The following is a 456406-nucleotide window of genomic DNA, read 5'->3' as shown; positions in this document are numbered from 1 at the left end:
GGTGCGCTTCCATGCCGACTCGCCCCTGCCTGACCCTTACGACGGCCTGGTGCAGGAGCGCCCGGGCGAGCTACACGTACACGACTGCCTGGGCCTGTCGCTGTATGTCGATGATGCCCCTTGGGGTGTACTGACACTCGACGCCATGCAGCCCGGTGCCTTTGACCGTATCGACCCGCAGGATCTGCGCGCCTTTGCCCGTCTGACCGAGGCCACGGTAAAAATCGCTAACCTGATCAGCCGCCTGCAGGACCGCGCCGAACGGCATCAGCAAATGGCTCAGGCGGTAGTAGCCGACCTTGGCCAGCAGGAGTTAATCGGCCAGAGCGCGGCCATGCAACGTCTGCGCGGCGAGATCGACATGGTCGCCCAATCCGATTTGGCGGTGCTTATCACCGGCGAAACCGGTGTCGGCAAGGAGCTGATAGCCCGGCGCCTGCACGCTAGCTCGGCGCGCAGTGACTCACCACTGGTTTATGTTAACTGCGCAGCACTACCGGATAATTTAGTGGAAAGTGAATTGTTCGGCCATGTCCGCGGCGCCTTCTCGGGCGCGGCACAAAAACGTGCGGGCAAGTTTGAACTGGCCAACGGCGGCACTCTGTTTCTCGACGAGATCGGTGAACTACCGCTAGCCCTGCAACCCAAGTTGCTGCGCGCGCTGCAGAGCGGTGAGATACAGCGGGTGGGCAGTGATGCGCAGCATCAGGTGGACGTGCGCATCATCGCCGCGACCAATCGCGACCTGCACAAGGAAGTCGCGGCCGGGCATTTTCGCGCCGACCTTTATCACCGCCTGAGTGTGTATCCCATCGAGGCGCCCAGCTTGCGGACACGCGGCAAGGACGTATTGCTGTTGGCGGGTCACTTTCTTGAGCAGAATCGGCGGCGCATGGGCCTGCGCGGCTTGCGCTTAAGCGCTGATGCGCGGGAGGCGCTACTGAGCTACGACTGGCCCGGCAACGTGCGCGAACTAGAGCACCTGATCAGCCGCGCGGTGCTGCGCGCCCGCCTTACTCAGGATGACAGTCGCAAACTGCTGACTATCAGCGCCGATATGCTGGATATCAGCGCAGCACCATCAGCCCCCATGATCACAACGGCTGATCACGAGCAGCCCGGCACAGCTGGGCTCAACTTGCGTCAAGCTACCGAGCAATTCCAGCGCAGCCGCATTGAAGCCGCGTTAGCGCAGCATCACAACAACCAGGCACAGGCCGCACAGGCACTGGGGCTAGACCGGGGCAACTTCACGCGCCTGCGTAAACGCCTAGGGGTCTAACCAAGGTACAGCAGCTCAGGCGGCGAAGCGCTGTTCCAGATAGCTGTTGATCGCTTTGGACTCGTACAACCAAGTGGTTTGCTCGCCTTCTTGAATACGCAGGCAAGGCACCTGAATTTTGCCACCCTGCTCTAGCAGCGCCTGACGTGCTTCGGGGTTGTTCTTGGCATCACGCAGTGCGACCGGCAGGTTCAAGCGACGCAAGGTGCGGCGGGTCTTCACGCAAAACGGGCACGCGTTGAACTGATACAGGCTTAACTGTGCTGCGGCCTGATCTACGGACGCCTGGGCTTCAGGCGCGCGCTTCATCTTGCTTGGGCGGGTGATAAAACTCAGAAAAATGACTAGCTGGCCAAGGCCAACGCGGAGGGCTTTCAACAGCATGAATAAAGACTCTCTCATCAAGTGCATAGGTGGAGACAAACAGGCGCGCAGCTTACCGGATTCGGCGCGCACAAGCCCGTCCAGCTGACGAGCGCGTCATGCAAGGCCGATTTCCGTTCGATTCAGCCCGCTTTGCTGCGGCATAATAGCCGCCATACTGACAACTGCAGAGGCATACCCATGAAACCTGAAGACCTGCTCCTGCTGGTCAGCCGCGAGATGCCCTACGGCAAATACAAAGGGCGCCTGTTCGCCGACCTACCCGGTCACTACCTCAACTGGTTTGCCCGCGAAGGCTTTCCCAAAAGCGAAGTCGGCCGGCTATTGCAACTCATGCAGGAAATCGATCACAACGGCCTCAGCGCACTGCTCGACCCGCTACGCAAGCCGCGCAGCTGAACCCAGGCAGATCGCAGGTCAGGCGATACCGCCATTGGCGCGAAGGATCTGGCCGTTCACCCAGCCGCCCTGCGTACTAGCAAGAAAAGACACCACAGCGGCGATATCGTCGGGTTGCCCCAGCCGCTCCAACGGCGACATGTGCGCCAGGCGCTGGACCATTTCTACGGTTTTGCCATCCAGAAACAGCTCGGTTTCCACCGGACCCGGTGCGACCGCGTTGACCGTAATCTGGCGACCGCGCAGCTCCTTCGCCAATACCTGCGTCATTGCCTCAACTGCTGCCTTGCTGGCGTTGTAGACCGCGTAACCCGGCATCTTCAAAGCCAGTGCCGAGGTCGACAGATTGATGATGCGCCCGCCATCATTCATCCGCTTGGCAGCCTCACGCAAACAACCGAAGACGCCCTGCACGTTGACCGCAAAAGTACGCTCAAACAACTCATCCGGGGTATCGGCCAGTGGCATGGTCTGCATAATGCCAGCATTGTTAACCAATACATCTAACGAACCGAGCTGCTGTTCGCACTGCGCAAACAACTCCCGCACCTGCTCGGGTTGCGCCATATCAGCCTGAATCGCTGTCACTCGGGCGCCATCGGCGCGCAGATCGGCTACCAATTTGTCTGCCGCAGCGGCGCTGTTGGCGTAATTGATCGCCACCGCGAAACCGTCTGCCGCCAAACGGCGTGCAATCTCGGCGCCAATACCACGAGAGGCCCCGGTGACCAGCGCGACTTTTTGAGTTGCATTCGACATGTGCTTACCTCCAGCTGAATACCAAGCCTTAGCATGCGCGTCTGGAGAGCTGAGTCAAATACACAAAGCTGCACAGGCATACGCGGAAACTCCGGCCTGCTGGCTAACTCCAAGGTCCTGTTCACCTGTTGGCCCGAAACTTTATGGAACCCGCGTGTAGATACCATGCTCTATGCTGGTAGTTCCTATGACGCCGTGCGCTTTTGCCTTACGGCTGCAACCACGGCATTACAGTAGCTACTCACTTAAATTCGGGAGTCACGACCATGGCGAAATTGCTGGTGCTTTATCATTCCATGTACGGCCATATTGAAACCATGGCGCAAGTAGTAGCCGAAGGCGCAAGGCAAGTGGATGGCGTGAGCGTCACCATCAAACGGGTACCGGAAACCATGCCCGAAGCCGCGTTCAAGGCCGCTGGCGGCAAAACCGATCAGGCTGCGGAGGTAGCCAGCCCAACCGAGCTGGGTGATTACGACGGCATCATCTTTGGCGTACCCACCCGCTTCGGCAATATGTGTGGGCAAATGCGCACCTTCCTCGACCAGACCGGCGGTCTTTGGGCCAAAGGCGCACTGCACGGCAAGGTCGCCAGTGTGTTTGCCTCGACAGGCACCGGCGGCGGTCAGGAGATGACCATCACCTCTACCTGGACCACCCTGGCGCATCACGGCATGATCCTGCTGCCCATCGGTTACGGCGCAAAGGAGCTGTTCGATATTAATCAGGGCGCCGGTGGCACACCCTACGGCGCTACCACCATCGCCGGCGGTGACGGCTCGCGCCAGCCCGATGAGCGCGAGAAGGCGATTGCTCGTTACCAGGGCAAATATGTTGCAGAAACCCTACTGAAACTCACCGCCTGATCCTACCGGCACCGGCCAAGTGCCGGTGCCGCACCCCGCGCCAACTTAAACAGAAGCGTTCATGCCGAGCGCTCAATCCAGCGTTGCTTTCTCTTATTGAATTACGATCAACATCTATCTAATATTACAATCGTAATTTAAATATTGATTCCCCTATCTTTGGAGAGAACAGCATGGGCACAGCGAGCCAAGCCGGCACTGCGCTAGTTACCGGGGCTTCATCCGGAATAGGGGCCGCCTATGCAGACCGCCTCGCTCGACGCGGCCACGATCTGTTGCTAGTGGCGCGAGATCAAGATCGACTACAGCGTCTTGCCACGCGCCTTGAGAAAAAGTACGGCGTCAGCGTCGAGCCATTGCCGGCCGACCTCAGCGAAACCCGGGCAATCGAACGGGTAGCAAAGCGCCTGCGCGGGGATCAGCAGATCAGCCTGTTGGTCAATAATGCCGGCGTCTCACTCAGCGGCTCACTGGTTGAGTCCGACCGACACAGCGTCGCCGCCCTGCTGCAACTCAACGTGTTGGCCCTTACGCTACTGTCTAGCGCTGCTGCGGTGAACTTCAGCATGACGGGCCGTGGTGGCATCATTAATCTAGGGTCGGTGGTAGCCCTTCTGCCGGAGCGCTTCAACGCGGTCTATGCTGCGAGCAAGGCTTATGTGCTCAGTCTGACGCAAAGCCTGCACGCCGAAATCGGCGATCGTGGCGTACAGATCCAGGCGGTGCTGCCGGGCATGACGGGCAAGGAAATATGGCAACGCAGCGGTGCGTCACACGATCCTTCGCTCGACGCTATGATGATGGATGCCGGTGATCTGGTTGATGCCGCCTTGCGCGGGTTCGACCAAGGTGAATTGGTGACTATTCCGTCGCTACCCAACAGCGCCGATTGGCAGAGCCTGTTGCAGGCCCGCATGCAGCTGGCACCCAACCTGTCGCACAAACTGCCGGCTGCGCGCTACGCCTGAAATGCAACAGCCCCCACCGTCTTCACGGCAGGGGCTGCTTTCAGCATATGTGCCACAAAAGCATCAAGCCGCAGGCTTCTCAACCAGCTTGATCAACTGCTCCCGCGCGTTCTCCAGCAGCTCATCTGCCAGCGCCGGATCAGACACACTCCGTGACAACACCAGTGCGCCGACCATGGCCGACAGCACCAGCATGCTCTGCTGCGCGGCATCCTCACCTGGCAGCTTGCTGGCAATGCTCTGCAGCCGGTTGTTGATCACCTTGTCGGTGGTCGGACTCGGCTGTCCCTTCTGGCCCAGTTCAGCTGAAACCGTTGGCAGCGGGCAGCCTTGCCCGGGGTTGGCGCGGTGCTGCGGTGAAAGATAGGTTTCAATCAGCTGCGACAAGGGCGCATCCGGCCCCGTCTTCAAGGCCAATGAAGCCCTAAGCTGAGCAGTCGCATGCTGCAGCGACTGCTCGACCAGGTCATCCTTGGACTTGAAGTGTGCGTAAAAACCGCCGTGGGTTAGACCCAGCGACTTCATCAGGGGCTGGAGGCCGGTGGCACCTACGCCGTCGGCCCGAAACCGCCGCGCCGCTTCATCCAGAATCGACTGGTGGGTTTTGGCTTTGTGATCCTCTGAGTAACGCATACCGCCTCCCGGCTTTAAATGCAGGCCGTCATTTTATACCTATACATCCACAAGCACAGCATCAACTTTGAACACCGGTCGCGGTGACTGACTGCTCTGTCCTCTTGCTGCCTGCACCGAGGACCAGACTGCACAGTGCCGGCAGAAACAGCAGCGTCAAAAGCGTGCCCATCAGCACACCACCAATCAGCACAAAGGCCAGCGATGACCAGAACACCGAAAGTGTGAGCGGGATAAATGCCAGCGCTGCCGCCAGCGCAGTAAGCACGACCGGGCGCGCACGACGCACCGTGGCTTCGACAACCGCCTCATGAATGGGCATGCCGTGATCCTGATTCTGTCGAATCTGATCGGTGAAAATCAGCGTGTTGCGCATCAGAATTCCGCCGATGCCGATCAGCGCCAGAATCGCGTTGAAGCCAAACGGCTGATTGAAGATCAGCAGTGCCGGTACCGCGCCCACCAAGCCCAAGGGCGCGGTGGCGAACACCATGAACATCACCCCAAAGGAGCGCACCTGGAACATGATAACCACCAGCATCAGCAGGATCATGATCGGGAAGAGTACCGCCAGCGCCTTGTTGGCAATCGCACTTTCTTCTACCGGGCCACCGATGGTGATGCTATACCCCGAGGGCAACTCGGCTACCAGCTCCTTCAAGTCAGCATAGGCCGCTAAAGCTGCATCCGGTGGCTGAATCCCCGGTGCAGTATCCGCGCGCACCTCAAAGGTTGGCTCACGGTTGCGGCGACGTAGAATCGGGTCTTCCATTACCGGCACAAAACGTCCTACCTGTTGCAGCGGAATAGCGCGCCCGGCGTCATTGGTGATGGTCAGGTTCTCAATGCTTTGCAAGTTCTCACGCTGTGCGTTGATCGCGCGCACCACCACCGAGACGGTGCGGTTGCCTTCACGCACCTCGGTAATCGGGTTACCCGAAAGTAGAGCGTTAATCTGAGATTTAACCTGCGCTGGCGTAAAGCCCAACAAGCGCAAACGGTCTTGATCCAGCAGCAGACGATAGCTGCTGGATTTCTCGCCCCAATCGATAACCGTATCGCGGGTCATCGCGTTGGCATCGACCCGCGAGCGCACTTGCTCGGCAATACCGCGCAAGATATCCAGATCAGGCCCACTGACCCGGAACACCACAGGGAAGGGTACCGGCGGGCCAAACACCAGCTGGATTACCCGCACCCGCGCGCCCGGAAATTCTCCAGCGGCAACCCGCTCACGCATGCGCACTATAAGCGCGTCACGTGTGTCGGCATCGGCCGTTTGCACCACGATTTTGGCGAACGCCGGATCAGGTAGTTCGGGGTTCAACGAGAGGAAGAAGCGCGGTGCGCCGCCGCCTACGTAGGAGTCGACCATCTCGGTCTGCGGTTCCTCCAACAGCGCCTGCTCTACTCGATGCACTACCGCCTCGGTGTTTTTGAAGGCGGTACCCGGTGGCATGTAAACCTCCAGCATCACCTCGGAGCGGTCAGAGTTAGGGAAGAACTGCTTCTTCACCAAACCCATGCCCATGACGCACAACACAAAAACCGCTAGCACCAAGCCGGTCACTGGCCAGCGCCAACGAATACAGCCCTCCACTACAGCGCGTAGCCGTGCGTAGAACGGGCCAGCGTAAATAGCATCGTGGCCGCCTTCTACCGGTTTGATATTGGGGAGTAGTTTCACGCCCAAGTAAGGCGTGAACACCACCGCCACCACCCAGGAAGAGATCAGCGCAAAGCCAACAATCCAGAAGATATTACCGGCGTATTCCCCTGCGCCGGAACGGGCGAAACCCACTGGCAGAAAACCGATGATAGTGACCAAGGTACCGGTGAGCATGGGCGCCGCCGTGGAGGACCACGCAAAGGTCGCGGCAGACACCCGATCCATACCTTCTTCCAGCTTCACTACCATCATTTCAATCGCAATGATCGCGTCATCCACCAACAGACCCAGCGAGAGGATCAGTGCGCCCAAGGTGATGCGATCAAACTCGCGCCCCGTCATCAGCATGATCACAAACACCACCGCCAATGTCAGCGGTACCGCAGCTGCGACCACCAAGCCGACACGAAAGCCCAGCGCCAGCAAACTGATCAACATAACCACGCCGAGCGCGACAAAGAACTTGAGCATAAACTCGTTAACCGCACTGCTGATCTTGCTGGCCTGGTCCGACACCTTGGTGAAGTGAATACCCAGCGGCAAACTATCCTGCAGGCGCTGCTCTTCAGCAATCAGTGACTTGTCCAACTCCAAACCGTTGAAGTGCTTCTGCATGATCACGCCAAGCATCAACGCCGGCTCGCCCTGATGGCGAATACGGTAACTGGCAGGGTCTTCATAGCCTTGGCGTACCTGCGCCACATCAGCCATACGCAACACCCGGCCGTTGGCAACTATGGGTACGTTCTCGATTTGCTCAAGGCTATCGAAGGCGCCATCCACGCGAATGTAAGCACGCGGTCCAGCGGTCTCTACCGACCCGGACGGCGCCACAGCATTCTGGCGCGCCAACGCTGAGAATATCTGATCCGGGGTCAGCCCCAAGGTGGCCAAACGCTGATAAGAGAATTCGACGAAGATGCGCTGCGGCTGCTCGCCGAGAATGTTGACCTTCTTCACCCCAGGCAGATGCAAAAAGTCCTGACGCATCTGCTCGGCCAACTGCACCAACTGGCGATGCGGCAACTCCCCTGCTTCCAGCGCGTAGAGTGCGAAATATACGTCGTTGTATTCATCGTTGAAAAACGGACCACGCACGCCATTCGGCAGCTTGCTGGCCTCGTCTTCGAGTTTTTTACGTGTCTGATAGAACAGTTCGGGAATCAGTTCCGGTGGCGCAGCATTGGAAAAAATCACCTTCATCGCTACCAAACCGGGCTGCGAGGTGGTTTCCACTCGATCGTAATATTCCAGCTCCTGCAGCCGCTTTTCCAGCCGGTCGGCAACCTGCTCCTGCATTTCCTGTGCGGTTGCACCCGGCCACGCAGCGGTAACAGTCATCACCTTTACGGTAAAAGAAGGGTCTTCCGCACGGCCCAATTTGCCAAAAGCAAACAGACCCGAGAGCAATATCGCGATAATTAAGAACAGGGTCACTGCGGGGTTGCGTACCGCCATGGCGGATAAGTTAAAACCACCCATGGTCAGAGTTCCCGTGCAGCAGAATCAGCGGCCCAAGGCGCCTTTGGCAACAGCCGTACCGCATCCCCTTCATGTAGCAGGTGCGCGCCCAGCGCAACGATGCGTTGCCCCTCGCGCAGCCCTTCAGACAGCAGCGCGTATTCTTGCCCCAGACTGGCCACTTTGACCGGGGTAAAGTGCACGGTCGAGGCTTCATCTATGACCCATACACCGGTGCCAGCACCCGCGTCGTACAGCGCACCGAGCGGCACTCGAGCTAGCGCAGAAGCGGCGCTATCATCCAAGTGAATGCTTATTGTTGCACCAATCGCCAGTGGCGTTTCACCGTCTTCCAGCACATAGCGGGCGCGATAGGTACGCGTGACTGGGTCAGCAGAGGCAGACAGCTCACGCAATTTGGCCGGAATAATGGTGTCGGGGTCACCGAAGAGCTGCGCAGCGGCCGCGTGGTCAGCCAGGTGGCGTTGAGTTTCCGGAATACTGATGACCGCCTCACGCGCACCTCTATGCGCCAATCGGGCAACGACTTGCCCCGCAGCAACCACCTGACCTGCATCCGCCAGCACGTCGGTAATCACGCCATCGGCATCGGCCGTCAGTGTTGAATAGCCGCGCTGATTTTCCACCTGAGCGTTATCGGCACGGGCCGAGGCCATGTTCGCCTCCGCCACCCGAAGGCCGGTGACCACCTCATCAAAAGAACGACGTGACACCGCGCCCGTCTCGACTAACTGGCGATAGCGCTTCTCATCATCCTGCGCCTGCCGCAACGAGGCTTGCGCCGAACGCACGCGGTTGTTGGCGGCGCGCAGTGCCAGCTCAAAATCATCCACGTCCAACACCAGCAGGGTATCGCCCTTGCTGACCCGCTCACCCGGATCAACCCGACGCTCAATCACTTTGCCCGCGACGCGAAAGCCCAACTCGCTTTCCGTGCGCGCGGCGACCACCCCGGTAAAAGTGGCACCGCGGCTAGTCGCTGGATGCACCTCAGTTGCCAGCACCATGCGCGGCTGCGCGGTGTCGTTAGTGATGGGGGCTTCGTCGTTTTTCTCACAGCCCACGATCGCAACCAGCAGACACGCCAGCAACAGGGTTTTTCCTGCAGACATCCTGAATTCTCCCTTTCCCACTCGCAGGGCCAACGTTGGCCCAATATTTTTTTAGTTATCTATTTAGCTCGATATCGTTAGTGAGATATCGCTTCCAGCAAGGTAGCAACGCCTTGGCCGCCCGCAATGCATTGCGTGGCAATCGCATACCGGCCACCGGTGCGTCTCAGCAATGCCGCAGCCTTGCCAGTAATGCGCGCACCGGTGGCACCCAATGGATGCCCCAACGCCAAAGCGCCACCATCTAGGTTGACCCTCTCCAGCGGCATGCCCAGCTCACGCAAACAGGCGATTGACTGGCTGGAGAACGCCTCGTTGATTTCCATCAGGTCGACATCATTGATGCTCAGCCCGGCGCGAGCAAGCACTTTACGCGTTGCCTCTACCGGCCCCATACCCATTATCTCTGGCGCACAGCCGCCCACGGCGACCGCTTTAATACGCGCAAGCATCGGTAGCCCATGCTTGCGGGCAAACTCTTCGGTGCATACCAACACCGCTGCACTTCCGTCCGTGAGTGGCGACGCAGTGCCTGCGGTGACCATACCGCCAAACGCTGGTTTAAGCTGCGCGAGCGCCTCAAGGTTGGTACCGGGGCGGATACAACCATCCTCTGTCACCACACCGTCAGGCGTCGTCACCGGCACGATTTCATCTGCCAACAAGCCCGCTTCACGCGCTTTGGCCGCCTTGGCGTGCGATAGCACGGCCAGCTCGTCCTGCTCCTCACGGCTCACCTCAAAACGCCGTGCTACTTCTTCTGCGGTATGCCCCATCGCCATATAAACCTCGGGGAAGCTTTGCAGCAGATCCGGATTGGCCGAAGGATTGAATCCACCCATAGGCACGCGCGTCATGGACTCAACACCAGCGGCAATGAAGGCCTCGCCAGCGCCCAGCATGATTTGGCCCGCAGCAAAGTGGATCGCAGTCATGGAGGAACCACAGAAACGGTTCACCGTCACACCACCCAAGGTATCCGGGAAGCCGGCGCGAAAACTGGCGATCCGCGCGATATTCGTGCCCTGTTCGGCTTCCGGGTAGGCACACCCCATGATCACGTCTTCAAGGAGCGCGGGGTCCAGGTCAAGACGAGATACCAAACCGGCCAGCACCTGCGCGGCCAGATCGTCAGGGCGCAGATTGATCAAGCCGCCTTTGCGTGCGAACTGAAAAGGGGAGCGTACGTAGCCGGCGATAACAATGGATGTCATGGCGTTGTTCCTCAATGACAAGGTAAATGGGCAACACCATCAAATGATAACCATAATCTAAATAGCCTGCATAGCATTACATGCATAATTTAAATTATCTTCAGTGAATCAAATAAGACTCAAACAGGGAACCCATGTCCTCGGCCAGATCGGCCAAATGCTCTGGATTGGTATCACGTTGCGCGAAGCTGCGCAGACCGATTACCTGCCCTTGCAGCAAACGCGCAAGGCGCGCGCAGTCTACTTCTAAGCGAATTTCGCCCTGCGCCTGAGCGCGGCCCAACTCAGCCGCCAACAGCTGCTCCATCTGATCCAGCACGTGATTAACCTGCTGCTGCAAGGCGGGCTCTTCTTCGTTCACTTCCAATAACGTCTTGATCAACATGCACGCCCGCGGCGGGCGATTTTCGCGCACCAGACAAGGGCCGGCGAGGCTGCGCAGGTAAAATCTGAACCCTTCAACCAAGTTGTCACTGGTACTCAGACAGCCTGCCAACTCCTCCGCCATCTGCCGGGCGTAGGAGTTGAGGGCTTCGCTGAACAAGCCACTCTTGCTGCCAAAAGTGGCGTACAAGCTGCCGGGGCGCATATCCAGGGCCTGCTCAAGATGCTTCATTGAGGTAGCGTGGTAACCACGCTCCCAAAACAGGTCAACGGCTTTATCCAACGCAATCTGGCGGTCATGGCGGGCGGGTCTGGGCATCGAAGCTGTCCTGAGTTGGATTGACGAAGGGCTGGTTGAGCGAGCGCTCAATAATAACTTGAATGATCACTCAAATACAGCTACGGTGAACTACCTGAGCAATCGCTCAAAAACATCAACAGCTCGGAGATCCTATGTCAGATTTCAAACTACACGACAAAACATCCGCCCCGGAAGCTTCCAAGGCGCTGCTGGAGAAATCAGAAAAAGGTTTTGGTCGCATCCCAGGCCTGCACAAGGTCATGGCGGAAGCACCCGGCCTGCTTGATGGTTATCAGGTGCTACACGGCCTGTTTCAGGACAGCAGCTTTAACGCCGATGAGCTGACCGTGGTTTGGCAGACCATTAACGTCGAGCACGAATGCCACTATTGCGTGCCTGCGCACACCGGTATCGCCAAGATGATGAAAGTATCAGACGACATCACCGACGCCCTGCGCAACGAAACGCCGCTCCCCGACAGCAAGCTGGAAGCCCTGCGCACCTTCACTTTGGCTATGGTGCGTAAGCGCGGTGAAGTGGATAAAGCCGACCTGGATGCCTTTTACGCCGCCGGCTATGCCCAGCGCCAGGTACTAGAGGTGATTCTCGGTCTGGCCCAGAAGGTCATGAGCAACTACACAAACCATGTAGCTCAGACCCCGGTCGACGAAGTTTTCCAGCAGTACGAATGGCATCGCGCCAAGTAAGATTTGTGGCTGGCCTCAGGCGGGAAAACTAACCCGTACCAGCAGGCCGCTGACGGCGCCCTCGTGCAGACTAATGTTGGCACGATGGGCGCGGCAGATCTCACCGACAATCGATAGTCCTAGCCCGGTCCCTTCCGGGCTTTGATGATAAAAGCGCTCAAATACCCGATCGCGGTCAGCTTGCGGAATACCGGGGCCGCTGTCTTCCACCTCTAGCACCGCCGGCGCCCGTAAACGCAAAATGATCTGCCCATCCTTGGGCGTGTGGTGCAGCGCGTTATCAATCAGATTGCCCAACAGCTCTTGCAACAACGTTGGCTCTCCCCAGACACTGAAAGGTGCGTCTACTTCCAACGCCAGCGCGACCGCGCGACCGTGCGCCAGCGGTGCCATCGCCAATGCCAGCTCCTGTACCAACGGCGCCATCTCGATCAACTCCGCGCTGCCCTCGGCCACCGCCCGCGCGCCACGTTCAATCCGCGCCATCGACAGCAATCGGTTTGCCAACTGAATAGTGCGATCGGTACTGGCATCTGCTTCATGCAGCGCCTGCTGCCAATCCGTCGGTTGTTCGCTGCGCAGGCCCAGTTCGATGCGCGCCTTGAGCGCCGCCAGCGGCGTGCGCAACTCATGCGAGGCTTCAGCGATGAAGTCGCGTTGGCGCTCGAAGTTCTCCCTGAGCCGCCCGGTAAAGTGGTTAATCGAATCCACTAGCGGGCGCACTTCGCGCTGAAGACCCGTCGTATTAATTGGCCGCAGATCATCGCTGCGTCGCTCGGCCACTTCATTACGCAAGCGCTGCAAGGGGCGCAACGCCGCCGTCACCGCCAACCAGGCCATCAACAAAGCGCTAGCGGCCAGCACCCCCAGGTTGATCAGTGATTGGCGCAGCAGGTTACGCGCCATACGCTCGCGCGCTTCCAGTGTTTCTGCCACGCGGATTTCCGCCATGCCTTGGCTGCTGCCGCCGCTGATCGGTTGCAACAGGCTGACCAGGCGCACCCCCGTATTGCGGTAATCGGCATCGTAAAAACGCGCGAGCGCTGGATAATCCTGCGTCATAGGTACGTCTTCATTCGGCCCCGGCAGGTCTTCATAACCGGAGACCGAGCGACCTTGCAGATCCAGTACCTGGTAGTAAAGGCGACCCGTGATGTCGTAGGCAAAGTTATCGAGCGCGATATAAGGCACTTCAACTGACAGCTCACCTTGCTCATCGTAGAGTCGCTCGGCGATAGCGCGGGCAGAGGACAGCAGCGAGCGGTCGTAAGCCGTATCCGCGGCGCGGCGCGCGTTCCAATAGGCAAAGCTGCTACCCAGCAGCAACAGAATGGAGAGCACCAGCGCCAGCCGCCGTAACAGCCGGCCACGCAAACTCATGCATCGGCCTCCAACAGATAACCCAAACCACGAAACGTGACGATACGCACACCGCTGCCTTCCAGCTTGCGTCGCAGCCGCGAGATGTAGATTTCAATCGCTTCAGGGTTGGCGTCCTGGTCCAGACCAAACACCTTGCCGGCCAGTTGCTCCTTGCTCATCAGCCGACCCGGACGCGCAATCAGATTTTCCAGCACCGCGTGTTCGCGTGAAGGCAGCGCCAGCGACGTCTCGGCCAAACTGAACCGTCGGTCGTTCAGATCGTAGGCCAAGGTTCCGCATTGCTGCTGACGTTCGCCGCCCATCAAACTACGCCGCAGCAGGGCGTTGACCCGTGCTTCCAGCTCACTCAACTCAAAGGGTTTGGCTAGATAATCATCAGCGCCCAGATTCAGACCGCGCACGCGATCAGCTACTTCGCCACGCGCCGTCAACATGAGTACTGCCAGGGTCTGCCCGCGTTCACGCAATTTGCGTAACACCTCAAAGCCATCCTGGCGCGGTAAGCCAACATCAAGAATCGCTAGGGCGTAATCCTCGCTGCGCAACGCCAGATCAGCGGCGATGCCATCGTGCAGCGTGTCCACCGTCCAGCCCCCGGCCTTGAGCGCGCGGGATAGACTGTCAGCCAGTTCGGGGTCGTCTTCTACCAGCAGAATGCGCACTGCTGCTCTCTCTCAATAAGGGGAATTTGGCTGAGTGTACACCGCTCGTCGGCTCTGCACAGCGCGGCCTGCGTGCCTTTGCAGATGAAAGGTTGCTGAAAGGTTAGCGCATTAGCATCACCCGACGGTCACCCACCGAAGTAGCAGCAAAACACAAAAAAAGAACAATGGAGTACCCGTATGATCACAGCATCCATGGCTCGGCGCCGGGGTTTGCCTAGCACTCTGCTCGCCACCAGCTCACTACTGCTCGCACCACTGCTACATGCAGAAGGTTTCGTCGAAGACAGCAGCGCCAAGTTCAGCACCAGCAATATCTATTTCAATCGCGACTTTCGTGAAGGCACTGGCCAATCCAAGCGTGAAGAGTGGGCGCAGGGTTTTATTCTTGACCTGCAATCCGGCTTTACCCGAGGCGCCGTTGGCTTTGGTCTGGATGCCAAAGCCATGCTCGGCGTGAAGCTGGATTCCAGCCCCGACCGCACCGGCACTGGCCTGCTGCCAACCCACGACGATGGCCGCGCCGCTGATGAATACAGCAAGCTGGGACTGACCGCCAAGGCGCGTTACTCCGAATCAGAGCTGCAGATCGGCACCTTGATGCCAAAAAACCCGATACTCCAACCCAACACCAGCCGCATTTTGCCGCAAACCTTTCAGGGCGGCCGGCTGGGCGTTAACGAATTCGAAAAACTCGACATTGAACTGGGTCGTCTTACCAAGACTACCGAGCGCGACTCCACCGATGCTGAAGATATGGCACTGAACAACCGCAACCGCCGTTTTGGCGGTTCGTTCAGTGCCGACAATTTTGATTGGGCCGGTCTGAATTACCAATTCAGCACCGACCTGGCGGGCAGCTACTATCTGGCACAACTGGATGATATCTACCGCCAACAGGTTTTTGGTTTAACCCATGCGTACGCGCTGGGCGAAGGCAAGCTGAGCAGCGAGCTGCGCGTCGCGGTCTCCGACGACCAGGGCAGCGCCAACGCCGGCAAAATCGATAACCAGGCTTGGCAGGGTCGCCTCGGCTACGGCCAGGCCGGTCACGAGCTGACCGTGTCGCTGCAGCAAATGCACGGCGACAACGCCTTTCCTTACGTCGATGGCAGCAACCCTTTTCTGGTCAACTTCGTCCAGATCAATGATTTTGCCGAAGCCAACGAGCGCTCTTGGCAGCTGCGTTATGACTACGATTTTACCGCCCTCGGCATCCCCGGCCTGAGCTTTATGAGCCGCTACATCAGCGGTGATGACGCCAAACCGGTAGCCGGCGGCTCGGGCTCGGAATGGGAGCGCGACACCGAGCTGCAGTACGTGTTCCAGGATGGCGCACTGAAGAACCTCGGCCTGCGCTGGCGCAACGCGAGCTATCGCTCCGACTTCGCCCGCAACGCCGATGAGAACCGTCTGATCGTCAGCTACAGCCTACCCATCTGGTAAGCACTACAATAAAAACCATGAGGAACCACCCATGAAAACAACACTTCGTTCTGCTCTGCTCGCAGCCATCTGCTTTGGCTTGGCCGGTTACACCCTGGCTGCTGAACCCAAGCGTCCGGAATGCATCGCCCCGGCCTCACCCGGCGGCGGCTTTGACCTGACCTGCAAGCTGGCGCAAAGCGCGCTGCTCGACGGCAAGCACCTGTCACGGCCGATGCGCGTCACTTATATGCCGGGCGGCATTGGCGCCGTGGCCTACAACTCCGTGGTTGCGCAACGCGCCGATGATCCGGGCACCATCACTGCCTTTTCTACCGGTTCGCTGCTGAATCTGGCGCAGGGTAAGTTCGGTCGGTATGACGAAACGGCAGTCAAGTGGCTGGCAGCCGTCGGTACTAGCTACGGCGCCATCGCGGTGCGTTCAGACTCCGAGTTCAAGACACTGGATGATCTGGTCGCCGCATTGAAGAAAGACCCCTCCAAGGTAGTGATCGGCTCCGGCGGCACCGTTGGCAGCCAGGACTGGATGCAAACGGCGCTGGTCGCTCGCGCTGCCGGTATCGACCCACGCAGCCTGCGCTACGTCGCCATGGAAGGCGGCGGCGAATTGGCCACAGCCTTGCTGGGCGGCCACATTCAGGTGGCCAGCTCCGACATTTCCGACGCCATGCCCCACATCGAAAGCGGTGACATGCGCATTCTGGCGATCCTCGCTGACGAGCGCCTGGAAGGTGACATTGTCGAAGATATCCCCACCGCCAAAGAACAGGGCTTTGATGTTAGCTGGCCTGTAGTGCGCGGCTTTTACATGGGGCCAGACGTCAGCGCTGAAGACTTCGCCTGGTGGAAGAACAGCTTTGACGAGCTGCTCGCCTCCGACGACTTCGCCACCCTACGCGCCCAGCGCGAGCTCTTCCCCTTCGCCATGACCGGCGACGAACTCGACGCCTACGTGAAGAAGGAGGTGGCTCAGTACAAGTCACTCGCCGCCGAGTTTGGCCTGGTTCAGTAACCGCTGATCAGTCACCCGAACTCGATAAACCCGGTTCAGTAACAGCTTCGCCAGCGTGCGGCCCTGGGCCCACGCTGCGCCTGCGAGGACATACCCATGCTCTATCAACGTCTGTTTGCGGCGAGCCTGCTGCTGGCTTGCCTGTGCCTTGGCGTCATCGCCTGGGGCTTTCATGCGCCCTTTTCCTATGAGCCTGTAGGGCCGCGCGCCTACCCGCTGATGCTGCTGATTCTGCTAGGGCTGGGTGCACTGGTGCTGCTGATCAAACCTGCGCTGGAGAGCAGCCCCAGCGATGAGCCAGCGCTGACCAAGCCGATGCTGATCAAAGTCGCCATCTGCCTCGCGCTGCTGCTGGCCCTCGCTTCATTGTTTGAAAGTCTTGGCTTTGTACCCAGCGCCATTTTGTTCGCCTTGGGCATGGCACGCCTGTTCGGTGGCCGTTGGCTGCCCAGCGTGGTTCTCGCCGTCGTACTCGGCACCAGCCTGTACTTTCTCTTCGACCGCATTCTGGACGTGCCGCTGCCGCTTGGCGTGCTGGCCGGATTGGAGATCTGATCATGGATACGCTGCAATATCTCGGACAAGGCTTCGACGTCGCGCTTAGCCCAAACAACCTCGTCACTGCACTGGCGGGTACCACCATCGGCACCATCGTCGGCTTGTTGCCGGGCCTTGGTCCCATCAACGGCGTCGCACTGCTGATCCCGGTTGCCTTCGCACTCGGCTTACCACCGGAAACCGCGCTGATCCTGCTCGCCTCGGTCTATCTGGGATGCGAATACGGCGGCCGCATTTCCTCGATTTTGCTGAACATCCCCGGTGAAGCATCCGCGGTAATGACGACGCTGGACGGTTATCCCCTGGCGCGCCAAGGCAAAGCGGGTGTGGCCTTGTCGATCTCCGCCTGGAGTTCGTTTATCGGCGGCATGATCGCCACGGTAGGGGTGATCGTCTTTGCGCCACTGCTGGCCAAATGGGCGGTTTCGTTCGGGCCGGCCGAGTACTTCATGCTGATGGTCTTTGCGATTGTTTGTCTGGCCGGCATGGCCGGCGACAAACCGGTCAAGACTGCCGTTGCCGTACTGATCGGCCTGATGCTGTCCTGCGTTGGCATCGACGCCAACAGCGGCGTGTATCGCTTCACCTTTGGCAGCCTGGGCCTGTCTGACGGCATCCAGTTCGTCGTACTGGTATTGGGGCTGTTCAGCATCAGCGAAATCCTCATGCTGCTGGAGCGCACCCACCACGGCCAGACCGCACTTAAGACCAGCGGTCGCATGCTGTTCAACCTCAAGGAAGGCAGCTCGGTATTGGCGACCAACCTGCGCTGCGGTGTGCTGGGCTTTATTTTCGGCGTCCTGCCGGGCGCCGGTGCCACCCTGGCCAGCGCCGTCAGCTACATGTCGGAGAAAAAATTGGCCGGCGATAGTGGCCGCTTCGGTGACGGCGATCTGCGTGGCCTAGCCGCACCAGAAACCGCCAACAGCGCTTCGGCCTGTGGCTCGATGATCCCGATGCTGACCCTCGGTATTCCAGGCTCAGGCACCACGGCAGTGATGCTCGGCGCGCTGACGCTGTACAACATTACGCCCGGCCCACTACTGTTCCAGAACCAGCCTGAGATCGTCTGGGGTCTGATTGCCTCGCTGTTTGTCGCCAACATCATTTTGATCGTGATGAACATACCGATGATCAAGCTGTTCACCCGCATCCTCTCAGTACCGAACTGGACGCTAGTGCCCGCCATCGCAATCATCACCTCAATCGGGGTGTACGCGGTGCATGCGACTACCTTCGATCTGTTTTTGATGATCGCCATCGGCATCTTCGGCTATCTGCTGCGCAAGCTGGACTTCCCGCTCTCTGCGCTATTGCTGGGCTTCATCCTCGGCGACATGATGGAAAGCAACCTGCGCCGCGCACTGTCGATCTCCAACGGCGACCTTGGCATTCTGTTTTCCAGCCCAATCGCCATTGGCCTGTGGGCACTGGTGGCCGCGATGATCGCGCTGCCGTTCTGGCGTCGTTACCGCGCCAAGCGCAGCGCCAAGCTGGCCAATGCCTGAACCGGGCAGCCAGCCCCGCTGGTTGAAATACGCCAGCGCTCCACTGATCGGAGCGCTCGGCGGATGGCTGGCCAGCCTGATGGGCTGGCCGTTGCCCTGGATGACCGGTTCACTGCTGGCGGTCATCCTGCTGCGTTGCAGCGGCTGCCTGTGTGAACCGCCGCCAGGTTCACGCCAGGCCGGGCAATGGATAGTCGCCAGCGCCATAGGTCTGCACTTCACTACCCCCGTCTTTGAACAGGTCATCAGCCATCTGGGGCTGATAATGATCGGCGCCTGCGGCACCTTCCTGCTTAGCCTTATCGGCATTCGGATTCTCACTCGCGCCGGCTATGACCGCGCCACCGCCTATTTCGCCAGCATGCCCGGCGGCGCCAGCGAGATGGCCGTCATCGGCGCCCGCCATCAAGCCAATCTCGCCAACGTGGTAGCCGCGCATAGCCTGCGTCTGCTGATGGTGGTTTTGCTAATTCCCGCACTCTTCACCTGGGCACTGCCTGCGGTCGACGCACCAGCACCGCTGCCCACCGATCTCCTCACGCTGGCCTGGCTAGTGCCATTGGGCGGTTTGCTGGCAGTCCTGTTGCGGCGTCTGCGTCAGCCCAATCCATGGATGCTCGGGCCGCTGATCGCCTGCGCCGCTGGCGGTGTATTGCTGGATATCAACATCGCTCTGCCAGCCGGCACCAGCGCGGCTGGGCAGTGGCTAATTGGTAGTGCGTTAGGCTGCCACTTTGACCGTGCTTTCTTCCGAAAAGCGCCGGCCTTCCTGCTGCGAGTGTGGCTGTTTACCCTGCTGGCGATGCTGGTTGCCGCTGCCGCAGCGATATTGCTGAGCACGCTCGGCAATGTTGATCGTGTCAGTCTGATGCTCGGCATGATGCCCGGCGGCATCACCGAGCTGTGCCTCACCGCCGAGGCGCTGCATTTGTCAGTCGCCGTAGTCACCGCACTACAGGTGCTGCGGCTGTTTCTGGTGATGTTTTTGGCGGAACCGCTGTTCGTCCTGTGGCAGCGTCTTAAACCAGAATTACAGGACTAAACTTCGTTAAATTTCTGGCAACACTATTTACTCAGTAGACTGATCGGTCTATAAATAGCGGCATGAAGAACACTGATACACGCTCACGGCTGGTCAATGCTATGCAAATAACCTTGCAACGCAACGGACTGCACGGCACCGGGCTAACTGAATTATTGGCACAGGCCAAGGCGCCCAAGGGCAGCCTCTACCACCATTTTCCCGGCGGTAAAGAAGAACTAGCACTAGCCGCCATCGAACAGACTGCTGAGCAGCTCGTGCGCTTTTTCACCCGCTTGTTTGCCGAACATGATGATCCGCTAGAGGCCATTGCCCACTGGATCGAAAGCGCCCTGCGGCGCATCGAAGCCAGCGAGTTTCGGCTCGGCTGCCCCATGGCCGCCGCCGCACTGGACAGCAATGCCGAAGACATCGATCTGCGCCTGGCAATCAACCACAGCTTCAACCGTGTTCAACAACAGCTAGCCAGTCACCTGAACACCGCGGGATATCCGGCAGAGCACAGCGCGGACCTCGCGGCGCTCATCTTCTCCAGCTACGAGGGTGGCTTGATCATGGCCCGCGTCGCTGGCGACACCCTGCCGCTGGAGCGCGCTTTTCGTGCGTTGCTGGGGCATGTTCGACTGCAACAAAAGGCATCTCCCAATGAGCATTGATACCGCGACCGTACCGGCGCAACCATTGACCCTCATCGCTGCCGACGGCTACCCGTTGAGCGCCACTCTTTACTCAGCCAAAGCCCCTGTAGCCCAGTTGCTGATCGGCAGCGCCACCGGCGTGCCCCAAGGCTTTTACCGCCGATTTGCCGAGTACGCCGCCAGCCGTGGCTACAGCACTCTGACGCTGGACTATCGCGGCATCGGCGGCTCCGCACCGGCAAGCCTGCAAGGCTTTGAAATGGATTATCTGGACTGGGCAGAGCAAGATCTGGCAGCTGCCGTTGAGCACCTGAAAACAAGCACGCTCCCCATCTACATGGTCGGTCATTCGTTCGGCGGCCACGCGTTTGGCCTGATGCCCAATCACACCGCTATCAGTGGTCTGTATACCTTCGGCACGGGTGCCGGCTGGCACGGCTGGATGCCGCGCTCCGAGCAGCTACGCGTGCTCTTGATGTGGCGCGTGATCGCCCCGCTGATCGTTCGCGCCAAGGGCTATCTGGCCTGGCGTAAACTGGGCATGGGCGAAGACTTGCCCAAGGGCGTGTATCAGAAGTGGAAACATTGGTGCCGATTCCCGCGTTACTTCTTTGAAGACCCGCAGATGCCGGGGCTAGAGGCGCGCTTCGCCGAGATCACCACACCGATCACAGCAGTCAGCGCCACTGATGATCTCTGGGCCTCGCCCGCCTCGCGCGACGCCTTTATGTCGGCCTATCGCAACGCCGATTACCGGGCTGTCACCATCGACCCACAAACACAGAACCTGCGCCCGCTGGGCCACATGGGCTATTTCCGGCCGCACGCAGAGCCACTTTGGCAGGACGCGCTGGACTGGTTCGAACAACTTAACTTGGCTGCTCGCGCAGCCTGAAACCCCTCAAGGACATTCGCAATGAACCTAAAAGACATGACCGGCCTGCAAATCATGCAAGCCATCGCGAGCGGCGAACTGCCCTTTGCTCCAATCGCCAAAACCGTGCCAATGGAGTTCGAAGCAGCTGAAGAAGGCCGCGTGGTATTCAAAGCCACTGCCAACGAAACTCACACCAACCCAATGGGCGGCGTGCACGGCGGCTTTGCCGCCACAGTGATGGACTCGGTCACCGGCTGCGCTACTCACACCGTGCTCGGCGCTGGCGTGGGCTATGGCACCATCGAACTGAACGTAAAAATGTGCAAGCCAGTGCCTTTTAACAAGACGCTGATTGCCGAAGGGAAAGTGATTAACAAGACACGCCGCTTGGTAATTTCAGAAGGTTATCTGCGCGACGAAACAGGCTCGCTGTATGCCTATGCAACGGCGACCAATATGATTTTGAGCTAAGGGTTAGCAGCCATTGTTACGGCTGGTGAACTAGTTACTAGTGTTGTAAGCATTCGTACTTACGAAAAAAGGGTGCCCAGTGAGCACCCTTTTTTTAGGTTCATCACGTATGTCCGGGGAACGCGGCCTTGATCTTCAGGAAGAAGTAATCGGTGTCGCGGTACCCATAGGCCATGCGCTTGATCACTTTGATCTTATTGTTGATCCCCTCAAGCTGGCCGGTATGCATCGGCCAACGCACCCTAGCCAGAATCCCTCTCCAGTAAGGCTTAAGCACTTCAGCGAAGTGCATCAAAGCCGGAATGCCGCTCTCAGCAGCATGGGCATGCCATTGCTGCCACCGTCTTCGCCATTCCCAAGCGTCAGGTGCTGTCCAGAGCGAGCGTAGACTTTCCTTCATCACGTGAACCGTCATGATGGGCTGGTTCGCTTGCAGCACTTCATCAAGCCGAACCTGCTCGCGCTCGTTGAGCGAGGCTGGATTACGAAGCAGCAGCCAGTGAGCCTGCTTCACCACCCGTCGTGCGGGGCGGTCGTGGCGTAGCTGATTGGCGGCGTCCACTCGCACGCGACTGATGACCTCCCGGCCATACTTGGCAATGACATGGAACAGATCGTAAACCACACGTGCGCGGGGGCATCGAGCTCGAACCTCGAGATCGAAAGCGGTATTCATATCCATGGCCACCGCTTCGATACGGGCGCAGCCTTCTGGTCCAAGCTGTTCAAAAAAGGGCCGAATGGCCCGGCGGCTGCGGTCCTGGGCCACGTATAGAACCCGACGTGTATCGGCATCGAGGATCACACTGGCGTAGCGATGCCCCTTAAATAGGGCGAACTCATCCATGATTAGGCGGCGCGGTTGGGCCGTCGGAAGTGATGCCACAAGGGACTGGAGACGCTGATGATCCAGGCGTCTGACCGTGCTCCAATGCAGACCAAACATGTCTGCCACGTGCGCCACCGGTAACCGAGCGCAGCATTCTGCAGCCGCCTGAGCCAGCCGCTTAGTCAGGCGCGCGTGTTTATCAAGCCAGCTCACCTGTTGCAGGCAGTGCCCGCAGTCAGGGCATTCCAGGCGATACAGAATCAGATCGAGAATAACGGGATGACCGAGCATGGGAAGGTCGCGTACGCGACGTCTAACTCGCTCATGTATCTGGCGGCAAGGCTTGGCGCAGCCACCGCAGGTAAGTGATGAGTCATCAGGAGTCAGCGAAACGCAGACGTGGCCGTCGAGAAGTTGTAAATCGAGGACGTAGAAGTCCTTCCAGAACGGCAGCCAATCGGTATGATCAAGCATGAGACGGTGCTCTCGGATTATGGTGTTGGTCGCACAACCATCATGACCGAGATGTCACCGCCTCACCTCATTCCAGAAACGAAAAGTCCGGGTTGCCCCGGACTTCCGTGAAGAACCTTTTTTTATCGATCCACGTAGCAATCTGGCTTAGCTGCCGGGCATGACCTTAAGCAAAGTCAGCAGCTCTTTCGCAGCTTTCTCGGAGGACCCAGGATTCTGGCCCGTAACCAGCAAGCCATCTACCAGCACATACTCGCCCCAGTCTTCGCCCTTGCTGTACACGCCGCCTTTTTCTTTCAGCGCGTCTTCGAGCATAAAGGGCACCACGTCGCTCAGGCCCACGGCGTCTTCTTCGGAGTTGGAGAAACCGGTCACGCGTTTGGCGCCAATCAGGTACTCACCGTCTTTACCTTTAGCGTTCACCAGTGCCGCCGGTGCATGGCACACCGCCCCAATGGGTTTATCGGCCTTGGCGAAGGCTTCCAGCAGCGCGAGTGAATCAGCGTCTTCGTGCAGGTCCCACATGGGGCCGTGCCCGCCGGGATAGAAGACCGCGTCGTAATCATTAGCGGCAACCTTGGACAGCACATGAGTGCTGGCCAGCTGTGCCTTAGCGTCGGCATCCGCATCAAAACGCTCAGTCGCGGAGGTCAGGGCGTCTGGCTCTGCACTGGTCGGGTCAAGCGGCGGCTGGCCGCCCTTCGGCGAGGCCAGGGTGATCTCGGCGCCAGCGTCTTTAAGCACGTAATAGGGCGCGGCAAACTCTTCCAGCCAGAAGCCGGTTTTCTTGCCGGTGTTGCCAAGCTTGTCGTGGGAGGTGAGAACCATGAGAATCTTCATATTGTCTCTCTCTTATCTGAACATAAGGGGCAGCTGCGGTACGCTCTGTGCGCCGAACAGCATAAATACACTCTAAATCCGGCAGCAAAAGCGGCGTTTCGTTCCCTTTTAGCTTCGCCACGCCCAACAGGAGCAGCGCAGCGCATGCAGAAGCCAACATTGAATTGCGATATGGGCGAAAGCTTCGGCGCCTGGACCATGGGTATGGACGAAGCCGTTATGCCGCATGTGGATTGCGCCAACATCGCCTGCGGCTTTCACGCCTCAGACCCGAGCATCATGCGTCGCACCGTTGCAATGGCGGTCAGCCATGATGTGCGCATTGGCGCGCATCCAGCGTATCCAGATCTGGTCGGTTTTGGTCGTCGCTCGATGAACTGCTCCGCGCAGGAAGTCGAAGACATGCTGCTTTATCAGATCGGCGCGCTGGATGGCATCTGCCGTGCTGAGGGCGGCAACCTGAGCTACGTCAAACCGCACGGCGCGCTCTATAACGACATGATGCGCAAACCTGAGTTGCTGCGCGCGGTACTCCGTGCCGTCGCGCGTTTCGACGCCAGCCTGCCATTGATGCTGCTGGCGCGCCGCGACAACCGCGAGGCGCAATCATTGGCAGCAGAGCAGGGCGTAAAGCTCTGGTTTGAGGCCTTTGCCGACCGTGGTTATGACGCTGACGGTTATCTGTTGCCACGTCATCAGCCCGGCGCGGTGCACCATGACCCTGAACGTATTCTTGCCCAAGCGTTGACCTTTGCGCACGGCGAACCGCTTATCGCGAGCGACGGCAGCGAACTCTATCTCCAGGCAGACAGCCTTTGCGTACATGGTGACAACGCAGAATCCGTCGCCGTGGTCGCACGTATCCGCGCGGCGCTGGATGCACTGTGACACCGCGCATTGAGAGCGTCGCGTGGGATTGCTTGATGCTGCGCCTGTTCGACGTGATCGACGAGGCCAACATACCGTGGTTGATGGCCGCCGCCGAACGCCTGCACACCGCTTTTGGTGCGCAGCTGATTGATCTGGTGCCGTCCTATACCACTTTGATGCTGCACTATGACGGCCTGCAACTGAGCGAAGCACAGGCTAGTGAGCGCGTGCTGCAAGCGCTGAAAGGGTTACAACCGCTGGCGATTAACGACAGCGGCCGACGGCATGAGCTGCCGGTCTGGTATCACCCCAGTGTCGGCCCCGATCTAGAAGCGCTTGCGCAACGCGCTGGCTGTACTGTGGAGCAAGTAGTAGACCGCCACTGCAGCCGCGACTACCCGGTATTTACTCTCGGCTTCACACCCGGCTTTGGCTATATGGGCTTGGTCGATCCGAGCATTGCCGCGCCACGGCTGGCTACGCCGCGTCAGCGCGTCCCGCAGGGCAGCGTCGGGATAGCCGAGCGACAGACCGCTGTCTATCCACTGGTATCGCCCGGCGGCTGGAACCTGATTGGGCGTTGTCCGCTAGCCTTGTTTGACCGCGAGCGCGATGGTTACAGCTTGCTCAAACCCGGCGATCGTGTCCGTTTTGTTTCGGTCGACCATGCCGAGTTTTTGCGCCTCGGCGGCGACGATGCGAGCATGGAGCCAAACCCGTGAGCATGCTGCGAGTAGAGCACAGTCTGGGTTTTGCGCAGCTGCAGGACGGTGGACGTTTTGGCGTGCGCCATCTGGGCGTAACCCAAGGCGGAGCGCTGGATTGGATTGCTCAGCACTGGGCCAACTGGTTATTGGGGAATCCACTGGACGCCTGCGTGATCGAAATTCCGCTTGGTGGTCTGACGCTCAAAGCAGAGGCCGATGGTTGGCTGGCGCTGACCGGTGCCGATCTGGATGCAAAACTGGATCAACAACCGCTAAGACCTTGGCAAGTCTTTGCCATACGCAGCGGCCAGCAGCTCACATTCACTCAGCCACGCAGCGGTGTGCGAGCCTATCTGGCCGCCGCCGGCGGATTTAAGGCAAACCCCGTTCTGGGTGCGGTCGCGACCGTGATGCGCGAGGGGCTGGGTGGTTTGCATGGCGACGGCAAGGGGCTAAAACCCGGCAATCAACTCACGTATTCAGCGCAGCCTGCGGTAAGCCGAAAAATGCCTTCCGAGGCGATCCCAGACTACAAGAGCCCAGTAACCTTGCAACTCTTGGTCGGCGCGCAAAGCAGCCAATTTAGCGGCGACAGCCTGTTTCAGCTGTTCAACCAACACTGGACGCTGGATCAACGCGCCGACCGCATGGGTATGCGCCTAACCGGCCCAGAGCTGCGCTATCAGGGTGAGCCGTTGATCTCCGAAGGCATTCCGCTGGGCGCCGTGCAGGTGCCGCCAGACGGCCAGCCGATAGTGCTGATGAACGACCGTCAGACCATCGGTGGTTATCCAAGGCTGGGCGCGCTCACGCCATCGTCCCTAGCCCGGCTGGCACAATGCGCGCCGGGGCAGAAAATACACCTGCAGCCAATCAGTCAGGCGCAAGCGCGGCAAGATCATCTAGCGCTGCTGGCACGCTGGGAGCCTTAGCCGCCGAAACCACAACGCCAACAGACCGAACAAACCCGCGCCCTTGGGGAAAGCCGAGTTCCATTGCGAACAACGGCTGCAACCGCACCAGCGCTGGCCGGGATGGAACCCGGCCCTCCATAAACCGGTCAGGTATTCGCCGGCACACTCGACGAAGTGGCTTTTAACGTTGGAAGGTCGAGTTCCATCTCGACCAGCGGCATCAACGTCACCACCACTGGTCGGGACGCAACCCGACCTTACTACTCGGCATCTCCAGCTCCTGACCTGCGGCCTATAACTTCAAGGGTTTTCTCGCAACCACTGCCCCAGCATGCTGCGCTCCTCCGGTGTAATGCCGGTCATGTTGCCAAGCGGCATGTATTCGGTTGCGACTGCAGCCTGCAGGACCTTGTCGCGGTGCTGCTTGAGCTGCTCCAGGTTTTCTAACGTGATACCAGCGGGCGGCGCCTGGAACGCTGGGCTGCTGGGTTGGGCGGCGTGGCACGCCATGCAGTGGGTCGTCAGCAGTTGGCTAACATCCGCATCCGCTACGCGGGTTACTGGGGTGCCGTCTGCATTGCTGGTGGCGGGCGCTTGCGGAGCGCTGGGCGCCATCGCCCAGATCAGGGCCAGCGTGGCCAGCGCGCTGATAACCAGAATCGACGGCTTGTTGATCTGCTTGTGACGCAGGTTGAAGAAGTGCCGCGCATAGGCAGTAATAGCGCCAATCGCTGCCAATATTGCCCAGCCATACTCATGGCCGTAGAACATCGGATAGTGATTGCTGATCATGATGAAGATAACCGGCAACGTCAGGTAGTTGTTGTGGCGTGAACGCAGCATCGCACGTTGCGCCAGCATGACTACGTGATCATCCGGTGTTTCGCCCTTCTCGACGGCATTAACCAGTGCTCGCTGGGCCGGAACGATACCCAAAAAGACGTTGGCGACCATGATGGTGCCGATGACCGCGCCCACATGAATAAAGGCTCCACGGCCGGCAAATACCTGAAACATACCCCATGCAACCGCGACCAGAATCAGGAACAGCACCACACCAAAGGCCAGGCCGTGCTTTGCCAGCGGGCTGCGGATGAGCGCTTCATAGATCGCCATTACGCCCAGCAACGTGCCCATGCCAATGGCGATGGCGCCAAAGGTGCTTAGCTCCAGCTTGCTTGGATCAATCAAGTAACCGGGATTGCCGAAATAGTAGACCGCAAACAGCAGCGCCAAACCGCTCATCAGGGTGCTATAGGCTTCCCATTTGAACCAATGCAGCTCGGTCGGCATCTTTTCCGGCCCAACCTGGTACTTGGCTACTTCATAAAAGCCGCCGCCATGGATGGCCCACAGGTCACCCTTGATGCCTTTTTGCTTCTTCCACTCCGGTGGCTCGCGCAGGTTATTGTCGAGCCAAATAAAGTAGAAAGACGCGCCGATCCAAGCCACACCTGCGATAACGTGGAACCAGCGGATGATCAGGCTTAGCCATTCAGCCAGATATGCATGCATTGAGGGCAGCTCCTTTTGCAGTATCTCGGTCATACCGGCACTGCCCGGCAATATAGGTGCGACGGATGGCGCGATCATCGCCAAGGATCATCAGATCAAACAACATGCCCTGTAGCTCGCGATCAGGCTGATGTTTGAGGCGCAACGCCGGGCTGGCGGTACGGTCCAGAATCAAAAAGTCCGCGTATTTGCCGGGTTGCAGGTTGCCGGTATCTGCGGCTTGATGCAGTACTTGCGCATTGCCCAGGGTTGCCATGTAAAACGCCTGAAAGGGATTCAGGCTTTGGCCGCGCAGTTGGCAGACCTTGTACGCCTCAGACATGGTGGCAAGCATCGACAGACTGGTGCCGCCGCCCACGTCGGTCGCCAAACCGACTTGCACATCGGCGGCGCGTGCGCTGGCCAGATCGAACAGACCGCTACCCAGGAAAGTATTGGAGGTCGGGCAGAAAGCGATTCGAGTGCCGGTTTCCGACAGTCGTGCGCGGTCGCCGTCATCAATGTGAATACCGTGCGCCAATACGCTGCGCTCGCTGAGCAAGCCAAAGTGGTCATACACGTCGAGGTAGCTGGAGCGCTCCGGGAACAGTTCCTTGATCCAGGCGATCTCGGCGTGGTTCTCGGCCCAGTGGGTCTGCATCAAAACGTCGGGGTACTCGGCGATCAGTTGGCCTGCGTAGGTCAGCTGTTGCGGCGTTGATGTGGCGGCAAAGCGCGGAGTCACTGCATAGCGCTGGCGGCCATGGCCGTGCCAACGCTCAATCAACTCGCGGCTTTCGGTGTAGCTGGCTTCAGCCGTGTCGCGCACCCCATCAGGCGCGTGGCAATCCATCATCACCTTGCCGCTGGTAATCGCCATGTTATAGCCGTCGGCCGCGTTGAACAGCGCCTCGGCCGCAACCTTGTGCGAGGTGCTGAACACCAATGCCGAGGTGGTGCCGTGCGCCAGTAGCAAGTCGAGAAACAGTTGCGATTGATCCGCCGCCCAATCCGCATCAGCAAAGCGTGCTTCGGTCGGGAAGGTATAGGTTTCCAGCCACTCCAGCAGCTGGGTGCCATAACTGGCCAACACTGCCAGCTGGGGCATATGAACGTGGGTGTCGATCATGCCAGGCATGATCAAGCTGTCTGGCCATTGCTCAACCTCGGTTCCGACGGGCAACTGAGGCAACAGAGTGTCAGCAGCGCCATTGGCCAGCACCCGCCCATCGGCGACCACCAGCAGGCCATCTGCATGGTATTCGTAACTGGCCGGATCGGGCTTGTTCAAGCCGGGCTCAGCGATAAAGTGCAACAGAGGCCCGCGAAAGGCTGTGCAGCCGACCGGGAAGGTAGCCGCAGTGTGGGTATCAGTTGTCATTAGCTTCCCCGGTAAGTCGAATAGCCCCACTGATTCAGCAGCAGCGGTACGTGATAATGGGCCGTGGTGTCGGTCAGCTTAAAGGCGATGGTGACGGCTGGGTAGAAGCACTCCAGACCCTGCCGTGTGTAATAACCCTCGGTATCGAAGGTCAGGCGGTAGACGCCTGCAGGGGCGTTGTCGCCAAAGCCGTTGAGTACCCGACCGTCTGCGTCGGTAGCCGCCTGGCCTAGGGTTTCCCAGCCGCTAGCGGTCTGGCGCTCCAGCACGATAGCAACGCCAGCCGCGGGGCAGCCGCCGCCGAGGTCGAGAATGTGGGTGGTAATTGGACTCTTGTTACTCATAGCAGTTTATCCAAACGAATATGGGTGATCTTGGCCTGCTCCGCAGCGGCGACGCGAAGCTCCTCTTCACGGGTATTAGGCAGGCGCTGCTCCAGCAGCGCGAGCATCTGCTCGGCACTCTTGCCGGTGGCGCACACGATGAAAATAAAACCGAATTTGTCGTAGTAGGCGTCGTTGCCGTTCTTCAGACGCTGCAGCACCTGATCAGGAGCAACCCGGGCGCCGGACTGCTCGCCACTAGCCAGGGCTTCAGTACTGGCGTATTTAGCCTTGAGACTTTTGATATCCCCGATCTTGGGGTGCGCTTCAAACGCCATCAACCAGTCGGTCTCATGCAGGTTGGGCCAAAGCGCCCGCGCGGTGCCGTGCAATGCTTCCGTGGAGGCATAAGGGCGTGAATCCACCATCGGCTGGGCCCAGGCGTCCACTGCGCAGCAGTCGCGAAATAACGTGAGTGCCTCCGCTGCGGGCAGCTTATTCAGTTCTTCAAGGCTCATTTGGCCTCCACGGGGCTATCGGACTCGGTTGTTAGGGGCTCGTTCTTTTGCATCAGATCACGCAGCGCGGGCCAACTGACACCGCGACGGGTCTCGCGCGGTGCGTTAATGGCAGCCAAGCTGAGCAACTCGGCACTAATCGAAACTGCGACCTCCATCGGCCGCTTACCCGGTATATCCGAGCGCCCAACCGGACAGCGAATACTCTCAATCTGCGCCTCGCTGTAACCACGGTGAGTCAGCCGTTGACGAAAGCGTTCGGCCTTGGTTTGCGAGCCAATCAGGCCGACGCTGCGTGCAATGCCCGAGTTCAGCAGAGCGCGGCACAGATCGTAGTCGAGCTGATGATTATGCGTGAGTATGAGTACGTGGGCGTTTGCACAGAGCTCAGCCACATCGCCGACCGGATCATCGGTGTGATGACGCCGCACGTTAACCGGCAGCTCGGCCGGAAAGCTATCTGCGCGCGAATCAACCCAGGTCACCTGCCAAGGCAACTGCCCCATAATACTCATCAATGCCTGGGCGACGTGACCGGCGCCAAACACCACCAGCCGCGCATCACTGCCGCGCTGACCTTCAAGCAGCACCGAGACGCTACCACCACAACACTGGCCAAGGCTGGCGCCGAGCGGAAAGTGCTCAAGCTGGGTTTCGTAACGTGCTGCGGCCAGTTGCTCACGCGCCCGCGCCGTCACCAAATATTCTAGATGCCCGCCGCCAATGGTGTCGAACGTATGCTCACCGGTCACCACCATCTTGCTCGAGGGTTCACGCGGCACCGAGCCGGCGACGCCCACAATAGTCACTAGCACATAGGGTTCACCGCGCTGCTCACAGTCAGCGACGGCTTCAAACCAGCGCAGACGTTTGTCCATTAGACAGTCTCCTGCTCAGTATTGGCCCAAGCCCGTGCCGCATTAACAGCGTTAAGCATGCGTTCAGGCGTAGCGGGCGTATCCAACGGTGGGCTATAGCGATAATCCGTCAGGCTGGCGACCGCATCGCGCATGGCACTCCACACCGCAATGCCGAGCATCAGCGGTGGCTCACCCACTGCCTTGGAGCGGAACACGGTCGCCTCGCGGTTAGGGCTAGCGGCCAGCAGATTCACGCGCAGATCGGGCGGCGTATCGGAGACCGCCGGAATCTTGTAGGTGGCTGGCCCGGTGGTCATTAACCGGCCCTTATCGTTGTAAACCAGCTCTTCGGTGGTCAGCCAGCCCATGCCCTGCACAAAGCCGCCTTCGATCTGGCCAATATCGATATCCGGGTTCAGCGACTGCCCCACATCGTGCAGGATGTCGGTGCGCAGCACGCGGTATTCGCCGGTCAGGGTATCCAATACCACCTCGGAGCAGGCGGCACCGTTGGCGTAGTAAAGGAAGGGATGGCCTCGGCCAGTGGCAAAGTCATAATGAATTCTGGGCGTGGCGTAGAAGCCGCTGGATGACAGCGATACGCGATTCATATAGGCCTTCTGCACAAATTCGGCCCAGTCCAGACGCTCTTCGCCAGCCACCACCTGATTGTTCTCAAACCGCACCTGCTCGGGCTTGCAGCCATACTGCTCAGCGGCGAAGGCGATCAGTCCAACCTTGATTTTCTCGCAGGCATCCAGCGCCGCCATGCCGTTCAGGTCGGAGCCGGAAGAGGCTGCGGTAGGCGAGGTGTTGGGCACCTTGTCGGTGCGCGTGGCCGAGACCTTGACCTTGTCTACGTCCACCTGAAAGGCCGCCGCCACTACTTGTGCGATCTTGATGTACAGGCCCTGACCCATCTCAGTGCCGCCATGGTTCACGTGCAGGCTGCCGTCGGTGTAGATCAACACCAACGCGCCGGCCTGGTTCAGGTGCTTGGCGGTAAAGGAGATACCAAATTTGACCGGCGTCAGCGCCAGACCGCGCTTGAGAATCGGGTTTTGCTTATTGAACGCAGTGATTTCCTCGCGCCGTGCGCGGTAGTCAGAGCTGGCCTCAAGCTGCGCGACCAGTTCCGGCAAGATGTGCTGCTCGATCACCTGACCGTAATGCGTGGTATCGCGACCCGGCCGATAGAGATTGCGCTTGCGCACATCCAGCGGGTCAAGCTGCAGATGGCGGGCAATGTCATCCACGGCCTGCTCAATCACCATCATGCCCTGTGGGCCGCCAAAACCGCGGAAGGCGGTATTCGAGACTGTATGGGTTTTGCAGCAGTGGCCGGTGACCCGCGCTTGATCCAAAAAGTAACCGTTATCCGAGTGAAACATGGCCCTTTCGACAATCGCGTTGGACAGGTCCGGCGAGAAGCCGCAGCGGCCAGCCACCATAATGTCCGCGCCTTGAATCAGCCCCTGATCGTCAAAACCAATATCGTAGGTGTTGAAAAAGTCATGGCGCTTGCCGGTCTGCACCATGTCGTCCGGGCGCGACAGGCGATATTTAACCGGCTTGCCGGTCACATGCGCCAGCAAGGCTGCAACGCAACCCAGCGCGGCGGCCTGGGTTTCCTTACCGCCAAAGCCGCCACCCATGCGGCGCACCTCGGCTTGAACCGCATGAATCGGCAGCCCCAGCACCTCAGCCACCAGTTTCTGGACTTCCGAAGGGTGCTGGCTGGAGGTATGTACGAACATGCCACCGTCCTCCTGGGGCTCGACCATCGCGGCCTGGCTCTCCAGATAAAAGTGCTCCTGCCCGCCCACGTTGATCTCGCCTTTCAGGCGATGCGGCGCGGCCGCCAGCGCCTGATCAGGATCGCCGCGCAATTGCCTATGGCTAGGCCGCACAAAGAAGGACTTATCCAGCGCTTCCTGAGTACTCAGCACCGCATGCAAAGGCTCGTACTCCACCTTGGCCAGGCGCGCCGCCTTGCGGGCAGCGGTGTGGCTGGTCGCCGCAACCGCGAAAATCGGCTGGCCTATGTGTTCAACCAGCTCGCTGGCAAGTACCGGATCGCCGGGAAACACTGGGCCGATATCGGTATGCCCGGGCACATCCGCCAGGGTAATCACTGCCACCACGCCGGGATAGGCACGAACCTCGCTCAGGTCCATGCTGAGGATTCGCGCGTGGGCCTGCTCACTGTGGCCGACGGCGGCGTGCAGCAAGCCTTCTGGCTCTAGCAGATCGTCGATGTAACGCGCTTGACCACGCACGTGCAGCCAAGCACTGTCGTGCAGTGCGCTCTGGCCGGCAATACCAATCGCCTGACCGCTTTGGCGGGAGATGTCGCGGGGTAGCTTACGCATAGTCGGTCACCGTCAGTGCAGCGCCGCCAGTGTGGGCAGCGCGGTGTTCATAAAGAGCGCGGCGCAACAGATTACCGGCCACTTCAAGGCGGTAGGTCGCGGAGGCGCGCACGTCGGACATGGGTTTAAAGTCCTGCGACAAGGCCGCAGCCGCAGCGGCAATGGCCGGCTCGTCAAAGGTTTGGCCGCGCAGGGCCGTCTCGGCAGCCAGCGCGCGCTTGGGAATGCCCGCCATGCCACCGTAAGCGAGACGACAATCTTCAACTTGTTCGCCGTTCAGGCGCAGCCAGAAAGCGGCTAGTACGGCGGAGATGTCGTCGTCCAGGCGCTTGGAGATCTTGTAGATAAACAGCCGCTCGTTTGCCGCCGGCTTAGGCACGCGTACCGCACGGATAAACTCGCCCGGCTGCAGTACGGTTTTCTTGTAGTCGAGGAAGTAATCCTGCAACGCCAACCAACGGATGCCATTCTGGCTATCGAGTTGAACTTCCGCGCCTAGGGCAATCAGCGGCGGCGGCATGTCGCCAATCGGCGAGGCGTTGCCGATATTGCCGCCCAAGGTGGCACGGTTACGAATTTGCAGAGAGCCCAAACGCTCAAGCATAGGTGCGAACGCCGGCCAGTTTTGATTGAGCAGCGGGCCGAATTGGGCGTAGGTCAGCGCCGACCCTATGGTCAGGTTTTCATCGTCCTGTTCAAGTTGCTGCAACTCGGCGACCTGTTCAACCGAAACCAGCTGAGGCAGGCTTTTTAGCTGCTGAGTAATCTCCAGCGCCAGGTCGGTACTGCCCGCCACCAGCCGCGCCTGCGGTTGTGCGATCAACAGCTCGCGCAATGCTGCGAGCGATAGCGGCGCAGTGAAGCTGTTGCCTGCTTCATCCTGCAGCACGGCGGATTGTTCACGCGCGGCCATAAATGCAGCATCCGGCTGCGGGCTGAACAGCGCGCTGCCATCCCACTGCTGCACGCTATCGACGATGCTCCGTGCACCTGCCTCAATAATCGGACGGTAACCCGTGCAACGGCAGAGGTTGCCGGCCAGGGCTTCCATCAATTGATGGGCATTGGCGTGTTGCCCGGCCGCAGCTACCTGCTGATGCAGGCCAACCAACGACATCACAATACCCGGCGTACAGAAACCGCATTGCGAACCATTGCACTCAACCATAGCGGTTTGCACCGGATGCGCCGGCTCACGTTGCAGCGCATCTACGGTAATAAGGTGCTTGCCGTGCAATGCGCCGATCAGGCCAATACAGCTGTTCATGGCTGCATATTGCCACTCGCCCTGCGGGTCGAGACTGCCGAGCAACACCGTGCACGCGCCGCAATCTCCCGATGCGCAGCCTTCTTTTGTACCATTAAGCCGCATTTTGGTGCGCAGCCAGTCTAAAATGCTCAGGTTTGGGTCAGTCTGGTCAAGTTTTTGCGACTGCCCATTTAGATAAAACTCAATCACTGTCGTCTCCGCGCTATCCACTATGCGCCGGTTTCCGGCGGGAGGTCTGCCACAGTGCCTCTATAAGGCCTGTGCAGGCTGTACGTTGGTATTTGCAAAAACTTGACCAACTAGTCTGAAAATATGATTTTTTATATTTTTACGCTTTTGGCAAGCAAATTGCTCACAGACAAAATGTTGATTGATTGGTCAGTTTATTTTAATTGAGGGTGCTGAATGGCAACCGCAGAACGCTTGAGACTTGAGAACATCGTTAAAGAGTACCCCGGCTGCCGGGCAAACGACGGTGTTCATCTCACAGTCCAGGCCGGTGAGATACACGCCCTGTTGGGTGAAAATGGCGCGGGCAAAAGCACCCTGATGAAAATCATCTATGGGGTCATACAACCCGACGCCGGCACTGTTACCTGGAACGGGCGCCCGCTTACTTTGCAAGGGCCGGCCCATGCTCGTGAGCTCGGCATTGGCATGGTGTTCCAACATTTCTCACTCTTTGAAACTCTGACCGTCGCAGAAAATATTGCTCTCAGCCTGCCCGCCAGCCAGGCCAGAGACCGGAGTAAACTCGATGCCCGCATCCGCGAAGTATCTGAGCACTACGGCATGGAGCTGGACCCACGGCGCTTCGTTAACACCCTATCGATCGGCGAGCGTCAGCGCGTCGAAATCGTTCGCTGCCTTATTCAGGATAGCTCGTTGCTGATTCTTGACGAGCCCACATCCGTATTGACTCCGCAGGAAGTGCAGGTGCTGTTCCGTACTTTGCGCCAATTATCGAAAGAAGGCTGCAGCATCCTGTTCATCAGCCACAAGTTGCAGGAAGTGCGCGATCTTTGTCACCGCGCTACCGTACTACGCCAAGGCAAAGTGACCGGCGCATGTAATCCAGGCGAAATTACCACTAACGATATCGCTCGCATGATGGTGGGTGACGAGACGCCGCTGTCGACCCAGGTCGATCCCTGTGAGCCAGGCGCGCTGCTACTGCAAGCTAACAATTTAAATTATCAAAGCCGTGATCCTTTCGGCACCAGCTTGCAAGCCATCAGCATGTCGCTACGCGCCGGTGAAATCGTGGGTATTGCGGGGGTGGCCGGCAACGGACAGGACGAGCTACTACGCGCACTGTCTGGCGAGGCCAAGGTTAACAAAGACAGTTTGCAGTTCAACGGTCTGAGTATCGGCGATACCGGCCCCGCAGTCCGCCGTGGTCTCGGTGTGGCCGTAGTACCCGAAGAGCGCCTCGGACGCGGTGCGGTACCGGCCATGTCATTGGTCGACAACAGTCTACTGACAGCTTCAGGCCAAGGCCTGACCAGCAGGGGTTGGGTCAGCCTTGGCAAGGTACGCGACTACGCCAGTCGGGTGGTTGAGCAATTTGGCGTACGCACTGCCAGCATTGATAGCGCGGCGACCAGCCTGTCTGGCGGCAATCTGCAAAAATTCATCATCGGCCGTGAAGCGCTGCAGCAGCCCAAGCTGCTAGTAGCTTCGCATCCGACTTGGGGCGTAGACGTGGGTTCCGCTGTAGCCATCCACGAAGCCTTGGTGAAATTACGCGATGAAGGCGCGGCGGTGCTGTTGATTTCCGAGGACTTGGACGAGCTCTTCCAGCTCTGTGGCCGCATGGGCGCGATCTGCGCCGGCAAGCTGTCACCTCTGGTACCCACCAGCGAACTCACTATTGAAAAGCTCGGCCAGTGGATGGCTGGCGACTTCCCCGCTACTGCAACTGCTACCACCACGGAGACTAACCATGCTGTCGCTTGAGCGTCGCGCCGTCGACTCCCGCGCCATGCAATGGGCTTCTCCACTGCTGGCACTGGTACTGACCATCATCACCGGGCTGTTTATGTTTATGGCGCTCGGCAAAGACCCAATCGAAGGCCTCACCTTCTTCTTTCTGATTCCCCTTAGTGATGCCCAAGGCTGGGCCGAACTCGGCCTGAAGATGGCACCACTGCTGCTCTGCGCCGCTGGCTTAACCATCTGTTACCGCGCCAAAATCTGGAATATCGGCGCTGAGGGTCACTTCCTGATGGGCTCACTCTGGGCCAGTGCGGCGGCTCTTTATCTGAGTGATCAAACCGGTTTTTGGGTGCTGCCATTGGTGCTTCTGGCCGGCATCATCGCTGGCGCACTCTGGGCGCTGTTGGCTGGGGTGTTGAAAACGCAGTTTCACTGCAACGAAATCCTAACCACCATCATGCTCAACTACATTGCCCTGAACCTGCTGCTGTTCGCGGTTCACGGCCCGCTGAAAGACCCCTACGGCTTTGGCTTTCCTCAATCGGAAATGTTTGCCGCGGCGGCTCTGCTGCCCAAGCTGATCCCCGACACACGTTTGCACATTGGTCTGCTGTTCGCATTGCTGGCCGCCGTTGCCGTGGGCGTGTTGTTCGCCCGCACTTTTATCGGCTTTCAGCTCAAGGTGCTGGGGCAAGACGAGCGCGCGGCGGCCTTTGCTGGCTTCCCGGCCAAACGCCTCACGCTATTGGCATTCATTCTGGCGGGTGGCCTCGCCGGTTTGGCCGGCGCCAGCGAAGTAACCGGACCACTTGGCCAACTGGTACCGCAGGTGTCTCCCGGTTACGGCTACACCGCGATTATCGTGGTGTTTCTCGGCCGTATGCAGGCAGGGGGCATCATTCTGGCCGCAGCTCTACTGGCACTGACCTTTATGGGCGGCGAAATGCTGCAAATTGCGATGAATATGCCCAAGGCTATCACTGGATTGTTTCAGGGGCTGCTGCTGTTCTATCTGCTGACCTGTGACGCCTTTATTCACTACCGTATCCGTTTTCGCCGCGCCCCCGCGGCCAGCGCCGGGGAGGCTTGAGATGGACGCTGTATTGATAACCAATGTATTGGCCGCCACCGTGATCGCCGGCACTCCGCTGTTGCTGGTCGCGCTCGGCGAACTGGTCTGCGAACGCTCAGGCGTACTGAATCTTGGCCAGGAAGGCATGATGCTGATGGGCGCCGTGATTGGCTTTATGGCCGCCGTCACCTCGGGCAGCCTAGCGATTGGCGTACTGGCGGCGGTGCTTGGCGGCATCATGATGTCGATGTTGTTCGCGCTGATGGCCGTGACCTTGGCTGCCAACCAGTATGCCGCCGGTCTGGCATTGACCATCTTCGGTGTCGGCCTTAGCTCCTTCGTCGGCAGCGGTTATGTGGGCCAGGCCATCGACGGTTTCGACAAGATCGCGATTCCGCTGCTCTCTGACATCCCGGTACTCGGCCAAGTACTGTTCACCCAAGACCTACTGGTTTACGCATCCTTGGTGATCTTTGTGCTGGTGTACTGCTTTCTACGCTACACCCGCGGCGGCCTGATTCTGCGCGCCGTCGGTGAGTCACCGGAAGCCGCCAACGCCAATGGCTTGAGAGTACTGCAAGTCCGCTATCTGGCGGTCGCTTTTGGCGGGGGCATGGCAGGCCTGGCAGGCGCCTATCTCTCACTGGCCTACACCCCGATGTGGACTGAGAACATGACTGCTGGGCGCGGCTGGATTGCGCTGGCACTGGTGGTATTCGCCACCTGGAAACCCGAACGTGTACTGCTGGGGGCCTACCTTTTTGGCGCCGCCAGCATCCTGCATTTGGTACTGCAAGGCCTTGGCTGGCAGAGCTCCACCGAGCTGCTGGCGATGATGCCCTACGTAGTCACCATTTTGGTGCTTGTGCTGCTGTCCTGGAATCCCACCCGGACACGGCTCAACACACCGCTATCAATCGGCCAACCTTATAGGCCGAGTAAATAACTTGTCACCCACTATGCCAATCAAAACCATAACTTAGATTCTTAGGAGCATTACATGAGCACAATGCGTAAAAGTTTGATCGCAGCCTGCATCGCAGCCGCGTTCGTCCCAGCAGCACACGCCGAGAAGTATTTCTCCGACTCCAGCATTTCTGTCCTGTACAGCGATGACTATCAGGCCTTCGGCAAACAGAAGCGTACCGATACGTACTTCACTTTCGAGAACGCAACCGGCCACAACTGGGGTAGCACCTTCTTCTTCTTCGACCGCAACCAAGGCCACGGTAAAGATTCCGACTCCGACGACCTGTACGGCGAAGCCGCTGTCGACCTCAGCCTGAACTGGTTGACCGACTCTGACCTGAGCCTCGGCCCAATCAGCGACTTTGTGATTGCCGGTCAGTACGAAAATGGCGGCGGCACCAACGTTAACAACTATATGCTCGGTGGTGGTTTGCGTTGGAAGGTTCCAGGCTTCCAGTACCTGAACACCAACTTTTACTATGTGAACAACAGCGAAACAGACAACGATTATCAAACTACCGTGGTTTGGGGCATGCCTATGGAATTCGGCGCAACCCGGATCTTGTTTGACGGTTACATCGATTGGTCTTCTGCCGCTGACGACCATGAGTCTGACTTCCACTTCAACCCACAGCTGAAACTGGACATCGGTAACTACTTCAACGCGCCTAGCGTGCTGTACGCAGGTATCGAGTACTCATACTGGAACAACAAGTATGGCCTGGATGAGAGCGTAATGGACACCGAAAGCGCTGTCAGCGCGCTGGTGAAATGGCACTTCTGATAGACCACAGCGGCCCGGTATAAACCGGGCCGTTGTCCAACGTACGCCCCTTGCACGGAAGACAGGACTGATGACGACCGCCACTGAAAAAACCAAAACCTATCGACCCGGAAGAATTCGTGAACGTAACCACGAGTTGATTCTGGCCGCAGCGGAGCAGGAATTTGCCCTGCACGGTTTTCGCGGCGCCACCATTCAAAACATTGCCGAACGTGCCGAACTACCCAAATCGAACGTGCTGTACTACTTCAGCAACAAGAAGAAGATATATGCCGCCATGTTCGACGATATTCTTGCACGCTGGAACACCCTTTTTTCCAGCGTGACCGTTGACGACGACCCCGCGGAAGCGATCGCCGCCTTCATTCGCACCAAGGTGGAAACCTCACGAACCCACCCGTTAGCCTCGCGCCTGTTCGCCATGGAGATTATCCAGGGCGCACCTTTTTTGATGACCCACCTGCGTACCAACATGCGCGACTGGGTACGCGGACGCGCAGGCGTTATGCAGCAATGGATAGATCAGGGCCGCATGGCGCCGGTCGATCCCGTGCAACTGATTTTCCTGATCTGGTCCTCGACGCAACACTACTCCGATTTTCAAGTACAAATCCTGATGGTCGAGAACAAAGCCGAGTACGAACAGAAGGACTTTGACCACGCCGCCGACTTCCTCACTGAGGTCATCCTGCGCGGCTGCGGCCTTGAGGTACCTAAAAGATGAGCAACACGACCTATCCACGCGACCTCATCGGTTACGGTGCCAACCCACCCCAGGCCAACTGGCCGGGACAGGCGCGCATTGCTGTGCAGTTCGTATTGAACTACGAAGAAGGCGGCGAAAACTCGGTGCTGCACGGCGACAGCCACTCGGAAATTTTCCTCTCCGACATCATCGGCGCGCAGCCCTACAACGACCGTCACATGAGCATGGAGTCGCTATACGAATATGGCTCCCGCGCTGGCGCCTGGCGCATTCTGCGTGAGTTTCGCCAGCGTGGCCTGCCACTCACCGTGTTCGGTGTGGGCATGGCCATGCAGCGCCACCCTGAATTGGTTCAGGCCTTCATCGAAGATGGCCATGAAATCGCCTGCCACGGTCTGCGCTGGATTCACTATCAGGACATGAGCGAAGCCCGCGAACGCGAGCACATGCAGCAGGCCATCGAGCTACACACCGAACTGACTGGCCAGCCTCCGTTCGGCTGGTACACAGGCCGCGACAGCCCAAATACGCGTCGCTTGGTCGTCGAGACGGGTGGCTTTGAGTACGACAGCGATTACTACGGTGACGATCTGCCATTCTGGACCACGGTAGACGCCGGGGCTGGCGAGCAGCCGCACCTTGTGGTGCCTTACGCGCTCGACACCAACGACATGCGCTTTGCCATCGCCGGTGGCTTTAACAGCGGTGAACAGTTCTTCCAGTATTTGAAAGACGCCTTCGACGTGCTCTATGCAGAAGGCGCCGAGACACCGAAGATGCTGTCGATTGGTCTGCACTGTCGACTGGTCGGCCGCCCCGGTCGCTTCCGTGCATTACAGCGTTTTCTCGACCATATTCAAGGGCACGACAAGGTATGGGTCAGCCGCCGCATTGATATCGCCCGGCACTGGAAACAGACCCATCCCTACATTCGCCCCAGCAAGGATTCTGTTTGATGAGCAATGCCATTATTTCCCCCGCCGTTGAAGGCCCAGCTTTTAGCAAAACGGGTTTGAACCTGGCCGACGCCAGCCTGGGCGCCGAATTTCTTTGGGCCACCGATGATTTTTTCGCGCCCGGTGTTCGCATGCTGAATCCCGAACCGGCGATGTTTTACCCTGACAAATACGACGACAACGGCAAATGGATGGACGGCTGGGAAACCCGCCGCCGCCGCACCACCGGCCACGACACCGCGATCATCAAACTTGCACTGGCCGGCACGCTGTTAGGCGTGGATTTTGATACCAGCTTCTTTACCGGCAATTTTGCGCCCGCCGTGTCACTTGAAGCCTGCTACAACCCAAACGCGGTGCCAGACAACAACGCTGACTGGCAGCCGCTGCTGGCGGCTACCGAGCTGGGCGGAAATGCTCACCATTTCCACGCCATCGAGTCTGCTCAGGTGTGGACGCACTTGCGCTTGCATCTCTATCCAGACGGCGGCGTGGCGCGCCTGCGGGTTTACGGCACACCACACCGCGACTGGTTGCAACTGGATGCCGGCGAGACGATTAACCTGGTTGCGCTGGAAAACGGCGGCAATCAAGTGGCCTGGAGCGACGCTCACTACGGCGAGCCGCGCAAACTACTGCGCCCTGGTCGCGGCATCAATATGGGCGATGGCTGGGAAACCCGCCGCCGCCGTGAACCCGGCAACGAGTGGTGCATCTTGAGCCTCGGCCACAAGGGCGTGATTGAGCGGGTTGAAGTGGATACCGCGCACTTCAAAGGCAACTTTCCGGCACGCTTCTCGATTCAAGCCGCCTGCGTAGAGCAGGGCACCACCAAGAGCCTGATCACTCAGAGCATGTTCTGGCATACGCTGATGGATGAGCAACCGTTAACCGCAGACGCCATAGCGCAGTTTACCGAAATCAACGATATCGGCGCGATCACCCACATTCGCTTCAATATCATCCCTGATGGCGGCGTGAGTCGTCTGCGTCTGTTTGGTAAGCCAGTCGCATGAGTGCGCACCGCCAGATTGTTGTCGAGCCGCTGACCCGCGACGCCTTTGCAGCCTTTGGGGATGTGATTGCGACAGCGGGTGCCGATAGCTTTCCGATCAATCAAGGACGCACCGAGCGCTTTCACGCACTCGGTGCGGTCGATTTGCTGGGTGAGGGAGCCGAGGCGATCTTATCGATCTTTCGCGGTCAGCCACTAAGCCCCCTGATTATCGAGCTGATGGAACGTCATCCGCTGGGCAGTCAGGCTTTTGTGCCGCTGAACGGCGAACCCTTTTACGCCGTCGTGGCACCGCCCGGCGATTTCGACGAAAATAGCGTGCGCGCCTTCTACGTAGCAGGCGATCAAGGCATTAATTTCCGTGCCGGCACTTGGCACGCACCGCTTTTACCATTGCACGCCAATGCCGATTACCTGGTGGTTGACCGCCAGGGCGAAGGCAATAACTGTGACGAAGTCACCCTAAACCAACCCATAGTGTTACAGCCGGACAGCCACTGAGCCCGCCGCGCTCCTGACCGCCGAGGTACAGATGAGCCATTTTGCGCTGCGCGATGCAGCGATTTTCACCGTCGATTCCGACAACCGAGTTATTCCCCGTGGCACCTTGATCGTGGAGGACGGCCGCATTACCGCCGTCGGCCGCAGCGACGAGGTGATTATCCCGCCGGGCATTCCAACCATAGACGCCAAGGGTCACGCGTTACTACCCGGCCTAATCGATACCCACTCACACTCCAGCCTGATGCGCGGGGTGACCGAGAACATGCAGCTGATGGACTGGCTACCCCAGTACCAGCTGGAACACCGCGTTCTGACAGAAGAGTACGCCTACCACTCCGCGCGCCTGTGTTATCTCGAGGCCTTGAAAAGCGGCACCACCTGCGTAATGGACATGTATCGCTTCATGCACCGCTGCGCGGAAGCCGCCGATGAAGTTGGCATCAGGCTAAACCTGGCGCCTTATGTAGCGGACGAGGCGGGCAAGGACTTTTTCGCCACCCGTGCCGAGAATCGTGCGCTGATTCACAGCCACCACAATAGCCAGAACGGTCGCATTCAGGTGTGGATGGGACTTGAGCACTTGTTCTATTGCACGCCCGACGCCTACCGCGAGGCGCTGGAGTGTCAGGCTGAATACGGGGTGGGGATTCACACCCACGCTTGCGAGCAGAAGGAAGAAGACGATGCTGTCAGAGCGCACTTCGGCCGGCGCTCAATTGCCCAGCTAGACCACTACGGCATACTTGGCGAACGCACGTTGCTGGCCCATTGCGTATGGCTAAACGATGAAGAGATTAAACGCATTGCTGGCACGGGCACCAGTATCGCTCACTGCCCAATCAGCAACGCCAAACTAGCCAGCGGCGTAGCACGCGTGCCGGAAATGCTCGCTGCCGGCATTACCGTGGGCTTGGGTACCGACGGGCCGGTGTGCAATAACAGCCTGAGCCTATTCGAAGAAATGAAGTTCGCCTCGCTGATACAGAAAGCCACGCGGCTGGACGCCACCGCGCTCCCCGCTGAGCAGATGTTACGCATGGCGACCATCAACGGCGCTAAAGCCTTGGGGCTGGGTGATCGCATTGGTTCACTGGAAGTTGGCAAGCAGGCTGACCTGCTACTGCTCGACTTAGCCACACCTAATCTGACGCCAGCGGAACTCAACAACAGCGGCGGTAATCTACTGTGGAACCTGGTGTTTTCTGCCGGCACGCAAAACGTTGCTGCAGTCTGGGTTGATGGGCGCCAGCTGGTCGCGGATGGGCGTGCTACCCGCGTCAGCGAAGCCAGCTTGATTGCTGAAGCGCAAGAGCAAGGGCTGGCACTTTTTCAGCAGTGTCGGGATATCGCCCACCTGCGCACCTCGATGCTTTAAGGCTCAACAGGAGCACGCACAATGAATTCATTACCCATTATTTCTGTTGCTGGCCTGAACAGTAAAGACCCGGCGATCCGCGCTGCCACCGCCGCGGAATTGGGCAAAGCCTGCCGTGAAGTCGGTTTTTTCTATGCCATTGACCACGGCATTGCAGAAGATGTCATGACTGGTGCGTTCAATAACGCCAAGGCGTTTTTTGAACTGCCGCTGGAAACCAAACAGCCCATGTCGATCAAGCTGTCACCGCACAACCGTGGCTATGTGGCCATAGCCGACGAGAAGCTCAACCCCGAAGCCGGCGCCGACATGAAGGAAGCCTTCAATATCGGTACCGACTTCCCCGAAGACCACCCTGAAGTACTCGCCGGCAAGCCGTTTCGTGGTGTCAATTTCTGGCCGCCAATCGACGGCTGGCGTGAACAGGTCCTGGGCTACTTTGATGCCTGCCTGGGCCTTGGGCGGCTGATTCACCGCGGCATCAGCATTGACCTCGGGCTCAAGGAAGACTTTTTCGAAGCCTACCTGCAAGAGCCCATCGCTACCCTACGTATGCTGCACTATCCAGCCAGTGCCGGTCAGGCAGACCGCGAAGATGCCGGCGCCGGCGCACACACCGACTATGGCAACGTCACCCTGCTGGCGACCGACAAGGTAGCCGGGCTACAGGTCGCAACCCGCCAGGGCAACTGGATAGAAGCGCCCCACATTCCCGGCGCATTCGTCTGTAACATCGGTGATTGTCTGATGCGCTGGAGCAACGATACCTACGTCTCCACGCCGCACCGCGTGCGCGCGCCCGAGCAGGAGCGCTACTCCATCGCCTTCTTTTTGGAAGTAGCCCCAGACGCCATGGTTGATCCGCGCGACATCATGCCGAACGAGCAGCCCAAATATGAGCCGATCAGTTGCGCTGACTACCTAACCTATCGCCTCAATGCCACCTACGAGCACCGCACCGACAGTGATGCCATGTAATGGACGCCGTGTAACAAACGCCATGTAATGCAGCCATATAACCAACGCCGACCATCGGCGTTGGTTATCCAATCACCGAACTTTGCGCAGCGATGCCGCGTTCATGCAAAAGCGCAGGCCAGTGGGCGGCGGACCATCGGGGAATACATGCCCCAAATGCGCGTCGCAGACGTTGCAGGTGTTTTCAACCCGCTGCATGCCGTGGGTATTATCAACATGACAGGCCACCACATTGTCTTTCAACGGTTGGGTAAACGACGGCCAGCCGCTGTGCGACTCAAACTTGTGATTGGCGTCGAACAATTCCGTGCCGCAACACACGCAGGCGTAAATGCCCGGCTCATACAGACCGCACATTTCTGAACTGAAGGCGCGCTCGGTGCCCGCCTGACGGGTCACGCGATATTCCTCTTCGCTCAACTGCTCACGCCATTCAGCCTCGGTCTTGCTCACCCGTTGGTCTGGCTCGGGATTACCGTTCGTAGCGCGGGCCATTACATCATTCCAGTTCTGCACTCTTCACCTCCGCAAAATTGAACAACTTACCTGCATAGGACTCCAAAAGCTTATCAGGGTTACATCTGCAAACGCGACGTCAGCCGCTAGCCCGAGCATTCCTCGCTCATTCGCATAGTGACCCATCGCCAACCTAACGGAGGCACCATGTCCAATCTTTCCAGTTATGCCGTCACCGACAAATGGCCAGCGCGCCTTCCCGGGCAGCTACAGCTTTACTCTTTGCCAACTCCCAACGGCGTTAAAGTCTCAATCATGCTGGAAGAAATCGATCTGGCCTATGAGCCACACTTGGTGGACTTCGGCAAAGATGATCAACATACCCCCGAATTTCTTTCGGTTAGCCCCAACAACAAAATACCCGCCATCCTCGATCCTAATGGTCCGCACGGCCAGCCGCTGGCGTTGTTCGAGTCCGGCGCCATTCTGGTTTATCTAGCGGAAAAGAGCGGCCAGCTGATGCCGCATGATCCGGCCGAGCGCTATCAGTGCCTGCAATGGTTGATGTTCCAGATCGGCGGCATCGGTCCGATGTTTGGCCAACTGGGTTACTTTGTGAAATTTGCCGGCAAAGAAATCGAAGATGAACGCCCGCGTCAGCGTTACATTGATGAGAGCGTGCGGCTGCTAACCGTGCTGGACAAGCATCTGAAAGACCGCGAGTGGATTATGGGCGGGCAATACAGCATTGCTGATATTGCGGTGTTCCCGTGGATTCGTGGTTTGGTCGGGTTTTATGAGGCTGGTTCGCTTGTTGATTTTGAGCGGTTTACCCATGTGCGCCGGGTGCTTGATAAGTTTTTGGCTCGGCCGGCGGTACAGCGGGGGCTGGAAATCCCTGCGCGGGATTGAAACTCTACCCTGATCGCTCCCACGCTCCAGCGTGGGAGTGCAGTCCCGGACGTTCTGCGTCCAAACCGCCGCCTGCAACATCCAAATCTTTGAACTAATGCTGCCTGGCTCATTGATGTGCAGGCTGATAGTTCGCCTTTCGCCCGAATGGCGAGCCAAGGGGGGCCGCTTGCCCGGCCCCCCCTTAGCAATCCCCCGGGGCACCCGACTACGCGGCCCTGCGGGTTCGCTGCGTTGCTCGGTCTGACGGGGATGGGCAAAAACTCGTCGCTCCGCTCCTCAGACACCTTGCCCATCTTTTTCCCGCCAGCCCTGCGCTACTCGCCCGCGTAAACGGGATTGGGGTCCGTGCACTCTTAGCGATCTTCGTAAAAGCACGGCGAAACCAAGCAAACCGCCTAACCTAAAATTTAGGCTTGGCAAATTCCTAATGTGGTAGCAATATCAAATCACTGCACTTCTCGCAGACCCCATCAAGAGGCACGGATGCCATACATATCTAATACCCAATCTCACCCTTCCAAGCACCTCGTCGCTTGATGCGGGATCCTGTGCGATCGGTCATAACGGTGCCACACCGCGCGCGGTTTAATATCAAAACTTTTGCGTTTAATATCGATAGTCGCATGATAATAAATGAAAATTAAGAGAGCGCCAAAGGTGATATGCCGCATATTAAATTGCCTCGTTCTAATAACTGTTAGATTCATAAATATGGGTATGTCATGAACTGGAAATCTATTATTGCCACAGCCCTTGTTACTGGGCTTGTTACCGTTTTAACCGGAATGACCTTGTTTTGGTGGCAAACGGAAAAATCAGAACTTACTTATAACTCAATTCAGAGCATACCTTTTGATGAGCCTAGCAATTCTTTGTTCATCCAGCAGGTTGAGATAAAAAATTCTGGCGACAAAGTAATTGAAGATATCGTTTTCGTAGTCAGTTTTTCCGGTGAAGTTATTGAGCGGTCCCGCATAGCTATCGATAACGCAATTTCGCATACTAAAGAACTCAGGGATAATTCCATTACTTTGAAAATTGATGGGCTCAATCCAAGGGAGAGCGCTAACGTTTCCGTTCTGTATAGAGCTACTTCACCACAGTCAGGCGGCGCTTCAATCTCTCTCAGGGGGAAAGGAGTAGTTGGGAAAATAATTGGTTACAACGAAGGCGATAAAAAAGCGCCAATATTCATTTCTTTAATTGCAGCATATGCAGGAATTTTCGCTTTCTTAATGTCAACGAAACGTGGCCGGAAAGCGCTCCCTTTAGTATTTAAAATGTTTGTGCTTGGCCGCTCTATCGGCGGGGAACAGCGTCACGAGATTGCATCAGCGCTTTCAATGTATGGCTATCCCGAAAAAGCTAAAGAATATTTGAGCTCAAGCGCAAGCCGAAGGTATTGGGTTGAAGCAGACCTGCTGGCTGCTGAAGCTTTGAAATGTGAAGATGCCGTAAAGATCGATACTATTGCGGTTTTAAAGGTTATCAGTGATATTGAAGCTATCCACGAAAGGTCTAAAGCTATTGCATTTTATAATATTGCAAGGCTTCACAAGTCCATGAGTTCCGAGGATGAGGCAGGTACGTATTTAGAGCTAGCAAAAAGTCTGGATGCTACTGAAATTGAAAATAGGCTTGGAAAAGATCCGATATTCCTGCGGAATCATGAATCTAACAATAAGTGCCACGCGGACGCTCCTGACCTCGCGCCGGTGAGCTGAGCGTTAGACGAAGGAAAATTATGGAATAACTGGGGTTAGATGAATATTAATCTAAGCTTTACTCGTCAAAAGGTTCGGTACAACGATGATAGATAGAACAAATTTTTACGAGGAAATAGAAGGCTTTAAGCTTCTTCCAGGAGATATCAGGGACGTATCCACCGAAGCCTTTCAGGCTGTATACGGGTCTATAGAGGCCTCCGAGGCGCGGGGGGTTCTGTATGTATTCTTGTCGACCGAGCCCATTCCAAGGGTCGCAGGTGAAAGCAGGATAATTTACATCGGCCAAACTAAGGGCAGCTTCAAACATCGATATTACAAGCATGCGAGCCTACAGGCCTCTTCTAAAGCGAATAGGCTAAAGTTTGAAGCGATTATTAGCAGGTACGGTCCTATCACCATCGCTGTTAGCCCTTATGAGCGGTTTGGCAGTACGCTATTGGAAGCCGAGGGGCAGTTATTGTGGTGGTATTTCCAGAATCATTGCGAATACCCACCTGTGAACTACAGCAAAACATTGATTCGTAGAGACGCTTTACATGCATAGCAATCACATCAACAGAGATGCTTTTGACTTGTGCTCCTTAAGGGCGCGCAAGCTATCATGAGCTCAAGCAACGGCAAGTTTCGGCTCAGTGAAAATGCTTGGCTGGCTCTTGTGCCAGTCATTGCTACGTATATGGCGTTCCTCTTTCAGGGTAGCTACTTTTCTTACTTCGGCGTCCCTTTCTCGATGGTCGATGTAGATGTGCCTAAGATTATTTTCTCGATGACGGCTTTGGCTCTTGCTGCAGTGCTTTTAGTCATTTTATTCGCAGCTGTAGCCGACTTTTTGAGGTCGCAAAATCCAGTAGTACAGATTATTGGGAAAGGCCTTGCTGGAGTAGTTATTTTTCTACCATTTATTCTTTCGGCCACGGACCGATTTAGCGTGAAGCAACTGCTAGCCTGTGGCGCAATTTTTCTCTTTCTTTGGCTAATTAATTTCTGGCCTCCGGCACAGAAAGAAGGAGAGCGAAAGTCATATATGGAGCGATTAAGCGAGCAAGAGGAACGATATACGAATACGATTAAAGCAAAGCCGCTAAATATCAAGCAGGCTGTTAGCACGAATGTGCTTGCGCCCTTCTCGCTCGTCTTTTTTCTTTCGATATACGTGATGATGCTTGGGACATACTGCGCTTCAGTATTAGGTGGCCAAACCTACCTAAAGGGCAACCCATATGCTCTATATGTTGGTAGGACGGGTGGCGCGTACATTTTCACAGTTGTTGATCCCGACACGAATACATTTGGGAACAACATACTGCTCTTAGACTTAGAAAGTGGTATCGAGCTAGTTCGCTCAGACCGAAAAGCGAGCCGCAAATGATGACTAAGAAAGAACGAATAATTAATCGGGTCAGATGAATTTTAGCTCTTTATGCGAAAAACCCGATACCGCTTAGTTTGTAGGAATACTCATCTGGTTCGGTACGTCTTTCTGAAGATGTAAAGTATTTGCAAAACAGCTGAGCGCCACTCGAACCCAGAGTCCCCGTCTACGCGGGCGAGTAGCGCAGGTCTGGCGGGAAAAGGTGCTCGCGGTGTCTGAGCGAAGCGAGTTTGCGAGTGCCCCCGCCAGACCGAGCAACGCAGCGAACCCGCAGGGCCGGGTAGTTGGGGTGGCCTAGGGGGTGCAGGGGGAAATGGCCATGCATTTCCCCCGCTCGCCATCAGGGCGAAAGGCTGACTTGAACAAGCCGCAGCAGCGCGAGACGGACGCTGAGCGTCGAGGTATGCATTCCCACGCTGGAGCGTGGGAACGATCAGTCATCAGCCGCTTAGCTATTAGCCAGTTTGTCGGCAGCCAGCGCGCCCAGCGCCACCTATTTCCCCAACACCAACTCCCGCGCCAACACATTATGCTCTTCGATAATCAGCGGTAATTCGCGCGTCAAAAGCCGCCCATCCTCAATCACCTGCCGCCCATTAATGATGCTGTGCGCCACCCGCTGCGGCGTGCAAAAAACCAGCGCCGCCAGCGGATCAACCAGCGCACCCGCCATGGCGATATCATCCGTACGGAAAGCGATGATGTCTGCGCAGTACCCCGGCTGAATACGGCCCAGCACGTCCTCGCGACCCAATACCTCAGCACCGCCACGGGTGGCGATATATAGCGCTTCACGTGCACTCATCGCGCCAGGGTTTTCATCACGGACCCGCGCCGACAGCATCGCCTGACGCGTCTCGTCGAGCAGGTTGTTGGTGTCGTTCGAAGCGCTGCCGTCTACCCCCAGCCCGACCTTCACACCTGCATCGCGCATCTTGCGAATAGGCGCGATGCCCGAGGCCAGACGCATGTTGGAGCAGGGGCAGTGCGCGACGCCGGTGCCGGTGCGGGCGAACAGGGCAATACCCGGGTCATCCAGATGTACACAGTGCGCGTGCCAAACGTCTGGCCCGACCCAGCCGACCGACTCGGTGTACTCGGTGGGGGTCATGCCGTAGCGCTCTTTGCTGAAGGCTAGGTCTTTTACGTTCTCAGCGGTGTGCGTGTGCAATCCCACGCCGCAGGAGCGTGCCAGCGCCGCGCCTTCGCGCATCAGGTCGGTGGTCACGGTGAAGGGTGAGCAGGGGCCGAGCGCGACTTTGATCATGGCGTCGGGGGTGCTGTCGTGCAGCTCTTCGACCACGCGCTGCATTTCCTTGAGAATTGCCTGCTCGTCCTGCTCGACCAGTGCATCCGGCGGCAGCCCGCCCTGGCTCTGGCCCAGGCTCATGGCGCCGCGCACGGCGTGAAAGCGCATGCCCATTTCCTCTGCGGCTCGCACGCTGTCATCCAGCCGGGTGCCATTCACATACAGGTAGGCGTGATCCGCTGCAGTGGTGCACCCTGACAACATCAGCTCCGCCATCGCGGTGCGGGTAGCGGCGCGCTGCATCTGCGGGGTGATGTTCTGCCAGACAGGGAAGAGCGCGGTCAGCCAGTCGAACAGCTCAGCGTTCTGCGCGGCGGGCAGGGCGCGGGTCAGCGACTGGAACATGTGGTGGTGGGTGTTGATCAGGCCAGGGATCAGCACGTGGCCGGTCATGTCGATGACTTTATCAGCCTCACTTGGCAGCTCGCTTGCGGGGCCAACGGCCTCAACCTTATTGCCCCGGATGAATACTGATGCGTTGGCCAGCTCACGCAACTGGTCATCCATAGTGCCGATGACCAATGCATTTTTCAGCAGCAGAGTTGCTGTCATTTCAAAACCCTTATTCAGATTAATTGACCATTAGGACAGAAAATATTCACAGCCAAAGCATGCAATTATGAGGCCGCTAAAACCGATGTTAAATACGCTCACCAGCCACGTCATTGCCCATAATACGCGCATTAACAATCACACAAAGCTCAAAACCAGAGCACACGCACATTGATCAGCGCCTTTTATTAATCACTGGCACGCGCCTTGCTTTTCAATAACTGATTATTTGGTCAGGTAATTTGGCATGCCATTCCAATGCCTATATGGAAGGCTAAATCCGGCATTCAGCTACGTGACTCTCGCGCTTGGAAAAAGGCAGGAGACACAGATTGCCGGTCAGCGATTACCAACGCAATTACTCGACTTTTTTAGGCAGGCGGGACAGTTCCGCGCCTGCGTACCTCAATACATCATGTACACCACAGGGAGATGACATGACATCGCTACCCATTATTTCGATCGCTGGCTTAAACAGCGAAAACCCTGCTATCCGCTCCGCTACTGCCGCAGAGCTGGGCAAAGCGTGTCGCGAGGTTGGCTTTTTCTATGCTATCGACCACGGTATTGCAGAGCAGGTAATGGCTGGCGCTTTCAGTAATGCAAAGTCGTTTTTTGAGCTGCCGCTAGAAACCAAGCAGTCGTTATCAATCAAGCTCTCGCCACACGATCGCGGCTACGTGGCCATGGCTGATGAGAAGCTCAACCCGGACGCGGGCGCGGACATGAAAGAAGCCTTCAATATTGGCACTGACTTCCCGGCGGACCATCCGGACGTCCTCGCCGGGAAACCCTTTCGCGGGGTTAATTTCTGGCCGACGGTTGAGGGCTGGCGAGCCGATATGCTGGGGTATTACCAGGCTTGCCTGAACCTTGGCCGGCTAATTCATCGCGGCTTTGCAATCGATCTTGGCCTAGCCGAAAACTTTTTTGACGCTCACCTCAATGAGCCTATCGCGACGCTACGAATGCTGCGATATCCGGCTAGCGATGAGCATGGCGCCCGCGAAGATGCTGGGGCTGGCACTCACACGGATTATGGCAACTTGACCCTGCTAGCCACTGATAAGGTCGCTGGTTTGCAGGTGGCTACACGCCAGGGCCAATGGATCGACGCGCCCCATATTCCCGGTGCGTTCGTCTGTAATATCGGCGACTGCCTGATGCGTTGGTGCAACGATACTTATGTTTCAACGCCTCACCGTGTAAAGGCTCCAGAGCAAGAGCGTTACTCCCTCGCTTTCTTCCTTTCGGTTGATCCTGACTCTATGGTCGATCCCCGTGATGTAGTGCCAACCGAACAACCCAAGTATCCGCCAATCAGTTGCGGCGATTACTTGGCCTATCGTCTCAACGCGACTTATGACCACCGCGTAGAAACCGAGGCAACATAAACCGCGCTAGTAAACGGTTAGCGTGTCATTTCAATACTGTGATCCGTGCCAATAGTGAAAGCGATAAACCCAACGTCAGGTAACCACGTTGGGTGCTTAATCGCTCGACACCGCGCAGCAAAATCCTAGTCACGCAGATTAATTGACCGAACGGACAGAAAAACACCTGCGGCGCACAACGCAACGGTGCGAGCGCCAATCACACGCTGAACCGTCCCATTTCAGCGCAACATTGCACCTAACTGGAGCATGCCGCACACCCAGCCCGGCTAATGCGTACCAACCCTGCGGACGCTTCATTCTAAGAGCAGATAGTTACTATCAATAACAGCGCAACCCGCTAGATCTCGTACCCGTGCCGGAAACCACCCGCACTGTACCCCCGCAATGCCAAGCGCCAGCGCAACAGGGGTCTCAAGCCGAAGCGTCAAGCCTGCACCCCAAAAACCACATGCACCGAGCTTTCAATGTAAGGGATTTGTCCAACCTCACGCCTGTTCTCTTAAACAGCTGGCACGGGCCTTGCTTTTCAATAACTGATTATCTGGTCAGGTTATGAGTCATGTCGCCCTACTCACGGGTTCGAAGGCTAAACCAGGGGCCCCGTGCGATGAAGCACGCGGTTAGCTGCTTCACGTGAACCTGTAGGAGACATGAGTATGGCAGAGCATCAAGCGTCGATCCCGGTTATCGATTTCTCCCCTTTTATTAACGGCACTGAGGCTGAGCGCCAAGCAGTTGCAGCCAAAATGCGCCAAGCCAGCAGCGACTGGGGCTTCTTTTATTTGGCGGGTTGCGGCATGCCTGAAGCCAGCTTGCGACAAGCATTTGCTGACTCAAAAGCCCTTTTTGAGCTCTCTGACGACGCCAAACAAGCCGTCGCTTGGCAGAACGCCGAGAGTAATCGTGGATATGTGGGCGTACGCCGCGAACGGTTAGACCCCAGCAAACCGGGCGACCTCAAGGAAGCCTTCAATCTCGCTCCAGACAGCGTCGATAGTGCGCCCAATCTTTGGCCAAGCGAGCTACCCGCCTTCCGTCCACAGATGGAGAGTTTTCTACAGCAGTGTGTCGCCACCGCAGACCGCGTACTGCAAGCCTTCGCTATTGCATTGCAACAACCCGAGAATTTTTTCGTCAGCGCGCATGACCACCATCACCACACCTTGAGACTGCTGCACTATCCCGCGCTTCCTGAAGGTTTTAGCGCGCAAGGCGGTGAAAGCCGCGCTGGCGAGCACACTGACTACGGCAGCATCACCTTGCTGTTTCAGGACGATGCAGGTGGTCTGGAAGTGCGGACCCGCGCTGGCGAATGGATTGCTGCCACGCCAATTCCAGGGACTGTGGTCGTTAATACCGGCGACCTGATGCAACGCTGGACCAATCACGTGTTTTGCTCCACCCCACACCGGGTCAACCTCACGACCACAGAACGCGACCGCCACTCTATTGCGTTTTTTTGCCATCCCAATCACTCAGCCGATATCCGCTGCATCAGCACGTGCAGCGATACCGAAAATCCACCGCGCTACGCCCCGATCAGCGCCGGAGCACACTTACTAGAACGCTTGAATGCGACCTATTGATTTGCCAATAACAGGAGCCTTACCCATGCAACACAAATACTTAAAATTAACCGGCTTGGCGCTCGCGCTAGGCTTCACCGCAGCTACCACCAGCGCCGCAGAATTAACCCCCGTCACCGTTACTACCACTTGGTATGCACAAGCCGAGCATGGCGGTATTTATGCGGCTAAAGCCGCCGGCATCTATGAGCAGCACGGTCTGGACGTCACCATCAAGATGGGCGGTCCACAGGTCAATAATGTGCAGTTGTTGATGGCCGGCAAGACTGATTTCAGTATGGGCTATGCGCTGCAATCCTTTAACGCCGTTAAGCAAGAAATTCCTATGCTGACGGTTGCGGCATGGTTCCAAAAAGACCCTCAGACACTGATAGTTCACGAAGGCGCAGGCGTAGATACATTAGCGGACTTGGAAGGCAAAGGCATTCGCATGCCAACCGCCGGCCGTGTTGCTTACTGGCCATGGATGAAAGCGGAGTTCGGTTTCAGTGACGATCAGCTACGCCCATACGATTACAGCCTGGGGCCGTTCATCGCTGACCCTGAAGCAGTTCAGCAAGGCTATATCACCAACGATGGTTACTTTCTCGACAAGGCAGGCATCAAAGGTAAGAGCTTGCTGCTGGCCGACTATGGCTGGGGTGCTTACTCTTGCACGCTAGATGTAACTCAGAAAATGGTCGATGAAAACCCCGAAGTAGTGCAAGCCATGGTCACGGCTACAGCAGAAGGTTGGGCTGCTTACTTCAAGGACCCAGCAGCAGCCAACGCCTTGATAAAGCAAGATAACCCTGAAATGCAGGACGACCTGCTTGCCTACAGCATCGCTAAATTGCAGGAAGATAATATCCTGCTGGCTGGCGATGCAGAGGGCGGTAAATACGGCAATATGACCGAAGCCCATTGGCAGTCGTTCTTTACCGACATGGTAAAAGCCGAGACCGTTCCGGCTGATCTGGACTGGCAGAAAGCCTTTGACCTGCGCTTTGTGCGCACACTCTACTCAGAGTAAGCCACAGGCCAAACAACAAGGGCGCCTACGGGCGCCCTTGTTGTTTCTACGATGGTATTACTGCGTTAGTCAGCGGGCGAAGCTCAACAGAGCATCGGCCACCACCTGCGTCGCGGTTACTTGGGGTACGTGGCCTGTCTGCAGACTCACCACCTTAGCGCCAGGGGTCAGTTGCTGCATGCGACGCTGCACCGAGAGCACTACGGATTTGTCCTGCTGCGCTTCGATATACAAACGTGGCAGTTGACCAAAACGTTCAGCACTCCACTCGGCAACCAGAGCACGAGTGCCTTCCGGTTGCGCACAAAAGCGCTGTGCCGCCGCCATCGCCAACTCAGGTGGCAAGTCTTGTAAAAACACATCGCAGACGGCCTGCGGTGGGACGGTAGAAGACTGCCGATCCTCACTCCATTCCAGATAAGGCCAAATACCTGCAGCTTCTGGCTGGGTCTTCTGAACCTCATCAGCCAGCTCAGCAAAGCCCAGGCCAGACGGCAGCATCATACCGGCGATGTAAGCGATACCCGCTACCTGCTCGGCCATCACTTCAGCCACCTGGGTGGCGACCACGCCGCCGCCAGAATGCCCAACGATCAACAGCGGCCCTGTGACCCCCGCGCAACAGGCTTGCACATGGCTGACACAGCCCTGCATGTTGATCTGCTCTGGCGATGCCGGATTACGCGAGTTACCAGGCATATCCGGTGTGATTACTGCGTAACCTTGGCCTTCCAGCACCGTGCGCAAACTATCCCACACCCAACTGGCGGCCCAGGCACCGTGAATCAAAACAAAGGTCGGCTGCTCAGACATAGGTCCTCCGATACATTTCCTGCAAATGCTCCTCTACGGTGGTGGCGGGATACTTGGCTGCTTCGCCATCTTGCAAACATACCGGTAAACAGCGCACTTCATGCGACGGTGCACCGCTGTAAAAGAACGGCACAGAGTAGCGCTCAGCACCCGAGGTGTTGACCACCCGATGCAAGGTGGAGCGATATAGATCGTTGGTCCAGCGCGCGATCATGTCACCGAGGTTTACCACGAAGGTCCCGGGGATAGGCTTGGCGTTGATCCAGCTTTCACCTTTGGCATCCCATACCTGCAGGCCGGGTTTGTCATCCAGCAACAGGATGGTAATACCGCCAAAATCAGTGTGCGCGCCGCAGCCTTTTTCACCTGGCAGCGGCTTGGATGGTTGCGGCGGATAGTGCAGTAACCGCAAAGTACAGAGCGGCTCTTCGCAGAAGTCAGCAAAGAAGTCCTCTGGCAAATCAAGCGACAACGCCAGCCCCGCCATGATGCGCTCACTCAGCGCCAGCATAGCTGTGTAGTAATCCTGCATTGCAGGTTGAAACGCAGGCAACTGCGCTGGCCATTGATTAGGCCCCTGATTGAAACGGCCAGCGAGCACCCTGGGGTGATCTTCGGCTAGCTCTTCGCCAATGTAGAAGCCTTCTTTCAAATCCGGCGGCATGCCCGGCTCCAAAGTTTGGCCACCTAGCTTTTCATAACCGCGATTGGCCTTCGACAACGCCTTGTCGGTCTCCAACTTGGCATCCATCGGTTGGGCAAAAAACTGCCGTGATTGCGCAAACACCCGCTCGATCAATGCAGAGTCGATGCCATGCCCGCTGATGTAAAAGAAACCAGTGTGCTCGCAGGCCTGACGCAAAGCCTGACCGACGGCGGCCTTATCCGCAGCTGTGCCGTTGTGCATCGCGGTCAGATCAATGATCGGCAGGGAATCTGCCGGGGAAAACTCTTGTGCCGCCATGGTCAAATGACCTCCTCTGCATTGGGATGGGCGTAAAAAATTAGTAGCTGTCCAACTGGTCAGGTATTCATATTGCATGCCAACCTGAACATACCCGCAGTCTTAGTCGTTGTTGCGATCAACAGCGCCTTGATTAACCTAGGAGAAGTCATGAATCCGTCCCGCATCAGCATAGTTGTCGACTCAAGGTACGGCAGCACTCTGTCGCTGGCCAAAGCCATCGCCGAGGGCGCCGCTAGCGAGCAGGCAGAGGTACGGCTGCTTCGCGTAGAGCTCAGCGAACCCGAGTTCAGCGTAGATACCGAGCGCGCCGATTTCATCGCAGCGCAGGCCGAGTATCGCGACCTGAAACAGGCTCGCGCCGCCGACTTGGAGTGGGCCACTGGCATCATCTGGGGCTCACCAACACGATACGGCTTAATGAGCACTCCGTTACGCGCTTTTATAGATGAAATCGCCCCTCTTTGGCGCCAGGGTGCGCTGATCGGCAAGGTGGGCGCGGCTTTTACCTCCACGGGCGGCATGCATTCGGGTAACGAAATGACCCTGCTCAACCTGCTGTTGCCGTTCCTGCAACACGGCATGTTGCTGGCTGGCGTGCCGCATAGCGTGCCGGAATTGGTGCATACCCGCAGCGGTGGCTCGCCCTATGGTGCCTCCGCCGTGACCGGGTTTGACGGTAGCCTGGGAGTAGATGCCGGTGAGCTGGCAATCGCCCGCGCATTGGGCGCGCGCGTGGCGCGCATTGCCGGCCAAATAGTTCCTGAACCCTCTTCCGTAGACCTGGCCGCCGGGCCGTCGCACTAATCCCCTTGAGCCGCCGCCGGGGCACTCCATATCGCCCGGCGGCAACGTCATATCTTGTCTCTTTGCAGTGCAACTGCGCAGAAAATGCTGCAATGCAGTGCAACTAATTTGCTGACTCTTTGTTCAGGAAATACCAATCAAGCCAGAAAAGCGCCATGGCATAGCTATTGCTACAGGGTTTGCTACGTCATCGAAAAACTGATTATCCGGTCAGTTTATTCGCTGGAAGAACAACAAGTTCATCGCAATGAACAACTGAGTCTGATTCAGGCTCCATCAACGCCCGCCCAACTTAAGACCAATCACAAAGCAGGGGTAATTGATGAACAAAGTACTACCAGCAAACAACTCTCTCAGAGGCGTACGCGCCCTGACCAAAACCGCCGGCGCGTTGCTGCTTGGCGCTATCACGCTGGCCGCACCAATTAGCGCTTCGGCCTTAGAGAAAGTGAGCTTCCGCACCAACTGGTTTCCGCAGGCCGAACATGGTGGCTGGTATCAAGCGGCTTCCGATGGCACCTACGAGAAGTACGGATTGGAAGTGGATCAGCAGCCCGGCGGCCCACAGGTTAACAACCTGCAACTGTTGCTCGCCGGTCGCGCCGATTTTGTTGTCCTGCACTCCAGCGGGCAAATTCTCAAGGCCATCGAAGAAGGCCTGCCCATAGTGGCAGTTGCCTCGATGTACCAGAAAGATCCGCAGGCCATCATGACCCACAAGGGCGTTGGTCACGACAGCCTAGAAGATCTCAAAGGCGAGCCCATTCTGCTTTCACAGGACGCGCACCAGTCCTTCTGGCCCTGGCTGAAGCAAAAGTACGGCTACTCCGATGAGCAGGTACGCCCGTATACCTTTCAGATGGGCCCGTTTATCGCTGACACCGGCCTGACCCAGCAGTGCTATATCACCTCAGAACCTTTTGTCGTGCAGCAGGCCGGTATCGATCCCAACCTGTTTTTGCTATCCGACTTCGGCTGGCAGTCCTACTCAACGCTGATCGTCACCACGACCGATATGGTTAAGAACCATCCGGAGCGCGTACAAAACTTCGTCAACGCCTCGGTTGAAGGTTGGTATCGCTATCTAAGCGATCCTAGCGAAACCAATCAGGTGATCAACACCCTGGACGCCAATCAGACGCCCGAGCAATTGGCATACTCGTTCGAGAAGATGACCGAGCGCGGCATCGTCGCCTCCGGTGACGCTCTTGAAAGTGGCATCGGCACAATGAACGACGCACGTTGGAAAGCCGCCAGTGATCAGCTAAAAAGCATCGGTCTGGTCGAGCCCGACACTGATTACACCAAGGCATTCACCACCGAATTCATCAACTCCGACGACATCAAGGCGCTGATGGCCAAGTATCCCGACGCTGTCAAGTAAAGCCCCTCAACAGGCCCGGCGCACACCTGTGCGTCGGGCCTGAGTTCATTTAAAAGCACTCCATTCAGAGGCAATACCCCATGCACAACCCGGTCACAGCGAGCAGCAAGCAACAGGTGCTGATCGCCGAAACCTTGCTCCCCATGACGCCCGACAATGTCGTGATCAACAACGGTGCCGTACTGGTCGAAGGTCAGGCGATCATCGCGGTCGGCACACAGGCCGAGATCATTGCACTGGCACCGGATGCTGAACGCCACGACTATGGTCGCGCCGTGCTGATGCCCGGCCTGATCAATACCCATAGCCATTCCGGCTTCTTGCGCGGTACCGCCGAAGACTTGCCAGTATGGGATTGGCTACGCTTGTTTATCGACCCCATGCACCGCGTACTCACTGCTGAGGATGCAGAAATCGCCTCCTGGCTGTGTTACTCCGAAAGCCTGCTGTCAGGCACCACCACCTCAGTGGATATGTGGCGCCACATGGCCGGTTCTGCGCGTGCCGCCGAAGCGCTAGGCAATCGCGTCGTCATGGTGCCTTACGTCGGCGAAGCCGAGGGCTATGATTATTTCGACACCCTGGATGACAACGAAGCATTGATTCAGCAATGGCACGGTAAAGCCGATGGTCGCATCAACGTCTGGGTCGGGCTGGAGCACATGTACTACGCTACGCCAGAGGCCTGCCGCCGTGCGGTCGCCATGTGCGAGCGCTACAACACCGGCCTGCACACCCACTCTAACGAAGCCGAGGCGGAAATTGCCGAAGCCATGAAACGCTTCGGTTGTAGCCCCATCCGTGCACTGGAAAGCCTGGGCCTGCTGGAGCCGGAGCGAGTGCTGCTGGCACATTGCGTGTGGCTGGATGAAGACGAAATTGCCCTGCTCGCGGAGAAGAACATCGGCGTCGCGCACAATCCGTCGAGCAACATGAAACTGGCCAGCGGTTCAGCGCCGATTGAGCAGCTGATAGCCGCCGGTGTCGCGGTGGGTATCGGTACCGACGGCGAGAAAGAGAACAACAATCTGGACATGCTCGAGGAGATAAAAATCGCCTCGCTGCTGGCCAAATTACGCTGCATGGACGCCGCCGCCTATGGCGCCTGGAACGTGCTGCGCAGTGCTACTATCGAAGGTGCCCGCGCCATCGGTATGCAAGATCAGATCGGCTCGCTAGAACCCGGCAAACAAGCCGACATCATCGCCGTTCGTGCCGATACACCTCGAATGACGCCCTTCCTCACCGACGGTCCCTTCATGAACGTGCACCACAACCTAGTGCACGGCGCGCTGGGCGGCGACGTCAGCATGACCATGGTAGCCGGCCGCATTGTGATGCAGGACCAGCAACTGCTCAACGGCGACCTGCCGCGGTACATGAACGACGCCGAACACGCCTGCCGTGCGCTACTAGAACGACGCGCTGCCTGGTTAGCAGAGCATGAAGATGGAGCGTTGTCGCCGTTGTAATACACGCCGGTACCATACCCCCGCACAGCGCCTCTGGGAGGGCCGGGTTCCATCCCGGCCAGCAGTGGTAAAGCTTATGCCGATGGCCGAGATGGAACTCGACCTTCCCAGGAAACGCACAACCAAACCAGCCGCCCCTGGAAAATGCGAGTTTCACGCCGACTAAAGGCGGCACGCGCGGCGCCGGTCACCAAGAAGGGTGCGGAGCGTCGAAGACGGCGTTCCCACGCCGGAGCGTGTGAACGATCAATGAGCCTAGATTTTCCCTCCCAGCCGGCACAAACCCCGATCCCGTTTACGCGGGCGAGTAGCGCAGAGCTGGCGGGAAATAGCCCGAGGACTGTCTGAGCGAAGCGAGTTCCGCAGGGCCCCGCCAGACCGAGCAACGCAGCGAACCCGAAGGGCCGTGTAGTCGGGTGCCCCGGGGGATTGCTAAGGGGGGCCGGGCAAGCGGCCCACCTTGGCTCGCCGTAAAGGCGAAAACGGATTATCCATCTGCACAGAAATAAACAAAGAAACGAACGAGTAGACGCAGAGCATGGGTACGATCAGAACGGGGCTCTCGGGGTTATGGAAGGCCTGGTTCCATCCCGGCCAGCGGTGGTGCAGCAGATAGCGCTGGCCGAGAGGGAACTGGACCTTCCAAAAAACGCAGCAGCCCCTAAATACGTTCCTGGCCGAGCGCCCACAGCAACAAAAAAGGCGGCCCGCAGGCCGCCTTTTTTATTCCCGCTCACTCACACACTGAGCAATACAAAATCATCCTTGGTCACCAAACACTCCGGGCACACCCAGTCATCCGGGATATCCTCGAAACGCGTGCCCGCCGCTATGCCAGATTCCGGATCACCGAAGGTTTCGTCATAGATCCAGCCACACACCTGACAGACCCACTGCGGTTTATCTTCAAACATGACCGGCGCGGCCTCAGTCACAACCCCCTTTTCACGCAAACGTCGCTCAAACGCCAAGCGGCCTTTTTGCTCCAGCTCAAAGGCGTCCCAGGCGCGCTTGGTGACCCGCTGCTGACGGTCCGCTGTAGTTGCAAAACGCTGCACTGCCATGCGGCCAAGTGAAACGTGAAACTTCTCATCGGGGATGATCTTGCCGAGCATTTGCTGGGTGGCAACCGGGATCCGAGGCAATAGCCCTTCAAAGGCATTCATCGCGCCCAACTCGCCGGTGATGTTATGCGCTGCCACCCGTTCCAACGTGTCATCGCCTGCGGCGTAGAACTCGCTGACCCAAGCCACCCATTCTGGCTCAGGTTGCCAGCCGTCCATCGAGGCACCGAGGGACTTTAGATGCGAAAGCAACAGCTTGTAGTGTTTGCCCTCATCCGCAACCTGACGACAAAGCCCGATAAACACCTCTGACTCCGGCGTGTCACGCAGCCATGAACCGACGAAACCAGCCGCTTCACGTTCATACCAGCACTGGAACTGCAGCCACTCGATGAGCTCCTCACGGCCCAGCGGTGCATAACCGCCGAAGCTTTTCTCCGCTTCTGACAACTCGTCACGCCGTGCGGTCAAATCAGCAACCAACTGATCATAGAACTGCGTCGAGTCCAGCGTCGGCGCGCCGCTTTCTGCGAGCATACTCATACCGCCTCCTGCAGTTCCGCCGTCACGCCTTTCAGGTCATGCACTGCGTCGTGCCACACACCGCCGCGCAAACAACCTACTGCGCGCAACCGGCGACTGGCTTCGATGGTTTCATGCCCGTCGGACAACTTGACCGGGCCTTCTTCAATACGCAGCACGCTGACTTCTGCCGAACGACCCACGCTCAGCTCGCCATACAACTCACTGCGCTGGATCGACTTGGCGGCGTTCACGGTATTCATCTTGATCACATCAATCAAAGGCACGCCCAGCGCCCAGATCTTCGACATGGTGGTCGACAGTGAGAACACCGGCCCATCCACGTTGAACACGTTCAAGTCGGTAGAAATGGTGTTAGGCATAAAGCCGCGCTCGATCATGCGGCGCGCTGTGCGGAAGTGAAAGTCACCGGCGGAGTGGCCGATATCCAGCAACACGCCGCGCTCGTAAGCATCAATGAACGGTTTGGTCGGCTCACCCTTGTCGTCCAGCTGGCCACCGCCGCCACGACAGGCGTGCGTAATGATGTCGCCTTCGCGCAGCTGATACAGCAGCTTGTTAGTGTCCAGCACGGGCGTGTGCGGGAAGGAACCTAGATGAATCATGATCGGCAGGTCGCCGGCAATTTCATGCGCCGCATCCAGGAAGGGCGAACGGTCTGGATTGGTAGTGATGGTCGGGCGCACCTTGAAACCAACAATCACATCGCGGTTAGCGTCGATCACCTGCTTGGCCGACTCAATGTCGATATTGCGCTCATCGTCGGCGATACGCAGGTAATGGCAGATAAAGGTCTTATTCGCCAGATAGATCTGCGACGGATCCATCAGCGCCAGCACCTTGGTCTTGGTGTCCGGATGGTCAATGACTGCGCGGCGCGCTAACTCAATAATGGTGGTGCTGGCAGTACCGGCGTCAACAATAACGGGTACGCCGGAATCCACGCCCATCAAATCGGTCGGCAAGCAGAAGTCGCCAAGGCCGGGATAGCAGTGGGTGTGGATGTCGATCAGGCCGGGGGTTACCAGGTGGCCGCTAACGTCGCGCACCTGCGCGCCGGGGTATTTGGCCCCGGCGTTGGCGCCCACTTCAACAATGGCGCCGTCCTGCACCACAACATCGGCTATGGCATCGAGCCCTGAAGCCGGGTCAAGCACGCGGCCGCCTTGCAACACCTGATATGCGTTTTTCGCAGACATGGTTATTCCTCTTTCACGGAAAGGCGAGAACCGTACACCAGGGCGGCGTTATGACAGAGGAGCGTCATCTTGACTCAGGAGTCTGATCCAGGAGGTTCTCTCAGCCCGGAAATTCCCTACCTACTTACCTAGCAGATTTTGTACCAGCTAGTAAAAATACGGCATAAGTCTGGCAATCCGCCCCAGACGTGTTCAATCAGAGTGCAGTCGCACGCGAAATCGTCGCAATCCGGTGCATAAATTTGCTGACCAATTGATCAGGAAATGGAAAAGCAACGGTTGTAGCCATGTGGCACGCTGCTTGCTCTCCAGTAAATATTGAATAAATGGTCAGTAAATAAAATTACCTGGAGTATGGATATGCGCGACACACGTAAGCCCCTGATCTCTTCCGCCAAGCATTGCCTGTCTGTGCTGGCCGGTTCATTAGCCATTGCCGGCAGCCTGTCTGCTCCTGTCATGGCAGCGGATCTGGATGAAGTGGTATTCGGCACGAACTGGTTCGCCCAGGCGGAGCACGGTGGTTTCTATCAAGCCAAGGCAACCGGCATCTATGAGAAGTACGGCCTGGATGTATCCATAGAGATGGGTGGCCCGCAGGTCAACGGCATGCAGCTGTTGGTGGCCGGCAAGCGCGACTTCTCCATGGGTTACCCGATAGGCAACATCAAGGCTGTGGAGCAGGGCTTGCCAGTGAAAACCGTGGCCGCAGCTTTTCAGGGTGACCCTCAAGCACTGATCGCGCACCCTAACGTAAAGTCGCTGGAACAAATTAAAGAAGAAGGCCTGCCGGTCTATATCGCTGCCTTCGCCAACACCACCTTCTGGCCCTGGCTGAAAACCAAGTACGGCTACACCGACGACATGATTCGTCCATACGCCTTCAGCATTGCGCCTTTCCTGGCTGACGAGAGCATAGTGCAGCAAGGCTACCTGTCGTCAGAACCCTTCGCGATGGAAAAAGCTGGCGTGAAGCCATCCGTGTTCCTCTTGGCTGACTACGGCTACCCAGCCTATGCCACGACCATCGAAACCACCGACAAGATGATCGATGAAAACCCGGATCTGGTACGCCGCTTCGTGCAGGCGAGCATGGAAGGCTGGGCTAGTTACTTCAAGGATCCGGCAGCCGGCAACAAGCTGATTCAGGAAGCCAATCCGGAAATGACCGACGAGCAGATCGCCTACGGCATCGAGAAAATGCGCGCATATAACCTGGTTACTGGCGGCGACGCCGCTACCGGTGGCATCGGCGTAATGACTGACGCGCGCTGGGCGAAAATCCACGATTTCATGCTGACAGCCGGTCTGGTCAGCGAAGACCTGGATATCCACGACGTCTATAACCTGGATTTCCTGCCCAAGGAACCTGTTCTGCCCTGACAGGCAATTGAAAAATCACCTGCGTTTTTCAACCACCTGCTGATTGCTGAACCCCTCAAGAGAAATGATGGCTCGCCCTGCGAGCCATCACTGGAGCACAAGATGACCTCTTCCAGAGTCACCCCTCTAAAACCCAGCACACCCGATGCCGCCGGTGAGCCGACAGCACAAGCCAGCTCTCCTAACGGCCGCCCGGTGCTACAGGTTGAAGGTGTAAACAAGATTTACGCCAACGGCACCGTAGCGCTCAAAGGTGCCGACCTGACCGTGCGTCAGGGCGAGTTTGTCAGCCTGCTCGGCCCTTCCGGGTGCGGCAAAAGTACTCTGCTGCGCATCATGGCCGGGCTCGGCGATGTCACTAGCGGCAGCATCAAATTTTGGGAGCAAGAATACAACGTCGTTGGCGACAAAGGTCGCAAGATGGCATTCGTATTCCAGAACGCCACGCTAATGCCCTGGGCACGGGTACGCAAAAACGTGCGTCTTCCTTTGGATTTAGAGCATCAAAGCGGCCCCGAGACCGAACAGAAAATCGATCAGGCGCTGGAGATGGTAGGGCTCAGCGGCTTTGATAACGCCTTTCCGCGTGAGCTATCGGGCGGTATGCAAATGCGCGCCTCAATCGCCCGCGCCATGGTCACCGAGCCAAACCTGTTGCTGATGGATGAACCCTTCGGCGCCTTGGACGAAATGACCCGCAACAAGCTCAACGACGATGTGCTCAAGCTGTGGCAGAAGAACGGTTGGACCATTGTGTTCGTTACCCACAGCGTCTACGAAGCAGTTTATCTATCCAGCCGCGTAGTAGTGATGGCCGCCCGGCCCGGCCGCATCGTCGATGACATCAAAATTGATCAACCCTTTCCGCGCAATGCCGACTTCAGGGTCTCTACTGAGTTTGCTGGCTACTGTCGGCAGGTCTCGCAAGCATTGGAACGCGCCAGCGCCATGGGCGCGCCACAGGAGAGCAAGGCATGAAAGCGCCACTCATTCAGAACGAAAGCTTCGTCAAGATTGCTGCCCCACTGGTGGTCGGCGTGCTCTTCCTGCTGTTCTGGCAGATTGCCGTGATCGCTTACGAAATGCCCAAATACATATTGCCCGGCCCGATCGAGATTATTAAATCGCTGATTACCGACTGGAAGACCTTGTTAGCCGCACTGATGATGACCCTGAAGATCACCCTTCTGGCCTTCGTTATCGCGGTCGTGCTGGGCGTTGCCGCTTCACTGCTGTTTATTCAGAGCAAGTGGATCGAACTGAGTCTATTCCCCTATGCCGTACTGCTACAGGTCACCCCGGTGGTGGCTATCGCACCCTTAATCATCATCTGGGTAGACGACACCACCTGGGCGCTCACTGTCTGCGCGGTGATCATTGCCATCTTCCCGATCATCTCCAATACCACCTTGGGCTTGCGCAGCGTTGATCCGAACCTGCTCAGCATGTTCCGCATGTACCGCACCAGTCGTTGGCAGGAGCTGGTTCGCCTGCGTATCCCGGGCGCACTGCCGTACTTCTTCGGTGGTCTGCGTATTAGTTGCGGTCTGGCGCTGATAGGTGCCGTCGTGGCGGAATTTGTAGCCGGGACGGGCGGCTCCAAGGCCGGTCTCGCCTATCTGATTCTGCAATCAGGTTATAACCTGCAGATTCCGCGTATGTTTGCCGCGCTGGTGCTGATTACCCTGACCGGTATCGCGCTGTTCGCACTCATGGTTTGGCTGTCCGACCGCGCGCTGCGCAACTGGCACGAGAGCGCGCTGGAAGTAGAACATTGAGCCGCAACAACCCGGCCCCGCAAAGCTACGCTTGGGGCTTGGGTTACCTGCTGCTGGGCTTTACTGCGCTGGCTTGGGGGCTGAACTTTCCGATCCTAAAGCTTGGTCTGGAAAACAGCCCACCCCTACTATTTACCAGTATGCGTATGGCGCTGGGCGCTATCACCATGTTCATCATCGCTGCTTGCATGGGCATTCTGCGTTTACCGCACCGCGCTGATTGGCCGGTGCTGTTCTCGGTCGGCATTCTGCAAAACATGGCCTTCATCTCGCTGGTCACGCTGGGCTTACAATTCCTGCCTGCCGGGCGGGCGGCGATTCTCGCCTACACCACGCCGATTTGGGTGGTGCCAGCCGCTGCACTCTTTCTCGGCGAGCGCTTTACGCTGCCACGTGCGGTTGGCGTTGGGCTTGGGTTAAGCGGACTATTGACGGTATTTAACCCGCTGTCGATCAGCTGGGATAACCGTGAGGTATTCATCGGCAGCGGTCTTATCATGCTGGCTACACTAATCTGGACTGTCGGTCTGGTACACGTACGCAAGCATCACTGGCACGGCGATGTGCTCGCACTGATACCTTGGCAAGTGTTGATTTCGGTCGTGGTACTGACGCCCATAGCGCTGTTTTTTGAAGACCCTAGCGAGATCATCTGGGAGCCGACCTTTAGCTGGCAGCTGCTGTTCAGTGGTGCGGTGGCGTCTGGCCTTTGCGTTGCGGCGCAAGTGGCGGCTATGCGCTCGCTGCCGGCGGTCAGCCTGTCACTCAGTTCTGCCTCGGTGCCTGCCGTGGGCCTGCTCGCGGCCAGCTGGTTTCTGCATGAGCAGCCCACCAGCTCCGACCTCAGCGGCTTTGCCTTGATTGCTACCGGCATTTTAATCGTGGGCTTGGCTGATCGCCGCCAAGCCTTGCGTACCCGACGGGAGGCGGAGTCCTCCATCACTTGAACGCCGTCGACAGGCGCAACGGGATGCACTCCCATTGCGCCACACAATGGGGCATCGCACCAATAAAGCGCGCCCAGCGTGCTTCTAAAATACGACAACCCCGTTCCCAGCATGCCCTGCCAGCAATAGGTCCCGGAATTGCACGACCTACAGGGGATTTTGCCCAAAACCACCAAGCTGGCCCGCATATTGCTCCTGATCACTAAAACCTGCCCAAGTGGTCAGGATATAAGCCAAACACTAAACCCTGTGGAGAAAGACTATGTTGAAGAAAGCATCCAGCGTTCTGGCGATGGTCATTGCCATGTCCGCCAGCGGAATGGCTGCCGCCGCCGATGAAGTAACCTATCAGTTGGACTGGTTGCCCGGCGGCGACAAGGCCCCTGTGTACACCGGTATCCAGCAGGGGTTCTTCGCGGCTGAAGATCTCGAAGTCAGCATTGCCAGTGGCCGTGGTTCCACCGATGCGATTACCAAGATCGCTACCGGCCAGGCCGACATTGGCAGTGCCGATATTGGCGCCCTGATGGCCGCCCGCGCGCAAGATACTGTGCCGGTCAGCGCCGTGTACATGATCTTCAACCAGAGCCCGCACGCATTCTTCTCGCTGTCTGACAGCGGCATCAACAACTTCGCCGATATTGCCGGCAAGAAGGTTGCTACCTCACCGTTCACGTCGTCCAACGCCTTCCTGCCGTTGGTACTGCAAGCCAATGACATGCCGGCTGATGCCGTTACCCTGACCAAATCCGATCCGGGTGCGTTGGGTCCAATGTTGGTTACCGGCAACACTGACGCCATCATCGCCTGGGTCACCAATATCGCTCTATTCAAGCAACAGGCGGCTAGCGCTGGCAAAGACATCAACGTGATCCGTTGGTCCGACGCCGGGCTCTCGCTGTACAGCTCGGCCGTTGTCGCCAGCGATGAATTCCTCAGCGAGCGCCCGGATGTGGCCAAGCGCTTCATGCGCGCCTACGACAAATCAGTACGCTTCACCCATGAGAATCCAGAAAAAGCCGCTGCCGATCTGCACACCATGGTCCCCGAGGTTGACGCTGCGGTAGCTACGGCGCAAATCGGCGACTCCATGCCGTTAACCTTCAACGAGATCAGCGAGGCTGACGGCCTGGGCACCATGACGCCAGAGCGTATTGCTACCACCTGGAAGTGGGTCGCTCAGGCAAACGAGCTAAGTCTGGATTCGCTCGACCCGGAAACCATCGTCAACCGCGACTTTATGCCTGCTGTGGAGTAACACATGGAGCACAAAAGCGAACGCGCTTTCGTACGGATGGTTGGCGTTGGGCATCGATACGATCCCACGCCAGGCAGCCCGATGGCGGTGCAAAACATCGACCTCGACATCAATCGCCACGAGTTTGTGGCGGTGGTAGGCCCTTCCGGTTGCGGCAAGAGTACCTTGCTGCGCATGGTCTCGGGTTTGCTGGTGCCGAGCGAGGGTGAAGTCAGCGTATTTGGCAAAAAGGTAAACGGCCCCCGTGACGACGTTGGCATCGTGTTTCAAAAGCCGACCCTATTGCCATGGCTGAGCGTTCGCAAAAATGTGCTCTTCCCGCTCAAGCACAAGTTCGGCCGCTACGGCGCGCAGGACGAAAAACGCGCTAACGAGCTGTTGGCGATGGCTGGTTTGGAAGCCTTCGCCGACAAGATGCCGGACGAGCTGTCCGGCGGGATGCAACAGCGCGTGGGTATTGTCCGCGCACTGCTGCTCAATCCCGACATCCTACTGATGGACGAGCCGTTCTCGGCACTGGATGCCATGACCCGTGAACAGATCGGTTTCGATCTGCTGAAAATCTGGGACGAACAACCGAAAACCGTGCTGTTCATTACCCACTCCATTTCTGAAGCCGTGTTGCTCGCCGACCGTGTACTGGTTATGAGCAAGCGACCCGGCAGCGTGCTCGACCTGATTGATATCAATCTACCGCGCCCGCGCAGCACCAAAACCATCAACGATCCCCGCTTCAGCGAGCTGACTGACCGCATAAGGAAACATATCTATGAGCCAGACGCCCACTGAGGCAGCAGCGCGCCGAGCGCTGCTATTAAACCTCTCGCCGTGGCTGTTCTTTGTTGGTTTGATCATCCTCTGGGAGCTGGTTTGCCGAGTGTTTTCGCTGCCTAATTACGTGCTTCCAGCACCTACCGCCATCTTCAGCGCCTTCTTCGATGTCGAATTCAGTCGCTGGATGATGCACCTGTGGGCCACCTTACGCGTTGCACTGATGGGCTTTGCGCTATCGATAGTCGTCAGCATCCCGCTGGCCATCGCGATGATGCGTTCGGAGTTCCTGTCGCGCACCTTGTACCCGTTACTGGTAGTGATTCAGTCCACACCGGTGGTGGCGGTAGCGCCTCTGATCATCGTGATGATGGGTTCGGATGATCCATCACGCGTACTGATCACCTGCCTGCTGACCTTCTTCCCGCTGGTGGTTTCGACCGCAACGGGGATTAACGAAACGCCTGAAGAACTGATCGAGCTGAGCCGCTCATTGGATGCACCGACGCGTCGCGAGACCTGGCAGATCCGTATTCCTTATGCGATCCCGCACATCTTTAGCGGCCTCAAGGTAGCCATCACGTTGGCGATTATCGGCGCCGTCGTGGCCGAGTTTGTTGCCGCCGAAGAAGGTCTTGGCTACTTCATCCAGTTCTCGACTTCGTTCTTCAAGATTCCGCAGGCCTTCGCTGGCTTGTTCTTCCTCGCCGGCGTCAGCTTACTGCTGTTCAAATCGGTGCAGTGGACCCAGCAGATCTTCTTCGCCTGGAGTCTGCCGAAGAAAAAATAAACTACCGCTGGCGGCCACCGCGCCGCCGGCCACGCCATGCACTCAGCACTAGATGCAACAAGGACTATTTTTGTGAGCCATACCGAACGTGACATCAGCTTTCTGCGCGAAAGCTTCCGCCTGGCCGAAGAGGCCAGCAAACAGGGCATCCACCCCTTCGCCGCCATTCTCGTTGATGCCGACGGCAAGGTGCTGATGGAGCAGATCAACGCTTTCTTGCCCGACCACGACATGACCGGCCACGCCGAACGCGTGTTAATGACGCGCGCCAACACCACTTACTCTCCTGAGGTATTGGCTGGTTGCACCATGTATACCTCGGCCGAACCCTGCGCCATGTGCGCCGGTGCCGTGTATTGGGCCGGAGTGGGCCGCGTGGTTTATGGCGCCAGCGAAAAACGCCTAAAAGACATGACTGGCAATCACCCGGAAAACCCTACCCTCGACCTACCCTGCCGCACGGTATTCAACGCCGGTCAGCGCAAGGTAGAAGTTGTCGGGCCGTTACTCGAAGAAGAGTCTGCTCAAGTTCACCTGAGTTTCTGGCAAGTCTGATCTGCAGATCGTGTGTTGTTTCTGAAGGCAACCCCGGACGACCGCCCGAATGCTGTCGTCCGGATGACTTGCAGGTGCGGATATCGAAACGATGATGCCCTGAGTGTTAAGCCGGGGGCGCTTCAACCCGCACCAACAGCAGCCGATAGCCACCGCTGAACCCGCCCAGGCTCAGCAGATCACCGGGGCGGGCGGCCAACAGCCGCGCGCCTAACGGCGAGAAAATCGACACTTGCGCGCTCGCACTGCAGCCGCGTTCAGTCAGACGCAGCTCAACAAGATCCTGCGTATTCATGTCCAGCAGCAATAACTCGCTGCCCACCCGCGCCCGCAACGCAGTACGGTCGCGCTCCAACAACTCCAGCTTACCAATCACACTAGCCAGCTCGCGCGGACCAATTGTGTGCCATACGGCTGTATTGCGCGCCAAGGTGCGCAAGTGCCGCTTCACATCGACCATAGACGACATGTCTTTTTCTCTCTGACAGAAAACCAACAGGGGGATTAAGAGGGCAACGCCGGGTACGGTGAAACCGTCCCGGCTTAATTCAGGAAGGCAAAGTAGCTATCGGTGCGGGGGTGAAGCCAATACATGGTCTAACTCGGTAATCGAAGTCGCGCCTGAGCCTGAACGCGCGGAGGCCCATACCATAGGCCAGCCAGATTTAAATGCAAGCCTCTGCGTTCGTCGACATCTCGGCATGTTGCCCCTGGGAAGGCCGGGTTCCATCCCGGCCAACGGTGGTGCGGCTGAAGACGATAGTCGAGATGGAACTCGACCTTCCATGGCTCGGTAGTTTTGCCAGCACGCGGGTTTTTGGGGGTACCGGGTTTTGGAAGGCCGGGTTCCATCCCGGCCAACGGTGGTGAAGCTGAAGACGATGGTCGCGATGGAGCTCGGCATTCCCTGGCTAACAAAGCCTCCCGCGCTACCCCTGGCGATAGCGCGCCGGGGTAGTGCCCTGCCAACGACGAAAAGCTCGCACAAAGGCGTTTTCATCCGAGAAGCCGAGTTGCTCGGCGATCTGCGCCACGCTTTGGCGGCCGTGCAGGGCGTTGCACGCCATTTCCTGCAATAGGGTTTCGCGTAGGACCTTGAAGGAGAGCCCTTCTTCGGCCAGCTTGCGATTCAGGTGACGACCGCTAAGACCGAGCTGTTCGGCGATGCGATCCTTGCCCCAGCGCGGCTGGCTGCGCACCAGCGTTTGTACCTCTGCGCTCAAACTATGCTGCCCAAGGGCAGCCAGGGTCTGATCAGCCAGTTGGCGAAGATGCTCACGCAGCGCGCTGTTGGCTTGAATCAGCGGTAGCGCGAGTTGCTCGGCACTGAAGCTCAAGCAATTATGGCTGGCATTAAAGTGCAGCTCGCAATCGATCAGTTGCTGATATCGGGTAAGACCTGCCAACGGCGCATGGGTACAACTAATGCTGGTGGGCTCAAAGCGGCCGCCAGTGGACCAGCGGGTGAGATTCAACTGCGAAGCCAGCACCGCTTCAACGCGTTCGGCCTGGCGAACCGATAGGTGCGGTTGGTAATCGATCCAGGCGAGTTCTGCTTCCTGTTGCAGGCTGAAGTCACCGCCGTCGCCAATCACCGGCGCGTATTCCACAAGCTCTTCCAACGCCTCGCCCAAAGTGTCGCAAGTGACCAGCAACATGCCAGCGCTGTCGAGGTGACCAATCTGGATATCCAACCCCAACAGCAACCCGGCGAGCGGGTCTTGCAGCAGCGAACAATAGCTTTCCCACAGCTCATCCTGCACCACTAGCGGTATGCGCTCACGCGCCTGCAACAGCTGCTGCAGATGTGCGGGCAGGGCGACGCCGTGGCGTTCAGCCGACTGCAACAGGGCTTGAGCATAAAGGGGAGTCACACTGTGTTGATCGCTTGGCATGGCGTGAATTGCCGGTTCCTTGTCCCGTTTGGTGCGATACGCGCACCTTTCGCTTGGCTAGACTGAGCAACATAGCCTTGCGGTGAAGTCCGTGGCGCGTCAGCGTAATCCGCCAACGCGCCAGCCAGCATAGCAATAAACATAACAACAATGAGGAACACCCACATGTACGCTGTCATCGGCGCCGGTCCCATGGGCTTGGCCACTGCCCGGAATTTGCAAAAGCTGGACATTCCCTTCGTTGGACTGGAGCTAAATAGCGACGTCGGCGGTCTGTGGGACATCGATAACCCGCACAGCACCATGTACCAAACCGCGCACCTGATCTCCTCCAAGCGGATGACCGAGTTTGCCGAGTTTCCGATGGACGATGCGGTTGCTACCTACCCGCACCACACCGAACTGAAGCGTTACTTCGGTGACTTCGCCGCGCATTTCGATCTGCGCCGCCATTACGAATTCAATACCCGAGTGCTCAGCCTGACGCCAGACAACAGCGGCTGGCAGGTAGTCACCGAATGCAACGGCGAGCAGCAAACCCGGCACTTTGCAGGCGTGCTAATTGCCAATGGCACCTTGCATACTCCCAACCAACCCAAGCTGCCGGGCGAATTTTCCGGCCGCTTAATGCACTCATCCGAGTACCGCGATCCTTCGGTGTTCAAAGACAAGCGCGTGCTGATCATCGGTTGCGGTAATTCCGGGGCAGACATCGCCGTGGATGCCGTGCACCACGCCAAGTCGGTGGATATGAGCCTGCGCCGTGGCTATTACTTTCTGCCCAAGTTCATCAAAGGTAAGCCGACCGATAGTCTAGGCGGCAAACGCAAATTACCGCGCAAATTAAAACAGCGTGTGGATGCTGCGATGATCCGCATGATCATGGGCAAGCCATCAGACTACGGGCTGCCAGACCCCGACTACCGCATGTATGAGTCGCACCCGGTGGTCAACTCGCTGATCCTGCATCACCTCGGCCACGGGGACATCAAAGCCCGGCGAGATATTCAGGGACTGAACGGCAACCAGGTTAACTTTGTGGATGGCGAGCAGGGCGAGTACGACCTTATCCTGATGGCGACCGGGTACCAGCTCGACTATCCTTTTATTGCGCGCGAGCATCTTAACTGGCCGGCTGAGCTGGATGCGCCGCAGCTGTACTTGAACGTGTTCCACCCGCAACACGACAACCTCTTCATGATGGGCATGATTGAAGCCGCTGGTCTTGGCTGGGAAGGTCGCAACCTGCAAGCTCGGCTGGCCGCGCTCTATATTCATCAGCGCCAGCAGTGCAGCGCCACCGCCCTGCAGTTTGCCGAGACCAAGCGCCAGAAAGCGACCACCAATCTGGATGGTGGTTACAACTACATCAAGCTGGCGCGCATGGCCTACTACGTCAACAAAGACGCCTACCTCAAAGCGTTGCATCAACATATCGGCGAGTTGGAGGCCGGACTGCAGCAGAGCGCACCTCTGCCGGTAGCCGCAACATGAGCGGCGCGCTGCCGATCCAGTTTGATCCAGCCAGCCTGATTCTGCTCAATATCATCATGGCGGCGATGATGTTTGGCGTCTCGCTGACGCTCAAACTGGATGATTTCAAGCGCATCTTAAAAGCGCCAGTCGCGCCGCTGGCAGGCCTGTTCGCGCAGTTTTTGTTGCTGCCGCTGGCCACTTGTCTGGCAACCTGGGCACTCAACATCGACCCTGAGCTGGCACTCGGCATGATTTTGGTTGCCTGCTGCCCCGGTGGTAGCTTCTCCAACGTGATGACCTGGCTGGGCAAGGGCAACGTCGCCGTTTCAGTCAGTATGACGGCGGTATCCAGCCTCGCAGCCACTGTACTTACGCCGCTCAACTTCGCTTTCTATGGTTGGCTGAACCCGCATACCCGCGAGTATTTGACGCAGATCAGCCTGCAACCGGGCAGCATTCTGCTGATCGTGCTGCTGGTACTGGCGCTGCCTTTGATCCTCGGCATGTTCAGCGGCAAACGCTGGCCAGCGCTGGCGCTGCGCAGTGAAAAACCGCTGCGTATCGTCTCGCTGCTGGTGTTTCTGGGCTTTGTCGGTATTGCCTTCAGCAACAACTTTGATTTGTTTATCGAGCGATTCAACAGCTTCTTCTGGCTAGTGGTAGCGCACAACCTGCTGGCGCTGTCGCTTGGCTACGGCATGGCGCGGCTGATGAAACTACCCGTCGCGGACCGCCGAGCGGTGACCATGGAAGTCGGCATTCAGAACTCCGGCCTTGGCCTGGTGATCCTCTTTACCTTCTTCCCGAACGCTGGCGGCATGATGTTGATCACTGCCTTCTGGGGCACCTGGCATCTGGTTTCAGGGCTTACGCTCTCGCAAATCTGGGCCTATAAAAGCCGCCGTGCCGAACACGCCCAACACCTTGCCGCCCAGCGCGGCGCAGAACAGAGCCTGTAATCCATGAGCAAACGTATTCTGATCACCGGAGCCGCCGGTTACATCGGCCATCAGTTGGGTAACCGGTTGGCCCAAGATTTTTACGTGGTGGGCACTGACCTGCGCAGCCGCGATGATGTGAATTTTCCGCTGCACATTATGGACATCCGCGACCGTGGCTTGGCCGCCCTGATGAAGCAGCACCAGATCACTCACGTGGTGCATTTAGCGTCCATACTCCAGGCGTCCAAGGATCGTGCGCGCGATTTTGATATCGACGTTAACGGTACTCGCAATGTGCTGCGTGCCTGCATCGAAGCGGGCGTAAAGCACGTGACCGTGACCAGCTCCGGCGCGGCTTACGGCTATTATCCCGACAACCCGGAATGGATCGACGAAGCTGACACCATTCGCGGTAACGCCGAATTCGCCTACTCCGATCACAAACGTCAGGTCGAAGAACTGCTGGCTACCTTCCGCAGCAACCACACCGAATTACAGCAGCTGATATTCCGCCCCGGCACTGTGCTCGGCGCCGAGACGCGCAACCAGATCACCGGCCTGTTTGAAGCAAAGCGCGTTCTGACCATCAAGGGTAGCGACTCACCCTTCGTCTTTATCTGGGATCAAGACGTACTGGCCGCCATGGAAATGGGCATCCGCGAAGATAAAAACGGCATCTACAACATGGCTGGCGACGGCGCGCTGACCATGCGCGAAATCGCCAAGCGGCTGAACAAACCAACGCTGAACCTCTCGCCCTGGATGCTGAAAAGCGCATTACAGGTCGCTAAGTGGCTGGGTAGACCTACCGGCCCCGAGCAGATCAACTTTCTGCGTTATCGCCCGGTGCTGAGCAATAAACGGCTGAAAAACGAATTTGGCTATCAGCTACAAAAAACCTCCGCAGAAACACTGGAGTTCTTCATCGAAGCGCGCGGATTGCGACGCTAACGCTCAGCTGATGGAGGACCGGGTTTCATCCCGGCCAGCGATGATGCAGGCGAGCGCGCTGGTCGAGATGGAACTCGACCTTCCAAAGACGTGCGGTTTTTTCGCACGCTGGCGGTTGGGTCATAGCGGGCTTGGTTGTGGAGGGCCGGGTTCCATCCCGGCCAGCGGTGATGCAGACGAGCGCGCTGGTCGAGATGGAACTCGACCTTCCTAAGACGGGTGGCTTTTTTCGCACGCTGGCGGTTGGGTCATAGCGGGTTTGATTTTGGAGGGCCGGGTTCCATCCCGGCCAACGGTGGTGCAGGCGAGCGCGATGGTCGAGATGGAACTCGACCTTCCATAAAACAACAATAAGAGAGTATCCCGAGCATGAAGACAATACTGATCACCGGGGCCGCTTCAGGCCTCGGCTGGACCATGGCGCAGCAATGGTTCGCCGCTGGTCACCAACTGGTAATGGCGGATATCAACGCCGACCTGCTGGCAGAACGTAAAGCGCAACTCAATGCACCCGAACGCGTGCTGACGGTAGTTGCTGACATTACCCGCGCAGAAGACATCCAACACCTGATCGGCGCCACCGAGCAAACATTCGGACGACTGGATCGACTGGTCAACAATGCCGGCATCACCCACCGCTCGCCTGCGCACAAGACCGACACGGCCGTGTTCCGCAAGGTTATGGCGGTGGACTGGCAAGGTCCCGTAGAGCTGACCATGGCCGCGCTGCCGCTGCTACGCGCGAGTCGCGGCGAGATAATTTGCATCGGCTCCATGGCCGGTTGGATGCCCGTGCCCGGCCGCGCCGCGTATTGCGCCGCCAAAGGCGCGCTGACCCAATTCTTTGAAGTGTTGCGGCTGGAGCTGGAGTGTGACGGCATCCATGTCTTGATGGTTTATCCGAGCTTTCTCGACACCCCCATTGAGCACAACGCCCTCGGCAAAGACGGCAAGCCCGCCAGCCATGCGCGCTCTATGGTTGGCGGCATGCGCAGCACCGAATGGATGGTAGAACTGATCGACAAAGCGCTTGTAAAAAGGCAACGTTGGCTGCTGCCCGAGCCGGTGTCGAAATTCGGCAGCCTGCTCTGGCGCTTCGCCCCGGCGCTCTATTTGCGTCAGATACGCAAACGCTTTGCCGGAGAGTTAAGTTGAGGATTCAATGATCGATCCCTGGATCTGGCTGGGTGTGTTCATCCTGCTGGCCTACACCATTGAAGCCATTACCGGTTTCGGCAGCATCGTTATCGCGCTGTCGCTTGGTGCTTTGCTGCTGCCCATCCCCGCTATGCTGCCGGTGCTGGTACCGTTGAATATCTTTATGAGCGGCTTTCTGGCCTGGCGCAACCGCGAGCATATTCAGTGGTCACTGTTGCTCAAACTGATTTTGCCACTGATGCTTCTCGGCATGCTGGTTGGCTACGGCCTGCGCCCTTGGCTTGACGGCCAGTTGCTAAAGGCGCTTTTCGGCATACTGGTGCTGTGGTTCGCCGGGCGCGAGCTGTGGCGTATGTTTCGCGGGCAAACCAGCGAAGCGCATCCCAGCTGGCTAAGCCGCGTGCTCACCCTAGGTGCGGGCATCACCCACGGCCTGTTCGCCTCTGGGGGGCCGTTGCTGGTCTACGGGCTGGCCGGGACGCAACTCGACAAGAGCAAATTGCGCGCCACCCTGATTAGCGTGTGGTTTTGCCTAAACGGCAGCATGACTATCCTGTTTCTGCTCGACGGCAGCCTGCTACCGAGCATCCCACATATCCTCAGTTACTTACCGCTGCTGGTCGTTGGCGTGCTCTTGGGCGAGTTTCTGCATCACCGCCTTAACGAACAGCGTTTTCGGCAGATGATTTATAGCTTACTGCTGGTGACGGGGGGGGTGTTGCTGGGCAAGGCTGTGCTCTGAGCCAGACCTAAAAACCAGTTGGCAAGCACATCATTAAATTGCACTATCCAATAACTGCAGTTTTGCAGTCCCCTTACTGGAGGCATGGATGCCTGGCTGTTGCAGTGCACTACAAACAACCCGCTTTACTATTGGCGTTACGAATGCGTCATTTTGCGTATCCGCCTGCGTAATGCTCCCGAGCTCTTCATCCACAGATCCCGCCGATTAATGCTTCAAAATTTCTGAGTAAGCCCATGAAAAAATTATTGTTTTTCGCGCTGGTTATTTTTGCAGGTTGGAAGATATATACCGAAAAACTGCAACCACAAAACCCAGAATTCGCGGGGCATCGTAGTGAGGTGACTAGCCAAGCATCCAGCAACCGCGTCACACCCACACCGTCAAAACCAAGCTTTACCTGCGACGGGCGACAGCACTGCAGTCAAATGCATTCCCGTGCAGAGGCCGAGTTCTTTGTTAGAAACTGCCCCAATACCAAAATGGACGGAGACCGGGACGGCATACCCTGCGAGAACGACTCCCGGTTCTAGATAGCTGACGCATACAACATGCCCAAGTGTCAGCTCTAAGGTTTCTTAAGCAACTGGAAAATTCAGTTTTCGTCTGGGCTTTAGCTGCCGAATAGCGGTTTATCTCGTATAAAAAACCCCGCGCAAATGCGCGGGGTTTTAGTTACAGCAGCAGAAACGAATTACATTTCAGGCCATACGGCGATGTCGATAATGCCTTCGGGTAGGTCTGCGATCATGCCCAGCGAGGTGGGTGTGCCGGTTTTCAGATCCACGGTGTGCAGGGTGCCATTGGCGAGTACATAAGCGGTATTGCCGCCCTTGCCGTCGCTGGCGATGTCCATGGCAGCAGAGTCCAGCCCTTTGGCTAGCTCACCTACTGGCTGTTGCACGCCATCGTTCGGTGGGTTCTGCAGCATTAACATGCTGGTGGCGAGGTCGACGGTATAAAGCTCGGTTTTTTCGGTACCGGCGAAAGAGTCGGTGTAAGCGCCGGCAACCACTTTCGGCATCATGGTGCCGTGCTCGGAATCTTTGGCGTAAGCCACGCTGCCATCAGTAGCAACTTCACCGGTCTCAACATTCACGCGGAAGTTGGTGCCGTCGGCAGCCAGCAGGCGCAGGCGGTCAGCCTTGGGGTTGAAGTCGACCACGGCGTGCTCGCTACCGGGTAGCGCAGAGTTCAGCTTGGCGCCGGCGGTGGCTTTACCCGTGGCTGCATCAATGGTGTACAGCTGGGTGCCGCCGCCGAGGGCATAGAGCATGCCGTTGGCAGGGCGCACGTCGATGCCGCGCAGATCGCTGGCGCCGTCAACTTGCATACTGGCAGTGACGCTCAGTGCCTCGGTATCGATCTTGTGCAGCATGCCGTCTTCACCGAGGGCCAGCAATTGGGCGGCGCTGGCGGTGCCGGCGGCCAGTGTTAGTGAAGTCGTCAGGATCAGTTTATTGAAAGTATTCATCTGTGATTCCTCGCATTCATGTGGTGATGGGCTTGGCCCATCCAGCTGGGTGCTTTGTAAGTCACCTACTAGCTAATACCCATGAGGCTGGGGTTTGGATGTCGGGGGATGAAAATAAATTTTCTTGAGCTCTAGCGCGATGTTCGAAACCGCAAACCTCGTCATAGCCGTTGCGTGCGATGCGCATACATAATTTGCTCAGCTGATTTCCGGTTTCGCCCTTAGGCGAGCCAAGGGCACCCAGCTGCGCGGCCCTGCGGATTCGCTGCGTTGCTCAAGCTGCCGGGGGCACACCTAGCCGGCCGCTCACAAACTCGGCGCTGCGCACCTCAGACACCGCACGCGCCTTTTTCCCGGCAGCTCTGCGCTACTCGCCCGCTCAGATGGAATTATTTAGTCCGTGCAGCCTTCAGTTTTGATGTTTAAGTTTCAACCAAACAACCAAGCCCGACAGGACTCCGATCTCAGGCGTTTCGTCCCCCTTCCAAGCTGTCGAGTAACGCAGGGGTTGAGCGATTAAGCCGAGGACTGTGTGAGCGAAGCGAGTTCCGCAGGCGCGCTCAACACCGAGTAACGCAGAGAAGCCGCAGGCCAGCTTGGCTGGGGGTGCCCTTTCTTTGGGTTCCGTTTCTTTGGGCAAGCAAAGAAAGGGGACTCGCCAGCGAGGCGAAAAACGCGCATGACCATCACGCAAAAAAATAACCAGGCGCGAACACCAAACCAATACCACCCCTAGTTACTCGCAATAAGCACCGCACGCCCAATATACAAAACCGGTCCAGTAGGACGATTCAAAGGCGAGCCGCCTTCCGGCTCGAGCGTCAGCTCAAACAACTGCCCGGCCTGCACCGCGCCAATCTGCTCGGCACTCAGAGTCGTACCTTTGCCCGGCTCAATCAGGCCCAATGAGCGCGGGCCGTCTTTGGGATCGATGAGCGTCCAGAACTGCACGCTCTGATTGGCCGGAATCTGATCCGCCACCAGCGATTGCAGATTCAGCGTGCCGTCACCGTCAACAGTAACCACCCAGCCCGGCTTGGCGCTTTCGCCCGGTACTTGCAGCACTGCCGTGAAACTGGCGCTGCTAGGGGCATCACGCATCACGCCAGGTAGCCAACTGAGCAGAACCAACAGCGCCAATGCTCCGCTAGTTAGGCGCCAGAGGCCCAGGTTGTTCCACCACCCGGCGAAAGCGTCAGCGGCTGTGGCTTGAGAGGCAGGCGTCCAACCCAGGCTCTGCTGCACGCGCTCCCACAACACCAATGAAGGGGTTTGCGGTGGCAACTCGTCCGCTAGTTCAAGCAGATGTTGCTCCCACTCCAGCGCCATGCGTGCGGCATCACGGTCCTGCGCGATCAACTCGCGCACTTCGCTGGCCTCCGGCTCTTCGAGCAAGCCCAGTACATACTCGCCGATCAACGCCCGACGCGGCTCAATTGCCTCTGGAATCATGCCTGCAAACACTCCTGCAATGCGCGTAGTCCGGCGCGGATACGTCCCTTGATGGTGCCCAGCGGCGTGGTTAACCGGCTGGCGATCTGTTCATGGGTAAGGCCTCGATAAAAGGCCAGCAGGATCGGATGACGACGCGGACGCTCCAACTGACGCAAACAACGACGCAGCTCACGGCCTTCGGACTGATCGCTGGCGATATCCTCTGCCTGCGCACTGTCATCGGCCATCTGCTCAATAAAGCCGTCGTCGGTATCGACCAACCGACCGCGACTGCGCAGCTGATTGAGCGCCCGGTAACGCAGAATGCTGTAAATCCACGCGCGGCCCTGACCCAGCGAACGATCAAAACGATCAGCGTTATGCCACACCTTAACCAGCGCATCGTGCAAGCAATCCTCAGCCTGATCACGCCGCCCCAGCAAGGTAATAGCCAACCCCAGCATCTGCCCGGCCTCGCGCTGATACAAACGCTGAAAAGCGCCCTTATCACCCCGCGCACAGGCCTCCAGAGTGCCCTCGTAATCAAACTCGCTGTCTGCCATACCGTAATCCTGTACTCAATCGCCATTCCGTCCCTGCAGGCTATACCCGCGAGCAGGCATTACGGATGTCGGGTAGTGAAATAATATGGACAATTCGTGTGTAATTGTTTCGGCGGGGTGCGCGCCATCAGCGACTCCCCGCGCAAGAGACATCCACGATTTGTAGTGATATACGCCTATTCCGTCACCCGAATAAAACCGCTACTCGGCTCAAAAGCGGACTGGTTTACCGCAAACGCCCTGATCAAAAACAGGGTTGGCAAGCCGCCAAAAGCGTAGCACTATGCCAGTAACTGCTTTTTTGCAGACCCCTTTCTGGAGGCACGGATGCCTGACTACCCCAACCTACAAAACCAAACGCCCTGCCACTTGCTGACCAGCGCAATATCGTGCTGCCTGCGCGCAGCCATAATTTACTTATATCGCACGCAGTTTAACGTGCGGGATAACAGTATGAGCACGCACAAGTGACTGATAAAAAACAAGTATTTAGTTATTTTCCACGCACGTTATACCGCGTATTAACGCAGCGTGCGACCTAATCACTGTTAGGGTAATGCATGGAATGGATCCCGGCGTTAATTGTATATGGTGTGGCGGCGATTGCTCACCGGTTGATGCAAAGACAGGACTTTAGGCGGAGTCCGGAAAAGGCGCAGCGATATGCGGTACTGCCAGTCCGCTATAAGCTAGCTTGTTGGGTTCTGGTAATGCCAGCGATCGTTGCGCTCCCGCTCGTTCTCTGGCTTGTTTTTGAGTCCCCTTATCTGGCTGTAGTGGCGCATGTCGCTGGACTAATCGGGTTCGCAGCATTGGAAATTGCATGCGTTTCGGTTTATCGACGCCATGGGTTATGGAAATGAACTCAGGCCCTAACAAGCGGCAGCACAGTGACTGCTTCTCCGCCGCTCCGCGGCTACAAATCGGCACGTGTGCCGGGCGTTAGAGCTTAGAGGGAAAAATGCACGAGCTAGTCATAGAGTTTATAAAGAAGAGAACCCTCTCAGAGGATATGGAGCTTAATGAACCTCTGCACGATGGGGTCTATTACCTAGAAAAATTAAATGATCTTATTGAGCGTTTGTGTAAAGAAAATGAGGAAAAACTAGTTGATGAGGTTCCTTGGTCATCAATGCACGATATGTATAGAAGGAATTATGAGTATTGTTGCGGCGTATTCGGTGTGTTTTTAATAGGTCAACTTCCTTCGTGCGAGGCGCTTTGCAGAACCGCTATAGAAGGCAGTGTTAATTTGCACTACGTAAGCCTCGGCGATTCAATGACCAAACAAATCGCCTATTTCAAACATCACTTGGCAACTGAACGTAAACAAAATAAAACTTGGAAGCAAAGCGTCGAAGATTCCTCCTATCCTGAGGAAGCTAAAGCCCACCACATACAGAGGATTTCCGACAAAGATAATGCCTTGGATCATTATGAATACGGTTTAAAAAAATCACTTGCTTTATGCAATGTAGATTTTGATGCTGTCAATTCAAAATGGCCGAGTATTTTTGATCGGTTTAAAGAAATTGGCGAAGAAGTTGGCTATAGAACTATCTATGTAGCTTTGTGCTCCCAAGCTCATAATGATGCAGAGGATATTCTGAATAAAATAATGGCCCGAATAACAGCAAACGTAACCGGGCTAGAAGAAGCCCAAATGATTGAGCAGTACAACTTTTCACTATACTTGGCTCTTACTGCTCTAGATTACCATGCATTTGCTTCCGCAATGTATATTGCTAGATTTGGTATTGATGCCACAGAAATAATTGATTTAAAGCACAGAATTACTGAATCAACAGTTAAGGTTGTTGAGCATGGACCTCGCTTAGTTTCTGAGAGAATTAAAGTCAATGAAAAGCTCTAACAAGGCGTGCCAGCTGACATTTTGGTTGGCGCTTCGTCTTGTGTATGGCTACGCCATTTTACACAAAACTACACGCCAACCAAAATACAGCTGCACTTGGCGTTATGAGTACAAAGCAGGCATATGTCTAAATTTCGAGTAATTGCCTTTTCAATCCTGCTTTTCGGTGGGGGGTTCTCCATATTCTCTCTCATATTCAGTTTTGGTGATTGGCGTAGGCTTGCGTTTGTGGCCTCTGCTGGAATCTTTCTAGGTGTTGTTGCTGCAACGTCAATCGAGCCAAAGGCGTTCCGGCATGCCTGGGCTTACGAGCTCGTATTTGGGAGCCTGGCAGGGGCAGTCCTCGGTTGGGTACTTTTCTCCAGAGTTGAAGTAATGGGCATTGGAGCCTTATTGGGCGGGATGCTCGGATACCTTGCGCCTTACTGGGTCAAGCATGTACATATCCCATGAAAGCTCATAACCAGGCGCTCTTGCCGGGCAATTTCTCCACCGCTGCGCGGCTACAAAATTGCCGCAAAGCTTCGCGTTACTAAGCAGAATTATCCAACACCACTCGGCCCCCAATCCCATCTGAGCGGGCGAGTAGCGGAGAGCTGCCGGGAAAAAGATGCTCGCGGTGTCTGAGCGTAGCGAGTTTGCGAGTATCCCCGGCAGCTTGAGCAACGCAGCGAACCCGAAGGGCCGCGCAGCTGGGTGCCCCGGGGGATCGCTAAGGGGGGCCGGGCAAGCGGCCCCCTTTGGCTCGCCAGCAAGGCGAAAAGCAGAATCAAACCAAACATCCCGCTCGACAAAGGCGTCGGATCAACAGCCTGCATATCAAACGCCAAGACCCGCCCATCACCCCAATGATTCCCCAATAATCAACCAAACTACCCATTGGCTCCCAAGCCACCCAGTCAGTGCTAACGTCAGCTCGTCCACAACACCAACAAGAGAGCTCCGCCCATGTCACAAGCCGCTGGCCGTCAATCCATCTTTATCACCGGTGCCGCCTCCGGCATGGGCCGCGAGACCGCTCGGTTGTTTAACGAAAAAGGCTGGTTCATCGGCGCATTCGACGTAAATCAGGCGGGACTAGACGCCTTGCAGGCAGAGTTGGGTGCAGACAACTGCGTTACCCAAACACTGGATGTGAGCGACAAGGCGCAGTTTGATGCCGCGGTAGCGACCTTTGGCGCAGCTACCGGCGGGCGTATGGATGTTCTGTTCAACAATGCGGGCATCATCATGCGCGGGTTCTTCGATGAGATGTCGTTCGAGGATCAGTTGAAGATCATCAACGTCAACGTCATCGGCGTAATGAACGGCACTCACAGCGCGCTACCGTTGCTGAAAGAAACACCCAATGCCTTGTGCTTCAACACCTCATCCTCTTCGGCCACCATGGGCATGCCGCTGATTGCGGTGTATTCGGCCAGCAAACATGCGGTGAAGGGCCTGACCGAAGCGTGGTCGAACGAGTTCAAGCGTTACGATATTCGCTGCGCCGATGCGCTGCCAGGGTTGATCCGCACCGGTATGACGTCTGACGAGTTTCTGGAGAAGGCGCCTACCAAAGGACCGTTCCGATTGATTGAAGCGGTTGAAGTGGCAAAGGTGGTGTGGGCCAGTTACCACGACGAAAAGAAACTGCATTGGTACATTCCGGAGGAACTGGCGGAGCTGGATAAAGCCTCAAGTAACGATCCTGAGCTGTTGCGCGACAAGCTGGCGCGGAATATGACGTTGTAAGGGAAGGCGGCACATGAAGAGGGGCGCTACGGCGCCCCTTTCTATTGCTGAGTTACTCGCTGACGGCGCTGACTACTTCGCCAGGCTCAACGTTTTGCACTACCGGCTCGGCCATCGGGATTTGTACCAAGTTGGCAGTTTTGTTGGTCGGCATTTTGTACATGGCGCCGGTGAGCGGGTCGACCAGAAGCAGACCGATACCACCACCAATCAACAGATTGCCCCAATACCAACCATCCATGCTGGAATCCAGCGTCTGGCTCTGCTGTTCGAAGCCTTCCTTGGTGAACTGTAGGTTATAACGCGCACCTTTAAAGTAACCGTCGCCGGACTTCAGGGTAACAGTGCTAGGGGTAGTGCCTTGATGGATAACGTGACCGCTGCGGTTACGAATCTGATATTCGGCACCGGGCGGATTGGAATTAACCACTACGGGATACTGCGAGTCACTAACGATACTGGCACAGCCAGTCACAAACACGGAGGCAGAAAGGGCGGCTGTCATAGCCAATTTTTTCAGGCACATCATTTAGAAGAGTCCTTCTTCAATTGTTTTTTTAGTATTTTTTTCGATAACGCCGGGCGATCATAATCAGCCTATGCAGTAATGTCATTATGCTATTTGCGACTTTTAACAGTATTTTTTCGCAGCGCTATGGACCGCTGAATTCGGCGCTTACGCAATAAGCCTCCAGGCTCAATTACACACTGGCCTGAGTTGCTCAGCGGTGAGACAAGGCAATCCTGCCGAGACACATCTGAATCTGTCTAACTCAAGGTATTGCGAGCACCGGCTTCAGGGGTTAGCCTTCAATGCTGGAATAAAAGTTGTGAGCGCTCCATGCAAGTTACCGTCTGGGATCTACCTCTTCGTCTATTTCATTGGCTGTTAGCCCTCTGCGTTACTGGCTCTTTGATAACCGTAAGCCTCGGAGGCAACTGGATGCTCTGGCACGGGCGTTTTGGCCTGTCCGTTCTGGGGCTGCTGACCTTCCGTCTGGTGTGGGGTCTGGTGGGGGGCACCTACGCTCGCTTCAGTAATTTCTTCCCGACGCCCTCCCGTATTACCCATTACCTGCGCGGCAGCTGGCACGAACTGGGGCATAACCCGCTCGGTGCCTTCTCAGTGTTTGCGATGCTGGGGTTGTTTACTTTTCAGGCGTTGACCGGTTTGATCACCAATGATGACGTGGCCTTTTATGGGCCCCTGACGCGCTTGGTATCCAGTGATGTGAGCTCATTGGTTAGCGGTTGGCATCGCTCCACCGAGCAGCTGATCTACGTTGTGATCGGCCTGCATATTCTGGCGATTGTGGTTTATCGACTGCGCGGTAAAAAGCTGCTCGGCGCGATGCTGCATGGCCGTAAGACGGTGGAAGAGAAGCCGGTACACGAGGCCGAAAGCGGTGGCGGGCTGGCGTTGAGCATTGCGCTGGTGATTGCCATCGGCATGGTGTGGCTGGCGTGGGGCAGTTGGATTCCTGCCCCACCGCCAGCGCCGGCGATGCCCGCCTGGTAGCGCTTATTCCATGCGGTACTTTTCATGGCAAGACTTGCAGCTCTTGCCGACTTCACCAAAGGCAACGCGGATTTCGTCCTGATCGCCAGCCTCGGCTTTAGCTGCCAGGTTGCTGGCTGCGGTGCCCAGGTTACCTGCCAGTTCTGCCATGTCCTGCATGTTCTCAAACAAGGCCGGATCAGCACGGGTGTGCAGGTCGCCGATGTCCTTCTCGGTGCCGGGACCAAACAGCGCACCCATACCGGAGTTAGCAATGGCGTCGATGGCATTGGCGGCGGCGCTAACCTGCTGCTGGTTGTACTCTACGCTGCCATCAATGACCTGGGCTTTGATCTTGCCCATGTTCCAAGCCATGTAACTAAATCCCGCTTGGCGAATCTCAATCTGGTCTTCTGGCGAGACCTGTGCGTAAGCGGCGGTTACGGCGCCACCCAGCAATAAGGCGCTCAGGGCGCCGGCAATCACGGTTTTCATGCGTTTCTCCTACTTGGTGGAATCAAGCTTGTTCTGCATAGTAGCGTCCGCAGGCTAAGCGTGCATCGCTAGCGTGGCTCTATTCTGGCCTTCTTAAATCCGCCAGCGTATTAAAAGCAATGTGCGTGCTGGGGAATATTTCGTCAATCTGCCGGGTGATCCAGTCGGTGTGCTCAAGATGGTCCATCAGCGGGCCCTTTACCTCTGCAAGGTGCAGATGAATATCGCGCTCACTTAGTCCTTCGGTCAGCTCGCTGAGCATGTCCAGTCCAGTGCTGTCGATGTGATTGACCGCCGACAAAATCAGTAACACTTCTCGGGTGTCGGGGTAATCTGCCAGCGCTTGATAAATCGCCTGCTCGACCGCCTTGGTATTGGCAAAAAAGATGTTTTCGTCGATGCGCAGCGCCAGTAGCTGCGGCACGGTTTCCACCAAGTGGCGCTTGGTATTGCGAAAGTAATGGGTATCCGGCACCCGGCCTATGACTGCTACGTGCGGGCGGCTACCGCGCCACAACTGAGCAATGATCGACCAACAGACACCCAGAATGATGCCGCCCTCAACCCCGAGTATCAGCACGCCCAGCAGGGTGCTCAGCAGCGTCAGACCTTCGGCGCGATCATAACGCCAAGCGCGGCTCAGGCTGCGTAGGTCGATCAACGGGGTGACCGCAATCATGATCACCGCTGCCAGCATTACCAATGGCAGATAGGCGAACAGCGGCGCCACGGTCAGCAGTATCAGGCCGATGATCAGTGCAGCGATGACACCCGCCAGTGGCGTGTTGGCGCCGGCCTCGATATTGACACTGGAGCGCGAAAAACCGCCCGCCACTGCGAAGCCGCCGGTCAATGCCGAGCCCAGGTTAGCGGCACCCAGACCGAGTAGCTCGCGGTCTGGGTTAACGCTCTGGCGCTTGCGTCGCGCCAGCGACTGCGCAATAGAGACGCTTTCCACAAAGGTTACCAGACTGATCAGCGCTGCCGGCAGCAATAGCTGACGCAGGTCGCCGAAGCCGGGTGTGGTCCAGACCAATGAAGGCAACCCAGCGGGTAGGTTGCCCACCACGGGAACGCCGAGGGCGGCCAAATCGAAATACCAAGTCGCCCACACCGCGACCACCACCACCACAATGGGCGCCAACCGTGCCAGCAGGGTGGCTAGCGCGGCTGGTAATCCCAGCGCTTCAATATGTCGCGCCATCAGCGTGCGGGCATATAGCAGCCAAGCCAGCGCGGCTAGCCCCATGCCCAACACCAGGGTGTTCAGCAGGTGCCACTCACGTACCAGCTGGGGCAGCCCGTGCGGCAAGTTTTCACGCCCTAGCAGACTGGGCAGTTGACTGAGAATAATCAGAATGGCAGCGCCGCTGATAAAACCGCTAATCACCGGATGGCTGAGGAAGTTGGCAAGAAAACCCAAACGCAACAGACCCAGCACAAAGAGCATAAAGCCCGACAGAAGTGCCAACCAGACCGCTAGCTGCAGGTAGTCCGGGCTGCCTACCGTGGCCAGCGGCGCCAGCAGGGTAGCGGTCATCAGGCCGGTGATCGCTACCGGGCCAACCGACATGCTCATACTGCTGCCAAACATGGCGTAGCCCAGCAGCGGTAATAGACTGGCATACAGCCCTACTTCCACTGGCATGCCCGCTAGCATCGCGTAAGCCATACTTTGCGGTATGACCATGATGCTGAGTACCAGGCCTGCCGTCAGGTCGCCGCCCAGCCAGGCCCGCCGATAATGGCGCAGCCAAGCGAGCATTTCCGGGCCGCCCGGCGGCTGCAACCGAGGGTTCTTACTCATGCACGCACCCGCCGCTCATACCAGCTGAACAGCCACATACCCGCCAGCATCGCGACCACAAACAGCAACGCCTGCGGTACCAGCGCCGAGGCGGCGACCAGCCCCGGACCAGGGCAGAATCCGGCCACGCCCCAACCGGCCCCAAATACTAGGCTACCGATGATCAGCCGCCGGTCAATTTGGCGATTACCCGGTATTTGCGCGGCTTCACCGCGCAGGGTCACGCCACTACGCTGGGTCCACTGCATGGGTATAAAGGCCACGGCGATAGCCCCGATCATAACCAGTGCTAGGGAAGGATCCCAGGCGCCTGCCAGATCAAGAAAGCCCAACACTTTGGCCGGGTTGGCCATGCCCGAAAGCAGCAGGCCCAAGCCGAATACCAGCCCACTGACCAATGCAATCAATGCGCGCATGCTCAGACTCCCAACAGATGACGAAGGACGAAAACGCAGATAAAACCTGCGCCCATAAAGCTCAGCGTAGCCGCCAGTGAGCGCGGCGATAAACGTGCCAGCCCGCATACCCCGTGCCCACTGGTACAGCCCGAACCAAGCCGTGAGCCAAAGCCCACCAGCAGGCCGGCAATCACCAGCGCAACGGGGCCGGCGTCAACCTCCACTTTGATATCCGCACCCGCCAGCTTATACAGCCATGGCGCTAGCAAGAGCCCAACTACAAATAGCAGGGCCTCGCGATTACCGGCTTGCGGCACAAGCAGACGCCCGACCAACCCGCTGATGCCGGCAATCCGGCCGTTAAACAGCATCAGCATGGCCGCCGCCGCGCCAATCAGCGCACCACCGGCCAAGGCACTCCAGGGAGTGAAGGCAACCCAGTCAATCTGCATTAGTTACTTCCTCGGCACAGAATAGGCCATAAAGGGTATTGAGAACCGCCAGCGCCTCGGCACTGGCGACACGGTAATAAACCTGCTTGCCTTCACGGCGGGTTGCCACCAAACCTTCGCGGCGCAATACCGCCAACTGTTGCGACAGCGTAGGCTGCACAATACCCAGCAGTTGCTCCAACTCGCCGACGCTACGCTCGCCCTCCACCAACTGGCAAAGCAGCAGCAGGCGGTCACGGTTGGCTAGCGCCTTAAGCAATTGTTGAGCCTGATCAGCAGCGCTGGAGAGACGATTGATGTCGATTTGATTATTCATACGGTTGGACAGGTCCCGGGAACACTTTATTGACATACAATATATAAAAAAATAGATTGATTGCAACCAACTCATCATTATCGGAGCACATCATGGGTGATAACCGCGTTGAAGTGACTTTGCAGCAGCAGGAGAACTATCGCTTTCTGGTCCAATACCAGGGCGATACACCCGACCTGATTACCGATGAACCAGCTCCCTTGGGCGGCAATCAGGGTCCCAGCCCGGCACAGTTGCTGGTCACTGCACTAGGCAACTGTCTGAGCGATAGCCTGGTGTTTGCGCTGGGCAAGTTCCATCAGCCCAATGACGGCATCCGTACCGAGGCGGTCGGCCATTTGGGCCGAGATACCGATAATCATCTGCGCATAGTGGGCGTTGATGTGACCTTGCATCTGGGATATCCAGCCAGCGCGTTCAAGCGGTTGGAGCGCATTCTCAATCAATTTGAGCAGTTCTGTACGGTATCCCAGAGTGTCGTCGCCGCCCTGCCGATCAATCTCAAGGTGCTGGACACCGAAGGCACCCTGCTCAAGGGCTGAACACGGGGGTGCGCGTGCCCCCTGTTGCGATATTCAACCAACCACGACCGCGTCCGCACACTAAATACAGCTGACAAACTGGCTTAAGGCGATCTTAAGATTCGCCACGCAATATCCTCCCATCATCTGGAGGAAGGCCATGTCACTGTCATCTGTACCCAGCACCAATATCATCGCCCGCCTTGGCGAAGGCGATCCAGCCATGCTGTTGCACTCCCCGCAATCCGGCGGCGAATTGCGTCACCAGCTGGAAACCTTTGTGCACCAACAGTTCGCTGATGTGTACGGCGCCGATGTGCGCGAATTCATGCCCGAACTGCTGGGCATCTGCCAGCAGGGCACTCTCCAGGCCAGCGTTGGCCTGCGCGGCGGCGCCAGCGATCAGCTGTTCCTTGAGCACTACCTTGATCAGCCGGTATGCCAGACTCTGCAACGCCACACTGATCTACCGGTGGTCCGCGAACAACTGGTAGAGGTCGGGAATCTGGCAGCGCTCGCACCCGGTGCCGGGCGCCTGCTGATTATCGCGCTGACGCATTTTCTGGCTGCCAGCGGTTACACCTGGGTGGTATTTACCGGCACCCCGATGCTGCTGAACAGCTTTCAACGCCTAACCCTGAGCCCCATTGATCTGGGCCCGGCGGATCCTGCTCGGCTGGGTGAGGCGCGGAATGACTGGGGCAGTTACTACGCCACTCAGCCGCGCGTGATGGCCGGCTACATTCCGGAAGGCCTCGCGCAGCTGCAGCGGCGTGGCACCTTCGAGCGTCTGCGCTATCAGCCAAGCTACCTGCCAGACCAACAGAAGGTCGCCAATGACTGCGCTTGAGCGATTCTGGCAACAGCTGGCGCAATACGCACAGCAGCGTCCCGGCAAAATCGCACTGGCCGACGAGCAGGGCAGCATCGCCTATGCCGACCTGAGCACTGAGGTTCAGCAACGCGCTGACCGCCTACGCGCGCTCGGCTGCCGCTGTGTGGCTCTCGCGCTAGACAATGGCCGTGACTGGTTGCTGTGGGATCTGGCAATTTTGCGCGCGGGTCTGACCTGCGTGCCCATCGCCCCCTTCTTTACTGAGGCGCAGCGCCGCCATCTGCTCCAGACGGCGGGCGTGGATACGCTGATTGGCCTGCCTGACGACGGCGCGCTGATGCGCGAGCAAGGCTTCGCCAGCACTTCCCTAGGCTGGCAGCGCACACTCTTCGGCGTGGGTATGCCAAGCGGCACCGCCAAGATTACCTTCACCTCCGGCACCACCGGCACCCCCAAGGGTGTGTGTCTGTCCGCCGAGGCCATGTTGCAGGTTGCCGACAGTCTGCGTGATGCCTGCAGTAGCCTGAACCCGCAACAACACCTGATACTGCTACCACTGGCGGTGCTGCTCGACAACTTGGGCGCCTATACCGCGCTGCTTAATGGCGCCAGCATTACGGTGCCAGCAGACAGCGGCCTGCACGGCAGCCAACTGGATATGCCGCGCTTGCTGCAGGTGCTAAATCACTATCAGCCGCACAGTCTGATTCTGGTGCCGCAATTACTGCAGGCATTGCTGCAGGCCGCCGACGCCGGCGCCCCGCTGCCGCGCAGCCTGCGTTTCATCGCCGTGGGTGGCGGCCGGGTAGCACCGGCGCTGCTCGACCGCGCTAAAAAGCTGAGCCTGCCGGTGTTTGAGGGCTACGGGCTATCTGAATGTGCCTCGGTGGTCTGCCTGAACCGACCCGGTTACCAACGGGCTGGCACGGTCGGAAAACCACTGCCGCATGTCGATATCAAGCTGGCAGACGACGGCGAGATTCTAGTGCGCGGCGCCCACGCACTGGGTTATCTCGGCGAACCCGCCAGTAGCGACGAATACTGGCCGACCGGCGATCTCGGACGGCTGGAAGATGGCTATCTGAGCATTCTCGGGCGTAAGAAAAATCAGTTCATTACCGCTTATGGACGCAACGTAAACCCCGAATGGGTCGAGGCCGAGCTAACCAGCCATCCGGCTATCGCTCAGGTGTTGGTCTATGGCGAGGCATTGCCTACCAACCTGGCCCTGATTGTCCCGCGCAGCACTGCTTTCAGTGTCGACGACATTACCCAAGCCGTCGCCCGCGCCAACAGCCAGTTACCGGACTACGCGCAAATCGGCGCCTGGCTGACCGCCAGCGAACCCTTTTCAGCAGCTAACGGCCAACTGACCAGCAATGGTCGCCTGCGCCGCGACTCCATCACCGAACACTATCGCCCGGCGCTGCTGGGTCTGATCAACGAGGACATTGCACTATGAACTTCTTCGATACCCTGCAAGAACAAACCCAAACCGAGCGCGAGTACCTGTTTGAGTCACCCATGATTCAGGCCGCCCTGAGCGGCGAGGCGCAAAAGCACAGCTACGTGGCCTTTCTGACCCAAGCATTCCATCACGTGCGCCACACCGTGCCGCTGCTGATGGCCTGCGGCGCGCGTCTGAACGCTGATCACGAGTGGCTGCGCGAAGCCATGGCCGAATACATAGAGGAGGAGGTCGGCCATCAGGAATGGATTCTCAACGACATTCGCGCCTGCGGCGGTGACGCTGAAGCCGTGCGCCACAGCACACCAGGGCTGGCTACCGAACTAATGGTCAGCACCATGTACGACCGCATCAACCGACTTAACCCGATTGCCATGCTGGGCATGGTCTTTGTACTGGAGGGTACCAGCATTGCGCTGGCGACCCAGGCGGCCGGCAGTCTGAAACAAGGTCTGGGGCTGCCACCGCAGGCCTTCAGTTACCTGTCCTCGCACGGCTCGCTGGATCTGGAACACATGAAGTTCTTCGAAACCCTGGTGAACCGCATTGATAACGACACCGACCGGGACGCCGTGCTGCATACCGCCAAGGTGATCTATCGCCTGTACGCCGAGATGTTCCGCAGCCTGCCGGGCAATGTTGCGCAGGAGGTGCCCCATGCAGCTTTCGGCTAGTCGTGTGATTCTCACCGGCGCAACCGGCGGTATGGGGCAGGCAATGGTCGCCGAACTCTGCGCTGCCGGTGCTCAGGTACTGGTGGTTGGCCGCCAGGACCAAGCCCTGCAAGCGCTGGTTGCCCGTTTTGACGGCCAGGTCAGCTGTTTGCAGGCCGATCTGCGCAATTCCGCTGATCGCGCCCGCGTGGTACAACAAGCGCAGTTAATGGACGGCTTCAATCTGCTGATCAACGCGGCCGGCATTAACCATTTTGGCCTGTTTGAAGCCATGCAGGACAGCGCCATAGAGGATCTGATTCAGACCAACCTGATCGCCACCCTGCAACTGACCCGTGCCCTGCTGCCGCTACTGCGCGCGCAGCCGCAAAGTGGTGTGGTCAATATCGGCTCGACCTTTGGCTCCATCGGTTATCCGGGGTTCAGTGTCTACTGCGCCAGTAAGTTCGCCCTGCGCGGTTTTTCTGAAGCCCTGCGCCGAGAGCTGGCGGACACCCGAGTAGGCGTGCTTTACATGTCGCCACGCGCGACCCGCACCGGTATGAACAGCGCGGCGGTAGAAGCCATGAACGCCGAGCTGCAGGTCAGCATGGACAGCCCCGAACTGGTTGCCGCGCAACTGGTAAAGGCACTGGAAACCGATCTGCGCGAAGTGCACATGGGCTTTCCCGAGCGCTTGCTGGTGCGTCTCAATGGCTTGCTGCCACGGCTGATCGACAAAGCGCTGCGCCGACAGTTATCGACCATTCAGTATTACGCCAAACCCGTTTCGACGGTTGCCCCAACAACTCCACTCAAGACTGCCAAGGAACTCTAAGATGCCCACCCTGATTCGTTTATTAGCCACCAGCTTGTTGGCCGTCTTCAGCCTGACCAGCCAAGCCGCAGACATTGCTCCGCTGCAACAGCGCTGGGCAGAAATTCAATACCAATTGCCTGCCAATCAAAAACCTGCAGCGTTCAAAGCGCTGGCAGCCGAAGCCGAGCAGGTTACTCAGAGCGAACCCGACAGTGCTCCGGCCCTGATCTGGCACGGCATCATCCTCAGCAGCTGGGCCGGCGCCGAAGGCGGTCTGGGTGCATTGGGCAAGGTCAAGCAGGCCAAGGCTGAACTGGAGAAAGCGCTGGCGATCGATCCCGAGGCGCTCAACGGCTCGGCCTATACCAGCCTCGGCGCCCTCTATTATCAGGTGCCCGGCTGGCCGATAGGCTTTGGCGACGACGATCAGGCCGAGGCTTTGCTCAAGCGCGCACTGGAGCTGAATCCGGACGGCATCGACAGCAATTTCTTCTGGGCCGATTACCTGCTTGATCAGAAGCGCTATGCTGAAGCCAAGGCCGCACTGCTTAAAGCACAGGCTGCAACACCGCGCCCGGACCGGCCGCTGGCCGATCAAGGTCGACAAGCCGAAATCCGTGAACGACTGACTCAACTGAAAAACGGATAACGCATGCGCCTGTTGCTGGTTGAAGACGATACCTCTCTGGCCGAGGGCATTCTCACCTCGCTGAAAAAAGAGGGCTATACCCTGGACTGGCTGAAAGACGGCACCAGCGCGCTGCACGCGTTGAGCAGCGAACCCTTCGATCTGGCAATTCTCGATTTGGGGCTACCGCGCATGGACGGTCTCGCGGTGCTGCGCGCCCTGCGCGACCGTCATCATGCGGTTCCAGTCTTGATCCTTACCGCCCGCGACGGCGTACAGGACCGAATCGCTGGGCTGGACGCGGGCGCTGATGACTACCTGATTAAGCCGTTCGACAGCGCTGAATTAAAAGCCCGCCTACGTGCCCTGCTGCGCCGCAGCAACGGCCGAGCCGAGCCGCTGATAAACCTGCGTGGGGTCGTGCTTGATCCGCAAAGCCAGCAGGTCACCCTGGAGGGAAAACCGGTCAGCCTGTCACGCAAGGAGTTTATTCTGCTGCACGAACTGATGGCGCAACCCGACCGAGTGCTGACCCGCGACCGGCTCGAGCAGGCCCTCTATGGCTGGAATGAAGACGTCGACAGCAACACCCTGGAAGTGCACATCCATCACCTGCGGCGCAAACTCTTCAGCGGGCTAATCCGTACCCTGCGCGGCGTCGGCTATATGATTGAGCGCCAGGTATGAGGTCGATTCGCAAGCGCATACTGGTCAGGGTGCTGGGGCTGCTGCTGGCCGGCTCACTTACCATGGGCTGGGTCGGCTATCACGACGCCGGCCATGAGATCGAAGAACTGTTCGACGCCCAGCTTGGGCAAAGCGCACGGGTGCTAATCGCACTGCTGAGCACCTCACAAGCCAGCATTGCACCAGAGCAACTGGCCCAAGCGCTAATCGAGACCACCAGCAGTCATCCCAAGCTGGGTCACCGTTATGAAAGTAAACTGGCCTATCAGGTGCGCAGCGCCAACGGCACCGTAGTCGCGCGCTCCTTTAATGTGCCAGAGCTGACCGATACCGACTGGCAGCCCGGCTTTGCGGATAAACAGCAGGACGGTCGGCGCTGGCGCGGTTATGTGCTGGAGGCGCCGGAAACGGGCCTAGCGGTCTGGGTCGGCGAGCGCAGTGATGTGCGCGGCGAGCTGGTAGACAAGATAGTACGTGGCACCCTGGTGCCAGATCTGGTCGGTATTCCCATCATGCTGTTATTGGTTTGGCTCGCTATCGGCTCGGGCCTCAAACCCCTGGATGAACTGGCTCGCCTGATTCGTCTGCGCGAACCCAATAGCCTGAACCCATTGGTGCTAAGAGACCTGCCACAGGAACTGGAACCCATGCAGGCGGCGCTCAATCGCATGCTGGAACAGGTGAATCAGCTGCTGGCGCGTGAACAACGCTTTATCGCCGACGCCGCCCACGAGCTGCGCACGCCGCTGGCCGTGCTGCAAATACACGCCGAAAACGCCCTGGAAAGCCGCGATCCAGCCGAGCGTGATCAGGCGCTAATGCACCTGCGTAAAGGGGTGGAACGCGCCACTCGGCTGGTCTCACAGATGCTGACACTGGCGCGACTGGCAGACGAGCAGCAACGCCAACGTGTCAGTGTCGGCCTGCTGCAGACCTGTCGTAACGAGGTCGCCGAACTCTTGCCACTGGCTTTGCGCAAACAGCAGGATCTGAGTTTTGACAGTGAGCCTGATCTGCCACCTGAGGTTCAGATGGAGCCAGGCAGCCTGGCCATGCTGTTGCAGAACCTGATTGGCAACGCGATCCAGCACACGCCTGCCGGTGGACAGATTCGCGTTAGCCTGAGCAGCCAGCAGCAGACTGTAGCGCTCTGCGTGGAGGACAGCGGCCACGGCGTACTTGAGGCTGAGCGCCAGCGCCTGCTTGAACGCTTTCATGCCCAAGGCAGCAGCCAGGGCGCAGGCTTGGGCCTGTCCATCGTACAGCGTATTACCGAGCGGCACCGGGGGCGACTGACGCTGGCCGAAAGTCCGTTGGGCGGCCTGCTGGTGCGTGTCGAGTGGTCCATATAGCTCTCATCTATCGCTGAATTGCGCATCATCACGCCCCTGCACTGTACTGGTCTCGGGCAGCCCCATGGTCGATACTAAACGCCTACCCACTGCCCACATAACAGGAGCCCAGCATGAGCAACGCTCGCTTTGACCTCACCGGCAAGACCGCCCTGATTACCGGCGCGTCCAGTGGCCTCGGCGCACACTTCGCTCACGTCCTAGCAGACGCCGGCGCCCGCGTAGTGTTGGCCGCGCGCCGCGCCGAGCGGCTTTCTGCACTGGTTGAAGAACTTGAGCAACAGGGCCACAGCGCCTTGGCCGTAACCATGGACGTGACCGACAGCGACAGTGTGGATGCCGGTTTCAGTACGGCCGAAGCTGCCTTTGGCGTGTGCGACATTCTGGTCAACAACGCGGGCATCGGTGATCCGGTGCCCTTTCTCGAGATGACCGAAGGCAACTGGCGCAGCATGCTCGATACCAACCTCGATGGCGCCTGGCGCGTCGCACACCGCGCCTGTCTGGCGATGGCCAAAAGCGGGCAGGGTGGCAGCGTGATCAATATCGCCTCGATTCTTGGTCTGCGCGTAGGCACTGCCCTGAGTCACTATGCCGTGGCCAAAGCCGGTGTGGTGCAGTTAACCAAGGCCATGTCGCTGGAACTGGCGCGTAACAATATTCGCGTCAACGCGATTGCCCCCGGTTACTTCCGTACCGAAATGAACAGCGACTACTTTGATACCGAGCACGGCCAGAACTACATCCGCAGCAAGGTGCCCATGCGCCGCCTGGGTATGTTGTCTGAGCTTGATGGGCCACTTTTACTCCTGGCCAGTGAAGCCGGTTCGTTCATGACCGGAAGCGTGCTAAACGTCGACGGCGGCCACCTGAATAACAGCCTCTAGCCGGCTGTTACGACAAGCTAGGACTGGCACGCGCGCGCTCCAACAGCTATTGTCAGGCCATCAATACCCGGATGTATTCATGGCCAAAATACAACACACAAGAATAGGTCTGCTGATCCTGCTGGTTGGCGGACTCGCTCTCGGGCTGTTTTTTTTGTTTCTCGCCGCTAGCGCTTGGCAACAACGTGAGCAGCAATGGCAAAGCCAACAGGCCAATGAAGCCGCAATCATCCAACTGAGCATTGCGCAGAGCCAGTTAGCGCTGCGCAACCAAGCGCTAATGGCCGCCCGCACCCTGGCCGAGGATCCCGACACACGCCGCCTGATTCGGCGCATCAAAACGCTTACTGTGAGCCAACCGGATAATCGCACTGACATTCTGCGTCTACGCGCCCAACTGCGCCGCGACCTGAATGGCGTTTGGTCGATCCTGCAACGCGGCGGCGCGCAGATGCTTGAAGTGCATTTGTCTGACCCCGCCCAATCCCTGCTGCGCATGCAGGAAGTAAACGACCCGATTGACGTTACGCCTGGCGATGGACGACCCCTGCTTTTGCGTGCGCTTGCCTCGGGCCAAGAACAAAGTGGTTTGCAGTCCTGCCCGCTGGGCGCACGCCAAGCCGCCGTGGTGCCGGTATTCGCCAACGACGATGCTGGCAGCTCGCCGGTCGCGTCCATTGAAGTCGGCTTTTATGTGTTGCCTAAGCAACTCGCCGAACCCGTTTCTGCCGAGATTGATATAGCGCTGCTGATGCCTCCCAGCGCATTTTCAGACCAGAGCAAATTAACCCCCACCGAGAATGGCCGCTGGCTGCTCGGTCATTACTCCAACCCGGCGATTAATCAATGGCTGGATTCCGCCGATCTGCCAACTACGCTACACACCCCAAGCCATCAACTGCTACGCATCGGCGAGCAGGTCTATTTGATTGCCTCAGTGCCCTTACTGGAACCAGGCGCTTCGGCAAGCGAAGCACACAACGCCGCGCGCATCGTCGCCTGGCATGACATCTCTGCCGCCGCCGCTGTGCACCAGCAAGAGCAGTCACGTCTTTTGCTCAACTGGTTGCTCGCCTGTCTCGCCACCACACTTTTGTTGACAGCACTAGCATTTGCCTTCCGCAGGCATACACATCGCCAGGCATCGCTGCACCAACAGGCGATATTGGCGGAAAGTCAGCAGCGCGAGCGCAGCCGACAACTGTTGGCCATCATTGCCAATGCGCAGTCCGCCTATATTCAGCACGATCAGATCAAACAGGGTTTTTCGCAACTGCTGGAGCAGATACTCCAACTGACCGAGAGCCATTGCGGCACTGTCGCTCAGGTGCGCTATAACGACGAAGCGCAGCCCCAGCTAATACCTTATGCCGTAAGCCCTTTAAACGAAAACACCGACGGGGCGGCACAGCTACTGGCGCACAACGCGAAACTGTTCGACGTTTTACTGAGTACTCAAGAAGTTGTTATTGAACAAGACTTCTCACCTGAGAACCAACTGAGTTCTTTTCTAGGCCTACCTGTTCTGTATGGCGATCGGCTCGTTGGTGTTCTGGCGTTGGGCAACCGTGCCGACGGTTACGCTGCTGAGATGGCCGAGTTTCTCGCTCCGCTGCTGGCAACCCTCGGCCAGTTGATTCATGCGCTGCGTCTAAACGCCGACAAACAGCAAATCAAACTCCGCCTGGAACGCCAACGTCACGCCCTGCGGTCACTCAATGAGGTCTCGGCCGCCACCGGCATCAATCTTTCTGAGCGCCTTACGCGCACCTTGCAGTTAGGTTGCGAGCACCTGCAACTGGACCTCGGGCTGGTCAGCCACATCGAAGGAGAGAGCTACAGCGTACTGGCCAGCTATGCTGAAAACGAAGCCCCACCCGTAGGCACCCGTTTCGATTTCGAGCAAACCTACTGCAGCCTGACGTACCTGCACAGCGACGTACTGGCCATCGACTCCATGGGCAACTCACGCTTCAGCGGCCACCCCTGCTACCAAAGCTTTGCTCTTGAAGCCTACATCGGCATCCCTCTATTAGTTGACGAAAAGCGTCTCGGCACACTGAATTTTTCCAGTGCCAAGAGCCGTGCCTTGCCATTCGATGAGGTTGATCTGGAGTTCATGCGCTTATGTGCTCGCTGGATCAGCAGATTGCTGGAGCAGGACAGTATCGAGCAGCAACGCGAGCAGTTGCTCGAGCGCTTTAACAAGCTCACGCGTCACCTGCCCGGTATGGTGTACCAGTATCAGCTATCGCCCGATGGCAAAGGCATGTTCCCGTATACCAGCGACGGTATTGCCGATATCTACGGCATCACGCCCGAGCAGGCAGCCAGCTCCGGGGAGCTGGCGTTTGATCGGGTGCATCCAGACGATCTTGAATCAGTAATCGACAGCATCACTACCTCCGCGATTAGACAAAAAACCTGGCGTGCCGAATACCGCGTGCACCATCCGCTGAAAGGCGAACTCTGGGTTGCCGGCTTCGCCAGCCCCGAGCAACTCGATAACGGCGATATTGTCTGGCACGGCTTTATTGCCGACATCACCAACCGCAAGCGCATACAGCTAGCGCTGGCCAGTGAGCAGCAGCGCCTGGAGCGGGTAATAGAGGCTACCGGCGTAGCCACCTGGGAATGGAACCTGGACACGGATGAGGTCATCACCAACTCGCGCTGGGAGCAGATGATTGGCTATCCGACCGAGGCCCTCGCACCTATTACATCGGCGACCTGGATTGAGCGCATCCATCCGGATGATCGTGCCCACTTCGATAAGCAACTGACAGATCACCTGAGCGGCAAGTCCGACTTTTACAGCTCCAACTGCCGCATTCAGCACCGCGATGGGCATTGGATCTGGGTGCAGAACCGTGGCCAGGTCGTCACGCGGGACGTAGACGGCACACCAAAACGTATGAGCGGCATCCATTCCGACATCAGCAGTGAGATGCAGCAACAGGAGGAAATACGTGAGGCGCGACTCTTCCTCGACGCACTGATCGACGCGTCTACCTCGGTGGCGGTTATCGCGTCTGACCCGCAGGGCAGTATCACGCTGTTCAACTCCGGTGCCGAGAAATTACTCGGTTACGCTGCAGGCGAGGTAGTTGGCAAACTGTCACCCAATGTTTTCCATCTGCAAAGCGAAGCCCTGCGCCACGGCGAAACCCTAAGCGAAGAAGTGGGCCGTCCGATTGAAGGTGTCGAAGTCTTTCTCTATCGCGCACGAATGGGCGGTTCTGAAACTTTGCCGTGGACTTACGTGCGCAAGGATGGCGAGCACCGTCTGGTCAATCTCACGGTGACACGCATCGCCGACGGCGAAGGCCGGCTCGTAGGCTTTCTGGGAATGGCCACCGACATCACTGACCTGATCCACACGACCCGTGCCCTGCAGAAAAGCGAATCGCGCTTTCGCGGCATGGTCGGCAACCTGCCAGGCGCAGTCTACCGCTGCCAAGCAGACGAGCTATGGACCATGTCATATCTCAGCAACGAGGTAGAACGCATCACCGGCTATCCGGCTAGCGACTTCATCAACAACCAGCGCCGGAGCTATATGAGCGTTATTCACCCTGACGACCACCAAACCACCCTGGTGACGGGGGAGAACGCTAGCCTGAACGACGCCAGCTTTGAACTCACTTACCGCATTTTGCACGCCGAAGGCCACGTGGTGCAGGTGCGCGAGAAGGGCCGCGCCGAGTACGACAGCAACGGCAAGCTTATGTGGTTCGACGGTTTCATATGGGATGTTACCGAACAGATGCGCGTTGAGCAGCTGAAGTCGCAATTTGTCTCCACCGTCAGCCACGAGCTTCGCACCCCGCTAACCGCGATCTCCGGCGCTCTGAAATTGGTCAACGGCGGTGCGCTCGGCGCTGTGCCCGAAAGCATGCAGCATTTGCTGGGCATCGCCGAACAAAACACCCAGACGCTCAACGTGCTGATCAACGACCTGCTGGATATGGATAAACTGGCCGCCGGCAAAATGCATTTTGAAATGCGCCTGCAACCTCTGTTGCCGCTGCTGCACAAGGCGCTGCAGTTGAATCAGAGCTACGCTGATCAGTATCAGGTCAGCCAAAGCTGCGCCGAGCTGGAAGATGCCTGGGTTCAGGTGGATGCCTTGCGATTGGGTCAGGTGCTGAGCAATTTTTTATCTAACGCCGCCAAGTTCTCCAAAACAGGCGGCGACATTCAGTTGAGCAGCCAGGTTTCTGATGGTCAGGTATGCATCAGTGTGAGCGATCAGGGCGTGGGCATTCCTGCTGGCTTCCATGATCGGATATTCCAACAGTTCTCTCAGGTAGACAGCTCCAACACCCGCCGGCGCGGCGGCTCAGGGCTAGGCCTGGCAATCAGCCAGGAGCTTATATTGCACATGGCCGGCAGCATTGGCTTTGACTCCGAGCCAGGCGTGGGTTCACGGTTCTGGTGCTGCCTGCCCGTGCAGAGCAAAACGTCGCAAACGCCGGATAACCCTCCCCAGCTCCCACAGGAAGCCGCGCGATGACTGTCCAACCCGACGCCGACGAAGAGCAGCGCCTACAGGCACTGGCGCGCTACCAGATCATGGATAGCGCCGGCGAGCAGGCCTTCGACGACATCACCGCACTGGCCGCACTCTGGCTAGACATGCCGATTGCCTTGATTTCGCTGGTGGATGATCAGCGTCAGTGGTTCAAGAGCCGCGTTGGACTGGATGCACAAGAGACGCACCGCGACCTAGCCTTCTGCGCCCATGCCATCCAACAGAGCACCTTGATGGAGGTGCCCGATGCCAGTTTGGATGCACGCTTCAGCGCCAATCCCCTGGTCACCGGGGATCCTTTCATTCGCTTTTACGCTGGCATGCCAATCATCACCCCGGAAGGCTCGCGCCTGGGCACCTTGTGCGTCATCGACAGCAAACCCCGCGACTTGAACGCACGCCAGCGCGAAACCCTGCAGCGCTTGACGCGCATGGTGGAATACCAGTTACAGCTGCGCCTGCAGCTACTGCAAAGCATTGAGCGCAAACAGGAGCTGCGAGATCAGCGCGCACTGGCCGAGGGGCTGCTGGACAACATCATGGCCGGGGTCGCGGTATGTAATGAGGCGGGTGAGCTGACCCGTTTTAACAACACTGCACGCCGCTGGCACGGGCTGGATGTTCGGCAGATGCCGCCAGAGCAATGGGCTCACTACTACAGTTTGTACCGCCCCGATGGCGCCACCGAATTGACCAGCGAAGAGATTCCCTTGCTGCGCGCCTGGCGCGGTGAGCAAGTCGAGAACGCTGAAATATGCTTGCATGCGCAAGATCAGGCACCGCGTTTTCTACTCTGCAATGGTGGCCCACTCCAACGGCAGTCCAGTCCTTCTGCGGCGATGGTGGTAATGCACGACATCACCGAACTGCGCCAGACAGCCTTGCTGAAAAGTCACTTTCTGGCGACCATCAGCCACGAACTACGTACCCCCCTGACTTCCATCGGCGGTGCTGTCGGGCTACTGCGCGGCGGCACCTATGGCGAACTCCCTGCGCCGGCAATGCGCTTGTTGCAGATTGCCCATGACAACATCATCCGACTTAACGAACTGGTCAACGACTTACTCGATATGGAGAAGCTGGAAGCCGGAAAACTCCAATTGCTGTGCACCGAACAGCCAATAAAGCCGCTGCTTGAGCAGGCGCTGGAAGCCACCCGACCCTACGCACAGCGCTTTCGAGTGACCCTGCGGCTCAGTGAGCCCTGCCCCAATCCACGGGTATTTGTAGACGAGCGTCGACTCTTGCAAGTGCTGGGCAACTACCTTTCCAACGCCGCCAAATTTTCCCATGAAGGCGGCGAGGTTAGGGTTGAATGCGAACGCTTGCATGACTGTATCGAAGTCAGGGTAATTGACCAGGGCATCGGCATAGCCCCTGAGCAACACGCCGAGCTGTTCAAGAAGTTTACTCAGCTGGATATCAGTGACGCACGCAAACGCGGCGGCACCGGGTTAGGGCTGGCTATCTGCAAAGAGCTTATGGAACGCATGCAAGGCGAAGTAGGGGTATCATCCACGCTGGGGCAAGGCGCCGCCTTTTGGTTTCGTCTGCCGTTGACCTCAGATGCGGAATATCGATGAAGCAGCCACGTTACAGCCGTCTGGCCATAAAGATACTGCTACTGATTCTTGGCGCCAGCCTGCTGGAAGTACTGCTCTCAGGGCTGGTGACCCAACATGCACTGCGCACCGACATGCAAAATCTGCTGATCGAACAGCAGCAGCGTGTCAACCGCAATGCCGTGCAGTTGATTGATCGTGAGCTTGATGTTCGCGAGCAGTTTCTGAACACCCTCGCGGGGCAACTGGCGCTAAGCGGCCAGGTCGACTACGCCGCCAGTGAGCAACTGATCCGCAGCCAGCGCCCTGGCATCGACGGCTACTTTCCCGCCGGCATCCTGATTCTAAACACTGTCGGCATCGCAGTCGGTGAGTCAACGCGGGTAGAGGGCAGGTTGGGTACCAATTACGCCGATCGCCCGCATATCAAACAAGCGTTGAGCAGCGGTGAGCCCACTATCAGCAAACCGATCATGGGCCGCACCATGCGCACCCCTATCCTCAGCATCAGTGCACCCGTAAAGCGGGCCAATGGCGAGGTTGTTGGCCTGATCGCCGGGGTTATTGAGCTGGAGCGGGAGAACCTGTTCGATGCCGCTGTAAATCTCACCCTGGGCGTTCCGTCGCGTTTGTACGTGATGGATACCACTCACCAGATCTACGTGACCTCGACTGATCCGCACCTGGCCATGCAGCCACTACCCAGCAACGAAGCGAGCCCCTTGCTGGCGGCTCTGCGCAGCGGCGAAAGTATGGGCCTGCTAGCTAATGCCGAGACCGGTGGTGAGGATTTGTTCATTGCCGATGGGATGCCGAATCTGGGGTGGCACGTGGTCAGCTTGACCCCAATGAAACAGATCACCGACAAGCTCGACCCCATCCTTGCGCAGAAGCTGGTTATCGGTCTGGTGTTCTTCCTGCTGCTCAGTCTCGCACTCATTCTACTGTTGCGCCGCGCCATGCGCCCTTTGAGTTCAGCCGCGCAGCAAATCACCGAGATGATGGACGGCAGCAGACCTATCCAGGCGATTCAGATAAATCGCACGGACGAAGTGGGTTACCTGGTGCATGCTTTCAATCAGCTAAGTGAGCGCCAACAAGAACAAGCTCTGGAACTGCAGCGCGAGCGCGATTTGTTGCGCAGCCAGTTTGAGCAATCCTCCGACGCTATCGTGCTGCTAGACATCAACAGTCTGCAGATTCTGGAGGCCAATCCGCAATCGTCACGCTTGCTCGGCTATAGCGCTACCAGTCTGCGCGACAGGCCCTTCACCGAGTTGCTGGAAGCCAACCAAGCCCCGCTTCCCGAGCTGCTCAAGTTAGCAATGACGGTAAACGGGCACTCCAATATGGCGTTGCTGCGGCAATTCGGTGGCGTTGTGCACTGTGAGGTCACCGCCGCCAGCGTTGGCCTGCCTGACCAGCGTCAGCTGATGCTTAACCTGCGCGATATTTCCGAGCGCCTGCGTAGCGAGCAGCTGAAAAACGACTTTGTGTCCACCGTTAGCCACGAGCTACGCACGCCGCTGACCAGTATTTACGGCACCTTGCGGCTAGTGAATAGCGGTGTGCTGAACGGCCGGCCCGAGCAGGCCAACTCGTTATTGCTGGCAGCCGAAGACAACAGTCAGCGGCTAACCGAGCTGATTAATGATCTGCTCGATATCGACAAGCTCGAAGCCGGGAAGCTCGAGCTGGACCTGCGACCACTGGATCTGGACGCACAACTACAGGCTGCACAGCGCATGCTATCAGCCGTAGCTGACGATGCTGGTGTGAGCTTACAGTTACCCGCTCCGGGCAAATTATCGGTGCAGGCCGACGCGCAGCGCCTGCAGCAGGTGCTGGCCAACCTCCTGTCTAACGCCATTAAATTTTCACCGCCGGGCGATGTGGTCACCATCGAAGTAGAACAGGTTGAGCAGTACATTCGATTGTCCGTCACCGATAACGGCGAAGGCATTCCGCTGGCATTCCAGCCGAACGTGTTCCAGCGCTTTGCCCAAGCCGACGCTACCGCCACCCGCCAACGCGGCGGCACCGGGCTGGGCCTGGCTATTACCCGCTCGTTAGTGCGCGCCATGAATGGACGCATCGGCTTCAGCTCAATGCCTGGCCAAGGCAGCTGTTTTTGGGTTAGTTTGCCTAAAGCGCTGCCTGACTCCACCCCCGCCCACCGCACCGATAGGGTGCCCGACAGCAATGGATCCAAGGCCCATGAATAAACTTGAACGCATCATTCACATTGAAGACGATCTCTCAATTCAAGAGGTCGCTCGGGTAGCCTTGGAGATAGTGGGCGGTTTTACTGTCAAAAGCTGCGACTCAGGCGCACAGGGCCTCGCAGAGACGCCAGCCTTTAATCCACAGCTGGTGCTGCTCGACGTCATGATGCCCGGCATGGACGGACCACAAACGCTGACTGAATTACAGAAACTGCCCTGCATGGCCAACGTGCCGGTGGTGTTCATGACTGCCAAAGCACAGACCCAAGAGGTCTCGGCTTATCACCAGCTGGGGGCTGCCGGGGTGATCATCAAGCCTTTTGATCCAATGACGCTATCAGAGCAGATAACCGAAATATGGAATACCTGGCATGAGCAATAAGGATCAACTGAGTAGTCAGTTAGCCGAGCTGGAAAGCCGCTTCCGCGACCGTTTGCGTGCCGAGCTGGCGGAGATGGCCGACGCTGCCAAACAGGTACTGCAAGGCGAAAGCAACGACCCACGTAGCCATCTTGTGCTACGCGATCGGCTGCACAAGCTGGCTGGCTCGGCCGGCACCTTTGGCTATAACACGCTGGGTAGTGCTTGCCGCGAACTGGAAGTACAGCTCCAGCAGCAAATCGACAAGCCACCAGCCGACGAAACACTCATGCGGCGACTGGCCGAGCACATTATTCAGCTCGACAGCTTGTTGATCGATAAGCATGAAACCCTGCCGCAAGCACCCAGTATGAGCGATGAGAGTCATATCCCCAACGCCGACCGGCATATTGCCCTGGTCGTGGGTGAACAGGAACTGGCGCAACAAATGAGCCAGACCCTAACCAGTTTCGGCTATCAGATCAGTCAGTTCAGCGAGCCGGCCGAACTCTTCGAGAGCTTAGACAGCCTCGACGCCGTTATCATCGACACCAGCACCGGCGAATGGAATGCTCAGGAACTCACGGAGAAACTGCGCAGTACGCCAGATAGCGAGCCTTTACCTTTGCTGGTCATCAGCTCCGACGACAGCTTCAACAGCCGCTTGGCGTCGGTGCGCGCGGGAGCCCGAGGCTTTTTCACCAAGCCAGTGGATCTACCCTCGCTGGAAAGCCGTCTGGAACGGAGCTTTACCAATCATCAAGCCGGCCCCTTTCGCGTACTGATAATCGACGACGATACAGAGCTGGCAGCGCGCTACGCACTGATTTTGACCAGTGCCGGCATGTTGGTGGAATCCGAGTTCGATCCAGAACTACTGTTAGAAAAAATGCATGCTTTCGGCCCCGACGTGGTACTGATGGACATCAACATGCCAGATTTCAGCGGCCCCGAGCTAGCCCAGGTAATACGTCTGAACGACGACTGGTTGCGCGTGCCGATCATTTATCTATCAGCAGAAACCAATGCCGAGCGTCAGATGTCAGCGCTGCTCAAAGCCGGTGACGACTTCATCACCAAGCCCATCAGCGACAGCGCTCTGCTGACCACTGTATACGCACGCGCCCAACGCGCCCGTATGGTCAGCGACGCACTCTCACGCGACAGCTTGACCGGCCTGCTGAAACACGCAGACATCAAAGACCAACTCGATATTGAGATAGGCCGCGCTCAGCGCTCCCAACAACCCGTCAGCATCGCCATGATTGATATTGACCACTTCAAATCGGTCAACGATCAGTATGGTCACCCGGTCGGCGATAATGTGATTCGCGCCTTGTCCAACCTGCTGCGCCAGCGATTGCGCAAGATAGACCGGCTGGGTCGCTACGGCGGTGAAGAGTTTCTTGCGGTGCTGCCTAACTGCAGCATTGAAGACGCGCAACAAATCCTTGACGAAATTCGCGCCGCTTTCGCTGCACTGAATTTCAGTGCCGATGAACACAATTTTAACTGTACTTTCAGCACCGGAATCAGCGCCTGCACAGCCGACGACTGGCCCTCCGACGGCCTGCTCGACCTGGCCGACAGACGCCTCTATCAAGCCAAGAAAGGCGGTCGCAACCAGGTATGCAGTGAGAGCGAGTAGCAGCGCCAGGGATCTCCGAAGGCATCCTCTGGCTTGGTCAGACTCCGCAACTTTCTTGTAACCCAGTTACAGCTTGCCAGCATCCAGCTGTTACAGGATCTGTAGCAGACTATCTGAAGTTGCCCGCACAAATGATAATGGTTAACATTAGCCATTAGATTGCGCGGCCGCGCACGGCAAGCGCTACATTGCCAGCCCCGCTTGCCCATCGCGGCTAACCCCTCGGACCGAAAGCGATCATTCGTGCGGTTCAAAGCTCTACGGATTGCCCATGATTGCAGCACTTACACCCTTGTTTCAGGGCCCTCTTGCGGCCATGGCCGATTGGCTCACCCTGGCCGATGACCCGCGGCCCAGCCTGAGCATGGCCGAGTATCTGAACAGCGAACAACTCACCGATCAGTTGCAGCGCTTCACCCCGCAGTACGTCAATGCTGATCAGCGCGCGGTAGTGTCCCTGTGGGGCAAATACCACTTCATCCGTTTGGTGGTGCCCACGGTAGCCGCCAGCCTGTTGCTCAACTGGCGACTACCAGTAAGCTTTGATGAGGTGCAGGTTATTGTTGGCGAGGATGGCCTCCCAACAGCTTTCAAGCTGCCGCATCAAGGTGAGCCCTGGAGCAGTGCGCCAAGCAATGGCTTTACGCGTCTCGAAACACTGTTCGACGGCCATCTAGATGTACTGATCCGCGACCTGGCCGCGCGCTACAAGGTTTCACCCAAAGTGTTTTGGAGCAGCGTGGGCCATTACTACGAGTGGATTGTCGAAGAGGTAGCCCAGCTAACGGCTGATGCAGAGGCTGTGACCCAAGCTCGCCAATTGATCAGCGACAAGAACCGCCCGGACGGCTCACGCAACCCATTGTATGGCTGCGTACGCTACCGTCAGCGGGAGGGAGAGCAGGCATTGCACCGTGAGCGCAAACACTGCTGCATTCGCTACCTTTTGCCCGACAAAGCGCTGTGCAGCAACTGCCCGCATATTGATAAGCCGCCAGCCGGTTATGATCCGGCAGGGCGTAGCGATTAACCGTCGTTCTAACGCGTGATTGTCACTTTTCAGCCTATTTTCGCAGCTAACTCCCGCGTTAAGTCGAAAGCAGATATGGCTTTGCAGCCACTATTATTTTGCCCTGACCACAGCGGAGAAAAGTCGCCACTGCCCGTCTTTTCGTTTGCAGCACGCAGCGGGGCCATGGCCGTACCTGCAAGCGGAAACAACGGCGCCAGCTCGCTCAGCGGACCTAACTCGCGTATCGCACGGTTAACAATGCCGCGCGCCGGGCCACCCGAAAACACATTAGTTAACGCGGTATGCTGTGCGGCCTCACTCTTGAGCGCGGCCCGGTGCAGCTCGGTCGTAGTTGCCTCAGGGCAGAGCAGGTAAACCGTACCCATCTGCACACCCGCCGCCCCAAGCGCCATAGCCGCAGCTACGCCGTTCGCATCCGCAATGCCACCAGCGGCAATCACCGGAATATCCAGCGCCGCCACCAGCTGCGGCAGCAGGGCAAAAGTCCCCATCTGCAAACTCAGGTCCGCGCTAAGAAACTGCCCTCGATGGCCACCGGCTTCCAGCCCTTGCGCAATCACCGCATCAGCGCCATGCGCCTGCAGCCATTTGCCTTCAGCCAGCGTAGTGGCTGTGGACAGCACCTTACCGCCCCAAGCCTTGATGCGCTCGATAATCGCAGCTTCAGGCAAACCAAAGTGAAAGCTCACTACCGGCGGGCTGAACGGAGCGATCAGCTCCAGGGTCTCCAGATCAAAGGGCCGCCGCCCAGCGCCCGCCTGAATAGCGTCGATATCCAGATCAAATTCTGCGTAAAAAGGCGCCAAGGCGTTGCGCCATTGTTGCTCACGCGCATCATCCGCTGGCGGGTTGCGATGGGCAAAGAAGTTGAGATTCCAGGGACCTTCAGCCTGCTCGCTGAGCACCACCAACTCGTCATGCAAGACTTCAGCGCTCAACATCGCACAGGGTAGTGAGCCCAAGCCGCCCGCACGGCAAACAGCCAACGCCAGCGCACTGTTCTGCACGCCGGCCATCGGTGCCTGAACCAACGGTAAGTTGGTACCCAACAGATTTTCGAGTCGCATTAGACCGCTCCTTTCACGTGTATAGGGGAATACTCGACGATGCCGATGGTAGACCCTCGCACACCACTGAGGAACCCACCACGCTCAGATCTTTCGAGTACCTGCGTCTTCTGCGTGGGGAACTATCCGGCGGGGTACGTTGGTCTATGGATGTAACGATTGAAGTGGAAAGCACATAACGCAGGGCTTCTTCTGAACCTTGTTTTCTCGCGCTGGCGACACCGCCGGCGCTGATGTTTGCTACCGCCCCCGGTATTAACTCAGAACTCAACCGGAGCCCAGCGAGCACAGAGTCCAACGCTTATATTCGATGATCGAGAGGAAATCATGATAAACACGACAGGCGAGAACAGCAGCATCCCCCCGATTGGCATGGGCACCTTTCGCCTCAAGGGCGACGACGCTTACAACGCGGTCAGTACCGCGCTGGAACTGGGTTACCGGCACATAGACACGGCCCAGATCTACGGCAACGAACAGGACGTGGGCCGCGCCATCGCCGACAGCGGCGTGCCGCGCAGCGAGTTGTTTGTGACCACCAAGATCTGGACTGACAACTTCACCCAGGAAAAATTGATCCCCAGCCTGCGAGAGAGCCTCGATAAGCTGCAGCTCAATCAGGTCGACATGACCTTGATCCACTGGCCCTCACCCGGCGGCAAAGTGCCGATGCAGGAATATCTGGGTGAATTGATGAAGGCCCGTGAGCAAGGTATGACGCGCCTGACCGGGGTATCCAACTTTACTATTGATCAGCTCCAGGAGGCTTGCGAACTGGTTGGGCTGGATAACATCGCCACCAATCAGGTTGAGATTCACCCCTTCCTGCAGAACCGCAAGATGATTGAGTTTGCCCGCGAAGAGGGGCTGCATCTGACCGCTTATATGCCATTGGCAGTTGGAAAAGTAATGAAGGACAAAACCCTGGACCGCATCGCCGAAGAGCATGGCGCCACGCCACCGCAGGTAGTGATGGCTTGGCTGATGCTGCAAGGCATCGCAGTGATTCCGTCCTCCACTAAACGGCTGCATCTGGAGAGTAACCTGGAAGCAGATCGCGTACAGCTCACCGCCGATGACCTGCACTTTATCCGCGAGCTGGATGCCGGCGAGCGTATTGCCGATCCGGATTTTGCGCCTGATTGGGATTGAGCTGTTGGCTTGCGGGAGGCTGGGTTTAGTCCGCGCCACTAGTGGTGCGTTTGAGGCCGCTGGTCGGGTGATGGAAGGCCGGGGTCCATCCCGGCCATCGGTGGGGCGTTTGACGCTGCTGGTGAAAATGAAAATCGATGTTCCGGGAAACGAGCGTTATTCAGCCAATGCTGGCAAATCCCTAAACAGCTCCAGCGCCTCAGGATTGGCCAGCGCATCGGTGTTTTTAACCGGCTGGCCATGCACTACGTTGCGCACCGCCAATTCAACTATTTTGCCGCTCAGCGTGCGGGGGATATCTGCTACGGCGATAATCTTTGCGGGTACGTGACGCGGCGTGGCATTGCTGCGGATTACTTGCCGTATCTCGGCTGACAAATCATCATCCAACAGCACTCCATCACGCAGCCGCACAAAGAGCACCACGCGTACATCGTCGTGCCATTGTTGCCCGATGGCCAACGATTCCAGCACAGTTTCGACCTTTTCCACCTGCCGATAGATTTCCGCTGTGCCTATGCGCACGCCGCCGGGATTGAGTACGGCATCTGAGCGACCGTGAATGATCAGGCCACCGTGGGCCGTCTCTTCGGCGTAATCGCCGTGCGCCCAAACGCCGGGAAAACGCTCGAAATAAGCAGCGCGAAAACGGCTGCCGTCTTCATCATCCCAGAACCCCAGCGGCATGGACGGAAAGTGGCGAGTGCAGACCAGCTCGCCTTTAGTAGGCCCTCGAAAACCTACCTGCGTTGCCATCGCGGCGTTAAAAACAGGCTCAGAATGCTCATTTACACCACGTAAATTGCGCTTCTTCGCCTGCTTTTGCCTTGCGCTGGCTGCCTCGCCTACGCTTTTCAAAGACCTGCTACTGCTAATAGGTTGCCCTTCGTCATCCCACACCTCAACCGCCATACCCAGCCCCTTGCTCTGTAACTCACCACGCCACACCGGCAGGGTCGGGTTACCGAGAGCGAAGCAGGAGACGATATCGGTGCCGCCAGAAATGGACGACAGGCAGAGGTCCGGCTTGAAGCAGCGGTAGACGTAATCAAAGCCCTCATGCGCCAGCGGTGAGCCGGTCGAGAGCAGGGCTTTGAGGCGGCTCAGCCGATGACTCTCCGCCGGATTTACTCCCGCCTTCTCCAGCGCGGCCAGATACTTGGCGCTGGTGCCGAAAATACTGATATTTTCCGCGTCAATCAGGTCAATCAAACGCTCAGGCGCGGGATGAAAAGGTGAGCCGTCGTAAAACACCAAAGTGGCGCCCAGCGCCAGCCCGGAGACCAACCAGTTCCACATCATCCAGCCGCAGGTGGTGAAGTAAAAAAGGGTGTCTTCGGGGTGCAGGTCGGTATGCAGGCCGTGTTCTTTCAGATGCTGCAGCAGGGTGCCGCCAGCTCCGTGCACTATACATTTGGGCACGCCGGTGGTGCCGCTGGAATACAGGATGTAAAGCGGGTGAGCGAAGGGCAGGGAGGTAAACTGCGGCTCGCCGCCGGGCTGACAGGCCACGTCCCAGTTGACCGTCGAAACAACGGATTCAAACTCCGTTGAACGCGCTGTTATGCCGCCGTAAGGCACCAGAATCAACTGTTGTAAACCGTCCAACTGCGGCAGGATTTCGCCCAGCTTGGCGCTTAGATCCAACTGCTTTCCGGCATAGCGATACCCGCTGCACGCGATCAGTACCTTGGGGCGGATTTGCCCAAAGCGGTCGATCACGCCCTGGGTGCCGAAATCCGGCGAACAGGAAGACCAGATCGCCCCCAAACTGGTGGTCGCCAACATACCCACAATGGTTTGCCAGGTGTTGGGCATCAACGCCGCCACGCGATCGCCGGGTTGCACGCCCAAGGCCTGCAAATGGCGCTGCAATCCAGCCACATGCGCGGCTAGCTCGCGGTAACTCAGCTGCTCACGGTGACCGTCTTCGCTCACCGCAACCAGCGCCGGATGATCATCACGGCGGCGCAGCAAATGCTCGGCGAAGTTGAGGGTGGCGCCGGGAAACCAGCGGGCATCCGGCATCTGTGCGCCTTCTTCCAGCACCTTATCCGCCTGGGAGTGAAAACCAACAGAAAAGTAATCGGCGATGGCCTGCCAAAAGAGCGCGCGCTGTTCAATGCTCCAGTTATGCAGCTCAGCGTAATCCGCTAGCTGCAGACCGTGCTGGGTGTTGACCAACCGGCGAAAGGCATCCATCCGCGTGGCAGCGATCCGTGCGGCTGAAGGCGTCCAGAGCGGCTGGTTCATTGTGCAGCCTTGGTCAACAAAGCCCGTGCGACCCGCGAGCCATTGCTTTTACCCAGCACGTTGCAGATATGCTGCCCAGACTGCACCAACGCAGCCATGTCGATGCCCGTATCGATACCCAGCCCATTGAGCAGGTAGAGCACATCTTCGGTGGCTACGTTGCCGGTCGCGCCCTTCGCATAAGGGCAGCCACCCAGCCCGGCCACCGAGCTGTCGAACACGCTGATGCCCTCAAGCAGGCTGGCGTGAATATTGGCCAGCGCCTGGCCGTAGGTATCGTGAAAATGCCCGGCCAATTGGCTGCGCGGTATATCACGCCCTACCACGTCGAAAAGACGACGGGTTTCGCCAGCGGTGCCGACGCCGATGGTGTCACCGAGGGAGACTTCATAGCAGCCACTGTCGAGTAGCTCGCGGGCAATCGCAGCCACTTGCTCCGGCGATACGTCACCGTCGTAGGGGCACCCCAGCACACAAGAAATATAACCGCGCACCTTGACGCCATGCTCCTGCGCCGCCGCCATCAACGGCTCAAAACGTTGCAGGCTCTCGGCAATCGAGCAGTTGATGTTTTTTTGCGAGAAAGCCTCGGAGGCAGCAGCAAATACGGCGACTTCCTGCACGCCAGCAGCCAACGCCGCTTCAAAGCCTTTCAGGTTGGGCGCCAGCGCCGCGTAAGTCACGCCAGAGCGCTGCTGGATACCGGCAAAGACCTCGGCCGAGCCCGCCATCTGCGGCACCCACTTGGGCGAAACGAAGCTGCCTACTTCAATGTAGCTCAGGCCCGCCGCGCTCAGATCATCGACCAGCCGTACCTTGTCGGCCACGCTGATGGGTTGTTTCTCGTTCTGTAAGCCATCACGTGGGCCCACTTCGACCAGGCGTACCTGCTGCGGCATTGTCATTCACTTAACTCCTGCAATTCGATCAGCACCCGGCCCTCGTCGACCAGATCACCTTCGGCGCACCCCAGTGCCAGCACTTTTCCCGCCTGCGGGGCACGAATACTGTGCTCCATTTTCATCGCCTCAAGCACCACCAGCAAGGTGCCCGCCGCCACCTCGTCACCCACCTTCACGGCAACGCGCACGATACTGCCGTTCATCGGTGCAGTCAGGCCGCCCTGCGGCGCGTGCGCAGCTTGAGCGGCGCTAATGGGATCCACGCGGCTTATCTCGCGCAATTGCCCGTCCCAACCAAGAAACAGCCGTTCGCCACGCCGTTGCAAGGGATAGCGCCGACCTTGCCACAGTATCTGTTCAGCTTGCAGCACAGCGCCTTCAACCGGCAGGGCTCGCCGGGTCTCTTGTTCACAGCGCAGGTGCACTGTCTGCGCACTCGGCATGCCGAGGCGCAACGCGTTGTTGGGCGCCCAGGGCGAGTGCGGATCGTCGCTGCGCGCAGCAGCAGGATCAGTCAGCAACCAGGCTCGCGCGGCCAGTGCCCAAAAAGCGTCTGCCAGCGCAACGGGGGGTGGCAGCAAGGCATCAGCGTAACGTTCGATAAAACCGGTATCCAGCTCGGCGGCGGCAAATGCCGGGTGCGCCAATACGCGTTTCAGAAACGCCAGGTTGCTGCGCAGGCCACCAATCAATTGTTCATCCAGCATGGCCAGCAGGCGGCGACGCGCGGTCTCGCGGTCTTCGCCCCAGGCTATCAGCTTGGCCAGCATGGGGTCGTAAAAGGCCGACACTTCATCGCCCTCACTCACGCCGCTGTCGACGCGCCGACCGGCACCTGCGGCGGGTTCACGATACAGCGTCAGATGGCCACTGGCGGGCAAGAAATCTTGCTCGGGATCTTCCGCGTACAGCCGCACCTCAATGGCGTGGCCGTTTAGCGGAATATCCTGTTGGGCCAGCGGCAAAGCCGCACCTTGCGCCACGCGCAGCTGCCAGGCAACCAGATCCTGCCCGGTGATCGCCTCGGTGACGGGGTGCTCAACCTGCAACCGGGTATTCATCTCCATGAAGAAGAATTCGCCCCGCGCATCGAGCAAAAATTCTACGGTCCCGGCGCCGACGTAACCTATCGCTTGCGCAGCCTTGACCGCTGTCTCACCCATGGCTCGGCGCAGTTCAGCTGATAATCCCGGTGCGGGTGCCTCTTCCACGACCTTCTGGTGGCGGCGCTGAATCGAGCAATCGCGTTCGTGCAAATACACCGCATTGCCGTGACTGTCGGCGAAGACCTGAATTTCCACGTGGCGTGGCTTGAGCACGTACTTTTCCACCAGCATGCGCGCGTCGCCAAAGGCCGCTTGCGCTTCACGCTGCGCCGAGGCCAAAGCATCAGCCAGCTGCGCTTCGCTCTCAACCACTTTCATGCCTTTACCACCGCCGCCAGCGCTGGCTTTGAGCAGCACCGGGTAGCCAATGCGCTCGGCTTCCACGCGGAACGTCTCTAGCTGCTGATCGGCGCCGTGGTAACCCGGCACCAGCGGCACGCCCGCATCTTGCATCAAGGCCTTGGCCGCCGATTTGCTGCCCATGGCGTCAATCGCTGCGGCGGGCGGGCCAACAAAAATCAGGCCGGCGGTCTCGCAGGCGCGGGCAAAATCAGCGTTCTCGGACAGAAAGCCGTAGCCAGGATGAATCGCCTGCGCGCCGCTGTCGTGGGCAGCCTGAATCAGCCGATCGATGCGCAGGTAGCTGTCACCCGGCTTGGCACCGCCCAGATTAACGGCCCGATCTGCCTCGCGTACGTGCCGAGCGTGACGGTCGATCTCGCTGTGTACCGCCACTGTGGCGATACCCAACTCACGGGCAGTACGCATGATGCGGCAGGCAATTTCGCCACGGTTGGCAATCAGCAGGGAATCGATCATCTGGGTATCCATCATTATTGTTATCGGTAACTCAACGGCTCTTCGGCAGCCAGGCCGGATCACGCTTTTCCAAAAAGGCGCTTAGCCCTTCCTGCCCCTCAGGGGTAACTCGAATACGCGCAATCGCCGATTCGGTATAGCGGCGCAGCGGGGGCGACATGTCGCCATTTTTTACTTCTTGCAGCAGCACCTTGGTCGCACGCATGGCCTGCGGGCCGTTTTGCAGCAAACGGTCGATCCATTGCACTAATTCATCTTCCAACTCAGCCGCCGGATAACATTCGGCCAGCAGCCCCAATTCGCGCGCGCGCTCGCCATGAAAACGCTCCGCCGTGAGTGCAAAACGACGCACCGCACGCGAGCCCATGGCTTGCACAACGTAGGGGCTGATGACCGCTGGCACCAAACCAATGCGCACTTCGGACAAGCAGAACGTGGCCTCCACTGAACCTATTGCCATATCGCAGCAGCTGATCAAACCCAGCGCGCCACCAAAAGCCGCGCCATGCACCACAGCCAAGGTGGGCAGCTTGAGCTGCGCCAGGCTAGCCATCACCTGCGCCAACTCGCGGGCATCGTTAAGGTTGGCGTTGTAATCCAGCGCCGCGCAGTCGCGCATCCAGCCGAGATCCGCCCCTGCGGAGAAGTGCTTGCCCCGGCCGCGCAGCATCATAAAACGCACACCCGGCTCCGCCTCGACCGCATCAATGGCTTGCAACAGCTCGTTGATCATCTCGGCATTAAACGCGTTGTTCTTGTCTGGCCGGTTGAGCCAAAGGGTGGCAATGCCGGTGTCGCTGAACTCAAGTTCTATGGTCTGGTAATCGGTCATGATCTTTGTCTCGATGAAGGGTGGCGATACTAAGCTGGACGTCGCAGGCCGGAGATTGGCATGTTTAACGGCACACCGTTGGTTTGTTATGCACGGGCGACTCTCAGCTTCTAACAATACGCGCCCGGTTGGCGCGGTTACGCGCGCCGTTACATCCGAAATACCCCGAACCGCGTCTGCGCAATCGGCGCATTCAGGGCCGCGGAAATCGCCAGACCGAGAATGTCCCGCGTCTGCGCGGGATCGATTACCCCGTCGTCCCAAAGGCGCGCGCTGGAGTAATAGGGATGGCCCTGTTGCTCGTACTGATCGAGGATAGGTTGGCGCAGAGCGCTGGCCTGCTCGGCACTGAAGGTCTCGCCGCTGCGCTCGGCTTGCTCCTGTTTAACCTGTACCAACACACCCGCTGCTTGCTCGCCGCCCATCACCGAGATACGTGCATTCGGCCACATCCATAAAAAACGCGGATCGTAAGCGCGACCACACATGCCGTAGTTACCCGCACCAAAGCTACCGCCAATGATCACTGTAAATTTAGGCACCTGTGCGCACGCCACAGCAGTGACCAGTTTCGCGCCGTGCTTGGCGATACCCCCGGCCTCGTATTTTTGCCCGACCATAAAGCCGGTGATGTTTTGTAGAAACAGCAGCGGGATACCGCGCTGGCAAGCCAGCTCGATAAAATGCGCGCCCTTCTGCGCCGACTCGGCAAAAAGGATGCCGTTGTTGGCCAGGATCGCCACCGGGTAGCCGTGCAAATGCGCAAAGCCACACACCAGGGTAGTGCCGTATAGCGCCTTGAATTCATCAAAGGCGCTGTCGTCCACCAAGCGGGCGATCACTTCACGCACATCGAATGGCTGCTTGGCATCAGCGGGGATGATGCCGTACAGCTCGTCTGCCGGATAACGCGGTGCAATCGGTTCGCGCAGGTTCAGCTCGCCCTGCTTGCGCCAATTCAGATTAGCGATACAGCGGCGCGCTAGCGCCAGCGCATGCTCGTCGTTCTCGGCGTAATGATCGGCCACGCCCGAGGTGCGGCAATGCACATCAGCGCCGCCCAAATCCTCAGCACTGACCACCTCACCGGTTGCGGCCTTCACCAAGGGCGGGCCAGCCAGAAAGATGGTCGCCTGCTCGCGCACCATGATGGCTTCATCGGCCATCGCCGGCACATAAGCGCCACCGGCAGTGCATGAGCCCATCACTACCGCGATCTGCGGAATGCCCTGCGCGCTCATGTTGGCCTGATTGAAGAAGATGCGCCCAAAGTGCTCGCGATCCGGGAATACCTCGTCCTGGCGAGGCAGGTTGGCGCCGCCGGAATCCACCAGATAAATACAGGGCAAGCGATTCTGCTGCGCGATGGTTTGCGCGCGCAGGTGCTTCTTCACACTAAGTGGATAGTAAGAGCCACCTTTCACGGTCGCATCGTTGGCGACGATCATGCACTCCACACCCTCGACTCGCCCGATACCGGCAATCACACCCGCCGCTGGCACCGCTTCACCGTAAACCTCATGGGCCGTTAGCTGACCGACCTCCAGAAAGGCCGAGCCCGCATCCAGCAACGCATCAACCCGCTGGCGTGGCAGCAACTTGCCACGCGCCAAATGCCGCGCCTGCGCCGCCTCACCACCGCCCTCGGCGATACGGGCGAGCAGCTCACGCAAGTCAGTGACCAGGGTGCGCATGGCATCAATGTTGGCGACAAACTCCGGCGAGTGAACATTGAGTTGAGTGGTTAATACGCTCATGCAAGCACTCCCATGAGACGGCTAGCGCGTTTCATTGAACAGCTCCCGCCCAATCAGCATCCGCCGAATCTCGCTGGTGCCCGCACCAATTTCATACAGCTTGGCGTCGCGCAACAGTCGGCCGGTGGGGTAATCGTTGATGTAACCGTTGCCGCCAAGAATCTGAATGGCGTCGAGCGCCATGCGGGTGGCCGCTTCAGCGGTGTAGAGGATGACCCCGGCGGCGTCCTTGCGGGTGGTTTCGCCGCGGTCGCAGGCTTGCGCCACGGCGTAAAGATAGGCGCGGCTGGCGTTCAACTGGGTATACATATCGGCCACCTTGCCCTGGATCAGCTGAAACTCGCCGATGCTCTGGCCAAACTGCTGACGGTCGTGGATATAGGGCACCACCACGTCCATACAGCTCTGCATAATCCCGGTCGGGCCACCGGAGAGCACCACGCGCTCGTAATCCAGCCCGCTCATCAGCACCTTAACGCCGCCATTCAGCGCACCGAGAATATTCTCCGCCGGCACTTCGACGTTATCGAACACCAGCTCGCAGGTGTTTGAACCGCGCATGCCCAGCTTGTCGAGTTTGGGGCTACGCGAGAAACCAGGAGAATCGCGCTCGACGATAAAAGCCGTCATGCCGTGCGCGCCTTTTTCCGGCTCGGTCTTGGCGTAAATCACATAAACGTTAGCGTCCGGCCCGTTGGTGATCCACATCTTGTTGCCGTTGAGCAGGTAATGGTCGCCGCGCTTATCCGCGCGCAGCTTCATGCTGACCACATCTGAGCCCGCATTCGGCTCACTCATCGCCAGCGCGCCCACATGCTCGCCGCTGACCAGTTTGGGCAAGTACTTCGCCTTCTGCTCAGCGTTACCGTTGCGATGAATCTGATTAACGCAAAGATTGGAATGCGCACCGTAAGAAAGGCCTACCGAAGCCGACCCCCGGCTGATTTCTTCCATGGCGATCACATGCGCCAGATAGCCCAAACCCGAACCGCCGTACTCTTCAGCCACGGTAATACCGAGCAAACCCAGATCACCAAAGCGCCGCCACAACTCCGCCGGAAACTGATTGTCCCGGTCGATCTCAGCCGCACGCGGCGCCAGTTCAGCAGCCACAAAACTACGCGCTTGATCGCGCAGCATCTCGATGGTCTCGCCAAGACCGAAGTTAAGCGACGGATAATGCATGATTCCACCTGCTGTTTTATTTTTGTTGGTGCGCTTAGGATCAAGAAAGTTGGCTTACCGCGTCTGCGCCAACGCCGTACGACACCGCTCCTCGGCGGTATCCAATTCAATTTGCATCTGTTCAATATCTAGCAACTGCTGCGCCAACTGCGTACGCCGCTCAGCGATCTTCTGCATAAAGGTTTCCAGCTGCTTCTGATTGCCGTGACTGGGATCGTACAGTTCGATCAACTCCTTGCACTCAGCCAACGAAAAGCCAATGCGCTTACCACGCAAAATCAGCTTCAGCGTCACCTTGTCCTTAGCGCAATAAACCCGCTCCAACCCCCGCCGCTCAGGGCAGAGCATGTCCTGCTCCTCATAAAAACGAATCGCCCGCGTGGTGATATCCAGCTCACGGGCGAGGTCGGAAATGCTGTAGGTCTGGGTCATGGGTCGTCTTAGATGACTGCTTTACGTTAACGTAAAGGTAAGCTGGTAACGCTGGCGCGTCAAGCGGGAAGCGGGATCTGCAGTGAGTAAAACTGATGGAAAATAAAGGTTAGATGAAAATTTTTGCGCGACTAATGTTCATCGGACCCCAATTTCGCAAATTAGAATTGAGCGTCAATGCCCGCAATAGTAGCTTCACTCTCTGGTGGTAGCATCAAATACCAACTACCTTCATGCTGCTTAACTCGCTGAACAGCGTCTTGTGAAATAGATTGACCCTCAACATTCATTGTTAGCCTATACAGCACTATCACTTCGTCGTTGCTTTGCTGTTGGCCTGTGATCTCATATTTAGCGCTTGCCATCACGGTTAATAGTTCTGGAGATAACTTTTCAATGTACTCAACCATTCGCCTGTATACTTCTCTATCACTTAAATTCTGAAATTCGCTATATGTTTTAGCGGAAAGCAAAGGTAATAACGCTGCACGAGCGGATTCACTTTTGTCGCCGGAAAATGCGTTATTAAAGGCTTCACGCAGGCGTTTAAGCTCGTCGGGATGCATGAGGTCGCTCATGCTGTCCACATCCCAAGCATTAACCGCACGAGCATAGGAGGACATTACATTATCAGGTGATGCATTCTCCTGTGAGTAAGCTTGCGCACAGAAGAAAGCAACTATAATTATGATTATTTTCATTTTTTGATTTCTCATTAAAGTTGATTGGGTTACATACTAAGCACGTCTGAAGACGTGCGCAGCACTACATCAAAATACTCGCTAGATTGAGTCGCCACTTTCATCCGACGGCATTTATACGAAAACCGGGTTCAGATAAACTTTCTGCGCAATTAATTTTCATCTGACTCCCCCATCCGTTATGGCCTAACCGGCCCGAACACAAAAATCTGACAGTCCCGATTGAGCAATTGGCTATTTGCATCCATTTGGTTCGCTCGCACACACCACACTCAACCCCGTGACGCTGACCACAGTCAGCCCGAGTCCTCCAATCAGAATCGCTCCATCAGCCGCAACGGTAAGCGGCGTGAGCAGGGCTTTGGCGCCAGCACCTTCATCCGCTGATACGTACACAAGATAGCTTTTATTCAGCAAATGGTTTCTGCCGACAGGAAGAGTTGCACTGGCCGCGTACCGCTTACCCTGCATCTCAACTGTAGCTCGGCAGAGCTCTCGTTCACCAATGCGTTTGCATGCGAATCCGGCCGCAGATGCTGCCTGTCTATCACCATCAGGCGCAGAGACAGGAACAATGAGATCAAAGCTTCCTGTCACAGTATCGGAGCGGGATACGTAGAACTGATCGAAATTCGCCTGCACTGATCGGTAGAAAGGCGCACCGAAGGTGTCGGTAAGTAATTTGGGAGCTTGGAAAATATAGTGATAGTCATCGCTGACAAACACCAGCTTACTGCCATCTGCGGTTACTAGGATCGAGGAGATATTCTCCTTGTATTCGCGATTCTCAAACAACGAGCGCGTCATACACCCAGATAGAAGAACTGCAAAACAGACAGCCGTTATTATTATTTTCATTTGTCACCATTAAACACTCAGGCTTACGTTAAGAACATTAATCAACCCTGTTACCCAATGTATGAATTCGCCATGCGTCAGACATCCGCGCGCTATTACGCCCAGGCAACCGGGTCGGAAAAAAAAGTAGAAGCAAAACGGGTGTAGAGCATCCATGCCATCAAGGTAAGGTCTGCGAAATGCAGTGAGTCGATATTGCTATCAACCAACACTTTTGCCAAGCCTGATTTTTAGGGTGAATCCGAATGTGTTGGCGGCATGACATCAAGAAGATAACCACTACACGGATCCCACTCCCCCGTCTGCACGGGCGAGTAGCGCAGGGCTGGCGGGATAAAGGTGCTCGCGTTGTCTGAGCGAAGCGAGTTTGCGAGTGCCCCCGCCAGACCGAGCAACGCAGCGAACCCGAAGGGCCGCGCAGTTGGGGTGGCCTAGGGGGTGTTGGGGGAAATGGCCAAGCATTTCCCCCGACTCGCCATCAAGGCGAAAGGCTGATCAAATCAACCTACTGCGGCGTACGTCCCCACGCAGGAGCATGGGAACGATCAGGTTCTGACGTTGCAGAGCGTGGGTATGGACGCAGAGCGTCCGGGGCTACGCTCCCACGCAGAGCGTGGGAGCGATCAGTACTGTCAGGCGCACAACATCACACCCTCTGCCGAAAAACCAAAACCAACCCCACCACAATCAACCCCATCCCCACCAAACTCCCAACCGCCATCCGATTACCCAAAAACAGATAATCCAACAACGCCGTAGTACCCGGCATCAAATAAAACAAACTGGTCACGTTAACCAAATTGCCCATCCGAATCAGCCGATACAGCAGCAAGGTCGCACCCACCGAAATCAACACGCCCATGTAAAACAGCGGCACAACAAAGCCAACAGACCACTCCACCTCGAACGGCTGAAAGGGCGCCACTAGCGCGCACATCAACAAACCCACGGCGTACTGCAACGGCAGCACATCCATGGGCGACTGCTGAATACCCTTCTGGAAGATCGACCCCACCGTGATACACAAGAGCGCCGCCAACGACAGACCAATGCCCAGCATAGAGAAGCGTGCCGCCAGCAGACTATCGAGCACCACCAGCGTCAGACCGCCCAACGCCAGCAACAGCCCAGCCACACGCAACACGCTCGCGCGCCGCTCCAGCAGCATCAACGTCAGGATGGGTTGCACCCCAAGCACGGTTGCCAGCACACCAGGGGTTAGCCCGGCGTCGAGCGAGAGCAGGTAGAAGATGGTGTAACCGCCGGTCATCAGCACCCCCACCAGCGCTACCTGCCGGAAGCTGCCCGGCTGCGGTAACCAGCGGCGGCGGTAAACGGCCAGCAAGCCTAAGGCCACGCAGGCGAGGGCAAAGCGCAGCAGCAGAAAAGCAAAGGCAGAGGCGTGTTCCAGCCCCCATTTAGAGAAGATCGCACCCGCACTCCAGAGCAGCACAAAGAGCACGGTCGGGCCGATGGCGGCCCAGTTCAGTTGTTTGAATTGCATGACAATCACCTGTCAAAACACAGATCTGCAGCGTCAATACGCGCTAAAAAGCGCTATCCGCCGAAGAACAAAAAAAGGATGTTTTGGTGTTTCAGAGCGCGCGAGGCGGCGCTGCAGCAACGACACCGGCTACCCGAAGAGGGGCGGCTGGCGGTGACAGAACCACTGCTTGCGAGCACGCGTGTCCGACGCCGGGAGGGGCGCAGACAACAGCAACAACGATGCTCAAGGAATGGTTCATCATGCAACTCATGCAGGAAATGGGGTAAAGCGAGAAGAAGGCTAGCAGTCGGGCACAGCTCGCGCAAGCTGATAGCCGCAGCGTGTATGGACGCGGAGCGTCCGGGGATGCATTCCCACGCAGAGCGTGGGAACGATCTGGTGGCGAGTGAGTAGGTCAGACGCAAGACGCGACCACTGCACGGATCCCAGGTCCCCGTCTGCGCGGGCGAGTAGCGCAGGGCTGTCGGGAAAAAGATGTGCGCGGTGTCTGAGGTGCGAAGCGCCGAGTTTGCGCGCATCCCCGGCAGACCGAGCAACGCAGCGAACCCGAAGGGCCGCGCAGTTGGGGTGGCCTAGGGGGTGTCGGGGGAAATGGCCACGCATTTCCCCTGACTCGCCATCAGGGCGAAAAGCGGATCAGATCAGCCTACTGCGCGATTGAGCGTAAGCAGAATATCGACGCGGAGCGCCTAACGACGCATTCCCACGCTGGAGCATGGGAACGATCAGTTCCGAGTTAGAAGCCCTCAAGCACCAGCTTGCCCCGCGCCTTACCACTCTCCAACAACCCATGCGCTCGCATCAAATTAGCCGCATTAATCACCCCATAATGCTCACCCAAGGTGGTACGCAACGCACTGGCGTCGAGCAACTCGGCAACCCGATTGAGCAGCACACCCTGCTCGGCCATATCAGCAGTCTGATACAAGCTGCGGGCAAACATAAACTCCCAATGGAAGGACGCGCTCTTGCTCTTCAGTTGGGTGATATCAATGCTGTCAAAGTCATCAATCACACCCAGTTTGCCCTGGGGCGCGATGCACTCGATGTACTGCGCGTAGTGGTCTTTGGTGTGCGTCAGCGAGGCAATCAACTCGACACTTTCAATGCCCAGCGCCTGCAACTGCGCCAGCATTGGCTTGCTGTGATCAATCACATGATGCGCGCCCAACTCTTTGGCCCACTCGGCGCTTTCTTCGCGGGCAGCGGTGCCTACCACTGTCAGCTCAGTGAGATTACGTGCCAGCTGAACCAGGATCGAACCGACGCCACCAGCGGCACCGATCACCAGCAAGGTTTGCCCGGCACCGCCACCCTCGGCCACGCCGAGACGGTCAAACAGCAGTTCCCAGGCGGTAATAGCAGTCAACGGCAGTGCAGCCGCTTCGGCGTTGCTTAGTGATTCCGGGGCGTGGCCGACGATGCGCGCATCCACCAGTTGATACTCGGCGTTGCTGCCGGGACGGTCGAGGGCACCGGCGTAGAACACCCGATCACCGACCGCGAAATTCTGCACCTTGGCGCCCACCGCAGCCACCTCACCGACCGCATCCCAACCAATCACCTGCGGTTCATCGACCGTGGCCGGGCGCTTGCTACGGATCTTGGCATCCACCGGGTTGACTGAAATGGCCGCGACTTTGACCAGCAGATCCTGCGGGCCAGGGGTGGGCTTATCCAACTCGATATCAATTAATGCGTCGGCGCGGTCAAGGGCGCCAGCTTGGGTATAGGCAACTGCTTTCATGTGTGTGCTCCGGTGATTTAGATGGGGTAACAACTCATGCAGACAGCTTGACTTGATAGCTCATAAAGAAAAACATGCCTGATAGCGAATCACTTTATTGGAAATCATGAAAATACAACGTATCGACGATCTGGGTGTTTTCCTGCACACCCTGGAGTGTGGCAGCTTCTCGGCCGCTGCCCGTCAGTTGAATCTAGCTCCCGCTGTCGCTAGCGCCAGTATCAAGCGCTTGGAGGAGCAGCTGGGGGTGCGTTTATTTGAGCGCACCACGCGAAGCTTGCGGCTGAGCGAGGCCGGGGAGCGCTACTTGCCGCACGCACGCGCCGCCTTTCAGGCATTGCGCGATGCCGAGCAGGCGCTGGAAGCCGACGCCAATACCCTGACCGGCACGCTGCGTCTGACGCTGCCCTCGAACCTGGCGCGCAGCCATCTGCTCGACTGGCTGGAAGACTACCTGGCCCGCCAGCCCGGTATTCGCGTGGAGCTGCAGGTGAGCGACCGCGTCGCCGACCTATATCAACAACCCATCGACCTGGCCGTACGTTACGGCATACCCGAGGACTCCAGCTTCGTTGCCCTGCCCTTGGCACCTAACAACCGCCGCGTGCTCTGCGCTTCGCCCGAGTACCTTAGCCGCAACGGCGAGCCACAGTCCGTTCAGGAATTGAGTCAGCACAACTGCCTGTGTTTTCGCCTGGGTGAGAGCCTGCACGACCGCTGGCGATTTGAAGCGCCAGAACCCATCAGCCTGCGCGTGAGCGGAGATCGCAGCAGCGACGACGGCGATACCGTGCGCCGCTGGGCCTTGCGCGGGCAGGGCATCGCCTATAAATCCTATCTGGATATTGCGCAGCATCTGGCTAGCGGCGAGTTAGTACGGCTACTGCCCAAGGTGACCGGCGAGCCATCGCCGTTGATGTTGTTGGTGATCAACCGGCGGCGGTTGAATCCGGCTTTGCGACAGTTGGCTGGGGAGATGGCGGCGTTTTGTCAGGGGTTGTAGAAGCCCGATTCCGCGCGGGTTTGCGGGTTTGCGGGTTTGCGGGTTTGCGGGTTTGCGGCGTTGTATTACAGATGCCCACCCAATGCACGGACTGAAAATCCCCATCTGCGCGGGCGAGTAGCGCAGTGCTGGCGGGAATAAGCCCGAGGAATGTTGGGGGCGCCTAGCCTGAGCGAAGCGAGTTCCGCAGGGCCCTGACAGACCGAGCAACGCAGCGAACCCGAAAGGCCGCGCAGTTGGGGTGGCCTAGGGGGTGTCGGGGGAAATGGCCAAGCATTTCCCCTGACTCGCCATCAGGGCGAAAAGCAGATCAGCGCGATCCACGCCGTAGTGCGTTCTCATGCTGGAGCATCGATCAACCACCAACGGCGAGCTGCCACGCTAACTCTGTGGTTAGCTCATTTCCGTTTTCGCCACTAGGCGAGCCAAGGGGCCGTGCAGTTGTTTAGTCGTATGTAAGGCAAAAGCAAATCTTGGTTGTGCGTGTGGGACAGCCTTTCGTGGCAGCAGCTTTCACCCACAACACTCAGCGCCTGCGCCCCAACCCCCATATCAGATAAACCCCACCCACCAGCGCCGCGAGCAACCCAGCTGGCAACTGATCCGGGAACAGAATATTACGACCCAACCAGTCCGCTACCACCATGAGCAAAGCGCCGATCAGCGCTGAGGCGAGCAGTTGCCCGCGGGCTTGGTGAAAGCCGAGCATGCGCGCCATGTGCGGTGCCATTAGGCCGACGAAGCTTAGCGGACCGACCAGCAAGGTCGCTGCGGCGGTGAGCATTGCTGCCGCTAGCATGATGCTCAACCGCGCCGCGCGCATGGGAACGCCCAGGCTACGCGGGGTGCTTTCACCCAGCGGCAAGAGGGTTAGCCAGCGCGCCAGTGGCAGACAAAGCAGCAAGAGTGCTACCCCGCAGGCTATCGCCATCAAGGCCGTCGGCAGCTCAACAAAGTAGGTCGAGCCCGATAGCCAACTAAGTACGCTCTGGCCGCGCGGATCATTGAGCGACAACACCAGCATTTTCACCGCATCGAACAAAGCGGCGATGGCGATGCCGACCAGCAACAACCGATCGGGTGAATAGGCGTGGCGGCGTGCAAAACTGATGATGATCAGCAGGGTTATGAGCGCGCCAAGAAAGCCCATACCCAGGCGCGCCCAGAGCGGTGCACCTATCCAGATAAACAACAGCAGCATCAAGCCCATGGCTGCGCCGGCACTGATGCCCATTAGCTCTGGGCTGGCCATGGGGTTGCCGGTCAGCCTTTGTAGCAGGCTACCCGCCAAACCCAGCATCAGGCCTGCGCCAGCGGCGCCGAGGATGCGTGAGATGCGCCATTGCAAAACCTGGGGATCAAGTACCCAACTCCAGCCCTGCGGCCCCAACCCAAACAAGAGCGCCAGCACCGCCGCGCCAAGCAGCAGCAACGCCATAAGCAGCAACAGCGGTTGCTCGCGCTGCAACCTTGGTAGCTGCGTCGCGGGCTGCAACTGGGGGCGCCCCGCCGGCAAGCGCAAGCGCGGGATCAACCAGAGCAGAAGAGGGGCACCGAGCAGCGCCGTCACTCCGCCGGTAGGCAGTAAAACGCTGCTGTTACCGGCAAAATATTGCACTCCGAAATCGGTCAGCAACAACAGGGCGGCGCCGAGCAAGGGTGCCCACAGCAAGCGTTGTTGCAGGGTACGCGCGCCCAACAAGCGCGCAATCGCCGGTGCTGCCAGACCAATAAAGCCGATCACGCCAACGCTGCTGACCACACAGGCGGTCATGAATACCGCCACGGCCAAGCCCAGCAATCGCAACTTGGCCAAGGACACACCCAGACTGCGCGCACCGCTGTCGTCCAGTTCCAGCAACCGCAGCGGCCGCACCAGCCAACCGATCAGCAGCAAGGCAGCGGCCAGCCGGGGCAGTAAAAAGAGCACGCCATCCCAGTTATTCTGGCTGAGCGAGCCGGCGCTCCAGATGAACAGGGCGGCCAGCCCTTGCGGTTGCAGCAACATCAGCATGACGTTGACGGCGCCCAGCAGCAGACTGACCACCAAACCCGCCAGAATCAGCGTAAGCGGTGACAAGCCACGACGCCGCGCCAAGGCAAACACCAGCAGGGTGGCTAGCCCGCCGCCGAGTAACGCAAGCCACTCGCGGGCCACCAGCAACGTCGGTGCATACAGGGTCGCCAGCGCCAATGCCAGTTGCGCGCCGTTCGCTACGCCAAGCGTCGTAGGCGAGGCCAGTGGGTTACGCAACACCTGCTGCATCAATACCCCAGCCAACCCCAGTGCTCCGCCACACAGCACAGCCATGCACAGGCGCGGCAACCAGCTGTAGTACACCAAGAGCTGATCCAGATTGTTCAGATCCGGCTGCCAGATCAGCGCGCCCCATTGGGCCAAAGGCATCTGCTGATGCAGGCTGAACAGCGCGGCGCCGATACACAGCAACAAGAGCGCCGCGAGCCAGAGGCGAGAAGGTGGCTGCAATGCGGCGCTATTCATCGCTCAATGCCCCCTCGAACAACCCCATGAACCGTTGCGCGGCCAACAAACCGCCTAATTGCCAGGTTGGGGGAAACGCATAGACACGCCCTTGCTGCACAAAGGGCATCTGCTGCCACAGCTTGCTGCCCGCGAGTTGCTGCTCCGTATTCAACGGCAGCGGCGCGAAGTAGATCAGCGCAGCGTCTGGATTATCCGCCAGCTGCTCAACACCAGCCTGGGCATAACCCCAATAGTTATCCCCGGCCTGCCAGGCATTCTCTTGGCCCAGCCGCGCGAGCACGGCACTGAACAGGTTGTGCTCGCCATACACCCGCACGTGGCGTTCATCGATAAAACTGACGAGATAGAAAGGCGGCAGCGATTGACCCGCCAGCTTGCCGCGCAACCGTGCAAGCTGGCGCTCAAAATCATCGACCAATTGCTGCGCTTGCGGCTGGTGCCCGGTCAGCTCTGCCAGTTCGCGGGTAATTTCTTCGGCGGTTTGCAACGGATCGCTGTCCGGCCGGTAAATGGCCAGACTTTTGACCGGTGCGATACGCTCCAACAGCGGCCGGGCCGCCTCAAACTGCGGCGTAATCAAAATCAGGTCTGGCTTGAGTTGCGTGAGCAGCTCCAGATTAGGCTCGCTGCGCAAGCCCAGGTTGTGCACCTGTGGCGGCATCTGCGGTTCGCCGACCCAGCGTCGATAATTGGTCAGATCCGCGACGGCCAGTGGCGTTACGCCAATGCCGATCAGAGTTTCCGCCAAGCCCCAATCAAGCGTGACGATACGTGAGTAGGGCGCTTCGCTAGCGGCGTGCAGGGTCAGCGGCAACCACAACAGCAAGCCCGCAAAGATGCGTAACCAGTGTCGCCTCACGCGCGAGCAACCGCGATGCTGGACTGCTGGTCGGGATGCGGGATGACGGTCATCGGCAAGCCGTAGATAGCCTCCAAACACGCATCGTTCATCAACTCTGACGGGCTGCCCTGCATCAGCAGCTGGCCCGAATGCAGGGCTACCAAATGATCGCAATAACGCGCCGCCATGTTGATGTCGTGCAGTACCACGATCACACCTAGATCCAGCTCGCGGCTGAGCCGGTGCACCAGCGCCAGCACCTCGACCTGATGGGCGATATCCAGCGCGGAGGTCGGTTCATCCAACAGCAGGTAGCGCGTGTGCTGGGCCAGCAGCATGGCCAGCCATACACGCTGGCGTTCGCCGCCGGAGAGGGTATCGACCAGATTATCGGCGAAGCGGGTAACGTCAGTCAGTTCCATGGCCCGCGCGACTTCCTGCTCATCATCCACACTGAAGCGGCCCAGCAGGCCATGCCAAGGGTAGCGGCCAAAAGCGACCAACTCACGCACGGTCAGGCTTTCGGCGGCGGGCAACTGCTGCGGTAGATAGGCGACTTGACGGGCAAATTCGCGCTCGCCCCAGGCGTGCAGCGGCCGCTCATCAAGCAGGATGCTGCCTGCGGTGGCGGTCTGCTGACGGGCGAGCAGCTTGATCAAGGTAGATTTGCCTGAACCGTTGTGGCCAATCAGGCCAATCATCTCGCCGGGTGGCAGGGTTAAATTCAGCGGCTGCAACAGCGTCCGTTCGGGAACAGCAAAGGTCACGGACTCCAGTTGAAACATGCAGGCTCCGGGGCAAAAAGGGGAGAAATCAATGGCCGCAATTTACCCGAAATAGCAATTATTATCAATCCGCTTTAGGCGCTGAAACCTGCTTTCCTGCGGCCTCTAGCAGTTGTTCCAGCGCCGCCGCGCGCTCTGCATCCGGCAGCTCGCCCAGGGTTTCAACGCGCTGGTAGAAGTCAGGCCAACTGCTGCTACGGGCGTAAAGCAAGCCGAACGCTGGAATCCAATGATCGTAAAGCCCAAACGGCAGCAAACGGGCGTTGTTCAGCTCGCCGGCAAACCAATGATCGTAAGGCCCGGTGCCCTGCCAGTGCGCGTCTCGCCAGCGCTGGTAGTCTGCCCTGAGCGTGCTGAAAGCCGCCGCTTTGGCGGTTAATTTATCGGCATCGCTGGATTCGCTGGCATACAGCGCCACCAGTTGCTCGCGGGCCTGCAGCAGCAATTGTATGAACTCACGCTCAAGCTCACGCGGGTCACCTTCAAGTGCATCCAAGCCCTGTTGCGCGCGCCATTCGCGCAGGCCTTGCTGACCTACAAAGCTGGCAAAGGACTCGTTGAATGCAGTGTCGTCCTTCACATAAAACTGTTGATGCGCCAACTCGTGAAAGAGCAATTCGGCGAGGTAGTCGTCATCCCAATGCAGCATGGAGCTGAGCAGCGGATCGTCGTACCAACCAAGGGTCGAATAGGCTGGAATACCGGCGACATAAACCTCCATGCCCTGCTCACGCCAATGCGTTGCTGCGGCTTCGGCAGTGGCTTGATCGAAGTAGCCCTTGTAGGCGATGCAGCCGAAGAGCGGATAACAGTGCGCAACAGCGTCCATGGATAAAGGCGCCGCGACGAACAAATTCCATAGCGCATAGGGGCGAGGTAACTCGGCATAGCGGGTGTAGCTAGCGTTGTCTGGCAACTGCAGATGCGCACTGGCGTAGGCTCTAATCTGTTGCGCGTGACGCAACCGTTCGGCCAATTGCGGATCGGTGCTCGGGTCCTGCAATACCTGCTCAAGCGGTTCGGCGCGGGACAACAAGTCGCGCTGCCCTTGCCAACTGTGGTGCAAATAAGACAATGAGCTACAGCCCGACACCAATAAAACCATTAGCAACAGGCCAATGCATCTCATGCTGACGGCTCCCGCATCTGCGCCGTTAACCAATCGGCGAGTTGCTGCGCTGCGGCTTGCGGCTGCCGCGCCGGCACCCACAGGCCTAACTGGTGCTGGGTTTCAACAAAGCCCCAAGGGGCCAGCAAGCGGCCGGTCGCCAAGTCATCCGCCACCAGCAGCTGCGGCGCTATGGCCACGCCCAGACCCGACAACGCCGCTTCGAGCAGGTAGTACAAATGCTCAAAACCCTGCCCCTGTTTGAGCTGCGCAGGATCAAGTTGCTGTAGCCGTGCCCAATCGCTCCAGGCCTGCGCGCGCGACTGGGTATGTAGCAGGCTTTCGTTCAGCAGGGCTTTCGCCGGCTGCTCCTGTAACCGTGCTGCGCCGGCATAGCGCGGGCTGAACACCGGGCCGATGCGTTCCTGCCTGAGCGGGTAAACCTGCATATCCGCCGGCCAGGGCGGGGCGGCGAACAACAGCGTAGCGCTAACCCCTGCGCGGCGCGGATCAAGCTCACCTTCGCTGGCCGATAGGTGCAGGTTCAGCTCGGGCAGTTCGGCATTCAGCCGGTCGAGGCGCGGTATAAACCAGCGCGCCAGCAGACTACCAGGGCAGGCGAGCAGAAAGGGCGCCTGCTGCTGCGCCTGACGAATATCGGCGCAGACCTCACGCAACCCATTAAAGGCATCACGACAAGCATCGCGCAGCTGTCGCCCGGCGACGGTAGCTTGAATACCCCGCCCTACCTTGTCGAACAGGGCAACGCCCAATTCATCCTCAAGCTGACGTATCTGGCGGCTGACTGCGCCGTGCGTCACGTGCAGCTCATCCGCAGCTTGGCTCACGCTTTCCAGACGGGCGGCGACCTCAAAGGCTTTAAGGGCATTCAGCGAGGGTAAGTCTCTGGCCATGGGATATGTCACTTTTTCTCACAGGTTTGCGCCATCATATCGGTTTTTTATGGTCGCTGTCTGCCTTAGGCTTGGCGCATCAATTTAGAGGAACACCTATGTCATCTGCCAACCAAAACTACCGCCGCGATGCCGATGCACTGGGCCAGTTTGGTCAGTTTGGCGGCCGCTTTGTCGCCGAAACCCTGATGCCACTGATTCTTGAACTGGAGCAGGCTTACAACGACGCTCGCAGCGAGCCAAACTTCATCGCTGAGCTGGACCGCTTCAACGCCGAGTTCGTTGGCCGCCCCAGCCCGCTGTACTTTGCCGAACGCCTGACCGAGCAATACGGTGGCGCCAAGATATTCTTCAAGCGCGAAGAGCTTAACCACACCGGCGCGCACAAGATCAATAACTGCATCGGCCAAGTTCTGCTGGCCCGACGCATGGGTAAGACGCGCATCATCGCCGAAACCGGTGCCGGTATGCACGGCGTGGCCACGGCTACCGTGTGTGCGCGTTTTGGATTGGAATGCGTGGTCTACATGGGCGCGACCGATATTGAGCGTCAGCGCGACAACGTGGCGCGCATGCGTTTGATGGGCGCTAAAATCATCCCGGTTACCTCCGGCAAAGGCACCCTGAAAGACGCGATGAATGAAGCCCTGCGCGACTGGGTAACCAATGTGGATAACACGTTTTACATGATCGGCACCGTCGCTGGCCCGCATCCTTATCCCACGCTGGTACGCGACTTTCAGTCGATCATTGGCCGTGAAACCCACAGCCAAATGCTGGAGCGCGAAGGGCGTTTGCCCGACAGCCTGGTAGCTTGCATCGGCGGCGGTTCCAACGCCATGGGGCTGTTCCACCACTTTCTTGACTACCCGGAAGTACAGATGATCGGCGTTGAAGCCGCCGGCCACGGGCTGGACTCCGGCAAGCATGCTGCCAGCCTCAAGGGGGGTGTACCGGGTGTACTACACGGCAACCGTACTTACCTGCTGCAGGACGAAGACGGCCAAATCGATGACGCGCACTCGGTCTCCGCCGGGCTCGACTATCCGGGCATTGGCCCCGAACACGCTTGGTTGCATGAGGAAGGTCGCGTCGAATATGTCGCGGTGACCGACCAGCAAGCACTGGACGCTTTTCACAACTGCTGCCGCATGGAAGGCATTATCCCGGCGCTGGAAACCGCCCACGCGTTGGCCGAAGTGGCCCGCCGCGCACCCACCCTGCCTAGCGATCACTTGATGGTGGTTTGCCTGTCCGGACGCGGCGACAAAGATATGCCCACCGTACTGCGCCTGATGGAGGAACAAGCATGAGCAATCGTCTGCAACAACGCTTCGCCGACTGCGCTGAGCGGAATCGTGCCGCGCTAGTAACCTACATTTGTGCTGGCGATCCCGGGTATGACGCCAGCTTGTCGCTACTGCAAAAGTTGCCCGGCGCCGGTGCCGACATCATCGAACTGGGTATGCCTTTTAGCGATCCCATGGCCGACGGCCCAACCATCCAGGCTGCTGCCGTACGCGCCTTGGATGCTGGCCAAACCCAGCGCAAGACGCTGGAAATGGTGCGCGCATTCCGCGCAAAGGATCAAACCACGCCGCTGGTATTGATGGGGTACTACAACCCGATCCACCGTTACGGCGCCGAAGCCTTTTTAAACGATGCCCACGCCGCTGGCGTAGATGGCCTGCTGATTGTTGATCTGCCGGCTGAGCACGATAACGAACTGGGCCCCATGGCACGGGACCTGGGCTTGGACATGATTCGCATGGCCAGCCCAACCACCGATGCCAAACGCCTGCCACGCGTGTTGGCCAATGCCAGTGGCTTTCTCTATTACGTGTCGCTGAATGGCGTAACCGGGGTAGGGCAGGCAGACAATGCCGTAGTAGATGCGGCGCTGAGCGACATACGCAAACAGAGCGACTTGCCCATCTGCGTAGGCTTTGGGGTTCGTACGCCGGAGCAGGCTGCCGCCTTTGCCCGCACCGCTACTGGGGTTGTAGTGGGGTCGGCTTTGGTTGAAGCGATGTTTAACGGGGGTGAGGCGGCGGCGCTGGAGTTGACGCGGGGGTTGGCGGGAGCAATGCAGCGCTAAACTTGCGTTCGGGTTACCCCGCTGCTTTCGCGTACAGGACAGGGTGATACGCCATTCACCCTGTCCCTATGCTGCCAACATGAAGCAATCGAGGTCACGATTAGACCGGCATGACGCACGCGTCTTTCAAATGTATAGTCCCCGCCGACTTTTATGGGTAGGGATAGGTACTGATGGACATAACAGACACGCAACCGCAGTTGGCTTCTCAGCGAGATAAGCGAGAGCCCGCATCATTAGCATGGATTATTGCTCGATCGCTCACCGTTCAGTTGCTGGTGTTTGGCTGCTGTTTTTTGTTGATCGCAACCTCAAGCCCCTACGATAGTCAGCTCCGTTGGTTAGAGACACCCGCAGCGGTGCTCTTAGGCATGGGAGCCTTGGCCCTTGCTAGCGTCGAACTCGCTATCGCGACCCAGCCAACATACCGCAAAGCAGCCCTGGTTAAATTGATTTGGGTGGTTGCCTTGGGCCTAGCCATAGGAGCCATTGAAAGGCTGTATCTTGAGTTGGCTAATGCCAATACGCTAACCGATGCAGCAGGGACTGCGTCCACTACTGGTCAACTACAATTCCTAATAACGCCGATAATCAGCTTTGTTGTCACTTTCGTGATGCTACGACACGCCCTATGCCGCACGAGTCTTTGGACATTACCGCTCATGGTGGTGGCTTGGTCTCTGGTTTACAGCTGGGTATTCACAGTGGCGTTACATCTAAGTGTTGGCGAGTGGCCAACCGCTATTGTCGGCATTTTGATTCGACCCTTTTACGCATTTTACGCCAGCCCACTCGACACGCTCGGCTTCAGCCTGATTGCCGTATTGCCCTTGCGCCACTGGGGCAGACAGCTGGTCGCCTGGCAACAACCCGATCGGCATTCTGTTGTAAAGCGTGTCACCGCTTTAATCAGCGATTTTGCTCGTGGGCAACTCAGTTATGCTCAGATTTTCTGGTATGGGAGCTGCGTGCTTGGGCCCATATTGGGGTTACTGGTTAGCGGTCTGATCGCGAGCTTTCGCAACCCCGCTGTGGCTTTGTTGGCAATACTCGCCATTTTTGCATTCTGGATATGCTTGTTACTGAAACTGCTCGGCGCGGTTGATAGGCATCAGGTCGCGTTGGTATGGCGGTTTTTAGCTATCACCCTGGTTAGTGGATGTTTGGTAGGTTCAGGGGTTTCTGCTTTTATGCAGATCAGCGCGCTGTAGTGATCAATTTTTTGCTATCTGTTTTGAGATTGGCCCCTGAGCTTGGCTGACTTACGCTCTCGCCTCTAGGCGAGCCAAGGTGGGATGCTTGCCCATCCCCCCTTAGAGATCCCCCGGGGCACCCAGCTGCGCGGCCCTTCGGTTTTGATGTTCAAGTTTCGATCAAACAACCAAGCCCGACAGGACTCCGAGCTCCGGCCTTTCGTCCCCCTTCCAAGCTGTCGAGTAACGCAGGGGTTGAGCGATTAAGCCGAGGAATGTTGGGGGCGCCTAGTCTGAGGAGCATAGCGACGAGTTCCGCAGGCGCGCTCAACACCGAGTAACGCAGAGAAGCCGCAGGCCAGCTTGGCTGGGGGTGCCCTTTCTTTGGGTTCCGTTTCTTTGGGCAAGCAAAGAAAAGGGACTCGCCAGCAAGGCGAAAAGCGCGCGAGAAGAAGAAACCATAACTTCCCTAAAACGCCATTCTGAAAGCGGTCCACCACAAACCCAACCCACAAAAAAGGGCTACCGAAGCAGCCCTTACGCCAAAGCCCAAAACCTACTTCTTGGCCTCAGCAAAGTTCGCCTGGATCCGCTGCAGCAAATAATCAGCAGCCGAAATCGGCGGATACTTACCGGCCGGACTCTCAATAATCACGTTCTTATTGGCCTGACAGAAGAACGCCATGCTGTAACGCGGACCGCGATACTCACCCGGCTTGGGCATGCGCACCCGATGCAGCGTCGATTTGAGCTGATCGTCACTCCAGCGCATCAGCATGTCGCCAATGTTACAGGTGATGATGTCGTTACGCGGCACCACACTGCTCCACTCACGATTGTCGCCAGCGCCCTCAGCATCTTTACCGGGGCTAACTTGCAGACCGCCCTGACCTTCCTTCTGGAACACCATGGTCAGGCAGTCAAAGTCGGTATGCGCGCCGGCGCGCCAGAGGCTTTCGTCCTGATCTTCCTCGGGCATGGCCAGGTAGTGCAGCAAGCGCAGGGTGCTTTGGTAATCGGGCTGACGGCGGTCATGGGCTTCGGTAAAGAAGTTACGCGAAAAGCCCAGGCGCTCGGCGAAGCAGGACAGCACGTCCATGCCTAACAGCCAGGCGCGGTATTCGAAGTCCAGCATGATGCGGTGGAATTCCGGCACCACTGTCTGGTTCGGCCAAAGATCATCCATGTGCGGCAGGGTAATCTGAAAGGATTCTTTCTGATCGGCCGTGCGCGTGGAAGGGCGCACTTGGGACATAAATTCCCAACCGGTGTTCAGACCCTTTTTCAGCGGGAAGGCCGCTTTCTGTTCCTGGCTCAGGCTGAAAAAGGCCTCGGACAACTCAAAGGCGCTCTGCACCAGCTTGACGTCCAGACCGTGATTGACCAACTGGAAGAAGCCGACTTCAGTCGCGGCTTTCCACAGTTGCTCGGTGATCTCTGCACGGCGATTCTCAAAATCGCTGAGGTCGATCAGTGGAATAGTGCGCGCAGTTTCTTTGCCCATGCCGCCGAAAGTGGTTTCCAGCTGCAGTTCTTTCAGCCCGTATTCAGGGGTTGTTGAGGTAGTTGTCATCTTGAATCTCCGAGTAGTGCCCGTGTGGGCGCAAGGGGCGGAGAATGGCGTGCGGGGGCAATGTCGGAAGGGAGGCTGTGGCCTGTCAGTCCGGCTTGTCCGCTGCGCAACGCGCATCGTCCGACCGTAAACTGAGCAATGACCTGGGGTAATGCCCCCTGACAGCTTCTACTCACATTGCCGAGGATAATCCGGCGGCTGATTTTATCAAGCAGTTATCGGGCCAAATTGTGTTTTTCATACCAAGACCATAGCTGCTCTGGCTTACTCGCAAACTACCCCGTACAAGACGCATGGAAGCACTGCACCGGCTTTGCACAGAAAGCTGACCACTTGCACCATTTTTGCTCTTATATCTCTGCACATAACAGCGGCAAGCGCCTATTTACTGAGCTTGTAGCCTAATGAAAGGTTGGTTAGAAAATTGCACCAGCTTGCTAGCAAACAACTGGCTGGGCTTATACCCGGCTGTTTTTACCCGCACGTGTACTAGAGTAGAAGCGGTCAGGGGCTAGGCTCCGGGACATTGCTCTTTGGCTGGCTAGAGGAGCAGTTATATGGCGTACCTGATCAAGAACGCGACCGCAATTTTTTCCCCAACCCAGAGCGATGCGCGCGATATACGCATCAGCGCTGGCAAGATCACCGAGATGGGCCGCAATCTGCAGCCACTTGCTGACCATTCCGAGCAGATCATTGATGCCGCAGGCTGTGTGGTCTGGCCTGGCCTGGTAAACACCCACCACCATCTCGCCCAGTCGATAATGAAGGGCGTGCCGGAGGGGTTGAACCAGAACCTGAACGACTGGCTGGGTTCCGTGCCCTATCGCTACTGGCCTAAGGTCACTCCCGAGCTGATGTACCACGCCGCCCGGCTGGGCCTGTATGAGCTACTGCGCTCCGGCGGCACCACCTGCGCGGACCACCACTACCTATACCACGCAAGCACTAGCCCAGAGCTGGAAGACGCCGTGTGGCAAGCGGCCGACGAACTGGGCATGCGCCTGGTACTCTGCCGGGGCAGCGCCACCGAAGTGGGCAGCCACCACGGCATGATCGAGCACGGCATCACCCCGGAAACCATCGACCAGATCATCGAACGGCTGGACGCCAGCCGCACCCGTTACCATCAGGACGGTGGCGACGCCATGCGCAAGCTGGTGGTCGCACCGACCAGCCTGATCCATTCCAGCGAGCCGGACGGGCTGCGCGCACAGGCAGACTACGCCCGCGAGCACAAGCTAGGCATGCATTCGCACCTGCTTGAAGTTGGCTTTGACGAAGTTGCCTCGCTGAAGAAGTACGGCAAGCGCGCCGTAGACCACGCCGCTGATTGCGGTTGGTTGGGCGACGACGTCTGGTATGCCCATTTGGTGCACTGCGACGACTACATCATCGACCGCCTCGCCAGCACTGGCACCGGCATCGCTCATTGCCCCACCTCGAACTGCCGTCTTGGCAGCGGCATCGCCCCGGCCATCGCCATGGAGAAAGCCGGTATGGCCATCACCTTGGGCGTGGATGGCTCCGCCTCGGCCGAATCCGGCTCGATGCTGCAGGAACTGAACATGGCATGGCTGATTCACCGCGCCGTCAACGGCCCGGATGCGACCACGCTGGAAAAGGTGCTGGGCTGGGGCAGCCGCAACGGTGCCAAGCTGCTGGGCCTGGATAATGTGGGCGAGCTGAGCGTAGGTATGGCCGCCGATCTGGTGCTCTACGACATCAACCAGCCGCGATTCGCCGGTGTACATAGCCCGCTGACCGCGCCACTGATGTGTGGTGAGCCGGTGAGTGTGAAGTACAGCTTTATTCAGGGCCGGCCAGCTATTGAGAATGGCGATATTTGTGGGCTGGATGAGGCGGAGTTGACGGCTCGGGTGCAGGAGTCGGTGGCGCAGTTGATTCGGAGTTGATCGCTCTTGTCGCGATCGGCCAAGCCTTTACGAGGCCAAATTCGGCAGCGGTGCTGATGGTTCAAGTCAGCTTTTCGCCTTGATGGCGAGCGGGGGAAATGCTTGGCCATTTCCCCCTGCACCCCCTAGGCCACCCCAACTGCACGGCCCTGCGGGTTCGCTGCGTTGCTCGATCTGCCGGGGGCACGCGCAAACTCGCTTCGCTCAGACACCGCGCGCACCTTTTCCCCGGCAGCTCTGTGCTACTCGCCCGTGCAGACGGGGACTTGGGGTCCGTGCGTGATCCATGATATTCGCTCCTCAGGATGTCGAACTGGACGGCGATGACCGTGTCCACGCTGGAGCATGGGCACGATCAAGTTTTGACCCACACCTGAAACAGCGCGTACAGGACCCAACAGGTAACCCCTGAAACATACGCACCTGAAAGAATGTGGCCCTTGCTAAGCCCAGGCAATAACACTGATTCTTGCGGCTTTCTGGGGTTATAGAAAACTGACAGGTCTCCAGGTTCTCTGAGATGTTTTATGAGCGCCTCCGCATTTCGCTTCGTTGCCGCCCGCATTCCGAGAAAACCGACCTCGCTCGAACGGTATATTTGAGCATCCACGATGTACTTGTATTCAATTGTCGTGTGGTACGTAGCCGGACCGTCACCCTCGTCACTTGTGGTCACTCCAAAGTACAAAATACGACCTTTGGTTTCCTTCCATTCACTCGAATCCCAAGCTTTATAGAGATCCCAGATGCCGCCGAAATATGCCAGCGCGCAAATAATTGCAATCAGCTCCGTACACAAAACGATGAATATTTCTAAATATGGGCTTGGCATGTTTTCAAATATGAAAGAGATTAGAAAGAACCTGGCTTGCTAGGCGATGTACAAGTGCTTTCGATATTGCGAACACAAAACGTCTTTGCCAACCCTTTGATCGTTCCCACGCGAGAGCATGAAAACAATTATGTTGGCGTGACTGCGTACCGGATAAAAGCTCAGACGTCATCAGTAGCAGTCGCTGGTTATGAATATTCCCGCTCGGTACAGGCGAAATTATCGCAGGTAATTATGATGCTTGAGCGGGAGCTGAATTTTATCTCGTGAACGATTAAGCCATCTTCGGACACTCTTACCTCATGACGATCAACATCGCCGTGAAGAGTGTCAGCTGCGTTGAAGCAATTTGGCTCACCTTCGACTCGATAAGAGGAGACATTCACGTATGAGAGCACAATTTCCCTGTCGTGCAGCGGGCCGAGCAGAACGATTTCAATGGTGGGTTTCGGTTCAAACGGTCTTTGAGCACGCCTGTTTTCCTTGACCGTTAATGACGTTAACCAGGCATCGTGAAGCGAGTGGGCGCTGTCGAGATTATGTCGGTTTTCATTCGACGCGAACTCAAAAACCTGCAAAGGCAACTTGGCCTTGATGGTTTCAAGATACTGCAGGTACAGAACAAAGCTCTCTTGCATATAACCTGCTTATAAAAAGTGAACGTCCGATAATCGCTGATACTATCGAGAGGCAAGGCATCGCGACAGGTTTGCCAATCATGAATTTGATGTTGATAACGTTCGCGAGCGCAGCTTGCTGCGCTTTGAAAATGCCCATAGTAATGCACGAAACCCAATTCCCCGTCTGCACGGGCGAGTAGCACAGGGCTGGCGGGAAAAAGATGTGCGCGGTGTCTGAGGTGCGTAGCGCCGAGTTTGCGCGCATCCCCGCCAGACCGAGCAACGCAGCGAACCCGAAGGGCCGTGCAGTTGGGGTGGCCTAGGGGGTGTCGGGGGAAATGGCCATGCATTTCCCCTGACTCGCCATCAAGGCGAAAGGCTGATGATGCCAATCTGCTGCGTGGCTGAGCATGTGCACGTGATGGACGCAGAGCGTCCGGGGCTGCATTCCCACGGCGGAGCGTGGGAACGATCAGACTGTCAGGCCACTTTCCCACGCGGAGCATGGGAACGATCATTATCTAGATGTAGCCCATAAAAAACCCGAACCAAAGTCCGGGTTTTTAGTAACTACGAATCCCACTGATAGCCACGTGATGGGCGCGCTGTCAGCAAGAGCACATCAAGCTTACTGCGGAATAGTCGCCGTCATACCCTCAACGTACCAATCCATACCCGCCAACTCCTCATGCGTCATTTCCACGCCGTCAGCAACACGAACGGTACCGCTCTGGTCCTTGATCGGGCCAGTGAAGGGGTGGAACTCACCGCTATCGATAGATGCGATCATCGCGTCAACCTTGCTGCGCTGCTCAGCAGTCAGCTTTTCGCTGATGGCTTCGATCTTGATCACGCCGTCATGGATGCCGCCCCAATAATCACCAGTCTTCCAAGTGCCGTCCATCACGTCCTGAACACTCTTGATGTAGTAAGGGCCCCAATCGTTGACCACGGACAACAGGTGCGCTTCAGGAGCAAAGTGGCTCATATCTGACGCCTGACCCACACCCCATACGCCGCGTTTCTGCGCTGCCAGCAAAGGTGCTGGGCTGTCGGTGTGCTGCACTATGACATCCACGCCCTGGTCGATCAGGGTGTTGGCTGCGTCAGCTTCCTTGGCGGGGTCAAACCAGGTATTAACCCAGATAACCTTCATTTCAACATCAGGATTGACCGCACGAGCGCCCATGAACGTCGCATTGATGTCGCGGATCACTTCTGGAATCGGGAAAGAAGCGATGTAGCCGATAGTGTTGCTCTTGGTCACCATGCCAGCAGCAGTACCGGTGACATAACGGCCTTCATAAGTGACCGACAGATAGGTGCCCAGGTTGTCCGCTTGCTTGTAGCCAGTAGCGTGCATGAAGGTCTTGTCTGGGTAATCAGCGGCTACCCGCGCGGTGGCGTTCATGAAGCCGAAGGAGGTGGTGAAGATCACGTCGTTACCGGCCTGCGCCAGACGGCGAATGGTACGCTCGGCATCAGCGCCTTCGTTGACGTTTTCAACGTAGGTGGTCTGAACCTTGTCGCCAAAATGCGCTTCCAGCTCCTTGCGGCCCTGATCGTGCTGATAGCTCCAACCGTGGTCACCAATAGGGCCAACGTAAACAAAACCCACCTTCAATGGATCTTCCGCTGCCATTACCTGCATGGGCAACACCAGAGCGGCTGCCAGTGCGAGAGTGCGTTTCAAACTCATGGATACTTCTCCTGGAATCTAGTTATCGGCGACCGCCATGCTTGCGTTGAGAACGGCGGATGCAAAGCTTGCAGCAAAAAGCTGGCCATTTGTTCAGGAAATGAAAAAATAAATTACTCATCCCTGAGAACCTGCAATTAACCGCCGTTATGCGGCGCACTGACGGTAATGCTGCTGTGATCGTCGCCACGGCTTGCACCATTGTAGTGCGACAAACGAAGGCATGCACTGCCGCGGCTAGCCATGCCCCAGCGGCAGCAACCCCCCACGCAGACTAGCAACCTGCTCCATACCTTGTTCGCGCAGTATCGCAACAGCCATAGCCGAGCGTCGACCGGAACGGCATAGGGTAACCACTGGCTGCCCGTTGGGTACTTCGCAGACACGCTGACGCAGTTGATCCAGGGGGATCTGCAGCGCCTGCTTAAGCACCTCCGGCAGCTCACCCGGAATCACTTCGCCAGCCTGGCGCACATCCAGCAAAGTGACTTGAGCTGCATGCTGGAGTAGCCACTCAGAGCCTACCTCCGGCACACCAGCATAGGTGACGCGCAGATCGTCTGCCCAGTCTGGTTCGGGCGGCAACTTGCCGTTTTCCGGGCGGCCACTGCGCAAATTGGCTGGCACAGCTTCATCGATTTTCTTGGGGTGCGGCAGATTCATCGCTTGCATGTAACCTACAAAATCCGCCTCGTTAGCGCTGCCGCCGACTCTGGCGTTGTACTGCCGCTCTTCGCCAATACTGCTCTGCGTACGGCCGTTGTAGTCGTGCGCGGGATAAACCTCGCAAGCATCTGGCAGGCTGAACAACTGCTCGGTTATCGAGTGGTAAAGCGTTGCAGCGTCACCTTCCTGAAAATCGCTGCGCCCACAACCGCGAATCAGCAACGCATCGCCGGTGAACACCATCGACTGATCGGCCAACACGTAGCTCATGCAGCCACCGGTATGGCCGGGCGTAGCACGCGCTTCCAGGCTCACTCCCGCCACGCCGAAAGCCTGACCGTGACGCAAGGGGATATCCAGATGTTCTGCATTGATAACCGCAGCCGATGCGATCAAACAGCCGGTTTTCTGTTTGAGTAGCCAGGCTGCGGTGATGTGGTCAGCGTGGGCGTGGGTGTCGACCACCAATTTTAGTTGCAGGCCCAGTTCGCGAAGAAGCGACAGATCGCGCTGGGCTTGCTCAAAAACCGGATCTATCAACAGCGCTTCTCCGCTGGAGGTATCACCGAGCAAATAGGTGTAGGTTGAGGATGCCGCATCGAACAACTGGCGAAAAATCATGGCAGAACACCTCCAGCAAGTTATTAATAATATAATATATAAAAATGTATATTGTTTTGCTGCAGCGAGCAATAGCCAACAATCCAAAAGTCAGCAGTATTTTCAGCATATCGGCGATTTTGGTCAGCATTTCTGCCATTTATTACCGATTTATCTATAATCTGCGCTGCTGTCTTCTGCCATAACAACATAGGTCATCTATGGATCGCGTCGCTCATCTCACTCGTATTACCGTGCTTGCTATCTTTTGCCTCGCCGTCATCAGTGGCTGCGCGGACGAGCAGCCGCCCGCTGCAACTGAAGCGCGCCCCGTGAAACTGTTCACCGTGGCCGATCCAAGCAGCCAGCGTATTCGCGAGTTTCCGGCACGATTACAGGCACCAGAACAGGCAGAGCTGTCTTTCCGGCTGGGTGGCCAGTTGCAGTCCCTGAAGGTGCTCGAAGGTCAGGAAGTAAAGAAAGGCGAGCTGATTGCACTGCTCGACGATACCGATTATCGACTCAAGGTCAGCGACCGCCAGGCCAGCTATGATCTGACTCACAGCCAGTTCACGCGCATGGAGCAGCTGCTTGAAAAGCAGATGGTCTCGCGCGCCGAGTACGATCAGCGCAAGGCGCAATTCAACTCCGCCGAGGCCGCCCTGAATCTGGCCAAGCAGGAGCTGGCGTATACCAAACTGAGCGCTCCCTTCCCAGGCATTATCGCCCGCACCCATGTTGAGCAGTATCAGGTGGTGCAGCCGAACCAACCGATTGCCACCCTGTATGCCCGCGAGAGCATGGATGTGGTGTTTCAAGTACCCGAAGGTCTGCTGTCCAGCTTGCGCCGTGACCTGATACCCGCCGACATACATCCCCGTGTGCGGCTCGACAACATGCACGGCGAACTGGTGGAAGCGATTTACAAAGAACACGCCAGCCAGCCTGACCCTGCGACCCTGACCTATGACGTGACCCTGAGCATGCCAATGCCCGAGGGCGCAGTGTTGCTGCCGGGTATGAGTGCCACCGTGATCATCGACTTTGCCTTGCTCAGCCGCGGTGGCAGCTTGCCCATCGTCGTGCCGGTTGAAGCGGTTTTTAGCCCGGATACCGGCGAGCGCAGTCAGCAGCAGGTTTGGGTGACAGAAGAAACGGAAGGTGGCTTGCGAGTGATCGCTCGTGCTGTAGAGGTTGGCCAGTTAACCCACGATGGCATCGAAATTACCTCGGGCCTCAAGCCCGGTGAGCAGGTCGTTGCTGCTGGCGGCGCCGAGTTGCAGGCAGAACAGCCTGTGCGGCCCTGGGTGCGTGAGCGGGGCCTGTAATGGATATCGCCGGTTACTTCATCAAGCACAAGGTCACCAGCTGGCTGGTGGCCTTGATCATGGGTATTGGCGGCGCCATCGCCTTTCTCGAACTGGGCCGGTTGGAAGATCCGGCCTTCACCCTGAAGATGGCCATGGTGATAACCCCTTATCCCGGTGCCTCCCCGGAACAAGTGGAAGAGGAGTTGACCTATCCGCTGGAGAACGCCATCCAGCAGCTGGCTTACATCGACAAGGTCACCTCGATTAGCAGCGCCGGGTTGTCGCAAATCACCGTTGAGGTACAGAGCAACTACGGTCCGGACCAATTGCCCCAGATCTGGGACGAGCTACGACGGCGCATCAATGATCTGCGCCCCAACCTGCCACCCGGTGTAGAAGAACCGCAGATCAAGGATGACTTTGCCGACGTCTATGGCACCTTCCTCATGGTCAGCGGAGATGGCTACAAATACCGTGAATTGCGCGATTTTTCTGATTACCTGCGCCGCGAGCTGGTGCTGGTGGATGGCGTCGGCAAGGTCACTTTGGCCGGTGTGCCGCAAGAACAGGTTCATGTGGAAATATCCCGCGCCAGCATGTCCGCGCAGGGTATAGCGCCGCAGCGCCTGTACGATCTGCTAAGCCGTCAGAACGTGGTCTCGGATGCCGGCAAGATGTTAGTCGGGAGCGAATCTATCCGCTTGCATCCTACCGGCGAGTTTCAGGATGTCAGCGAGCTGGAGCGCCTGATCATCAGCGCGCCTGGCAGCTCGCGCCGCGTTTATCTAGGCGATATCGCCAGCGTTAGCCGTGGCTTTGCCGAGGAGCCTAGCAATCTGTACCGCGCACAGGGTCGCCCGGCATTGGGCTTGGGCGTATCCTTCGCCAAGCACGTCAATGTGGTGGATGTCGGCAATGCGGTGGCGGCACGGCTAGCGGAGCTGGACTCTGATCGGCCTGCGGGTATGCACGTGAACGTTTTCTATAACCAGGCGCATGAGGTGGAAGAGTCGGTTAGCGGCTTTGTGCTCAACTTCATCATTTCGGTTGCCATCGTGATCGGTGTACTGCTGGTCTTCATGGGTCTGCGCAGCGGCCTGTTGATTGGCTTGGTACTGGCACTCACGGTGCTTGGCACCTTCATCTTCATGCGTTTGCTGGATATTGAACTGCAACGCATCTCGCTCGGTGCTCTGGTCATCGCCCTGGGTATGCTGGTCGATAACGCCATCGTCATTGTCGAGGGCATCTTGGTGGGTCGTCAGCGCGGCCAAACAACCCTGCAGTCGGCCCGCGACATCGTGAAGCAAACCAAGCTGCCGCTGCTTGGCGCCACCGTCATCGCCATCATCGCCTTTGCGCCTATTGGATTATCGGACGACTCCACCGGCGAATACTGCATTTCGTTGTTCCAGGTGTTGTTGATCTCTTTACTGTTGAGCTGGATCACCGCCATCACACTGACGCCTTTTTTTGCCAGCCTGTTCTTTCGCGATCAGCCGGGCGAGGGCGACGAAACCAGTGAGCAGCAGGATCCGTACAAAGGTCTGATTTTTACTCTGTACCGCCGCCTGCTTGGCAGCGCGCTACGTCACCGGGTAGTTACCATGATCATGCTGGTGGTGATGCTGGGAGCCTCGGTCTACGGTTTTAGTACTGTGCGCCAGAGCTTCTTTCCCGCATCCAACACACCGATGTTTTTTATCGACGTCTGGCTGCCTAAAGGTAGCGATATTCGCTATACCGAACAGGTCACCGCCGAGGTGGACCGCTACGTGCTGGAACAGCCGGGCGTGACCTCAGTTACCTCGACCATCGGCCAAGGCGCACTGCGTTTTATCCTCACCTACTTCCCGCAGCGCATCCACGCCAACTACGCTCAGTTGCTGGTGCGTACTGAAGAACGCGAGCAGATCGAGCCCTTGATTGCCCAGCTGGATGGCTACTTCAAGCAGCAGCATCCGACTGCGCAAGTAAAGCTCAAGCAGCTGATGCTCGGGCCTGGCAGCGATAGCAAGATCGAAGCTCGTTTCACCGGGCCTGATCCCGAAGTGCTGCGCCAGCTGGGCGCCGAAACCATCGCCATCATGCGCGCTGACCCCGTAGCCGACGCGGTGATGCACGACTGGCGCGAACGAACCAAACTGGTACGCCCACAGTTTGTCGAGTCGCAAGCCCGTGAGCTGGGGGTGGATAAGCGTGACCTGGATACCCTGCTGAAGATGAACTTCAGTGGATTGAATGTAGGCCTCTACCGCGACGGTACGCGCATGCTGCCGATTGTCGCGCGCACTCCCGACGATGAGCGCCTGGATGCCAGCACCCTGAATGATCTGCTGGTCTGGAGTAGCGCACGCAGCACCTACATTCCAGTCGAACAGGTCGTCAGTAGCTTCGTGACCCTGTGGGAAGATCCGATGATCATGCGTGAGGACCGCAAACGCACCCTCACCGTGCAGGCCGACCCGAGCATTATCAGCGAACAAACGGCTACCGAACTGTTCAGCCGACTGCGACCCGAAATTGAAACCATTGAGCTGCCACGTGGTTACAGCCTGGAGTGGGGCGGCGAGTACGAAAGCTCGCGAGACGCACAGAAGGCCGTATTCGGCAGCTTGCCGCTCGGCTATCTGGCGATGTTTCTGATCACCGTATTGCTGTTCGACTCGATCAAGCGCGCCGCCATCATCTGGGCCACGGTGCCGCTGGCGGTAATCGGCGTTACCTTAGGCTTTCTGGTAACCGGGATTCCGTTCGGCTTTATGGCGCTGCTGGGCTTCCTTAGCCTTAGCGGCATGTTGGTAAAGAACGGCATCGTTCTGGTCGATGAGATAGGCCTGCAGATTGACGGTGGCAAAGAGGCTTACTCGGCGCTGGTCGATGCGTCCATAAGCCGCGTGCGCCCAGTCGCCATGGCAGCGCTGACCACTATTCTCGGCATGGCCCCGTTACTGACCGATGCCTTCTTCCAGAGCATGGCCGTGGTGATCATGTTCGGTCTCGGCTTCGCGACTGTGCTGACGCTAGTGGTACTGCCGCTTCTGTACAGCATGACCTATCGGATTGGCGCACCCCGTGAGGGTGCGGTTTGAGCTGAGCAGATTTCAGGTATGGCTGGCAGCGCGCTCCACGTCAGCCATACTTGAACTCATTCGGTCAGCTAGGAGCGCAAGATGAGCAATCAGGAAACCCAAAGCCAGCTTTCTTCGTCTGCTGATTGCCTAAACAGCGTCCCCAGCGTTCAACGTATTACAGCGCGTAGCGCCGAAATCGGCGGCACTCTGCCGGTAAACCGCGTATTGCCCACGCGCCAACGCCGTTTGATCGGCGCTTGGTGCTTTTTGGATCACGCTGGCCCTGCACGTTTTGCCGCAGGCGAAGGCATGCATGTGGGTGCTCATCCGCATACCTGCTTGCAGACGTTTACCTGGATGATTGAGGGCGAAGTACTGCACCGCGATAGCCTCGGCAACGAGCAGGTCATTCGCCCCGGCGAGGTCAATCTGATGACTGCCGGACGCGGCATCAGCCACACCGAGGACTCGCTACCAGACGCCAGCGCCCTGCATGCCGCACAACTCTGGATTGCCCTACCGAAGGCTCAGGGCGATTGCCCGCCCGCCTTTGCGCATTATCCGGATTTACCACGCTGGACTGCTGATGGCGTGGAGCACTGCCTGTTGGTGGGCGACTACGCCAGCCGCAGCTCGGCCGTGCAGGTGTATTCGCCTCTATTGGCGATTGATCTGGTGTCGGCGCAGGGCGGCCCATTGGCGCTGCAGCTTAACCCGCAATTTGAACACGGCATTCTGCTGCTGGACGGGGAGTTAAGCATCGGCACTGAGGTGTTTAGCGAAAACCAGCTGGGCTACATCGGCTGCGGCCACGAAGAACTGAAAGTCCATCTAGCACCCGGTTGTCATGCCATATTGCTAGGCGGCGAACCCTTTGCCGATGAGATTCTGATGTTCTGGAATTTCGTCGGTTACAACAAAGCGCAGATAGCCCAGGCGTGGCGTGACTGGCAGGCCGGTGACGCGCGCTTTGGTCGCGTGCCGGGTTATACCGGGCAACCTCTCGCGGCACCTGCCTTGCCGTGGCGCGGCTGATTCAGCCGTTACGCAGCTTCGCCAACACCGGCGCCGTATCGGGTCGCACGCCGCGCCACAGGGCAAAAGCTTCGGCGGCCTGTTCAACCAGCATGCCCAAGCCATCAATGCATCGCGCGGCGCCGTTTTCACGGGCCCATTGGTTAAACGCCGTTTCGCCGTTGCTGTACATCATGTCGTAACACCAGGTACGGCCCGGTTCTATCAAGCTCTCGGGGATCGGCGGAACGTCACCAGCCAAACTGGCCGAGGTGGCATTGATAATCAGGTCGACCGGCTCGACCAGCCATTGCAGGCCAGCAGCGGCGATAGGCCCCTGATCAACAAAAAGGGAAGCCAATTCTTCCGCTTTGCTGACGGTACGATTGATCACGCACAGATGCGCCGGCCCGGCAGCCAACAACGGCTGAATCACGCCACGCGCGGCGCCACCGGCGCCCACCAGCAAAATACTCAGCCCCTGCAACGACAAGCCGGCGTTTACCTGTAGATCGCGCACCAGCCCTTTGCCATCGGTGTTGTCGCCCAGCAAACTGCCATCCTCACGGCGCAAGATAGTATTCACCGCACCCGCCCGCTCAGCGGCCGCAGTGTGCTCATCGACCAGCGCCCAAGCCTGCTCCTTGAAGGGTACGGTGACATTCACGCCGCGACCGTTACGCAAAAAGTCGCGCACGCTGGCTTCAAACCCGTCCAGCGGAGCCAGCAGCTTGTCGTATTCCAATTGCTGGCCGGTCTGCTCGGCAAACATGGCATGAATCAGCGGTGATTTGCTGTGCTCAATCGGATTGCCGACTACCGCATAATGGTCCATCACGCTTCCCCTGCCAGCCAGTCACGCGGCTTTAAATATTGCTCTGTTAGCAGTGCCTCTGGGCTATCAGGCTCTGGTTGCCAGTTGTAGCTCCAGCGCACCTTGGGTGGCAGCGACATCAGAATTGACTCGGTGCGGCCGCCTGTTTGCAGGCCAAACAGGGTGCCACGATCGTATACTAGATTGAATTCAACATAGCGGCCACGGCGATATTCCTGGAAAGCCTTTTGTTGCTCGGTCCAGGCTTGGGCGCGGCGACGCTCGATAATCGGTAGGTAAGCTTCAAGGTAGGCGTCGCCAATCGCGCGTTGAAAGGCAAAGCTGCGTTCGAAACCCCATTCGTTAAGGTCATCAAAGAACAGGCCGCCGATGCCGCGCGCCTCACCGCGATGCTTGAGATGAAAGTACTCATCGCACCATTTTTTGTAGCGTGGATAAACATCGTCACCAAAAGGCGCGCAAGCTTGCTGCGCTACCCGGTGCCAATGCATGCAATCCTCTTCAGTGGCGTAGTAAGGCGTGAGGTCGAACCCCCCACCAAACCACCAGACTGGATCAGCACCCTCTTTCTCAGCGATGAAAAAACGCACGTTAGCATGCGAGGTCGGCACAAAGGGGCTCTCTGGGTGCATCACCAGCGATACACCCATGGCCTGAAAGTGACGGCCAGCAAGCTCGGGGCGATGCGCGGTGGCGGAGGGCGGCATACCATCGCCAAACACGTGCGAGAAACCCACTCCGCCTTTCTCAAGCAAACCACCGTCTTCAAGAATCCTTGAGCGCCCACCGCCGCCACCCGGACGCTGCCAGCTGTCCTCAACAAAGTGAGCCTGGCCATCGGCAACTTCAAGCGCAGCGCAGATACGGTCCTGCAAATCCATCAGATAGTCTTTGACCGCAGCCACGTCGGCGGCGGTAGGAAGGTCATGTTTCACGCGGATTCTCTCTAGCTGGCTTGGCTCACTGACTACAACTCAGGACGCCCGGATGACTTTTTCAGTACGCAGATCGCGAATGATACTGGGATTGCGTTGATCACCCAATGCGCCGGGCACTACTGTGTCCAATACACCATGAAAATATCGCTCTACTTGCAGGCGCGAGCGAGCTGGCGCGTGGCCTGCCGGATTGGCCGAGGTGGACACCAGGGGGCCAGCCACAGCAGATAACTGACGAATGACCGGATGAGTACTCACCCGCAGAGCAACCGTCTCGTGCTGCCCCGTGATCCAGGCGGGCAGGCGGCCTTGATGCGGCACCAGCCAGGTATTGGCCCCCGGCCAGGATAAGCGCAGCTTGGCGAGCTGGCCATCGTGTAAATCCCAGAGCAGAAAATCAAACTGCTCAATATCACCCGCCACCAGAATCAAGCCTTTGGCCACCGGACGCTGCTTGATCAATAGTAGGCGTTCTACCGCTGAGCCAACCCAAGGATTGCAGCCCAGCCCCCATACCGCTTCGGTGGGATAAGCAATCACACCGCCAGCCTGCAGCAACGAGTTAAGACGAGTAGTGCGCCAATGTGCCAGCATGGAAACTCCTCAACGGATCAATGCCTGCGACAGTAGCGGAGCGCGGCCCAAGGCTCAAGGCCGAGCACGGCAAAATCCCTGCGCGGTGTTCAGCACCTGCCCATCCAGCTCCAGTTCCAACAGACCCTGCATCACCTCCTGCACCAACAAGCCGCTGCGTTGCGCCAGCCAATCAGGGCTGACTGGTTCAAAACCAAGCCAGCGCCACAAAGGGGAATCCGGCTCAGGCACGTCACGGTTATCAACTTGCAGTGCAGCTTGCAGCGGCAGTTTCAGCACATCGAACACGTCCTGCACGCTCTCCACCAAACAGGCACCTTCACGCAATAACCGGTGGCAGCCACGCGCCTGCACGTTATGGATAGAACCGGGCATGGCGAACACCTCGCGGTCTTGCTCCAGCGCCAACCGAGCGGTAATCAGGGAGCCACTGTTGAGACTAGCCTCCACCACCAGGGTGCCCAGCGACAGGCCACTGATGATCCGATTCCGGCGCGGAAACTGGCCGGGCTGAGGCCCCATGTCGGGCCACATTTCAGAAACCAGAGTGCCGCCTTGCGCAACAATCTGCTCAGCCAGCTTACGATGACGCGCCGGGTAGCAGCGGTCCAGCCCCGTGCCCCAAACGGCCAGCGTCTGCCCGTTCGCATCCAACGCGCCTTGGTGACAGGCCGCATCAATACCCAGCGCCATACCACTGGTCACCGTTAAACCGCTACGACTAAAGCTATTGGCAAAGGCGCGGGCGGTTTCTGCGCCTAGGGCGCTGGGGTGCCGAGTGCCTACCATGGCGATCTGTGGGTCAACTAACAGGCTTGAATTGCCGCGCACAAAAAGTACCACCGGAGGATCGGCAATTTGCCGCAACTGGGCCGGGTAGGAGGGCTCATCTAGGCAAATAATCTGCTGGCCGGGCTGTGTCTGCCACTCCAGCGCCAACGCCAGGCGAGCCAGCAGCGCGCTGTCGTTTCGATGCAGTAGGGCGAGGCTATTGAGCACGCGGGGCACTACGCCCATAGCGCGCAGCTTGCCTGGCTCAGTAGTGAGGAAAGCTTGGGGGGAATCAAATTCTTGCAACAGACGCTGGATAAAGCGGGGGCCGACACCATCAATCAGCATCAACGCCAACCAGGCCTGCCGCGTATCGGACAGGTCGGGAAACATGGATCATCCTTGATCTACAGAAACAACAAGGCCGCCTTGCGGCGGCCTTGAACAGCGTTCAACTCAGGGGTTGCGTACCTGATCGAGAATCGCCATTTGGCGAGTCGCGTTCAACACGATGCCGTAGCTCATCTTATCGTACACACGGAATATCATCAGCAAGCCAGCACGCTCGGCAGGCAACTGAATACGCTCGTTCTGCACTCGGTCACGTACCACTTCGCCGGTCTTGTAGATGGCCAGCACGTTGCCTTCGATCAGTCCTTCGCGGGCGCCCTTGTCGAGCAGCACAACATCGTATTGGCCGATCTGGGTGACGCCGTTAGGTACATCCATGATCAAGCCATCGATCTTCTGAGTCGGCTCGCTAGGGAAGAAGGTAGAAGCGACGGCGCGCTCTTCCGACTCCAGCAGGCGATCCTCTACCAGAACTTCCTGACGGCTGCGCGTCACATTCAGCGTAGCGATATCATCGTTGACTGCCGACACACTGCCGTTACCCACTTCTTGCAGGTGGATACCCAGCAGTTCGCCGGTTTCCGGGTTGGTGTAGGCTTTGCCGCGACGATAGATTTCATAGGCAGGCACGTTGGCAGAGAAGTCGCCACGCGCATAAATCTTGCTGCCAGCACCCGCTACCACGCTTTCCGCAGCGCCACCGATAACATAGGGCGCACTCTCGATCTCGGATGGATCATTGATAACCCGGCCTGCACGCAGGAAGGCGTTGATAGCTTCCAGCGGAATAGTCGGGATGGCTTCGGCAATTGGGCGCACACGCGCTTGGGGTGACAACTTGATTTTGCCGCCATTGCCACGGTTAACCATCAGACGCGGCTGACCATCGATGTAGACCAATGAGATCAAATCACCGGGATAGATCAAGTGAGGGTTATCGATTTGCGGGTTGGCGTGCCAAATTTCCGGCCACTTCCATGGCAAATTGAGGAACCGTCCTGAAATGTCCCAAAGAGTATCTCCCCTAACCACCGTGTACGTATCTGGGTGATTTTCCTTAATAACAGGCTCTTGAGCCTGTACCCAAACACTCGCTGCTAGCAACAGGAGGCCGAGTAATGTTTTCCTCATGACACGAATCCCTTTATTATAGAGGTCAGCACTTAGGTCTGGCACGTGCTCCCACACGCTAGACCCGCTTTATTCCAAGCTGCTCATCATCTTAGCAGCACAATTTAGATTTGTTCCACATAAAGCATCACAAACCGATATGGCCATACTAAACATACTTGAATTTCCCGACCCACGATTGCGTACTATCGCCAAACCGGTAGCCGCCGTGGATAACCGCATCAAGCAGCTCGTCGACGACATGTTCGAGACCATGTACGACGCTCCAGGTATTGGCCTGGCAGCATCTCAGGTCAACGTCCACGAGCGCGTAGTGGTGATCGATCTGTCCGAGGATCGCAGCGCGCCACGGGTGTTTATAAACCCCGAGTTAGAGCCGTTGACCGACGAGCTGGAAGAGATGCAAGAAGGTTGCTTGTCGGTACCCGGTTTCTACGAAAGTGTGAACCGGCCAGAGCGTGTACGCGTCAAGGCGCTGGACCGCGACGGCAATGCTTTTGACGAGGTGTATGAAGGCCTGTTAGCCGTGTGTATCCAGCACGAATGCGACCACCTTAACGGCAAGTTGTTTGTCGATTACCTATCCAATCTTAAGCGCGACCGGATTCGCAAGAAACTGGAAAAAATTCACCGGACCCAGGCCAACGCCTGATTCGGACCTGATCATCAAGGCTTGCTTCGGCAAGCCTTTTCTTTACGGAACCACATGAAGTCGACTGATCTGCGCATCCTGTTTGCCGGTACGCCTGAGTTCGCTGCAGCCCATCTGCAAGCCCTGATCGACGCCGGGCTGAGTATCGTCGGCGTCTATACCCAGCCCGATCGACCTGCCGGTCGCGGCCACAAAGTTGCGATGAGCGCGGTCAAGCAACTAGCGTTGCAGCAAGGTTTGACGGTTTATCAACCAGAAAAGCTGCGTAGCGTGGAAGCACAACAAGAGCTGGCCGCACTGAAGCCTGATCTGATGGTGGTGGTCGCGTATGGATTAATTCTGCCCCAGGCCGTGCTGGATGTACCGCGCCTAGGCTGCATTAATAGCCACGCCTCACTGTTACCTCGCTGGCGCGGCGCGGCGCCAATTCAACGCGCAATCGAAGCCGGCGACCGGGAATCAGGAGTGACCGTGATGCAGATGGAGGCTGGGCTGGATACCGGTCCCATGCTGCTAAAAGTCGGCACACCCATCAGCCCAGCCGACACCGGTGGCAGCCTGCATGATCGCTTGGCCGAGCTTGGCCCACCCGCCGTATTGCAAGCGATTGAAGGATTAGCCGCAGGCAGCCTGTCAGCGGAAGCTCAGGACGACACACTTGCCACCTATGCCCATAAGTTGAACAAGCAGGCAGCCGCACTCGATTGGCAGCGCCCCGCGGCCGAGCTGGACTGCCTGATTCGCGCCTTCAATCCCTGGCCGCTGGCGCACGCGAGTCTGGATGGCAAGCCGCTTAAAGTCTGGGCCGCGCAAACTGCCGAAGGCGCAGGCACACCGGGTGAAGTACTGGTGTGCAATAAGGAAGGGCTGTTGATTGCCTGCGGTCAAGGCGCGCTACTGCTAACCCGCCTGCAATTGCCGGGCGGTAAGCCGCTGGCCTTCAGCGATCTGTACAACGCGCGTCGTGAACAGTTTGCTCCCGGCCTACTGCTGGGGAACGGACAGTGAGCCCACGCCTCGCTGCTGCCCGCGCACTGACTGCGGTAATGGCCGAAAAGGCGTCACTCGGCGGCAGTCTGCCCAAACAGATGCAAGAGGTTGCGCCGCGCGACCAAGCGCTCGTGCAGGAGTTAGCCTTTGGCACGGCACGCTGGTACACCCGGCTTGACGCACTCGCGCGCGAACTATTGAAAAAGCCGATGAAAGCGGCCGATCTCGACCTCCAGGCGCTGTTGTTAGTAGGACTCTATCAATTGCTGTATTTGCGGGTGCCCGCGCATGCCGCCATTGGCGCTACCGTGGATGTCGCCAGCGAGATGGGCAAGCCGTGGGCCAAAGGCATGCTCAACGCGGTGTTACGCCGGGTCCAGCGCGAAGGCGATGAACTCTTGGCTATCGTTGATCAGTCTCCGTCGCAGCGGGTATCGCATCCCGGTTGGTTGTTCAAGCGACTGCAACGCGCTTGGCCAGAGCAGCTCGACGCCATCGCCCATGCCAATAACCTGCATCCGCCGATGACCTTGCGCGTCAATCAACGCCAAGTCAGCCGCGATGATTATTTGCAGACACTACAGGCCGCCGGGATTGCCGCTAGCGCCTGTGAGTTCAGCACCGTGGGTATTCAGCTCGCACAAGCCTGTGACGTGCATCAGTTGCCCGGCTTTGCCGACGGACTCGTTAGTGTGCAGGATGAGGCCGCGCAACTCGCCGCACCTCTGCTGGATTTGCAACCGGGCCAGCGAGTACTGGATGCCTGCTGCGCACCCGGCGGCAAGACCTGTCAGATTCTCGAGCAGCAGACAGCGCTGGCTGAAGTAGTTGCGCTGGATCTGGAGCCACAGCGCCTCAAACGCGTGACCGAGAACCTCGAGCGCCTGCAATTACAGGCTACGCTTAAGGCAGCCGATGCCCGCGCTTTGGCTGATTGGTGGGATGGCAAGCCATTCCAGCGTATCCTGCTGGACGCTCCTTGTTCCGCTACTGGCGTCATTCGCCGGCATCCGGATATCAAGCTAACGCGTAAGGCGGCCGATATCAGTGCATTAGCCAAGCTACAAGGCGAAATGCTGGACCAGCTGTGGCAAACATTGGCGGTCGGCGGAATATTGGTATATGCCACCTGCTCAGTACTACCCGAGGAGAACACCCAGGTGATAGAGGCTTTTCTGGCACGCCAACCCGGCGCACGCGCACTGGATATTGCCCCCGCGTATGGCATTGCTCAGCCTTGCGGCCGTCAGTTGCTACCGCAGGCGGAAGGTCATGATGGGTTTTATCTGGCCAAGCTGGTCAAGCTCTCCGTCAGCCCGGCTTTGGTTCAACCGGTTGCGGCCCAGAAGGACGCTGTGTAATGAAAATCATCATACTTGGCGCCGGTCAGGTTGGCGGCAGTCTGGCTGCACAACTGGCCAGCGAAGCCAACGACATTACCGTGATCGACACCGATGCGGTGCGCTTGCGTGAGCTTGGTGATCGCCTGGATATTCGAACCGTACAAGGCAAAGGCTCGTTCCCGACTGTTCTACGCCAAGCCGGTGCCGACGATGCCGACATGCTGATCGCAGTGACCAGCAGTGATGAAACCAACATGATCGCCTGCCAAGTCGCGTACACCTTGTTCCGCACGCCGACCAAGATAGCTCGAGTGCGCGAATCAGCTTACCTGACGCGCGGTGGCCTGTTTCACAACGAAGCAGTGCCGATTGACGTGCTGATCAGCCCTGAGCAGGTGGTCACCAACTACATCAAACGCTTAATCGAGCACCCCGGTGCCTTGCAGGTACTGGATTTTGCCGAGGGCAAGGCGCAACTGGTAGCAGTACGCGCCTACTATGGTGGCCCGCTGGTCGGTCAGGAGCTACGTTTCCTACGCCAGCATATGCCTGGCGTCGACACGCGCGTGGCGGCTATCTTCCGCAAGGACAGACCGATTATCCCCAAGGGCGACACCATTATTGAGGCCGATGATGAGGTGTTTTTCATCGCCGCCACGCGGGACATTCGCGCGGTAATGAGTGAGCTGCGCAGGGTAGAGAAAACCCACAAACGAGTGATCATTGCTGGCGGCGGCAATATCGGTGAGCGACTGGCGGAAGCGATCGAAAGCCGTTACCAAGTGAAAATCATCGAAGCCAGCAAGGCCCGCGCCGATTACCTCTCGCAAAATCTCGACCGCGCAGTGGTGTTGCACGGCAGTGCTTCGGACCGCGAGTTGCTGATTGAAGAGAACATCGAAGAAGTCGATATTTTCTGCGCGGTGACCAACGACGACGAAGCCAACATCATGTCCTCAATGCTGGCCAAACGGTTGGGCGCACGTAAGGTCATGACGTTGATCAACAACCCGGCTTACGTCGATCTGGTGCAGGGCGGCGAGATCGACATTGCCATTTCACCCTCGCAAACCACCATTGGTACGCTACTCACCCACGTGCGCAGAGGCGACATCGTCAACGTCTACTCACTGCGTCGCGGGGCAGCAGAAGCGATTGAAGCTGTGGCGCACGGCGACGCACGCTCTTCCAAGGTCGTCGGTAAGGCGATCGGCCAGATCGACCTGCCACCCGGCACCACCATCGGCGCTATCGTGCGCGATGAAGAGGTATTAATCGCTCACGACTCAACGGTCATTGAGTCGGATGACCACGTTATTCTCTTCGTGATTGATAAAAAACATATTCGCGATGTCGAGCGCCTGTTCCAGGTCGGCCTGACATTCTTCTGAGGTAAGCAGCTGCATGCAGTACCCCCAGATACAACGCATCATCGGCATTCTATTGATGCTGTTTTCTACCAGCATGCTGCCGGCGGCGGGCGTTGGGTTCTACTATAACGAACCGGCAATGAACGCTTTTCTCAGCGGCTTCGCAATCACCATGGTGGCTGGCGCACTGATCTGGTATCCGATGCATGGGCAGCGGAATGAGCTGAGAACCCGGGACGGCTACCTGATTACGGTACTGTTCTGGCTGGTACTGGGGCTGTTCGGTGCAGTGCCGCTGTGGCTGTTGGACATGCCCGATCTCAGTGTGGCGGATGCGGTATTCGAGTCTTTCTCCGGCCTCACAACAACCGGGGCCACGGTGATTACCGGACTGGATACGCTGCCGCGTGCCTTACTCTACTACCGCCAGCAACTGCAGTGGTTTGGTGGTATGGGCATCATCGTACTGGCGGTGGCGATACTACCGATGCTGGGTGTGGGAGGTATGCAGCTGTATCGGGCCGAGATGCCGGGGCCACTCAAAGAAAACAAACTAACTCCGCGCATCGCCGAAACCGCCAAAGTACTTTGGTACATTTACGCCGGTTTGACGTTGGCTTGCGCGTTGGCTTATTGGGCGGCAGGCATGGAGCTGTTCGACGCCATTGGCCACAGCTTCTCGACCGTCGCCATCGGTGGTTTCTCCACCCACGATGCCAGCATCGGCTATTACAACAGCCCGTTGATCGAAGGTATCTGCATTTTGTTCATGCTGATTTCCGGCATCAACTTCGCGCTGCACTTTCTCGCCTGGCGCTTTCGTTCCCTAAAAAACTATTGGCTGGACCCAGAGTGCCGTGCCTATGTGCTGATCCTCTGCGCGCTATTTGTGGTCTGCACCGCCGTGCTGATTCACTTCCAGCACCACGATGTGTGGACGTCGATTCGTTACGCCGCTTTTGAAACCGTTTCGATCGCCACTACCACCGGCTTTGGCGTCACCGATTTCTCGACCTGGCCAACCCTGCTTCCATACCTACTACTGTACGCTAGCTTTATCGGCGCCTGCGCAGGTTCAACGGGTGGCGGCATGAAGGTGATTCGCGTGCTGCTGCTATACAAGCAGGGCACCCGTGAGACCAAGCGGCTGTTGCATCCGCACGGGGTGTTTCCGGTCAAGCTGGGCAACAAGCCGGTACCTGATCGAGTGGTTGAGGCCGTCTGGGGATTCTGCGCGGTGTACGTGTTCACCTTCGCAATGCTGTTTCTGATTCTGCTGGGCAGCGGGCTGGACTTCGTTACCGCCTTCTCAGCGCTGACAGCCTGTATCAACAACCTCGGTCCAGGGCTGGGCGAAGTGTCGGTTCACTATGGCAATCTCGATGCGTCGGTGAAGTGGATTTTGGCGTTCGCCATGCTGCTGGGTCGTCTTGAAGTATTCACCCTGCTGGTACTGCTGACGCCGATGTTCTGGCGCCGCTGAGCGGTTCAGTCTTCGTCGAGAAACTGCATGCCGGCACCTTCGCCGGCGATGATCCGCTGAACTATCATGCGCAATACTGGCGCCTCAAATGGCATACCTTGGACCTGACCGGTGACTTCTTCGCCCACTTCCAGGGTCGCCATGTCAGGGTGTTCAACAAAGACCCCACCATCAGACAGGTCTTTGGTATGCGCCAATAGCTCGCCAAAGCTAGCGTGCCATATCTTGATTTGCGCCCGCATGGGCGTACGTGGGTGCTGACGTTGGTTACTCATTTAAAGTCCCCCTGATACACGTTCGGACCTTCTAAACCGGGTCCGTGACGGAGTCGTTCCGTACATCACTGCCATTGGCTCGAGTGAAGTCTGAGCTAAAACTACCGCTTTAATACCATCTTTTTTCGCCCTCTGGGCGTTTTTTGAAGCGTTTCATACTCCACATGTACTGGCTGGGCCAGCGCCGCACATAGCCCTCAATCACCGCGCTCATGCAGGCTACGGCTGTAAACTCATCAGCGCTGTAGAGTGCCTCCGGCGCCTCCTCAAGAATCACCTTGAAGCCGCTATTGTCAGGCAAGCGTAAGCAATGGAAAAACAATGCTTTAGCATCATTGCCCTTGAGCAGGTTGGGAACAAACTTGCTGGTCAGTGCTTGAGTTGCAAAAAAGGGTACGAACAGGCCGCTCTTCAAAGCCGGCTCAGGATCAGCGGGGATACCTACAGCACCGCCACGACGCACCTCACGCATCACACTGATAATACCCTCACGGGTAGAAGCCGCGACCTTGTTGCCCATCTGGGTACGTTGGCGTTGCAGCAACTCATCCACCGCTTTCTGCTTTGGCGGACGATAAAAAATGATCGGTTTGGCGTGCGAACAATACCAGTGGTTAAGCACTTCCCAGTTACCCAAATGGCTGGTGATACCCACCACACCTTTGCCCGCGGCGAGCGCTTCAGCTAGCAAGTGAGCCCCTTCGACCTCTTTGATCAGACCGACGGTTTTACTTGGCGACCACATCCAGGCGCAGGCGCTTTCCGCCATGCTGCGCCCCGTATCGAGCAGGGTACGATGCACCAGATCATCCAGCTCCGCCTCGTTCAACTCCGGCATGCAATGGCTGAGATTGATGCGCGTCACATCACGTGAGCGGTTGGGCAACTTCCACATCAACCAGCCAACAAAAGCCCCCAAACCTTGCGCCACCGAGAACGGCAGTAATGAAAAGAGTTTCAGAAACCCAATTATGAACGCGCCTTTCAACCGCTCCACTGCACACACCTCAGCATCAGATCAAAAACCCATTGTAAGTTGCGATAGCGCATTGGGCGAGCACCACTAGCTTTCTTTAGCCAGCGCCGGGTAACGAAAACAGTCCTGTGTGTGGTCCATCACCAAGCCGGTAGCCTGCATAAAGGCATAACAAATGGTCGGCCCTACAAAGGTGAATCCGGCTTTCTTCAAGGCTTTACTCATGGCTTCAGCTTCTGCGGTTTTTGCTGGAATATCGCGCAAACCGGCAAAATGATTGATCTGTGTCTGGCCACCCACAAACTGCCACAGCCAGGTGACAGGATCATGCTGCTCACTCAGCTTCAACCAGGCCTGCGCGTTGCGCCGCGCGCCATACACCTTGAGGCGATTGCGGATGATGCCCGTATCCAGCAACAGCGCTTGCAGCTGCTCATCGCTCTGGGTGGCCATAAACTGCACATCAAAATTGCGATACAGGGTGCGGTAGTGAGCCCGCTTACGCAGCACGGTAATCCAAGACAAACCCGCCTGAAAGCCTTCCAGCATAAGCATTTCAAACAAACTATCTGCCTCGTAGCAGGGTACGCCCCACTCCTGATCGTGGTACTGCTGGTATAACGGATCAGCCGAGCACCACTGACAGCGAACGACGGATAAATGGTCTGTGGCGGTCACGGTTGTTGGCTCCTGAGAGAATCGGTTGCAAAGCTCAGAGGTGTTTATACTCTGCACACGGCCATTTGCCAAAAAGCCTCCCTCTTCAATTGCTACCGCGGATGTTACCTATGAGCAACGAACTGAAGATCACCGACACTCAACAAGGCGAGGGTAAAGAGTGCGTTAAAGGCGCCCTCATTACCGTTCACTACACCGGCCGACTGGACGACGGCAGCGTGTTTGACTCCTCGCACCAGCGCGGCAAACCTTTCCAGTGCGTGATCGGAACCGGCCGCGTCATTAAAGGTTGGGATCAGGGCATGATGGGCATGCAGGTCGGCGGCAAGCGCACACTCTATGTACCCGCCTACCTCGCCTACGGCGAGCGCTCTATGGGCCTGATTAAGGCCAACTCTAATTTAGAATTCGAAATTGAATTGTTGGAAGTCCTCACCCGCGACGACTGACATCCCCCGCTACTGCTGTAAAGTAGAGCTGACACACAGACATCGAAGTGCAAAGCTTGCTTTGCAGAGAGGCGGCTGATGAACGAGCGACACTATTTTTACGAGTCCGGTTCAGCCGCACTCGCCACTACCATGAGCGGTCTCGTAGCAAGGTGTTATACCTTTGCCGTGAGACGCTACCCTTGAAAAGTCGACTCAGGGAAATGCGCAACGTAGCGGGCTGGTCACAGGGCGAGCTGGCCAACCGTATCGGCGTTTCGCGCCAGACCATCAACGCCATTGAGCAAGAAAAATACGATCCAAGCTTACCCTTGGCATTTAAATTGGCGAGGGTATTTGCCTTACCGATAGAAAGCATCTTCACCCCAGCCAAAGAGTGACCGCCGGGCATCCCGGATTTCAAGAACACGGAGACATAGATGGACGCAGAGCAACTGCACTTTGATCTGGAACCGGTAATGCAACGTCTGCTGGAAGAGGCGTATCGCCTATTGGCGGCCCTGCCCATGCTCTTGCTGGCATTGCTAGTGATCAGCCTATGCTGGGCTGCGGGTGGCTGGTTATCACGCCGCGCAGTGCTGGAGCGGTTTACCTCGCGCAACCCCTTTATGCGCGATCTGACGCGCACCACAGTGCGATGGAGCGCCACCGTGATCGGTATCCTCATCGCACTCGAGATCATGAACGCGACGGCCTTGGTCGGCGCTGTGCTCGGGACCGCCGGGGTGCTCGGCGTCGCTTTGGGTTTTGCCTTCAAAAACACCATGGAAAACTACCTGGCCGGTATCTTGATGAGCCTGCGTCAGCCTTTTGCCCCCAAAGACCATGTCGTCATAGACGGTAATGAAGGCGTCGTCGTTGCCCTCACATCACGCGCCACCGTCCTGATGACCCTCGACGGCAACCACTTGCGGGTGCCCAATGCGCTGGTGTTCAGCAGCGTCATGCTCAATTACACACGCAACCCCAGCCGGCGCTTTTCCTTTGATGTGGGTATTGGCGTCAATGAGGATCTGGTACTCGCACAGCGTATCGGCACCAGCAAGCTGGATAGCCTTGACGGCGTAATGGATACACCGCCGCCACGCGCCTATATCACTGCACTCGGTGATTCCAATGTGCAAGTGCGTTATCACGCTTGGGTCGATCAACGCAGCCATGACTTCATCAGCGTCAAGAGTGAGGCCATCCGTCAGGTTAAATTGGCGCTGGAAGAGGCCGAAATGGACATGCCCGAACCTATCTACCGAGTGCAGCTTACCGAACGCAGTGCAGTCTTGACGCCCACTGCCGGGGCACCCGAATCGCCAGCAGCCAAGCCCAAGCTGCAGCCCAGTAGCGAATCTGCAGTAGACATGCGGGTGCAAGGCGATCTGGACGCGCAGATCGCACAGGATCAGAGCAAGCGCGGCGCCGAGGATCTGCTCGACCCGAGTGCGCCACGTGAGTAACTTGCAGCGTTGTGCCAATGGGTCGAGCAAGATGCCGCTTGACCCGCACTCAGCCTAACGGCTACATTCGAACTTATGAATAACCGCGCACAGTTCCACGCACAGATGATTATGGCCGCGATTCCAATATCGGCGGGCTAGCTTTGTGCGCACCCAAACCCGCCTTCGAGGCGGGTTTTTTGTAACGTCTCCTAGGCCAAAGTGATTCCAGGAGACACCATGAATACCGCGTCAGCAGCACTTGCCCTCACACCGCCATTGTTAGACAAGCCACCAGCGCTCGTCGAACAGCAAGGCAGTTTCGCGCTACAGCGTGCGCGGCTCAAACAGCAAGTCGCCAGTATCCTCTCTGCGCCGGTCTACGACCTTGCCATAGAAACCCCTCTGCAAACCGCCAAAGCCCTGTCATCACGCCTTGGCAATCAGGTACTACTCAAACGCGAAGACTTGCAACCAGTGTTCTCTTTCAAGATTCGCGGCGCTTACACCAAGATCGCGCGCCTGAGCCAGGCCGCTCGCGCTCGTGGTGTAATCACCGCATCCGCCGGTAATCACGCACAGGGCGTCGCGCTGGCGGCGCAGCACTTGGGCATCAAGGCCCTGATCGTAATGCCCACCACCACGCCAGCGCTGAAGATTGAGGGCGTGCGCTCACGCGGCGCTACCGCACTATTGCACGGGGAAGCCTTTCCACAGGCACTGGTTCTTGCGTTGCAGTTGGCAGAGCAGCACGGCTACACCTTTGTGCCACCGTTTGATGATCCCGATGTGATTGCCGGGCAAGGCACAGTCGCGGTGGAAGTGCTGCGTCAGCAGGGCGGCCAACTGGACGCCATCTTCGTACCAGTCGGTGGCGGCAGTCTTATTGCCGGCATCTCGGCCTACGTAAAATACCTGCGCCCGGACATCCGCATCATCGGCGTCGAGTCGGAAGAGTCTGCCTGTCTGCAAGCCGCCCTACAGGCAGGCGAGCGGGTAACCCTTCCGAAAGTCGGTCGCTTCGCCGACGGCGTAGCCGTGGCGCAGGTAGGGCAGCACAATTTTGAGCTATGCCGCCACTACGTGGACGAAGTGCTCACCGTCAGCAACGACGATATCTGCGCCGCCGTACGCGACATCTACGACGACACCCGCTCTATCACCGAGCCTTCCGGCGCATTGGCCGTTGCGGGCCTGAAGCAATATGTAAAGCGCGAGCAATGTCGCAATCAGGTACTGGTTGCCATCAACTCTGGCGCCAACATCGATTTCGATAATCTACGCTATGTGATTGAGCGGGCAGGGGTGGTGGGGTAGCAGCCGTCCTCGCCAGCCGCTAAAACGCCCAACAGAAACGCCACTGCAGCCGGACCGGCGTTGTTGCGTGTGTAATATCAGTCACGACCGTAAAACCAGCATTCGCATCGGCAAATGCTGCGCCCGCCCCAGCAAATCCGCCGCTTTCCTGTATGTTGCCCCCTATCTGAATGTATACTTCGGCCTTTCTTTATTTCGCAGCCTACCCAGGTGAAAAACGTGACTCAGACCAATCCAGCCGTCCACACCTTCCAAGGACTGATCCTTGCCCTGCAGACCTACTGGGCAGAGCGGGGTTGCGTGGTGATGCAGCCCTACGACATGGAAATGGGCGCCGGCACCTTCCATACCGCGACCTTCCTGCGTGCAATCGGCCCGGAAAAGTGGAACGCCGCCTATGTGCAGCCCAGCCGCCGCCCGGCTGACGGCCGCTACGGCGAGAACCCCAACCGTTTGCAGCACTACTACCAGTTTCAAGTGGTTCTCAAGCCGAATCCGGAGAACATTCAAGAGCTGTATCTGGACTCGCTGCGCCATATTGGCGTCGATCCGCTGGTGCACGATATTCGCTTTGTGGAAGACAACTGGGAGTCGCCTACGCTGGGCGCCTGGGGTCTGGGTTGGGAAGTCTGGCTGAACGGTATGGAAGTGACCCAGTTCACCTATTTCCAGCAGGTGGGTGGTGTCGAGTGCTACCCGGTAACGGGCGAGATCACCTACGGACTGGAGCGTCTGGCGATGTATCTGCAGGGCGTCGACTCGGTCTACGATCTGGTTTACTCCGACGGCCCATTCGGCAAGGTGACCTACGGCGACGTGTTCCATCAAAACGAAGTCGAGCAATCCACCTACAACTTTGAACACGCCAATGTCGACAAGCAGTTTGAGCTGTTCGATTTCTATGAAGGCGAAGCCAACCGTCTGATCGAGCTGGACCTGCCGTTGCCGGCGTATGAAATGGTCATCAAGGCCTCACACACCTTCAACTTGCTTGACGCTCGGCGCGCCATTTCGGTAACCGAACGTCAGCGGTATATTTTGCGTGTGCGCTCATTGTCTCGCGCGATTGCTCAGAGCTACCTACAGGCTCGCGCCCGCCTCGGCTTTCCGATGGCCACCCCCGAATTGCGTGATGAAGTACTGGCCAAGCTGAAGGAGGCCGAATGATGCAGGCTCAGGATTTTCTGGTTGAACTGGGTACCGAAGAGCTGCCACCCAAAGCGCTGAAAAAGCTCGCAGGGGCGTTTCTTACGGGTGTTGAAAAAGGGCTAAAAGAGGCAGGCCTAAGCTACAGTGCGGCGCGCTACTTCGCCGCGCCACGTCGTCTAGCGATTCAGGTTGATCAGCTCGCCACTCAGCAGCCCGACCGCAGCAATCAAATGGATGGCCCGCCAGTTCAGGCCGCCTTTGATGCCGACGGCAACCCGACCAAAGCAGCCGAAGGCTTTGCCCGCAAGTGCGGCGTCAGCGTCGCCGAGCTGGATCAGACCGGCCCCAAATTGCGCTTCGTGCAGAGCATTCCTGGACAGCCCGCTACCGAGCTACTGCCCGGCATCGTTGACGCCGCGCTGGCCGCACTGCCGATCCCCAAGCGCATGCGCTGGGCTGATCGCAAGATAGAATTCGTACGGCCTACCCAGTGGCTGGTGATGCTGCTGGGCGAGCAGGTTATCCCCTGTGAAATTTTGGCACAGACCGCTGGCAACCAGTCACGCGGCCATCGCTTCCATCATCCCGACACCGTGACCATCAGCTCGCCGGCTGCCTACGCTAAAACGCTGCGCAAGGCTTACGTGGTTGCCGACTTTGCCGAGCGCCGCGAGCTGATCAGCCAGCGCGTAGCCGAGTTGGCTGCGGAACAGCAGGGCACGGCCATAGTACCGTCTGATCTGTTGGACGAAGTGACCTCACTGGTTGAGTGGCCCGTGCCGCTGGTTTGCAGCTTTGAAGAGCGCTTCCTCGATGTGCCTCAGGAAGCCTTGATTTCCACCATGCAGGACAACCAGAAATACTTCTGCCTGCTGGATGCCAAGGGTAAGTTACTGCCGCGCTTTATTACCGTGTCCAACCTGGAAAGCAAAGACCCGCGCCAGATCATCGAAGGTAACGAAAAAGTCGTTCGTCCTCGCCTGACTGATGCCGAGTTCTTCTTCAAGCAGGATAAAAAGCAGCCGCTGGAAAGCCACAACACGCGTCTCGCCAATGTGGTGTTTCAGGCCGAGTTGGGCAGCGTGTTCGACAAGGCTACTCGTGTCTCCACCCTCGCCGGCTTTATCGCCGAACAGATCGGCGGCGACAACGCCAATGCGCAACGCGCCGGCCTGTTGAGCAAGTGTGATTTGTCGACCGAGATGGTTGGCGAATTCCCCGAGCTGCAAGGCATCGCCGGTTACTACTACGCCAAGCACGACGGTGAAGCCGAAGACGTTGCACTGGCGCTGAACGAGCAGTATATGCCGCGTGGTGCGGGCGCAGAATTACCCACCACCCTGACCGGCGCGGCAGTTGCGCTGGCCGACAAGATCGACACCTTGGTCGGCATCTTCGGCATTGGCATGCTACCTACCGGCAGCAAAGACCCTTACGCACTGCGTCGCGCAGCGCTAGGCGTGCTGCGCATTCTGATCGAAAAGCAGTTGGAGCTGGATCTTAACGCTGCATTGCAGGTTGCCATTCAGCAGTATGGTGCGCGGGTAAAAGCCGATGGTCTGATCGCTCTGGTACAAGACTTCATCTTTGACCGTTTACGCGCGCGCTATGAAGACGAAGGTATCGAGGTCGCGGTCTACCAGTCAGTGCGTGCTGTCAGTCCGGTTTCGCCACTAGACTTTGATCAGCGTGTCCAGGCCGTTCAGGCTTTCCGTCGCTTACCCGAGGCCGAGACGCTGGCTGCCGCCAACAAGCGGGTATCCAATATCCTCTCCAAGGCGGAAGGCGAAGTGTCTGCGGCAATCGACAGCAATCTGTTGCAAGAAGCTGCCGAACAGTCCCTGGCAAGCGCTATTGAAGCGGCAGAGAAGAGCGTAGCGCCACTTGCTGCGGACCGGCAGTACAAAGACGCACTGGAACGTTTAGCGGCATTGCGCGAGCCGGTAGATGCCTTCTTTGATCAGGTGCTGGTTAACGCCGACGACCCGGCGATAAAAGCCAACCGTTATGCTCTGTTGGCACGTCTGCGCGGGCTTTTCCTCGGTGTCGCCGATATTTCCCTGTTGGGATAAACCAGGCAGCGAGTTGGGGCAAGCAAGCCGGTGCAACACCAGCCGACTTGCCGCTCGCAGCTTAAAGCTTGCAGCTGGGCTTTTATGAAACTGATCATTCTCGACCGCGACGGCGTCATCAATCAGGACTCCGACGCCTACATCAAGACACTGGATGAGTGGATTCCCATACCGGGTTCCATCGATGCAGTAGCGCGTCTGAGCAAAGCTGGCTGGACCATCGCCGTAGCGACCAACCAATCCGGTATTGGGCGTGGTTATTACACCGAAGCAACGCTTGAACGCATGCATGAACGCTTGCGTGAACTGGTGGCGGAGCAGGGCGGCAAAGTTGATCTGATTCGTCACTGCCCACACAGTCCAGACGCAGGTTGCGATTGCCGCAAACCAGCGCCTGGTTTGTTCCGGCAGGTTGCCCACACGCTGCAAACAGAGCTGGCAGGCGTACCTACTGTGGGTGATAGCCTCCGAGACCTGGAGGCAGGCGTTGCCGTCGGTTGCGTGCCTTATCTGGTGCGCACTGGTAAAGGCCATAGCAGCCAGCACAAACTACTGCCCGAGGGCACTCGGGTTTTTGATAATCTAGCCGCCGTTGTCGACCACCTTCTGGAAGCCTGAGCCATGTCATTGCTGATGCGCCTACGCGTCATATTCTTTTATCTTTTGCTGTCTTCCAGCGCTGGCATCTGGTGCGTGCTGATCGTCTTTATTGCGCCATTTCTCAGCACCCGCTGGCGCATCAAGGTCATTATTGAATGGTGGACTCGTGCCGCAGTCTGGCTAACCAAAACCATCGTTGGTATTGATTATGAGGTGATAGGTCGCGAGAACATTCCTGAGCAGCCAGGTGTGATTCTGGCCAACCATCAAAGTACTTGGGAAACCTTCTTTCTGCCCCAGCTGATTCGGCCGCAAACCCAGCTAATCAAGAAAGAGCTGCTTTACGTGCCGTTCTTTGGCTGGGCTTTTGCTTTGGCCAAACCCATCGCGATTGACCGTAGCAACGTACGCGACTCATTGCAGCAGCTAACGCGTATGGGAGGCCAGCGCTTGGCTGAGGGCATCTGGATTCTGGTCTTTCCTGAGGGCACCCGTAACCTGCCGGGCGAGCAGGTCAAGTTCTCCCGTGGCGGTGCGGCGCTGGCCTGCGCCAACAATGCACCTATCATCCCGATCGCACACAACGCCGGTGAGCACTGGCCCAAACGCGGGTGGGGCAAAAAGCCGGGCACCATCAAAGTCATGATTGGACCGGCCATCTACCCTGCCGGTAGCGATCCACGTTCTATTGTCGCTGCCAACAAGCAGGCAGAGGCCTGGATTAATCAGGCCCTGCAAAGCGCCAGAGACGCTTGAGCCCAGAATGGTCCATACTGAGCGATCAAGCTCTTATGGGCCCACCCCATTCACGCGTGACCGGTAATCAACATGGATATTCATCGCTACCTGAAAGCTCTGGTAGAAAAGGAAGGATCCGACCTGTTTTTCAGTGTTGGCGCCCCAGTGACGCTCAAACGTGAAGGCGAGTTCTTTGCCTTTGGCAATAGTCCCCTGGCCAACGGCGGGGTGAAAGAACTGGCCTATCAGCTGATGAGCGAGAAGCAGATCGCCGAGTTTGAAGCTGAACAAGAGATGAACCTTGCCGTCGGCTTACCGCAAGTAGGGCGCTTCCGCGTTAACGTGTATTACCAGCGCGGTGAAGTGGGTATGGTTATTCGCCATATAAGCCACAAAATACCTCCGTTCGCTGAGCTGGGTTTACCCAAGCAGCTAGAGAAGCTGGCCCTGAAGGATCGCGGTCTGGTGCTGGTAGTGGGTGCAACCGGCTCGGGCAAGTCCACCACGCTGGCCTCTATGCTCGACTACCGCAATACCCATCGCGCCGGTCATATCGTCTGTATCGAAGACCCAATCGAGTTTCTGCACAAGCACAAGAAAGCCATTATCGATCAGCGCGAAGTCGGCCTGGATACCAAAAGTTTTGGCCACGCACTGCGCAACGTACTGCGCGAATCGCCAGACGTGATTATGATCGGCGAGATTCGCGACAAACAAACCATGCAACACGCCCTGCATTACAGCGAAACAGGGCATTTGGTCATCGCAACGTTGCATGCAACCAACAGCGTGCAGGCAGTTGATCGTATCGTTAACCTGTTCCCGGAAGGGGAGCGTAAACAAACACTGGGCGATATTTCCATGAACTTGGCTGGCATCGTTGCGCAGCGCCTGGTGCCGGGTAAGGAAAAAAAGCGTGTTGCCGCGGTAGAAGTCCTACTGCGCACGCCCTACATCCGCAACCTGATCGCCCGCGATGAGCTGAGCGAGATCAAAGAGTCGATGAACCGCGGCCAAGAGCCCGGCCTGCAGAGCTTTGATCAACACCTGCACGAATTGGTCGACGCGGGCACCGTTACCCTGGATATGGCCATGCGGTATGCCGACTCGCCAACGGATTTGAAGCTCAAAACCAAGTTCAATGACACTCGCCGCGAATCGCCGCTACCCATGACCGAACCGGAAAAACCGTCAGAAACCGAGCTGGATCTGAAAACCCCTTCATCCGGCTTTTCGGACTCTGATCTGACTGATGATTTTCGCTGATTTGAACTAGTGAATGGCGCAAAAAACCCCTTAAACCTCACGGTTTAAGGGGTTTTTAGTATCGCAACCTAGGTGTTAGACATCCAGGTTAGACACGGCCAGCGCGTTCTTTTCAATGAAATCACGGCGTGGTTCAACATGGTCGCCCATCAGCGTGTTGAAGATCTGATCCGCCGCAATGGCATCTTCGATATTCACTCGCAGCATGCGGCGGCTTTCCGGGTCCATGGTGGTTTCCCACAGCTGATCCGGGTTCATTTCGCCCAGCCCTTTGTAGCGCTGAATCGTATGGCGACGAGCTGTTTCACTCATCATCCATTCAAGCGCTTCTTTAAAGGTGCTGATCGGCTTCTTCTTCTCGCCGCGCTGCATATAGGCGCCAGACTCAAGAAGACTCTGCAGCTTCTCACCCAGTTCGGCCATGGTGCGGTAGTCATTGCTACCAAACAGATCACGGTTGAAGGTGATGTAGCTCGATAAGCCATGAGTGATGGATTCCACTTCTGGCAGCCACAGATGGCGCTCACGATCTTCACGCAGGCTAACATGGTACTGCTGGCCAGACTTGTCACCGGTTGCAACCCGAGTCGCAAAGCCCTTGATCCAATCATCCATGAAAGCTTTGTCTGCCAGGTTTTCTACCGTCAAACGCTGAAGGTAGATGAAGTGCTCCATCAGTTCCTGCGGATACAAGCGCGCAAGACGCTTAAGTGTGCGCATAACAGAGCGGAACTCCTGAACGATACGCTCGAGCGCCTCACCGGTGATACCGGGTGCATCTTCGTTAACGAACAAGTAAGAGTCTTCAAGGGCAGATTGCGTAAGGTACTCTTCCAGCGCCTCATCATCTTTGAGGTACTGCTCCTGCTTACCCTTTTTAATTTTGTAGAGTGGCGGCTGTGCTATATAAATATAGCCGTTCTCGATCAGCTCTGGCATTTGACGGAAGAAGAACGTCAGCAACAGGGTGCGGATGTGTGAGCCGTCGACGTCAGCATCGGTCATGATGATGATGTTGTGATAGCGAAGCTTTTCGATGTTGAACTCATCACGGCCAATACCACAACCCAGCGCGGTGATCAGAGTGCCAACCTCAGCAGATGAGATCATCTTGTCGAAGCGCGCTTTCTCGACGTTAAGGATCTTACCTTTAAGCGGCAATATGGCTTGGGTTTTACGATTTCGGCCCTGCTTGGCGGATCCGCCGGCCGAGTCCCCTTCCACTATGTAAAGTTCGGAAAGGCCTGGGTCTTTTTCCTGGCAGTCAGCCAATTTGCCTGGCAGTCCCGCGATATCCAGCGCGCCCTTACGACGAGTCATTTCACGCGCTTTGCGTGCAGCCTCGCGAGCCCGAGCAGCGTCGATCATCTTGCCGACAACCGCTCTAGCTTCACCCGGCTTTTCTAACAAATAATCTGCGAAAGCCTTGTTCATTTCCTGCTCGACCGCGGTCTTCACTTCGGAGGAGACCAGCTTATCTTTGGTCTGCGAGGAGAACTTCGGGTCGGGCACCTTAACCGAAATAATAGCGGTCAAACCTTCACGCGCATCATCGCCGGAGGTGCTGACCTTCAACTTCTTCAGCAGACCTTCCTGTTCGATGTAAGTATTCAGCGTGCGAGTGAGTGCGCTACGGAAGCCAGCAAGGTGAGCGCCACCGTCACGCTGCGGGATATTGTTGGTAAAGCAAAGGATGCTTTCGTTAAAACTATCATTCCACTGCATCGCCACTTCTACAGCAATACCGTCGTCGCGCTGAAAATCAAAGTGAAAAACCGAGTTAATTACGGTTTTGTTCACGTTGAGGTAATCAACAAAGGCACGTAACCCGCCTTCGTATTTGAACAACTCCTTTTTACCTGATCGTTCGTCAGTCAGGTTGATCCCTACGCCGGAGTTTAGGAAGGAGAGTTCACGCAGGCGCTTAGCGAGAATATCCCAGCTGAAGCTAATGCTACTGAACGTCTCTGCAGAAGGTTTGAAGTGAATCTGGGTGCCCGTGCTATCGGTGTCACCAACAGCCGCCACAGGCGCCTGAGGAACGCCGTGAACGTAGGTTTGCTCCCACACTTTATTGTGACGGCGAACAGTCAGGATAAGCAGCTCAGAGAGCGCGTTGACCACGGAAACACCTACACCGTGCAGGCCGCCGGATACCTTATAGCTGTTGTCGTCGAACTTACCACCCGCGTGCAGTACGGTCATGATGACCTCTGCAGCAGAAACGCCTTCCTCGTGAGCGTCTACCGGAATGCCTCGTCCGTTATCGCGCACGGTGATGGATTCGTCGGTATGGATAATAATATCGATATCGGTACAGTGCCCGGCAAGGGCTTCATCGATAGAGTTATCGACGACTTCAAAGACCATGTGGTGAAGGCCGGTGCCATCGTCCGTATCACCGATATACATCCCCGGGCGCTTACGGACTGCATCAAGGCCTTTTAGTACCTTAATGCTTGATGAATCATAGGCGTTATTGTCGGTCATCTTAAGTCACTCCAGACTTCATTCGGTCTGCACAATGTGTCCATGTTCCACGTGGAACATAGATAAAGGTGTCTCTTTCTTCCAGCAATTCAGCAGCGGCTCAGCTTCAACGCAGGTTATAAATACCTGGCAGTCCAGCGATTCCAGCAAGCTGCAGAGCGCTTGGCGATGTTGTTGGTCGAGCTCAGAGGGGAGGTCGTCAACGAGAAAAACGCAGTCCTGTTGTCTACCAAACTCCTTAAGCAAGCGGCCTTGCGCCAACTTGAGCGCACACACTACTAACTTTTGCTGCCCCCGCGACAGCACCTCAGCCGCGTTCAAACCTTGAATCCTGAGCCGTAAATCAGCGCGTTGAGGCCCTGATTGGGTGTGGCCTATGGCGAGGTCTCGGTCGTACTGAGAATCTAACACCTCAGCTAAAGATCGCTCCTTATCCCACCCTCTGTAGTAGCTGAGGGACAAGCCATCGAGCTGCAATAGCTCTCCAAGGACCTCTTCAAATACGGGTTTGAGTTGGCTTATATACTGCCTGCGAAACATGTCTATCTGCTCGCCAGCGGCCACTAACTCAGCCTCCCAAGGAGACAACATAGAACGTTCAATTCTACCACGTCGGAGCAATGAATTCCGTTGTTTCAAACTCTTTTGCAGGCGCTGCCAAGTGGGCAAAAACCGATGTTCCACGTGGAACACTCCCCAATCCAAGTACTGCCTTCGCTGTTTAGGAGCACCTTCGAGCAAACGAAAGCTGTCGGGGTTGATCAACTGAAGAGGCAATGTCTCGGCTAACTGCGCAGTACTTTTAACATTCTGACCGTTCAGGCGTATTTCGTATTCCGCTTGTCGGTTTCGAGTAATACCCATAGAGCACAACGGAACAGCAGGGCGTTCGATCTCGGCAAACACCGTACAAGCATTTTGTTCGTACTGGATAACGGGTTGCAAACGAGTGCTGCGGAACGAGCGGGCTAAACCCAGAATGTGCACAGCTTCCAGCAGGCTAGTCTTACCGCTGCCGTTAGCGCCGGACAAAAGATTGATACGCGGGGAGGGGAAGATCGTCACCGGGTGCAGATTACGCACCGCGGTGACAGAGAGGCGTTTGAGGGGCATTGCGCGTTAGAGGCGCATCGGCATTACAACGTAAAGACTGTCTTCAGACTCTGCTTCCTGCACCAGCGCACTACTATTGGAATCAGAGAGAATTAGTTTTGCCTGCTCATGGCCTAACACGTTCATAACATCGAGTAGGTAACTCACGTTAAAGCCAATTTCTAAGGAGGCGCCTTCGTAATCAACCATCACCTCTTCTTCTGCTTCCTCTTGCTCAGGATTGTTGGCCTGAATTTTTAACTGGCCAGCTTGCAGCATCAAACGAATACCACGGTACTTTTCGTTTGAAAGAATGGAAGTACGAGCAAAAGCATCTCGCAGCGTTTGACGGTCCGCTAACACGATCTTGTCGCCGCCACGCGGTAGCACTCGCTCGTAGTCCGGAAACTTGCCGTCAACCAGCTTGGAGGTAAAGGTGAAGTCACCCGTGGTGGCGCGAATGTGGTGAGTGCCCAATACGATGTTGACGCTGTTATCCGCTTCACCCAATAGACGCGATAGCTCAAGAATACCTTTGCGCGGCACGATCAGTTGATAGCGCTCTTGATAGTCGATATCGGCATCGACAGTACACATCGCCATGCGATGGCCGTCTGTAGCAACTGCACGTAGTTGACCCTTATTGATCTCGAGCAACAGACCATTGAGGTAATAACGCACATCCTGCTGCGCCATCGCAAAGCTGGTGCGTTCGATCAACCGGCGCAGTTTCGCCTGATTAATAGAGAAGCTCATGGCGCCAGGGCCATCTTCTACGTTAGGGAAATCGTTGGCCGGCAAAGTCGCCAAAGTGAATCGGCTGCGGCCAGCCTTAATAATCGCTTTGTTCTCTTCAACCTTAAAGGTCAGCGTGGCATCGTCTGGTAAGGATTTGCAGATATCCATCAGCTTACGAGCAGGTACTGTTATCTCACCTGCCTCAGCGACTTCTTCCAGGTTGATGCGGCCAACCAATTCAACTTCCAGATCAGTACCGGTCATGGCCAGGGTGTTGCCGTCCACGACCAGCAACACGTTGGACAACACCGGGAGTGTCTGGCGACGTTCAACAACCCCAGCTACCAATTGCAGGGGCTTCAACAGGGCTTCGCGCTGAATGGTGAATTGCATTGTGTTCCTCAAACCTCGTGCAGGTTGGCAGATGGTTATTTGACTATCAGGTAGTCAGAGTCCTTAACAGATTCTTGTAATCTTCGCGGATATCCGCGTCAATTTCACGCAGTTCCGCAATTTTACGCGTGGCATGCAACACAGTTGTGTGATCTCGACCACCAAAGGCGTCACCGATCTCCGGCAAACTATGATTGGTCAGCTCCTTGGACATCGCCATGGCCACCTGACGCGGCCGTGCCACAGAGCGCGAGCGGCGCTTGGACAAGATATCAGAGAGCTTGATTTTGTAGTACTCAGCAACGGTGCGCTGAATATTATCAATACTGACCAACTTGTCTTGCAAGGCCAGCAAATCTTTCAATGACTCGCGGATCAGCTCGATGGTGATATCTCGGCCCATAAAGTGCGAGCTGGCAATTACGCGTTTCAGTGCACCTTCGAGTTCTCGCACGTTGGAGCGAATGCGCTGAGCTATAAAGAAGGCCGCATCGTGCGGCAAATCTACCCGCGACTGCTCGGCTTTCTTCATCAGAATAGCGACACGCGTTTCCAATTCAGGTGGTTCAACCGCGACAGTAAGACCCCAACCAAAACGCGACTTAAGCCGTTCTTCCAGCCCATCGATCTCACGCGGATAGCGGTCACTGGTGAGAATCACCTGCTGGCCACCTTCGAGCAACGCATTAAAGGTATGAAAGAACTCCTCCTGGGAGCGCTCTTTTTTTGCAAAGAACTGAATATCATCAATCAGCAGCGCATCTACCGAGCGGTAGTAGCGCTTAAAATCATTGATGGCGTTCATCTGCAACGCCTTAACCATGTCAGCTACAAATCGTTCGGAATGCAGATAGACAATTTTTGCGGCCGGGTTCTTTTTTAGCAGATGATTGCCCACAGCATGCATCAAGTGAGTTTTACCCAAACCAACGCCACCATAAAGGAACAGCGGGTTATAACCGTGCTTAAGATTGTCTGCTACTTGCCAAGCAGCCGCGCGAGCCAGCTGGTTGGACTTACCTTCAACGAAGTTCTCAAAGGTAAAGCTACGATTGAGATAACTGGTGTGCTTGACCAGATTGTTGTTGGGCTGGTCGTTGCGCTCAGGCGCAGTCCGGTTCTCTTCATCCGACTCGACCGAGGCTTTACCCGGATCTGGCTGAAAGCCCTGTGCGCTAACTTGCGCCCGTGGCGCAGCAGGCACGCTCTGACGTGGTGTCGGGGGAGAGTTTCGGGTGGCTGACGTAGGAGCAGAGGCTGTATTGCTAGCGCGTGGACCTACCGCAGCAGCGGAGGTAGCGCGACGACTCCCTATAAGGAGGGAAACCATTGGCGCCTGCCCGTGAGAAAGGTCATCCAGCAGTTCCTGAATACGGTTCAGATATTTGTCATTAACCCAATCAAGGACAAAGCGATTAGGCGCGTACAGGCGAATCTCACTCTGATCACCATCCGCCTGCAATGGACGAATCCACGTATTAAATTGTTGGGAGGGGAGCTCATCTTGCAAAAAATCGATGCATTGCTGCCAAAGTGCAACAGACACTAAATCCCCCGGTCCGCCGACATCTGACGGTTCTTATTGAAAACGAATGGATACCGCAAAAACCTCGGTTTCCGACGGTACAACATAGCCGTCTATTCTATCCTTTCAACCCCGACTTATCCACACTGGATACAACCAATTCCATCGTCACCGCTAGGTCGGCCTGTAGCAACCTAAGCATCATAGAATCTCACTATTTCTGACAAAGCCTTATAAATAGCGCCCTGTAGACCCTGTGGAAAAACCAACATGAGCCTTGTTGGCAAATCAGTATGAAAGCAGTGGATAAATCACCCTGTGGATATGTAGGCAATTTATCCACAGAACGCACACATCTTAGACCCCCTATGGTCAACAGCTCCCCCACAGCTTTATACTTGCTGCAATTGGCTGATTTTTAAGTCTTTTAAAGGCTTATCCACCGAAAACAGCTTACTCATTTATAACAACATCATTTATCTATTTAAAAATCTTATTATTTTATTTTTAGTTATCTATTCGGCTGTAAATCAAATTGACCTAGGCGATCTTATTCTCTAGAATTGCCGATCCCTTGAAAGGGCACTTTGCTCTGATTTGAATTACTCAGGTATTTGACGATGAAAAGAACTTTCCAACCCAGCGTACTGAAGCGCAAGCGTAACCATGGTTTCCGTGCTCGTATGGCCACCAAAAACGGTCGTGCGGTTTTGGCCCGTCGTCGTGCCAAAGGCCGTCAGCGCCTGTCAGCTTAAGAACCGGCTGCCAGGTGGGTCTCGGCTTCGCTCCTGAATTCAGGTTATTAACGCCTGCTCAATTCAAGAACGTATTCGATGGAGCCACCTGTAAAGTCTCAGGACCCAGTCTACTGTTGCTTGCCAGAGAGAACGACCTGGCACACGGTCGGCTGGGTCTGGTTATTGCCAAGAAAAATGTCCGCCGAGCAGTTGATCGTAACAAGGTCAAACGTATCGGCCGTGAGTCGTTCCGCCAGCACTGTGCTGAGTTGGGCAATTTGGACATCGTCGTGTTGGCCCGCAAGGGCGTAGGCGACTTGGACAATACTGCACTGCATGTTCTCTACGAAGGCATGTGGCGCAGGCTTATTAAGACCGCTGCAAAGAATCGCTCACGCACTTCTGGACCCCCATCATCCAATGCGTAATCTCGCACTCGGACTGATCAAAGTTTACCGCTACGCTATCAGTCCACTGATGGCCAGCCATTGCCGTTTCTATCCCTCCTGTTCCTGCTATGCCCAAGAAGCCATTGAAGAACATGGTTTGCTCAAGGGTGTTGCGTTGAGTGCCCGGCGCCTGGGGCGCTGTCACCCGTGGAATCCCGGCGGGTATGATCCCGTACCAACTCATTCTGACAACCGACCTTCCCAGATGGCCAACAAACCATGAACATGCAACGAAATATCCTCATAGCTGCTTTGCTTGTGATTACCTATCTCATGGTTTTGCAGTGGAACACGGATTTCATGCAACAGGATTTGCCGCCTGTTGCTGAAACCAGCGTCGCGCCAATCAACAACTCTGATTTGCCGACCGAAACTGCTCCTTTGGCCAATGGGGACAGCAGCGATGTACCTCAACCAATCGATGCTAACGGCGAGCCTACTGTTGGCGCAGGCGACATGCCCGCCAAACAGAACGACAACCTGATTCAGGTTGCTACCGACACGCTGAACGTCACCATCAATCCGATTGGTGGCGATATCGTTTCGCTGTCTCTGCCTAAATATCCAGCTCGTAAGGATCGTCCCGATTTACCATTCCAGCTGCTCGAACAATCCAGCAACCGCCTGTACGTAGCGCAAAGTGGCCTGACTGGTCGCCAAGGCCCAGACAGTAGCAAAGGTCGCGCGCAATACAGCAGTGAGCAAAGCAGTTACAGCTTGAGCGATGACCAGAGCACCTTGGTGGTTGATTTGAAAACCAGCAACGCTGGCGTCAACTTCATCAAGCGCTATACATTTACTCGCGATACCTACCTGGTTGAGGTTGATTATCTGATCGACAACCAAAGCAGCGAGGCATGGTCTGGTAGCGCTTTTGGTCAGCTCAAACGTGACGACGCCGGTGATCCTTCCAGCTCCACTGCGACCGGTATGGCGACCTTTTTGGGTGCCGCTTACTGGAGTGCCGACAGCTCATACAGCAAGATGAAGATGGGCGACCTGGATGACGAAAAGCTGAACGAGAAGGTCAACGGTGGCTGGATTGCCTGGCTGCAGCATTATTTCGTTAGTGCCTGGGTACCCGATGCTGACACCCAGCATACTTTCAGCACGCTGAAGGACAGCCAAGGCAATTACATCGTGCGCTTCACTAGCCCCTCGGTGAGCGTTGCCCCCGGTGAACAAACCACGATCACATCGCAGTTCTACGCTGGCCCAAAAATCCAGGATGACCTCAAAGCGATCTCGCCAGGCCTGGATCTGACCATCGACTACGGCTTTCTATGGTGGATCGCCCAGCCGCTGTTTGTGGTACTGAGCTTTATCCACAGCTTTGTTGGCAACTGGGGCTGGAGCATTATTCTGCTGACCTGTCTGATCAAGCTGATCTTCTTCCCACTGTCCGCCACCAGCTATCGTTCCATGGCCAACATGCGCCGTGTTGCTCCCAAGCTGCAGGCGCTGCGTGAGCAGCATGGCGATGATCGTCAGAAGATGTCGCAGGGCATGATGGAGCTGTACAAGAAAGAGAAGATCAACCCGCTGGGTGGCTGTCTGCCGATTCTGGTGCAGATGCCGGTCTTTATCTCGCTGTACTGGGTGCTGATGGAAAGCGTCGAGATTCGCCAGGCTGAATGGCTGGGCTGGATCACTGACCTATCGCTGAAGGATCCTTTCTTCATTCTGCCGATCATCATGGGCACCACCATGTTCCTTCAGCAGCAATTGAACCCAACTCCACCGGACCCAATGCAGGCCAAGGTAATGAAGATGCTGCCTATTGTCTTCACCTTCTTCTTCCTGTGGTTCCCGGCTGGTCTGGTGTTGTACTGGGTGGTCAACAACTGTCTGTCTATTGCGCAACAGTGGTACATTACCCGCCAGATCGAGAAGGGCGCAGCCGCCAAGAGCTGATCCGATTCTGCCAGTCAAACGCCCCGTTTTCGGGGCGTTTTGCTTTCTGCCTGCCATGCCAGTGAACGACCAGGAGTGACCATGAACCAGCCTTACCACGCTGAAACTATAGCCGCGCTCGCCACCGCGCCAGGGCAGGGCGGCGTTGGCATCATTCGCGTGTCTGGCCCAGCAGCACTGGTGATTGCCCAGCAGATTGCCCGCCGCGAGCCACGGCCACGGTACGCGCACTACGGCCCCTTCTGGTCTGGCGAACAGGCACTCGATCAAGGTCTGACACTGTTCTTCCCCGGTCCTCATTCATTCACCGGCGAAGACGTGCTCGAACTTCAAGGTCACGGCGGGCCAGTGGTGATGGACCTGCTACTCAAGGCTTGCCTGGCTGCCGGCGCACGTCAGGCACGGCCGGGCGAATTCAGTGAACGTGCATTCTTGAATGACAAACTGGATCTGGCTCAGGCCGAGGCGATTGCCGATCTGATCGAGGCGAGTTCCGAGCAGGCGGCACGTAATGCGTTGAACTCGTTGCAGGGCGTTTTCTCGGATCGTGTTAACGCACTGACTGAATCACTGATTGCGCTGCGTATTTACGTTGAAGCCGCAATCGACTTTCCCGAGGAAGAGATCGACTTTCTGGCCGACGGCCACGTGCTGACGCAACTGGAAGCAGTACAGGCCGAATTAACTCAGGTACAACGGCAGGCAGGCCAGGGCGCATTGTTACGCGATGGCATGACGGTGGTGATTGCAGGGCGACCCAACGCGGGTAAATCCAGCTTGCTGAACGCGCTGGCCGGGCGTGACAGCGCCATCGTCACCGACATTGCAGGCACCACGCGGGATATCCTGCGCGAGCATATTCATATTGATGGTATGCCATTGCACATCATCGATACTGCGGGGCTGCGCGATACCGATGATCAGGTGGAACGCATTGGTGTGGAACGCGCCATGGCCGCCATCGGCGAGGCCGATCGTATCCTGTTGATGGTCGACGCCAGCCAGCCTGAAGCCAATGATCCAGATCAGCTATGGCCCGAATTTCTCACGGTAAAGCCCGACGCTGCGAAGGTCACGCTGATCTACAACAAGGTGGATCTCACCGGCGATTCCGTAGGCATTGCGACCGCAGACGACGGCTCGGTAAGCCTGCGCGTATCAGCCAACCAAGGCGAAGGTATTGAGTTGCTGCGTGAACACTTGAAAGCCTGCATGGGCTTTGAGCAAACCGGCGAGAGCCTATTCAGCGCCCGTCGTCGTCACCTGGACGCCCTGGAAGACGCCGCCACGCATCTTGGTCACGGTTATCAACAGCTGACTCTGATGGGCGCCGGCGAGCTACTAGCGGAAGACCTGCGCATGGCTCAGCAATCGCTGGGCAGCATTACCGGCGCCTTTAGTGCCGATGATTTGCTCGGGCGTATCTTTTCCAGCTTTTGTATCGGCAAATAACGCGCTTCAGCTGAAGCTATCTCTGTTGCGATTCAACAGCCAGACCAGCGACAGCATCACAGGCACCTCTACCAGCACGCCCACTACCGTGGCCAAGGCCGCGCCTGAGTGTAATCCGAACAGCGAGATCGCCACCGCAACCGCTAGCTCAAAGAAATTAGAGGTGGCAATCATGCAGGCGGGCGCTGCGATGGCATGTGACAGTTTCAGGCGCTTGGCGGCAATATAGGTGAGCGCAAAAATACCGTAGGTTTGGATCAACAAAGGGATAGCTATCAGCACAATGACGGACGGCTGTTGCAAGATGGTTTCGGCTTGAAAGCCAAAGAGCAACACCACAGTCGCCAGCAGACCAATGATCGACCAGGGCTTCAAACTAGCAACAAAAGCGTCCAGGCGCTGATGATCATCAGCTCGGTCGAGCTTTTGTCTGGTGATCATCCCGGCAACCAGTGGCAGCACCACATATAAGCCTACCGACAGCAACAGGGTTTCCCATGGCACCTGAATATTGCTAACGCCCAGCAGCAAAGCAGTGATGGGAGCAAAGGCAAAAACCATGATGATGTCGTTGATTGATACCTGAACCAAAGTGTAATTTGGGTCGCCTTTGGTCAACTGACTCCAGATAAATACCATCGCAGTGCAGGGTGCAGCACCCAGCAAAATCATCCCGGCAATATATTCATTAGCCGACTGCGGATCGACCCAATCGGCAAACACCCAATGAAAAAATAGCCAGCCCAGCAAGGCCATACTGAAAGGTTTGATCAACCAGTTGACCACCAGCGTTAAAACCAGACCTTTGGGTTTGCGGCCGACATCCTTCAAGGAACGAAAGTCGATCTGGATCATCATCGGGTAAATCATCAACCAGATCAGCACCGCGACTATCAGATTAACGTGCGCGTATTCAATCTCTGCCAGCCTTGAAAAGACACCGGGAACAATACTGCCTAGCAGCACCCCAGCGCCTATACCTAAAGCAATCCACAGTGAGAGATAACGTTCGAATTTGCCCATATTGATCAGACCTTAAATTCAGGTGTTATTGAAAAGCAGCAGCTGTGACCGATATAAATCGCTGTTGAACCTATTAGCGTATCGGCGTCTGACTCAAGCGCAAGCAACTCACTATTGCAGCTAAGCAAGCAAAGCTCCCGGCCGCAATCAGCGAGGCGTGGGTGCCATTGTCACTGAACAGGTTGAACGCCAAGGCCACCAGCGCAGCGCCGGTGGTCTGACCTACCAAGCGCGCGGTACTTAGCATGCCACTGGCGCCGCCGCTGCGCTCCAGGGGCGCTGCTGTCAGTATGGTGTGATTGTTGGGTGACTGGAACAAACCAAAACCCGCGCCGCAGAGCAGCATGCGTAGGATGATATCCATATGCGTTGCTTGTTCTGGCAAGGCTGCCAGAGCGAACAAGCCCGCTGAAAAAAGCGCTAAGCCTATGCCACCCAACAAGCCAGCGTGAACCCGATCCAGCAAGCGCCCGGCAATCGGCGCCATCACCATGGTTGCCAAGGGCCAGGGCGTCATTAATAGACCCGTTTCTATTTCGCTCAACCCGAGCGTCTTCTGAAAATAGAAGGGGATCGACACCATGGCCAGCATCTGTGCGGCGAAGGAGCAGATTGAGGTGCCGATGGATAGGGAGAAGATCGGGATACGCAGCAGATCAATCGGCAATAACGGAAAGGGTTGATCCAGCTGTCGGCGCACAAAGAACCAGCCAACCACCAGCGTAAGTATTAGCGGCAAGCCGATCATCCAGCCCGCATGGCCTTGGGCAAAGCCGGTCAAAGCCGCAAAGAACAAGCCGAAGGTTATCGCGTTAAGCAGCCCGCTGAGTTTGTCGAAGCGTTGTTCACGAACGCCCGCGTTAGCTGGCAAAAATCGATAGCCCATCACCAACGCCAGTATGCCAATAGGCACATTGATAGCGAACAGCCAGGGCCAGCTGGCAAACGAGAGTACGCCAGCCGCGACCGTAGGGCCGGCCGCTGCGGATACCGCCACGATCAAAGTATTGATGGCAATACCGCGCGCCAAGATGCGGCTGGGATAAATCAACCGCGTTAATGCACCGTTCACGCTCATCACTGCCGCCGCACCCAACCCCTGTAACATCCGGGCAATGGTCAGGGTAAGCAACGAATCACTCAGCGCGCAGAGCACCGACATACTGACAAATACGCAAAGTCCAATCAGGTAAACCTTGCGATAACTCCACAGATCACCGAATGAGGCCAGTGATAACAGGCTCATGGTGATGACCAACTGGTAGGCGTTGATTATCCAGATTGAATTGGCAGCGCTGGTACCTAAATCATCAGCGATGGTCGGCAGGGCGACGTTGGCAATCATGCCATCCAGTACCGCCATGGTAACCCCGAGCGCTATCGCCATAATGGCGCCGAGGCGCTGGGGCATCGGCAAACCGTCGGGGTCTTTCATGCGCAATCAGGCGTCCTTACAACGGGAGAAAAGGGTCAGTTAGCTACTCAAAATAGCATATCTCTGCTTGCCACCTGCTCTCTCGCCTTGCCTCTATGCCCAGCCGGCTACCGTATTAACCGTTGTTGCGCGCTGCAACAAACACCGGCCATCGCGGACCGACGCCAATACCGGCGACTGATTCAGTAATACCTCATAGGGCGTCGCACCGTTGAGTATCATGCAGCGCGCTGGCAAGCCCGGCGCAATACCGTAGTCACTTAGATTCAGCGCTGCTGCACCATTGTTTGTGACAATCTCCAGCGCCTTTTCTATGCGCTCAATACCCAGCATGTGGCAGGCGTGCAAACCCACATCCAGGGTGCGTAGCAGATTACCGTTACCCATTGGATACCAGGGATCACGAATCGAGTCTTGCCCCATGCAAACCTTCAAACCGGCATCCAGTAACTCGGGCACGCGCGTAATACCACGACGCTTCGGGTAGCCATCAAAACGGCCTTGCAGATGCAGGTTCTCGGTCGGCAGCGCAACAAACCGCAGATCCGCTTTTTGCAATAAACGGAATAACTTGCTGCAGTACGCATCTTCATAGGAATGCATGGCGCAGGTGTGGCTAGCGGTCACGCGGGTGCCGTAATCCCGGCTCAGCGCCTCGGCGGCCAATACCTCAAGAAAACGTGAATTGGGGTCATCAATCTCATCACAGTGCACATCAACCAGACAGTCGTTGTCTTCAGCCAACTGCATTAATAATTTTACCGACTCCACGCCATAGTCACGGGTGAACTCGAAGTGCGGAATACCGCCGATTACGTCTGCACCCATTTCCACAGCGCGGCGCATCAGATCCTGCCCACCGGGATAGGAAAGAATGCCTTCCTGCGGAAAAGCCACAATCTGCAGGTCAATATGTTCGCGTACGCGCTCGCGCACCTCGACCATGGCTTCAAGCGCAACCAGCGACGGATCGGTCACATCAATATGCGTGCGTACGTATTGAATGCCGTGCGCGGCAAACAGCTTGAGTGTTTGCTCAGCCCGAGCGATTACGTCTTCGCGGGTCAGTGTGGCCTTGCGTTCAGCCCAGCACTCGATACCCTCAAACAGAGTGCCGCTACGATTCCAGCGCGGCTCGCCCGCGGTCATCGCAGCGTCCAGGTGAATGTGCGGCTCAACAAACGGCGGCGACACCAGATTGCCACCCGCGTCCAGTTGCTGATCACCAGCCGCCAGCGTCTGCTGTTGTGCAACCAGGCTAACAAAGCGGCCATCACTGATGGTCAGCGTGTGCAGCCCATCCTTGCCCACAAGACGCGCGTTGATGATGGCCTCAGGGTGTTGAATCATCTTGTATCTCCAAATTACCTGCTTGCTCTGCTGTCTCAGACAGCAACGCGTGCAGCAAAATCAATGTTTGCATATCCGCAGCACATTGCGGATCCAGGCCCGTCATGCGACATACTTTGTTCAAACGGTAGCGTAGCGAATTACGATGGCAGCCCAGCGCTACTGCAGCAGCAGATAAGTTGCCCTGATGTGCGAGCCAGGCGCCCAAAGTGGGTTGCAACTCGCTGAGGGCTGCTGGCGCGCAGCGTATAAATGGCCGTACAAACTCAGCAATCTCTGCCGTCGACCCCAAGCGTTGCTGTAAACGCTCTGCCAGAGAGTTGGCCTGCTGCTCAGCCTTCCTCGTTTGCGTCTGTTCGCGTTGCACAATCGCGCGGCTGATCGTCTCAGTCACCTGCACCATCGGCAGCGAATAAGGTTGCTCCAGTAGCGGCAACCCCAGTTGATCTGCCAGACGTAATAGCCCATTAGGCAACTGACCTATGTAAGCCTCGCCAGTGAGAATCACCAAACCAGCAACCCCCGTCTCCACCGCTTCATACAGCCGCTCAAACAAACTGTTCTGAGTGTGGTGTCGTCCTATGCCAGTGATAAAAACCAGTTCACCGCCCTTAATCCAGGGGCTAAAGGAACGGTTCTCAGCCACATAAGGCCAGCGCACCGGCCGATCACCCCCAGCCAATCCAGCGCGCAAGGCGATCTCGCCTAGGCCAGGCAGGGTAGGAATGTCAGCACAGCGCAAAGGCATTTTTTACACACTACCCACGGCGCCTGCGCGGCGTGCCTTCACGCCCGCTACCACCGTTTCCAACACCGCATAACTGAAGGCCGCTACCAGCACACCAACCAAAGGCGCGACCCACGTGGAGCTATAGGCCACAAAGGAGCCGATGGCATAGGCACTGAGACCCACCAGATTAAAGGAGGGCAACTGAGCGGTGGCAATATCTGGATACTCGCCGCGATAGCGCACAAAGAAATTGGCCATGATCACCCCGCCCACAGGTGGGATGAAAGTGCCGAGCAAAATCAGGAAGGGAATCAGCCATTCATACATACCCAGTACTGCCAGCAGCGTCCCTATGGCCGCGCCAACCAAGGTAACTGTCTTGCGGCGGCGAGTACGCAGCATGTTGCAGCCAGCCACCGCAAAGTTGTAAACGGTGTTGTCCTGGGTAGTCCAAAGGTTAAGAAATAGCATCAGAATACCCAGCGTCGCCAGACCCTGCGCCACCATGATGTCGACGATATCTGCCTGCTGATAAACCAATGCACCCAGCGCGCCCACCAGAGTCATCAAACCGTTGCCCAGAAAGAACGCGGCCAGCGTAGCCAATACTGCGGTTTTGCCCGAACGGGCAAAGCGCGTCCAGTTAGTCGCCTGAGTGCCGCCGCTGACAAAAGTGCCAAACACCAGCGTAATAGCCGCAGCCACACTCAAATCACTGGTCGGCGTGATACTGGTGAGGCCTGCGAAGCCACCGGCATCGGATGCAGTAATAAACAGACTCACCGCGATCAGCACAATCATCGCTGGCACGGCAACACGCGACAATAACTCCAGCCCGCGATAACCAATAAAAGCTGTCACACAAAAACCAAAACCAAACAACACCATCAAGGGCAGCGTCGCACCTTCCGGCAGACCCGTCATCTTGACCAGCAACAGCGCCATGGTCGCGGTGCCCCATGCGTACCAACCGATCTGGGTAAAACCGAGAATAAAATCCGATAATTTGCTACCGATGTCGCCGAAGGCATAGCGGCTCATCAAGGCGGTATTCATCCCTGAACGGGCTGCGATATAGCCGAGAATGGCCGCATAGATACCCAGCAGCAAATTACCCGCCAGTAGTACCCACAGCAAAGTCGAAAAATCGAAGGCAGTGCCTAGGGTCCCGCCGGCCCACATGGTTGCCGTAAAAAAGGTAAAGCCAAGCAATACCAAACCCATGGACCAGAGGCTCTTTCTGGCCGAGGCAGGTACCGCGCTGAGCGGGTAATCCTGCTCCTGTGCGGTGGTGTTAGTCGTCATGGTTGCTCTCCTGTCATCGAATGCATCTGCAACGCAGCGATAATCGCGGCGTGCTGTCGGTTTCGTGAATCAGAGTGGTTTTTGCAATGCTTATGCCAGCGCTTGGTTTAATGCCAATAGGGTCAATCGAGCCAATACAGCTTTGTGCAAATTGAACAAATCCGCCAGCAGAAGAGAGCAGCTGTGCGCCAAAAGAGAACAATGAACAACCAACCTCATGCAGGTCGCACCAATCTGATCATCTAAATCGGCACTTGAAGAGCTATAAAAAACAAAAAATTTGCGCTCTAAGGTCTGTGGAAAACCGCCCCTAAGCCCGGTCCATAACCCTGTGGATAGACGGGGGTATAACTCACCTGTGGATAAGTGGCTACTTTATACACAGCCCCCGCACCGCTTACCCACCTGCGCCGTACTGCTTTCACACACACTTATGCTTTCGCCAACTAATTGAATAATATTAAGTTTATTTGCTTGCCCACAGAAAAACCGCTACTCATTAGTAGTAACTATATTAAGCTTTATATAATTCTTTATCTTTTATTCTATATTTATGACCTTGCCTGATCTCGCCCAGAGCCCTGTACAAAAAATGTCCAACAGCAGCTGCAATTTTCTCCGCCAGACCCTATAATCAGCCCCCTTTTTCCGAAGCCAGGCAAAACCTGAGCAACGAGGTGTTACGTGGATTTCCCCAGTCGTTTTGACGTCATCGTCGTAGGTGGTGGACATGCCGGTACCGAGGCTGCCTTGGCGGCGGCCCGTATGGGCGTGAAAACTCTGCTGCTGAGTCACAACGTTGAAACACTGGGCCAGATGAGCTGCAACCCCGCCATTGGCGGTATTGGCAAGAGCCATTTGGTCAAGGAAATCGACGCCCTCGGCGGTGCCATGGCAATCGCTACCGACAAGGCAGGTATCCAGTTCCGGGTGCTCAACAGCCGCAAGGGCCCCGCAGTGCGGGCGACTCGGGCACAAGCTGACCGCGTGCTGTACAAAGCCGCTATCCGTGAAATCTTGGAAAACCAACCCAATCTGTGGATTTTTCAGCAGGCTTGCGATGATTTGTTGGTTGAGCAGGGCAAGGCCTGTGGTGTGGTTACCCAGATGGGCATGCGTTTTCACGCTGACAACGTGGTGCTCACTACCGGTACCTTCCTCGGTGGCTTGATTCACATTGGCCTGGATAACTTCTCCGGTGGTCGCGCGGGTGATCCGCCAGCCATCGCATTGGCTCAGCGATTACGCGAATTACCGTTACGGGTCGATCGCTTGAAAACCGGTACACCGCCACGCATCGATGGTCGCAGTGTGGATTTCAGCAAGATGACCGCGCAGCCTGGCGACACGCCGATACCGGTCATGTCATTCATGGGCAATGCGGCGCAGCATCCCGAGCAGGTGAATTGCTGGATTACCTACACCAACGAACGCACTCACGAGATCATTCGTAACAACCTTGATCGCTCACCGATGTACACCGGTGTGATCGAAGGCGTAGGGCCACGTTACTGCCCGTCGATTGAAGATAAAATTCATCGCTTTGCCGATAAAAACCAGCATCAGGTGTTTATCGAACCTGAGGGTTTGACCACCCACGAGCTGTATCCCAACGGCATATCTACGTCGCTGCCCTTCGATGTGCAACTGCAGTTGGTGCAATCCATCGTGGGCATGGAAAGCGCGCACATTCTGCGTCCTGGTTACGCCATCGAATACGATTACTTCAACCCGCAGGATCTGAAGTACTCGCTGGAAACCAAGGTGATTGACGGGCTTTTCTTTGCTGGCCAGATCAACGGCACCACGGGTTACGAAGAAGCCGCAGCCCAGGGCCTGTTGGCTGGTTTAAACGCTGCTCGCCGCGCTCAGGGTCTGGAATCCTGGTGCCCGCGTCGCGATGAAGCTTACATCGGCGTACTCGTGGACGACCTGATCACCATGGGTACCCGCGAGCCTTACCGCATGTTCACTTCGCGAGCTGAATATCGGCTGGTGTTACGCGAAGATAATGCCGACCTGCGACTCACCGCCAAGGGCCGTGAACTCGGCTTGGTGGATGACGCCCGTTGGGCTGCGTTCAACATCAAGCGTGAGGCCATCGATCAGGAAAATCAGCGTTTGCGCAGCACCTGGGTGCAACCGAATAGTGAGATTGGCAAGGCCTACAGCGCGCGTTACAGCACGCCATTGACCCACGAATACAATTTGCTGGATTTGCTGCGTCGTCCGGAAGTGGATTACCAGGCACTGACCGAGATTACCGGTAAGGTCGATATCGCCGCTGATGCCGCCGAGCAGGTTGAAATTCAGACCAAATACGCGGGTTATATCGAGCGGCAGCAGGAAGAGATCGATCGCCTGCGACAGCACGAACAAACTGCTCTGCCGTTGGATCTGGATTACAGCAACCTAAGCGGCCTCTCCAACGAAATTCGCCACAAGCTGACTGATGTGCGTCCGCAAACGCTAGGTCAAGCATCGCGCATTCCGGGTGTGACTCCTGCAGCAGTCAGTCTGCTGCTGATTCACCTTAAAAAACGCAACGCCCTGGGCGGCAGCAAATTGGCCCAGGAGGCATAACACCGATGGCGGACCACGCAGCTCAACTGGCCAGCGGTGCCAAACAGTTAGGCATCGACCTTCAGCCGCAGCAAAGTGATAAATTGCTCGCTTACCTTGGCCTGCTGAACAAGTGGAACAAGGCGTATAACCTGACTGCCGTGCGTGATCCGGAAGAAATGGTGAGTCGGCATTTGCTCGACAGCCTCAGCATTCTGTCTTACATCCAAGGCGAAACCTGGTTGGATGTGGGCAGTGGCGGCGGTATGCCCGGTGTGATTCTGGCCATCATGTGCCCCAAGCAGCATTTCACTTTGCTCGACAGCAATGGCAAGAAGACGCGTTTTCTCACCCAGGTGAAGCTTGAGCTCGGGCTGGATAACCTGAAAGTCGTGAACTGCCGCGTAGAAGCCCTGGAGCTGGACGAGCTTTTTGCCGGTATTACCTCGCGGGCGTTCAGCGCGCTCGGTGATTTTGTTGATAAAACCCGGCAGCTAGGCAATGCAGAAACTCGCTGGCTAGCGATGAAAGGTGTGTATCCTGAGGACGAGTTGGCGGCCATGCCGGTCGACTTCAAGCTCGAGCGTAGTGCAGAATTGTCGGTCCCCGGTTGCGTGGGCAGTCGACATCTGCTGATACTGCGACGCACGGATCAGGGTTAATTCGCATAGCAGCTTGATAGGGGGTTTACGTGGGCAAGGTTTTGGCAGTCGCCAACCAGAAAGGCGGAGTGGGTAAAACCACCACCACCATCAATCTTGCCGCCTCTTTGGCCGCGACCAAGCGCAAAGTGCTGTTGATTGACCTGGATCCTCAGGGCAACGCCACCATGGGCAGCGGCATCAACAAGGCTGAGCTCGACAACTCTGTTTATGAGCTACTGACCGGTCGCTGCGAATTCGCCGATGCGTTACTGACCTCCGAGCATGGCAAGTATGATTTGCTGCCTGCGAACGGCGACCTGACCGCCGCTGAAGTTGAATTGATGAATATCAAGATGAAGGAGAGTCGGTTGCGCTACGCACTGGTCAAGGCGCGTACCGAGTACGACTTCATTCTTATTGACTGCCCGCCGTCGCTGAATATGCTGACCGTTAACGGTTTGGTCGCGGCGGATGGGGTGATCATCCCCATGCAATGTGAGTATTACGCACTCGAAGGGCTCTCGGCGCTGGTTAACACCATCAGCCGGATTAGCTCAGTGTTTAATCCTTCACTGCAGATTGAAGGTCTGCTGCGCACCATGTATGACCCGCGCAACAGTCTGACACTCGATGTGTCTGCGCAATTGACCACCCATTTTGGCGATAAGCTGTATCAGACCGTGATACCGCGCAATGTGCGTTTGGCGGAAGCCCCCAGCTTTGGCATGCCGGCGCTGACTTACGACAAGCAGTCGCGTGGCGCCGTCGCCTATCTGGCGCTAGCCGGCGAACTGGTGCGCCGCACCCGACAGGCAGCCAAAGCGGCTGCCGTGACTGATTCAACCGAATAATCAAAAGGACAACAGCGGCATGGCGGCTAAGAAACGCGGCTTGGGGCGAGGGTTGGATGCATTGCTCGGACAGAGCAGTACCACCGACAGTGACGGCCATACTTACAGTCAGGACCAGCAACTCAAAGAGTTGCCCGTCGATCTGATTCAGCGCGGCAAGTATCAGCCACGCCGTGATATGGACCCGCAAGCGCTCGAAGAGTTGGCCGAATCAATTCGCGCCCAAGGCGTCATGCAGCCTATTGTCGTTCGTTCAATCGGTGGTGAGCGTTACGAAATAATCGCCGGTGAGCGCCGCTGGCGCGCTACCCAGTTGGCGGGCTTGGATACCATCCCCACGGTCATTCGTGATGTACCCGATGAAGCCGCCATCGCCATGGCCTTGATTGAGAACATCCAGCGTGAAGACCTCAATCCGATCGAAGAAGCCATCGCGCTGCAACGTTTGCAGCAGGAATTTGAACTCACCCAACAACAGGTAGCGGATGCGGTTGGCAAAAGTCGCGTCAGCATTACCAATCTGTTGCGCCTGACCAGCTTGCCGGAAGACGTCAAGCTCATGCTCGAACGTGGTGATCTGGAAATGGGCCATGCCCGTGCGCTGTTGGGCCTGCCGGCAGAGCAACAAACGACCGCCGCACGCCAGGTAGTCGCCAAGGGGCTGACCGTTCGTCAGACCGAAGCCCTGGTTCGTCAATGGCTGAATCCGCGCCGTGATCCGGGCCAACAGCGCCTAAATCCTGATGTCGAGCGTCTACAACAGGATTTAGGTGAGCGTCTGGGTGCCGAGGTCAAACTGCAGCACGGTGCCAAAGGTAAGGGTAAATTGGTAATCAGTTACAGCTCACTGGATGAGCTCGATGGCATTCTTGGACATATCCGCTAAGCTCCGTTGATCTGGTCGCCGTTCGCCCGAGGCCTTGCCTTGGGTCAATAATTATTACAAAACATGACCGTAGAATGGGGAATCAGCACCCGCAACCACAAGATGTAGTGGCATAGCCGCAAGTACCACCAAGTGAGCTAAAACTCCCGCGAACTTCAGTCATCATGCGCCTTCGCGGGGGTGAGCGTGGCCAGCGTTTTGTTGATTCAGGGCAGGCGAACACATATAATCACCGGCGCTTTACGGGTAGCCCGGTAATTCGATACAGACACGCAACGACCGGCGGGATGAACAGAGCAGTTATGACGACAATGAAGACAAATGCCATTCGTCGTCCCCCGCTGGCAAAGTGGTTTGCGTTCCAGGCTGGCGTAATTCTTTTAATGGGGCTGGTTTTTTGGATTAAAAGCCCCGTGGCGGCTTATTCCGCCTTGCTGGGAGGCATCATTTTTTTCCTCCCAAATGTGTATTTCGCGCTCAAGGCTTTTCGTTACAGCGGTGCGCGTGCTGCCAAGCAGATAATGGGATCATTTTATAAGGGTGAGACAGGCAAGCTCATTCTTTGCGCCATCCTTTTTACGGTGGTGTTTAAAAGTATTAAGCCGTTAGACGTATCGGCACTGTTTCTTACATTTGCGATCATGCTGGTTACCAACTGGCTAACACCGGTAGTTTTCGGTGGTAAAACGCAGCAAAGCTAAAGGACCTGAGAGAACGATATGGCAGGCACCGCATCAGACTACATCAAGCACCACCTCCAGAATCTGACCTATGGGAAGCTCCCAGAAGGTTATGAACGTGCCGACGGCACGGTTTTGGATACCGCCACCTGGACTATTGCCCACGGTGGTCAAGAAGCTTCCGACATGGGCTTTATGGCTATCCACCTGGATACCATGGGGTGGTCCATTTTTCTCGGTGGTTTATTCCTCTTCATTTTCCGAATGGCTGCTCGCAAGGCCACTTCTGATGTTCCCGGTGGCCTGCAGAATTTCGTTGAAATGATGGTCGAGTTTGTCGATCAGAGTGTCAAAGAAACCTTCCACGGCCGCAACAAGGTCATCGCACCCCTGGCACTGACTATTTTTTGCTGGGTGTTCCTGATGAACCTGATGGACCTGATTCCGGTCGACTTCATTCCCCAGTTGTTCCATCTGGCGGGTGTTGAATACATGAAAGCGGTACCGACGACCGACGTGAATGCCACCTTGGGTATGTCGCTGTCTGTTTTCGCACTGATCATTTTCTACAGCATCAAGGTTAAGGGCGTCGGTGGGTTCCTCGGTGAACTGACTCTGCATCCTTTCTCTTCCAGTAATATCTTCCTCAAGCTGTTGTTGATTCCGGTCAACCTGCTGCTGGAAGGCGTAAGCCTGCTGGCTAAGCCTGTCTCTCTTGCCCTGCGACTGTTCGGTAACCTGTACGCTGGCGAGCTGATCTTCATCCTGATTGCCCTGCTGCCCTTCTGGGCGCAGTGGGCATTGTCTGTGCCATGGGCTATCTTCCACATTCTGATTATCACGTTGCAGGCGTTCATCTTCATGATGCTGACCATCGTGTATCTGAGTATGGCGCACGAAGACGGCCACTGAGTTGGCGCAAACGATTTAGCTTTAACCGAAAACCCACAACTTGAAATTAACTGAAACTGGGAGCTTTAAATGGAAACTGTAGTTGGAATGACCGCGATTGCCGTAGCACTGCTGATTGGCCTGGGCGCACTGGGTACTGCTATCGGCTTTGGTATCCTGGGTGGCAAATTCTTGGAAGGCGCCGCGCGTCAGCCAGAAATGATCCCTATGCTGCAGGTCAAAATGTTTATCGTCGCAGGTCTGCTTGACGCCGTAACTATGATCGGTGTTGGTATCGCTTTGTTCTTCACCTTTGCCAACCCCTTCCTTGCCCAAGTTGCTTAAGGTGGTCGCCGGTAACGGCGACTCCGACTTGATGGTATTGAATACGATAGGCAAGAGGTGAAGACGTGAACATTAATTTGACGATACTAGGTCAAGCTATCGCGTTCTTCATCTTCGTGGTGTTCTGTATGAAGTACGTATGGCCTCCGGTCATCACTGCTTTGCAGGAACGCCAGAAGAAGATCGCGGATGGTCTTGCAGCCTCTGATCGGGCGGCCAAGGATCTGGAACTGACTCAAGAAAGGTCAGCCAAGGAACTGCGTCACGCCAAAGAGCAGGCAGCGGCACTGATTGAGCAAGCTAATAAGCGCGCCAACCAGATTGTTGAAGCCTCCAAAGAGGATGCTCGCAAAGAAGGTCAGAAGATTCTGGTTCAGGCTCAGGCAGAAATCGAGCAGCAGCGCGTCAAGGCCAGAGACTCTCTGCGCACTGAAATCGCTGCTATCGCTATCGCCGGTGCCGAGAAAATTCTGGAATCTTCTGTCGATGCTGACAAGCACGGCGACATGCTGAACAAGCTGGTAGCCGAACTCTAAGCGAGGTCATCATGGCAGAACTGATTACGCTGGCACGTCCCTACGCAAAAGCGGCGTTTGAGCGGGCGAAAGCCCAACAAGCGCTGGCTGAGTGGGATGAGTTGCTTACCGTCGCCGGTCAAGTAGTGGCTGATGCGGCAACTCGACAGCTGCTGACCAATCCGGGTATCACGGAGCAGCAGAAGGCTGAGTTTATCCTTGAGTGCACCGGTAAAACGGCAAACGAGGAGCAACACAACTTTCTGATGATTCTGGCGGAAAATAACAGGCTTGGCCTGTTTCCCGAGATTGCAACGCTTTTCAACAGCTTCCGAGCTGATCTTGAGCGCACCATCGATATCAATGTGAGCTCGCCGTTTGAGCTGACTGAAGAACAGCAGCAGAAGCTCACCCAGGCGCTGTCGAAAAAACTCGATCGTAACGTTCAGATCGAAACGACCCTGGATACATCATTGATTGGTGGATTGGTTGTTCGCACCGGCGACTTGGTTATCGACGCCTCTGTACGCGGAAAGCTGACCAAACTGGCCGAGACATTGGGCTCCTGATTTCAGCATAAGGTTTTGAGGATAAAGGCATGCAACAACTGAATCCATCAGAGATCAGTGACATCATCAAGAAGCGTATCGAGCAGCTCGATATCTCTTCTCAAGCACGTAACGAAGGTACGATTCTTTCCGTATCTGACGGTATTGTGCGGATTCACGGTCTCGCCGATGTTATGTACGGGGAAATGCTTGAATTCCCTGAAGGCGTTTACGGTATGGCACTTAACCTGGAGCAAGACTCCGTAGGTGCTGTGATTCTGGGTGATTACCTGAATCTGGCCGAAGGTATGACCGTCAAGTGTACTGGTCGCATCCTGGAAGTACCGGTAGGTCCGGAACTGCTGGGTCGTGTGGTCAACACACTGGGCGCACCTATCGATGGTAAGGGCGACGTCAACGCCAAAGTCACCGACGCAGTTGAGAAGGTTGCTCCGGGCGTGATCTGGCGTAAGTCAGTTGACCAGCCCATCCAGACTGGCTACAAGGCGGTTGACGCCATGGTGCCGGTTGGACGTGGTCAGCGCGAGCTGATCATCGGTGACCGTCAGACTGGTAAGACCGCGATGGCTATTGACGCGATCATCAACCAGAAAAATTCTGGCGTTAAGTGTGTCTACGTCGCAGTTGGTCAGAAGCAGTCGACTATTGCCAACGTGGTACGCAAGCTGGAAGAGCACGACGCTATGGGTCACACCATCATCGTTGCCGCTTCCGCTTCCGACCCGGCTTCCCTGCAGTTCCTGGCCCCTTACGCCGGCTGCACCATGGGTGAGTACTTCCGTGATCGCGGCGAAGACGCTCTGATCATTTATGACGATCTGTCCAAGCAGGCTGTTGCCTACCGCCAGATCTCCCTGCTGCTGCGTCGTCCACCAGGCCGTGAAGCCTATCCTGGTGACGTGTTCTATCTCCACAGCCGTCTGCTGGAGCGCGCTTCCCGCGTATCCGAAGATTGGGTTGAGAAGTTCACCAACGGTGCAGTAACAGGCAAGACCGGTTCTTTGACGGCTCTGCCGATCATTGAAACCCAAGCTGGTGACGTTTCTGCGTTCGTACCGACCAACGTGATCTCGATCACCGATGGTCAGATCTTCCTGGAATCCAACCTGTTCAACTCCGGCGTTCGCCCGGCGGTTAACGCAGGTGTATCGGTATCTCGGGTAGGTGGTGCAGCACAGACCAAGATCATCAAGAAGCTGTCTGGCGGCATTCGTACTGCGCTGGCTCAGTTCCGCGAGCTGGCGGCTTTCGCCCAGTTTGCATCTGATCTGGACGAAGCGACCCGTAAGCAGCTTGAGCACGGTCAGCGTGTTACCGAACTGATGAAGCAGGACCAGTATGCGCCTATGTCCGTCGCAGAGATGGGCGTCAGCCTGTTCGCTGCCGAGAAGGGCTTCCTGGCCGATGTAGAGCAGGCCAAGATCGGTGCTTTCGAGAAAGCCATGATCGCCTACTTCAAATCTGAGCACGCAGAACTGCTTGCCAAGATTAATGAGAAAGGCGATTACAACGACGATATCGAAGCCAGCATCAAATCTGGCATCGAGAAGTTCAAGGCAACCCAAAGCTGGTAAGCCGAAGGCGGGATGTAGCGATGCTGCATCCCGCATCGTGCGATCCGGCCAAGGGCAAACCTGGAAAGGTGTGACATGGCAGGCGCAAAAGAGATTCGCGGTAAAATCGCGAGCATTAAAAGTACGCAGAAGATTACCAGCGCCATGGAGAAGGTGGCGGTCAGCAAAATGCGCAGAGCTCAACAGCGCATGGCTGCCAGCCGTCCCTATGCGGAGCGTATCCAGCAAGTGATTGGTCATTTGGCCAACGCCAACCCGGAGTATCGCCATCCTTTCATGCAAGAGCGTGAAGTAAAACGGGTGGGTTACATCGTGGTGAGCACGGATCGTGGTCTCTGCGGTGGTCTGAACACTAACCTGTTCAAGGCCTTGGTTAATAGCATGAGAGAGTGGCGTGACCGCAACGTTGAAACCGAGTTGTGTGTGATCGGTAGCAAGGGCGCTTCCTTCTTTCGTAGCTACGGCGGAAACGTTGTCGCAGCCATCAGTAACCTGGGTGAAAGACCTGCGTTGAATGATCTGATTGGTAGCGTCAAAGTAATGCTGGATGGCTACAACGAAGGTCGCATCGACCGTCTTTACCTGGTCTCCAACGGCTTCGTTAACACGATGGTTCAGCAACCCAAGGTGGAACAGATGATTCCGCTGGTGCCTTCCGATGACGAAGGTACGCAAAAGGGGACCTGGGACTATCTGTACGAGCCCGATGCCCGGGAGCTGCTGGATGGCCTGCTGGTTCGGTATATCGAATCCCAGACTTACCAGGCAGTGGTCGAAAACAACGCCTGTGAGCAAGCCGCGCGGATGATCGCAATGAAAAGTGCGACCGACAACGCCGGTGACATCATTGACAGTCTGCAGCTTATTTATAACAAAGCTCGTCAGTCAGCGATCACACAGGAAATTTCGGAAATCGTCGGCGGCGCCGCCGCGGTTTGACGCGACCCGGTAACACGGGAACGGTTTCAACCATTTAGAGGAACCAACAAATGAGTAGCGGACGTATCGTTCAAATCATCGGCGCCGTCATCGACGTGGAATTCCCACGCGAAGACGTGCCGAAGGTGTATGACGCGCTGCACGTGACTGACAAGGGGCTGACCCTGGAAGTCCAGCAGCAACTAGGTGATGGCATCGTACGTACCATCGCCATGGGTACCACCGAAGGTGTCAAGCGCGGTCTTACCGTGACTAACACCGGTGCCAACATTTCCGTACCGGTTGGGGTCAAGACCCTGGGCCGTATTATGGACGTGCTGGGTAACCCTATTGACGAAGCTGGTCCGATTGGCGAAGAAGAGCGTTGGGCTATTCACCGCCCTGCTCCGAGCTATGACGAGCAGGCTGGTTCCAATGAACTGCTGGAAACTGGCATCAAGGTTATCGACCTGATCTGCCCGTTTGCCAAGGGCGGTAAAGTGGGTCTGTTCGGTGGTGCCGGTGTTGGTAAAACCGTCAACATGATGGAGCTGATCCGTAACATCGCCATCGAGCACAGCGGTTATTCGGTATTTGCCGGTGTTGGTGAGCGTACTCGTGAAGGTAACGACTTCTACCACGAGATGAAAGACTCCAACGTACTGGACAAGGTTGCCCTGGTATACGGTCAGATGAACGAGCCTCCGGGTAACCGTTTGCGCGTAGCTCTGACGGGTCTGACCATGGCTGAGAAGTTCCGCGAGGAAGGTCGTGACGTACTGTTGTTCATCGACAACATCTACCGTTACACCTTGGCCGGTACCGAGGTATCTGCACTGTTGGGCCGTATGCCTTCAGCAGTAGGTTACCAGCCGACTCTGGCTGAAGAGATGGGCGTTCTGCAGGAACGTATCACTTCAACCAAGAAAGGTTCTATCACCTCGATCCAGGCGGTATACGTACCGGCGGACGACTTGACTGACCCGTCTCCGGCTACCACCTTCGCTCACCTTGATGCGACCGTGGTACTGTCTCGTGATATCGCTTCCTTGGGTATTTACCCTGCGGTTGACCCGCTGGACTCCACCTCTCGTCAGCTGGATCCGCTGGTTATCGGTCAAGAGCACTACGATTGTGCCCGTGGCGTACAGTATGTTCTGCAGCGCTACAAAGAGCTGAAGGACATCATCGCGATCCTGGGTATGGACGAACTGTCCGAAGAAGACAAGCAACTGGTAGCCCGCGCTCGTAAGATCCAGCGCTTCCTGTCGCAGCCGTTCTTCGTTGCCGAAGTCTTTACCGGTGCACCTGGCAAGTACGTGTCTTTGAAAGACACTATTCGTGCCTTCCAGGGCATCCTCAATGGTGAGTTTGACCATATGCCTGAACAGGCGTTCTACATGGTCGGCACCATCGACGAAGCAATCGAGAAAGCGAAGAAAATGTAATGGGTGCGTCCCCGTAAGGGGACGCAAAACCGAGGCAAAATAATGGCTATGACAGTGCATTGCGATATCGTAAGCGCGGAAGAAGAGCTGTTTTCAGGCTTGGTTGAGCGCGTGATAGCACACGGTAACTTAGGTGACCTAGGTATCATGCCTGGTCACGCACCGTTGCTGACCGACCTCAAGCCGGGTCCCGTTCGGGTGATCAAACAGGATGGCAGTGAAGAGGTGTTTTACATCTCTGGCGGCTTCCTGGAAGTGCAACCCAACGTGGTCAAAGTGCTTGCCGACACAGCTGTGCGTGCCGGTGACATTGACGAAGCAGCTGCTCTGGAAGCAAAGAAAGCCGCGGAAGCGGCTCTCAACGAGAAAGGCGCCGAGTTCGATTACGGTTCGGCTTCTGTCCGTCTTGCTGAGGCGGCAGCGCAACTGCGTACCGTGCAGGAACTTCGCAAGAGATACGGTGGATCTGCGAGCAATAATCGCTGATTTTTCCGGCAACAAAAAAGGCAGCTTCGGCTGCCTTTTTTGTTTTTAACTGTCCGCCCGACGCTGGAAGCTGCGTCTTTTGCTATCATCTTCCGCACGTTTATCTCCATAACAGGACGTTTCAATGAATCTGCACGTTGTCATTCTCGCCGCCGGCCAAGGCACCCGTATGCGCTCTTCGCTACCCAAGGTCTTGCACCCGGTTGCGGGCAAGCCAATGTTGGGACATGTGATTGATTGCGCCCGCGCACTCTCGCCCCAGCGTATTCACGTTGTGATTGGTCACGGTGCGCAGCGAGTGCAGCAGCAACTGGATGCCGCGGACATTAATTGGGTTATGCAGCATGAGCAGCTCGGCACAGGTCATGCGGTAGCTCAAGCGCTGCCGGCTACTGCTGGGGCAGAGCAGATCCTGGTGCTCTATGGGGACGTACCTTTGTTGCAGGTGGAAACGCTAGCGCAGCTAAGTCGCCAGGCTGGTTCGCAGGCGCTGGGCTTGCTGACAGTGAGTATGCAGGATCCCACCGGCTATGGACGGATAGTGCGTGATGCCGCACAGCGCGTGATGGCTATCGTTGAGCAGAAGGACGCCAGCCCAGAGCAACTGCTGATCAACGAGGGCAACACCGGCATCATGGCGCTGCCTGGCAGCCGCGCGTCTGACTGGCTGGGCAGTCTGTCGAATCAGAACGCACAGGGCGAATATTATCTGACCGACGTGGTTGCATTGGCAGTTGCTGAGGCGGTGCCAGTCGAGGTTGCCCAGCCGGAAACCGAGAACGAAGTCATGGGCGCCAATAACCGTATGCAACTGGCGGTGCTGGAGCGCGAATATCAGGCGCGTCAGGCGCTGCGTTTGATGACCGCAGGCGTCACGCTGGCTGATCCGCAGCGCGTCGATGTGCGGGGTGAATTGACCGTGGGCCGGGATATCAGCGTTGATATCAACGTGGTGTTTGAGGGCAAGGTCAGTATTGCCGATAACGTGATCATTGAGGCCAACTGCGTCATCCGTGATTCGTCTATTGCTGCGGGTAGCCATATCAAGGCGTTCAGTCATCTGGAGCAGGCTGTTGTGGGCGAAGACTGTGATGTCGGCCCCTACGCGCGCCTGCGTCCGGGCACGCGGCTTGCCAAGGGCGCCAAGATAGGCAATTTTGTGGAAACCAAGAATGCCGTTATCGGTGAGGGCTCCAAGGTCAATCATCTGTCGTATATTGGGGATGCAGAGGTCGGCAGTGACGCGAACATCGGCGCTGGCACCATCACCTGCAACTATGACGGCGCCAACAAGCACAAAACCGTCATCGAAGATGGCGCTTTTATCGGTACTAACACTGCACTAGTTGCACCCGTGACCGTGGGTGCTAGGGCAACTACCGCAGCGGGCTCCACCATCACCACGGATGTCCCAGCCGACAGTCTGGCAGTGAGCCGTGCGCGGCAGCGCAACATTAGCGGCTGGAAACGTCCGCAGAAGAGTTAAAGCCGTCGGGTGTAGCTCAGCAGTAAACCGGCAATAGAAGTATCGTTCGCAGCGCACAGACAACATCTATCGATAGCTGTTCTATATTGATAGATGTTTTGGCCTGGCCGGAGAGGTACTCACGCATGCTTGCACAACTCTCTACATCGCTGAGTTCGCTTAAACTGCCGCTGCGCATCAGTCTCGCTAACGGCGTGTCCTATGATCTTGGCCCTGATCCAAAGGTCATCCTAGAAATACAGGATCCTTCACTGCTGCAGGAGCTATCCAGCCCAACGTTGGATAAGCTCGGTGAGGCTTTTATTCAGCAACGCATGAACATTCATGGCGCTATTATGGATGTGATCGCGGTAGCTGATCACCTAAGCAAATCCCTGCTTGGCGATACCTCGGAAAACGCGCGACCTCGCACTGCCCATGATAAGCAGATGGATGCGGAGGCAATCGCATACCATTATGACCTCTCTAACGACTTTTACGCGCTCTGGCTGGACCCTGAGATGGTCTACTCGTGTGGCTACTTCCATACCGACACTGACTCCTTGGCCAGAGCGCAAATCCAAAAGCTCGATCATCTGTGTCGTAAACTGCGACTTGAGGCGGGTGAGCGATTGCTGGACGTGGGCTGCGGTTGGGGTGGATTGGCGCGACACGCGGCTCGTGAATATGGCGTTAGCGTGTATGGAATTACCCTGAGTCAAGCGCAGTTGTCGTTAGCGCGGGAGCGTGTGGCGGTGCAGGGGCTGAGTAAACAAGTACAGCTGGAGTTGCAGGACTATCGGGACCTAAAGGGGCGGGAACAATTCGACAAGGTAGTTAGTGTAGGTATGTTCGAGCACGTGGGCCACGCCAATCTGGATCGATACTTCGCCATATTGCACGAGCAGGTAAAACCTGGCGGATTGGTAATGAATCACGGCATCACCGCCAAGTACACAGATGGCCGGCAGGTTGGGCGGGGCGCTGGGGAGTTTATCGGACGTTATGTATTCCCGCATGGCGAGTTGCCGCATTTGTCCGTGGCCATTGGCAGCATGAGTGAACAAGGTTTTGAGGTGGTCGATGTGGAAAGCCTGCGGTTGCACTATGCACGCACGCTGGAGTATTGGAGCGCTAATCTGGAAGCGCATTTGGAAAAAGCCAGTCAGTATGTGGATGATCGCGCACTACGCATCTGGCGAATCTATCTGGCCGGATGCGCTTATGGTTTTGCCAAGAACTGGATGAATATTCACCAAATACTGGCGGTTAAGCCGTTCGAAAGTGGTCATCTTGGGTTGCCATGGACGCGCGCTGATCTTTATCGTTGAGATAGCCTGAGGCCATTAACACTGCTACATTGATACGCAGATTTTTTGTCTCTTATCGGAGCGATTGTGTGTCGTTGATAGCCTTAGTTGAGGAAGATATTCCGCTGGGTAAGGCCCTGCCGTGGAATGTTGTGGATGCGGACGGTAAGGTGCTGTTCCCGCATGGTCATGTGATCGACAACAAGCCGTTATTAGGCCAGCTACTCAAGCTAGGCCTTTTTCGGTCGGCCCCGCAACCGGAGCGTGAAGCCCCAGCTGCCGCGCCCTCGGTGGATGCTCACATATCCAGTTTAGCCCAGGTGCAACTGGCGCCTGGAGATCTTGTTCAGTTACAAACTTTGCATCCGACTCACGCAGAGCGTTATCAGGTACGCATGATCGGTTTCCATGCGCCTGTCAGCTTACTGGTGAGCGCGCCTATGCAGCAGGGCAAGCTGGTTTTTGTGAAGGAAGGCCAGCAGTTTCTGGTGCGCGGCTTTGTTGGTAAAGACGCTGTGGCCTATAAAACCCGTGTCCTGAAGTCCAACCTGTCGCCCTATCCCTATTTGCACCTCGCTTATCCCGACAGCGTGCAGTCTATGCGCATCCGTAGCTCTGCGAGAGTCTCTGTGGATCTGGTGACCGCTGTCCATCGCGCCGATGGTAGTCAAGCCGCCGCTAAGATGACTGATATGAGCGTGGGGGGCGCGCGCATGTTATCGCCCAAGCCGTTTGCTCAGAAAGAAGAAGAACTTAAGCTGTCCTTCCGTATTAATCCGGCGGGGCTGGATGTTTACCTGACGATCAATGCGCGGGTGCGTGCAGTAAGTAGCGACGAGACCCAGCAGAGTCAGGTTGCAACAGGCGTTGAGTTTGTTGATCTGAGCGAGCAGGACCGCTTGTATTTGACCAACATGGTTTATCAAAACCTGTTGAAGGAAAATCTGTGATCTTAAGCAGGCTGCTGTTGGTACTGGTGTTCTGCGGGCCGCTGAGCTTATTGGCGCAACCGCAGCAGCAGTTGATGCTCGGCAATCAGCTGTTCAGTTTTGACGTGGCGGCCGACCCAGACAGCCGTCGCGAAGGCCTGATGGGGCGCGAGTTGGCTGCGCATACGGGTATGCTGTTCGATTTTCCGGCAGGCACCCGACCAGCGATCTGGATGCATAATATGCAGATTAGCCTCGATCTGCTGTTTGTTAGTACTGATGGCCGTATTCAGCATGTTTTCGCCGCGGTACCTCCTTGCCAACAGACCCCCTGCAGTATCTATCAGGCGACCCAGCCATTGCGCTACGTGTTGGAACTGCCAGCGGGCACGGCGCAGGCTCTGGACCTGAAGGTAGGTGACCAGTTGGATATGACTGGCCTACCTAAGTCGCCGCCGAAGCTTTAGGTCTTTAATGGCCTGCCCACTCCTATTCTGCTGAAGTTGGTTTTCGCCACTCGCCCTTGCTGATCTTCTCGCAATAAGCTTGCAAAACCGGAGCGTCGTCCGCGTCGCTATAGTAGAAAATCGACTGCTGATACCCCACACCCGCTGTGTGCGATCCCTCACAGATACCATAGGCGCCCTCTGGGCAAGCATCGACCATGCTGACAGAAAAAGTGCGGTCAGGTATTTGCGGGTGGCAAAAGTTCTCTGAAAACAGATGCTTGGGAATAGTTATGTTGCTCTGACATAGTCGAATTGGAACCTGTTGATCCGTGGACTCGATCAGGCAGGCTTGCGCCAAAACGTGTGAGCTGCCGAGCAGCAGCAGGCCAAACAGCGGTATAGAAAATCGGATCATGTAAGCCAGAATCAATAAATAAAGGGTTACATTACTGGGCCAGTACAGTAGCCCGCAAGCCTTGTTCTATTGCCCCAGCATCCATGGTTCCATCAGCGGTAATCAGCTCCACCCGGTTGTCCTGTCGCCAGGCACTGTCTCGCCATGTAAGTGGGGAGTCAGGCAGCAAATTGAAAGCTTTCCAGCCCTGCTCGGTATGCATAACTCCCTTGGCCCTTAGCCAATCGGTAGATTCGAGCCAGTGTAGTAGCTGAACGAGACTGAACACTTGCTGAGGCGACATGCGCCAACCAAGGGAGAAGGGCGCTTGCTGCAGTTGATGAGCCCTGCGCCAGTCTGCTGGGTTGATCCATAGTTCAGGCAAGGCTTTAGCGCCTGTCGGCTCAGGCAAGCTGGTTGTGGTTTGGCCGACGCTCAACTGGGGCAGGACCAGCCAGTCCAGCTCACCATGCTGAGTAAATATCAGCGATTGTTGGCTGAACCGCTGCTGCAGGGCCTGTTTAGCCTGGGTGTCCAGCTGATCTGCCTTGTTACAGATCAACAACCCCGCTAATGGCAGTGCTTGCTCTTGGCTGTCTGCCAGAGGTTTTCCCGCAGCCAGTGCAGCCCCGTCCAGCACCATGACCAGTGGCTGCAGTGCCAGAACGCCCTGCCAAGGCGGTTGGGTTAACTGCTCCAACAGTGCTGCTGGATGACCCAGGCCAGAAGCCTCGATGAACAGGCGGTCTGGCTTGGCCTTGCGTAGCAGCCTGCCAAGGCCAACTTGAAAAGGTAGACCGTTAACGCAGCACAGACAGCCACCCGGTATTTCGCTCAGGCTAACTCCCTCCGATCTTTCCTCGCCCAGCAACGCCATGTCCAACCCTACTTGACCAAATTCGTTGATGAGTAGCGCCCAACGCTCCTTGCTAGGCCGTTGACGCAGCAGGCTTTGCAGCGTGGAGGTTTTGCCTGCGCCAAGGGGGCCGGCGATCAGGTGTGTAGGGATTTGTGTCAGCATGGGAAAGATTCAGGGAGCGGATTGAAAGGGTTCCACGTGGAACAAATTTTGCTTCGTGTAAGTTCAACTATTTGATAAATAAGGAATTAGTGTATTCGGTGTATGGTGGCGCTGTGCTGATCCTGTGGTTCAGGGTTTGGTGCTTCACCTGGGAAGGGGTGTGGCGCCATTTCTAGCTGTAGCTGCTGCTGACCATGCAGGTCGATATAGCCATCGTAGCGATGTTCGCCAGTTACCGTGAACTCAAAAGCATAACGGCGCACCAGGCCGGGCCGCCCACGTCGATTGCGCGCAATCCGCATACCGGTGAGGGCGATGCTTTCATCCAACAGCTGCACATCGCTGCGCTGACAATGATTGCGTACCAGCCGCATGGCTCGGTCGCGTAGTCCCAGATTGCGTAATAGCCACCAACCGATCAGCGTAAGCAACATCAGCAGGGCTACATGACCTAAATTGAACACCGCAAGATTCCCTCAAAGTAAAAATCTAAGCCAGAGTATGCCATGTATCTGTGGTTCTGGGCTGCGTGCTATGGGTTGCTTTGCCAAGCCTGTACGTGGTTACGACCGGCCGCTTTGGCGGCATACAGTGCCTGGTCGGCGCGCTTGAGAAGACTGTCAGGTGTGTCATCAGCTGTCTGCTCAGCTAGCCCGGTGCTGAAGTGCAGCTGGTAACCTTGCTCCTGATAACGGTGCTGTTGACTGGATGCCTCGCTATGCAGGCGCTCGAGCACGCGCAGTGCTTCCGGTAACGCTGTTTGTGGCATTAGTAGCACGAATTCCTCACCACCAAATCGGGCAAATATATCGGTGCGTCGGGCTTGTTCCTGAAAGTACCAGGCGAACTGCTGCAGGGCATGATCGCCGCCTTGATGGCCCAAGCGGTCGTTGAGTTGTTTGAAGTGATCCAAATCCAGCATGGCCAAACACAGTGGGGTGCCGTAGCGCTGCGAGCGGGCCATTTCGTGCACTAGGTGCTCATGAAAAGCACGCCGGTTAAGTATGCAGGTCAACGAATCGCGGGTGGCCAGTTCCTGCAGTTGCTCGGCAAGTTGCCGGCTGCGTGCTAGCACTCGCTGGGTGGTCATCAATGTGCAGCCGACAAAGCCCATGACTAGTGCCGGAATGGCAAAGTTGTACGGCAGCAGGTAGCTGAACGATTGGTATGGCTGGATATAAGGTTGATCATGCCACCAGTCGTGGTAGCCAAGATAACCGCGTAGCAAGGTGACGGCGGAATAGATGAGCAGACTCACGCCGACTAGTAGTTGGGCGGGGCGGGTCTGGGCGTCGTGTTTTTCGCGCAGCAGCAGCCAAATAGCCTGCACCGGCAGTAGACCCGCGATAGTGGAATACACGCCCATGAGAAAATCGGAGTTACCGTCGAACAACCAGTAATGGGTATTGACCAGGGCTATCAGGCCAGCGCTGGTAGGCACTGTCCACCACGGCAGAGGTCGGCCCATAAAGCGAAAAATACCCAATAAAAACAATGCTTCACCGGCCAGCTGCGCGGCGTTTCCGAGCACGTTTAGTACTGGGCTTTTGGTGATAATGAAGCCGATAAACAGGCCTATGCCACTGATCAGCGACCAACTGCCGGCCATCCAGAAGCTTGGGCCTTGCTCGTTGGGGACCATGAAGCGCAATGCCGTAGCACTGACTGCAATGGCGAGCAGCAGAAAGATGCCCAATAACATGGGTGAAAAGTACAACACATCCATAGTGATGCCACGTTCCGTTTGGCGTGTAGCTGGAAGTATATCTGCTATGGAGGAGGAGTGGTGGGCATCAAGCCAGAGGGTTGGCGAGCTGGATATCGATGACGCGGATGGAATCAGGGTTGGGGTAATGCCAACGTACGTTTAGATCCCAGAAGCGGGCGCCATACTCGCGAGTAGGCGCGGGTTGTTGATAAGCGGGTTTGGGGTCTTGCGCCAGGCATTGTTCGATCAGGCTCAATAGGTCGCTGTGCAGTCGCGCGCCCTGTTGTTCAGCCTGCGTGCGGGCAAGTGGCGACCACGTCACGGCAATGGGCGCCGGAGGTGCTGGAGCAAGGTCATTTCGCGCATGGGGCAAGGAATCTGCATAGGGCACGTAGGGCTTGATATCCAACACGGGTGTGCCGTCCAAGAGGTCAATACCGGACAGCAAGAGTTTGCCGTCAACAATGCTCTCCAGCTTTACAACAGATTGGCCCAGCGGATTGGGGCGATGGGTAGCTCGACTAGCAAACACGCCAATACGCTGATTCCCCCCGAGCCGCGGTGGTCTGACGCGTAAATGCTTGGGACCGCTCTCAGCCGCGTGGAAGATGAACAACAACCACAGGTGGCTTACTTGCTCGAGTCCGGCTAGCGCTTCGGGTTGGTTATAGGGTGCAAACAGTTCTAGCGTGCCTGTTGCTGCGGGAGCCAATTGAGGTTGGCGCGGGATGGCAAATTTCTCACTGAAACAAGAATGCACCACGCCTATAGGCTCTAATGAGTAGTTCATGTCACAGGCCAGGCAGGGGTGGAATACTATCGGGTCTATCCGCAGTGATCAGGTGGCTGCAGCCTTCAACCTCGATGATCTGCAGGCTTTCGGCCTGCTGTGCGCTCTGCAGCATAGCGCTGGCATTCAGAATGAGGTCGTGCGAGGGGACTAGAATGGCGCCGAATTTAACGTGCTGATAGATGTCTGTTCCGGTGCTGTCCATCCAATCTGCCAAGTCTTTGATGTTATTAACAAAGGTTCTACCGTAGCGTGGGTTGAAGGGTAGCGCCATGATCAGCTCGCGTTTACGCGGGTTATCCAGTGGGCCAAAAACTTTGGCATTGGCCGGGCTGATGGGCTGTTGTTGCCAGGCGAATAAGTAGAAAGGTGCGAACCAGCGCGCCAATGGTGAGACGGCCTTGTAAGGCTTGCCCTGTGGCAATACCGGGGCTTCGAGTATCACCTCGACCCGTGCAAATAGGTCTGGCCGCTGGCGTGCTGCCTCCAGCGTCACCGCACCGCCGCGCGAATGACCGTGCACGCGTATCTGCGTGCCGGTGGCCAGATGCTCCAATGCCTGATTTAACACCGCGGCGTCGTAGGCAATGGTGCCGGGGCGTTGGCCCGGAATCTTGATCCAGTCCGCTTTAGTGAAACGCGGTTGGTTAACCGGCAAATGATAGTCGGCACTGGTCAGCATGATTAACTGGATATCGGGGTCGGCGTAGTGTTCCGTGAAATAGAGAAAGTTTTCTACAAAGCCGTGCATCACGATCACGCTGCCGGCGGGGGCATCTGCGCGGCTGCGTGCAATAACCGCAGAGCCGACTTGATAGAGCTCTCCATGGAAGTCGACAGCCTGTTTCTGCGGTGACTCGCGGCGCAGTAACCAGCGGCGCAGGCTGGTGACAATGAGCAACAGCAGACCGATCAGGCCAAGCAGAAATTGCATTGAATTCAACTCCATTGAAAATGATGACAGTTCGACAGCATAGCGGATTGCTTCTGTGGATTGGGCCACCCAGCTGGGCGATTGTGTTGCGGCCGTTTGATGTGAGCGCTGATCTCTGCGCTAAGGCCCGTCATAGAGGCCTACATCCTCTGCATCGAGCTGATAGCTGGCATCCGCTAACGCATTGCTACTTTGTGCTACGCGCAACAAACCCTGCACCCATAGTGGTTGGTAAATATCGGAAATATCCATGCCGGCTGGGTAGTCGACCAGAATGATCTGGTTTGGCGGCGGCGGTGGTACGTGGATACAGGCGCCTGCGTATGGCACCAGAAAAAACTGGGTATACCGCCCCTTGGCATCGGTTTCGATTGGTACAGGGTAACCACCAATGCGCAGCTGCTGCTGATCCATTTCCGCTACCACGCGGGTGGAATACATGACTTCCGGCAGATTCTTGTTTTCCTGACGCAGACTGTTAGTAAAGTCTCCATTGGCGTCGGGACCGTTGCCGTGATCCAGGTCAGGCATATCGAGCATGGCTTGATAATCCTCGGCAGGCAGCAGGTCCAGCCAATCGATCTCGCGCACCTCATCGGCGCTGAGCAGCGAGGGAGCAATGAACAAACACAGCAGAAGCAGGCGGAACAGAGGCATACAAAAGCATCCTGTAAGCGGGATCAACACTGAGACCCGCGCAGTTTGCGGCGGTTCCTGCGTTGGCACAAGGGTATTACATGGCTGGCACTGGGCTACCTGATGGGTATGGCGTTTAGGGTTGCATCACTCTGTATGGGCAACCTCGGCACCACTATGAGCACCGCTCAGCAGTTGCTGCCAATGGGTTCGAATGGCTTTCAGTGATTGCTCACCACCCAGCTGCCCACGGAACAGCAACACGCTGCCGAGTACGGTGGAATATTGGATCAGTGCCATGGCGCGTGCGGTGCCTGCTGCAACCAAGGGCTCCAGCAGCTGTGCCGTCTGATCTACCCGGGCGCTGTCCACCGCCGCGACTATGTTGCGGGCGTAGTCATCGCGTTGTGCGAAGTCGCGGATGGCAAACTCTACCTTCATACGTTTGAACTCGACCGCTGGCCCCTCGAACATCAGCGTTAGCACCCGGTCAACTTCCTGCTCGGGCGTCAGCTCAGGGTCTTTTCCAGGCTGCCAGTAACGCAAGCCCTTGATGCGCAACGCCTGCCATTGGTCGAGAAACAGGTGGATAAAGCTGCCAAGGTCATCGAAATGCCAATAGAAGCTGCCGCGCGTCACCTTCAAGCGTTTGGCCAGAGGCAGTACCCGTAGCTTATCGAAGCCGCCCTCAAGGATGGCTTCGGTCGCCGCATTGAACCAATCCTGCTGACTGAGCACCGCCCGACCGGTCGGGCGGCCGCGTGGTGTGGGTTTAGCGGTGGCGGGCATGGCAACAATCTCGATGATAAAACAGGCCGGGCATTATAAGTCAGACGAAGGCCGCGTCATATCGGTTTCCATACACAATTGACAATACACCTGTGTATTGAGATTTTGATTGTCAGGACGCCACTGGCAGCTCGTTTTCAACAGACTGCTATGAGCGAATGCGAACCGAGTCAGGAGTTAAACCATGTACCAGCAAACCGAACGGGGCCTGGATCTGCAAAAACGCGTATCGGCCTTTATGGACGAGCACATCTTCCCTAACGAGCAGGCCTACGAAGAAGAAATTCGCGCCAACGAGAAGGCCGGCAACGCGTACACCACGGTCAAATTGATGGAAGAGCTCAAGGCCAAGTCACGTGCTGCGGGCTTATGGAACCTGTTCCTGCCGGAGGCCGAGCATGGCCCGGGGCTGACCAACATGGAATACGCGCCCTTGGCTGAGCTGATGGGCCGTGTGCCGGGCATGTGGGCGTCTGAAGTGTTCAACTGCGGTGCGCCGGATACCGGCAACATGGAAGTGCTGGCGCGTTACGGCAACAAAGAGCATCAGCAGCGCTGGTTGACGCCGTTGCTTAATGGCGAAATTCGCTCGGCCTTCGCCATGACCGAACCCTTGGTAGCTTCCTCTGACGCCACCAATATCGAAACGCGCATTGAACGTGATGGCGACGAGTATGTGATTAACGGCCGCAAGTGGTACATCTCTGGTGCCGCCAACGATCGTTGCGAAATCATGATCGTGATGGGCAAGAGCGACCCTGAAAACCCCAATCGCCATCAGCAGCAGTCGATGATTCTGGTACCCAAAAACACCCCTGGCGTGACCATTTTGCGCGATATGGGCTGCTACGGTTATATGGACCCACCCTACGGCCATCCGGAAATCGTTTTCGACAACGTACGCGTGCCTGCTAGCAACATGCTGCTGGGCGAAGGTCGCGGCTTTGAAATTGCTCAAGGTCGACTCGGGCCGGGCCGTATCCACCACTGCATGCGGGTTATCGGTCAGGCCGAGCGGGCACTGGCACTGATGTGCGGACGCTTGAGTCAGCGAGTGGCCTTTCATAAGCCGCTGTCTGAGCAGGGCGTGTGGCGTGAGCGCATTGCCGAATCGCGGATCATGATCGATCAAGCACGCTTTCTGGTGATGAACGCGGCGTATCTGATGGATACCGTCGGCAATAAAGTCGCCGCCAAACAGATTGCGATGATCAAGGTGGCGGCGCCTAACATGGCCTGTCAGGTAATCGATTGGGCAATCCAGGCGCACGGCGCCGGTGGCTTCTCGTCCGACTTCCCGTTGGCGCAGCTATATGTTTACGCGCGTCACCTGCGTATGGCTGATGGCCCGGATGAAGTGCACCGCAATGCGGTTGCCAAGGCAGAGCTGAAAGCCTACCAATAGGGGCTGTGATTGAGCGCCTGCCGTGAATCTCTGGATGCACGGCAGGCGTTTTGGTTTCAGAATCATCCAGGTCAAAACAAGAATAATGCTGAGGTGAGTATGTTGGGTCGTTCTATTGAGTATTGGCCGGGGCTCGCCCTGGCAGCGTTGTTGGTGTCGGCTCCGGTAATGGCCGAGGCGGCGTCAGAGCAAGTGTTGGTTAAGCGCGATATCGTGTACGGGCAAGGGCTGATCGACGCGGATAGTCAGCCGCGCGAACGCGATCTGCTGATGGATTGGTATCAGCCTGCTGCTGTTTCCGATGAGCCACGCCCGGCGGTCATCATGGCTTTCGGTGGCTCTTTTTTGCGTGGCAGCAAGGGCGATGAGCATTTCCATGAAAACGGCTCCCAGGACTCTTCGATGGCAGAGTACTGCCTGGCCTTTGCTCGGCGTGGATACAACTGCTTCTCCATTGAATATCGTTTGATGCAGGAAAATCCGGCGCTGGCAGAAGCGATTCCGGTAGATAAATTAATGCCGGAGAACCTGGCGATTACCCCGCAAACCACCGCACGTATCGATTTTGCCCGTCAGGCTCAGGGGCTCGAGCCGATGGACGACAAGCTGCGTGCGCAGTTCTGGCAGGCGTTGCTCAGTGCCAGCGAAGACATGGCCTCGGCGGTGGCGCATGTGCGCAGCCAGAGCGATAAGTACAGTGTGGACCCGGAGCGCATCGCGATTGGTGGGTTCTCTGCGGGTGCGATAACCGCGATCAATGCCGCCTACGGGCGTCAGCTGCCGGTCAAGGCGGTGTTATCCATGTCGGGCAGCACCTGGGGTTATCTGCTGCCTGGGCATGTTGGTAACTCGGCTCCACCATTACTGCAGTTTGTTGGTCAGGAAGATTTGCCCGGTGTGGTGCGCGGTAGCGCGGCGGTGGCGGCGGCGCTGGATGATGTTGGTGTTGAGCGCCAGATGGCGTGGGTGCCGGGGTTTGGGCATTTTTATCCGATGGGCGCGGTCAGTCTGGCTGCTGACTTCAGCAAGTTGTCGGTTGAGCAGCGGGCGGTTGAGTTTTTGCAGCGGCAGTTGATGACGCAGTGAGTCTGTTGCTCGACTTTTTACGTTCTCACTGCAGACTTGGCGTTGTTTTCGAGTCATCTTTTCGCCTTATTGGCGAGCTAAGGGGGCCCGGGCAAGCGGCCCCCTTTGGCTCGCCGGCAGGGCGAAAGGCTGACCATGTAAAAACTGCAAAGCTTCGTCTGAACACTTGCGTACAAGCATGAACAAAAAAAGGCGCAACACTCGCATGCTGCGCCTTTCTCAATGCCAGGTTGATCAGCCCTTGATCAGCGCCTCAACCTCAGCAATCCGACCCTTCAACGTAGCCATATCTGCACTACGCAGCGTCGCGTGCCCGACCTTGCGGCCCGCCTTGAACGCTTTTCCGTAATGGTGCAGGTGGCATTGTTCGATGGCGGTGACTTTAGCGACGTCCGGCACTTCGCCGATGAAGTTGAGCATCGCGGCTTCGCCCAACGTGGCGGTGGAGCCCAGCGGCAATCCGGCGATGGCGCGCAGGTGGTTCTCGAACTGGCTGCACTCGCTGCCCTCGATAGTCCAGTGGCCGGAGTTGTGTACGCGCGGGGCGATCTCGTTGGCTTTCAGGCCGCCATCAACCTCGAAGAACTCGAAAGCCATCACGCCGACGTATTCCAGCTGATTGAGCACCTTGCTCACGTAGCCTTCGGCCAACGCCTGCAGCGGGTGTGCGGTGCTGGCGACCGAGAGCTTGAGAATGCCGTTTTCGTGGTTATTGTGCACCAACGGATAGAAGCGGGTTTCACCGTCGCGGGCGCGTACCGCAATCAGCGAGACTTCACCCGTGAAGGGTACAAAGCCCTCCAGAATGCAGGGCACGCTACCTAGCTCGGCGAAGGCGCCGGTGACGTCTTCGGGTTGCCGCAGCACTTTCTGGCCTTTGCCGTCATAACCCAGGGTGCGGGTTTTCATCACCGCTGGCAGGCCGATGCTAGCGGCTGCTGTGTCGAGATCAGACTGGGACTGGATGTCGGCGAATTCTGGTGTCGGGATGCCAAGGTCCTGGAACATCGATTTCTCGAACCAGCGGTCACGGGCAATGCGTAGCGACTCTGCATTCGGGTAGACCGGCACGAACTGCGACAGGAAGGCGACGGTTTCTGCCGGTACGCTTTCGAACTCGAAGGTCACCACGTCGACCTCTTCGGCCAATTGGCGCAGGTGATCCTGGTCGTTGTAATCCGCGTGGATATGTTCGCCGAGCGCTTGCGCACAGGCATCCGGGGCTGGGTCGAGAAAGACGAACTGCTGTCCCAGTGGGGTGCCGGCTAGAGCCAGCATGCGCCCAAGCTGTCCACCACCGATTACGCCAATCTTCATAGTCGATTCCTCAGGCCAGACGGGGGTCTGCGTTGTTCAACACATTTTCAGTCTGCTGGGCGCGGAAGTCTTGCAGCGCCTGGCTGAATTCAGGGTGCTTGCCACCCAGAATGCTGGCGGACAGCAACGCCGCGTTGATTGCGCCGGCTTTGCCGATAGCTAGAGTGGCAACGGGCACACCCGCAGGCATCTGCACAATGGAGAGTAGCGAGTCGACACCGGAGAGCATGGATGACTGTACTGGCACGCCGAGCACCGGCAGGTGGGTCTTGGCCGCGCACATGCCGGGCAGATGGGCTGCACCGCCTGCGCCAGCGATGATCACTTCAATACCCTTGCCGGCCGCTTCTTCAGCGTACTGAAACAGCAGGTCAGGGGTGCGGTGAGCAGACACCACTTTTACTTCGTAGGGGATGCCCAGTTGATCCAGCATATCGGCCGTATGGCTCAAGGTGGACCAGTCGGACTTGGAGCCCATGATCACGCCAACCAGTGCGCTCATCTGTTTTGTGCCTCGCTCAGTGTTGCCGCCCGCAGACGGTAAAAACCAACAAGCCACGGCAGAGAACTGACGTGGCTTGGAGAACACAGAGCGGGCGCTATGAAGGGCGGCCCGCCCTGCAAAATAGAATCAAGCGGCGCAGTATACCCGTATTGCGGTGAATACAGAATGTTGGCCGACGAAACTCAATCTTTGCTGTAGCGCGCGCGTGGCGTGGCCATTGGCAGCGGACCTTCGCCAATCTGGCGGAACTGGCCGGTGTCGGCGTCAAAGGCGCGAATATGCGCGGTTTCGATGTCGTACACCCAGCCATGGATAAACAACTCACCCCGGGCCAGACGCGAGGCTACCGACGGGTGCGTGGCGAGATGTTGCAGCTGGGCCAGCACGTTTTCTTCGGTCATCATGCCGAGCTTGCTGGCTTCGCAGTTGCAGTTATCTTCAACCACAATTTTGGCGACTTCTGCGTGGCGCAACCAGGCTTTGACCGTGGGCAGCGAGTCTAGCGTGGCCGGGTTGAGTACGGCTTTCATCGCACCGCAATCGGAGTGACCACAAATAATGATGTGGTGTACGTTGAGCGCCAGTACGGCGAACTCGATAGCGGTGGACACGCCGCCCATCATTTGGCCGTAGGGCGGTACAACGTTGCCGACGTTACGTGAAACGAAAAGGTCGCCTGGCGAGCTTTGAGTGATCAGCTCGGGAGCTACGCGCGAATCCGCGCAGGTGATGAACATGGCGCGTGGCGTCTGTTCATGGGCGAGCTTTTTGAACAGCTCTTGCTGCTCAGGGTAGACCTCGTTACGAAAACGGGTGAAGCCATCGACAATCTGTTTGAGAGCCTCTTCGGCCGTTTCATTAGGTTTAGAGTTGTTATCCATTGTGCAGTCTCAATCATCAGGTTGGGCTGTAGGGTTAGACGATCACTGTCTCATACACGACACCGGCGCCTTGAGGCGCCGGTGCAGTTATTTGTTAGCCGGTGTTGCCACCGGCTGCACGGCGCAGTTCAGGCTTCGATTTCGATCAAAATCTCGCCCGGGTTAACCCGGTCACCCTTGGCGACGTTGACTGCTTTCACGGTGCCGCCGATACCGGCCTGGATCTCGCTTTCCATCTTCATGGCTTCGCTAACCAGTACCGCTTGGCCGGCTTTCACGCTGTCACCCACGGCGACCAGCACATCGACTACGTTGCCCGGCATACTGGTGGTTACGTGGCCGGGTTCGCTGGCCTGTTTGCGCTTGCTGCCGCCTTCGCCAACAAAGGCATTGAGTGGCTCGAATACGGCTTCTTCCGGCATACCATCCAGGCTCAGGTAGAAGTGACGCTTGCCGTCGCCCTTGACGCTCACGCCGGTGATATCAACGCGATAGGACTCGCCATGTACGTCGATGATGAACTCGGTCGGTACGCCTTCGCTGCTGGCAGCGGGCGCACCTTCGCCTGGCAGCGGCAACAGGACCTCTGGTTTAAGAGTGCCGGCTTCGCGCTCTTCGAGGAACTTACGCCCGATATCCGGGAACATAGCGTAAGTCAGCACGTCTTCTTCGGTCTTCGCCAACGCGCCCACTTCGCCGCGTAGACGATCCATTTCCGGCTTTAGTAGATCAGCGGGTCGTACGTCGATGATCTCTTCATTGCCAATTGCCTGGCGCTGCAGTTTCTCATTGATCGTGCCTGGCGCTTGACCGTATCCGCCTTGTAAATACAGCTTCACCTCGTTGGTGATGGTCTTGTACCGCTCACCTGCCATTACGTTGAACACCGCCTGGGTGCCGACGATTTGCGAAGTAGGTGTGACCAGCGGCGGAAAGCCGAGGTCTTCACGCACCCGCGGGATTTCTGCGAATACGTCTTGAATGCGATCCAGCGCACCCTGTTCCTTCAACTGATTAGCGAGGTTGGACATCATGCCGCCCGGCACCTGATTGACCTGCACGCGGGTATCCACACCGGTGAACTCGCTCTCGTACTGGTGGTACTTTTTGCGTACGGCGTGGAAGTACATACCGATTTCCTGCAGCAGCTCCAGGTCCAGGCCAGTATCGAACTCGGTGCCCTTAAGCGCCGCGACCATGGATTCGGTGCCCGGATGACTGGTGCCCCAAGCCATGGAGGAGATGGCGGTGTCGATGTGATCGGCGCCGTTCTCAATCGCTTTGAGCTGACACATCGCGGCCAGGCCAGCGGTGTCGTGCGAGTGAATAAACACAGGCAGATCCAGCTCGGCTTTCAGCGCTTTGACCAGTTCGCCGGTAGCGAACGGCGTCAGCAGGCCGGCCATGTCCTTGATGGCGATGGAATCAACGCCCATCTCGGCCATCGCTTTGGCTTGCTTCACAAAGGCTTCGACCGTGTGCACAGGGCTGGTGGTGTAGGCGATGGTGCCTTGCGCATGCTTGCCGGCCGCTTTAACAGCCTCGATGGAAACCTTAAGGTTACGCACATCGTTCATGGCATCGAAAATACGGAATACGTCGATGCCATTTTCGGCGGCCTTGGCCACGAAGGCGCGAACCACGTCATCGCTGTAGTGGCGGTAGCCGAGCAAGTTCTGGCCGCGCAGCAGCATCTGTAGGCGGGTGTTCGGCAGAGCAGCGCGCAGCTGACGCAGGCGCTCCCAAGGATCTTCCTTAAGGAAGCGGACGCAGGCGTCAAAGGTAGCGCCGCCCCAAACTTCCAGCGACCAGTAGCCAACCTGATCCAGCTTGCCGCAGATGGGCAGCATGTCTTCGGTGCGCAGACGGGTGGCCAACAGCGACTGGTGGGCGTCGCGCAGAACGGTATCGGTTACGGTAATTTTGCGTGTAGTGCTCATTATCTGTTCCTCATCAGCTGCAAGCTTCAAGCGTCAGGCTTGCCGCTATGGTCATAGTCCGGCGTGCGCCGCAATCGCGGTGGCGATGGCCAGGGCCAATTCTTCGGGTTTGCGTTTTACTGAATAGTTCAGCAATTCCGGGTGCGCTTCTACGAAGCTGGTGTTGAACACGCCGCTACGGAATTCGGCATTGCGTAAAATTTCCTGATAGTAAGGCGTGGTGGTTTTCACACCCTGCAGGCGCATATCGTCGAGTGCGCGCAGGCCACGATCCAGTGCCTCTTCCCAGGTAGGTGCCCAAACAATCAGTTTCAAACACATGGAGTCGAAGTTCGGCGGAATGGTGTAACCCGTGTAGATCGCCGTATCCACGCGTACACCGGGGCCGCCCGGGGCGTAGTAACGGGTGATCTTGCCGAAAGACGGGAAGAAGTTGTTCTTCGGATCTTCGGCGTTGATGCGGAACTGAATCGCAAAGCCCTGGTGATGAATGTCTTCCTGCTTCATCGACAGCGGCAGACCGGAGGCGATGCGGATCTGTTCGCGGACTACGTCGATGCCGGTGATCTGCTCGGTAATGGTGTGCTCGACCTGAACCCGGGTATTCATTTCCATGAAATACACTTCGCCCTCGGCCAGCAAGAACTCCACGGTACCCGCGTTCTCGTAACCCACTGCCTGCGCTGCTTTCACTGCGAGGTCGCCGATATAGGCGCGCTGTTCGGGTGTCAGCTGTGGGCTAGGGGCAATTTCGATCAGCTTCTGATTGCGCCGCTGGATTGAGCAGTCGCGCTCGAACAGGTGCACGGTGTTGCCGTGACTGTCAGCCAGAATTTGCGCTTCGATGTGCTTGGGATTAACGATGCACTTCTCAAGAAAGATGTCCGCCGAGCCAAAGGCCTTGGTGGCCTCGGAGATAACCCGTGGCCAGGACTGTTCCAGCTCGGCCTTATCGTTACAGCGGCGAATACCGCGACCGCCGCCACCGGAGGTGGCCTTGAGCATCACCGGGTAACCCACCCGCTCGGCTTCGCGCATGGCTTCCGCCATGTCGGCGAGGTTGTCTTCGGTGCCGGGGGTGACCGGTACGCCAGCGGCAATCATGCTGCGTCGCGCTTGGGTTTTGTCGCCCATGCGAGTAATTACATCGCCGGACGGACCGATAAACTTAATCCCGCGCTCAGCGCAGATATGCGCCAACTCAGCATTTTCAGATAGGAAGCCATAACCGGGGTGCAATGCATCACAACCGGTTTCGACCGCAAGGTTAACCAGTTGACGTGCGTTCAGGTAACCCGCCAGCGGGTCGCTGCCGACGTTGTAGGATTCGTCAGCGCGCTTGACGTGCAGGGCATAGCGATCGGCGTCGGTATAAACCGCAACCGAGGTGATGCCCATCTCTGCACAGGCGCGGATGATGCGAACCGCAATCTCTCCACGGTTGGCAATCAGGATTTTCTTGATCACGTACGCGTTCCTCGTGGTGGTGATCGAGTGGATGCTCGAAAACGTTTGCGTATCACCGCGCCGGTGCGTGGCCGACGGGTAATACATTGCAAAATATTTCTCTGTGTACCCTAGGCGTGTCGCTACCACATGTGAAATGAATAATATTTGGCTTATCTATAAGTAATTGCTTATATATGGGCTTTACGTCATCATTTTAGGGCTTTAGGCGGGTTTCTGAGCTTCTTCTCTGTCCTCTCATCAGGTTAGACCATCATGCGAAAATCCCTACTGCGAATGACATTGCGCCAGTTGCAGGTATTCCGCGCGGTCTGTGAAAACCGCTCCTATAGTCGCGCGGCTGAGGACATGTCACTCACCCAGCCGGCAGTCAGTTTGCAGATTCGGCAGTTGGAAGAGCAGGTTGGCCTACCGCTGTTCGAGTACGTGGGGCGCAAGCTGTACTTGACCGAAGCGGCGGAATCATTGATTAGCGCCAGTGACGACATATTTGATCGGCTGGACAGCCTCGATATGAACCTCTCCAGTCTGCAGGGCAGTTTGAAGGGCGAGTTGCGTTTGGCGGCCGCGAGCAGCATTCAATACGTTCTGCCGCACCTGTTAGCTGCCTTTCGGCAGCGCTTCCCGGAAATTAGTTTTCGCGTTGAGGTGGCTAGCCGTTCGCAGATTATTCAACGGCTCGCGGATAACCGTGATGATCTGGTGGTTATGGGGCTGGTGCCGGCGGACCGTGCGCTGGAGTTTTTCCCCTTCCTGAATAATCCGATTGTGGCGGTTGCCGCGCCGGATCATCCGTTGGCCGGTCAACAACAGCTACCATTGTCTATGCTGGAAGCAGAGATGGTGCTGCAGCGCGAAGCGGGCTCGGGTATTCGCAAGGCGTGCGATGAGTTTTTGCAGCTCAAGCGGGTGCATTTGCAGCAAGTGATGCAGTTGGGTTCGACCGAGTCGCTGGTACAGGGCGCGATTGCCGGGCTGGGTATAGCGCTGGTGCCTGGGCATGCGGCTGCTCCCTATATTCGCCACGGGGAACTGGTCTGCCTGAATATCACCGAGTTGCCGCTGATGCGCAGCTGGTGTGCGGTACACGCCAGAGGCAAGCGTTTGAGTCCGGTAGCGGAGGCGTTTTTGGGTTTTCTGCGTGAGGAGCGGGCGCTGATTCGCCAGTTGGCGGAGCCCTTTGAGCCATAGCACTTGCAGGCGTTGGTCGAGCGCCCTGCCTAGTTGTTAACCGGCAGGGCTTGAGCTGTCTAGTAGCGTGGTTGCGACCTGTGGTGGTCGGTCTGGCCGAGCAACTCAGGGAAGTCGCAGAAGGTGGCCTGCAGGCTTTGGCTTTCGCGGTAATCTTCGATGGCGCGGCGATAGGACATGCGTCGTTTGTCTTCCTGGCGCCGCCGTTCGCGGCGCAGGTCGTTGCTTGAGGTACTTGAGCTGTTGTCACTAAGGTAATCTGGATCAAAGGCCATGGGGCTGTCTCCCGGGTCAGTGAGTATTTGGCGACCGGGTCATCATGACGGTAAGGGTATGACGGGCTGATGACAGGAGGCAGCCGCCTGTCGGGCTAGGCGCTAAAATACAACAGAGCTGCAGGGCTTAATGAGGAGTAGCGGATGTTTGAGCTGGACCGGCACCTGGCGCAGGACATTGTTGATCGTGCCATGGCGATCCTGCCTTATAACGTCAATGTGATGGACCGGCAGGGCTTGATTATCGGTAGCGGTGACAGTGAACGCATCGATACTCGTCACGAGGGCGCGCAACTGGTACTCGCCAATCAGCGGGTAGTGGCGTTGGATGAGCAGGCTGCGGCCTGTTTACAAGGCGTCAAACCGGGCATCAATCTGCCGCTGCTGCACGCTGGGCGTTTGGTAGGCGTGCTGGGCATTACCGGCGATCCGGATCAGGTTCGCCCCTTTGCCGAGCTGCTACGCATGACCGCTGAGATGCTGGTCGAGCAGCGAGTATTGCAGGCCGAGCAGCATTGGCGCGGTCAGCAGCAGGAGGCCTGGTTGGCCAATCTGCTGGATCGTCACTACCTGGTGAGTAACTTGGCAGACGACGCTGAGCGTATGCGCTTGCGCTGGGCCTGGCCGCTACAGCCTTGCCTTATATGCCTCTCCCCTGAAACTGATCATCAACACGCGCAGGGGCAGCTGGTCACTCAGATGCGCGCCCGCCACCCAGCCGATATCGTGCTGCCGTTGGGCCTGCACGACGTGCTCTGGCTGCGCAGTGGTAAGTCCCATGCACCTAAGTTGAGTTGGCTGGAGCAAGTCGATAAACGTGACTGGCCGGTGGGCCGCCTATTGATAGCTGAAGCGGTAGGCACTTTAAATGACCTGCGTGAGGCTACCGAGGCGCTGCTTAACCTGCGTGAGTATGTTCACGATTTGCGTCTGTCCGAGCGCTTGATCCGCCTGTCCGATTACCGGCTGGCAGTATTGCTACATCACCTGCAGCCATCCTGGACAGTGCATCAACTACTGGCGCCCTTAGAGCCACTGCGCCAAGCCGATGGCAATGGCCAGCTGTTGCTGACCTTACGCGTCTGGTTGGCCCACAACGGCCACGCGCAGAGCTGCGCTGCGGCGCTGGGGATTCATCGTAATAGCTTGCGCTACCGATTGGAGCGGATTACCGAGATTACCGGGCTAGACCTTGATCAGATGACCCACCGAGTACTGTTGAGTATCGGTTTATCGTTGTTGCCGGAACAATAGCGCAAAAAGACTTGGGCATTTGCACATATTAGGGCTGCTAATTAGCGCCATTTGTTGTGCGCATGCATAGGGTAATTATAAGGCGACTGGGCAACAATGAGCGCTTAGCTGCGCCCTATGCGGTTCGCAGCCTTTTCACCCATACCGGCATACACAATAAAAAGGAGTTCAGTCATGGGTCTGGTCCTGATTTTGGTCGCCCTGATCGCGTTTATCGTACTGGCGACTGCTCGCGCTAAGTTACATCCCTTTCTCGCTTTGCTTGCAGCTGCGCTGCTGGCGGGCTTTGCCTATCAAGTGCCGACAATGGAGATCGTTAAAACGATCACCTCGGGCTTCGGCGGCATCCTCGGCTATATCGGCATCGTGATCGTGTTGGGCACTATCATCGGCGTTATTCTCGAGCGCAGCGGTGCGGCCATTACCATGGCGGAAACTGTGATCAAGCTGCTCGGTGAGCGCTTCCCCACGTTAACTATGTCGATCATCGGCTATCTGGTGTCGATCCCGGTGTTCTGCGATTCTGGTTATGTGATTCTCAACTCGCTGAAGAACGCGCTGGCGGCGCGCATGAAGATTTCTGTGATCGCCATGAGCGTGGCGCTAGCGACCGGCCTATATGCGTCGCACACTTTCGTACCGCCCACTCCCGGTCCGATTGCCGCGGCCGGTAATCTCGGGTTGGAGAACAATCTCGGGCTGGTGATTTTGGTCGGTCTGGTGGTTTCCATGGTCACGGCGCTCGCGGGTATGCTCTGGGCTAACCGTTTCATCGGTAAGGATATCGAGTTGGTCGATAACGGCACCCATGTGATGGATAACGAAGACTATGAGCAGATTCGCGCCAAATACGGCGTGCTGCCCAGCGCGACTAAGGCCTTCGCGCCTATCTTCCTGCCGATTGGCCTGATCTGTTTGGGTACCTTGGCTAACCTACCGGCCAAGCCGGTTGGCGAAGGCTTCATCTATACGGTCTTGGCCTTCCTCGGTCAGCCAGTGGTTGCACTGGCGGTTGGCCTGGGTTTGGCATGCACGCTGCTGCGCTCGGACAGTAAGCGCGAAGAGTTTCATGAGCGCGTGGTGGAAGGCATTCAAGCGGCGGCGCCCATTCTGCTGATCACCGGTGCGGGTGGTGCCTTTGGCGCCATGCTGAAAATTACCCCGTTGGGCGATTATCTGGGCGCTACCCTGTCTGGGCTCGGCATTGGTCTTTTCATGCCCTTTATCGTCGCTGCAGCGCTAAAGTCGGCGCAAGGCTCTACTACAGTCGCGCTGGTGACTACTTCGGCGTTGGTCGCACCGCTGCTGGATCAGCTAGGGCTCGACAGTGAAATGGGTCGGGTGTTGTGCGTCATGGCGATCGGTGCGGGTTCGATGACCGTATCGCATGCCAACGACAGCTTCTTCTGGGTCGTTACCCAATTCAGCCGCATGAGCGTGAGCACTGCTTATAAAGCGCAGACCATGGGCACATTGGTGCAGGGCGTTGCCGGCATTATCACCGTGTGGCTGCTGAGTCTGGTGCTGCTCTGATGAAACTGGTTATTGCCCCTGACTCGTTCAAGGAAAGTTTGTCGGCCAGTGCGGTAGCTGAAGCTATTGCTACTGGCTGGGCGCGGGTTTTTCCTGACGCTGAATTGCTCTGTTGCCCGATGGCAGACGGCGGCGAAGGCACCGTAGATGCTGTACTGGCCGTGGTTGCCGGTGAGCGGCGTGAATGCACAGTGCAGGGCCCCTTGGGCGCAGCAGTGCAGGCACACTGGGGTTGGCTGCCGGGTCAGCAGGCGATGATCGAAATGGCGTCTGCCAGTGGTCTGCATCTGGTTCCGGCAGCTGAGCGCGATGTGCGTCTGGCCAGCAGTTACGGCACCGGTGAGCTGATTCGCGCCGCGCTGGATGCGGGCGCTCGGCGTATTGTGCTGGGCCTTGGCGGCAGCGCCACCAATGATGCTGGCGCCGGTCTTCTGCAGGCGCTGGGTGTGCGTTTTCTTGGTGTTGACGGTAACGAGTTAGCGCCCGGCGGCGCCGCGCTCCAGCAGCTGCAACACATTGATCTAACTGGCCTGGACACTCGCCTGGCACAGGTTGAGGTAATGGTCGCCGCGGATGTGGATAACCCCCTGTGTGGCCCCAAAGGCGCTTCGGCGGTATTCGGTCCGCAAAAGGGCGCGAGCCCGGTGCAGGTTGCGCAGCTGGATAGCGCGCTGGGGCATTTCGCTGATGTGATGGCGGCAACTCTGGGTGACGATGTGCGCTACCAGCCGGGTGTGGGTGCCGCGGGTGGTTTGGGCTTTGCCGCCAAGGCGGTGCTCAAAGCGCAATTTCGCCCCGGCGTGGAACTGGTGGCCGAGCTGTGTGGGCTGGCGGAAATGCTGCAAGGCGCTGATCTGGTGATTACCGGTGAAGGCCGCCTGGATGGTCAAAGCCTGCACGGCAAAACGCCAGTGGGTGTAGCGCGTTTGGCACGCAGCGCCGGGGTTCCCGTGATTGCTTTAGCGGGCAGTCTAGGGGAGGGTTATCAGCGTTTGTATGCCGAAGGTATCGGCGCCGCTTTCAGTTTGGCACCTGGGCCGCTGACGCTAGAGCAGGCCATGCAGGACGCTGGCGCACAGCTTACCGCACGAGCTTCGGATCTGGCCCGTCTGTGGCAGATCGCGGGTACGGCTGGTACAGCGGGCAATAGCTGAAGCGCCACCCGACCTGGCAGAATAGCCCTGCCGGGCGGCGCTGGTACTTAGCTGGTCAACATCTGATAGATGGACGTCACACCGTTGTTGCCTACCCGGTCAGCAGAGTCCAGCGGTGACCAATTACGGTTGGAGCCCATGAAGGAGCGGTGGTCCAGCTCCAACAAGCCGATGATCACCTCGGCTACCAGTCGTGCTCCGACGGGTCCCAAGCCTTCGCCCTTGCTGAAACTCTTCTCGCCATCCATGCGACCGATGACCCGACCTTCGGCTAGAATGTAGAGCCACAGCGGTGTGGCTTTGGGCAGCCCCAACTTGGCACCCGCCTCACGCACTTTGGCAATATCGCTCGCGCTGATTTCATCGGCCCCACTGGCGGCCATACATTCGGCTACCTGCTCTCCCGAGGGCACTAGGAAACTCTGCGCGCGTAACAGGTTACGCACCGCCAACGAGCGCTCAAAGGCCGGTGCACTGGGTGGCATAAAGGGCAGGTCGAGCAACGCGGCGGCCAGCTTGGTGTCTACTTGGCCAGCACGCTCGTAGTTACCGTTGCCACTGTCGAACAGGCTCTCCCAATCGACCACGCCGTCGGTGCTGCCGACCGGCGTAAAGCCACGACCCAGTGCCGAGCTGGGGCTGAACAGCACATGCTGAATGCCGCCAGGCTGTACACGCATTTTCTGCGGAATCATGGTGTGGCCATAGCGGTAGGCGGCGGTGGCAAACTCGATGGGAATATAGGCGTTGTGGCTACCGCCGCATTCCGGCCGATAAATTTTGCGGCCATTGGCGAGTATGTCATCCACCACCCAGTCGCCGCAGATGGTGCGCAGATACTCGTTTATCACCAGCCACTGGTAGTGCCAGGTGGTAACGCGGCGGGCCTCCTCCCATTCGCTATGTACCTCGTCATAGACCCGGTTGTGAAAGCGCAGCATGGCCAATTGCAGCTGGGAAATAACGCGGTTCTCGTCATTGCGCGGGTCGCCGATGATGGCGGTGCCCTTGGGGGTGCGCGGCAAATCGTGGTGACGCAGATCGTTGGCGTCGCTGGCGTAGTCGCTGCCGGTCAGCATTTTGTCACCATCGTACAGATAGGGGTGCGCCTCCGGTCCGTCGCCGTAGAGGCAGTCCAGATCCAGCGAGGGCGTGCGTACGTTGGTAATCTCGTTCGGCTCGTTGTTGTTGCGCAGCGAGGAGCTGGCATCCAGGGTGATGTCGTGATCGACGAATTGACCGAAGAAAATCAGCCCGGCAGCGACATTTTTGGTCAGATTGGGTAATCCGGTATCCTCCATCACGCCGCCGGATTTGCCGATTTCATGGAGCAGGGTGGGGTTGAGGTACAGCGGGGGGAGTTGCTGGAACAGGCGACCAAAACGATCGGCCTGGTTTTCACCAAACAGGCAGAGATGACTCATACCTTTGAACGGCACGGTGCCGTGATGCTTAACAGCCATAGCGCTATCTCCTTTAGTGCGTTGGGCTTTGTTTTTCTGCGCGGCTAAACACAGGCTCGCGACACGCAACTCCACTCTGCGCATCGGACAGCAGCGCTTTTCAATCTAGGCCTGTGATGTGGTTAACACAAGTTATTGATTTTTAATGCCTATTTAACATCAAAGAGACACTATTCACTGATGGCTCGATTGTTTGTGTCCTGGCTTGCGATCATCCGCGTGGTATAAAGCGCCGGTAGTTAATGGCCGAGGCTGGAGGCAATACCCATGGAAGCGCGTGGCAAGCTGATCAACTGGAACGATGACAAGGGTTTCGGTTTCATTCAGCCCGACGAGGGTGGCGAACGGTTGTTTGTGCATATCTCGGCGGTGCGCGGTGATGCACGGCCCGAGACTGGCAGTGTGGTGTACTACGTTCTTGGTCAGGATGAGCACGGCAGGCCGCGCGCAGAGCATATGCGCGGCGAAGGGTTGAGCATTGATCGTGCTGCGATTCGCCGCAAACCTCGGGCAAACGCCGTTAAAAGAGTTGGCAAGGTCAAGCCCGCAAGCGCACCAAGGCCGGTTGTTAAACCACCTGCGCGACGCCCGCGCAGAGAGACGGCTGGCATTCACCGGTTACCGTTGAAGGTACTGCTCTTTGCGGTGCTCTGCCTGCTGCCGTTGCTTGGCGGTATCAGCATGCTAAGCCAGCAGGCGACGCTTTGGCCGTTGCTGGCTTACTTGCTGATGAGTATCGCGAGTTTTATCCAATACGCCATCGATAAGGGTCGCGCGGAGCGGGGGCAATGGCGCACGCCGGAAAACACCCTGCACATTACCGAGTTTGTGGGCGGCTGGCCGGGAGCGTTGATCGCGCAACAGGTGTTTCGTCACAAAACCCGCAAGGTCTCGTTTCAGGTGGTGCTTTGGCTGATTGTGGCGCTGCACGAGGTGTTTTGGTTTGATCGACTGCTGTTGGGCAGCCAACTGATGAGGACGTTAGTGACGGGCTAATAACACGCGCCGTCGGCCTGGCCGACGGCGCGGAAGTTAACAGATGATTAAAACACCACGCCTTGGCTGCGCAGATAATCGTCGTAGGTGCCGCTGAAGTCGGTCACGCCGTCTTCTTTCAGCTCGATGATACGGGTGGCCAGTGAGCTGACGAACTCGCGGTCGTGGCTGACAAACACCAAGGTGCCTGGGAAGTTTTCCAATGCCAGGTTCAGCGCCTCAATAGATTCCATATCAAGGTGGTTGGTCGGCTCGTCCATCAGCATTACGTTGGCTCTTTTCAGGATCATCTTGCCGAACAGCATGCGCCCCTGCTCACCACCGGAAATGACCTTTACCGATTTGAGGATATCGTCGTTGGAGAACAGCATGCGGCCCAGTGTGCCACGCACCATTTGCTCGCCGGCTTGAGTCCACTGCCCCATCCACTCGAACAGGGTGTAGTCGTCTTTAAAGTCATCGGCGTGATCCTGCGCGAAGTAGCCAATATCGGCACTTTCCGCCCATTTAACTTCGCCTTTCATGGGGGCCATTTCACCTACCAGCGTGCGTAGCAGCGTGGTTTTGCCAATGCCGTTGGGGCCGATAATGGCAACGCGCTCGCCTGCTTCGATCTGCAAGCCGAGGTTTTTGAAAAGGACTTCGCCGTCGTAGCCCTGGCTGACGTTTTCCAGCTTCACGGCTTGGCGGTGCAGCTTCTTGTCCTGATCAAAGCGAATGAACGGACTGATACGGCTGGACGGCTTGACCTCGTCGAGCTGGATCTTGTCGATCTGCTTGGCTCGACTGGTTGCCTGCTTGGCCTTGGAGGCGTTGGCTGAGAAGCGGCTGACGAAGGTCTGTAGTTCGGCAATCTGCGCCTTCTTCTTGGCGTTGTCGGATAGCAGTTGTTCACGTGATTGCGTCGCGGCGGTCATGTATTCGTCGTAAGTGCCGGGGAACAGGCGCAGTTCCCGATAGTCCAGGTCCGCCATATGCGTGCACACGCTATTGAGGAAGTGGCGATCGTGGGAAATGATGATCATGGTGCTGTTACGCGCCGTGAGAATACCTTCCAACCAGCGGATAGTGTTGATGTCCAGGTGGTTGGTGGGTTCGTCGAGCAACAGGAGATCCGGATCAGAAAACAGCGCCTGGGCCAGCAGCACGCGCAGCTTCCAGCCGGGAGCCACTTCGCTCATGGGGCCGAAGTGCTGGTCCATGGGAATGCCAAGACCCAGCAACAGCTCACCGGCGCGTGATTCCGCGGTATAACCGTCCATTTCAGCGAACTCGGTTTCCAGCTCCGCAACGGCCATGCCGTCATCTTCGCTCATCTCCGGCAGCGAGTAGATGCGGTCGCGCTCAGCTTTCACTTTCCACAACTCTTCGTGACCCATGATGACGGTGTCGATCACGCTGAATTCTTCGTAGGCGAACTGATCCTGCCGCAGCTTACCCATGCGCACATTGGGTTCCAGCATCACCTGGCCGCCGGACGGCTCCAGTTCGCCGCCGAGAATTTTCATAAACGTCGACTTACCGCTGCCGTTGGCACCGATCAGGCCGTAACGTCGGCCACTGCCGAATTTGACGGAAACGTTCTCGAACAGCGGCTTGGCGCCGAACTGCATGGTGATATTGGCGGTGGAGATCAAGGGACAGTCCTGCCGGAGATAAAAGATGAATGAGCGCGCCAGAGATGGCGGGCGGCGCATTGTACTGGCTATGGGGCAGGAGTGACAGGGCAGGGCGCTTACCACAGACAGGCGGATGGACAAAGCTCATGGCCGCCGTCACTATATAATGATTCTCATTTGTATCATGTGGTCCATTTATGCTCGCGCACAACGCACATTCGATTCTGACGATCGAAGACGATCCGGTATTAGGCGCGCACCTCAAAACGTCGCTGGAAAGCCAGGGCTTCGAGGTTACGCTCGCTACCGATGGCAATCTTGGCCTGTCGCTGGCTCGTGGCGGGCAGTTCGACCTGATACTTCTCGACGTCATGCTGCCGGGTCTTGGCGGCCTGGAGGTACTGACTTCGCTGCGCCATCAGCGCCGTACGCCGGTGCTGATGATGTCGGCGCTGGGTGATGAGGGAAGCCGGATTCAGGGCTTTGATTGCGGTGCCGATGATTACTTGCCAAAGCCCTTCAGTTTTGCCGAGCTGCAGGTGCGCATGGTCGCCATTCTGCGCCGCGTAGCCTACGAGCAGCGCGGCCAACCGGCGCCGCAAGATCCATTGCATGGCTTTGACGACAACCGCAGCGATCTGCAGCACGACGGCCGGTGGATGGAGCTTACGCCTTCGGAATACCGTCTGCTGAAGCTGTTGCACGACAACGTGGGCGAGGTACAGAGCAAACCTTTCCTGTATCAGCAAGTGCTGCACCGCGGGTATTCCCAGCACGATCGTGGCCTGGATATGCACGTCAGCAATATTCGCCGCAAGTTGGCTCGGGGCGAAGTGACCTGCTGGCGGTTGGAATCGGTGTGGGGCCAAGGCTACGTGTTACGCGAGCAGCTCAATTGATGCCGCGCCGTCACTCCCTGTTCTGGCGGCTGGTGCTGCTGGTCGCCGGTTTCTGCACCTTGCTGATTGCTGCCAGTGATTACCTTGGCGCACGCATCGATCGCGAGACCTCTTTCCTGTCTGATGAGGCGGTGCAGGTATTGAGCGGTTACGGCGAGCAGGCGCAGCGTGCATTGCAGAAGGGTCCGGCGGCGTTGGATGCCTGGCGTGCGGCGCTGGCTGAGCGTGAAACCATCTGGCTGGTGGTGGTGGACGCCGACTTGCAACCACTGGGCAACCAGCAATTGAGTGTTGAACAGCAGAGCCAGCTGACCTTCGTACGTCATTTCAAATGGCCGATGAGTCTGCGCAGCCAGCAATTACCTCTGGTGGCGATACCTTTGGCGGCTGATGGCGCGCAGCTGATCCTGCGTCTTCCGGAGCAGTTTCGTCCTTGGCAGAACCGGGCATTGCTTAACGCGCTGGTGATGTACGCCCTGCCGATACTGCTGTCGGTGCTGTTCTGTGGCCTGCTGTACTGGCTGTTGATTTCGCCACTGGAGCAACTGCGGCGTCAGGCCAATGCGCTGCGTGCTAACCCGTTGGAGGCACTGTTGCCGGAATCCATGGCGCAGCGGCGTGATGAGCTCGGCGAGCTGGGTCGTTCCTTGGAGTACCTGACCCAGCGTTTGCGTGATTCGGTGACGCAACAACGGCAACTGTTACGTGATCTCTCGCACGAGCTACGTACGCCGCTGAGTCGCCTGCGGGTTGCCAGTGAAAGCGAACTCTCGCTGAGCGATCTGCGTGACCGTCTGGAACGCGAAACCGGCGTTATGCAAACACTGGTGGACAGCACTCTGGAACTGGCCTGGCTCGACAGTGAGCAACCGCAGCAGGACTGCGAGCAGGTGGATATTGCCGCGCTTTGGGATGTATTGCGCGAGGACGCTCTGTTCGAATCGGGTTGGCCAGCGGAGCGTATCACCGCGACCTTGCCATCTGACTGCGCCGTGCAGGGCAACCTCAACGCACTGGCTCAGGCGATGGAAAACATCCTGCGCAATGCCATTCGTTATTCGCCACCCGAGGCTGTGGTCAACCTGAGTGCGCAAGCCGAGCCGGAGCATTGGTGTTTGTGTATCGCGGATCAGGGCCCAGGTGTACCGGAAAGCGAGCTGGAGGTGATCTTCCGGCCCTTTGCGCGATTGTGTCAGGCGCGCCCTGGCGGCAGCGGCTTTGGCCTGGGCTTGGCGATCGCCGAGGGCATGGTGCGCCTGCAGGGCGGACGCATCTGGGCGGAGAATGCTGAGCCCGGGCTGCGTGTAAAAATCCGCTTGGCAGCTGTATAGATTGTAAATGAGCTTTACTATTGAATGAGAATGATTAGCATCTGCGCACGACTTGGCGAGTAATTGCTCGCCCCTTTGTGTGTGGCGACCTAGATCGCGCCGCTCACCTGATGGATTTCTGCCAGAACGGGGAGTACTTGAGTATGGGAAATTTCAAGCGCAGCAGCTTAGCGTATGCGGTCAGTGTTGGCCTGGTGAGCATGACGGGTTTGGCCCACGGCCAAGAGAACGAGGCGTCGGCGGTAGAGCTGCAGCCGATCACGGTGGTCAGTGCCGCCGGTTACGAGCAGAACATTGCTGATGCGCCAGCCAGCATCTCGGTAGTCACCCGGGAAGAGCTGGAAAAGCAGTCCTATACCGATATCGTTGATGCAGTTAAAAACATCCCCGGCGTCTATGTCACCGGTGGCGGCAACTCGCAGGACGTTAGCATTCGCGGTATGTCCGACGCTTACACCTTGTTTTTGGTTGATGGTCGCCCGATCTCGGCGGGTCGCTCGGTCAATACCAACGGCTCTGACGGCGGCAAGCAGATCGGCCTGCCGCCCTTATCCATGGTTGAGCGCATCGAAGTCATCCGCGGGCCTATGTCATCGTTGTATGGCTCTGAGGCCATGGGCGGCGTGATTAATATCATTACCCGCCGCTCCGGTAACGAGTGGGCAGGTACTATTTCCACTGAATACACCCACGCGTTGAACGACGTCAGCAGTGATGGTGAGCTGGGTAACTTCTACGTGGGTGGCCCGCTCATTGACGGCCTGCTTGGCGTGCAGCTGAACGGCCAATATCTGGCCACCGATGAAAGCGATTTTGAAGGTGGCGACGACAACGCCGAAAGCATGCCGGAAAGCACCCGCAAGCAGGGCGGCGTCGAGTTCTACTTAACCCCGGATGACCGCAACCGCTTTTCCGTTGGCTACGATCATTCCGAGCTGGAATACACCCACACGCCGGGCAGAAGCGTAGCTGTCACAGCTGACGAGTCGACCTATCGCTACGAAAAAGACATCTACGTGCTTGCTCACGATGGCCGTTACGACAACCTGATCGTCTCCAGCTACCTGCAGCACGATGTGTCTGACAAGGTGCAGGCCGACACCAAGCGCGAGAAAATCAGCCTGTTTAATTCGCAAGCCAGTTATTTTTGGGGCAACCACGTGGTTACCTTTGGCGGCCAGTACAAGCAGGAAGAGTTTGTAGACGAAACCAACGGCCTGCTGACCTCCAACGTGGCGGGCGCAGTGTCTGAGGTGGATCGCTGGATCGGCGCCCTTTACACCGAGGTGGATTGGGCCATTACTCCCGACCTGTCGGTCACCACCGGCCTGCGTTACAACGACGACGAGCTGTTTGGCGGTCATCTATCACCGCGCCTGTACGGCGTGTATCACTACACCCCCAACCTGGTTATCAAGGGTGGCGTGTCCACCGGTTACAAACAGCCGAGCTTGTCTGCCGCGACGGCTGGCTTTGGTCGCGGCACGGGTGGCGGTGGCTCCCCGGCACCGCATCCGCGTGCCCTGATTATTGGTAACCCGGATCTGGATCCGGAAACCAGTACCAGCTATGAAGTGGGTTATGTTTACGACAATGCCAATCTGGGTCTGAACACCAGCCTGATGCTGTTCCACACCGTCTACAAAGATAAAATCTCTGAAGATCGCCTGTGCGAAAGCCCTAACGCTGACCGCAATGACCCTGCCACCTGGACCTGCGCATTTGGCGGCAACAACTACTCCTTCCTGAGCACCAACAAGAACGTCGACGAAGCCATCATGCAGGGCGTGGAAGTGACACTGGATTACATGATTCAGCCATCGCTCAACTTCATGACCAGTTACACCTACACCGAGTCCGAGCAGAAAACGGGCGAGTTCAAGGGTGACCCCCTCAACAAGCAGCCCAAGCACATGGCCAATGCGCTGTTTGACTGGACGCTAACCCCGCGTTTGAGCGCGTGGCTGCAGGGCAACTATCGCAGTGAAACCTCCGACTACCTGAGTCGTACCTCAGTCGATGACGGCACCCCCGGTTATGGTTTTGTGGATCTGGGTGGCGTGTTTCGGGTAACCGACAATCTGGATTTGAAAGCGGGCCTGTATAACGTCGCAAACAAGGAAGTGACCAACGAAGACTACGGCGTAGTGCTGGATGGCCGCCGTCTGACCGTGGGTCTGACGCTGGACTTCTAAATCGCCTGTTCGTCAGGCATAGCGCTGACGGTAAACAAAGGCATTGTGGGGGCGTCTGTTCGGCTTGGCCGGCGGGCGCCATTTGCGTATAAGCGCATCATTGGGTGCGCGAGAGAGCTAGACATGAGTAGAGTAGCAACACCAGCGGCGCGGCTCTGGCCTGCCGCGCTCGCACGTACACTGCTGGCGGTGGTGGGTGGATACGCCTTCACCTACAGCGCGGTCGCTGCTTTGGCGCGCCTGTTGCCCGGTGAGCCGGTTGATGTGGTGATCAGCGCCACCCTCGTCTCGTTCCTGATCTACACGCTGTATGTGCTGTGGGCCTTCGCGGTGCCCCTGCGCCGAGCATTGCTCAGCCTGCTGGTGATTCCCCCGCTGGCGTTAATCGGCTTCTGGCCAAACCTGTTCGCAGGAGCGGCGTGATGGCTAAACAAGCTTCCGTAACGCAATCCATGTCTGGGCTGCACACCTGGGCGGGTCTGATCGTCGGCTGGCTGCTTTTCGCGATATTTCTGACCGGTACCTTGGCGGTCTTCGACAAGGAACTGAACTGGTGGATGCAGCCGGAACTACATGACACCGGCCTGGATCAGGTCAGCGCAGTGCGTGTAGCCGAGAGCTGGCTGCGTGAACGTAACCCGGACGCCAGCGCTTGGAATATCGGCCTGCCCACCGAGCGCGGGCCGAGTCTGAGTGTGTCCTCCGGTGAGCAGCGACGCGGCCAGCGTACCCAGCTGGATGCCGACAGCGGCGAGGTAGTGGTGCCGCGCGAGACTCTAGGGGGAAATTTCTTTTTCCATTTTCATTACACCCTACACATGCCGCGCAGCATTGGCATTTGGGTAGTGGGTTTCGCCGCCATGGCGATGTTGGTGGCCATCATTAGCGGCGTCATCATCCACAAGAAAATCTTCAAGGACTTCTTTACTTTCCGCCCCGCGAAAGGGCAGCGCAGCTGGCTGGATGGCCACAACGCCAGCGCGGTGCTGCTATTGCCGTTCCACTTGATGATTACCTACACGGGTCTGGCTATCTTTTTTCTGATCTACATGCCGGCGGCGACCGACGTGCTTTACGGTGGTGACCGCGAGGCTTTGTTTAGCGAGCTGAGGCCGGGTAATGAGCAGCAGGTCGAGCGTGCTGGTCGAGCAGGTGAGGGGGGGCGGGCGCCGCGAGCCGAAGTCCCGGTGGCGCAGATGTTGCCGTTGGAGCAGTTCATAGGTCGCGGTGAGGCTTATTATGGTGAGGACATGCTGGGCTCGTTGTCGGTCAGTAATCCGGACCGGGCGAACGCAAGAGTCGAGGTACGGCCGGTGATGGGTACTCGCCTGGAGTTAACCAAGGGTGAGTCACTAGCCTTTAACGCGATCACCGGAGAAGTAGTTGGCGCACCTCAGCCAACGCGCACCACGCTGCTCACTCAGAAAGTCATGGCAGGTTTGCACTTCGCCCAGTTCGGTGGCTACGCCATGCGCTGGATCTACTTTCTTTGTGGCCTGATCAGTTGCGCCATGATCGCCAGTGGCTTGGTGCTGTACACCGTCAAGCGGCGGCGGCAGGTAAAGAGTGATACCCGCTGGCTGCGGCAGGCCGAGTGGCTCAACGTAGCGGTGATCGGCGGGCTGATGTTTGCCTGCGCCGCCTTGCTGTGGGGCAACCGGATGCTGCCCGCCAACATGGCGGAGCGCGAGCTATGGGAGCTGCGCGTGTTTTTTGGTGGTTGGCTGCTGGCGCTTGTGCACGCCCGCCTGCGCGCGCCATTACGGGCTTGGGCAGAACAATTGACGTTGATAGCACTGTTGCTATTGGCAATGCCGGTGCTGGATATGCTGCTGGCACCCAAGGCGTTGGATGGCCTGCGTCTGAGTGTCGATGCCAGCGCTGCGGCAATGGGGCTGATTCTCGGTTGGGCCGCATGGCGGGTGGTCTGTCAGCCGCAGGCGGTGAAGAAAACGGCGGGGGAGACTAAAAAGATCAGAGCGTCACGCACAGGAGTTACGTCATGAGTGTGAGCTTATTCGTAGCCGTTTTTGTGGTCGCTTACAGTGGAATGCTGGCGTGCTGTCTGGGGATGGAGCGGCACTGGAAAAAACGGGCCTCAAGACTGCCAACCAGCTGGCGCCGGTACTGTCGTCCGCTGGGGGTGCTGCTGCTGGCGCTGGCTGCTTATCTGGCAATGCAGCTGTGGCCGTTGGCCATGGCCTGGGTGGCTTGGCTAGGGTTGATCTCGCTGAGCGGTTTGGGGCTACTGTTTCTACTGCCTTATGCGCCGCGCCTAGCGCTCTCGTTGCCGGTACTCGCGGTTGTGTTACTGGTGATAGGGGCGATCTGGGTGTGACAGCGGTGTGATTAGCTGTCTTGGCTGTCAGTACGCTCTTGGACTTTCTGTGGTGAGCTGAGTCTTGGCGTCGGAGAGCAGACCGCCGAATCCGCAGGAGTACAACCAGGGCAATGGTGTTTCTTGGTTGATGCTGGCCCGTTGCTATCGGGCTACTGGTGTTTAGGTTTTCTGTATGTATAATGCGAATCGTTTTCATTATTAACAATTCGCTGATGTTCGATTCGATGTTTGTCGAGCCTGCACGCATTTCAGAGAGCCGCCGCTGCCATGACTTCCCCAATGCTGTTCAAGCGCACCGCGCTGTCGCTTGCCCTTTCCTCCCCTTTTATCGCCATGGTTGCGCAAGCCCAGGAAGCCGCTGAACCCGCAGCGGATGCGGTAGAGCTGCCGTCCATGACCGTCAGCGCAAGCGCTGACGCCTCGGCTGACGGCTTGCCGCCAGCCTACGCCGGCGGTCAGGTGGCCAGCGGTTCGCGGGTGGGGATTCTGGGTAACCAGGACTACATGGAAACGCCTTTCACCACCACTAGCTACACCCAGACGCTGATTCAGGATCAACAGGCTGCCAGCATCGGTGATGTACTGATGAACGACTCGGCGGTGCGTACCGCCCGCGGATTTGGCAACTTCCAGCAGGTGTACCTGGTACGGGGGCTGCCGATATTCTCGGACGACATCGCTTATAACGGCCTCTACGGTCTGCTGCCACGTCAGTACATGGGTACCGAATTTGTCGAGCGGGTAGAAGTGCTGCGCGGCGCCAACGCGTTTCTTAATGGCGCGGCACCGGGTGGTAGCGGCTTGGGTGGCGCGATCAACATAGTGCCCAAGCGCGCACCGAACGAAGACCTGAATCAGGTTACTGCCGGTGTACGCTCCGGTGGTCAGGCCTATATGACTGGCGATTTTGCACGCCGTTTCGCCGATGATCGCATCGGTTTACGCCTGAACATGGCGCGTCGTGATGGCGATTCCGTAGTGGATGGCGAGACTGGCGAATTGGGTCTGCTGTCGCTCGGTGCCGATTATCGTGGCGATAACCTGCGTATCTCTGCGGATATGGGCTATCAGAATCACGAGATAGACGCGGCGCAACCGAACATTACGATCGGCGCTGGCGTTCCGGTTATTTCTCCCCCGGATGCAGACAAGAGCGTGGCTCAGAGCTGGAGCTATTCCTACGCCAAAGATACCTTTGGCACGTTGCGCGCCGAGTATGACTTTAACGACGTCTTCACCGGTTGGGTCGCGGGGGGTATGCGCACCAGCGAAGAAAAAGGCAACTTTGCCAACCCTACTGTCATCAATACTGCGGGTGATACCACCGCCTACCGCTTTGCCAACGTGCGTGAAGATGAGGTGGTTACCGGTGACATTGGCCTGCGTGCCCAGTTTGATACCGGTGTGGTCAGCCACAACATGACGCTCTCTGCTTCTAGCTACGAGATGAAGTCCGCCAACGCTTATGGCTTTTCTGATTTCGCCGGATTTGCCAGCAACCTGTATAACCCAGCAGATGTCGCGCAACCGCCAACTACCGCGTTGGCAGCGGGCTCGTTTTCGGATCCAGAGGTTACCGAGCGCACCAAAACCGGCAGCTATGCGCTCGCCGATACACTGGGTTTCATGGATGATCGCTTGCTGATCACCCTGGGTGCGCGGCACCAGAATATTGCTACTTACACCTATTCGTACGCCGACGGCAGCCGCGGCGACTCCTACGAGGAGAGCGCCGTAACGCCGATTGCCGGTGCGGTCTACCGCTTCACACCGGACCTCTCTGGTTACGTGAATTACATCGAAGGTCTAGTCAAAGGTGATGTGGCGCCGGCTAACTCTGGCAGCGCGCCGGTCACCAATGCTGGCGAGGCGCTGGAACCCTACGTAACCCGCCAGACCGAGCTGGGTTTGAAGTACGACGGCGGCCGTTTGGGCGGTAGCCTAGGCGTATTCCAGAGCCGCAAGCCGGTAGCTGGCGTGGATAACGGTGTATATGGCGTCGTGGGCAAGCAGCGCTACCGGGGGCTGGAAATCAATGCTTTCGGTCAAGCGACCAACGATCTATCGGTGCTGGGCGGGGTGAGCCTGCTGGATACCGATCTGGACGGTAATGACGGCATTGGTGCACCCAAGGTGCAAGCTAACGCTGGTCTCGATTACCTAGTGCCCGGCGTGGATGGTTTGGCGTTTGACGGCCGCATCATCTACACCGCCGAGCAGTACATCGATACCGACAACAGCCGCGAAATTCCTTCCTGGACCCGAGTTGATCTGGGCGCGCGTTATAGCATGCTGATCAATGATGCACAGGAGCTGACCCTGCGTGCCCGCGTCGAGAACGTGGCTGATCGTAATTACTGGGCCTCTGCTGGCGGTTATCCTGGATACGGTTATCTGACCGTAGGGGCGCCGCGTACGCTGATATTCTCCACCACGCTGGATTTCTAAGCGTCCTTCGGAGACAGCTGCAATGCCGAGTGCTAAGTCACTGCGAATCTGGTCTTGGTTGCATACCTGGACCAGCCTGATCTGCACTCTGTTCATGTTGCTGCTGTGCCTGACCGGGCTGCCGCTGATTTTTCATCACGAGATTGGGCACTTGCTCGGCACTGAAGCCGAGCCGGTGGAGATGCCGGCGGATGCGCCGCGCATCAACCTGGACCGGGTCATCGAGATTGGCGAGCAGCGCAACCCGGATCTAACCGGAGTGTTTCTCTCACAGGATATTGACGACGATCGAGTCTGGTATCTCTCGATGGCACCCACCACTGCTTCGCAAACTGGCTTCAAGCAGGTGGCGGTAGATGCCCGCAGCGGCGAGGTTTTGGCTGAGCCGCAGCTAGAAAGCGGCTTCATGTATATCGTTTTCTCGCTGCATGTCGACCTGTTCGCCGGTCTGCCGGGCATGCTTTTTCTGGGTTTGATGGGCGTTTTCTTGCTGATCTCATTGGTCTCGGGCGCGCTCTTGTACGGGCCGTTCATGCGCAAGCTGGAGTTCGGTGAAGTTCGCCGCGAGCGTAGCAAGCGCCTCAAGTGGCTCGATCTGCATAACGTGCTCGGCATAGTCACGCTGGTGTGGTTTTTGGTCGTCGGCGCTACCGGGGTAATCAACGCCTGGGGCGATTTGCTGGTCAAGCTGTGGCAAAACAACGAGCTAAGCGAGATGTTGGCGCCTTACCAGGGTCAACCGGGGCCGGCGAGCCACGGCTCTCTGCACGCAGCAGTAGAGTCAGCGCTGCGGTATGAACCTGAGATGGAGGTGCTCTTTGTTGCCTTCCCCGGGTCCAGCTTTTCCAGCCCCTATCATTACGCTGTATTTATGCACGGCGACCAGCCGCTAACCTCGCGCATGGCCAAGCCGGTATTGGTGGACAGCGTTAGCGCGCAGGTCACGGATGCGCGCGAGCTGCCCTGGTATCTCAAGGCGCTGCAAATCTCCCAACCGCTGCACTTTGGTGACTACGGCGGACGCGGCCTGCAATTGCTCTGGGCGCTGCTCGATGTGATTACCATTGTGGTGTTGGGCAGTGGGTTGTATCTGTGGGTTGCCAAGCGCCGTCGGCCGGCCAGCAAGGAAACGCTAGGCCGCAGTCCTGGGACAGAGGAGGTGCAATGATCAAGCAAACAGGCATCTGGTTCTGGCCGCTGGTCATGGCGGTACTGAGCGCAGCCGGGTTGCTGTCGGCATTGCTGGCAGATGGTGTTTGGGATTGGGTGTCGGTACTGACACTGGGTGCAGTCAGTGCTACGGCGCTGTATTTTTCCCTAGGCAACTCGCGCCCGCGCAGGGCGTGACCCGGTCGGGTGACAGCTGGGCCTTGGCCCAACTGTCACTGTCACGCCTCAGTAGCGCTCAAGCCAATGGGCGTAGGGCGCAGGCAGCACCCAGGAGGGTTTGTCGAGCTTCAGTTCACGCGCGGCGTGGTAGGTCCAATGCGGGTTGGCCAGATGCGCCTTGCCGACCATGACCAGATCCAACTGACCATCCTGCACCGCTTTGTCGGCGATGTGCGGCTCACCAAAGCCCCACGCGGATGACACCGGAACACCTGCCTCGTCACGTACACGCTTGGCAATCGGGCCCATAAAGGCCGGCGCCCAAGGGATGTTCGCCTTGGGCGTATCGAAGCCCATGCTCACACTCATCATATCCATGCCCGCGGCCTTGAACTGACGTGTCAGCTCGATCGACTCGTTCAGCGTTTGCTCGTCGCGACCGTCAAATTCAATAACACCAAAGCGGATAGTCAGGGGCAGGTTTTCTGGCCAGACCTCACGCACGGCGGCCAAGGTTTCCAACAGAAAACGACAGCGATTCTCGAAACTACCGCCGTAGGCATCGGTACGCTGGTTGGCGTGCTCAGAGAAAAAGCTCTGCGCCAGATAGCCGTGGGCGAAGTGCAATTCCAGCCACTCAAAGCCGACAGCCAGGGCACGCTTGGCGGCGGCAACAAAATCCGCTTTAACGCGGGCAATGTCGTCCAGCGTCATGGCTTCGGGCACCTTGGGCAGGTTGGCACCGAAGGCCAACGCGGATGGGGCAATCGTTTGCCAGGCGCGTGGGTCATCGTTGCTGATGTGATCATCACCTTCCCAGGGGCGATTGGCGCTTGCCTTGCGGCCAGCGTGGGCAATCTGGATACCGGGCACTGCGCCGTTGGCTTTGATGCCACGAACAATGGGTGCAAAAGCGTCGGCCAGCTGGTCATTCCAGATGCCGGTGCAACCGGGAGTAATGCGGCCTTCCGGCGAGACGGCCGTTGCCTCGACGATCACTAGTCCAGCGCCGCCGCGTGCCATGCCGGTGTAGTTGGCGGTATGCCATTCATTGACCAGGCCATCGGTAGCCGAGTATTGGCACATGGGTGGCACAGCAATGCGGTTACGCAGGGTGACGTCTTTCAGGCTGAAGGGTTGGAACAGTGCAGACATGGTAGCTCCGAGAGTGAGCGAAGAGTGAATTGCTTGGTTCAGTTGTTCGATAATATTGGAACTATGGATCATAAGTAAAGCCTTGTGTATGATTCCGACCATGCGACCTTTCAAACATCCCCCCGTTAATGACTTTAGCCTCGAGCGCTTGCTCTATGCTTTGAGCGACCCGGTTCGGCTGGAAGTTGTGCAGCGCCTGGCTGAAGTCGAAGAGGCCAGCTGTGGTGAGCTGGATGGCGGCCGGCCCAAGTCGAGCATGTCCCATCACTTTCGGGTGCTACGCGACGCTGGACTGGTGTGCACCAAGGGCGTAGGTACCACGCATATGAATTCTCTGCGCCGCGCTGAGCTGGAAGAGCGTTTTCCTGGTTTGCTCACGGCCATTCTGGCGCAACACTCACTGCAGAAATAAGATACGATTATTCTGCTGATAAAGCTTTACGGCCGCGAGAAGGCGGTCTATCGTTCCTTCTCTGATGGCAGGACGCCACTGTAGAGGAACCATGGATGGCTCAGAGTCGACGCACTTCCTCCTATACTGATCTGTTGATCATCCTTGGGCGCATGCCCTGGTGGATAAACCTGGCCATTGCCTTGGTGAGTTGGATACTGCTGCACGAGTATTCTGCCAGCTCGATATCGACGTTCAGTGAGCACAGAGCCGGTGGCGTGTTGACCGCCCCCTTGTTTCGTCATCTGGCGATGTATGCGCAATACCTGTTGCCGCTCGGGTTTCTCTGTGCGGCGGCGGTAGCGGCGCTCAATCGCCTCGCTCTACGTCGCCAGAGTCGCCTATTCCTTATGCAAGATCCTGCCGCATTGTTAAGTGCCATGGGGTGGCCTGCGTTTGTGCAGTTGCTGGAGCAAACATATAAGCATAAAGGCTATCGCGTGCTCGGCAGCTCACTAGCAGATGGGGATGGTAGCTGCGATCTATTGCTGCAACGGTCGGGCGAGCGTTATCTGGTGTACTGTCGGCATTGGCGAGCGAGCCGCTTGGGCGTTGCGCCTCTGCGCGAATTTTTCACCCGCATTGTCGCTGAGGGTGCCGCTGGAGGTTTCGTGATAATCACTGGTGAGTTCTGTGCAGAAGCTCGAGCGTTCGCAGCAGAACGACAGCTAGAACTTGTTGACGGCGCCAGACTGCAACGCTGGATATTGGCTGGCCGGCGTTTCATTTAAGTTTTGCGCCGCATCCGATGCAACTCGATGACGCGAAATTAATTCAGCAAAGCGACCGATTTGATCTGCGCCCACACTGATTGCCCAGGCCGCAGGCCAAGCTGCTCGCTGGAGTAGCGGGTGATGCGCGCTAGCAGCGGCGTGCCCTGCATATCCAACCTCACCAACAAATGGGCGGGATTATCCGCCACTGCCAATTCGACGATGGTGGCCGCCAGCAGATTGAGAATGCTGCTGTGTTGCGGCTGTTGCAGACTCAGGCTGACATCCCGCGCTTGCACCCGCAGGCGCAGTTGTTGGCCGATAGCAACGGGCTGGTGCGCCACGCGGATGCATTGCTCGGTATGCGGCAACCGTAAGCTGAGTAGTTGGTAATCAACGTCATAACTGGCCACCACGCCATCGATGACTACGCTGGCGTTGTCACCCAGGGCCAATGGCAGGTCGAGGCGCGGCAATAGCCCATTGATGTTGCCACTGGCCAGCGCCTTACCGTCTTCCAGCAGCACCATATGATCGGCCAGCCTAGCGACCTCATCGAATGCGTGACTGACATACAGAATAGGTATCTCCAACTCTGCATTCAGGCGCTCCAGATAGGGCAGGATCTCGGCTTTACGCTGGGCATCCAGTGCGCTCAAAGGCTCGTCCATCAACAGCAGGCGCGGGCTGGTCAGCAGTGCGCGGGCAATGCCAACGCGCTGTCGCTCGCCCCCCGATAGATGCTGCGGCTGGCGCGCCAATAGCGGCGCGATGCCCAACAACTCCACCGCCTGGCTGAAGCTGATACGACGCTCTGCTGCCGATATTCTCCGATAACCGAAGCGCAAGTTGCCTTCTACGCTCAGGTGATCAAACAGGCTGGATTCCTGAAACACATAGCCGATGGCCCGTTGATGGGTTGGCACAAAAATGCCTCGTTGGCTGTCTTGCCAGCATTCGCCGTTGAACAGTAATCGTCCCGCGGGCGCGTGCTCCAGCCCGGCGATGCAGCGCAGCAGGCTGGTCTTGCCGGAGCCCGAGGGGCCGAATAAAGCGGTTACGCCTTGGGCCGGTAGCTGCAGATCGACGTCCAGCGTGAAGTTGTTCAGCGGCAAGTTGAATTGGACATCGAGCATGGGCTTCCTCAGCTGATCGCGCGGGCGCCAACCCGGCCGCGCCGTTGCAGGGTGAGCAATATGGCAAAGGAAAACACCAGCATGCCAGCGGCCAGCCAGTGCGCCTGGGCGTACTCCATGGCTTCCACGTGATTGAAAATCTGCACCGAGACTACCCGCGTCTGATCAGGAATATTACCGCCAATCATTAGCACCACGCCGAATTCGCCGATGGTGTGCGCAAAGCCTAAAACGCTGGCCGTCACCAGGCCGGGTCGGGCGAGGGGCAGCGCGACGTGAAAGAACCGATCAAACGGCCCAGCGCGTAGCGTTGCCGCCACTTCGAGTGGCCGGGTGCCGATTGCCTCAAAGGCGTTCTGGATCGGTTGCACCACAAATGGCAGGGAGTAGAACAGCGAGCCGATAACTAAACCGGTAAAGGTGAATGACAACGTACCCAAGCCTAAGCTTTGCGTCAGTGCGCCGACCGGCCCTTGTGGGCCCATGGCGACCAGCAGGTAAAAACCGATGACCGTCGGTGGCAGTACCAGCGGTAGTGCGACCACTGCACCTATCGGCGCTTTTAACCAGCTGCGAGTGCGCGCCAACCACCAGGCTAGCGGGGTGCCCAGGAGTAACAGCAGCACTGTGGTTATGCTGGCCAGTTGCAGGGTTAGCCATATGGCGGCGAGGTCGGAGCTGGAGAGCGGCATTCAGGCGGCGCTCTACAACTGGTAGCCAAAGGAGCGAATGATTCCAGCGGCGCGTTCACCGTGCAGGTAGTTCATCAGTGCCTGCGCGGCGGGATTATGTGCTGCTTTGCGCAGAATCACGGCGTCCTGATGGATGGGGTCATGCAGTTCAGCTGGAACCAGCCAGGCCGAGCCGCCGCTCAGTTTACCGTCGCGGTACACCTGCGACAGCGCGACGAAGCCCAGTTCCGCATTGCCGCTGGCGACAAATTGGTAGGCCTGGCCGATGCTCTGACCCTCCACCAACCCTGGCGTGAGCTGTTCCAGCAGATCTTGCGCCGCCATCACTTGAGTGGCCGCCAGCCCGTAGGGTGCGATTTTCGGGTTGGCGATGGCCAGATGCTTGAAGCTACCGCTGCGCAGCACAGCGCCCGCGTCGTCGACCAGATTGGGCTGCGCAGACCAGAGTGCCAAGGCGCCGGTGGCATAGGTAAAGCGCGAGCCTTCGACGGTCTGGCCCTCGCTTTCGAGTTTCGCCGGGGTGCTGTCATCAGCGGCCAAAAACACATCGAAAGGCGCTCCGTGGGTTATCTGCGCATACAGCTGGCCAGTTGAACCAAAAGACGCTTTCAGCTGATGGCCAGTGTCCTGCTCGAATGCCTCGGCAATCACTTGCATGGGCGCGGTGAAATTGGCGGCCACGGCGACTTTTACTTCATCCGCCAGCGCACCGGCGCTGGGCAGCAACAAACATAACAACATGGCTGAGAAGGAAAGACGCATGATGGCTCCGGCGAGCAGGATAAGGTGGCTTGGCTAATCGCTATATTATTGGTTATATAACGAATGGCAAGTTCTGATCGGGCGTCAGCCTGTATATCCTTGCTCATCCAGGCCACAACAAGGCAGCGTGATAGATGAAACTTGAAGGACAACTCTGGTTTGCTCACCAGGGCCGCAACCTGGCCGGAGAAGGGCGCATCGACTTGCTGCAACAGATTGCGGACACCGGCTCCATCAGCAAAGCGGCCAAGGCCGCCGGCATGAGCTACAAGACCGCCTGGGATGCGGTGGATGCGATGAATAAGGCGACCGGCTCACCGCTGGTTGAGCGCTCGGTGGGTGGCAAGGGCGGTGGCGGCACGCGCTTGACCGCTAAGGGTGAGGAGTTGGTCGCCGCGTTTCAGCGCTATCAGCAAGAGCATCAAGTGTTTCTGGCGCGGCTGGCCGAGGACAGCAGTCTGGAGCCGTACCTGCAAATCATGAATCGACTGCGCCTGCGCACCAGCGCGCGCAATCAGCTGTATGCGCGGGTAGCGCAGATCGAATCGCAGGATATGAACGACTGCATCACCCTGCAGCTAGATGGCGGCCAGCAGCTGGTGGCGCTGATTACCCATGCCAGTACGCAACGGTTGAGTCTCTGCGAGGGTGCCGAGGTGTTTGCGCTGGTCAAAGCACCTTGGGTGCGTCTAACGGCGCTTCAACCAAACCATAACCGGCTGACTGGCGAAGTTGTGCAGGCGGAGCAGAGTAGCCATAGCGCGGAGTTGCACGTGCAGTTGCCTGAGGGTCCGCTGCTGGTAGCCTCCTTGGGGGAGGATCAAGCGTTGCCGAGCGTCGGCGAGTCAGTCAATCTGTGGGTTGAGCCGGAGCAGATCATTCTCTGCGCTGTTTAGCTCGCTCGTAATTCCGTCCATGAGGTGCGCTGCATGTCATCGAATACCCCTGCTTCAGAGCCAACCAAGACCGCTGCCAATCATCTGCGTTTTCATCGCGCTAGCCTGCATCTAGGTTCGGTTTTTGGTGACGGCTGGTTCGCGCAAAAGGCAGAAGCTTTTGCGCGCTTTTTTGGCACACCGGTTTTTCTGATCGCACAAACGCTGATTGTGGCGTTGTGGATTGGCGTTAACGCGAGTGGGCTGGTGCACTTTGATTTGTATCCTTTCATTCTGCTCAATCTGGCGTTCAGCCTGCAGGCGGCTTATGCGGCGCCGCTGATTTTGCTGGCGCAGACACGTCAGGCAGATCGGGACAAGGCGCTGGCGCAAGCCGATGCCCTGCACCGTGAAACGCTAGCTGAGGCGGCGCAGCAGCGCGCGGAACAGGCGGCCCAGCAGACGGGCGCTTTGTTAACGCTGATGGAGCAAAATACCCGGTTGACCGAACTGACCCACCAGCTTAGCGAGCGCATAGAAGCGCTCACGTTAGAAGTGCACAACCGGGTTGTCAGTGCGCCAAAACCCGAAGCGTGAACGGATTGTTCGCACTGAGTGCGGCTAGGCGCGCCGCCGCGACAGCTGCAGCACCAGTATGCCGAGGACCAGCCCCCAAAACGCACTGCCAATACCCAGCAACGATAGCCCTGAAGCTGTGACCAGAAAGGTCAAGAACGCGGCTTCGCGCTGACTTTCGTCGTGCAGGGCACTGGCCAGACTGTTGCCAATGGTACCGAGCAGCGCAAGCCCGGCGATGGCCATGATCAGCGCTTGAGGGAAGGCTGCAAACAGGCTGGCGACAGTGGCGCCAAAGAGCCCGGTGAGTAGATAAAAAAGCCCACCCCAGATAGTCGCGCGATAGCGCTGAGCGGGATCAGGATCTGCATCTTTTCCGGCACAGATAGCGGCACTGATGGCGGCAAGGTTGAAGGTATACCCGCCAAATGGGGCCAGCAGCAGGCCGGTAATACCGGTGGTGGTCATCAAGGGTGAGGCCGGTACCTGATAACCATTGGCGCGTAATACGGCCATGCCCGGTACGTTCTGTGAAGCCATGGTGACGATAAACATCGGAATGCCGACGCCGATCAAGGCGGTTAGCGAGAATGCCGGGGCGGTCCATACCGGTTGGGCCAGCGTCCAGTCGAGCGCGTCCATATGCAGCTGATCGCCCAAGGCTGCGATCAATACACCGACCAGTAGGGCGAGTGGTACTACGTAGCGGGGTAGGAACTGGCGGCCGAGCAGATAGGTGATCAGCATGGCGCCCACCATCAAGGTCTGCTGCTCCAGCGCTACGAACAAGTGCAAACCAAAAGGCAGCAGCACGCCGGCCAGCATAGCGCCGGCTAGGGATGCGGGAATCAGCCGCATGATGCGATCAAACCAGCCAAACAAGCCGCAGAGCGTGATCAGTGCGGCGTTGAATAGAAACACGCCAATGGCTTCATTCAGGCTGAATCCCGGCAAACCGGTTGCCAGTAGCGCGCCACCTGGCGTGCTCCAGGCAATCAGGATCGGCGAACGGTAACGCAGCGACAGACCGATACTGGTGATGCCCATACCGATACCCAGCGCCCAGAGCCAGGAGCTGATTTCATCCGGTGATGCGCCAGCGGCTTCGGCTGCTTGGAAGATGATTACCGCAGAGCTGGTGTAGCCGACGAGCACCGCAATGAAGCCGGCGACGATATGCGAGGGGTTAAACAATGAGCGTGAGAAAAAGGCCCTTAACACGCGACATCTCCAGAAATAATGTGTCGGTTGTGCGTTATAGCGCACGGTTGGACAATGTAGCACTCGTGCGCTATAACGCACAAAAATAATCATAGGCCAACCATGCACTCACTCGGCGACCATCTCGGGCAAACCCTTAAGCAGCTGCGCAACGACCGCAGCTGGAGTCTCGACCGCGCGGCGCAAGCCTGCGGGGTGAGTAAGGCAATGCTGGGGCAGATTGAGCGCGGCGAGTCGAGCCCAACGCTGGCCACGCTCTGGAAGATAGCCGACGGCTTTAAGGTGTCGCTATCGGCTTTTATCGCTGCGCCGCCGGATGAGCTGGATGTGCGCCATGCAGAGCAGTTACGACAACGCCCGACCAGCGACGATATGCTGGTCGCACCGTTATTCCCCTTTGATCCCCAGTACGGCTTTGAACTTTTCGAATTGACGCTGCCTGCGGGTTACCAGCGGTTATCAGAGCCGCATCAAGTGGGCGTGACTGAGCACGTTACGGTGATTCGTGGAGTCATGGAGCTGTTGGTCAACGGTCAATGGCAGACCTTGAGCGAGGGCGCAGCGGTGCGCTTTGCGGCTGACCGGCCGCACGGTTATCGCAACAACGGCGTGCAGCCGGCGGTGTTTCACAATCTCATCTGGTATCCGGCACCTTAATTAGTCGCGGTAAAACACCTGCACTAGATGATAGCCAAACTGCGTTTTTACTGGACCATGGACCACTTTCAGCGGCTTTTTGAAGATGATCTGGTCAATTGCTTTGACCATCTGGCCCGGCCTGACTTCACCTAAATCGCCGCCGCGTTTTTTCGACGGGCAAGTGGAATGTTTCTTCGCCAGCACATCAAAAGCTTCGCCGGCAGCAATGCGCTGCTTGAGCGCAGCGGCTTCGGTTTCGGTTTTGACCAGAATATGGCGGGCCATGGCGACGGGCATGGGGCTGTCCTCATTAGTAAATAGCGCTTAGTGTATCAGGGTCCTAGTGACTGGCTCTGCAGGCGCGTTTATCGGCGTGTCACAAAATATACACTTTCCCATATATGCGAGTTCCGTTATATTCGGTAAACCGTATATTCAAAAAGTGACCGCATGACCGCAGACACATTGACCCCAACCGCGCTTTTCAAGGCGTTGGCTGACGACACCCGCGTTCGAGTATGTCTATTGCTGACGCGGTTTCCCGAGTTGTGCGTGTGCGAGCTGACTGAGGCACTGCAGCTGTCACAGCCCAAAATATCCCGTCATTTGGCGTTGCTGCGAAATCAGGGTTTGTTGGCTGACCGCCGCCAAGGGCAATGGATCTACTATCGTCTACACCCGCAGCTGCCCGATTGGGCGCGGAGTGTTGTGCAGCAGGCCATCATGGGTCAGCCGGATGATCTGGCTGATGAATGCAGGCGCCTGCGGGAGATGCAGAGGGCAGGTGCGGAGCCTGCGTGCCCATGAGTAAATCGCCAGAGGAGGCTGCCATGCCATCTATCGAAACCCCCGCCCTTGACCCAGAACTGTTGCCGGTACCCGATGCCGAGGCACTGGGCATCCCCAAGAGCTGGACGCATGCGCCGCGAATACTGTTGTTGTATGGCTCAACCCGAGAGCGCTCTTACAGTCGTTTCATGGTTGAAGAGGCCGCTCGCTTGTTGGAGCACTTGGGCGCAGAGGCACGGATATTCGATCCGTCGGGGTTGCCTTTGCCAGACGATGCCCCGGTCGATCATCCCAAAGTTGCTGAGCTGCGTGAGCTGATGCAGTGGTCTGAGGGGCAGGTGTGGTGTTCGCCAGAACGGCACGGCGCAATGACCGGGGTATTCAAGGCGCAGATCGACTGGGTGCCGCTGGCCATGGGGGCGGTGCGCCCCACACAAGGCAAAACTCTTGCGGTGATGCAGGTGTGCGGCGGCTCGCAATCGTTCAACGTGGTTAATCAGCTGCGAGTGCTAGGGCGCTGGATGCGCATGGTCACCATCCCTAACCAGTCGTCGGTGCCCAAGGCGCACCTGGAGTTTGATGAGGTTGGCCGCATGCGCGCCTCGCCCTTGTATGACCGAGTGGTGGATGTCATGGAAGAACTGGTCAAGTTCACACTGTTGTTACGTGAGCGCAGCGACTATCTGGTTGATCGTTATTCAGAGCGCCGGGAGTCGGCGGCGGAGCTATCCAAGCGGGTCAATCAGCGCAGCATCTAAACCACGCCACCGTTGAGCTGGCGCCATAGACACTGGAGATAAAGATGAGCATCAAGGTAGGCATCAACGGCTTTGGCCGCATCGGTAAGCTGGCGCTACGTGCTGCGTGGGACTGGCCTGAACTGGAATTCGTGCAGATTAATGATCCGGTTGGCGATGTAGCCACTCACGCGCATTTGCTCAACTTTGATTCAGTGCATGGCCGCTGGCAACACGAGGCCCGTGGCGGGGAAGGTGCGTTGGTTATTGGTAATCGACATGTGCCACTGACCGCTAATCGGGCTATTGCTGACACCGATTGGTCCGGCTGTGATCTGGTGATTGAAGCCAGCGGCGTAAACAAGACCAGCGCTGCGCTGCAGGGTTATCTGGACCAAGGCGTGAAGCGAGTTGTGGTCAGCGCGCCGGTGAAAGAGAAAGGCGTGTTGAATGTGGTGTTGGGGGTCAACGATCAGCTGTTTGATCCGCAGATTCACCGCATTGTCACGGCGGCCTCCTGCACGACCAACTGCCTGGCGCCGGTGGTGAAGGTGATCCACGAAGCCTTGGGCATCAAGCATGGCTCAATTACTACCATCCATGACCTGACCAACACCCAAAGCATTCTCGATCAGCCGCATAAAGATCTGCGTCGGGCACGGGCATGTGGCATGAGCCTGATTCCTACCAGCACCGGTTCGGCGACAGCGATTGCCGAGATATTCCCAGAGCTGCGCGGCAAGCTGAATGGCCACGCGGTACGCGTGCCGCTGGCCAACGCCTCGCTTACCGACTGCGTCTTTGAGGTCGAGCGAGAAACGACAGTCGAAGAGGTCAATCAGCTGTTCAAGGCCGCAGCGGCGGGCGCCATGCAGGGCATTCTCGGTTACGAGGAGCGTCCGTTGGTATCCATTGATTACCGTACCGACCCGCGCTCATCGATTATCGACGCGCTGAGCACCATGGTGATTAACGGCACGCAGGTAAAAATTTACAGTTGGTACGACAATGAGTGGGGCTACAGCAATCGGCTGGTTGAGCTGGCGCGGCTGGTTGGGCAGGCTGGTTGATGATGCGTTTGTCGCAGCTGTCCGCTGAGGTACGTCAGTATTTGGTGGTGACGGGTAATTATTGGGCCTTCACGCTCACTGATGGCGCGCTGCGCATGTTGGTGGTACTGCACTTTCATCAACTGGGATACAGCCCGCTGGAAGTCGCGGGGCTGTTTCTGTTTTATGAAATCTTTGGCGTGGTGACCAATTTGCTCGGCGGCTGGTTAGGCGCGCGCTTCGGGCTGAATCGCACCATGAATATCGGCTTGCTACTGCAAGTGGGCGCGCTTTTGATGCTCACGGTGCCGTCCGCCGCGCTCAGTGTGGTGTGGGTCATGGCCGCGCAGGCGCTGTCGGGCATCGCCAAAGACCTGAACAAGATGAGTGCGAAAAGCAGCATCAAGCTGCTGTTACCCGACGATCAGCAGGGCGCGCTCTACCGTTGGGTAGCGTTGCTGACGGGGTCGAAAAATGCCCTCAAGGGGCTGGGTTTCTTTCTCGGTGGTGTGCTGCTGACTACTTTAGGGTTTCGTGGTGCAGTACTGCTCATGGCAGTCCTGCTGGCGCTGGTTTGGTTGCTGAGTCGACGTTTGCTCAAGCGTGATTTGGGCCGGGCTAGCGGCAAGCCCAAGTTTCGCGAAATGCTCTCCAAAAGCCGCGCGATTAATCTGCTGTCGGCCGCTCGGCTGTTTTTGTTCGCCGCGCGCGATGTGTGGTTTGTCATCGCGCTACCGGTCTATTTGAGCAGCGTGTTTGGTTGGGACTTTTGGCAAGTAGGCGGCTTTATGGCCTGCTGGGTCATTGGCTACGGTCTGGTACAAACCCAGGCGCCGAGATTTACGGGGCGTCGCGGTGGCAAGCTGCCGGACGGGCGTGCGGCTGCGTACTGGGTATTAGCGTTGAGTTTATTACCAGCGCTGATCGCCATTGGCTTGCAGTGGCAAGGCCCGAACGCATGGGTGCTGCTGGGTGGCTTGCTGGTGTTTGGCGCCGTGTTTGCTGTTAATTCATCGTTGCACAGCTACTTGATAGTGGCGGGCGCGCAGCGTGATGGCGTGTCATTGGATGTGGGCTTTTACTATATGTCGAATGCGCTGGGGCGGCTGCTCGGCACTTTGTTGTCCGGCTGGGTATATCAAAGTGCCGGATTGGTGGCCTGTTTGTGGTGGTCTACCGGGCTGCTGGTGGTCGCGACGCTGATTTCGCTAGGCTTACCGCGTGGCGCCGCTACTCGCTGACGTCGTTACGCGTCTTGTTCGACATGCGCAGGCCGCGCAGGCTGCGTTTTACGCTCTTCAAGTGGTTGACCAGTTCTGGGCCCCGACGCATGGCCATGCCCATTGCCAATACGTCGATCACCACCAGGTGCGCAATCCGTGAGGATAGCGGGGTATAAATGTCGGTGTCTTCTGGCACATCAATCGAAATATGGATGCGACCTAGCTCGGCCAGCGGGGTGCGGCTCGGGCACAGGCTGATCAATGTCGCGCCGGTTTCTACCACCAGATTGGCGGAGTGCAGCAGATCTTTGGTGCGACCAGTTTGGGAGATCGCTACGGCAACATCTTCGGGGCCAAGGGTCACAGCCGACATCGCTTGCATGTGCGGGTCTGAATAGGCAGCTGTCGATACCTGCAAACGAAAGAACTTGTGCTGCGCGTCGCTGGCCACTGCGCCCGAGGCACCAAAGCCATAGAACTCGACGCGGCGTGCTTGGGTCAGCGCGTCTATTGCATGCTCAATCGCCCGCGGATCGAGGCGCTCACGCACGTCCATCAGGGTGGCCAAGGTGGTATCGAAAATTTTGTGCGACAGGGTATCGACGCTGTCGTCTTCGTTGATCGAGAACTGCCCAAAGCTGGCGCCGGCAGCGAGGCTCTGTGCTAGCTTGAGCTTCAAATCCTGAAAGCCGCTGCAGCCGATAGCACGACAGAAGCGTACTATGGTCGGCTCGCTGACGCCGACCTGTTGCGACAAGTCAGCCATCGACGAATGCATTACTTGCGCGGCCTGCGCCAACACGTAGTCAGCCACCTTCAGCTCAGACTTTCTGAGCAGCTCGCGGCTGGCGGCGATGTGTTGGAGTAGATTCACGATGGCTTCATGGTAGGCTGCGGATGAGTGGCTGCATTGGTGTAGTTCAACGTCTGTTTCTAGCGCCCGATAGGCGACCGAGCTTGTAGTTATACTACAAAAACGGCCTGGGCGCTGTTTTCCGGGAGAGTGGTGTGGCGGCGCAAGACGGTATCAGCTGTGACATGGTGGTGTTTGGCGGCACCGGTGATCTGGCGATGCGCAAGCTGCTGCCGGCACTTTATTACCTGCATCGCGACGGTCACTTGCACTCGGGCACGCGTATTTACGCACTGGCGCGCGCGCAGCATTCGGCAGAGAGCTACCGCAAACTGGCGAAGCGTCACGTTAGCCAGCATGTGGCGCGTAGCGACTTTGAGCAGAGCACTTGGGAAAGCTTCGCGGCACGCATGGAATACTTGTCGCTGGATGTCAGCCAGCGGGTCGAATTTCCCAAGCTGACCAAGCTGTTGAAGAAAAACAGCGGACGGGTGCGCGTTTTCTACCTCGCCACCTTACCGAGCCTGTTTGCCCCCACGGTTAAGCATTTGGCCTCGGTCGGTCTGACTGACGAGAACTCACGTGTGGTGCTGGAGAAGCCACTGGGAGAAAGCTTGCAGACCGCGAATCAGATCAACGACCAGATTGGCGCCGTCTTTGATGAAGCGCGGGTCTTCCGTATCGACCATTATCTCGGCAAGGAGGCGGTGCAAAATCTACTCGCGCTGCGCTTTGGCAACGCCTTGTTTGAGCCGCTGTGGCGCAATGCGCACATTGATCACGTACAGATCAGCGTGCTGGAAAGCGTTGGCGTGGAAAATCGCGGTGATTATTACGATCACGCCGGTGCCATGCGCGATATGGTACAGAACCACTTGCTTCAACTACTCTGCCTGGTGGCAATGGAAGCGCCAGTACATTTTGAGCCTGAGGCGGTGCGTAACGAGAAACTGAAGATACTCGAGGCGCTGCGACCCATCACCGGCATGGATGTGCAAGACCGTACCGTGCGGGGCCAGTACGCCGCCGGTGAGCACGCCGGCGAGCGCCTGCCGGCCTACTACTTTGAAAAGCGCGTCGACCACGATAGCAATACCGAAACTTTCGTAGCGCTGAAAACCGAGATCGATAATTGGCGCTGGGCCGGCGTACCCTTCTACCTGCGCACGGGTAAGAGCATGGCGCAGCGCAAGTCGGAGATCGTTATCCAGTTCAAGCCGGTGCCCTACCGGCTATTTCCGCGTAGCGGCGACAACCCGGAAAACAACCGATTGATCATCAGTCTGCAGCCAGACGAAGGTATCCGCCTGTCGCTGATGGCCAAGTCACCGGGGCGCGGTATGGGGCTGCAAAATGTCGATCTTGACCTGGATTTTGCCGACGCCTTCAAGCGCCGCCGTTGGGATGCCTACGAACGTCTGTTGCTGGATGTGATTCAAGGTGATGCGACATTGTTCATGCGGCGCGACGAGATTGCCGCCGCCTGGCGTTGGGTTGATCCCATCATCGAAGGGTGGCAAGACTGCTATCGCTCACCTAAGCCCTATCCGGCGGGAAGTTGGGGCCCTGATGCAGCGGATAGTTTGCTAGAGCGCCAGGGGCACGCCTGGTTGGATGAGCGCAGCTAGCCGCCAACGGGCTCAGCGGCGGTTGCGCAAGATCGGCATATCGCCGCTGCTGGTCAGCAGCTTGGTAAATTCGTCAGCCGGAATGGGTTTGCTGATTAAATAGCCTTGCACTTCATCGCAGCCGTTGGCCTTAAGAAAGTCCAGCTGGTTTTCTTGCTCTACGCCCTCGGCCACTACACTCAAAGACAAGCTGTGGGCCATTGCGATAATGGCACGGATGATAGCGTCGTCATTGTGCTCTTCATCCAGCTCGGCAATGAAGGCGCGATCGATCTTTAATGTGCTGATCGGGAAGCGCTTGAGGTAAGCCAGTGAGGAGTAGCCGGTGCCGAAATCGTCCACTGATAGGAGCACGCCCAGCTCTTTCAGAGCATCTATATTGGCCGATACTGTGGGACTGTGTTCCAGCAACATGCTTTCGGTCAGTTCCAGCTCCAGCAAACTCGCTGGTAAGCGGCTGGTCTGCAGTATCTGTGCGACATCCTTGGCAAAGCCTTCCTGACGTAACTGTTGAACGGACAAGTTGACCGAGACTGCCACTGCCTCAGGGCCCTTATGGAACCACTCGCTCGCCTGCCGACAGGCCTGGCGCAGGACGGTATCGCCTAACGCGCCAATCATGCCGGACTCTTCGGCGATATTTATAAACTCGCCGGGCATAACCAACCCGCGGTCAGGGTGCTGCCAGCGCACCAGTGCTTCGGCGCTACGAATACGGTCACTGGCCAGATGCAGTTTGGGTTGGTAGTAGACGATTAGCTGATCGTCCTCTAGCGCCTTGCGTAACTGGTTTTCTAATTGCAGGCGGTCGAGGCTATAGGCGCGCAGCTCATGGGTGAAGAACTGCGCGTTGTTGCCACCCAGTTGTTTAGCATGCTGCATCGCCTGATGTGCCTGAGTGATCAGCAGCAGGCTGTCCTGGGCGTTTGTTGGAAACAGGCTGATGCCGATGGAAGCGGTCATCACCAGTTCTTGTTCGCCAATCAGCATAGGGGCGCGTAATTTTTCGAGCACTGCATTGGCCATCACCGCTAGCGCTTTCTCGTTTTCTGGCTGTTCGACAATCAGCACAAATTCATCAGCAGACAGCCGTGCCAGCAGGTCTTGTGGTTGTACCGTTGCGCGTAAGCGCTTGGCTACTTCCTGCAGCAGTTTGTCGGCCATTGAATGCCCGAGGGTGACGTTGATCTGCTTAAAGCGGTCCATATCAATGTGCAGCAGCGCGACCTGGTGGTCATGCTGGCGAGCTCGGCTGGTCGCGTCCTGCAAACGTTCGTTGAATAAATTACGGTTAGCCAGCTGAGTCAGAGCGTCGTAATTAGTCAGGTACTGCAGTTGCTCTTCAGTCTGACGATGGGTGGTGAGGTCGGCAAAAAAGCCCACGTAATGAGAGATATCCCCTCCGCTATCGCGCACGACCGCCAACTGTAACCAAATAGGGAAGGGTTCGCCGGTACGACGCCGGGCAGTTAGTTCGCCCTGCCAGCGGTCTTGATTGCTGAGCAACTGGCGGAGGTAAATAAAGTGCTCACGAATTTCACCTTCGCCACTCAGATCAAGAATGTTGCGACTCACAGCGTCGGTGCTAGCCAGTCCGGTGATGACGCTGTAGGCCTGATTGACCGCCAGTATGTTCAGCTGAGGATCAAGAATGAAAATGCCTTCGGAGGTAGCCTCGAAAACCGTAGAGGCCAGCTGCGCCTGCTCGTTCTGATATCTGCGCGCGGTAATATCGCGGCGGGTGCCAATCATGCGGGTAGCGTGGCCATCGGAATTGCGGTCAACCACGCGACCGGCGTCTTCTACCCAAACCCATTGACCGTCTTGATGACGCACCCGGTATTCCATGCGATAGGCCTCGGTCTCGCCCTTCATGTGGCGCACCAGGGTCTTGCGTACCATGGCCGCGTCGGCTGGATGCAGGCGTGGCTTGAGGTCGAGCAGCATACTCATGCCCTCATCCGGGGCTATGCCGAAAATAGTATCTAATTGAGAGTGGAATACCTGATCGGTTACCAGGTCCCAATCCCAGAGGCCTAGTTGGCTGGCATCCATGGCCAGACTCAATTGAGTTTGGCTGGCCTGGAGAGCTTGGCTGGCACGTTCCAGTTCGGCGGTGCGATCGCTGACGCGGGCTTCCAGCTCGTTGTGACTGTCGCGTAATAACTGCTCAGCGCTGCGGCGTTGCGTGATCTCACGGGTTAATTGATGGTTCAGCTCTTCGCTACGCTGCTGGGTGTCGCTCAGATTGCTGACCAGTGCTTCGTTGCGCAGATTACTGATCAGCGCCTCCAGCACCGAGCGGTGAATAAAGGCAGCGCACATCAAAATACAGATAAACAGGATAATGCCCATCAGAGCCCAGGAGTGGCTGATCTCGTCGCTCTGCATAAACAGGTAGAGCACTGGCGGTAGCCAAGCGGGAATGATAAAGGAGGTAAAGGCTGGGAAGCGGCTGGCGTAAATAACCCCCACACACAAAGCCACCCCGCCGGCCAGACTGTATACCGGCGCCTGTAAACTGAAATTGTCTACTGGGGTCAAGCCGACGTATACCCACGCCAAACACAGGCCGGAAGCGATATTCCCGAGATGGAAAAAGAAGCGCCAGCGGGCGCGCAGACGATCCTTTGCTGGGCAAGCATAGTAACGGTTGACGAGCCGTTGACGCAGTAAGGCGAGCAGGCCGATTAGCGCGAGCCAGCTTAGCAAGAGGCTGGCGCTAGTGTGTTGCCATAGCAGCGGGACGATCAGTAGTGCAACACCCAGCATCAGCCATTGTGGCAGGCGCGAGTAGGCATACAGCTGATTCATTTGCTGTAGGCGCAAATCGACTGCAGAAATAGGGGTATGGCTGGAGCGCAGTATCGTCATGCCGACGTGGGTTTCCCGGAACGCTGTGCGTTTCTTTTTATCATTAACAACTCTTATAGCTAACAGCGGGCTTTATCCGACCAACCTTACACCAGCACTTCGCTTGGGCACAGCCCTGTTCATCTAAAAAGCTCCAGTGCACGCCTCTGGCGCGGGATATACAGCCACCGCTTTCGAGCATTGAGCAGTCGCTGGTAGAATACGCCGATGGATATATCCCACCTGCTTAATTCTCTAAATGACGCCCAGCGCCAGGCGGTCTCCGCCAGCCTCGGTCAACAGCTGGTGCTGGCTGGTGCCGGCTCCGGTAAAACCCGCGTGCTGGTGCACCGCATTGCTTGGTTGGTGGAGGTCGAAAAAGCCTCCCCCTGGAGCATTCTCTCGGTCACCTTTACCAACAAAGCCGCCTACGAAATGCGCGGGCGTATTGAGCAGATGCTCGGTATTTCGCCGCAGGGCATGTGGGTGGGTACCTTTCACGGCTTGGCGCACCGGCTGTTGCGCGCGCACTGGCGTGAGGCTGGGCTGGCCCAACAGTTTCAGATTCTCGACAGCGACGATCAACTGCGGCTGGTCAAGCGAGTCATTCGCGAAATGGCGCTGGATGAAAACCAATGGGCGCCCAAACAGGCGCAGTGGTGGATTAACGGCCAGAAAGATGAAGGCCTGCGCCCTCAGAACATTCAGCCCGCGGGTGATCTTTACTTAACCACCATGGTGCGTATTTACACGGCTTATGAGCAGGCATGCGCCCGCGCTGGTGCGGTGGATTTTGCTGAACTGCTGCTACGCTCGCTTGAGCTGTGGCGCGACAACCAGCCGTTACGTGAACAGTATCAGGCGCGCTTCAAACACATGTTGGTCGACGAATTTCAAGATACCAATGCGGTGCAGTACGCTTGGTTGCGGCACCTGGCGGGTAAGAGCCCGAGTTTGATGGTGGTGGGTGATGATGACCAATCGATCTATGGCTGGCGCGGCGCGCGGATTGAAAACATCCAGCAGTTCGAGACCGATTACCCGAATGCTGAAATGATTCGTCTGGAGCAGAACTACCGTTCTACCGCGACCATTCTCAAGGCTGCGAACGCACTGATCGACAACAACGCCGGACGCCTCGGTAAGCAACTGTGGACCGACGGCAACGACGGCGAGCCAATCTCCCTTTACGCCGGCTTTAATGAGCAGGATGAGGCGCGCTTTATCGTTGAGCGCATTGAGCAGGCGGTGCGTGACGGCATGAGCCGCAGCGAAATGGCCATTCTTTACCGTTCCAACGCTCAGTCACGCGCGCTGGAAGAGGCCCTGTTACGCAGCGGTGTGCCTTATCGCATCTACGGTGGCCAGCGCTTCTTCGAGCGTGCCGAAATCAAGAATGCCATGGCCTACCTGCGGCTGATCGGCAATCGCGGCGATGACGGCGCACTGGAGCGCATCATCAACGTGCCAGCCCGTGGTATCGGCGACAAAACGGTTGAAGCGCTGCGTCAGCATGCGCGTGAGCAGGATGTATCCATGTGGCAATCGGCATGCGATCTGCTCGACAACAAAGGCCTGCCCGGTCGTGCCGCTAACGCGGTACAAGCCTTTATGGTGTTGATCGAAGAACTGACCGAGCGCGCCGAAGGCGTACCACTTTACAGCAAGGCGCAGATCGCTATGGAAAACAGCGGTCTGCTGCGTTTCCACGAGCAGGAGAAGGGCGAGAAAGCGCAAGCGCGGGTCGAAAACCTGGAAGAACTAGTCTCCGCTGCCCGCGCTTTTGAGAACGATATGGCCGACGAAGACGAAGAGGGTGACGTACTGCTCGCCTTCCTCGCTCACGCCTCAATGGAAGCGGGCGAAACACAGGCCGACCGTTTTGAAGACAGCGTTCAGCTAATGACCCTGCACAGTGCCAAGGGTTTGGAGTTTCCGCTGGTCTTCATGGCCGGAGTGGAAGAAGGCTTGTTCCCGCATAAGATGAGTTTGGAAGATCCCGGCCGGCTGGAAGAAGAGCGCCGGCTGGCTTACGTTGGCATTACCCGCGCTATGCAGCAGTTGGTGATCACCTGGGCCGAAACCCGCCGTCTGTATGGCAGTGAGACCTTCAATAAGCTGTCACGTTTTGTCCGCGAAATCCCGGTTGAACTGATTCAAGAAGTCCGTTTGGGCAATCAGGTCAGTCGGCCTTTTGGTCCGGGCAAAACGGGGCTATTTGCTGCTGAAGCCAGCGAAAGCACCGGGTTTTCCCTAGGCCAGCGGGTCATGCATACGCTGTTTGGCGAAGGCGTGGTGCTTAATTACGAGGGCCAAGGCGCGCAGGCGCGTATCCAAGTGAATTTTGACGACGAAGGTAGCAAGTGGCTGATGGTAGCTTATGCCAAGCTTGAGCCGCTTTAGGCGGTTCGGGCGTGTAGCTGCAAGCCGCAAACTAGACGCGCCTTGTAGATGCTTGACGTTGAGCGGTACACCCTGCGAATACGGCAGACAACAAGAATATTTATAACCAGTGCTGCAGCGGCGTTTAGTCGCCTGCGGCTTTAAGCTTGGAGCTGGCTCTATGGAACGACGTAAATTACTGACCGCAGCAGGTCTTGGGCTGGGTGCCGCTGCTTTGGCGGGTTGCAAGGAAGAGCCAGCATCTGCCGCAGGCGCTGCGGCTAGTACGCAGGCTGAGCAGCGTTTTCGTTGGAAGATGGTCACCTCCTGGCCAGAGAATTTTCCCGGTTTAGGGACTACCGCGCAGCATTTCGCTGATAGCGTCGAGCGTATGTCCAATGGCCGTTTGAGTATTCAGGTATTCGCCGCTGGCGCCTTGGTGCCCGCGCTGGAAGTCTTTGATGCTGTTTCTAACGGTACCGCAGAGCTTGGCCACAGCGCCGCTTATTATTGGAAAGGTAAGAGCGCCACAGCGCCCTTTTTTACCGCTGTGCCTTTCGGCCTCAACGCGCAGGAAATGAACGCCTGGTTGTATCAGGGTGGCGGGCTTGAGTTGTGGCAACGTGCTTATGAGTCCTTTGGCGTATTGCCTTTGCCTTGCGGCAACACGGGCGTGCAGATGGCTGGCTGGTTCAACAAAGAGATCAACAGTCTCGACGATTTGCAGGGTCTGAAGATCCGCATGCCAGGCTTTGGCGGCGAGGTGCTGTCGCGCGCAGGCGCCACCACGGTCAACTTGCCCGGCAGCGAAATCTTCACCTCACTGCAAACTGGCGTGATCGATGCGACCGATTGGGTTAGCCCTTACAACGACCTGGCCTTCGGTCTCTATCAAGCCGCCAAGTACTACTACTACCCAGGCTGGCAGGAGCCTTGCGCGGTGCTGGAGCTGACCATCAACCAGCAAAAACTGGCTGAGCTACCGGCCGACCTGCAAGACATCGTCAAGCAAGCCGCGCGCTCAACCAACCAAGCGATGCTGGATGAGTACACCAAGCGCAACGCTGACGCGCTGGATACGCTAGTCAATGAGCACGGCGTCGATCTACGTCGCTTGCCAGACTCGGTGCTGGAGCGCTTGCGCGATATCAGCATGGATGTGTTGGAAGAAACTGCCGCCGCCAACCCGCTCAACCGCGAAGTGTGGGATTCCATGCAGGCGTTCCGCGAGAAGGTGAATGCCTGGCACGCGATCAGTGAGAAGGCGATGTACGATCTGCGTGGTTAGTTTTCAGGAGTGTGAGAGTTTGGCTGCAGCTTTGCCTGTTGAGTAGAAAAGGGATATTTTATACTCATGAGTGATTTTGAGTACGATGCTGATAAAAGCGACTCTAACCAGCAAAAACACGGGATCAGCTTTTTGTCTGCCCAAGCACTTTGGCAAGACCCTGATCTGCTGGAGGTCCAGGCGAAGTCCAATGACGAGCGTCGCTACCTCGTCATTGGCATTATCGGAGTAAAACACTGGTCAGCTGTAGTCACATACAGGAATGGAAAAATTCGCCTCATCTCGGTGAGGCGCTCTCGCCAGAAGGAGGTCGAGCTATATGAAAGCTGACAAATTTGATGAGAAGTTTGATGCAGATAATGAGGACATCGTTGCGGACCTTGATCTTTCTACTGCCCGTCGAGTTAACCAGCAACAGAAGCGAATAAATGTTGATTTCCCCGCTTGGGTCGTCGACTCCCTGGACCGCGAAGCTGCCCGTATTGGAGTTACCCGGCAGTCGATCATTAAGGTCTGGCTGGTCGAGCGGTTGCAGGCTGAGGCTGTCGGCAAAGCAGATATGGGTGGTGTTGATCGCGCTTCACTTTAGTGCTGGCCGTTACAAGGCTTCGTTTTGCGTAAGAGCGTTACAATAACGCCAGCTTCTTCGGGGTAATTACTGTGGGTACACCAACACTCTCGCCAGCCCCCCGCATCATTCTTTTCGACGGCGTCTGCAAGCTCTGCAACGCCTGGGCAAACTTCATCATCACCCACGACCACAAACACCTGTATCAGCTCTGCAGCGTGCAGTCCGAGCCTGGTGCGCAGCTGCTGCGGCAGTTTGGTTATCCAACCGACACCTTCGAGACCATGCTGGCGGTGGAGCAAGGGCGCTGCTTTGAGAAAAGCGAGGCTTTTTTTCGAGTGATGGCTGGGATCGGCTGGCCGTGGCGTGGGATGTGTGTGTTTCGGCTTATTCCTCGGCCGCTGCGTGACTGGTTGTATGACCGCATTGCGCTTAATCGTTACCAGCTGTTTGGTCAGTACGCCTATTGCCGTTTGCCCACACCTGACCACGCGGAGCGCTTTGTTGATGGCCAGTAATATGTTGAGTCAGGCGGCGTTTCTCTGCCGTTTGGGCCTGGGTTTTCTGTTTATTTACCATGGCCTGTTGCCAAAGATTTTGTTTCTCAGCCCGATTGAGATCAGCTTGGTGGAAGCCAGCGGCGCGGGTGTGCCGGCGAATATCGCCTCGCCACTGGCTGGCGTGTTGGAAATTGTGCTCGGGCTGCTGATTGCGCTGCGCCTGGGTGGCAAGCCGCCGGTGTATTTGGCCGCATTTGCGCTAATAACCTTGCTGATTTACGTTGCGCTGCTCAGCCCGGCGCTCTTGGTAGAGGCCTTTAACCCGGTAACCACCAACCTCCTGGGGTTGTTGCTGTGTTTTTTGATCCTGCGGTTGGAATCGCCAGCCTTGCAGCCGGATGCTACGGGGAGCTGAATCTACTCAGCCTGCTGTGGTCACAGCTAAAGCCTGTGTAGGCGATCACCAAGGAGTTTTTTTGACCACTGCCAGCCCGCCCAAAATCTGGATCGCCGTGCTGCTGGGCATCTTCCTGCAGCCTTTTGTCTTTCTGTATGTAAACCGTCCGCGACTGTTTTGGCCCTATCTGTTGGTGGGGCTGGTGGTCGCCGCGGTGGACTGGTATCTGGTGCTGGGCATCCATCTATTGTTCAGCGTGATTTGCCCGCTGCATGCCTGTTGGATCATTCGCCGTTACGATCCTAGCCAACCGCGGCGCTGGTATAGCCGTGTGTGGGTGTTGATCGGCCTCTACCTTGGTTTGATGCTGAGTGTGCTGCTGGTACGCACTTTTCTCTACGAACCTTACGCGGTGCCTTCGGCTTCGATGCACCCGACGCTGGTTGAGGGTGATGTGGTGATCGTACAGAAGTGGGGTTTTGCGCAGTCTGCGCTATTTGGTTATGCGTTGCCGGGTGCGGAAACTGTGGCACCTGAGCGAATTCAGCGCGGCAAGGTATACGTGTTTTATCCACCGGATCACGATGTACTTTATGTGAAGCGCCTGATGGCTTTGCCGGGTGATGTGATCGCGTTGACCGAGCAGGGCGTGGTGATCAATGGTAAGACTTTATCCAGCGATCTGGTGAGCGAAACCGACGGATTTAACCGCTTTGCGGAAAGTGCTGGCAGCGAGCAGTACCAGATTCAATACCTCAAGGACGCTTCACTCGGCGCAATCCGTACCTTCAGGGTGCCTGAGGGGCATTACTTCTTTCTGGGTGATAATCGCGATAGCTCTGACGACAGCCGCCACTGGGGTAGCGTGCTGGCGCAACGCGTTGTTGGTGAAGTGGTCGGCGTTGTGCCTAAGTAGACTGCGGGCGCTATGAGTTTAGCGCCCCATCAGCCCCGGCAGCCAGGTCACCAGTCCTGGCCAGCAGGCGGCGATGATCAGCATTAGTATCTGGATGGCAATGAAAGGCAGCACCCCGCGATAGATCGCCGAGGTCGGTACGCTGGCCGGCGTCACGCCGCGCAGGTAGAACAACGAAAAGCCGAACGGCGGCGTCAGGAAAGAAGTCTGCAGGTTTAGCGCAATCATCACGCCGAGCCACACTGGGTCAAGTCCCATGCTCAGCAACACCGGCCCAACAATCGGCACCACCACAAAGGTGATCTCGATGAAGTCGAGAATAAAGCCGAGGAAGAAAATCACCAGCATGACTACCAGGGTGGCGGTAAAAACGCCGCCGGGTAGTTGGTCAAACAGGTGGTGAATCAAGTCGTCGCCGCCATAGCCACGAAAGACCAGTGAGAAGATAGAAGCACCGAGCAGAATCATGAATACCATAGCGCTGATCTCGGTGGTCGCTTGTGCCACTTCACGCAGCTTGCCGATCCCGAGCTGGCGCTTCGCCAATGCCAGCAAGGTTGCGCCGAGTGCGCCGACGGCGGCGGCTTCGGTTGGCGTGGCGATACCGGCGAGAATCGACCCGAGTACCGACATGATCAAGAGCAGCGGCGGTAGCAAGCTCATCAACACGCCGCGCCAAGATACCTCGGCGCGTTCCTCGCGCGATAGCGCCGGTAGCTTGTGCGGTTGCCAGATAGCAACGCCGACTAAGTACAGCAGGTATAAACCGACGAGCATCAGTCCGGGCACCAGCGAGCCAATAAACAAGTCGCTGACGGTCACGGTTTTCGGCGAAAAGATGCCCATGCGGGTTTGCGCTTGCTGGTAGGCATTGGACAGCACATCTCCTAGCAGCACCAAAATGATCGACGGTGGGATGATTTGCCCGAGGGTGCCGGTCGCGGCGAGGGTGCCGGTGGCGATCGAGGGGTCGTAGCCACGGCGCAGCATGGTCGGTAACGCCAGTAGCCCGAGGGTTACCACGGTAGCGCCGACAATCCCGGTGCTGGCCGCCAAGAGTGCGCCAACAATGCACACGGAAAACGCTAACCCGCCTCGCAAGCCGCCGAATAAACGCGACATGGCATCCAGCAGGTCTTCGGCGATGCGCGACTTCTCCAGCATCACACCCATAAACACAAACAGCGGCACGGCTAGCAAGGTCTGGTTGTTCATGGTGCCAAACAGTCGGCTAGGCAGGGCACCGAGGAAGCTTGGGTCGAATAAATTGAGGGCGATGCCGCCCCCGGCAAACAGCAGGGACATGCCACCCAGAGTAAAGGCAACCGGATAGCCGGCCATCAATGCCAGACAGATACAGATGAACAATGCCACCGCCATGTATTCAACACCCATTACAGATGCTCCTCATGGCTGGCGGGAAGGTGACTTGGCAGAGCGTCGAATATAACGGCAGCGGTTTTGATTAGCTGCGATATCGCCTGCAACAACAGACTGGCCACCAGCAGTAAAATGAAGCTTTTCTGGATATACACCCACTGCAGGCCGCCGGCATCGGCTGATCGCTCTTGTCGTTGCCAAGCCACGCTGACGTAGTCCCAACAGTTCCAGGCGAGAAATAGGCACACGGGCAGCAGAAATAGCAGGGTGCCGGAGAAGTCGATCAGGGCTTTGCCACGGGAAGAGAAGCGTCGGAAGAAGATGTCGACGCGTACGTGGGCGTCGCGTTGCAGAGCCCAGGCGGCAGCGCCCATGAACGCGAGCGAATGGCCGTACATGACCAACTCTTGAGTGGCGGTAGCGCCAATATCGAAACCGTAGCGCAGTAGCACTATCAGGCAGGTCAACAGCACCATTAATAGGCTCAGCCAGGCGACGCTGCGGCCAAGCAGGTTGTTGGCGGAATCAATGGTACGCGCCAGCGTAAGGCTGGCGGTGAGCAGCGGACGAAGCATATCAGCGAGCACTCGGTCGGGGTGGCGGCGCTGTTACTCCGGCCCAAAGACGATCAGGACGGTATAACGCGGGTCCGGCCACGGTCATCAATGGCAACGAAGACGAAGGTGGCTTCAGTTACCTTGCGGCTTTCGTCATGGGCCAGATCTTCGCTCCAGACTTCAACCAGCATCTTTATTGAGCTGCGGCCGATATCCAGTACGTCGCAATGAAAGGCCAGCTGCGCGCCTACCGGTACCGGAACCATGAAGCCCATGCGGTCGATGGCGACGGTAGCGACACGGCCACGTGCGATACGCGCCGAGGTGCTGGTGCCAGCCACGTCCATCTGGGCTACTAGCCACCCTCCGTAAATATCGCCAAAGCTGTTGCAGTCGCGGGGCAGGGTGGTGATTTTAAGCGCCAGTTCACCCTGCGGAACCGGGTCCATATCTAAGTCGTGCATTGAACACTCGAGTAGTGGTCTATTTGTATTTGTTGTGTTCACCGGTGGTAAAGCGTCGATAAAATCCGGCTAAGCCTTCTATGGTAAGGGATAGCGGCCGGTGTCTCAATCATTCTCTGCCAGCAAATGCCAGAGTTGGGCGCTGGTTAGTGCGTTTCACACAATTGTCATAATTCGTGAATAGAGTTGTCACATCACGCTTTGATACTGAGTCGCGTGTTGCAAACACTACCTCATCTAGGAGAATGACATGAAACTCAAGCGTATGTTCGCTGCTGTGACCTTCGCTGCTGCCGGCGTAGCCGCCAGCTCAGCCTTTGCTGCCGTTGATCAGAGTCTGGAAGATTACCAGCGCGCTGGTGGTGTATCCGGCAATATCTCCAGCGTTGGCTCTGACACATTGGCTAACATGATGACGCTGTGGGCCGAAGAGTTTAAGCGCATGTACCCGAACGTCAACATTCAGATTCAGGCTGCAGGTTCTTCCACTGCGCCACCGGCTCTGACTGAAGGTACATCTAACCTCGCTCCCATGAGTCGCATGATGAAAGACAGCGAAATTCAGGCGTTCGAAGAGCGTTATGGCTACAAGCCTACCGCTGTGCCTGTTGCTATCGATGCCTTGGCTGTTTTCGCTCACAAGGATAACCCGATCAAAGGCCTGACCATGGCCCAGGTAGACGGTATCTTCTCTTCTACTCACCTGTGTGGCGGCGAAGAGCTGAACACCTGGGGTCAGCTGGGTTTGACGGGTCAGTGGGTTGACCGTGATATTCAGCTGTACGGCCGTAACTCGGTATCCGGCACTTACGGTTACTTCAAGGAAAACGCACTGTGCAAGGGCGACTTCCGCAGCGGCGTGAATGAGCAGCCTGGCTCGGCATCTGTTGTTCAGTCTGTCAGCCAGTCTCTGAACGCAGTAGGTTACTCCGGACTGGGTTACAAGACCTCCAGCGTTCGCGCAGTTCCGTTGGCCAAGGCTGAAGGTGAAGAGTTCATCGAAGCCAACGAAGCCAACGCCATCGCCGGTACTTACCCGCTGTCACGCTTCCTTTATGTTTACGTGAACAAAGCACCGAATGGCGAGCTGGCTCCACTGGAGCGTGAGTTCGTTAAGATGATGCTGTCCAAGCAGGGTCAGGAAATCGTCTTCAAAGACGGTTACGTGCCTATGCCCAAGCGCGCTGTAGACAAGGTTCACTCCGAACTGGGCTTCTAAGCCAGTCTTGGTTGGGCAAGGATGCCTGAGTGATAAGGGGGTGTGTCGATGACACACCCCTTTTTACCGTCATATCGTTGTAACCATTTCGTCACATTGACCCTGTAGGGTGTGCGCCATGACTATGCAATCATCACCCAAGACGTCCCGCGTCGACTTCAATACGCCTGCGATGCAACGCCATCGAGCCATGCGTCACTTCAAGGATCACTTCACTCGCTGGTACGTTGCGATTGGTGGCCTGGGTGTGATCGTTGCCGTGTTGCTGATCTTTCTTTATTTGCTGTCGGAAGTACTGCCGTTGTTTGGCGGTGCAGATATAGAACAGCATGAACGCTATTCCACCACCTGGCTGGAAGCGAGCGATCCGCCGTTAATGCTGGCTATGGAAGAGCAGGGCGAGGTGGCTATTCGTGTCTCCGCTGCCGGGCATGTGAACTTCTTCAAGACGGCAGATGGCGGGTTGATTTCCGATCAACAGTTGCCGATTCCTGAAGGCGTAACGGTCTCCAGCTTTAGCGTAGAGAGTCCGAACACACGTCAGTTCGTCGTTGGCCTGAGTAACGGTCAGGTGATCATCGGCAAACATAACTACAAGGTGACCTACCCGAACGATGTTCGGTTGATTACCCCCGAATTGAAATTCCCCTACGGTGAAGAGCCGATCGACCTGGACAAACAAGGCCGTGCGCTTGAGCACGTGGCCATGACGGGTAATGACAGCGGGCTAACGCTGGCGGCTAACGTAGGGCGCGAGTTGTTGGTAACCACCATCAGCCGACAAGAAAATATCATGACCGGTGAAGTGACCACGTCGCAAAGCGAGCTGTCACTCAGCCCGGCGCAAGGCGATGTGGATAACATCCTGATCGACCCGTTGCGCCAGTGGATGTACGTAGTAAACGATGATCAGTACGTTGATGTGCTGTCGCTGCGTGATCGCGGGGAGCTTAACGGCCACTATAAAGTGGTCTCCGCCAATGGCGGGCGAGTGACCGCCAGCAATTTGATGCTCGGCGGTATCTCGCTGATTATTGGTGATAGCAATGGCGGTTTGCAGCAGTGGTTCATGGTGCGCGGCAACGGCAAACCGACGCTCACCCCGGTACGCAGCTTTGATCAGCAAGCCGGTGAAGCCATTCAGATGATTCAGCCGGAGGAACGCCGCAAGGTATTCCTGACTACCGATGCTGAAGGTCAGTTGGGTATTTACAACTCCACGGCCCACAACAACCTGCTGGTAGAGCCGCTGGATAAGCAAGCGGTACGCGCCTTTGCTATCGGCCCGCGCGCCGACCATTTGCTGGTAGAGCACGACAATGGCGAGCTGAGCTACTGGGACGTCGAGAACGAGCACCCGGAAATCTCCTGGTCTTCGTTGTGGGGCAAGGTCTGGTACGAAAGCTACCCTGAGCCCGATTACGTGTGGCAGTCCACCTCGGCTACCTCCGAGTTCGAGCCGAAATTGAGTTTGGCTCCGTTGACCTTCGGTACTCTGAAGGCCGCTTTCTACGCGATGATTCTAGCCACACCCATTGCCATCGCAGCCGCTGTATATACCGCCTACTTCATGGCGCCGGGCATGCGCCGTAAGGTCAAGCCGGTGATCGAATTGATGGAAGCGCTACCGACAGTGATCCTCGGTTTCCTGGCAGGCTTGTGGTTGGCACCGCTGCTGGAGGACAACCTGCCGGGCATTGTCTCGTTGCTGATTCTCTTGCCCATTGTATTCATCGGCTTTGCCTATTCCTGGAGCCTGCTGCCTGAGCGCGTGCGCCTGGCGATTCCTGATGGCTGGGAAGCTGCGTTGTTGATTCCCGTTACGCTGCTGTTGGGCTTGGCCTGCTTTGAAGCCAGCGTGTATATCGAGGCCTGGTTCTTCGGGGGCGATATGCGCGTCTACCTGACCCGCGATCTGGGTATCGACTTTGATCAACGCAACTCTCTGGTGGTGGGTTTGGCCATGGGCTTTGCGGTGATTCCCACGATTTTCTCGATTGCTGAAGACGCAGTCTTCAGTGTGCCGCGCCACCTCACGCAAGGTTCGCTGGCGCTGGGTGCTACGCCTTGGCAAACGATGAGTCGCGTGGTGATTCTGACAGCTAGTCCGGGCATCTTCTCGGGCGTGATGATCGGTATGGGTCGCGCCGTGGGCGAAACCATGATCGTACTGATGGCTACCGGTAATACGCCGATCATGGACTGGAATATCTTTGAGGGCATGCGCACGCTATCGGCCAACATCGCGGTAGAGATGCCCGAATCGGAAGTCGGCAGTACGCATTATCGTGTGCTCTTCCTTGCGGCACTGGTGTTGCTCAGCTTCACCTTCCTGATGAACACGGCAGCAGAGCTGATACGTCAGCGCCTGCGCAAGAAATATGCCTCACTCTGACCTACAGGAATTTACACAGTGAAACAGAGCAACTTTGTAACCTGGTTCAAAACAGGTAGCCCCTGGGTCTGGATGAATGCGGGCGCGGTCGCCATTGCGGTGATCATGACGCTTGGCCTGCTTTTCCTTATCGCCGTGCGAGGCCTCAGCCATTTTTGGCCAGCCGACGTTATGGAAGCGGAATACACCATCCCCGGCCAGCCGACTATTACCTTACTTGGTGAGGTCACTACCCGCGAGCAGGTGCCGACTGAACGTCTGCACGGCGCCGGGCTGCCGGTTGATCCAGAAAAGTCCGAATTTATGCAGCGTGAGCTGCTGAAGGTCGGTAACCGTGATTTGTACGGTGCGGATTTCCGCTGGATCGTGGCCGACTGGTTGACCGATGAGCGCTACCCCGAAGACGTCATCGCCATCGAGCGTCGCGAGTGGGGTAATTTTTACGGTTATCTGCTGAATGTCAGTCAGGATGGCAAGGTCATTGAGGGTGAGCAGGCTAAGCAGGCGCTAGGCGCTTCTGTTGAGCGGGCTGAGGGTATCTACAAAGAAATTCACTCACTGGAAACCGGCGCCATTGGCAAGATTAACTCCGAGCTGGAACGCATCCGTCTGCGTCAACGCGGCTATGAACTGGACAACGCGCTAACGCCCGATCTTCAGGCGGAGTTGGACGCTGAGGCTGCGGTGCAACACGCTCATTATGCCGAGCTGGAAACCCAGCTGGTTGACCTGTACACCGCCTTCAATCGCGATAGCCTGATGGCGCGTGCCATGGATGGACAGGAAAAGCGCATTAGCATGTCGGCCGTGGTTCGGGTGTTCCAGCCCAACGCCATGGGCGTTCCGGAAAAGATGGGTCACTACTTTGCCAAGCTTTGGGAGTTCGTCAGCGCTGAACCGCGCGAAGCGAATACCGAGGGTGGTGTTTTCCCGGCGATCTTTGGCACCGTGATGATGGTGCTGCTCATGTCGGTCATCGTTACGCCTTTCGGTGTACTGGCAGCAGTATATTTGCGTGAATATGCCAAACAGGGTGTGGTCACCCGCATCATCCGCATTGCGGTAAACAACCTGGCGGGTGTCCCTTCGATTGTGTACGGGGTGTTCGGTCTCGGCTTCTTTATCTACTTTTTGGGCGGCAACATCGATCAGTTGTTCTTCCCGGAGTCGCTGCCTTCACCAACGCTGGGTACTGGCGGCCTGCTCTGGGCCTCGTTGACGCTGGCGCTGCTGACTGTGCCGGTGGTAATTGTGGCAACCGAAGAAGGTCTGACGCGGATTCCACGCTCGTTGCGCGAAGGTTCTTTGGCACTAGGGGCAACCAAGTCCGAGACGCTGTGGAAGGTAATTCTGCCGATGTCCAGCCCAGCCATGATGACTGGCCTGATTCTCGCCGTGGCACGCGCCGCTGGCGAGGTGGCACCGCTGATGCTGGTGGGCGTGGTCAAGCTGGCGCCAACATTGCCGCTGAACGCCAACTATCCTTATTTGCACCTGGATCAGAAGTTCATGCACCTGGGCTTTCATATCTACGACGTTGGCTTCCAGAGCCCGAACGTTGAAGCCGCCCGTCCACTGGTCTACGCCACCGCGTTGTTGCTGGTGGGCGTCATTGCCTCGCTGAATTTTGCGGCGGTCGCTATTCGAAATCACCTGCGCGAAAAATACAAAGCGCTGGAAAACTGATAACCCTTTCAACGCGGACTCAAGACTATGTCTAACAGTACCAAAACCCACGCAATGGATATGAGCGCCCTGGGTCGCCCGCAGCAAGACATGAACATGGACCAGGAAACCATCGCGCTGGACGTGCCGGGGTTGAGCCTGTTCTATGACGCCAAGCAAGCATTGCACAACGTCAGCATCAAGATCCCGCGTAACCGTGTGACTGCCTTTATCGGCCCGTCCGGTTGTGGCAAGTCGACGTTGCTGCGTTGCTTTAATCGCATGAACGATCTGGTGGATAGTTGCCGGGTAGATGGGCAGATTCTGCTAGACGGTCAGGACATCTACGCCAAAGGGGTGAACGTATCCGAGTTGCGTCGCCGCGTGGGCATGGTGTTTCAGAAGCCCAATCCTTTTCCTAAATCGATCTACGAAAACGTCGCTTACGGATTGCGCATTCAGGGCGTGAACAATAAACGCACGCTGGATGAAGCCGTTGAGTGGTCGCTTAAAGGCGCGGCCTTGTGGGACGAGGTCAAGGACCGTTTAAACGAGTCGGCCCTCGGCTTGTCCGGCGGCCAGCAGCAGCGCTTAGTGATCGCCCGTACCATCGCGGTTGAGCCGGAAGTGCTACTGCTGGATGAGCCCGCCTCGGCACTGGACCCCATCTCGACGCTGAAAATTGAAGAACTGATCAATGAGCTCAAGACCAAGTTCACCATTGTCATCGTGACCCACAACATGCAGCAGGCGGCGCGGGTATCCGACTACACTGCCTTTATGTACATGGGCGAATTGATCGAGTTTGGTGATACCAACACCCTGTTCACCAACCCGTCGAAGAAACAGACGGAAGACTACATTACTGGCCGCTACGGCTAACCGGGGATCGCACCATGCCAGATAAAGAAGCGTTTAATCAGCACATTTCCCAGCAATTCAACGCTGAGTTGGAGGAAATCCGCACTCAGCTGTTAGAAATGGGTGGGTTGGTCGAAAAACAGATCAACGATGCCATAGTGGCGCTGATCGAGGGTGATGCCAAACTCGCCGAACAGGTTCGGGAGAAGGACGACGCCATCAACCAGATGGAGCTGGATATTGACCAGGAATGCATGCGCATTCTGGCCCGTCGCCAGCCTGCTGCCAGCGATCTGCGTTTGGTCATCAGCATCACCAAGATCATCGTCGATCTGGAACGTATCGGTGATGAAGCCTCGAAAATTGCTCGTCGAGCGATTGATTTGGTTGAAACCGGTCAGGCGCCAAAGGGCTATGTCGAGTGTCGCCATATCGGCCACCACGTGCGCCGTATGGTGCAAGAGTCGCTGGATGCCTTCGCCCGCATGGACACCGATCAGGCTTTCTCGGTCGCGCGTGAAGACAAATCGGTGGATCAGGAATACAAGTCGGCGATGCGCGAGATGATCACCTTCATGATGGAAGATCCGCGCTCCATTACTCGCGTGCTCAATATCCTCTGGGTGCTGCGCTCACTTGAACGTGTGGGTGACCACGCGCGCAACGTGGCCGAGCATGTGATCTATCTGGTCAAGGGCACCGATGTGCGTCACATCGGCCTTAAGCGCATGGAAGCCGAGATCCGTAAGGAAGGTAAGGCCGAGTAAACCGAGTGGTATTGCCATCAACAACAAACCCGCCAATTGGCGGGTTTGTTGTTGATACGAAACCATTTCAATTGTGACTCAGCACCCACTCAGCCAGAATTTTGGCTTCCTCATCAGTCACCTGGTTTGGTGGCATTGGGATCGGCCCCCAGAGGCCGGAGACGCCATTTTTTATATGGCCGGCAACCGTTTCAACGGCGCCGTCCTGGCCGGCGTATTTTTTAGCTACGTCGGTGTAAGCCGGGCCTACCACTTTGGTATCGATTTTGTGACAAGCAACGCAAGCTTTGCTGTTGTAAAGGTCTTCACCTTCACTGGCAAATCCCACGCTGGCAGCAAATAGCGCGCTGGCAGTTAGTACCGGTAACAGTATGCTTTTCATCGGGCAGTCCTCACGAGCTGAACGGATTAAGCAGGTTTACCTGCTTTTTAGTGAGCGCTTTGAGAGCGTCTTTCTAAGCTTAAACATGGACGCAAAACTGTAAATTGGCAAGTGACGCTTTGTCGCGTTTGAGCAATGGATGAAAGCACGCGGAGTGAGTGTGTAGCGGACACAAACTCAGTTTATAGAGCTTGTGTGGTCCGCTTGTTATATCAGAGCGTTGCCATTTGCGAGCAATGCCAGTTCCCGTTGGTTTGACGGTGGAAAACGAACTCAAGCAAAACTGACCTGAATTTGCGTGCCAGCTATGCTTATTTCACCTGCTTCCGGCAACTGCCCAGTAATCTTTTTGTTGCTTGGCGGTGTCGCCAGCGGCTCGCCATTTTTGTCTACCGCAATCACTTCCAGGGAAAATCGCGCTGCCAGCGCTTCCGCCTCATCCAGCAGTTTACCTAGCAGGCCGGGCACCACGCGAATTTCGCTGACGCGGCCTGGTGCCGGCACTGGCACTATTCTGAACTGAATTTTGGCAGCGGCGCTGGCTTGGAAGCCATAACGGTTGGTCAGGTCGGCATTCACTGGAGCAGCGTAAATTTTGCTCGCGGGTAGGCGGGGTAAGAAGCGCTCAGCCAGGCTCATTGCTTTAGTGCGGGCTGCCGGCAGCGTCGTTGCTGCAGGGGTGCTGAAGGCGCTGTTCTGGCCGCTGATGCTGAGTGCTACCTGGATTTCACCGGTGGTGTCGGGCAGCGCGTAGAAAGTGGGTTGGTAACCTATTTCTTGCAACAATCTGATCTCATCGCTGTCACTTTCATGATAAATGGCGAGCACCTGCGCCAGTGAGGCGCGATCCAGCGCCTCTTGCGCTTGAGCAACACCTTGGCCGACGGAGGCGATGATGTCGCCGATGGGCGCTGCCATCACGTCGCTGACCAAATCTTTAATGGTGGGCATGGGGTCTTTCCTGTGTGCTGGGCTGTTGCTGAGCCGGGTTAAACTGCTTCGCTGTTGTGCTCCGGCTATCAGGCCTGAGTGAAAACCACCAATACGCTGTCACCGGGTGGCAGCGATGAGCCTTTTGCGGGTATTTGGCGGATTGCCTGGCCGATGCTCTGGGTGCTGCCGCTCACGCTCTGATAGGCCGCTTCCAGTTGTAGGCTCAAGTCGCTGGCAAGCCGCCGCGCCAGGGTTTCTGTCAGGTCGCTGAAATCGGGTACCGTCACCAGCGGCTCGGTGTTTTGGCTGGTGGAGCTTTGCGGTAAGTATTCGAGTGCTACATCGGTAAAGATGCCGCTGTTGCGCTTATCCAGCTCGGCCAATGTCGGCAGTGTCATACTGTTGCCGTTGACCAGGGTTTTCAGGTTCATAGAGACTTTTCCGAGCCGGTAGGGCACGCCGTCTTCATTCAGTTTGTTCTGGGCTTGTTGCAGTTGACGGGCGATGTTGGTGTATAGCTCGCCAGCATCGACCTGGGTATCCATCTGGCTTTTTAGCCGTTCGCTTTCTTCGCGCGCGTTGGCGGCTTCCGCTGCAGCTTCACTGCGCTGTTTGCTTAACTGTTCCAGCCGGTCGGAGAACTGCGCGATCTCAATATTTTTCTGATTCAGGTTGCGTTGCAAGCTCGCGGTAGACAGCTCAAATTCGGTGGATTGGCGCAGTATCTGCTCATTCAGTTGGAGCTTGATCTGATGGGTGGCTAGTTCGATCTGTTCATTGCCAGCGCTGGCAGGCTTGCTCTGCAGCTGTTTTTCCAGTGTTTGGACCTTCAACTGCGCCTGTTTCAGATCGTTGTCGGTGGTCTGCTTGGCGCGTTCAAGGGTGGTGATCAACTGCGCTTTTTGATTCAGCTCCAGCGATTGCACTTCGAGTTGCTTGCTGAGGTCTGCCTGAACCTTGAGATGAGTGCTGCTAATAGGCTGAACCTGAGGCTGGGCACGAATCAGCTGCGGGTTGAGGCGTATGGTGGCCATACTCAACGTTACTTTGGCGACTTCTTTGGGCATGCCCGCAAGCAGATAGTCATCGGCCTCGGTAAAGGGTGCGGCGCGCTCGCTGCGCGCGACTGCGTTGCTGCCCAAGCGCTCAATGTCGCCGTAGGACAGACGCACAAGCTTGCCGGGTTCGACCTTGATCAGGCCTCCCTCGGCCAGTACTCGGCTGGGTTCTTTGGCTTTGCTCGGCTCGCAGAGACGGACTGCAGGCAGGATCTGCTCTTCTGCTAGATCAAGCTTCAGCGCAAAGTCCCCCTTACTGTTTAAGCTGCCCTTGACGACGCTACGCCAGACTTGTCTGGCCATGTCATAGATTTGTAGTTCGACCTGACTGGTGGCGGGCTTGCCGTCTGCTTCGAACACAGTGCCGGTGATGCTCCATTGCATGGGTATTTAATCCTATGGGGTCAAAATCAGCTGGGTAAGAGTGGCGCCGCTGTTGATCAACAGAACCAAATTGGTGTTGGCTGGTAGCTTGTCGCTGAGGGTTGCGCCGACCTGCACGTTGCCTTGCTGGTCGGTTTGCACCAAGCGCTGATCCAGTTGTAGTCCGCTGCGCAGCTTCTCTTCGGTGAGATTTTTTGCGCCGGCAGCTTCGCTCAGTAGCAGGCTGGTTTCCAGGTCCAGATTCAGCTCCACTGGCGCTAAGGTAATGCGCTCGCCAGCGCTGTTGCTTACCTCAATAACCAACTGCCTTTGCAGCGGTTTGGCGGCTTCCAGTACCACTGCTCGTGCGCTGATGCGCAGGGTCGGTAGGCTATTGCTTGGTGGCACCGATATCAGCCGGCCACTAAAGGTGCTGGTGAGTTCAGTGGAGCCAGCACTGGCGGCACCGCCACTTTTAAGATCTGGCAGTTGCAACTTGAGTTGCGGGATGCGGCTGACCTTAATTGCATTGGTGCGTAGGCTGCGGATGCCACTGCTGCTGTTTTCCTGCTCGCTTGGCAGGCTGGCTTCCACGGTAGCCTTGATGCTGAAGTCGAGGTAAGGGAGGTGGTAGCTACTCTGAGGGCGGCCAAACGCATCGGTTGGGGGGATGTCGTCAAGCACCGCCTGAGCATCACGCAGGCCGCGGGCCAGCCCTAAGAGTATCTGCTCAATCGAGCCGCTAACAAAATCACTGGAGTTGCTCATGGTTAATCAGTACTCAATTGTGGGCGTTGGCTACGGCGTTCGGCGGCGCGTTGCTGCAACAAGCTCTGCTGACGTTCGTTGCGGCGGGCTTCGCGGCGTTCTTCAAGGCGGCGCTCCTGTGCTTGCTGACGGCGCTGTTCCAGTTGCTCAAGCGGCCCAGCCTCGACCCCGAGCAAGCGCTGTTGGCGTCGCGCGTAGCGGTCATCAAAGTGTTGCAGGGTAGTCGCATGGTTCGATGTGGTTGCGGCGCTGTCAGTGTCATTAAAAGCATTATTCAAGCGGTCGGTAAGGGGCCGTAACAGCGGTTCGCGCAGACTTTCGCTGCGCTGCTGTTGCAGGCGCGATAGGGCGTTGCTGCGGGCCTGATCGACGCGTTGATCAAGGCGTTGCAACAGGCTCAGATGCGCCTGTTGCTGGCCGGAGGCCTGCGCCTTGGCCTGCTCCAGCTGGCTATCGCGCTGCTGTTGCCATTGTTGCGCGGGTGTTGGGGTAGCAGAGTTGCCCTGCTGTTGAGCGCGCCGCTGCTCCCATTCGGCCTGCTCGGCACGTCGCTCGGCGGCACTCGCCACTGGATAAACGCGCGAGGCGCCAGCGCCGTCGGCTTGCCCACCGAGCAATCGCATTTGCTTCTCTAGCGTTTGCCGCTGCTGTAATAGCCGCTGCAACCCCGGTACCTGCCCGCTGAGCTGCTGCAGGCTGGTGCTCGCCCCAGGTGGGCTCATCGTTGTTGGAGGGGGTTGTTGCCTCGCTAGGTCGCGCCACGTTTTACGGCTCATCCCTCGGCCTCAATCAATGCGCGGATACGTTCCTCCAGAATTGCTGGCGCGGGCACTGGTACCAGCTTGGTGCGCATCACTGAGCTGCCTTCTGCGGAGTACTGGTATTTGCTGGCGTAGCTGGCGCTTACGGAGCTGGCACTGATCGAACCCGCAGCAAAGAATGGCAGCCCCACACCCTTGGCGCTGGCTTTCACTTGAGTACGTTTGTAGGTGGAGCTACGCTCGCTGTTGATGCTGATCGACAGCTTTAGCTCAATCACGGTATCCACAAACTGATAGAAGCTTGGCGTAAAACCCAGCTCCAGCAGGCTGTAGGATTTGCCGTTGCTGAACTCAACCTTGTAGAGGGTTTCGGGCGCGTTCTCGTCTTCGTCGCTGCCGGTGGCAAAGCCCGCCATCATGCGTGCGATGCGCAATGAAACCAGGTCCAGCTCAAGCTGGGCTTCGGCGATGCCGACGCCCATGTTGCGCACGATCAGGGGAAAGGGCGCATTGAGTAGTTCTGTGCCGATACTCATGGTGGTGGTCCTCTAGTCGCGCGGTTATTCGTCAACCGGCTCGGCGGGTTGGCGGCGAGCTTCGGCAGCTTCCATCATGCTGCGAATACGCTCTTCGAGGATCGGTGGTGGTGGCACGGGCGCCAGCTTGGTGCGTAACAGGCTGGAGCCCTCTGCGGAATACGAATATTTCGATGAGTAGCTGGCATCAACCTGACTGGTTGAAACGGTAGAGGCGTTGCTGTCTTTGCCGCCAAATATCTTGCCAAATAGGCCGCTGGCTTTTTTGTTGCTCTTATTCTTGGTGGTCTTGTTGCTGCTGGTACGCCCGTACTCTGAGGTGCGGGTGATCTTGATGGCGATTTTTACCTCAATGATGGTATCGACGAAGTTGTAAAACACCGGGGTAAAGCCTAGTTCCAGCATGGACAGCCGAGTAGGTACACGAATCTGGCCTTCTTCGGTCTGGAATTTCTTGGCGGCGGTAACGATGTCGGTATAACCCTTATCGGTCGCAGCCAAGCTATCGGCCTCAGCCGGGCTCATGTACTCATGGCCGAAGAAAATGCGACTGTCATCGAAGGTGATGTTGCCATCGTCGTCGTAAACGGTGCGTAGGCCGCCCATCATTTCCGCGACTTCAATCGAGCTTTCGTCCAGTTTGACCTGGGCCTCAGCGATGGCGAACGCCATCTGCCGGATCATATCCCCCATGGGGACGTTCAACAGTTCCTGACCAATACTCATTGTGATGCTCCTTTTTTAGGCTGTCGCCAATCAGCTATTTGCTCCGGGCAGACCCTCGTCGTAGAGGCGCCGCAGGACTTCGTTGAGGGCTTCGGGGGCGGGCAGCGATACCAGACGTGCAGCTATCGAGCTTGACCCTTCGGCGGAAACCGAGAATTTTCGGGCGTAGGACACGTCAACACTGGCGGCCACCATAACGACGCCGTAGTTGACCTTGGCGGTGACTCCGGCCGAGACCGAGGTTTCCGTTGTTTCAGTCATGCTGAATGACAGCTTTGCCTCTACGGTGGCTTCGGTGAAGGCGTAGAAGCTGGGGGTAAAGCCCAGAGTCAGCAGGTTGTAGGTCTCGCCGCCGAGTTCCACTGGCGTTTCCGCCATGGCTTTGGCGACCTGCACCGAGTTGGCATCCAGCGCCGATTGCGCCTGGGCTATCGCTACGCCAAGCCGCTCAATGATTTGGGGCAGCGGCGCGCTGACCAGTGAGCGGGTAACACTGACGGTTTCGCTCATGGCCTAGTCCCTCAGGTAGGTGCGGATGGTGTCGAGAAATTCTGGCGGTGCGGGGATGGAAACCAGTCGCGCGGAGATGGTCGAGTTGCCGGTGACATCGAGCTCAAACTGGCGGGCATGGCGCACGTCCAGCGTGGCGCCAAACGCGACAGTGTTGTTGCCCGTTCGCCGGGTGGTTTCGCGCTCGCTACTGCTGTTGGCGAACTGCTCATTGATGGTGATGCTTTCGCTGCTGGTGATGCGTAGATCACGGCTTGAGGTGCTGATCAGGTGTAGCCGTACCGGATCACTTTTACGCGCCAGATGGCAAACTGAGCCGCCGGCGGAGGCGCTGATCTGACTATCGCTGTCGGCGTTGATGCTGTCGGCGAGGTTTTTGGCAAAGGCTTGTGGGCTGTTGGCGGCATGACCGTCCGCAGCTGCGCCGGATAACCCCCAGCTGCGCCCCTCAGCGGTGACCTGCTTACCGTTCAGGCCACTCATGTCGTTGGCGTCAAAGGTCTGAATCCAGCCGTTGCTGCTGGGTTCGGAGTTATCGCGCCTGTCTGGCGTTACGCCGCTAATGACTTGCCCATCAGCGCCCTCGATCAACAACAGGTCGACATCCAACAGAATTTGCACGCGGCGGTGGGCGGGGTCGTGCGGGACGCCTTCAGCTCCATCGGGATTGGCGGCTGCCTCACCTTCACCGTCCGCGTTGGTGATCTTTGTAGGGTCAACGCCATTGGCAATCAGTTGCCGTTTTACCTCATCGGCTCTGCGCTGCGACAGGCCCAGATTGTATTCCGGGCTGGCGGGTGCATCGGCATGGCCGACCAGCCGTAAGGGCAGCCCGGCACGGGCGAGTATCTGTGCGGTTTCCTGCAGGCCGTCGCGTTGATCGGGGCGGATGAGGTTGCTGTCGATATCGAACAGTACTTCGTGGATGGCTTCGCCCGGCGCCCAGTGAGTTACCGTGTATCCCGCATCCTCAAAGGCGGTTTTTACCTTGCGGGCATAGTTACCCACGCTGTTGGATCGGCTGACCGGGAGGCTAGTATCCGGGTTGGCGACAAAGGTGGTGTCGCTGTTGCTGGCAATGCGGATCACGCCGCCGGCGTAACCAAAAGCGCGGAAGGCCACCGCATTGGGTGAGACGACCACCTGTTGTGGGCTGGCGTTGGAGGTCGGGTTGATCGGTGTTTCAGTGCGCTCTAAAGCAATAGCGCTAATCTCTGTATTGCCCGCTAGCCCATTGACCAAGCTGCCCAGGCGGCTTTCCAGATCGGCGCCGCTAAGCGCCACACGACTGTCGTTGATGCGCACCTCGCCAGCTGAGCGTGAGGTCACTTCCAGACTGGCTTGGCGGTTACGCGTTTCTGCGCGACTGCCGCTACTGCTGCTGGACGAACTGCTTTCGCCGTCGTTGTTGCTGGTGTCGGCGCTGTTGTAGGCGCCGTTGATACCAAAATCCACTCCGGTAGATTCCTCTACCCGCAAATGCAGGTTCATTGAGCAGCTGATATCGGCGTGTTGATAGTGATAAAAGGCCGGACTGAAGCCCATTTCTATCAAGGTTTTACCGCCCAGGCCGGGGATCGGCTGAATGAAGCTATCCAGCTGTTCAATAGAATTGGTATCCAGCGCTTGCTGGGCGCGGGCGATGCCCAGACCAAGGCTGGAGATGAAATCGGCGACACTGGCATCAGCCAGTATTTCGCCGGGACGCAAACCGTTGTAATCACTCATGCCGGGCTCCTGCTAGAACGGGGTTGCCGCGCGGGCACGTTGCAGGCGCTCGGGTGGCAGTGGGATGGCGCGCGCAGGGTCAACCAGTGCCTTGCGCACGATGAAGTACTGATGTCGCTGCTGTGCTTCGTTGAGCTGCCGACTGCCTACGGTCAACCCACGTTTACTCCAGCCGGTCAGTTCGCGTGCCAGCGGCAGCGCATTCTTTTGGGCCAACTGCAACGCCAGTTCAAAACTGGTCATGGCCTGCTCCACATGGCCCTGTCGCAGCAAAATGCAGCCGCGACGTTGCAGGTTGTCGGCGCGGTCGCGGCTGACCAGCGGCAAGGGCGAAGCAAGACGCTGATAGTGCTGCTCGGCTTCTTCGCAGTAGCGCAGTACGCTATCCAGCTCACCGCTGAGCTCGAGGCTTTCCATCACACACTGGGTGTAGTGGCGGAAAAATACCTCGGGCGCTTTGCTGCTAACGGCCAGCCGCAGAGCCTCGCGATAATGCTCAAGGGCATCTTGATGTTTACCCTTGAGTGCCAGAATTTTGCCTTGCTCGGCGATGCCCAAATGCAGCCGCAAAGTGTTTTCAGTGGCCGCCATGGTCAATTTCCTCCCAACCGTGCTGAATGCCGAGTTGCTCAAGTGCGTCCTGCAACCAGCGCGGCATGAGTTCGCCGTAAATCAGCGGGGAGTGCCAGGGTAAGGCCAGCTGGGTTTGGTCACTGTCGACCAACCCAGCCTGTTGCAGCAGGCCAATAGCTCCGGCGGCATTGCCGGCTTTGGGCAGCAGCAGGCGCGATTGGCGCAGCGTCACAGGCGTGACCTCTACGGGCATGCCAGCAGCGCGCCAAGCGTCCAGACGGCTGGCGAGAGCCTGCGTGGCGACACCCTCTTCGACCACCACCGGAAGATTGTCGAGCACACAGTCGATCAGCTCCGGCGGCAGACCGGCGAGCATCGGCAGCTGGCGGGTGTCGCTGTCGGCACTGACATTGGTCAGGCTCAGGTCGTAGCGCATGAAGGTCAGATCGAGTAGGCGAATACCGCCGGCGGCTTGGTGGCGCCGCCACAGATACAAAGCTTGTTTGGTATCCAGGGTTTCCAGCACCTCGCAGCTGTCTGTGTCATAGCGAATGCCCTGCAGGCGCAGGTCATGCAGCAGACTATCGAGACTGGGGCCGGGTGCACGATTGATCAGTAATTGGTAGCGGGCAAGCGCGCGGGTGGAGCAAAGCAGCTCGACGTCGAGATCGGTTAACAACGCACTCAGAGCAGCTGCGGTGGCTTCGCTAACATCACCCAGTACGACGCCGGGCGCGGTCATCAGCATGTTCAATGCGGCCTCGGGGCGGCACCCTAAAAATTGGCTGAGGCGCTGGCAGCAGGCGGGTAATTGGCTGATGTCGCGTACATAAAGGGCGATATCTAATAGCGTGTCGGTCTGCGGGCTGGGCAGGTGGGATGCCTCGACGCGAACATGCAGTCCAGCCTGCTGAAGGATGTTGGCCAAGCCCTGTGCCTGCGCTGGTGGCAAATCTTCAAGTAGCACTGAGGGCGCGCGGTATAACGCATTGGCCACGCGGCTGGCAGGTAATCCCAGTTGCCGGGCCAACAGGCCGGCTAATCCGGGCCGCGCTGAGCCGACGGATTCAATTACAACGCGTTGGCCGGTAGCAACAGGCGGCTGGAGGACTGCGTCCATGGTAGGTTCTCCTGGGTCAGTCGCGCGCGCGCCGACGGCGGATCAACCGGGAATCCGACTTCGGCGCTATGCGTGGGGTTTGCAGTAACTGGGCGTGCAGTCGGGTCGAGCAAGCTTGGCCAGAGGCAGGCAGTACCGCAGTGGTCGCGTGACGGCGCTCAGCCTGGGTTCGGCTGTGGTCAATTAGTGGCTGTACTGGCAGCACGGGGGATGGCTGGCTGCACTGGGCGCATAAACGAAAAGCTCGACCTTCCGTCGAGTTGATGAACTGCGTCAAAACCCACACCTCCGTGTCGGGAATCGACGACTGCGACGCCGCAAGGGCATCCGACGATCAAAAGAAAAATTACAGCACGTTGATCAACATAGTACAGCGCAAAAAACTGTCAATGGTGGCCCTTTGCTGTAAAGCTATTGGGGTTTTCATGAGCGCTCTGCGCTAAGCTAGGGGCATTCCCAGAGGAACCAAGAAACCATGGCAAAAGTGTCGGTCCTGATTGTTGATGACGCGCCCTTCATTCGTGATTTGGTGAAGAAGGCTCTACGCAGCCATTTTCCCGGCTTGCAAATCGAGGAGGCAATCAATGGTCGCAAGGCACAGCAGGTTCTCTCGCGCGCCAGCTTTGATTTGATTCTGTGCGACTGGGAAATGCCGGAAATGAGCGGCCTTGAGCTACTGCAGTGGTTCCGTGGGCAACCCGACAAGGCCGGCGTGCCTTTTGTGATGGTCACCAGCCGTGGCGATAAGGAAAACGTAGTCGAAGCGATTCAGGCCGGTGTTAGTGACTACGTGGGTAAGCCTTTCACCAGCGAGCAGCTGATCGCCAAAGTTAAAAAGGCGCTGCAACGAGCCGGCAAGCTGGGCTTATTACAGGGCTTGCAGGCGCCGCGTCCGAGCACCGGGATTGCGCAAAGCTCGGTGGCTAATTTGACCGGTGGTCGGAAAGTTGAATCTCCCCCAGCGGCGGTGCGATCGGAGCCCGTTGTGCGTGATGCCAATTTCGGCGGCGAGAGCAAAGCGGCCGCGCCACCCGCCGCCGCTCAAGCGGTTCGCGGGCAAGCGCAGCTGCGGCTGGCTGGCCAGCAGTTCGCTTGTGTAATCAAGACCTTAAGTCTGCGTGACGCCTTGGTGGTAGTGCGCCGTGGTGAACGCGTGCCACAGGTGTTTGAAAGCGGTGTGCTGGACATGGAGCAGGATAGCGATCAGTCGATTGCGCGCATTAATGCGTATGTGCACGCGGTTGCAGCGCTGGAGCCCAAGGTGGACTCTGAGTGGATCAAGGTGACGCTGAAGTTTGTCGATCAAGATCCGGAAAAGCTCGATTATTTATCACGTTTGATTGCTTCGGGTACGGCGCAGCAGCATTACAGCCCAAGCGCCTGAAACTCAGCTTCGGCGGCGCGGCGGAAAGTGGCAGATAAAACAGCTGCCTTCACTTTCTTTGCTGAGAATTTCTAGTCGGCCCTGATGGCGCAGCAGCACGTGCTTGACGATGGCCAAACCCAGCCCGGTGCCGCCCGTATTGGTACTGCGGCTGGAGTCCACGCGATAGAAGCGTTCGGTTAATCGGTTGATATGTTGGGGTGCAATGCCCACGCCGTTATCGCGTACCGATAGATGTTGCCCGGCCTCGTCACTCCACCAGTGCAAACTGACCTCACCTTGTTCGGGCGTATATTTCACCGCGTTAAATGCCAAGTTGGAGAAGGCGCTGCGCAGCTCACCTTCCACGCCATGCAAGTGCGTATTGCCCTCAATTTTCAAGCTGACCTGATGACCTTTTTCTCCCGATAGGGCCTGAGCATCCTTGCGGATGCTTTCGAGCATGGGGGTCACATCGATACTCTCGTCTTCGCTGGTATGGTCCGAGGTTTCCAGACGGGCCAGCAGTAACAAGTCATTCAGCAGGCTCTGCATGCGGTTGGATTGCTGTTGCATCTGCTGCAGTGGGCGCTTCCAGCGCGGGTTCATTTGCTCTTCGCTATCGAGCAATGTTTCCACGTAGCCAACCACTACGGTCAGCGGCGTTCGCAGCTCATGCGAGACGTTAGCCACAAAATCCTTGCGCATCTGTTCTAAGTTATGCAGCCGGGTAACGTCACGTACGACCATCAAACGCTCCCCAAGACCATAGCGGGTTACGGCGTATTGCAGCTGGGTATTGAGGTCTATCGGCGAGTGAATTTCCAGCGTTTCGCGGAAGTCGCCAGACTCGAAGTACTCAATGAAGCGCGGGTCGCGGATCAGGTTGTTGACGTGCTGGCCGCTGTCGTCCGGCGTACGTAGGCCAAGTAGTCGTTCGGCGGAGTGGTTCCACCATTCCAGGTGACCTTCCTTGTCGATCATTACCACCGCATCGCGCAGCGCCGAGGTAGAAGACTGGATGCGGTCGATCACTGCTTGGAGGCGCGCACGCATGCGCCCGTCGCGGCGCTGCAGATGGTAGATGCTGTCGAATATTTCGCCCCAGACGCCTTTGGCTTCCGGGGGTGGTTCGTTAGGGTGGGTACTCAGCCAAGCGTAGAAACGTGACATCTGGCGCAGTGTCCAGGTTAAGTAAAAGCCCAGGCCTAGCACCAACGTCCAGGCGGGCTGCTTAATTACCCAGCCGACCAGCAAGCATACCAGCACCAGCAGTAGAAGCTGGCTTAAGACGCGGCTGAAACTATTTTTACCCACAGAGGCTCCTTCGCCAACTCAATAACATCTGCACTCCGCTGCAGCTGAGTTGAGATGCGTTTTCAAGCCTTGGTTGAGAATCGATAACCGGTACCGCGCACGGTTTGTACCAGATGATCATAGTTGCTGCCAAGCGCCTTGCGCAGGCGCCGGATGTGCACGTCAACGGTACGTTCTTCCACGTACACGTTGCCGCCCCACACCTGATCGAGCAACTGGCCGCGAGTATAGGCGCGTTCTTGATGGGTCATGAAAAATTGCAGCAAGCGATACTCGGTGGGGCCCATCTCGGCGGGGCTTTCATCGATGGTAACCCGATGGCTGACCGGGTCCAGATGTAGCCCCGAAACCTCGATGGGCGATTCGCTGTCTACTGGTCCGGCGCGGCGCAGTACGGCCTTGAGGCGTGCGACCAGTTCACGGGGCGAAAAGGGCTTGGTGATGTAATCATCCGCGCCAACTTCCAGGCCTTGGATTTTGTTGTCCTCTTCACCTTTGGCGGTGAGCATGATGATCGGGATATCCAGGGTCAGCTCATCACGCTTGAGACGGCGGGCCAATTCAATGCCCGTGGTGCCTGGCAACATCCAGTCGAGCAAGATCAGATCTGGTTTTGCGTCGATTATGCTGGCGTGGGCTTGCTGGGTGTTCTCAGCCTCGATGCAGTCGTAGCCTGCCATTTCCAGTGCGACCGCGATCATTTCGCGGATTGGGGCTTCGTCATCGACGATTAGAATGGTTTTGCCTGACATGGTTTACCGTCTCGTTGCAGATTTCTGACATGCGCCGATTAGATAACATTTTTATTTCATTTATGTGACTGGCGCGAGACGAGTCAATGAAAGTTTGCAGTTTGGCTATTTAGCTCAGCCCAGCCAGTAGTCGAGAGCCAAGCCGATAAACACCAGCATTCCGGCCCAGTGGTTGGCCAGGAAAGCGTTTAGGCATGCCTGTGCGTCGCGCTCACGAATTAACCAGTGCTGCCAGGCGAAGCCAACAACCATACCCAGTAGGCCAAGATAGTAATAAAGCCCCAGTTCAAAGCGAGAGCCGACCAGGACCAAGCAAACTAACGTTAATCCTTGCAACATGCCGATGATGGCGCGATCCGCCTCGCCAAATAAAATGGCGGTGGATTTGATGCCGATGCGCAGATCGTCTTCGCGGTCGCACATCGCGTATTCGGTGTCGTAGGCCACGGTCCACAGTAGATTCGCTAGAAAAAGTAGCCAGAGGGCGGGTGGCAGGCTGCCGGCTTCTGCGGCGAAGGCCATGGGAATCGCCCAGGAAAACGCCGCGCCGAGCACCACCTGTGGGTAGAAGGTGAAGCGTTTGCAAAACGGATAGAGGGCCGCTAATGCCACGCCGCCGAATGACAGCATGATGGTTAGCTGGTTGGTGAATAACACCAGCACGGCGCTGAGCGTGACCAGTACTGCAAAAAGAATGAGGGCCTGTTTGGCGCTGATGCGCCCCGTTGCCAATGGCCGCTGTTTTGTGCGGCTAACATGGCCGTCGAGGTCGCGATCGGCGTAGTCGTTGATCACGCATCCAGCCGCGCGCATGAGAATCACGCCGAGAATGAAAATCACTAGATTGGCAGTGCTTGGCACGCCGTCGGCTGCCAGCCACAGGGCCCAGAGGGTGGGCCATAGCAGCAGATAAGTGCCAATCGGGCGGTCTAGCCGCATCAGTTGGATGTAGTCGTTAGCTTTTGGGTGCAGGCGCCCCAGTGGTTTGATCAGCAGACCTAGCAATGTATCACTCCAGACAAAAGGGTCAGGTGCCGGCCTTGGGCCAACCCTGCAAGAATACTTCACAGACCAGCAGCTGCAACTCGCCATCGGAAAAGTGTGAACGGCGTGCCCATAAATAGTCGGCACGCCAGTCGGCCGGTAGCCAGTCAGCTGGATATTGACTGATTTCAAGCGGTCCGCGGCAAATCTGTGGGTTACCAAACAGCAGATGGCCGAGGCTGGTGGTACCCAGTTTGTTCAGCTCAACGGCGGCGCTGCCAAGTGCGCTGAGCGGCGCTACCGAACGGGCAAAAACACGCGGTGCACCATCAGTGTGCAGCAACACCTGGCGTGCCCAGATTGGATCGCCGGGTTTTACGCCAAGGGCCTGGGCTTCGTCTGCACGGGCTGGTTGCTGGTTCTGCTCAAGTAACTGCACATGAAAGTCGTTGTTGCCGGCCTCGGTCAAACGCTGGGTCAGCGAGCCCTCCGCGCAGAGCCAGTCGAGCAAAGGAGCTGGTGGCGGTGTTGGGTGGCAATGGGTGGCAAACCAGTCGGGTAGCATGGCGAGAAGTCATCTCCGGCGGGCAGATTAAACGGTGCCCGGAAGGGTAGCATGAAATAGCTGTGACGCCGCTCTGGCATACGCTGATGCGTAGCGCTTTGCGGGTTGGGCGAGGGGGCTGGCCTTGGACTTGCATTGCAATTGCGGTAGTGTCGCGAGCAGGCAACATTCCAAGACACGTGTTCAATTGATACGGGTAGCAGCAATGAAGAAGTGGCAGTGTATCGTGTGTGGTTTTATTTATGACGAAGCTGAAGGCTGGCCGGATGACGGCATCGCTGCAGGTACGCCTTGGCAGGATGTGCCGGCAGACTGGATGTGCCCAGACTGTGGTGTGGGCAAGGAAGACTTCGAAATGATCGAGATTGGCTGATTCGCAGTTCAGGGAGATATAGACGTGAGTGACAATGCTCCGCTGGTCATTGTGGGTACCGGCCTGGCTGGTTATAACCTGGCCAAGGAAGTACGCAAGCTGGACTCGGAACGCGAGCTACTACTGATTACCGCCGACGATGGCCGCTTTTATTCCAAACCGTTGTTGTCTACCGGGTTCGCTAAAGCCAAAGAGGCTGACGAACTGGCCATGCAGGATGCGGCCACTATGGCCGAGCAACTCAATGCCGAGGTGCTGTTCCATACTCAGGTGACCGGCATCGACGTCCAGCGGCGAATGCTGCAGCTGGGCGACAAAGAGCAGGCCTATTCCGAATTGGTGCTGGCAGTGGGGGCTGAGCCGCGCCGTCTGCCTTGGGCCGATGACTTGGGTGATCGGTTGCTGTCGATCAACGACCTGCTCGATTATGGGCGCTTCCGCACGGCGCTAAAGGGCAAGCGCAAAGTAGTGATCATTGGTGCGGGTCTGATTGGCTGTGAGTTTGCCAATGACTTGCTGGCCGGCGGTTTAGAGGTCACGGTAGTGGCGTCTGATCCTTATTTGATGCCGCAATTGATTCCAGAACCGATTGCTGCTGCGGTGCAGAATCAGCTGGAGGCGCTCGGCGCGGTCTTCCACTTGGGGTGTGCCATCGAGTCGCTGGAGGCCGCTCAAGAAGGCGTTAGCTTGCGCCTTGATGACGGCAGCGTGGTTATTGCAGATCAGGCGCTTTCCGCTATTGGTTTGGCGCCGCGTTTATCGTTGGCCGAGCAGGCCGGGCTGCAGGTGGGCCGCGGCATTGTGGTGGATCGCGGCTTGGCGACCAGTCAGCCGCATATTTATGCGTTGGGTGATTGCGCCGAGGTGCAGGGTTTGAACTTGATGTACGTCATGCCGCTGATGACGTCGGCTCGCGCGCTGGCCAAGACTTTGTGTGGTACCGCCAACGAGTTGAGCTATCCGGCCATGCCAGTGATGGTGAAGACACCAGCTTGTCCGCTGGTGGTAGCACCGCCCTTGACTGCGGAGTCGGGTCACTGGAGCACCACAGGCGAGGGCAGTGATCTGCAGGCGTTGTTTCACGACGATCAAGGGCGCTTGCATGGCTTTGCGCTGACGGGCAGTAAAGTCGCAGAAAAGCTCAAGTTGACCCGCGAACTACCGGGCTGGCTGCTGGCTACGCCGAGCTGAACGGGACACTTTGGCCTTTTGTCGGGAAATTGGGTGCACAGGTCCTCGTTCACCGCTCTGACGGCTGGCGTAATTCAATCAGGCGTGCCATGCTGATCTTGCTGTGGCAGAGCCGCTGGACCGGCGGTCCAGCGGCTAAATCACTCCCGCTACGAGGATGTGGCGGTAACAACAAAAACAACAGAATATGAGGCTTTATATGCGTAAACCGGATCTCGCGGCGGCGATTGCCGACAAGGCTGACCTGAGCAAGGACCAGGCAAACCGAGTGCTCAACGCCGTACTGGATGAAATCACTCAAGCTCTGAGCCGCCAAGACTCAGTTACCTTGGTTGGTTTTGGTACCTTCTTGCAGCGTCACCGTGGTGCCCGCACCGGCAAAAACCCACAAACCGGCGCTCCTGTTCAGATCAAGGCCAGCAATACAGTGTCTTTCAAGCCAGGCAAGAGCCTTAAAGACGCCGTCAACTGATTGTACTGCGTAACGGAGGCCGTACTGGCCTCCGTTACAGTAAAGCCAGTTCCCTCATTCCTAGTTGCTCGTCTGGTACTTGTTGACCAGTACTCTTAACGCATCGCGCGCTTCCAGTACCTTCCCTACTACCTCTTCAGCCTTATCTTCAGTCAAGCCCAAGCGTGCTAATAGTGCGTCCGGTATCGGCATTGTCGGGCCTGAGCCAATTTGATGGCGGCTCAGCAACGCTAGGGTTAGATAAACCAAATTAGCGTAGACATGCTCATCACCCTTGTAATGCGGATTGTGCTGCTGGCGCAAAGCAGTACTGACTTCGTCGGGCATGTCCCAATAGCGCATCAGCCAGCTGCCAATCTGATCGCGAGTGACGCCAATCAAGTGTTGTTCAATCAAATGCGGTGCGACATGTGGGTTGGCCTCCACATGGCGGCAGATCATTTTGAAGTAGGGCGGGAATATGTAGGCCAGCACTAAATAACCAAAGTTGTGCAGCAGACCAGCCAGATAATTGAGCCCCAGCTCAGGACGCTGGTTACGCGGCATTGCTTTGGCCAGCCCTTCGATCACTGCCGCGGTGTAGATTGCCTGCTCCCAATAGGAGGTGCTGCGGTCAGGTGCATCTTTGGGTAGTTTGAACGTCTTCCCCAGCGCCAATCCAACGGCCAGGTTGATCACTAAATCAAAGCCCAGCACACGGCCAATGGCATCTTCTACCGAGCGAATTTTGCCGGGTGCAGCGTAGTAGGGTGAAGCAGCCCAGCTGACCACCTGAGCAGCCAGGCTCGGATCGGTTTCCACAACGTCGGCGAGATCATCGATGCCGGCATCCGGATTGACCCGCAACTTCATAATTTTTTGTGCGGTTTCCGGCAATGGTGGGATTTCGATGGTTTCTTCCAAGCGTTGCTTCATGCGCAGCGCAGTGAAGTTCTGCACTGCTTCAGACAGGTCCTGAGTATCTTGCTCAGGGCTGGCGGCAGGGTTGTTCAAGCTGCTTAACGGGATAGCAAAGCGCGCCATGCTGGCTTTGGCCATCAGCACCTTAGCGTCAGCCTGTGAAAGTTGCAGACACCAACCATGCAGGCCGCTGTCGAGGCTCACGTAGGGGTGATCCAGCAAACTCTGCTCGCATACGCAGGGGGAGTTGAACAGGATTGGCAAGCCGGGCAGCTCGTTGAGCTGATGTTTGCTTAAAATGCGTTGTAGTTCACTGTCGCGAACGGGTTGCAGATCGCGGCCAAGCAAGCTGCCGACCCGTTTAAGATCGAGCAGATGATCCTTGGGGATCAGTGAAAGCACGGTGCCAATACTGTCGCAGAGCAAGCTTGCTTGTACCTGCTGCGCCACCGGTCCGGCGTGCTCAAGTGGCCGCAGTTGGTAGGCAATGCCTTGTTGTTGCAGTAGTTTTTCGATCAGGTCAGGCAGGCTAGTGCCGTGGGTGTCGCGGACTGCTTCATTATTATTCATAGCGCTTTCCTTGATCCGTTGGCTGAGACGGGCTCAGGGCTTAAATCGTTTTAACCCGATCTTAGCACGACCGCTGATTGCTCGAGCATAACCGGCCTCAGACCTGGGCAAAATGCTGGCCCTGCGCTATCCAGCGATCGAGCAGCGGTTGTACATGTGCAGGGTAGTCGCTGGCCAGTTGGTGTGCTGCGTTTTGTACCGCAGGCAGCAGATCGGCATCGCGTATCAGATCGGCAACACGGAATTGCACCAGCCCGGTCTGCCGCGTGCCCAATACTTCGCCGGGGCCGCGCAGCGCGAGGTCTTTCTCGGCAATGACAAAACCGTCGCTGCTCTCACGCATGATGCCCAGACGCTCGCGACCCAGTGCCGAAAGGGGGGCGTGATAGAGCAGCACGCAGTGGCTGGCGGCGCTGCCACGCCCAACTCGGCCACGTAGCTGATGCAGTTGTGCCAGCCCTAGGCGCTCAGGGTTTTCAATGACCATAAGGCTGGCGTTGGGCACATCCACACCGACCTCGATCACGGTGGTGGCTACGAGTAGATGCAGATCGCCACCCTTGAATGCGGCCATGATTTCGACTTTCTCGGCAGCTTTCATACGCCCGTGAATTAAACCGATAGATAGCTCCGGCAAGCAGTTGCACAAGTCTTCCCAGGCGCTCTCGGCGGCTTGCGCCTGTAGTTGTTCGGACTCCTCAATCAAGGTGCAAACCCAGTACGCTTGGCGGCCTTCGGCGCAACCGGCGCGCACTCGTTCGATGACTTCCGGGCGGCGGCTGTCGGAGATCAGCACGGTATTCACGGGCGTTCGGCCCGGTGGCAGCTCGTCGAGTATTGATGTGTCCAGGTCGGCGTAGGCGCTCATCGCTAGCGTACGTGGGATGGGTGTCGCAGTCATGATCAACTGATGCGGCGAGAAGCCGCCGGCGGCGCCCTTGTCGCGCAAAGCCAATCGTTGTTGCACGCCAAAGCGGTGCTGCTCGTCGATGATCGCCAAGCCCAGGTTGTGAAATTGCACTTCGTTTTGAAACAGTGCGTGAGTGCCCACCACCATGGCCGCCTCGCCGGTGGCGATCATCTGCAGTTGGTTGGCGCGGGCTTTACCCTTGAGTTTGCCTGCGATCCAGGCAACCGACAGTCCAAGCGCGGAAAACCAGCGTTGGAAGTTGTTAAAGTGCTGTTCGGCAAGAATCTCGGTCGGTGCCATCAGCGCGACTTGCCAGCCGGCTTCCAATGCTTGTAGCGCGGCCAGCGCGGCCACCACTGTTTTACCGGAGCCAACGTCTCCCTGTATCAGGCGGAGCATGGCTTTGGGCTGCGCCAAATCAGTTAAAATTTCTTTTGCTACCCGAGCTTGAGCGCCAGTCAACGGGAAGCCCAGCTGTTGTAAGAAGGCCTCGGCCAGCTCGCCTTCGGCCTGCATCACCGGGGCGCGGTGGGCACGCATTTGCTCCCGCAGCCTAAGCATCGCCAGTTGGTGTGCCATCAACTCTTCAAAGGCAAGACGGTGTTGTGCCCAATGACGGCCGTCTTGCAGGGCTTCCAGATCAATATCAGGTGGCGGCCGATGCAGAATCTGCACCGCTTGATGGAGTGAGGGCAGTTGATATTGCTCGGCCAAGGCCAGTGGTAACCATTCGGGCAGGTGGTTGCCGTTGGCGAGCCAGCCCAATGCAGATTCGCTGAGGCTGCGCAGCCGTTGTTGTGACAGACCTTCGGTCGCGGGGTAAATCGGCGTAAGGGTCTCATTCACCGGCAACGTCTCTGCGCCGTCGAGGTTCTGCATTTCCGGGTGATAGATCTCCAGCCCCGATGCACCAGGCCGAACCTCGCCGTAACAGCGCCAGCGGCTACCCCGGCTGAGGTTGGCTTTGAGCGCTGCAGAGAAGTAATAGAAACGCAAGGTCAGGGTGCCGCTGCCGTCCTGAATTCTGCAAAGTAAGCTACGGCGCCGGCCCATGACGACGTCGGCGGCGACTACTACACCTTCGATCACCGCATCGAGCCCTGGATTCAAGGCGCCTATGGGCGTCACGCGAGTGCGGTCCTGATAGCGCAGCGGCAGATGAAAAAGCACATCCTGCACGCTGTTCAGACCGAGCTTGCCGAGCTTTTCTGCCACTGCCGGGCCGATACCTTTGAGTACCGTCAGCGGAGTGTGTTCTGCGACGCTACTCACTTGGCGGGCTGGCCCACCGAGCAAAGACGGATCGAGTCGCTAAGCATCTCGACGGCTTTGGGGCGCGGGAAGCTGGCGCGCCAGGCGATGGCCACCGTGCGGTAAGGCGCTGGAGCAACAAAGGTTTTGGTGACCAGTAGATCGGAACTGTAATAGCGGTCATCCGCCGCGGACATCGGCAACACGGTCATGCCGATGCCCGAGGCGACCATGTGGCGGATGGTCTCCAGCGAGCTGGACTCGACCGTGGTGTGCTTGTGTTGTTCTTCACCCTTGCGCACAGTGGGGCAGGCTTCCAATACCTGGTCGCGAAAGCAGTGTCCCTCCCCAAGCAGCAAGAGCTTGTTGTCGTCCAGTTCGTCCAGGCTCACGCTGGTGCGTTCTGCCCAGGGGTGGCTGGCGGGGATTAGCAAACTAAAAGGCTCGTCGTAAAGCGGCATGGTCAACACGTCCGGCTCTTGGAACGGCAGCGCGATGATGATGGCGTCCAGCTCACCATTGCGCAGCTTGTCACGCAGCACGTGGGTGAGGTTCTCTTCGATATACAGCGGCATTTCCGGTGCAACCTTGTGCAGTTGTGGCACCAGATGCGGAAACAGATAAGGCCCGATGGTGTAGATGGCGCCGACTTTGAGCGGTGCGGCCAGCTGGTTTTTACCGGCGCTCGCCAGTTCGCGGATGGTTAAGGCTTCTTCCAGCACCTTCTGCGCTTGCGCGACTATGCGCTCACCGATGGGGGTGACCCGCACCGCACTTTTGCTGCGCTCGAAAATCATGATGCCAAGCTCGTCTTCGAGCTTTTTAACGCCGACGCTGAGGGTCGGCTGCGACACATGGCAGCGCTCGGCTGCGTGGCCAAAGTGCTGTTCTTGAGCAAGGGTCACTATGTAGCGTAATTCGGTCAGGGTCATGACGTCGTAGCCTGCGCTGGCAACTGGGAAGGGTGGGGCTCTAGCATAGCCGTTTGATCGATAGAGTAAAACAATCAGGCTGCGCCTTATGTAAGCGAATCTACGCAGCTGGGGCTGGTAGAGTGTGGCACTTGAACTAATCAATGAGGTGGATATGAAACAGGTGGTCATTGCCGGCTGCGGCGACGTGGGTACAGCGCTGGGACTGAAACTGTTGGCCCAAGGTTGGCAGGTGTATGGTTTGCGGCGTGATCCGGCGCAGCTGCCTGAGGGCATATTGCCGATTGCCGCTGATCTAACCGGAGCAGACAAGCCGGCTGATTGGCCGGCCAAAGTTGATTATCTGGTTTACTGCCCGGCTGCGGGCAAGCGCGACCCTGAGTTGTATCAACGACTCTACGTCGATGGACTGGAACACGTGCTGGGCTGGATAAAGGATAGCGGCCAGCGACTTAGCTATCTGTTGCAGGTGTCGAGCACTGGCGTTTACGCGCAAACAGAGGGCGAGTGGGTCACTGAGAACAGCCGCGCTTTGGCCGATTCACCCACCGGCGAGAAACTGCTGGCGGCTGAAGATGTAGCGCTACGCAGCGGCGTGCCCGCCAGTGTGGTGCGCTTAGCCGGTATTTACGGGCCGGGTCGTAATCGGCTGATTGAGCAGGTACGCAATGGGCTGCACGTGCCGGCGGAACCGCCGCAGTACACCAACCGTATCCATCGTGACGATGCCGCCGGCTTGCTTGCGCATTTGCTCGGTTTGGCTGACCGCAAAGCGTTGTTGGCGCCCTGTTATCTAGGAGTGGACGACGATCCAGCGAGCCTGTTTGAGGTCACCAGTTGGTTGGCTGAGCAGTTGGGCACTAGCCTGCAGGCTGATGCACCGGGCTCAACTCGCAGCGGCAGCAAGCGCTGCAGCAACGAGTTGGCCCGTGAAACGGGTTGGCAGCCAGAGTACCCCAGCTTTCGCGAAGGCTACGCCGAGCTGCTTAAGGCTTGAGTCTCAAGGCTGGCTGGCGGCGCTGACGCGCCAGATCACATTGCCAACGTCGTCTGCCACTAGCAGCGCACCCTGTCCGTCGATAGCCACGCCAACCGGGCGACCCTGTGCTTCGCCCTTGGCGTTGAGGAAGCCGTCTAGCACGGTATAAGGCGCATCATTCGGGCGGCCCTCCTTGAAGGGGACAAAGAGCACTTTGTAACCGCTGTGCGGCTCGCGATTCCAGGAGCCGTGCTGACCAATAAACAGTCCTTCGGTGAAAGGCGCAGGCAGACGGCTGCCAACCGCATTGCTCAAACCCAGTGAAGCGGTGTGGGCGCCGAGTGCGTAATCCGGCACCAGCGCCTTGGCAACCATGGCCGGGTTCTTAGGACTGACGCGTTGATCTTCATGTTGGCCGTAGTAGCTCCAAGGCCAACCATAGAAGCCGCCGTCCTGCACTGATGTCATGTAGTCGGGCACCAGGTCGTTACCGAGCTCATCGCGTTCGTTGACCACTGTCCACAGTTCGCCGCTGTAGGGCTCCCATGCCATACCTACCGGATTGCGTAAGCCAGAGGCGAATAAGCGTTTATTGCCGGTGCTAGGGTCGATTTCCCAGATTGCGGCACGATCCTGCTCTTGATCCAGGCCATTCTCCGCCACGTTGCTGTTGGAGCCTACGGCCGCGTACAGCTTGCTGCCGTTAGGGCTGGCAATCAGATTTTTGGTCCAGTGATGATTCAGCGGTCCGCCCGGCAGTGCGGTCACCGGCTCACCGGTTGCCGTTATCTGCGTCTGATCGGCACGGTAAGGGAAGCGTACAACACCGTCGGTATTGGCTACGTACAGGGAGTTGCCCACCAGCGCCATACCGAAAGGCGAGTTTAAGTTGTCGAGAAATACCGTGCGTTGATCTGCCACGCCGTCGCCATCGGTGTCGCGCAGTAGGCTGATGCGGTCAGCGCTTGGCGTTACAGCACCGGCTTTGCTCATCACTCGCTTGGCCATCCAGTCCTTCACGCCGCCGCTACCTTCGGGTTCGGCCGGCGCGTTGGTTTCTGCCACCAGTACATCGCCGTTGGGCAGCACATGCAGCCATCGAGGATGATCTAGCCCCTGGGCGAATGGTTGTACTTGTAAACCTTTGCCGGCCTGCGGCCTGGCGTTCCCTTGCCAGCCTACCGCCGGTGCGATATTAACCGTCGGCAATGTGCTGCTCTGCGGCTCAGGCAGCGCCGGGTGTGGGCCCATGCCAGCGGTGATAGGTAGCGCTGGTTGAGCGCCACAACCGGTCAGCGTTAACGCAATGCCGAAAAGCGAAAGATAGAGACGCGGGGAATTATTCACGGGATTTCCTTGTCGGTGTTAAGGCAGCCGAAAAACGGTTCAGCATACTGGAGGTACTTGGCAACCTCTATCACTGACCTGTCTGCGATGACGACGTTCACTCGGCTGACATGATTTTGCACGACGCCAGATGGCCAATCGGCCATCGGTTTACTCGCAATATTGAGGAGAAACATATGGATAAGTCAGCATCAGCTCATTGGCAAGGCTCGTTGAAAGAGGGCAAAGGCACTATTTCAACCGAGAGCGGGGCACTGAAGGCCAATCCCTACGGCTTTAATACGCGTTTTGAGAATGAGCCTGGCACCAATCCAGAAGAGTTGATCGGCGCAGCGCATGCGGGCTGTTTTTCGATGGCTTTCTCCATGCTGCTGGGCGAGGCAGGCTACACGCCGGACAGCGTTGATACCAAAGCCGTGGTAACGCTGAGCAAGCAGGATGATGGTTTTGCAGTAACCGCGGTAGCGCTGACCATGACTGCAGCGATCCCAGGTATTGAGCAGAAAGAGTTTGATGAGATTGCCGGCAAGGCCAAGAGCGGTTGCCCGATTTCCAAGCTGTTGAAAGCAGATATCAGCCTGAATGCCAGCTTGAAGAGCTAAATCAGGCTCAGTAAAGCGTGCAAGCTGGGGCATTGCGCCCCGGCCTGCTTGGCTTCCAGCTTCTAGCCAACCACCATGATGCCGTCCATTTCCACCGGCACGCCCTTGGGCAGTGCGGCTACGCCAATCGCGGCGCGGGCTGGATAGGGCTTTTCAAAGTAACGCTCCATGATCCCGTTGACCGTGGAAAAGTTGCCCAGATCGGTCAGGAAGATGTTCAGTTTTACGATGTCTTGCAGTGTGCCACCGGCCGCTTCGGCCACTGCGGTCAGGTTGTCGAATACGCGGCAAACCTGCGCTTCAAAACCTTCCACTACTTCCATAGTGGCCGGATCCAATGGGATCTGACCAGACAGGTAAACCGTGTTACCTACCTTGATGGCTTGCGAATAAGGGCCGATAGCGGCAGGTGCCTGCTCGCTGGTGATGACTTGCTTGTTCATGAGTGCTCCAGAGAAATCAATTCTTCAGACGGGTAATGCGCATCACGCCGTTGAGTGAGCGAATACGCTTGATCAGTTGTGACAGGTGTAGTCGGTCGCGCACGCGGATCACCAGCTGAACCACACTGATGCGGCCGTCGCGTTCATCCACGCTTATCTTGTCGATGCTGGCATCGGCGACCGTGATGCCGGTCGCCAGCTGGGCGATGATGCCGCGCTGATGCTCCAGCTCCACCCGCAGCTCGATGGTGAATTCGCCGCTGACGTCTTTGTCCCAGGTCAGGTGCAGCGTTTTTTCAGTGTTCTGGCGGCTATCGACGAGGTTTTTGCAGTTTTCCTGATGGATCACCATACCCTTGCCGGAGGACAGATAACCGACAATCGGGTCGCCAGGGATGGGGTTGCAACAGCGTGCAAAACTGACCACCAGGCCCTCTGTGCCGCGGATCGCCAACGGCTTCTCGCCGCTGCCGGCGGGCCCATCGGCTTGATCAATTCGGTGTTTTTCGGTGTCTTCGCCGCCACCATCGGTGGCCAACAGGCGCCGTGCGACCACATAGGCCATGCGATTGCCGAGGCCGATGTCGGACAGCAGGTCTTCCAATTCTTGCATGCCGCAGTCGTTGAGCACTTGCTCAATGCGCGCTGGGGGGATATCCGCCAAGTGGGTATCAAAACTTGCCAGCACTTTGTCCAGCAGGCGCTCGCCGAGCGCGATGGATTCGGAATGACGCTGGTGCTTGAGGAAGTGGCGGATGTTGCTGCGCGCCTTGCCGGTAATCACAAAACTCAACCAAGCCGGGTTTGGGCGGGCGCCGGGCGCGGTAATGATCTCAACCGTTTCGCCGCTCTGTAACGGCTCGGAGAGTGGTGCGAGGCGCCGGTTCACCCGGCAGGCTATGCAGCTGTTGCCGATATCGGTGTGTACCGCGTAAGCGAAGTCGACCGGAGTGGAGCCTTTCGGAAGCTCCATAATGCGGCCTTTGGGGGTGAATATGTAGACTTCGTCCGGGAACAGGTCGATTTTGACGTTTTCGATGAATTCCAGCGAGTTGCCGGCGTTCTGTTGCAGCTCAAGTACGCTCTTTAGCCATTGGCGGGTGCGCGCGTGGTTACCGTTGATCACATCATCCTTGGATTTGTAGACCCAGTGAGCGGCGATGCCGCTGTTGGCCAGCTCTTCCATTTCAGCGGTACGGATCTGAATTTCGATTGGCACCCCGTGCATGCCGAACAGCGTGGTATGCAGCGACTGGTAACCGTTAGCCTTGGGGATCGCGATGTAATCTTTGAAGCGCCCAGGGAAAGGCTTGTACAGACTGTGCACCGCGCCAAGCACGCGATAGCAGGTGTCGGGCTTGTCGACGATGATGCGGAAGGCGTACACATCCATGATCTCGGTGAAGGCCTTTCGCTTGCCGCGCATCTTCTGGTAGATACCGTACAAGTGTTTCTCGCGGCCCATCACGGTGCCTTGCAAGCCTTCACGCTCAAGGCAAGCTTGTAGCGCATCAAGAATTCGGTTGAGAAGCTCTTTGCGGTTGCCTCGCGCGCTACGCACGGCGCGATCAATTAGCCGTGAGCGCATGGGGTGCATTGCCTTGAAACCGAGATCTTCGAACTCGGTGCTCAGGCTGTGCATGCCCAGGCGGGCGGCGATGGGCGCGTAAATCTCCAGCGTTTCTTTGGCGATGCGACGGCGTTTTTCCGGGATCAGTGCGCCGAGCGTGCGCATGTTGTGTAGCCGATCAGCCAGCTTGACCAAAATCACACGGATGTCGCGGGCCATGGCCAGCGCCATTTTCTGAAAGTTCTCGGCCTGCGCCTCGGCCTTGGTCTCGAAAGTCATCTGGGTCAGCTTGCTGACGCCATCCACCAGTTCGGCAACGGTTTCACCAAACTGGGTAACCAATGCGTCTTTGGGTATGCCGGTGTCTTCGATCACATCGTGCAGCATGGCGGCCATCAGGCTTTGATGGTCCATGTGCATATCGGCAAGAATATGGGCTACTGCAAGGGGGTGGGTGACGTAAGGCTCACCACTGCGACGGGTCTGGCCGTCATGCGCCTGTTCTGCATAGAAATAGGCGCGCCGGACCAGGTTGACCTGGTCTGGCTCTAGATAACTACCGAGGCTATCGGCAAAAACTTCTATCGCAGACATGTAGCTCTCCTGCGCCCACCGTGGTGAGCGTATACATCAGGAATGCACGGCCTGCGCAATCTGCTTACTCGGCTTCGTCAGATTCCATAGAGTAAAGCGGCTCTTGCTGATCTTGCAGAGCTTCTTCGGCCATGATTTTGTTGGTAAAAAGACCTTCGGCAATTTCACGTAAGGCAACGACGGTCGGCTTGTCGTTTTCCCAAGCTACCTTGGCTTCTTTGCCGCCGGTGGCCAACTGACGTGAACGCTTGGAGGCCAGCATGACCAGCTCAAAACGATTTTCTACATTTTCCAGGCAGTCTTCAACGGTGACGCGGGCCATGGTGTTACTCCGGAACGGGTATTTATGAAATCGAGGGTGCGCCCTTATTCAGGACGCAGGACCGAACAGTGTACTGAATTGCGCCTCAGTCTGACAAGAGCGCTTGCAATAAGCGAGTGTGGCGTAGCTGTTGAGAGCTGGTTTGCAGATGCTTGGCACGTAGAATAGCTTTGAGGTCTTCCAATGCAGTGGTGAAGTCATCGTTGATCACCAAGCTGTCGAATTCGACGTAATGGCTCATTTCAGCAACGGCTTCGGCCATGCGCTTTTCGATCACCTCGCCAGCATCCTGGCCGCGCCCGGTCAGGCGATCACGCAGGGCGCTCTGCGATGGAGGCAGGATGAAAATGGCGTGTGCTTGCGGTAAAGCGTGGCGTACCTGCTGCGCGCCCTGCCAGTCGATCTCGAGAATCAGGTCATGGCCTTCCGCCAAGGTAGTCTCTACGGTGCTTTGCGAGGTGCCGTAAAGGTTACCGAATACCTCTGCATGCTCCAGAAAATCGCCGTTGCCAACCTGCTGCAAAAACGCCTCGCGGGTGGTGAAGTGGTAATTAACGCCGTCCACCTCGCCGGGCCGCATGTCACGCGTGGTGTGCGAGACGGAAACGTGCAGGTTCTCGGTCTGCTCCAGCAGCGCCTTGACCAGGCTGGTCTTGCCTGCACCTGAAGGGGCGGAAATAATGTACAGGGTGCCGGTCGCGTGGCTCATCGAAAACTATATCCTGCGAGTTGGTTTACGGGGGAGTGGCGCAAATTATAGGGACATTGGTCGCTGCCGTCATGGATAACCTTTGCTTGGCGCAATCCGCTAAGCTGTCGCCTATCGTTGAATCGCAACAGGAAATGCATCGCTGATGATCTCCAAATGGCAATGGCTGCTGGCGCAGCTGAGCCGTACCCTTTGGGTACGGGCGTCGCTTTATGTCGTTTTTTCGATAGGTGCCGCGTTGCTGGCAGTGCTGGTCGAGCGGATGCTGCCCGGCCCTCTGCCCATCGACATAGGCGCGGATGCCGTAGAGCGCATTCTGGATATTTTGGCCTCCAGCATGCTGGCCGTGACCACCTTCTCGCTGAGCGTGATGGTGGCGGCCTACAGCTCAGCGACCTCAGAAGTGACCCCGCGCGCCACGCGGCTTTTGATGCAAGACACCACCACGCAGAACGTCCTCGGCACCTTCATCGGCTCCTTTCTTTACAGCCTGGTGGGTTTGATTGCCTTGAGTACCCAGGTTTACGGAGAAAGTGGTCGCGTGCTTATGTTTGGCATGACGATGCTGGTAGTGGCGCTGATTGTCATCACTATGTTGCGCTGGATTGAGCATTTATCCCATTTCGGCCGGGTGGGGGATACCACTTCGCGGGTCGAAGAAGTGGCCGCTCGCGCGTTGAATGACCGTATCAACAACCCTTGTCTGGGCGCCCGTGCGTTGCAGGAGGACAGCACTCCCGCTGACGCTCGTCCGTTGTATCCCGAGCACAGTAAATATGTGCAGCATCTGGATGTGGCGGCGCTGGCTGAGTGCGCCGAGGAGCGTGATCTGGAGCTTTATGTGGTGGTGCTACCCGGTGGGTTTGTTCATCCGGCGGCACCCTTGCTATGGCTGCGCGGTGAGCAGGATGAAGAATGTGATCAGGCGTTGCGCGACTGTTTCACGTTGGGTGAGCTGCGCTCTTTTGATCAAGACCCGCGTTTCGGGTTTTCGGTTTTGTCCGAGATCGCCTCGCGAGCTCTGTCGCCGGCAGTGAATGATCCGGGAACCGCTATCGATATTCTCGGCCGGGGGGTGCGTATGTTGTCGGCCTGGACTGATTACGAACAGCCAGGCAAGGCCGACGAGGTGCGTTACCCGCGTGTTTGGCTCATGCCCCTGAAGTTGGATGACCTGTTCGACGACCTGTTTGGCCCGATCGCTCGCGATGGTGCGGCACGTATCGATGTGCAGTTGCGACTGCACAAGGCTATGCAGGCGCTGACGGCGCTGGCCCCGGTGTTTGCCGGCCCGGCGCAGCGCTTGGGTCGTGAAGCCTTGGCGTTGGCGGAGCACGCCATGGTGCTCGAACTGGACAAGGAGCGTGTGCGCAAACTGGCCGCGAGCGCCTGAAGCGCAGAGTCCGGCTGCTGCATTACTCGGAGGCACAGTCTGACTCCGCAAGGCTTGTCTGATGCGCTCGGTGTTCTGATGCCACCTTTCTGCATTGATTGGCAGCAAGCCCACTAAGCACGTTGCGTCGTATGCCTCACCCCGAAATGTATACAATAGCGCCCAAAGTTGAACCCACAGCGTACAGAGAGATGTTTTGATGACGTCACACCGGCCCACGTCGCAACCTGACAGCACCGACCAGCCTTCCGCCAGTGCAAGCGGAAAAGCAGGATCTGGTAAAGGGGTGCAGCGCCAGGATGAGATCTATCGGGCCATCAGTGATGCGGTGATCGAACATCGGCTAAAGCCGGGCGCGCGGTTGCGCGAAGATGCCTTGGCCGAGGTATTTGGTATCAGCCGCACTGGTATTCGCAAGGTTTTGCAGCGTTTGGCGCTGGAGCAGTTGGTGACTCTCACGCCGGGCAAGGGAGCCAGCGTAACGCGGCCTTCAGCCGAAGAAGCGCGTGAGGTATTCGAGGCGCGGCGGTTGGTTGAGAGCGGCTTGCTGGCCATGCTGACGCGGCGGATCACGGCGGATGAGCTAAAAGAGCTGCGGGCGTTGGCGGGTGAAGAGCAACAGGCGCTGCAGGAGCATGAGCAGAGCGTCGCGATCAAGCTATCGGCGGCTTTTCATAACCGGCTTGCAGCCTTGGCGGGCAACCAGACTCTGGCGCGCTTTGTGGATCAACTTTGCTCGCGTTCATCGCTGATTCTGGCGGTGTACGGGCATGCCGGAAATCTGGGTTGCGAGTGCAATGATCACAATCAGCTGGTTGATTTGTTGCAGGCTGGGGAAAGTGAGCAAGCGGCCACCTTTATGTGCCGCCACCTCGACTCTATAGAAGCCTCGCTATCGATAGAAGACGCCCCCGAAGAGGCGCCGGACCTGCGTGATATCTTTTCTGCCTATCAATAACGCCTGAGCGCCGCCGTGGTTACTGGCGGAAGCGTTGGCAAGGCGCCCAGTACTTCATCAGCAGGTAATAGCACAGGCCAGCCGGGATCAAACTGGCGTACCAGGACACAACGGCGATATTCAGCGCCACTACTGCACCCACGGCTGTCGCGATCAGCGCTGCGTAATTGACTCCCCGATAAGGCCCCTGGGCATCATAGAGGTGCTCCAGATTGAGGGTGCGCTTGCGCAGCAGATAGTAGTCCACCACGAGAATCGCAAAGATCGGGCCGAGGAAGGCGGAGTAGGTCTGCACGAAAACCTGCAGGCCCGCAGCCGAATCGTCGCTGACCAGTTTCCAAGGAAAGGTAGCGAAAGCCAGTAGGCCCACGATCACGGTGGCGGGTCGGAATGACAGCTTGAATACATCCATCAGCACGTAAGTTGGCGGCACCACGTTGTTCAATACGTTGGTGGTGACTTGCGCAAAGGCGATGAACAGCAATGTGGTCATCAGCAGTGGGGTGTTATCCACCGCATTGGCAAACACTTGAATAGGGTCCGCCACGCCGGTTGCCTCAGACACCATGTAGCCAATCAGGCCCATGAACAGCGTGCAGGGCAGAATCGACATGGAATACAGCGTGGTCAGCAGGCCGGGGCCGCTGCCGTGTTTGTGCTCACGGGAGTAATCGCTGACGTTGAGGATCATGGTGCTGTAAATGCCGAGGAACAGCATGGTCGCGCTCCAGAACGGCAGCCCCCACGAGCCTTGCATGGTGAACAGACTGCTCGACAGCTCATCGCCGTAGCGCTGTACCGTGCTGTAGAACATGTAGACCAAGGATGCGAGAATAAAGGCGCTGCCGACGTTCTCCAGCCACTTGATGCCTTGAAAACCCATCACCGACAGCCCAATCTGCAAAAACTGGAAGGTGATAAAGAAGAACACCAGGTTGTCGAAACCGAACAGGGTTGCGGACACCATATTCAGCGCGCCGGCACCGATCCAGCTCTGAAAGCCGTACCAGACGATGGCAGGCACCGCGCGCACCAGGCCGGGCAAGCGCGTGCCGCCGAAGCCAAAAGCGCTGCGCGCCTGCACCATAAAGGGGATGCCGTATTTGTAACCGGCGGCGCCATTGAGCACCAACGCGATACCGATAACGAAACAGCCGATGGCGATGGCCAGCGTGGCTTGAATCAAGTTGAGGCTGCCGACCACGCTGGAGCCCATAGTAAAGGTGCCGATGGAGACGCAGCCGCCGAACCAGGCCAGCAAGTAGGACAGTCGCCCCATAATGCGGGTTTCCTGCGGGGCGAGTGACTCTTCACCCGGCGCTTTGGTCTCGACCTGTGACTGCTCTGGCAGGCTGCTCTGCGCTGCGGTGGCGTCGGTTTTCATGAGGCTGCCTCGTGACGTGAGTTTTTCATTGTTGTCTCCTTTTTTCGCACGTTCCTGCGTTTATTGTTATTGCGTTAAGCCATTGCATCCGTGGTGCTGGATATCGATGTTCAGGCCGGTTTCAGGTTGGAATACGCCGAGAACCGACCAGTAAAAGGTTTGGGAAGGGGGAAAGCCAGATCGCCAAACTTGCTGGTGCCCAGCCCTAATCCCACCACGGCTTCAGCCAGTTTGATGGCGGCGGTCACGCCTTCGACAATCGGCAGGCCCACGGCGTCGCTAATCTGTGGCGTCAGGTCGGCCATGCCGCCGCAGCCCAGTACGATGGCGCCAATATTGTCTTCGCGCTTGGCGCGCAGGCATTCTTCAATGATCAGCTCCAACGCGCGGTCTGGGTTGTCTTCCAGCTCGAGTACCGGAATATCGGCGGCGCGCACGCGTCGGCAGGTGTGGCTGAAGCCGTAATTGTCTAATAGGTGCTCGGCAATGATCGCGGTGCGCGGCAGCGTGGTCACCACTGAGAAGCGAGTGCTGATCAGGCTGGCAATGTGAAAGGCCGCTTCGGCAATGCCGATGACCGGTGCGCGGGTCAACTCACGGGCGGCATACAGGCCGGGGTCGCCGAAGCAGGCGATGATGTAGGCATCCGTGGCATCGCGCTCACCGGCCAGTACTTCTTCTATCACGCCGAGCGCGCTGACCGCCTCGTCAAAATGGCTTTCGATGGAGACCGGTCCGCTGCTCGGTTGCGTCGCGGTGATCCGGGTACCGGGAGACGCTATGGCCTTGGCTGCACTCTCGATCGTCGCCGTCATGGCGAGGGTGGTGTTGGGGTTGATGACGCGAATATGCATTGAATTGGCCTGTAGCTATATTTGTACACAAGATTTAAGAATAATTGTATACAATCTATTGAGGTAAAAAGCCAAAATACTTCATGCTTATTGCACGCGATAAGCCTCGTTTGGCGAGCTACGCCCATATTCAATGTGTGAACACCGTACGGAAAGGACATGCAGTTATGACCTCCAGCTCCAACTATCCCCGCGATCTCATCGGCTACGGACGCAACCCGCCCGAGGCTAAGTGGCCGGGTAAGGCGCGGATCGCCGTGCAATTTGTACTCAACTACGAGGAAGGCAGCGAGAATTGCGTGCTGCACGGCGATAGCCACTCCGAAAAGTTTCTGTCTGAAATCGTTGGTGCCGAAGCCTTTCCGGGTCGTCATATGAGCATGGAGTCGATTTATGAGTACGGCTCGCGTGTTGGCGTTTGGCGCATTCTCAAAGAGTTTGAGCAACGTAACTTGCCGTTGACCGTATTTGGCGTAGCTATGGCGTTGGAACGGCACCCCGAAGCCGCACAAGCGTTCCAGGAACTGGGCCATGAGGTGGCGTGCCACGGCTGGCGCTGGCTGCACTATCAGGATGTACCCGAGGCGGTGGAGCGGGAGCACCTGCAGCGCGCCCTGGAAATTTTTCAGCGCCTCTACGGCGAGAAGCCGCAAGGCTGGTACACCGGGCGCGACAGCCCAAACACGCGCCGGCTGTTGCTTGATGAAGGCAGCTTTCTGTATGACAGCGACTATTACGGCGATGACCTGCCGTTCTGGAGCCGGGAAGCCGATAGCGCGGGTGAGCTGCACAATCATCTGATCGTGCCCTACACCCTGGATACCAATGATATGCGCTTTGCCTCGCCGCAAGGCTTCAATACCGGCGAGCACTTTTTTCAATATCTGAAAGATGCTTTTGACGTGCTGTATGCAGAAGGCGACGAGCTGCCAAAGATGCTTTCAGTCGGCCTGCATTGCCGCTTGATCGGTCGCCCCGGCCGTTTCCGCGGGCTGCAGCGTTTTCTTGATTACATTGAAACCCATGATCGGGTTTGGGTGACACGGCGTGTAGATATCGCCCGTCACTGGGCCGAACACCACGCTATTTGAGCCAAGGAGCCAGCATGTCCCAGCAACCGACTGCACCCCGCACTTATTACGCCCCGACCGGCGGCCACCCGCCACAGACTCAGCTAACGACTGACCGGGCGGTGTTCACCGAAGCCTACGCGGTGATCCCCAAGGGCGTGATGCGCGACATCGTCACCAGCCATCTGCCGTTCTGGAACGGCACCCGCCTGTGGGTTTTGTCACGCCCCCTAACCGGTTTCGCCGAGACCTTCTCGCAATACATTATGGAAGTGCAGCCGGGCGGCGGCAGCGACAAGCCGGAAACTGATCCCACGGCTGAAGGCGTACTGTTTATCGTTGAAGGCGGCATGACGCTGACCCTGAACGGCGCCGAGCACAAGATGGAACTCGGCGGGTACGCCTTTATTCCGCCGGCCAGTGACTGGCAGGTGCGCAACGACTCTGGCGCCGTGGTGCGTTTTCATTGGGTACGCAAGGCCTATGAAAAGGTCGAGGGTATCGAGGCACCTGATGCCTTTGTTACCAATGAAAACGACATAGACCCGCTGGTAATGCCCGGCACCGATGGCGCTTGGAGCACCACACGTTTCGTGGATATGAGCGACATGCGCCACGACATGCACGTGAATATCGTTAACTTCCAACCCGGCGGCGCTATTCCCTTTGCCGAAACCCACGTTATGGAGCACGGCCTCTATGTACTGGAAGGCAAGGCGGTCTACCTGCTGAACAAGGACTGGGTCGAAGTCGAGGCCGGTGACTATATGTGGCTGCGCGCCTTCTGCCCGCAGGCCTGTTACGCAGGCGGCCCTGGTCCGTTCCGCTATCTGCTGTACAAAGATGTTAATCGTCACATGAAGCTGCCTACTTATGGCCGCTGAAACGCTGCAGTTGCGGGCTGAGCCGCTAACGCCGGAAGCCTTTGCGGCCTTCGGCGATGTGATCGATTCGCGCAGCTCGGATCACTTCATGATTAATTCCGGGCGCACCCGACGCCATCACGACCTGGCCAAGGTCGAGGTCGCGGGTGAATCACCGCGCGTGCTGATCAGCATTTTCGTCAGCCAGCCGGTGCAGCTGCCGCTCGAATTAACCTTTCTCGAGCGCCATCCCCTCGGCAGTCAGGCGTTCATGCCTTTGCACGAAGAGCGGTTTCTGGTCGTCGTCGCGCCAGCGGGCGACAGCATCGATCCGGCACAGGTGCGTGCTTTTATTACCGACGGCCGGCAGGGCGTGAATTACCACGTCGGTACCTGGCATGCGATTCAATCGGTGCTGGAGTGTGAGGGTGAATTTTTGGTGGTCGATCGTGGTGGTGCGGGCCACAACTGCGATGAGTTTCCGATTGGGATTTGCGTCACGCTGGATTGAGTCGGGTAAAGGGCAAGCGATTACGCTGCCCTTTTTCTGTGAGGCAGGCTTACTCGATATTCTGAATCTGCTCCCTCATCTGTTCGATAAATACTTTCAAATCCACCGCCGCCTGGGTGCTACGGGTATCGATTGCCTTGGAGCCGAGGGTGTTGGCTTCGCGGTTGAACTCTTGCATTAGAAAGTCGAGGCGGCGGCCGATGGCGTCTTTGCTGTCGAGTGCACGGCGGGTTTCAATCACGTGCGTGTCGAGCCGATCCAGCTCTTCGGCGACGTCTATTTTCTGCGCCAACATGACGATTTCCTGCTCTACGCGCGTGCTATCCAGCTCCAACTTAGCTTCGTTAAAGCGGTCGATCAGTTTTTGCCGATGCGCGCTCAGTAGCGTGGGCATCATCTCGCGCAAGATGCTGGTGCGGTCGCTGATGTTGCTAAGACGCTCTTCGATCAGCTGCTTGAGCTCCGCGCCTTCGCGGGCGCGGTGGTCCTTGAGTTCGCTGAGTGCGGGTTCAAACAGCTCGCGGGCACTCTTTACCAGCGTTGCCTGGTCGCTCTCTTGACCGCTGATTACGCCAGGCCAAGCCAGCAGTTCGAGCGGGTTGATCTGTGCCGGGTTGGCCAGTTGACCGCCAAGCTGCTCCGCTGCCTTAACCAGCTGTGCGACCAGCGGCTGGTTAAGGGTAATGTCACGCGCTTCGCTACTGGTGGGGTTGAAGCGCAGCGTGCATTCCACCTTGCCGCGTGCCAGCTGTTTGCGCAGCTTCTCGCGCAGCGGGCCCTCCAGCTCACGGAAGGCTTCGGGCAAGCGCAGGGTGACTTCCAGATAGCGGTGGTTAACCGAGCGCATTTCCCAGGCCAGGTTGCCCTGATCGGTGCTGAGTTCGCTACGGGCGAAGGCGGTCATGCTGTTAACCATGGGAATCCTCTACGAAGTTGGTATAAGTGCTGCGGTCGGCAAAGCCGCATTGTAGCGCCTTGCAGGCCTTCAGGTTAAGCAGCCGCTCGGCGGTGGCAGCTTGGAGCCCCGTCTGCCTGCTATACTCCGCCGACTTTAAACATCGCAGTACAAGGACTCTCCATTATGCAACGCCCCAGTGAACGCGCCGTCGACCAAATGCGTCAGGTGACTATTACCCGCCACTACACCAAACACGCTGAAGGCTCGGTGCTGGTCGAGTTTGGTGATACCAAGGTGATCTGTACCGTCAGCGTAGAGGCCGGTGTGCCGCGCTTTTTACGTGGCTCGGGTCAAGGCTGGGTAACCGCTGAATACGGCATGCTGCCGCGCTCCACCGGTTCACGCATGCAGCGTGAAGCCAGCCGTGGCAAGCAGGGCGGTCGCACGCTGGAGATTCAACGGCTGATCGGCCGTGCGTTGCGCGCGGCAGTTGATCTCAAGTCACTGGGTGAAAATACCCTATATATCGACTGCGACGTGATCCAGGCCGACGGTGGCACTCGCACCGCGTCCATCACCGGTGCCTGCGTGGCGCTGGTTGATGCACTGCGTGCGATGAAGCAGCGCGGCGCGATCAAGAAGGTGCCAGAGGTACAAATGATCGCTGCGGTTTCCGTGGGTATCTACCAAGGCGTGCCGGTGCTGGATCTGGACTATCCGGAAGATTCCGCAGCCGATACCGACTTGAATGTGGTCATGACCGATAAGGGCGGCTTTATCGAAGTGCAGGGTACCGCCGAAGCAGCGCCGTTCAGCCCCGAAGACCTCAACGCCATGTTGGTGCTGGCGCGTAAGGGTACCGACGAGCTGTTTGCCATGCAGTTGGAAGCATTGAAAGACTAAGCGCTGCACGCAAGATCGCAGCGCTTAAGGAGGCAGGCCAATGGCCTGCCTTTTTTGTGTCTGGTGGCGCCGGTTGCAGTTAGGGCGATACCCAAAGCGGGCAAACTTTGCTACAACTCAGCAGGAAGACCATCTTGCCCAGCCACGGAGAGCTCGCGCATGACCGATGAAATGATCACCCCACAACCCAGCCCTACACCCGAGACGCCACAACCGCCTGGTACGCCCGGCCCGGAGGCTAGACAATGGGCGTTGATTGCCCATTTATCCGGTTTTCTGGCTTGTGTGCTGCCGGGAATAGGGCAGCTGATTGGCCCGCTTATCGTGTGGCAGCTAAAGAAAGATCAAGATCCCTTTATCGACGATCAAGCGAAGGAAGCGTTGAATTTCCAGATCACGGTTAGCCTGTTGATGGTGCTCAGTTTTGTGCTGATGCTGGTAGTCATCGGTTTTTTCTTAATGGGGCTGGTTGCCATTGGCGCGATAGTGCTGATGATTATTGCGGCTATCAAGTCGAATGAAGGGACTGCCTACCGTTATCCGTTCTGTTGGCGCTTGATTAAATAAGGCAGTGCAAGGCATACGCTGATCAGCTGCAGAACGGCAGGGTTCTGCGCGCCTGATGCAGGGCGTTTGCCGGTTCACTGCGGCTTTCCAGCGGTCTGCGTTGCAGGTTCAGGCATAACGGGGCACACAGGTTGCGGAGGGCCGCACACTAAATCAGACGTCGTAATTGCTGAATAAAGATACGTGGTTTGTATTTGGCGTCGCGTTATTTGCACGGTTTTTCTGCGCCCACATGCAGAAGCAGCCAGGTGCTGTGGCTGCTAAGGGATGCAAAAAGTGCGAGAAGGTTAGATCGATAGGGTCCAGTCGTAATCGACTATGACGGGCGCATGCTGCGAAAAGCGGGCATTGCGCGGGATTTTCGCCTGTTTGACGAAGCGGCGCAGGCCAGGTGTGAGGAACTGATAATCGAAGCGCAGACCCAGATTCAGGTTCTCTGCTTGCTCACTGTTTGGCCACCAGCTGTAAAGTTCGGACTCACGAGTGACTTCGCGCACCGCATCGACGTAACCCATGTTGCCGTAGATTTCGTCCATCCAGGCACGTTCAGGCGCCATGAAGCCGGGCTCATTCTGACAGTCGCGCCAGTTTTTCACGTCTAGCTTGAGGTGGGCAACATAGAGCGAACCACAGTAAATGAACTCGCGACGCTTACGACGCTGCTTATTCAGGTAGCTCGCGAAATCATCCATGAATTTGAATTTCTGATTCAAGTCAGCGTCGCCATCGCGGCCAGTGGGCAGCAGCAAGGAGCCGATGCTGACCTTGTCGAAGTCGGCTTGCATGAAGCGGCCATAGCGATCAGCCGACTCGAACCCTAGCCCCATGATGATTGCCTTGGGGGCTGTGCGGGTATAAATGGCTACGCCGCCTTGGCTGGCTACTTCGGCTTCAAAGCAGTACTGCCAGTAGCCATCGATCCAGTAGGGGTCCTGTTCCAATTCGGGGGCAGTGACCCGAATATCCTGCAGGCAAATGACGTCCGCATCCTGCGTGCGCAACCAGTCAAACAGGCCGCGTTCGGCTGCGGCCTTAACTCCGTTGACGTTTAGACTGATAATTCGCATGCATGGCCCCCCAAAAAACGTGGGTGTATGATAACCGAGCTTGATTGACTTTTGTTAACGAAGAGGGTGTAGATGCACGAATATCAGCGGGAATTCATTCGATTTGCACTGGATCGCAAGGTATTGCGCTTTGGTGAGTTCACCCTCAAGTCCGGACGCAAGAGTCCGTATTTTTTTAATGCAGGCTTATTTAACACCGGTGGCTCGCTTAGCCGGCTTGGCCGCTTTTATGCTCAGGCACTGGTACACAGTGAGTTAAAGGACGTTGATGTGATCTTCGGCCCGGCTTATAAGGGCATTCCGCTGGCAGCAGTTACTGCGGTGGCGCTGGCAGACAGCTTTGATCGTGACCTACCTTACTGCTTCAATCGTAAGGAAGCCAAAGATCATGGCGAAGGTGGCACATTGGTGGGCGCGCCGCTAGAAGGTCGAGTGTTGATCATTGATGATGTGATCACCGCTGGCACCGCGGTACGGGAGGTGATGCAGATCATTCAAGCGCAGGGCGCAACGCCGGCAGCAGTGATGATCGCACTCGATCGGCAGGAACGTGGTCAGGGTGAATTGTCTGCGATTCAGGAAGTTGAGCGTGATTTCGGTATTCCGGTCATCAGCATCGTGTCGCTTCCGCAGGTTATGAGTTTCATAGCAGATGACGCTGAGTTGCAGAAACATCTCCCCGCAGTAGAGGCTTATCGCGCCGAATACGGTATCTGATCCGTCTTGACCGCGCGCGTGTTGTAGGCCATAGGTGCAAACAGACAGCAGAACAGGTTAATCTCTGCCTGTTCGTTGCCGATATAATGCCAATTGGCCATAAGACAGCCGTGAAGGCTGCACCAACACGAAGCAGAGGACGAGGATGTGCCTGCATTTAAACGGATGATGGACTGGGTTGTGCTAGCGCTGGTGGTCTTTGGGCCGAGCTTGGCGCATGCCGATCTGTATCGGTATATCGACGATAAGGGTGTAACCGTGCTGGATAGCCGGGTGCCGCCGCAGTTTATTAGTCGTGGATACGAGGTATTGGATTCGCAGGGCCGGGTAAAGCTGATAGTGCCGGCGGCGCCTACAGCCGCTGAGCGCGAAGCCAATCGCGCGGCGTTGGAGGAGCAGAAGGCGCAACACACAGCCGACGCCAATTTGCTGAGGCTGTACAGCGGATCGACTGATCTGGAGCGCGCACAGGGTCGTCAAATCCAGCAGATTGAAAATCAGATATCCACGTCCAAGGCGAGCATCCAGGATCTTCAGGTGGAACGCGAAGAGCTGCAAGGTCGTGCGGCACAGGCGGAGCGAGCCGGCCGGCAGGTCGATCCGGACCTGTTAGCCGAGCTTACCGCCGTAGATGCCGAAACGGCGCGCCTGCAGCGGCTGATCAGCCGTAAACGGCAGGAAATCGTCGAAACTAATAGCGACTTTGAAAAGCAGCTCGAACGGCTGGAATTTCTGCTCAATGAAGATCGCTAGCGCCGCCGTAAACAGCAGCGCTTTTGACGCTCTCTCAGCTTGGTACAGCTTCTTCCGGGGCTAACTGCTCAAAGGCGCGAACCGCTGCCTTGAAGCCTGCGGGAATGGCCAAGGGTCTTCTGGTTTGCTGATCGGCACGCACGTAGACAATTTCGCCAGTAACCAGCAGCTGCCCCTCACGAAATATACCTAAAGTGAAGCTCATACTGCTGTTACCAATGCGCGACACCCGTAGCTGAATATCCAGCAGGTCATCAAAAAATGCCGATGCGCGGTACTCCAGTAGTGTTTTGACCGCAAAAAACTCGTTCCCGGACAAGTCTTCGCGGCCAGGGTTAGCCGCGTTGAGCTCACGGTAGTACTCGGTCACTCCTACATCGGCATAATTCAGATAATGCCCGTTGAAGACGATGCCCTGCGGATCGGCTTCTGACCAGCGCACGCGCAGCGGACAGCCAAAGCGAAAATCAGCCTGCTGCATGCCTATAGATCCGCCGCTTGGTTGGTAATCAGGGTGCCTACACCGGTATCGGTAAACACTTCCAACAAGACTGCGTTAGGTACCCGACCATCAACGATGATGGCGCTGCTGACGCCGCCTTGAACCGCATCCAGCGCGCAGCGGATCTTCGGCAGCATGCCGCCGTAGATAGTGCCGTCAGCGATCAACTCATCGACCTGCGCGGTGCTCAGGCCGGTGAGCACCTTGCCGGATTTGTCCATCAAGCCAGCGATGTTGGTGAGCAGCATTAGCTTCTCGGCCTGTAGTGCTTCTGCCACTTTGCCAGCGACCAGGTCGGCATTGATATTGTAGGACTCGCCGTTTTTGCCCACACCTATGGGTGCGATAACCGGGATATAGTCATCTGACACCAGGCGGTTGATCAGCTTGGTGTTGATTTCCACCACTTCGCCGACATGACCAATATCGATGATCTCTGGTTTGTCCATGCCGGGGGTGTTGCGCGTCACTTTGAGCTGGCGGGCTTTGATCAGGCCTGCGTCTTTGCCGGTCAGGCCGATGGCGCTACCGCCATGCTGGTTGATCAGGTTGACGATGTCCTTATTAACTTGACCACCGAGCACCATTTCCACCACATCCATGGTCTGGGTGTCGGTTACGCGCATGCCTTCAATGAAATTGCTTTCAATGTTCAGGCGCTTAAGCAGATCACCGATTTGGGGTCCGCCACCGTGCACTACCACAGGGTTGATACCCACTGTCTTCATCAGCACGATATCGCGCGCGAAGCTGTTTTTCAGCTCTTCGCTTTCCATTGCGTTTCCGCCGTACTTGATGACGATAGTTTTGCCGGTAAAACGCTGAATGTAGGGCAGGGCCTCGGTCAGTACCTTGGAAACCTGCATGGCTGCGTCGCGATTCAACATGGTGATCTGCTATCTCCTGATTTCGATCAGAACGTGATTTTAACTTCGGGGGCCGCTAACTGCAGTTGCTCCCGGAATAATTGTTTTACCCGCTCCAGCTCTTCCTGTTGTTCGGCCTCAAAGCGCAATACCAGCACCGGTGTGGTGTTGGAGGCGCGAATCAAACCCCAGCTGGTGGGAAAGTCGACGCGGATACCGTCCAGCGTAGTGATCTTGCCATCACCCCAGTCAGCCTGCTGGCCGAGTGCCTTGATGATCGCAAACTTCTGCGTCTCGCCCACGGCCAGATTGATTTCTGGTGTGCTGATGCCAGCAGGGTAGCGGGCCATCACGTCACTCGCAGTGTCGGGCTGCATGGAAAGAATCTCCAGCAAACGGCACGCACTGTAGAGCCCATCATCAAAGCCGAACCAACGTTCTTTGAAGAACACATGGCCGCTCATTTCGCCGCCGAGCAAGGCGCCGGTTTCTTTCATCTTGGCTTTAATCAGCGAATGACCTGACTTCCACATAACCGGGCGTCCGCCGGCGCGATTGATCAGCGCAGGTAGCTGGCGCGTGCATTTGACATCAAAGATGATGTCGGCACCGGGGTGGCGAGTCACAATGTCTTCAGCAAACAGCATCAACAGCCGGTCGGGATAGACCATCTCGCCGGTTTCGGTGACAAACCCGATGCGGTCGGCATCGCCATCGAGGGCGACACCCAGGTCCGCGCCCTCGCGTTTGACGGTATTGATCAATTCGACCAGGTTCTCCGGCTTGCCTGGGTCCGGATGATGATTGGGGAATAGGCCGTCGACCTCGCAGTACAGCGGAATCACCTGGCAGCCAATGCCTTCCAGCAATTGCTGGGCGATAACGCCGCCAACGCCGTTACCGCAATCCACTACGACCTTGAGTGGGCGGGCCATGACGACGTCGTCGAAGATGTATTGCTGGTAGTCGCCGAGGATGTTGAGCTGCTCGCGGCTGCCGGAGCCAGACTGCAGTTTGTTGTCACGCAGACGCTGGTTCAGCGCGCTGATCTGCTCGCCGTAAAGTGTTTCGCCCGCCACCACGATTTTTAGGCCGTTGTAGGCCGGTGGATTGTGGCTGCCCGTCAGCATGACGCCAGAAGTGGCACCAGTGGTGTGAGTGGCGAAATAGAGTACGGGCGTGGGCACCATACCCAAATCAGTAACCGCACAGCCGCTCTCCATCAGACCTTTGATGAGTTGTTCGCTCAGCGCTGGGCCGGATAGGCGGCCATCGCGAGCGACCATCACGCGCGGCTCGCCTGCGTCGATGGACGCGCTGCCGATACTGCGGCCCAGCCAATAGACGTACTCTTCGGTCAGGCTTTTGCCCACCACGCCACGGATGTCATAGGCACGAAAAATCTCATTCGGCAGTGCGGGGATGCTAGGCGCTGCGGGTGTGCCCGTTTCGCTCATTGCAAAAGGGTCACCGTCATCGAGGATATCGATGTCGATATCGAGAATGTCGGTATCTTGAAATAGCGGATTCGTGAGGTTGTCGCCGGCCTTCTTGCGGGCTTTGGTTTCAACGGCGGGTGCATCTTCGCGCTTTGGCGAGGCGCCCAGAGTCTGACCCGAGCGCTTGACCAGTTGCATGATGTTTTGCGCCAGTGGCTCCAGTGGGCTCAGCTCCAAACCGGCAGCTTTATGGCCCAGCGTGAGCTGGGTCAAAGTGTGGCTGTCGGTGCGCAGGCTGCTCGTCCAGCTGCGCTGCAGCCAGAGCATGCCGAACAGGCCGCCCAATAGTGCTAGCAACGCGGCGCCAACCAGCAGCAACGGATCGGCACTGCTGTGAGACAAGCCGCTGCCAGCCTTGAACTCGATCTGCCATGCAGGGTTGCTGGTGGTCAGGCGCACCGCTTCGCCGTTGCCGCTGCCGCGCTTGAAAAGCACTTGCTCGGCGGAACCTGGAAACTGCTGAATCAGGCTGACTTGGCCAGTATTGTCGGCCAGCATCGGTAGTCCGTTGAGTACCCGTTCAAGCTGAAAAACCCCGGTCAGGGTGCCCCCGATAGGGGCTTTATCCGAGGCGCGCAAGGGCTTTACCCCATACAGTCGCCACTCGCCGTCAATGTTGTGTGCTTCCAGCGGTACCGCTAGCCCGCGCTCGGCACGGCGAATCATGTCGAGCGCTGCGAAACTCAGCGGCGCGCTGCCATTGCGCACCAGTTCGGCTTGTCCTGGTGCGGCGGTATAAATGGCCAGGGTGTGGGCTACCTGATAGCGCAACAAGCGGTCGATGGTGCTACTGCCGCCTTGATTGAGCGCGACTTGCAGCTGCGGGTTGGTAGCCAGCTGGGCAAGGTCGGCCTGCAGTTGCTGCATGCTCTGGTTGATGCCAGCCAGCTGCTGAGTGGCGTAGCTCTCTACCAATTCATCATTGCGCTGGCCGGTCACACCTGTCAGTGCCAACCACAACATGGCGGCGCCGGCGGCCACACCAATAATCGCCATGCCCAGCGGCATCGCGGTGTTGGGTAGTCCAGCCTTAGCGTCTGTTTTTTTCATTTTCATTGTGGTCCTTGCCTCCCTGCAAAAGTGGAATTGCGTGGCTGACTCAGTGGCTGCCAGTATGGCCGAAGCCGCCAGACCCGCGCTGGCTGTCGTCAAATTCCTCGACGATTTCAAACCTTGCCTGCAAAACGGGCACCAATACCAGCTGAGCGATGCGCTCGCCGGGGTTGATGGTGAACGCAGTATCGCTGCGATTCCAGCATGAGACCATCAGCTGGCCCTGATAATCGGAGTCGATCAAGCCGACCAGGTTACCCAACACGATACCGTGCTTATGTCCCAAGCCGGAACGCGGCAGAATCATCGCGGCTAGTCCTGGGTCGGCGATGTGAATGGCTAATCCCGTTGGTAATAGTTGGGTTTCGCCCGGTTGTAAATGCAGCGGTTCCTGCACCATTGCACGCAGATCAAGGCCGGCCGAGCCAGTCGTGGCATAGGCGGGTAGCGGCCATTCGGCGCCGAGACGGGCATCGAGTACTTTGGCTTGCAAGGCGTGCATCAGGCTTCCTTTTTACTGTCAGTTGACGCCATCAAGCTGGCGATTCGACCAATGATCTCGCGCGCCAATTTGGCTTTGCTGGCGCGCGGTAGCGAGATGCTGTGCAGGGCACGGTCGATCAGGGTTACGGCGTTATCATCACTATTAAAGCCGATACCGCTCTGGCTGACATCATTGGCGATGATCAAGTCGAGTTTTTTGCGCTGCAACTTGTCTGCAGCGTAGTTCATCAAATCATGGGTTTCGGCAGCGAAGCCAACAGCCCAGGGGCGCTGCGGATGCTCGGCCAGAGTGGCGAGAATGTCCGGGTTGCGCACTAGCGTGAGGGTCATGCCATCGTCGCTGTCAGGTGATTTCTTCATCTTCTGTTCGGCGCAACTGGCTGGCCGGTAGTCGGCCACGGCGGCGGAAGCGATGAACAGATCGGCCGGCAGCGCGGCTTGGCAAGCCGCTAGCATCTCCTCGGCGCTGACCACATCCACCCGCTGCACGCGAGCGGGTGTCGGCAGGTTAACTGGCCCAGCGACCAGGGTTACCCGGGCGCCAGCCTCAACGGCGGCTTCGGCCAGCGCGAAGCCCATCTTGCCGGAGCTATGGTTGGAGATATAACGCACCGGGTCGATAGCCTCGCGGGTTGGACCGGCGTTGATCAACACGTGTTTGCCACTCAGAATGCCGCGCTCAAAACACTCAGCGGCGCGCGCGGCAATGTCGGTAGGTTCAAGCATGCGGCCGGGGCCGACGTCGCCGCAGGCCTGTTCACCGCTGCCCGGGCCGAACACATGCACTTTGCGCGTTAACAGCAGCTGCAGATTGGCTTGCGTGGCCGCGTCGCGCCACATGGCCTGATTCATCGCTGGAGCGAGGGCAATGGGTGCGTCGGTGGCCAGTACCAGGGTGGTGAGCAGGTCGTCGCCACGGCCCTGGGCAAGACGCGCCATCAGGTCGGCGGTGGCCGGGGCGATCAATACCAAGTCGGCCCAGCGGGCCAGCTCGATATGCCCCATGGCGGCTTCCGCTTCCGGATCCAGCAAGTCCCCGTGCACCGGGTGGCCAGACAGCGCCTGTAAGGTCATTGGGGTAATGAATTCGCGCGCTGCCTTGGTCATTACCACGCGCACCTCGGCACCCGCATCGCGCAGGCGACGGATCAATTCCGCGCTTTTATAAGCGGCAATGCCACCACTAACGCCCAGTACTACTTGCTTGTTGATCAACGGCTGCATTGTGAACTCCCCCTCATGCTGCACCGACGCCCGTGGAGCGCCCGGTAAATGCTCGCTACGATAGCACAGGGCCGGTTCTGAGTGATCCCGCAACAGCGGATTTGGGCACTGTTTGAGCGGTTCAATTTCGGGTATTTGAGGTTCGAGCGGATAACGCGCGGCATGGATGTATGCGCTGCATAGCCAAGGAGCAGATGAATATGGCGATAACAGATTGGCCGTTAGCTGAACGGCCGCGGGAAAAGTTGTTGGCGCAGGGCGCCGCTGCCTTATCAGATGCTGAGCTGCTGGCTATCTTTCTACGTACGGGTCTACCCGGTCGCAGCGCGGTCGATCTTGCGCGCGACCTGCTCAGCGGGTTTGGCAGCCTGCGTGGTCTGTTACAGGCGGATTTGCGCGAGTTTAGTCAGCACGGCGGATTAGGGCCTGCTAAGTACGCTCAGTTGCAGGCTGTGCTGGAGATGGGCAGGCGGCATTTGTTTGAAGATCTCAAGCGCGGCTGTGCACTGACTTCGCCTGGTGCAGTAAGGCAATTTCTTAAAAGTCGCCTGATGGGGCTGCAACACGAAGTGTTCGCCTGCCTGTTTCTGGATAACCAGCATCGTGTGATTGCTTTCGAAGAACTGTTTCGCGGTACGCTCGACAGCGCCAGTGTTTATCCGCGCGAGGTGATCAAACGAGCGTTGGCGCACAACGCGGCGGCGTTGATCCTGACGCACAATCATCCATCGGGAGTGGCTGAGCCAAGCCAATCAGATCTGCAGTTGACTCGTCGGTTGAAGGAAAGTCTGGCGCTTTTGGATATTCGCGTGCTCGATCACTTGGTTGTGGGTGACGGTGATCCGGTTTCTTTCGCCGAACGTGGCTTATTATGAGCGTAGCCCTTGCGGGGTGGGCTCTAGAGGGTGAAAATCTGATTATGCGCTTGACCGCCCGTCCGCAGTCAGCGCGAATAATTATTGCCTGGTGGAAGTGTTTTTGGTATAAAGCTCCGCTCTTCTCGGGGCTACACCTGTATTTGCGTTTTTACAGGCTGGTTAATACCGGCTGCCCCGGCTGGACAACAGATTATTTTATGGCTTCCAACCAGTTTGGGTTGGGCAATTGGTTGGAGAGGGTTAACCATGTCTCGAGTATGTCAGGTGACCGGTAAAGGTCCAGTGACTGGGAACAATGTTTCCCACGCTAACAACAGATCCAAGCGTCGTTTTCTGCCTAACCTGCAGCACCATCGGTTTTGGGTTGAATCAGAAAAGCGTTTTGTCCGTCTGCGCACGTCTGTCAAAGGCATGCGCATTATCGACAAGCGCGGCATCGACGTCGTTTTGACTGAAATCCGCGCCCGCGGCGAAAAAGTTTAAGGAGCAGTTCCATGCGCGAATTGATTCGTTTGGTCTCTACTGCCGGTACTGGTCACTTTTACACTACCGACAAGAACAAGCGTACTACTCCCGATAAGATCGAAATCAAGAAGTTCGATCCGGTTGTACGCAAGCACGTGCCTTACAAGGAAGCCAAGATCAAATAAGATCGACGCTAACTAACAAAAAACCCGCCTTGTGCGGGTTTTTTGTTGCCTGCTGAAAAGTGCTGGCGCTATACGTGAAAGCTAAGACAGGCAACGGTTATGGCTCGCCGCCCACTGCAAAGTTAGGCAGGGTATCGACCGGCTGGGCAAACTCAAAAGGAATGGAAACAGTCTCCAGGCCGACGTTCTTCTGTACTACAAAGTGCAGGTGCGGACCGGTGCTGTTGCCGGTATTACCAGACAGCGCGAGCAGCTGCCCGGTATTGATCCGCTGGCCTTCGGTGACGTTCACCGAGCCACGCTTGAGGTGCAAATAAACGCTCATGGTGCCATCGTCGTGCAGTAATCGTACAAAGTTGCCAGAAGGATTATTGCCACGTCCGGTCTGGCCGTTCTCTGTCTTGACCACCAGCCCGCTGCGCGCCGCAACAATGGGCGTACCTTCAGGCATAGCGATATCCATAGCATAGCGGCCTTTCACACCGGTATGGCTGTAGCGACCGCCAGGACCTTGGGTCAGGCGGAAAGGTCCGCCACGCCAAGGTAGGGGATAGTAGGTTAGTGACTGCTTAGCGCGCGGATCGCCCAGCGCGTGCTCCAGCTTATAATCGTAGTGGACTTTACCGGTGCCTGTGGCCTGCAGCGTCAGTAGACGCAGCTCCTGGCGCGGCTGCATTACCCAAGTGATAGGTTCGGGCGGCACGCCGCTGACATTCTGCGCGTTGCTGATGCTCAGCTTTACTTCGACCGGCGCGTAGAGGTCGTTGTGCACAATCAGGGTCTCACCGCCGGCGTGGCTGCTTTTGGTGACATACACCTGACGGTCAACATTCTCGACCATGGCATCGCGGAAGACGATAACCTCGGCGCCAGATACTTTTTGATCGGTATAGGTCGTTACACCATTGGCGTCGGTGTATTTATAGATGCTGCCGGCCATGATGCAAGGGCTAATCAGCAGAGGAAGTGTGAGGAGTAAGGCACGCATCCGTTGCTACCTTCAGATGTTGTTGAGTACTTGTGGTGGCCAGTTTAGCGCCGAACGCGACCCGTTGCGAGTCGCGTTCAACTGACTCAGGCTGCTTTGGGTTGCAGCGAATAAGTGCGCAGTGAGCTGGCAAAGTCTTGCAGCGCCTTGATGCCGCTTTCCTCAGCCTGTTGGCACCAGTCCTTCAACGCTTGCAGCATGTCGTGCCCGTTGGCGCTGGTGCGCCCCCAAATCTGCTGCAGTGCCAGACGTTTCTCGTAGATCACCTTGAGCGCGTGGCTGTGCGTTAGCATGGTTTCGATACGCGCTTGATGGCGGTCATCAAGCAGGCTGGGTTCGCGGCTGAGTAGACGCTTGGCGCGGCGGAAAAGGTGGCGAACAGAAGTGTCCACTTTTTCGATCTCCTGTCGCACCAGCGGCTTGATCACTAATTTGCGATATTGCGCCATGATCTGAAAGCGATTGTTGAGGATCGCCATGGCGGTATCCATGTCCAGCGTCTGTTTGCCTTCGACCCGATGGGCAATAGGCGCTGTACGGCGTACTGAGGCCAAGCCCAATAAGCTGAATAGGCGAATCCACATCCAACCCATATCGAACTCCCACTTCTTCACCGACAGCTTGGCGGAGTTGGGATAGGTGTGGTGATTGTTGTGCAGCTCTTCGCCACCAATGAGGATGCCCCACGGCGAAATATTAGTAGCCGCGTCGCGGCACTCAAAGTTGCGGTAGCCTAACGCGTGACCTAAACCGTTGACCACTCCGGCGGCAAATACCGGAATCCATATCATCTGGATGGCCCACACGGTAATACCGAGCACGCCAAACAGCGCCAGATCGATCAGCGCCATCAAGGTCACACCGGCAATCGGGAAGCGGCTGTAGAGATTACGCTCAACCCAGTCATCCGGGCAGTTCTTGCCATAGATGCGCAAGGTGTCTTCGTTCTTCGCCTCTTCCATGTAAAGCTCTGCGCCTTTGCGCAAAACTGTGCCCAAGCCTTTATGTACTGGGCTGTGCGGGTCTTCCGGCGTTTCGCATTTGGCGTGGTGCTTACGGTGGATGGCGGTCCACTCGCGGGTATTCATGCTGGTGGTGAGCCACAACCAGAAACGGAAAAAATGCTTAAGGGCCGGGTGCAGTTCCAGCGCCCGGTGAGCGGAATAACGGTGCAGGTAGACGGTGACGCCAACAATGGTTATGTGCGTCAGAATCAGAATCACGGCCAATACCTGCCAGCCGGATGGATTGAGTAAACCGTTGTACCACATAGGGCTGTGTTACCTCGTTAGAATGGTCAGGCGAAAAGCCTGTTTCATCGATTATGTACCAACAAAAGCTCAATTAATATGACCGTGGGTCGCTAGACCCCGCCTGCTATAGTTGCCAAATGTTTAAGAAAAACTCTTTTAGTGCCTCTGTTAGCTCCTCGACGAGTGCGGCTCGTATCACTTTCAAATACGTGCTTGTGGCCACGCTGTGGATATTTTTCACTGATTATGTGCTCAGGCTTATGGGGCTTAACGACAGCGCCCAGCAGTGGTTGCAGACTGCCAAAGGTCTCGCTTTCGTGGTGGTTACTGGTGCTATTTTGTTTTTTTCCGCGCGTTTCCATTTGCGTCGTCGCCTAGAGCAGGAAGAGGCGTTGAGGCAGAGTGAGGAACGCTTCAATCTTGCTTTGGTGGGCGGTAATGATGGCCTCTGGGACTGGGATATTGCGGCTGACGCGCTTTATATGTCGCCGCGTTGCCTGGATATCTTCGGCATTGATACGAGCCAGCACGAGCTCCTGACGAAAAATTGGCTCACCCTGCTACATCCTCAGGACCAGCCAGCGGCGCATGCCGCAATGCTTGAGCACCTGCAGGGCAAGACTGAGCGCTTGAACCTGCAATATCGCGTTCAGCATCCCGTGCGCGGTTATTTCTGGGTGCAAGCTGGAGCCCAGGCTGTGCGCGACCAAAATGGACAAGCTATACGTTTGGTGGGTGTGGTGCGTGACATCAGTGAGCAGATCAAACGAGAGCAGCGTTTATTGCAAGCCGGCTTGATGTTTGATTGCACTAGTGAAGGCATGCTGATTTGTGATGCCAAGCAAAACATCATTGACGTTAACAACGCCTTTTGTGAGATCACTGGCTACAGCGCCGCAGAGGTTACTGGCCGTACGCCGGCGCTGCTTGCATCTGGGCGCCACGACGAGGATTTCTATCGGCACATGTGGCAGCAGATAAAAGGCACTGGGCGTTGGTCTGGCGAAATCTGGAACCGTCGCAAGAACGGTGAGATATACCCTCAGTGGCAGAATATCATTGCAGTGACCGATCAGCATGGCCAACTGACTCACTATGTCGCGGTCTTTGCCGACATGAGCATCATCAAACGCAGCCAGGAAGAGATCGATTATCTTGCCCACCACGATCCGTTGACCAAGCTACCCAACCGTCTGCTGATTACTGAGCGCCTTAATACCGCAGTCAACAGTGCGCGCCGGCACCAGGTCAGCCTTGGGTTGATATTCGTTGATCTGGATCGCTTCAAGAGTGTTAACGACAGTCTAGGGCACAGCCTGGGTGACGAATTATTACTTACCGCGGCGCGGCGCATGGAATACCTGTGCGAAGAGGGCGATACGCTGGCGCGACTGGGGAGCGACGAATTTGTCATCTTGGTGGAGCGGCGCGCAGTTGTGGAAGAGCTCAGCCGGTTAGCGGAGCGCATCCAGCAAGCCATTGCGGCTCCCTTTAAGCTGGGAGGGCAATTAGTGCATATGACCGCCAGCCTGGGGCTCAGCTTGTTTCCAGATGATGGGCATGATGGTGCAGAACTGCTGAAAAATGCGGACTCGGCGGTGACGTTGGCTAAGGAGCGGGGGCGCAATAACTACGCCTTTTACACCCAAGCGTTGACTGAGCAGGCACGTCGACGTATGACTCTCGAAAGCGATCTTCACCTGGCGCTAAAGCACAACCAACTACGCGTCTACTATCAACTGCAGAAAGACCTGCAAAGCGGTCAATGGGTAGGGCTGGAGGCATTGGTACGCTGGCAACATCCTGAGCAGGGAGTGATTCCGCCGAATGAATTTCTCCCGGCCGCGAGACACGCCGGGCTGATGGGTGAGATCGACGAATTTGTCTTGTACCAAGCCTGCGCCCAGATGCGTCGCTGGCTGGACGCTGGCTATCCGCTGCGCTCAATGGCGGTGAACATGTCGGGTTATTGGATGGAGCGCGGTGACGTGGTCAGCAGTACACGTCAGGCATTGACGCAAGCCGGCCTTGAGCCTGCGCATCTGGAGCTGGAAGTCACCGAAGACGAGATGATGCAGCACGGCGAGCGGGGCGAGCACCTGCTGGACCGGTTGGCCGAGCTTGGTGTTCGCTTGGCAATTGATGACTTCGGCACGGGCTACTCGTCCTTGCTGAGACTCAAGCGCATGCCGGTCAACAAACTGAAGATTGACCGTGGCTTCATCAGCGATCTGCCGGGCAACAGCAGCGATAGCGCCATGGCGCGCGCCATTATCGCCTTGGGCAAGAGTCTGCAGTTGACCATCACAGCAGAGGGCATAGAAACGCTGGCGCAGGAGGCGTTACTCAAGGAGTACGGTTGCGACACCGGACAGGGCTATCTATATAACCAACCGTTGCCCGCTGCCGAAGTAGAAAAACTGCTGATGCGAGGAGATGTCTGATGGCGGCTTTTACTCCCTTGCGCATGGCGCGCGATCTGCCGGTTTGCATACGGCCTGATGAGCAGTGCTGGCAGACTGCGCCGCAAGCGCCAGTGAAGCGCTGGCCGCTGGAGCGTGAGGCGCCGGAGCAAGGCCAGGTAACCAGTTTGGTGGAGTACCTTCCCGGCGCCCGCTTTCCTGAGCACCGGCACCCGGCGGGTGAAGAAATACTGGTGCTCTCGGGCATTTTCAGTGATGAAGGTGGTAACTACCCGGCGGGGAGTTATTTGCGCAGCCCGGCAGCCTCAAGTCACAGCCCTTTTTCCGAGCAAGGCTGCCTCTTGTTTGTAAAGCTCAACCAATTTGCGGCGGATGACCGGCAGACGTTACGGCTTTCACCTGACAGCTTGCAGTGGGAGGCCACAGCGCCGGGGCAGCAGCAATGCCGCTTACATGTGCACGGTTGCGAGCAGACGCTGCTGATCGACTGTGTGGGCGGCGCGCTGCTGCAAATGCCAGCCCAGGACGGGGGCGAGTTATTGGTGTTGCATGGCGCATTGCAGGAGCGCGGGCCAGAAGCTGTTGCCGTGCTGCCGGCACTTAGTTGGGTGCGCGACCCCGCTCTGACGCAACGTCGCTTTCAGGCGCTGGAGCCCAGCCGAGTGTTACTCAAGCTGGGCGCATTGCGCGTCTGACCGGATGCCGGTTTAGAGGAATATCCATAGCAGGGCGATACCCAGCACGATGCGATAGATCACAAAGGGCTGCATACCAATGCGGTTGATGAATGCCAGGAAGTAGTGGATGCACAAATAAGCACTGATCCCTGAGAGCACCACGCCGCCGAGCATGGCTGCGATATCAACCGGCACCTGCGCCTTGACCAGTTCGATTGTTTCCAGGCCACAGGCCAGCACGATCACCGGAATCGACAGCAGAAACGAAAAGCGCGCAGAGGCTTCGCGGCTCAAGCCCAACATAAGCGCGGCAGTCATGGTGATGCCTGAGCGAGATGTGCCGGGAAACAACGCCACAGCCTGCGCGCAGCCGATCAGCAGCACATCCTTCCAATTCATTTGATATTCGCTGCGCTCGCCTTTGTGGCGCCAATCGGCCCAGCTCAATACTAAACCGAAGACGATCAGCCCGATCGACAGGTAGATAGGTGAGCGCAAAACGGTTTCTATCGTGTCCTTGAACAACAATCCGGCGATCCCCACCGGGATAGTACCGAGGATCACCGCCCAAGCCAGCTTGGCGTCAGCGTCCAGCTGGCGGGTTTTCAGCGAGCGGCCCCAGCTGAGCGTCATGTTGAAAATATCTTGCCGGAAATAGATCAACACCGCCGACAGGCTACCCAAGTGTAAAGCGACATCGAAAGCCAAGCCTTGGTCCGGCCAGTCAGTCAGTATCGGTACCAGAATCAAGTGCGCAGAGCTGGAAACGGGGAGAAATTCGGTAATGCCCTGAACGATCGCCAGGACGAAAACTTGTAGCCAATCCATAGTAGGGCCAAAGCTCCAGAAAAAAAATCAGGCGCAAGTAAAGCATGCCGCGCGTTGCAGCGCGAGCATCTGCGCGTTATGACCCGCCAACACGCGAACTGATTCACCAACGGCGAGGCTGCGGCCCGGGTGTTGGGCATGGCAAGGTAGTGGAATAGAACAACAAAAGGAGATATCCGATGCGCTGGAAAAACCGACCACAAGGCTCCAACTGGGGCGACTTTGGCGCCGATGACGAGTTAGGACGACTCAATCTACTGACGCCTGAGAAGGTGCTGCAAGGCGTAGCTGAAGTGCATGCAGGGCGCAGCTTTTGTCTTAGTCTGCCGCTCGATCTACCCGGCGGCAATGCGCTAAACCGGTTCCGCCACCCGCCACGTCGGTTTACCTCCGGGCGTGAGGGCAAGTTGAACTACAACTTCGAACTGAATCGCCTGAATCCGGCCTTCACCGATATAGTCAGTGACGATGCCGTGTTGCTCTACACCCAGTACTCAACCCAGTGGGACGCCCTCTCGCATGTTGGCGGACTCTTTGATGCGGATGGCGACGGTGTGGCCGAGCCGCTCTATTACAACGGCTGGCGTGCCGGTGAGGATGTGCAGGGGCCGGCGGGGCATGAGGATGCGCTGGAAGGGGTGAACGCTAAACGGCTAGGCATCGAAAAAATGGCTGAAACCGCTGTTAGCGGTCGTGCGGTAATGATCGATCTGGCACGCCATTGTGGACGTGAACGGGTGCTGGTGGATTACGTACGGCTGATGGAGATTTGCGCTACCGATAAAATCGTTATCGAGCCCGGCGACATGGTCTGCCTGTACACCGGTTTTGCCGATGTGATTATGGAGATGAACGGCGAGCCAGATGCGCATCGCCTGGAAACCAGCTGCGCGGTGCTTGATGGTCGTGATCCGGCGTTGTTGCAGTGGATTACCGACTCTGGCCTGAGTGTGTTGATTGCCGACAATTACGCAGTGGAAGCCTATCCGGCACGTGAGGGTGACGGTTGCTGCGCGGCGTTGCCTCTGCATGAACATTGTCTGTTCAAGCTTGGTATTCATCTGGGTGAGCTTTGGTATCTAACCGAACTGGCGCAGTTTCTACGCGGTGCAGGCCGTACCCGTTTTATGCTCACAGCGCCGCCTTTGCGCTTGCCGGGAGCAGTGGGATCACCGACCTCGCCGGTGGCGTTGGTGTAATCCAACAATCCAAATCGCACCGAGTTGGTGCGCTTCCCGCCCAAAGGCCTGCTTGTGCGACCTGTTGGTACCTTTATCCAGCGGCTCAAGCACAGGCCTGCGGCCCTTTAAAAATCAACTAAAGGCGTTTTGATATCATTTTTTGAGTTGCTGTGGTGCATATCTTGCAATCACACACTTCTGGTTAATGCAGATTTCTCAGGAGTGGCCATGGCGTCCTTACGTAGCGATGAAATGAACCTATCGGGTGCCGAACGCAGATGGCTTCCCTGGTTGGCCGGCACCGGCAAACTGACCATGGGTTGGGCTTGCTGGATCAATAACAATCGTTACGCACAGCTTGAAACCATTTTTGACAGTCTGGCGGCGACCCGTGTGCGCTTGCTACAACAGTGGTGCGAAAACCAGTGGTCTGGATTGCAAAGTGTTGGCCAAAGTCTGGGGCCAGATCTCACGCTAGTCAGCCAGGATCAACTGCAAGGATTGCGCAGCAAGTTGCCCGACGCCTCAGAACTGTTGTTGCTCAATGCGACTGGCAGCCCACAGGGCAGCAGTGCTGGCCAAGTCGGCAGCGTTATATTGGATGCTCAGGCGGTTAAGGCCGGCTTGCAACACCGCTTCCTGCACGGACCCTATATCGACCCGCGAACCAAAACCCTCGGCCCGTCTACCTCCAGTTTTCATGACGCCGTCACCCTGATGTTCTATCTGCCGCTGCACGATGCGGCGGGCAGTCTGCTGGGTTGCTTGTGTGCACGTATTCCCAACGATGTACTTGGCGATCTTATTCAGCGTGAGGCGGGGCACATCTATCAGGAGTCTGGCGATAACTACATCTTTATGGTCGAGTCGCGTTTCAACCCCTCGATAGAGCCGGGGCGTGCGTTGTCGCGCTCACGTTTTGAAGACAGCACTTTCAGCCATGGCGATAACCTGAAAAGCGGTATCGCTACTAAGTGGGGCGCAGTCAGCGTGCGCGAGCACACCGAGTTTGAGGTGCGCTTTACCGATCCGGCCACCAAGGAGCTGCATCCCGGAGTGCGTGAGACCATCAAAAAGGGTGAAAACCTGTATGTGAAATATCCGGGTTATTCGGATTACCGGCACATACCGGTTATTGGCAAGGGGGTGACCTTCAACTTGCCGGGTTCACCGGACCGCTGGGGCATGATGTGTGAAGCTGATCTGGAAGAGGTCTACCGCTACCGCTCGCTTAGTTATGACCTGATGAAGCAGTTTCTATTGCTGATGGTGCTGGTGTTTGCCGCCCAAGTGGGCTTCAACTATGCGGGTTTGGTCGGTTGGGTAGAACATGTGGCGCACGTAGCGGTGCTTGGTGCCGCAGCGTTCTGGTTCTGGCGAGGCGCTACCCGCACCCTCGCGCGGCGACTGGGGCGCATGACCGAGATCATTCGTAATATCGCCGAGGGCGAGGGTAATCTCAGCCAGCGGATGGATACGTCACGGTTGGTGCCGGATGAAACCGGTGAGCTGGGGCGTTGGATTAATAGCTTCATAGACAATCTCGACACCATCGTCGGCCGGGTAAAGCAGGCCAGTCGCCACGCTTTGCAAAATAGCGAACAGATGCTGGGCCGTAATCAGCAAGCCAGTGATACCGCTGAAGAAGTGACCACCAATATTCAGCAGATGCTGAGCATGATTGAGGCTCAATTGCAGACGGTGACGGCAGCCTCGGAAACCGCTGCGCAAATGAAAGCCAATATGGCCAGTGTGGTGGAAGCGGCGCGGGAGCGACTGGATACCGTAACCAGTGGCACACGCAAAATCCGTAATATCGTCGAGAGTTCAGCGGCCAGCGTGCAAGTTTTGGATAAGCGCACTGGCGATATCGTCGGGATGGTCTCGTTGATCACCGATATTACCAGCCAAACCAACCTGCTGGCGCTGAATGCGGCCATTGAAGCCGCCCGCGCCGGTGAGCATGGCCGCGGCTTTGCCGTGGTGGCCGATGAGGTGCGAGCGCTAGCCTCGCGCACAGCCAAGGCCGCTGAAGAGATCAGCAAAGGCATTACCACCATCCGCGACGCCACACGGGAAACTGTGATCGTCATGGAGAAAGGTGTGGCTGATGTGGATATCCAGCTGCAACAAGCCGCGAGTGCTTCAGATGACAATGACATGTTGCACAAAACGGTTGAAGAACTGTTTGAGGTGATCTCGGTTATGGATACCAACAGCAAGGAACACGGCCGTCAGGCTGGCCACGTTGCCGTGGCTACCCAGTCGATGAGTCAGGTAATTCAGGCGCTGCGTACCAGCTCCGGACAGGTCAAGGAAACCGCTTCGCGTTTGCATCAACTGTCGGATAGTTTTCAGGTTAGCGCGGATCGCTGATTGGGCGAAGGCATTAAGCTTTAGCCCGCCGTATTTGAGCCCAATAAAAAACCCGGCACGAGGCCGGGTTTTTTGTAGCACAAAGCAGCCTATTACAGCTTGGCTTCCAACTCAGGTACCGCTTCAAACAGATCTGCAACCAGACCGTAATCAGCCACCTGGAAGATGGGTGCTTCTTCGTCCTTGTTGATCGCAACGATCACCTTGGAGTCTTTCATACCGGCCAAGTGCTGGATGGCGCCGGAGATGCCGACCGCGATGTACAGCTGCGGTGCAACGATCTTACCGGTTTGACCCACCTGCATGTCGTTCGGTACAAAGCCTGCGTCAACCGCGGCGCGTGATGCACCCACAGCAGCGCCCAGCTTATCGGCCACTTTGTAGAGCATCTCAAAGTTGTCGCCATTCTGCATACCACGACCGCCGGAAACGACGATCTTGGCACCGGCCAGTTCAGGACGGTCAGACTTGGCCAGCTCTTCACCCACAAAGCTGGAAACACCCGCATCCTGCACAGAAGCAACCGCTTCTACGCTGGCGCTACCGCCTTCGGCTGCAACAGGGTCAAAACCCGTGGAACGCACGGTCAGGACTTTGATGGCAGCAGAGGACTGCACGGTAGCAATGGCGTTACCGGCATAGATCGGACGCTTGAAGGTGTCAGCACTTTCAACCGCGATGATCTCGGAGATCTGGTCAACATCCAGCAACGCAGCAACGCGCGGCAGGTAGTTTTTACCGTTGGTGCTGGCGCAAGCCAGAATATGGCTATAACCCTTGCCCAGTTCGGCAACCAGCAGCGCAATGTTTTCTGGCAACTGGTGCGCATAGGCAGCGTTGTCAGCCAGCAGTACTTTGCTTACACCAGCCGCTTTGGCAGCAGCGTCGGCAACAGCGGAGCAACCTTCGCCAGCAACCAGTACGTCGATATCACCACCGATGGCCGTGGCAGCCGCCAGGGTGTTCAAAGTAGCTGCGTTCAGCTCGGCGTTGTTGTGTTCAGCAATAACAAGAATCGTCATTTCAGATCACCTTGGCTTCGTTCTTGAGTTTATCGACCAGTTCGTCGACGCTCTTAACTTTGATGCCGGCGCTGCGAGCAGCCGGAGCTTCAACCTTCACGGTGGTCACAGTTGAACTGGTGCTAACGCCCAGGTCTTCCGGCTTGAGGGTTTCCATCGGCTTCTTCTTGGCCTTCATGATGTTCGGCAGCGACGCGTAGCGTGGCTCGTTCAAGCGCAGGTCAGTGGTCACAATGGCCGGCAGCTTCAACGCAACGGTCTGCAGGCCGCCGTCGATTTCACGGGTGACCTTGACGCTGTCGCCGTCAACATTCACTTCAGAAGCGAAAGTGCCCTGGGCGTAACCGCTCAGCGCAGCCAGCATCTGGCCAGTCTGGTTGTTGTCGGAATCGATTGCCTGCTTGCCAAGAATGACCAGCTGAGGCTGTTCTTTATCGACAACGCCTTTCAGCAGCTTGGCGATGGCCAGCGAGCTCAGTTCGTCAGTAGTCTCGACCAGCACAGCGCGATCAGCGCCCAGTGCCAGTGCGGTACGCAGCTGCTCTTGAGCAGCAGTCGGGCCGACGGTGACGGCGATAATTTCAGTCGCGACGCCTTTTTCTTTCAGGCGAACGGCCTCTTCTATTGCGATTTCGCAGAAGGGGTTCATCGACATTTTGACGTTGGCGAGATCGACGCCGGAGTTATCCGCTTTGACGCGAACCTTGACGTTGTAATCAACCACGCGCTTAACGGCAACGAGGATTTTCATGGACGTTAGTCCTCCACAAGTCTTGAGACGCCCGGGGGCGCATGACATTAAAAGGGGTGCCTAGGATACCGGGCACGCAGGGCGCCCGGAAGTACAAATTGTCGCTTTTACAGACAAAAATGCCGGGTCGGCAGCCAATTTGGCCGCCGACCCGGCAGTCCGCAAGTGACTTAAGCGCCAGTCAGTTGTGCGGAGTAGGCTTCCAAGTGGTAGTCATCATCACCAAACTGGTGGCTGATCATAACCAAACGCTTGGCGTAGTGCGCGCCGCTATACTCCCAAGTCATGGCGATGCCGCCATGCAACTGGATGGACTGCTCAGCGACGCTAGTTGCCGCGCGGTTAACAACGAACTTGGCAGCGGTTAGCTTGGCGCTGCGCTCAGCACTGTCTTCGTCGTCAGCCAGACAAGCAGCCAGCGTTGCCATGGAAGTGGCGCGCTCCAGCTCGCTGATCATGTCGACCATGCGGTGTTGCAGAACCTGGAACTTACCAATCGGCACGCCGAACTGCTTGCGGGTCTTCAGGTATTCCAGAGTCAGGTCGCATGAAGAGCGCATGGCGCCGACGGCTTCAGCACACAGAGCGGCAATGGCGCGGCCACTCTGATAGCGGATGGCGTCGAAGGCTTTGCCGGCTTCGCCGAGCAGTTCGCCCTTGGCGTTATCCAGGAACAGCTCGCACGCCTTGCGGCCATCAACGGTCGCATAAACGCGGCGGCTTACGCCTGCAGCGGTTGGGTCGATGAGGAACAGGCTGATGCCTTGCTCGTCACGGGTGTCGCCGCCAGTGCGGGCAGACACCAGGATCTTGCCAGCGGTCTGGCCGCCAATAACTACGCCCTTGCGGCCGGTCAACGTCCAGTCACTGCCCTGCTGCTTGGCGGTGGTAGTAACGTTGGCCAGGTCGTAGTGGCTGTTCAGTTCGTCCAGCGCCACGGCAGCTTGCAGCTGGCCAGAAGCGATATCGCCCATCAGGGCTTCTTTCTGGGCGTCGCTGCCCAGCTGAGCGATCAGGCCGCCGGCCAGAATCACAGACTCCATGTAGGGTTCGAGGCAAATGCCGCGGCCCAGTTGTTCCATGATAAGCATGGTTTCGATACCGCTGCCGCCAAAACCACCCAGTTCTTCGGCGAAGGGGATGGCGGTTAAGCCCAGCTCACCCATTTGCTGCCAGAAAGCAGTGCTGAAGCCGGCTTCGCTTTCGCTGAATTTGCTGCGGCTTTCGAAGTCGTACACGTCGCGAACCAGGCGCTCAGCAGTTTCCTGCAGCATCTGTTGTTCTTCAGTCAGTTTGAAATCCACGGTCGGCCTCCTTAGAGTTCAAGAATCATTTTTGAGACGATGTTCTTCTGGATCTCGTTGGACCCGCCGAAGATCGACAGTTTACGCATGTTGAAATACTGCGAGGCTGGTGAAGCCGCGTAGTCGCCGACGAGCAGCTCGCCGTCGTAGTCCAGTTCCATTTCTTCTGGCAGGAAGGGCAGGGCGTAAGGGCCCAGCGCCTTGCGCATCAGGTGAGTGATGGTCTGACGGATTTCGGTGCCCTGAACTTTCAGGATAGAGCTTTCTGCGCCGGGTACGCCGCCTTCGGAGGCCGCTGCGACGATGCGCAGGGTGCTCATTTCAGCCGCCATCAGTGACATTTCAATTTCGGCGATCTGGCTGCGGAACATAGCGTCCTGGATCAGCGGTTTGCCGTTTTTCTGCTGCTTGGAAGCGATACGCTTAAGGTTGCTCAAGGCAGCCTTGGAAGCGCCGATGCCGGCCAGGCCGGTACGTTCGTGAGTCAACAGGTACTTGGCGCAAGTCCAGCCCTTGTTCTCTTCGCCAACCAGGTTCTCTACCGGGACTTTCACGTCGTCGAAGAAGATTTCGTTGACTTCGTGATCGCCGTCCAGGGTGATGATTGGGCGAACGGTGATGCCGGGAGTAGCCATGTCGATCAGCAGGAAGGAGATACCGCGCTGCTGTTGAGCTTCAGGATCGGTACGTACCAGACAGAAGATCCAGTTGGCGTGCTGACCCAGGGTAGTCCAGGTCTTCTGACCGTTGACGATGTAATGATCGCCATCGCGCACTGCGCGGGTCTTCAGCGAGGCCAGGTCGGAACCGGCGCCGGGCTCGGAATAACCCTGACACCACCAGTCGGTGCCATCGAGGATGCGTGGCAGGTAGGTCGCTTTCTGCTCTTCGTTACCGAATTTGATGATAACCGGAGCAACCATGTTGACGCCGAAGGGTACCAGACGGGGTGCGCCGTAAGCAGCGGACTCTTCGTCGAAGATGTGCTTCTCGATCGGGCCCCATGTGGTGCCGCCGTGCTCAACTGGCCAGCCTGGCGCATACCAGCCGCGCTTTGACAGAATTTTCTGCCAGCGTTCGTGGTCCTGCTTGCTGAGCTCCTTGACCAGCTTGACCTTCTGAGCGATGTCGGCAGGCAGCTCCTGTTTCAGAAACTCACGTACTTCATCGCGGAAGGCGAGTTGTTCGGGAGAATAATGGATGTCCATTGTAAGTCCTCGTTGTAGTGCGGGTATTCGGTGCTGCTTTCAGCACCGAATACCCTGATTTATCAAAGGTCGGCGAACTTGCGGCCTTCTTTGGCCAGTTTTTCCAGCAGTGCGGCTGGCTTCCACCAGGCACCGTGCTGCTCGTGAAACTCGCAAATTTTTGCGTAGACAACATCCAGCCCAACGGTGTCGGCGTAGAACATTGGGCCACCCTGGAAAGCCGGGAAGCCATAACCGTTGAGATAGATCACGTCGATATCACTGGCGCGCTGAGCGATGCCTTCTTCGAGGATTTTGGCACCCTCGTTGATCAGGGCATAGATAGTGCGTTCGATGATGTACTCATCAGACAGTTCGCGGCGCTCGACACCCTGCTCTTTTGAAGCGGCTTCAAGAATCGCCGGCAATTCCGGGTTCTCCAACGGGGTACGGGAGCCCGCTTGATAAACATAAAAGCCTTTGCCGGTCTTCTGACCCAGCATACCGGCTTCAGCCATCTTATCCAAAACCAGTGGCAGCTTGAACTCAGCCGGCAGCGTTTGGCGCTGACGGGTACGGATGCTCAGGCCGATATCCAGACCAGACAGGTCGCGCATGGCGAACGGGCCCATGGCCATGCCGAACTTGCGCAAGGCACCGTCGACCTGTGCCGGGGTAGCACCTTCTTCCACCAGGAACTCGGCTTCACGGCCGTACTGGAATACCATGCGGTTGCCAACAAAGCCGTCGCAGACGCCAACCGGCACGGCGACTTTCTTCAGCTTCTTGCCAATGGCCATGGCGGTCGCCAGTACGTCGTCGGCGGTTTTTTCGCCACGGACCACTTCCAGTAAGCGCATTACGTTGGCTGGGCTGAAGAAGTGCAAGCCCACCACGTCTTCAGGGCGTTTGGTAAACGCGGCGATCTCGTTCAGATCCAGCGAAGAAGTATTGCTGGCCAGAATCGCGCCCGGCTTGCAATTGGCGTCCAATGCGCTGAATACCTTCTGCTTGACGCCCATTTCTTCAAATACGGCTTCAATGGCCAGGTCAACGTCAGCTAGATCGGCATAGTCGGTCACGCCGCTGATCAGCGTCATGCGTTTTTCAAGCGCCGCTTCGGTCAGGCTGCCGCGCTTGACGCTCATGCCGTAGGTGTCACGGGCACGTTGCATGGCCTTGTCGCGAGCTTCTGCGGTAATTTCCAGTACCTTGACCGGAATACCAGCGTTAGCAAAGCACATGGCGATGCCGACACCCATGGTGCCACCACCGATCACGGCTGCCGACTTGATGTCACGGACTGGCGTGTCTTTTGCCAGGCCGTCGACCTTGGAGGCCAGGCGCTCGGTGAAGAAAGCATGTACCAGCGCTCCGCGCTGTGGCGACACCAAGCACTCGGCAAACAGCTCACGCTCGCGCTTCAGACCTTCGGCTAGCGGTAGGGTGAAAGCCGCTTCGACCGCAGAGATGCAACGCTGTGGAGAGAACAGGCCGGGCATCTTCTTTTCGATCTCGGCGCGTTTGGCGGCGACGGCAGCAGCATTGTCGACGCCTTCGAGCTTATCAGTGCGCTCACCGGTGCGACGTGGGCCCTTGCCTTCGGCAATCAGCTGGTCTGCGTAAGCCAAGCCGGCGGACAGCAGGTCGCCTTCGATCAGTTGGTCCACGACGCCGAGTTCCAGCGCTTCGGTGGCGCTGATCGGCGCGCCGCTGACGATCATGTCGAGCGCTTTGGCGACGCCGGTAAGGCGTGGCAGGCGCTGAGTGCCGCCGGCACCGGGCAGCAGGCCTAGCTTAACTTCTGGCAGACCGACCTTGGCGTCTTTGCGGGCGATGCGGTAATGACAGCTAACCGCAACTTCGAGGCCGCCACCGAGGGCGGTACCGTGGATCACGGCAACGCTAGGCTTGCTACCGGATTCGATGAAGCTAACTACGTCGGGCAGGCTCGGCTCTTGCGGTGGTTTGCCGAATTCCTTGATATCAGCCCCGGCGATGAAGGTTGATCCTTCACATACCAGCACAATAGCCTTTACTTCAGGATCCGCTTCGGCAGCCTTGAAGCTGTTTTGCAGGCCTTCACGCACGGCAATGCCGAGTGCATTGACCGGTGGATTGTTGACGGTGACTACCGCAATGGCGCCTTTGCGTTCCAGCGTGACTACGTCCGACATGCTTGACCTCCGTAATTAAGTGGCTAAGTGCGTTTCACTATGCGAAATAATGAAACCATGTTTCGCTAGGCAAAATACAAAAAAATAACAGCTTTGTCGATGCCCTGTTTGTGCGAAATAGGGGTTTATCAGTAAAGGTGATGAATCGCTCCGGCGCTAGCGGGGGCGCGATTCATCACGGCGGCAAGCTTCAAGCCTGGGCTGGAGTGGTATGAGTCAGGGTTGTGATCAGCATGGCTAGCTTGTCGCTGAACGGTTGAGCGTCAAACGCCCAACCGCTCTATGTCGCGGGCTAACATGGCCAACTGATGAGCCAGCTGGTTCTGTACCTTTTCCTCTGAGACCAGATAAGAGGGTGCGCCACAAGTCAGTACCATCAGGCTACCGTCCTGTAGATGCAGGGGCACGCCGGCGGCATTGACGTTGCGGTCCCAGTCGCCCAGCGACAGGCAGAAACCGTGCTTCTCGTATTCCGCAAAGCTCTTTTGCAGCGACGCTTCAAGTTCGGGCCAAGCCTCAGGATTGCGCGCTTTAATCGCATCCATCACGTGACCTCGCTCTTCGTCTTTCATTGCCGCCAGATAAGCTCGACCAGCGGCAGTGGTGGCGAGAGGCAGCCGGACGCCAACATCCATGCGCAATGAGGTCGTTTCTGATGGGCGGCAGTTTTCAACGTAGATCATTGAAAGGCGGTCGCGACAGGTCAGCCCTACGGAGGTGTTGGTGGTGCGGGCGAATTCATCCAGATAGGGTTTCGCCAACTGACGCACGCGCAGATTGGATACATAGGCGTAACCAAGCGCTAAGACGCCAGAGTCGAGCTGATACTTTTCCAATTGAGTCGAGTAGCTAAGATAGCCCAGCTTGGTCAGGGTATAAGTCATGCGCGAGACGGTGGGCTTGGGCAGCCCGGTGATGCGTGCAATATCTTGATTGCCCATCACCACTGCGCCTTGGCTGAAAGCGCGCAAGACGTCCAAGCCGCGCGAGAGCGCTTCGACGAACTTGCGATCCTTGGCGGTTGCCGGGGCGTTGCTATTTTCCTGCTCTTCTTTCATCGCGTTTTATACCTTGCTGGCGCATCCTGGATTACTGGCCGATGAGCGGCGCTCTGACTGTTCGATGCTTGACTATTATTGTTGTCGAGTAGCGTCGGAAGATACCATGTACGGGTGTTCTGCACAGCGATACCAAAGGGTAATTGTCTCGATCATTGCACAGTAAGGTCTAATAGAATAGCATCTTTTTGGTACTGCATTCCGCTCTGCAAAATAACAGTCCAAAAACGAGGTCAAGATGTCGACACCCGCACACTATGCCGTCGGCACTCAGCTTGATGAGCTGGGTCATACCACCCTTTTCGATATTCTGGACAGCGCCTGTGCTCGCTACGCTGACCGCCCCGCTTTCTCCTGTGGCGCAGATACTCTGACGTTCAATCAGCTGCGTGGCCGCGCCGATGCTTTTGCTCGTTACCTGCGTCAACATGCTCAGCTCGACCCCGGTGACCGCATAGCGATTCAGCTGCCTAACTTGTTGCAGTACACAATTGCGATTTTCGGTGCGTTACGTGCAGGTTTGGTGATCGTTAACACCAATCCACAGTACACAGCTTATGAGACCCGTCATCAGTTCTCTGACTCCGGCGCTAAGGCGGTTGTGGTGCTGGATAAGTTGGTGCCGCTGGTACGCAAAATTCAGGGCTCAACCGACATCGAGACCCTGATTGTCACCAGCATGGACGACTTCGCCAATCCGCAATACGACAGCAGCGAAGCTGACGAAATGCGCTTTATGCAAGCGCTGCGGTTGGGCGATGAGTTGCCGGCGGTAGAGACCGGACGGGGCGTCGACGATATTGCCTTGCTGCAGTATACCGGCGGCACTACGGGCGTTTCCAAGGGCGCCATGCTGACCCACCGCAACATCCTCTGCAACGTTCTGCAGGCGGTCAGCATTTTGAAGGAAGGGGACGTCGACTACGGCAACGAAGTGCGTATTTCACCGCTGCCGCTTTATCATATCTTCGCTTTTACGGCGAACTGCATTGCCTCGGTCTTCACCGGTTTCCACAGCGTGCTGATTACCAATCCGCGTGATCTGGACGGCATGATCAATGATCTAAAACGCCACCCCTTCACCCTGCTGACCGGCATCAACTCGCTGTTCGTTTCGCTAATGAATCACCCCGAGTTCGACAATATCGACTTCAGCCGGCTGAAGTGGGTCAACTCTGGCGGCGCGCCGCTGAACACTGAGATTGCCAAACGCTGGGAAGCGCGTACCGGTAGCGTGATCCGTGAAGGCTATGGATTGACCGAGACCTCTCCGGTGGTGGTCGCCTCCACTTCAAAGACGCCTTATAAAGAAGGTTTTATTGGTTTGCCGGTGATCGACACTTTCCTTAAGACAGTGGACGACGATGGTGTTGAAACGCCGCGCGGTGAGCCGGGTGAAGTGCTTATTCGCGGGCCTCAGGTGATGCAGGGATATTGGCATCGTCCCGATGAAACGGCGGCGACCTTTACTGAAGATGGCTGGTTGAAAACCGGTGATGTTGGCTTGATCGACAATCAGGGCTTCCTCAAGTTGGTAGACCGCAAGAAAGACATGATTCTGGTATCGGGTTTTAATGTTTACCCCAACGAGATCGAAGACGCGGTCATGTGCCATCCCGGTATTCGTGAGTGTGTTGCCGTGGGAGTGTTGGACGAGCGTACCGGCGAAGCAATCAGGATTTATGTCAGCCTGAATGATGCGGGGCTCACGTCGGAGGCGATCATTGCTCATTGCCGTGAACACTTAACGGGCTACAAGATCCCCAAGCACGTGGAAATTCGCGACGATTTACCTAAGTCGACCGTCGGTAAGCTGCTGCGCCGCGTGCTGCGTGACGAAGCACGTGGTGAGGCTAAGGCATGAGTGGCCTGTCGCTGACGATAACGGACGGCATTGCAGAAATTCAGTTGGATGACGGCAAGGTCAACGCGCTCTCAGAAGTCATGTTGGAAGCGCTTTTGGCCGCTATCACACAGGCAGCCGCAGCGGATGCAGCGCTGCTGATCAGTGGTCGTGCCGGTTGTTTCAGTGGTGGCTATGATCGCAAGCTGATCGACGCCGGTGGGCCAGCCTGCGACGCCATGCGTGCCGCAGGTGATCGCCTGACCCTGGCACTGCTGGATTACCCCGCACCCTTGGTTGTTGCCAGTACCGGGCATGCTATGGCCAAAGCCGCTTTCGTATTGCTGTTGGCGGATTACCGAGTGGGTGCAGCAGGTGATTTTCGTATCGGGTTGAATGAGGTTGCGATTGGCATGACTATGCCGGTTGGCGCCATGTTGCAGGCCCGCGCGCGCTTAGCGCCACAGTGGCTGAATCGCTGTGCTTTGCAAGCCGAATACCTGAATCCGCAACAGGCGCTGGAAGCAGGCTTTCTTGATGAGCTGCAGAGCGCCGAGCAACTGCTTGAGCGCGCCCGCGCCAAAACGCATCAATTGGCTGCACTGGACCGCACGGCCTACCGCGAAACGCGTGCACGGATGCACGCGCCGCTGCGTACTGAGCTGGGTAAGCTGTTCGGCTGAGCCTTTCCCTAGAGGGTTGCGTCGGCAGCGGGCCGGATTGCAACCCTCTCTCGTTTTATTCCTTGTAGTAGGCTACCTGCGTCGAGGTCAGCAGCAGCACCCCATCGTCGCTCCACAAGTGAGCAATCTGATCCGAATAATTGTTGTGCATACGCGCGGCGCGGGCGTGGCCGAGAATGTGGCGGTCACCCGATTGGATTAGCTGCGCTGCGTCCGCGTGGAAGTAGTGCGTCAGCGAGACCGTTCCAGCGGGGGTAAAGCGCTGACGGCGATGGAAAATACGCGGCGCAAATACGTCACCCATGGCGGTCAATGAAGCAAAATCCAGCTGTCGGGCAGGGATATCGCGGGTCCATAACAGGGTATCGGTATCGCCGCTTTCCTGTTCGGAGGGGATGGCGGGGTTGAATATCCCCGACACGTAACGGAAATCGTAATTCTCAAACCAGCGCCGCTCTTTGCGGATCACCAAAGGCAAGCTATCCGCCGAAACGGCTTCGGGCATGGGCTGCTGCTGCTCTGACCAGGTCTCGCGGCGCGTGGCAAAAAAAGCGGTACCGCTGGTGACCACCTCACCCCCTTGACGCTGTAGCAGTAACCAATGCTGAGTGGAGCGGTTGGTGCGAATAGGCGTGGCTTCAATTTCGAATGCACCAGGCTGTACTGGGCCGGCGAAGTTGATGGTCAGCGAAATGGGTTCTCCGATCCGCTCAGGGTGCTGAAGCACGGCATTGAGCAGAATGGCGGCAGTGAGCCCGCCAAATGGGCCAACCATATTTTGGTAGTCATCGCTGGTCTTGCCGGAAAACAGATTGTTCGACAGCGGTTGCAAGGCAATTGCCCGGTCAAACGCGTGATTGGCGGGCGTAGTTGTGCTCATTAAGAGAATTCCATCTGGCTAGCGGCTTAAGTATGACGGCCATAATAAAGAGAAGTTAAGTTTGCGGACAATCAAGCTTGGCGACACGAATCAAGCATCATGCGCCGGGGCAATTACTCATGCGCAAAGAGGCTTGCTGCATGGGTTAAAAACAAATTAGTGGCTAATTAGCTGGCGCACAATAAAGATGGCCCGTGCTAAAGCGCCGGGCCATCGATAACACAAAAAATCAGGCACTTAGCCGCGTTGGTAAGTACCAATTAAACGGTTCATCGCTTTGGCATTAGGCTCAATCTTTTCAAGCAATTGCCACAGGTTCAGACCTTCTGGCAGGTTCAACTCCGCGTCCAGTGCAATCACCCAGAAATAGTATTTGTGTTGCCCGTGGCCTTCCGGCGGCATAGGGCCGTTGTAACCCATTTTGCCAAAGTTGTTTTTGCCCTGGGTGTAATCGTTGCAGCTCTCAGCCAGCTCGCTGACATCACCGGGAATATTGTAAAGCACCCAATGCACGAAGCCGTAAGTGCCGTTGGCAGAGATCAGAGGCGCATCCGGGTCGTGACAGATAACCGCGTAACTCTTGGTGCCTTCTGGCGCGTTCTTCCAGCTCAACGCGGGGGAGGCGTCGGCACCTTCACCGGAGTGCTTGCTGGGGATCACGCCGTCAGCAGCGAAGGCCTTGCTTTCAAGTTTCAGGTCGTTAGAAAAGGCAAATCCCATGATGTTCTCCTCGAGTTTGGCGCGAAAATTTTCTCAATACTACCCTGGGTAACGCTTGGTGCAAGGCGACAGATTCAGCCGCCAGGACTCAGTTCATTAACGCGCTGAGTAACCACAGGCCTAGCAGTATCCAGACGATACCGAGAATGATCTTGCTGCGCATAAAGGCTCGCACGCCAACGTAGATCAGGCAGAGCCCGAGGATCACGGCGGCGATGCTGAGCAGACTGCTGTCTACGCCCAGGGCGCGGGCAAAGCCGTTGACGAAGTCTGAGCTGGCATTGCTCAGAATCGTAAACAGCCAGACCAGGCTGTCGATGATAAAGCGGATGACGGTGCCAAAAACCTGGCCCAGCCATTCAAATACGTTATTGGCCTGCATTCAATTGTCTCTGTGTCACTAAGGGAGGCGTGTTCGCTGGCGTCACCTTAGCAGAAGCCGAGGGCAGGCTGAACTGTGGCCTGCCCTCGGTGTGCTGGGTCGCTTAGACGCGCTCGATAACCGCAGCCACACCTTGGCCCAGGCCGATGCACAGGCTGACCAGTGCATAGCGCTTGCCGGTACGCTCAAGCTGGCGCAGTGCGGTCAGCGTCAGACGTGCGCCCGATGCACCCAGTGGGTGGCCGACGGCGATGGCACCACCATTGGGGTTCAGGCGTGGATCGTCAAAGGCGATGCCCAGTTGCTTGGCGCAGCCCAGTACTTGAGAGGCAAAGGCTTCATTGATTTCGATGACGTCCATGTCGTCCAGGGTCAACCCGGCGCGGCTCAAGGCTTTTTTGCAGGCCTCGACCGGGCCCAAGCCCATGACGCGTGGTGCGACACCCGATACGGCGCCGGCGAGTATCTTGGCGCGTGGCTTGATGTTGTACTTTTCGCCGATGGCCGCATCGCCAATCAGTAGCGCGGCGGCACCGTCGTTCACGCCGGAAGCGTTGCCAGCAGTGACCACGCCGTCTTTGAACAGCGGGCGCAGACCGCTAAGGGCAGCGAGGTCGCTGCTTGGGCGAGGGTGTTCGTCCTGATCGACTACCTTGGCGGGCTTTTTACGGCCTTGGGATACTTCGATTGGCAGGATTTCATCGGTGAAGAAGCCGTCGGCACGAGCGGCTTCATACAATGCCTGGCTGCGGGCGGCGTAGGTGTCGGCTTCTTCGCGGCTGATGCCAACGTCAGCCGCGACGTTATCGGCGGTCTGCGGCATGGTGTCGTCGCCAAAAGCCTCTTCTACGCGTGGATTCGGGAAGCGCGCACCAATGGTGCTATCGAAGGCGCGGAAGTCACGCGAGTAGGCGCTTTCGCTCTTGGCGATAACGAAAGGTGCACGGCTCATGCTCTCGGCGCCGCCAGCAACAAACAGCTGACCTTCGCCAGCCTTAACGGCGCGGGAAGCATCGATAACGGCAGCCAGGCCGGAACCGCACAGACGGTTGACGGTGATGCCTGCTACTTCCGCGGGTAAACCGCTCATCAGGCCAGCATGGCGGGCGATGTTACGCGCATCTTCGCCGGCCTGGTTGGTGCAGCCCATGATCACGTCTTCGTAATCTTTGCCTTCGAAGGGGTTGCGTTTGATTAGCGCGCTCATGACGCTGGCGAGCAGATCGTCGGGGCGAACACTGGCAAGGGCTCCGGCGTGGCGACCGAAAGGCGAACGCAGGCCATCATAGATATAGGCAGTCATGTCTTACTCCTGAAAATCGGGTGTGGTCAAAGGCAGATCAAGTTGGACGCGGCGGCGCAGCCATGGGCTGGGACGGTAGCGCGGCTCGCCGTAAACGGCCTGCAGATTATTGAGTACAGCAAGTATGTTGGCTTCGCCATAATGCTCACCGAACGCCAGCGGGCCTTTGGGGTAGCCCAGAGCTAGTTGAATTGCGCGGTCCAGCGTTTGCGGAGTAGCGATGCCTTTTTGCACGATTTCGCAGCCAAGATTGACGACGCTGGCGATCAGGCGCTGAACTACAAAGCCGGCTGAATCGTTGATCACTTCGACAGGCACGCCATCTGCGCTGAGCGCCTGGCGAGCTTGGGCTACTACTTCTGCGTTGGCGGCAGGCTGGCGCATCAGGGTGCGGCGCTTGTCCCATTGTACAAAACTGTCGAGTGCCAGTGTGCGTTCGGCAGGTAGCCCCAGTTGGGTCAGGGCGGTGCTGCAGTCATCTCCCAGCGGGGTGATCAGGCAAATAGCATCGTCCGAAGGTTTGGTACCTGTCTCCAATTCAGCGCCTGCACTGGTCAGCACGTCGCTGACCTGATTGCGTAGCGCGTCGTCATCGGTCTCTAGCCAAAATGGACGGTTAATCAGCACCGTCTCGGGCTGCTGTTCGGCAGGTTCAATTTTCTGGCCATCTTCGTAACGATAGAAGCCTTGGCCGGTCTTGCGGCCCAGCAAGCCCGCGGCCACACGCTGCGCGGCAATGAAAGAGGGGGTGTAGCGCGGGTCGTGATAGAACTGCTCGTAGACTGACTCCATCACCGCGTGTGAAACGTCCAGACCGGTCAGGTCGAACAGTTCAAATGGCCCCATGCGAAAGCCGGGACCGTCACGCAGGATGCGGTCAATCTGTGAGGGCGTCGCCACGCCTTCGCTAAGGATGCGCAGCGCTTCGGTGCCAAAAGCACGGCCAGCGTGGTTGACCAGAAAACCGGGGGTGTCGGGGGTGATGGCCGGAAAGTGGCCGGAGATGTTGGCAAGCTCGACCAGACCTTCGATCACACGTTCGTCGGTACGCTCGCCGCGCACTACCTCGACAATCTTCATCAGTGGTACGGGATTGAAGAAGTGGAAGCCTGCGACGCGTCCCGGATGCTTGGCGCTGCTAGCAATGCGCGTGACAGAGAGCGACGAAGTGTTGGTAGCCAGCACGCAGTCGTCGCGCACAATAGCTTCGAGATCGGCAAACAACTTCTGCTTTACGTCCAGCAACTCGACGATGGCTTCAATCACCAAGTCGCAATCTTTCAGATCTTCGAGTTTTTGCGCGGGCTGCATGCGGGCAATGGTGGCGTTTAGCTCGGCTTCGGTCATCTTGCCCTTGGCCTGCGCACGTTGCAGCAGGTTGCGGTTGAACTGCAGGGCATCTTCGATGGCTTCGGCGCGGGTGTCGAACAGTTGAACCTGCTGACCGCTACTGGCGAACAGTTGGGCAATACCACGGCCCATGGCGCCGGCGCCGATGACACCAATCCGATTGAACATGAGTGACTCCTGAATTGTTCGTTAAGTCTTTGCTAGGTTTCGCATGGCGAAACAGTATTTCGTTTAATGTGCAGCGAGATTAAATCCTGTACCTTGTGAGTGCAAGTTTGGCGACAGTCTTAACCACTTCGCTTGTGCCATAATTATCGGCTGTCGAGGCAGTCAAGCGCGCGGCAAGTCCCTGTGCTGCCCAGACTGTCGTTATCCCATCGAGTGTAGTGAATAAAAGGTGTTGCACCCGTGAATCAAGACGAACGTCAAGCCGTTGCCCGTACCGTTACCGGTTTCTTTCAAGAGTTGGGCGCAGAGCTTGAAGAGTACGGCCAGGGGCGCGCCGTAGTTGCGCTTACGCTGACCGAAAAACACATGAACAATGCCAGTAATTTGCACGGCGGCGTTACTGCCAGTTTGCTGGATATTGCTATGGGCCTGTGTGGCACTTGGGCGGAATCACCTGATGAGCGCCGGGTGGCCATTACCTTGTCGCTTAACACCAATTTCTCCGCCACGGCGCAAGCAGGCAACCGGGTACGCGCGGTCGCCACTTGCCGCAGCGGCGGTCACAAGGTCTTCATGGCCAGTTGCGACCTGCTTGATCAGGATGGCAAATTGCTGGGCTTTGGCGACGGCGTATTCAAGAAAGGTGCCTACCGCAAGGACCTGCCGTGAAAGCGACGGTGCTGCTACCACTTGGGGTAGCACTCGAGTTGGTTGGTCTCCTGACTCAGTTGCATTGGTTCAGTTGGGGGGCTGCCGCAGCCTTTGCTTTGTATTTTTTGCTTTACTTCAATCGGCTCAATCCCTATCCGCGTTGGCTCGGCATAGCCACCTTGGCGATTCTGCTGGCGTCTGTCTTTCTCGCGCAGCCTGAAGCTGAGCTGTGGCCCAAGCTAGCCAGTTCGGTGGCTTATTACACCAGCTTCCTGGGCGCACTCGGCCTGATGCAGCTACTGGCTCAGCGGTTGCCGCAGCTGCGTGAGTTGCACAAGGCACTGCTTTCCGGCTCCAAGGTGGTGTTGTATCCGCGCTACGTGCTAACCGCAGGCAGTATTGGGTCGATCCTTAACTTCGGCATGATGAACCTGTTGTGCGGCACCCTGACTGAGCATCTGAAGCGCTACCCTTTGACTGATGATCAGCGTCGAGCCGGTTTACGCAGCGTGATGGTGACCACCCTGCGGGGCTTTGCATTGGTGCCCTTGTTGGCGCCGACCAGCGTGACTATCGCTATCATTTCGCGGGAAATGCCCGAGCAATCCTGGAGCACCATGGTGCCCTATGGCGCGGTCGCGGCGCTGATGATGATAGTGGTCGGCTGGCGGCGAGAAACTCGCGGTTTGCTAGAGCTGCGCGACAATATAGGCGACACCACCAAGGCCGATGGCATGCTGCAGTTGTTGTTTGGCAGCTTGATAGGGCTGGGTTCCATCGGCGTGCTGGCGTCGCTGACCATGCTGACTGCCTCTCAGTCGGCCATGGTGCTGGTGCCATTCGGCGTCATCAGCTATTTGCTGTGGCGTGATCGCTCGCCGCGCACAGTGTTGGAGGAAGTCACCGACAACATGGCGAGTATGCACAACGAGATGTTCATCTTTGGTTGTGCGGCGTTGCTTGGTGGGGTGCTTGGCGCAGTGGCGCCATTGGAAGAGATCGCTACTTGGTTGGCGCACGAGCCAAAATATAACTTGTTGCTGGCGGTTGGCAGCTTGTTCAGCACCATCCTCTTGGCGGTGCTGGGCCTGGCACCAATTGTTTCTTTGTCGCTGATTGCTGGATTGCTGGCGCAGTTGGCGCTGCTGGGCGTACCCATCATGACGCCGGCGGTTGGCTTGATGTGTGGCTTCTCGCTGGCGATGATTTTCTCGCCTTTTGGCCCGTCCACTTTGATTCTTTCGCGTTACAGCGGCGAGACGCCATTCCGTGTGGCATTCGGTTGGAACGGGCGTTTTGTCCTTAGCGTCATGCCGCTGTTATTGTTGTTGATCTTCTTTACCTACTGGCAGCAATCCTGAATGCCCGAATTACCTGAAGTCGAAACCACGCGACGCGGTATCGCTCCGCATTTGGAAGGTCAAACCGTCACGCGCTTGATCGTGCGAGAGCGTCGCTTGCGCTGGCCTATACCGGAAGATCTGGCAATTCAGATTGAAGGTCAGCGTTTTGAGCGCATCGAGCGCAGGGCTAAATACCTGTTGATGCAGATTGGCGGCGGTACCTTGATCGCTCACCTGGGTATGTCAGGCAATATGCGCGTTGTGCCGGTAGGCACCCCGGCTGCCAAGCACGAGCACGTGGATATCGAGCTGGATTCGGGTATGGCGCTGCGTTATACCGATCCGCGGCGCTTCGGGGCGATACTCTGGGCGCGCGCGGGTGAGCCGCATAAGCTGCTGGCCAAGCTGGGCCCTGAGCCGCTTTCGACAGACTTTGATGGTGAGCGCTTGTACCAGCTGTCGCGCGGCAAAGGTGTGGCGGTGAAACCTTTCATCATGGATAACGCCGTGGTGGTCGGGGTGGGTAATATTTACGCCAGTGAAGCGCTATTTGCTGCAGGTATCGATCCGCGTCGCGAGGCAGGCCGTATCAGTCGGGCGCGTTATCTCAAGCTGGCTGATGAGATCAAACGCATACTCGCGCATGCCATTGAGCGTGGCGGCACCACACTGCGAGATTTCGTTGGCGGCGACGGCCAGCCGGGCTATTTCAAACAAGAGCTTTTTGTATATGGGCGCCCAGGCCAGCTGTGCAAGCTGTGTGGCACCACGTTAAGTGAGGTGCGACTGGGGCAGCGCAGCTCGGTGTTTTGTCGTCAATGTCAGCGTTAAAATGGCGTTCTGATCTGCGCCAAGCCCAGTAATACCGCAGCATGCAGGCTAATTTCAGTGTGCCACGTTCCGAAACCTGTGGAATGTGCCTACAATGGAGTGTGATACCAACGACTCACAGGAAAAAGGGTCGTGCAACAAGATCAACGCCTTTCGGGCCACAACCAGGGATTTAATATGCGCCTGTTACGTCAAACTACCGCTTTAGCTGCCGGCTTGCTGATGAGTGTCAGCGTCATGGCTGCGGACAACTACAACTCCTATCAGGAAGAAAAGCCCGGCTATTTAGCCATGATGGGTGACCTGATTATCGCACGGCCTATGCTGCTGGCCGTCACTGCTGTCGGCGCCGCTGCCTTTGTGGTCAGCCTGCCGTTCTCTGCTGCCGGTGGCAATGTCGGTGAAGCGGGTCGTGAGTTGGTGATTCGTCCCGGTGCCGAGACTTTCGTTCGCTGCCTTGGCTGTTCACGCGCGGGCTACGGCCGCAAGCAGCAAGACGAGAACCTCTGAACTAGGGACCTGTTCCCATGCTCATGCCGCTAACAGATTGATGCTGTTAGCGGCGGTGCTCAAAGCCGCCTGAGCAAGGCGACTCCTCTCAGCCAGTTAGCGTTGATGGTTATCGCGCTGACTGGCTTTGTGCTGCTAGTTTTTTGTACCTCCCCCCCTTTTTTCTTTACCTCTCCAATGCGTTAACCGTGGCTGTCGCTCTGATGTTGTTTGGCGTTTGCGCAGGCACCGCACAGCGAGATTCAGCACGCAGGCTATATTGCTGGCGTGAGTATTCTGCAGGGGTGTGGTTAAACAGTATTAGGCGGGTACAACGAAAAACGCCCAATGCGCTGGCGCATTGGGCGTTTCAAGTAGAGCAGGCAAAACTGCCTGCTCTTACCAAAACCAAGCAGATGCTTAGTTTTTGGCTGCTTTCTTCTCTTTCTCTTTCGCGATCACAGTTTCCGCAACGTTCGCGGGGCATGGAGAATAGTGCGAGAACTCCATGGAGAACTGACCACGACCAGAGGTCATGGTACGCAGGGTGCTGATGTAGCCAAACATTTCTGCCAGCGGTACATCGGCCTTGATGCGTACACCGGTAGAACCGGCTTCTTGGCCTGCGATCATGCCGCGACGACGGTTCAGGTCACCGATAACGTCACCTACGTGATCATCAGGTGTGAACACGTCAACTTTCATAACCGGCTCAAGCATCTGAGGACCGGCTTTCGGCATGGACTGGCGGAAAGCGCCCTTGGCTGCGATTTCAAACGCGATGGCCGAGGAGTCAACGGCGTGGAAGCCACCGTCAGTCAGTTCGAAGTCAACGTCCAGAACCGGGAAGCCAGCCAGCGGGCCAGTGCCCATCAGCGATGCGAAACCCTTCTCGATGGCCGGGAAGTATTCCTTCGGAACGTTACCGCCCACAACTTTGGACTTGAAGGTAAAACCGGAACCTGGCTCGCCGGGCTTGATGACGTAGTCGATCTTACCGTACTGACCAGAACCACCCGACTGCTTCTTGTGGGTGTAGCTGTCTTCGATTTCTCGGGTGATGGTCTCGCGGTAGGCAACCTGTGGCTGGCCTACAACCAGATCAACGCCGTAGGTGCGGCGAAGAATGTCGACTTTGATGTCCAGGTGCAATTCGCCCATGCCACGGAGGATGGTTTCGCCGGAATCAATGTCGGTTTCAACGCGGAAAGTTGGATCTTCTGCAACCATCTTGCCGATCGCAACGCCCATCTTCTCGGTGGAGCCTTTGTCGCGCGGCTCAACAGAGATAGAGATAACGGGCTCTGGGAACACCATGGCTTCCAGGGTGCAAGGGTTCTTCGGATCACACAGAGTGTGACCAGTCTGCACGTTCTTCATGCCGACGATGGCGATGATGTCACCCGCGGTCGCGAAGCTCAGCTCGTTACGCTCATCCGCCTGCATTTCAACCATGCGGCCAACGCGTTCGGACTTGCCGGTAAAGGAGTTAAGGATGGTATCACCCTTGTTCAGTTGACCGGAGTAGATGCGCACGAAGGTCAGGGCGCCGAAACGGTCGTCCATGATCTTGAACGCCAGAGCGCGGAAAGGCTCATCTGGAGATACGATGGCAAACTTACCAGTAGGTGTACCTTCTTCGTCTGTCAGAGGCTGCGGGTTAACTTCCTGCGGTGCAGGCAGGTAATCAACAACCGCGTCCAGCAACAACTGCATGCCTTTGTTCTTAAAGGCAGAGCCGCAGTAAGTCGGGAAGAAAGCCAGTTCCAAAGTACCTTTGCGGATGCAACGCTGGATGTCCTCGATGGAGGCTTCTTCGCCTTCCATGTAGGCCATCAACAGGTCGTCGTCCATTTCCAGCGCCATTTCGACCATCTGGTCGCGGTGCTTTTCAACGTCGTCAACCATATCGGCTGGGATGTCGGTGATTTCGTAGTTTTCTGGCAGGCCGGTAGCATCCCAGACATAAGCCTTGCGAGTCAGCAGGTCTACAACACCGGAGAAGGTGTCTTCGCGGCCGATTGGCAGGGTCATGATCAACGGCTTGGCGCCCAGTACTTTCTCTACCTGAGCGGTTACGCGCAGGAAGTCAGCACCGATACGGTCAAGCTTGTTGACGAAGATCAGACGGGAAACTTTGGAGTCGTTCGCGTAACGCCAGTTAGTTTCGGACTGTGGCTCAACGCCGCCGGAACCACAGAATACGCCGATGCCGCCGTCCAGTACTTTCAGTGAACGGTACACTTCCACGGTGAAGTCAACGTGACCGGGGGTGTCGATGACGTTGAAACGATGGCCTTTCCAGAAGCAGCTGACAGCAGCGGACTGAATAGTAATGCCGCGCTCGGCTTCCTGTTCCATGAAGTCGGTAGTGGATTCACCCTCGTGAACCTCGCCCAGCTTGTGAATCTTGCCGGTGAGTTTGAGGATACGTTCCGTGGTGGTGGTTTTGCCGGCATCAACGTGGGCGAAGATACCAATATTTCGGTAAAGGGATAAGTCAGTCATGGCACTCTCAGATAGCCGGGTGGAAAAACAGGCGGCCAATATACAGGAATCGATGAAAAATCGCTCGGATTTTACGATGAACTGGTGGTAAAGGGTTTGATTTGGCCGGGCTTGGCACTGCTGCGTGAGAAATACGGCCATTTTTGGCCTGGGTGGGGAAGGTTTTGCGGTTATAGATACGGCCTGCGTTGTCATTTGCGGAAGTTGTTGTAATGTTGATGCTCGGTTTTGTGCCAATAGTTTTTTGGTAGTCAGATTTCTCAGGGATGCAGAATATGAATGGATTTAAGGTATTTGCGGTACTGACTCTTTTATTGCTCTCAGCCTGCACGGCAGTGAGTAATGTGCCCACTGATTATCAATTGAGCAGCAGCTCTGGCAACGGACTCTTGCTGGCTTCGGTCACCTACAAAGGCAGATATTCCGAGCACTCCATGATGTTCCGGGAGGTGGGAAGCAGCAAATGGAATAAGTTGAAAATTGGTGCTCAACATGCCCTGTTACTACCCAGCATGCTTGATTGGGATATTGAAAGTCCCGGGTTGAGAGGCAACGTATTTGCTGTTGAGCTGCCTGCGGGAGAGTACGAGTTTGCGTCCTGGTATGTGGGGAGCGGTGTTGCATCCACTGGTCCGGTGAATCCTTTCAGTATCAGGTTTGATATTTCGCCTGGTGACGCTACCTATGCAGGGAATTTTCACTTCATAAAAGAATCTTCTGTTGCTGTGCTCTTTGCCACATTTAATGTGGGTCTGGAAAATGAGTTTGACAGGGATATTGCTCTGATAAAGCAAAAATACGGTTCTCTGGATATAGCGCAGGTGTACAGCAACGTCGCCGAAGCAGAGAGTTTGTCTAGGATTGGCGGCGGTGGGGCGACACAAGTAACCATACCCATGCCTGTTCCCATGGGGTATTGATCAAGGCTCCGCCGGAACGGCGACAGTCACTGAGTGCCCTGGTTCTGCAGAAGCATGGCATCCATTACTGAGCTATCGCGCCCGTTTTTGCTGCTTTATGGCCGTTTGAGCGGGCATTGACCCTTTGTACATTGGCTTCACCAATGCCGCGCGGATCGCTCGCTGCGGTGACCTGGTTGCTGCTTTTATCCCAAGACACCGCCTGCATATTCCCGTAATCCCTACCTACGGGCTCCACGCGGTGGCCCATCGCTTCGAGTGCTGATTGCTGCTCGGCACTGAAAGCGGCATCTTCTACCTGAATGTGGTCCGGGAGGTACTGATGGTGGAAGCGCGGGCGGCTCACCCAGCGCTCGACCGATTCGCCCTGCACGGCTTCCAGTGCGCCGAGCAGCACCATGGTGATGATGCGGCTGCCGCCGGGCGTGCCGAGTATGGCGAGTTGCTGATCGTTCTCCAGCATGGTTGGGGTCATGCTTGAGAGTGGGCGCTTGCCGGGCGCAATGGCGTTGGCTTCGCTGCCGGCCAGGCCATAGGCGTTGACGCCGGCAGGGTCGGCCGCAAAATCGTCCATTTCATTGTTGAGCAGCACGCCGGTGCCGGGCACAGTGAAGGCCGCGCCGAAGGGCAGGTTGACGCTGAGAGTCGCAGCGACAGCGTTGCCGTCCGCGTCTATTAGCGAGAAGTGAGTAGTGTGATCGCCTTCAACAAAGTTAATCAGCGGGCCAAGGTCGCTGCTGCGAGTGGCGTGCTTCGGGTCAACGCTGGCGGCCAGTTTGGTGGCGTAGTCTGCGGAGGTGAGCTGTTTGACTGGCACCTCGACAAAATCGTTATCCCCCAGCAGCGCGGCGCGGTCGCGATAGGTGCGGCGCATTAACTCGACCAGTTGATGTGTCCACTGTACTGAGCCGGGTTCGGCTTTTGGCAGCGTCTCTAGCCCCTGCAGTATGCCGGCTAGGGCAATGCCGCCAGCCGAAGGCAATGGCGCGCTAATGACCTCATAACCGCTAGCATTGAAACGGATGGGGCTACGCTCGATCACCTTATAGTCATCCAGGTCGGCCTGCTGCCAGATACCGCCGGCGGTGCGTACGCCTTCTATCAGCAGCTCTCCTACTTTGCCTTTATAGAAGCCATCACGGCCACTCGCCGCTATAGCACGCAAAGTGCCAGCCAGCTCTGGCTGTTTAATAACGGTACCGATGGGCGGAATCTGACTATCACGCAAGAAAATGCGGTCGGTTTCCGGGTATCGATTCATGACTTCAAGGCGATAGCCCGCCAGGGTGCGGTAATGCTCGCTGATGGCGAAGCCGTTTTCGGCGGCGGCGATGGCGGGAGCGAGCGATTGGCTCAGCGGCAGTTTGCCGTAGTACTCGGCCAGATGCGCGAGAGCGGCGGGTACGCCGGGGATGCCGGCGGCCATGGGGCCGTTGATAGCGGGGTCGCGCTGCACTACGCCGTCGCTGTCACGGTAGAGATCACGGTTGGCGCTGAGTGGTGCGGTCTCGCGGGCGTCGACAAAACGGTAGGGCTGATCGGCATTGCCCGGTTGGCGCAGCAGGAAGAAGCCGCCGCCGCCGAGGCCGGAGCTGTAGGGCTCCACCACTGCAAGTGTAGCTGCGACCGCAACAGCGGCATCAAAGGCGTTGCCGCCTTGATCGAGAACGGTATGACCTGCCGCAGTGGCAATTGGGTGAGCGCTGGCGACGGCCTGCTGACCGGGGGCTGTAGCGGCGTGCAAGGGTGAGGCAGACAGCAGGCCCACCAAGCTGATTGTGATCAGGGGTAGCCAGTTCTGCTGCTTGCTCATGCTTACGCCTCGCCGGTGAGTATCTTGTACTTATCCATCAGTTCATCTTTGCTTTCGACGTGCTCTGGGTCGAGCGGAATGCAGTCGACTGGGCAGACCTGCTGGCATTGGGGTTCATCGAAATGACCTACGCACTCGGTGCACAGGTTGGGATCGATCACGAAGATTTCTTCACCCTGGGAGATGGCTCCGTTAGGGCACTCCGGCTCGCAAACATCGCAGTTGATGCAGTCGTCGGTAATGATCAGTGACATGGTTCAGTGGCTCCGCGGAAGCGACGGGTCATCAATAGCCGCTCAGCTTTTGTAACGTTTGAGCAGGGCTGTGTTCACGTCAGGATGCACGAACTTGGTCACGTCGCCGCCGAGTGCTGCAATCTCGCGCACCAACGTAGAAGAGATGTAGGAGTAATGCTCCGATGGCGTCAGAAACAAGCTTTCCACGTCGGGAGCCAGTACGCGATTCATGTTTGCCAGCTGGAATTCATACTCAAAGTCGGACACCGCACGCAAGCCACGCAGTAGCACATTGGCGTTCACGTCCTTGACGAAATGCGCCAACAGTGAGGAAAAGCCAACTACTTCGACATTGGGTAAGTGCGCCAAAACCACCTTGGCCATGTCCACGCGCTGTTCCAGTGTAAACGCTGGATTCTTCTTGGTGCTGGCGGCCACTGCCACCACGACGCGGTCAAACAAACGCGAGGCACGCTCGACCAGGTCGGTGTGGCCTTTGGTGATCGGGTCGAAGGTGCCGGGATAGAGTACGGTGTTCATGTTTGGCGTGGTCCTGCGGCTGTCCAAGTGAGAGGCAGATGGTAGCCCAATGACAGCCGAAAACCCAGCAACAGAGACGCGGCATGCGGTTTTCGGCAACCTGCCAGCGTTGACTGATATATCAGGCTGGCAGGTTGCTGGGAAAGCTGAGCTGGGTTAACCCAGCTCGGCGGCTAGTCCCGAGGCCAGTTTGGCGACTATGCCGTAGATCGACAGCTGCGGGTTGGCGCCGATACTGGTGGGGAATAGTGAGCCATCGAGTACCGATAGATTGTCCAGCTGATGATGACGGCCGCGGCTGTCGACGACCGCGTGCGCGGGGTCTTCACCCATAGCGCAGCCACCCATCACGTGAGCACTGGCGAGGCGCACGTCGTGAATGCGGTAGCTCAGGTCGGCGATCTGCTGCTTGAAATCAGCCCAGCTATGGCTTTCGCGGGCATGCGCATGGGTTGGCATAACGCTTTTGGCGCCAGCGGCGAACTGAATTTCGCCCATGCTCAGGTAGGCGCGGCGTGCGCCGTCCCAGAGGTAATCATTCAGGGGGTAATCCAGTACCGGGTCGCCATTATCGCGCAACGCCACACTGCCACCCTGGCTTTGCTCGTGAAAGCCATCACGCAATAACGCCAGCATAATGTTGCTCTGCGCCAGCCCATTCATACGTTGCAGGTTTTCCTGCCCCAAGCCGCCCATCATGGCTGACATCAGGCTGGGCTGCATGGGTGGTACTTCGAGCTTGTAACCCATCGGGCCTGTGGTGCCCTGATCCCATTGGAAGTGATCGGAGTAGACCGATTGCGGGGCACCGTAAAAGCCATTGATGTCGCGATCGTAATGCGCCAGCGTCATGTTGACTGGGTGCAGAAAGGTGCGCTTACCGAGTCTGCCGTGTGGGTCCGGTGCTTTTGCGCGCAGCAGCAGCGCTGGGCTGTTGATGGCGCCGCCAGCCAATACGATGTGTTTGCCGCGAAGTCGCAAACGCTGCCCAGTGGCGGCGGTGAGGGTGGCGTTCATACCGCGGCAGAGCACTTCCGTCACGCGATCACCCTCGAATACCAGGCTTTCGGCACGCGCGCTGTGCACCAGGGTGGCGCCTTTTTCCAGTGCCGCAGGAATGGTGGTCACCAGCATGGATTGCTTGGCGTTGGTTGGGCAGCCAGTACCGCAATAACCCAGATTCCAGCAGCCGCGTACGTTGCGCGGAATGATTTTCCAGTGATAACCCAGTTTCTCGCAACCGAGGCGAATCACATCGTTGTTGGCGTTGGGTGGCACAGCCCAGGGGGCTACGCCTAGGCGCTCTTCCATACGTGCATACCAAGGCGCCAGGCTTTGACTATCCATACCTTTGACACTGTGCTCGGCCGCCCAGTACTCCAGCGTGGGGTCGGGTGTACGAAAGCTGCTGGTCCAATTCACGGTGGTGGTGCCACCCACGGTGCGGCCCTGCAAAATGCCAATGCCGCCGTCGGCCGTGGCCCGGGACAAGCCCTCTTGATAGAGGTCGGCGTAGGCTTTGGCTTCATCGTTTTTGAAGTCACTGGAAGTTTTTAGTGAGCCTTCTTCTACCAGCAAAACCTTCAGACCGCTTTGAGCCAGGATCTCTGCGCTGGTGCCACCACCAGCGCCGGTGCCAATGATGATCACATCAGCTTCAAGTGTGGTCTCGCCGTCGAGTGTGGCGGCATCGACAACCTGCCAGCCGCGCGCGACGCCTTGCAGAAATAAATCGGGTACAGGCATTGGGATTCCCCTGAAAGCGGTTCTGGATCAGATGACGGGTGGGCCGGGATAACCGGCGGCGGCCCAGGACTGCGGCAGCGCATACCAAGACATCAGCAGCAATTGGCTCAGGGTTTTGGAACCCTGACGCAGCATATCGAAGCGGCTATCGCGCCAGCGCTGCAAAAAGGCCTCCAGTTGCTCCGGACTGGCGTTGGCCATGTCGCCCCAGACGCCGGTCAACGGGCCTCGGGTGAGTGGCATGCTCAGCAGGCCGAAGAGATCGAGTACCGCTTTTTGTGCGAAGGGCGAGGTGCGCTCCAGCGTCCAGTCGAGTTGTGCGAGTGCCTTGTTGACGGCATCGGGTGATTCCGCGAAGGTGGGATGCGATCCGACAATCGCTGGGTAGAGCGCCGTCAAAATTGGCAGGTCAGACTCGCGCAACACTTTGAAGTGCGGGGCTGCGCGCTCTGAAGTACAGCCGCTGAGGCTGGCGGTCAGGCCGACGGTACTTAACGCCAGGCTGGCGCCCAGCCCCAGTTTCAGCAGGCTGCGCCGACCCAGGTGTGGGTTCAGGTTGGGGTCCATAAATTCAGGCTCGTTGTTTTTGTTATGGCCGGATGCGCTGTGCGATCCGGCAGTATCTGGGGTGCGGCAGCGCTCAGCGCAGGAACATCTTATAAACCATGTTCAGCAGCTTGCCACCGTAGGGCGGATAGATCGGCCGCGAGCCGTTGAAACGCTGCTTGATATACACACCTTTGGCTTTGCTTAGGGTTAGAAAGCCTTCGTGGCCGTGATAGTGGCCCATGCCTGAAGCGCCGATACCACCAAAGGGCATGTCGTCCTGTGCGACATGAAAAATAGTGTCGTTGATGCACATGCCGCCAGCGTGAGTCTGCTCCATCATGCGTTGCTGCTCGGCCTTGTCATATCCGAAATAGTAAAGCGCGAGCGGACGTGGACGGTCGGCGATGTAATTCAGCGCTTCATCCAGGCTGTCGTAGGGCACTATGGGTAGTAGCGGACCAAAGATTTCGTCTTGCATCAACTTCATATCGTCGTTGACGTCGAGCACCAGGGTCGGAGGCATAATCCGGGTATTGCTTAGATCTTCGTTGGTCGGATTGATCGGCAGCAGTCGCGCACCTCTGGCTTCGGCGTCCTGCAGATAGCCTTGCAAGCGCTGGTACTGACGTGGGTTAACCACTTGGGTGTAGTCCGGGTTGTTCAGCAGCTTGGGGTACATCTGCGAAAGCTGTTTGCTTAGCGCCTCGACAAAACCATCGACCCGCGCACGCGGGCAGAGAATGTAATCCGGTGCTACGCAAGTTTGCCCAGCGTTCATTGCCTTGCCGAAGGCGATACGCTCGGCGGCGTCGGCCAGCGGTACGTCAGCAGAAATAATAGCCGGGGACTTGCCACCCAGTTCGAGCGTGACGGGCGTGAGGTTGTCGGCAGCGGCGCGCATTACATGGCGGCCGATGCTGGTGGCGCCGGTGAATAATAGGTGGTCGAATGCCATCTGTGAGAAAGCCACACCTACTTCGGCTTCGCCGGTTACGACCGCAACATGATCTTCATTGAACACCTCAGCCAATACACGGCCTAACAGCTCGGCGGTGGCTGGGGTGGATTCGCTCATTTTGATTAACGCGCGGTTGCCGGCGGCGATGGCGGTAACCAGTGGGCCAATGGCCAGGAATAGCGGGTAGTTCCAGGGCACGATGATGCCCACCACGCCTAACGGTTGATATACCACCTGTGCTTTGCCCGGCTGGAATGCCATACCGACTTTGCGCTTGGAAGGCTTCATCCAGCGTCGGATATGCTTGCTAGCGTATTTAATACCTTCGACCGATGGCAAAATTTCCGCGAGCTTGGTTTCATCGGCGGAGCGGCGGCCAAAATCGCTGTTGATCGCAGCGATGAGCGCGTCCTGATGCTTGAGCAGGGCGGCTTTTAATTCGCTGAGTTGGCGTATGCGACTGTCGGCATTCGGCATGGGGGCCGCTCGAAAAGCTGCGCGTTGCTGTGCAAACAGCGTATGCATGCGGTTGATCGAATGCTGCTGGTCCTGCATGTAGGCGATATCGGCTACCATGGGTGCCTCCGCAAAAGGGTTGGCTCGGAGTGGGCGAGCTCTTGTTGTATATGAGTTGTTTGTGACGACGCGTTGCTGCGTTGCTACGCACAATTAGGGCTTGCTGAAACAAGTCAGGTATTTTTAGAGTATTTGCTCTAAAGTGTCAAATCCATCATCAATAACTGGCATTCAGGTATGAAAACCCGCGACCGTATTCTTCAGGCCAGCCTGCAACTGTTCAACGAGCAGGGCGAGCGTGCCGTCACTACCAATCACATTGCCGCGCATCTGGGCATGTCGCCGGGAAACCTGTATTACCACTTCCGCAATAAGCAGCAAATAATCGCTGAGTTGGTCGCTCAATATGAGGCAGAAGTTGAGGCCTATTTGCAGGTGCCACAGGGGCGGGCGCTCAACCTGCAAGACAAGGCCAACTATCTCGAGTCCATCAGCCAAGGTTTGTGGCAATACCGCTTTCTGCTGCGCGACCTGGAACACCTAGTGTCAGCCGATCCAGACATGGCTGAGCGCTACCGGCAGTTCTCACGACGCTGTGTGCGCAGCGGGCAAGCGATTTATCAGGGGCTGATTGATGCGGGTTTTCTTTGCGCGCAGCGCGCTAATCCGGAAGTTTTGGCGCTGAATTCCTGGCTGCTGATGAATAGCTGGGTCAGTTTTCTGTGCACCACGGTACTCGAGGCGGATCAGACTGAGCTAACGCCGGCTTTGCTGCGCCGCGGGGTGTATCAGGTGCTGGCGCAGGAATTGGGACTGCTGACCGATCAGGCGCGACCAGCGATTGAGGCACTGCTGGCGGAATATTATTTGCCGTTGGAAGGCGTGTCCGCCAACTGAGCCGCCAGCCACTGGGGTATACGGCGTTCCAGATAATAACCAGGCCGCCAGGGCAGGCCTTCCACAAAGCCGACGTGGCCGCCGCGCTGATGCAGCTCAAATTCGGTGCTGGCTGACAGCTCGTTACTTTCCGGCAAACTGTGTGGATACACGAAAGGGTCGTTCTGCGCTTGGATGATCAGCGTGGGTAGCCTGATGTCACCGAGGAAATATCGACTACTGCAGCGTCGGTAATAGTCTTGCGCGCTGGCAAAGCCATGTAGCGGTGCGGTAATCCGTCCATCAAAATCCCAGAAGCTATCCATGCCGTCGAGTGAGCCCAGCACATCCAGGCGTGCATACTCGGCGTCCAGCCCTTGGTGCTGAAATAAGCGTTTCTTGTTGGCAACGTAGGCCAGCATGTCGCGCATAAAGCGGCTTTGATAGACGCGGGAAAATCCCACCTGCAACCGGTCGGCGCATTGGTCCAGCCGAAAGGGCACTGAAACAGCCACCGCGGCATGCAGCGGCGAATCCACCCCACGCTCGCCTAGATATTTCAGCAGCACATTGCCACCCAGCGAGTAACCCACAGCAAACAGCGGCTGGTCAGGGTTGAGGTGGTGAATGTGCTCGACGACTTCAGCCAGATCATCGCTGGCGCCAGAGTGGTAGGCGCGGGCGGTGTGGTTAGGTTCGCCGGAGCAGCCGCGCCAGTTGACCGCCACGCTGCGCCAACCAACGGCGGCTAGCGCGCGTTGTTGGCCCAGAATGTACAGTGAGGCGGAGCTACCGGTCAGACCATGTAACAGGATAGCGATGGGTGCTGATTGCTGCGTGCTGCCGTGCCAATCGAGATCCAGATAATCGCCATCGCTGAGCGTCATGCGTACCCGTTGGCGTTGCAAGCTGGGCGGCTCGCGCAGCAACGGGTTGAACAGCGTCTGCAAATGCCCGCCGGGCAGCCAAGTAGCCGGGCGGAAAGGGCTCACGCCTGGCGCCGCCAGAGGCTATACCAGACCTGCCCAGCACGCTTGTCGCGGTGCAATTGCCAGTTCCCCGGCAAGTTCATCCGGCCGGGTGAGTTTTCGCTTTCCAGATAGATGAAGGCATCTTCGGTTAGCCAGCCATTAGCCTCAAGCGCAGCGCAGGCGGGCTCCAGCAGCTCTTGATAAAAGGGCGGGTCGAGAAAGACGATGTTATAGGCTTCTGCTGGCGCAGTGCCTAGCATGGCCAAGCCGTTTTCCTGGCGCACTTCAGCATTGCTGCAGTTCAGCGTGGTCAGATGCTCGCGCAACGTGATGACTATGTCACGGCTCAGATCGACGGCCAGTGCCCAGCCAGCACCGCGCGAAAGTGCTTCAAGCGTCAATGCACCGCTGCCGGTGAAGGGGTCAAGGCAGCGCGCCCCTTGTATGTCGTTACTCAGCCAGTTGAACAGGGTTTCGCGAACGCGGTCCGGGGTTGGGCGCAAACCGGGTTGTTCGGTAAAGCTGAAGCGTCGGCTACCCCATTCGCCGCCGATGATGCGCAACTGACTTACTTTGGGCTTGGTCTGTTTCATGGTGTTGCCTTCTCAGTTGGGCTCGTTTCAGCCGGAGCTGGTATGGCTTCGGCTTCACTTTGCTCGGCATTCTCTGTGTCTGGCTCGGCATCGGCCTCCGGTTGTGGCGGGCCGACTGTAATGGTCACTCGCTGCGATGGGTCGAGATGCGCAGCAAAGGCGCTCTGGATTTGCTCGGCAGTCAGCGCCTGCACCTCATCCATAAACAATTGCATTTGGTTTAGTGGCAGGTGATAGAAGCCGATTGCCGCCAATTGACCAACGATCGCGCTGTTGCTGGCGGTGCTGAGCGGAAACTGACCAAGAACCTGCTGTTTGGCGCGCGCAAGCTCGGCTTCGGTTGGACCCTTGGCGATAAACTCATCCAGCGTACTGTTGACCACCTCGAGGGCAAGCGCGGCCTGATCGTTGCGGGTTTGCAGATTGATACTGAAGGGGCCAGGTGCCTGCATCGGGGTAAAGCCGCTGCTGACTGAGTATGCCAGGCCACGATTCTCGCGTACTTGCTCCATCAGTCTAGAGCCGAAACCGGAGCCACCAAGAATCTGGTTGCCAAGATACAGCGCTGCGTAATCGGGGTCGCCGCGCTTGATGCCTTGCTGACCCACAATTACCTGGGTCTGCTCGCTGTTGAAGTCGACCTGTATGCGGCTTGCTGTTACCGGCTGCGGCTCAGGCGTCAGTTCGGCTGCCGGGCCATCTGGCAAGGCATCGGCCAAATGCTGAGCGAGCTGTTCTGCTTGTTCGCGGCTGATAGCACCCACGAGTGCGATGACCGCGTTACCGGAGGAGTAGTAGGTGTTGTGGAAGCGCTGCAGGTCCGCGCGGCTGATCGCTTTCAGGCTATCCGCTTGGCCATCGGGCAAAATGCCGTAGGGGTGCTCTGGGTAAAGTGCTGACCAAAAGGCTTCGCTAGCCTGGGCTCCCGGACTCTGTAGGCGATATTGCAACCCGGCTAACATTTGTTCCCGCACCCGCTCGACCGCCTTAGCGGGGAACGCCGGTTCGGCCAGTATTTGGGCGAACAGCGCCAAAGCGGGTTCGAGTTTATCGCTGGCGGTCAGGCTGCGCAGTGTGATCAAGCCCATGTCGCGGTAGGCGCTATTGCTAAACTGTGCACCCAACCGTTCGAATCCGCTGGCGATGTCGTCTGCGCTCAGGCGTTCGGTGCCTTCGTTGAGTAGCGCATTGGTCAGCATGGCGAGGCCAGGTTTATCACCATCACGGCTGGCGCCAGCGGCAAACAGCAATTGTACGTCGAGCATCGGCAGTTCGTCGGCCTGCATGTAGTAGACCTTGGTGCCTTGCGACGTGGTCCAGTGTTGCAGGTCGAGGCCGCGGCGTGCCGGCGGTGTCTCTAGATCCAGCTGTTCAAGTGACTCCAGTGCCGGTAACGGCGAGCCGAACACCTCTTCGGCCATATCGGGCTCGCTGCTGGCGACAGGTTCGGCGGCCACCGGAGCTGGTTCGGGTGGCATTTCTTCGCGGGGTGATTTGTTCAGCAATACCGCCAGCATAATGCCGAGGGCGACCAGCGCGAGTAACCAGCGGAGTAGGGCAAAGGGCTTGATCGACTTCATGGCTGAGCCTCCTTGGCCAAGGGCAGTATGGTGGTGCGGGTCATGCGTTCAGGCACCAGATAACGGCGTGCTACGTCGCTTATTTGCTCAGGCGTGATGGCCTGCAAGGCCTCGACATCCTGATCTACCAGTTCCCACGGCAGTCCTGCGCTCTCCAGTGCACCAATGCGCGTCGCCTGGGTATTGATGTCGTCTTGAGCGAACACCAGCTGCGCAACCAATTGCGCCTGCACGCGTTCCAGCTCCTCGGTGCTAGGTGGGGTCTTCTTGATAAGGTCTATCTGCTGCCATACGGCCTGTTCCAGCTGCTCGAGACTGACGTCGCGCGAGAGGTTGGGAATGCCGCTGATGCTGAACAGGCTATCGCCCCGGCTGAAGGGGTCGTAGTTGGTGCCCACGGTGGTCGCCAAGTTGCTGCCGCGCTCTAGGTTGCTGGCAAGGCGGGCGCTGTGGCCGCCGTCCAGAACTGCGTCGAGCAAGCGCAGGGCATGTACTTCCCAGGGGTTTTTGCTGGTGCCCAGACTGGGTACGTTGAAGCCGAGCAGCAGGCTGGGCAGTTGCACATCAAGGTGTTGTACCAGGCTGCGTTCACCGCCTACGGGCAGCTCCAATGGGGTACGAATCGGCACCGGGGTACGCGCCGGGACAACGCCAAAGTAGCGCTCAACCAAGGGTTTAACGGTCTCAGGATAAACGTCGCCGACGATCACCAAGGTGGCGTTGGCCGGCACATAATGCGCGCGATACCAGGCGCGCAGGTCTTCGATCTGCATGCGGTCGAGGTCGTGCATCCAGCCAATCACGGGTTGGCCGTAGGGGCTAGCCATGTAGGCTTGGGTCAAAAACCGTTCGTAGGCCAAGCCATTGGGATTGTCGTCCACGCGCATGCGACGTTCTTCCTTGATGACTTCGATTTCCTTTAGGAACTCATCCTCCGGCAGGCTCAGCTGATGCATGCGTTCCGCTTCCAGCTCTAGCGCGACCGGTAATTGATCGCGGCTCAGGGTCTGGTAATAGGCGGTGTAGTCACGCGTGGTCATGGCGTTTTCGCTGGCGCCGAGGCTACCGAGCAGGCGCGAAGCCTGGCCGGGTTCAAGGTTCTTGCTGCCTTTGAACATCATATGCTCTAGCGCATGTGACAGCCCGGTCTGGCCCGGTGGCTCGTCGCTGCTGCCAACCTTGTACCAAACCTGTGAGACCACCACAGGGGCGCGGTGGTCTTCGCGGATAATCACTTTTAGGCCGTTACCCAGCGTGTAACTGTGAGTGGGTTGTCGGGATTCGTCGGCCGCGGCCGTAAACGAAAGCAGGGGAAGCGTAAGCAGTACAAAGATCAGCCGCAACATGCATGGGATCCTGTGGGGCAGGTGGTGATGGACAACAGTAAGAGGCATGATCTGGTTAGCAGATTGCGCCTCGCCGGTGTCCGGGGGTCATACCGCCGATGGCGGAAGTGGGGTAGGATAACCTAACCTTCAATATGGCGAAGCATTCGCCGTCAGACTCAGATAGTGACCCTTCATGTTTGGTTCAAAAGACAAGCCAGAAAGCCCCGAAAACAATCCCGCTGATTCTGCTAACAAGCCGGAAAAGAAAGGCCTGTTCGGTTGGGCGCGTCGTAAGGAAACCCCGACGAATGAGCCCGTCGATTTAACGCAAGACGCACCGGCACCCCTGAGCCAGCAGCTGGACAGCGTCGAAGCGCGTGAACAGGCTGCCCGTGAAGCGGCGGCCTCGCTGTTTTCTGAATTAGGGCAGAGCGGTGCTGAACCCGCAACAGAGCCGCAGCCGGTACCTGCTGAGGAGCCGAAGGGGTTCTTCTCGCGGATGAAAGTGGGTCTATCGAAAACCAGCGCCAATCTTGGCGAGGGCATGGCTAACATGTTCCTCGGTGAGAAAGAGATCGACGACGAGCTGCTGGAAGAAATGGAAACCCGGCTGTTGATGGCCGACGTGGGTATCGAAGCCACCACCTTGATCATGGAAAGCCTGCAGGATCGGGTGAGCCGCCGCCAGGTATCCAGCCGCAAAGCACTGTATCGCGCGTTACAGGGCGAGTTGGAAGCGCTGTTGAGTCATGTTGCCAAGCCGATGCAGATCGATAGCAGCAAAAAACCCTACGTAATTCTGGTGGTCGGCGTGAATGGCGTTGGCAAAACGACCACTATCGGCAAATTGGCCAAGCGTCTGCAGGGCGAAGGCAAACAGGTAATGTTGGCTGCCGGCGACACCTTCCGCGCGGCGGCCGTTGAGCAACTGCAAGTGTGGGGCGAGCGCAATGAAATCAGTGTTGTGGCGCAGCACACCGGTGCCGATTCGGCCTCGGTGATTTTTGATGCGCTGCAGGCGGCGAAGTCACGGGGTGTCGACGTGCTGATTGCCGATACTGCCGGTCGGCTGCATAACAAAGACCACCTCATGGACGAGTTGGCCAAGGTTAAGCGGGTGATGGCCAAGCTGGATGTTGAAGCGCCTCACGAAGTTTTGCTGGTACTCGATGCCGGCACCGGTCAGAACGCTATTTCGCAGACCAAACTCTTCAATCAGGCGGTTGGCCTCACTGGGTTGGCACTGACCAAGTTGGATGGTACGGCCAAAGGCGGCGTCATCTTCGCGCTGGCCAAGCAGTTTGGCCTGCCGATTCGTTATATCGGTGTAGGTGAGCAAATTGATGATCTGCGACCCTTCACTGCCCCCGAGTTTGTTGAAGCCCTGTTTGGCACTAAATAGTCTGGAATGCACACGCAATGATTCGCTTTGATCAGGTCAGCAAGCGCTATCCCAACGGCCACCAAGGGCTGGACAAGCTCGACTTTCACATCCGTGCCGGCGAGATGGTGTTCATCACCGGGCATTCGGGCGCAGGCAAGAGCACTCTGCTCAAGCTGATCATGTGCATGGAGCGGCCCACCTCGGGTGCGGTACATGTGGGTGGCCAAAATCTGCAGGATCTGGGCAGTGATGACATCCCCTACCTGCGTCGCCAGGTCGGTGTGGTTTTTCAAAATCACCAACTGCTGTTTGACCGCACGGTGTTTGATAACGTCGCTTTGCCGTTGATAATCAACGGCACGCCCAGTGATGAAGTGGGCCGTCGCGTGCGCGCGGCGTTGGATAAGGTGGGCTTGCTCAGCAAAGAGGCCAGCCTGCCGATTGCGCTCTCTGGCGGTGAACAACAGCGCGTGGGTATTGCCCGCGCCGTAGTGCACAAGCCGGCCCTGCTGCTGGCCGATGAACCGACCGGTAACCTTGATCCGGCCTTGTCTGCTGAGATCATGGCCTTGTTTGAAGACTTTAACCGCGTGGGCGTTACCGTGCTGATCGCCAGTCACGATTTACCGCTGATCGCCAAGTTGGATCACCGCATGCTGACCCTGGACCAGGGTCGGTTGATCACGGATGGGGAGTAGTCATGTCGGCGACTAAAAACACCTCCGAGACCAAGCGTGCGGCTGACCCCAAGCGTAAGGCTCCCAAAGGCGCGGCGCGCTCCGAGCGCAATTGGCGGCATCCGTTGCGCAGTTGGCTGGGCAGCCACCGTGCCAGCTCGCGCCAGGCTTTGCTGCAGGTGCAGCGCTATCCGTTCAGTAGCGCGCTGACCGTATTGGTAATGACCATCGCGCTGGCGCTGCCGATGGGCCTCTCGGTGCTGATCAATCAGGTTGAGCAGTTGGGCGTCAATTGGCAGGAAGCAGCGCAGATTTCGGTCTACCTCAATGATGACGTTAGCGCTGAAAAGCAGCAGGAGCAGCTCGCGGCGGTCAAGACGCTGTCCGGTGTGGCGTCCGCGCAGCTGCTTGATAAAGAGTTGGCCCTAGCTGAGTTCCAGCAAAATTCGGGTATGGGTGACGCGTTGCTGCAGCTGAGTTATAACCCGTTGCCGAGCGTGATCGTTGTCACGCCCGCGAGCATTGAAGGCGGTGCGGCCGCGTTGGAGCCACTGCGTGACCGGTTGGCGGCAATGGATGGCGTGGAGCAGGTGCAAATCGATCTGCTGTGGGTCGAGCGGCTAGCCTCGATTTTGGGCATGTTGGAGCGCTTCACCGGTGGTCTTGGCTTGTTGTTGATCATCGCGCTGCTGTTGGTCATGACCAACACGATTCGCCTGGCGATTGAGAGCCGTCGCGAAGAAATTCTGGTGGTCAAACTGGTGGGCGGCACCGACGCCTTTGTACGCCGCCCGTTTCTCTATATTGGCGTGCTGTATGGCCTGCTCGCAGGCGTTTTTGCGTGGCTGCTGCTGGCGGCAGGCCTGGCGTGGCTGAATGTCACTGTAGAGCAGGTAGCCAAGCTATATCAGAGCGACTTCGCGTTGATCGGCATGCCCTGGCGCGATGGATTAACGTTGGTCGGAGGCGCCATGTTGCTTGGCTTGGTTGGCGCCTGGTTAGCGGTGGGTCAGCACGTTAGGGCGATAGAGCCCAGCTAGCGCAGCTTCAGACCAACCGCGAAACGCCTCTGGGTCGCAGCTTGTGCTGCTCAAAACCCCTGAACTTTAGTCTGCATTCACAGTCTGATTTGGCAGTGATACACTGGGCCGTCATTTTTTGGGAGTTCAAACATGAGCACTGCCTTGCTACCCGTTAATAGTTTGGTACCGGGTGCGAATCTTGAAGCCTATGTTCAGAATGTCAGTCGCATCCCGGTTCTCAGCGTTGAAGAAGAGCGAGAGCTGGCTGATCGTCTGTATTATCAGGAAGACTTGGAAGCTGCTCGCCAGCTGGTCATGTCGCACCTGCGTTTTGTCGTGCACATCGCGCGCAGCTACTCTGGCTATGGTCTGGCGCAATCTGATCTGGTGCAGGAAGGTAACGTAGGTCTGATGAAGGCGGTCAAACGTTTCAACCCGGAAATGGGCGTACGTCTGGTCTCTTTCGCAGTGCACTGGATCCGCGCCGAGATACACGAATTTATCCTGCGCAACTGGCGCATCGTTAAAGTCGCGACCACAAAGGCGCAGCGTAAGCTGTTCTTCAATCTGCGTAGTGCCAAGAAAAAAATGGCGTGGTTGTCACACGATGAGGTCTCTGCGGTTGCTGCTGATTTGGGCGTCGCGACTCGTGAAGTGCGTGAGATGGAGAGCCGTTTGTACGGGCAGGATTTGGGTTTTGATGGCACCCAAGATGAAGATGACGAGGCCGCCTACGCGCCTGTGCATTATCTCGAAGATAAGCGTTACGATCCGGCCACCCAGCTAGAAACTGCTGATTGGTCAGATAGCTCCAGCAATAGCTTGCTGAGTGGACTGGAAACGCTGGATGAGCGCAGTCGCGATATTCTCTACCAACGCTGGTTGTCGGAAGAGAAAGCCACGTTGCACGAGCTGGCAGCCAAGTATCAGGTCTCGGCTGAGCGGATTCGTCAGCTGGAAAAGAACGCTATGCTCAAGTTAAAGAAGAATTTGGAAACCGAAGTCGCGCTTTAAAGCGCATCCGGCGGCAGTGATTGAACGCTAAAAAGGGCATCCTCCGTGGATGCCCTTTTTGTTTGCTTGAAAGTTATATCTCGAACAATAAAAGGAGTTGTGCATGACCCGTCAACAAGGGGTGCGTATAGCTACGCTGCTGAGCGTAGTAATTCTGGCTTTCTTTGCCTTCGGTTTCTGGCTTTCTAAGCCCCAGCAAGGCGACGCCATGCAGTGGCGCACCGATTATGAGGAAAGCCTCTGGGCACCGTTACAGCGTCAGCAGCTGACGCTGGGTGATGCCAGCGAAGCGCTAGGGCATGGCACCCTGTGGATGATCAGCTCCGAAGGCAAGCCCTTGCTGGTCAGTCGTTACACGCTGGAAAGCGACGATTTGAGTTGGCGCGTGCAGGCGGTGCTGAAACTGACACCGCAGCAGCGCGACAGCCTGGTGCAGGCGCAAGCCTGGGAGCCAGAGCTTCCGGATCAGCCGATCAACTCTTCGGTGGCCGATGCGCTGAAAGGTCAGCCGGTGTTGCGTCTGAGCTTGATTCCCTCTGCGCCGTTAGAGTTGAGCGATGTGCAGAGCACTATGGGCAACCCCGATCTGCGTCTGCCGGTCAGTGAGGGCGAAGAAGCTTGGGTCTATCCGAAGATAGGCGCCGTGGTGGCCGTGGGCGAGGAGCAGGCGCATTCGATCATGTTTGGCTTGCGCAATGATTTGACCGGCGAATAGTTTGTCTGGCGGATCTCGTGGCTTAAATATCCAATCGGTTGCGCCAATAGCGCAGTGTGAGCCACTCAGGCCGCTCGCGACCGGCTTCCATTTCATCAAGGTAGTGGCGGCCACCGAGCTGACGCATCTGCCGTTGGATCCAAATTGCCCGGCGCTGAGCATGCGCCGGCGGTTGCGCGGCGTCCCAGTTCAATGGGCTGGGTAGCACCGCGGCTAACTGGCTGGCCTGACGGTCAGACAAATAACTGGCACCGATGTTGAAGTGGTTGCGCGCGGCCGCGTCTACGCCAAACACACCACGATCCCACTCAGCGATATTCAGGTACATCTCCAGAATCCGCTGCTTTGGCCAGAGCACCTCTATCCATAGGGTAAACCAGGCCTCTAGCCCCTTGCGCAGATAGCTACGACCGGACCAAAGAAACAGGTTTTTGGCGACCTGTTGGCTGAGTGTGCTGGCGCCGCGTAGACTGCCACCCTGCATGTTATGTTCTACCGCAGCGCGTATAGCCTTAAGGTCAAAGCCGTGATGTTCGGCAAAGCGTTGATCTTCGGCGGCAATCACCGCCATTTTCATGTTGCTCGGGATCTGCTCATAGGGGCGCCATTGATACTGGATTTCAATTGGCTGATCGCTTTGCTTAGCCGCGTACCAACGCTCTACCATCAGCATAGAGCCGGGTGTGGGCGCCCAGCGCAGGATGATGATCGGCAGCAGGCTGAGCACCGCAACTATCAGCAGCCACTTGGCGGTTTTGCGTAATATTTTCTTGATCATGTGAATCCGAATGAGCAGTTCGTTCGGAGTATATAAGGAAGTGCTCAATAATTCCGCCCGCCTTCTGCATGGGGAATTATTCAGTAACTCCCCAATCGGAGGAATCGTTCATGGCCAAATGGCTGCTGTTGTTAGCGTCGTTCAGTGGTTTCAGCGGGGTCGCTTTGGGAGCCTTTGCGGCGCATGGGTTGCGCGATAAGTTGCCGGACAATCTGCTTAGTGCCTTTCAAACCGGAGTGAGCTATCAGCTCTGGCATACCATGGCGTTGATTGGTGTGGCGCTGTTGTTGTTACGCTTCCCCGAGTCGGGTCTGTTCAAGGCGACCGGCGTGCTCTTTGCCCTCGGCATACTGTTATTCTCCGGCAGCCTTTATCTGTTAGCGCTGACCGGCATCAGTAAAATGGGCATGGTGACACCTTTGGGTGGGCTAGCCTGGCTGATTGCCTGGGGCTGTTTTGCTGCGGGCATTTGGCGCAGTCTCTAAGACGCTATAGCGTGGTCAGTTGGCGACAAAGCGCGTTATCATAGCGCCCTTGCTGTCGCCAAGAGCGGCGCGCGCATACCCACTTACTCCCTATACCCGGATATCACCGAGCCACTTATGCAGATTCATCTCAATGGCGAAGCCTATTCTCTTGATCGAGTTCTCAGCCTGGCTGATTTGGTCGAAATACTGGGCCTGACCGGTAAGCGTCTGGCGATTGAGCTGAACCTGGATATAGTGCCGCGCAGTCAGCATGCCGAAACGCTGCTGAGTGACGGCGACAGGGTAGAGATCGTTCACGCCATCGGCGGCGGCTAGTCTGCTAGTCATTTCTGGAGAACCTAATGATTGATTTAAGCCAAGATGCGCTGGAAATTGCCGGCGTTCGTTACCGTTCCCGTCTGCTGGTAGGCACCGGTAAGTACAAGGACATGGCGGAAACGGGCCGTGCCATCGAAGCCTCGGGTGCGGAGATCGTGACCCTAGCGATTCGCCGTACCAACATTGGTCAGAACCCGAATGAGCCAAACCTGCTCGACGTCATACCGCCAGATCGCTACACCATCTTGCCAAATACTGCGGGCTGCTTTACGGCCGAAGAGGCGGTGCGTACTTGTCGCTTGGCGCGTGAGCTGCTGGACGGCCACAAACTGGTCAAGCTGGAAGTGCTTGCGGACGAAAAGACCCTGTTCCCGAATGTAGTGGAAACCTTGAAAGCCGCTGAAATTTTGGTGAAGGACGGCTTCGACGTGATGGTGTATACCAGCGACGATCCGATCATCGCGCGTGAGCTTTCCGCCATGGGCTGCGTGGCCATCATGCCGCTGGCCGGGCTGATTGGTTCCGGTATGGGTATCTGCAATCCGTGGAACCTGCGCATCATTCTGGAAGAAGCCACCGTGCCGGTGTTGGTTGATGCCGGTGTGGGTACCGCGTCCGACGCCACCATCGCCATGGAGCTCGGCTGCGCTGGCGTCTTGATGAACAGCGCCATTGCCCATGCCGATCAGCCCGTGCTCATGGCGCAAGCCATGCATCACGCGGTGCTTGCCGGCCGCGGTGCTTATCTGGCCGGGCGTATGCCGCGCAAACTTTACGCCACAGCATCCTCCCCGCTGGATGGCACCATCCGTTAACAATCCCAGCCTCATGCAGCGTCACCGGCTGCGGCCGGTGACCTTGAACAATCATTACCGAGCGACTCATGTCTGATACCCCAGAGCTACCCGAAAGCGCCGAAACCGAACCCACTGCATCGCCCCGTCGCGCCATCCGCAGTTTTGTCATGCGCGCCGGTCGCATGACCGAAGGGCAGCAGCGCGGCCTTGATCACGGCTGGCCAAAGTTTGGCCTGACGCTGGATCAGGGCATGCTGGATCTGGATGCGGTTTTTGCTCGCCAAGCGCCGCGCACGCTGGAAATCGGCTTTGGCATGGGGCAGTCGTTGCTGGAAATGGCGCAGGTTGCGCCCGAGCAGGACTTTATCGGCATTGAAGTGCATCGCCCCGGCGTTGGCTCGCTACTGAATGGCTTGGTCAACAGCGAGACTGGCAACGTGAGAGTGTTCGACTGCGACGCCATCGAGGTGCTGAATCAGAGCATTCCAGATGCCAGTCTGGACCGCCTGCTGCTGTTTTTTCCTGACCCGTGGCATAAAAAGAAGCACAACAAGCGCCGCATCGTGCAGCTTAGCTTTGCCGAACTGGTACGCACCAAGCTCAAGCCCGGCGGCATACTGCACATGGCCACCGACTGGGAGCACTACGCCGAGCAAATGCTGGAAGTCATGAGCGCTGCCCCCGGCTACCGTAACCAGGCTGAAGACGGCACCTACGTACCCCGCCCGGAAGAGCGCCCGGTGACCAAGTTTGAGCGTCGCGGTGAGCGGCTGGGGCACGGGGTCTGGGATTTGAAGTTTGAGCGGGTGGAGTGATTGGTAGTTAGCTTTTGCCATTTATCTTGAAATATTATTTGGACATGCTCTCGACGGTAGCTGTTACAGGCGTTTCAAGCTATTAACTCTACATGGCATTATTAAATATTGGGCTGTCATTCGCGGGTGATTTTTATGCCTCCTATGGTGTCTGCTGAAGTGATAATGGGGACCTCGGGCTTTATAGGAGAGTTTTTAGATACTGAACTTGACATAGTGCTGAGCAATTGCATGCAGATATGTGCGTACTCCAGTGAGTCTTTAGTGTTTTCAATGTCGTCTATGATATTTCGCGCGCGAGCAAAATTTAGTTCAGGGTCTTGAAAGTAACGGCCAGATGATCGCGCACTTTTTAGTCCCGCGGGGTCGCTGGGTAATGGTAGCTTGATACCTGGAAGCTGCTCATTATTCAAAAGCACGAACGAGCGAGTTACTGCATATAATCGTTGCCCTGCTTTTGCAAGGGGGGCGGTGTGAATGACCAAGTCTCTGTAAGCGCCTAACTCAAATAACCAGTTTCTAGGTTTAGTCGATGCCATAATCTCTTTGCCTGCTGCGTCTGGTGGTATGGCTCCCTTCCAGCTCTTAATAAGTCCTGCCATCGTGGTGATTTTTTTGACATTTGAAGCGTCTTTCTGCGGAGATGTCTCGAAATAGAACTCAGCTAAGTAATCGCGAAGGACGCAGGCGTCAACAAGAAATGCTTGCAATGCTAAGTAGCATAGAGACGTGTAACCATCAAGAAAGCGTTGGCCATCTTTAAATGGCTTAGAACTGATACGGCTTTTTAGTTGATCCGCATATGCTTCAGAGAGCTGCCTAAGCCGCCACTCACAAGCTCTAAGCTGATGTGATATCCGTGATGCTATGTCGTACAATAAACCGTTTTTTTGCTTAAACGCAGCGTGAGCGATGAAAGACCATTCGTTTCCTTGGTCTGTGCATAACCAAGCCGGACCAATTACATTCCTGGATCGCCATTCCGGTGGCCTGGAGCCTTCAGCTGACTCTGTTGAGGTAAAAAAGTCGCAACCGACGATATTCAAGCCAAGCTTTATCAAGTCTGAATATAAGCCTCCGAAGTTCTTTAATTTTACTCTCGCATGTTTTCCATTTACGGTCTTTGGTGTTATGTCCACTGTGGAGTTTAAGCAGTTTAAAGCGCGCCCGCCGCCATACAGATGTACTTCACGTAATACTGGCTGCCATTCCATTGTATTGAGATCCTTTTAGTATGAATCTTATGGAGCAGCGAGGCTGCTCTCTATACTGCTACCCTGTTCCATAGATATATATGAATTATAGGGCTAAATATGGAAAGTTGAAGCTAAGTTTTTAGCGCACGCTCTATAAACAATAAGGGTCACGGCAGTACACGTTGTAGGTTCAATGATTATTTTGATGTGTCTTGTTCGGGGTGTTATCCCACTATGTCGGCGCTGTTGGCCATTACGCTGCTGAAGCCAGTGCTGATGCCATGAGGGAGACTAGCACTTTCAGCGACTTGCTATCTTGTGGGGTACTGAGCATGGTCTTGTTGTCGTTGCCCGTGGGGCTGGAGGTCACCACCGCTTGGCCACTCTGCTGTGGCAGAAAACCGGCCATCAGCATGGGGGCGAGCGTGGCACCAATGATGTTGGGGCCGTGAATTTTCAGCGCGTGGGCGGATACTAGGCTGGGTGCAACCGCCAGCGCAAGACACAGGCGGAACAGCAGTCGACGGCAAACTGATTGTATCGGTGGCCTCATTAACAGCGGATAAATGGACATCGGGCAGCCAGAATGCGAGAGAAACATGACATGCGAATTACGGCAGAGTGACGGTTGCGCGGGCGCCGACACCATCGGGTTCGCCTATGCCCGTATATACGGCTGAGTGAGGCAACTGGTTACCGTGACCGGTCAGTTCTACACTGGGACGCATTCGCTGACCCTCATGGAGCTACTGTATGTCTTACGAAACACTGGATTACCAAGTTGAGGATGGCATCCTTACCTTGACGCTGAACCGTCCCGACCGCATGAATGCCTTTAACGGTGCCATGCGTCGCGAATTGATTGCCGCATTTGATGCTGCCGATGCCGATGATGCAGTACGTGTGATCATCATGACCGGAGCTGGCCGAGCGTTCTGCGCCGGGGCGGACCTGGAAAAGGGCGGTGATACGTTTAACCGTCACAAGCGTCAGAGCGAGCCAGAAGGCGATGAGTTGCGTGATGGTGGCGGTACCGTTTCACTGCGCATTTACGAATCTACCAAGCCAGTCATCGGTGCCTTTAACGGTGCTGCTGTGGGTGTCGGCGCGACCATGAGCCTGCCGATGGATATCCGTATGGCGTCTACCAACGCCAAGTTCGGCTTCGTGTTTGCCCGGCGCGGCATCACCATGGAAGCGTGCTCAAGCTGGTTCCTGCCGCGTTTGGTTGGTCCGCAGCAAGCAGCAGAGTGGGTTTTTACCGGCCGCGTATTCGGTGCCGAAGAGGCCTTGAAAGGCGGTTTGGTGCGCAGCCTGCACGAACCGGAAGACTTGCTGCCCGCTGCCCGCGAATTGGCCCGTGAAATCGCCGACAATACCTCGGCGATGTCCGCCTTGCTGAACCGTCAACTGATGTGGCGCATGTTGGGTGCCGATCACCCGATGGAAGCGCACAAGATCGACTCCCGCGCGATTGCCTTTATGGGCGAGTCGGCAGATGCGCAGGAAGGCGTGTCGTCTTTCCTGGAAAAGCGTCCAGCCAAGTTCACCCTGCGGCCGAGTCAGGATCGCCCTGACTTCTACCCCTGGTGGAAGGATCGCCCTTTCTCCTAAGCGCTTGATAAGGGGCTGCGTCGCTGCTGGCGTGGCCCTTTCAGTGTTACTCTGCGTTTTTAATTCGCACGGGAGTAATGCAATGAGCCGCCACTTTGAACAGGCCGATGGCCTCTGCGAAAGCCGCGATCCGGCCACCGAAGGTTTTGTCTTCAATCAGACTATGCTGCGCATCAAGTCGCCGCAGAAGACGCTGGATTTCTATACCCGAGTGATGGGTATGACTCTGGTCAAAAAGCTCGACTTCCCCGAAATGAAATTCAGTCTCTACTTTCTAGCCGCCATCGACAGTCACACGCTGGGCGATTGGTCGCAGGATCCGGTAGAGCGTACCCATCAAACCTTTGGCCGCCCGGCGATGCTGGAGCTGACCCATAATTGGGGTACCGAGGACGATGCCGAGTTTAGCTATCACAATGGTAATGATGAGCCCAAAGGGTTTGGCCACATCGGCTTTGCTGTGCCAGATTTGGCAGCCGCCTGCGCGCGTTTTGAGTCTTTGGGGGTGTCATTTGTGAAGCGCCCGCAGGATGGCAAGATGCACAATATTGCCTTTATTCGCGATCCTGACGGTTACTGGATCGAGCTGTTCGCGCCGGCGGGCATGGCTTGAGTAAAACGCTCTTTTAAGCCTTTCCCAAGCCCGCCCGGTTTTATGTTTTGGAGGGTCGAGTTCCATCTCGACCATGGCGCTCGACGGCAATACCGCTGGCCGGGATGGAAACCGGCCTTCCAAAAGCCCACTAGGTTTTGCATTTCCGGCAAGGTCGAGCTGCGTCTCGACCAGCAAGCTCGGCGGCTACTCCACTGGCCCGAATGCCTCCGGCCTGTCCAAGTGTTAAGGGTATGTAGCCCCTTCGAGCGCACCCTGTTGGGTTTTCTTGTCGTATTCACGACTCGCTGCTTCAAGCCCGCTCAACAGGCGTTGCCCTGCGGCATTGGCGGCCTGTGACAGCTGCGAGCATGCGGTCGCGGGCGGTAACGCCAGAATGGCCTCTTCGATCTGTCTGGCGTAGTCCAGCGCTAAATCCACATGCTTTTCCTGATGCGCCTGCAGCGCAAGCACATAGCCGTCCCACTGCTGTTGAACGCTGGTCGGGCGCTTTGCGTCGGGCTGTAAGCGCGGCATGTGCGCGGTGACGGTGACCTCGGTGCTTGCGGTGACAATCCGGCACTGCCCAGGAGTCGACTCCCAGTTGAAGTTCCAGGTGACGTGGCTACCGCTGTGTTGCCGATCGCGGTTCAGGCTGGCGCGAATGGTGTCCGGCGTGATGCCGACCACATCGAACTGCTGGGTACGTGCCTGCAACACCGGCTCCGCCAGCAGGCTGGTGCTGAAGGTGAACAGTAGCGCGAACGGCAGCAGCGGCAGTAACCGGGAGTGAAGCATCAGATTGGATCCATCAGGCGTTCCAGCGCGGCGCGACACTGGTTGGGAATCGGGAAGGCAGTATTGCTTAGGCGATCAACAAATACGTGTACGAAGCGCCCGGCGGCGCAGGCTTCTTCGCGCCCTTGTTTGAACACTGCCAGTTCGTAATGCACCGAGCTGCTGCCCAGACGCGCGACTTTTACGCCGATTTCAATGGCATCCGGGAAAGCGATGGGGGCAAAGTAATCGCAGTTGGAGCTGACCACAAAAGCAACCTGATCGCCCTCGTGGATATCCAGCCCACCTTCGGCGATCAGCCAGCTGTTTACTGCGCTATCGAAAAAACTGTAGTAGGTCACGTTATTCACGTGGCCGTAAATGTCGTTGTCGTGCCAGCGGGTGGTGACCGGGTGCAGGTAGTGGTAGTCCTGCCGGGTTGGCTTGCTTGCGCTCATACTAAGTCTCTTGTCGTGATTGATCGGGCCGAGGGCATTAATAAGCCAGGTTATAGATGGCTAGCGCGTCGGCCTCGGTTATTTCACGCGGGTTGTTGACCAGCAGGCGCTGTTGCAGCATCGCATCTTTGGCCAACAGCTCCAGCTTGTCCTTGGGCACGCCGGCGTCACGCAGGCGGCTTGGCAAGCCGCAGCGCGGGCTGAGGTCGGCCAAGGCGCTGACCAACTGCGCGGTCAGGTGATCAGCATCGCCGGATTGCAGGCTCGGGCCAACAATCAGTGGCGCCAATTCGGCATACAGCGGCGCGGCGTGAGAGGCGTTGAACTCGATCACGGTTGGCAATACCAATGCGTTGGACAGCCCATGAGGAATGTGGAAATGCCCGCCTAGCGGGTAAGCCAGCGCATGCACAGCAGCGACCGGGGCATTGGCGAACGCCTGACCGGCAAGCAAGGCGCCAAGCAGCATGGCCTGGCGGGCTTCGCGGTTCTGGCCGTTCTGTACTACGTGGTCCAGGTTGCCGGCCAGCAGCCGCAGCGCTTCACGCGCGAGCATATCGGATAGCGGATTTTTCTTCAGCTTGCTGGTGTAGGCCTCAATGGCGTGCACCATGGCGTCGATGCCAGTAGCAGCGGTGACGTGGGCCGGCAGACCGAGGGTGAGGTCGGCATCCAGCAGCGCCAGATCGGGCAGCAGAATCGGCGAAACCACGCCCATTTTGGTGGTTGCGCCGGTGGTGATAATGGCGATCTGGGTGACTTCCGAGCCGGTGCCGGCGGTGGTGGGCACCTGGAATAATGGCAGGCGTTTGCCACGCGCATTGCCGACGCCGTAGATGTCGGCCATTTGCTGTTTGCACTCGGGGTGCGCCAGCAGGGCAACCAGTTTGGCGACATCCATAGAGCTGCCGCCGCCAAAGCCGATGATCAGCTCGGCCTGCATGTTTTTGGCCTGAGCGACCGCTTCCAGTACAACATGTTCCGGCGGATCGGCCTCTACCTGATCAAATACTTCGACGCTCACCTGCGCCTTGGCCATGGCCGGTAGGATGTTGTCGAGCAGGCCGATCTTGGTGATGCCCGGATCGGTTACGATCAGCACGCGTTGAGCGTCACGCTCTCGGCACAGCTCGCCAAGGCGGGCAGCGGAGCCTGATTCGCAGAGAATCTGGGCGGTGGTGGCAAAGCTGAACGGATTCATTGCGCCTCCGGGATAGATATTTGCATGGCTAAATTGAATAGCAATTTGCGTCGATTGAGACAATTCTGCTGACTGCGCGTTCATGCGGCAAGAGCTATTGATGATGCAGATAGTACCGCATGCTGACTGTGCGATGACAGCCAGCGGGCGGTAGCGCCAGCTAAGTAGTGCCTGCCTCTGCGTTCCGGCGACTCACTTTTGGACTGGCGACTCTGCTGGCCGGGATGGACCCCGGCCTTCCAAAAGCCCACGGTTTTGTATTTCCGGGATTATCGGGTTGCATCTCGACCAGCGTGCTAGGCGACTACTCCGTTGGTCGGCACAGAATCCAGCTTTCCAGAGCACACGCGGTTTTGCAGGCTATGGGGAAGTGTTAATACGTGGGGCTTTACAGAAATATTTCCAATAGATCATTGAGAAACAGCCTGCCGCGCTCAGTTGGCACTAACTGCTGGCTCCAGGGCTGCAGCAGGCCTTTGGCGGCGGCTTGTTGCAGTAGCGGCTCGATGACGGCCAGGGGTTGACCCGTGCGAGCGGCGTAGTAGCTGGCCGGTACGCCCTCTACCAAACGCAGGGCGTTCATCAAAAAGTCGAACGGCAACTCATCGTTGGTCAAGGTTTTGCGGCCTGAGCAAACGCTTTTGCCGGCGGCCAGGTAATCCTTGGGTAAACGGGTTTTCCAGTAACGCTCGATACGGCCATCAATATGCGAGATCTTGCCGTGGGCGCCGGCGCCAATGCCGAGAAAATCGCCGTACTGCCAGTAATTCATGTTATGCCGCGCCTGACGGCCGGGCTGCGCGTAGGCGGATACTTCATATTGCGCGTAACCACCGGCGGCCATGCGCTGCTGCCCGGCTTCCTGTATCGACCAGAGAATATCTTCCTCGGGCAGCGTTGGCGGCTTGGAGTAAAACACGGTGTTCGGCTCCAGCGTGAGCTGGTACCAGGACAAGTGCTCGGGTGCCAACGCCATGGCTTGATCAATATCGGCGATGGCTTGCTCATGACTCTGGTTGGGCAGGCCGTGCATCAGGTCGAGATTTAGATTATCGAAGCCCGCGCGGCGCGCCATATCGACGGCACTCAAGGCTTCGCGGTCGTCGTGGATGCGGCCTAAGGCCTTAAGGTGCTCAGCATTGAAACTCTGGATACCGATCGACAGACGATTGATGCCGGCGGCGCGGTAGTCAGAAAATTTGGCCTGCTCGAAGGTGCCGGGGTTGGCCTCAAGCGTTATTTCAATGTCAGCCGCGAAGGGCAAATGTGCGTTCAACGCCTGTAAAAAACGGTCGAGACTGGCCGCCGAGAACAGACTGGGCGTGCCGCCGCCAAAAAAGATTGAGGTTAGCTCACGTCCCGCTACCAGCGGCAAATCTTGCTGTAGGTCGACGATCATGGCGTCGATATAGGCATCTTCGGGCAGCGGCGCCTGACTGGTGTGTGAATTGAAGTCGCAGTAAGGGCACTTTTTCACGCACCAGGGGATATGGATGTAGGCCGCCAACGGAGGGAGCTCGAAGCTCGAAGCTCGGTCCGAGTTGGTTTCTTCCAGCGGTTTCAAGCTAGCCCCAACCGCTGACGCAGTTGCGCCATGGCGCGGGCGCGGTGACTAAGCTGGTTCTTGTCTGCGGGGCTCAGTTCGGCACTCGCGCATTTGCGCTCCGGAACCCAGAACAGCGGATCGTAGCCAAAGCCAGCCTGACCGCGGGCTTCGTTAAGAATGCGGCCCTCCCAGATGCCTTCACAGATGATCGGCATGGGGTCATCTGCGTGGCGCAATAGGGCCAGGGCGCAGATAAATTGCGCGCCGCGTGCTTCGGTCGGCACCTCGCACAGCGCCTGCAACAGCTTGGCGTTGTTAGCGGTATCGCCTTCGCCGTTGGCGTAGCGAGCTGAATAAATCCCCGGTGCGCCCCCGAGAAAGTCCACAGCTAGCCCCGAGTCGTCAGCCAATGCGGGTAAGCCTGAGGCCCGAGCGGCGTGGCGTGCTTTGAGCAGGGCGTTTTCGACAAAGGTTAGGCCGGTTTCCTCGACGTCTTCGTCGATAAAATCGCTTTGCGGCAAAATTTTCACTTGATCGCCGAGCATAGCCTGCAGCTCAGCCAGCTTGCCCTTGTTGCTGCTGGCGAGCACCAACGTATCGAAGGGCAAGGCTTTACTGGTCATCGGGAAAGAACTCCTGCTGAAAGCTGAGGTTGTGCACGATGCTGCCGGGCGCGGCCTGAATATCGATTTTAAACAGCAGAATGCCGCGCTGCGCTGCGCTGTAGTTGGCAACGAAGTAGATGGCGTCGCCTTCTTTAATACGCTTGAATTGCAGCGGGACTGGCTGGCCGATCAAGCTGCGGACTTCGCCCTTCAGGATGGCGTCAACCGCTTGGGCTTTGCCGTTGCTCTGGCGCTGCACCGCAATATTGATCACGCCCTGATTGGGTCCGCGCTGCAGGCCCGCATTGGCGGCAATCTCGGGCTGCAGAAAGCTGCTATTGAATACATTGTGATAGACGATCAGATCGCCAAAGCGGGCAGGTTCAGCCGCTGCGCTGGCCCAAGGGGCCAGTAGCAATGAGGCGAGCAGAACTAAGGTGCGTAGCATGGTTAGCTCCTGGAAAGGTGCGTGAGGCAGGTTCAACGGCTAATACGGTAGATGGCCACTTCACCCAGCAGGTTGGGCCATAGGCCGCTCAACCAGCTGCGCTTATGGGTCTGATCTACCACCAGACGATCGAGCACTTTGATTCCGCGCTCGCGGCACAGCTGCTCGAAGTCCTTGAAGGTACAAAAGTGAATATTCGGGGTGTTGTACCAGGTATAGGGCATGAACTCAGAGACCGGCATGCGGCCTTTGGTACCCAGATACCAGCGGCAGCGCCAGTGGGCAAAATTGGGGAAGGTTAGAATACCCTCATGGCCGATGCGCAGCATGTCTTCAAGGACTCGGTCAGGGAAGTGCATGGCCTGCAACGACTGGGTCATGACCACGGTATCGAAGCTGTTGTCCTCGAAGTTGTTCAGCTCCTTATCGAGGTTCTGCTCCAGCACGTTTACGCCATGCTGAATGCAGGCGTTAATCTTCTCAGGGTCGATTTCCAGTCCGTAGCCCTGCACCTGCTTGTGGTCGCGCAGATGCCTCAGCAGCTCGCCCTCGCCACAACCCAGGTCGAGCACATGGCTGCTGGGTTTGATCCACTGCTGAATGATCTCAAGATCGGCGCGCAGACTCATGAGGTCACCTCTATACGGTTCATGTAGCCACTCAGGGCTTCGATGTAGCGGGGGATCGGCAGCAGGAAGGCGTCGTGTCCCTGCGCTGCTTCAATCTCCAGGTAACTGACCTGTTTCTTGGCAGCCAGCAGGGCGTTGACCAACTCGTATGAGCGGGCTGGCGAAAAGCGCCAGTCGGTGGTGAACGACATCACCAGGGTGCTGGCCTGAATGCCCGCCAGTGTCTTAGCCAGATCGTCGCCGTGCGCAGCGGCCGGGTCAAAATAGTCGAGCGCTTTGGTCATCAGCAAATAGGTGTTGGCGTCAAAGCGACCGGAGAACTCCTGGCCTTGATAACGCAGGTAACTTTCGACCTCGAACTCCACGCTGGTGAGGTCGTAGTTGAGTTGCTCGCTGCGTAATTCGCGGCCGAACTTCAGGCCCATGGAGTCGTCGGACAGATAAGTGATATGTCCTACCATGCGCGCGAGCATTAGACCGCGTTTGGGGATGACGCCAAAGGCGGCGTATTCACCGTGATGAAAGTCTGGATCGGTCGTGATGGCTTGCCGAGCCACTTCGTTAAAGGCGATGTTCTGCGCCGACAGCTTGGGAGCGGTGGCGATGGCCACACAATGCCGAATACGCTCGGGATAGCTGATCGCCCACTGCAATGCTTGCATGCCACCAAGGCTGCCGCCAACCACGGCGGCCCACTGCTGCACCCCCAGCACATCGGCCAATCGTGCCTGGCTATGCACCCAGTCTTCTACGGTTAATACCGGGAAACTGGCGCCGTAGGATTTGCCGCTTTCCGGATCGATACTGGAAGGTCCGGTGGAGCCGTGGCAGCCGCCGAGATTGTTCAAGCTGACAACGAAGAAGCGGTTGGTGTCGATGGCCTTGCCAGGCCCTATGCAGGAGTCCCACCAGCCAGGCTTGCGCTCATCTTCACTATGGTAGCCAGCAGCATGGTGATGGCCAGACAACGCATGGCAAATCAGAATGGCGTTATCGGCTGCCGAATTAAGCTGGCCATAGGTCTCGTAGACCAGATCGTAAGAGGCTAACGCCTTGCCGCAGGCCAATTGCAGCGGCTCGCTGAAGGTATGTCGCTGGGGTGTAACCAGGCCGACGGAGTCAGCAGGTAATGTGGACATCGATAACCTGTTCCTGTGTCAATTGGCGGAGCTTCGTCAGGGAGCCATATTTGCGGTCGCTCCCTAAATCGTGCGGGCAGGCGAAGGGCCAATAATAGAGGCGTCAGTCTAAAGAGCGCACTGCCTTGGCGCAATATTCAAGGGCGCTGTATGCCCAGATCATCGAGCAACAACCGGGGCGAGGAGATGGCAACACGTTTTGCCGGCCGGTTTGGCCGCTAACCAGCATCACTTGCTGCTTCGATACTCCAAAAGCTTTGGCCAGAAAGGCCAGCAACATGCTGTTGGCCTTGCCATTCACCGGCGGTGCGCTGATGCGAATTTTCAGTCGGTCGCCATGCAGTCCGGCAAAGCCAATGCGGCTGGCACCGGGCTGCAGGTGACAATCGAGCACCAGTTGTTCGCCGCTCCAGCTTTAGACACTGCTCACAATGCCAGTGTTAGGCCCTTTGGCATGCCGGTCGCGATCGCCATATTGGTGATCACCAGCATCTGCAGCAGGTTCAACGCGATAAAGGCGAAAATGGGCGAAAGATCCAGGCCGCCCATCGATGGCAGGATCTTGCGAATGGGGCCCAATACCGGCTCACAGAGTTGATTGACCAGCAACGCCGCTGGGTTCGAGCTGCCAGGCGCGACCCACGACAAGATCACACTGATGATCAGTGCGAAGAAGAACACCTTGAGAAACAGCGCCGTGAGGGCCACCAGCGACCAGGCTAGTAACTGCAGAATGCTCGGTAGCGCGTAGCCCATCAGCTTGATGATGACCGCCATCAGAGCCAGCTGAATGATCAACGCCAAAACCAGGGAGGCAAAGTCGATGCCCGCCCAGCCAGGTATCAATCGGCGCAGTGGCAACAACAGTGGCTTGGTAGCACGCACAATGAACTGCGACAGCGGATTATAGAAATCCGCGCGTACCAGTTGCAGGATGAAACGCAGTAGTACCAGCAGCAAATACAGGCTGCCGATAGTCTGGACAAGATAGATAGCTGCCATGTTCAGGCCGGTCATGGTGTTTCCTCAGGCGAGTTCTTTGGACATTTCGGCAGCACGCTTGGCGGCGGCCTGCATAGCGTTATCGACCATCTGCGGCAGGCCTTCTTCACGGAAGGTCTTGATCGCTTGCTCGGTCGTGCCGCCGGGCGAGCAAACGCGGCGGCGCAGTTCGGCTACGTCAACATCACTGTTGACTGCCATATCGGCTGCGCCCAATGCAGTGAACAGCGCCATACGCTCGGCCGTGTCGCGCGGCAGGCCGAGCTTTTCGCCCGCATCAATCATCGCTTCGATCATATAGAAAAAGTAGGCCGGCCCGCTGCCGGATACCGCAATCACCGCATCGATCAGGCTTTCTTCTTCGAGCCAGACGCTGATGCCGACGGCATTCAGGATGCTTTCGGTCAGCTCCTTTTGCGCATCGCTGACCGCAGCGGTAGCGTATAAGCCGCTGACGCCTTGGCCACGCAGCGACGGCGTATTGGGCATGCAACGGACAATCGGCGTTTGCTCACCGAGCCAAGCGGCCAGGCTTTCACAGCTGATGCCGGCAGCGATGGAGATCACCAGTTGGCCTGGCTTGCGCTCAGCTGGCAGGGCGCGGCAAACGGCTTGCATTACCTGAGGCTTAACCGCCAGCAGCAGCACATCGCATTCGGCGGCCAGTACGGCGTTGTCGGTTACCGTACGAATCTGAAACTGCTTGTTCAGCGCCGCGCCTTGCTCCGCTTTGGGGTCGCTGGCGATGATGCGCTCGGGCTTCACGTTTTTCTGTAGCATGCCGCCAATCAAGCTGGTTGCCATGTTGCCGGCACCGATGAAACCGATAATGGGAGCAGTCATTTAGTTGGAACCTCGCTCGGAATGCGTGGGTGGAATGGAGTAATCACGTGCACCAAACAGCGCACTGCCAATGCGCACTATGCTTGCGCCTTCCTGAATGGCTTCCGCCAGGTCATCGCTCATGCCCATAGACAGTGTGTCCAACGGTAGCTCTAGAGCCGCTTGCGCTTCGCGCACTGCAGCCAGCGGTGCACGCCGTGCGGCGCTATCGTCAGCCGGAGCAGGAATCGCCATCAGCCCGCGCAGCCTTATGCCTGGCAAGCTATTAACGGCGTTGGCCAGTTCGGGCAGTTCTGCCAGAGAAACGCCGGCTTTACTCTCCTCACCGCTGATATTCACCTGCAAGCAGATATTCAGTGGCGGCATGCCTTCGGGTCGTTGCTCAGACAGGCGTCGGGCGATCTTCAGCCGGTCGACACTGTGCACCCAGTCGAAGTGCTCAGCGATGGTTTTCGTCTTGTTTGATTGAATGGGGCCGATGAAGTGCCAGATCAAGGGAAGGTCGGACAGCGTGGCCATTTTCGCCAACGCTTCCTGCAGATAGTTTTCCCCTATATTCTGTATGCCTGCTGCCCAGGCGTCACGGATGGCACTGGCGGGACGGGTTTTACTCACCGCCATCAGGGTAATGGTATCGGGATCGCGGTCGGCAACGGCGGCGGCGCGCTGTATGCGTTCACGAACGTTTGCAATATTCTCTGCTATCGTGGACATTACTGACGTTAATACCTTGCCAATCGAATAGACTCTGCCGGCATTCTACATGCTTGCAGGTTGTAATGGGGAACCCAATGGATATTACCGAGCTGTTAGCCTTCAGCGCCAAGCAGGGCGCGTCGGACTTGCACCTGTCGGCAGGACTGCCGCCCATGATTCGTGTGGATGGCGACGTGCGCCGGATCAACGTACCGGCCATGGAACACAAGCAAGTGCATGCGCTGATTTACGACATCATGAACGATCGTCAGCGTAAGGATTTCGAAGAGTTTCTCGAAACCGACTTCTCCTTTGAAGTACCTGGTGTGGCCCGTTTCCGGGTTAACGCCTTTAACCAGAATCGCGGTGCTGGTGCTGTGTTCCGTACCATTCCTTCCAAGGTATTGACCATGGAAGACCTGGGCATGGGCGACGTGTTCAAGAAGATCTCTGATAACCCGCGCGGTCTGGTGCTGGTTACCGGGCCTACGGGTTCGGGTAAGTCCACCAGCCTCGCGGCGATGGTCGACTACGTCAACAGCACCAAGTATCAGCATATTTTGACCATCGAAGACCCAATCGAATTTGTTCACGAGTCGAAGAAGTGCCTGGTCAACCAGCGTGAAGTACACCGCGACACCCTCGGTTTTGCTGAAGCCCTGCGCTCGGCACTGCGGGAAGATCCGGACATTATTCTGGTTGGTGAAATGCGCGACCTGGAGACGATTCGTCTCGCGCTGACAGCCGCAGAAACCGGTCACCTGGTATTCGGCACGTTGCACACCACCTCGGCGGCTAAAACGATCGACCGTATCGTCGATGTTTTCCCCGGCGAAGAGAAATCCATGGTGCGGTCGATGCTGTCTGAATCATTGCAGGCGGTAGTATCGCAAACACTGATCAAGAAAATCGGCGGCGGTCGAGTGGCAGCCCACGAAATCATGATCGGCACCCCGGCGATTCGTAACCTGATTCGTGAAGACAAGATTGCCCAGATGTATTCGGCGATTCAAACAGGTGGCAACATTGGCATGCAGACACTCGACATGTGTCTGAAAAGCTTGGTTGGCAAAGGTTTGATTACTAAAGAAAGTGCCCGCGAAAAAGCTAAGGCCGTGGACAGCTTCTAAACAGGCTGGCAGTTTTGGCGGATGCTGAGCAGTCCGCCGCGAAGGATAAAAGAGGCATAGCATGGAGTTTGAAAAGCTGTTGCGGCTGATGGTTGAGAAGGGTGCGTCTGACCTCTTCATTACTGCCGGCGTTCCACCTAGCATGAAAGTGAATGGCAAGATTCTGCCGGTGACCAAAACCCCGCTCTCGCCTGAGCAGACCCGCGAAACTGTGCTGGGTGTGATGACTGAAGCGCAGCGCCGCGAGTTTGCCGAAAAGCGTGAGTGCAACTTTGCCATCAGTGCTCGAGGTATCGGCCGCTTCCGCGTCAGTTCCTTCTACCAGCGCAACCTGGTGGGCATGGTGCTGCGGCGCATCGAGATCAACATCCCGACCATGGAAGATCTGCGCCTGCCCGAGATCCTCAAGCAGCTGGCGATGACCAAGCGTGGGCTGGTGATCTTCGTGGGCGCTACCGGTACCGGTAAATCGACCTCATTGGCGTCGATGATCGGCTACCGCAACAAGCACTCCAGCGGCCACATCATTACGATTGAAGATCCGATCGAATTTATCCATCAGCATCAGAATTGCATCGTTACCCAGCGCGAAGTGGGCATCGACACCGACTCTTTTGAAGTCGCGTTGAAGAACACTCTGCGCCAGGCCCCTGATGTGATTTTGATTGGTGAGGTGCGTTCCAAGGAGACTATGGAGCACGCGGTCGCCTTTGCCGAAACCGGTCACCTGTGTTTGGCTACGCTGCACGCCAACAACGCCAACCAAGCGCTGGATCGCATCATCCACTTCTTCCCCGTTGAGCTACATCAGCAGGTGTGGATGGACTTGTCGCTTAACCTCAAGGCCATTGTCGCCCAGCAACTCATTCCCACTCCGGATGGCAAGGGGCGCCGTGCAGCTATTGAGGTGCTATTGAATACGCCACTGGCTGCCGACATGATCCGCAAGGGTGAAGTGCATGAGCTCAAGCCGCTGATGGCACGCTCTGGCGAGTTGGGCATGCAGACGTTCGATCAGGCGCTCTACAAGCTCTACAGCCAGGGCGAAATCACCTACGAAGATGCGTTGGCTCACGCCGACTCGGCCAACGACTTGCGTTTGATGATCAAGTTGGGCTCGGAAGCCGACGGTAAGCACCTGATGGGTGAGGAGAACAACGGCTTTGCATTGGAAGAGGAAGAAGAAGGTGGCGCTCACCACCGCACACGGCGTTAATCGTTGCCTGCTGCGGGCGCCGTACTAATTTGATTGCGTCCACCACGCTTGGCTACCAACAGAGCGTGGTCGGCGTGGTTGATGGTTTCGGAATAGCTGTCACCTGCCTGGTGCTCGGCGATGCCGATACTGATAGTGACGCTGACGGAGTCGGTTTGCGCGCGGATGGCCAAGCGCTCAACGGCTGTGCGTACGCGCTCCATGACCCGCTCGGCTGCATCGGCATGAGTCTCGGGCATTAGAATTAAAAACTCCTCCCCACCCCAGCGTCCGCACAAATCCTGCTCGCGTATTTCTGCGTCAAGCACGCGAGCGATCTCGGTTAATGCGCTATCGCCTAGTTCATGGCCGTATTGATCATTGATGTTTTTGAAATGATCGACGTCGAGCATGGCGATGGTGAAAGGCCGTTGATAGCGAGTGTAGCGCTCGGCTTCTTTTTTCAGGTGATCTACTAACAAGCGCCGATTTGGCAGCCCGGTAAGCGCGTCATGGGTTGAGGCCTCACGCAGAGCTTCGTTTAGGTCGCGCATCATATTCTGGTAACGATCGGATATGCGCGCGACTTTCTCCAGTTGCCGCAATTGCTTATTCAGACGCTCGCTCAGTGAGTGCTCTTGCTGTTTCGCCATGCTTTGATAAACATCCGAAATGCGGCTGATACGGTCAATTCTACGAGCCAGGTCTTGATGTGTAGCCCAGAGCGAGAGCAGGGGTTCGCGCAGCGGGTTTTCCTGTTGCTCGGCATCATCCAGTAGCGCGCGGATGCTATCTTCAAGGCTCTGAGAGGGCTGTTTCATCTGGGACTCTAGGTATGACTGATGATGTCGAATGGAAAATTGCAGTCTTCCTTGAACTCTTCGGCCAGTTCCGCGACCCGTTCATTTTGCGGGTCATAATACCAATACACCGCCACGGGCTTACCTTCCTGATGAGCGGCTTCTAGCAAGTCGAAGATATCCATCATCGCCTTGACGCTGCTGGTGTTCAAGTACAGCAAACGCAGTTCCAGTGTCAGCGGCGCCGTGGCCTGCTCTAGATAAGATTCCATCCAGACGAATACTTGTTGGAACATGTCGAAGGAGTTTTCCGGGTAGGAATCACCCTCCATGTAAAGCTTACCGTTGGCCCAATCGCTGCGGACTTCTGGGGTGGACTGGGAGCTGGCGATAGAAAAATCGGTCATTGTCTTAAACTCGTTACTCAATCAGATGACAGCGCGCAGGCTGAAAAAGCCGCGGCCAGAGGCTAGCGGCTGCAATGATGCCTGCAGTGGTTCGCTGGACTTTCGCGCTATGTCGATAAGGCCTAAACCGGCGCCGGAGGGGCGCTCTTCGTCACGCGGCCGGCGTAGCTGTTCTTTGTAGGCGGCTTTCAATGCCACTTTGTCGAGTCCGGCGAGGCTTTCCACGGCGCGCAACAGGTTCTCGCCATCAGGTAACTCGATCAGGTTGCCAGCGGAAACCACGTAGCGGCCATCTTCGTTGCGTGAGACGACGACGGTGGCGCCGGCTTCCTGCTCGGTCCATTGGCGGGCGCGGGTGTAATGGCTGATGTTCTGGGTCATTTCAATGTACACCGCGAACACATCCATGGCAGCGCTGGGGTGAGCGTGCTCAGCGGAGAGATAGTTGCGCAGGGCGTTGCCAATTTCTTCGATCAGGCTGCGTGAAATAGGGCCGTTGAAGCACAGCATAATCTGCTGGCTGTTGAAGCGCTCACGCATGGCAAAAAGGTCAATATTTTCCATTACAGCTCCTGTGCGTTTCAATCTGCTTGCGCTTCAATCAAAGCGGAAGCAGAGCATAGTGATGTCGTCACGCTGCGGGTAATCACCTTGATAGGCTGCCAGTGTATCGCTGAATGCCGTGCTTTGCTGCTGTAGCGGCAATTTGGCGTGCTGGCACAGCATCTCGGCGAAGCGGCTATTACCGAAACCGAAGCCTTGCTCGCCGCCGGCCTGATCAAGAAAACCGTCGGTGCACAGATAGAAAGTGCGCCCGGTTTCCAGTGACACTTCGCTATTTTGGTAGTCACCCAGACGTTTGTCACCTAGCGCGCGGCGCGCGCCCGCTACGTGCTCTACGCTGTTGCCATCGCTGTGATAAAGCGCGATCTTGGCGCCGGAAAATACCACGCGACGCTGATCCAGATCGACGTAGGCTAAGCCCACATCCATGTTGGTGGCGACCGATTTGTACTCGGCAGAGTCGCTGAGCATGCTGCGTACTATCTGATCGGTACGCTGCAGTGTGGCAGCCGGGTCAGCCAGGCCGCAATCGTTGATTGCCTGCTCTAGAGCAGCATGCGCGAGCATGGTCATCAGTGCACCGGGTACGCCGTGACCTGCGCAGTCGACGACGCCAAACAGGCAGCGCTGGTTTTCGCTGCGGAAAATATAGAAATCGCCACCCACTACATCGCGTGGACGCCACAGCACCGCATGATGCTGGCCTAGCGCATTGACCAGCTCGCGGTTGGGCAGAATAGAGCGCTGAATCAGGCTGGCGTAGTCGATGGAGTCTTCAATCTTCTTACGCGCGGTACGCATGCTCTGGTTAACCTCCTCCAGATCACGAGTGCGCTCCTGCACGCGTTGCTCCAACTCACTGGTGTGGCTGCGGACTTTTTGCGCCATCGCGTCAAAAGCCTCACTGAGCTCGCCGATTTCGTCGTTGCGGGTGGTTGGCATGGCCACGTCATAGCGACCAGCCGCCATTGCCTGTGCGCTTTGGCGCAGCTGACGCAGTGGGCGCAGCAGCAGCCGCTCAATGGCGAAGGCAAACAACAGAATCAGGAATACCAGTAGTGCGCCTAAACCCAATAAAACCGGCGTTAGCCAGGTGCGATCAATCACTTGCGCGCTGTTCAGATCGACGGCGTTGGCGACAAACCAGTTCAGCTCAGGGATGTAGGTCAGGGCCAGCAGTTGATCGTTGCCAGCAAGGTGGATCTGGCGTATTTGCACCTCGCCGGGGTTGGCTTTTACTGTCTGCATGGCATCGCGGACGGCTTGCTTCTGTGGGTCGCTGTCGAGCATCTCAAGCAGGTTGCTGCCGGTTCTGGCGTTGGTGTCTGCGCCTGAGTTAAGGGCGATCAGGCTGCGGTCTTGATGGGCTTGAATGGCGCCGTCTGCATCCAGAATCATCGGGGTAACGCCATCGTCATCGCTGGCGATGAAATCGCGGATGAAACTCGACAGGTCTAAACCTGAGCCTGCCAGGGCGAGGACCTCCCCGTTGTTGTCTTTGACCACCATGTTGAACCACACTTTGGTGGTGTTCAGCTCGGGATTGGAGTCGACGTTGATATTGAAGCTGTCGGTGTCGCGCAGGCTGGCGAAGAACCAGCTGTCGGCAGCGGCTTCGGGGTTGAGGAGGTAGCGCGGCTCTCGGCTAATGGGTTCGTCATTGCCATTGAAGTAGTAGCCATAGTTACTGAGCATGCCGATGAAGTAAGCATGGTCGCGAAAGTCCTGACGGTAGCGTTCTGCTTCGCGGAAAAACAAATCTTTTTTGGCGGGGTCGTCCGGGTCCTTCAACCACTGCAGAGTGACCTCGGAATTAGCCAGGCGCAAAGAGAGCGCCAGCTCGCGGCTGATGGGCGCCCGAATTTTCTCCCGACTGAGCAGGGTCGCGTTGCGCGCATAGGCTTCGCCGAAGTGCTCGTGAATGCCGCTGAGTAACGACCAGCCAATCAAGCCTGCCGGCAGCAAGGCCAACAAGCCAGCTAGCAGCAGTGCGAGCAGGGATTTACCACGTAAGCCAAAAGCGGCCATACCAACATCCTTTTAATGGTCAAGCTTGTAATGATCAGGTGGCGCTGGGCCGCGGCCCAGCTATGCAAGCGCAATCAATTTGCTTGGTATACCAGCTTCCCGTTGCACAGGGTGTGGGTCACGGCTGCGGGTGCGCCTTGGCCAATGAAGGGGCAGTTGGCACCACGCGATAGCCAGTTGCGGCCAATTTCACAGGCCTGAACCGGGTTGAACAACGTCAAATCTGCCGGCCCGCCCAAAGTAAGTTGTCCGGCCTGCAGGTTGAGTGCAGCCGCCGGTCCGGTTGTCAGGCGAGACAGCAGCGCGGGCAGCTCAAGCAATCCGTCAGCGACCAACGTCAGGGCCAGCGGCAGGAGGATTTCTACACTACTGATGCCGGGCGCCGAAGCGGCGAAAGGCACTCGCTTTGCTTCTGGCTCGTGCGGGCGATGATGCGAGGCGATGGCCTGTACCACGCCACTTTGTACTGCTTCGCGCAGGGCGCGGCGGTCGGCAGCGGAGCGGAGTGGCGGCATCACATGCAGCAGGCTGGAAAAGCCGTTGAGGTCTTCGTCACAGAGTAACAGTTGGTAAGCCGCTACATCGGCAGTTACCGGCAGCCCGCGAGCTTGAGCAGTCGCTAGCATGTCGACGGCGCGAGCGCTGGTCAGTCCGCTAAAGTGAGCGCGCACCCCGGTCTGTTCGATTAGCAATAAATCACGCGCCAGTGCGACGGTTTCAGCGCTCTCGGGAATGCCGACTAGGCCTAGTCGCGATGCAGTAGGGCCTTCATGTGCCATACCGCCTTCCGCCAGCGAAGGGTCGAGTGGAGTAAAGATGATCGGTACGTCAAAGGTGGCGGCGTATTCGAGGGCGCGACGCAAAATACGGTTGCTGCCCATGGGATTGAGGCCTTGGGTAAAGGCCACGCAACCGGCATCACGCAGTGCCACCAGTTCGCTCAGATGCTCGCCTTCGAGATTTTTTGTGAGTGCGCCAATCGGCAATACTCGGGCATGCCCGGAGGCTTGGCTGCGGTCGAGGATCAGCTCGGCAACGGCGGAGGTATCCAGCACCGGCCGCGTGTCCGGCAGGCAACACAGGCTGGTGACGCCGCCCGCAGCAGCGGCGCGGGTTTCGCTGTCGATGTTGCCCTTACGGCTATAACCGGGCTCGCGCAGGCTGACGTTAAGATCCACCAAGCCGGGGCTGGCGATCAGGCCGCGAGCGTCGATTACCTGGCTAGGGCTGAAACCTTCTGGCGCCTCGCCAATAGCCTGGATGTGGCCGGCGGCTATGTGTAGGTCGGTGATTTGGTCAAAATGGCTGGCCGGGTCGATCACCCGCGCGCCTTGGATAGTCAGTCGCATGGTTCAGTTCGCTTCCTGGTTAAGCTGGCGCTGGGTGGTCTGTCCGGTCATGGCCATGGACATAACGGCCATGCGTACGGCGATACCGTAGGTGACCTGTTTGAGGATGACTGACTGCGGACCATCGGCCACTTCCGACTCGATCTCCACGCCACGGTTGATCGGTCCTGGGTGCATTACCAGGGCATCGGGTTTTGCTAGCGCCAGGGTTTCGCGGGTCAGGCCGTAGAGGCGATAGAACTCGCCCTCGCTGGGCAGCAGGCCGCTCTGCATGCGCTCTCGCTGCAGGCGCAGCATGATCACCACATCCACGCCGCGTAGGCCAACGCGCAGATCGTTGAATACCCGTACGCCGTATTGCTCAATACCTTCTGGCAGCAGCGTGCGCGGCGCAATCACGCGGATATCCGGGCAGCCGAGGGTTTTCAGTGCCTGCATATTCGAGCGAGCTACCCTTGAGTGCAGAATATCGCCGACGATGGCGACCGATAGGTTCTCGAAGTCGCCGCGATGGCGGCGAATGGTCAACATGTCGAGCATCGCTTGCGTGGGATGGGCGTGGTTGCCATCACCGGCGTTAATCACGGCGACCTGCGGACACACATGCTCAGCAATGAAGTGCGCGGCGCCGGAATCGCTGTGGCGCACTACGAACATGTCGGCGGCCATCGCTTCCAGATTCTGCAGGGTGTCGTACAAGGTCTCGCCCTTGCTGGTAGACGAGGTCGAGATGTTCAGGTTGAGCACATCCGCTGAGAGACGTTTAGCGGCAAGTTCAAAGGTGGTGAGCGTGCGCGTGGAGTTTTCGAAAAACACGTTGCACACGGTTTTACCACGCAGTAGCGGGACCTTCTTGACCGCGCGCTCGCCGACTTCAAGGAAGGAGTCGGCGGTGTCCAGCAGCTCGGTCAACAGTTCGCGGGACAGGCCTTCGATGGTCAGAAAATGGCGCAGTTGGCCTTGGTGGTTCAGTTGCAGATGTTGCGGCGTCTGGCTCATGGCTGTCTCAGTGGGTAGCTGTGTTCAGGGTTAGCTTTAGCGGACTCGGTCCTGTCAACTTTACTCGCTGGCCGGCGGGCAGGGCGAGGCTCGCACCGAGAATGTCGGCACGCACTGGCAACTGCCGTGCTTCGATGTCTAGTAGGGTCACCAAGGTCACCGAGGCCGGCCGGCCGTAGTCGAACAGCTCGTTGAGGGCGGCGCGAATGGTGCGCCCGGTCATCAACACATCGTCGACTAGAATTAGGTGGCGACCCTCAACGGTAAAGGGCAGATCTGAAGTGCGTACGCTCGGTGGCAAGCCGTTCTGCTCGAAATCGTCGCGATAGAACGCGATATCCAGTGTGCCCATAGGCGCCTCCGGTGCAACTTGCTGATGCAGCGCTTCGGCCACCCATACCCCACCGGTATGGATGCCGACAAAGGCCGGATCTTCAATCTGCCGCTCTTTCAGGTAGCGGCTCAGTTGGTTGGCCATCTGCTGCAGCAGTGGGCCAACCTCAGGCAGTGCACTCATGACGTCTCCTTGATCTGGCTGGCGAGCCAGGTTTCGAGCAGCAGTGCGGCGGCGAGGCTGTCTACCGGGTTTTCACGGTAACTGCCGGGCGTGCGGTGCTGGTCGCGTAACTGTTGTTTGGCTTCAAAGGTGGATAGGCGTTCATCGACACAGCGTGCCGGTAACTGGAAGCGACCCTCGAGGCGGCGGGCAAATTTGCTGGCGCGCACGCTCATTTCGCTCTCGCTACCGTCCATGTTCAACGGCAGGCCAACGATCAGGATATCCGGTTTCCACTCGGTGATCAGCTTGCCTATCTGCTCCCAGTCAGGAATGCCGTCACGGGCGCGCAAATTGACCAACGGCTCTGCGCTGCCGGTCAAGGTTTGCCCTACGGCCACGCCAATCTGTCGGGTGCCGTAGTCAAAGGCGAGGGCGCGCTGGTGCTGAGGCATCAGGCGTGGCCCGCTTGGCTGGTTAGGAGTGTCCAATCAATCCCTAATGAGCGCGCAGCGGCGTCCAGGCGTTCGGCGCTGGGCGTTTCGAAGAGGATTTGATGATCTGCAGGGCAGCTTAGCCATACGTTGTCGGCCAGTTCCTGTTCCAACTGGCCTGCGCCCCAGCCAGCATAGCCTAGGGTAATCAGCGCCTCAGTGGGGCCAAGGCCGCGCGCCATATCTGAGAGTATGTCGCGCGAGGTGGTCAGCTGCAGCGTGCCAAGGTCAAGGCTGGACTCCCATTGATGCGGGCCGCGATGCAATACGAAGCCGCGTTCGCGCTCCATTGGGCCGCCGTTGAATACTTGATACCGCTCGGTAACGGAAACGCTCAGCTCGGGGTCGAGTTGCTCCAGCAGGTCGGCCAAATTTAGGTCGCTGGGCTGATTGATCACCAGCCCCATAGCGCCTTGATCGGTGTGCTCACAGAGGTAAATCAGACTGTGATCAAACCGTGGATCGGCCATGTGGGGCATGGCGATCAGAAAGTGATGGGTAAAGTTGCTCGGTATGCTTTGTGTCATGCGCCTAGTATTGGGCGGAAGTGAGCGCAGAGCAAGGCCGCGCTAGGGATCAGGAGCTGGAAACCCGGTCGCCAGCTTCGAAGCGCCAGGTACGAATAATCTCCAGCACGTCGACATCCATTAAGTCGCCGGTGAACGGCGTAAAGGGAGCTGACAGGCGCACGATACGCAAGGCGGCGTTGTCCAGCAGCTTGTGGCCAGAGGATTCCAGGATGCGCACTTCACGCAGGGAACCGTCGCGATTGATCGAGACCAATAAACGTAGGCTGCCGTAAATCTTGTTGCTGCGCGCCTCGGCGGGGTAATTCAGATTGCCAACCTTCTCGACCTTGCGGCGCCAGGCATCTTTATAATAGGCGCCCTTGTCTTGCATGGTTGAGGCGGCGTTGAGGCGCAGTATCCGTGGGCGGCGCGCATATTGTTGCCGCTCTTCGGCAAGCTGCGCTTCCAGGCTGGCGATCTCGCTGGACAGAGTGCTCATGTTGAAATGCAGGTTGGCCGGCGGCGCTTCGGTTGGTTTGGGCTTGGCTGGTGCCGTGGTCACCTGATCCAGTTTGGGCGCGCTAGTGGTGACAACCTTTTGTTCCTGGGGGACTGGCGGCGGGGCGCTGACTTGCTGCTCGGGGTTTACCTTATTGATCTCGCTGTCTTGGAAGTCGGCTTCTTCAGGCGTGCTGGGGGCTGCTTTCTCTTCCAGCGTGCCGCTGCCCTGCTGGTTATGCTGGGCGAGGTAATCGGCTTGCTCGGGTTGCTCTTCGCTCTTTTGGGTCGCCAGTGTTATTTCCAGGCTTTTGGATAGTTCACTGGGCGTTGGCAGATCGAAGGTAATGCCGAGGATGACCAGGGCATGTAATACCGCTGCAATAAACAGAGTAAAACCGAGGCGATCACGAGCGGTGACTGTCGGTGGTTGTGCTGCGGGGGGTGTCACGGCTGTATTCATGCTGTCCGTAGGCTATGGCGTGATTCAGATATGCGGTGAAGTCTGCCGCGCATGCCGATAAAAGTCCATGCACTGCGTCACCTCCGCGATAGGTCGTACGGAAGGTGGCGCAGTTTTCAGGGCTTAACGCGCTGCGAGCTGCTCCGCTATGGCGTCCATCAGTTGTCCACCGATGTCGGTCTGGAAGGCAGCATCGATTTCACGGATGCAGGTGGGGCTGGTGACGTTGATCTCGGTCAGATAATCACCGATAACATCCAAGCCAACAAATAGCAGGCCGCGCTCGCGTAGCACCGGACCAACCTGGGCGGCAATCCATCGATCGCGTTCAGTCAACGGGCGGGCTTCGCCACGACCTCCGGCGGCCAGATTGCCACGGGTTTCGCCCTTTTGCGGGATACGCGCCAGGCAATAAGGCACCGGTTCGCCCTTGATCATCAAGATCCGCTTGTCGCCGTCTTTGATTTCCGGCAGATACCGCTGTGCCATGATCTGTTCCTGACCGTAACGGGTCAGTGTCTCAATAATAACGCTGAGATTTGGGTCATTCTCCTTGATGCGGAAAATCATCGAGCCGCCCATGCCGTCTAACGGTTTGAGAATGACGTCACGGTGACGCTTGGCGAATTCGCGCAGAATGTCGGCGCGTCGAGTAACGATGTGCTCGGGTGCGCATTGCGGAAACTGGGTGGCAAATAGCTTCTCGTTGCAATCACGAAGGCTGGACGGACGGTTGACCACAATTACGCCAGCACGCTCGGCGGCTTCAAGAATATGCGTGGCATACAGAAATTCGTTGTCGAAAGGCGGATCCTTGCGCATCAGGATGACGTCCAGCGTGTTCAGGGCGAGCTGCTGCTCTGCGCCGAGGTCGTACCAATGCTCGGGGTTCGCATGCACCTGCAAGGGTTTCATGCAGCCCATGGCTTGTCCGTCGGCCAGATAGAGGTCTTGCGGCTCTAGGTAGAACAGTTCCCACTGACGCTCGCTGGCAGCGAGGAGCATGGCCAGAGTGCTGTCTTTTTTGTAGTGGATCGCGTTGATGGGATCCATGACGACGCCGAGACGAATAGGCATATAGAGTTAATTTCCGCGCTGTTTCGAGGTAGGCGTCGAGTGTAACGCTTGAAGCTGTGTCGGAGAAAGGGTGGCTAATATGGCTGGATGTCCCGGACATGAGTAAGCTTTATAGATTGGCCGATAAATCTATGCTAAAAGTACGCGGAAAAGGAATTGGCTGGTCAGCGGCTGTGACGATGCAGCCATAAAGATCGAACCACCATTAATAACAAGGGCTGGTCTTATGGAAGAAAATTTCGAAAGCCTGAAAGTCATGGTGATTGATGACAGCAAAACGATTCGACGCACAGCGGAAACCCTGCTGAAAAAAGTCGGATGCACCGTGATCACTGCAGTGGATGGCTTTGATGCGTTGGCCAAAATTGCAGACAACCACCCCGATATCATCTTTGTCGACATCATGATGCCGCGTCTCGACGGTTATCAGACCTGTGCGCTGATCAAAAACAACAGCGCGTTCCGTTCTACCCCGGTGATCATGCTGTCCAGCAAAGATGGCCTGTTCGATAAAGCCAAAGGGCGGATAGTTGGCTCGGATCAATATTTGACCAAGCCTTTCAGCAAAGAAGAGCTACTTGGCGCCATTCGCGCGCATGTACCGCAAGCTGGCAAAATGGCCGGTGCAGCAGGCGCGTGAGCGTGGTTGCATCACTTTGAATTAACCGGGGGATTACGATGGCCCGTATTCTGGTAGTAGATGACTCGCCGACCGAGCTGTACAAGCTCACCGGCATGCTTGAAAAGCACGGTTACGAAGTTCTGAAAGCAGAGAACGGGGCGGACGGTGTCGCGCTTGCCCGACAAGAAAAGCCCGATGCCGTGCTGATGGATATCGTGATGCCCGGCTTGAATGGTTTTCAGGCCACCCGGCAACTGACGAAAGATCCGGAAACCAACCATATTCCGGTCATTATCGTTACCACCAAGGACCAGGAAACCGACAAGGTCTGGGGTACACGTCAAGGAGCAAAAGACTACCTGACCAAGCCGGTCGAGGAGTCGACTTTGATTAAGACACTAAAATCGGTACTCGGCAGTTAGGAATTTCTGCTCGATCGATGCCGCTATAACAACGAGAAAAGACACGGCATGTCAGATACACAGCATCCCTTCGATTTATTGCAGGCGTTGGCCCAGCGTTGCCGCAGTCAGGCAAGCGGTCTGCCGTCCCGAGAAGTAGTCAGCGAAACCTGGAGTGGCGTCGGCTTTCGGTTGGCTGGTCACGTCATGCTGGCTGCTATGGGCGAAGTCAGTGAAATTCTGCACGAACCGCGTTACACCGCGCTGCCCCGAGTGAAGGCTTGGGTGCGAGGCGTGGCAAATGTGCGTGGCCGTCTGTTGCCAATCGTCGATATGAGTCGTTTCTTTGGAGTAACCAGTACGGTGCCGCGCAAACAGCGCCGGGTGCTGGTGTTGGATCGCGACGACATCTTCGTGGGTTTGCTGATTGATGAACTGTTGGGGATGCAGCATATGCCGGTCAGTGCGTTCAGTGAGCGCTTGCCTGAGCTAGACGATGTAGTACGTCCTTATGTCGTCGGCGTCTATGCAGGTGAGCAACCGGCACTGGTGTTCAATTTTCGCGCATTAGCGCACGATCAGACGTTTCTCGACGTAGCGCTCTGATCAGTTTTGGGGTGCGGCCGGGCAATCCGCTGCCGCAACGGAGCATGTTAGCTAGAACAATAAGGCTGTAGGCCAGGTAGGGGCCATAAAATGAAAAAGTTCGATAAACAGATGCTGTCCACGATGCGAAGCAACCGCACGCTCACCGGCCTGTTCGCCGCACTGATCCTGTCGTTGCTGTTGCTGTTCGTCAACTTCCTGTACCTGAATATTCAGAGCACATACGATACGGAATACATCGGTCACGCCGGTGAGCTGCGCGTACTCTCGCAGCAGATTTCCAAGACAGCTACCGAAGCCGCGACGGGTACGCCAGAAGCCTTTGGCCAGCTGCTAACGGCGCGCAACGACTTCCAGCAGCGTTGGGATTACTTGGTCGATGGCCGTGAAGAAACCGGCCTGCCGCCCACGCCCGGCGCACTGCAGGAGCAGTTGGCGCTGGCACAGGCTGACTGGGACAAGGTACGCCGCAACGCTGACTCGATTTTGGCCAGCCAAGCGACGGTATTGTCGCTGCATGAGGTTGCCAACACCCTGTCTGACACCGTGCCGCAACTGCAGGTTGAATACGAAGACGTGGTAGATGTGCTGATCTCCAGCGGCGCTTCTGCCGATCAGGTCGCCATCGCCCAGCGCCAGTCGCTGTTGGCCGAGCGTATTCTTGGCTCGGTAAACCGTGTACTTGAAGGTGACCAGGACTCGGTCATGGCGGCCGACAGCTTTGGTCGCGACGCCAGCCTCTTCGGTCGTGTGTTGCAGGGTATGTTGCAGGGTAACGCTGCCATCGGCATTAGCCGCGTAGCGGATCCAGACGCGGCCAGCCGGTTGGAAGAAATTCAGGAGCTGTTCCGTTATGTATCGGACTCGGTTGATCAGATCCTCCTGACCTCACCGGAGCTCTATCAGGTACGCTCCGCTGCCAACGAAATTTTCACCGATTCGCAGTCGCTGCTGGACAACGTATCTGGCCTGGCTACTGGCTTTGAAAATCGTGCTGACTCGCGCGTGGTGAACACGTTGCTGGGTTATGCGCTGGGTATCATCGCACTGGGCTGCATTTTGCTGATCGGTACGCAGATGACCCGCGAAACACGTGAGCGTCTGGTTGAAACTGCCGAGAAAAACGAGCGTAACCAGGCGGCGATTCTGCGTCTGTTGGATGAGATCGGTGACTTGGCCGACGGTGACCTCACTGCTCAGGCGACGGTGACCGAAGATTTTACCGGCGCCATCGCCGACTCGATCAATGAATCCATCGACCAGCTGCGCGCACTGGTACAGACCATTAACGAAACCGCTTTGCAGGTGGAAGGCGCTGCCCAGGAAACTCAGGGCACGGCCATGCATCTAGCCGAAGCCTCTGAACACCAAGCACAAGAGATTGCTGGCGCCTCGGCGGCGGTGAACGAGATGGCGGTCTCAATTGACCAGGTATCGGCCAACGCTTCCGAGTCGGCAGCGGTAGCGGAACGCTCAGTAGCCATTGCCAACAAAGGTAACGAGGTGGTGCAGAACACCATCGTTGGCATGGATACCATTCGTGAGCAGATCCAGGACACTTCCAAACGGATCAAGCGTCTCGGTGAGTCATCGCAGGAAATTGGTGACATCGTAAGCCTGATTAACGACATCGCCGACCAAACCAACATTCTCGCGTTGAACGCAGCGATTCAGGCCTCCATGGCGGGTGACGCTGGCCGCGGCTTCGCGGTAGTTGCCGACGAAGTCCAGCGCTTGGCGGAACGTTCGTCTGGGGCGACCAAGCAGATCGAAGCACTGGTAAAGACCATTCAGACCGACACCAACGAGGCGGTTATCTCGATGGAACAAACTACCTCAGAGGTAGTGCGTGGTGCGCGTTTGGCGCAGGACGCCGGTGTGGCACTGGAAGAGATTGAGAAGGTATCAACCAGCCTTGCCGCCTTGATTCAGAACATCTCCAATGCCGCGCGGCAGCAGGCTTCATCCGCTGGCCACATATCCAACACCATGAACGTGATCCAGGAGATCACCTCGCAAACCTCGGCAGGTACCACCACCACCGCACGCAGCATTGGTGAGTTGGCGAAACTGGCCGAGGCCATGCGTCAGTCGGTTGACGGCTTCACGCTACCGCAGCAGGACAACTAAGCTGACTCGGAAGGCCGCTCACGCGGCCCTCCGGTTCCGCTTGGAGCGAGGGGCTTAAAGTGCAGACAACGCAAAATTGGTCGTTGCAACAACTGCCGGAGATGGACGCGCATCAGTTTCGGCAGTGGCAAACACTGCTGGAAGCGCGCACGGGCGTGTGCGTCAGTGATCAGCGTAAAACCTTTCTGCAGACCAGCGTTGGCACGCGCATGCGTGAGCTGAAAATTGCCGATTATCAGACCTACTACGAGCACGTGACCCATGGCGCCGCTGGCGCAGTTGAGTGGTCCGCGCTGATCGAGCGTCTGACCGTGCGAGAAACCAGCTTTATGCGCCATCGGCCGTCATTTGACGCCGTTGGCCAGCATCTGGATAAACTGCTGGCCGGCCGCGCAACCGATCGCCCATTGCAGCTCTGGAGTGTGGGTTGCGCCAGCGGCGAGGAAGCCTATTCGATGGCGATTATCAGTGAACAGAGCATCGCCACTGCCGGCGGGCATGCCAGCGGCTATGGCATCTGGGCTACTGACATCAGTCTGAAGGCATTGGAGCAGGGACGGGCCGCTACCTATCCCGGTAACCGTCTGGGTGGTTTGGATGAGCGCGAGCGCCGGGAATGGCTACAGACCCTGCCGAATGACCGCTATGAAATCGCCTATGCCCTGCGCGACCGGGTGTGCTTTTCTCGTTTGAACATTCTTGAATTGGCCCAGGCCCCGATCCGGGACCTGGATATCATCTTCTGCCAGAACCTGCTCATCTACTTCCGTCGCTGGCGTCGCCGCGACCTGCTCAATTTGCTCGCCACGCGTCTCGCGCCGGGCGGCATGTTGATCATTGGACTGGGTGAAATCATGGACTGGAATAATCCCCTGCTGGAGCGGCTACCTGATGATCAGGTACAGGCTTATGTGCGCCGGGATAGCACTGGACGTCTGGAGTGAATATGGGTGATCGGCATGACTATGTCGCCCTCGATTGGGTCAAAGGCGAGATTTCCGAAACGCTGAACCAAGCGCGTCAGGCACTCGAAGCTTTTGTAGAAAACCCCGAGGATTCAACGCGTTTGCGTTTTTGTCTGACCTATATACATCAGGTTCATGGCACGCTGCAGATGGTCGAGTTTTATGGTGCAGCGCTGCTCGCCGAGGAAATGGAGCAACTGGCGCAGGCGCTGATGAACGGTGCAGTTAATCGTGAAAACGAGGCGCTGGAAGTACTGATGCAGGCCATCCTGCAAATGCCCGCCTACCTTGATCGTGTGCAGAGCGGCAGGCGTGATTTACCGCTGGTGCTGTTGCCGCTGCTAAACGACATGCGTACCGCTCGCGGTGACAAGCTGTTATCGGAGAACGCTCTTTTCAGCCCGGGGCTGGATACCGCTACTGCGGATCCGGTTTCCGGCGACTATGCCGATTTGTCGGATGCTGACAATGTGCGCCAGTTGCGCAAGCTGCGCCAAGCACTGCAAATGTCGCAGGCTGGAGTGATTCGGGGGCAAGAAGTGGCGGCTAACAGTCGTCACTTGCGCAATGTATTTACGCGCCTGCAGCAGCTTTGCCAGGGTGCGCCCTATGCGGATTTATGGGCGATCTTTGCCGGTGTAGCTGAAGGCTTGGAGCTGGGCAGTATAGAAAATGGCGCAGCCATCCGACAGTTGCTGCGTCAGGCTGATCAGGAGCTGCGTCAATTGATGGCGCGCGGCGCTGCGGCGCTGCAAAGTAGCCCGCCGCCGGAGCTACTACGCAACCTGTTGTTCTATGTGGCCAAGAGTGCCGATGGCAGCCCGCGTCTGGATGCACTGAAAGTGCGCTACCAGTTGCAGGGCTCATGGGCCGGCGGGCAGGATGATCTGGCTGCGGGTGATGCGCGGCTGGTTGGGCCTGATCGTGGCGCCATGCAGTCTGTTGTGATGGCACTTGGCGAAGAACTGATGCAGGTCAAGGACCAGCTCGATCTCTTTGTACGCAGTGATCGCAGTCAGCTCGATGGTTTGTCGGCGCTGCTACCGACCATGAAACAGATCAGCGATACCCTGGCTATGCTGGGTTTGGGGCAGCCACGCCGGGTTCTGAGCGAGCAGATCGAACAGGTACAGCGACTGGCCAGCGGTGACTCGAATCTGACCGATGCAGCGTTGATGGATGTCGCTGGCGGCATGCTCTATGTTGAGGCCAGTCTGCAAGGCATTCTTGGCCTTGAGCGGGGCGAGCAAGAGGGCGCCGTTGACCATGACATGCAGCGCTTGGCAGCTGCGCAAGACATCGTACAAGTGCAGCACATGGTGGTGCAGGAGGCGCGTAATGCGCTGGAAGAAACCCGTGAAGCCATTAATGCCTTTATTGCAAACCAGTGGGATCACAGCCACCTGGAACCCGTCGACGACCTGCTCAATAGTGTGCGTGGTGGTCTGGCTATGCTCCCATTGGAACGCGCAGCGGCCGATGTAGGCGCCTGTCGGCGCTACATTCAGGAGCAGCTAATTACTCCGCTAGCGGTGCCAGATTGGGTTGCATTAGACGCACTCGCCGACGTGATCACCAGTATCGATTATTACCTTGAACGTCTCGCTGAGGACGACAGTAATCGCGGCGACAGCATCCTGGATGTTGCTGAAGAGCGCTTGAGCACCCTGGGTTATCACCCGGATTCGTTGCCAACTAATAGCGATCACGCGGCAGAGCAAGCAGGTGCCGGCGAGCTGCTGCAAGACCAGCAGGATGAGGGCGCAGTTGTTGATACTGCATCGCTGGACGAGCAGCTGCAGACAGATAGCCCGGCGCCTGAGCTTGGCGCCGCTGCTGAAGTTGTTGAAGAAGACGAGATGGACGCCGAGTTGGTGGAAATTTTCGTCGAAGAAGCGGGTGAAGTACTCGAAACTCTCGCCGAATTCACCCCCGCCTGGCAGCAAAACTACGCTGACCATAAAGCCCAGGCTGAAGTTCGCCGCGCATTCCACACGCTCAAAGGCAGTGGTCGTATGGTGAAAGCCGGCATACTGGCCGAGCTGGCGTGGTCGGTTGAAAATATGCTCAATCGGGTGATCGATCATTCGATTGAGCTGAGCGCCGATGTGTTTACCGTGGCCAATGCGGTGCGTGCTTTGATGCCCCAGCTAGTCGATGACTTCGCTAGTCATCAGCAGCGCGCCTGGCCTGAAGTTGCTGAGCTGGCTGCGCAGGCTGATGCCCTGTCGCGCGGCGAGCTCCTCGCCTCTGTGGCGCTTTCGGACGCAGAAACCGAGGCTCGCGGCGAGCTGCCAGAGCTGCTGGACGACGAGTACGCCCCTGCAGCGCAGGACCAGGTTGCGAGCGATGACGCTTTCGATCCGGCGTTTGATCAGGAGTTTGATCTGCAGCCGCTGAGCGAGCTACCGGAGCTGGAAAGTGAAGAAATTGATGAGGGCCTGCTGCTGGGATCGGTGCACGAGCCTGAGCCTGACCTGAGCCTGCAGGACGAAACACTGCCGCTTATTGAGTCCGATTCGCTTGACAGCTGGTCGGAGCCGCCAACACTGCCTGCAGAGCCAGAGCCAGAGCCAGAGCCAGAGCCAGAGCCAGAGCCAGAGCCAGAGCCAGAGCCAGAGCCAGAGCCAGAGCCAGAGCCAGAGCCAGAGCCAGAGCCAGAGCCAGAGCCAGAGCCAGAGCCAGAGCAGGCGATGATGGATCCGGTTTTGCTGGATATTTTCCGCAATGAAACCCGGAACCATATCGACCAGATCAATGCTTATTTGTACGAATGTTCTGAGCACGGCCTGCCTCGCAGCATCAGTGATGCCCTGCAACGTGCACTGCATACCCTCAAGGGCAGTGCCCACATGGCAGCCATTCAATCGATTGCCGTGCTGGCCACGCCGCTAGAAAAATTAGCGAAAGAGTTCAAAACCAACCTGATCCCCGCGGATCAGGGGCTAGTCAGCCTGTTGGGTGAGGCGGTTGTGCTCTTCGAGGCGGGTTTGGCCCATTTAGGCTCCGGACCTGATCAGCCGATTCCCGGCACCGACGCATTCTTACCACGCTTGCAATCACTTTATCAGCAGGCGTTGGCCGCACGTGAAGCGAGCCGTGCTGACTTGGAGGAAGGCGAAGTCGGCAGCAGTTTGATGTCGATTTTCCTCACCGAAGGTATTGACTACCTGCTTGATGCCGCCGATCAGCTGGAGGCCAAACGCACTGATTCAACGCTGGAGATCGATAGCCGGGAGTTGATCGGAGCCCTGCGCGGCTTAGCGGATGTGGCCGCAGACGTCGAGCTGCCCGCACTGGAAGAGTTGTGTGAAGCGCTAGAACAGGTACATGAGCGGATGCTTGGTGGCCTGGTGCTCGAGTCGCAGGGTCTGGGTACTTTGTCTGCTGGTCATGAGCGTCTGATCAGTATGATGGATCAGGTCGCGGCACATCAGCATCTGGGCACGGCAAAAGATGAGATTGAGGCGTTGCAAGCGTTGCTACCCGCAACAGCGGCAACCGAGTTGAACCCTGCCAGTGCACCGTCTGTTGCGACTGCGACTGCGACTGCGACTGCGACTGCGCCGGGCCAGGGTGGAACCTGGAGTCCGAGTGAAGCCGGGACTGATGCTGAGCTAGTGGATATCTTCCTCGAAGAAGCGCAGGAGATTATTGAAAGCTCCGCTGGCAGCTTGCAACAATGGATGGGCGATACCGCCAATACCATCGCCGTAGAGGCTTTGCAGCGTGACCTGCACACCCTGAAGGGTGGCGCGCGCATGGCCGAAATTCGCCCGGTTGGTGACCTGTCGCACGAGATGGAGTTTGTTTACGAAGCTTTGTGCGAGCACCGTTACGAAGTAACGCCGCCGCTGTTTGAGTTGCTGCATGCTTGTCATGACGCTTTGGCCGACATGGTCGATGGTGTGGTCGCCGGGCGCCCAATCAGTGATGGCGCCGCGCTAATCGCCGCGATTAATCGCTTCCGTAAGAACCCTTCTGAGCCACCCGTTTTGCCGGGCGCCGAGACAGGATCGACAGGGCCGCTCAACGAAGCTCCAGTTGACCAGCTTGCCGAAGTAACGCCGCAGCCGCTGGACGGTATGTTGGCAATCTTTATTGAGGAAGCGCACGAGTTATTGGCGCCCTGCGCCGATCTGCTAATGCGCCAAGCTGAAGATGCGGCCGCCGCGGCAGAGCTGTCGCACCGTATTCAGACTCTTAAGGGCAGCGCTCGTCTCGCGGGTCAAACGGCGTTGGCCGAACATGCCAAGCAGTTAGAATCGATGTTGCAACAATCGCCTGCCGACAACAGCGAAGCGCTGATGCAAAGCCTCCTAGAGTTGCAGGCGCGGGTTGTTGGGCTGTCGGCTAACGGAACGCAGACGCCGCAGCTCAGTTGGTCCGCGCCGGTTGAGTTCGCGCCGCCCATGCCTAGCACTAGCAAGCCAGCAGTGGCGTCGTCGGGTATGTCCCTGGCCGGTGTGCAAGAGATTCTGCAGCGTGCCATGTCGGCGAGCGAGCCGTCGTCGGATAACCAGAAGCGCACCAGCGGCCAGGAGAGTGTCAAAGTCTCCTCGGCGCTGCTTGAGGAATTGGTTAACCTCGCGGGTGAAACCTCGATTTTCCGTGGCCGTATCGAGCAGCAGGTGACAGATGTTGCGCATCTGCTGGAAGACGTAGAAAGCACCATCGAGCGAGTGCGCGATCAGCTGCGCCGCCTGGACATGGAAACTCAGGCACAGATCCTGTCGCGCCACCAGGAAGAGCTTGAGCAGGGTTACGAAGACTTTGACCCGCTGGAAATGGATCAGTATTCGCAGTTGCAACAGCTCTCGCGCTCATTGTTTGAGTCGGCGTCCGACTTGTCGGACCTGAAAGAGTCGCTGGCCACCAAGAGCCGTGATGCAGAAACCCTGCTGGTACAACAGGCGCGGGTAAACACCGAGCTGCAAGAGGGTCTGATGCGCACACGCATGGTGCCCTTCGAACGCCTGCTGCCGCGCATGCGACGGGTGGTTAGGCAGGTGGCTAGCGAGTTGGGCAAGCAAGTTGAACTTGTCGTCGGCAATGCCGAAGGCGAAATGGACCGCAGCGTGCTGGAACGCATGATCGGCCCGCTGGAGCACATGCTGCGCAACTCGGTTGACCACGGCATAGAGATGCCGATGGCACGACAGGAGAAGGGTAAGACCGGCGATGGCCGTATTTGGCTCGATCTGGGCCGCGAAGGCAGTGAAATAGTGTTGACCCTGAAGGACGACGGTGCAGGTATCAATCTGGCTGCGGTGCGTCGTAAGGCTATTGAGCGCGGCTTGATGGACGCGGACGCTGAGTTGACCGATCAGGAAATACTGCAGTTCATCCTTGAGGCGGGCTTTTCCACCGCCGAGCAGGTCACGCAGATCTCTGGTCGAGGCGTCGGCATGGATGTGGTTAACGCTGAAGTGAAGCAGCTCGGCGGTAGCATGACTCTAAGTACCGAGCCTGACAGCGGCACCACATTTATCATTCGCCTGCCCTTCACGGTGTCGGTAAACCGCGCCTTGATGGTCTATTCCGGCGAAGATCTCTATGCGATTCCTTTGAATACCATCGAAGGTATCGTGCGGGTTTCTGGTTACGAGCTGGAGGCCTATTACGCCCCCGATGCGCCGCCCTTTGAGTATGCGGGTAAGCAGTACGACCTGCGTTACCTAGGCGACCTGCTGGTCACCGGTCAGCAGCCCAAGCTGACGGGACACTCGTTACCCCTGCCGGTAATTCTGGTGCGCGGTGCTGAACACAGCATGGCCGTGCAGGTTGATGCGCTCGCAGGTTCACGCGAGATCGTGGTGAAAGGCTTGGGTAAGCAGTTTGCGGTGGTGCCCGGTATTTCCGGTGCGACCATTCTGGGTGATGGCCGCGTGGTGGTGATCCTCGATCTGCTGGCGGTTATTCGTGCCCAACAGGCGTTGCACGCCCAGCAGTATCTGGCTGCCGAACGCGCACAGGCCATTACGCCTGAAGAGCGGCCACGGTTGGTCATGGTTGTCGATGACTCGATTACCGTGCGCAAAGTGACCACTCGCTTGTTGGAGCGCAACGGCATGGAGGTGGTCACCGCCAAGGACGGTGTAGATGCCATTGCGCGGCTGCAGGACATCACGCCCGATATCATGTTGCTGGATATAGAGATGCCGCGCATGGACGGTTTTGAAGTGGCCACTCGCGTGCGCCACGACGAGCGCCTGAGCAAGCTGCCGATCGTGATGATCACCTCGCGCACCGGTGAAAAACACCGCGAGCGTGCGCTGAGCATTGGGGTCAATATTTATCTCGGTAAGCCTTATCAAGAAGCACAATTGCTGGAGGTGATCAGCCAGCTGGTAGCCGTGCGTGAGTGATACGGGCGTGCCGGCCATTGCCCTGCTGGCCGGCAACGCTGGCAAACGTAACCGACTGGCCGGGGTGCTGGCGCGGTTTGGCTATCGGGTGGTGTTCGCGGGTGAGCCTTCGGAGCTGAATGCCGTGCGGTTACAGGCGGTACAAACCGATGCATGGCTACTGGAGCTGGCTGAAGAGTCGCCTCTAGCCGATTGGCTGCTGGAGCACAGCCCGGTGCCGGTATTATTGGGCGCAGGTGAAATTCCCGATGCAGCCAGTGAAGAGTACCCGCGTTGGCAGCGACGCCTGCTTGGCAAGTTGCTGCCGTTACTCGGCGAGCCCCCGGCGGCGGATAGTTTGGTACCAGTGGTGGTACCTCAGTTGCGGCAGGATACTCCGCCCTTTGTGTGGGTGCTGGGTGCTTCGCTGGGTGGGCCAGCGGCGGTAAAGAGGTTCCTGGACCTGCTGCCGGCTGATCTGCCGGTGGCTTTTATCTACGCTCAACACATAGACGCCAGTTTTGAGCAGCAATTGCCGCAGATTTTGGGGCGGCAGAACGATTGGCGCATCATCAATTGTCAGCCCGGTGCGCATTTGCGCCGTGGTGATGTGCTGGTAGCACCGGTTTCCCGCTCATTGCATTTTGGCAATGAGGGTGTAGTGCAGTTGAGTGACGAGCCTTGGCCTGGCCTCTACCGACCGTCGATTGCAGCAGTGCTGGATGAGACAGTGCGCACCTTTGGGGCCGCCAGCGGTGCAATTATCTTCAGCGGTATGGGTGAGGATGGCGTGGCGGCATGCGGGCGCTTGCGTCAACAAGGAATCGAGGTGTGGACGCAAGATGAGCAGAGCGCAGCCTGTGCGACTATGCCCAAGGCGGTTCAGGACGCCGGTTTCAGCCACCGCGAGGGCTCGCCGGAAGAGCTGGCGGCAGCGCTGGAGCAGTGGTTGCTGCAGGAATGGCCGCTGGCCTTGTAGGTCTTGGCGGCAGATGAATTTCACCGAGGATGGTTAGATATGTCGGATGTGCTGGAAAGCCTTAACGGACTTATCATTCCGTTGGCGGGTAAGCCGCTATTGCTGCCCAACGTGGCGGTTGCGGAGCTAGTGGGTTACCGGCTGAGTCAGTCGGCTTCGCAGGGGCCTGAGTGGTTTCTAGGCTGGACTCTCTGGCGCGACCAGCAGGTGCCGATGGTCGATCTCGATAGTTTGTTAGCGAATGGCTTCGAGCCTGCGGTGGATGCGCAGCCGCGAACCTTGATTCTGAACGCGCTGGACGGCGTGGCGGACCTACACTTTATTGGCTTGCGTGTTTGGGGTATCCCGCGGGCGCGTAAATTAGCGCGTGACGAGGTTGAGCAAGTAGGCCTAGGCGGCAACTATGTGTTGCAGCAAGTGAGAGTTGCCGATGAGCCAGATGAGTTGTTGATCCCGGATCTGGCGGCAGTGGAGCGGTCGCTTGAGCAGGCTGGGCTGCTGCGCCGCGCTGGTTAAGATTTATTTATCTAATCAGAGCGCAAAGCTTAGGCGTGCTTCGGTGCCGCCGCCCACACGGTTGAGTAGCTGTACTGTGGCGCCGTGGCTATCAGTGATGCGCTTGACGATGGCCAGCCCGAGCCCAGTACCGCGCGTCGAGCGCGCCTGATCGCCCCGAATGAAGGGGCTAAACAATTCATCGCCCTCCAGAATTTCTACTCCGGGCCCACGGTCCAGTACGCTGACAATCAGACGAGACTGCGGGCCTGCTTGCTGCAAATAGGTGCAGACCTCTACGCCGGCGCCGCCATGTATCAAGGCATTTTCAATTAGGTTAGTCAGTACTCGTTTGATCGACAGGCGGCGGAACTCGAATTCAGGCACTGGTTGCAGACACAGGCGCACTCTTTGGTCATTGGCATTCAGCGGCGCGACTACCTCGCCGATCAGCTCGTTAATATCGGCGGTTTCGCTGGCCTCAGCGCTGCCGTCGCGGATGTAGGCCATGAATTGATCAAGAATGGCGTCCATGTCCTCGATATCGCGGATCATCCCGTCGGTTAACTCGGGTTCAGCCCCCGACATCAACTCGGTAGACAAGCGCATACGCGTCAGCGGGGTGCGTAAATCGTGGGACACCCCGGCAAGCAGCATTGAGCGGTCGCGGCTGGCCTGCTCAACGTCTTGCGCCATTTGATTGAACGCGCGATAGACCTCGGCAATTTCAGATGGCCCGCTATTGTCGAGCAGGCGCACACGTTTACCTTGGCCGATGCTGCGGGCCGCGCCCTCAAGGGTTTTCAGTGGTTGATTGAGTTGCCGCACCAACAGCCAGGCGGCTGCGGTCGATAGCATGCCGATCAGTACCAACCAAGTCACCACCATCCACACCCGTTGGCCGCGCAGCGGATGGGCATAGAGCGGGACTTTGAGCCAGTATTCACCATAAGCAGGTTGGTGAATCCAGACCGCAGGTTGGCTCTGGGTCTGTACCTTTACCTGCGTCTGGTCACCTAACTCGTCACGCAGCTGGTGGGTAAAAATGCCCGAATAGGGCCAGTGGAACTCACCCAGGGGTACTTGCTCAGGCACCATCACTTGCATGCCGGTCATTTCTTCGATGTCGCGGCGGGTCTCAGGACTGCTGGCCCAGTAGGCCCGTACTAGCATGGCGGTACCGTGGCTGTATTGGCGGTCAACCAGCAGATCTTCGTTGCTGAGCAGGTAAATCAGCGTGAGCACCTTGGAAAACAGGGTGACCAACAGCACCAGCAAAATAGTGCGGGCAAAAAAACTGCGCGGCAGCAATGGGTGCCAGCCGGGGCCGCCCTTCACGCGGACTGGCCGTCCGGTACAAATACGTAGCCCACGCCCCAGACCGTCTGGATATAGCGAGGCTTGGAAGGGTCAGGCTCGAGCATGCGGCGCAGGCGCGAGATTTGTACGTCAATCGAGCGTTCCAGCGCATCCCACTCGCGGCCACGCGCCAACTGCATTAGCTTGTCGCGGGTTAATGGTTCGCGGGGGTGGCGTACCAGGGCTTTGAGAACGGCAAATTCGCCGGTGGTCAGCATGTTGACCTCACTGCCTCGGTTGAGCTCGCGGGTCGCCAGGTTGAGCACAAATTCGCCGAAGGTCACCTGGTCATTATCGGTGCTAGGCGCGCCCGGCACTTGCGGCAGCTGACGGCGCAGCACGGCTTTCATGCGAGCAACCAGTTCGCGCGGGTTAAAGGGCTTGGGCAGGTAGTCGTCAGCGCCAATCTCCAGTCCCTGGATGCGGCTGGTTTCATCGCCCTTGGCGGTCAGCATGATGATCGGGGTGGTATTGCCTTCGGCGCGGAGCCGAGCGCAGGCGGTCATGCCGTCTTCACCGGGTAGCATCAGATCAAGAACGATCAACGAATAAATTTCGCGAGCCAGCAGGCGATCCATCTGCTCGGTATCTTCGACCGCCCGAACGCGGTAGCCCTGCTCACCCAGAAAGCGTTCCAGCAAACGCCGCAAACGCACGTCGTCGTCAACAATCAGAATTTTCTCGCCTTCGTTCGTCATGCTCTACCTGCCTGAAATAATAAGCCCGCATTGTGAACCAAGGCCGCAGGTTTTGCGGTCTGGCCATTGTTACAAGAGGTTTCTTTTTACCCTGTTATGGTCGTGCTATCCAGCGTACTAATGGAAGCCGACCTGAGGCGATCTCTCAGTTATACTGCCCGGCCTGTTACCGCGAAATTTGGAATTGATTGCCCATGCAGAGTATTGCCGCGCGCATCGCAGCCGAATTGTCGGTGCGTCCTGAACAAGTAGATGCCACTGTCCGGTTGCTGGATGAGGGTGCCAGTGTTCCCTTTATCGCTCGTTACCGCAAGGAAGTCACCGGTAGCCTGGATGATACCCAGCTGCGTTATCTGGAAGAGCGCTTGCGTTATCTACGCGAACTCGAGGATCGCCGTGCTGCGGTGTTATCGAGCATTGCCGAGCAAGACAAACTGACGCCGGAGCTGGAACGCGATATCCGTCAAGCGGAAACCAAGACCCGGCTCGAAGACCTCTACCTACCTTACAAGCCCAAACGTCGCACTAAGGGCCAGATTGCCATCGAGGCCGGCCTAGAGCCGCTGGCAGAAGCACTCTATGCGGATGCCACCCTGGACCCTGAAGCCCAGGCTGCAGCCTTTGTGGATGCCGACAAAGGTGTGGCAGACATAAAGGCGGCGTTGGATGGCGCCAAATACATTTTGATGGAGCGCTTTAGCGAGAACGCGAGCCTGCTCGCCAGCTTGCGCCGGGCGCTGCGTGAGGATGGCCGGGTGGTTTCTCGTCTGGTTGCGGGCAAAGAGCAGGAAGGGGCTAAGTTCAGTGACTACTTCGAGTATTCGGAGCCGCTGATCAAGGTGCCATCGCACCGTGCGCTGGCAATATTGCGCGGGCGTAATGAAGGGGTTTTGAGCATCGCCCTGGAATTGGGCGACGAAGCACCTGCAGTCGGCAGCTTGCATCCTTGCGAAGGCATAATCGCTGAGGCAGTACAGGTCGAGAACCAAGGCCGAGCTGCGGATAAATGGCTGATGGAAGTCGTGCGCTGGACCTGGCGCGTGAAGTTGCTCGGCCACTTGGAAACCGAATTGCTGGGCGAGCTGCGCGAAGGTGCTGAAAACGAAGCCATTCGCGTGTTCGCCAGTAACCTGAAGGACCTGCTGTTGTCTGCACCGGCTGGCCCACGGATTACCCTTGGGCTCGATCCGGGTCTGCGCACCGGCGTTAAGGTAGTGGTAGTAGATGCCACCGGTAAGTTGCTGGATACCGCAACCGTATTCCCACATGCGCCGCGTAACGATTGGGATCGATCATTGGCGACCCTGGCAACCTTGTGCAAAAAGCATCAGGTCAGCCTGATTGCGGTCGGTAACGGCACGGCCTCGCGGGAGACCGACAAGCTCTCGGCTGATCTGATCAAGTTATGCAGTGGCCAGAGCATGCAGAAGGTCATGGTCTCTGAGGCTGGTGCCTCGGTTTACTCCGCATCTGAGCTGGCTTCACGCGAGTTCCCCGACCTGGACGTTACCTATCGTGGCGCTGTGTCCATCGCCCGGCGCCTGCAGGATCCGTTGGCCGAGTTGGTGAAGATTGAGCCCAAGGCGATTGGTGTTGGCCAGTATCAGCACGATATCTCACAAGTAAAACTGGCGCGCGGATTGGACGCGGTAGTCGAAGACTGCGTGAACGCCGTGGGCGTTGATCTCAATACCGCTTCGGCGGCGTTACTGACGCGCGTCTCTGGCCTGAATCCAAGTATTGCGCAGAATATTGTCGATTTTCGCGATCAGCATGGTGCCTTCAAAAATCGCAAACAGCTGCTTAAGGTTAGTCGGTTGGGCGACAAAACCTTCGAACAGGCAGCGGGCTTTCTGCGGGTGATGAATGGTGACAACCCGCTGGACGCTTCTGCGGTGCATCCTGAGGCTTACCCATTGGTGACCCGCATTGCCGAGGAAACCGGACGCGATGTGCGTGGATTGATCGGCGACTCTACATTTTTGCGTAAGTTGGAGCCGGCGCGTTACACCGATGAGCATTTCGGTGTGCCGACCATTACCGACATCCTCAAAGAGCTGGATAAGCCCGGCCGTGACCCACGCCCCGAGTTCAAGGCCGCAGAGTTCCAGGAAGGTGTTGAAAGCCTCAAAGATCTCAAGCCAGGTATGACGCTGGAGGGCGTGGTGACTAACGTCGCCAATTTCGGCGCCTTCGTCGATATTGGCGTGCATCAAGACGGCTTGGTGCATATCTCCATGTTGTCGCAACAGTTCATCAAAGACCCGCGCGACGTGGTCAAAGCCGGTGACATCGTCAAGGTTAAGGTGATGGAAGTGGATATTCCGCGTCAACGCATCAGCCTGACCATGCGGCTGGAAGACACGCCACCGGTTGCCGGCGAGAAAACGGAGTCACCTGCCGAACGCAATCGCGCGCGCAGTCAGGGCAATAAGCACAACAGCAAAACCAACACGCAAGCCAAGGCGTCCCCAGAGGGCACTTTCGCCAACCTGTTTGCCAATGCCAAGAAGAAAAGGTGATGCCATGAGCGAATTACACCCAGCCCTGGCGGCATTTGCCGCACAACGCACCAGCGAATTTACCGCATTGGTAGGTATTGAGTTTGTGGCAATTGAGCGCGGAAGTTGTACTTTGCGTCTGCCGATCACCGAGAAGCATTTCAACTCGACCAAGCGAGTGCACGGTGGTGTGGTCTTTACCCTGCTGGATTCGGCCATGGGCGCTGCAGCTTTCAGCGTCCTGGAGCCGCACGAAAGTACCGCCACCATCGAGTGCAAGATCAACTACACTCGCGCGGTAGTGGGTGGCGAGCTGGAGTGCATCGGCAAGGTAGTGCACGCAGGCACGCGCACCATAGTGATAGATGGTGAGGTTTGGCAGGATGGGGTGCTAGCCGCAAAATGCCTGGGTACCTTTGCCCGCCTGTAATGAGCGCAAGGGCTTGCGCCTTTCTATACTGATTGAGATGCCGGCTGGCGGGTGCCTGTCGGTGCTACAACCCAAGGAGTGACATCTTGTCACCAACGCTTAGTAAACGTCTCGGCCTGCTGCGTGACCCTGCGGTACAGCCACTGCTGACCGACTGCCGTCACGGCATCGAAAAAGAAAGCCTGCGAGTAACGGCAGATGGCATGCTGGTTCAGAGTGCGCACCCGGTAAAACTGGGTTCGGCTTTGACGCACCCGACTATTACAACTGATTATTCTGAAGCTCTGATCGAGCTCATTACACCGGTCAGTCGCAGCATTGATGAACTGTTCAGCAATCTCGACGAGGTGCACCGCTTTACCTACAGCCACCTGGGCGAGGAGCGGTTATGGAATCAGTCAATGCCGTGTCGGCTTCCGGTCACCGATAACGATATTCCGATTGCCTGGTACGGCACCTCCAACGTTGGCACGCTGAAGCACGTATACCGTCGCGGTCTTGCGATACGTTACGGCAAGGCGATGCAGTGTATTGCCGGTGTGCATTACAATTTTTCGCTGCCGCCAGCGTTGTGGGCGCAACTCAAGAAGCAGGATCAGGACACTCGCAGCGAGCAGCAATACCAATCCGAGCGATACTTTGCGCTGACTCGTAACTTCCGCCGCTATGCCTGGTTGCTGATGTACCTGTTTGGAGCTTCACCCGCGGTGTGTGCGAGCTTTCTGCAGGGCCGCGATCATCGATTGCAACCGCTGGGCGACAAAAGTCTGTACTTGCCTTACGCCACCAGCTTGCGAATGAGCGACCTGGGTTATAACAACAACGCTCAGTCTGACCTTAACGTGTGTCACAACAGCCTGGATGCCTACATCGCCAGCATGCTCGATGCGATCAGCTTGCCCTACGAGCCTTACTCCAAGCTCGGTACTCACGACGCCAAGGGTGAATGGCAGCAGCTGAATACCAACCTGTTGCAAATCGAGAACGAGTTTTATAGCCCGATCCGTCCCAAGCGGGTAGCGCAGAGCGGTGAGAAGCCTTTGCATGCGCTGGTGGAACGGGGCGTTGAGTACATTGAGGTGCGTTGTCTGGATATCGATCCCTTTGCACCGCTCGGGGTGGACCCGGACACTGCACACTTTATGGATGCCTTCCTGTTGTTTTGCGCGTTACAAGACAGCCCGCGCCTCGAAGACGCCGAATGTCAGGCTGCCTCGGACAACTTCAATCTGGCGGTCAAGCGTGGACGTGAGCCGGGTCTGCAGCTGCAAGATAATGGGCAGGAGCGCACCCTGGTTGATTGGGGCAACAACCTGTTGGACAGTATCAGTGATTGTGCTGCGCTGCTCGACAGCGCCAACGATACCCAGCGCTTTTCTGCCAGCCTTGAGCAACAGCGTCACAAATTAGCCGATGCGAGTCTGACGCCGTCGGCGCGGGTGTTGGCGGCAATCGCAGAGCAGGGTGATAGCTTCTTCCGTTTTGCCTTGGCGCAGTCGGAAGAGCACAACCGCTATTTCCGCGCCCGCCCGTTGGATGCGCAAGCTCAAACGCAGTGCGAAGCAGCCGCAGCCCAATCTTTAGCCGAGCAGCAGGCGATTGAAGCTGCGGATACGTTGGATTTCGACAGTTATGTGGCGCGTTATCTGACTCAGCCGGATTAAGTCAGTCACCGGTGCCTGCCGCAATGGCTGGCACCGGTTTGTGTTACTGGACGATCAGGTTGGTGAACAAAAGGTCATCAATCAGTGGCGCCCCTTCCTCTTCGGTCAGTACCGCCTGTACCGCTGCAAGCGCACTGGCGCGGAGCGCTTCCTTGCTTTCCATTGAAGCAAGATCCTCTGCGGTTTGACGCGCAAACAGAGTAACCAGAGCATTGCGAATCAGCGGATCGTGGTATTCGATTTTGCTGACGGCGGCTGGGTCTTCGGTGCGCAGCGCCACATCTGCCTTGAGGTACTGAATACGCGGCCCGGTTCCTATGGTCCCGACAAACGAGGGTTTCAACTCGACGTAGGCGGTGGTGCTGGCGGAGGCGTTTTCTTCTTCTGCGCAAGCCATGAATGGCAGCAGCGCGGCGAAGAAAAACAAGGTTAGGCGTTTGAGTTGCATGATCTGGGGCTCCGATAAGATTGCCACAGGATAGCCGAGCAAAGCAGTCTCGCCAAACGCTTATCGGTCCAGGCTAATGCGGATGTTATGCATACCCATCACTTCGGGGCATGGTGATTGACCCCTGTGTGGGGTAAGCGTCTAGACTGTCCGCATCGTAGCCACAGCAGGCCGTTAAAAAACACCTGCGGTGCCAATACTGCGTTAAAAATAACCTTGGAATACTCGTTTACCACACGTGAACTACTTTTCCTTGGTCGTTTTTGACTGGTCCTGGCCGCCTTGGCTACCGTTTCAACAACCTGCTCGAGCCAAGGAGACAACAATGAAAGCTGTTCTATGCAAAGCCTATGGACCCGCCAGCAGCCTGGTACTGGAAGAGGCCGCTGATCCGGTTGCCAAAAGCAACGAAGTCGTTATCGACATCCACGCTGCCGGCGTTAACTTCCCCGACACTCTGATCATCCAGGGCAAATACCAGGTCAAGCCACCGTTCCCGTTTTCTCCAGGCGGTGAAGCGGCCGGTGTGGTTTCGAGCGTGGGTGACAAGGTTAAGCACCTGAAAGTAGGTGATCGCGTCATGGGCCTGACCGGCTATGGCAGTTTTGCGGAAAAGATCGCCGCCGACGCTATGCGCGTGTTGCCGATGCCCGATGACATGGATTACATCACGGCCTCCGGTTTCAGCATGACGTACGGTACGTCCATGCATGCGCTCAAGCAGCGCGGTGATTTGCAGCCGGGTGAAACCTTGTTGGTGCTGGGTGCCTCCGGTGGCGTTGGTTTGGCTGCAGTGGAAATCGGCAAAGCGATGGGCGCGCGGGTTATCGCAGCTGCCTCTACCGCCGAGAAGTTGGAAGTGGCCAAGCAAGCCGGCGCGGATGACTTGATTAACTACAGCGAAGTTAGCCTGAAAGACGCGGTCAAAGAGTTGACCAACGGCAAGGGCGCAGACGTGATCTATGATCCGGTCGGCGGCGATTTGTTTGATGAGGCGGTACGTAGCATCAACTGGAAAGGTCGTTTATTGGTAGTGGGTTTTGCCAGTGGCCGTATTCCCGAGTTCCCGGTGAACCTGGCGTTGCTCAAGGGCTCGTCCATCGTGGGTGTGTTCTGGGGCTCTTTCGCCGCGCGCGAGCCGCAAGTCAATCTGGAAAACTTCAAGCAGCTGTTTGCTTGGCACACCGAAGGTAAGCTCAAGCCACTGGTTTCCAAGACCTACGAGCTGAACGAGTACGAAGATGCGCTGAATATCCTCAGCTCGCGTCAGGCAGTTGGCAAGGTTGTAGTTAAAACCCGCTAACAGCAGCTGAAAACGGTAAGCAGCCCCTGCCCAACGGAGACGGTGTGCAGGGGCTGCTACCTTTGCAGCCTCTCGCGGCGCTTAAAGCGCCCCCTGATACCCCAATTGCCTCCATGCTTCGTAGATCAGCACGGCCGCGCTGTTGGACAGGTTAAGGCTGCGGCTATCGGGCAACATGGGAATGCGCAAGACCTGATCTGCTGGCAAAGACTCGCGTACCTCAGCGGGTATTCCTCGGCTCTCCGGGCCAAATAAAAACAGGTCGCCAGCGGCGAACTGCACCTCACTGAATCCCTTCTTCCCTTTAGTACTTAAAGCAAACACGCGTCCAGGCTTTACCGCCTGCAGACAGGCCTCAAGGTTTGGATACGTCTTTACCGCAGCAAACTCGTGGTAATCCAGTCCGGCACGCCGTAGTCGTTTGTCATCCAGTTCAAAGCCCAGCGGCTCGATCAAGTGCAATTGGCAGCCGGTATTCGCGCACAAGCGAATGATGTTGCCGGTATTGGGTGGGATCTCGGGTTCGAGCAAGGCGATATGGAACATGGGGCGGGCGCTTAGGGTTTGGCGTAAGGAGCCGCAGTGTAGCTACGCTGGATGGCCAGCGGCAAGGTCTGCTTGAGCTTCAATCGCAAGCAATCAGGGCGGGTAGGCTGCTTACGGAATTAATGTCGGAAAGTCGTTTACCCTCAGGATGCACAAAACCGTCTGGTTAAGCGTGCAGCTACTTTCTAATCGCCCATAAAAAAAGGTGACTCCAGCCTGCCTGAACCGGAGTCACCCCAAATACACCCATTAGTCTTAAAGCATCAAGCGTGCCAGCTCGCAGCTCTTTTAGCTTTCAGCTACGTTATTCGCTCTCTTCCTCTTCTGAACCGTCCACATTCATGCCCAGTTCTTTGATCTTTCGGGTCAGGGTGTTTCGGCCCCAGCCCAGTAACTGCGCGGCATCGCGGCGTCTTCCGGCAGTGTGCTTGAGGGCTGTTTCTATCATGATGCGCTCGAAGGCAGGTACCGCAATGTCCAGCAGGTTGGTTACGCCACGTGCCAGTTCTTGATCGGCCCAGGTGCGCAAACCCTGTTCCCAGTGGCCATCCGGCGCACTGTCCTGGTGCTGCGTGAGCATTTCTGGTGGCAAATCTTCGATCAGCACTTCACGGCTGGACGCCATGACGGTGATCCAGCGGCAGGTGTTCTCCAGTTGGCGTACGTTACCGGGCCAGGGCAGGTTACGTAGGTAGTCTTGAGTTTGTGACTTCAGTACCTTTGGCTCGACTGCCAACTCTTGGGCCGCTTTGGCGAGAAAGTATTGCGCCAGCGCGGGAATATCTTCACGGCGCTCAGCCAGCTTGGGAATATGGATACGAATGACATTCAGCCGGTGAAACAAATCCTCACGGAAGCGTCCGGCCAGCACTAGGCCTTCCAGGTTCTGGTGGGTGGCGGCAATGATGCGCACATCTACTTTGATCGGCGTGTGCCCGCCGACCCGGTAGAACTCGCCGTCGGCCAACACGCGCAACAAGCGCGTCTGCGTCTCGGCTGGCATGTCACCAATTTCATCGAGAAACAGGGTGCCGCCATCGGCCTGTTCAAAGCGGCCACGACGCTGCACGCTGGCGCCGGTAAAGGCCCCTTTTTCGTGACCAAACAGCTCCGACTCCATCAAATCTTTGGGAATGGCGGCCATGTTGAGCGCGATGAAAGGATTGCGTGCGCGCGGGCTGTGGCGATGCAAAGCATGCGCGACCAATTCTTTACCGGTGCCTGACTCGCCGTTGATCAACACCGTGATATTGGAATGGGACAGCCGGCCGATGGCGCGAAATACTTCCTGCATAGCAGGCGCTTCGCCGATGATTTCTGGCGTGCGAGGCTGGTCTAACTCTTCCTCTTCAGGCTCTTGCTCGTGGCTGTGGGCTAGCGCGCGGCGCACCAGTGCGACAGCCTCATCCACATCGAAAGGTTTCGGCAGGTACTCAAAGGCGCCGCCTTGATAGGAGGCGACGGCGCTGTCCAGATCCGAGTGAGCGGTCATGATGATGACCGGCAGTTTCGGATAACGCTCGCGGATGCTCGCCAGCAGATCCAGGCCGCTAGTGCCGGGCATACGAATGTCGCTAATCAGTACATCTGGGCACTGGCGCTGTAGGCGCACTAGAGCCGCATCTGCGCTATCAAAGCTCACCGGCTCCATGCCTTCCTGTTGCAGAGCTTTTTCCAGAACCCATCGAATGGAGCGATCGTCATCGACGATCCAGACATTTTCGGCACGATTAGGTGAGCGGGTCATAAATCAGTTCTCCAGTTCCGGTGCGGCCGGCAGGTAGTTGAGACAAGGCTCGTTAATCATTGACATGAACCCTGCGGCAACAGCTGTCGCCAAGGTTCGGTGTCACGCTAAGGCGGCGGGGCGCAGGCCCTGATCGTCGCGCGAGTTGGATACGCTTATGGGGCAAATCAGTCGGCCCCTTCTTTTTCTAACGGCAAGAACAGGGTAAATGTGGTGCAACCCGGTTCGCTGTCACATTCGATCAAGCCCTGATGCTGGCCAATGATATTTTGGGTGATCGATAACCCCAGGCCAGTGCCCTCGGCGCGGCCACTGACCATGGGGTAAAAAATGCTTTCGACGATATCGGATGGGATGCCCGGACCGTTGTCGGTGACTTCCAATCGGCAGACTAGCCGGTAGCGAGTTTGACCGATGGTGAATTGACGCAGCGCGCGGGTGCGCAGAGTGATACAGCCCTGCTCCAACGGGCGATGCTCGGCAATCGCTTGCATGGCGTTGCGCACTATATTCAACAGTGCCTGAATCAGCTGTTCACGGTCGGCGAGAATATCCGGAATACTCGGGTCGTAGTCGCGCTTGAGCTGGAGCACGCCTTGCGTCTCGGCTTCAATCAGGCTGCAGACGCGTTCAGTGATCTCATGGATATTGATAGGTTGCAGCGCCGGCGGGCGATACGGGCCCAGCATGCTATCGACCAAATTACGCAGGCGATCGGCTTCTTCAATGATGACGTCGGTGTAATCCCTAAGCGACTGTTCCGGTAGCTCGCGGGCCAGCAGCTGGGCAGCACCGCGAATGCCGCCCAATGGATTTTTGATCTCGTGGGCCAGGCCGCGTACCAGTACTTTGGTTACTTCCTGCTTGGATAGCTGGGCTTCTTCCTTGGTGATACGCAGCAAGCGATCACGCGGGTAAAGCTCAATCAACAGCCAGTTGCGGTTGGCGGCGATGATCGGCGTGACCGAATAATCCACCATCAGACTCTGGCCGTTGCTCAGGCTGAGCTGAGCTTCACGTTTGGTAAACGGGTGGGCGTTCTCCACGGCGTTATGCAGCGATTCCAATGCGGAGGCGGTATCGGTGAATAGGTCGCTGACCGGCTGTTGGAATACACGCTGGCCGCTGACCGCTAACAACATCTCTGCGGCGGGATTCATGAAGCTCAGGCGCAACTCACCATCGAGCAACAGCACGGCGGTGGTGAGGTTATCGAGAATCTGGCGTAGAAATCGATCAGGCAGCATAGCTATATCCATAGTTTGAGCAGAGAAATGCAAGAAGCGAACCAATTCGGGGCGCTGTGCCGGTGCATTGCATATTCTTTTGCTCATTTGTGTAGCCTGGGTGTCCGTTAGGCCGCTGCATGGGCTACGCGCCCTTTAAGTACTGCTTTGTGAGGGTGCAGCTCAAGCACTGTCGGGCCGGATAGACAGACGCATCAATGGCATTTGAACAGCAATAAGCCGAGCGCGCGCCAAGCGTTGGCGCACGAATTGGAGCGATTGCTAAGAAGTATGCACAAAAATGGTGCGAAGTGCTGGCGCGAGGATGTTTAGATCGTCGCGCCGGTGCAGGGAGGGTCAGTTGCCAGAGGGGGTAGTTGGTGGTTTTGGCACATTAGGTGCGCTCGGTGCCGCGGGTGCGGTAGGAGCCTGATTGGGATTGCCAACGCGCCCAGGTTGATTCAGTGAGGTGCGCTGAACGTGCAGGGTCACCGGTTCGCTGCTGAGCAGCACTTTACCTTTGGTGTCCATAATAACGGCGCTGACCTCGTGCGTGCCGCGATCCAGATTGGGCAGTGTTAAGGTCGCTTGGGGCTGCCCGCTGCCGGGAATGGCTTGTTCATTCAGATTGCCATCGACCTGCGCGCGCAGCAGGCTGCCCTGACGCAGCGGCGGGTCAATGGTTACTGTTAGCGTTACGTTGCCATCGTTAGCGCGCAAGGCGGTATCGTTGGCGGGACTGGTAATCATCAGGCTGCGGTAGCCGGCACTGCTGCCTGGGTCGCTGCTCGAATTGTTGCTGCTGCTTGATTCGCTGAAAGCGGGAATCGGCTTGGGCGGTTCAATGCTATTGGTGGGGCCAACCTCAACTTTGGTGGAATTGGGGTTTGGCTGGTCGGAGTAGATGCGGTTGCCTTGTGCATCTGTCCATGTGTAAACCTCACTCGCTGCTGCACCAACGCTGATGCCGCCAAGCAAAAGCACAGACAGGGCCATGACCGTTTTCTTCGACATCGTATTATCTCCTTGGGGCGCTCGCCCATCCTTGCACTCTTCTTTATAGCCTGAGAAGGCGTTGACCGCCATTTGGCGGCAGCCATAAAAGACAGACGTAAAAAAAGGGCGCCCGAATGGGCACCCTTCTTTTGACTGCCAGGCTTGCGCCAGGTTCAGCAGCTGTAATACAGATCGTATTCCAGCGGGTGAACGAAGGTGCGTACCTTGATTTCTTCTGCGTGCTTGAGCTCCATGTAGGCATCAATGAAGTCATTGGTGAATACATCGCCCTTGGTCAGGAACTCGCGATCCGCGTCCAGAGACTCCAGTGCTTCCTTCAGGCTACCGCATACCTGTGGGATCTGGCTGGCTTCTTCCGGCGGCAGGTCATACAGGTTCTTGTCTGCAGCGTCGCCAGGGTGGATCTTGTTCTGAACACCGTCCAGACCAGCCATCAACAGTGCAGCAAAGCACAGGTAAGGGTTGGCAGCTGGGTCAGGGAAGCGAGCTTCGATGCGGCGAGCTTTCGGGCTGGAAACGTAAGGGATACGGATTGATGCAGAGCGGTTGCGGGCTGAGTAAGCCAGCATGACCGGAGCTTCAAAGCCGGGGACCAGACGCTTGTAAGAGTTGGTAGACGGGTTGGTGAAGGCGTTCAGTGCCTTACCGTGCTTGATGATGCCGCCGATGAAATGCAGGGCGATGTCGGACAAGCCAGAGTAACCTTCGCCAGCAAAAGTGTTCTTGCCGTCTTTGGAGATGGACATGTGTACGTGCATACCGGAGCCGTTGTCACCGTACAGTGGCTTAGGCATAAAGGTAGCTGTTTTGCCAAACGCATCGGCAACGTTGTGTACGCAGTACTTCAGTGTCTGTACTTCATCGCCCTTGGCTACCAGGGTGTTGAACAGAACGCCGATTTCATTCTGACCGGCAGTCGCCACTTCGTGGTGGTGAACTTCGATGGTCAGGCCCATTTCTTCCATGGCATTACACATGGCAGTACGGATTTCGTGGTCGTGGTCGACGGGTGGAACTGGGAAGTAGCCACCTTTGACGCCTGGACGGTGGCCTTTGTTGCCAGTTTCAAAGTCGCCGTCAGTGTTCCAGGAAGCTTGCTCAGAGAAAATCTTGAACATGGAGCCGGAAATGTCGGACTTGAATTTGACTTCGTCAAAGACGAAAAACTCAGGCTCTGGGCCAACGAATACAGTGTCGCCGATACCAGTGGACTTCAGATACTCTTCTGCGCGCTTGGCGATGCCGCGTGGGTCGCGCTCATAGCCTTGCATAGTAGAAGGCTCGATGATGTCGCAAACCAGGATCAGAGTGGGCTCTTCGGTGAAAGGATCCATGACCGCGGTGCTGTCATCGGGCAGGAGGATCATGTCGGAAGCTTCAATGCCTTTCCAGCCTTCGATTGAGGAGCCGTCGAACATCTTGCCTTCTTCGAAGAAGTCGTCGTTGACATCACGAGCAGGCATGGTGACGTGCTGCTGCTTGCCTTTGGTATCGGTGAAGCGCAGGTCAACCCACTTCACGTCATACTCTTTGATCAGTTTCATCGTTTTCGACATGGTTTCCTCCAAAAGGAATCATTTGCCAGGCTTCTGGCCTGGCGCCTCTTTAATTCGAGCGGACTAGGTCCGCACATCGTTTGCATTACAAGTGAGCAAAAGGTGTGCCATTACGGAGCATTGTCCGGAAGGCCCATTTTCAAGGGGTTTTGCTCAAAAAATCACCAAAACGCACCATAATGGCGCACCTAATGAGTGCAGGTTATAGGCTCAATGCACTTTTTTGGTGCCGTGCGTATGCGGACAGGCGACGAGATAGTACCGCGCGCCCGGCCATCACTCTAGGGTATAATGCGTGGCTTTGCGCACCTTACACCATACCCATGAAACTGATCATCAAATTCTTCCCCGAAATTACCATCAAAAGCCGTCAGGTGCGCAAGCGCTTCGTGGCTCAACTGAAAGGTAATCTGAAACTGTTATTGAGCGATATTGACCCGGCTGCCAGGGTTAATGGCAATTGGGACAGTCTCGAGGTCAATTTGGGCAGTGATAAGGCGTTGCAGCTGCGCTGCATTGAACGCCTGAAAAATACACCCGGTATAGCGCACCTGTCAGAAGTGCACGAGTATCCGCTGGGCACCCTAGAGGAGCTGGCAGAGCTATGTGTAAGCTCCATCGGCAATCAATTACAGGGCAAGCTATTCTCGGTGCGCTGTAAACGGGTCGGCAAGCATGATTTCAGCTCCCAGGATGTGGCCATCCAGGTTGGTGGTGAGTTGCATCGGCGCTGCGGTGCGGCTGGCGTATCAATGAAGAATCCTGAAGTGGTGGTGCAAATTGAGATTCGCGATCAACGCGTTTTCCTGATTCAAGCACGCCATCAGGGTATGGGCGGGTTTCCGCTAGGCACCATGGAGCCGGTTTTGAGCCTGCTGTCGGGAGGCTTCGACTCTACGGTGGCTAGCTACCAAATGCTGCAACGGGGTTTGCTGCCGCATTTTGTGTTCTTCAATTTGGGTGGTCGCGCCCATGAGCTGGGTGTGCGTCAGGTAGCGCATTACCTGTGGCAACAATATGCCTCCAGCCACCGTTTGCGGTTCGTCAGTGTGCCTTTTGAGGGCGTAGTGGCGGAAATTCTTGAAAATGTAGAAAACAGCCAGATGGGCGTTGTGCTTAAACGAATGATGCTGCGCGCCGCTGATCGCGTGGCTTCTCGGCTGGGAATTGATGCTTTGGTAACTGGCGAAGCTATCGCGCAGGTGGCGAGCCAGACGTTGCCGAACCTCAGCGTGATCGACAAGGCTGCCGAGCGTTTTGTCATTCGTCCGCTGATCACTACCAGCAAACTCGACATTATTGATACCGCCAGACGCATCGGCACACTGGATTTCTCCAGCAGTATGCCGGAGTATTGCGGCGTTATCTCAGTAGGGCCGGCTATTCGCACTACCGTAGCTAAGGTAGAAGAAGTGGAGGCCTGTTTCGACTTCGAGGTCTTGAGTCGTGCCGTAGAGAGCGCCACTTACACTGATTGCAGTGAACTGGATCAGGTTATGGAAGGCGGCGCCGAGGTTGAAATGGTCAACACTGCGTTGACCGGGCAAGTAGTCCTGGATATTCGTCATCCGGATGAGCAAGATGCACGACCGCTGGCATTGCCAGGGATTGAGGTTCAAGCGGTGCCTTTTTTCCGCCTTAACAGCGTTTTTACAACGCTCGACGCTTCACGTGCCTATCTCCTGTATTGCGAGAAAGGTGTCATGAGTCAGCTGCATGCGCAGTATCTGTTAGATGCCGGACACGACAATGTTCGGGTGCTACGCTTGCCGAAGAACTAAGTCCATAAAGACGACTTTAAATAACCGCCCAGCAGTTTTTATGCCCATCGGGTAAGTGCAATTGGGCTTAAGCGTGCAAAAAACATACACTGTCACGCTTGGGTCTGTATAATGCCCACCTCTTTTTTCCAGTTAGCCGGCCAAGTTGCCGCGCCATCCAGGACGTTCAAAGTGATCGAGAATCTTCGCAATATCGCCATTATCGCCCACGTTGACCACGGTAAAACTACCCTGGTTGATGCCCTTCTTCGTCAGTCCGGCACGCTGGACCGTAAGGAGTTGGAATCCGAGCGCATCATGGACTCCAACGACCAGGAAAAGGAACGCGGCATCACCATCCTGGCGAAAAACACCGCCATTAATTGGAACGGCTACCACATCAACATCGTAGACACGCCCGGTCACGCCGATTTCGGCGGTGAAGTTGAGCGTGTTATGTCCATGGTTGACTCGGTACTGCTGCTGGTTGACGCGGTTGACGGCCCAATGCCGCAAACGCGCTTCGTAACCCAGAAAGCGTTCCAGGCTGGCCTGCGTCCAATCGTTGTCGTTAACAAGATTGACCGTCCGGGCGCGCGTCCTGACTGGGTAATTGATCAGGTATTCGACCTGTTTGACAGCCTGGGTGCCACCGACGAGCAGTTGGACTTCCCGTTCGTTTACGCTTCCGCGATCAACGGCATTGCCGGTTTGGATCCAGAAGACATGGCGGAAGACCTGACGCCGCTGTTCCAGACCGTTGTTGACCGTGTACCGCCGCCAGACGTCGATCTGGATGGTCCTTTCCAAATGCAGATTTCTGCTCTGGATTACAACAGCTTCCTGGGTGTTATCGGCATTGGCCGTATCCGTCGCGGTAAGATCAAGGCGAACAGCCCGGTTACCTCCATTGATGCGAGCGGCAAGAAGCGCAACGGCCGTATCCTGAAGATCATGGGTCACCACGGTCTGCAGCGCGTTGAAGTTGAAGATGCACAAGCCGGCGACATCATCTGCATCAGTGGTTTCGATCCGCTGTTCATCTCCGACACCCTGTGCGATCAACAGCACGTTGAAGCCATGACGCCGTTGAGCGTTGATGAGCCGACCGTGAGCATGACCTTCCAGGTCAACGACTCGCCGTTTGCTGGTAAAGAAGGCAAGTACGTTACCAGCCGCAACATCAAAGAGCGTCTGGAAAAAGAACTGCTGCACAACGTGGCGCTGCGTGTTGAAGACGGCGACAGTGCAGACAAGTTCAAGGTATCGGGCCGTGGCGAGCTGCACTTGTCGGTACTGATCGAAACCATGCGTCGTGAAGGTTTTGAGCTGGGTATTTCCCGTCCTGAAGTAGTCGTCAAAGAAGTCGACGGCGAGAAGCAGGAGCCCTTCGAGAACGTTATCATCGACATCGAAGACCAGCATCAGGGTCCAATCATGGAACAGATGGGTTTGCGTAAAGGCGACCTGTCCAACATGGTACCGGACGGCAAGGGTCGTATTCGTCTGGAGTACAACATTCCAGCGCGCGGCCTGATTGGCTTCCGTAACACCTTCCTGACTATGACTTCTGGTTCCGGCATCATGACCAGTACCTTCAGCCACTACGGCGCGGTTAAGCTGGGTGATGTGGGTCAACGCCAGAATGGCGTATTGGTTTCCATGGCAACCGGTAAAGCACTGACCTACTCGCTGGAAACCCTGCAGAGCCGTGGCAAGCTGTTCCTTGAGCCTGGCCAGGAAATCTACGAAGGGCAGTTGGCCGGTATCAACAGCCGTGACAACGATCTGGTGATCAACCCTACCAAGGGCAAGAAGCTCGACAACATGCGTGCCTCCGGCAAAGATGAAGTCATCGCTCTGGTTCCGCCGATCAAGTTCACCCTGGAACAGGCGCTCGAGTTCATCGACGACGACGAACTGGTGGAAGTAACGCCTAAGTCCATTCGTTTGCGTAAGAAGTTCTTGAACGAAAACGAGCGTAAGCGCTCCAGCAAAAAGTAATTTTTGGCTGATAAAAACCCCGCCTGGGCTAACCAGAGCGGGGTTTTTTATGCGCTGCATTTACTATGAGTCGTGATCTGCTGCTTTGGGAGCCACAGCACTCAATTGAGGGTTGATCGGTTTTATTGTGGGCACGCAGCAACCCGATGTTCGTACCTTCGCTTGTGCGTTTGGGGTAGAGGCTCGCAGGGAATAAACGGTTTCAAGCTAGCTGCAAAACTAAAAACCCAGCAACGCAAGCGATGCTGGGTTTTTATTGTACAGCCTTGACGCCGACTCGCAGGAGAGTCGACGAAGGCTTCAGGCGACCGTTACTGGCAGTTCCCACGGTAATCGGAAACCTGCGAGTCAGACTCGTGGTTCGGACCGCAAAGGAACTGCTGATAGCGAGTGTCCTGGTCGAGGTGACGCTTCATCCAGGATACGCCCAGGCGACCCAGAACATCGTTGTAGATGCCACCGCCGTTACCGCAATAGTGACTGCCGCCGCGAAGCTCTACGAAGGCTTTGTCGGTGCTATTGGGGATCTGGTTGTAGAAAGGAGACGCATGCTGGTAAACCGGTGCGATAATGTCTGACTGACAAGCGAAAATCAGCGTTGGAGTGTAGTTATCGCGGAAGTTAGTGGTATCCCAAGGCGCCAGTGGGATTGCTGCCTTGATGCGCCCCTCTTCGGCTACGCGCAAAGTACCACCGCCGCCCATTGACCAGCCGACGACGCCCAGACGGTCGGTGTCGATCATGCCTTGTACGGCGCTGCGTCGGCTGGTGTTTTGGCTGACCAAATAGTCCAGTGCGTTGTTGATCTGGCGCGCGCGACTTGGCGGTTGATCAAAGCCGGAGTTAGTGTCGATGGTCAGCACGACAAAGCCATAGGACGCCAGCTTGGGGCCCCACCATTCGATGGAAGATTCAGCTGATACAAAGCCGGGAATGACTACGATGGCGGCCATGGTGCCAGTGGTACCGGTAGGGTAATGAATAGTGCCACCCCCAAAGCCGCTGACGAAACTGGAAACCCGGGAGGTGCGTACCGAGTAGGTGCCGCGTGCGGCTTCCAAATAGGAGACGCTTGGGTCAGGCCCGCGCTGGAAACCGGTGGTGGGTGGGTTTGGATCGGTGGGTGGCGCTGGGTTGTTGGCCAAAGCGGACATCGAAATTATCAAAGCGCTGGCAGCAAATAAGGACTGCAATACCTTTTTCTTGGTATGAATCATGTGAACTCCATCAACATGCTAGGGATTATTTTTGTAATGTTGATTCACGGTCAGTTGTTATGTCATTACCGCCGCGAACCAGCCTGCGGAGGTAATCTACCGCAAAGACTCCACGGTTAATGCCACCCTTTCAGGTGAAATTTAAACCGGCCGTTTAGCGCCAATGCTGCGGTTCTTTTATCGCAAGCATATGATTCTGTTGTTTTTAATGATTTTATTTCTTGTATGCGGGATGTGTGTGAGGCAACAGCGATTCGTGTTTTGGATTTGTTGTCTGGTTTGGTAAGGGGCTTGTTGGGGGGAGATATCGGTAGCTTTAGCCGAAAAAGATATGGCCCCGGTTGCATATGCGGCCGGGGCCATAGGCTTTGCTTATCTCAATCACCGACGCAGTGAGGTCGGTTTGCTGATTAGTTGGAACAGTTGCCGCGGTACTCAGAGATACGCGAGTCCGACTCGTGGTTCGGGCCGCAGAGGAATTGATCGTAACGGGTGTCTTGATCGAGATGACGCTTCATCCAGGATACACCCAGCCGGCCGAGCACATTGTTGTACACGCCGCCACCGTTGCCGCAGTAATGGCTGCCCCCGCTGAGCTCAACAAAGGCCTTGTCGGTGCTGCTGGGAATCTGGTTGTAGAAGGGTGAGGCGTGCTGATTTACTGGCGCGATAACGTCCGACTGGCAAGCAAATATCAGCGTTGGAGTGTAGTTGTCGCGGAAGTTAGTGGTATCCCAAGGCGCCAACGGAATCGCTGCCTTGATACGGCCTTCTTCAGCTACACGTAACGTGCCGCCACCGCCCATGGACCAACCAACGACACCCAGGCGATTGGTATCGATCATGCCACGTACTGGGCTGCGGCTACTGCTGTTCTGACTGACCAGATAGTCCAGTGCGCTGTTGATCTGGCGTGCGCGGCTGGGTGGTTGATCAAAGCCGCTATTGGTATCGATGGTCATGACCACGAAGCCGTAGGAAGCCAATTTTGGGCCCCACCATTCGATAGACGATTCGGCGGATACGTAGCCGGGTATCACGACAATTGCGGCCATGGTGCCGGTAGTGCCGGTAGGGTAGTGAATGGTCCCGCCACCAAAGCCGCTGGTGAAACTGGATACTCGCGAGGTGCGAACTGAAAGATCACCACGGCTGGCCTGCAGGAAGGATACGCTAGGAGCCGGGCCACGCTGGTAAGCACTGGGTGTGCCTGGAGTAGGAGTTGGTGTGGGCGTTGGCGCTGGATTGTTGGCCGCAGCGGATAGCGAGAACAGCAGTGCGCTGGCCGCAAACAGGGACAGCAAGGTATTGCTCTTGATCTGTTTCATGGGTAACTCCGTGAATCGAGAGATTTATTTTTTTTAGGTACTGAGTCACGGCTGGCGAATGCGTGTCTGCCGGCTTGAATGCTGACTGCCGGCGTAATTTACTCCAAGTTTGTTAGTGCGCAAGCCACCCTTAAGGGTGATGGGGCAAGGTCCATAAGTGTTGTGCGTCGGTGCGTTTTATCTATCTCGCTGGAAATCTCTGATTTCACGTTGAAGTCAAAATGCACGGATGCTTTTGAGGTGGGGTGTTGTCTGGTTGAGAGGCATGAAAGTGCTTCTGAAGCGAGGCATTGGGTGTGTAGATAGACGAAGGGGGTTAGCTACCGCATGCGAGTGCGCGCTCAGGAAGGTAGGCAGGCATAACGAGTTAATTCAGTTGGGTGTTAGCGCAATATGAGACCCTAAATCGGGCCTCATATAATGCCAGTCAATGCGAGTTAATTACTGGCAGTTACCGCGGTAATCAGAGATCTGAAAGTCCGACTCATGGTTCGGGCCGCAGATGAACTGATCATAGCGTTGGTCTTCATCCAGATAGCGTTTCATCCAGGAGACCCCAAGGCGGGCGAGCACGTCGTTGTAGATACCGCCGCCGTTGCCGCAGTAGTGGCTGCCGTTATTGATCTCAATGAAGGCTTTGTCGGTAGAGCTTGGGATGTCGTTGTAGAAAGCCGAAGCATGTATCGCAACCGGCGCGATTACGTCAGATTCGCAAGCGAAAATCAACGTTGGGGTGTAATTGTCGCGGAAGTTGGTTGTGTCATAAGGCGCCAAAGGTATAGCTGCCTTTAGGCGACCTTCCTCGGCAACACGCAAGGTGCCACCACCACCCATGGACCAACCGACCACACCCAAGCGTTCGGTGTCGATCATGCCTTCAACCGGGCTACGGCTGTCGCTGTTTTCGTCAATCAGGTAATCCAGCGCAGTGTTGATCTGACGTGCCCGGCTTGGCGGCAGGTCAAAGCCCGAGTTGGTATCGATGGTCATGACCACGAAGCCATAGGACGCCAGTTTTGGCCCCCACCATTCGATGGACGACTCGGCTGAAACATAACCCGGAATCACAACGATCGCCGCCATGGTGCCAGTGGTATCAGTCGGGTAATGAATGGTGCCGCCACCAAAGCCGCTTACCAGGCCAGAAACGCGTTCGGTGTCCACGGAGTAGGGGCCGCGATCAGCTTCGAGAAAAGACACGCTTGGGTCAGGTCCGCGCTGATAACCGGTATTGGGTACTTCTGGTTCAGTGGGCGGGTTGTTGGCCATGGCTGACATCGAAAGCGCTAACGCGCCAGCGGCAAAGAGGGATGCAAGTACCGTGTTATTGCTTTTGTTTTTCATTAATAACTCCGCGAATCTTTATATAAGTTTGTTGTATGATCCTGAGGCAATGTCAGGAAGTTAATGTTTGCTGACATTGGCTGGTAAAAGACCCTATCGCAGATGTGTTGTTAAACCAGTCACCCTTTTAGGTGATGGGCGCCAATGTAAAGTTTAAATTTTTAAGTAATGGCTTAGCGTTTCGGGTCTGTTTCTTTTTGATATAAAGTTGAGTTTAAATAAGTTTTCAATTTTGTGATTTCTATCATTGTTTTTATTTTTTCGTTTTAAATCAGTTGTTTGAATTTTTTGCGTGGCTTCCTTTGTGATGTTGTTTTGGTTTTTACCGGTTATTTTGATGGCAATATAATGGCTAGCTTTGTTGAAAGTTTATTCTGAGTTTTTGGCTGAATGATTGTTCAATAAAGTTGCATGTTATTTTTGTCTATTATTATAATTTCCCATGTTGTGAACTGAGTCGGTTTCGCAGCGCGTCGATTCAAGCTTTATCTTGATTGATAATATAAAGGCGTCAGCTGTCATTGCGTTACATATTGGCTATTAGATCCGCGAAAGATTTTTTTCTGGACTGTGGTCAAGATGAGGATCTATGGCGGCTGGCATTGTCGAGCTTGGATGGTTTAGCGGGCACTTCGCACGGAACTCGATTTAGGTTCGCCTTTCTAATAAGAAGGGAAACCAAGGGAAATAGAGACAAAACATGATCATTCATCCACACGAGCCCGAGGCGCCAGAGGCAGATCCTGAGTTACAGATGCTCACCACCCCGCGGGAGCGGCTGGAGTTCTATCGGCGCGAGATATTTAATGAAACGAGCAATCTGGCTAATCGCACCAATGCCTACCTCACCGCGCAATCTTTTCTGGTGATTGCCTACGCGTCGTGTATGGCCAACGTGAACCCTGAGTGGGGAAAGCTGTTTACCCTGGTTGTACCCGCCACGCTTGCCCTGTTTGGGATACTCAGTTCTATCAGCGCTTGGCCGGGTATAAAAGCGGCCTGCGATATTATTGACCACTGGTATTCGAAGCAGAGCGGTTTGCTGAGCCATGATCCAGTGTTCGGCGTGGCCTACGACGAATACCCGCTATTTTCTGAGTGGGAGTCGAGTTTCACTGGCCAACGCAAGTCACTGTCATTTTCCAAGCGTTCGCCTTGGCTGTTTTCCGGCTTCTGGGTGTTTTTAGGTTTATTTGCGCTATGGGTGCAGATACCCACTTCCGGCTGAAGATGGCGTAGCAAGGTGCTGTGGCGGGGGGAAGGTCAAACCGCATCATTGATGAGGTTTGCTCATACTATAAAAAACCCGCCTGACGGCGGGTTGATGAATCAGTCTTCGAAGAAGAACTTCTCTTCGCCAAAGGCGGGTTCCAGATGATTCAACCAAGTGGCCTCTTCGTTATATTTTGCGAAAAAGGGCCGTTGCACCCAGTCCGGGTTGCGCCCTTGAATCATCCGTAAGGCGATAACTTTCTCACCATGGATCTCGGCGACACCCTGAATCTCGACCTTGCCCGGATGTGAGCTCATGGACGGGCCACGTGCTGTTCGCGCGATGCCGGACACGTTCTGCATGGCATCACGGTAGATCTGCCAAGCCTTGATCAGCGGCACTTCAAAATAGTGGCGTGCGCCGGTGTCGCGTTCAACGAACATGTAATAAGGGATGATGCCGAGCTCGACCTGGGTTTGCCACAGCCGCGCCCACACCTCGGCGCTGTCGTTGATATGCGCCAGCAAAGGGCCTTGAGCGCGAATCTGTGCGCCGGTTTCACGCACGCGGCGGATGGCTTCGCGGGCAATGTCGGGTTCCAGCTCTTGCCAGTGATTGTAGTGGGCCATAATCGCGAGGTGCTTGCCCGCCGCCTGGATTTCCCGGAACAGCGCCAGCAAGTCCTCTGCGTCGTCATCGGTGACCACGCGTTGTGGCCAGAACGTCAGCGCCTTGGTGCCGATACGGATAGTGCGCACATGTGCGAACTCATCTGTTAGCAGTGGTTCGAGATAGGCGCGAAGGTTGCGCGTCTTCATTACCAACGGATCACCACCGGTCACTAGAATGTCAGTAACTTCGGGGTGCTCTCGCAGATAGCCCTGTAGCTGCGTCGACTCGCGAGCCGCAATTTTCAGATCTTTATCGCCGACGAACTGCGCCCAGCGAAAGCAAAAGGTGCAGTAGCTATGGCAAACCTGTCCGGAGCTAGGAAAGAACAACACGGTTTCGCGGTACTTGTGCTGCAAACCCTCAACTACTTCACCGTCAAGCTTGGGAATGTTGTGCTCAAGCTGTCCAGCGGGGTGCGGATTCAGCTCGGCGCGCACCTCGCTGATGATGCTTTTTAGTGTGGGCTGGTCGGTGCCGATGATGAGTGCATCGGCGACCCGATCGTAGTGTTCGGGCTTGAGCATGCCACGCTGAGGGAAGGTCAGCTGGAAGATCGGATCGCTCGGCACGTTCTGCCAGTTGATCAATTCATCAATCACATATTGGTTAACGCGAAACGGCAGTACGCTAGCGACCACTTGCATTTCGAAACGCTGATCGGGAGTGAGCTTCTGCAGCTGTGGTATTTGATTCAGCTGCTTGGCTGTAAACACTTTGAAGCGCTGGTGGCTAAAAGCATCGGCATCGAAAGAGGCGACGTCTGGAGTGGATATGGCCAGGATATTGGAATTCGGCATAGTTTGTATTCAACGTATTTTTCAGGTCAAAAGCACTTCGTTACGCTAGCGTCACAGCCGCAGCGAGCGAAAAAATTGACTAAATTCAGTGATTAACCCGCAGGTTAATACGTAAAAAGCGCCGATATGCGTAGTAAAGGCTATCGGGCATGGTGATGGTTTGATTGCTTAGCGGCCGGCGATGATAGCGAAATAATGCATTGATGTCTAAATAGTGAGCCGTGCGCGGTATAAGATTGCTATCTAGCAGCAAGGCTCTCTTTTATCTAAGGAGTACAGGATGTTTTCCTACATAACTTTGGGTACCAGCGATCTACAACGCAGCATTTTGTTCTACGATGCGGCGATGGGCGCGTTGAACATTCAGCGCTGTGCTACGCCGGGCGAAGAAGCAGATTGGCAGGGCTGGGCGGGCTGGGGGTACTATGAAAATAAGGGAGAAAGAGAGTTGGCGCTTTGGCTTTGCGAGCCATTCAACGGCGCGCCACCGAGTGCTGGTAACGGCAGTATGGTCGCTTTGAAGGCGACTAGCTGGGCCCAGGTCAGAGCTTTTCATGCGGCAGCGCTGGCGCATGGGGGCAGTAGTGAGGGTGAGCCAGCCTTACGGCCGCAGTACAATGCGGACTTTTTCAGCAGCTATGTACGCGACCCGGACGGTAACAAGTTGGCGGTCGTGTGTCGCGGTTTTACTGCTGAGCCGGGTTGATTTCAGGGCGATGGTATTGGCGTCGCTGGGTGATTTGCCGGGGCTTACGATGTTCACGTCGTTCTTTAATCACCCGTTATATCACCGCGGTCAACCGGCGACGCTGGTGCCGCACTGCGGAACCGAACCCGTTTTAACCGATCTTACCCTTAGTGCCGGGCGTTGCCTCGGCGGCCCAAAATGGCAAGAGGAGAGCTGAGTGGCGGCAGTTGATGAAGTGCTTGAATTCTGGTTTACCGAGCTTAAACCGATGCAGTGGTGGCGCAAGGATCCTGGGCTAGACCGCTTTATCGAAGAGCGTTTCGGCGCTCTGCACGAGCGCGCAGAACGCGCAGAACTGATGAACTGGCGGGGCACCCCGCTTGGGCGGTTAGCTGAAATAATTGTGTTGGATCAGTTCTCTCGCAATATCTGGCGCGATACTCCGCGTGCATTTGCCAGTGATGGCATGGCGTTGGTATTGGCGCAGGAGGCGGTTGCTGAGGGTATTGACCAACAGCTGCCGGTTAAGCTGCGTGCCTTTATGTATATGCCCTTTATGCATAGCGAGTCTTTGAAAATTCATGAGCAGGCGCTCAAGTTATTCAGCACTCCGGGACTGGAGGATCATCTGCGCTCTGAGCGCAAACATAAGCGCATCATCGAGCGTTTTGGCCGCTACCCGCATCGCAACAGCATTCTGCTTCGCCCTACCACCGCTGATGAGGCGGCTTTCCTGCAAAACGAAGATTCCAGTTTTTAGCTACCACCGACTGTTGTGCTTAGTGCGAAGTAAAGTCTACTGCAAGCCCCTTTGGCAATTGCGCTAGGCTGGATTTTTATCTCGAAGGAACGGGTCATGCAACTGTCTATCTATCAGGTCGATGCTTTCACCAACACCCTGTTCAAGGGCAATCCCGCTGCGGTGGTGCCCCTGCAGCAATGGCTTGGTGCTGAGGTTATGCAGTCGATTGCTGCTGAGAACAACCAGTCGGAAACAGCCTTCCTGGTGCAAGGTGATGATGGGCGTTACGCCATACGCTGGTTTTCGCCCCTCACCGAGATCGATTTTTGCGGTCATGCCACGCTTGCCAGCGCCTTTATACTATTTCGTCTGCAACCCGAGCTGGCGGAGATTACTTTCAGCGCAGATGCGGTGGGTGACCTCCAGGTCAGTCGTGAGTTGGACGGGCGCATCAGCATGCGCTTCCCACGGCTTGACCCTGCACCCGTTGAGGAAGTGCCCGCGGCGCTGTTGTCTGGGCTCTCATTAACGCCACTAAGGGTCCTGGCTAATCGGCAAGCCTGGTTTGCAGTCTACGACGATGAGCAAAGCGTGCTGCAGGTGCAGCAAGATCCGGCGCAGTTGAAACTGCTGGCGCCGCGAGATGTGGTGGTTACCGCGCCTGGTAGCCAGTCAGATTTCGTCTCGCGTTATTTTTGGCCGGCTAATGGTGGCCTGGAAGATATGGTGACCGGTTCGATTCATGCTGGGTTGGCACCCTATTGGTCCGCACAATTGGGCAAAGCCGAATTGCTGGCGATCCAGGCTTCGAGCCGCGGCGGCCGACTGGATTGTGCTGTGCATGACGACCATGTGCAGATTAGTGGTCACGCTGTGCTTTATCTTGAGGGGCTAATTAACTGCCCTGAATCACCCCATTGAAACAGCAGCCTGGGCCCGAAGCGGCTATCCTGATGGCTGAGTATGTTTACCTACAAAGGAGATGTTTGATGACTTTTCGCCAACCTTTAACGGCCGCAATGTTGGGCTCGCTGGTTTTGTTGTCCGCCTGCGCAACGTCGCAGCGTCCGTCAGGTGATGCGCCCGCGCCGCCGCAACTGGAAGCGGACAGTGGGGTGGCGATTCTGAGTTGCGGTTCGCTACCGGTGCGCACCACCTTCAATGCGGATCAGCTCACACTCGAGGCGGGCAGCGATAAGTATCTGCTCGAACGCGTGCGTTCAGGTTCCGGTGCCAAGTACGAAGTGCCGGGTGACAGCGCAACCAGTTACTGGTTAAAAGGTGACAAGGGGATGCTTGTGATCAAAGGTCAGTCCTATCCCGAATGTGAACCGGCGGGAGCACTGCTTCTGCAAGCCGGCGAGTGGGTAGTTGAAGATATCAATAATGGCGGCATCGTTGATCGCTCGCGGGTGACACTCAACTTTGGCAACGATGGTCGCGTGTCAGGCATCGCCTCGTGCAACAACTACACCGGTGCGTACACGGTGGCCGGCAGCAGCCTGACGGTCAGCCAGCTGGTTTCCACTCGCAAGGCCTGCATTCCGGGGCTTGGCGAGCAGGAATCGAACTTTCTAAAAGCGTTGGAAAACGTCAGCGAGTTTAAAGTAAGCGATACAGGCGCATTGGTGCTCAAGACTGAAACGGGCGACTCACTGACCGCACGCTTGCAGTAAGCAACATAGCGATACAGCCCAGCACGCGGCCACAGTTGCCTGTGACCGCGTGCTGGTGCATTGTCCTCCTTGGCCATGCTTACCTGCGTGGCTGCTCTGGACGGCGGAACATACCGCTGCCATTCCGTGATTTAACCCGTAAAAGGACACTCGCATGTTGTTGCTGATCCTCGGCCTGATCCTGTTTCTCGGCGTGCACTCCACGCGCCTTTTCGCTCCTGAGTGGCGTGCCAAGCACATTGCCGCCAAGGGTCTGATGACCTGGAAAGGCCTCTATGCGCTGGTTTCCATCATTGGCTTTGTACTTATCATCTACGGCTACGGGCAAGCGCGGTTGGATCCCACCTGGCTGTGGATTTCACCGGTCTGGACTCGTCACCTGGCCGCGCTGCTGACCATTCCTGCGTTCATCTTGCTGGCTGCGACCTACATTCCCGGTTCCTGCATCAAGGCGAAGGTCGGTCATCCGATGCTGCTCGGGGTGAAGTTTTGGGCGCTGGCGCACCTGATTGCCAACGGTAGCCTGGCTGATTTGCTGCTGTTCGGCGGCTTTCTGGCTTGGGCCGTTGCGCTCTTTGTGGTGTCACGCAAACGTGACCGGCTGGCGGGCATCAGCTACGGCAAAGGCAAACCAGCAATGGATGCAGTTGTGGTCGTAGTTGGCCTCATTGCCTGGGCGGCGTTTGCCCTGTACCTGCATGGTGTGCTGATCGGTGTGAAGCCACTGGGCATGTGATGTACTCGCGTTAGTTAAATGCAACAAACCCGCCATGCTGCGGGTTTGTTGCATTTGAACCTCGGTAAAGTGCAATTAAAGTATTCATCGGGCGCTCTCTTGCTCTGCTGCATCCCTGAGTGAAGCATTGAGAGAAAAGATGTTGGGTATTTAATCGGCAAATCCGATATGTATAACTTAAATTAGTTGCTTATATCGATATAGCGCAGGCCATAGAATTAAATGGAATTTACTGGCAATAACAGGTCTCACAATGGTCTCTTTATCGGTTGGCACTCTGCTCAGGCTGCGACCGCTGCGGCAGCTGGAGCATCCCCGCGAAGCTATCCGCCAGTTCACACCGAACTGGTTCGCGGTCACCATGGGTACGGGTATTCTGGCACTGGCCTTGCCGCAGCTCCCCTTGCCCGGTATGCAAGCGCTGGGACAAGCACTGTGGTTGTTTAACATCGCCTTGTTCTGCCTGTTCTCGCTCATGTATGCGGCGCGCTGGGTATTTTTCTTTCATGAGGCCAAGCAGGTATTTGGCCATGCCACCGTATCCATGTTTTTCGGCACCATTCCCATGGGTCTGGCGACCATCATCAATGGTTTGCTGGTTTTTGGCGTTCCCTTGTGGGGCGAGCAGATGGTGGCACTGGCTTTCAATCTCTGGTGGCTGGACGTGGTACTGGCGCTGGTCTGCGGCGTGAGCATTCCGTATCTGATGTTCACCCATCAAGAACACAGCATCGATCAGATGACGGCCGTTTGGCTGTTGCCCGTCGTTGCGGCGGAAGTCGCAGCCGCCAGTGGTGGTTTGTTGGTCCCCTACCTGAGCGGCGACCAGGCCTACCACGTGTTAATTACCAGCTACGTGCTCTGGGCTTATTCGGTGCCGGTGGCGTTGAGTATTCTGGTGATTTTGCTGCTGCGCATGGCAGTACACAAGCTGCCGCATCAGAACATGGCGGCATCCAGCCTGTTGTCACTTGGCCCTATCGGTACCGGCGCTCTAGGATTGTTGTTGCTCGGCGCTGATGCGCAGAGCGTGATGGCTAGCCGTGGACTGGAGTCGGTCGGGACGGTTGCGCATGGCCTGGGCGTGATTGGCGGCTTATTGTTGTGGGGGCTAGGGCTTTGGTGGTTGCTGTTAGCGCTGTTGATCACCATCCGCTACTTCCGCCACGGCGTGCCCTTCAATCTTGGCTGGTGGGGTTTCACTTTCCCTGTGGGAGTTTACGCGCTGGCCACCTTGAAGTTGGGCAGCGTCTTGCAGCTTGGTTTCTTCAATGCCCTTGGCGTGGGTTTGGTTACGCTGCTGGCGCTGATGTGGCTATGGGTGGCTAGCCGCACATTGAAAGGTGCCTGGCGCGGTGAGTTGTTTGTGTCGCCGTGCATAGCGGGGCAATGCACGCGTTGATCCAGCGGCCTTGGTCGTGCGGCAGCAGGAAGGTTATGCTACCAGCGAAATCTCCCTGCCGTATCGACAAAGGATGGCTGTATGCAATTACCAGCGTCAGCGCTGCGTTATGCCCCTTATCTGTTGTGCCTGTTTGGCGCGCTAATCTCCCTCGCATTGAGCTGCTTTTCCCTGCTGTGGTTGCTCGCCGCACTGCCGCTCACGGCATTGGCGATCATGGGCACCTGGGATGTGCTGCAAAAGCGCCACACTATTAGTCGCAACTATCCGGTCATGGCGCACTTCCGCTATTTTCTCGAAAGTATCGGGCCGGAGTTGCGCCAATATTTCATTCAGTCAGATACCGATGAGCTTCCGTTTTCCCGGGAGCAACGCAATATCGTTTATCAGCGTGCCAAAGACATTCTCGACAAAAAACCTTTCGGCTCACTGATCCCAATGAACGCCGAAGGCTATGAGTGGATGAACCACTCGCTGGCGCCAGTACACATCCTGGATAAGAATTTTCGCATTACCGTGGGCGGCCACTCCAACACCCTAAAGCCCTACGACGTCAGCGTGTTTAATATCTCGGCGATGAGCTTTGGCTCGCTCTCAGCCAATGCGATTTTGGCGCTCAACGCCGGTGCTAAAAAGGGTGACTTTTACCACGACACCGGCGAAGGCTCGATCTCGCGCTATCACCGTGAGCCGGGTGGCGATCTGGTGTGGGAGATCGGCTCTGGCTACTTTGGCTGTCGCAAACCCGATGGCAGTTTTGATCCGGAGCGTTTTGCTAAAAATGCGCAGCTGGATCAGGTGAAAATGATCGAGATCAAACTGTCGCAGGGCGCGAAACCCGGCCACGGCGGCATACTGCCAGCGGCAAAGGTAACTCAAGAGATTGCCGAAGCACGTGGCGTCACAGTGGGTGAGGATGTTATCTCGCCGGCGGCGCATTCAGCGTTTAGTACACCGCTGGAACTGATGGCTTTCATCGCGCAACTGCGCGAACTCTCGGGGGGCAAACCGGTGGGTTTCAAGTTGGCGATTGGGCATCCGTGGGAGTGGTTTGGCCTGGTCAAAGCCATGCTGGAAACCGATGAGCGCCCCGACTTCATTGTGGTGGATGGCGGGGAGGGCGGTACGGGCGCCGCGCCGTTAGAGTTTATCAACCGCTTGGGTATGCCCATGACGGATGCCGTGTTGCTGGTACACAACACGCTGGTGGGAGCCAACCTGCGAGACAAGATTGCTATCGGTGCGGCCGGCAAGGTCACCAGTGCTTTTAATATTGCTCGCACCCTGGCGCTGGGTGCCGACTGGTGCAACGGCGCGCGTGGCTTCATGTTTTCGCTGGGTTGCATTCAGAGCCTGAGTTGTCATAACGACAAATGCCCCAGTGGTGTCGCCACGCAAGACCCGAGTAGAGGTGGCAAGTTGGATGTGGCGGACAAGAGTGAGCGGGTTTACAACTTCCAGCGCAACACGGTGCTGGCCTTGGCGCACCTACTGGAGGCAGCCGGCTTGAGCCATCCGCGTCAGCTGGGACCGGAACACATCATGCGCCGCGTCACCAAGTATGAAGTACAGCCCTATAGCGAACTCTTCCAGTTTCTGGAACCCGGGGTATTGTTGGACGGTCGTGCGGAGCTGCACGTGTTTCAGAGGTATTGGGCGAAGGCGCGGGCTGACAGCTTTAGTGCGCCGGATTTTGTACTCAAGTTGAGGGAAACCAAGCTGCGTTAACGGCGGTTTTGCAGAGCCAGCAGCGCGAAGGTGGCGAGCCAATGCTCGCCCATATAATCGCCATCGATGTGCGGCAGGCTGGTTTGCAGGTGTGCTTCTGCGCTAACCAACAAGCGCTCGCGCAGCGCTGTTGGTTGCGCGGCGGCCAGCACTTCTAAACACCATGCCCGGCTCAAGTTAAGCCCATCAAGGTGTGCCAGCTTGCCGTCACTGCGGTCGCGGCTATGAACTGGGGTCAGCAGGCTGGCGGGTTGGCCCTCGGCCAATTTTGGCAGAAATCTGGTAAACCATTCTTGGAATTCATCGGTGCCCAGTACCCGCTGCATCAACGCGGCTTCTTGCAGCGCGGGTGACAAGAAATCCTCGCCGCCTGGCTCCCACGCTTGGCAGTCCTGATCCTGCAAATAGAACGCACGCGCGCTACTGATGATTTGCTCGCGCAACTTTTCGTGCGCGCAGGCGTCGGCATAGTCCAGAGCCAGCAAGAGAGCGAATGCTGTGTTGTTGTGCGCACCGCTGCGAATGGGCGCGCTCAGGCGTGGTAGGTAGTCACAAAAACGTTGCGCCAGATCGTCGGCCAGGAGCTGCAGCGCCTTGGCCCAGACTGCGTCGCCCGCACTCAGTTCGGCCTGCAGCTTGAGCAGCCAGGCCCATCCATAGGGCCGCTCGAAGCTGGCGTTGCCGGGGCGCTGAAAAAACGCGCGCTCCTGTTCCAGCTTGGCGTGTGTCAGCTGTTGATCAAACAGCTCGGTGATCAGGGCACATTCGGCTAGCTCAGGCTGCAGGCGCTGAATGCGTGCCAGCAGCCAGTAGCTGTGCACGCAGGAGTGCCAGTCATAACTGCCGTAAAACACCGGGTGCAGCTGGCTCGGTGGCAGCAAATCTGCCGCAGACCGTAAGCGCATGGGCTCGATATGCGGATACTCGCGTGTTACATGTCCCAGCGCGATCCGCGCCAACGCGGCCAGCTGCGCGGCATCGAACACCGTCAGCGAACCCGTTGCCAATCGATATCGCGCAGCAGCCATTCGCCGTCGGTATCAAGCCAAAGCAGACGAATATCGTACTGCCCGGCGCTGTTGGGTAGGAAGCGCTCGGCGCCGGTGAGCGTCGCCCTTGCCGTTGTTTCGGCGCGCTCGGGATAGCCAGGATCAATAGTTGTCTCCTGGCTGCTGACAATCACGCTAATGCGCTGGTTCTGCAAGAACATCAACCGCAGGTTACGTTCTGCCCAGGCATTGTCGAACTGATCCTGCGCACTGAATTCAGGGTGGAGTAGAGACGTGACTTGATCTCGATCACGTGACTCTATGCCGTCCTCTAATTGATTGATGGCCTGATTCAGGCGCTCATCCGGGGAGGAAGGGCCGCAGGCACAGAGGGTCAGCGTGATGAGCAAAAGAAGTAGCGTGCGCACAGGTGACAGCAGCCTCGCAGGTCAGTAATGTGATGCTTTATCAAGATAGAGGCGCGGGCGCGAAAGATTGGGCACAACTGCTCTAGTGCAGGGAGTCCGTCGCGCTGGCGCTCAGGCCAGGAGCCCATCATGCAATTGTTGTATCCGGAGATCAAACCTTACGCTCGCCATGAGTTGGCAGTGACCCCACCGCATGTTCTCTACGTTGATGAAAGTGGCCAGGAAGATGGTTTGCCAGTGGTGTTTATCCACGGCGGGCCGGGTGCCGGGTGCGATGCTCTGAGTCGCCGTTTCTTTGATCCTTCCATCTACCGCATCATTACTTTTGATCAGCGCGGCTGTGGCCGCTCCACACCGCACGCGAATCTGCAGAACAACACCACCGCTGATCTGGTCGCGGACATGGAAGTGCTGCGCGAGCATTTGGGGATTGAAAAGTGGGTATTGTTCGGTGGCTCCTGGGGTTCAACACTGGCGCTGGCTTACGCGCAGGCGCACCCGGACCGTGTGATGGGCATGGTGCTGCGCGGTATTTTCCTGTGTCGCGATCAGGATATCCGTTGGTTCTACCAAGAAGGCGCCAGCCATATCTTCCCAGACTTTTGGGAAGACTACCTGAGCCTGATTCCGGAAGAAGAGCGCGGCGATATGGTGGCCGCCTATTATCGTCGGCTGACCGGGAATGATGAGATCTGCCGCATGCATGCGGCCAAGGCGTGGTCCATCTGGGAAGGCCGCTGCGCTACCTTGCGCCCAAGCCCACAAGTGATCGACCGTTTCAGCGATGCCCGTCGCGCCTACGCCATCGCGCGTATCGAGTGTCACTACTTCACCAACAAGACCTTCCTTGAGCCCGATCAGTTACTCAAGAATATGCCGCTCATTGAGCATATCCCCGGCATCATAGTGCACGGCCGTTATGACATGGTCTGCCCGCTGGACAACGCTTACGCGCTTAGCCAGGCCTGGCCGAACAGTGAATTAAATATTATTCGCGACGCCGGCCACGCCGCCTCCGAGCCTGGCATTGCCGACGCGCTGGTACGCGCCACAGGCGATATGGCCAAGCGTTTACTGGATTTGGCACCGCAGGCCGAATGAGATGAAGGGATTGCTGCAACGGGTGCGTCAGGCCCGCGTTGAGGTTGATGGTGACGTGGTGGGCGCCATCGACCAGGGCTTGTTGGTCTTGGTCGGCATCGAACCGCAGGATACCGAGGCCAGCGCCGACAAACTGCTTAAGCGGCTACTCGACTACCGGGTGTTCACCGATGCAGATGGTCGTATGAACGATTCGTTGCGGCAGGTGCAGGGCGGGCTTTTATTGGTCTCGCAATTCACGCTGGCTGCTGATACGCGCAAAGGTTTACGCCCTGGTTTCTCGACTGCAGCGCCGCCGGCGCAGGCGGAAGTGCTGTTTAATTATTTGGTGGAGCAGGCGAAGGCGTTGCATGAGCCGGTTGCGACTGGGAGGTTTGGGGCGGATATGCAGGTGCATCTGGTGAATGATGGGCCGGTGACCATTATGTTGGAGACCTGACGGGTTTACCGTTTTGGTTTGGCGTCCTTTGCACTGAGTTCTGGTTGATTATTTGGGTTTTTATTACGCACGCTTTTCGCCTTTTCCGGCGAGTCACTTTTCTTTGTATGGCCAAAGAAAAGTAACCAAAAGAAAGGCCACCCCGACCAAGCTGGCCTGCGGCTTCCCTGCGTTACTCGGTGTTGAGCGCGCCTGCGGAACTCGCTTCGCTCAGACAGTCCTCGGCTCAACCGCTCAACCCCTGCGTTACTCGGCAGCTTGGAAGGGGAGGTAAAGCCAAGCCCCGCCGTGTGGGGTTCAGGTTTGGTTGTTTGGGTGAGTAACGCAAAAACAAGCCACGACACGGACTCCTAGTCCCATCTGAGCGGGCGAGTAGCGCAGATCTGCCGGGGAAAAGGCGCTTGCGGTGTCTGAGCGAAGCGAGTTTGCAAGCGTCCCCGGCAGATCGAGCAACGCAGCGAACCCGCAGGGCCGCGCAGCTGGGTGCCCGAGGGGGTTGTTAGGGGGAGATGGGCAAGCATCTCCCCCTGACTCGCCTAGAGGCGAAAGCGGAAATCAGCCAACCAAAAACGTTTCAAAGCTGCACGGCTCCAACAGCAATTTAGAGGGCCGTCACCCCACCGCATAAACCCGCGTCCAAACATAAATCAACAACGCCGCCGCCACCGTCCAAGCCACCACCGCCAACACCAAGGTGGTGATCAAACTAAAACGCTGACTAAACCAGGCAATCGCGATCAGATACAGCGCATAGGGAATCAGCGACCATAGGCCAAACAGCGCCGTGCTACGCAGGTCACTCGACAGGCGCTGCGTACCGATAATGTAGTGAGCAATGATGGTAAAGGTCGGGAAGAGTGGCACCAGGCCGGCGATATAAAAGCTTTTAGACTTCGCCAGCAGGGCTATCAACAGCACTGCGAGCGCACCCATTACACACTTGAGCGCAAGGGATAGCATGGTGGTCATTCCGAACAGGAGGGGATGGAAGCGCTAACTTATTCCCACCGTCTGGTTCCGTCAATTACCACTTGGTAGCAAATCATCAATAGCTGGCCAGCGGCGCCGGGGCGCCGCCGCTGGCTGCTGTGACCTCAGCTTTTGGCTGCTGCTTCAACCCAATCGATACGGTCCTGCCCGAAAAACATCTCATCACCAACAAAGAAGGTTGGCGCGCCAAACACACCGCGACCAATGGCTTCTTCCGTTGCTGCTTTGAGCTGCTCTTTTACTGCCGGATCACTCACTTTGGCCATCACTGCCGCAGGATCAAAACCGCCCTTGGCGAGCACCTTACCGACGACGTCAGGCTGGCCCATATCCAACTCATCTACCCACATGGCATTGAACACGGTGGTGAGATAACGCTCGAAATCAGCAGTCCCTTGATAGGCCATCGCGCCGCGCATCAGCTGCAGTGTATTGATCGGGAAGAAGGGGTTTTGATTTAGCGTCACGCCATAGCGCTTTGCATAGCGCTGCATGTCGATGCGGCTGTAATTGCCTTTGGCGGGCACCGTGGCCGGTGAGCTGTTGCCCGTTGCCATAAACACGCCGCCCAGCAGCATGGGTTTTAGCTCGATGCTGGCGCCGGTGCGCTTGGCCAAGCCGGTCAGCTGGGTCCAGGCCAGATAGCTGGCGGGGCTGCCAACGTCGAAATAGAACTCGATGGTTTTGCTCATAGTTATCTCGCTTGCAGGTTGTTGTTGATCGCTTAGTTAAAAGGTTTCCATCCAGGGACGCAGATCCAACTCGTGGGTCCAGCTGTCTCGTGGTTGGGTGTGAATGGCCCAATACTGGTCGGCGATATGCTCGGGATTGAGAATGCCATCCTGATCCTTCAGCGCATAGCGCTCGGGAAAGGTGTCACGAATAAAGGCGGTATCAATGGCGCCATCGATGATCGGGTGCGCCACATGGATGCCTTTGGGGCCGAGTTCGCGGGCCATACTCTGGGCCAGCGCTCGTAGCGCAAATTTGGCACCTGCAAAGGCCGAGAAACCTGAACTGCCACGCAGGGAGGCGGTGGCACCGGTGAAGATGATGGTGCCCTTGCCGCGTGGCAGCATCACCTTGGCAGCTTCGCGCCCGGTTAAAAAGCCGGATAACGCGGCCATTTCCCAGACCTTGCGATAGACCCGCGTAGTGGTCTCGGTGATGCTGAAACGCACGTTGGCGCCGATATTGAAGATCACCACTTCCACGGGGCCAATGTCGCTTTCGATCTGCTCGAACAGAGCGGTCATTTCCTCTTCGCTGCGCGCGTCGCAACCGAAAGCATGCGCCTTGCCGCCGTCAGTCTCGATCTGGCTGACCAGCTCACTTAAGCTGTCGACGTTGCGGCGGGTAACGCACAGAGTAAAGCCTTCGCGAGCAAAGCGACGGGCGATGGCGCCGCCAGTAGCATCGCCGGCACCGATCACTACGGCTACGGGGGGGTGAGCAGTCATGCGCAGTTCCTCTTGTCATTTATTGGTTCTTTTTAAGAACTGACTCGATAGTGGGTTTCTTTTTGGAACTTGTCAAGCTAGGCTGGAGCCCTCATCACCGAGGTATCAATCATGCGCTGGGAAGAACTCGATCAACAGCCTTGCTCGCTGTCCCGCACTCTGTCGGTCATCGGCGACCGCTGGACATTGCTCGTCCTGCGCGATTGCTTTCTCGGCGTGCGTCGCTTTGATGGCTTCGAAAAACGCCTCGGCGTAACCCGACACTTATTGGCCGACCGGTTGAAAAAACTGGTCGAGCATGGGGTGCTGTACAAACAGGCGTATCAGCAACGCCCGCTGCGCGAAGAATATCGGCTTAGCGAAAAGGGCATGGCATTGCACCCGGTGGTCATGTCGTTGGTTAGCTGGGGCGATACTTATATGGCCGATGAACGCGGTGCGCCCATCGAGCATATCCACAAGGGCTGCGGTAAACGCATGAAGCCGGTGATGGTCTGTTCTGAGTGCGCTGAGCCGGTTGGTGCGAGGGATATTCGTGTTGAGGTGGGCGAGGCTTTTGGTGAAGACGTTGAACGGCTATTGGCGACCTGAACGCCAAGCCAGCTTGGCTGAGCTACCGCTCGCCTCAGTGCCCCGCCGTGCGGGAAAACAGGTTGATGACCACCACGCCCGACATGATCAAGCCCATGCCGATCAGCGCGGGTAGATCCAGTTTCTGGCCATAGAGAATCCAGGACGCTAGCGAGATCAATACTATCCCCACACCAGACCAGATCGCGTAGGCGATACCCACGGGGATGGTTTTCAGAGTCAGAGACAAAAAGTAGAAAGACACCAGGTAACCTATCGCAACCACCACCGAGGGTAATGGTTTGCTGAAGCCTTCGCTGGCCTTCAGCGCTGACGTGGCGATAACTTCGGTGACGATAGCGATAACCAGATAGATCCAGTGATTCATGCACTGCGTCTCGGCCTTTACGGCGATGTTATGGGCAACTGTGTGGCGCCTTGAGGCAGGTTGATACTTCCCGGCGTCAGTCGATAAAACCCTTCTTGCGTAGTTCCTTGTCCTGCAGATACTCGCGCGTGACCAAAGTGATACCGAGGCTAATGATGAAAAGAATACCCAGAGTGATTAGAACTTTGAAGAACGCATCAGCACTGAGCGGTGCAAACCAGATCTGAAAGATCGACAGGGCGCCGCCAGCGACAAACAGCAGCAGGCAAATGATCGCACCTAGTTTCATCTTTCCCGTCCGAGAATGACCACGTAAGCCTCACGCTTCCACAATAGCAGCATGCGGCGAATGTCTTTTTCCATGGTCTGTACACGCCAGCCATCGGCAGCGTTCAGGTTCAGAAACTCAGTGAACTTGATTGGGTTGACCTTAGAGCTGCCCAGCAACAGGGAGCCAAGCATACCTTCCTGATAAATCACTACCTTGTATTCCATTACTGTTTCCTTGGATTGCTAATGACAGCTGCGCAACTTGCGGATGCAAGCTCGCAGCTGATTCTTGAGCCTTTGCGGGCTCAGGCCATACGATGCAATGCGCAGATTTTATTGCCGGATGGGTCGCGCAGGTAGGCAATGTACAGCTTGGTACCGTTGCCTTCACGCACACCTGGCGGATCTTCACAGGCAACGCCACCGGCGGCAAGGCCTGCTGCGTGCCAGGCATCAGCCTGTTCTGGGCTTTCTGCGGCAAAACCAATGGTGCTGCCGTTGCCGTGGTTGGATGGTTCGCCGTTGATCGGCTTGCTCAGGGCAAAGGTGCCGCCCTTGGTGAAGTAAAAGCAGCGGCCCATGGGATCAATGACGCCCGGCTTGCAGCCGACAACACCCAGAGTGGCGTCATAAAAAGTCTTGGAAGCCTGGATGTCATTTGAACCCAGCATGATATGGCTGAACATGGTCGTTCCTTGCATTGTTGGATTTTTATGTGCGGTAGAGCTCGCATAGAGTTGAGGGAAACGCCTGATCAGTCAAGGCCCTCCGATGGGGGGTATATTCATCACGCTTATGCACTAAGGGTTTTATCGGGCGCCGTTAAAGTCGTTAGCGTTAAAGCCATTTTTGCGCTTCCGAGAGTACCGTCTCTACCCGCTGCGGAGCCACTCGATTGCGGCGTAACGCAAGGTAGAGCGTTTCACTCACTGGGTTGGCAAGACGATGGGTCTTTATCTGCTCAGGCTGGCCAAACGCGGCCACCGCATGTGCTGGTAACACTGTGAAGCCCAAGCCAAGGCTGACCGGCTGCAGAATCAGGCTTATCTGGTTGCAGAAGCCTTTTTGGGCAAGCAGTTGGCTGTGCTGGTATGCGGGGTAATTTGCGCCCAGCAGCAAGCCTGCATGATGACTGCCGTCAGGGTGATCAATAAAGCCGAGCTGCTGCAGCGCCTGCCAGCTTGGGTCGGTCACTGCAACAGGGGTGACCAACAGCAAGGGTTCGGTAGCGATCGCCTGACAGCTCACCTCTTCGCGCGCAGAGGTTGTGGTCATAAAGCCAATATCAACGCGATGCTCGGCAATGGCGCTTTCCACATCCAGGTTAGGAGCAAAGCGGTAATCGATTACCAGCTTCGGATATTGTTGCTGCAACGCCAGCAGGTGAGGGTAAAGCTTCAGCCCCACGCTGCCCGGCGACATAACCCGCACCAGGCCTTCGTGGCTTGGGTCCTGGCCTATCTGTTGTTCCAGGTTGGACAGCGACAACAGAATCTCGCGTGCCTCGCGGTATAGCCGTTCTCCGGCCTCGGTCACGGTGAACTGCTTGCCTTCACGCAGCAGCAAGGGCGCAGCCAGCAAAGCCTCTAGCTTATGAATATGTTGGCTCACCCCTGATTGCGTCATGTGCAGTCGTTCAGCAGTACGGGTGAAATGGCCGACTTCAACCAAGGTGCAAAAGCTGCGTAACCAGAGTGGGTTAATCATTACTAGGAATACTCATTTTTATCAAAAATCATAATTTCACGTAATACATTCTCCTTCGTAAGATGTCCACTCATTCAGCGCAGGAGTCACAAACCATGTCTGCACCCTATCCAAGAAATTTCTCTCATATCGGCATCTCTGTTCCTGATCTGGACAAGGCCGTGGCTTTCTATACGGAAGTCATGGGCTGGTATGTGATCATGCAACCAAGCGACGTAACCGAAGATGACAGTGCCATCGGCCAGATGTGTACCGATGTATTCGGCGCGGGCTGGGGCAATTTCCGTATTGCCCACCTGTCGACCGGTGATCGTATCGGCGTAGAGCTTTTTCAGTTCAACGGCCAGGTGAACCCCGAGAACAATTTTGAATACTGGAAGACCGGTATCTTCCACTTCTGCGTACAAGATCCGAACGTCGAAGAATTGGCTGAGCGCATTGTCGCGGCCGGCGGCAAGAAGCGCATGGCCGAGCCGCGCTACTACTACCCCGGTGAGAAGCCTTATCGCATGATCTACATGGAAGATCCCTTCGGTAACATCCTGGAGATCTACAGCCACAGCTACGAGTTGGTGTACGGCGCAGGTGCCTATTAAATAGGCGGTGCTGTTTGCTATCGAACCATTACCAGTCTGTCATTCAGGTTGGTGATGGTTTTTGGCGTGTCCGTGGTTTGCCGCCAGCCAATGTCAGGCTGGGTTATCGCTGCGGTAAAGCAACCAAACCAAGACGAGAATAGGCAGGTTCTTGGTAAGCGGACCAAATGGATGCAGCCAGAACGCCGGTGCGATGAGTGTCAGCAGCAGCGAATAGCCAATGATGACCACTAGCTGCATCCCGCAGCAGAAGCGCAGTGCCCGGCCGCTCAGCAGCCAGATGCCGATCAGCAGATCAAGCAAGCTGCCGCTGAGAATGAAGAACCAGGCCACATCGCCGTGCAGGTTTATGCCTGCCAGTACCTGAAGGCCAATTTCTTTACCCGCGGTCAGCGAGACCACGGCGGTCATCAGCCAAAGAAAGCTCAGGCTGAGCCGCGCAATAATCTGTTGTTGGGGTGTCATGAGACTATCTCAGGCCAGCGGCAGTGGTTTGAATACCATCAGCCAGAACAATACCAAAATGGCAGCAAATGCCGGGATGCCCAAGGCGACCCACAAACGCATCAGGCGACCAAAGTCTGGCGTTAGCTGGTCGCTTTTTAATGCTTCGTTAGCCAATGTGCGCAGCCGATACTGAATCATCACCACCGGCAGCCAGCAAAGGCCGATAAACACAAACAACGCCAGTGCCGTCAAAAACCAGGGTGAGGTAAAGCTGAGGCCAAGGCGCCGCATCAGCAGCAAGCCAGTACCGAATTGCACCACCACGGCCGGAGCGGTAAACAGCCAATCGGCTAGTACTACGTGGCGTGTGGTAATCGCCAGTACTTGAAGGTTGCCCGAGCGATTCGCCATAAACATAAAAAAAGCGATGCCACTGCCGGTGCCAGCGAGCACCGCCGCACTGAGAATGTGCAGTAGCTTAAGCAGCAGGTAGCTATCCATGAAGATTATCCATGCGCTTGCTCGCTGTGATGATAGATCGCCAGGTCGCGCGCCTCATGTGCAAAGTCTTCCATCGTATAAAGATTCATACAGGGCATGGCGCCGGTGGTGGTTAGCTCGCCGGTGATCAGTTTGCGGGCCAGAATGAGGGCTGACAGGGTAGGAATATAAGGGCCGATACCGTCGGTGGCGCCCAATACCCACTTGATATGCAGCGGCTGCTGCTGATGATCCAGGCCGCGTAGGTTGATCTGCATGCCGCCAGTATCGGTGCCCCAGCGAACGAAGTATTCACTGGCGCGCACGATAGGGGTTGTCCAGCGCGACCAATCGCGCACCAGCCCCAGGCGAGCCAGCCAAGCCATCAAATACATGCCGTAGTGCAGCAGCGGGATTTCCAGCCCTGCCTGAAAGCTCACATTGCGCACCGAAGGATAGGCTAGGGGCAGTAACTCCAGGTCGGGAATATCGACATTAGCCAGCGGGCGCTTGCCGATAGTCTGATCGAAGAGCATGTCGCGCGGCGACATCCAGCCATAGACTTTTGCCCAAGCGCCATCGCGCCAAACGCGGATGGGGTGGCCGGTATACGAAAGGATGCCACTGACGGTCGCCTCGCCGCGTTCTGCCTGGTTGCCGGGTGCAATGGCAAAGTCGATATCGTCCAGCCGGGCAAAGCGCTCGGCAAAGTGGGCAATCACGCAGGAGGATAGGCCCGGGACCGAGCTGGCACCGGAAACTAATAGCACGCCCGCCGAGCGAGCGGCGGCGTCGAGCTGGCCGATATCGCAAACAAAACGCCGGTCGTCTGCCAGGTCTATGTAATGGCAACCTACCGCAATGCAGGCCTCGGGTACGCGATAATCCTGGCCTTGAAAGGGCCCGCCGGTATGGATGAGTAAGTCGGGCTGCAGCGCCCGTAATTGCTCCACCAGCGTTGGCGAATGTATATCCAGCTCAGCGGTGGTCAGTTGCGCGTTAGTCTCCTTGTTAAGCGATTGCCGCAGCGCCTCGGCCTTCGCCCGATTGCGACCGGCGATGATCAAGGTAATGTCCGGGCTACCGCAAAAGGAGGTAACGATCCGCTTGCCGAAATTACCGTAACCGCCCAGCACTAAGATGCGGCGCACGCTCATACTTTTTTACTCAAGGGCGCGCGGGGACGGTATATACGCAGACCAGCATTGGCATATTCGGGATGGTTAAAGCGCATGGTCACTCCTGTGCTGGCCCGGCTTATTAACGTCGTACCGGTTATTCCAGGTTGAGAATGCCGGCCGTGGCCAATCCCCAAATAACCGCAAAGCTCACTGCCAAAAAGATCAGCATGCTCACTATGCTTACCCCCATGACCAACCAGTTGGACTGAAAATCCAACTCGGGCGCGTCGATTATGTCTTGTTTACTGAACTGATACTTCTCGACCAGCATCCGGGCTACCACCACAAAAGCAATGGCAAACGGCAGACCCGGCACCTGTTCTGGAATGAACGGCAGTACTGCCAACAGTGCCACCATGAACATGCCGCCGTAGCGTACGGTCTGCTGCTCTTGTTCGTTGCGGTTCAGCACTCGAAAATTGTGCTTTAGATAATACAGGCCAGCCAAGGGGCCGCCGAGGAAAGTACCAAGGGCGGCTTGGGTCGGGGAGTAAACGGCTTGCGTAGACAAATTAAGCTCCAGCGAACAATGCGGAGAAGGGCATAGCAGAGACCTTCGTGAATAGAGCTGCGTAGCATAACGTGCAGCTCCATTCGGGTCCAAACCCGGTTCTCGTTTTGTTTGATGGCGCGCTCAGGCAATCAAATCAGCGATGGCTGTTTCGCCTTTGTATAACTCGTAGACCACATTTTTGCTCTGCCCGGTGCTCAGCACTCGGGTGATTACCTTGGCGACATCGGCGCGAGCGATGCATTGGTCATCAGGATTCTCCGGACGACGGACGGTGATCTGCCCGGTGCCACTGTCATCGGTCAGGCGGCCGGGACGCAGGATGGTGTAGGGCACGCCGGAGCGCTTCAAGTATTCATCGGCCATGTGCTTGGCGACCAGATAAGGTTTGATGGCTGAGGGCAGGGCGTCGGGGTTGTCTGCGCCGCGTGAGCTCACCATCACAAAGTGCTTCACGTGATGCTTGCGGGCGTAATCCACTGCTTTGCAGGCAGCCCACAGATCGATCAGCAGGGTTTTATCAGGGCCGGTGCTGGCGCCAGAACCGGCGGTGAAAACCACGCGGTCACAATCTTTAAAGGCATGCTCAAAGTCGTTTTCCAGGTCACCTTGAATAACGTTGATACCCTGAATGCCCGCTAGTTTGTCGGGGCTACGGGCCAGCGCGGTCACTTCAATTCCGGCGTCTTTCAGCATGGGCAGCGACAACAAACCGATATTACCGGTACTGCCAATAACCAGGGTTTTGCTCATAACCTACGTCCTCACGTTACTTTATCAACTCCATTGTGGAGTCTTGTTATTGTGGTTAGTTCAGCCGGCAGTCGCTGTAACAAGGCGTGATGTTATCGCCGTATGAGGGTGGTTTTTACCAGACGATTACCTTCAAACTCTAGACTTTGATAATCGTTGGATATCTTGTAGATCCATTCCTCAATGTTCATCACCCTGATTCGATCGCCAATGTGCTCGCGGTCCACGTAGCCAATAACTTCGCGAGAAATTGGTTCGCCGCAGGCCTGTAGCACCTTGAACTTGAGATCGCCTTCGTCGATGAGGTCGGTACCGCAACGCAGCGCATAAGCGTTCATGCTGCAGAGCAGTGTGAGCAGGGCCAGGCAGGTAATCTGAAAACGACGGGTAAGCAGCATGGTCAATGCCTCTTGAGGCTGCGGGTGGTGCCTTGATACTCCCACCGCTTGGCAAAGCAATCAAGGCGCCGGCATCCCGACAACAACGCGGCGACCATTGCGGTCGCCGCTGGATCGGCTGTTAGGCCGAGGCTTCGGCCTCGTAGTTGGCGTAGGAGTGTTTCAGGGTCGCGTGGTTAAGCAGCATCTCGGCCTTGAGCACTTCACCGCTGGCATCATAGATACGCGACAGCACCCAGTAAGACTCGGTGCGCTTGCTCTCAGATAGCGCGACGATCTCGCGGCGAATCAGGTAATCCTCACCCACCAACAGCGGGCCATCGACCATGCGGATTTCCTGATCGGCAAACAAGCCAATCACCGGTTGCTTGACCGGAAACTCAGCGGCCTTACTGGTGTATTCCGCCAGTACGCTAACCATCTCGGTCGGGATCACCGCACGGCCCCACGGCGTAGCACTGCCGTCGGAATACCAGTTGGAGTTCTCGGTGATGCCTTCCAGCTTCTGAGTCAGCGAGAAGGGATACAGGTTGCCCATATGCTGATCGGCTTCCATACGCACCGGCTCATCCGCCGCGCCCTTCATGCCCACGTGCAGGTCAGACAAAATCACCAACTTCTCTGGCGCACGCAGCTTGGCCATGCGCTCGTACAGCAGGCTTTCGCCCGGCGCGGCGCCGATGCTGGCGCTGGCTTCCAGCACCGCTGTGCCGTCGGCTTTCTCAGCCCAGCAGCGCACACGGGTAGCGCCCGGTGCAGGGCGTTCGACAAAGGCGCGTACCTGTTCGCCTTCTACCACCATGTTCTGGAAGTGCGACGAAAAGCAGCCGCGCTCAAACCATTCCTGGCCCCAGATCTCGACCAGCATGGGCGTGAACATACTGAAGTGCGTCGGGCCTTCAATCGGGCCAGCGCGAAAGCCCAGCTTCTCAGCCATGCTGTCGTCGTGAATCGAGGTATGGCCGCTGTATTCCTGATCGGCCAGCATTTGTTTGGGCTCGCGCAGCGGGCCGCAAAGGTAAATAGGTGTCTCGAAGCTCATATACAACTCCTTTGAACAGTGGTTAACGGATCAGCCCAGCATGCCGGCCAGACGCTGACGGATGATGCCTTCGGCTTCAGCCATGATGCGGTCGATAAGCACCTTGGCAGTCGGCACATCATTGATCAGGCCCGCAACCATGCCGCAAGACCAGGCACCGGCATCCATATCACCGGTCTTCATGATCTTCGGGTACACGCCGGCGACTTCATCAACGATGTCTTCAAACTTGAGATCGGCACCCAGGCGGCGCTCTTTCTCCAGCAGACGCTCGACCGCGCCGTTAACCATCACGCGTTCGGTATTGCGCAGTGAGCGCATAACCAGACGGGTATCCAGCTCGCTGGCCGCGACAATCGCGGCCTTCACGTTTTCGTGTACTGGCGCTTCCTGGGTAGCGATAAAGCGCGTACCCATGTTCATGCCGTCTGCACCCAATGCCAGCGCCGCCGCGAGTGAACGACCGTCAGCCATGCCGCCGGAAGCAACAAACGGAATTTTCAGCTCTTCTGCCGCGCGTGGTAGCAGAATGAAGTTAGGGATGTCGTCTTCACCCGGATGGCCGCCACACTCAAAACCATCCACGCTCACGGCATCACAACCAATCGACTCGGCCTTCAACGCGTGACGCACAGCAGTGCACTTGTGAATCACCTTGATGCCGTTTTCCTTGAGGATCGGCAGCCACTTGGCCGGATTGTTGCCTGCGGTCTCAACGGCCTTCACGCCACCCTTGATAATCGCCTCGATGTAACCGGGGTAATCAGGCTGCTTAACCGAAGGCAAAAAGGTCAGGTTTACGCCAAACGCCTTGTCGGTCATTTCACGGCAGCGGCGAATTTCTTCGGCTAGCGCTTCAGGGTTCGGCTGCGTCAATGCGGTGATCATGCCCAGGCCGCCAGCATTGGCAACCGCAGCGGCCAGCTCAGCGTAACCAACGTGGTGCATGCCGCCTTGAATGATCGGATGCTCAATGCCAAAGAGTTCTGTGATACGGGTTTTCATGATGCGGGCGCCTCGCCTGTGCACCCTCTTGGATTGGGGTGCCGGTTGGTTTAAATACTAACCGGCTGAGTTTAGGCGGGGTGGGTTAAGCAGGGCAAACACTCGGTTGCGCGTTATTCATGGGGGTTATGGTGCGGCGCCTGGCCGTCGGCTTTTATCGGCAGGTTATGCCGGCTGGTACCTTGGCCCAGGCGGCGCAGATGGGTAATGGCCTCAGGCACCGATAGCTCCAGCCGGGATACCCTGTCAGCCAATACATACACCAGCGAGCCCGACCATGGGTCTGGCGCACCGGGTATAAAAATCACCACCCGCCCGTCTACCAGCCGCTCCACCTCAAAACACAGCTGCTCAAATTCATCAAAGCGCACTAGCACCGGCTTGAGCGGCGTGGCTTCGCTCTGGTCTAGCTTGAAGTGATCAGCAAACGACTTGATAAACGCATAACCCGGCAACACCAGCAGGCCTTCATCCAAGCGGTGATAAAGACGCTTGGCCGGCGCACTTTTAGCCAGCATGCCGGCAGCGAAGCACACCAGCACCAACGCCAACAAGGTGAGCAGGTCGACCATGGCAATACCGGCGATGCTGTCCATCGGTACGACCTTGCTAATAGGCGCGGTCACCATGCGCATCAACTGTATCGCCTTGCCTAGCACCAACAGCAACACGATGAGCGGAATTAGAAACACGGCACCGCCGATCAAGGTGATTTTGATAAAACGCATTACTCTTCCTACTTGGTTACCAGATGGGATGGGCGTGTTTTTAGCATAGAAGGTTTGCCGGGCAATGGCGGATTTTCGACACAGAGATTCCAAAGGCTATTGCCAAAACGATAGCCTGCCGACAACCCAGCGGCCCCGAGATATGATGGTGCGCTAATCACCGCCGCCCGGCGGCATCAACAAGGAACACAGCATGAAGTTGATCAAGTACACGATGGTTCTTGCCCTAGCCACGCTGCTCAGCGCCTGCGGCGGCCACGACTTTGAAGGCGTCTACGAAACCCGCGCCGGCTCGGATAACGAATTGCTTAACTCCTTTGCCGAGATGACCAGCGGCGGCAAGCTGGTGATCGGCCCGGATTACATCGAATCGCAAGGCAAGCGCACCCTGTTTGATGAAATCTTTGAGCGAAAATCAGCTGGCGAGCGGTATCTGGTATTCAAGACCGGCGAGACTGAAGAGGTCTGGAAGGTTGTGGATGAAAACACCCTGATGCAGGGTGGCGGATTGATGAGCATCAAGTTGGTGCGGGTGGAGTAGGGGGCTCATTACGCTACCTGGTTAGATCCTTCCGTTGGCGAAAGCCCCTCAAACCAACGGAAGCATTATTGAATCCAGAATCCCGCAATGGTGTTGTCACGTAATGCCATCTTTACCAGATAGTCCGTATCGGTCTGATGCGGTGTAACCTTCCATAAGTGAATCAGCAAGCCATCCTGTCGTAAGACGCCCAAGTTCACGGACTCATACCCTGAAGCATAACGCCCGGCTCACCGAGCAAATTTTGGGTGGCGGCTTTTGTGCGTGTTTATGCACAAAAGGTGACAGCGGAAATTTGTCCGGTGCAGCCGCTTGTTAGCTGCCTTTCTCTGATTTCGGCGATTTTACCTGGGGCATGACAGGGGGATTTTTAGCAGGCTGAAGGCCTTTCTCCTCTGTTAATGGCCTTGGGTGATGATGCTCAGTTGAAGGTCTCTTTTCTTTTGACATGTTGCCTCCTAGGCAGGATAGAAATTATTAAGATAATCTTGAGCAGAGGCTTCTGCTTCAGCATGAAGTTTACTGTCGGTTGGAATTGTTGTTTGGATGTGTTTTTTAAGTGATTTTTGTTTCGCTGATCTTATTTCGAATCTAGCCTTATTAATTTCGGTGGCGGTCAGCTCACCTTCAGATATTGAATGCCACTTGAACTCAGCCTGAATCATTATTTCTTCTAACTCATTGAGTAGCAGAGAATAAGCTCTAATTCGGTTCTTGTACGGGAGAAAGGGATTGATCGCGGAAATTACTTGGGAGAACGCAATTATGCTAGCCCATGCCCAAGAAAATTGGTTCCATATAGCCCATGCTCCTATGCTGGCACTTGACGCTATAGCCAAAATTATCTTCAACGCTCTGTCAATGCCTTCAGATTTCTCAAGCTGTCGCTCTATAAATGCGATGTGTGTTTTGAGCTGATAAAGCTCTTTCCAGTATTGCTCTTGAACCATGTTGGTAAATTCCCTTACAGCTAACGCCAAGCTTTGGGGCGGCTGAAGCGCAGCGTAAGCCGTCCCAGCCGCGATAGCGGCGACAACAGCGCCTTGTTAGAAAACCTTACCACGTTACTTCTACTACCATTTTTCCGGTGGCATCGCGCTGTTCCACTGACTGTGTGCGATTGAAACCTTTTATTGACGTGTGATCCGTATGAACTACAGAGCCAACTTTATTCCCGCTGGAATCCAAAACCGCATATGTCCAGATGTCGGTTTCAGCCATAGTACCTTTTGAACGGTGGCTTTCTTGCTTTAAAGTTTCGCCTAAATTTAACTTAATTCTATCTTTCAAGGTTTGATCTCCATTGGTTTTCTAACTCCTCAAGCAGCGGCGCGCGTTAGCGCGTCCAGCCACGAAGTGGCGTTGCTGCCTTGACTTGTTAGAGGTTACTTGACGCATACACGCTAATCCAACATTGATTGCACACTATGGAATCGCTTTTCTCAATGAGAGGAGAATTTTCGCGCACCGTAACTTTTGGCATAGGACCATTAATAATCAAAAATATCTCAGATGTTCTGCTGCCATCCTGAAGTACGCGTTTTATCGAAGTGACTTCATCGCTGCCAGGTGCGGTAACAACAGACTTAAGATGCTTGCAGGCAAACTTCTTCCAATCTTTTACTGGCTTCTCCAAACACCGAGCACCTTGAAATTCTACGATCTCCATAAGACCTCTAACAGTGATTAGATAGCACGCGGCATTAATACATAACCGCGCGTTCGAGATAACTCCGCATCAGAACAATCAGACCTGTTGCTTTTTTCTTTTAAATTCATCGGCTTGCAGTGCCTGTCTTCGTCATCTATGTATTCGCGCGACTTCGAGATTTCACGCAGGCATTAGTACCTCACCCATTCGGGTTGCGTCTTGTTAGAACGCGCGAGGGCATTGTCTTTTAAGAAGGGAGTTTTACTGGAGGTGGT

Annotated in this window: 437 protein-coding genes and 3 pseudogenes (1 of these 440 cut by a window edge); 222 read left to right on the top strand and 218 right to left on the bottom strand. The window is 57.2% G+C overall.

Annotation, left to right across the window (positions count from 1 at the left end; all coding sequences use genetic code 11):
• Positions 1–1282, top strand: partial view of a nitric oxide reductase transcriptional regulator NorR gene (norR, locus tag AC1XYH_RS17785; RefSeq protein WP_483324450.1) — the 3' portion only. Its footprint begins 260 nt before the window's first position; 1282 of the gene's 1542 nt are visible here — the last part of the coding sequence; the start codon falls outside the window, past its left edge; the stop codon is at positions 1280–1282.
• Positions 1283–1297: 15 nt separating this feature from the next.
• Here the strand turns inward: norR and AC1XYH_RS17780 are convergent, their stop codons facing one another.
• Positions 1298–1666, bottom strand: coding sequence for a glutaredoxin family protein (locus AC1XYH_RS17780; RefSeq protein WP_483324449.1), 369 nt, complete (start codon positions 1664–1666; stop codon positions 1298–1300).
• Positions 1667–1846: 180 nt separating this feature from the next.
• Here AC1XYH_RS17780 and AC1XYH_RS17775 point away from each other — a divergent pair, with 180 nt between their 5' ends.
• A complete protein-coding gene (locus AC1XYH_RS17775) occupies positions 1847–2065 on the top strand; it encodes a DUF3820 family protein (protein WP_123888838.1) in 219 nt (72 codons plus the stop codon).
• Positions 2066–2083: 18 nt separating this feature from the next.
• Here the strand turns inward: AC1XYH_RS17775 and AC1XYH_RS17770 are convergent, their stop codons facing one another.
• Entirely contained in the window at positions 2084–2824 is a 741-nt protein-coding gene (locus AC1XYH_RS17770) for an SDR family oxidoreductase (RefSeq protein WP_483324448.1), read from the bottom strand.
• A gap of 266 nt (positions 2825–3090) precedes the next feature.
• Here AC1XYH_RS17770 and wrbA (AC1XYH_RS17765) point away from each other — a divergent pair, with 266 nt between their 5' ends.
• On the top strand, positions 3091–3690 hold the full coding sequence (gene wrbA, locus AC1XYH_RS17765) for an NAD(P)H:quinone oxidoreductase (protein ID WP_483324447.1): 600 nt from the start codon (positions 3091–3093) through the stop codon (positions 3688–3690).
• Positions 3691–3863: 173 nt separating this feature from the next.
• On the top strand, positions 3864–4658 hold the full coding sequence (locus AC1XYH_RS17760; RefSeq protein ID WP_483324446.1) for an SDR family NAD(P)-dependent oxidoreductase: 795 nt from the start codon (positions 3864–3866) through the stop codon (positions 4656–4658).
• Between the two features lie 63 nt (positions 4659–4721).
• Here AC1XYH_RS17760 and AC1XYH_RS17755 read toward each other — a convergent pair whose 3' ends face one another.
• The 5 genes from AC1XYH_RS17755 to AC1XYH_RS17735 all read right to left on the bottom strand — a co-directional run bounded on the left by AC1XYH_RS17755 (position 4722) and on the right by AC1XYH_RS17735 (position 11471).
• Positions 4722–5291 (bottom strand): TetR/AcrR family transcriptional regulator, encoded by a 570-nt coding sequence (locus AC1XYH_RS17755; protein WP_483324445.1) that lies wholly within the window; start codon positions 5289–5291, stop codon positions 4722–4724.
• 61 nt (positions 5292–5352) lie between these two features.
• The gene (locus AC1XYH_RS17750) at positions 5353–8442 is read right to left on the bottom strand and encodes an efflux RND transporter permease subunit (protein WP_483324444.1); all 3090 of its coding nucleotides are present in this window, start codon (positions 8440–8442) and stop codon (positions 5353–5355) included.
• 2 nt (positions 8443–8444) lie between these two features.
• Entirely contained in the window at positions 8445–9554 is a 1110-nt protein-coding gene (locus AC1XYH_RS17745; RefSeq protein ID WP_483324443.1) for an efflux RND transporter periplasmic adaptor subunit, read from the bottom strand.
• 77 nt (positions 9555–9631) lie between these two features.
• The gene (locus AC1XYH_RS17740) at positions 9632–10768 is read right to left on the bottom strand and encodes a thiolase family protein (RefSeq protein WP_483324442.1); all 1137 of its coding nucleotides are present in this window, start codon (positions 10766–10768) and stop codon (positions 9632–9634) included.
• Positions 10769–10868: 100 nt separating this feature from the next.
• Complete coding sequence (locus AC1XYH_RS17735) at positions 10869–11471, bottom strand: TetR/AcrR family transcriptional regulator (protein ID WP_483324441.1); 603 nt, start codon at positions 11469–11471, stop codon at positions 10869–10871.
• A gap of 134 nt (positions 11472–11605) precedes the next feature.
• Here AC1XYH_RS17735 and AC1XYH_RS17730 point away from each other — a divergent pair, with 134 nt between their 5' ends.
• Complete coding sequence (locus AC1XYH_RS17730) at positions 11606–12160, top strand: carboxymuconolactone decarboxylase family protein (RefSeq protein WP_483324440.1); 555 nt, start codon at positions 11606–11608, stop codon at positions 12158–12160.
• Between the two features lie 15 nt (positions 12161–12175).
• Here AC1XYH_RS17730 and AC1XYH_RS17725 read toward each other — a convergent pair whose 3' ends face one another.
• Complete coding sequence (locus AC1XYH_RS17725; RefSeq protein WP_483324439.1) at positions 12176–13540, bottom strand: sensor histidine kinase; 1365 nt, start codon at positions 13538–13540, stop codon at positions 12176–12178.
• Positions 13537–14205, bottom strand: a complete 669-nt coding sequence (locus AC1XYH_RS17720) for a response regulator (protein WP_483324438.1) — start codon at positions 14203–14205, stop codon at positions 13537–13539. The genes AC1XYH_RS17725 and AC1XYH_RS17720 overlap by 4 nt, the downstream gene beginning before the upstream one ends.
• Positions 14206–14385: 180 nt before the next feature.
• Between AC1XYH_RS17720 and AC1XYH_RS17715 the strand changes: the two genes are divergently transcribed.
• The 8 genes from AC1XYH_RS17715 to AC1XYH_RS17680 all read left to right on the top strand — a co-directional run bounded on the left by AC1XYH_RS17715 (position 14386) and on the right by AC1XYH_RS17680 (position 21757).
• Entirely contained in the window at positions 14386–15651 is a 1266-nt protein-coding gene (locus AC1XYH_RS17715) for an OprD family porin (protein WP_483324437.1), read from the top strand.
• A gap of 31 nt (positions 15652–15682) precedes the next feature.
• The gene (locus AC1XYH_RS17710) at positions 15683–16663 is read left to right on the top strand and encodes a Bug family tripartite tricarboxylate transporter substrate binding protein (protein WP_483324436.1); all 981 of its coding nucleotides are present in this window, start codon (positions 15683–15685) and stop codon (positions 16661–16663) included.
• Positions 16664–16759: 96 nt separating this feature from the next.
• The gene (locus AC1XYH_RS17705; RefSeq protein ID WP_483324435.1) at positions 16760–17218 is read left to right on the top strand and encodes a tripartite tricarboxylate transporter TctB family protein; all 459 of its coding nucleotides are present in this window, start codon (positions 16760–16762) and stop codon (positions 17216–17218) included.
• Between the two features lie 2 nt (positions 17219–17220).
• Positions 17221–18729, top strand: coding sequence for a tripartite tricarboxylate transporter permease (locus AC1XYH_RS17700; RefSeq protein ID WP_483324434.1), 1509 nt, complete (start codon positions 17221–17223; stop codon positions 18727–18729).
• Entirely contained in the window at positions 18722–19771 is a 1050-nt protein-coding gene (locus tag AC1XYH_RS17695) for an AbrB family transcriptional regulator (RefSeq protein ID WP_483324433.1), read from the top strand. The genes AC1XYH_RS17700 and AC1XYH_RS17695 overlap by 8 nt, the downstream gene beginning before the upstream one ends.
• Before the next feature lie 62 nt (positions 19772–19833).
• Entirely contained in the window at positions 19834–20427 is a 594-nt protein-coding gene (locus tag AC1XYH_RS17690) for a TetR/AcrR family transcriptional regulator (RefSeq protein WP_483324432.1), read from the top strand.
• A complete protein-coding gene (locus AC1XYH_RS17685) occupies positions 20417–21304 on the top strand; it encodes an alpha/beta hydrolase family protein (protein WP_483324431.1) in 888 nt (295 codons plus the stop codon). Before AC1XYH_RS17690 ends, AC1XYH_RS17685 begins: the two co-directional genes overlap by 11 nt.
• Positions 21305–21325: 21 nt before the next feature.
• Positions 21326–21757 carry a PaaI family thioesterase gene (locus tag AC1XYH_RS17680; RefSeq protein WP_483324430.1) on the top strand — a complete coding sequence of 144 codons (432 nt, stop codon included), beginning with the start codon at positions 21326–21328 and terminating at the stop codon, positions 21755–21757.
• A 103-nt stretch (positions 21758–21860) separates the two neighbouring features.
• On the opposite strand, the gene AC1XYH_RS17675 is transcribed toward AC1XYH_RS17680, so the two are convergent.
• Positions 21861–23060, bottom strand: coding sequence for an ISL3 family transposase (locus AC1XYH_RS17675; protein WP_182250114.1), 1200 nt, complete (start codon positions 23058–23060; stop codon positions 21861–21863).
• Positions 23061–23207: 147 nt separating this feature from the next.
• The gene (locus AC1XYH_RS17670; protein ID WP_483324429.1) at positions 23208–23900 is read right to left on the bottom strand and encodes a type 1 glutamine amidotransferase domain-containing protein; all 693 of its coding nucleotides are present in this window, start codon (positions 23898–23900) and stop codon (positions 23208–23210) included.
• 144 nt (positions 23901–24044) lie between these two features.
• Between AC1XYH_RS17670 and AC1XYH_RS17665 the strand changes: the two genes are divergently transcribed.
• Genes AC1XYH_RS17665 through AC1XYH_RS17655 form a run of 3 tightly spaced genes read left to right on the top strand, consistent with a single transcriptional unit; the run spans position 24045 to position 26409 of the window.
• Entirely contained in the window at positions 24045–24788 is a 744-nt protein-coding gene (locus AC1XYH_RS17665) for a 5-oxoprolinase subunit PxpA (protein WP_483324428.1), read from the top strand.
• Positions 24785–25492, top strand: a complete 708-nt coding sequence (pxpB, locus tag AC1XYH_RS17660) for a 5-oxoprolinase subunit PxpB (RefSeq protein ID WP_483324427.1) — start codon at positions 24785–24787, stop codon at positions 25490–25492. Before AC1XYH_RS17665 ends, pxpB begins: the two co-directional genes overlap by 4 nt.
• Positions 25489–26409 carry a 5-oxoprolinase subunit C family protein gene (locus tag AC1XYH_RS17655; protein ID WP_483324426.1) on the top strand — a complete coding sequence of 307 codons (921 nt, stop codon included), beginning with the start codon at positions 25489–25491 and terminating at the stop codon, positions 26407–26409. The genes pxpB and AC1XYH_RS17655 overlap by 4 nt, the downstream gene beginning before the upstream one ends.
• Before the next feature lie 282 nt (positions 26410–26691).
• On the opposite strand, the gene AC1XYH_RS17650 is transcribed toward AC1XYH_RS17655, so the two are convergent.
• Genes AC1XYH_RS17650 through xdhA form a run of 7 tightly spaced genes read right to left on the bottom strand, consistent with a single transcriptional unit; the run spans position 26692 to position 34798 of the window.
• Positions 26692–27906 carry a urate hydroxylase PuuD gene (locus AC1XYH_RS17650; protein ID WP_483324425.1) on the bottom strand — a complete coding sequence of 405 codons (1215 nt, stop codon included), beginning with the start codon at positions 27904–27906 and terminating at the stop codon, positions 26692–26694.
• On the bottom strand, positions 27887–29266 hold the full coding sequence (guaD, locus tag AC1XYH_RS17645; RefSeq protein WP_483324424.1) for a guanine deaminase: 1380 nt from the start codon (positions 29264–29266) through the stop codon (positions 27887–27889). Before guaD ends, AC1XYH_RS17650 begins: the two co-directional genes overlap by 20 nt.
• Complete coding sequence (gene uraH, locus AC1XYH_RS17640) at positions 29266–29610, bottom strand: hydroxyisourate hydrolase (RefSeq protein WP_483324423.1); 345 nt, start codon at positions 29608–29610, stop codon at positions 29266–29268. Before uraH ends, guaD begins: the two co-directional genes overlap by 1 nt.
• Complete coding sequence (uraD, locus tag AC1XYH_RS17635) at positions 29607–30107, bottom strand: 2-oxo-4-hydroxy-4-carboxy-5-ureidoimidazoline decarboxylase (RefSeq protein ID WP_483324422.1); 501 nt, start codon at positions 30105–30107, stop codon at positions 29607–29609. Before uraD ends, uraH begins: the two co-directional genes overlap by 4 nt.
• Positions 30104–30985 (bottom strand): xanthine dehydrogenase accessory protein XdhC, encoded by an 882-nt coding sequence (gene xdhC / locus AC1XYH_RS17630; protein WP_483324421.1) that lies wholly within the window; start codon positions 30983–30985, stop codon positions 30104–30106. The genes uraD and xdhC overlap by 4 nt, the downstream gene beginning before the upstream one ends.
• The gene (gene xdhB, locus AC1XYH_RS17625; RefSeq protein WP_483324420.1) at positions 30985–33339 is read right to left on the bottom strand and encodes a xanthine dehydrogenase molybdopterin binding subunit; all 2355 of its coding nucleotides are present in this window, start codon (positions 33337–33339) and stop codon (positions 30985–30987) included. Before xdhB ends, xdhC begins: the two co-directional genes overlap by 1 nt.
• Positions 33332–34798, bottom strand: coding sequence for a xanthine dehydrogenase small subunit (xdhA, locus tag AC1XYH_RS17620; RefSeq protein ID WP_483324419.1), 1467 nt, complete (start codon positions 34796–34798; stop codon positions 33332–33334). The genes xdhB and xdhA overlap by 8 nt, the downstream gene beginning before the upstream one ends.
• A 216-nt stretch (positions 34799–35014) precedes the next feature.
• Here xdhA and AC1XYH_RS17615 point away from each other — a divergent pair, with 216 nt between their 5' ends.
• The 10 genes from AC1XYH_RS17615 (at position 35015) to AC1XYH_RS17570 (ending at position 44906) form a co-directional block, all read left to right on the top strand.
• Positions 35015–36568, top strand: coding sequence for an ABC transporter ATP-binding protein (locus AC1XYH_RS17615; protein WP_483324418.1), 1554 nt, complete (start codon positions 35015–35017; stop codon positions 36566–36568).
• Positions 36555–37637, top strand: a complete 1083-nt coding sequence (locus tag AC1XYH_RS17610) for an ABC transporter permease (protein WP_483324417.1) — start codon at positions 36555–36557, stop codon at positions 37635–37637. The genes AC1XYH_RS17615 and AC1XYH_RS17610 overlap by 14 nt, the downstream gene beginning before the upstream one ends.
• Before the next feature lies 1 nt (position 37638).
• Complete coding sequence (locus AC1XYH_RS17605) at positions 37639–38565, top strand: ABC transporter permease (protein WP_483324416.1); 927 nt, start codon at positions 37639–37641, stop codon at positions 38563–38565.
• A 54-nt stretch (positions 38566–38619) separates the two neighbouring features.
• Positions 38620–39372 carry an outer membrane protein OmpK gene (locus tag AC1XYH_RS17600; protein WP_483324415.1) on the top strand — a complete coding sequence of 251 codons (753 nt, stop codon included), beginning with the start codon at positions 38620–38622 and terminating at the stop codon, positions 39370–39372.
• A gap of 70 nt (positions 39373–39442) precedes the next feature.
• A complete protein-coding gene (locus tag AC1XYH_RS17595) occupies positions 39443–40096 on the top strand; it encodes a TetR family transcriptional regulator C-terminal domain-containing protein (protein ID WP_483324414.1) in 654 nt (217 codons plus the stop codon).
• A complete protein-coding gene (gene puuE, locus AC1XYH_RS17590; RefSeq protein WP_483324413.1) occupies positions 40093–41034 on the top strand; it encodes an allantoinase PuuE in 942 nt (313 codons plus the stop codon). Before AC1XYH_RS17595 ends, puuE (AC1XYH_RS17590) begins: the two co-directional genes overlap by 4 nt.
• Complete coding sequence (alc, locus tag AC1XYH_RS17585) at positions 41034–42050, top strand: allantoicase (protein ID WP_483324412.1); 1017 nt, start codon at positions 41034–41036, stop codon at positions 42048–42050. Before puuE (AC1XYH_RS17590) ends, alc begins: the two co-directional genes overlap by 1 nt.
• Complete coding sequence (locus AC1XYH_RS17580) at positions 42047–42550, top strand: ureidoglycolate lyase (RefSeq protein ID WP_483324411.1); 504 nt, start codon at positions 42047–42049, stop codon at positions 42548–42550. Before alc ends, AC1XYH_RS17580 begins: the two co-directional genes overlap by 4 nt.
• A 31-nt stretch (positions 42551–42581) precedes the next feature.
• Positions 42582–43928 carry an amidohydrolase family protein gene (locus AC1XYH_RS17575; RefSeq protein WP_483324410.1) on the top strand — a complete coding sequence of 449 codons (1347 nt, stop codon included), beginning with the start codon at positions 42582–42584 and terminating at the stop codon, positions 43926–43928.
• A 21-nt stretch (positions 43929–43949) separates the two neighbouring features.
• Entirely contained in the window at positions 43950–44906 is a 957-nt protein-coding gene (locus tag AC1XYH_RS17570; RefSeq protein WP_483324409.1) for an isopenicillin N synthase family dioxygenase, read from the top strand.
• A 72-nt stretch (positions 44907–44978) separates the two neighbouring features.
• On the opposite strand, the gene msrB is transcribed toward AC1XYH_RS17570, so the two are convergent.
• Positions 44979–45401 (bottom strand): peptide-methionine (R)-S-oxide reductase MsrB, encoded by a 423-nt coding sequence (gene msrB, locus AC1XYH_RS17565; RefSeq protein ID WP_483324408.1) that lies wholly within the window; start codon positions 45399–45401, stop codon positions 44979–44981.
• A 168-nt stretch (positions 45402–45569) separates the two neighbouring features.
• Between msrB and AC1XYH_RS17560 the strand changes: the two genes are divergently transcribed.
• From AC1XYH_RS17560 to AC1XYH_RS17550, 3 genes are all read left to right on the top strand, one after another.
• Entirely contained in the window at positions 45570–46274 is a 705-nt protein-coding gene (locus AC1XYH_RS17560) for a glutathione S-transferase N-terminal domain-containing protein (protein ID WP_483324407.1), read from the top strand.
• Positions 46275–46999: 725 nt separating this feature from the next.
• Positions 47000–48001 carry a hypothetical protein gene (locus AC1XYH_RS17555; protein WP_483324406.1) on the top strand — a complete coding sequence of 334 codons (1002 nt, stop codon included), beginning with the start codon at positions 47000–47002 and terminating at the stop codon, positions 47999–48001.
• A 604-nt stretch (positions 48002–48605) separates the two neighbouring features.
• Complete coding sequence (locus AC1XYH_RS17550) at positions 48606–49373, top strand: hypothetical protein (RefSeq protein WP_483324405.1); 768 nt, start codon at positions 48606–48608, stop codon at positions 49371–49373.
• A gap of 496 nt (positions 49374–49869) precedes the next feature.
• Here the strand turns inward: AC1XYH_RS17550 and AC1XYH_RS17545 are convergent, their stop codons facing one another.
• Positions 49870–51237, bottom strand: a complete 1368-nt coding sequence (locus tag AC1XYH_RS17545; protein ID WP_483324404.1) for an 8-oxoguanine deaminase — start codon at positions 51235–51237, stop codon at positions 49870–49872.
• A 437-nt stretch (positions 51238–51674) separates the two neighbouring features.
• Between AC1XYH_RS17545 and AC1XYH_RS17540 the strand changes: the two genes are divergently transcribed.
• The 3 genes from AC1XYH_RS17540 (at position 51675) to AC1XYH_RS17530 (ending at position 55232) form a co-directional block, all read left to right on the top strand.
• A complete protein-coding gene (locus AC1XYH_RS17540; protein WP_483324403.1) occupies positions 51675–52631 on the top strand; it encodes an isopenicillin N synthase family dioxygenase in 957 nt (318 codons plus the stop codon).
• A gap of 659 nt (positions 52632–53290) precedes the next feature.
• Positions 53291–54220, top strand: coding sequence for an isopenicillin N synthase family dioxygenase (locus AC1XYH_RS17535; RefSeq protein WP_483324402.1), 930 nt, complete (start codon positions 53291–53293; stop codon positions 54218–54220).
• Positions 54221–54245: 25 nt separating this feature from the next.
• The gene (locus tag AC1XYH_RS17530) at positions 54246–55232 is read left to right on the top strand and encodes an ABC transporter substrate-binding protein (RefSeq protein WP_483324401.1); all 987 of its coding nucleotides are present in this window, start codon (positions 54246–54248) and stop codon (positions 55230–55232) included.
• A gap of 69 nt (positions 55233–55301) precedes the next feature.
• Here AC1XYH_RS17530 and AC1XYH_RS17525 read toward each other — a convergent pair whose 3' ends face one another.
• Positions 55302–56045 (bottom strand): alpha/beta fold hydrolase, encoded by a 744-nt coding sequence (locus AC1XYH_RS17525; RefSeq protein WP_483324400.1) that lies wholly within the window; start codon positions 56043–56045, stop codon positions 55302–55304.
• Positions 56038–57009 carry an isopenicillin N synthase family dioxygenase gene (locus tag AC1XYH_RS17520; RefSeq protein ID WP_483324399.1) on the bottom strand — a complete coding sequence of 324 codons (972 nt, stop codon included), beginning with the start codon at positions 57007–57009 and terminating at the stop codon, positions 56038–56040. Before AC1XYH_RS17520 ends, AC1XYH_RS17525 begins: the two co-directional genes overlap by 8 nt.
• A gap of 150 nt (positions 57010–57159) precedes the next feature.
• Between AC1XYH_RS17520 and wrbA (AC1XYH_RS17515) the strand changes: the two genes are divergently transcribed.
• The 3 genes from wrbA (AC1XYH_RS17515) to AC1XYH_RS17505 all read left to right on the top strand — a co-directional run bounded on the left by wrbA (AC1XYH_RS17515) (position 57160) and on the right by AC1XYH_RS17505 (position 60672).
• Positions 57160–57816, top strand: coding sequence for an NAD(P)H:quinone oxidoreductase (gene wrbA, locus AC1XYH_RS17515; RefSeq protein ID WP_483324398.1), 657 nt, complete (start codon positions 57160–57162; stop codon positions 57814–57816).
• Positions 57817–58138: 322 nt separating this feature from the next.
• Entirely contained in the window at positions 58139–59200 is a 1062-nt protein-coding gene (locus AC1XYH_RS17510) for an ABC transporter substrate-binding protein (RefSeq protein WP_483324397.1), read from the top strand.
• A gap of 80 nt (positions 59201–59280) precedes the next feature.
• Positions 59281–60672 (top strand): amidohydrolase family protein, encoded by a 1392-nt coding sequence (locus AC1XYH_RS17505; protein ID WP_483324396.1) that lies wholly within the window; start codon positions 59281–59283, stop codon positions 60670–60672.
• 737 nt (positions 60673–61409) lie between these two features.
• On the opposite strand, the gene AC1XYH_RS17500 is transcribed toward AC1XYH_RS17505, so the two are convergent.
• Together AC1XYH_RS17500 and AC1XYH_RS17495 are read right to left on the bottom strand one after the other, a co-directional pair.
• A complete protein-coding gene (locus AC1XYH_RS17500; RefSeq protein WP_483324395.1) occupies positions 61410–62279 on the bottom strand; it encodes a rubredoxin in 870 nt (289 codons plus the stop codon).
• Entirely contained in the window at positions 62276–63478 is a 1203-nt protein-coding gene (locus AC1XYH_RS17495; RefSeq protein ID WP_483324394.1) for an amidohydrolase/deacetylase family metallohydrolase, read from the bottom strand. Before AC1XYH_RS17495 ends, AC1XYH_RS17500 begins: the two co-directional genes overlap by 4 nt.
• A 360-nt stretch (positions 63479–63838) precedes the next feature.
• On the opposite strand from AC1XYH_RS17495, the gene AC1XYH_RS17490 reads away from it, so the two are divergent.
• From AC1XYH_RS17490 to AC1XYH_RS17455, 8 genes are all read left to right on the top strand, one after another.
• Positions 63839–64861: an ABC transporter substrate-binding protein gene (locus tag AC1XYH_RS17490; RefSeq protein WP_483324393.1), complete on the top strand. Its 1023-nt coding sequence runs from the start codon at positions 63839–63841 to the stop codon at positions 64859–64861.
• Positions 64862–64963: 102 nt separating this feature from the next.
• Complete coding sequence (locus tag AC1XYH_RS17485) at positions 64964–65839, top strand: ABC transporter ATP-binding protein (protein ID WP_483324392.1); 876 nt, start codon at positions 64964–64966, stop codon at positions 65837–65839.
• Entirely contained in the window at positions 65836–66639 is an 804-nt protein-coding gene (locus AC1XYH_RS17480) for an ABC transporter permease (RefSeq protein ID WP_483324391.1), read from the top strand. Before AC1XYH_RS17485 ends, AC1XYH_RS17480 begins: the two co-directional genes overlap by 4 nt.
• Positions 66636–67586, top strand: coding sequence for a DMT family transporter (locus AC1XYH_RS17475; RefSeq protein ID WP_483324390.1), 951 nt, complete (start codon positions 66636–66638; stop codon positions 67584–67586). Before AC1XYH_RS17480 ends, AC1XYH_RS17475 begins: the two co-directional genes overlap by 4 nt.
• Before the next feature lie 262 nt (positions 67587–67848).
• Positions 67849–68844, top strand: coding sequence for an ABC transporter substrate-binding protein (locus AC1XYH_RS17470; RefSeq protein ID WP_483324389.1), 996 nt, complete (start codon positions 67849–67851; stop codon positions 68842–68844).
• Positions 68845–68880: 36 nt separating this feature from the next.
• Positions 68881–69633, top strand: a complete 753-nt coding sequence (locus tag AC1XYH_RS17465; protein WP_483326410.1) for an ABC transporter ATP-binding protein — start codon at positions 68881–68883, stop codon at positions 69631–69633.
• The gene (locus AC1XYH_RS17460) at positions 69614–70405 is read left to right on the top strand and encodes an ABC transporter permease (RefSeq protein WP_483324388.1); all 792 of its coding nucleotides are present in this window, start codon (positions 69614–69616) and stop codon (positions 70403–70405) included. The genes AC1XYH_RS17465 and AC1XYH_RS17460 overlap by 20 nt, the downstream gene beginning before the upstream one ends.
• 36 nt (positions 70406–70441) lie before the next feature.
• Entirely contained in the window at positions 70442–70960 is a 519-nt protein-coding gene (locus AC1XYH_RS17455) for a nucleoside deaminase (protein ID WP_483324387.1), read from the top strand.
• A gap of 106 nt (positions 70961–71066) precedes the next feature.
• Here AC1XYH_RS17455 and AC1XYH_RS17450 read toward each other — a convergent pair whose 3' ends face one another.
• On the bottom strand, positions 71067–71429 hold the full coding sequence (locus AC1XYH_RS17450; protein ID WP_483324386.1) for a hypothetical protein: 363 nt from the start codon (positions 71427–71429) through the stop codon (positions 71067–71069).
• Positions 71430–71889: 460 nt separating this feature from the next.
• Positions 71890–72855 carry an AraC family transcriptional regulator gene (locus tag AC1XYH_RS17445; RefSeq protein ID WP_483324385.1) on the bottom strand — a complete coding sequence of 322 codons (966 nt, stop codon included), beginning with the start codon at positions 72853–72855 and terminating at the stop codon, positions 71890–71892.
• A 165-nt stretch (positions 72856–73020) separates the two neighbouring features.
• Between AC1XYH_RS17445 and AC1XYH_RS17440 the strand changes: the two genes are divergently transcribed.
• The 6 genes from AC1XYH_RS17440 (at position 73021) to AC1XYH_RS17415 (ending at position 78656) form a co-directional block, all read left to right on the top strand.
• Positions 73021–74349 carry a flavin-containing monooxygenase gene (locus AC1XYH_RS17440; protein WP_483324384.1) on the top strand — a complete coding sequence of 443 codons (1329 nt, stop codon included), beginning with the start codon at positions 73021–73023 and terminating at the stop codon, positions 74347–74349.
• Positions 74346–75290, top strand: a complete 945-nt coding sequence (locus tag AC1XYH_RS17435; RefSeq protein ID WP_483324383.1) for a bile acid:sodium symporter family protein — start codon at positions 74346–74348, stop codon at positions 75288–75290. Before AC1XYH_RS17440 ends, AC1XYH_RS17435 begins: the two co-directional genes overlap by 4 nt.
• 3 nt (positions 75291–75293) lie before the next feature.
• Positions 75294–76223 carry an SDR family oxidoreductase gene (locus tag AC1XYH_RS17430; protein WP_483324382.1) on the top strand — a complete coding sequence of 310 codons (930 nt, stop codon included), beginning with the start codon at positions 75294–75296 and terminating at the stop codon, positions 76221–76223.
• A gap of 369 nt (positions 76224–76592) precedes the next feature.
• Positions 76593–77378 (top strand): SDR family oxidoreductase, encoded by a 786-nt coding sequence (locus tag AC1XYH_RS17425; protein ID WP_483324381.1) that lies wholly within the window; start codon positions 76593–76595, stop codon positions 77376–77378.
• A 7-nt stretch (positions 77379–77385) separates the two neighbouring features.
• A complete protein-coding gene (locus tag AC1XYH_RS17420) occupies positions 77386–78123 on the top strand; it encodes a TSUP family transporter (RefSeq protein WP_483324380.1) in 738 nt (245 codons plus the stop codon).
• Positions 78124–78359: 236 nt separating this feature from the next.
• A complete protein-coding gene (locus tag AC1XYH_RS17415) occupies positions 78360–78656 on the top strand; it encodes an excalibur calcium-binding domain-containing protein (protein WP_483324379.1) in 297 nt (98 codons plus the stop codon).
• A gap of 161 nt (positions 78657–78817) precedes the next feature.
• Here the strand turns inward: AC1XYH_RS17415 and AC1XYH_RS17410 are convergent, their stop codons facing one another.
• The 3 genes from AC1XYH_RS17410 to AC1XYH_RS17400 form a co-directional block, all read right to left on the bottom strand.
• Positions 78818–79597, bottom strand: coding sequence for a DUF4394 domain-containing protein (locus AC1XYH_RS17410; RefSeq protein ID WP_483324378.1), 780 nt, complete (start codon positions 79595–79597; stop codon positions 78818–78820).
• Between the two features lie 732 nt (positions 79598–80329).
• The gene (locus AC1XYH_RS17405) at positions 80330–81049 is read right to left on the bottom strand and encodes an anti-sigma factor (protein ID WP_483324377.1); all 720 of its coding nucleotides are present in this window, start codon (positions 81047–81049) and stop codon (positions 80330–80332) included.
• Positions 81046–81594: a sigma-70 family RNA polymerase sigma factor gene (locus AC1XYH_RS17400; protein WP_483324376.1), complete on the bottom strand. Its 549-nt coding sequence runs from the start codon at positions 81592–81594 to the stop codon at positions 81046–81048. The genes AC1XYH_RS17405 and AC1XYH_RS17400 overlap by 4 nt, the downstream gene beginning before the upstream one ends.
• 961 nt (positions 81595–82555) lie before the next feature.
• Here AC1XYH_RS17400 and AC1XYH_RS17395 point away from each other — a divergent pair.
• From AC1XYH_RS17395 to AC1XYH_RS17385, 3 genes are all read left to right on the top strand, one after another.
• Positions 82556–83467, top strand: coding sequence for a DUF5677 domain-containing protein (locus AC1XYH_RS17395; protein ID WP_483324375.1), 912 nt, complete (start codon positions 82556–82558; stop codon positions 83465–83467).
• 123 nt (positions 83468–83590) lie between these two features.
• Positions 83591–83920 (top strand): hypothetical protein, encoded by a 330-nt coding sequence (locus AC1XYH_RS17390; RefSeq protein WP_483324374.1) that lies wholly within the window; start codon positions 83591–83593, stop codon positions 83918–83920.
• Positions 83921–84415: 495 nt separating this feature from the next.
• Complete coding sequence (locus tag AC1XYH_RS17385) at positions 84416–85201, top strand: SDR family oxidoreductase (protein WP_483324373.1); 786 nt, start codon at positions 84416–84418, stop codon at positions 85199–85201.
• A 52-nt stretch (positions 85202–85253) separates the two neighbouring features.
• Here the strand turns inward: AC1XYH_RS17385 and AC1XYH_RS17380 are convergent, their stop codons facing one another.
• Entirely contained in the window at positions 85254–85706 is a 453-nt protein-coding gene (locus AC1XYH_RS17380) for a hypothetical protein (protein ID WP_483324372.1), read from the bottom strand.
• A gap of 336 nt (positions 85707–86042) precedes the next feature.
• On the opposite strand from AC1XYH_RS17380, the gene AC1XYH_RS17375 reads away from it, so the two are divergent.
• Complete coding sequence (locus AC1XYH_RS17375) at positions 86043–86720, top strand: cytochrome b/b6 domain-containing protein (RefSeq protein ID WP_483324371.1); 678 nt, start codon at positions 86043–86045, stop codon at positions 86718–86720.
• A 3-nt stretch (positions 86721–86723) separates the two neighbouring features.
• On the opposite strand, the gene AC1XYH_RS17370 is transcribed toward AC1XYH_RS17375, so the two are convergent.
• From AC1XYH_RS17370 to AC1XYH_RS17350, 5 genes are all read right to left on the bottom strand, one after another.
• On the bottom strand, positions 86724–87194 hold the full coding sequence (locus AC1XYH_RS17370) for a c-type cytochrome (RefSeq protein ID WP_483324370.1): 471 nt from the start codon (positions 87192–87194) through the stop codon (positions 86724–86726).
• 79 nt (positions 87195–87273) lie between these two features.
• On the bottom strand, positions 87274–89001 hold the full coding sequence (locus tag AC1XYH_RS17365; protein ID WP_483324369.1) for a SulP family inorganic anion transporter: 1728 nt from the start codon (positions 88999–89001) through the stop codon (positions 87274–87276).
• On the bottom strand, positions 88998–89417 hold the full coding sequence (locus tag AC1XYH_RS17360; RefSeq protein ID WP_483324368.1) for a DUF6691 family protein: 420 nt from the start codon (positions 89415–89417) through the stop codon (positions 88998–89000). The genes AC1XYH_RS17365 and AC1XYH_RS17360 overlap by 4 nt, the downstream gene beginning before the upstream one ends.
• A 2-nt stretch (positions 89418–89419) precedes the next feature.
• On the bottom strand, positions 89420–89851 hold the full coding sequence (locus tag AC1XYH_RS17355; RefSeq protein ID WP_483324367.1) for a YeeE/YedE family protein: 432 nt from the start codon (positions 89849–89851) through the stop codon (positions 89420–89422).
• Positions 89841–90167, bottom strand: a complete 327-nt coding sequence (locus tag AC1XYH_RS17350) for an ArsR/SmtB family transcription factor (RefSeq protein ID WP_483324366.1) — start codon at positions 90165–90167, stop codon at positions 89841–89843. Before AC1XYH_RS17350 ends, AC1XYH_RS17355 begins: the two co-directional genes overlap by 11 nt.
• A 92-nt stretch (positions 90168–90259) precedes the next feature.
• Between AC1XYH_RS17350 and AC1XYH_RS17345 the strand changes: the two genes are divergently transcribed.
• The 15 genes from AC1XYH_RS17345 (at position 90260) to fhuF (ending at position 109378) form a co-directional block, all read left to right on the top strand.
• Positions 90260–90709 (top strand): OsmC family protein, encoded by a 450-nt coding sequence (locus AC1XYH_RS17345; protein WP_483324365.1) that lies wholly within the window; start codon positions 90260–90262, stop codon positions 90707–90709.
• Between the two features lie 139 nt (positions 90710–90848).
• Positions 90849–91538, top strand: a complete 690-nt coding sequence (locus AC1XYH_RS17340) for a thermostable hemolysin (protein WP_483324364.1) — start codon at positions 90849–90851, stop codon at positions 91536–91538.
• Positions 91525–92985, top strand: coding sequence for an AMP-binding protein (locus tag AC1XYH_RS17335; protein ID WP_483324363.1), 1461 nt, complete (start codon positions 91525–91527; stop codon positions 92983–92985). Before AC1XYH_RS17340 ends, AC1XYH_RS17335 begins: the two co-directional genes overlap by 14 nt.
• The gene (locus tag AC1XYH_RS17330; RefSeq protein ID WP_483324362.1) at positions 92982–93665 is read left to right on the top strand and encodes an iron-containing redox enzyme family protein; all 684 of its coding nucleotides are present in this window, start codon (positions 92982–92984) and stop codon (positions 93663–93665) included. Before AC1XYH_RS17335 ends, AC1XYH_RS17330 begins: the two co-directional genes overlap by 4 nt.
• Positions 93649–94482: an SDR family oxidoreductase gene (locus AC1XYH_RS17325; protein ID WP_483324361.1), complete on the top strand. Its 834-nt coding sequence runs from the start codon at positions 93649–93651 to the stop codon at positions 94480–94482. Before AC1XYH_RS17330 ends, AC1XYH_RS17325 begins: the two co-directional genes overlap by 17 nt.
• A 1-nt stretch (position 94483) precedes the next feature.
• Positions 94484–95113, top strand: a complete 630-nt coding sequence (locus AC1XYH_RS17320; protein ID WP_483324360.1) for a tetratricopeptide repeat protein — start codon at positions 94484–94486, stop codon at positions 95111–95113.
• 3 nt (positions 95114–95116) lie between these two features.
• A complete protein-coding gene (locus AC1XYH_RS17315) occupies positions 95117–95779 on the top strand; it encodes a response regulator (RefSeq protein WP_483324359.1) in 663 nt (220 codons plus the stop codon).
• A complete protein-coding gene (locus tag AC1XYH_RS17310) occupies positions 95776–97131 on the top strand; it encodes an ATP-binding protein (RefSeq protein ID WP_483324358.1) in 1356 nt (451 codons plus the stop codon). The genes AC1XYH_RS17315 and AC1XYH_RS17310 overlap by 4 nt, the downstream gene beginning before the upstream one ends.
• Before the next feature lie 113 nt (positions 97132–97244).
• Complete coding sequence (locus AC1XYH_RS17305; RefSeq protein WP_483324357.1) at positions 97245–98018, top strand: SDR family NAD(P)-dependent oxidoreductase; 774 nt, start codon at positions 97245–97247, stop codon at positions 98016–98018.
• A 79-nt stretch (positions 98019–98097) separates the two neighbouring features.
• Positions 98098–102534, top strand: coding sequence for a PAS domain-containing protein (locus AC1XYH_RS17300; RefSeq protein WP_483324356.1), 4437 nt, complete (start codon positions 98098–98100; stop codon positions 102532–102534).
• Positions 102531–104135, top strand: a complete 1605-nt coding sequence (locus tag AC1XYH_RS17295) for an ATP-binding protein (protein ID WP_483324355.1) — start codon at positions 102531–102533, stop codon at positions 104133–104135. The genes AC1XYH_RS17300 and AC1XYH_RS17295 overlap by 4 nt, the downstream gene beginning before the upstream one ends.
• Positions 104132–106339 (top strand): sensor histidine kinase, encoded by a 2208-nt coding sequence (locus AC1XYH_RS17290; protein ID WP_483324354.1) that lies wholly within the window; start codon positions 104132–104134, stop codon positions 106337–106339. The genes AC1XYH_RS17295 and AC1XYH_RS17290 overlap by 4 nt, the downstream gene beginning before the upstream one ends.
• Positions 106332–106721, top strand: coding sequence for a response regulator (locus tag AC1XYH_RS17285; RefSeq protein WP_483324353.1), 390 nt, complete (start codon positions 106332–106334; stop codon positions 106719–106721). Before AC1XYH_RS17290 ends, AC1XYH_RS17285 begins: the two co-directional genes overlap by 8 nt.
• Positions 106711–108348: a diguanylate cyclase gene (locus AC1XYH_RS17280; protein WP_483324352.1), complete on the top strand. Its 1638-nt coding sequence runs from the start codon at positions 106711–106713 to the stop codon at positions 108346–108348. The genes AC1XYH_RS17285 and AC1XYH_RS17280 overlap by 11 nt, the downstream gene beginning before the upstream one ends.
• 271 nt (positions 108349–108619) lie before the next feature.
• Complete coding sequence (gene fhuF / locus AC1XYH_RS17275) at positions 108620–109378, top strand: siderophore-iron reductase FhuF (protein ID WP_483324351.1); 759 nt, start codon at positions 108620–108622, stop codon at positions 109376–109378.
• Positions 109379–109407: 29 nt separating this feature from the next.
• Here the strand turns inward: fhuF and AC1XYH_RS17270 are convergent, their stop codons facing one another.
• The gene (locus AC1XYH_RS17270) at positions 109408–110448 is read right to left on the bottom strand and encodes an NAD(P)H-dependent flavin oxidoreductase (RefSeq protein ID WP_483324350.1); all 1041 of its coding nucleotides are present in this window, start codon (positions 110446–110448) and stop codon (positions 109408–109410) included.
• A 327-nt stretch (positions 110449–110775) separates the two neighbouring features.
• Between AC1XYH_RS17270 and dkgB the strand changes: the two genes are divergently transcribed.
• Positions 110776–111600 carry a 2,5-didehydrogluconate reductase DkgB gene (gene dkgB, locus AC1XYH_RS17265; protein ID WP_483324349.1) on the top strand — a complete coding sequence of 275 codons (825 nt, stop codon included), beginning with the start codon at positions 110776–110778 and terminating at the stop codon, positions 111598–111600.
• 156 nt (positions 111601–111756) lie between these two features.
• Here the strand turns inward: dkgB and AC1XYH_RS17260 are convergent, their stop codons facing one another.
• The 11 genes from AC1XYH_RS17260 to AC1XYH_RS17210 form a co-directional block, all read right to left on the bottom strand.
• Positions 111757–113853 (bottom strand): acetoacetate--CoA ligase, encoded by a 2097-nt coding sequence (locus tag AC1XYH_RS17260; RefSeq protein ID WP_483324348.1) that lies wholly within the window; start codon positions 113851–113853, stop codon positions 111757–111759.
• Positions 113850–114758 carry a hydroxymethylglutaryl-CoA lyase gene (locus AC1XYH_RS17255; protein ID WP_483324347.1) on the bottom strand — a complete coding sequence of 303 codons (909 nt, stop codon included), beginning with the start codon at positions 114756–114758 and terminating at the stop codon, positions 113850–113852. Before AC1XYH_RS17255 ends, AC1XYH_RS17260 begins: the two co-directional genes overlap by 4 nt.
• Positions 114755–116695, bottom strand: a complete 1941-nt coding sequence (locus tag AC1XYH_RS17250; protein WP_483324346.1) for an acetyl/propionyl/methylcrotonyl-CoA carboxylase subunit alpha — start codon at positions 116693–116695, stop codon at positions 114755–114757. Before AC1XYH_RS17250 ends, AC1XYH_RS17255 begins: the two co-directional genes overlap by 4 nt.
• 16 nt (positions 116696–116711) lie before the next feature.
• Positions 116712–117512 carry a gamma-carboxygeranoyl-CoA hydratase gene (locus tag AC1XYH_RS17245; RefSeq protein ID WP_483324345.1) on the bottom strand — a complete coding sequence of 267 codons (801 nt, stop codon included), beginning with the start codon at positions 117510–117512 and terminating at the stop codon, positions 116712–116714.
• Between the two features lie 149 nt (positions 117513–117661).
• Positions 117662–119269, bottom strand: a complete 1608-nt coding sequence (locus AC1XYH_RS17240; protein WP_483324344.1) for a carboxyl transferase domain-containing protein — start codon at positions 119267–119269, stop codon at positions 117662–117664.
• A 21-nt stretch (positions 119270–119290) separates the two neighbouring features.
• Positions 119291–120454 (bottom strand): isovaleryl-CoA dehydrogenase, encoded by a 1164-nt coding sequence (locus AC1XYH_RS17235; RefSeq protein WP_483324343.1) that lies wholly within the window; start codon positions 120452–120454, stop codon positions 119291–119293.
• Positions 120455–120508: 54 nt separating this feature from the next.
• Positions 120509–120886, bottom strand: coding sequence for a MerR family transcriptional regulator (locus AC1XYH_RS17230; protein WP_483324342.1), 378 nt, complete (start codon positions 120884–120886; stop codon positions 120509–120511).
• A 161-nt stretch (positions 120887–121047) separates the two neighbouring features.
• On the bottom strand, positions 121048–121587 hold the full coding sequence (locus AC1XYH_RS17225) for a hypothetical protein (RefSeq protein ID WP_483324341.1): 540 nt from the start codon (positions 121585–121587) through the stop codon (positions 121048–121050).
• Positions 121588–121821: 234 nt separating this feature from the next.
• Entirely contained in the window at positions 121822–122445 is a 624-nt protein-coding gene (locus AC1XYH_RS17220; protein ID WP_483324340.1) for a hypothetical protein, read from the bottom strand.
• Positions 122446–123091: 646 nt separating this feature from the next.
• Complete coding sequence (locus AC1XYH_RS17215) at positions 123092–123949, bottom strand: DMT family transporter (RefSeq protein ID WP_483324339.1); 858 nt, start codon at positions 123947–123949, stop codon at positions 123092–123094.
• Positions 123950–124688: 739 nt separating this feature from the next.
• Entirely contained in the window at positions 124689–125699 is a 1011-nt protein-coding gene (locus tag AC1XYH_RS17210) for a zinc-binding alcohol dehydrogenase family protein (RefSeq protein ID WP_483324338.1), read from the bottom strand.
• A gap of 106 nt (positions 125700–125805) precedes the next feature.
• Here AC1XYH_RS17210 and AC1XYH_RS17205 point away from each other — a divergent pair, with 106 nt between their 5' ends.
• The gene (locus AC1XYH_RS17205) at positions 125806–126702 is read left to right on the top strand and encodes a LysR family transcriptional regulator (protein ID WP_483324337.1); all 897 of its coding nucleotides are present in this window, start codon (positions 125806–125808) and stop codon (positions 126700–126702) included.
• Between the two features lie 526 nt (positions 126703–127228).
• Here AC1XYH_RS17205 and fhuB read toward each other — a convergent pair.
• The 5 genes from fhuB to AC1XYH_RS17180 form a co-directional block, all read right to left on the bottom strand.
• Positions 127229–129205, bottom strand: a complete 1977-nt coding sequence (gene fhuB / locus AC1XYH_RS17200) for a Fe(3+)-hydroxamate ABC transporter permease FhuB (protein ID WP_483324336.1) — start codon at positions 129203–129205, stop codon at positions 127229–127231.
• On the bottom strand, positions 129198–130067 hold the full coding sequence (locus AC1XYH_RS17195) for an ABC transporter substrate-binding protein (protein WP_483324335.1): 870 nt from the start codon (positions 130065–130067) through the stop codon (positions 129198–129200). Before AC1XYH_RS17195 ends, fhuB begins: the two co-directional genes overlap by 8 nt.
• Positions 130064–130834 (bottom strand): ATP-binding cassette domain-containing protein, encoded by a 771-nt coding sequence (locus AC1XYH_RS17190; RefSeq protein WP_483324334.1) that lies wholly within the window; start codon positions 130832–130834, stop codon positions 130064–130066. Before AC1XYH_RS17190 ends, AC1XYH_RS17195 begins: the two co-directional genes overlap by 4 nt.
• A gap of 64 nt (positions 130835–130898) precedes the next feature.
• Positions 130899–131963 carry an aminopeptidase gene (locus AC1XYH_RS17185; protein ID WP_483324333.1) on the bottom strand — a complete coding sequence of 355 codons (1065 nt, stop codon included), beginning with the start codon at positions 131961–131963 and terminating at the stop codon, positions 130899–130901.
• The gene (locus tag AC1XYH_RS17180; RefSeq protein ID WP_483324332.1) at positions 131960–132856 is read right to left on the bottom strand and encodes a LysR family transcriptional regulator; all 897 of its coding nucleotides are present in this window, start codon (positions 132854–132856) and stop codon (positions 131960–131962) included. The genes AC1XYH_RS17185 and AC1XYH_RS17180 overlap by 4 nt, the downstream gene beginning before the upstream one ends.
• A 98-nt stretch (positions 132857–132954) precedes the next feature.
• On the opposite strand from AC1XYH_RS17180, the gene trpB reads away from it, so the two are divergent.
• The 3 genes from trpB to AC1XYH_RS17165 all read left to right on the top strand — a co-directional run bounded on the left by trpB (position 132955) and on the right by AC1XYH_RS17165 (position 136165).
• Positions 132955–134169: a tryptophan synthase subunit beta gene (gene trpB / locus AC1XYH_RS17175; RefSeq protein WP_483324331.1), complete on the top strand. Its 1215-nt coding sequence runs from the start codon at positions 132955–132957 to the stop codon at positions 134167–134169.
• Positions 134166–134954: a tryptophan synthase subunit alpha gene (trpA, locus tag AC1XYH_RS17170; RefSeq protein ID WP_483324330.1), complete on the top strand. Its 789-nt coding sequence runs from the start codon at positions 134166–134168 to the stop codon at positions 134952–134954. Before trpB ends, trpA begins: the two co-directional genes overlap by 4 nt.
• Positions 134955–135127: 173 nt before the next feature.
• Positions 135128–136165 carry a hypothetical protein gene (locus AC1XYH_RS17165; protein WP_483324329.1) on the top strand — a complete coding sequence of 346 codons (1038 nt, stop codon included), beginning with the start codon at positions 135128–135130 and terminating at the stop codon, positions 136163–136165.
• Between the two features lie 538 nt (positions 136166–136703).
• Here AC1XYH_RS17165 and AC1XYH_RS17160 read toward each other — a convergent pair.
• Positions 136704–137720 (bottom strand): isopenicillin N synthase family dioxygenase, encoded by a 1017-nt coding sequence (locus tag AC1XYH_RS17160; RefSeq protein WP_483324328.1) that lies wholly within the window; start codon positions 137718–137720, stop codon positions 136704–136706.
• Positions 137721–138277: 557 nt separating this feature from the next.
• On the opposite strand from AC1XYH_RS17160, the gene AC1XYH_RS17155 reads away from it, so the two are divergent.
• Positions 138278–139636 (top strand): amidohydrolase family protein, encoded by a 1359-nt coding sequence (locus AC1XYH_RS17155; protein ID WP_483324327.1) that lies wholly within the window; start codon positions 138278–138280, stop codon positions 139634–139636.
• A gap of 355 nt (positions 139637–139991) precedes the next feature.
• Here AC1XYH_RS17155 and AC1XYH_RS17150 read toward each other — a convergent pair whose 3' ends face one another.
• From AC1XYH_RS17150 to AC1XYH_RS17135, 4 genes are all read right to left on the bottom strand, one after another.
• A complete protein-coding gene (locus AC1XYH_RS17150; RefSeq protein ID WP_483324326.1) occupies positions 139992–140468 on the bottom strand; it encodes a DUF3592 domain-containing protein in 477 nt (158 codons plus the stop codon).
• A gap of 188 nt (positions 140469–140656) precedes the next feature.
• Complete coding sequence (locus AC1XYH_RS17145) at positions 140657–141106, bottom strand: hypothetical protein (RefSeq protein ID WP_483324325.1); 450 nt, start codon at positions 141104–141106, stop codon at positions 140657–140659.
• Positions 141107–141716: 610 nt separating this feature from the next.
• The gene (locus tag AC1XYH_RS17140; RefSeq protein WP_483324324.1) at positions 141717–142787 is read right to left on the bottom strand and encodes a BMP family ABC transporter substrate-binding protein; all 1071 of its coding nucleotides are present in this window, start codon (positions 142785–142787) and stop codon (positions 141717–141719) included.
• Positions 142788–143024: 237 nt separating this feature from the next.
• Entirely contained in the window at positions 143025–144074 is a 1050-nt protein-coding gene (locus AC1XYH_RS17135) for an MBL fold metallo-hydrolase (RefSeq protein ID WP_483324323.1), read from the bottom strand.
• Between the two features lie 200 nt (positions 144075–144274).
• Here AC1XYH_RS17135 and AC1XYH_RS17130 point away from each other — a divergent pair, with 200 nt between their 5' ends.
• The 3 genes from AC1XYH_RS17130 to AC1XYH_RS17120 all read left to right on the top strand — a co-directional run bounded on the left by AC1XYH_RS17130 (position 144275) and on the right by AC1XYH_RS17120 (position 149472).
• Positions 144275–145381: an efflux RND transporter periplasmic adaptor subunit gene (locus tag AC1XYH_RS17130; RefSeq protein WP_483324322.1), complete on the top strand. Its 1107-nt coding sequence runs from the start codon at positions 144275–144277 to the stop codon at positions 145379–145381.
• Entirely contained in the window at positions 145381–148455 is a 3075-nt protein-coding gene (locus AC1XYH_RS17125; protein ID WP_483324321.1) for an efflux RND transporter permease subunit, read from the top strand. Before AC1XYH_RS17130 ends, AC1XYH_RS17125 begins: the two co-directional genes overlap by 1 nt.
• An 81-nt stretch (positions 148456–148536) precedes the next feature.
• Positions 148537–149472, top strand: coding sequence for a pirin family protein (locus tag AC1XYH_RS17120; protein WP_483324320.1), 936 nt, complete (start codon positions 148537–148539; stop codon positions 149470–149472).
• A gap of 1 nt (position 149473) precedes the next feature.
• Here the strand turns inward: AC1XYH_RS17120 and aroE are convergent, their stop codons facing one another.
• The 5 genes from aroE to AC1XYH_RS17095 all read right to left on the bottom strand — a co-directional run bounded on the left by aroE (position 149474) and on the right by AC1XYH_RS17095 (position 154071).
• Positions 149474–150286: a shikimate dehydrogenase gene (gene aroE / locus AC1XYH_RS17115; protein ID WP_483324319.1), complete on the bottom strand. Its 813-nt coding sequence runs from the start codon at positions 150284–150286 to the stop codon at positions 149474–149476.
• Entirely contained in the window at positions 150286–151167 is an 882-nt protein-coding gene (hemF, locus tag AC1XYH_RS17110) for an oxygen-dependent coproporphyrinogen oxidase (RefSeq protein ID WP_483326409.1), read from the bottom strand. Before hemF ends, aroE begins: the two co-directional genes overlap by 1 nt.
• A 93-nt stretch (positions 151168–151260) precedes the next feature.
• Complete coding sequence (gene tsaC / locus AC1XYH_RS17105) at positions 151261–151818, bottom strand: L-threonylcarbamoyladenylate synthase type 1 TsaC (protein ID WP_483324318.1); 558 nt, start codon at positions 151816–151818, stop codon at positions 151261–151263.
• Positions 151819–151872: 54 nt separating this feature from the next.
• Positions 151873–152982 carry a DNA-processing protein DprA gene (gene dprA / locus AC1XYH_RS17100; RefSeq protein WP_483324317.1) on the bottom strand — a complete coding sequence of 370 codons (1110 nt, stop codon included), beginning with the start codon at positions 152980–152982 and terminating at the stop codon, positions 151873–151875.
• Between the two features lie 63 nt (positions 152983–153045).
• The gene (locus tag AC1XYH_RS17095) at positions 153046–154071 is read right to left on the bottom strand and encodes a LysM peptidoglycan-binding domain-containing protein (protein WP_483324316.1); all 1026 of its coding nucleotides are present in this window, start codon (positions 154069–154071) and stop codon (positions 153046–153048) included.
• A 139-nt stretch (positions 154072–154210) separates the two neighbouring features.
• Between AC1XYH_RS17095 and def the strand changes: the two genes are divergently transcribed.
• The 5 genes from def to AC1XYH_RS17070 are packed head-to-tail and all read left to right on the top strand — an operon-like array spanning position 154211 to position 159909.
• Complete coding sequence (gene def / locus AC1XYH_RS17090; protein WP_483324315.1) at positions 154211–154723, top strand: peptide deformylase; 513 nt, start codon at positions 154211–154213, stop codon at positions 154721–154723.
• 54 nt (positions 154724–154777) lie between these two features.
• On the top strand, positions 154778–155731 hold the full coding sequence (gene fmt / locus AC1XYH_RS17085; protein ID WP_483324314.1) for a methionyl-tRNA formyltransferase: 954 nt from the start codon (positions 154778–154780) through the stop codon (positions 155729–155731).
• Positions 155728–157074, top strand: coding sequence for a 16S rRNA (cytosine(967)-C(5))-methyltransferase RsmB (gene rsmB / locus AC1XYH_RS17080; protein ID WP_483324313.1), 1347 nt, complete (start codon positions 155728–155730; stop codon positions 157072–157074). Before fmt ends, rsmB begins: the two co-directional genes overlap by 4 nt.
• Complete coding sequence (gene trkA / locus AC1XYH_RS17075) at positions 157074–158447, top strand: Trk system potassium transporter TrkA (protein WP_483324312.1); 1374 nt, start codon at positions 157074–157076, stop codon at positions 158445–158447. Before rsmB ends, trkA begins: the two co-directional genes overlap by 1 nt.
• 13 nt (positions 158448–158460) lie before the next feature.
• Complete coding sequence (locus AC1XYH_RS17070) at positions 158461–159909, top strand: TrkH family potassium uptake protein (RefSeq protein ID WP_483324311.1); 1449 nt, start codon at positions 158461–158463, stop codon at positions 159907–159909.
• A 5-nt stretch (positions 159910–159914) separates the two neighbouring features.
• On the opposite strand, the gene AC1XYH_RS17065 is transcribed toward AC1XYH_RS17070, so the two are convergent.
• The 3 genes from AC1XYH_RS17065 to AC1XYH_RS17055 form a co-directional block, all read right to left on the bottom strand.
• The gene (locus AC1XYH_RS17065) at positions 159915–160184 is read right to left on the bottom strand and encodes a PilZ domain-containing protein (RefSeq protein ID WP_483324310.1); all 270 of its coding nucleotides are present in this window, start codon (positions 160182–160184) and stop codon (positions 159915–159917) included.
• A gap of 109 nt (positions 160185–160293) precedes the next feature.
• Entirely contained in the window at positions 160294–161181 is an 888-nt protein-coding gene (locus tag AC1XYH_RS17060; RefSeq protein ID WP_483324309.1) for a lysophospholipid acyltransferase, read from the bottom strand.
• Between the two features lie 66 nt (positions 161182–161247).
• Positions 161248–161838: a DNA-3-methyladenine glycosylase I gene (locus tag AC1XYH_RS17055; protein ID WP_483324308.1), complete on the bottom strand. Its 591-nt coding sequence runs from the start codon at positions 161836–161838 to the stop codon at positions 161248–161250.
• Positions 161839–161948: 110 nt separating this feature from the next.
• Between AC1XYH_RS17055 and AC1XYH_RS17050 the strand changes: the two genes are divergently transcribed.
• From AC1XYH_RS17050 to AC1XYH_RS17010, 9 genes and pseudogenes are all read left to right on the top strand, one after another.
• Positions 161949–162287, top strand: coding sequence for an FKBP-type peptidyl-prolyl cis-trans isomerase (locus tag AC1XYH_RS17050; RefSeq protein WP_483324307.1), 339 nt, complete (start codon positions 161949–161951; stop codon positions 162285–162287).
• Positions 162288–162469: 182 nt separating this feature from the next.
• Positions 162470–162667, top strand: coding sequence for a helix-turn-helix transcriptional regulator (locus AC1XYH_RS17045; RefSeq protein WP_483324306.1), 198 nt, complete (start codon positions 162470–162472; stop codon positions 162665–162667).
• 39 nt (positions 162668–162706) lie between these two features.
• Positions 162707–163738 (top strand): mechanosensitive ion channel family protein, encoded by a 1032-nt coding sequence (locus AC1XYH_RS17040; RefSeq protein WP_483324305.1) that lies wholly within the window; start codon positions 162707–162709, stop codon positions 163736–163738.
• 342 nt (positions 163739–164080) lie between these two features.
• Positions 164081–165019 (top strand): annotated as a pseudogene (ilvA, locus tag AC1XYH_RS17035) (threonine ammonia-lyase, biosynthetic); the annotation flags it as partial.
• Between the two features lie 234 nt (positions 165020–165253).
• On the top strand, positions 165254–166201 hold the full coding sequence (gene glyQ, locus AC1XYH_RS17030; RefSeq protein ID WP_483324304.1) for a glycine--tRNA ligase subunit alpha: 948 nt from the start codon (positions 165254–165256) through the stop codon (positions 166199–166201).
• Positions 166201–168255 (top strand): glycine--tRNA ligase subunit beta, encoded by a 2055-nt coding sequence (gene glyS, locus AC1XYH_RS17025; RefSeq protein ID WP_483326408.1) that lies wholly within the window; start codon positions 166201–166203, stop codon positions 168253–168255. The genes glyQ and glyS overlap by 1 nt, the downstream gene beginning before the upstream one ends.
• A gap of 84 nt (positions 168256–168339) precedes the next feature.
• Entirely contained in the window at positions 168340–168873 is a 534-nt protein-coding gene (gene gmhB, locus AC1XYH_RS17020; RefSeq protein WP_483324303.1) for a D-glycero-beta-D-manno-heptose 1,7-bisphosphate 7-phosphatase, read from the top strand.
• Positions 168874–168876: 3 nt separating this feature from the next.
• Positions 168877–169611 carry a lysophospholipid acyltransferase family protein gene (locus AC1XYH_RS17015; protein ID WP_483324302.1) on the top strand — a complete coding sequence of 245 codons (735 nt, stop codon included), beginning with the start codon at positions 168877–168879 and terminating at the stop codon, positions 169609–169611.
• Positions 169612–169683: 72 nt separating this feature from the next.
• Entirely contained in the window at positions 169684–170859 is a 1176-nt protein-coding gene (locus AC1XYH_RS17010; RefSeq protein ID WP_483324301.1) for a PilT/PilU family type 4a pilus ATPase, read from the top strand.
• A 75-nt stretch (positions 170860–170934) separates the two neighbouring features.
• Here AC1XYH_RS17010 and gyrB read toward each other — a convergent pair whose 3' ends face one another.
• Genes gyrB through dnaA form a run of 4 tightly spaced genes read right to left on the bottom strand, consistent with a single transcriptional unit; the run spans position 170935 to position 177118 of the window.
• On the bottom strand, positions 170935–173349 hold the full coding sequence (gene gyrB / locus AC1XYH_RS17005; protein ID WP_483324300.1) for a DNA topoisomerase (ATP-hydrolyzing) subunit B: 2415 nt from the start codon (positions 173347–173349) through the stop codon (positions 170935–170937).
• 18 nt (positions 173350–173367) lie between these two features.
• Positions 173368–174462 carry a DNA replication/repair protein RecF gene (gene recF, locus AC1XYH_RS17000; protein WP_483324299.1) on the bottom strand — a complete coding sequence of 365 codons (1095 nt, stop codon included), beginning with the start codon at positions 174460–174462 and terminating at the stop codon, positions 173368–173370.
• A gap of 6 nt (positions 174463–174468) precedes the next feature.
• Entirely contained in the window at positions 174469–175572 is a 1104-nt protein-coding gene (dnaN, locus tag AC1XYH_RS16995; protein ID WP_483324298.1) for a DNA polymerase III subunit beta, read from the bottom strand.
• 46 nt (positions 175573–175618) lie between these two features.
• A complete protein-coding gene (gene dnaA, locus AC1XYH_RS16990) occupies positions 175619–177118 on the bottom strand; it encodes a chromosomal replication initiator protein DnaA (protein WP_483324297.1) in 1500 nt (499 codons plus the stop codon).
• Positions 177119–177717: 599 nt separating this feature from the next.
• Between dnaA and rpmH the strand changes: the two genes are divergently transcribed.
• The 5 genes from rpmH to mnmE all read left to right on the top strand — a co-directional run bounded on the left by rpmH (position 177718) and on the right by mnmE (position 181649).
• Positions 177718–177852, top strand: coding sequence for a 50S ribosomal protein L34 (rpmH, locus tag AC1XYH_RS16985; protein WP_092286972.1), 135 nt, complete (start codon positions 177718–177720; stop codon positions 177850–177852).
• Between the two features lie 14 nt (positions 177853–177866).
• Entirely contained in the window at positions 177867–178262 is a 396-nt protein-coding gene (gene rnpA, locus AC1XYH_RS16980; protein WP_483324296.1) for a ribonuclease P protein component, read from the top strand.
• On the top strand, positions 178255–178506 hold the full coding sequence (gene yidD, locus AC1XYH_RS16975; protein ID WP_483324295.1) for a membrane protein insertion efficiency factor YidD: 252 nt from the start codon (positions 178255–178257) through the stop codon (positions 178504–178506). The genes rnpA and yidD overlap by 8 nt, the downstream gene beginning before the upstream one ends.
• Positions 178503–180197 carry a membrane protein insertase YidC gene (gene yidC / locus AC1XYH_RS16970; RefSeq protein ID WP_483324294.1) on the top strand — a complete coding sequence of 565 codons (1695 nt, stop codon included), beginning with the start codon at positions 178503–178505 and terminating at the stop codon, positions 180195–180197. The genes yidD and yidC overlap by 4 nt, the downstream gene beginning before the upstream one ends.
• Before the next feature lie 81 nt (positions 180198–180278).
• Positions 180279–181649, top strand: a complete 1371-nt coding sequence (gene mnmE / locus AC1XYH_RS16965) for a tRNA uridine-5-carboxymethylaminomethyl(34) synthesis GTPase MnmE (RefSeq protein ID WP_483324293.1) — start codon at positions 180279–180281, stop codon at positions 181647–181649.
• A gap of 6 nt (positions 181650–181655) precedes the next feature.
• Here mnmE and arsB read toward each other — a convergent pair whose 3' ends face one another.
• The 5 genes from arsB to codB form a co-directional block, all read right to left on the bottom strand.
• The gene (arsB, locus tag AC1XYH_RS16960) at positions 181656–182672 is read right to left on the bottom strand and encodes an ACR3 family arsenite efflux transporter (RefSeq protein WP_483324292.1); all 1017 of its coding nucleotides are present in this window, start codon (positions 182670–182672) and stop codon (positions 181656–181658) included.
• Between the two features lie 73 nt (positions 182673–182745).
• Positions 182746–184107 (bottom strand): MFS transporter, encoded by a 1362-nt coding sequence (locus AC1XYH_RS16955; RefSeq protein ID WP_483324291.1) that lies wholly within the window; start codon positions 184105–184107, stop codon positions 182746–182748.
• Between the two features lie 93 nt (positions 184108–184200).
• The gene (gene codA, locus AC1XYH_RS16950; RefSeq protein WP_483324290.1) at positions 184201–185457 is read right to left on the bottom strand and encodes a cytosine deaminase; all 1257 of its coding nucleotides are present in this window, start codon (positions 185455–185457) and stop codon (positions 184201–184203) included.
• A complete protein-coding gene (locus tag AC1XYH_RS16945) occupies positions 185441–186205 on the bottom strand; it encodes a PucR family transcriptional regulator ligand-binding domain-containing protein (RefSeq protein WP_483324289.1) in 765 nt (254 codons plus the stop codon). The genes codA and AC1XYH_RS16945 overlap by 17 nt, the downstream gene beginning before the upstream one ends.
• Before the next feature lie 3 nt (positions 186206–186208).
• Positions 186209–187492, bottom strand: coding sequence for a cytosine permease (codB, locus tag AC1XYH_RS16940; protein ID WP_483324288.1), 1284 nt, complete (start codon positions 187490–187492; stop codon positions 186209–186211).
• A gap of 684 nt (positions 187493–188176) precedes the next feature.
• Between codB and mnmG the strand changes: the two genes are divergently transcribed.
• From mnmG to AC1XYH_RS16855, 17 genes are all read left to right on the top strand, one after another.
• Positions 188177–190075 carry a tRNA uridine-5-carboxymethylaminomethyl(34) synthesis enzyme MnmG gene (gene mnmG, locus AC1XYH_RS16935; RefSeq protein WP_483324287.1) on the top strand — a complete coding sequence of 633 codons (1899 nt, stop codon included), beginning with the start codon at positions 188177–188179 and terminating at the stop codon, positions 190073–190075.
• Positions 190076–190080: 5 nt separating this feature from the next.
• On the top strand, positions 190081–190716 hold the full coding sequence (gene rsmG / locus AC1XYH_RS16930; protein WP_483324286.1) for a 16S rRNA (guanine(527)-N(7))-methyltransferase RsmG: 636 nt from the start codon (positions 190081–190083) through the stop codon (positions 190714–190716).
• A gap of 29 nt (positions 190717–190745) precedes the next feature.
• Entirely contained in the window at positions 190746–191549 is an 804-nt protein-coding gene (locus AC1XYH_RS16925) for a ParA family protein (protein WP_483324285.1), read from the top strand.
• A 19-nt stretch (positions 191550–191568) separates the two neighbouring features.
• Positions 191569–192435: a ParB/RepB/Spo0J family partition protein gene (locus tag AC1XYH_RS16920; protein ID WP_483324284.1), complete on the top strand. Its 867-nt coding sequence runs from the start codon at positions 191569–191571 to the stop codon at positions 192433–192435.
• Between the two features lie 302 nt (positions 192436–192737).
• Complete coding sequence (locus AC1XYH_RS16915; RefSeq protein WP_483324283.1) at positions 192738–193136, top strand: F0F1 ATP synthase subunit I; 399 nt, start codon at positions 192738–192740, stop codon at positions 193134–193136.
• Between the two features lie 18 nt (positions 193137–193154).
• Positions 193155–194027: a F0F1 ATP synthase subunit A gene (gene atpB, locus AC1XYH_RS16910; RefSeq protein ID WP_483324282.1), complete on the top strand. Its 873-nt coding sequence runs from the start codon at positions 193155–193157 to the stop codon at positions 194025–194027.
• A 69-nt stretch (positions 194028–194096) separates the two neighbouring features.
• Positions 194097–194351, top strand: coding sequence for a F0F1 ATP synthase subunit C (gene atpE, locus AC1XYH_RS16905; RefSeq protein ID WP_123888048.1), 255 nt, complete (start codon positions 194097–194099; stop codon positions 194349–194351).
• A 65-nt stretch (positions 194352–194416) separates the two neighbouring features.
• The gene (locus AC1XYH_RS16900; RefSeq protein ID WP_483324281.1) at positions 194417–194887 is read left to right on the top strand and encodes a F0F1 ATP synthase subunit B; all 471 of its coding nucleotides are present in this window, start codon (positions 194417–194419) and stop codon (positions 194885–194887) included.
• An 11-nt stretch (positions 194888–194898) separates the two neighbouring features.
• Positions 194899–195435: a F0F1 ATP synthase subunit delta gene (locus AC1XYH_RS16895; RefSeq protein WP_483324280.1), complete on the top strand. Its 537-nt coding sequence runs from the start codon at positions 194899–194901 to the stop codon at positions 195433–195435.
• Between the two features lie 29 nt (positions 195436–195464).
• The gene (atpA, locus tag AC1XYH_RS16890; RefSeq protein ID WP_483324279.1) at positions 195465–197009 is read left to right on the top strand and encodes a F0F1 ATP synthase subunit alpha; all 1545 of its coding nucleotides are present in this window, start codon (positions 195465–195467) and stop codon (positions 197007–197009) included.
• A gap of 75 nt (positions 197010–197084) precedes the next feature.
• The gene (gene atpG, locus AC1XYH_RS16885) at positions 197085–197948 is read left to right on the top strand and encodes a F0F1 ATP synthase subunit gamma (RefSeq protein ID WP_483324278.1); all 864 of its coding nucleotides are present in this window, start codon (positions 197085–197087) and stop codon (positions 197946–197948) included.
• A 50-nt stretch (positions 197949–197998) separates the two neighbouring features.
• The gene (gene atpD, locus AC1XYH_RS16880; RefSeq protein ID WP_483324277.1) at positions 197999–199375 is read left to right on the top strand and encodes a F0F1 ATP synthase subunit beta; all 1377 of its coding nucleotides are present in this window, start codon (positions 197999–198001) and stop codon (positions 199373–199375) included.
• A 42-nt stretch (positions 199376–199417) separates the two neighbouring features.
• On the top strand, positions 199418–199861 hold the full coding sequence (locus tag AC1XYH_RS16875; RefSeq protein WP_483324276.1) for a F0F1 ATP synthase subunit epsilon: 444 nt from the start codon (positions 199418–199420) through the stop codon (positions 199859–199861).
• Positions 199862–199985: 124 nt separating this feature from the next.
• Positions 199986–201347, top strand: a complete 1362-nt coding sequence (gene glmU / locus AC1XYH_RS16870; protein ID WP_483324275.1) for a bifunctional UDP-N-acetylglucosamine diphosphorylase/glucosamine-1-phosphate N-acetyltransferase GlmU — start codon at positions 199986–199988, stop codon at positions 201345–201347.
• A 125-nt stretch (positions 201348–201472) separates the two neighbouring features.
• Entirely contained in the window at positions 201473–202657 is a 1185-nt protein-coding gene (gene cfaB, locus AC1XYH_RS16865) for a C17 cyclopropane fatty acid synthase CfaB (RefSeq protein WP_483324274.1), read from the top strand.
• A 68-nt stretch (positions 202658–202725) separates the two neighbouring features.
• Positions 202726–203586: a flagellar brake protein gene (locus AC1XYH_RS16860; RefSeq protein ID WP_483324273.1), complete on the top strand. Its 861-nt coding sequence runs from the start codon at positions 202726–202728 to the stop codon at positions 203584–203586.
• Entirely contained in the window at positions 203583–204032 is a 450-nt protein-coding gene (locus AC1XYH_RS16855) for a DUF192 domain-containing protein (RefSeq protein ID WP_483324272.1), read from the top strand. The genes AC1XYH_RS16860 and AC1XYH_RS16855 overlap by 4 nt, the downstream gene beginning before the upstream one ends.
• 22 nt (positions 204033–204054) lie before the next feature.
• Here AC1XYH_RS16855 and AC1XYH_RS16850 read toward each other — a convergent pair whose 3' ends face one another.
• The 8 genes from AC1XYH_RS16850 to AC1XYH_RS16815 all read right to left on the bottom strand — a co-directional run bounded on the left by AC1XYH_RS16850 (position 204055) and on the right by AC1XYH_RS16815 (position 210286).
• The gene (locus tag AC1XYH_RS16850; protein ID WP_483324271.1) at positions 204055–204429 is read right to left on the bottom strand and encodes an NADH:ubiquinone oxidoreductase; all 375 of its coding nucleotides are present in this window, start codon (positions 204427–204429) and stop codon (positions 204055–204057) included.
• A gap of 31 nt (positions 204430–204460) precedes the next feature.
• Entirely contained in the window at positions 204461–205429 is a 969-nt protein-coding gene (locus AC1XYH_RS16845; protein ID WP_483324270.1) for a CobW family GTP-binding protein, read from the bottom strand.
• Positions 205430–205515: 86 nt separating this feature from the next.
• A complete protein-coding gene (locus tag AC1XYH_RS16840) occupies positions 205516–205893 on the bottom strand; it encodes a DUF3301 domain-containing protein (protein ID WP_483324269.1) in 378 nt (125 codons plus the stop codon).
• Positions 205894–205961: 68 nt separating this feature from the next.
• Positions 205962–207155 (bottom strand): GGDEF domain-containing protein, encoded by a 1194-nt coding sequence (locus AC1XYH_RS16835; RefSeq protein WP_483324268.1) that lies wholly within the window; start codon positions 207153–207155, stop codon positions 205962–205964.
• 67 nt (positions 207156–207222) lie between these two features.
• A complete protein-coding gene (tsaA, locus tag AC1XYH_RS16830) occupies positions 207223–207927 on the bottom strand; it encodes a tRNA (N6-threonylcarbamoyladenosine(37)-N6)-methyltransferase TrmO (protein ID WP_483324267.1) in 705 nt (234 codons plus the stop codon).
• 1 nt (position 207928) lies between these two features.
• Complete coding sequence (locus AC1XYH_RS16825; RefSeq protein WP_483324266.1) at positions 207929–208861, bottom strand: alpha/beta fold hydrolase; 933 nt, start codon at positions 208859–208861, stop codon at positions 207929–207931.
• A 120-nt stretch (positions 208862–208981) separates the two neighbouring features.
• On the bottom strand, positions 208982–209518 hold the full coding sequence (locus AC1XYH_RS16820) for a DUF3299 domain-containing protein (RefSeq protein WP_483324265.1): 537 nt from the start codon (positions 209516–209518) through the stop codon (positions 208982–208984).
• A 126-nt stretch (positions 209519–209644) separates the two neighbouring features.
• The gene (locus tag AC1XYH_RS16815) at positions 209645–210286 is read right to left on the bottom strand and encodes a TetR/AcrR family transcriptional regulator (RefSeq protein WP_483324264.1); all 642 of its coding nucleotides are present in this window, start codon (positions 210284–210286) and stop codon (positions 209645–209647) included.
• A gap of 184 nt (positions 210287–210470) precedes the next feature.
• Between AC1XYH_RS16815 and AC1XYH_RS16810 the strand changes: the two genes are divergently transcribed.
• Together AC1XYH_RS16810 and AC1XYH_RS16805 are read left to right on the top strand one after the other, a co-directional pair.
• The gene (locus AC1XYH_RS16810) at positions 210471–211691 is read left to right on the top strand and encodes an acyl-CoA dehydrogenase family protein (RefSeq protein WP_483324263.1); all 1221 of its coding nucleotides are present in this window, start codon (positions 210471–210473) and stop codon (positions 211689–211691) included.
• 99 nt (positions 211692–211790) lie between these two features.
• Entirely contained in the window at positions 211791–212777 is a 987-nt protein-coding gene (locus AC1XYH_RS16805; RefSeq protein ID WP_483324262.1) for an alpha/beta hydrolase, read from the top strand.
• Between the two features lie 234 nt (positions 212778–213011).
• On the opposite strand, the gene AC1XYH_RS16800 is transcribed toward AC1XYH_RS16805, so the two are convergent.
• The 5 genes from AC1XYH_RS16800 to AC1XYH_RS16780 form a co-directional block, all read right to left on the bottom strand.
• Positions 213012–214094: a 5-(carboxyamino)imidazole ribonucleotide synthase gene (locus AC1XYH_RS16800; RefSeq protein ID WP_483324261.1), complete on the bottom strand. Its 1083-nt coding sequence runs from the start codon at positions 214092–214094 to the stop codon at positions 213012–213014.
• 10 nt (positions 214095–214104) lie between these two features.
• A complete protein-coding gene (purE, locus tag AC1XYH_RS16795; RefSeq protein ID WP_483324260.1) occupies positions 214105–214596 on the bottom strand; it encodes a 5-(carboxyamino)imidazole ribonucleotide mutase in 492 nt (163 codons plus the stop codon).
• A 185-nt stretch (positions 214597–214781) separates the two neighbouring features.
• Positions 214782–215480 (bottom strand): carbonic anhydrase, encoded by a 699-nt coding sequence (locus AC1XYH_RS16790; protein WP_483324259.1) that lies wholly within the window; start codon positions 215478–215480, stop codon positions 214782–214784.
• A 128-nt stretch (positions 215481–215608) separates the two neighbouring features.
• Positions 215609–217420: a sodium-extruding oxaloacetate decarboxylase subunit alpha gene (gene oadA, locus AC1XYH_RS16785; RefSeq protein WP_483324258.1), complete on the bottom strand. Its 1812-nt coding sequence runs from the start codon at positions 217418–217420 to the stop codon at positions 215609–215611.
• Positions 217421–217471: 51 nt separating this feature from the next.
• Positions 217472–218887 carry an acetyl-CoA carboxylase biotin carboxylase subunit gene (locus tag AC1XYH_RS16780; protein ID WP_483324257.1) on the bottom strand — a complete coding sequence of 472 codons (1416 nt, stop codon included), beginning with the start codon at positions 218885–218887 and terminating at the stop codon, positions 217472–217474.
• A gap of 255 nt (positions 218888–219142) precedes the next feature.
• Between AC1XYH_RS16780 and AC1XYH_RS16775 the strand changes: the two genes are divergently transcribed.
• Positions 219143–220078: a LysR family transcriptional regulator gene (locus AC1XYH_RS16775; protein ID WP_483324256.1), complete on the top strand. Its 936-nt coding sequence runs from the start codon at positions 219143–219145 to the stop codon at positions 220076–220078.
• Positions 220079–220137: 59 nt separating this feature from the next.
• On the opposite strand, the gene AC1XYH_RS16770 is transcribed toward AC1XYH_RS16775, so the two are convergent.
• Positions 220138–220353 (bottom strand): hypothetical protein, encoded by a 216-nt coding sequence (locus AC1XYH_RS16770; RefSeq protein ID WP_483324255.1) that lies wholly within the window; start codon positions 220351–220353, stop codon positions 220138–220140.
• Positions 220354–220497: 144 nt separating this feature from the next.
• On the opposite strand from AC1XYH_RS16770, the gene AC1XYH_RS16765 reads away from it, so the two are divergent.
• The 3 genes from AC1XYH_RS16765 (at position 220498) to AC1XYH_RS16755 (ending at position 224294) form a co-directional block, all read left to right on the top strand.
• Entirely contained in the window at positions 220498–221607 is a 1110-nt protein-coding gene (locus tag AC1XYH_RS16765) for a sugar diacid recognition domain-containing protein (protein WP_483324254.1), read from the top strand.
• Positions 221608–221781: 174 nt separating this feature from the next.
• Entirely contained in the window at positions 221782–223140 is a 1359-nt protein-coding gene (locus tag AC1XYH_RS16760; RefSeq protein WP_483324253.1) for a GntP family permease, read from the top strand.
• Positions 223140–224294 carry a glycerate kinase gene (locus tag AC1XYH_RS16755; RefSeq protein ID WP_483324252.1) on the top strand — a complete coding sequence of 385 codons (1155 nt, stop codon included), beginning with the start codon at positions 223140–223142 and terminating at the stop codon, positions 224292–224294. The genes AC1XYH_RS16760 and AC1XYH_RS16755 overlap by 1 nt, the downstream gene beginning before the upstream one ends.
• Positions 224295–224341: 47 nt before the next feature.
• On the opposite strand, the gene AC1XYH_RS16750 is transcribed toward AC1XYH_RS16755, so the two are convergent.
• Positions 224342–225757 carry a peroxidase family protein gene (locus tag AC1XYH_RS16750; RefSeq protein WP_483324251.1) on the bottom strand — a complete coding sequence of 472 codons (1416 nt, stop codon included), beginning with the start codon at positions 225755–225757 and terminating at the stop codon, positions 224342–224344.
• A 267-nt stretch (positions 225758–226024) separates the two neighbouring features.
• On the opposite strand from AC1XYH_RS16750, the gene AC1XYH_RS16745 reads away from it, so the two are divergent.
• Entirely contained in the window at positions 226025–226753 is a 729-nt protein-coding gene (locus tag AC1XYH_RS16745) for a DUF1294 domain-containing protein (protein WP_483324250.1), read from the top strand.
• A 47-nt stretch (positions 226754–226800) separates the two neighbouring features.
• Here the strand turns inward: AC1XYH_RS16745 and AC1XYH_RS16740 are convergent, their stop codons facing one another.
• A complete protein-coding gene (locus AC1XYH_RS16740) occupies positions 226801–228390 on the bottom strand; it encodes an ABC-F family ATPase (RefSeq protein ID WP_483324249.1) in 1590 nt (529 codons plus the stop codon).
• A 179-nt stretch (positions 228391–228569) separates the two neighbouring features.
• Here AC1XYH_RS16740 and AC1XYH_RS16735 point away from each other — a divergent pair, with 179 nt between their 5' ends.
• The 9 genes from AC1XYH_RS16735 (at position 228570) to AC1XYH_RS16695 (ending at position 238933) form a co-directional block, all read left to right on the top strand.
• A complete protein-coding gene (locus tag AC1XYH_RS16735) occupies positions 228570–229271 on the top strand; it encodes a response regulator transcription factor (protein ID WP_483324248.1) in 702 nt (233 codons plus the stop codon).
• Entirely contained in the window at positions 229271–230602 is a 1332-nt protein-coding gene (locus AC1XYH_RS16730) for a HAMP domain-containing sensor histidine kinase (protein ID WP_483324247.1), read from the top strand. The genes AC1XYH_RS16735 and AC1XYH_RS16730 overlap by 1 nt, the downstream gene beginning before the upstream one ends.
• 143 nt (positions 230603–230745) lie before the next feature.
• Positions 230746–232797: a TonB-dependent receptor domain-containing protein gene (locus tag AC1XYH_RS16725; RefSeq protein ID WP_483324246.1), complete on the top strand. Its 2052-nt coding sequence runs from the start codon at positions 230746–230748 to the stop codon at positions 232795–232797.
• 123 nt (positions 232798–232920) lie between these two features.
• Complete coding sequence (locus AC1XYH_RS16720; protein ID WP_483324245.1) at positions 232921–233220, top strand: iron transporter; 300 nt, start codon at positions 232921–232923, stop codon at positions 233218–233220.
• Positions 233220–234803 (top strand): PepSY-associated TM helix domain-containing protein, encoded by a 1584-nt coding sequence (locus tag AC1XYH_RS16715; protein WP_483324244.1) that lies wholly within the window; start codon positions 233220–233222, stop codon positions 234801–234803. The genes AC1XYH_RS16720 and AC1XYH_RS16715 overlap by 1 nt, the downstream gene beginning before the upstream one ends.
• On the top strand, positions 234800–235135 hold the full coding sequence (locus AC1XYH_RS16710; protein ID WP_483324243.1) for a DUF3325 family protein: 336 nt from the start codon (positions 234800–234802) through the stop codon (positions 235133–235135). Before AC1XYH_RS16715 ends, AC1XYH_RS16710 begins: the two co-directional genes overlap by 4 nt.
• Before the next feature lie 270 nt (positions 235136–235405).
• Positions 235406–237586 (top strand): TonB-dependent receptor, encoded by a 2181-nt coding sequence (locus AC1XYH_RS16705; RefSeq protein ID WP_483324242.1) that lies wholly within the window; start codon positions 235406–235408, stop codon positions 237584–237586.
• 22 nt (positions 237587–237608) lie between these two features.
• Positions 237609–238754, top strand: a complete 1146-nt coding sequence (locus AC1XYH_RS16700; protein ID WP_483324241.1) for a PepSY-associated TM helix domain-containing protein — start codon at positions 237609–237611, stop codon at positions 238752–238754.
• Positions 238751–238933 (top strand): hypothetical protein, encoded by a 183-nt coding sequence (locus AC1XYH_RS16695; RefSeq protein WP_483324240.1) that lies wholly within the window; start codon positions 238751–238753, stop codon positions 238931–238933. The genes AC1XYH_RS16700 and AC1XYH_RS16695 overlap by 4 nt, the downstream gene beginning before the upstream one ends.
• A 48-nt stretch (positions 238934–238981) precedes the next feature.
• On the opposite strand, the gene AC1XYH_RS16690 is transcribed toward AC1XYH_RS16695, so the two are convergent.
• Positions 238982–240070 carry an NADH:flavin oxidoreductase/NADH oxidase gene (locus tag AC1XYH_RS16690; protein WP_483324239.1) on the bottom strand — a complete coding sequence of 363 codons (1089 nt, stop codon included), beginning with the start codon at positions 240068–240070 and terminating at the stop codon, positions 238982–238984.
• 100 nt (positions 240071–240170) lie between these two features.
• On the opposite strand from AC1XYH_RS16690, the gene AC1XYH_RS16685 reads away from it, so the two are divergent.
• A complete protein-coding gene (locus AC1XYH_RS16685) occupies positions 240171–240482 on the top strand; it encodes an ArsR/SmtB family transcription factor (protein WP_483324238.1) in 312 nt (103 codons plus the stop codon).
• Positions 240483–240577: 95 nt separating this feature from the next.
• The gene (locus AC1XYH_RS16680) at positions 240578–241252 is read left to right on the top strand and encodes a restriction endonuclease (RefSeq protein ID WP_483324237.1); all 675 of its coding nucleotides are present in this window, start codon (positions 240578–240580) and stop codon (positions 241250–241252) included.
• 38 nt (positions 241253–241290) lie between these two features.
• Here the strand turns inward: AC1XYH_RS16680 and modC are convergent, their stop codons facing one another.
• The 3 genes from modC to modA are packed head-to-tail and all read right to left on the bottom strand — an operon-like array spanning position 241291 to position 243824.
• Complete coding sequence (gene modC, locus AC1XYH_RS16675) at positions 241291–242370, bottom strand: molybdenum ABC transporter ATP-binding protein (RefSeq protein ID WP_483324236.1); 1080 nt, start codon at positions 242368–242370, stop codon at positions 241291–241293.
• An 8-nt stretch (positions 242371–242378) separates the two neighbouring features.
• Positions 242379–243062 (bottom strand): molybdate ABC transporter permease subunit, encoded by a 684-nt coding sequence (gene modB, locus AC1XYH_RS16670; RefSeq protein WP_483324235.1) that lies wholly within the window; start codon positions 243060–243062, stop codon positions 242379–242381.
• A gap of 12 nt (positions 243063–243074) precedes the next feature.
• Positions 243075–243824: a molybdate ABC transporter substrate-binding protein gene (gene modA, locus AC1XYH_RS16665; protein WP_483324234.1), complete on the bottom strand. Its 750-nt coding sequence runs from the start codon at positions 243822–243824 to the stop codon at positions 243075–243077.
• 134 nt (positions 243825–243958) lie between these two features.
• On the opposite strand from modA, the gene AC1XYH_RS16660 reads away from it, so the two are divergent.
• Together AC1XYH_RS16660 and AC1XYH_RS16655 are read left to right on the top strand one after the other, a co-directional pair.
• Positions 243959–244720: a TOBE domain-containing protein gene (locus AC1XYH_RS16660; protein ID WP_483324233.1), complete on the top strand. Its 762-nt coding sequence runs from the start codon at positions 243959–243961 to the stop codon at positions 244718–244720.
• 33 nt (positions 244721–244753) lie between these two features.
• Positions 244754–245296: a DUF1003 domain-containing protein gene (locus AC1XYH_RS16655; RefSeq protein WP_483324232.1), complete on the top strand. Its 543-nt coding sequence runs from the start codon at positions 244754–244756 to the stop codon at positions 245294–245296.
• Positions 245297–245320: 24 nt separating this feature from the next.
• Here AC1XYH_RS16655 and AC1XYH_RS16650 read toward each other — a convergent pair whose 3' ends face one another.
• Positions 245321–246496 (bottom strand): benzoate/H(+) symporter BenE family transporter, encoded by a 1176-nt coding sequence (locus AC1XYH_RS16650; RefSeq protein WP_483324231.1) that lies wholly within the window; start codon positions 246494–246496, stop codon positions 245321–245323.
• A gap of 102 nt (positions 246497–246598) precedes the next feature.
• Here AC1XYH_RS16650 and AC1XYH_RS16645 point away from each other — a divergent pair, with 102 nt between their 5' ends.
• Complete coding sequence (locus AC1XYH_RS16645) at positions 246599–247153, top strand: helix-turn-helix domain-containing protein (RefSeq protein ID WP_483324230.1); 555 nt, start codon at positions 246599–246601, stop codon at positions 247151–247153.
• Here AC1XYH_RS16645 and AC1XYH_RS16640 read toward each other — a convergent pair whose 3' ends face one another.
• Positions 247154–247432, bottom strand: coding sequence for a peptidylprolyl isomerase (locus AC1XYH_RS16640; RefSeq protein ID WP_483324229.1), 279 nt, complete (start codon positions 247430–247432; stop codon positions 247154–247156).
• Positions 247433–247585: 153 nt separating this feature from the next.
• Here AC1XYH_RS16640 and AC1XYH_RS16635 point away from each other — a divergent pair, with 153 nt between their 5' ends.
• The 4 genes from AC1XYH_RS16635 to arsJ are packed head-to-tail and all read left to right on the top strand — an operon-like array spanning position 247586 to position 250951.
• Positions 247586–247942 carry a metalloregulator ArsR/SmtB family transcription factor gene (locus tag AC1XYH_RS16635; protein ID WP_483324228.1) on the top strand — a complete coding sequence of 119 codons (357 nt, stop codon included), beginning with the start codon at positions 247586–247588 and terminating at the stop codon, positions 247940–247942.
• A gap of 23 nt (positions 247943–247965) precedes the next feature.
• Entirely contained in the window at positions 247966–248682 is a 717-nt protein-coding gene (gene arsH, locus AC1XYH_RS16630; RefSeq protein WP_483324227.1) for an arsenical resistance protein ArsH, read from the top strand.
• A gap of 44 nt (positions 248683–248726) precedes the next feature.
• Positions 248727–249731 carry an ArsJ-associated glyceraldehyde-3-phosphate dehydrogenase gene (locus AC1XYH_RS16625; RefSeq protein ID WP_483324226.1) on the top strand — a complete coding sequence of 335 codons (1005 nt, stop codon included), beginning with the start codon at positions 248727–248729 and terminating at the stop codon, positions 249729–249731.
• Positions 249731–250951, top strand: coding sequence for an organoarsenical effux MFS transporter ArsJ (gene arsJ / locus AC1XYH_RS16620; RefSeq protein ID WP_483324225.1), 1221 nt, complete (start codon positions 249731–249733; stop codon positions 250949–250951). Before AC1XYH_RS16625 ends, arsJ begins: the two co-directional genes overlap by 1 nt.
• Here arsJ and hexR read toward each other — a convergent pair.
• Positions 250941–251807, bottom strand: coding sequence for a transcriptional regulator HexR (gene hexR / locus AC1XYH_RS16615; protein WP_483324224.1), 867 nt, complete (start codon positions 251805–251807; stop codon positions 250941–250943). The genes arsJ and hexR overlap by 11 nt on opposite strands.
• A 164-nt stretch (positions 251808–251971) precedes the next feature.
• Here hexR and zwf point away from each other — a divergent pair, with 164 nt between their 5' ends.
• The gene (gene zwf, locus AC1XYH_RS16610) at positions 251972–253414 is read left to right on the top strand and encodes a glucose-6-phosphate dehydrogenase (protein ID WP_483326407.1); all 1443 of its coding nucleotides are present in this window, start codon (positions 251972–251974) and stop codon (positions 253412–253414) included.
• Positions 253415–253426: 12 nt separating this feature from the next.
• Here zwf and AC1XYH_RS16605 read toward each other — a convergent pair whose 3' ends face one another.
• Positions 253427–256288 carry a putative bifunctional diguanylate cyclase/phosphodiesterase gene (locus AC1XYH_RS16605; protein WP_483324223.1) on the bottom strand — a complete coding sequence of 954 codons (2862 nt, stop codon included), beginning with the start codon at positions 256286–256288 and terminating at the stop codon, positions 253427–253429.
• Positions 256289–256495: 207 nt separating this feature from the next.
• On the opposite strand from AC1XYH_RS16605, the gene uvrD reads away from it, so the two are divergent.
• The 7 genes from uvrD (at position 256496) to lepB (ending at position 262318) form a co-directional block, all read left to right on the top strand.
• Entirely contained in the window at positions 256496–258670 is a 2175-nt protein-coding gene (uvrD, locus tag AC1XYH_RS16600) for a DNA helicase II (protein ID WP_483324222.1), read from the top strand.
• 160 nt (positions 258671–258830) lie between these two features.
• Complete coding sequence (locus AC1XYH_RS16595; protein ID WP_483324221.1) at positions 258831–259937, top strand: TRAP transporter substrate-binding protein; 1107 nt, start codon at positions 258831–258833, stop codon at positions 259935–259937.
• 66 nt (positions 259938–260003) lie between these two features.
• Entirely contained in the window at positions 260004–260267 is a 264-nt protein-coding gene (locus AC1XYH_RS16590) for a BrnT family toxin (protein WP_483324220.1), read from the top strand.
• The gene (gene brnA, locus AC1XYH_RS16585; RefSeq protein ID WP_483324219.1) at positions 260257–260526 is read left to right on the top strand and encodes a type II toxin-antitoxin system BrnA family antitoxin; all 270 of its coding nucleotides are present in this window, start codon (positions 260257–260259) and stop codon (positions 260524–260526) included. The genes AC1XYH_RS16590 and brnA overlap by 11 nt, the downstream gene beginning before the upstream one ends.
• A 65-nt stretch (positions 260527–260591) precedes the next feature.
• The gene (locus AC1XYH_RS16580) at positions 260592–261023 is read left to right on the top strand and encodes a thiol-disulfide oxidoreductase DCC family protein (protein ID WP_483326406.1); all 432 of its coding nucleotides are present in this window, start codon (positions 260592–260594) and stop codon (positions 261021–261023) included.
• The gene (locus AC1XYH_RS16575; protein WP_483324218.1) at positions 261013–261420 is read left to right on the top strand and encodes a DoxX-like family protein; all 408 of its coding nucleotides are present in this window, start codon (positions 261013–261015) and stop codon (positions 261418–261420) included. Before AC1XYH_RS16580 ends, AC1XYH_RS16575 begins: the two co-directional genes overlap by 11 nt.
• Positions 261421–261481: 61 nt before the next feature.
• Positions 261482–262318, top strand: a complete 837-nt coding sequence (gene lepB / locus AC1XYH_RS16570) for a signal peptidase I (protein ID WP_483324217.1) — start codon at positions 261482–261484, stop codon at positions 262316–262318.
• Between the two features lie 18 nt (positions 262319–262336).
• On the opposite strand, the gene AC1XYH_RS16565 is transcribed toward lepB, so the two are convergent.
• The 3 genes from AC1XYH_RS16565 to AC1XYH_RS16555 are packed head-to-tail and all read right to left on the bottom strand — an operon-like array spanning position 262337 to position 264719.
• On the bottom strand, positions 262337–263713 hold the full coding sequence (locus AC1XYH_RS16565; protein ID WP_483324216.1) for a TRAP transporter large permease: 1377 nt from the start codon (positions 263711–263713) through the stop codon (positions 262337–262339).
• Entirely contained in the window at positions 263713–264273 is a 561-nt protein-coding gene (locus AC1XYH_RS16560; RefSeq protein WP_483324215.1) for a TRAP transporter small permease subunit, read from the bottom strand. Before AC1XYH_RS16560 ends, AC1XYH_RS16565 begins: the two co-directional genes overlap by 1 nt.
• 53 nt (positions 264274–264326) lie before the next feature.
• Positions 264327–264719, bottom strand: a complete 393-nt coding sequence (locus tag AC1XYH_RS16555; protein WP_483324214.1) for an acyl-CoA thioesterase — start codon at positions 264717–264719, stop codon at positions 264327–264329.
• A 250-nt stretch (positions 264720–264969) separates the two neighbouring features.
• Between AC1XYH_RS16555 and AC1XYH_RS16550 the strand changes: the two genes are divergently transcribed.
• From AC1XYH_RS16550 to phoU, 5 genes are all read left to right on the top strand, one after another.
• A complete protein-coding gene (locus AC1XYH_RS16550) occupies positions 264970–265938 on the top strand; it encodes a PstS family phosphate ABC transporter substrate-binding protein (RefSeq protein WP_483324213.1) in 969 nt (322 codons plus the stop codon).
• Between the two features lie 118 nt (positions 265939–266056).
• Complete coding sequence (locus tag AC1XYH_RS16545) at positions 266057–268333, top strand: ABC transporter permease subunit (protein ID WP_483324212.1); 2277 nt, start codon at positions 266057–266059, stop codon at positions 268331–268333.
• 18 nt (positions 268334–268351) lie between these two features.
• Complete coding sequence (pstA, locus tag AC1XYH_RS16540) at positions 268352–270019, top strand: phosphate ABC transporter permease PstA (protein ID WP_483324211.1); 1668 nt, start codon at positions 268352–268354, stop codon at positions 270017–270019.
• A 27-nt stretch (positions 270020–270046) separates the two neighbouring features.
• Positions 270047–270880 carry a phosphate ABC transporter ATP-binding protein PstB gene (gene pstB / locus AC1XYH_RS16535; RefSeq protein ID WP_483324210.1) on the top strand — a complete coding sequence of 278 codons (834 nt, stop codon included), beginning with the start codon at positions 270047–270049 and terminating at the stop codon, positions 270878–270880.
• Positions 270881–270894: 14 nt separating this feature from the next.
• Positions 270895–271626: a phosphate signaling complex protein PhoU gene (gene phoU, locus AC1XYH_RS16530; RefSeq protein ID WP_483324209.1), complete on the top strand. Its 732-nt coding sequence runs from the start codon at positions 270895–270897 to the stop codon at positions 271624–271626.
• 67 nt (positions 271627–271693) lie between these two features.
• Here the strand turns inward: phoU and AC1XYH_RS16525 are convergent, their stop codons facing one another.
• The 11 genes from AC1XYH_RS16525 to AC1XYH_RS16475 form a co-directional block, all read right to left on the bottom strand.
• Positions 271694–272008: a c-type cytochrome gene (locus AC1XYH_RS16525; protein ID WP_483324208.1), complete on the bottom strand. Its 315-nt coding sequence runs from the start codon at positions 272006–272008 to the stop codon at positions 271694–271696.
• A 273-nt stretch (positions 272009–272281) separates the two neighbouring features.
• On the bottom strand, positions 272282–272959 hold the full coding sequence (locus tag AC1XYH_RS16520) for a hypothetical protein (protein WP_483324207.1): 678 nt from the start codon (positions 272957–272959) through the stop codon (positions 272282–272284).
• 68 nt (positions 272960–273027) lie between these two features.
• Positions 273028–274383 (bottom strand): PASTA domain-containing protein, encoded by a 1356-nt coding sequence (locus tag AC1XYH_RS16515; RefSeq protein ID WP_483324206.1) that lies wholly within the window; start codon positions 274381–274383, stop codon positions 273028–273030.
• Positions 274384–274395: 12 nt separating this feature from the next.
• Entirely contained in the window at positions 274396–275130 is a 735-nt protein-coding gene (locus tag AC1XYH_RS16510) for a hypothetical protein (protein ID WP_483324205.1), read from the bottom strand.
• A gap of 2 nt (positions 275131–275132) precedes the next feature.
• A complete protein-coding gene (locus AC1XYH_RS16505) occupies positions 275133–275906 on the bottom strand; it encodes a hypothetical protein (RefSeq protein WP_483324204.1) in 774 nt (257 codons plus the stop codon).
• Positions 275903–276427: a hypothetical protein gene (locus AC1XYH_RS16500; RefSeq protein WP_483324203.1), complete on the bottom strand. Its 525-nt coding sequence runs from the start codon at positions 276425–276427 to the stop codon at positions 275903–275905. The genes AC1XYH_RS16505 and AC1XYH_RS16500 overlap by 4 nt, the downstream gene beginning before the upstream one ends.
• A 24-nt stretch (positions 276428–276451) precedes the next feature.
• Positions 276452–277153 (bottom strand): hypothetical protein, encoded by a 702-nt coding sequence (locus AC1XYH_RS16495; protein ID WP_483324202.1) that lies wholly within the window; start codon positions 277151–277153, stop codon positions 276452–276454.
• Between the two features lie 30 nt (positions 277154–277183).
• A complete protein-coding gene (locus AC1XYH_RS16490; protein ID WP_483324201.1) occupies positions 277184–277663 on the bottom strand; it encodes a hypothetical protein in 480 nt (159 codons plus the stop codon).
• A gap of 3 nt (positions 277664–277666) precedes the next feature.
• Complete coding sequence (locus AC1XYH_RS16485; RefSeq protein ID WP_483324200.1) at positions 277667–279391, bottom strand: OmpA family protein; 1725 nt, start codon at positions 279389–279391, stop codon at positions 277667–277669.
• 12 nt (positions 279392–279403) lie between these two features.
• Positions 279404–279982: a hypothetical protein gene (locus tag AC1XYH_RS16480; protein WP_483324199.1), complete on the bottom strand. Its 579-nt coding sequence runs from the start codon at positions 279980–279982 to the stop codon at positions 279404–279406.
• Entirely contained in the window at positions 279969–281084 is a 1116-nt protein-coding gene (locus tag AC1XYH_RS16475; protein WP_483324198.1) for a hypothetical protein, read from the bottom strand. The genes AC1XYH_RS16480 and AC1XYH_RS16475 overlap by 14 nt, the downstream gene beginning before the upstream one ends.
• Positions 281085–281559: 475 nt before the next feature.
• Here AC1XYH_RS16475 and AC1XYH_RS16470 point away from each other — a divergent pair, with 475 nt between their 5' ends.
• Entirely contained in the window at positions 281560–282468 is a 909-nt protein-coding gene (locus AC1XYH_RS16470; RefSeq protein ID WP_483324197.1) for a response regulator, read from the top strand.
• Positions 282469–282471: 3 nt separating this feature from the next.
• Here the strand turns inward: AC1XYH_RS16470 and phoR are convergent, their stop codons facing one another.
• The 4 genes from phoR to AC1XYH_RS16450 all read right to left on the bottom strand — a co-directional run bounded on the left by phoR (position 282472) and on the right by AC1XYH_RS16450 (position 286065).
• Entirely contained in the window at positions 282472–283764 is a 1293-nt protein-coding gene (gene phoR / locus AC1XYH_RS16465) for a phosphate regulon sensor histidine kinase PhoR (RefSeq protein WP_483324196.1), read from the bottom strand.
• Positions 283765–283826: 62 nt separating this feature from the next.
• The gene (gene phoB / locus AC1XYH_RS16460; RefSeq protein WP_483324195.1) at positions 283827–284516 is read right to left on the bottom strand and encodes a phosphate regulon transcriptional regulator PhoB; all 690 of its coding nucleotides are present in this window, start codon (positions 284514–284516) and stop codon (positions 283827–283829) included.
• A 114-nt stretch (positions 284517–284630) separates the two neighbouring features.
• Complete coding sequence (gene ubiA, locus AC1XYH_RS16455; RefSeq protein ID WP_483324194.1) at positions 284631–285521, bottom strand: 4-hydroxybenzoate octaprenyltransferase; 891 nt, start codon at positions 285519–285521, stop codon at positions 284631–284633.
• A 22-nt stretch (positions 285522–285543) separates the two neighbouring features.
• On the bottom strand, positions 285544–286065 hold the full coding sequence (locus AC1XYH_RS16450; protein ID WP_483324193.1) for a chorismate--pyruvate lyase family protein: 522 nt from the start codon (positions 286063–286065) through the stop codon (positions 285544–285546).
• A 205-nt stretch (positions 286066–286270) separates the two neighbouring features.
• Between AC1XYH_RS16450 and AC1XYH_RS16445 the strand changes: the two genes are divergently transcribed.
• From AC1XYH_RS16445 to AC1XYH_RS16435, 3 genes are all read left to right on the top strand, one after another.
• Positions 286271–286438, top strand: coding sequence for a rubredoxin (locus tag AC1XYH_RS16445; RefSeq protein ID WP_483324192.1), 168 nt, complete (start codon positions 286271–286273; stop codon positions 286436–286438).
• 24 nt (positions 286439–286462) lie between these two features.
• Positions 286463–287629, top strand: coding sequence for an NAD(P)/FAD-dependent oxidoreductase (locus AC1XYH_RS16440; RefSeq protein ID WP_483324191.1), 1167 nt, complete (start codon positions 286463–286465; stop codon positions 287627–287629).
• A 199-nt stretch (positions 287630–287828) separates the two neighbouring features.
• Positions 287829–288101 (top strand): HU family DNA-binding protein, encoded by a 273-nt coding sequence (locus tag AC1XYH_RS16435; protein ID WP_092287169.1) that lies wholly within the window; start codon positions 287829–287831, stop codon positions 288099–288101.
• A gap of 60 nt (positions 288102–288161) precedes the next feature.
• Here AC1XYH_RS16435 and AC1XYH_RS16430 read toward each other — a convergent pair whose 3' ends face one another.
• From AC1XYH_RS16430 to AC1XYH_RS16420, 3 genes are all read right to left on the bottom strand, one after another.
• Positions 288162–289571 carry an HDOD domain-containing protein gene (locus AC1XYH_RS16430; RefSeq protein WP_483324190.1) on the bottom strand — a complete coding sequence of 470 codons (1410 nt, stop codon included), beginning with the start codon at positions 289569–289571 and terminating at the stop codon, positions 288162–288164.
• Between the two features lie 97 nt (positions 289572–289668).
• Positions 289669–291753, bottom strand: a complete 2085-nt coding sequence (recG, locus tag AC1XYH_RS16425) for an ATP-dependent DNA helicase RecG (protein WP_483324189.1) — start codon at positions 291751–291753, stop codon at positions 289669–289671.
• Positions 291750–292664 carry a LysR substrate-binding domain-containing protein gene (locus AC1XYH_RS16420; protein ID WP_483324188.1) on the bottom strand — a complete coding sequence of 305 codons (915 nt, stop codon included), beginning with the start codon at positions 292662–292664 and terminating at the stop codon, positions 291750–291752. Before AC1XYH_RS16420 ends, recG begins: the two co-directional genes overlap by 4 nt.
• Positions 292665–292818: 154 nt before the next feature.
• Between AC1XYH_RS16420 and AC1XYH_RS16415 the strand changes: the two genes are divergently transcribed.
• Complete coding sequence (locus tag AC1XYH_RS16415; protein WP_483326405.1) at positions 292819–293661, top strand: NAD-dependent epimerase/dehydratase family protein; 843 nt, start codon at positions 292819–292821, stop codon at positions 293659–293661.
• Between the two features lie 3 nt (positions 293662–293664).
• On the opposite strand, the gene AC1XYH_RS16410 is transcribed toward AC1XYH_RS16415, so the two are convergent.
• Positions 293665–294951 carry a PQQ-dependent sugar dehydrogenase gene (locus AC1XYH_RS16410; protein ID WP_483326404.1) on the bottom strand — a complete coding sequence of 429 codons (1287 nt, stop codon included), beginning with the start codon at positions 294949–294951 and terminating at the stop codon, positions 293665–293667.
• 215 nt (positions 294952–295166) lie between these two features.
• Here AC1XYH_RS16410 and AC1XYH_RS16405 point away from each other — a divergent pair, with 215 nt between their 5' ends.
• Positions 295167–295592 (top strand): OsmC family protein, encoded by a 426-nt coding sequence (locus tag AC1XYH_RS16405; RefSeq protein ID WP_483324187.1) that lies wholly within the window; start codon positions 295167–295169, stop codon positions 295590–295592.
• Between the two features lie 62 nt (positions 295593–295654).
• Here the strand turns inward: AC1XYH_RS16405 and AC1XYH_RS16400 are convergent, their stop codons facing one another.
• The 4 genes from AC1XYH_RS16400 to gmk form a co-directional block, all read right to left on the bottom strand.
• A complete protein-coding gene (locus AC1XYH_RS16400) occupies positions 295655–296035 on the bottom strand; it encodes a RidA family protein (protein WP_483324186.1) in 381 nt (126 codons plus the stop codon).
• Between the two features lie 16 nt (positions 296036–296051).
• Entirely contained in the window at positions 296052–298199 is a 2148-nt protein-coding gene (gene spoT / locus AC1XYH_RS16395; protein ID WP_483324185.1) for a bifunctional GTP diphosphokinase/guanosine-3',5'-bis pyrophosphate 3'-pyrophosphohydrolase, read from the bottom strand.
• Between the two features lie 64 nt (positions 298200–298263).
• On the bottom strand, positions 298264–298521 hold the full coding sequence (gene rpoZ / locus AC1XYH_RS16390; RefSeq protein ID WP_483324184.1) for a DNA-directed RNA polymerase subunit omega: 258 nt from the start codon (positions 298519–298521) through the stop codon (positions 298264–298266).
• A gap of 85 nt (positions 298522–298606) precedes the next feature.
• Positions 298607–299230, bottom strand: coding sequence for a guanylate kinase (gene gmk, locus AC1XYH_RS16385; RefSeq protein ID WP_483324183.1), 624 nt, complete (start codon positions 299228–299230; stop codon positions 298607–298609).
• Positions 299231–299375: 145 nt separating this feature from the next.
• Here gmk and AC1XYH_RS16380 point away from each other — a divergent pair, with 145 nt between their 5' ends.
• Complete coding sequence (locus AC1XYH_RS16380; protein ID WP_483324182.1) at positions 299376–300623, top strand: DUF2254 domain-containing protein; 1248 nt, start codon at positions 299376–299378, stop codon at positions 300621–300623.
• A gap of 286 nt (positions 300624–300909) precedes the next feature.
• Complete coding sequence (locus tag AC1XYH_RS16375; RefSeq protein ID WP_483324181.1) at positions 300910–301581, top strand: GntR family transcriptional regulator; 672 nt, start codon at positions 300910–300912, stop codon at positions 301579–301581.
• A gap of 19 nt (positions 301582–301600) precedes the next feature.
• On the opposite strand, the gene AC1XYH_RS16370 is transcribed toward AC1XYH_RS16375, so the two are convergent.
• Complete coding sequence (locus tag AC1XYH_RS16370) at positions 301601–302965, bottom strand: NCS1 family transporter (RefSeq protein ID WP_483324180.1); 1365 nt, start codon at positions 302963–302965, stop codon at positions 301601–301603.
• Positions 302966–303075: 110 nt separating this feature from the next.
• A complete protein-coding gene (locus AC1XYH_RS16365) occupies positions 303076–303819 on the bottom strand; it encodes an aspartate/glutamate racemase family protein (RefSeq protein WP_483324179.1) in 744 nt (247 codons plus the stop codon).
• A gap of 167 nt (positions 303820–303986) precedes the next feature.
• On the opposite strand from AC1XYH_RS16365, the gene puuE (AC1XYH_RS16360) reads away from it, so the two are divergent.
• From puuE (AC1XYH_RS16360) to AC1XYH_RS16350, 3 genes are read left to right on the top strand one after another with little or no spacing between them, the layout of a single operon-like run.
• Positions 303987–304910: an allantoinase PuuE gene (gene puuE, locus AC1XYH_RS16360; protein ID WP_483324178.1), complete on the top strand. Its 924-nt coding sequence runs from the start codon at positions 303987–303989 to the stop codon at positions 304908–304910.
• 14 nt (positions 304911–304924) lie between these two features.
• Positions 304925–305773 carry a bifunctional allantoicase/(S)-ureidoglycine aminohydrolase gene (locus AC1XYH_RS16355; protein WP_483324177.1) on the top strand — a complete coding sequence of 283 codons (849 nt, stop codon included), beginning with the start codon at positions 304925–304927 and terminating at the stop codon, positions 305771–305773.
• Entirely contained in the window at positions 305763–306263 is a 501-nt protein-coding gene (locus AC1XYH_RS16350) for an ureidoglycolate lyase (protein WP_483324176.1), read from the top strand. The genes AC1XYH_RS16355 and AC1XYH_RS16350 overlap by 11 nt, the downstream gene beginning before the upstream one ends.
• 49 nt (positions 306264–306312) lie before the next feature.
• On the opposite strand, the gene AC1XYH_RS16345 is transcribed toward AC1XYH_RS16350, so the two are convergent.
• Entirely contained in the window at positions 306313–307179 is an 867-nt protein-coding gene (locus AC1XYH_RS16345) for a YicC/YloC family endoribonuclease (protein WP_483324175.1), read from the bottom strand.
• Between the two features lie 165 nt (positions 307180–307344).
• Here AC1XYH_RS16345 and rph point away from each other — a divergent pair, with 165 nt between their 5' ends.
• Positions 307345–308064 (top strand): ribonuclease PH, encoded by a 720-nt coding sequence (gene rph / locus AC1XYH_RS16340; protein ID WP_483324174.1) that lies wholly within the window; start codon positions 307345–307347, stop codon positions 308062–308064.
• 171 nt (positions 308065–308235) lie between these two features.
• The gene (locus AC1XYH_RS16335; RefSeq protein WP_483326403.1) at positions 308236–308631 is read left to right on the top strand and encodes a DUF4870 domain-containing protein; all 396 of its coding nucleotides are present in this window, start codon (positions 308236–308238) and stop codon (positions 308629–308631) included.
• A gap of 287 nt (positions 308632–308918) precedes the next feature.
• On the opposite strand, the gene AC1XYH_RS16330 is transcribed toward AC1XYH_RS16335, so the two are convergent.
• The gene (locus AC1XYH_RS16330) at positions 308919–309698 is read right to left on the bottom strand and encodes an exodeoxyribonuclease III (protein WP_483324173.1); all 780 of its coding nucleotides are present in this window, start codon (positions 309696–309698) and stop codon (positions 308919–308921) included.
• Positions 309699–309770: 72 nt separating this feature from the next.
• Between AC1XYH_RS16330 and pyrE the strand changes: the two genes are divergently transcribed.
• Positions 309771–310415 carry an orotate phosphoribosyltransferase gene (gene pyrE, locus AC1XYH_RS16325; protein ID WP_483324172.1) on the top strand — a complete coding sequence of 215 codons (645 nt, stop codon included), beginning with the start codon at positions 309771–309773 and terminating at the stop codon, positions 310413–310415.
• Between the two features lie 147 nt (positions 310416–310562).
• Positions 310563–311168, top strand: coding sequence for a DUF4124 domain-containing protein (locus tag AC1XYH_RS16320; RefSeq protein ID WP_483324171.1), 606 nt, complete (start codon positions 310563–310565; stop codon positions 311166–311168).
• A 34-nt stretch (positions 311169–311202) separates the two neighbouring features.
• Here AC1XYH_RS16320 and AC1XYH_RS16315 read toward each other — a convergent pair whose 3' ends face one another.
• From AC1XYH_RS16315 to coaBC, 5 genes are read right to left on the bottom strand one after another with little or no spacing between them, the layout of a single operon-like run.
• The gene (locus AC1XYH_RS16315) at positions 311203–311649 is read right to left on the bottom strand and encodes an acyl-CoA thioesterase (protein ID WP_483324170.1); all 447 of its coding nucleotides are present in this window, start codon (positions 311647–311649) and stop codon (positions 311203–311205) included.
• A 2-nt stretch (positions 311650–311651) separates the two neighbouring features.
• A complete protein-coding gene (argB, locus tag AC1XYH_RS16310; protein WP_483324169.1) occupies positions 311652–312557 on the bottom strand; it encodes an acetylglutamate kinase in 906 nt (301 codons plus the stop codon).
• Positions 312558–312583: 26 nt separating this feature from the next.
• Positions 312584–315091 (bottom strand): phosphomannomutase/phosphoglucomutase, encoded by a 2508-nt coding sequence (locus tag AC1XYH_RS16305; protein WP_483324168.1) that lies wholly within the window; start codon positions 315089–315091, stop codon positions 312584–312586.
• Positions 315092–315134: 43 nt separating this feature from the next.
• On the bottom strand, positions 315135–315590 hold the full coding sequence (gene dut / locus AC1XYH_RS16300; protein WP_483324167.1) for a dUTP diphosphatase: 456 nt from the start codon (positions 315588–315590) through the stop codon (positions 315135–315137).
• Positions 315590–316816: a bifunctional phosphopantothenoylcysteine decarboxylase/phosphopantothenate--cysteine ligase CoaBC gene (gene coaBC, locus AC1XYH_RS16295; RefSeq protein WP_483324166.1), complete on the bottom strand. Its 1227-nt coding sequence runs from the start codon at positions 316814–316816 to the stop codon at positions 315590–315592. Before coaBC ends, dut begins: the two co-directional genes overlap by 1 nt.
• A gap of 200 nt (positions 316817–317016) precedes the next feature.
• Between coaBC and radC the strand changes: the two genes are divergently transcribed.
• From radC to rpmG, 3 genes are all read left to right on the top strand, one after another.
• The gene (radC, locus tag AC1XYH_RS16290; protein WP_483324165.1) at positions 317017–317691 is read left to right on the top strand and encodes a RadC family protein; all 675 of its coding nucleotides are present in this window, start codon (positions 317017–317019) and stop codon (positions 317689–317691) included.
• A gap of 249 nt (positions 317692–317940) precedes the next feature.
• Positions 317941–318177 carry a 50S ribosomal protein L28 gene (gene rpmB, locus AC1XYH_RS16285; protein WP_483324164.1) on the top strand — a complete coding sequence of 79 codons (237 nt, stop codon included), beginning with the start codon at positions 317941–317943 and terminating at the stop codon, positions 318175–318177.
• An 11-nt stretch (positions 318178–318188) separates the two neighbouring features.
• Positions 318189–318344, top strand: a complete 156-nt coding sequence (gene rpmG, locus AC1XYH_RS16280; protein ID WP_092287248.1) for a 50S ribosomal protein L33 — start codon at positions 318189–318191, stop codon at positions 318342–318344.
• Between the two features lie 97 nt (positions 318345–318441).
• Here the strand turns inward: rpmG and AC1XYH_RS16275 are convergent, their stop codons facing one another.
• Positions 318442–319332, bottom strand: coding sequence for a peptidoglycan DD-metalloendopeptidase family protein (locus tag AC1XYH_RS16275; RefSeq protein WP_483324163.1), 891 nt, complete (start codon positions 319330–319332; stop codon positions 318442–318444).
• 86 nt (positions 319333–319418) lie between these two features.
• Entirely contained in the window at positions 319419–320603 is a 1185-nt protein-coding gene (desA, locus tag AC1XYH_RS16270; RefSeq protein WP_483324162.1) for a delta-9 fatty acid desaturase DesA, read from the bottom strand.
• A gap of 119 nt (positions 320604–320722) precedes the next feature.
• On the opposite strand from desA, the gene AC1XYH_RS16265 reads away from it, so the two are divergent.
• Both AC1XYH_RS16265 and AC1XYH_RS16260 read left to right on the top strand, forming a co-directional pair.
• Positions 320723–323029, top strand: coding sequence for a putative bifunctional diguanylate cyclase/phosphodiesterase (locus tag AC1XYH_RS16265; protein WP_483324161.1), 2307 nt, complete (start codon positions 320723–320725; stop codon positions 323027–323029).
• Complete coding sequence (locus AC1XYH_RS16260; RefSeq protein WP_483324160.1) at positions 323029–323703, top strand: cupin domain-containing protein; 675 nt, start codon at positions 323029–323031, stop codon at positions 323701–323703. The genes AC1XYH_RS16265 and AC1XYH_RS16260 overlap by 1 nt, the downstream gene beginning before the upstream one ends.
• 12 nt (positions 323704–323715) lie before the next feature.
• Here the strand turns inward: AC1XYH_RS16260 and AC1XYH_RS16255 are convergent, their stop codons facing one another.
• Positions 323716–324513 (bottom strand): undecaprenyl-diphosphate phosphatase, encoded by a 798-nt coding sequence (locus AC1XYH_RS16255; RefSeq protein WP_483324159.1) that lies wholly within the window; start codon positions 324511–324513, stop codon positions 323716–323718.
• A gap of 179 nt (positions 324514–324692) precedes the next feature.
• Here AC1XYH_RS16255 and AC1XYH_RS16250 point away from each other — a divergent pair, with 179 nt between their 5' ends.
• The 3 genes and pseudogenes from AC1XYH_RS16250 to AC1XYH_RS16240 all read left to right on the top strand — a co-directional run bounded on the left by AC1XYH_RS16250 (position 324693) and on the right by AC1XYH_RS16240 (position 328070).
• Positions 324693–325712, top strand: a complete 1020-nt coding sequence (locus tag AC1XYH_RS16250; RefSeq protein ID WP_483324158.1) for a cyclase family protein — start codon at positions 324693–324695, stop codon at positions 325710–325712.
• A gap of 210 nt (positions 325713–325922) precedes the next feature.
• Positions 325923–327182 (top strand): annotated as a pseudogene (locus AC1XYH_RS16245) (methyl-accepting chemotaxis protein); the annotation flags it as partial.
• A complete protein-coding gene (locus tag AC1XYH_RS16240; protein WP_483326402.1) occupies positions 327165–328070 on the top strand; it encodes a methyl-accepting chemotaxis protein in 906 nt (301 codons plus the stop codon). The pseudogene AC1XYH_RS16245 and the gene AC1XYH_RS16240, both read left to right, overlap by 18 nt.
• Before the next feature lie 92 nt (positions 328071–328162).
• Here AC1XYH_RS16240 and AC1XYH_RS16235 read toward each other — a convergent pair whose 3' ends face one another.
• The 6 genes from AC1XYH_RS16235 to AC1XYH_RS16210 all read right to left on the bottom strand — a co-directional run bounded on the left by AC1XYH_RS16235 (position 328163) and on the right by AC1XYH_RS16210 (position 335569).
• Positions 328163–329092: an electron transfer flavoprotein subunit alpha/FixB family protein gene (locus tag AC1XYH_RS16235; protein WP_483324157.1), complete on the bottom strand. Its 930-nt coding sequence runs from the start codon at positions 329090–329092 to the stop codon at positions 328163–328165.
• 1 nt (position 329093) lies between these two features.
• Positions 329094–329843: an electron transfer flavoprotein subunit beta/FixA family protein gene (locus tag AC1XYH_RS16230; protein WP_483324156.1), complete on the bottom strand. Its 750-nt coding sequence runs from the start codon at positions 329841–329843 to the stop codon at positions 329094–329096.
• A 170-nt stretch (positions 329844–330013) separates the two neighbouring features.
• Positions 330014–331147, bottom strand: a complete 1134-nt coding sequence (locus tag AC1XYH_RS16225) for an acyl-CoA dehydrogenase family protein (RefSeq protein ID WP_483324155.1) — start codon at positions 331145–331147, stop codon at positions 330014–330016.
• Between the two features lie 11 nt (positions 331148–331158).
• Positions 331159–332355, bottom strand: a complete 1197-nt coding sequence (locus tag AC1XYH_RS16220; protein ID WP_483324154.1) for an acyl-CoA dehydrogenase family protein — start codon at positions 332353–332355, stop codon at positions 331159–331161.
• A gap of 62 nt (positions 332356–332417) precedes the next feature.
• Positions 332418–334511, bottom strand: a complete 2094-nt coding sequence (locus tag AC1XYH_RS16215; RefSeq protein ID WP_483324153.1) for a 3-hydroxyacyl-CoA dehydrogenase NAD-binding domain-containing protein — start codon at positions 334509–334511, stop codon at positions 332418–332420.
• Positions 334512–334774: 263 nt separating this feature from the next.
• Positions 334775–335569, bottom strand: a complete 795-nt coding sequence (locus tag AC1XYH_RS16210; protein ID WP_483324152.1) for an IclR family transcriptional regulator — start codon at positions 335567–335569, stop codon at positions 334775–334777.
• Between the two features lie 238 nt (positions 335570–335807).
• Here AC1XYH_RS16210 and AC1XYH_RS16205 point away from each other — a divergent pair, with 238 nt between their 5' ends.
• Both AC1XYH_RS16205 and AC1XYH_RS16200 read left to right on the top strand, forming a co-directional pair.
• Positions 335808–337433 (top strand): AMP-binding protein, encoded by a 1626-nt coding sequence (locus tag AC1XYH_RS16205; RefSeq protein ID WP_483324151.1) that lies wholly within the window; start codon positions 335808–335810, stop codon positions 337431–337433.
• Positions 337430–338095 carry a crotonase/enoyl-CoA hydratase family protein gene (locus tag AC1XYH_RS16200; RefSeq protein WP_483324150.1) on the top strand — a complete coding sequence of 222 codons (666 nt, stop codon included), beginning with the start codon at positions 337430–337432 and terminating at the stop codon, positions 338093–338095. Before AC1XYH_RS16205 ends, AC1XYH_RS16200 begins: the two co-directional genes overlap by 4 nt.
• 55 nt (positions 338096–338150) lie before the next feature.
• On the opposite strand, the gene AC1XYH_RS16195 is transcribed toward AC1XYH_RS16200, so the two are convergent.
• The 5 genes from AC1XYH_RS16195 to AC1XYH_RS16175 all read right to left on the bottom strand — a co-directional run bounded on the left by AC1XYH_RS16195 (position 338151) and on the right by AC1XYH_RS16175 (position 342898).
• Positions 338151–338975, bottom strand: coding sequence for an acyl-CoA thioesterase (locus AC1XYH_RS16195; protein WP_483324149.1), 825 nt, complete (start codon positions 338973–338975; stop codon positions 338151–338153).
• A 237-nt stretch (positions 338976–339212) separates the two neighbouring features.
• Positions 339213–339695: a YbhB/YbcL family Raf kinase inhibitor-like protein gene (locus AC1XYH_RS16190; protein ID WP_483324148.1), complete on the bottom strand. Its 483-nt coding sequence runs from the start codon at positions 339693–339695 to the stop codon at positions 339213–339215.
• A gap of 88 nt (positions 339696–339783) precedes the next feature.
• Complete coding sequence (locus tag AC1XYH_RS16185; protein ID WP_483324147.1) at positions 339784–340077, bottom strand: hypothetical protein; 294 nt, start codon at positions 340075–340077, stop codon at positions 339784–339786.
• 103 nt (positions 340078–340180) lie between these two features.
• Positions 340181–341380 (bottom strand): 3-oxoadipyl-CoA thiolase, encoded by a 1200-nt coding sequence (locus AC1XYH_RS16180; protein ID WP_483324146.1) that lies wholly within the window; start codon positions 341378–341380, stop codon positions 340181–340183.
• 3 nt (positions 341381–341383) lie between these two features.
• Positions 341384–342898 carry a 3-hydroxyacyl-CoA dehydrogenase gene (locus AC1XYH_RS16175; RefSeq protein ID WP_483324145.1) on the bottom strand — a complete coding sequence of 505 codons (1515 nt, stop codon included), beginning with the start codon at positions 342896–342898 and terminating at the stop codon, positions 341384–341386.
• Between the two features lie 240 nt (positions 342899–343138).
• Between AC1XYH_RS16175 and AC1XYH_RS16170 the strand changes: the two genes are divergently transcribed.
• The 4 genes from AC1XYH_RS16170 (at position 343139) to AC1XYH_RS16155 (ending at position 346233) form a co-directional block, all read left to right on the top strand.
• A complete protein-coding gene (locus AC1XYH_RS16170) occupies positions 343139–343567 on the top strand; it encodes a PaaI family thioesterase (RefSeq protein ID WP_483324144.1) in 429 nt (142 codons plus the stop codon).
• The gene (locus tag AC1XYH_RS16165; RefSeq protein ID WP_483324143.1) at positions 343564–344910 is read left to right on the top strand and encodes a hypothetical protein; all 1347 of its coding nucleotides are present in this window, start codon (positions 343564–343566) and stop codon (positions 344908–344910) included. The genes AC1XYH_RS16170 and AC1XYH_RS16165 overlap by 4 nt, the downstream gene beginning before the upstream one ends.
• Entirely contained in the window at positions 344911–345723 is an 813-nt protein-coding gene (mutM, locus tag AC1XYH_RS16160) for a bifunctional DNA-formamidopyrimidine glycosylase/DNA-(apurinic or apyrimidinic site) lyase (protein ID WP_483324142.1), read from the top strand. It abuts the gene before it with no gap.
• Positions 345724–345900: 177 nt separating this feature from the next.
• The gene (locus tag AC1XYH_RS16155; RefSeq protein ID WP_483324141.1) at positions 345901–346233 is read left to right on the top strand and encodes a multidrug transporter; all 333 of its coding nucleotides are present in this window, start codon (positions 345901–345903) and stop codon (positions 346231–346233) included.
• 399 nt (positions 346234–346632) lie between these two features.
• On the opposite strand, the gene fusA is transcribed toward AC1XYH_RS16155, so the two are convergent.
• A complete protein-coding gene (gene fusA / locus AC1XYH_RS16150; RefSeq protein ID WP_483324140.1) occupies positions 346633–348720 on the bottom strand; it encodes an elongation factor G in 2088 nt (695 codons plus the stop codon).
• A gap of 275 nt (positions 348721–348995) precedes the next feature.
• On the opposite strand from fusA, the gene AC1XYH_RS16145 reads away from it, so the two are divergent.
• Complete coding sequence (locus AC1XYH_RS16145) at positions 348996–349640, top strand: hypothetical protein (protein WP_483324139.1); 645 nt, start codon at positions 348996–348998, stop codon at positions 349638–349640.
• A gap of 64 nt (positions 349641–349704) precedes the next feature.
• Here the strand turns inward: AC1XYH_RS16145 and ggt are convergent, their stop codons facing one another.
• The 6 genes from ggt to AC1XYH_RS16115 form a co-directional block, all read right to left on the bottom strand.
• Positions 349705–351453 carry a gamma-glutamyltransferase gene (gene ggt, locus AC1XYH_RS16140; RefSeq protein ID WP_483324138.1) on the bottom strand — a complete coding sequence of 583 codons (1749 nt, stop codon included), beginning with the start codon at positions 351451–351453 and terminating at the stop codon, positions 349705–349707.
• A gap of 2 nt (positions 351454–351455) precedes the next feature.
• Positions 351456–351707 (bottom strand): YfhL family 4Fe-4S dicluster ferredoxin, encoded by a 252-nt coding sequence (locus tag AC1XYH_RS16135; protein WP_483324137.1) that lies wholly within the window; start codon positions 351705–351707, stop codon positions 351456–351458.
• Positions 351708–351749: 42 nt separating this feature from the next.
• Positions 351750–352229: a pantetheine-phosphate adenylyltransferase gene (gene coaD / locus AC1XYH_RS16130; protein WP_483324136.1), complete on the bottom strand. Its 480-nt coding sequence runs from the start codon at positions 352227–352229 to the stop codon at positions 351750–351752.
• Positions 352230–352385: 156 nt separating this feature from the next.
• Entirely contained in the window at positions 352386–353975 is a 1590-nt protein-coding gene (locus tag AC1XYH_RS16125) for a GMC family oxidoreductase (protein WP_483324135.1), read from the bottom strand.
• 27 nt (positions 353976–354002) lie between these two features.
• Positions 354003–354542, bottom strand: a complete 540-nt coding sequence (locus AC1XYH_RS16120; protein WP_483324134.1) for a twin-arginine translocation pathway signal protein — start codon at positions 354540–354542, stop codon at positions 354003–354005.
• A 73-nt stretch (positions 354543–354615) separates the two neighbouring features.
• Positions 354616–356058 (bottom strand): coniferyl aldehyde dehydrogenase, encoded by a 1443-nt coding sequence (locus AC1XYH_RS16115; RefSeq protein ID WP_483324133.1) that lies wholly within the window; start codon positions 356056–356058, stop codon positions 354616–354618.
• A 177-nt stretch (positions 356059–356235) separates the two neighbouring features.
• Between AC1XYH_RS16115 and AC1XYH_RS16110 the strand changes: the two genes are divergently transcribed.
• A complete protein-coding gene (locus AC1XYH_RS16110) occupies positions 356236–356895 on the top strand; it encodes a TetR/AcrR family transcriptional regulator (protein WP_483324132.1) in 660 nt (219 codons plus the stop codon).
• Here the strand turns inward: AC1XYH_RS16110 and AC1XYH_RS16105 are convergent.
• From AC1XYH_RS16105 to AC1XYH_RS16090, 4 genes are read right to left on the bottom strand one after another with little or no spacing between them, the layout of a single operon-like run.
• Entirely contained in the window at positions 356862–357866 is a 1005-nt protein-coding gene (locus AC1XYH_RS16105) for a hydrolase (RefSeq protein ID WP_483324131.1), read from the bottom strand. The genes AC1XYH_RS16110 and AC1XYH_RS16105 overlap by 34 nt on opposite strands.
• On the bottom strand, positions 357863–358438 hold the full coding sequence (gene rsmD / locus AC1XYH_RS16100) for a 16S rRNA (guanine(966)-N(2))-methyltransferase RsmD (RefSeq protein WP_483324130.1): 576 nt from the start codon (positions 358436–358438) through the stop codon (positions 357863–357865). Before rsmD ends, AC1XYH_RS16105 begins: the two co-directional genes overlap by 4 nt.
• Entirely contained in the window at positions 358435–360018 is a 1584-nt protein-coding gene (locus tag AC1XYH_RS16095) for a M16 family metallopeptidase (RefSeq protein WP_483324129.1), read from the bottom strand. The genes rsmD and AC1XYH_RS16095 overlap by 4 nt, the downstream gene beginning before the upstream one ends.
• Positions 360015–361364 (bottom strand): M16 family metallopeptidase, encoded by a 1350-nt coding sequence (locus AC1XYH_RS16090; RefSeq protein WP_483324128.1) that lies wholly within the window; start codon positions 361362–361364, stop codon positions 360015–360017. The genes AC1XYH_RS16095 and AC1XYH_RS16090 overlap by 4 nt, the downstream gene beginning before the upstream one ends.
• A 175-nt stretch (positions 361365–361539) precedes the next feature.
• Here AC1XYH_RS16090 and ftsY point away from each other — a divergent pair, with 175 nt between their 5' ends.
• From ftsY to AC1XYH_RS16065, 5 genes are all read left to right on the top strand, one after another.
• On the top strand, positions 361540–362748 hold the full coding sequence (ftsY, locus tag AC1XYH_RS16085; RefSeq protein ID WP_483324127.1) for a signal recognition particle-docking protein FtsY: 1209 nt from the start codon (positions 361540–361542) through the stop codon (positions 362746–362748).
• Positions 362749–362765: 17 nt separating this feature from the next.
• A complete protein-coding gene (ftsE, locus tag AC1XYH_RS16080; RefSeq protein WP_483324126.1) occupies positions 362766–363428 on the top strand; it encodes a cell division ATP-binding protein FtsE in 663 nt (220 codons plus the stop codon).
• A 2-nt stretch (positions 363429–363430) separates the two neighbouring features.
• The gene (ftsX, locus tag AC1XYH_RS16075) at positions 363431–364447 is read left to right on the top strand and encodes a permease-like cell division protein FtsX (RefSeq protein ID WP_483324125.1); all 1017 of its coding nucleotides are present in this window, start codon (positions 363431–363433) and stop codon (positions 364445–364447) included.
• 132 nt (positions 364448–364579) lie between these two features.
• Complete coding sequence (rpoH, locus tag AC1XYH_RS16070; protein ID WP_483324124.1) at positions 364580–365443, top strand: RNA polymerase sigma factor RpoH; 864 nt, start codon at positions 364580–364582, stop codon at positions 365441–365443.
• Positions 365444–365546: 103 nt separating this feature from the next.
• Positions 365547–366158, top strand: a complete 612-nt coding sequence (locus tag AC1XYH_RS16065) for a hypothetical protein (protein ID WP_483324123.1) — start codon at positions 365547–365549, stop codon at positions 366156–366158.
• Positions 366159–366180: 22 nt separating this feature from the next.
• Here AC1XYH_RS16065 and mtgA read toward each other — a convergent pair whose 3' ends face one another.
• The gene (gene mtgA / locus AC1XYH_RS16060; protein ID WP_483324122.1) at positions 366181–366936 is read right to left on the bottom strand and encodes a monofunctional biosynthetic peptidoglycan transglycosylase; all 756 of its coding nucleotides are present in this window, start codon (positions 366934–366936) and stop codon (positions 366181–366183) included.
• 110 nt (positions 366937–367046) lie between these two features.
• On the opposite strand from mtgA, the gene AC1XYH_RS16055 reads away from it, so the two are divergent.
• The 4 genes from AC1XYH_RS16055 (at position 367047) to trmB (ending at position 369354) form a co-directional block, all read left to right on the top strand.
• On the top strand, positions 367047–367421 hold the full coding sequence (locus tag AC1XYH_RS16055; protein WP_483324121.1) for a DUF423 domain-containing protein: 375 nt from the start codon (positions 367047–367049) through the stop codon (positions 367419–367421).
• A gap of 117 nt (positions 367422–367538) precedes the next feature.
• Positions 367539–367739 (top strand): sulfur carrier protein ThiS, encoded by a 201-nt coding sequence (thiS, locus tag AC1XYH_RS16050; RefSeq protein WP_483324120.1) that lies wholly within the window; start codon positions 367539–367541, stop codon positions 367737–367739.
• A 26-nt stretch (positions 367740–367765) separates the two neighbouring features.
• Positions 367766–368557 (top strand): thiazole synthase, encoded by a 792-nt coding sequence (locus tag AC1XYH_RS16045; RefSeq protein WP_483324119.1) that lies wholly within the window; start codon positions 367766–367768, stop codon positions 368555–368557.
• 68 nt (positions 368558–368625) lie between these two features.
• Positions 368626–369354 carry a tRNA (guanosine(46)-N7)-methyltransferase TrmB gene (trmB, locus tag AC1XYH_RS16040; protein ID WP_483324118.1) on the top strand — a complete coding sequence of 243 codons (729 nt, stop codon included), beginning with the start codon at positions 368626–368628 and terminating at the stop codon, positions 369352–369354.
• Between the two features lie 116 nt (positions 369355–369470).
• On the opposite strand, the gene AC1XYH_RS16035 is transcribed toward trmB, so the two are convergent.
• Positions 369471–370568 (bottom strand): hypothetical protein, encoded by a 1098-nt coding sequence (locus AC1XYH_RS16035; protein WP_483324117.1) that lies wholly within the window; start codon positions 370566–370568, stop codon positions 369471–369473.
• A 235-nt stretch (positions 370569–370803) separates the two neighbouring features.
• A complete protein-coding gene (locus tag AC1XYH_RS16030) occupies positions 370804–371124 on the bottom strand; it encodes a hypothetical protein (protein ID WP_483324116.1) in 321 nt (106 codons plus the stop codon).
• A 179-nt stretch (positions 371125–371303) separates the two neighbouring features.
• On the opposite strand from AC1XYH_RS16030, the gene AC1XYH_RS16025 reads away from it, so the two are divergent.
• Together AC1XYH_RS16025 and gloA are read left to right on the top strand one after the other, a co-directional pair.
• Positions 371304–372164, top strand: a complete 861-nt coding sequence (locus tag AC1XYH_RS16025) for a crotonase/enoyl-CoA hydratase family protein (RefSeq protein ID WP_483324115.1) — start codon at positions 371304–371306, stop codon at positions 372162–372164.
• 82 nt (positions 372165–372246) lie between these two features.
• Positions 372247–372777, top strand: coding sequence for a lactoylglutathione lyase (gloA, locus tag AC1XYH_RS16020; protein WP_483324114.1), 531 nt, complete (start codon positions 372247–372249; stop codon positions 372775–372777).
• A 225-nt stretch (positions 372778–373002) separates the two neighbouring features.
• Here gloA and AC1XYH_RS16015 read toward each other — a convergent pair whose 3' ends face one another.
• The 12 genes and pseudogenes from AC1XYH_RS16015 to AC1XYH_RS15960 all read right to left on the bottom strand — a co-directional run bounded on the left by AC1XYH_RS16015 (position 373003) and on the right by AC1XYH_RS15960 (position 382118).
• A complete protein-coding gene (locus tag AC1XYH_RS16015) occupies positions 373003–373554 on the bottom strand; it encodes a DUF922 domain-containing protein (protein WP_483324113.1) in 552 nt (183 codons plus the stop codon).
• On the bottom strand, positions 373554–373991 hold the full coding sequence (locus tag AC1XYH_RS16010) for an acyl-CoA thioesterase (protein ID WP_483324112.1): 438 nt from the start codon (positions 373989–373991) through the stop codon (positions 373554–373556). Before AC1XYH_RS16010 ends, AC1XYH_RS16015 begins: the two co-directional genes overlap by 1 nt.
• A 37-nt stretch (positions 373992–374028) precedes the next feature.
• Positions 374029–375192: an iron-containing alcohol dehydrogenase gene (locus AC1XYH_RS16005; RefSeq protein WP_483324111.1), complete on the bottom strand. Its 1164-nt coding sequence runs from the start codon at positions 375190–375192 to the stop codon at positions 374029–374031.
• Positions 375193–375580: 388 nt separating this feature from the next.
• The gene (gene hemW / locus AC1XYH_RS16000) at positions 375581–376756 is read right to left on the bottom strand and encodes a radical SAM family heme chaperone HemW (RefSeq protein WP_483324110.1); all 1176 of its coding nucleotides are present in this window, start codon (positions 376754–376756) and stop codon (positions 375581–375583) included.
• Positions 376753–377361, bottom strand: coding sequence for an RdgB/HAM1 family non-canonical purine NTP pyrophosphatase (rdgB, locus tag AC1XYH_RS15995; RefSeq protein ID WP_483324109.1), 609 nt, complete (start codon positions 377359–377361; stop codon positions 376753–376755). Before rdgB ends, hemW begins: the two co-directional genes overlap by 4 nt.
• Positions 377351–377791, bottom strand: coding sequence for a DUF4426 domain-containing protein (locus AC1XYH_RS15990; protein WP_483324108.1), 441 nt, complete (start codon positions 377789–377791; stop codon positions 377351–377353). Before AC1XYH_RS15990 ends, rdgB begins: the two co-directional genes overlap by 11 nt.
• Positions 377792–377823: 32 nt before the next feature.
• Complete coding sequence (gene metW / locus AC1XYH_RS15985; protein ID WP_483326401.1) at positions 377824–378414, bottom strand: methionine biosynthesis protein MetW; 591 nt, start codon at positions 378412–378414, stop codon at positions 377824–377826.
• Between the two features lie 2 nt (positions 378415–378416).
• Positions 378417–379559, bottom strand: coding sequence for a homoserine O-succinyltransferase MetX (gene metX, locus AC1XYH_RS15980; protein WP_483324107.1), 1143 nt, complete (start codon positions 379557–379559; stop codon positions 378417–378419).
• A 137-nt stretch (positions 379560–379696) separates the two neighbouring features.
• Positions 379697–379956, bottom strand: a pseudogene (locus tag AC1XYH_RS15975) (DUF167 family protein).
• 29 nt (positions 379957–379985) lie between these two features.
• Positions 379986–380576: a YggT family protein gene (locus AC1XYH_RS15970; protein WP_483324106.1), complete on the bottom strand. Its 591-nt coding sequence runs from the start codon at positions 380574–380576 to the stop codon at positions 379986–379988.
• Positions 380577–380585: 9 nt separating this feature from the next.
• Positions 380586–381404, bottom strand: a complete 819-nt coding sequence (gene proC / locus AC1XYH_RS15965; protein WP_483324105.1) for a pyrroline-5-carboxylate reductase — start codon at positions 381402–381404, stop codon at positions 380586–380588.
• The gene (locus AC1XYH_RS15960; RefSeq protein WP_483324104.1) at positions 381405–382118 is read right to left on the bottom strand and encodes a YggS family pyridoxal phosphate-dependent enzyme; all 714 of its coding nucleotides are present in this window, start codon (positions 382116–382118) and stop codon (positions 381405–381407) included.
• A 77-nt stretch (positions 382119–382195) separates the two neighbouring features.
• Here AC1XYH_RS15960 and AC1XYH_RS15955 point away from each other — a divergent pair, with 77 nt between their 5' ends.
• Together AC1XYH_RS15955 and AC1XYH_RS15950 are read left to right on the top strand one after the other, a co-directional pair.
• A complete protein-coding gene (locus AC1XYH_RS15955; RefSeq protein ID WP_483324103.1) occupies positions 382196–383230 on the top strand; it encodes a type IV pilus twitching motility protein PilT in 1035 nt (344 codons plus the stop codon).
• A 61-nt stretch (positions 383231–383291) separates the two neighbouring features.
• Positions 383292–384446 carry a PilT/PilU family type 4a pilus ATPase gene (locus AC1XYH_RS15950; RefSeq protein ID WP_483324102.1) on the top strand — a complete coding sequence of 385 codons (1155 nt, stop codon included), beginning with the start codon at positions 383292–383294 and terminating at the stop codon, positions 384444–384446.
• Here AC1XYH_RS15950 and siaD read toward each other — a convergent pair.
• The 11 genes from siaD to gshB form a co-directional block, all read right to left on the bottom strand.
• Positions 384443–385246 (bottom strand): biofilm regulation diguanylate cyclase SiaD, encoded by an 804-nt coding sequence (gene siaD, locus AC1XYH_RS15945; protein WP_483324101.1) that lies wholly within the window; start codon positions 385244–385246, stop codon positions 384443–384445. The two genes, AC1XYH_RS15950 and siaD, sit on opposite strands and share 4 nt — an antisense overlap.
• 8 nt (positions 385247–385254) lie before the next feature.
• Positions 385255–385632, bottom strand: a complete 378-nt coding sequence (gene siaC / locus AC1XYH_RS15940) for a biofilm regulation phosphoprotein SiaC (protein ID WP_483324100.1) — start codon at positions 385630–385632, stop codon at positions 385255–385257.
• 21 nt (positions 385633–385653) lie between these two features.
• The gene (gene siaB, locus AC1XYH_RS15935; RefSeq protein WP_483324099.1) at positions 385654–386196 is read right to left on the bottom strand and encodes a biofilm regulation protein kinase SiaB; all 543 of its coding nucleotides are present in this window, start codon (positions 386194–386196) and stop codon (positions 385654–385656) included.
• 33 nt (positions 386197–386229) lie between these two features.
• The gene (siaA, locus tag AC1XYH_RS15930) at positions 386230–388224 is read right to left on the bottom strand and encodes a biofilm regulation protein phosphatase SiaA (protein WP_483324098.1); all 1995 of its coding nucleotides are present in this window, start codon (positions 388222–388224) and stop codon (positions 386230–386232) included.
• 74 nt (positions 388225–388298) lie between these two features.
• Positions 388299–389573 (bottom strand): dihydroorotase, encoded by a 1275-nt coding sequence (locus AC1XYH_RS15925; RefSeq protein ID WP_483324097.1) that lies wholly within the window; start codon positions 389571–389573, stop codon positions 388299–388301.
• A gap of 3 nt (positions 389574–389576) precedes the next feature.
• The gene (locus tag AC1XYH_RS15920; protein ID WP_483324096.1) at positions 389577–390572 is read right to left on the bottom strand and encodes an aspartate carbamoyltransferase catalytic subunit; all 996 of its coding nucleotides are present in this window, start codon (positions 390570–390572) and stop codon (positions 389577–389579) included.
• Between the two features lie 7 nt (positions 390573–390579).
• A complete protein-coding gene (gene pyrR, locus AC1XYH_RS15915) occupies positions 390580–391089 on the bottom strand; it encodes a bifunctional pyr operon transcriptional regulator/uracil phosphoribosyltransferase PyrR (RefSeq protein WP_483324095.1) in 510 nt (169 codons plus the stop codon).
• Positions 391086–391523 (bottom strand): Holliday junction resolvase RuvX, encoded by a 438-nt coding sequence (gene ruvX / locus AC1XYH_RS15910; RefSeq protein WP_483324094.1) that lies wholly within the window; start codon positions 391521–391523, stop codon positions 391086–391088. Before ruvX ends, pyrR begins: the two co-directional genes overlap by 4 nt.
• Entirely contained in the window at positions 391523–392089 is a 567-nt protein-coding gene (locus AC1XYH_RS15905; protein ID WP_483324093.1) for a YqgE/AlgH family protein, read from the bottom strand. The genes ruvX and AC1XYH_RS15905 overlap by 1 nt, the downstream gene beginning before the upstream one ends.
• A 49-nt stretch (positions 392090–392138) precedes the next feature.
• Positions 392139–393032 (bottom strand): energy transducer TonB, encoded by an 894-nt coding sequence (locus AC1XYH_RS15900; protein ID WP_483324092.1) that lies wholly within the window; start codon positions 393030–393032, stop codon positions 392139–392141.
• Positions 393033–393155: 123 nt separating this feature from the next.
• The gene (gene gshB / locus AC1XYH_RS15895) at positions 393156–394109 is read right to left on the bottom strand and encodes a glutathione synthase (protein ID WP_483324091.1); all 954 of its coding nucleotides are present in this window, start codon (positions 394107–394109) and stop codon (positions 393156–393158) included.
• 226 nt (positions 394110–394335) lie between these two features.
• Here gshB and AC1XYH_RS15890 point away from each other — a divergent pair, with 226 nt between their 5' ends.
• From AC1XYH_RS15890 to AC1XYH_RS15855, 8 genes are all read left to right on the top strand, one after another.
• Entirely contained in the window at positions 394336–394749 is a 414-nt protein-coding gene (locus AC1XYH_RS15890) for a response regulator (protein ID WP_483324090.1), read from the top strand.
• Between the two features lie 38 nt (positions 394750–394787).
• Entirely contained in the window at positions 394788–395153 is a 366-nt protein-coding gene (pilH, locus tag AC1XYH_RS15885; protein WP_483324089.1) for a twitching motility response regulator PilH, read from the top strand.
• Between the two features lie 48 nt (positions 395154–395201).
• Positions 395202–395738, top strand: a complete 537-nt coding sequence (locus AC1XYH_RS15880; RefSeq protein ID WP_483324088.1) for a chemotaxis protein CheW — start codon at positions 395202–395204, stop codon at positions 395736–395738.
• Positions 395739–395828: 90 nt separating this feature from the next.
• On the top strand, positions 395829–397868 hold the full coding sequence (locus tag AC1XYH_RS15875; protein WP_483324087.1) for a methyl-accepting chemotaxis protein: 2040 nt from the start codon (positions 395829–395831) through the stop codon (positions 397866–397868).
• Between the two features lie 59 nt (positions 397869–397927).
• Positions 397928–398812, top strand: a complete 885-nt coding sequence (locus tag AC1XYH_RS15870) for a CheR family methyltransferase (RefSeq protein ID WP_483324086.1) — start codon at positions 397928–397930, stop codon at positions 398810–398812.
• Between the two features lie 2 nt (positions 398813–398814).
• Complete coding sequence (locus tag AC1XYH_RS15865) at positions 398815–405201, top strand: hybrid sensor histidine kinase/response regulator (RefSeq protein ID WP_483324085.1); 6387 nt, start codon at positions 398815–398817, stop codon at positions 405199–405201.
• A complete protein-coding gene (locus tag AC1XYH_RS15860) occupies positions 405194–406159 on the top strand; it encodes a chemotaxis protein CheB (protein WP_483324084.1) in 966 nt (321 codons plus the stop codon). The genes AC1XYH_RS15865 and AC1XYH_RS15860 overlap by 8 nt, the downstream gene beginning before the upstream one ends.
• A gap of 39 nt (positions 406160–406198) precedes the next feature.
• A complete protein-coding gene (locus AC1XYH_RS15855) occupies positions 406199–406675 on the top strand; it encodes a chemotaxis protein CheW (RefSeq protein ID WP_483324083.1) in 477 nt (158 codons plus the stop codon).
• Positions 406676–406690: 15 nt separating this feature from the next.
• Here the strand turns inward: AC1XYH_RS15855 and AC1XYH_RS15850 are convergent, their stop codons facing one another.
• Together AC1XYH_RS15850 and ompR are read right to left on the bottom strand one after the other, a co-directional pair.
• Positions 406691–407992, bottom strand: coding sequence for an ATP-binding protein (locus tag AC1XYH_RS15850; protein WP_483324082.1), 1302 nt, complete (start codon positions 407990–407992; stop codon positions 406691–406693).
• Positions 407989–408711 carry an osmolarity response regulator transcription factor OmpR gene (ompR, locus tag AC1XYH_RS15845; RefSeq protein ID WP_483324081.1) on the bottom strand — a complete coding sequence of 241 codons (723 nt, stop codon included), beginning with the start codon at positions 408709–408711 and terminating at the stop codon, positions 407989–407991. Before ompR ends, AC1XYH_RS15850 begins: the two co-directional genes overlap by 4 nt.
• Positions 408712–408905: 194 nt before the next feature.
• Between ompR and AC1XYH_RS15840 the strand changes: the two genes are divergently transcribed.
• The 3 genes from AC1XYH_RS15840 (at position 408906) to gshA (ending at position 413306) form a co-directional block, all read left to right on the top strand.
• Entirely contained in the window at positions 408906–411233 is a 2328-nt protein-coding gene (locus AC1XYH_RS15840) for a Tex family protein (RefSeq protein ID WP_483324080.1), read from the top strand.
• Between the two features lie 4 nt (positions 411234–411237).
• Entirely contained in the window at positions 411238–411642 is a 405-nt protein-coding gene (locus AC1XYH_RS15835; protein WP_483324079.1) for a PaaI family thioesterase, read from the top strand.
• 86 nt (positions 411643–411728) lie between these two features.
• Positions 411729–413306 (top strand): glutamate--cysteine ligase, encoded by a 1578-nt coding sequence (gshA, locus tag AC1XYH_RS15830; protein ID WP_483324078.1) that lies wholly within the window; start codon positions 411729–411731, stop codon positions 413304–413306.
• Positions 413307–413349: 43 nt separating this feature from the next.
• Here the strand turns inward: gshA and AC1XYH_RS15825 are convergent, their stop codons facing one another.
• Positions 413350–413754, bottom strand: coding sequence for a flagellar basal body-associated FliL family protein (locus tag AC1XYH_RS15825; RefSeq protein ID WP_483324077.1), 405 nt, complete (start codon positions 413752–413754; stop codon positions 413350–413352).
• 325 nt (positions 413755–414079) lie between these two features.
• Between AC1XYH_RS15825 and AC1XYH_RS15820 the strand changes: the two genes are divergently transcribed.
• Complete coding sequence (locus tag AC1XYH_RS15820; protein WP_483324076.1) at positions 414080–415057, top strand: NADPH:quinone oxidoreductase family protein; 978 nt, start codon at positions 414080–414082, stop codon at positions 415055–415057.
• An 81-nt stretch (positions 415058–415138) separates the two neighbouring features.
• On the opposite strand, the gene trmL is transcribed toward AC1XYH_RS15820, so the two are convergent.
• From trmL to glnA, 5 genes are all read right to left on the bottom strand, one after another.
• Complete coding sequence (gene trmL / locus AC1XYH_RS15815; protein ID WP_483324075.1) at positions 415139–415603, bottom strand: tRNA (uridine(34)/cytosine(34)/5-carboxymethylaminomethyluridine(34)-2'-O)-methyltransferase TrmL; 465 nt, start codon at positions 415601–415603, stop codon at positions 415139–415141.
• A 304-nt stretch (positions 415604–415907) separates the two neighbouring features.
• On the bottom strand, positions 415908–417350 hold the full coding sequence (gene ntrC / locus AC1XYH_RS15810; RefSeq protein ID WP_483324074.1) for a nitrogen regulation protein NR(I): 1443 nt from the start codon (positions 417348–417350) through the stop codon (positions 415908–415910).
• A 167-nt stretch (positions 417351–417517) separates the two neighbouring features.
• The gene (gene glnL, locus AC1XYH_RS15805) at positions 417518–418597 is read right to left on the bottom strand and encodes a nitrogen regulation protein NR(II) (protein ID WP_483326400.1); all 1080 of its coding nucleotides are present in this window, start codon (positions 418595–418597) and stop codon (positions 417518–417520) included.
• Positions 418598–418933: 336 nt separating this feature from the next.
• Complete coding sequence (locus AC1XYH_RS15800) at positions 418934–419590, bottom strand: DUF4124 domain-containing protein (RefSeq protein ID WP_483324073.1); 657 nt, start codon at positions 419588–419590, stop codon at positions 418934–418936.
• A 155-nt stretch (positions 419591–419745) separates the two neighbouring features.
• Positions 419746–421149, bottom strand: coding sequence for a glutamate--ammonia ligase (gene glnA, locus AC1XYH_RS15795; protein ID WP_483324072.1), 1404 nt, complete (start codon positions 421147–421149; stop codon positions 419746–419748).
• 323 nt (positions 421150–421472) lie between these two features.
• Between glnA and thiI the strand changes: the two genes are divergently transcribed.
• On the top strand, positions 421473–422930 hold the full coding sequence (gene thiI / locus AC1XYH_RS15790) for a tRNA uracil 4-sulfurtransferase ThiI (RefSeq protein WP_483324071.1): 1458 nt from the start codon (positions 421473–421475) through the stop codon (positions 422928–422930).
• 171 nt (positions 422931–423101) lie between these two features.
• On the top strand, positions 423102–424913 hold the full coding sequence (typA, locus tag AC1XYH_RS15785; protein ID WP_483324070.1) for a translational GTPase TypA: 1812 nt from the start codon (positions 423102–423104) through the stop codon (positions 424911–424913).
• 311 nt (positions 424914–425224) lie between these two features.
• Here typA and AC1XYH_RS15780 read toward each other — a convergent pair whose 3' ends face one another.
• From AC1XYH_RS15780 to AC1XYH_RS15770, 3 genes are all read right to left on the bottom strand, one after another.
• Positions 425225–426130 carry an alpha/beta hydrolase family protein gene (locus tag AC1XYH_RS15780; protein ID WP_483324069.1) on the bottom strand — a complete coding sequence of 302 codons (906 nt, stop codon included), beginning with the start codon at positions 426128–426130 and terminating at the stop codon, positions 425225–425227.
• Between the two features lie 410 nt (positions 426131–426540).
• The gene (locus tag AC1XYH_RS15775; RefSeq protein ID WP_483324068.1) at positions 426541–427458 is read right to left on the bottom strand and encodes an alpha/beta hydrolase family protein; all 918 of its coding nucleotides are present in this window, start codon (positions 427456–427458) and stop codon (positions 426541–426543) included.
• A 441-nt stretch (positions 427459–427899) separates the two neighbouring features.
• On the bottom strand, positions 427900–428802 hold the full coding sequence (locus AC1XYH_RS15770; protein WP_483324067.1) for an alpha/beta hydrolase family protein: 903 nt from the start codon (positions 428800–428802) through the stop codon (positions 427900–427902).
• A gap of 754 nt (positions 428803–429556) precedes the next feature.
• On the opposite strand from AC1XYH_RS15770, the gene AC1XYH_RS15765 reads away from it, so the two are divergent.
• The gene (locus AC1XYH_RS15765) at positions 429557–430030 is read left to right on the top strand and encodes a hypothetical protein (RefSeq protein ID WP_483326399.1); all 474 of its coding nucleotides are present in this window, start codon (positions 429557–429559) and stop codon (positions 430028–430030) included.
• Positions 430031–430131: 101 nt separating this feature from the next.
• Here the strand turns inward: AC1XYH_RS15765 and AC1XYH_RS15760 are convergent, their stop codons facing one another.
• Positions 430132–431484 (bottom strand): KamA family radical SAM protein, encoded by a 1353-nt coding sequence (locus AC1XYH_RS15760; RefSeq protein ID WP_483324066.1) that lies wholly within the window; start codon positions 431482–431484, stop codon positions 430132–430134.
• Between the two features lie 280 nt (positions 431485–431764).
• Here AC1XYH_RS15760 and AC1XYH_RS15755 point away from each other — a divergent pair, with 280 nt between their 5' ends.
• From AC1XYH_RS15755 to AC1XYH_RS15725, 7 genes are all read left to right on the top strand, one after another.
• Positions 431765–432190 carry a VOC family protein gene (locus tag AC1XYH_RS15755; RefSeq protein WP_483324065.1) on the top strand — a complete coding sequence of 142 codons (426 nt, stop codon included), beginning with the start codon at positions 431765–431767 and terminating at the stop codon, positions 432188–432190.
• 199 nt (positions 432191–432389) lie between these two features.
• Positions 432390–432932 (top strand): DUF924 family protein, encoded by a 543-nt coding sequence (locus AC1XYH_RS15750; RefSeq protein ID WP_483324064.1) that lies wholly within the window; start codon positions 432390–432392, stop codon positions 432930–432932.
• Positions 432933–433028: 96 nt separating this feature from the next.
• Complete coding sequence (locus AC1XYH_RS15745) at positions 433029–433835, top strand: PhzF family phenazine biosynthesis protein (RefSeq protein WP_483324063.1); 807 nt, start codon at positions 433029–433031, stop codon at positions 433833–433835.
• A 68-nt stretch (positions 433836–433903) separates the two neighbouring features.
• Entirely contained in the window at positions 433904–434590 is a 687-nt protein-coding gene (locus AC1XYH_RS15740) for an META domain-containing protein (RefSeq protein WP_483324062.1), read from the top strand.
• Positions 434591–434744: 154 nt separating this feature from the next.
• Complete coding sequence (locus AC1XYH_RS15735) at positions 434745–435326, top strand: NnrU family protein (protein ID WP_483324061.1); 582 nt, start codon at positions 434745–434747, stop codon at positions 435324–435326.
• Between the two features lie 253 nt (positions 435327–435579).
• Positions 435580–436728 (top strand): SLAC1 family transporter, encoded by a 1149-nt coding sequence (locus AC1XYH_RS15730; protein ID WP_483324060.1) that lies wholly within the window; start codon positions 435580–435582, stop codon positions 436726–436728.
• An 81-nt stretch (positions 436729–436809) separates the two neighbouring features.
• Positions 436810–438456 (top strand): FMN-binding glutamate synthase family protein, encoded by a 1647-nt coding sequence (locus tag AC1XYH_RS15725; RefSeq protein WP_483324059.1) that lies wholly within the window; start codon positions 436810–436812, stop codon positions 438454–438456.
• Here AC1XYH_RS15725 and AC1XYH_RS15720 read toward each other — a convergent pair.
• Entirely contained in the window at positions 438453–439484 is a 1032-nt protein-coding gene (locus AC1XYH_RS15720) for a DUF2891 domain-containing protein (RefSeq protein WP_483324058.1), read from the bottom strand. The two genes, AC1XYH_RS15725 and AC1XYH_RS15720, sit on opposite strands and share 4 nt — an antisense overlap.
• Positions 439445–439873 carry a hypothetical protein gene (locus tag AC1XYH_RS15715; protein ID WP_483324057.1) on the bottom strand — a complete coding sequence of 143 codons (429 nt, stop codon included), beginning with the start codon at positions 439871–439873 and terminating at the stop codon, positions 439445–439447. Before AC1XYH_RS15715 ends, AC1XYH_RS15720 begins: the two co-directional genes overlap by 40 nt.
• Positions 439874–440002: 129 nt before the next feature.
• Between AC1XYH_RS15715 and pip the strand changes: the two genes are divergently transcribed.
• Positions 440003–440974: a prolyl aminopeptidase gene (gene pip / locus AC1XYH_RS15710; RefSeq protein ID WP_483324056.1), complete on the top strand. Its 972-nt coding sequence runs from the start codon at positions 440003–440005 to the stop codon at positions 440972–440974.
• Position 440975: 1 nt separating this feature from the next.
• Positions 440976–441413 (top strand): D-aminoacyl-tRNA deacylase, encoded by a 438-nt coding sequence (dtd, locus tag AC1XYH_RS15705; RefSeq protein ID WP_483324055.1) that lies wholly within the window; start codon positions 440976–440978, stop codon positions 441411–441413.
• A gap of 612 nt (positions 441414–442025) precedes the next feature.
• On the opposite strand, the gene AC1XYH_RS15700 is transcribed toward dtd, so the two are convergent.
• The 3 genes from AC1XYH_RS15700 to AC1XYH_RS15690 form a co-directional block, all read right to left on the bottom strand.
• Positions 442026–442373, bottom strand: coding sequence for a GlpM family protein (locus tag AC1XYH_RS15700; protein WP_483324054.1), 348 nt, complete (start codon positions 442371–442373; stop codon positions 442026–442028).
• Positions 442374–442507: 134 nt separating this feature from the next.
• The gene (locus AC1XYH_RS15695) at positions 442508–443095 is read right to left on the bottom strand and encodes a DsbA family protein (RefSeq protein ID WP_483324053.1); all 588 of its coding nucleotides are present in this window, start codon (positions 443093–443095) and stop codon (positions 442508–442510) included.
• A 36-nt stretch (positions 443096–443131) separates the two neighbouring features.
• A complete protein-coding gene (locus AC1XYH_RS15690; RefSeq protein WP_483324052.1) occupies positions 443132–443863 on the bottom strand; it encodes an SDR family oxidoreductase in 732 nt (243 codons plus the stop codon).
• Positions 443864–443974: 111 nt separating this feature from the next.
• Here AC1XYH_RS15690 and AC1XYH_RS15685 point away from each other — a divergent pair, with 111 nt between their 5' ends.
• Positions 443975–444454, top strand: coding sequence for a winged helix-turn-helix transcriptional regulator (locus AC1XYH_RS15685; protein ID WP_483324051.1), 480 nt, complete (start codon positions 443975–443977; stop codon positions 444452–444454).
• A 34-nt stretch (positions 444455–444488) separates the two neighbouring features.
• Here AC1XYH_RS15685 and AC1XYH_RS15680 read toward each other — a convergent pair whose 3' ends face one another.
• The 5 genes from AC1XYH_RS15680 to AC1XYH_RS15660 form a co-directional block, all read right to left on the bottom strand.
• Positions 444489–444821, bottom strand: coding sequence for a DMT family transporter (locus AC1XYH_RS15680; protein WP_483324050.1), 333 nt, complete (start codon positions 444819–444821; stop codon positions 444489–444491).
• A gap of 76 nt (positions 444822–444897) precedes the next feature.
• Positions 444898–445110: a hypothetical protein gene (locus AC1XYH_RS15675; RefSeq protein ID WP_483324049.1), complete on the bottom strand. Its 213-nt coding sequence runs from the start codon at positions 445108–445110 to the stop codon at positions 444898–444900.
• Positions 445107–445316 (bottom strand): DUF4177 domain-containing protein, encoded by a 210-nt coding sequence (locus tag AC1XYH_RS15670; protein WP_483324048.1) that lies wholly within the window; start codon positions 445314–445316, stop codon positions 445107–445109. The genes AC1XYH_RS15675 and AC1XYH_RS15670 overlap by 4 nt, the downstream gene beginning before the upstream one ends.
• A gap of 80 nt (positions 445317–445396) precedes the next feature.
• Entirely contained in the window at positions 445397–445777 is a 381-nt protein-coding gene (locus AC1XYH_RS15665; protein WP_483324047.1) for a VOC family protein, read from the bottom strand.
• Between the two features lie 151 nt (positions 445778–445928).
• Entirely contained in the window at positions 445929–446798 is an 870-nt protein-coding gene (locus AC1XYH_RS15660) for a LysR family transcriptional regulator (RefSeq protein ID WP_483324046.1), read from the bottom strand.
• 95 nt (positions 446799–446893) lie between these two features.
• Here AC1XYH_RS15660 and AC1XYH_RS15655 point away from each other — a divergent pair, with 95 nt between their 5' ends.
• Positions 446894–447394, top strand: a complete 501-nt coding sequence (locus AC1XYH_RS15655) for a lactoylglutathione lyase family protein (RefSeq protein ID WP_483324045.1) — start codon at positions 446894–446896, stop codon at positions 447392–447394.
• A gap of 93 nt (positions 447395–447487) precedes the next feature.
• Here AC1XYH_RS15655 and AC1XYH_RS15650 read toward each other — a convergent pair whose 3' ends face one another.
• The 9 genes from AC1XYH_RS15650 to AC1XYH_RS15610 all read right to left on the bottom strand — a co-directional run bounded on the left by AC1XYH_RS15650 (position 447488) and on the right by AC1XYH_RS15610 (position 453939).
• Complete coding sequence (locus AC1XYH_RS15650; RefSeq protein WP_483324044.1) at positions 447488–447859, bottom strand: DoxX-like family protein; 372 nt, start codon at positions 447857–447859, stop codon at positions 447488–447490.
• A 9-nt stretch (positions 447860–447868) separates the two neighbouring features.
• Positions 447869–448342: a DUF2269 family protein gene (locus AC1XYH_RS15645; protein ID WP_483324043.1), complete on the bottom strand. Its 474-nt coding sequence runs from the start codon at positions 448340–448342 to the stop codon at positions 447869–447871.
• 5 nt (positions 448343–448347) lie between these two features.
• Positions 448348–449472, bottom strand: a complete 1125-nt coding sequence (locus AC1XYH_RS15640) for a saccharopine dehydrogenase family protein (RefSeq protein ID WP_483324042.1) — start codon at positions 449470–449472, stop codon at positions 448348–448350.
• 124 nt (positions 449473–449596) lie between these two features.
• Complete coding sequence (locus AC1XYH_RS15635; protein WP_483324041.1) at positions 449597–450013, bottom strand: hypothetical protein; 417 nt, start codon at positions 450011–450013, stop codon at positions 449597–449599.
• Between the two features lie 123 nt (positions 450014–450136).
• Positions 450137–450766: an SDR family oxidoreductase gene (locus AC1XYH_RS15630; protein WP_483324040.1), complete on the bottom strand. Its 630-nt coding sequence runs from the start codon at positions 450764–450766 to the stop codon at positions 450137–450139.
• Between the two features lie 92 nt (positions 450767–450858).
• The gene (locus AC1XYH_RS15625) at positions 450859–451164 is read right to left on the bottom strand and encodes a DUF2845 domain-containing protein (RefSeq protein WP_483324039.1); all 306 of its coding nucleotides are present in this window, start codon (positions 451162–451164) and stop codon (positions 450859–450861) included.
• A gap of 121 nt (positions 451165–451285) precedes the next feature.
• Positions 451286–452206 carry a hypothetical protein gene (locus tag AC1XYH_RS15620; RefSeq protein ID WP_483324038.1) on the bottom strand — a complete coding sequence of 307 codons (921 nt, stop codon included), beginning with the start codon at positions 452204–452206 and terminating at the stop codon, positions 451286–451288.
• 30 nt (positions 452207–452236) lie between these two features.
• Positions 452237–453211: an NAD(P)H-dependent flavin oxidoreductase gene (locus AC1XYH_RS15615; protein WP_483324037.1), complete on the bottom strand. Its 975-nt coding sequence runs from the start codon at positions 453209–453211 to the stop codon at positions 452237–452239.
• 113 nt (positions 453212–453324) lie between these two features.
• The gene (locus AC1XYH_RS15610; RefSeq protein WP_483324036.1) at positions 453325–453939 is read right to left on the bottom strand and encodes a DUF502 domain-containing protein; all 615 of its coding nucleotides are present in this window, start codon (positions 453937–453939) and stop codon (positions 453325–453327) included.
• Positions 453940–454132: 193 nt separating this feature from the next.
• Here AC1XYH_RS15610 and AC1XYH_RS15605 point away from each other — a divergent pair, with 193 nt between their 5' ends.
• On the top strand, positions 454133–454480 hold the full coding sequence (locus tag AC1XYH_RS15605) for a hypothetical protein (protein WP_483324035.1): 348 nt from the start codon (positions 454133–454135) through the stop codon (positions 454478–454480).
• A gap of 65 nt (positions 454481–454545) precedes the next feature.
• Here the strand turns inward: AC1XYH_RS15605 and AC1XYH_RS15600 are convergent, their stop codons facing one another.
• From AC1XYH_RS15600 to AC1XYH_RS15590, 3 genes are all read right to left on the bottom strand, one after another.
• Complete coding sequence (locus tag AC1XYH_RS15600) at positions 454546–454680, bottom strand: hypothetical protein (protein ID WP_483324034.1); 135 nt, start codon at positions 454678–454680, stop codon at positions 454546–454548.
• Between the two features lie 258 nt (positions 454681–454938).
• Complete coding sequence (locus tag AC1XYH_RS15595) at positions 454939–455430, bottom strand: hypothetical protein (RefSeq protein ID WP_483324033.1); 492 nt, start codon at positions 455428–455430, stop codon at positions 454939–454941.
• 106 nt (positions 455431–455536) lie between these two features.
• Entirely contained in the window at positions 455537–455770 is a 234-nt protein-coding gene (locus AC1XYH_RS15590) for a hypothetical protein (protein ID WP_483324032.1), read from the bottom strand.
• Positions 455771–456406: the final 636 nt, after the last annotated feature.

The sequence above is a fragment of the Pseudomonas sp. GW-45 genome, assembly GCF_056896675.1.
The sequence above is the reverse complement of the archived record's forward strand: the minus strand, read 5'-3'. Positions and strand labels throughout refer to the sequence as shown.

Excerpts from the sequence above, each read along its gene's own strand:
- AC1XYH_RS16315 (WP_483324170.1), bottom strand. The coding sequence starts at position 311,649 with ATGCAGCAGGCTGATTTTCGCTTTGGCTGTCCGCTGCGCGTGCGCTGG.
- AC1XYH_RS17010 (WP_483324301.1), top strand. The coding sequence starts at position 169,684 with ATGGATATTCATCGCTACCTGAAAGCTCTGGTAGAAAAGGAAGGATCC.
- AC1XYH_RS17185 (WP_483324333.1), bottom strand. The coding sequence starts at position 131,963 with ATGAGATGCATTGGCCTGTTGCTAATGGTTTTATTGGTGTCGGGCTGT.
- atpB (WP_483324282.1), top strand. The coding sequence starts at position 193,155 with ATGGCAGGCACCGCATCAGACTACATCAAGCACCACCTCCAGAATCTG.
- AC1XYH_RS17435 (WP_483324383.1), top strand. The coding sequence starts at position 74,346 with ATGAGCGGCGCGCTGCCGATCCAGTTTGATCCAGCCAGCCTGATTCTG.
- rpmG (WP_092287248.1), top strand. The coding sequence starts at position 318,189 with ATGCGCGAATTGATTCGTTTGGTCTCTACTGCCGGTACTGGTCACTTT.
- yidC (WP_483324294.1), top strand. The coding sequence starts at position 178,503 with ATGAACATGCAACGAAATATCCTCATAGCTGCTTTGCTTGTGATTACC.
- AC1XYH_RS16915 (WP_483324283.1), top strand. The coding sequence starts at position 192,738 with ATGACGACAATGAAGACAAATGCCATTCGTCGTCCCCCGCTGGCAAAG.
- atpE (WP_123888048.1), top strand. The coding sequence starts at position 194,097 with ATGGAAACTGTAGTTGGAATGACCGCGATTGCCGTAGCACTGCTGATT.
- zwf (WP_483326407.1), top strand. The coding sequence starts at position 251,972 with ATGGTGGTGTTTGGCGGCACCGGTGATCTGGCGATGCGCAAGCTGCTG.
- AC1XYH_RS17040 (WP_483324305.1), top strand. The coding sequence starts at position 162,707 with ATGGACGCAGAGCAACTGCACTTTGATCTGGAACCGGTAATGCAACGT.
- AC1XYH_RS17380 (WP_483324372.1), bottom strand. The coding sequence starts at position 85,706 with ATGACAGCCGCCCTTTCTGCCTCCGTGTTTGTGACTGGCTGTGCCAGT.
- spoT (WP_483324185.1), bottom strand. The coding sequence starts at position 298,199 with ATGTCTGCGATAGAAGTTTTTGCCGATAGCCTCGGTAGTTATCTAGAG.
- AC1XYH_RS16800 (WP_483324261.1), bottom strand. The coding sequence starts at position 214,094 with ATGAAGATTGGCGTAATCGGTGGTGGACAGCTTGGGCGCATGCTGGCT.
- AC1XYH_RS17145 (WP_483324325.1), bottom strand. The coding sequence starts at position 141,106 with ATGCAAGAGAGCTTTGTTCTGTACCTGCAGTATCTTGAAACCATCAAG.
- AC1XYH_RS17740 (WP_483324442.1), bottom strand. The coding sequence starts at position 10,768 with ATGACATCCATTGTTATCGCCGGCTACGTACGCTCCCCTTTTCAGTTC.
- AC1XYH_RS16875 (WP_483324276.1), top strand. The coding sequence starts at position 199,418 with ATGGCTATGACAGTGCATTGCGATATCGTAAGCGCGGAAGAAGAGCTG.
- AC1XYH_RS16760 (WP_483324253.1), top strand. The coding sequence starts at position 221,782 with ATGGGTCTGGTCCTGATTTTGGTCGCCCTGATCGCGTTTATCGTACTG.
- AC1XYH_RS17125 (WP_483324321.1), top strand. The coding sequence starts at position 145,381 with ATGGATATCGCCGGTTACTTCATCAAGCACAAGGTCACCAGCTGGCTG.
- AC1XYH_RS17405 (WP_483324377.1), bottom strand. The coding sequence starts at position 81,049 with ATGATTCCAGAGGCAATTGAGCCGCGTCGGGCGTTGATCGGCGAGTAT.
- AC1XYH_RS16065 (WP_483324123.1), top strand. The coding sequence starts at position 365,547 with ATGACCCGTCAACAAGGGGTGCGTATAGCTACGCTGCTGAGCGTAGTA.
- AC1XYH_RS17415 (WP_483324379.1), top strand. The coding sequence starts at position 78,360 with ATGAAAAAATTATTGTTTTTCGCGCTGGTTATTTTTGCAGGTTGGAAG.
- AC1XYH_RS15880 (WP_483324088.1), top strand. The coding sequence starts at position 395,202 with ATGTCAGATACACAGCATCCCTTCGATTTATTGCAGGCGTTGGCCCAG.
- AC1XYH_RS17290 (WP_483324354.1), top strand. The coding sequence starts at position 104,132 with ATGAAGCAGCCACGTTACAGCCGTCTGGCCATAAAGATACTGCTACTG.
- coaBC (WP_483324166.1), bottom strand. The coding sequence starts at position 316,816 with ATGCAGCCGTTGATCAACAAGCAAGTAGTACTGGGCGTTAGTGGTGGC.
- AC1XYH_RS17345 (WP_483324365.1), top strand. The coding sequence starts at position 90,260 with ATGGGTGATAACCGCGTTGAAGTGACTTTGCAGCAGCAGGAGAACTAT.
- AC1XYH_RS16445 (WP_483324192.1), top strand. The coding sequence starts at position 286,271 with ATGAAGAAGTGGCAGTGTATCGTGTGTGGTTTTATTTATGACGAAGCT.
- AC1XYH_RS17255 (WP_483324347.1), bottom strand. The coding sequence starts at position 114,758 with ATGACAATGCCGCAGCAGGTACGCCTGGTCGAAGTGGGCCCACGTGAT.
- AC1XYH_RS16185 (WP_483324147.1), bottom strand. The coding sequence starts at position 340,077 with ATGCAGGCCAATAACGTATTTGAATGGCTGGGCCAGGTTTTTGGCACC.
- AC1XYH_RS17220 (WP_483324340.1), bottom strand. The coding sequence starts at position 122,445 with ATGAAAATAATAATAACGGCTGTCTGTTTTGCAGTTCTTCTATCTGGG.
- AC1XYH_RS17550 (WP_483324405.1), top strand. The coding sequence starts at position 48,606 with ATGAGCTCAAGCAACGGCAAGTTTCGGCTCAGTGAAAATGCTTGGCTG.
- pyrE (WP_483324172.1), top strand. The coding sequence starts at position 309,771 with ATGCACGAATATCAGCGGGAATTCATTCGATTTGCACTGGATCGCAAG.
- ruvX (WP_483324094.1), bottom strand. The coding sequence starts at position 391,523 with ATGCCTCAGCACCAGCGCGCCCTCGCCTTTGACTACGGCACCCGACAG.
- AC1XYH_RS17680 (WP_483324430.1), top strand. The coding sequence starts at position 21,326 with ATGAACCTAAAAGACATGACCGGCCTGCAAATCATGCAAGCCATCGCG.
- AC1XYH_RS15775 (WP_483324068.1), bottom strand. The coding sequence starts at position 427,458 with ATGAAACAGATCAAGAGCAATACCTTGCTGTCCCTGTTTGCGGCCAGC.
- AC1XYH_RS17495 (WP_483324394.1), bottom strand. The coding sequence starts at position 63,478 with ATGTCTGCGAAAAACGCATATCAGGTGTTGCAAGGCGGCCGCGTGCTT.
- AC1XYH_RS15755 (WP_483324065.1), top strand. The coding sequence starts at position 431,765 with ATGTTTTCCTACATAACTTTGGGTACCAGCGATCTACAACGCAGCATT.
- AC1XYH_RS15780 (WP_483324069.1), bottom strand. The coding sequence starts at position 426,130 with ATGATTCATACCAAGAAAAAGGTATTGCAGTCCTTATTTGCTGCCAGC.
- AC1XYH_RS15665 (WP_483324047.1), bottom strand. The coding sequence starts at position 445,777 with ATGTTCAGCCATATCATGCTGGGTTCAAATGACATCCAGGCTTCCAAG.
- AC1XYH_RS17225 (WP_483324341.1), bottom strand. The coding sequence starts at position 121,587 with ATGAAAATAATCATAATTATAGTTGCTTTCTTCTGTGCGCAAGCTTAC.
- AC1XYH_RS16625 (WP_483324226.1), top strand. The coding sequence starts at position 248,727 with ATGAGCATCAAGGTAGGCATCAACGGCTTTGGCCGCATCGGTAAGCTG.
- AC1XYH_RS17430 (WP_483324382.1), top strand. The coding sequence starts at position 75,294 with ATGAGCAAACGTATTCTGATCACCGGAGCCGCCGGTTACATCGGCCAT.
- AC1XYH_RS16920 (WP_483324284.1), top strand. The coding sequence starts at position 191,569 with ATGGCGGCTAAGAAACGCGGCTTGGGGCGAGGGTTGGATGCATTGCTC.
- AC1XYH_RS16215 (WP_483324153.1), bottom strand. The coding sequence starts at position 334,511 with ATGTCGGACGTAGTCACGCTGGAACGCAAAGGCGCCATTGCGGTAGTC.
- AC1XYH_RS16555 (WP_483324214.1), bottom strand. The coding sequence starts at position 264,719 with ATGCACGACTTAGATATGGACCCGGTTCCGCAGGGTGAACTGGCGCTT.
- mnmE (WP_483324293.1), top strand. The coding sequence starts at position 180,279 with ATGAACCAGCCTTACCACGCTGAAACTATAGCCGCGCTCGCCACCGCG.
- AC1XYH_RS17065 (WP_483324310.1), bottom strand. The coding sequence starts at position 160,184 with ATGAGTAACCAACGTCAGCACCCACGTACGCCCATGCGGGCGCAAATC.
- AC1XYH_RS16705 (WP_483324242.1), top strand. The coding sequence starts at position 235,406 with ATGACTTCCCCAATGCTGTTCAAGCGCACCGCGCTGTCGCTTGCCCTT.
- thiS (WP_483324120.1), top strand. The coding sequence starts at position 367,539 with ATGCAGATTCATCTCAATGGCGAAGCCTATTCTCTTGATCGAGTTCTC.
- AC1XYH_RS17260 (WP_483324348.1), bottom strand. The coding sequence starts at position 113,853 with ATGAACCAGCCGCTCTGGACGCCTTCAGCCGCACGGATCGCTGCCACG.
- AC1XYH_RS16155 (WP_483324141.1), top strand. The coding sequence starts at position 345,901 with ATGCGCCTGTTACGTCAAACTACCGCTTTAGCTGCCGGCTTGCTGATG.
- AC1XYH_RS15615 (WP_483324037.1), bottom strand. The coding sequence starts at position 453,211 with ATGAAAACCCGTATCACAGAACTCTTTGGCATTGAGCATCCGATCATT.
- ftsE (WP_483324126.1), top strand. The coding sequence starts at position 362,766 with ATGATTCGCTTTGATCAGGTCAGCAAGCGCTATCCCAACGGCCACCAA.
- AC1XYH_RS17340 (WP_483324364.1), top strand. The coding sequence starts at position 90,849 with ATGTCACTGTCATCTGTACCCAGCACCAATATCATCGCCCGCCTTGGC.
- AC1XYH_RS17365 (WP_483324369.1), bottom strand. The coding sequence starts at position 89,001 with ATGAGTAAGAACCCTCGGTTGCAGCCGCCGGGCGGCCCGGAAATGCTC.
- gyrB (WP_483324300.1), bottom strand. The coding sequence starts at position 173,349 with ATGACCGACAATAACGCCTATGATTCATCAAGCATTAAGGTACTAAAA.
- AC1XYH_RS17510 (WP_483324397.1), top strand. The coding sequence starts at position 58,139 with ATGAACAAAGTACTACCAGCAAACAACTCTCTCAGAGGCGTACGCGCC.
- AC1XYH_RS16720 (WP_483324245.1), top strand. The coding sequence starts at position 232,921 with ATGAGTAGAGTAGCAACACCAGCGGCGCGGCTCTGGCCTGCCGCGCTC.
- AC1XYH_RS17555 (WP_483324406.1), top strand. The coding sequence starts at position 47,000 with ATGAACTGGAAATCTATTATTGCCACAGCCCTTGTTACTGGGCTTGTT.
- AC1XYH_RS16120 (WP_483324134.1), bottom strand. The coding sequence starts at position 354,542 with ATGGACCCCAACCTGAACCCACACCTGGGTCGGCGCAGCCTGCTGAAA.
- AC1XYH_RS16485 (WP_483324200.1), bottom strand. The coding sequence starts at position 279,391 with ATGAGTGATTACAACGGTTTGCGTCCCGGCGAAATACTGGCTGATGCC.
- AC1XYH_RS17325 (WP_483324361.1), top strand. The coding sequence starts at position 93,649 with ATGCAGCTTTCGGCTAGTCGTGTGATTCTCACCGGCGCAACCGGCGGT.
- AC1XYH_RS16520 (WP_483324207.1), bottom strand. The coding sequence starts at position 272,959 with ATGCCCACCATTAAAGATTTGGTCAGCGACGTGATGGCAGCGCCCATC.
- dprA (WP_483324317.1), bottom strand. The coding sequence starts at position 152,982 with ATGTTTCCCGACCTGTCCGATACGCGGCAGGCCTGGTTGGCGTTGATG.
- AC1XYH_RS17335 (WP_483324363.1), top strand. The coding sequence starts at position 91,525 with ATGACTGCGCTTGAGCGATTCTGGCAACAGCTGGCGCAATACGCACAG.
- AC1XYH_RS17760 (WP_483324446.1), top strand. The coding sequence starts at position 3,864 with ATGGGCACAGCGAGCCAAGCCGGCACTGCGCTAGTTACCGGGGCTTCA.
- oadA (WP_483324258.1), bottom strand. The coding sequence starts at position 217,420 with ATGAGCACTACACGCAAAATTACCGTAACCGATACCGTTCTGCGCGAC.
- AC1XYH_RS16230 (WP_483324156.1), bottom strand. The coding sequence starts at position 329,843 with ATGAAAATCCTCGTTGCCGTTAAGCGCGTGGTTGATTACAACGTCAAG.
- AC1XYH_RS16010 (WP_483324112.1), bottom strand. The coding sequence starts at position 373,991 with ATGAGCGCAAGCAAGCCAACCCGGCAGGACTACCACTACCTGCACCCG.
- trpB (WP_483324331.1), top strand. The coding sequence starts at position 132,955 with ATGTCATCTGCCAACCAAAACTACCGCCGCGATGCCGATGCACTGGGC.
- AC1XYH_RS17470 (WP_483324389.1), top strand. The coding sequence starts at position 67,849 with ATGTTGAAGAAAGCATCCAGCGTTCTGGCGATGGTCATTGCCATGTCC.
- AC1XYH_RS16420 (WP_483324188.1), bottom strand. The coding sequence starts at position 292,664 with ATGACCCTGACCGAATTACGCTACATAGTGACCCTTGCTCAAGAACAG.
- siaC (WP_483324100.1), bottom strand. The coding sequence starts at position 385,632 with ATGACCGATTTTTCTATCGCCAGCTCCCAGTCCACCCCAGAAGTCCGC.
- AC1XYH_RS15720 (WP_483324058.1), bottom strand. The coding sequence starts at position 439,484 with ATGGCTGCTGCGCGATATCGATTGGCAACGGGTTCGCTGACGGTGTTC.
- siaA (WP_483324098.1), bottom strand. The coding sequence starts at position 388,224 with ATGGCCGCTTTTGGCTTACGTGGTAAATCCCTGCTCGCACTGCTGCTA.
- AC1XYH_RS17285 (WP_483324353.1), top strand. The coding sequence starts at position 106,332 with ATGAATAAACTTGAACGCATCATTCACATTGAAGACGATCTCTCAATT.
- AC1XYH_RS15865 (WP_483324085.1), top strand. The coding sequence starts at position 398,815 with ATGGGTGATCGGCATGACTATGTCGCCCTCGATTGGGTCAAAGGCGAG.
- atpD (WP_483324277.1), top strand. The coding sequence starts at position 197,999 with ATGAGTAGCGGACGTATCGTTCAAATCATCGGCGCCGTCATCGACGTG.
- AC1XYH_RS17505 (WP_483324396.1), top strand. The coding sequence starts at position 59,281 with ATGCACAACCCGGTCACAGCGAGCAGCAAGCAACAGGTGCTGATCGCC.
- AC1XYH_RS16180 (WP_483324146.1), bottom strand. The coding sequence starts at position 341,380 with ATGACTGCCTATATCTATGATGGCCTGCGTTCGCCTTTCGGTCGCCAC.
- AC1XYH_RS16545 (WP_483324212.1), top strand. The coding sequence starts at position 266,057 with ATGACTATGCAATCATCACCCAAGACGTCCCGCGTCGACTTCAATACG.
- AC1XYH_RS16525 (WP_483324208.1), bottom strand. The coding sequence starts at position 272,008 with ATGAAAAGCATACTGTTACCGGTACTAACTGCCAGCGCGCTATTTGCT.
- AC1XYH_RS16510 (WP_483324205.1), bottom strand. The coding sequence starts at position 275,130 with ATGAGCAACTCCAGTGATTTTGTTAGCGGCTCGATTGAGCAGATACTC.
- AC1XYH_RS17735 (WP_483324441.1), bottom strand. The coding sequence starts at position 11,471 with ATGCCCAGACCCGCCCGCCATGACCGCCAGATTGCGTTGGATAAAGCC.
- AC1XYH_RS15630 (WP_483324040.1), bottom strand. The coding sequence starts at position 450,766 with ATGAGCAAAACCCTGGTTATTGGCAGTACCGGTAATATCGGTTTGTTG.
- trmB (WP_483324118.1), top strand. The coding sequence starts at position 368,626 with ATGTCTGATACCCCAGAGCTACCCGAAAGCGCCGAAACCGAACCCACT.
- AC1XYH_RS16200 (WP_483324150.1), top strand. The coding sequence starts at position 337,430 with ATGAGTGGCCTGTCGCTGACGATAACGGACGGCATTGCAGAAATTCAG.
- AC1XYH_RS17770 (WP_483324448.1), bottom strand. The coding sequence starts at position 2,824 with ATGTCGAATGCAACTCAAAAAGTCGCGCTGGTCACCGGGGCCTCTCGT.
- AC1XYH_RS16275 (WP_483324163.1), bottom strand. The coding sequence starts at position 319,332 with ATGCGTGCCTTACTCCTCACACTTCCTCTGCTGATTAGCCCTTGCATC.
- AC1XYH_RS16640 (WP_483324229.1), bottom strand. The coding sequence starts at position 247,432 with ATGCCCGTCGCCATGGCCCGCCATATTCTGGTCAAAACCGAAACCGAA.
- AC1XYH_RS15920 (WP_483324096.1), bottom strand. The coding sequence starts at position 390,572 with ATGAGCCAGACGCCGCAACATCTGCAACTGAACCACCAAGGCCAACTG.
- modA (WP_483324234.1), bottom strand. The coding sequence starts at position 243,824 with ATGCGTCTTTCCTTCTCAGCCATGTTGTTATGTTTGTTGCTGCCCAGC.
- ntrC (WP_483324074.1), bottom strand. The coding sequence starts at position 417,350 with ATGACCCGCTCACCTAATCGTGCCGAAAATGTCTGGATCGTCGATGAC.
- pip (WP_483324056.1), top strand. The coding sequence starts at position 440,003 with ATGCAATTGTTGTATCCGGAGATCAAACCTTACGCTCGCCATGAGTTG.
- AC1XYH_RS17205 (WP_483324337.1), top strand. The coding sequence starts at position 125,806 with ATGAAAATACAACGTATCGACGATCTGGGTGTTTTCCTGCACACCCTG.
- AC1XYH_RS17580 (WP_483324411.1), top strand. The coding sequence starts at position 42,047 with ATGAGTGCGCACCGCCAGATTGTTGTCGAGCCGCTGACCCGCGACGCC.
- AC1XYH_RS16595 (WP_483324221.1), top strand. The coding sequence starts at position 258,831 with ATGGAACGACGTAAATTACTGACCGCAGCAGGTCTTGGGCTGGGTGCC.
- AC1XYH_RS15950 (WP_483324102.1), top strand. The coding sequence starts at position 383,292 with ATGGAGTTTGAAAAGCTGTTGCGGCTGATGGTTGAGAAGGGTGCGTCT.
- AC1XYH_RS16550 (WP_483324213.1), top strand. The coding sequence starts at position 264,970 with ATGAAACTCAAGCGTATGTTCGCTGCTGTGACCTTCGCTGCTGCCGGC.
- gshB (WP_483324091.1), bottom strand. The coding sequence starts at position 394,109 with ATGCCTATTCGTCTCGGCGTCGTCATGGATCCCATCAACGCGATCCAC.
- AC1XYH_RS17610 (WP_483324417.1), top strand. The coding sequence starts at position 36,555 with ATGCTGTCGCTTGAGCGTCGCGCCGTCGACTCCCGCGCCATGCAATGG.
- AC1XYH_RS17385 (WP_483324373.1), top strand. The coding sequence starts at position 84,416 with ATGTCACAAGCCGCTGGCCGTCAATCCATCTTTATCACCGGTGCCGCC.
- AC1XYH_RS17730 (WP_483324440.1), top strand. The coding sequence starts at position 11,606 with ATGTCAGATTTCAAACTACACGACAAAACATCCGCCCCGGAAGCTTCC.
- AC1XYH_RS17705 (WP_483324435.1), top strand. The coding sequence starts at position 16,760 with ATGCTCTATCAACGTCTGTTTGCGGCGAGCCTGCTGCTGGCTTGCCTG.
- AC1XYH_RS17595 (WP_483324414.1), top strand. The coding sequence starts at position 39,443 with ATGACGACCGCCACTGAAAAAACCAAAACCTATCGACCCGGAAGAATT.
- AC1XYH_RS15765 (WP_483326399.1), top strand. The coding sequence starts at position 429,557 with ATGCTCACCACCCCGCGGGAGCGGCTGGAGTTCTATCGGCGCGAGATA.
- AC1XYH_RS15670 (WP_483324048.1), bottom strand. The coding sequence starts at position 445,316 with ATGGAATACAAGGTAGTGATTTATCAGGAAGGTATGCTTGGCTCCCTG.
- AC1XYH_RS16490 (WP_483324201.1), bottom strand. The coding sequence starts at position 277,663 with ATGAGCGAAACCGTCAGTGTTACCCGCTCACTGGTCAGCGCGCCGCTG.
- AC1XYH_RS17310 (WP_483324358.1), top strand. The coding sequence starts at position 95,776 with ATGAGGTCGATTCGCAAGCGCATACTGGTCAGGGTGCTGGGGCTGCTG.
- AC1XYH_RS16635 (WP_483324228.1), top strand. The coding sequence starts at position 247,586 with ATGACCGCAGACACATTGACCCCAACCGCGCTTTTCAAGGCGTTGGCT.
- AC1XYH_RS16480 (WP_483324199.1), bottom strand. The coding sequence starts at position 279,982 with ATGGCGGCCACTGAAAACACTTTGCGGCTGCATTTGGGCATCGCCGAG.
- AC1XYH_RS16090 (WP_483324128.1), bottom strand. The coding sequence starts at position 361,364 with ATGTTGCGGCTGATCTTTGTACTGCTTACGCTTCCCCTGCTTTCGTTT.
- AC1XYH_RS15650 (WP_483324044.1), bottom strand. The coding sequence starts at position 447,859 with ATGACACCCCAACAACAGATTATTGCGCGGCTCAGCCTGAGCTTTCTT.
- AC1XYH_RS15685 (WP_483324051.1), top strand. The coding sequence starts at position 443,975 with ATGCGCTGGGAAGAACTCGATCAACAGCCTTGCTCGCTGTCCCGCACT.
- atpA (WP_483324279.1), top strand. The coding sequence starts at position 195,465 with ATGCAACAACTGAATCCATCAGAGATCAGTGACATCATCAAGAAGCGT.
- ftsX (WP_483324125.1), top strand. The coding sequence starts at position 363,431 with ATGTCGGCGACTAAAAACACCTCCGAGACCAAGCGTGCGGCTGACCCC.
- AC1XYH_RS17485 (WP_483324392.1), top strand. The coding sequence starts at position 64,964 with ATGACCTCTTCCAGAGTCACCCCTCTAAAACCCAGCACACCCGATGCC.
- AC1XYH_RS16850 (WP_483324271.1), bottom strand. The coding sequence starts at position 204,429 with ATGATCCGATTTTCTATACCGCTGTTTGGCCTGCTGCTGCTCGGCAGC.
- arsJ (WP_483324225.1), top strand. The coding sequence starts at position 249,731 with ATGATGCGTTTGTCGCAGCTGTCCGCTGAGGTACGTCAGTATTTGGTG.
- AC1XYH_RS16330 (WP_483324173.1), bottom strand. The coding sequence starts at position 309,698 with ATGCGAATTATCAGTCTAAACGTCAACGGAGTTAAGGCCGCAGCCGAA.
- AC1XYH_RS16030 (WP_483324116.1), bottom strand. The coding sequence starts at position 371,124 with ATGTCCATTTATCCGCTGTTAATGAGGCCACCGATACAATCAGTTTGC.
- glnL (WP_483326400.1), bottom strand. The coding sequence starts at position 418,597 with ATGCTGCCTGATCGATTTCTACGCCAGATTCTCGATAACCTCACCACC.
- puuE (WP_483324178.1), top strand. The coding sequence starts at position 303,987 with ATGACCTCCAGCTCCAACTATCCCCGCGATCTCATCGGCTACGGACGC.
- AC1XYH_RS16845 (WP_483324270.1), bottom strand. The coding sequence starts at position 205,429 with ATGCTGACACAAATCCCTACACACCTGATCGCCGGCCCCCTTGGCGCA.
- phoU (WP_483324209.1), top strand. The coding sequence starts at position 270,895 with ATGCCAGATAAAGAAGCGTTTAATCAGCACATTTCCCAGCAATTCAAC.
- proC (WP_483324105.1), bottom strand. The coding sequence starts at position 381,404 with ATGACTGCTCCCATTATCGGTTTCATCGGTGCCGGCAACATGGCAACC.
- AC1XYH_RS16435 (WP_092287169.1), top strand. The coding sequence starts at position 287,829 with ATGCGTAAACCGGATCTCGCGGCGGCGATTGCCGACAAGGCTGACCTG.
- dut (WP_483324167.1), bottom strand. The coding sequence starts at position 315,590 with ATGCACGCCTTGCAAGCCAAAGTACTCGATGCCCGTCTCGGCGCCGAA.
- AC1XYH_RS17130 (WP_483324322.1), top strand. The coding sequence starts at position 144,275 with ATGGATCGCGTCGCTCATCTCACTCGTATTACCGTGCTTGCTATCTTT.
- AC1XYH_RS16725 (WP_483324246.1), top strand. The coding sequence starts at position 230,746 with ATGGGAAATTTCAAGCGCAGCAGCTTAGCGTATGCGGTCAGTGTTGGC.
- coaD (WP_483324136.1), bottom strand. The coding sequence starts at position 352,229 with ATGAACACCGTACTCTATCCCGGCACCTTCGACCCGATCACCAAAGGC.
- uvrD (WP_483324222.1), top strand. The coding sequence starts at position 256,496 with ATGGATATATCCCACCTGCTTAATTCTCTAAATGACGCCCAGCGCCAG.
- AC1XYH_RS17775 (WP_123888838.1), top strand. The coding sequence starts at position 1,847 with ATGAAACCTGAAGACCTGCTCCTGCTGGTCAGCCGCGAGATGCCCTAC.
- AC1XYH_RS16815 (WP_483324264.1), bottom strand. The coding sequence starts at position 210,286 with ATGCCCGCCACCGCTAAACCCACACCACGCGGCCGCCCGACCGGTCGG.
- AC1XYH_RS17670 (WP_483324429.1), bottom strand. The coding sequence starts at position 23,900 with ATGAAGATTCTCATGGTTCTCACCTCCCACGACAAGCTTGGCAACACC.
- AC1XYH_RS17535 (WP_483324402.1), top strand. The coding sequence starts at position 53,291 with ATGGCAGAGCATCAAGCGTCGATCCCGGTTATCGATTTCTCCCCTTTT.
- AC1XYH_RS16415 (WP_483326405.1), top strand. The coding sequence starts at position 292,819 with ATGAAACAGGTGGTCATTGCCGGCTGCGGCGACGTGGGTACAGCGCTG.
- glnA (WP_483324072.1), bottom strand. The coding sequence starts at position 421,149 with ATGTCGAAAACGATGAAACTGATCAAAGAGTATGACGTGAAGTGGGTT.
- pilH (WP_483324089.1), top strand. The coding sequence starts at position 394,788 with ATGGCCCGTATTCTGGTAGTAGATGACTCGCCGACCGAGCTGTACAAG.
- AC1XYH_RS15645 (WP_483324043.1), bottom strand. The coding sequence starts at position 448,342 with ATGGATAGCTACCTGCTGCTTAAGCTACTGCACATTCTCAGTGCGGCG.
- AC1XYH_RS17015 (WP_483324302.1), top strand. The coding sequence starts at position 168,877 with ATGTCATTGCTGATGCGCCTACGCGTCATATTCTTTTATCTTTTGCTG.
- AC1XYH_RS16035 (WP_483324117.1), bottom strand. The coding sequence starts at position 370,568 with ATGGAATGGCAGCCAGTATTACGTGAAGTACATCTGTATGGCGGCGGG.
- AC1XYH_RS16765 (WP_483324254.1), top strand. The coding sequence starts at position 220,498 with ATGTTTGAGCTGGACCGGCACCTGGCGCAGGACATTGTTGATCGTGCC.
- msrB (WP_483324408.1), bottom strand. The coding sequence starts at position 45,401 with ATGGCCCGCGCTACGAACGGTAATCCCGAGCCAGACCAACGGGTGAGC.
- AC1XYH_RS16470 (WP_483324197.1), top strand. The coding sequence starts at position 281,560 with ATGGCAAAAGTGTCGGTCCTGATTGTTGATGACGCGCCCTTCATTCGT.
- AC1XYH_RS16745 (WP_483324250.1), top strand. The coding sequence starts at position 226,025 with ATGGAAGCGCGTGGCAAGCTGATCAACTGGAACGATGACAAGGGTTTC.
- mutM (WP_483324142.1), top strand. The coding sequence starts at position 344,911 with ATGCCCGAATTACCTGAAGTCGAAACCACGCGACGCGGTATCGCTCCG.
- AC1XYH_RS15595 (WP_483324033.1), bottom strand. The coding sequence starts at position 455,430 with ATGGTTCAAGAGCAATACTGGAAAGAGCTTTATCAGCTCAAAACACAC.
- AC1XYH_RS16695 (WP_483324240.1), top strand. The coding sequence starts at position 238,751 with ATGATCAAGCAAACAGGCATCTGGTTCTGGCCGCTGGTCATGGCGGTA.
- AC1XYH_RS15700 (WP_483324054.1), bottom strand. The coding sequence starts at position 442,373 with ATGCTATCCCTTGCGCTCAAGTGTGTAATGGGTGCGCTCGCAGTGCTG.
- uraD (WP_483324422.1), bottom strand. The coding sequence starts at position 30,107 with ATGAGCCTTGAAGAACTGAATAAGCTGCCCGCAGCGGAGGCACTCACG.
- AC1XYH_RS15825 (WP_483324077.1), bottom strand. The coding sequence starts at position 413,754 with ATGCAACTCAAACGCCTAACCTTGTTTTTCTTCGCCGCGCTGCTGCCA.
- AC1XYH_RS16190 (WP_483324148.1), bottom strand. The coding sequence starts at position 339,695 with ATGGGATTTGCCTTTTCTAACGACCTGAAACTTGAAAGCAAGGCCTTC.
- desA (WP_483324162.1), bottom strand. The coding sequence starts at position 320,603 with ATGTGGTACAACGGTTTACTCAATCCATCCGGCTGGCAGGTATTGGCC.
- AC1XYH_RS16820 (WP_483324265.1), bottom strand. The coding sequence starts at position 209,518 with ATGCCTCTGTTCCGCCTGCTTCTGCTGTGTTTGTTCATTGCTCCCTCG.
- AC1XYH_RS17530 (WP_483324401.1), top strand. The coding sequence starts at position 54,246 with ATGCAACACAAATACTTAAAATTAACCGGCTTGGCGCTCGCGCTAGGC.
- AC1XYH_RS16715 (WP_483324244.1), top strand. The coding sequence starts at position 233,220 with ATGGCTAAACAAGCTTCCGTAACGCAATCCATGTCTGGGCTGCACACC.
- puuE (WP_483324413.1), top strand. The coding sequence starts at position 40,093 with ATGAGCAACACGACCTATCCACGCGACCTCATCGGTTACGGTGCCAAC.
- fhuF (WP_483324351.1), top strand. The coding sequence starts at position 108,620 with ATGATTGCAGCACTTACACCCTTGTTTCAGGGCCCTCTTGCGGCCATG.
- AC1XYH_RS16645 (WP_483324230.1), top strand. The coding sequence starts at position 246,599 with ATGCACTCACTCGGCGACCATCTCGGGCAAACCCTTAAGCAGCTGCGC.
- AC1XYH_RS17155 (WP_483324327.1), top strand. The coding sequence starts at position 138,278 with ATGGCGTACCTGATCAAGAACGCGACCGCAATTTTTTCCCCAACCCAG.
- AC1XYH_RS17525 (WP_483324400.1), bottom strand. The coding sequence starts at position 56,045 with ATGTCTGAGCAGCCGACCTTTGTTTTGATTCACGGTGCCTGGGCCGCC.
- AC1XYH_RS15620 (WP_483324038.1), bottom strand. The coding sequence starts at position 452,206 with ATGAGCTTCGAGACACCTATTTACCTTTGCGGCCCGCTGCGCGAGCCC.
- AC1XYH_RS16775 (WP_483324256.1), top strand. The coding sequence starts at position 219,143 with ATGCGAAAATCCCTACTGCGAATGACATTGCGCCAGTTGCAGGTATTC.
- ggt (WP_483324138.1), bottom strand. The coding sequence starts at position 351,453 with ATGAGCAAGCAGCAGAACTGGCTACCCCTGATCACAATCAGCTTGGTG.
- AC1XYH_RS16750 (WP_483324251.1), bottom strand. The coding sequence starts at position 225,757 with ATGGCTGTTAAGCATCACGGCACCGTGCCGTTCAAAGGTATGAGTCAT.
- AC1XYH_RS15760 (WP_483324066.1), bottom strand. The coding sequence starts at position 431,484 with ATGCCGAATTCCAATATCCTGGCCATATCCACTCCAGACGTCGCCTCT.
- AC1XYH_RS15605 (WP_483324035.1), top strand. The coding sequence starts at position 454,133 with ATGAAGTTGATCAAGTACACGATGGTTCTTGCCCTAGCCACGCTGCTC.
- AC1XYH_RS16895 (WP_483324280.1), top strand. The coding sequence starts at position 194,899 with ATGGCAGAACTGATTACGCTGGCACGTCCCTACGCAAAAGCGGCGTTT.
- ftsY (WP_483324127.1), top strand. The coding sequence starts at position 361,540 with ATGTTTGGTTCAAAAGACAAGCCAGAAAGCCCCGAAAACAATCCCGCT.
- AC1XYH_RS15610 (WP_483324036.1), bottom strand. The coding sequence starts at position 453,939 with ATGCGTTTTATCAAAATCACCTTGATCGGCGGTGCCGTGTTTCTAATT.
- rpoZ (WP_483324184.1), bottom strand. The coding sequence starts at position 298,521 with ATGGCCCGCGTCACCGTTGAAGACTGCCTGGAAAATGTAGAAAATCGT.
- AC1XYH_RS15675 (WP_483324049.1), bottom strand. The coding sequence starts at position 445,110 with ATGAAACTAGGTGCGATCATTTGCCTGCTGCTGTTTGTCGCTGGCGGC.
- AC1XYH_RS15655 (WP_483324045.1), top strand. The coding sequence starts at position 446,894 with ATGTCTGCACCCTATCCAAGAAATTTCTCTCATATCGGCATCTCTGTT.
- AC1XYH_RS17440 (WP_483324384.1), top strand. The coding sequence starts at position 73,021 with ATGTACGCTGTCATCGGCGCCGGTCCCATGGGCTTGGCCACTGCCCGG.
- AC1XYH_RS17675 (WP_182250114.1), bottom strand. The coding sequence starts at position 23,060 with ATGCTTGATCATACCGATTGGCTGCCGTTCTGGAAGGACTTCTACGTC.
- AC1XYH_RS16430 (WP_483324190.1), bottom strand. The coding sequence starts at position 289,571 with ATGAATAATAATGAAGCAGTCCGCGACACCCACGGCACTAGCCTGCCT.
- AC1XYH_RS17685 (WP_483324431.1), top strand. The coding sequence starts at position 20,417 with ATGAGCATTGATACCGCGACCGTACCGGCGCAACCATTGACCCTCATC.
- argB (WP_483324169.1), bottom strand. The coding sequence starts at position 312,557 with ATGTTGAATCGCGACGCAGCCATGCAGGTTTCCAAGGTACTGACCGAG.
- AC1XYH_RS16205 (WP_483324151.1), top strand. The coding sequence starts at position 335,808 with ATGTCGACACCCGCACACTATGCCGTCGGCACTCAGCTTGATGAGCTG.
- fmt (WP_483324314.1), top strand. The coding sequence starts at position 154,778 with ATGAAGTCGACTGATCTGCGCATCCTGTTTGCCGGTACGCCTGAGTTC.
- siaD (WP_483324101.1), bottom strand. The coding sequence starts at position 385,246 with ATGAAACAGCCCTCTCAGAGCCTTGAAGATAGCATCCGCGCGCTACTG.
- AC1XYH_RS17140 (WP_483324324.1), bottom strand. The coding sequence starts at position 142,787 with ATGAGTTTGAAACGCACTCTCGCACTGGCAGCCGCTCTGGTGTTGCCC.
- rph (WP_483324174.1), top strand. The coding sequence starts at position 307,345 with ATGCAACGCCCCAGTGAACGCGCCGTCGACCAAATGCGTCAGGTGACT.
- AC1XYH_RS17375 (WP_483324371.1), top strand. The coding sequence starts at position 86,043 with ATGCAAGTTACCGTCTGGGATCTACCTCTTCGTCTATTTCATTGGCTG.
- AC1XYH_RS16045 (WP_483324119.1), top strand. The coding sequence starts at position 367,766 with ATGATTGATTTAAGCCAAGATGCGCTGGAAATTGCCGGCGTTCGTTAC.
- AC1XYH_RS17560 (WP_483324407.1), top strand. The coding sequence starts at position 45,570 with ATGTCCAATCTTTCCAGTTATGCCGTCACCGACAAATGGCCAGCGCGC.
- AC1XYH_RS16335 (WP_483326403.1), top strand. The coding sequence starts at position 308,236 with ATGATCACCCCACAACCCAGCCCTACACCCGAGACGCCACAACCGCCT.
- AC1XYH_RS17280 (WP_483324352.1), top strand. The coding sequence starts at position 106,711 with ATGAGCAATAAGGATCAACTGAGTAGTCAGTTAGCCGAGCTGGAAAGC.
- AC1XYH_RS15840 (WP_483324080.1), top strand. The coding sequence starts at position 408,906 with ATGCAGAGTATTGCCGCGCGCATCGCAGCCGAATTGTCGGTGCGTCCT.
- guaD (WP_483324424.1), bottom strand. The coding sequence starts at position 29,266 with ATGACAACTGATACCCACACTGCGGCTACCTTCCCGGTCGGCTGCACA.
- AC1XYH_RS16805 (WP_483324262.1), top strand. The coding sequence starts at position 211,791 with ATGTTGGGTCGTTCTATTGAGTATTGGCCGGGGCTCGCCCTGGCAGCG.
- AC1XYH_RS16305 (WP_483324168.1), bottom strand. The coding sequence starts at position 315,091 with ATGAAAATGAAAAAAACAGACGCTAAGGCTGGACTACCCAACACCGCG.
- AC1XYH_RS15735 (WP_483324061.1), top strand. The coding sequence starts at position 434,745 with ATGTTGTTGCTGATCCTCGGCCTGATCCTGTTTCTCGGCGTGCACTCC.
- AC1XYH_RS16235 (WP_483324157.1), bottom strand. The coding sequence starts at position 329,092 with ATGACGATTCTTGTTATTGCTGAACACAACAACGCCGAGCTGAACGCA.
- AC1XYH_RS16350 (WP_483324176.1), top strand. The coding sequence starts at position 305,763 with ATGGCCGCTGAAACGCTGCAGTTGCGGGCTGAGCCGCTAACGCCGGAA.
- trkA (WP_483324312.1), top strand. The coding sequence starts at position 157,074 with ATGAAAATCATCATACTTGGCGCCGGTCAGGTTGGCGGCAGTCTGGCT.
- AC1XYH_RS17600 (WP_483324415.1), top strand. The coding sequence starts at position 38,620 with ATGAGCACAATGCGTAAAAGTTTGATCGCAGCCTGCATCGCAGCCGCG.
- AC1XYH_RS17320 (WP_483324360.1), top strand. The coding sequence starts at position 94,484 with ATGCCCACCCTGATTCGTTTATTAGCCACCAGCTTGTTGGCCGTCTTC.
- AC1XYH_RS17465 (WP_483326410.1), top strand. The coding sequence starts at position 68,881 with ATGGTTGGCGTTGGGCATCGATACGATCCCACGCCAGGCAGCCCGATG.
- AC1XYH_RS16590 (WP_483324220.1), top strand. The coding sequence starts at position 260,004 with ATGAGTGATTTTGAGTACGATGCTGATAAAAGCGACTCTAACCAGCAA.
- pstB (WP_483324210.1), top strand. The coding sequence starts at position 270,047 with ATGTCTAACAGTACCAAAACCCACGCAATGGATATGAGCGCCCTGGGT.
- fusA (WP_483324140.1), bottom strand. The coding sequence starts at position 348,720 with ATGACTGACTTATCCCTTTACCGAAATATTGGTATCTTCGCCCACGTT.
- AC1XYH_RS16700 (WP_483324241.1), top strand. The coding sequence starts at position 237,609 with ATGCCGAGTGCTAAGTCACTGCGAATCTGGTCTTGGTTGCATACCTGG.
- AC1XYH_RS17070 (WP_483324311.1), top strand. The coding sequence starts at position 158,461 with ATGCAGTACCCCCAGATACAACGCATCATCGGCATTCTATTGATGCTG.
- AC1XYH_RS17355 (WP_483324367.1), bottom strand. The coding sequence starts at position 89,851 with ATGCAGATTGACTGGGTTGCCTTCACTCCCTGGAGTGCCTTGGCCGGT.
- AC1XYH_RS16825 (WP_483324266.1), bottom strand. The coding sequence starts at position 208,861 with ATGCAATTTCTGCTTGGCCTGATCGGTCTGCTGTTGCTCATTGTCACC.
- gmk (WP_483324183.1), bottom strand. The coding sequence starts at position 299,230 with ATGAGCCACGCGACCGGCACCCTGTACATTATTTCCGCCCCTTCAGGT.
- AC1XYH_RS16505 (WP_483324204.1), bottom strand. The coding sequence starts at position 275,906 with ATGAGCCGTAAAACGTGGCGCGACCTAGCGAGGCAACAACCCCCTCCA.
- dnaN (WP_483324298.1), bottom strand. The coding sequence starts at position 175,572 with ATGCAATTCACCATTCAGCGCGAAGCCCTGTTGAAGCCCCTGCAATTG.
- AC1XYH_RS16210 (WP_483324152.1), bottom strand. The coding sequence starts at position 335,569 with ATGAAAGAAGAGCAGGAAAATAGCAACGCCCCGGCAACCGCCAAGGAT.
- AC1XYH_RS16565 (WP_483324216.1), bottom strand. The coding sequence starts at position 263,713 with ATGGGTGTTGAATACATGGCGGTGGCATTGTTCATCTGTATCTGTCTG.
- gloA (WP_483324114.1), top strand. The coding sequence starts at position 372,247 with ATGAGCCGCCACTTTGAACAGGCCGATGGCCTCTGCGAAAGCCGCGAT.
- AC1XYH_RS17350 (WP_483324366.1), bottom strand. The coding sequence starts at position 90,167 with ATGAATAATCAAATCGACATCAATCGTCTCTCCAGCGCTGCTGATCAG.
- AC1XYH_RS16345 (WP_483324175.1), bottom strand. The coding sequence starts at position 307,179 with ATGGTTAACAGCATGACCGCCTTCGCCCGTAGCGAACTCAGCACCGAT.
- AC1XYH_RS17445 (WP_483324385.1), bottom strand. The coding sequence starts at position 72,855 with ATGCCAAGCGATCAACACAGTGTGACTCCCCTTTATGCTCAAGCCCTG.
- arsB (WP_483324292.1), bottom strand. The coding sequence starts at position 182,672 with ATGGGCAAATTCGAACGTTATCTCTCACTGTGGATTGCTTTAGGTATA.
- AC1XYH_RS15740 (WP_483324062.1), top strand. The coding sequence starts at position 433,904 with ATGACTTTTCGCCAACCTTTAACGGCCGCAATGTTGGGCTCGCTGGTT.
- AC1XYH_RS16380 (WP_483324182.1), top strand. The coding sequence starts at position 299,376 with ATGATCTCCAAATGGCAATGGCTGCTGGCGCAGCTGAGCCGTACCCTT.
- AC1XYH_RS15800 (WP_483324073.1), bottom strand. The coding sequence starts at position 419,590 with ATGTCGAAGAAAACGGTCATGGCCCTGTCTGTGCTTTTGCTTGGCGGC.
- AC1XYH_RS17150 (WP_483324326.1), bottom strand. The coding sequence starts at position 140,468 with ATGCCAAGCCCATATTTAGAAATATTCATCGTTTTGTGTACGGAGCTG.
- recF (WP_483324299.1), bottom strand. The coding sequence starts at position 174,462 with ATGCCCCTCAAACGCCTCTCTGTCACCGCGGTGCGTAATCTGCACCCG.
- fhuB (WP_483324336.1), bottom strand. The coding sequence starts at position 129,205 with ATGAATAGCGCCGCATTGCAGCCACCTTCTCGCCTCTGGCTCGCGGCG.
- AC1XYH_RS15820 (WP_483324076.1), top strand. The coding sequence starts at position 414,080 with ATGAAAGCTGTTCTATGCAAAGCCTATGGACCCGCCAGCAGCCTGGTA.
- AC1XYH_RS16790 (WP_483324259.1), bottom strand. The coding sequence starts at position 215,480 with ATGGATAACAACTCTAAACCTAATGAAACGGCCGAAGAGGCTCTCAAA.
- AC1XYH_RS16255 (WP_483324159.1), bottom strand. The coding sequence starts at position 324,513 with ATGGATTGGCTACAAGTTTTCGTCCTGGCGATCGTTCAGGGCATTACC.
- AC1XYH_RS17480 (WP_483324391.1), top strand. The coding sequence starts at position 65,836 with ATGAAAGCGCCACTCATTCAGAACGAAAGCTTCGTCAAGATTGCTGCC.
- AC1XYH_RS16605 (WP_483324223.1), bottom strand. The coding sequence starts at position 256,288 with ATGACGATACTGCGCTCCAGCCATACCCCTATTTCTGCAGTCGATTTG.
- AC1XYH_RS16405 (WP_483324187.1), top strand. The coding sequence starts at position 295,167 with ATGGATAAGTCAGCATCAGCTCATTGGCAAGGCTCGTTGAAAGAGGGC.
- AC1XYH_RS17540 (WP_483324403.1), top strand. The coding sequence starts at position 51,675 with ATGACATCGCTACCCATTATTTCGATCGCTGGCTTAAACAGCGAAAAC.
- AC1XYH_RS15900 (WP_483324092.1), bottom strand. The coding sequence starts at position 393,032 with ATGAATACAGCCGTGACACCCCCCGCAGCACAACCACCGACAGTCACC.
- AC1XYH_RS17460 (WP_483324388.1), top strand. The coding sequence starts at position 69,614 with ATGAGCCAGACGCCCACTGAGGCAGCAGCGCGCCGAGCGCTGCTATTA.
- gmhB (WP_483324303.1), top strand. The coding sequence starts at position 168,340 with ATGAAACTGATCATTCTCGACCGCGACGGCGTCATCAATCAGGACTCC.
- AC1XYH_RS15695 (WP_483324053.1), bottom strand. The coding sequence starts at position 443,095 with ATGAGCAAAACCATCGAGTTCTATTTCGACGTTGGCAGCCCCGCCAGC.
- AC1XYH_RS15725 (WP_483324059.1), top strand. The coding sequence starts at position 436,810 with ATGCAATTACCAGCGTCAGCGCTGCGTTATGCCCCTTATCTGTTGTGC.
- modB (WP_483324235.1), bottom strand. The coding sequence starts at position 243,062 with ATGCCGCTCTCCAGCTCCGACCTCGCCGCCATATGGCTAACCCTGCAA.
- AC1XYH_RS17420 (WP_483324380.1), top strand. The coding sequence starts at position 77,386 with ATGATCGATCCCTGGATCTGGCTGGGTGTGTTCATCCTGCTGGCCTAC.
- AC1XYH_RS17520 (WP_483324399.1), bottom strand. The coding sequence starts at position 57,009 with ATGGCGGCACAAGAGTTTTCCCCGGCAGATTCCCTGCCGATCATTGAT.
- AC1XYH_RS16710 (WP_483324243.1), top strand. The coding sequence starts at position 234,800 with ATGAGTGTGAGCTTATTCGTAGCCGTTTTTGTGGTCGCTTACAGTGGA.
- radC (WP_483324165.1), top strand. The coding sequence starts at position 317,017 with ATGGCGATAACAGATTGGCCGTTAGCTGAACGGCCGCGGGAAAAGTTG.
- AC1XYH_RS17095 (WP_483324316.1), bottom strand. The coding sequence starts at position 154,071 with ATGAGGAAAACATTACTCGGCCTCCTGTTGCTAGCAGCGAGTGTTTGG.
- AC1XYH_RS15890 (WP_483324090.1), top strand. The coding sequence starts at position 394,336 with ATGGAAGAAAATTTCGAAAGCCTGAAAGTCATGGTGATTGATGACAGC.
- glmU (WP_483324275.1), top strand. The coding sequence starts at position 199,986 with ATGAATCTGCACGTTGTCATTCTCGCCGCCGGCCAAGGCACCCGTATG.
- siaB (WP_483324099.1), bottom strand. The coding sequence starts at position 386,196 with ATGGAAAATATTGACCTTTTTGCCATGCGTGAGCGCTTCAACAGCCAG.
- tsaC (WP_483324318.1), bottom strand. The coding sequence starts at position 151,818 with ATGCTGGCACATTGGCGCACTACTCGTCTTAACTCGTTGCTGCAGGCT.
- AC1XYH_RS15955 (WP_483324103.1), top strand. The coding sequence starts at position 382,196 with ATGGATATTACCGAGCTGTTAGCCTTCAGCGCCAAGCAGGGCGCGTCG.
- ompR (WP_483324081.1), bottom strand. The coding sequence starts at position 408,711 with ATGACGAACGAAGGCGAGAAAATTCTGATTGTTGACGACGACGTGCGT.
- purE (WP_483324260.1), bottom strand. The coding sequence starts at position 214,596 with ATGAGCGCACTGGTTGGCGTGATCATGGGCTCCAAGTCCGACTGGTCC.
- AC1XYH_RS16810 (WP_483324263.1), top strand. The coding sequence starts at position 210,471 with ATGTACCAGCAAACCGAACGGGGCCTGGATCTGCAAAAACGCGTATCG.
- AC1XYH_RS16955 (WP_483324291.1), bottom strand. The coding sequence starts at position 184,107 with ATGAAAGACCCCGACGGTTTGCCGATGCCCCAGCGCCTCGGCGCCATT.
- AC1XYH_RS15835 (WP_483324079.1), top strand. The coding sequence starts at position 411,238 with ATGAGCGAATTACACCCAGCCCTGGCGGCATTTGCCGCACAACGCACC.
- AC1XYH_RS16515 (WP_483324206.1), bottom strand. The coding sequence starts at position 274,383 with ATGCAATGGAGCATCACCGGCACTGTGTTCGAAGCAGACGGCAAGCCC.
- AC1XYH_RS16125 (WP_483324135.1), bottom strand. The coding sequence starts at position 353,975 with ATGCCTGTACCCGATTTATTTCTGCAAGGCGTCGCGCGCGGCTGGCAG.
- AC1XYH_RS17305 (WP_483324357.1), top strand. The coding sequence starts at position 97,245 with ATGAGCAACGCTCGCTTTGACCTCACCGGCAAGACCGCCCTGATTACC.
- AC1XYH_RS16735 (WP_483324248.1), top strand. The coding sequence starts at position 228,570 with ATGCTCGCGCACAACGCACATTCGATTCTGACGATCGAAGACGATCCG.
- AC1XYH_RS17300 (WP_483324356.1), top strand. The coding sequence starts at position 98,098 with ATGGCCAAAATACAACACACAAGAATAGGTCTGCTGATCCTGCTGGTT.
- AC1XYH_RS15905 (WP_483324093.1), bottom strand. The coding sequence starts at position 392,089 with ATGACACAAAGCATACCGAGCAACTTTACCCATCACTTTCTGATCGCC.
- AC1XYH_RS15875 (WP_483324087.1), top strand. The coding sequence starts at position 395,829 with ATGAAAAAGTTCGATAAACAGATGCTGTCCACGATGCGAAGCAACCGC.
- AC1XYH_RS17250 (WP_483324346.1), bottom strand. The coding sequence starts at position 116,695 with ATGATGGATACCCAGATGATCGATTCCCTGCTGATTGCCAACCGTGGC.
- AC1XYH_RS17160 (WP_483324328.1), bottom strand. The coding sequence starts at position 137,720 with ATGACAACTACCTCAACAACCCCTGAATACGGGCTGAAAGAACTGCAG.
- rpmH (WP_092286972.1), top strand. The coding sequence starts at position 177,718 with ATGAAAAGAACTTTCCAACCCAGCGTACTGAAGCGCAAGCGTAACCAT.
- def (WP_483324315.1), top strand. The coding sequence starts at position 154,211 with ATGGCCATACTAAACATACTTGAATTTCCCGACCCACGATTGCGTACT.
- AC1XYH_RS17605 (WP_483324416.1), top strand. The coding sequence starts at position 37,639 with ATGGACGCTGTATTGATAACCAATGTATTGGCCGCCACCGTGATCGCC.
- AC1XYH_RS17700 (WP_483324434.1), top strand. The coding sequence starts at position 17,221 with ATGGATACGCTGCAATATCTCGGACAAGGCTTCGACGTCGCGCTTAGC.
- AC1XYH_RS16370 (WP_483324180.1), bottom strand. The coding sequence starts at position 302,965 with ATGAAAACCGACGCCACCGCAGCGCAGAGCAGCCTGCCAGAGCAGTCA.
- AC1XYH_RS17360 (WP_483324368.1), bottom strand. The coding sequence starts at position 89,417 with ATGCGCGCATTGATTGCATTGGTCAGTGGGCTGGTATTCGGCTTGGGC.
- phoB (WP_483324195.1), bottom strand. The coding sequence starts at position 284,516 with ATGTCAGGCAAAACCATTCTAATCGTCGATGACGAAGCCCCAATCCGC.
- AC1XYH_RS15960 (WP_483324104.1), bottom strand. The coding sequence starts at position 382,118 with ATGTCCACGATAGCAGAGAATATTGCAAACGTTCGTGAACGCATACAG.
- trpA (WP_483324330.1), top strand. The coding sequence starts at position 134,166 with ATGAGCAATCGTCTGCAACAACGCTTCGCCGACTGCGCTGAGCGGAAT.
- AC1XYH_RS17410 (WP_483324378.1), bottom strand. The coding sequence starts at position 79,597 with ATGAATACTTTCAATAAACTGATCCTGACGACTTCACTAACACTGGCC.
- pyrR (WP_483324095.1), bottom strand. The coding sequence starts at position 391,089 with ATGAGTGCACTGCCTGAGGTTGGCCCACTGCTGCAGCAGATGGCCAAC.
- AC1XYH_RS17450 (WP_483324386.1), bottom strand. The coding sequence starts at position 71,429 with ATGTCGTCTATGGTCGATGTGAAGCGGCACTTGCGCACCTTGGCGCGC.
- AC1XYH_RS16095 (WP_483324129.1), bottom strand. The coding sequence starts at position 360,018 with ATGAAGTCGATCAAGCCCTTTGCCCTACTCCGCTGGTTACTCGCGCTG.
- AC1XYH_RS16005 (WP_483324111.1), bottom strand. The coding sequence starts at position 375,192 with ATGAATCCGTTCAGCTTTGCCACCACCGCCCAGATTCTCTGCGAATCA.
- AC1XYH_RS17270 (WP_483324350.1), bottom strand. The coding sequence starts at position 110,448 with ATGCGACTCGAAAATCTGTTGGGTACCAACTTACCGTTGGTTCAGGCA.
- xdhC (WP_483324421.1), bottom strand. The coding sequence starts at position 30,985 with ATGGACAAACGTCTGCGCTGGTTTGAAGCCGTCGCTGACTGTGAGCAG.
- AC1XYH_RS16115 (WP_483324133.1), bottom strand. The coding sequence starts at position 356,058 with ATGGTAGCCGATATCGCCTACATGCAGGACCAGCAGCATTCGATCAAC.
- thiI (WP_483324071.1), top strand. The coding sequence starts at position 421,473 with ATGAAACTGATCATCAAATTCTTCCCCGAAATTACCATCAAAAGCCGT.
- AC1XYH_RS17395 (WP_483324375.1), top strand. The coding sequence starts at position 82,556 with ATGCACGAGCTAGTCATAGAGTTTATAAAGAAGAGAACCCTCTCAGAG.
- AC1XYH_RS16110 (WP_483324132.1), top strand. The coding sequence starts at position 356,236 with ATGAAAACCCGCGACCGTATTCTTCAGGCCAGCCTGCAACTGTTCAAC.
- AC1XYH_RS15660 (WP_483324046.1), bottom strand. The coding sequence starts at position 446,798 with ATGATTAACCCACTCTGGTTACGCAGCTTTTGCACCTTGGTTGAAGTC.
- cfaB (WP_483324274.1), top strand. The coding sequence starts at position 201,473 with ATGCTTGCACAACTCTCTACATCGCTGAGTTCGCTTAAACTGCCGCTG.
- AC1XYH_RS16175 (WP_483324145.1), bottom strand. The coding sequence starts at position 342,898 with ATGTTCAATCGGATTGGTGTCATCGGCGCCGGCGCCATGGGCCGTGGT.
- AC1XYH_RS17650 (WP_483324425.1), bottom strand. The coding sequence starts at position 27,906 with ATGCATGCATATCTGGCTGAATGGCTAAGCCTGATCATCCGCTGGTTC.
- AC1XYH_RS16055 (WP_483324121.1), top strand. The coding sequence starts at position 367,047 with ATGGCCAAATGGCTGCTGTTGTTAGCGTCGTTCAGTGGTTTCAGCGGG.
- xdhB (WP_483324420.1), bottom strand. The coding sequence starts at position 33,339 with ATGCGTAAGCTACCCCGCGACATCTCCCGCCAAAGCGGTCAGGCGATT.
- AC1XYH_RS16655 (WP_483324232.1), top strand. The coding sequence starts at position 244,754 with ATGTCATCGAATACCCCTGCTTCAGAGCCAACCAAGACCGCTGCCAAT.
- dkgB (WP_483324349.1), top strand. The coding sequence starts at position 110,776 with ATGATAAACACGACAGGCGAGAACAGCAGCATCCCCCCGATTGGCATG.
- AC1XYH_RS17135 (WP_483324323.1), bottom strand. The coding sequence starts at position 144,074 with ATGATTTTTCGCCAGTTGTTCGATGCGGCATCCTCAACCTACACCTAT.
- AC1XYH_RS17315 (WP_483324359.1), top strand. The coding sequence starts at position 95,117 with ATGCGCCTGTTGCTGGTTGAAGACGATACCTCTCTGGCCGAGGGCATT.
- AC1XYH_RS16660 (WP_483324233.1), top strand. The coding sequence starts at position 243,959 with ATGAAACTTGAAGGACAACTCTGGTTTGCTCACCAGGGCCGCAACCTG.
- dtd (WP_483324055.1), top strand. The coding sequence starts at position 440,976 with ATGAAGGGATTGCTGCAACGGGTGCGTCAGGCCCGCGTTGAGGTTGAT.
- AC1XYH_RS17245 (WP_483324345.1), bottom strand. The coding sequence starts at position 117,512 with ATGACCGATTACCAGACCATAGAACTTGAGTTCAGCGACACCGGCATT.
- AC1XYH_RS17665 (WP_483324428.1), top strand. The coding sequence starts at position 24,045 with ATGCAGAAGCCAACATTGAATTGCGATATGGGCGAAAGCTTCGGCGCC.
- AC1XYH_RS17490 (WP_483324393.1), top strand. The coding sequence starts at position 63,839 with ATGCGCGACACACGTAAGCCCCTGATCTCTTCCGCCAAGCATTGCCTG.
- AC1XYH_RS16260 (WP_483324160.1), top strand. The coding sequence starts at position 323,029 with ATGGCGGCTTTTACTCCCTTGCGCATGGCGCGCGATCTGCCGGTTTGC.
- AC1XYH_RS17570 (WP_483324409.1), top strand. The coding sequence starts at position 43,950 with ATGAATTCATTACCCATTATTTCTGTTGCTGGCCTGAACAGTAAAGAC.
- AC1XYH_RS16265 (WP_483324161.1), top strand. The coding sequence starts at position 320,723 with ATGTTTAAGAAAAACTCTTTTAGTGCCTCTGTTAGCTCCTCGACGAGT.
- yidD (WP_483324295.1), top strand. The coding sequence starts at position 178,255 with ATGCGTAATCTCGCACTCGGACTGATCAAAGTTTACCGCTACGCTATC.
- AC1XYH_RS16475 (WP_483324198.1), bottom strand. The coding sequence starts at position 281,084 with ATGGACGCAGTCCTCCAGCCGCCTGTTGCTACCGGCCAACGCGTTGTA.
- AC1XYH_RS17230 (WP_483324342.1), bottom strand. The coding sequence starts at position 120,886 with ATGACCCAGACCTACAGCATTTCCGACCTCGCCCGTGAGCTGGATATC.
- AC1XYH_RS16250 (WP_483324158.1), top strand. The coding sequence starts at position 324,693 with ATGCGCTGGAAAAACCGACCACAAGGCTCCAACTGGGGCGACTTTGGC.
- AC1XYH_RS17330 (WP_483324362.1), top strand. The coding sequence starts at position 92,982 with ATGAACTTCTTCGATACCCTGCAAGAACAAACCCAAACCGAGCGCGAG.
- AC1XYH_RS17370 (WP_483324370.1), bottom strand. The coding sequence starts at position 87,194 with ATGAAAACCGTGATTGCCGGCGCCCTGAGCGCCTTATTGCTGGGTGGC.
- AC1XYH_RS17545 (WP_483324404.1), bottom strand. The coding sequence starts at position 51,237 with ATGACAGCAACTCTGCTGCTGAAAAATGCATTGGTCATCGGCACTATG.
- AC1XYH_RS17615 (WP_483324418.1), top strand. The coding sequence starts at position 35,015 with ATGGCAACCGCAGAACGCTTGAGACTTGAGAACATCGTTAAAGAGTAC.
- AC1XYH_RS15625 (WP_483324039.1), bottom strand. The coding sequence starts at position 451,164 with ATGCTGCTTACCCGTCGTTTTCAGATTACCTGCCTGGCCCTGCTCACA.
- atpG (WP_483324278.1), top strand. The coding sequence starts at position 197,085 with ATGGCAGGCGCAAAAGAGATTCGCGGTAAAATCGCGAGCATTAAAAGT.
- codB (WP_483324288.1), bottom strand. The coding sequence starts at position 187,492 with ATGACGACTAACACCACCGCACAGGAGCAGGATTACCCGCTCAGCGCG.
- AC1XYH_RS16685 (WP_483324238.1), top strand. The coding sequence starts at position 240,171 with ATGCGACCTTTCAAACATCCCCCCGTTAATGACTTTAGCCTCGAGCGC.
- alc (WP_483324412.1), top strand. The coding sequence starts at position 41,034 with ATGAGCAATGCCATTATTTCCCCCGCCGTTGAAGGCCCAGCTTTTAGC.
- AC1XYH_RS16195 (WP_483324149.1), bottom strand. The coding sequence starts at position 338,975 with ATGAGCACAACTACGCCCGCCAATCACGCGTTTGACCGGGCAATTGCC.
- modC (WP_483324236.1), bottom strand. The coding sequence starts at position 242,370 with ATGCTCGATGTCCAATTCAACTTGCCGCTGAACAACTTCACGCTGGAC.
- AC1XYH_RS16500 (WP_483324203.1), bottom strand. The coding sequence starts at position 276,427 with ATGAGTATCGGCACAGAACTACTCAATGCGCCCTTTCCCCTGATCGTG.
- AC1XYH_RS17180 (WP_483324332.1), bottom strand. The coding sequence starts at position 132,856 with ATGGCCAGAGACTTACCCTCGCTGAATGCCCTTAAAGCCTTTGAGGTC.
- AC1XYH_RS16495 (WP_483324202.1), bottom strand. The coding sequence starts at position 277,153 with ATGAGTATTGGTCAGGAACTGTTGAACGTCCCCATGGGGGATATGATC.
- AC1XYH_RS17425 (WP_483324381.1), top strand. The coding sequence starts at position 76,593 with ATGAAGACAATACTGATCACCGGGGCCGCTTCAGGCCTCGGCTGGACC.
- AC1XYH_RS15970 (WP_483324106.1), bottom strand. The coding sequence starts at position 380,576 with ATGACCGGCCTGAACATGGCAGCTATCTATCTTGTCCAGACTATCGGC.
- AC1XYH_RS16025 (WP_483324115.1), top strand. The coding sequence starts at position 371,304 with ATGTCTTACGAAACACTGGATTACCAAGTTGAGGATGGCATCCTTACC.
- AC1XYH_RS16680 (WP_483324237.1), top strand. The coding sequence starts at position 240,578 with ATGGCTCAGAGTCGACGCACTTCCTCCTATACTGATCTGTTGATCATC.
- AC1XYH_RS17750 (WP_483324444.1), bottom strand. The coding sequence starts at position 8,442 with ATGGGTGGTTTTAACTTATCCGCCATGGCGGTACGCAACCCCGCAGTG.
- AC1XYH_RS17690 (WP_483324432.1), top strand. The coding sequence starts at position 19,834 with ATGAAGAACACTGATACACGCTCACGGCTGGTCAATGCTATGCAAATA.
- rsmD (WP_483324130.1), bottom strand. The coding sequence starts at position 358,438 with ATGAAACAGACCAAGCCCAAAGTAAGTCAGTTGCGCATCATCGGCGGC.
- AC1XYH_RS17295 (WP_483324355.1), top strand. The coding sequence starts at position 102,531 with ATGACTGTCCAACCCGACGCCGACGAAGAGCAGCGCCTACAGGCACTG.
- AC1XYH_RS16730 (WP_483324247.1), top strand. The coding sequence starts at position 229,271 with ATGCCGCGCCGTCACTCCCTGTTCTGGCGGCTGGTGCTGCTGGTCGCC.
- AC1XYH_RS17500 (WP_483324395.1), bottom strand. The coding sequence starts at position 62,279 with ATGAGTATGCTCGCAGAAAGCGGCGCGCCGACGCTGGACTCGACGCAG.
- rpoH (WP_483324124.1), top strand. The coding sequence starts at position 364,580 with ATGAGCACTGCCTTGCTACCCGTTAATAGTTTGGTACCGGGTGCGAAT.
- AC1XYH_RS16755 (WP_483324252.1), top strand. The coding sequence starts at position 223,140 with ATGAAACTGGTTATTGCCCCTGACTCGTTCAAGGAAAGTTTGTCGGCC.
- AC1XYH_RS17745 (WP_483324443.1), bottom strand. The coding sequence starts at position 9,554 with ATGTCTGCAGGAAAAACCCTGTTGCTGGCGTGTCTGCTGGTTGCGATC.
- AC1XYH_RS16355 (WP_483324177.1), top strand. The coding sequence starts at position 304,925 with ATGTCCCAGCAACCGACTGCACCCCGCACTTATTACGCCCCGACCGGC.
- AC1XYH_RS16835 (WP_483324268.1), bottom strand. The coding sequence starts at position 207,155 with ATGGATGTGTTGTACTTTTCACCCATGTTATTGGGCATCTTTCTGCTG.
- AC1XYH_RS17755 (WP_483324445.1), bottom strand. The coding sequence starts at position 5,291 with ATGCGTTACTCAGAGGATCACAAAGCCAAAACCCACCAGTCGATTCTG.
- wrbA (WP_483324447.1), top strand. The coding sequence starts at position 3,091 with ATGGCGAAATTGCTGGTGCTTTATCATTCCATGTACGGCCATATTGAA.
- hemF (WP_483326409.1), bottom strand. The coding sequence starts at position 151,167 with ATGGATTTGCAGGACCGTATCTGCGCTGCGCTTGAAGTTGCCGATGGC.
- wrbA (WP_483324398.1), top strand. The coding sequence starts at position 57,160 with ATGAATCCGTCCCGCATCAGCATAGTTGTCGACTCAAGGTACGGCAGC.
- rpmB (WP_483324164.1), top strand. The coding sequence starts at position 317,941 with ATGTCTCGAGTATGTCAGGTGACCGGTAAAGGTCCAGTGACTGGGAAC.
- AC1XYH_RS16690 (WP_483324239.1), bottom strand. The coding sequence starts at position 240,070 with ATGTCTGCACTGTTCCAACCCTTCAGCCTGAAAGACGTCACCCTGCGT.
- arsH (WP_483324227.1), top strand. The coding sequence starts at position 247,966 with ATGCCATCTATCGAAACCCCCGCCCTTGACCCAGAACTGTTGCCGGTA.
- uraH (WP_483324423.1), bottom strand. The coding sequence starts at position 29,610 with ATGAGTAACAAGAGTCCAATTACCACCCACATTCTCGACCTCGGCGGC.
- mtgA (WP_483324122.1), bottom strand. The coding sequence starts at position 366,936 with ATGATCAAGAAAATATTACGCAAAACCGCCAAGTGGCTGCTGATAGTT.
- brnA (WP_483324219.1), top strand. The coding sequence starts at position 260,257 with ATGAAAGCTGACAAATTTGATGAGAAGTTTGATGCAGATAATGAGGAC.
- AC1XYH_RS17120 (WP_483324320.1), top strand. The coding sequence starts at position 148,537 with ATGAGCAATCAGGAAACCCAAAGCCAGCTTTCTTCGTCTGCTGATTGC.
- AC1XYH_RS17575 (WP_483324410.1), top strand. The coding sequence starts at position 42,582 with ATGAGCCATTTTGCGCTGCGCGATGCAGCGATTTTCACCGTCGATTCC.
- AC1XYH_RS16400 (WP_483324186.1), bottom strand. The coding sequence starts at position 296,035 with ATGAACAAGCAAGTCATCACCAGCGAGCAGGCACCTGCCGCTATCGGC.
- rsmG (WP_483324286.1), top strand. The coding sequence starts at position 190,081 with ATGGCGGACCACGCAGCTCAACTGGCCAGCGGTGCCAAACAGTTAGGC.
- AC1XYH_RS16015 (WP_483324113.1), bottom strand. The coding sequence starts at position 373,554 with ATGCTTCACTCCCGGTTACTGCCGCTGCTGCCGTTCGCGCTACTGTTC.
- AC1XYH_RS17695 (WP_483324433.1), top strand. The coding sequence starts at position 18,722 with ATGCCTGAACCGGGCAGCCAGCCCCGCTGGTTGAAATACGCCAGCGCT.
- AC1XYH_RS17725 (WP_483324439.1), bottom strand. The coding sequence starts at position 13,540 with ATGAGTTTGCGTGGCCGGCTGTTACGGCGGCTGGCGCTGGTGCTCTCC.
- AC1XYH_RS16560 (WP_483324215.1), bottom strand. The coding sequence starts at position 264,273 with ATGCTTCGTCCGCTGCTCACCGCCAGCCTTACGCTGGCGCGTACCATT.
- AC1XYH_RS15925 (WP_483324097.1), bottom strand. The coding sequence starts at position 389,573 with ATGCGACTGACTATCCAAGGCGCGCGGGTGATCGACCCGGCCAGCCAT.
- AC1XYH_RS16365 (WP_483324179.1), bottom strand. The coding sequence starts at position 303,819 with ATGCATATTCGCGTCATCAACCCCAACACCACCCTCGCCATGACGGCG.
- AC1XYH_RS16575 (WP_483324218.1), top strand. The coding sequence starts at position 261,013 with ATGGCCAGTAATATGTTGAGTCAGGCGGCGTTTCTCTGCCGTTTGGGC.
- AC1XYH_RS15770 (WP_483324067.1), bottom strand. The coding sequence starts at position 428,802 with ATGAAAAACAAAAGCAATAACACGGTACTTGCATCCCTCTTTGCCGCT.
- aroE (WP_483324319.1), bottom strand. The coding sequence starts at position 150,286 with ATGGACCATTATGCGGTAGTCGGCAATCCGATTGAGCACAGCAAATCA.
- AC1XYH_RS15730 (WP_483324060.1), top strand. The coding sequence starts at position 435,580 with ATGGTCTCTTTATCGGTTGGCACTCTGCTCAGGCTGCGACCGCTGCGG.
- AC1XYH_RS15690 (WP_483324052.1), bottom strand. The coding sequence starts at position 443,863 with ATGACTGCTCACCCCCCCGTAGCCGTAGTGATCGGTGCCGGCGATGCT.
- AC1XYH_RS17235 (WP_483324343.1), bottom strand. The coding sequence starts at position 120,454 with ATGCATTATCCGTCGCTTAACTTCGGTCTTGGCGAGACCATCGAGATG.
- AC1XYH_RS16220 (WP_483324154.1), bottom strand. The coding sequence starts at position 332,355 with ATGGACATCCATTATTCTCCCGAACAACTCGCCTTCCGCGATGAAGTA.
- metX (WP_483324107.1), bottom strand. The coding sequence starts at position 379,559 with ATGTCCACATTACCTGCTGACTCCGTCGGCCTGGTTACACCCCAGCGA.
- tsaA (WP_483324267.1), bottom strand. The coding sequence starts at position 207,927 with ATGAACTACTCATTAGAGCCTATAGGCGTGGTGCATTCTTGTTTCAGT.
- AC1XYH_RS15680 (WP_483324050.1), bottom strand. The coding sequence starts at position 444,821 with ATGAATCACTGGATCTATCTGGTTATCGCTATCGTCACCGAAGTTATC.
- AC1XYH_RS17215 (WP_483324339.1), bottom strand. The coding sequence starts at position 123,949 with ATGCAATTCAAACAACTGAACTGGGCCGCCATCGGCCCGACCGTGCTC.
- AC1XYH_RS15855 (WP_483324083.1), top strand. The coding sequence starts at position 406,199 with ATGTCGGATGTGCTGGAAAGCCTTAACGGACTTATCATTCCGTTGGCG.
- rdgB (WP_483324109.1), bottom strand. The coding sequence starts at position 377,361 with ATGACCAGTAAAGCCTTGCCCTTCGATACGTTGGTGCTCGCCAGCAGC.
- AC1XYH_RS16145 (WP_483324139.1), top strand. The coding sequence starts at position 348,996 with ATGAATGGATTTAAGGTATTTGCGGTACTGACTCTTTTATTGCTCTCA.
- AC1XYH_RS17050 (WP_483324307.1), top strand. The coding sequence starts at position 161,949 with ATGAGCAACGAACTGAAGATCACCGACACTCAACAAGGCGAGGGTAAA.
- AC1XYH_RS16240 (WP_483326402.1), top strand. The coding sequence starts at position 327,165 with ATGGATACGTCACGGTTGGTGCCGGATGAAACCGGTGAGCTGGGGCGT.
- AC1XYH_RS17455 (WP_483324387.1), top strand. The coding sequence starts at position 70,442 with ATGCACTCAGCACTAGATGCAACAAGGACTATTTTTGTGAGCCATACC.
- AC1XYH_RS17780 (WP_483324449.1), bottom strand. The coding sequence starts at position 1,666 with ATGCTGTTGAAAGCCCTCCGCGTTGGCCTTGGCCAGCTAGTCATTTTT.
- AC1XYH_RS17715 (WP_483324437.1), top strand. The coding sequence starts at position 14,386 with ATGATCACAGCATCCATGGCTCGGCGCCGGGGTTTGCCTAGCACTCTG.
- AC1XYH_RS17390 (WP_483324374.1), top strand. The coding sequence starts at position 83,591 with ATGTCTAAATTTCGAGTAATTGCCTTTTCAATCCTGCTTTTCGGTGGG.
- AC1XYH_RS15990 (WP_483324108.1), bottom strand. The coding sequence starts at position 377,791 with ATGCTACGCACCTTAGTTCTGCTCGCCTCATTGCTACTGGCCCCTTGG.
- codA (WP_483324290.1), bottom strand. The coding sequence starts at position 185,457 with ATGATTCAACACCCTGAGGCCATCATCAACGCGCGTCTTGTGGGCAAG.
- AC1XYH_RS16135 (WP_483324137.1), bottom strand. The coding sequence starts at position 351,707 with ATGTCACTGATCATTACCGACGACTGCATCAACTGCGATGTTTGCGAG.
- AC1XYH_RS16450 (WP_483324193.1), bottom strand. The coding sequence starts at position 286,065 with ATGCTACCCGACTGGTTTGCCACCCATTGCCACCCAACACCGCCACCA.
- trmL (WP_483324075.1), bottom strand. The coding sequence starts at position 415,603 with ATGTTCCATATCGCCTTGCTCGAACCCGAGATCCCACCCAATACCGGC.
- AC1XYH_RS17210 (WP_483324338.1), bottom strand. The coding sequence starts at position 125,699 with ATGAAAGCAGTTGCCTATACCCAAGCTGGCGCCCTTGACCGCGCCGAC.
- glyS (WP_483326408.1), top strand. The coding sequence starts at position 166,201 with ATGCAGGCTCAGGATTTTCTGGTTGAACTGGGTACCGAAGAGCTGCCA.
- AC1XYH_RS16945 (WP_483324289.1), bottom strand. The coding sequence starts at position 186,205 with ATGCCTTTGCGCTGTGCTGACATTCCTACCCTGCCTGGCCTAGGCGAG.
- AC1XYH_RS15745 (WP_483324063.1), top strand. The coding sequence starts at position 433,029 with ATGCAACTGTCTATCTATCAGGTCGATGCTTTCACCAACACCCTGTTC.
- AC1XYH_RS17710 (WP_483324436.1), top strand. The coding sequence starts at position 15,683 with ATGAAAACAACACTTCGTTCTGCTCTGCTCGCAGCCATCTGCTTTGGC.
- AC1XYH_RS16770 (WP_483324255.1), bottom strand. The coding sequence starts at position 220,353 with ATGGCCTTTGATCCAGATTACCTTAGTGACAACAGCTCAAGTACCTCA.
- AC1XYH_RS17190 (WP_483324334.1), bottom strand. The coding sequence starts at position 130,834 with ATGTTTCAACTGGAGTCCGTGACCTTTGCTGTTCCCGAACGGACGCTG.
- AC1XYH_RS17400 (WP_483324376.1), bottom strand. The coding sequence starts at position 81,594 with ATGGCAGACAGCGAGTTTGATTACGAGGGCACTCTGGAGGCCTGTGCG.
- AC1XYH_RS17165 (WP_483324329.1), top strand. The coding sequence starts at position 135,128 with ATGGACATAACAGACACGCAACCGCAGTTGGCTTCTCAGCGAGATAAG.
- AC1XYH_RS17240 (WP_483324344.1), bottom strand. The coding sequence starts at position 119,269 with ATGAGCGTATTAACCACTCAACTCAATGTTCACTCGCCGGAGTTTGTC.